The sequence below is a fragment of the Algibacter ulvanivorans genome (assembly GCF_048381495.1).
Taxonomy (GTDB): Bacteria; Bacteroidota; Bacteroidia; order Flavobacteriales; family Flavobacteriaceae; genus Algibacter_B; species Algibacter_B ulvanivorans.
Window position 1 is genome coordinate 115,343 of record NZ_JBLWGD010000001.1, and the last position, 461,373, is coordinate 576,715.

Below are 461,373 nucleotides of genomic sequence, written 5' to 3' on the forward strand. Positions count from 1 at the left end.
AAGATGATTACCTAAACCTAAAGGAAATTTACCATAACGAAACATTTTCCATGAGTTGTTAATGGTTACAGGTACTATTAATGCCGAAGGTACTTTTTTAAATAAAATTTCTAAGCCTTTGGTTTGAAACGATTTTGGTTTGCCGTTTTTACTTCTTGTGCCCTCGGGGAAAATAACAGCGGCATATTTATTTGTTTCAATATACTCGCCAAATTTCATAAGCGCAGGTAAGGATTGTCTTGGGTTTTTTCTGTCTATTAGCACGGCGCCACCATGGCGTAAGTTGTACGAAACACTTGGTATGCCTTTACCTAATTCTATTTTGCTTATAAATTTAGGGTTATGTTTTCGCATATACCAAGTAAGCGGGTATATATCGTGTAAGCTTTGGTGGTTAGCAACAATTATTAAAGGACGATTTGTGTCTATTTTATGGCTTTTAAAGCATGTAAACCGTGTACCTAAAAGGTGGGCACAACGCATTAAGCAAAATTGAAGGGCATTAACACTTTTTTGATGAGTTTGGGAACCAAAAAGATTAAAACAAATCCATTGAATAGGATGAAACACAATAAGTGTTAGCCCAAAAAATAAATAATATATAGCCGATATGGGATAGGATAATAGTTTTATCATGCCCCAAAAATAAATAAACTATAAATTAGTATATAGCAACACAGGCATTATTTTCGCAAATAATACTTGTAGGAGGGTTTACTATACTACAATCTGATGCTATACCCCATTTTGCATTGTAATTTGCATGTTGTTTGTTATAGCTTAAAACTAAATTTTCTAATTTATTAATATCAACAGAAGTCGAATAAATTAAATAACCAGAATAGCCACCACAAGGCTTACTACCAAACCCTATATACTTACATTCAAATGTTTCGTTACATATTGAAGCGCTTGCTATATCTTCAATTTCTAATCTAAAGTTTTCTAATTCTGCTTTCTCATCTTCTTGAGTTATATCATCATCGCATTTAAACGCAATTAGGCTTAAACAAATTAAAAGTAAAAATGTAATAAAAGAGGTGTTTTTCATTTTTAGTAGCTTTTATTTTAAGATGATGTTTAAATAAAAAGGTTGCGTATAGGTATAAAAAAAACCACGAATTAATCGTGGTTTAGTATAATGTTATTACAAAAATTACATTTTAGCAATGGTCGTTGTAAGCATCAACAAGGTTTTCTGCAATTAATTCTGCAGGGCGGCCTTCAATATGGTGGCGCTCTAACATGTGTACCAATTCGCCATCTTTAAATAAAGCCATACTTGGCGAGCTTGGAGGGAACGGAATCATGCGCTCTCTAGCAGCATTAACCGCTTCTTTATCAACACCTGCAAAAACCGTAACAATGTGGTCTGGTTTTTTAGCATTTTGTAAGCTCATTCTAGCTCCAGGGCGTGCATTTGCTGCTGCACAACCGCAAACCGAATTTACTACAACAAGCGTAGTTCCTTCTTTAGCTAAGGCAGCATCAACAGCCTCGGCAGTATGTAATTCTTCAAAACCAACGTTGGTTAAATCCTCACGCATTGGTTTTACTAATTCTGCTGGATACATATTTTAATTTTTTATTTTATAATTAATATTTAGTGCAAAGTTAATCAAAAATCGTGCAATAATTATTTTGGGGTTCCCTTAAAACGCTTATGGCGTTATAAGGTCAGGCTATTCGCTATATCTTTTTTGTAGAAAAAACAAAAAAGGATGCCGCTTCTATCCTTAACCCAGTACAATTGTAACAAAATAGCTAAAAATTATACTAACAAATGTTATATTTATGTCGTATTAAAAACAAAAAAATTACATGAGTTTTTCAAAATGGATAGGCGCCTCAATTGGCTGGTCGTTTGGTGGTCCCGTTGGGGCAATAATTGGTTTAGCTTTAGGAAGTGTTATTGATGCTATGGCCAACGGGAAAGAAAACCCAATTATAGGCGAACGCCAAACAAGAGGTCAAGGCCGAGCTACCTATAGAACACAACCCAGACAACGCCCACAAACACAATCTGGCGATTTTGAGGTTAGTTTACTCATATTAGCATCGGTAATAATAAAAGCAGACGGAAAACAAGATAAAAGCGAATTAGATTTTGTACGCCAGCAGTTTTTAAACATGTACGGTAAAGAACGAGCAAACCATGCTTTTAAGTTATTTAAAAATATAAGCAAACAAAGTATTTCGGTACGCCCAGTATGTTTACAAATTCGCCAAATGATGGACCATCCGTCGCGATTGCAACTTATGCATTTTTTATTTGGCATAGCAAAAGCCGATGGTATAGTAACCGAAAATGAAGTAAAACAAATTTACACCATAGCAGGCTATTTAGGTATAAGTTCTAGAGATTACGAAAGTATTAAAGCCATGTTTTATAACAGTAGTGATAATGCATATAAGGTTTTAGAAATAACAAAAAATGCAACAGTAGATGAGATAAAAAAAGCCTACCGTAAAATGGCAAAAAAATACCATCCAGATAAAGTAATACATCTAGGAAAAGAACACCAAAAAGGTGCCGAAGAAAAGTTTAGACAAGTACAAGCCGCTTACGAGCAAATACAAAAAGAGCGAGGATTTTAAAAAAATAAATATGAGAAATATTTTTGATGCTAAAGAAACCGAAACGGTTATAGATAGAATTAACAAGCTATTACCTACTACACAACCACAATGGGGTAAAATGAGTGTAGACCAAATGTTGGCACATTGTAATGTGATTTACGAAATGACTTTTGATGATAAACACCCAAAACCAAACGGTTTTACAAAATTGCTATTAAAATTATTTGTTAAAAAAGCAGTTGTTGGAGAAAAGCCATATAAAAAAAATAGCCGAACGGCTCCGCAATTTGTAATTACAAATGAGAAAAACTTTGTAGAAGAAAAAGCACGATTAACAGATTATTTAAGAAAAACACAAAGTTTAGGCGAAAATTATTTTGATGGTAAAGCATATCTTTCTTTTGGAGTATTAACTAAACAAGAATGGAATAATATGTTTTATAAACATCTAGATCATCACTTAACCCAATTTGGTGTATAAAAAAATCCAGCTAAATAAAAACTTAGCTGGATTGCTGTATGCTTTTAAGTAAAAATATTATTTACTTAAATACGTTTTGGTGTTGTTACCTTTTTCAAAAATCATAACTAACTTTTCGTCTGCATTGATATAAAGCGCAGCTAGTTTCCAACCTTCTGTTTTAGTAGCTTCAAGTAAACATTTACGAACATCTGGGTTGTTTAAGTTTAAACTTGAGTTAATGGCATCATCAGCTTTAACATCAACAGAAAGTAAAAGCATCATAGCTACAAATAGTAATTGTAATTTTTTCATCATCTTGGGGATTTTATTATTAATATTAGCAAACAAGATTATAGCTTATATTAATAAAACCTAAATATAATAGGCAATACCACTATAATAATCGTTTAATTAACGTGGCAATCTGTAAAGTGCGTATTTGTTCGGTAAAAAAACACTCGATTACCTTGTACGCGTTAGTGTTTTGTTAGTTAAAAACAACTGTAGACTGGTTTTTTTCAACCTTAAGCGTTATTGTTCTTCCTAAAATTAAGGCTCTATTATCTGGCTCGTGTCCGGCAGGCATATTAAAAGCAATAGGGAAACTGTAATCAGACAAAGCATCTAATATAAGTTGTTCAATAGAAGTTCCCCAAAGCGTAGTATTTGTTCTCATTTTGCTCATATCTCCAACAATAACACCTTTGCAATTATTAAAATACCCAGCGCGCTTTAAACTTTGTAGCATACGGTCTATATGGTATTTGTATTCTCCTATTTCTTCAATAAATAATATTTTCCCATCAGTATTAATACTAGTTTTAGAGCCTAACATGGTATGTAACATGGTTAAATTACCACCTACCAATTGTCCCGAAGCACTACCTGTTTTATTATATTTAGAGGGTTTTAAAGTGTAGTTTATAGGAGTTCCAAAAAGCGCATTTTTAAAACTAGAAATGCTAGCCTCTATTTCTGTTTCGTCTTTAGGTAAGCTTACACACATTATGGCATGTAAACTTTCTATACCTTCGTTATGTATTTGGTTATGAAGTGCCGTAATATCAGAATAACCAATTACCCACTTAGGGTTTGTTTTAAACTTTGTAAAATTCAACATATCAAGAATTCTTACTGTTCCGTAACCACCGCGAGCGCACCAAATGGCACTAATTTTAGGGTCGTCTAGGGCAGTTTGTAAATCTTCACAACGTTGGTTATCGGTTCCTGCAAAATGGTTGGCTTTGTTAAATACATGTTTTCCAACTACAACATGTAACCCCCAACTTTTAAGTAAATTTTGGGCTTGAATAACTTCACTATTTCTATTTTTTAAAATTCCTGATGGCGCTACAATGGCAACAGTATCGCCCGTTTTTAAGTATGCTGGTTGTTTCAAAATAGTGTGTGGTTTTTCTGTTGATATGTTTTGCGATATAGTTTTTTCTGTGCTTAAGAAAATAGTAACACAAACAAAGCTTAATATGAGTAGGTTTTTAGACATAATGTAAATGTACATTTTTTTTCTAAATAGGCTTCAAAATGTGTATTTTTACGGCTTCAAAAAAAGACATTATAATGCCGAAAAGATATACGATTACCACAGCACTTCCTTATACCAATGGTCCTATTCATATAGGGCATTTAGCAGGCGTTTACGTACCAGCCGATATTTATGCACGTTATTTGCGTTTAACAGGAAACGATGTAGCATTTATAGGAGGAAGTGATGAGCATGGTGTACCAATTACTATTAAAGCCAAAAACGAAGGCGTTTCTCCTCAAGATATTGTTGATAAATATCATGCCATTATTAAAAAATCGTTTGAAGATTTTGGAATTACTTATGATAATTACTCCAGAACCTCTGCTCCAATTCATCATGAAACAGCATCAGAGTTTTTTAAAATATTAGATGAAAAAGGTGAATTTATTGAAGAAACTTCAGAACAATTGTATGATGCCGAAGCCAATCAGTTTTTAGCAGACCGTTTTGTAATAGGAACTTGCCCTAAATGTGGAAACGAAGAAAGTTATGGCGATCAATGCGAAAACTGCGGTACTAGCCATAACGCAACAGATTTAATAAACCCTAAATCGGCCATAACAGGTAATGTGCCTACCTTAAAAGAAACTAAACATTGGTTTTTACCTTTAGATAAACACGAAGCATTTTTAAAAGAATGGATTTTAGAAGGACATAAAAAAGATTGGAAACCTAATGTTTACGGTCAAGTAAAATCTTGGATTGATGATGGTTTACGCCCAAGAGCAGTTACTAGAGATTTAGATTGGGGAATTCCAGTTCCTGCCAAAGGAGGCGAAGGTAAAGTGCTTTACGTTTGGTTTGATGCTCCAATAGGTTATATATCATCAACCAAAGAATGGGCACAACGCGAAGGTAAAGATTGGGAACCATACTGGAAGGACGAAGAAACTAAGCTTGTTCACTTTATAGGAAAAGATAATATTGTATTTCATTGTATTATTTTTCCAGCCATGTTAAAGGCAGAAGGCAGCTATATATTACCAGATAACGTACCAGCAAACGAGTTTTTAAATTTAGAAGGTAATAAGCTATCAACATCTAAAAATTGGGCGGTTTGGTTACATGAGTATTTAGAAGAGTTTCCTGGGCAACAAGATGTATTGCGTTATGCTTTAAACGCTAATGCGCCAGAAACTAAAGATAACGATTTTACATGGAAAGATTTTCAGGCCAGAAATAATAACGAGTTGGTTGCTATATTTGGTAATTTTATAAACCGAGTGGTTGTTTTAACTAATAAGTATTATGATGGTGTAATTCCAACGCCATCAATGTTTAATGATGTCGATACAGAAACTTTAGCAGCCATTAAAGCTTATCCAGATGTAATTGCAAGTTCTATTGAGCGCTATCGTTTTAGAGAAGCAGGGCAAGAATTAATGAATTTGGCTAGACTTGGTAATAAATATTTAGCCGATGCCGAACCTTGGAAAGTAATAAAAATTGATGAACAACGCACCCAAACTATTATGTATGTAGCGCTTCAAATAGCAAGTGCTTTAGCAACATTAAGCGAACCCTTCCTGCCGTTTACATCAAAAAAACTAAAACACATTTTAAACCTTGAGTCTGGTGCAATTCTGGTGTCGTGGAACGAGGTAAGCAACAAAGACGTTTTACTGCCAGCAGGACACAAAATTGGCCAAGCAGAATTATTGTTTTCTAAAATTGAAGATAAAACAATTCAATTTCAGCTCGATAAATTGGCAGCAAGTAAAAAAGCAAACGAAATAGCAAATGCTAAAGTAGAACCACAAAAAGATACTATAACATTTGAAGATTTTACAAAATTAGATCTTCGAGTAGGCACTATACTTGAAGCCGAGAAAATGCCAAAAACTAAAAAACTTTTAAAATTAAAAGTAGATACAGGCATAGATACAAGAACAATTGTGTCTGGTATTGCCGAAAGTTTTTCTGCTGAAGAAGTTGTTGGTAAACGCGTAACGGTTTTAGTAAACCTAGCCCCAAGAGCATTACGTGGAGTAGAGAGTCAAGGTATGATTTTAATGACAGAAACTCCAGATGGTAAACTCGTATTTGTAAACCCCGACAATGCTAAAATAGGTAATGGCTTGCAAATAAGTTAGTTGTAAAAGCATGTGTTTAAAAGCTCGTTTTTTTAAACGAGCTTTTTGCTTTTTGTAATGATTTTTAAAAGTTACAGACTAATCGAGTATGCAAAAAATATTCACAGAATTTTCAACTAATGCTATTTTAAAAATAGGAGATCAAGCACTTCTAGAACCGTATCACATATCAAAACAATTAGATTTATATACGTTTATTAGAACAAACAATTTTAAAGCCGAAATAGTTGTAGATAGTATACCATATACTATAGAACCAAATAGCGTTTTAGCATTAACTGTAGTACAGTATTTTCAGTTTGTTTCTGGAAATAATTTAGTTGTGTATCAATTCAACAGAGAGTTTTACTGCATAAAAGATCACGACCAAGAAGTGAGTTGTGCAGGTTTGCTGTTTTTTGGCAATGTGCATATTCCAATAATAGAATTAAATACAGACGAAAGTAGAAAATTTAAAACTCTTCATGAGGTATTTTTAGATGAGTTTGAAACTAAAGATACCATACAAGCCGAAATGTTACGTATGCTTATGGCACGTTTTATAATTATAGGAACCCGTTTACTAAAGGCTAAAGAAGGTTATACAGAAACCACTAAAAATACCAAAATAGATTTGTTGCGCGAGTTTAACCTTTTAGTAGAGTCGCATTTTAAAGCACAACATAGTGTTGCATTTTATGCAGATAAGCTTTTTAAATCGCCAAAAACCTTATCAAATACTTTTGCCAAATTAAATACAAGCCCGTTGCAAATTATTCATGAGCGTATTATTCTTGAAACAAAACGTTTACTTATATATACAGATAAAACAGCCAAAGAAATAGCTTACGAAGTAGGTTTTGATGATGCCTCGCATTTAAGCCGATTATTTAAAAAATACACCAGTTTGTCGCCTTCCAATTTTAAGAAACAACTTAAAAAAACATCTTAGGGAAAAATTGACAAATTTATAGGAAATCTTACCATTTTATTGCCTCTCCTTTTCATGCATCTTTGTACCGTAAAATTAAAACAACAAAGTCATGAATGTAAAACATATATCAGTATTCAATTTAATTGAAATATTTAGAGGTAAAAGAAAAGAAGCCTTAAACATTATTTCTCCAAAAACGCATTGCGAGCAAAACCACATTTCAGATTTTTATTGCGATGCCGAAAAACCACACGTTTCAGGACGTAATATGCTTTAAACTAGTTAAGGAAAAATTGACAAGTTAAAAGGAATTAATTACATGGTGTAAACTTAATTACAGTTGCACCTTTGTACCAACAATTACAAATAACAAAATTCAAAATAAAACATTTTAAAATTTAGAAATTATGAGCACATTTAATGTACCAACAAGAGACGAAGTAAGCGAAAATAACCAAGCTATTTTCGATAATTTGCAAAAAGCCTTAGGGTTTGTACCTAACCTATATGCAACTTATGCTAATAGCGATACCGCTTTAGAAAATTATTTAAATTTTTCCAATGCAAAAACATCATTATCTGCTAAAGAAAAAGAAGTAGTTAATTTAGCTGTAAGTCAAGTTAATAACTGTATTTACTGTTTGTCTGCACATACTGCCATTGGTAAAATGAACGGATTTACAGACAGCCAAATATTAGAGCTAAGAGCAGGCGAAGCTTCTTTCGATACAAAATTAGACGCCCTAGCAAAACTAGCAAAAAATGTAACCGAAAACAGAGGTAGAACGAACACGCAGGTTCTAGAAAATTTCTTTAATGCAGGATATACAAAAGGAAATTTAATAGATGCCATTTCTTTAGTTGGCGATAAAACTATTTCTAACTACATACATAGTACAACACAAGTACCTGTAGATTTTCCGGTAGCAGAACCATTAGAAACCGCAACATTATAATTAAACTTTAAACAAATATCAATTTAAAAATAAAAACATATAATCATGAAAAAAATAGTAGCCATTTTAGTATTCGTATTCGCCTTTACAGTAACAACAAAAGCACAAGATAAAGGTGTAAAAACAATAGCTTTAGAACAAACAAAAGGTGAGTTTACCCAAAAAACATTAACACTTAACGAAGGTACTTATATTTTTGAGGTATCAAATAATCATGCTGCCAAAGAGGTTGGTTTGGTTTTGGTGCCAAAAGGGAAAGATGCTAGCAACCCAGAAAACCATATAAAAACAGCCTATGTAACAAAAGTGGTTACTGTTGGTAAAACCGAAAAAACCAAAGCCACAACTTTAACAAAAGGCGAATATGTGTATTTCTGCCCATTAAACCCAACGCCACAATACACACTTACGGTACAATAACATTAAGTAGGGCTAATTAATTTAGTAATTAAGGTTATTCTTTTAAAAGAATAACCTTTTTTTATAATACCATTTCTTGATAGGCACGAAGTAAATCTGTAACTTTACATAAAAACCAAATATTATGTTATCAAAAAATATAGAAGACGCATTAAATAATCAAATTCGAATAGAAGCAGAATCATCTCAAATTTATTTAGCTATGGCATGTTGGGCCGAGGTTAAAGGGCTAGAAGGTGTTGCTAATTTTATGTATGCGCAATCTGATGAAGAGCGCGAGCATATGTTAAAACTAGTAAAGTTTGTTAACGAACGTGGCGGGCATGCAAAAATATCGCAATTAGCTGCACCAAACGTTACTTTTAAGTCTTTTAAAGAAATGTTCGAAAAATTGTTCGAGCACGAAGTTTATGTATCGCAGAGTATTAATGAGTTGGTACATATTTCGCTTCAAGAAAAAGATTATGCTTCGCACAACTTTTTACAATGGTATGTTGCAGAACAAATAGAAGAAGAAGCTGTAGCACGAACCATTTTAGATAAAATAAATATGATTGGCGATGATAAGGGCGGACTATATTTATTTGATCGTGATATAGAAAATTTAACTGTTACAACAGCCGCAACTAACGCACCTGAATAATTTAACATTTAACCTTATTTAGATTTAATAAAAATAACTTATTTTTGCCACAGTTTTATAATTATACTTTTGCTGTGGGTAAAAAGAAAAAAAAGAAAGCAATTAAAAAATTACGAAAGTTAGGAGTAGAACTTCCTGAAAAAGTAAAATCTAGTTGCTGTAAAAAATTTAAAAAAGGAGAAAATAAACGCTGTAAAAAGTGTCCGTGTTTCGATTTAATTAAAAAAGTAGCTTAAAGTAAAATGCGTTAATAAGCATTCTATTTTTTGTAATAAAATAGAAAATTAGACCTATCGAGTTTTTATAACCCGATAGGTCTTTTTGGTTAAATAAACATTCAAATTATTTAACTTTGATTAAAATTAAGAGATGCTTACTAGAATGATAAAATATATAGTTCAAGAAACTCAACTTCCAGAGATTTCAGTAAAAAATACCATAGAGTTATTAAACCAAGACTGTACAATACCTTTTATTTCAAGATATAGAAAAGAGCATACAGGAAATTTAAATGAGGTGCAAATAGGCGAAATAGTAAAGTATAAAGAACAGTTTGAAGCTTTAGAAAAACGTAAAAAAGCCATACTAAAAACCTTAGATGAGCAAGAGGTTTTAACCTTAGAGCTAAAACAAAAAATAGAGACTACACATAATTTAACCACTCTTGAAGATTTGTATTTGCCATACAAAAAAAGCCGAAAAACAAAGGCCGAAAAAGCTAGGCAAAATGGGTTAGAGCCTTTAGCAAAAATTATGATGTCTCAGAATGCTAGAGATATAGAATCGTTAGCATTTAAATATGTAAAAGGCGATCTAGCTTCGGTTGATGAGGCTTTAGAGGGAGCAAGGCATATTATTGCAGAGTGGATTAACGAACGTACCGATATACGGAATAACATTCGCCGTCAGTTAGAGCGTTTTGCTTTAATTTCCACGAAAGTGATAAAAACAAAAGCCGATGATGAAAATGCTCAAAAATTTCGAGATTATTTTGATTGGGAAGAGAATTTAAGTCGCATACCATCACATCGATTATTAGCCATTTTAAGAGCCGAAAAAGAAGGCTTTATACGAGTAAAAATAAATATTGATCATGATAGAGCTTTAAATAATATAGAACGTCGTATTATAAAAAGCAATAACGCATGTGCAGAACAAATAGAAGTGGCTATTAAAGATGCTTACAAGCGTTTATTATTGCCCTCGTTAAGTAACGAAGCTTTACAAATAGCTAAAGATAAAGCAGATAATTCTGCTATAACCGTATTTTCAAAAAACCTAAAACAATTGTTGTTAGGTTCTCCACTTGGTGAAAAACGTGTTTTAGCCATAGATCCGGGGTTTAGAACTGGGTGTAAAGTGGTGTGCTTAGATGCTCAAGGGCAGTTAAAGTACAACGAAACCATATACCCGCACCCTCCAAAAAGCGATAGTGTTGGCGCCATGAAAAAAATAAGTTCGCTTTGCGATGCCTATAAAATTGAAGCCATTGCTATAGGAAACGGAACAGCATCGCGCGAAACCGAAGCTTTAATTAGAAAAGTACATTTTAAAAACCAAGTACAAGTATTTGTGGTTAGCGAGGCAGGAGCAAGTATTTATTCGGCATCAAAAATTGCAAGAGAAGAATTCCCAGATTACGATGTTACGGTTAGAGGTTCGGTATCTATTGGTCGTCGTTTACAAGATCCATTAGCCGAATTAGTAAAAATTGATGCAAAATCTATAGGTGTAGGGCAATATCAGCACGATGTAGATCAAGCTAAACTTCAAAAACAATTAGACATTGTAGTAGAAAACTGTGTAAATGCTGTAGGGGTAAATATAAATACGGCAAGTAAGCCGTTGTTAAGTTCGGTTTCGGGTATTGGGCCAAAACTAGCCGAAAACATTTTTAATTACAGAAAAGAAAACGGGGTATTTACATCTAGAAACGATATTAAAAACGTACCACGATTAGGCGATAAAGCGTTCGAGCAGGGGGCTGCTTTTTTAAGAATTAAAGATGCCAAAAACCCGTTAGACGATTCTGCTGTTCACCCAGAAAGTTATAGTATTGTTACAAAAATGGCTAAAGATTTAGGTAAGTCTGTAAAAGATGTAATAGGCAATAAAAGCTTGCTTCAAAAACTAAACCTAAAACAATATTGTACAGTCTCAGTTGGTATGCTTACGCTAGAAGACATTGTAAAAGAACTAGAAAAACCAGGTTTAGATATTCGTGAGCAAGCCAAAGTATTTACCTTTAATCAAAACATAAAAACCATTAACGATTTAAAAGTAGGGCAATTGCTTCCGGGGATAGTTAATAATATTACCAATTTTGGCTGCTTTGTAGATGTAGGTATAAAAGAAAGTGGCTTAATTCATGTGTCAAACTTATCCGATAGTTTTGTAAAAGATGTGAATGAGCATGTAAGTTTACACCAACAAATTATTGTAAAAGTGTTGGAGGTAGATGTTCCGCGAAAGCGAATACAATTAAAATTGCATAAATAATATGCTAAAAATAGCCAATCACGATATTTACAAACACCCGTTACCAGAAGGTCATCGTTTTCCTATGATTAAATACGAATTGCTGCCTCGGCAATTAATACACGAGGGCACTTGCAGTTCAAACAACTTTTTTAAACCCGAAGTACCCGACGATAAACATATTTTAAGAGTACACACCAAAAGTTATTACGACGCTTTAAAACACCTAACTTTAGATGCTCGAGCAGCCAGAAAAATAGGTTTCCCGTTAAGTGCAGCATTAGTAGAGCGTGAGGTTATCATTGCCGATGGTACGATTACAGCCAGTAAGTTTGCTCTAGAACATGGTGTTGCTATGAATATTGCTGGCGGTACGCACCATGCGTATTCTTCGAGAGGTGAAGCTTTTTGTTTATTGAACGATCAAGCCATTGGCGCACGGTATTTATTGGAAAAGCAGTTAGCTAAAAAAATACTAATTGTTGATTTAGATGTGCATCAAGGCAACGGAACTGCAGAGATTTTTCAGAATGATAACGCGGTATATACATTTTCTATGCATGGTAAAGGAAATTACCCGTTTAAAAAGGAACAAAGCGATTTAGATATTGCTCTAGAAAATAATGCCAACGACACGATATATTTAGGCTTGTTAAAAAAGACCTTGCCAAAATTAATCGAACAAGAAAATCCCGATTTTATTTATTATTTATGTGGTGTCGATGTTCTGGCTTCCGATAAATTAGGAAAGCTAGCCATCACGCCAGCTGGTTGTATAGAACGCGATAGGTTTGTGCTGCAAACCTGTAAAAATTATCAAATTCCAGTTATGTGTTCTATGGGCGGTGGCTATTCTCCAGATATTAAAATTATTGTAGAGGCGCATGCTAACACGTTTCGGATGGCGCAAGATATTTTCTTTTAAAGATTAAGCTACTTAAATTTCTGCGAAGCGTTAACATTCTAAATCCAATAAAAAAGCATTAACCTAATAACTAGATTAATGCTTTAAAAAAAGTTTACGATGCTTTTTTAATCACCAAATTGTGCGATAAATTACTGGTAATTATATCTTGCCAGTTTTTAATGCGACGTAATTCGTAATCTTCCATAAAGGTTTCATCGGTATTAAAAAAGTTTAATAATACGTCTTGTTTCTCAGTATTCTTAAAGCTTAGTTTTAAATCTAATTGTTTTAAGAGGCTTACTTTATTACTGCCTGTTTGGTATTTAGTAAGCACTTCGCAATTTGAAATTTCAGATAAATTTAGGTTTATAAACGTATTGTTTTCACTTTGTACTGTAATGTATGTTAAGGTATTTTTATTTTCTGTAATGCCAATAAATTTGTTGTTCCAAACCTCTTTTAGGTCATATTTATAGCCATTTTGTTGGGCTAATTTTCTAACTTCTTTTTTTGTGCTAGTGTTAAAACCTTTAAATATGAAGATTAAAAAAGGCACGATAATGCTTAATGTTACTAGAATAGCTAGTACTGTAAATGATATTTTCATTCTTGTAAATTTTTTTGATTTAATGTATAATAAATCAACACTAAAACTCTAAAAGTTTAGTGTTGCAATAGTTTTTAAAAAGACCTATTGCTTTTACGTAAATGAATGAAAAGGGAATATTATTGCTTTGGTAGTAAGCCTAATATTAATAAGCTTACAGGTTTTTTGGTACGACAGGTAGTTTTCCTGTTGTTCCTTATAAACCACATTTTTTAAATGTAAATGTTTAAAAAACGGAATGTTATCTTCAAGCGAAGTATTACTTGAAAAATCTAAATTAGAGTTTACAATAATACCTTGATTATTAAAGGCGGTGTTTTTAACAACATGGTGTTGCTGTGCAGGTGTTTTTACAGTATAAGTGTCTAGATTTTCTGTAAAAAAGAAAGTCGATAACCCTATAAAAAACGTTAAAAGCAAATAGCTTAACCTAAGCACGGTAATAATCTTTAAAAGTAAAGCACAAAGGTATGTTATTTATCTGTTAAGGAAATTGTAAAGTTTTAAATATTAACAAATTTCACTCACAAAAAAAGCGCCCAATTTCATGGGCGCTTTTAGAAAATATGGTTGTAATATTTTTACCTATTCATATTCTTTATTTGATCCACAAAATCATCTAAATCTGTACCATTACTTACTAAGGTTAGTGCCTTGTCAATTATGTATTTTACATTAACAGCACGAAAACCAAGCCCTACAGCAATCTTCTTTAAAAGCACATGTTCAGAATCACCTTTAATAGAATCTACATAAACCATACGCACCAAATCATACAAACGTTCTAAACGCAAATCGTAAGAAACAGGTGGGTTTATTGGGTGCGACTCATAATTTTTCAAAATAGCCTTATAATCGCCTTCTCCAATTTCTAAACGCTGTGCTAAACGGTCTAAAAACGCTTGTTCTTCTGGTGTAATAATCCCATCATCCATAGCTACACGAACTATCGATGCAAAATGGCTTTCATTTCGCTTTTTAAAACCACTATCAAATAAATCTGAAAACGACATATATACTTCTTTTTAGTGCTGCAAACCTACATATTTTTTTTAAGATTTTAAACCTAAAAATTAATTATTTGGGCGTTACCACAAGGGTCGGGCTTTCACTACTCGCTTCCTCCTACCGTCGGCGAGCTCAAACAAATCGTTTAATCCCTAACGCGGGTAAATAACAATTATTTAACACGATAAATAATTGCATATTCTAAGCTAAACCATAAAAAAATAATCTTAAACCTTATATTTGCACATCAAAACAAAATTAGGTGAGTAAAACTAGTATCTCTCAAACCTATTTACAGGCTTTGCAAACGCAAAATCTGCAAAATACTATGGCTCAAATTGGAGCAAAAACCCATGTAAAAGGCCTTGTAGGTTCTTCTTTTTCATTTGTAATTTCAAGCTTGTTTAAAACAGCGCAAAAGCCTTTTTTACTTGTTTTTAACGATAAAGAAGAAGCCGCACATTATTTAAACGATTTAGAACAATTACTAAACGATAAGGATGTATTGTTTTATCCAGGTAGTTATCGTAGGCCTTACGAGATAGAAGAAACCGATAATGCCAATGTACTATTGCGTGCCGAGGTTTTAAACCGTATTAACTCGCAAAAAAAGCCAGCTATAATTGTAACCTATCCCGATGCGCTTTTCGAGCAAGTGGTAACACGAAAAGAATTAGAGCGCAATACCTTAAAAGTTGGTGTAAACGACAATTTATCTATAGATTTTGTAAACGAAATGCTGTTTGAGTATAAGTTTAAACGTGTAGATTTTGTAACCGAACCTGGCCAGTTTTCGGTACGAGGTGGTATTGTAGATGTATTTTCTTTTTCTAACGACGAGCCTTACAGAATCGAGTTTTTTGGCGATGAGGTTGATAGTATTAGAACCTTCGATGTAGAAACACAACTATCCATAGAGCAAATAAAAAAAATAAACATTATACCTAACGTAGCCAATAAAATGCTACAAGAAAGTAGGCAAAGTTTTTTAAAGTATATGGCTCAAAAAACAATTGTGTGTTTAAAAAATGCCGATTTACTTTTTTCTAGAATAGACAATTTTTATACAAAAGCTCAAGATGCGTTTAAAGCCTTATCAACAGACATTCAGCATGCCAAACCCGAAGAGCTATTTTGCGATTCAAAAAAACTAAAAAAACAATTACTCGATTTTTCAATTATTGAGTTTGGTAGCGATAACTATTTTAAACATCAGCCAATTGTTGTTTCAAAACCTTCAGAAGAGGCTGTTTTAAAACAAATTCAAAGTGCCGAAATTCAATATAATACGGTTCCGCAGCCAGCATTTAATAAACAATTTAATTTATTAATAGAAAATTTAAACGCCAACCACAATAAAGGCTATACCAATTACATAGCATGTGTAAGCGAGCAACAAGCAAAACGGTTTCATGATATTTTCGACGATTCTAACCTAGAAGTAGCACCGTATAACACCATAATTTTATCGCTTCATCAAGGTTTTGTAGATCATGAAAGTAAGGTGGTTTGTTATACCGATCATCAAATTTTCGAGCGTTACCATAAATTTCAGCTTAAAAATGGCTACGCCAAAAAACAAGCTATAACTTTAAAAGAACTTACAAATTTAGATATTGGCGATTATGTAACCCATATAGACCATGGTATTGGGCGTTTTGGAGGGCTTCAAAAAATAGATGTAGAAGGTAAAAAACAAGAAGCTATTAAATTGGTTTATGGCGAGCGCGATGTGTTATATTTAAGTATCCATTCGCTTCATAAAATAACTAAGTTTAATGGTAAAGATGGTAAACCGCCTAAAGTTTATAAACTTGGCAGCAATGCTTGGAAAACCCTAAAGCAAAAAACCAAAGCACGTGTAAAACATGTTGCTTTTAACTTAATAAAATTATACGCTAAACGTAAAACCGAAAAAGGTTATCAATACAACCCAGATAGTTACTTGCAACACGAGTTAGAAGCTTCTTTTATTTATGAAGATACTCCAGACCAAAGTACAGCAACTGCAGATATTAAGGCCGATATGGAAAGCGATCGCCCTATGGATAGACTTGTTTGTGGCGATGTTGGTTTTGGTAAAACAGAAGTGGCTATTCGTGCAGCTTTTAAAGCGGTTGATAATGGAAAGCAAGTAGCCGTTTTAGTGCCAACCACAATATTGGCATATCAGCACGCTAGAACTTTTGCAAAGCGTCTAGAAGATTTTCCAGTAACTGTCGATTATGTTAACCGTTTTAGAACAGCCAAAGAAAAACGCGAAACTTTAGAGCGTTTAGAACAAGGAAAAGTAGATATTATAATAGGCACACACCAGCTTGTAAACAAAAATGTAAAGTTTAAAGATTTAGGCTTATTAATTGTAGATGAAGAACAAAAATTTGGTGTAGCAGTAAAAGAAAAGCTTAAAACCATTAAAGAAAATGTAGATGTGTTAACCCTTACGGCAACACCAATTCCAAGAACGCTTCAGTTTAGTTTAATGGCAGCAAGAGATATGTCTGTTATTACCACAGCACCACCAAACCGATATCCTATAGAAAGCCATGTTATTCGATTTACCGAAGAAACCATTCGCGATGCTGTGAGCTACGAAATTCAACGAGGCGGTCAAATATATTTCATTCATAACCGTATAGAAAATATTAAAGAAGTAGCAGGCATGATACAACGTTTGGTACCAGATGCCAAAATTGGTGTAGGCCACGGGCAAATGGATGGAAAAAAACTAGAACAATTAATGCTTCAGTTTATGGATGGTGCTTTCGATGTTTTAGTAAGCACCACCATTGTAGAGAGTGGTTTAGATGTGCCAAACGCAAATACCATTTTTATAAATAATGCCAATAATTTTGGGTTAAGCGATTTACACCAAATGCGAGGTCGTGTGGGTCGAAGCAATAAAAAAGCATTTTGTTATTTTATAACCCCAGAATATTCTGCAATGACTGATGATGCCAGAAAACGAATCTCGGCTTTAGAACAATTTACAGATTTAGGAAGCGGTTTTAATATTGCTATGAAAGATCTGGAAATTAGAGGAGCAGGCGATTTATTGGGTGGCGAACAAAGCGGGTTTATTAATGAGATAGGGTTTGATACCTATCAAAAAATTCTAAACGAAGCTATTGAAGAGCTTAAAGAAAACGAGTTTAAAGACTTGTATAACGAAGATGAAGCTAATAAAGTTTATGTAAAAGATGTTACTATCGATACTGATTTTGAGCTTCTATTTCCTGATAGTTACGTAAATAATATTGCAGAACGATTAAGTTTATATACACAACTAAACAACCTTAAAAACGAAGCAGAATTACATACCTTTGAACAGGAATTGATTGATCGATTTGGAGCCTTACCAAAACAAGTGACCGATTTATTAAATAGTGTCCAAATAAAGTGGTTAGCTACTAAAATAGGCTTTGAAAAGGTGGTGATGAAGCAAAGTAAATTAATAGGTTATTTTATTAACGACCAACAAAGTAGTTTTTACCAAAGTGCAAGTTTTACCAAAGTATTACAATTTGTTCAAAAAAACCCGAATATTTGTAAAATGAAGGAAAAGCAAACCCGTAATGGTTTACGATTAATGCTCACTTTTACTAATATAAAAACGGTTAAGCAAGCATTAGAAGCTTTAAAACCAATTGTGGCTTAATTATTGATTTTTTTAAATTAAAAACAATTTTAAACTAATGAAACGTTTACTCTTTATAACATTTTTATTACCAAGTATTCTATTTGCTCAGCATACTATAAAAGGTACCTTTTCTCCAGCAAAAGATTACAATTTTGCATTATTATACAAAGTAACCCCAACGATATCTGATTATGTAACAAATGCCGAAATAGGTGAGGATGGGCGTTTCGAGTTTAAGTTAGATTCAACACACACTAAAGGCACTTACCGGTTGGTTTATGCCGTACCGCAAGAAGATTATAATTTTGATATTATATATAACGGAAAAGAAGATATAGAGCTAAAATTTAACTCTGAAACAGGTGTAGAGTTTACAAAATCTACAGAAAATAAATTATTAGCGTCTTACACCAATAGTATGTCTATGGTAACCCAAAGCATTGGCAATTATTTTAGTAAGCAAAGTAAAGATACCACAGCATTAAAAACCATATTTAAAACCCAGAAAGAAACCCAAGAAAACTTTGAAAAAGCAGCAAAAGGTACAAGGGCACTTACTTTTATTAAAGCAAACAAACCCTATATTCCTAAAAAAATAGAAGATGTTAAAACCTATATAAACAATTTAAAAGTTCATTATTTTGATTATGTAAATTTTAATAATCCTGTGCTACAAAGTTCTAGTTTTTTAGAAGAGCGCATGCTTAACTATGTTTTTGGAATGTCAATAGATTCTAAGAATGAAATAGAAAATTATAAAAGCAATATCGACGTGGTTTTTACTCACATGAAAACAGCACCTAAAGAAGTGCAACGTATATTATTATTCGATTTATGGCAACAAATGGCCGATTTAAAACATGAAGAAGTATCAAATTACATTGCCGATAAATACTTAATGGATATTGCTGTTAACTTAAACGATCAAGAGTTACTGCAAGCTTTAATATTGTATCAAAACCTTTCTACAGGAGCTGTTGCTCCAAATTTTAATGTCGAACTTAAAGAGCAAGGTAAGCTTGTAAAAAAGAAGTTAACCGATTTAAAAGGTGCCGAAAACTACATTATAGTGTTCTGGAGTAGTACATGTTCGCATTGTTTAGATGAGGTGCCTCAATTGCAAAAATTTGTAAATACTTTCGAAAAAAATAAAGTGAAAGTTGTGGCTGTAGGCCTAGAAGACGAGCCTTATGGTTGGAAAAATTTAACTTACGATTACCCAGAATTTATACACGTTTATGGTAAAGGAAAATGGGATAATGTAATAGGGAACGCTTATGGTGTTTCATCTACACCAACATATTTTATTTTAGATAAGGATAAAAAAATACTTGCTAAACCTATAGATTTTGAGGTGTTAAAAGAATATTTTAAAGTAGAAGGCGAATAGTTTTTAAAAATGATAAAAAGCATTTTCTAAATGTTCAATAATATAACCTTTGTCTTTTTTTACAATAGCAACTATATCAAACCTAACTTCTACATCTAGGTTATTTACGGTTACATATTCATTAATAGCTTTAACTAAACGTTGTATTTGTTTTGGTTTTACAAAATCTTGCGGATTTCCAAAATTGGTGGTCGATCGGGTTTTAACTTCAATAATAGCTAGAATATCTTTTTTTTGGGCAATAATGTCAACTTCAGCTTTATTAAAACGATAGTTGCGTTCTACAATTTGGTAGTTGTTTTCAATAAGAAAATCTACTGCAAGTTGTTCGCCTTTTTTACCAAGTTCGTTGTGTTGTGCCATTATTTACCCTCTAAACAAAAAGAAATTATCTTTCATGTGTTCAATCTTACTATCTTGGTTGGTCATAATGTAATCTATAGCTTGCGATGTGAAATCTTCGCCTTTTTCTGTTAATGATACTATGTTTTTATTAAACTTAATCATATTGTTTTTTAAGGCCAAATCTAAAACCGTTTTCGAGCGTACTTTTTGCCAGTTTATATGTTCGTTAAGGTGGTTTACATGGCGTTCGCTTTCTTCGGTATGATTTTTTAAATGCAGAAGAAAAGTTAATAACGATACTTCGGTGCGTTGTTGTTTTTCTCTATACATAACAGCAATAACACCTTTATTAGGCGCAAATAAGTATATAATTAAAAACAATAACCCTAACATAGTGGTTATAGATCCTGCTATTGAAGCATCTAATATATGTGCTAACCAATAACCAGAAATGGCGCTAAACACTCCAAAACTAATGGCGTATATAAGCATACGTTTTAATTCGTTGGTTAGCAAATAAGCTGTGGCGGCTGGCGCAATCATTAATGCTACTACTAGAATAGCTCCAACGGCATCAAAAGCTCCAACGGTGGTTACCGATGAAACAGTCATTAACCCATAATGAATTAGTGCTGGAGAAAACCCTAAAGAAGCGGCTAAGCCAGCATCAAAAGTGCTTACTTTTAATTCTTTAAAAAAGGCAAATAGTAAACCTATAGTAATTACTAATATGCTACCTATAACCCATAAAGGTTTTGGGCCTAAATCTGTATTGCTAACAATTAATCTATCAAAAGGAGCAAAGGCAAGTTCGCCAAGTAAAACAGCATCAACATCTAAATGTACATCGTTAGCGTTTTTGGCTATCATAATTACACCAATACTAAATAAAACAGGAAATACTAACCCAATAGCTGTATCTTCTTTTACTAATCCTGTTTTTTGTATGTATTCAACAAGTAAAACGGTAATTATACCAGTTGCAGCGGCTAATAAAATAAGTAGCGGCGAATTTAAATCTTGAGTTATAAAAAAACCAATAACAATACCGGGTAAAATAGAATGGCTAATAGCATCGCTAATCATAGCCATTTTTCTAAGTACCAAAAATGTACCAGGAATAGCGCAAGCAATGGCAACTAAACTTGCAATAAGTTGTATTTCTATTTGCGCGTTACTCATTATTTTCGGTTTGTTGGTTATATAAATTTGCAGCGGTTTTAAACCCTTGTTCGGTTAAACTCCACATAGAACCATTAAGCTTTACATAGTTTTTTTTAACTAGTTTTTGAAGTGTCCCTTTTGTAAATCCTTGAAAATTGTTTAAAATTTTAATGGTATGAGGGTGCGATATGTTTTCGTGAGTTTCTGCAATATGAAACATAAAAGCTAGTGTTTTTTGCAATTGTAAATCGCGTCGGTTTTTTATAAAACGTATTTGTTTAAATAATAAACCACGGCTAGGCGAAAATATAAAGGAAACCAATACAAATACGCCTGCAACAATAACAATAACAGGACCTGTTGAAAGGTTATTTTGGCTAGCACTTATAGCGGTACCGAAAACTCCTGAAAAGGCACCAAAAATAGCTGCTAAAAACACCATAACAGACAAGCTGTTTGTCCATTGGCGTGCAGCGGCAGCAGGTGCTAATAGCATAGCGCTCATTAAAACGACACCTACGGTTTGTAAGCCAAGCACAATGGCTAATACAATAAATGTTGTAATTAAAATATCGATTAATTGGGTATTAAAGCCAAGGGTTTTTGTGTAATCGGCATCAAAAAGTAAAATTTTAAATTCTTTCCAAAACAGTAACAAAACAAATAGACAAGATCCTGTAACAATGGCCATCATCCACACATCGTTTTCTACTAATGTAGCAGCTTGCCCGAATAAATATTTGTCTAGCCCTGCTTGGTTGGCATTAGGTTGTTTTTGAATAAAAGTGAGAAGCAGCATACCAAAACCAAAAAATAAGGATAGTATTAAGCCTAAAGCAGTATCGGACTTTAAATGGGTTTTGCTAATAATGCCTTTTATCCAGAATGTACCTATTAATCCGCTAACTAATGCGCCTAATAATAAAATATTACTGTCTTTGGCTCCAGTAATTAAAAAGGCAATAGCAATACCTGGTAATGCGGCATGTGAAATAGCATCGCCTAAAAGGCTTTGTTTGCGTAATACAGCAAAGCTACCAAGCATGCCAGTAACTGCGCCTAAAATGGCAGTTCCGAAGGTTATTGTTCTTAGTGTATAGTCGGTAAAGACAAGTTTTATGTATTCTGTTATGTCCATAGTTTTTTGCAAATGCAGAAATTTTATCCTGTTATTTCGCAATGTTTATTTTCTTTTTTATTGATAAAATTTATTATTCTTGTATGCTTACTTTGTAGTTAATACCGTATGTTTTTGTTAGGTTATCGTCATTAAAAATATCTTTTACTGGGCCTGTAGCGATTTTTTTAACATTAAGAAAAGTTACCCAATCAAAATATTCTGGTACGGTTTGTAAATCGTGATGCACTACAATAACTGTTTTTCCTGCTTTACGTAACTCTTTTAAAATATTGATAATGGCTATTTCGGTTGTAGCATCAACACCTTGAAAGGGTTCGTCCATAAAATAAATAGAAGCATTTTGTACTAATGCTCTAGCCAAGAAGATGCGTTGTTGTTGTCCGCCAGAAAGCTGGCTTATTTGTCTAGATTTAAAAGGGAGCATGCCCACTTTTTCAAGGGCTTCTAAAGCGGCTTTTTTTTCTTTTTGTCCCGGACGTTTTATCCAGCCTAAACTTCCGTAAGTTCCCATCATTACAACATCTAGTGCTGTAGTTGGGAAATCCCAATCTACACTTCCTTTTTGTGGTACATAAGCAACTAATTGGCGTTGTTTTTTGTAGCTTTTACCAAAAATTTCTACACTTCCAGCAATAGGTTTTAAAATGCCTAAAATAGATTTTATAAGCGTAGATTTTCCTGCGCCATTGGGGCCAACAATAGCCATAAGTACACCTTCTGGAATTTCTAAATCGATATCCCAAAGTACAGGTTTGTAGTTGTAAGCTACGGTTAAATCGTCTACTTTTACGGCTATTTTATGGCTCATATTATTTTACTTTAACGCATTTACAATAGTATTAACATTATACTCGAACATACCAATATAGGTGCCTTCTTTAGTTCCTGCATTTCCTAGCGCATCAGAATATAGAGAACCACCAATAATAACATGGTGCCCTTTAGAGTTAACGGCAGCTTGCAAAGCCTCTATGGTGCGTTTTGGTACCGAGCTTTCTATAAAAATGGCTTTAACTTTCTTTTTTATAATAAATTCTGATAGTTTTTGAACGTCTTGTACACCAGCTTCTGTGGCAGTAGAGAGCCCTTGTAAACCAACAACTTCAAAATTAAATGTTTTCCCGAAGTAATTAAATGCGTCGTGAGCAGTAACTAAAATACGTTGCTCTTTTGGAAGGGTTTCTATGGTTGAAATTATTTTAGTTTTCAGGTTTTCTAATTGCTTAATGTAATTTGCGCCATTAGCTTGAAAATAGTTTTTTTGTTCTGGAATAGCGTCCGATAGTTTTTGGGATACAAATTGTGTGGCCTGTATCCAATAATTAATATTAAACCAAATGTGCGGATCGTAGTTTGACGCAAAATAATCTGAACCAATAAGTGTGCTCTTGTCTAAAGCCTCTCCTATGGCTATAGTGTTTTTGTTTTTCATTTTTTCGAAAACTTCCACTAGTTTACCCTCTAGGTGTAAGCCATTGTAAAAAATAATATCGGCATTTGCTAATTTATTAACATCGCCTTCGCTAGCTTTATACAAATGTGGGTCTACACCGCTACCCATTAAGCCTTGAAGGTTAATGTGTGTGCCACCAATGTTTTTAACTAAATCGGTAATCATAGAGGTTGTTGTAACAACGTTTATTTTTCCGTTTGTTTGTGTTTTGTCTTTGCAACTAAAAATAGTTAAAACAGAAAGAAGTATTAGTAAATATTTTTTCATTTTATTTATTGAATAACAGGGCTGTTGTTCGTTGTTTTAAGGGTTAAATTTAGTTTAAAGTATATCTTAAACCAAAAAATAATCGTCTGCCTTGGTTTGGAGCATAGACATAAGAGGGATCGAAAGTAAGTGCATACGGATTATCTGAAGTTGGTACAACATTACCATTTGTATCAAACTGTACGTTCTCGTCAAAAGGATCTTCTGGCCTTGCTATTATAAAAGGGTTGCCTTTATTTGGTGTCCAGTTTAAAATGTTTTTCACACCACCATAAAATTCTAAATTCGCTTTTGTAGTATATGTTAATTGAATGTTTTGTATACTCCAAGTTGGCGAGTATTCGTTTCTAGGATCTAGCTCGCCAAGTGTTGGTAGTCGCATGGGGCCATAAATATTTCCTGTATAATCTAATGTTAAATTTGTTGGAAAATTTTTATAGGAAAGCGACCAAACACCTGTGAAGCGTTCTGTTAATATTTGTCTAGTTTTTATACCATTTTCTTTTTTAGAAACATCTTGAAATGTGGCGCCAACAGATGCTTTTAAACCGCTATCAAATCTGGCATCTATGTTTAAACTAATGCCTTTAGTTATAGAGTTTCCATTTAAATTATTGTAAATAATTTGGTTAGGGTTAGTATCGTAATCGGGGATAATGGCATTGGTAAAGTAAGTGTACCAAGCAGAAGCATCAAAGGTAAAAATTTGTCCGCCTTTAGTGTATATTTTTTTTAAGTAATTAAGGTTTATGTTAAAGGATTGTTCTGGGTTTAATTCGTCTTTAATAATCACATCTCTTGATCCAGTAAGTGCAGCATGTTCTTCGGTAAATAAATTAACTACTCTAAACCCTGTGCCAGCATTTAGCCTTATAATATCGTTTTTGGTAGGTTTAAACCTATAGGCTATTCTGGGTGTGAAAATAGAACCATGTCTAGCATCATAATCATATCTTGCTCCTAATAATAGGTGGTTTTTTTCTGATAGTTTTATTTCGTCTTGAATAAAAATAGAAGGAATGGTAATCTCATCGGGTTTTATCGTTGCTGTAGTATTGTCGTTATAAAAATTATATCGCGCAGTTAAACCAAAAAGTAAATCGTGATTTTTTATGGGTTTATCCCAAGTAAGTTGGCTAAAGCCAATGCGTTGTTGTGCTAAATAAGGTGTATTGCCGTAAACAGAATTTTGGTCATGATCTGAATAAGAAAACTGGAAATTAATTTGCTCTGCAATAGGTAATTGGTAGTTTCCTATTATTTCGTAGCGCGATGTATAAATACTTTCACCATAAACCTTGTTGCCACCTCTGTGAGTTTTGTTCCATTGCATTTCTCCGCCCCATCTATCTTCATAAAAATATCTTCCAGCAATAGAGAACTTACGATTTTCTTTTCGCTTAAAATCCCATTTTTGAAATACCGATATGCGATCCTGTAAAGTTACATCGGTAAAATTATCGTTATTATTATCAATGGCATTAGAGTATTTGTAGTAATTGGCACCAACTAAAACATTAGAGTTTTTGCCAATTTTAGATTTGAAACCTAAATCGAAATTGGCCTCGCCCCAACCACTTACAAATTGATCTGCAAAAAATACAGGTGCATTTTCGGGTAGTTTAGTTATAATATTAATAAGCCCTCCAACAGCTTCGCTACCGTAAAGGGATGATGCTGGACCTTTTACAACTTCAATTTGTTCTATTAAGGAGTTAGGAATTCCAGACAATCCATAAATTGTAGATAAACCACTAACAATAGGCATACCATCTATAAGAACTAGAGTGTAAGGCCCTTCAAGACCATTAATATGTATATCTCCTGTATTGCAAACATTACAGTTTAGTTGCGGCCTTACACCATTTACATTTTGTAGGGCTTCAAAAATATTTGGTGTCGGATTTTTTTTAAAGAATACAGGAGAATAAACCTCTACAGGAACAGGACTTTCTAGGCGCGATACCGCCTTTAATGTGCCTGTAATTACGACTTCGTCTAATAATTCAGATTCTTGTAAATTAAAATTTATAATTACATCTTTAGATGATATGGTTATTTCTTTTTTCTGAGTTTGATAACCTGTAAAGGAAGCCATAATAGTATATGTGCCAGGTTTTACGTTTGTTATTTTAAATGCTCCATTTTCGGTCGATACGGCGCCTTTATGTTCTCCTTTTAAATAAATATTAACATAGGGTAGAGCTTCTTTATTAGAAAACGTTTTCCCTATTATATTTTGAGCGTTAATTTGAAGGCTTAGTATGCTTATAAGTAGTAGTGAAAATGGTTTCATTAAAAATTTTTTACAAATATAAATATATTTTTAGATTAATCTAAAAATTATTTCAAAGTTATAATTATCTTATATTTGTGGTATATCTAAATTTTAATAATGATAACACTTACAGAAGAAAATTACATAAAGGCTATTTACCATTTAGGAAAGTATGGTGTAAATAACGTTAGTACAAATGCTATTGCTAAAGAGATGGAAACTAAGGCATCTTCTGTAACAGATATGGTTAAAAAACTTTCTGAAAAAGGGTATGCTAATTATAAAAAATATCAAGGGGTTACCTTAACAGAAACAGGTAAAGATATAGCTGTTAATATTGTTAGGAAACATAGGTTGTGGGAAGTGTTTTTGGTTGAAAAATTAAATTTTTCATGGGACGAGGTTCATGAAGTTGCCGAGCAATTAGAGCATATAAAATCTAAAAAATTAATAAGCCAATTAGATGCTTTTTTAGAGTTTCCAACGCACGATCCGCATGGCGATCCTATTCCTGATAAATCTGGTAAAATAAATAAGATTGATAAAATTTTACTTTCTGAAACTAAAGAAGGAAATCAATGTATTTGTGTTGGAGTTCAAGATTCGTCTTCAGATTTTTTAAAATATTTAGATAAAAATAAAATTGCTTTAGGTACAGAACTAGAAGTTTTTCATCGCGAACCTTTTGATAATTCAATTTCTATAAGAATAGGAAGGCGAGAGCTTATTATATCTAATATAATTGCAAACAATTTATTTGTAAAAGTGGTTTAATGGCAGCCACAGCCATCGGTATTGCTACCGCAAGCTTTTTTAGGCTTAGACTTTTTCCAGAAAAACTTTTTAATTAAAAAAGATAGTGCAAAAGCTATAGAAATACCAACGAGTATGTTTTGAATAATTTCGTTCATAATTAAATAGTCGAATTTAAATTAAAATTATTTCAAAAATTGAAAAGCAATTAAAGCAACAATATAAGCAACTCCACTCATTATAACCAGTTGTAAAAGAGGCCATTTCCAGCTATTGGTTTCTTTTTTTACAATAGCTAAGGTGCTCATACATTGCATAGCAAAGGCGTAAAATAGTAATAGAGAAATACCAGAGGCAAATGTAAATAAGGGGCCACCTAAAACTGGATTAACCTCGCTTGCCATTCTGTTTTTTATGGTTTCTTCTTCATCACTACCAACACTATAAATTGTGGCTAATGTACCAACAAATACTTCTCTAGCAGCAAAAGAGCTTACAATGGCTATTCCAATTTTCCAATCGTAACCTAAAGGTCTTATAGCTGGCTCTATAGCATGACCTGCAATACCAATAAACGAATATTCTAGTTTGTGTGAAGCTATTTTTTGTTGTAAATCTTCAGGTGATATATTTTTAGAGGCAAATTCTGTTTTTATAATATTTTCGGCATTATTAAATTGTTCTCCAGGGCCATATGAGGCTAAAAACCATAAAATTATAGAGATTGCTAAAATTATTTTACCAGCGCCAAAAATAAATGCCTTCGTTTTTTCAATAACCGTTAAGGCTACATTTTTAAATAATGGTAATTTGTAATTTGGCATTTCAATTACAAAAAAGGTTTTGCTTTTTATTTTTAAAATTTTATTTAAAATATAAGCCGATAAAATTGCAGTTCCAAACCCAATTAAATAAAGTAACATTAAGGTTAAAGCTTGATAGCTTAATCCTAAAATTCTGCCTTCAGGAATTACTAAAGCAATAATAATAAGATAAACAGGTAAGCGGGCAGAACAGGTTGTAAAAGGTGTTACTAAAATAGTAATTAGGCGTTCTTTCCAGCTTTCAATATTACGAGTTGCCATTATAGCAGGAATAGCGCAAGCGGTACCAGAAATTAAAGGAACTACGCTTTTGCCACTAAGCCCGAAACGGCGCATAATACGATCCATTAAAAATACAACACGACTCATATAACCACTTTCTTCAAGTATGGCAATAAAAAGAAAAAGAAAAGCAATTTGAGGAATAAAAATAACAATGCCGCCTAAACCAGGAATAATGCCTTCGGCTAATAGGCTGGTAAATGCACCTTGAGGTAATTGGTTTTTTGTCCATTCACTTAACGATGCAAATGCGCTATCTATAAAATCCATAGGTATACCAGACCAATCGTAAATGGCTTGGAATATGGTTAGTAAAATAAATCCAAATATAACATAACCCCATACTTTGTGCGTTAAAACTCTATCAAGCCTTATGCGTAAATCTTTAGCTTGACTTAAATCTATGGTTTGGCCTTTATCTAGTGCGTTATTTATAAATTGGTAGCGTTTTATGGTTTCCTTTTGTTGTAAACGTTTTAAATCGGCTTTGCTTTTGGTTTTAAAATCGGCAACAGCATCCATTTCTTTTCTATGGGTTTTTCCAAAGTTTACATCTTGAGTTATAACAAGCCAAAGCTTATAAAGTAACTGGTTAGGAAATGCTTTTTTTAAGTTGCCAAAATAGTTGGCGTCAATTTGTGTGGTGTCTAAACAAGGAGTTATAGAGAGTTCTTTGTAATTTGAAATAAGAAGTTTTAATTTGTCTATGCCTTCGTTTTTTCGAGTACTTATTAAAGCTATTTTTGTGTTTAGTTTGTCTTCTAGATAATCAATGTCTAATGAAATACCTTTGTAACTCATACGGTCTGCCATATTAATAACTAGCAGGGTAGGTATTTCTAAATCTTTAATTTGAGTAAATAGTAAAAGGTTACGTTTTAGGTTTTCAACATCGGTAACTACAACAGCAATATCGGGGAAATCTTTATCGTTTTTATTAAGCAGAAGTTCAATAACTACATTTTCGTCAAGTGATGATGCATTTAAGCTATACGTACCTGGTAAATCAATAATATGCGCTTTTACACCGCGCTGAAGTTTACAAATACCTTGTTTTTTTTCAACCGTAATACCAGGGTAATTACCAACCTTTTGGTTTAAGCCCGTTAAAGCATTAAAAACAGAGGTTTTACCTGTATTAGGGTTTCCAATTAACGCTACATTTATCTGTTTACTCATGCGTTACTTTTTCAATTAAAATATGAGAAGCTGTTTCTTTTCTAATCGCTAAATGCGAGCCATTTATATTTAAATACATGGGGTCTTGAAATGGTGCTAATTGAACCAGTTCTACAGTATTTCCTGGTAAACAGCCCATTTCTAGTAGTTTTAAAGGAATGTGTATAGACGAAACATCGGTTATAATGCCGCGTTCTCCGTGTTTTAAATGTGCTAAAGTATCTTGCAAGCTTATTTAGATTGATTTTAAAGAAGTAAAAATAGTGTAAAAGTTTAGAAGTAAAAAAGTTTTCAGTCTCAGTTTTTAAATGTAGCTAGAGTACTCGTGTTTAAAATGTAATTTTAAAAAGAATACCGTTTATAAAAAGCAGATTACTTTTCTTCTTTTAAAATTTTAATATCCTCTAATAACCTATCTATATCTTCAAGGTTAGTGCCATCATAAAATCCACGTATTTGGCGTTTTTTATCAATAAGCATAAAATTTTCTGTGTGTATCATATCAAAAGGGCCACCATCTCCAAGATCTTTTACTGCTAAATAACTTTTACGAGCCAGTTTGTATATGTCTTTTTTGCTTCCGGTAACTAAATTCCATTTTTTATCATTTACGCCTTTTTTTATAGCATAGCGTTTTAATTGTGCCACCGAATCAATTTCTGGTGTTACAGAATGAGAAAGTAGCATAACATCTTTATCGTTTAAAGTTTCATTTTGAATTTTAACCATGTTCGTTGTCATAATAGGACAAATGGTTTGGCAGGTAGTAAAAAAGAAATCGGCAACGTAAATTTTATCCTTATAATTATTTTGGGTTATGGTTTTTCCGTTTTGGTTAGTAAGGCTAAAAGGCGCTATTTTATGATATTTTTTTTTGTGCTGGATAGTGCTATCAACAAGCTCTGTACTTACCATTGTTGGTTGGTAAATGGGTAACGGTTGGTAAACATTTAATGTGTTGTAAATAATAGCTATTATAATAATGGAAATTATACCAAAAACAATAGCAAATATTTTATAATCTTTAAAAAACGACAGCATTTTAGAATTTTTACATTAAAACTTCTACAAAAATACAATCATTTTAAGTTTCAAAACATTTTTACTAAACATAAATAAGTGTTAAAACAGGAGCCATTATACAAATGGCTTTTTAAACTTGGTTTAAAAGCTTACTTTTGTGCGGTTAAAAAAAAATGTTAAGCTATATATGGAGTTTGTTATAAAAATATCTCAGTTTTTACTAAGCCTGTCGTTGCTAATAATATTACACGAATTAGGGCATTTTATCCCGGCAAAAGCTTTTAAAACTAGAGTAGAAAAATTTTACTTGTTTTTTGATGTTAAGTTTTCACTATTTAAAAAGAAAATAGGAGAAACGGTTTACGGTATAGGCTGGTTGCCACTTGGTGGCTATGTGAAAATTGCAGGTATGATTGACGAAAGTATGGATACCGAGCAAATGGCACAAGAACCACAACCTTGGGAGTTTCGATCTAAGCCAGCATGGCAACGATTAATTATTATGTTGGGTGGTGTTACTGTTAATTTTTTATTGGCTATCCTTATTTATATTGGGATGAGTTATTTTTATGGCGATACCTTTCTTCCAAACGAGAATATAAAAGATGGTTTACAAATTGAAAGTACTGTAGCTAATAAAGCAGGGCTTTTTACAGGAGATAAAATTTTAGCTGTTGATGGCGATGCTATTAAAACATTCTCTGAAATTTCTGAAAAAGTATTATTTGGAAAAGAAATTCTTATAGAGCGCAACGGAAATGAATCTACGGTAACCATGCCAGAAGATTTTTTAGCACAATTATTAGACTCTAAAGAAAAAGGTTTTATAAGTCTTAGGCAACCTTTTGTTGTTATTCAAGTTCCAGACACATCTTTTAATATATCTAGCGGCTTAAAAAAAGGTGATATTATTTTAGGAGTAAATGATTACCCAACAAAATATGCCGATGAGGTTAAAATGGCATTAGAAAAGTTTAAAGGGCAAAATGTTTCTGCAACCATTAAAAGGGAAGAAAAAGAAATACAAGTACCACTTAAAATTAGTGATGAAGCTAAATTAGGAATTGTAGTAGCAGGAGCATCAACCCCAGAAACTTTAGAGCGTTTAGGGTATTATAATTTTGATGTAAAAGATTATGGCTTTTTTGAAGCCTTTCCGGTAGGTTTAGGCAAAGCAAAGGATAAAATAGTTTCCTACTGGGATCAATTAGGAGCCATATTTACGCCAAGTACTGGAGCGTATAAAGGTGTGGGTGGCTTTAAAGCTATTTACGATATTTTTCCAAGCTTTTGGAGTTGGCAAGTATTTTGGAGTATTACAGCATTTTTATCGATTATGCTGGGAGTATTAAATTTATTACCAATACCGGCTTTAGATGGCGGACATGTTATGTTTTTACTTTATGAAATGGTGTCTGGAAGAAAACCTGGAGATAAATTTATGGAGTATGCACAAATGGTTGGTTTCTTTATTTTAATAGCCTTAGTGCTATTTGCAAACGGTAATGATATATATAAAGCTATATTTGGTTAAAATTTTTTAAAAAAATATTTGCAGAAACTAAAAAACAATATATATTTGCACTCGCTAAGTAAAAAAAGCAAATTCCTTCTTAGCTCAGTTGGTTAGAGCATCTGACTGTTAATCAGAGGGTCCTTGGTTCGAGCCCAAGAGAAGGAGCACTATTAAAACAAGCCGTTCAAGACATTTGAACGGCTTTTTTATTGCTTTAAATTGTTGAAAAAATATAAAAAAGTGGTAAAATTGTGTAAAAAGTGTATCTAAAGTGTATCTCGATTGAAAGCAACTATTAAATTGATCTCTACTAAATCTAAAGAAACTACTAATGGGTTTCCTATTATAGTTGAGTTGTTTGTGTCAAAAAACGACAGGCCAAGAAAAACAATTGGTTATACTCATTTGTCTTTTTGGGACGATGCAAACATTACTATATTAAATACTCACCCACACTTCAAGTTTTTATATCCTAAATTATTAGAATATAAATCCAAGTGCTTTAAAGTGAATTATAACAATTATAATAAGGCTGATGCTATTGATGTTTTGTTTGGTAAAAATATTGAGCAGATAAAAGAAGTTGACTTAATAGAGTTTTTTGATATAAGGATTAGCGAAAAAAAGTCGATTAATCAATCGTATAAAGCGTATGATGATGTAAAGGCATCTATTTTAAAATATATTTATCCAAATGATGATGTGCCTATTAATAGAATTACTTACGAGTGGTTAAACGACTATCTTTATTTTTTATTAAAGACTGGATGTAATACAGGAGGCGCTATGAGTTATTTGCGTTCATTTAGAGCTGTATTTAAAGAAGCACAACGTAGAAAATCTTTAAATGTTAATTCAGGCAATCCATTTTTAGGGATTATGAAGGCTTCAGAATCTAGTAATCATGAAGTTGTTTATTCAAAAAATGATGTTTTGGAGTTGTTTAAATTTATTCCAAAAAAATCTACTACAAAAAAGAATAGAATACTACTTGAACGCAATATCAATGTGCTACTATTTCAATTATACATTGGTGGCCATGATTTAGTTGATATTTCACTTTTGACGTGGTCTAATATAAAAAACAATAGAGTAAGGTTTAAACGTTATAAAAATAGAAATAAACCCCAAGGTGGGCCATTGGTAGACAACAAAATAATTGATGAAGCTATTGAGATTATTAACAAATATGGCACAAAAAAAAATGACCGAGTGTTTTCTTTTATTCCTAGTCCTATAGATATGCCTAAACAATATGAGTATTTTAGACGTAATACGAACAGGAGTTTAAGTAAAATTAGTGGCACGTTAGGTATCCCTAAATTAAGTACGAAATCAACTAGGTACATGTTTAGGAGTTTTTCTTCAGAATTAGAAATATACGACTTAACTGTAATGAAAATACAAGGGCATAAGCCTAAAGGAATTACTTTTAATTATCAAGGAAAAGTTTCAAATAAAATAATTGACGAAGCTTTGTTGAAAGTGATTAAATTTATTAAAACATGAATAATCATAAAGTAATTTTATAATTACGGGTTTACCACATCGATAAAGTATAAAAACACGAAAAAACATAAAAAAACGCCATTTTCAACTTTAATGTATAGGAATAAAAATTTAGATTTAATTCCTGATAATGAAGCTATAACATTTGTGTGTTTTATCGATGATTTTGGTATTTGGTCTAAATTACCTACATTAGCATTGCAATTGCAATTAAGTAGTTGTAATAAAACCCAAATCTATGAAAAAATTACACCTAATGGTACTGTTTTTTGGTGCTGTAATGTCGTTAGCTTTGTTGTCATGTACAGAAACAAGCATAGACGATAAACAAGATGTTCAAATTGAAAAAGACGAAGCTGAAATACCTACTAACGGTTAGGCAAAAATCTGATTTTATTCAAGGAATGGTTATTGTAATTTTTTTTATAACCATTCCTTTTCTTTATTATTTGTACGAGCATTTTCCAGGTAATGGAATAAAAATATTTCAAACTAAGTATTTTAGCTTAACTAGTGGTGGTTTTAGGTCTGTGCAAAGTTTTGTGTACCACTCATGGACTAAAATATTAATTATAATTTCTTTTTCAATTTGGTTTTTTACGTCAAATAATTGGTGGCGCTTTTCACTTCTTGTGCCTATATCGATGTACACTTATCAATTAGCTGGAGTGTTAAATCAAAAAACATCTTATTTTGATGAGTTTAGTGTGTTAGAATCTCTTTTTATTGTGGTGCCAGTCATCATATTACATTTAATAGCAGCTTATAAATTTAATTTTTTACAAAACAAGAAAAACGCCCTCGATCTTCTAGATAAAGAACTTGAAGATTCTATAAACAAAAAGCTAAACTAAATGCTGTTTAATAAAAAAGATGTAAATAAAATTAATGCTTTAATTGCAATAAAGGACACTATGCCTTTAGAGGAGTATATAGAGAAACTTAAAGCATTAAGAGAGGATATAATTAGTGATATAGTGGTTGAAGCCGAAGTTGTAGATGCTGAAAAAAAGATTATACAAACAGTTAATAGAATTATAAAGCCTAGTTTAAATTAGTTCATATATGCGTTGCCAAGTAGTTTTAGCGTATTCCAAAAATAATGTACTGCGTTAATGTTATCTTCATTAGTGTTATTTAATTTTAAAAAATCTTCTTCAGCTAAAAACAAAAGGTCTTTGTCGCTTTTTGGAGAAGGAATACAAATATAGGTGGCTTTTTTAGAGTCTAGCCTTATAAATTTAGCGAGAAGTGCAACAGGTTTTTTTTGTCCCTCTTTTTTAAAAGCAAATAAGTGTACAGCTCTATCTATAGTTTCTTTACCTATTCTTACTCTGCTTGAAGTACCATCAAGACGCTCAATTACATATCCTTTTTTTATATCTCTGCCTGTTTCTAAGTCTAAAGCATATCCTTTTGTTAAATAATTATATTCTGTTAAAGTAGTTTGAGCATTGATTGATATTGATGTAACTAAAGCAATAAGGTAAAAATATTTCATAAGTCTAATTTTTAGTAGTTTCTTTTTCTTTTTGAGCAGCTTTTATTTCGGCTTGTATTTTTATAAGTGTAGAAATTTTATCTAATAAAGGTGTTTCTTTTTCTATGGCGTTTTGGTTAATTATCACTTCTAGCATTACTACTTCGCGTTCTTTGACAGCTATTGTTTGGTCTTTTTCTTTAAGAAGTTCATTTTTTAATACTAATTGTTGTTCATAATTAGCTATTAATTTATTGTAAAGGCTCTCAGTTTTTTTGTCTATGATGTGGAGTGATTCGGTTTTTTTTACAAAACTATCGTTATTGTTTTTTTTAATTTTTGATAAATCTTTGTTTACAAATTCATCTATTGTATATCCAAATTCAGAACATAGTTGTTGTATAGTTTCTATTCCTGGTAAGGCTTTGTTTCTTTCATATGCACTTATTGAATGTGAGGTTGTTCCAATTTTTTCACCCATTTCTGTCTGTGACAAATGGTTAGCTTTTCTAGTATAGATTAAATTTATCGATATAAAATTTATCATAAACAAAAAGAATTATTTGTAAATATTTGAAAACCAATTGATTATAATTATTTTTGAATATTTTACGAGTCTATTGTAAAAAAATTCTAATCTGATTGAAAAACATTACTATCTTTGAATTATCAATCTAATAATTTAAAAGTTAGATTCATAAAATTTGTTAAAAAATCAATAGTCATGCCAAAATAATGATATAGGTTTAAACATAAAAAAAGCCGTAAGAAAACCACTTCTTACGGCATCACTTAAAACCAACACATGATGTGTTGGAATATAATAACCGGTACCACCCAGCTATTAAGCTGTAAAGGTAAAAAAAATAAACGTATGCCAATGTCCTTTACAAAAAAAAACAATACTACCGATGTTAGTAGCTTTGTTAAAAGCAAAAACTATAATAGTTTCCATTCAGACTATGCTTATTTTCATTGCACATTTGCTACCTATAATTTTTTAGATAATGATAATGCCAAAATATGCCGCAAGTCGCAAATATTTTGGAGAAACCCAAAGGCGGCTATGCAAATGGCAAAAAATTTGCTAATTCCTAAAAGATACACTTTAGTAGAGTACGAACCTTTAATATCTAGCAAACATGCCGCTTAATCTAGACCAAAACACTATTGATGTTGTTATGGCCTCGTTTAAAGCCGCAGGAATGGTTTTAGTTCCAGACTATGCTGCTGCTGAAACTTTAGATTGGCAAAAAAAACGCCAAGCTTTAATGCGTAAAAAATGGGTAACACCACAACAAATTGAAAAGTACCGTTTACTTCAGCCTAAAAAAACAGCAGCTACTATAAAAAATTGGTGTTTAAATCCAAACAACACAAGCCTAGTTGAAAGTATAGATTGGTATAGAGATAATGAAGCTAGAAATGGCCAAGGCAAAATACTTATTTTACACGAAAGTATTAAAGCGTTAAATAACAAATAAAAATCACTTAAAACCACAACACATGCAACAATTACAAGAATTAAAAAACATTGAGCGCCTCGCATTAAACACACCAAATTTAAAAGATTATGGCGCAAAAGGATTAGATGTTTTAGGTATGCAACCAAAAAAAGGATTTGCAAGACTAAAAAACAACAAGGTTGTAAAACTATCTGAAATAAAAGGGTATGCCACATTAAAAAAGCAAACCGTTAACCAAAATATTGATGCGGCCGAAATTGAAGCACAAGCCGAAAAATTTCCAGAATTATTTAATTGTAAAACTATTGGCAGAGATAAAAATGGAGATATAAAAAAAGGATTTTACGAACTTAAATCAGGCAAGGTAATATCTTTAAATAAACTTAAAGAAGCTGTAAGTAAATCGGTTAAAAACATTGAAACCACTACTAATAGTTAGTTAATAGCACCCCGACTGCGTAAGCAATCAAAAAAAACTCTAGGTGCAAAATATATGCTTTTTATAGACTGAAAAGCACCTAGAGTTTTACACTTAAAACCAATTACCACATGAAATCTACTAAAACAAGTATTCAAAAATTAGTTAACAACTATATAGATAAGCAAATAGCTTGCTTAAATTATAATACCGTTTGTTACAACATATAATAATCACTTAAAACCAATTACTACATGAGTGCCACAATACAAGTAAAAGAAACTGTAAAGAATAAAGTAACTAGAATAAAGGCTACACTACCCAATAAAACACCAATAGACATTGAAACCTTTTTTATGCCATATTACAACAAAGGCTTGCGCATAAAAAAGTTAATATATGTAATTAACAGCGGTAAGCTTACTGCCGATATGGTGGCTAAATCTTAACGTTATGAAACGGGCACGAACCAGAGCAGGGTTAATAGCTGAATTGAAAACTCAAGATAAGGCTATACAATCATTAAAAACCCAACTTAAAATAGAGCGTTTTAGATCTATGAACCCAGAAATATTAATGCGCTATAAAAGTTCTTGTGATATTACCGATACTCTAACTCTTATTTCTATTGATGTGGTTTTGAAACCTAAAAAATTAAAATTTAAAAAATCAACAAATTTTTTAAATGCCTTAGTATCAGTTTTTTTTCTTGCTTATAAAGAAAAATCGCTTTTACCTGAATTTGAGTTTAGTTGTTTGTGTAATAAAACAAACGAAATGGTAAAATTAAGTTTAGAGGAAATAAAAACACTAGAAAAAGCATGAAACACCTAAAGCCACACACACACACACAATTTAATATTGTATTTAATAGTGGAATTCCAAAAACCATTAGCGACAATGTTTCAATTACTCCAAAAATTGTAAAACACCAAAGCGTACACTTAAATCAACGTAAAGAAATGTTAGAAAAATACAGACACTACGTTCAACAATACACCAACGCTTGTCCTAAATGGAATAAAGATGTTCTAGAATACAATGCTAAAGTGCATGCACATATAGCTCAAACCAAGAATAAAGACTACGCAGCACAAGTTACACAAACGTTTAAAGCATCTATAGGTAAAGTAAGCACAGAAACTTATAACCATCAGGCTCGATTACGTAATTTAGAATTAGCACAACCCCTTATAACACTTAAAAAGTTCACACCTGTGCGCAAATCTTCAGAACATGTATTTAGCATGATAATTTTTAAGTACGCTATGCAAATTGAAGAAAAAAACAATATTTTATTAAGCTGCGGAGCAACTACTACTAGAGCTATACAAAAAGTACAGATAAATCATTATGAGTTAGCAAATACTATAATAGATGAAGTTTTTACATTGCCCTATTGTAAACGCACTATACATAATCATGTTAACCGTTTAGTTGAGTCTGGTATCTTGTTTGATTACCAGTTTAAAGGCCGTGAAAAACCTGTTGAATATCATTTAAACCCTCGAATTTTAACTTTGTTTTGTAAAAAAAACCGAAAATCTTTAAAATCTGAAAATCAATTATTTAACTACGCTTACGAGAAAAGTTTGCATAATAATGAAATAGATACTAGAACATATATAAATAATAAAGAAATAATAGAGCCTGTTAATAAACAGTCTAGAATAAAGGAAACGGAAACCCTATCGGGTGTCCTTTCAAAAATTCAGTTATCCAAAAAGGATAACAACCAGAACAATAACGGGAACACCCCTCAGCGTATGCAAAATATGTATGATGAAAGTAAACCAGGGGCCGTGAATTTTGCATCAAAAACCGCTTTAGATATAGCAAATTACCTAAATAATGCTATTGAAGATAGACAACACATAATACAAAAATTTAGTGAAGGCCATTATAAAAACTGGCGAATTTACCAAAAACCCCCAAAAACACAATTATATCTTATGGTAACTATGGCACATTTAGAGTATGAAGTGGACTACGGAATTATGCTAAAACACGATTTTTTCACAATATTACACCAAATGCTTTTTAAATTATGCGGCACGATTTATAAAAAAAGTAATTCCAATGGCATTTTTAACTACGCAGGGCCATCTTACTACGGCTATAAACACTTAGAAAAACTATTATTAAACAATAATGGAACAGTACCAAGCAAAAAAGTAGCTTTTGAAACTTTTAAGGCTTTAATGTGGCGTATAAAATTTGCAGCAAACTACTTTAAAAGCAAACCTATTAATCCGCTTTTTATAAATGATTATCTAGATCCAACCCGTACCACAAAAAAAGAGTGTGGCTTTGCATATACTTTAGAATTTTACAAAAACCACAAAAATATTCAGCAATGGAAACAAAAAGTTGATAATAGCACACAAAAATCTGAAAAAATAAAATCTAGAAAACATAAAATGAAAGCTATTGAATTAGTTGAAAAACAAATTAATAAGCTTAAAAACGGTAAAATAACTATTCTTCAGTTACACGATTACGTTAGTCATAATGCACATATACCACAAATAGTAAAAAATAAATTACCCGATTACATAAAGCGTGCCTATAGCGCATAAAAACAATAAATCACTTAAAACCAATTACCACATGAAAAAACTTAAAGCCACATTTTTTATATTTTGTGCTGTAATTTGCTGTAAAATAACAGCACAAAACAACAAATTACGTTTTCCAGAAAAAGAAAATTTAATTGTAAAACTTCATACCCATTACCATTTTCAAGAAACCAATGCCAATTACCAAGGTTTAAACTATGTTTTTGAAGCTGGTTATACAGGTAAATTATATACTCTAATAGGTTTTGAACGCTTCAATGCATTAAAAGGAGCCAGCATTAATAATGTGCAATTAAAAGGTTATACTAGCTTTAATGCAGCAATAGGATTAAATCATACACATGGTATTTGGGAGCAATGGCAATATAATGCGGGTGTACGTATAGTACGTGCCTATCGTGGGCCATTAAAAGAAAATAGATATAGACACTTTATAGGTTGGGAAGCTGCCTTAACATATCAATTTAAAAACGGTATGGGTATAGGTATTAGAGGTACTATAGACAATCGAAGAGATCAAGATATTTTTAACTGGCCAGTAACCAATGTTGCCAGTACATTTTTTACAATAACATATAAATTATTAAAACTTAAATAAATCACTTAAAACCACAAAGGCATGAATTTAACTAAAAAAGCAAACGCAAAAAAATATAAAATAATAGCTATTTCAATATGGTTAGTTATAAGTTTATTTGTTTCTATCACATTTAAATTAACCCCTTTTGTTTGTATACTTTTCTTTTTTTCTGGAGGCGGTATATTATTTTTAATAGATCCGTTGTTAAAGCCAATTATTAAAACAAAACAAAAAAAACTTTATAGAAAACAACAAATAATAAATAAGCATAAAAAAATAGTAAAAAAGGCTGGTTATAAGCAATTTGAATATAAAAATAAATATGTAGTCTGGGCAAAAAATAAATATGAAGCCGACAAATTATTCAATCTAAAAATAGCACCATTACTTAATAAACACCCAAATAAAGAGTTTTTCTACATATCAAAAGCGTGTAATAACATAAATCTTAAATAATGGCAAATAAAAGATGTTGTAGCCAATTTAACGAACGTAATGGTGGTTGCGCAATACATAGTAAATATAAACTAGTATTTCAACTTAAACCAGAGTATAAAACAATGGATAGCAGTCCTACATTTTATAGTTGGGTGTACCAAAATAACAAAGATGCAAATGTAATTTTTCAAGGCATGATTAATAGGCTTGAAAAGTATTTTACTGGTAAGTATAATAAAATAGAATTTTATAATCAAACCACAGATGTTTTAATAAAAAGTGCTACGCCATGACAGAGCAAATAAGGTTAACTAAAATACCACATAGCAAACTAAAAGTGTTTGAAAAAGTAATTGCGTTTTATTTAACATCGTTTCATAAACAAGAATTAACAGATCAAGATAAAAGCCATATTAGTATAGCAACATGCTTTTATCATTCTAGAATTAAAAATAAAGTTAATAGCCAGTATCCTAGTAAAAAATCGACTATTAAATTTTTTTATCACGAAGCCTACGTTATGATAAAAGTGTTTTTAAAGTATCAAAATTTTACTTCAATACAAGATTTAGACTACGCAATAGTCGAAAATTTTAAAATTGATTTGTATAAGCAATTAATATAATAAACCTAGAAGTAAACTTTTAAATTATGACTAAAGATTTAGATAAACACAGACCACCAGAAAACTCGAAACCGCCATTATTTACACATAGTGTTAGTAGTCGTTTTTCTTCTGAAGACATGATGGCCTTTAGCGTTAGCAAATTACAATAGTAAAATGAGAGAATTAAAATTTAGAGCTTTTTGTGAAGTTGAAACTAGCAAAGGAACTATTAATGATATGGTTTACTTTGAAAAATTAGAATGCGATAACGGGCTTTGGTTTAATGCTCCAGATAATGCTTGGCATATAAATGAATACTTTGCTATTATGCAATATGTGGGCTTAAAAGACAATTTTGGAAACGAAATTTATGAAGGCGATGTGGTTCGTTGGGATGATGGAAGTGATGGCGAAAAATGGCGTGTTGCAGTAGTAGAAATAAATCCTGACTTACAATTTAGAATTATAAAAATAAATTGTGATTTTAAGCAAAGTGCAAAAGAAGGCTATGTATTTAAGTTTGGAAGATTTATTTATACGGATACTGAAAACCATTTAGAAATAATAGGGAACGTGCATCAAAAAGAGTGGAAAAAATAGATTTATAAATTATTAAAGCACTAAATATTTTAAAAAGTAGATTAACAATGGTTAGGCAAGAAAACTTGTTTTGGGATAAAGTAAACGGACAAGCAGTTAATTTGTATAAAGACTGTTATGGTAAGAAATGGATGGCGCAGTCAAGGTTTGGTATGCGGATTAGAAAAGACTAATTTTTTAAAATAGCCGTGGCTGACGCAGGAAGCCAAACAACATACTAATGATAAATTTTGATTATGGAAACAATTATTGAAAACCCAACGTGCCGATAATATAAAAAGTTGGGGATTAATTCGCTATGCCTTAGCCAACTTAAAAAAAACTAAATTTTAGGCGATAATATAGAAAAGGAAAAACAGCCCCAATTTTTTATATTATGTGTTATGGGCTGGCGATTAAATATAATTTTATGAGTATTAAAACAACTGCAAATAAGAAAGCAAAAGATGCTGTAAAAGAAGCAGAAAAAATTTCAAAATTTATTAGTAAATGGCAAAGTAAAAACCCATATAATAGGGCAAAACTTGCTGAATACAATTTGAAATTCAGAAAAGATTTTACTGCTTTTTGTAAAAAGTCTAAAATTTCTGCAAAAGAAAGAGATTGGTACTTAAAGTAAGTAAAAAGTTGTTGGCAAGTTGGCACTAAGTCAGCTTGCCCACGAAATGTATATGGATAGGCGTTTTTCCGAAGGAAAAATGGCGTACACAGATAAACTAAAAGATTGAATTAATAATAATTAAAAAAAGACCAGAACGCTTATTTATATACTGTGTTGTGGCGGCTAACAAGATGGAACAAACTAAAGAAGCAACTTACAAAATTTTAGCTAAAAGCATTGTAAACAAGATTTACCAACCGTTAGGGCATTTGAGATGCCATGTTTCAAGTGATGAAATGTGGGAGTATGCAAAAGCCAGAGCGATTGAGCAAGTAGACACTATACTTGGAGAGATACCAATGTATACTGGTAATTTAAACCCTAAATGGAAGAAATGGAGCGACATAAAAGCCGAAATAGAGCAAATGCCCTAATGCGCTACAACGTATTTGGGTATGGTTAGTTGCGTATAAATAAAAACAGAATTATGGAATATAAATTAAGTGAGCAAGAATTAAAAGACCTAATGCACCGAAGTTGGTTAAAGGCAAAAAACTTTTATAGTGGTAATACAGATGAATACTTCTATGACTATTTTGAAAGCGAAAAAAAGCAATTAACTATACACGTTGTTAGCCAACAGCGTGAACTGTTAAGGTTTATGGAATATTTAAGCACGTATTGGGGTATTGATGATGTTATTGATTGCACTAACGGAATTGTGTATGATTTCGTTGCGTAAAAACTAGCAGAAACATTGAATAAAAACAGACTTTAATAAATATAAAACAACCTTTGAATATGTTACAAAATAGCAATGAATTATACACGGTGTTACCCAATGTAAAAAAGGGCGTTGCTGACGATAGGAAGCAAAATATTATGATTACCGTTTCTGGTGGTCGTAGTTCTGCTATGATGGCAAGACATATACAAACAAGCGAAAAATATAAAGATTATGAAAAAGCCTATGTTTTTTGTAACACAGGAATGGAAAGACCACAAACTATAAGATTTTTAAAAGATATTGAGAAGTATTGGGGAATTGATTTAATAAAAATTGAAGGTGTTTATTCTTTAGAAATTGGTGTTGGTGTAAAATATAAAGTTGTTGATTGGGATAACTTAAATATGACTGCACAACCGTTTAAAGAAATGATTGCACATAAAAACAAAGGTGTCTTTGATGGATTACCTAATAGAGATGCACCTTATTGTAGTGAAAACTTAAAAACACTACCTGCTAAAAAGTTGTTTGATGATTTGTTTGGCGTTAATAATTATATAAAAGCAATAGGTTACAGAAGTGAAGATATGCCTAAACGAATAACTTTTACAGAAGCAAAGATTGATAAAAAAAGGATTTTTCCTTTGCTTACAGATTATAAAAGTCCAATAACCCAAATGGACTTAAATAGATTTTGGGATAAACAACCTTTTCAATTATCTATACACGGAAAATATGGTAATTGTGAGTTGTGTTGGAAGAAAAGCGATAAAACGTTAGTTGATAATATTCGTTTTGGAACTGATTTTATTGATTGGGTCAAAGAAATGGAAATAAAATATAATTCTGTAATGTTTAGAAATTACAAAAGTATAGATGATTTGGTAAAAATGGCTGAATTACCTTATACGCCTGAATTTTATTTTACAAAAGAGGATGATTCTTGCGTATGTTCTTTTTAGAGTATGAGTAGTCGCCCTTTTTTATTTTGGGTAACGGATAGTGGTATGGTGCGTAGCCTTAAAATGCACGAAGATTGAGTTAAGAAACAAAGTAATAATAACATCTATTTTTTAAAGCGTTGGCAAAATGGCTGACGATAGGAAGACAAATACATACAGTTATGAAGAAAATTTTTAAATACGAAATGAGCATTAAGGAAAAGCAAGAAATTGAATTACCTGTAAATGCTGAAATTATTAGGGTTGACGATGTTGATGGTAAATTCTTTTTATGGGCTATTGTTGAGCCACCAAAAGAAGATGAAGAACCCGAAACAGAAGTAAGATATATAGAATTTTACAAAACAGGACAACCAATTGAAACACCAACTAAAGACTTAAAATACATTGGTTTTTGCAAACTTTTTATTATGCAAGAATTAGGGCTTTATGTTTTTGAAAATATAGCAAAATGAAATACGGAACTCTACCAAAATATTTAGGATTGCACGAGGTGAAGTGTGATGAAATGCTGTTTTACCAATATTTACCTATAAAACTTAAAGACCAAACAAAACCAATAGTTGAAGAAAGGTTAAAATGTTTTGAAGAATTAATTGGTAACATCTGCTGTGATTTTGTAGGGGAATTTGGTTTAGACCGATTTGTAAATAGTTATGTGTATTTGACAGCAAAAAGAATGTATCAAGTAGGTGGATGTTCTTTTAATAGAAAAGGCTATCATTCTGACGGTTTTTTAACTGATGATATAAATTATGTTTGGTGTGATAAAAACCCAACCGTATTTAATTATTCGCCTTTTAATTTGACTTTAGATGATGCAGTTTCTATGAATGAAATGGAAGAACAGGCAAATGAAGAGGCTATTGAGATTTATCCAGAAAACAGCCTTTTAAGATTAGACCAATACAACATACATAAAGTAAGTGAAAACAAAGGATTGGTTTTAAGAACATTTGTAAAAGTCTCTTTTTCTGCTGACAAGTACGACTTAAAAGGTAACTCTAAAAACTACCTTTTAGATTATGATTGGGAAATGAGAGATAGAGATATTGAGCGTAATATTCCGCAAAGATTGGAAGAAAAAAGCGTTGGAAAAAAATAGATGTTATTATGAGCAAATACGCACGAACTTTTGAATTAAGCACGAACCTAAAGCTATGCACTATACCACGTGTTATGTACTGTGGCGCAATAGCACGTGTTGATTGGATAAAGTTTGTGCGCCATTGTACATAACGGATAGTGGTATGGTGCGTAGCCTTAAAATGCACGAAGATTGAGTTAAGAAACAAAGTAATAATAACATCTATTTTTTAAAGCGTTGGCAAAATGGCTGACGATAGGAAGACAAATACATACAGTTATGAAGAAAATTTTTAAATACGAAATGAGCATTAAGGAAAAGCAAGAAATTGAATTACCTGTAAATGCTGAAATTATTAGGGTTGACGATGTTGATGGTAAATTCTTTTTATGGGCTATTGTTGAGCCACCAAAAGAAGATGAAGAACCCGAAACAGAAGTAAGATATATAGAATTTTACAAAACAGGACAACCAATTGAAACACCAACTAAAGACTTAAAATACATTGGTTTTTGCAAACTTTTTATTATGCAAGAATTAGGGCTTTATGTTTTTGAAAATATAGCAAAATGAAATACGGAACTCTACCAAAATATTTAGGATTGCACGAGGTGAAGTGTGATGAAATGCTGTTTTACCAATATTTACCTATAAAACTTAAAGACCAAACAAAACCAATAGTTGAAGAAAGGTTAAAATGTTTTGAAGAATTAATTGGTAACATCTGCTGTGATTTTGTAGGGGAATTTGGTTTAGACCGATTTGTAAATAGTTATGTGTATTTGACAGCAAAAAGAATGTATCAAGTAGGTGGATGTTCTTTTAATAGAAAAGGCTATCATTCTGACGGTTTTTTAACTGATGATATAAATTATGTTTGGTGTGATAAAAACCCAACCGTATTTAATTATTCGCCTTTTAATTTGACTTTAGATGATGCAGTTTCTATGAATGAAATGGAAGAACAGGCAAATGAAGAGGCTATTGAGATTTATCCAGAAAACAGCCTTTTAAGATTAGACCAATACAACATACATAAAGTAAGTGAAAACAAAGGATTGGTTTTAAGAACATTTGTAAAAGTCTCTTTTTCTGCTGACAAGTACGACTTAAAAGGTAACTCTAAAAACTACCTTTTAGATTATGATTGGGAAATGAGAGATAGAGATATTGAGCGTAATATTCCGCAAAGATTGGAAGAAAAAAGCGTTGGAAAAAAATAGATGTTATTATGAGCAAATACGCACGAACTTTTGAATTAAGCACGAACCTAAAGCTATGCACTATACCACGTGTTATGTACTGTGGCGCAATAGCACGTGTTGATTGGATAAAGTTTGTGCGCCATTGTACATAACTAGGTATATGAGAACTTAATAAACTTAACCAATGAAAAACCCAATAAAAGTAAGCGAAAGATACATAAAAGCTTCAGAAACTAAAGGTTTTAGTTATACCGATGAACTTGTAATTTTAGAGTATCTACTTAATAAATTTAACCTAAAATCTAAAACGCAGTATGCTAAACAAGAAGGAATTTCAATTGCTGGAGTTAACGATAGGATTAAAAGAGGTAAAGTAATGTATATTCAAACCATAGGAAAAATATTTATAATACAATAAAATCACTTAAAACCAAACCACATGAAAAATAACACATTATATCAGTTTAAAATTCAAAACTTTATAAATCATGTATTTAATAATTACAACCCTGATAAACCGCTAGTTATTTGGTTAGATTTATTTTGTGGCGCAGGAGGAACATCAACAGGGATTCAGTTTGCAAAAGAAAATACTTTTGTAGCAGCTTGCGTTAATCACGATACTAATGCTATTAAATCTCACGAGAAAAACCACCCAAAAGCAGTACATTTAATAGAAGATATTAAAAATTTTAAGGTGGTTAAAAACCTTGAATACTTAGTAAAAAAAATACGATTAATTTTCCCAAAATGCATTATTAATTTATGGGCTTCTTTAGAGTGCACAAATTTTTCAAAAGCAAAAGGAGGTCAAGCTAAAAATGCAGATAGCCGAACATTAGCAGAACATATGTTTATGTATCTAGAAAAATTAGACGTAAATTATTTTTGGGTAGAAAATGTACGGGAGTTTATGAGTTGGGGGCCACTAAATGAAAACGGAAAACCTATTTCAAGAAAAGAAGGTAAAGACTATATAAAATGGTTGAAAAAAATAAAAAGATACGGGTTTAAATATGATGCTAAAATATTAAATGCTGCTAATTTTGGAGCATATCAAAGTAGAGAGCGTTTATTTATTCAGTTTGCAAAAAAACCTTTTTCAATATCATGGCCAGAGCAAACTCATACGAAAGATAAAGCAGATAATGTGCTATTTCCAATGAAAAAATGGAAATCTGTAAAAGATATTTTAAATTTGGAAGATGAAGGTATGAGTATTTTTCATAGAAAAAAAGAACTATCAAACAACACATTAAAGCGTATATATGCAGGCTTAGAAAAGTTTGTTGCAAATGGAGAATCGGTATTTACAAAACGTTATAATGGAGGTAAAGTAAACCCGCATCAAAAAGTAAACTCTATTGATAAGCCAATAGGAACGATATTATCAAACAACACACATGCTCTTGTTAAATCGGTATTTATTAAAAAATATTATTCAGGCAGACCAAAGGGTAAAGTTATTAGTGTAACTGGCTCCGCAGGTTCAATTACAACTTCAGGAGGGCAGGCTATAGTTACTGCTTCACACCTTTCAACATATAATGGTAATTTCGGTTTACATTCTATAGAGCATCCATCACCAACCATCACTACAAAAGATAGGGTTTGTAAAGTTGATGTAAATTTTATAGACGAACAGTATGGAAATGGAACAGCACGAAGCATCGAAAAGCCAATAGGTGCACTAACCACTATTCCAAAATTTAGTTTAGTGAAAGCAAAACATTATATTTTTAATCCAGGATGGGGTGGTAATCATAGTAGTATAGAAAAACCATGTTGCACCGTAATAGCTAGGCAAGACAAAGCTCCTTTATATTTAGTTTCAACAGAATTGGGATACATAACACTTCCGGTTTATAAAACTGATTCTGAAATTATGATAAAAATTAAAAAATTCATGGTAGCGCATGGTGTTATTGATATTAAAATGCGTATGCTTAATATACAAGAGTTAAAACAAATACAAGGATTTCCAGTAAACTATAAACTTGTAGGTAATAAAACCCAGCAAAAAAAATACATAGGTAATGCTGTAGAAGTAAACCAAGCTAAAGCATTAATTAACGCTAATTATGAGGCTATTGAAAAGAGTTTAAATACAGCTGCTTAAAATCACTTAAAACCACATAAAATGTCAGGAAATATTAATAAAAAAATAGCTTTTAATTATTTTGGAGGTAAATTTACATGGTTGGAAAATTTATATAATTATTTTCCAGAAAAAATAACTCATTTGGCCGATGGATTTGGAGGTAGTTTTGCGGTTACATTAAATTATGAAGGAAAAGTTGTTAAAACAGTTAATGAAATTAATAGCGATATAACTAATTTTTTTGAAGTCTTAAGGGATTATGAAGATCAACTCATTTCAAAATTAAAATTAACACCGTTTAGTAGGCAAGAATATGATAATTGTTGGGAATACCACCCCGATAAAGTAGAACGTGCAAGACGTTTTTATGTAAGAATACGTCAGTCGTTTTTTAGTTTAGGTGCCTCTAGAAAAAATAAAGGCTGGCAGATGGCGCTAACTAAATGTAATTCAAAAGGAGGAGAAACTGTAAGTAAATGGAACAATGCTATCCCTAAATTACACGATGTGGCTTTAGAGTTGCGCAAAAACATTCAAATTACAAATTATAATATTTTTGAGTTCATACAAAAGTTAGATTTTGAGAATATCTTTTTTTATTTTGATCCACCATATCTACCTGAAACTCGTAACTCTAAAAATGATTATGTTTTTGAGTTTACAACCAAACAACATATTCAATTAGCAGAAACAGCTCACAAAATAAAGGGCAAAGCAATGATTAGCGGGTATGAATCAGACATGTATAACGAATTATATCATGATTGGACTAAAATTGTTTTTCCATCAAAAAAAAACAATATAAGATCTGGTTTAGTAACCGAAGTTATTTGGTTTAACTATCCAATTGAGGAAACTAAAATTTATCACATTCAGAAAAACGCCAAAAAATATGGCACACCAATTTTGTTAGATATATAAAATCACTTAAAACCACACAATATGAATTGTTCATTTAGTACCACATATCCTAAATATTTACCAGAAATATTAGCAAACACTCCAACGTTGTTTGTGCCAAAAATTTTAAAAAGTATAGAAACATTACAACCCAATAATGAAAACCTGTTTTTTTATTATCAGGACTATGTTTTTCTTCAAAGAAAATTAAAACAAGATTATAAAACCGATGTTAACCATCCAAAATTACATACCATAAGAGAGGATAAAAATAACCGATGGAAAACAGGAAACTTAATACATTTTTACATTTACACACGTACCAAAAACCAACACTTGTTTGCACCCGTATTAAAGTGCAAAGCAATACAAAATATTGAAATAGTTTGGCACGATCCAGATGGTTTAAAAACACCTATACCAAGAGTCTATATAAATAATCGATGGATAGTAGGTTTGCAGCTAGAAGCATTAGTAAGAAACGATGGTTTTAAAAGTATTGAAGCATTTTTTGCATACTTTAATACCAGTTTTAAAGGTAAAATTATTCATTGGACAGATTTAAGGTATTAAACTATGAAAACTTTAAAAGTAAAAATAGTAAAATCGCAAGCATCTATGTGGTATGTAAATAAAATACATGAAAATTTTAAAGTAACAAACACTTCAAAAAATTACTACAAATATATAGGCAACCAAATTATTTTTAAATGTGATGCTGTTGAAATATAATTAGTAAAATCAAATAAATATTACTCTTCCAACTCGCCAAAAGCATCCATAACAATGGTACACTCTTTTTTGGTGAGTTTTTTAATTCTTTTAGCTTCTTCAATAGCAATATTTCTAGTTTTAGCAATAGTTTTATTAATAATATCGGCAAGGTAAGCATCTCTACTGCCGTTAATTACTTTGTGTAATCTTCCTTTGGTGCAAACGCAAGGTAGTGGTTTCATGTGGTGTGGTTTTAAGTTGTTCAAAATTAATAAATAAAAACTATTATTTAAAACAAACAACATAGTTTTAACTTATTATTAGTGCTAAATGCTAAAAAACCATTAATAACCGTTAAAAATCGTTTAAAATCCTAATTAATTATAAAAACACCATTTAAAAATAATCAAATTTACAGCCTAAAGTAGTCATAATAAAGTATTCATTTTATGAAGTTTAAGGTTATTATTTAGGGAAATTGGTTAAAGAAAGCGCATTATGTTTTAATGCGCTTTACTTGTTCTTTGAAATTAGGTAAAGCATGACAAGAGAAGATATAAATAAATCGTTGCACAGGTCTATTTTAAGTGGTCAAGAGTATAATGGTTTAATTTCTAAAAGCACCGGAAAAGTTGTTAATCTAGCTAAAGGAAATACAGCTGTAGCTATTAAAGAAATGGCTAAATGGGCTAAAAAACATATTCACGAAACTAAAAAATTAGCTTTGGTGTTGGCAGGTAAAACTGTTCAAGAAACAATAAATAATATACAATGGTTTTTGTTTTGGCACATTCAATACACTATTGATGGCGAAGTGCAAAAACTTAAAAGTCCTGCCATTGCATGGGAAACTAGAAAACAAGGTACAGACTGTAAAAGTTATACCATTTTTGCTAGTACTATTTTGTTAAATCTTGGTATTAAACATTATTTAAGACGCATAAAACAAGACGTTCAAAGCGATGCATTTACACATGTTTACGTAGTAATACCTAATAATCAAACAACAGGTAAGTTGCCTAATAATTCTAAATTTTTAAAAGACTATTTAATTATTGATGGTACAATAGAATTAAACAACGAGTTGCCATTTAACGATAAAGACGATATTTATATGGAACCAAAATTAGTAATACAAGGGTTGTCATCTCCATTTTTAGCTTGCGGTTGTAATACAAGCGGTTTGGGTTATGGTAGAGATACACAAATACCAGTTGTAGGTATAACAAAAGGGTACGATTTGCCAGATTTCAAAATCTTAGAACAGGCTTTTAAGAATTTTTATAGTTTTTTAGATGAACTAGAAAGACAAGGATTACCTAGAGAGGCGGTAAATGGTGTGATAAATCATCTAGAATATTATATAGATGCGGGTATAGAGCCTACTGTTGGAGAGTTATTTGGAATAGATTCTAAACCATATGGTTTAGGTTTAGTACCAGCACCAGTACCATTAACTGTTAAATTATTACCAAAAGCATTAAAGTTTGTTAAAAAATTTGGACCAATGCTTACTAAATTAATTCCAAAGGATTTATTTAGTAAAACATTTGGAGCGGTATTCGCTAATGGTTTTAATTTAAGTTGTTGGAATAGCACTTTCACGCCTGCAAAAGTAGCTGACCAAGTTTCTAAAATTCATGTTCCTTTTTTTGAAACTGCGGTAGGTTCTGTAACTAATACAACATCTACAGAGGAATTAGAAAAGCATTTAAATTTTTTATTAAAAGCAGTAGATATTAGTTACGTGATGTACGCAGAGTATCTGCCTAATGGCGCAAATTGGAGATCTTGTAGTAGAGAAGCTATTCAAATTTACACAGATGTAGTGACTGGAGCAAAAACACAAACAGATATGATGTTAAAGCAGATTGAAAATGAATATGATATTGAAATTACTGAACATGTTGCTCCAGCTGAATTTACTTACCCGCAAGCATATACAGGGCAAAAAGATTATCATAAAAGCGAAAAACAACATGGTAACGCAACTTATAGACAAGTAAAGTTTAGAAATGCGCTTGAAAGTTTTTTAGACACCGCAAATGATGTTGTTGATGGTAATAAGCAAAAAGCAGGCGATGGCGCTTTAGGTATCGTGCTAGGTTTGGCCTTGGTAACAGGAATATATTTTGCCACAAAAGATGAAGGCAAAAAAACATCTTCAAAAAAATAAAAGCAAGTGCATTGAAGCACACTTTATATAATTATTAATTAAAATTAAAAACGATGAAATTTAACAAATTAACAGTAAACAAAGCAGGCGATGCTTTGGTTACAGCTGGCGAAGCAGCCGTAGGGTTTGCAGGTTCAAATGTAGGGGTTAAGGCTTTAGATTCACTAGTTAACAATAAATGGGCTTCAAAAGGAATTGTGGCCGCCATTGGAATACTAGGAGTTGTTGCAGTACCTAACAAGCACATTCAAGCGGTAAGCGCAGGAGTAGTTGCTAAACAAGTTTACGATGGTGCTAAAGAATTAGTAGAAGATCATGCAAGCGATGTAGCCGTGCTACAAGATGCATTCGAGCTTTCTCCATCATCATCAGGAACAGGCATACAACCTGAAAAAGCAATGGCGGCATTAAGAGCTTCTATGGCTGGCAGAGCTATGGGTAATCCAGCGGCTTTTCAATTAGGTAATCCTACGGAATCTAATATTTTTCAATTAGGATAAAAACAAATAAATTTTAAAACAACATCATAAAAAAACAAATCATGTTAGACATTCAAAACAAATTAAGAGGTATTCAATGGTTAAGAGATACCATGAAACCAAAACTATTTACAGTACTTGCCTTTTTAGTATTAATGGGGCCAAGCTTGTCGGCAAACACGCAGTTGTTAATTTCACAAGGAAAAATTAATCCTCGTGATAAAACATTAGTTGTTCGTAATGAAGTATCGGCTGGTGGTACAGTAGATTTATTACAAGGTTTTAATTCTGCTATACGTGGTATTAACGATTTTAATGGTAATCAGCTTGCAAATAATTTAAACTTTGTTTTAGAGAATTTACAATTAAATTATGGTACAGGTGCAACAGCTACCGTAGGCACAAAGTATGATTCTGTTAATTATACAGCAGCTTTACCTCCAGCATTAAAATCGGCTAATTTAATAATCGAACAAGACGAAAAAGTAATTAGAAAAATATCTATTGCAGCTATTAATGAAGCCAAAAACACCGACGAAAGATGGTTAGAAATTCAGTTAGCTTTACTTAAAAGTGAAACTATAACAGGTCTTAAAATAGAGTTTGGGCAAAACGCAGCATTTGCTTATACAGGTGGCGATGATGCTTCGTATGTAGAGCTAATTTTAAAAGGTTTTGAAACCGCTACCACATACTAAATAAAACAAAAGTATTTTATAAATAAAAAGCCTTTAGGTATGTAATGTGCTTAAAGGCTTTTTTTAAAACAAAAAACATCATGGTAAAATATATTTATGATAAAGTAGATATTTCTATTGCGGTAGGCTCGCCAAGTTTTAGTAAAGCTACACCATTAAAAAAAGGTAAATGTGTTGGTGTTAAGCTAATACATATTTCTAGTGCTACTCCAGTAAATCAACGTTTAAATTTAAGCGTTACCGATGGGAATAATCCATTAATTAACGCAACCGATTTTAGAGATTTTATTCAACAAGGTGGCGGTTATAAAGATGGTTTTAAGCCATGCGAATTCGATTCAAGTTTGGAAGTGTCTATTGATGCTGTAGCTGAAGGAAACATTGCAACAGCCGATTTTAAAGCGCAATTAATCTTTATGATTGAGGAATCTTGTAATGATTAAATGATTTGTAATGAGCGATAAAAACAATTATTTAAGTATGCCCGAAACAGTTTTAGGTTGCTTGCAACACATTATTTCTTTATTAAGAAAAAAAGTGTATGGTACAGAAACCACAACACGCGTTAAACGTTTTGGTCAAGATCAGGTATTAGATTTAAAAAAAGAAGGTGCAAATTTAGGTGTTCGTGGTTTTACACTACGTAATTTAGGAGCGCACATTATTTTTATAAGTACAAGTGCTGTAGAAGAAAAAGAACCTATTTACCCTGGCGAATCTTTTGGTATAAATAACGAAAGCCGTGTTTGCGACCAGCAAATAAAAATAGAGTTTGACCCTAATGTTTACGCAAACAACACCACTCCATTTACAGGAAAGCAAGCTATTGTTAGGTTTCTTGTAGATAAATGTTAAACAGATTAGTTTATTATGACTCCAGATAAAAATGCACAAATTTTTAATATAATAGAACAGCACCTTAGTAATCGTACAGGTGTTATTTCTATTGTTCAAGGTGCTGCAAAACGCAGAAAAGAAAATGCTTCGCATAATCGATTTTTATGGTCAAAAAAAGATGTTTTAAGCGTAGCACCAAGCATAAAAGCCTTTATTGAAGATTTGCCAAATCACGGATTTACAAATGGAGCTGTATTATATTTAAAACGTATGGAAGGTTCGTCTGCAAAAGTACGTAGCGAAACTACGCTTACTTTTTCAAACCAAACACCAAAAGAAACCCCATCCCCTACACAAACCGATGCAAATATGAATACACAAACACCACAAAACACACAACATCAAGTTGCAGCACCTCAAATGGCTGCACCCGTAAGTGGTATGGGGTATACGCAAGTGCCACAGCACGAGTTAATTTCAATGAAAGTTAAAGAAGAACGTTTTATTGATTTATCAGAAAAGCTAAAAAAAGCAGAAAGCGAATTAGCCGATGTAAAAAGCGAACTTAGGATTGAAAAAGAGAAGTGTCATACTGCCGAAAAGAAACTAGAAACTATAATTGATAGGAAAGATTTTGAAAAACAACAAGCTTTAGCTAATAAAGAAAGTGCGCTTGAAAAATTAATGAATAATGAAGCTATTGCAAATGGTTTAGGCACATTGTTAAGCAAAACTCCAGAACTTTTAGAATCTATAAAAGGAAAACCTACAGCTGTTGGTATGGGTAATCCTATGGCTAATATGTCTAAAACAAAACAACAATTAATGGCACTATTACAAGACTATCCAGATGAAGCGGTGTTATTAATAATTCAAACAGCACAAGGTTTGTTAGCTTCAGATGATTTTCAAACTTATTTAGTAACTGGATTAAACCAATTAGAACAACAAAAACAATCTTAAAAATGGCAACAATAATAAAAATTACAGGCGCAAATGCAGCCGATGAGAACAAACGCCACGAAGCGTTTTCAGAGCTAAACAATTTAGATACGGTAGTTTTAACACGTTTAGCAGAATTAAGTAAAAGTAAAAAAGCTATCGGGTATTTTAAAACCGCATTAATGTTTAATGTAGTTAAAAAATATTTAGGCATTTAAAATACAATATTATGAGCACAGTAGCCGTGGTAAAAGCCGCAAGTAAAGCTGCACCAAAAGTAAAAGAAGGTGCTAACAAAGTAAATAAAGATACCAAAGGTGCATTAAGCTGGGTTGTTGTTGGTGGTGTTGCAGTGCTTACGGTTTTAGTTTTAAAAACAATTTCTAACGCTTCAAAAGTTGGAAATGTAGTTGGGAGTGCTGCCGATGTCGCTTCAACAACTTTAGATCAATTAGTAAAAGAATTAAAAGATCCAAATCTAAACAGTAGTGATAGTCCTATTGGTAATGCAGGAACAATTCCTGTAACAATTACAGATTTAGAAGCGCAAAACCGAGCTAATGTTTTGTTAGAAGCCATGGATGGTTTCGGTACAGATTTCGAGCGAGTTAAAATGGCACTTAGCAATATTACTGTTGCAGATTACGGAATGATAGCTATAAAATTTGGTACACCTCGATACGATGGAGCAGGCGAGGGTATGTGGCCAGCTTCAAAAAGAAATTTAAGTTATTGGATTGCTGCCGAGTTAGATAATAACGAATTACAACAAATAAGAATGGTTTTACCAGGAATATTTTAAAAATTTAAAGTAATGAATTCAAATACTCAATTAGGTTGTGGGTGCGATAAATCACAATTATATAATCCTTTCAAAATTATGGATATAAAATCTCAAATATTAGATTTTAATACAGCTTTACCTATAGAAAACGTAAACGTGTATAAACAAAATAACCCTAATAAGGGCACTATAACAAATGCAAATGGTTTTTTTCAATTAGACGCTATGCCAGATGATGTTATAGTGTTTTCGCATGTTGCATACGGAAATATTACGGTGCCAGCAAAAGATGTGTTGCCTGTTGAATATCTGCAAGAAGAGGCTGGTATTCTAGATGAAGTAGTAGTAATAGCTAAGAAAAAGAAAAATTGGGTGTTTGCAGCTTTAGCAACAATAGGCATTGTTTTATTAGTTTATAGTAGTAGCGATGACGAAAAAAAACCAACACCAAAAAAAGCTGTTAAAGTTAAAGTGTAATGGCGAGTTTTAATTTGTACATACCGTTACTTGTTAATGCTGAAGGAGGTTATCAAAAACTTCAAAACGATTCGGGAAACTATAATTCTCGTGGCGAGTTGGTAGGTACAAATCATGGAGTTAGTGCGCCTGTTTACGAAAATTGGATAGGTCGAGTGCCAACCGAAATAGACATGCGAAATATAACCAAAACCATAGCTTTAGAAATTATGAAAGTATGGTATTGGGATAAAATAGGAGCTACATATATAAACAACCAAAGTGTGGCAAATATTCTTGCAGATCATGCGGTAAATGCTGGCACAGGCGCAGCAGCTAAACTAGTACAGGAAACGTTAAACGATAATTTTGGATTTAACCTTAAAGTAGATGGAGCAATTGGAGATAAAACAAGAAGTGCCATAAATAACACAAATTCAAAACAGTTACACGAAGCATTAAAAAAAGCAAGAGAAAATTTTTATAAAAACATTGGTGGGCCATGGGAAAAAGCATGGCTAAAAAGGCTAAGTACTTTTGTTTTTAAAGAAAAAAAAAAGATTTCAATTTTCTTAGTATTAGCAACATTAACAGGTATTGGATTATATGTAAACAATATTTCAAAAAATAAAAATTAATTAAAAAGGTAAATTATGGTAAGCGTAGGCGGTAGTATAGGAATAGGTGTTTTTGGTAGTGCTAATAGTAATAACAACACTTCCGGCAATGGTTCAGGTGTTCCAGAAGTATTTGTTGCAGCACAAGACCAACAACTTTTCGAGTTGTCTAAACCTGTTAAAGCAGTAATAGTTATACATAATCAAAAAACTCAAATGCCTATTACGGTTCAAAATCCTAATGGAGATTTTACACATCAAGAAGATAGCCAAGAGGTTACATTAAATTTTGCTTCAGATGCGGGCGATATTATTCAAATAATCCCATTTTTTTAACAAAAAAATCACTTAAAACCACACATTTTCACATGAAAAAAATAATTTTATATATAGTTTTAGTTGTTTCTTATTTTAGTTATTCACAAGTAGGTAATCGCCCAGATAGATTTCCTGATGGATATTACATTGTGCCAAAATCAACTTTCCCATCTAATCCGAAAGATGGACAGTTTCATTTTGATAGCGTTTCAAATAAACCATATTATTTTGATGGCACAGGATGGAAACCATTTGGCAACGACCAAATAAGTGTTACCGAAAGCATTGCTTCAACCAGTTTAAGTGGTGTAGGTTCTATAAAAGCACAAGTGGCAGAATATATAAATAATTTAAATTATGAAAAAACCTCCAATACTTCCGATTTATGGTTTAAGCTAGAAAACTCTTTTATTTTAGACAAAGGAACAGAATCTACAGCATCGCCATATCAAGCGGCTGGAATGACAATTTCTAGCGATGGAAATTACTTGTATGGTAGTATGCATAATGCTGGTGCAATTAGGTATAGTTTATCTGAACCTTTTGAAACGGACAATATTACACAAGTTGATACCGAAGCGTTGTTAGGTCAAGGTGGTGCATTTCATATAACATCAAGCGGAACACACTATGCTTATGCTAATGGCGATTTAAACACAGGTAAAGTAGATATTTATAGTACAGATACAGCTTATGGTTTTGATAACGTTACATTAGTGAGTACAGATACTTTTGGTTATAATATAGGCGATTACGACATACACTTAACAAATGATGGTGTAAATTTATATGTGTTGTCTGGTTCAATTAGGCACTATAATTTAAGCACACCTTTTGATGTTACTACTAGAACATTAGTTAATGAAATGCTTTTAGAATCGCCAAATTTCGGTTTTGATTTTTCGCAAGATAAAACAAGATTATTCTTGCTGTCAAGAACAGGATATTTAACACAATATAATTTATCTGTTGCAGGCGATTTAAGTACAGCGGTAAAAGTATATAATGAAGTAGATTTTTCTGCAATTACATCAAATGTAAACTTTGTTAAACTAGCAATTTCATCTGATGGCTCAAAATTAATAGTTAGTAGTTATGGGCAGTATTGGGGATTTAAAACATTGTATTTTACAACGAATAACACAATTGGACAGTTAATTAGCACGCAAAATGATTACGAGCCAGCTCCAACATTTTTTAGGTTAAAAAATAAAGCAGCTGGTATTGTAAGTGGTGTTATAGCTTCGGATTTAGACGAAGTAAGCGGTGTAATGAAATTTTCAGATTTATTAGACGATAGAACTACCGATGCCAAAGCATCAAGAACATCGTTTATACCTTATTTAACATTAGATACTACAAATGTTCAAGATGTTATTAAAGAATTAAAAGATGAATTAGATGCCGTTGTGTTGTCTGCAAGTGGAGAAACTGCAAGCACAATAAAAACAAAATATGAAAGTAACGCCAATACTAATGCTTTTACAGATTCAGAAAAAACAAAATTAGCAAATCAAAGCGGTACTAATACAGGCGATCAAGATATTAGCGGTATAACCAACAATGCTAATAATATTAACGCGCTACAAAGCGAGCAAACCACACAAAACGATGCTATTGCGTTAAACACAGCAAAGAATACTTATCCAAGTGGCGATGCCACAAAGTTAGCAGGTATTGAAAGCAATGCAACTGCCGATTTAACAGCAATTGAAATAGAGAATTTGCTAGATACTTATTTTGGTAATACTAATTGGCGTACAAATACAGTTGCTACTACCGAAGCTTTTTCTTATAATAAAATATTAACCAATGTAACATTAGATACTACATTTATTGATTATGGTTATAGAAACATATACGAAGGAGTTTTAAATGATAGTGTATCGATAACCATTCCAAATGATGCCACGCTAAACATAGCGCCTAATGATAATTATGTTTTTAATTTTGTTAGAACAGGAGGAGGTAAACTAAAGTTAAATTATCCAATAAATAATGGTTCGTCAAGACAGTACATACAAACTATTTCAGACAGCACAAAAACAACTATTAATTTAAACCACGATGGTGCAAACAACTATTTTGTAACGGGAAATGCTTGGGAGTATTACACACCACCGCCGCCTACAGTTGGCAACCTATACCCTTACGCTAATGCTTTAAGTGCTACAAATAACGAGAATGACACAGATGATATAGTAGTAGATTTAGGTATAGTAACTTTAACCTCGCAAGCAAAATCTGGAGGCGGACATAAATTAAGAGGAGATGTTACTAATGGTGACGGTGGTGCTATATGGATATATATTACTTTTCCTGTGGAATTAGGCGAAACATATACCTTACAAATTGCTGGTTTAGCTAATAGGTTTGGTACATCAAATCCAAACACGACTATTAGCGCAACACTAGGAGCTACTAATGCGACTTTAGATAGTAGTATAGAATTTACAGAATCATTTGACACATATACTAGAACGGTTACGCCATCAGCTACAGGCACAGCTCGTTTTAGATTTCAGCAGTATAATCCTCAAGATGGCTCATTCTTTGAGTTACAAGATTTATCAGTTACTCAAAATTAAACTAAATGAAAAAATTATTATACATATTTTTCTTTTTGTCGGCTTTTGGGTTTTCGCAAATAGCAAGTGTAAAAGCGTACAGGAAGTATATAAACAATAATCAAGGAGGAATACTTAGGGTTTATATTAATGAGCCACAAGCTTCTGTTTTAACTGTTAATTATACTGTAAGTGGGGCAGCTGCTTCTAAAACAGATTTAACCAATGGAAGTGTTACATTTCAACCAGGAGAAATTTCTAAGTTAATTGAGTTTTCAAAAACCGGTTCTTCTCCTACTACTAGAGAGCGTTTAGAAGTCGATATTACTCCAAGTGCTAATTACACAATTTCAAGAGGTAAGGCTGTTTTTGTCGTCAAAGACGAGATGATAAAAGCATTTCCTTCAGCTTATGGAGCAGGTGCTTATGCTACAGGTGGTCGTGGTGGTGTAGTATACCATGTTACTACATTAGATGACCCTTTTGTTTTAGATTCAGATGGTGTACATGAACCAGCTCTAGACCCAAATACAGGGGATTACTATGAAGGTACTTTTAGAAGAGCTATATCTTCAGCTCTAGACCCAAATTGGAAAACTACGCCCAGAATTATAGTATTTGACGTTAGCGGTACAATTGTAATGCATAGTAGAGTAAGGAATAGTAATTCTGCAAATCTTACAATTTTAGGGCAAACAGCTCCAGAAGGGGGGATAACTATTGAAGTACCTAGATTTGATTTTAATAGAGGTAAAAATTTAATTTTTAGATACTTTAGAGTGGTTAATACAGGATATTTTCATCCTTTAGTTATTGGAGGTAATTCTGTACCTCAAAATACACAAGGTATAGCTATAGCTGGGGGTAATGAAATTGTATTAGATCATATAGATGTAAGATATGTACATACTACAACAGGTATTTCCACACAAGATGATAATAACACAGGTGCAGAAGAAATAGGGAATACTACTATTCAATGGACGTTGATTGCAGATTGTAACACAGCAGCTTTATTGGGAGGTTCTGGCTCTGATAACAATAGAATAGATTTAGCTGGTAGCCAATCATTTCATCATAATTTAATAGCCCATTCCGACCATAGACCTAATATTAGTGGGAATGGTAATTTTGAATATTACAACAACGTAATGTATAATTATGGTTGGCGTATGAGCACTCATTTTAATAACTCGCTTACTAATAGAATTAATAATACCTATCGAGGCGGTACTAGAAGCGATTTGCTTGATAGCTATGCTTTTAATAAAATTGCGCAGTATCAATCAGGACTTGACTGGAGAACGCCTAGAGTTTTCACTTCGGGGGAGTTCATAGATAGATACGATAGCTCTGACCATCTACCGACAGATACCAGTTGGGATGATTATATGGTAATTTGGAGAACTACGAGTTCAGATGTACAATCTCCTGCCACGCAATCAGACATTGACAGGCATAGAGAATTTATACAATTTCCATATATAGGCACGCCATTAACAAATTTAGAGTCAACGTCAGCATCTTATAATAGTGTTCTAGCTGATGTCGGAGCTAACAAATATTTAAACGCAGACGGGACTTATGGTATATACTATGATGCTTACCAACAAGAAATTTTTGATGATATAGCAAATAAAACAAGACAAGGAACTACTAGCTCATTGTACAGAGATAAGTTTGATGCTAATGCATTGCTTTATCCAGTTTTACCTGAAAATAATAGGCTTGCAAGCTTCTATGTTTCTGATACAGATATTCCAGAAAATTGGTTTCAATCAAATGTACCTAATGGTAGCTCTGGGAGAGATATAAATCCAAATACAGGAAGAATGTATTTAGAAGATTATGCTAATTCTGTAGACATACTGGCAGACCCAGACATTCCCGTAATTACAGTTACAGGCGCACTAACTGTAAGCATAAATGTAGGCGATAGTTATACTGATGCAGGTGCAACGGCAAACGATTTAACTGATGGTGATATTACCGATGATATAGTAACCACAGGTTCAATAGATACAACCACAGCTGGCACTTACTACATTAATTACAACGTGTCAGATTCAGAAAGTAATGTAGCGCAACAAAAAACTAGAACGATAAATGTAAACGAAGTAGGTAGTTACCCAGTAACAAATATAGTATCAAGTAATATTTCTCAAACTGGTTTTACAATTAGTTGGGATGCGGTTAACGAAGCGGTAAGTTATGATGTAGAAATAGATAGTGTATTTGCAAGCAACGTTACAGGTGGTACAACCTACAATGCAACGAACTTAACATCAGGAACTACTTACACGGTTAATATCATTACAAAAGATGCAAGTAATGAAATAGGAAGTGCTAGTATTCAGGTAACTACAAGTTCTTTAGTAATATCAACAGGCAAAGCGAGTAGAAAATCGAAATTAATTTTAATAATGAATTAGGTATGGAAACAACAAGGGGGAAAGTAAGTTATTGGGCTTTAATGGTTATAGGATTAACGGGTATAGGTTATCAGTTGTATAAATACATGACAAACAATTTAGAATTAAGTATTTCTGAGTTTGGATTTACAGTTGTTTGTGCGGTTTTAATATTCGCACCAAAAGCATTAAGCGAGGTTTTCGGTAAAATTATAGATAACAGATTAAAAAATTAAACTAATTGCAAAATTACAATTGAGGGGTTGTAACGAACTTAACCATAAAAAATGAATGAAAAAGTAAAAAAGTCTAAAACCATTACCATTTTAGGCTATGTTATTAAAATTAATAAAGCGTGGTATATAACGCTATGCTTAGGGGTAGTTGTAAATTTATATTTAAACCATAGTAATTATCTAGATAACAAAACGCTTGAAAGTAAGGTAGCGTCTTTAGTTGCCGAAAATAAAGATTTAAAACAAGCTTACAACGCGTTGTTAGATAATATGGTGGCCTACAACCGCACATTTGACGACTTCGATTTAGAAGTTTGGAACAAAGTAAAAAAGAAAGATAGTTTTTATAGCAACTATTATAACCTGGCATACGAGAGTAAGCATTTTAAACCTAAAGGCGAAAACAGGCACCAAAATATGGGTCGTACAGACTTTCAAAATGGTTACGGATGGATAGCCGATTTTTGGTACAAAAACGACCTTGAAGTTGCTATTACAGGTGTAAGTAAAATATACGACGAGCCAGCAATAGATAGTTTAGGAAAAGTATATTGGATTAAAGACTGGAAATGGCGACGAATAAAATTTCTAGACACCCTAGTTTATGGCATGAAGTTGCCAGAATATTAATATAAAATTTTATAAAAATCTTACAATATGAGTTGGAGAAATGTTATTGAAAATAGTATTTATATAGTGCTTATAAGTATAGCTTTAATTGTTAATAATAAAATAATAGTTAGCGAATTTGATGGCACCATACAAGCAGCAATTGAAAAAGAAACCACTAAAATTGAAAATCATTTTTTAACTGAAATAAAAAAGCTTAAAGCTAAAAATGGAGCATCTTCTGTGATTGAAACCTACCCGAAAATTGATAACGAAATTACAAATACTAAAATACATAATAATAAGCCTAAAGATTCGGTTAAGAAGTGGTTTATAAGCAGGTGGTTTTCAAAAAATAAATACAAAAAAACTAATGAGTAAACAATTACAACGTATTGTTATATTGAGTTTAATAAATGGCATAACTATTCATTATTTAAACAAGTGGTTAGATAAAAAAGATGTGTTGCCAAAACCAGAAATAAAAAAATGAAAACGAATAGCGCAAAAAAAATACTGATTGTTTCTGCAATAACATTAGGAAGTTTAATTATTTACGGACAAAAAAAAATAAATACAGCTTCAGAGGTTATGAGTAATATTAAAGTTGGTGTTAAAAAAATATCAAACTTTAAATTTTCATTTAGCAATGTAAGTTTTAATGCGGTTTTAACGCTTCAAAATTTAACCAATATAGATTTTGGAGCAACACTTACAAGCAAAATAGTTATAAAACAAATAAGAGTTTATAATATAGAAGGTGTTTATTTAGGTAAGGCAGATGTTAATATTTATCAATTAAATTTACCATCAAGACAAATTGTAGAATTACCAGAAGCTACTTTTAAACTGTCTTTAGATAAAGCGGCAAATGAGTTTTTAAAACATAGCCAAGATTATTTAGATAAAAATTTTGAACGTCTAAACTATAAGGTAGATGTTGAAGTTTTTGGAAATATTATTACTTTAGAAGCATAATCACTTAAAACCACCACCACATGAAAAATAGCGTTGAAAAATTCAATAGTCTAAACGGGCGCACAGTTTCAAAACAAGAAATAGCAGCTATAAGAACTCAAGCCTTTAATGAGCAACAATTTGACGTTTTTAAACGTCTTGTTTCTGTTGAAGATAAGCACCCGAAGGCAGATGTTTTTGAGTTTGAAATTGAAACTCCAGCAATATTTGACGAAACCGCACACGGTAGTCTAGCAAAGCCTAAAAAACTGATTGAAAAAGTTAAAAAAAGCGTGAAAAAGCAAAAACGTAAAATTGCTAGAAAAATTAATAACGTAGACGTTGAAGAAAAATCCGAACAATATTATGCAAGTCTAGGTATACCTTTTATTGATAACGAAACTTTAAATAATTTTGGTAAAGATGAAGTTTCGGGATTAGCAAAACCTATAAAAACCGATGATGTATATAAAATAGTAACAGATCGTATAATTTCAGCTATTGAATCACAAGGCGATTTAACATGGTATCATGGCAGAAAAGAAAATAAAGGCAAAAATCTATTTATTAAGCTGCCATTACCAATAAATTACAATATAAACAAATACTATCGAGGTATTAATGCGCTTTTATTATCTCATTACCCTGTAAGAATTTTAGATAAAAAAACAAACCTTCCAAAAATAAAATTAATACAAATTACAGACGATAAGTTGTTTTGGATGACATTCTCGCAAATAGAAAAAAACAATGGCAAGCTTAAAAAGGGTTCTGTTGGTCTAGAAGCTGTCTATTATAATTTTATTTTTAAAAACGGAAACGAAGTAATTACTGAAGAAAAGTATAAGGAGCTTACAAAGCTATATAACTGTAAAACTGCTTCAAGGAGTGAAAAATGTGCAACATTAAAAAAGATACCGTTTTTAAGGTATTACAAAGTTTATAATGAAAAAGATATTGAAGGTATAGATTTTGAAGCTAGACGAAAATTGATTAACAAAAAAGCTACTGTACATGAAAGCGATGTTGATAAAATTAATGCAGCAGAAGCAATAATTAAAAGTATGCCTAAAAAGCCTCTAATTATTGAAAAACATATTGGTAAAGGAGAAAGTCCAAATTACCAACCTACAACCGATAGGGTGGTTATGCCATTAAAATCGCAGTACGATAATGTAGCTATTTGGTACGGAACAGCATTCCATGAATTGGTGCATGCTACAGGCCATGAAACACGACTAAAACGAATAGGAGTTGTAAATTTTGATAAATTTGGTTCGCCTCAATATGCCTTTGAAGAGTTAGTTGCCGAGCTAGGATCTGCTTACTTAAATGCAGAAAGTGGTATTTTGTTTCATACACTTAAAAAAAACGCGGCTTACATTAAAGGTTGGAAAAACAAAGTTTTGTCTATTTTAAAAAAGGACAATAAGGCGATTTTTAAAGCTTCTGGGCAAGCACAAAAAGCAGCTGATTATATACTTGATAGAGATTCTAAAGGTGTGCCAAAATTCTTGAAAATTGTAACATCAAAACCTAAAACCCTAACAAAAAAGAGTAAAAGTGTACCAAAAACACAAAAAAGTGGTACACAGATAGCATTATTTGGTATAAAAGGACAAACACAAATAACAACTGATGCTTTTAAAGACATGCGTGTTTCAGAACTTAGAGATTTTTCATTAAAATATTACCTAAACGAGTTGAAGGGTAAAAAAGTAGCTATTAAAAATAGTTTAAAAGAGATAGTTTTTACTACGCAAGCTGGTCGTAAAATTGCAAAAGGGGGTACTATGTATAAAGAAAAAGCTGTGGTTTTGGAGCGTATAGAAACTTTGATTAAAAACTCTACTTACAATAATTTTGGAGAGCCAAAACCTAACGATAAAAAAGACGTTTTAGGGTACTTAAACTTTAAATCTAAACTTGTAATTGATGGTGTAAAAAGGCATGTAAGAATATCAATAACGCTATATAAAAACAGAAAAACAGTATTAAAAAATTACGATTTAGGACAAAAGAAAAACGATTTATCTTCTAAAGGTTCAAAAAGAGAGCCTTCTAACGGAGAAAATAAATCGCTATCTAGTAACAAAAATACAAAAACCAAGCCAAATATCAAAAAATTAGGTACAGTTTTGATTGATGATAGTACATCAATTATCCCATCCGTTTATGCTATTAAAGGAGATCCAACGACTGAAGCGTTGGATAATGAGGTTTTGTACCTAAAAAACAATGCTAATGAACAAAAACAGGGTTTAGAAAAAAAAAATACTACTAGACAAAATGAAACAATTAATAAAGAACCTAAAAATAGATTTGTGCAAGGCATTACTTCTGCAAAAAATGCAGCATCAAATGTTAAGCTCTTCAATTTTGAAGGAGAACTTGCCTATTTTTTAGGAAAGTTAGAAAAAAAGAATATACATTCATTGGTAATTACTTTAGATGCGCCTCCAGGAAGTGGTAAAACTAGAGTTTTGTTTCAAATGATTAACATGGTTGCTAATGCTGGTCTTACAAGTGTGTTTTTTAGTTTAGAAGAACATCCAGAAAGCAAATTGTTTGCCGACAAAGCTTCAATGTATATTGATGCAAAGAATGAATCTCTTATTGATGTTGTTGGTGATTTGCCGCCATCATTTGATGAGTTTATGACAATTATTAAAGATTATGATTTTGTTGGTGTTGATAGTTGGAATAAAGCTTATGAAAAATACAAAGTAGATTTTGATAATGATTTAAGAAAAGGCGTAAATGGAAAACTTATAGCAGCTATATTTCAGCGTACCACAAATGGAACAATGCGAGGTGGTGCAAAAGCAGCATTTGATGGTGATGTTATTTTAGAAGTTGTTAAAGAAGATGATTTTAGAGATAGTTATGTGCAAGCAAGAAAAAATCGCTACCAAGACATACCCTTAAATGAATTAGCTTATAACTTTTATAGTAAAAAAACAATTAATCAAAATATTGAGCTTCCAAGTTCAGTTCAAGTATAATAATAAAAATAAACCTTTTCACGGAGGAAGAAAAGTAAAAAAAGTCCTCCAGTTTTAAATAATTCCTACGTCATTTAAACAGAGAGCCAACGGCTACTGGAGGACAAAAGTCTTCTGGTGCTGTTGGCTTTTTCTGTTTTCTCGACGTAGGAATGACGAAAATACAAATTAATGTTTAACTTTAAAATCTAATTGCAAAATGAGTGTAAGTAAAAAAAAGGCACTATCTACTTGCGGTACTAGACTTAAAAAAGGATATCGTTATGTTAAAGGCGGTAAAATTGTTAAGGCTAAAACTAAAAGAAAGTAGTGTTAAATCGAAAATAGTGTATCTAAAGTGTATCTGATTGATTTTTATTTATTTGTAAGTAATTGATTATCAAATATATTAAATACTTATGTATTATTGACTGTTAATCAGAGGGTCCTTGGTTCGAGCCCAAGAGAAGGAGCAAAAAAAGTCTAACAGAAATGTTAGACTTTTTTGTTTTTCTACCTTTTCTAATTAATAAATGTCTTTACTGCTTCAACCGTTTTTTTAGAGTTGCCAATAAAAATGTTATTATCTATAATAATTACCGGTCTTTTTAAAAAGGTGTAGTGTTCTAAAATGTAATGTTTATAATCGCGTTCGGTTAGGTTTTGGTTTTTTAAATCCATGTCCTTGTAAAGTTTGGCGCGTTTACTAAAAAGAGCTTCATAGCTACCTGCTAAGGCTTCCATGTTTTCAATTTGTTTTACTGTAATAGCTTCGTGTTTAATGTCCTGTAAAATAAAATCTGAAGGTAAATTTAGTGCTTTTAAAATTCTAACACAGGTGTTGCAGGTTTTTAAATAATATACTTTTTTCATGCTGAATGATTCTTTATAAGAACAAATTAAAACTATATTTATCAAAAAATTAAATGATATGGATTTTACATTTCAAGTATTAAAAAATACAAGGCGTATTTTTAATGAAATTATAGAAAATAATACGCTAGACAATTTAAATAAAATACCTAAAGGGTTTAATAACAATATTATTTGGAATATTGGACATGTTGTAGTTTCAGAGCAGTTGTTAGCATATAAGCTAGCTGGTTTAGAGCCTAGTTTAACAGACCAAATGATTTCTAGGTATAGAAAAGATTCTAGACCAGAGGGCGACTTAACACAAGAAGAGGTTAACGAAATAAAAGCACTACTAACTTCAACAATAAAAAAAACCGAATTAGATTATAATAATGGTGTTTTTAAAAATTATAACGCGTATACGGTTTCTACAACAGGTAACACCTTAAATAATATTGATGAAGCTTTGCAATTTATTTCCATTCACGAAGGGTTGCATTACGGATATGTTTTAGCGCTTTTAAAAGCTGTTAAAAACTAGATAAGGGTTTATATCTTTATAAGGTATTACAAATTCTATTATGCCAGTAGTGTAAGGAGCAATTTCATAAGTGTTGTAAAGAAAAACAATGCCATTTTCATTATAACCAATATTTTCAGGAAGCTTAAACTCAGCGTTATCTATAAGTAAGTTTTTATTTTTTGTAGCTTCAACAAAATAAGGTTTAATTATTTTTTTTAAACCTTCAATGTTATTAAAAAGTTGATTGTTTTCAATTTTTTTTCCTGTTTCTGCATTAAAGTTTAAAAAGGTAATGTTTAAGTTTCCGTGGGCTCCTCCAGTATTAATGTAAGAAGTTATTGCTATGCTAATAATGTTGGAGGATTGATGCATTATTTCGCCATCTACTTGTGCTTCCCAAGGTAATACAGCTTCCGGAAAATCATTTTTAAACGCAGTATATTCATTATTAAAGGCATTAATGCTTTCTTCTACAGAAAGCGATGTTATGTTATCTAAATTGCTAATATGTAATGTAGAAATTACGGTGTTATGTATGGTTGTATTTATGGTATTCGAGATGGCATTGCTTCCAGTTGCTTTAGGAATATTTATCTCAACAATAGTATTATTCTGGGAGGTAATATTTACATTGGTAAAAACAGTTGTAGTGTCTTCTTTGCAATTAAAAAAAGCAAAAAAACAAAGTGAAAATAAAAGGTGTTTATAGCGCATACAAAAAAGTTAAATCTACGACTAAAGATAGATATTGCATTTGGATACACCGAATTAAAACTTACATTTGTGTAAAAGATTATTTATTATGAAGTTTAATACTAAAACAATACACGGCAAGCAAGAGCATGATAAAGCTTATGGTGCAGTTATGCCTCCAATATATCAAACATCTACCTATGCGCAATCTACTCCAGGAGGGCATAAAGGGTACGAGTATTCTAGAACACATAACCCAACACGAAATGCTTTAGAGAATGCATTGGCTAGTATAGAAAACGGAACTTATGGTCTTGCATTTGGCTCTGGCCTTGCGGCTATCGATGCTATAATAAAATTACTTAAACCAGGAGATGAAGTTATTTCTACAAACGATTTGTATGGCGGTTCGTTTAGGTTATTTACAAAGATATATCAAGATTTTGGAATTAAATTTCATTTTATTGGAATGCAAAATGCTTTAAATATTGAAGACTACGTAAACCAAAACACAAAACTTATTTGGGTAGAAACGCCAACAAACCCAATGATGAATATTATAGATATAAAAGCGGTTTCTAAAATAGCAAAGCACCATGATATTTTATTGGCTGTAGATAATACATTTGCAACGCCTTATTTACAACAGCCGTTAGATTTAGGAGCAGATATTGTAATGCATTCTGCTACTAAATATTTAGGCGGGCATAGCGATGTTGTTATGGGCGCTTTGGTTGTTAAAGACAAAAACTTGGCAGATAAGTTATATTTTATTCAAAATGCTAGTGGTGCTATTTGTGGGCCTCAAGACAGCTTTTTAGTGTTAAGAGGTATAAAAACATTACATGTTAGAATGCAACGCCATTGCGAAAATGGTAAAGCTGTTGCCCAGTTTTTAGCTCAACATCCCAAAATAGAAAACGTGTACTGGCCAGGATTTACAAGCCATCCAAACCACGAGGTTGCAAAAAATCAAATGAAAGACTTTGGCGGAATGATATCTTTTACAACCAAAGGAAACAATTATGAGGAAGCTATAAACATTGTAGAAAAGTTAAAAATATTTACTTTGGCAGAATCGTTAGGAGGTGTAGAGTCGCTTTCTGGACATCCTGCAAGTATGACGCATGCTAGTATTCCAAAAGAAGAAAGAGAAAAAACAGGAGTTGTAGATTCGCTAATTCGATTAAGTGTAGGTATAGAAGATGTAGACGATTTAATTGCAGATTTACAGCAAGCTATTGGTTCGTAATTTTTAGTCTAAATAATAAATATAACCAACATTTAGCCATACCAACCAATCGTTATGTTTATTGTAGTTTAATTGGTGGTCTAAGCCATCTACGCGGTCGTTAAAATAGTACTGCCATCTTAAATCTAGCATTAAGTCAGATAGTTTATTTAGCTTATATCTAACACCAACACTAGAAACAACAGACCATGTGCTTCCAGGCGAGGCATCAACAGAACCTGCATCCCAATAAGAATAAAAATTACTTGGGTCTGTAACATCGCCAACAGCCGTAGGGTCTGGGTTAGCGTAAGTTGTGCTAACTTCTGGAGTGTACGATGTGTAATGAACACCTAAACTTACAAAAGGCGCAAAACTATAGGCAAAGCCTTGAAAATCACGAATGCTAAATGGAAAAAATTCTAGTTGTGTTCCAATATCAAGGTTTTTTGCTACACCTTTGTGTCCTCTAAGTTGGTTGGCTTCAACCGTATTTTTGTCTGGCGATACCCATTTACCTAAATGTTCAAGGTTTGTTTTATTATAAGATATCTCGTTTCTTAATTTAAAATGGTCGTTAAAAAAAGTATCGGTAGTGTAGCAGTTACAATCTGCTCTGTATGAGAAGTTTATATAGTGAACAAGACCAATGCCATATCCCGAATTACCAAAATTTGTTTTAGAATCTTCTCGAATACCAAAATCAGATCTAAATTGAACAGGACCCGCAATAACACCTACTTCATGAGAAAAGCCTAGTTGAGCATTTGCAGTTTGAACAAAAAGAAATAAGCAAAAAACTGAAGCTAAATGTTTCAAGTTAAGCATATAAGGTTTATTTTTTTGAGGGCATTATCAGAACAAATATATAAAAACTAGTAAAACAAACAAATATTAATAAACGACGTAAAAGCTATTTGAAAATATTTATTGCGAAATTTTAAAAAAAACACATATATTTTTGAAGATAACGTATATTTGTACCAATAAATTACTTATTTAATAAATAACTATGCAATAATTGTATTTATGAAAGAAAATATTGAAGCATTTTTAGACCTTGTAAAAGAAAGAAATGGTCACGAACCAGAGTTTTTACAAGCCGTAGAGGAAGTTGCAGAAACCGTAATTCCTTACATAGTTAAACATGATATCTATTATGGTAAAAACATACTACTTAGAATGGTAGAACCAGAACGATTAATTTCTTTTAGAGTGTCATGGGTAGATGATAAAGGTGAAATACAAGTAAACAGAGGGTATAGAGTACAAATGAACTCGGCAATAGGACCATATAAGGGTGGTTTACGCTTTCATCCAACTGTAAATGCAAGTATTTTAAAGTTTTTAGCTTTCGAGCAAGTGTTTAAAAACTCTTTAACTACTTTACCAATGGGTGGAGGAAAAGGAGGAAGCGATTTCGATCCAAAAGGAAAGTCGGATAACGAAATTATGCGCTTTTGCCATGCTTTTATGAGCGAGTTATTTAGATATATTGGCCCAAATACCGATGTGCCAGCTGGAGATATAGGCGTAGGAACAAGAGAAATAGGTTTCTTATTTGGTATGTATAAAAAATTAAGAAACGAGTTTACTGGAGTGCTAACAGGTAAAGGTATGTCGTGGGGTGGCTCGTTAATTAGGCCAGAAGCTACAGGGTATGGTAATGTATATTTTGCTCAAAAAATGCTAGAAACCAAAGGAGATAGTATTAAAGGTAAAGATGTTGTTATTTCAGGATCTGGAAATGTAGCACAATATGCAGCCGAAAAGGTATTGCAATTAGGAGGTAAGGTTTTAACACTTTCAGATTCATCGGGCTATATTTATGATGCTAATGGTATTGATGAAGAAAAACTGGCTTACGTTATGGAACTTAAAAACGTAAAAAGAGGCAGAATAAGTGAATATTTAGAACAATACCCTAACGCAAAATATGTAAAAGGAAAAACACCTTGGGAAGTTAAATGCGATGTCGCTTTACCATGTGCAACACAAAACGAACTTCATGAAAACGATGCTAATACACTTCTAGAAAATGGTTGTGTTTGTGTTAGTGAAGGTGCAAATATGCCATCAACAAAAGAAGCTATAGCCGCTTTTCATAAAGCAAAAATACTATTTGCTCCAGGAAAAGCATCAAACGCAGGAGGCGTAGCAACTTCTGGCTTAGAAATGACGCAAAACTCATTAAGATTTAAATGGTCTAGAGAAGAAGTTGATAATAAACTTAAAGATATCATGTCCGATATTCATAAATCTTGTTTGGAGTATGGAAAAGATGAAGACGGATATGTAGATTACGTAAGAGGAGCAAACATTGCAGGTTTTGTAAAAGTAGCCGATGCCATGTTAGCCCAAGGGATTGTTTAAATTAATTTTTAATTGTTGTTTTAAAGCTTCCTAAAACTTATTTAGGAAGCTTTTTTGTTTAAAATATATTATTTTAAAGCAAAACTCGTTACTTATAAATATATTTGAACATTCAAAAAGCAACTATGTTAAGAAGCATCATAGCCATTATATTTTTACTATATCCTTTATTTCAATTTGCTCAAGATTTTTCAGCATTATGGAAAGGGCATTTTTCTTATAATGAGATTAAAGATGTAGCGCAAGGCCCTAATATTATTTATGCAGCTGCAGATAATGCTATTTTTAGTTTAAATACTCAAACCAATGAAATAAAACAGATAACAACTGTAAATGGCCTGTCTGGAGAGAGTATTTCTACTATTTTTTACAGCGTTGATTATGAGTTGCTTGTAGTTGGGTACGAAAATGGACTTATAGAAATTGTATTTGATAATGAAACAGATATTTTAACCGTTGTTGATATTATTGATAAACCAACAATATCGCCCTCAAACAAGAAAATAAATCATATTACTGCAAACCTAAATGTAATTTATATATCAACAAATTATGGGATTTCGGTTTTCGATTTAGAGCGGCTTGAGTTTGGAGATACCTATTTTATAGGTAGCGGAGGTAGCCAAGTTCCTGTAACGCAAACTACTATTTTTCAGGATTATATATACGCATCGTGCCTTGGAGGAAACGGTATATTAAAAGCACCAATTTCTAGCCCTAATTTAATTGATTACCAAAACTGGGAAGTAGTTTGGGCAAGCAACTGGTTAGCTATAGAGTCTAACGGTGGTAAAGTTTATGCAATAAATGCTAACAGAAAACTTTATGACGTAGTGGGTAGTACGGTTACAGAAATAGCTGCGTACTCAAATTTACCATTAGACATAAGGTCTGTTAATTCAAATTTAATAGTTACTACCAGTAATGAAGTATTTGTGTACGATTCTAATTTTAATATAGTAGCTCAAATTCCTGTTAGCACAGATTTTAATACGACATATACTGCGTCTACCATAGATTTAGAAAATATTTATATTGGTACTCAAAATTTTGGAATTTTAAAAACAGACTTAAATAACTCAATACCTTTTGAAGAGGTTCATCCAGAAGGCCCATTATATAACACACCTTTTTCAATAGAAGCAGAACCTAATGGGGTGTGGGCAACTTTTGGCGGATATAGTTTGTTTTATGTTCCTTTTTCAAGAACACGTGGTTTTAGTCACCTAAAAGATGAAGGTTGGACTAATGTATCATTTCAAGAAACATTTCAGGCCAGAGATTTAAATGGTATTGCCATAAACCCATTTAATACCAATCAAGTATTTTTAAGTTCGTTTCATAATGGATTGGTAGAGGTTAATGAGAATGTTCCAACCATGCTCTACGATCAAAATAATAGTGGTTTAGAGTCGTTAGTAGTTCCTACAAATCCTAGTATAGTTAGTGTTAGAGTTTTAAACCCTTTGTTTGATAATGATGGTGTATTATGGACACTAAGTACTCTGATAGATAATGCCTTAAAATCATACAGCCCTTCAACAGGACAATGGAAATCTTACGATTTTACTCCAGTTACTGGCGATGGTTTTTCTGGCGGAAATTTAGGTTATGCCGATATTGTTATAGGTAACGACGGTACAAAATGGATAGCATCATACAAGTTTGGACTTATTGGTTTTAATGAAAACGGTAGCAGCCCATTAATAAAAAGTGTTTATAGAGAAGAAGAAAATATGCCAAGCGAGTTGGCAACAGCCGTGGCTATAGATAAAAGAAACCAGTTATGGATTGGTAACTTTCGAGGGTTAAGAGTGCTTTACAATACATCTAATTTTTTTACTGAAGATAATATAACTGTAGACGAAATTATTATTGAAGAAGATGGTATCGCTAAAGAATTATTATTTGAGCAGTATGTTACAGATATTGAGGTAGATGGCTCTAACAATAAATGGATAGGAACTACAGATTCGGGGTTGTTTTATCTATCGCCAGATGGTCAAAATACCATATTTCATTTCACAAAAGATAACTCTCCTTTACCATCAAACAGTATAAGCGATGTGTCTATAGATAATGTAAATGGTGTGGTTTACATTGCAACAAGTAAGGGGTTGTTATCTTTCAACTCTGGCGGGTCTTCTGCTTTCGAAGATTTAGAAAGTGCTTACGCTTACCCAAACCCAGTACGACCAGGGTTTAATATAAACGAAGATAAAATAAAAATTAAAGACATTTCTGAAAACGTAAATATTAAAATTACAGATATTGAAGGGAATTTGGTAGCCGAAGCACAGTCTAGAATAAACCAAAGATACCAAGGTTATAATTTAGAGATAGATGGAGGTACAGCTTACTGGAACGGTAAAAACTTTGCAAATAATACCGTAGCCACAGGTGTTTATTTAGTTATGCTTTCCGATTTAGATACCTTTGAAACTAAAGTTTTAAAATTAATGGTAGTTAGGTAATGCTAGTAACATCAACCGCTATTGTATTATCTAAACTAAAATATAGAGATAACGATTTAATTGTTAAATGTTATACTCAAGAAAAAGGCATAGTAAGTTTTTTATTAAGAGGCGTATTAAAAAGTAAAAAAGGAAACTCTAAAATAGCATACTTTCAATTATTATCTCAAATACAAATTGTATTTACCTATAAAAATGGTAGTGCATTACATAGCATAAAGGAAACAAAATTAGAGCATTTATATTCTAGCTTGCATACCAATGTTTTAAAAAGCTCGATAGTTATGTTTCTTTCAGAAGTGCTATCTAACACATTGCAAGAAGAAGAGCAGAACGAAACCCTTTATAGTTACCTAGAACACACGCTTTTATGGCTAGACTCGCAAGACGATTATGCTAATTTTCATCTGCTATTTTTATTAAAACTTACCAAGTATTTAGGCTTTTATCCAGAGCTTAGTAATATTAATGCAGATTACTTTAATTTAAATGAAGGTAGGTTTGAAAAACATTCAAATAATAAATACTCTATTTCTGGCGAAAATTTAACACTCTTAAAACAGCTTTTAGGCATAACATTTGATGCATTACCAAGTATAAAAATTAATGCAAAACAAAGGCAGTCTTTTTTAAGTATGATTTTGCTTTATTTTGAATTACATTTGGGGCGTTTTAAAACCCCTAAATCTTTACAGGTATTTAATCAAGTTTTTAGCTAAAACATGAAGTTTTTTTATTTAACAATTGTCCTTTTTTTTGTTTCTATATGTTCTCAATCTCAAAACATAAAAGTTTTAAATAACGTTACAAAAGAGCCTATTTTTGGCGTTGCTATTTATAATGTAGATAAGTCTAAAAGTGTAGTTACTAATTTTAGAGGCGAAGCAGATTTAAATGAGTTTTCAAATACAGAAACCATTTATTTTAAGCATTTATCTCATGTTTTAAAAACAATACAGAAAAATCAAATAAATACAACCAATAAAGTTTTTTTGGTTTCTAACACTCAAGGTTTAGAGCAAATAGTTATTTCGGCATCAAAGTTTCAGCAAAATAAAAAAGACATTCCACAAAAAATAGTGAGTGTAGATGCTAAAAACATTCAGTTTGTAAACCCGCAAACAAGTGCCGATTTATTAGAAAATACGGGTAGAGTTTACGTGCAAAAAAGCCAACTAGGAGGCGGAAGCCCCATGATAAGAGGGTTCTCTACAAACCGATTACTTATTACTGTTGATGGTGTAAGAATGAATAATGCCATTTTTAGAGGCGGAAACCTTCAAAATGTAATATCAATCGACCCGTTTTCAGTTCAAAACACAGAAGTTACCTTAGGCTCTGGTTCGGTAATATATGGAAGTGATGCTATTGGTGGTGTTATGAGCTTTTACACACAAAAACCAAAGTTGTCTTATACAGATTCTTTAATGTTTAAAGCTAATGCTGTGGTACGTTATGCCTCGGCAAGTAATGAAAGAACAGGGCATTTAGATTTTAATTTAGGATATAAAAAATGGGGGTTTATAACAAGTGCAAGTTATACAGATTTTGATGATTTGCGTATGGGAAGCCATGGCCCAGAAGCGTATTTAAGACCAGAGTTTGCTATTGCCACTTCTACTGGTGATATGATTGTTGAAAATAACAATCCTTTAATTCAAAAATTTTCAGGATATAACCAATTAAATTTAATGCAAAAAGTGCATTTTGAACCTTATGAAGATTTAAGCTTCGATTTAGGTTTGTTTTACACAACAACATCAAACACGCCACGATACGATAGATTAATTAGATATAGAAATGGTGTATTGCGCTCTACAGAATGGAATTATGGCCCGCAACAATGGTTTATGTCTAACTTACAGGTTACTAAATTAAGTAGCAAATCTAATTTGTACGACAAAATTAAAGCCACTTTAGCATACCAAAATTTTAATGAAAGCAGGTTTGATAGAAGTTTTCAATCTACAAACAGAAGTATTAGAGAAGAGTCTGTAGATGCTTATTCCTTTAATTTAGACTTAGAAAAAAGGTGGTCTCCAAAAACAGAGTTTTTCTATGGCGCCGAGTATGTATACAATAAAGTAAGATCTTTAGGTTTTGATGAAGATATAGTAACCAATACCAAGTCTAAAACGGTTTCCAGATATCCTAATGGTGCAAGTTGGAAATCTGCAGCTGTGTATTCTAGTATTAAGTATAAGCCCAATCCAAAATTTGTTTTTCAGTCTGGTTTGCGTTTTAATTATGTGGTTTCCGAAGCCAATTTTAGCGAAAACAATACTTATTTAAATTTACCTTTTACCGCAGCAAAAAATGAATCTGAGGCGCTTACAGGAACTGCCGGAATAAGTTGGACACCAAACTCGATACTACAATGGAAATTTAATTTATCATCGGCTTTTAGAGCACCAAATATTGATGATGTTGGTAAGGTGTTTGATTCGGAACCAGGCTCTGTAGTGGTGCCAAATAATAATTTAAGGCCAGAATATGCCTATGGCGGAGAATTGGGTTTAAAACTTAATTTTAATGATAAGCTAATTCTTGATACAAGCACATATTACACGTATTTAGATAATGCTTTAGTTAGAAGAGATTATAGTATAAATGGCGAAAACGAAATTATTTATGATGGCGAATTAAGTAATGTACAAGCCATACAAAACGCATCGAAAGCTTGGATTTATGGTTTTGAAGTGGGATTAAAAATGCCTGTTACAAAAAGTTTAAATTTAACATCGCAATACTCTGTTATTGGAGGAACAGAGCAAGAAGATGCTGTTGAGGTTCCTATACGTCATGTGGCTCCAAACTTTGGAAATACGCATTTACTTTGGACATTAAACAACTTGAAATTAGATTTTTTTGCTAATTATAATGGTAATTTATCTTTTTATGAGTTAGCACCATCTGAAATTGAAAAAGATTATTTATATGCCTTAGATGCTAATGGAAATCCTTATAGTCCAGAGTGGTATACACTTAATTTAAGAGCGCAATACCAAATAAACAATACCACCTCTATAACGGCTAGTTTAGAGAATATTACAGACCAGCGATATAAAACATACTCTTCAGGAATTGCTGCACCAGGCAGAAACCTTATTTTATCTTTAAAGTATAGTATATAAAAAAGCATTAGTAAATACTAATGCTTTTAGGTTGTTATTTTGGTTTAATGCCTATTTATTTTTTTACTGCTTTTTTTGTTAAAATTAAGCCGTTTGATAATTCAACTTTAGCAATAAAAACAGAAGCGTTTAATTTTGATAAGTTATAAGTTTCGGTTTTGTTATTACCTTCAAGTTTATATAATTCTCTGCCTAACAAATCGTATATTTTAACCGTTTTTATATGGCTAGAGGCAGTAAATTTAACAGCATTATTTTCAAGTTCAACAATTTTTAAACGGTTAGTGTTGGCTTCAATGGTTTCGGTAAACAATACTTTCGGGCTAAATCTAATTTCAAAACGATTGTTAAATTCACCAACTTCAGATGTAAAGGTATAATCGGCATCAGATAGGTTATGCATTACATTTAATAAGTTGTCTTTTAAATAAATGGTATTGTTAGTTATAAAATCGCCTTTAAATTTAGCTATAGATAATTTGTATGTAGTTACATCGGTAATATGCGTTGCAAACCCAAGGTTTATAACTTCACTTTCTGTTAGGCTGTTAATGGCTTTACCTTGAATAGCAAATTTGTTATTAGAGTTTTCTATTGTAGAGTATAACGTAGCATGAAAATTTGATGCTAAAAACCTTTTGGCATCGTAAGCATCACCATCAAAACCATTTGTAGCACCATTAACATAGGCTATAAGTATTTGGTTAAAAACCCCGTTATTAGAAGTTAAATTTACCCAGAGTTTATTTTCAGGGGTGGTGGTTTTAGTTTTTTTAGAGCCTTTAAAAAACAATGCGTTACTAGTGTTGTCTGCCATTCGCATAGCGTTTGTAAAGGTTGCTGAGTTATTATCTAAACCAGAAATAAAGAAACCTTGCCCAGAAGGAATATATTGGTTAGGAATTTCTCCACTTGCGCCAGCAACACCAGCACCACTTCCTGCGGCATACATGGCATAATCGTTTTGGCTAAAGTTACTTTGCTCATTACCGCCATTAGATTGGGCGTGGTCTGTAGCTTGCGACCAAAAATAAGCGGTGCCGCCAATTACTGCAGAGTTTGCAGTATAAAAAGCATCAAAATCGATAGCAGAAGGGTAAGGGTTTCCTATAAAATTCCAGCTTGTTGTTCCGGCACCTACGTTTGCAGGGTTGTTAGATATGGCAACATTAATATTACCAGTATTAAATTCGCCTTCAAAAGAAGCTGTTCCAGTTGCTGGCAAACCAAAAGCACCAAACAATCTAGATTCTGTAACAGCATAACCAACACCAGGTGTTATGGTATTTCCAGCTAATGCGTATTGCCAAGCGTTAGCATCGTCATCAATATTATCGCCATTGGTATCTATAAAATTACTGGCGTTAAACCAAAAGCGTCTGTCGCCATCAACATCGGTAAATACATTTCCAATAGTTTCGTCTACAACAGGAGAGCTCCAGTATGTATAATAGTACCAAGCCGATTTAGATGCGGTTGTTTTGTTAACTCTCGATGCGCCTCCAGTATTAACAGTAAATGTGCCAGCATCATCACGTTGCACAAAATTACCTTGAGACTCTACAATTAAGGTGCCATTTACAATCACGTCATTTTCAACTTCTATATACCCGCCATTATTAACTCTTACGGTTATAGGGTTGCTTGTACTACTTGAAATCTCATTAATATACAAACTACAAGAAGAAAAACTATTAGCAGTAGTTGCAGTATAGTCTCCATCTATTACAGCAAATGTATTTGTAGTTGGTGGTGCATCCCAAGAAGTTCCGTCCCAGGTTACTACTGTAGCGCAGTCTCCACAAGTGTATGTACAACTTCCTAGAGGTATAATTACATTGGATCTTATCCAATTGCTTGATTCTGAAACTGCTGATAAAATTAAAGAGCTGTTATTTAAAACAGAGCAATTATATCTGGCACCATCAGTTTCATCAATAGCAACAGCATTAACTCCGTTCGTTAAGCCCATAGGTAAGGCAGATGTGTTTGTGCTCGTAGCATCGGTAGACCAACCTGAGGTACCATCAAAATGAACAGCAAATATAAAAGTTGGAGCAGCTTCTGTACCTTGATAGGCTAATATTTGATCTCCTGCAGTAGATAGACCGAAATTTGCATCTGTTTCTGAAACTATACCATGTGATGAAGAATAGTTGTTCGATGAAGTATTAAGAATAATAATTTCTGTTCCGCAAGTTAAATCACTATCAGCAATCCAAGTAATTACACCTTCATTATTACCACCGTTAGCAGGAGTATTAAATACTCCTGTAGATTTCCAACCAGAATCCGTAAAATGAATAATAGTGCCTGTTTGAACATCGGTTAATAAAACAAATTTAACTTGATCTGGATTATCAGAATTAAATCCTGTTATAACAATATCTCCAGCAGAAAGTGTAGTTTGCCCATGCCCCAGGCCAAATGTTAAAACTAGTATTAATAAAAGTGTAATTTTTTTCATAACCGTTAAGTTTTAAAAATCTAAGATTTGGTTTTTATAAATTTTTATTCAAAATGTTTATTTAACATTGTTATTTTTGGTGCTTATGCAAACCAAAAAAACATATACGCTGCAAGAAGCTACTAGAAAACTAGAGCATTATTGCGCGTATCAAGAACGTTGCCATAAAGAAGTAAAGCAAAAGTTAAAAACGATGCACATGATACCCGAAGCTATCGATGTGATAATAGTGCATCTTTTAAAGCATAACTTTCTAAATGAAGAACGTTTTGCCAAAACATTTGTAAGCGGTAAGTTTAGAATTAAGGCTTGGGGCCGACGCCGATTAACTTTAGAATTAAAGCAAAAAGACATAAGCAAAGTTAATATAAATCAGGCACTTGCAGAAATAGAAAACGCGGAGTACATCGAGGTTTTCAATGGTTTAGCCGAAAAAAAAGCCAACGCTTTAACGGGGAGTAATAAGTTTAAAAATAAGAAGAAATTAATCGATTATCTGTTATATAGAGGCTGGGAAACACATTTGGTGTACGAAAAAGCTAATGAGCTTTTCGGGTAAACCCATAAAAAAACGGATTAAGTGAAAAACTTAACCCGTTTTTAGTATGTTTTGTTTGTAAACCTTATAGATTAAAAGTAGCTCCTAAATTTACAGTAAATTGGTTGTGTAATGTTTCGGCAGGTGTTAAGTTTCCTGTTTTGTATTTAGCAAATGGTACATTTAACTCGGTATAAACACCAAAACCATCTGTAAAAAAGTAACGTGCACCTAAATGGCCACCAAAGTTTTTAAGCCCTAAGCTTAGTCCTGGATAAACATCAAAATTTTCGTCAATATTAATAACGTTTCCTAAGTTAGCATTAAAACGCGCTCTAATATCAAAACGATTATCAAAATCGGCATCTAAATCTTCTATTTGGTTATTTTTTAAAGCATCATCAACACCTAAAAGGTAAGTTGTAGATAAACCTATAGATATGTTTTCGCCAATACCATAATCGTAACTTACATTAATACCCGTACCATTGTCTTGAAAATTAGCACCTACTTGAAATTTGTTATCATCCTTGCCTTTAAAAGCTTGAGCATTAACTGCAGAAAAGCTTAGTATGGCTAATAATAAAATTAAATTCTTCATTTTTAAATGTTTTTTTAGTTGTAACATGTTTGTAGCATCATTTAGTTTTAAACGCATTTTTACATGTAAATTTTAAATTTAAGTGGGCAAAGATATTATAAGTTTTTAAATAACAAAGTATTATTTATAGGTGCTTATGTGCTTTGGTAATAGCCTTTTGGTTTTTCCAATCTATCCATTTTTGCCCTTGTATACGGCGCATAATATTATCGAAGTTGCGCATAAAAAATACATTGTATACGGCTTTACTAAAATTTTTAGGATTTCTAGCTATGGCTCTTAAACTCATAGAAAAACCGGGTGTTATATAACGCATGTAGTGCCAATAACCTTCTGGCATGTATAAAACCTCGCCATGATTAAGCTCTGTTTTGTAACCGTTAGCCTTTTTTAGTAAGGGCCATTTTTTAAAATCGGGGTTATTAAAATCAATATCTTCTCTTGTTATTAACGAGTGCGGAATTTTATACAGAAAATTATTTTGTTGCTGATCAAATAAAATAACCTGCTTTTTACCTTCAAAATGAAAATGAAAAATATTAGCCAAATCAATATCATAATGCATAAAGGTGTGCGAATTGCGTCCGCCAAAAAACAGCATAGGTAAGCCTTTCATAAGACGTAAACCAAAATCTGGAAAACTAAAATCTTTTTGTAGGGCAGGAATTTCTTTTAAAGCATTCCATAAAAAAATACGATATTTAGTAGGCTCGCGCTTAAGTAAATCTATATAATCGCTAAGTTTCATTTTAGCATGAGGTTCGTTAAAACCATCTTTATAATCAACAGGGCGATCATCGTACAAGGGCACAGTTAAATGACCGCCAATGGTTTTCATATATTCTAAATTCCATTTGGTGTAAGCAGGCCAATCTTCAATAAAACGTTCAATAACCACAGGTTTTTGTGGTTTAAAATATTGTTTAAAAAAATCCGCTTTAGTAATCGTTTTTACACGCGGAATATCCTGTAAGTTTAACGACAATGTAAAAAAGTTTAAGTTCGTAAAGTTAAGAAAACGTTATTAGAACAAAAATAGTATTTTGGGCGTTACCACAAGGGTCGGGCTTTCACTACTCGCTGCCTCCTACCGTCGGCGAGCTCAAACACACCGTTCAATCCCTAACGCGGGTTAGATCTGGTGTTATTATTGTAAACCTAAAAAATATGTTTATTTAAGTGCTTTAGCTTTTTGTTTAGCCGCTTCGTTACGCTCAATAGTATGTTCAGGTCGTGTCCATTTAGGTTTTTCGCCTAAAGCTTCAAATTTAGAGTCTTTAGCTTCAACCGTTTGCGGCTGTACCTTTTTAGTAAATGGTTTTTGCGGATTTAACCCTAAAAGTTTAAACATTTTCATGTCTTCATTAACATCTGGGTTTGGTGTAGTTAACAATTTATCGCCTGCAAAAATAGAATTGGCACCAGCAAAAAAGCACATAGCTTGCCCCTCTCTACTCATTTGTGTTCGTCCGGCACTAAGTCTTACTTGGGTTTCTGGTAAAACAATACGTGTGGTAGCCACCATACGAATCATATCCCAAATTTCAACAGGTTTTTCATCTTCAAGCGGTGTGCCTTCTACAGCAACTAAGGCATTAATAGGGGTAGATTCTGGCTGCGGATTTAAAGTAGATAATGCCACAAGCATACCTGCTCTATCTTCAGCGCTTTCTCCCATTCCTATAATACCACCAGAACAAACAGTAACATTTGTTTTGCGTACATTATCAATAGTATCTAACCTATCTTGATAGCCACGTGTAGAAATAACTTCTTTATAATATTCTTCAGACGAGTCTAGATTATGATTGTATGCATATAACCCTGCTTCGGCTAAACGTTGTGCTTGGTTTTCTGTAACCATACCAAGGGTGCAGCAAACTTCCATGTCTAGTTTATTTATGCTTCTAACCATTTCTAAAACTTGGTCGAATTCTGGGCCATCTTTTACATTTCGCCAAGCGGCTCCCATACAAACTCGCGAACTGCCACTTTCTTTAGCTCTTAGAGCCTGAGCTTTAACTTGATTTACTGTCATTAAATCATTACCCTCAACACCAGTATGGTATCTTGCTGCTTGCGGGCAATAACCACAATCTTCAGAGCATCCACCAGTTTTTATAGACAGTAATGTTGATACTTGTACCACATTTGGGTCATGACTTTTTCTATGTATAGTAGCAGCTTCGTAAAGCAACTCCATTAATGGTTTGTTGTATATCTCTAAAATTTCTTCTTTAGTCCAGTTGTGTCTAGTCTCGCTCATAAATCTTTCAGATTAGTTTATAAACTAATTTTAAAAAAGGAAAATATTCCAAATTAGCTTGGTTTCAAAAATAGTAATTATAAAGTTATGCTTTTAATTTTTAGACAATAAAATGGAAACAGCATTACCGCCAAAGCCAACAGCATTAACCAATATGTTTTTTATTTTATGTGGTGTTTTTTGGTTTTCTAAATAAGGAATGCCTATAAACTGCTGGTGTTGCAGCATTAAAACAGCCAACTCTATACTTAAAGCGCCCGATGCCCCAAAGGTGTGGCCAATTTTCCATTTATTAGAGGTTAGCGCTGGTGTTTCATTTTTAAACACTTCTTTTATAGCCTTGTATTCCGATTGGTCTCCTTTAATAGTTCCAGGTGCATGCATTACAACCACATCAATATCATTTGGGTTTAGGTTGCCTAGAGCCATTTTTATAGATTTTTGAAAGCATTTGGCATCACTAGAAATAGAAATGTTGTGTTTTAAAATTTCGGTGGCATAGCCAAATCCTTTAATAAGGGCTAAGGCATTTTCTTTTTGGCCAGTCTCTAAACAAGCCATAGAAGCACCTTCGCCTAAAACCATAGTGTTTTTGGTTTTATTAAAATCTAAAGCGCGACAAGGAAATTCTTCTGTTGCTTTAGAGTATATTTTTAAGGCTTGCATTTGTGCAATAGTAAACGGTGTTAAAGGCGCTTCGCTACCTCCAACTAAAAATTTATTACACATGCCAGAGTTTATCCAAGCGATACCATTAAGCATACTATGTAAGGCCGTTGAGCAAGTTATAGAGTGGCTAATTTCTGGGCCTTGTGTTTGTAAGTCGTGTGCCACCCATGAGGATATGTTTCCTAAGGTGGTGGTGGGCGAGCTTAGCGTTGCAGTTTTTTTGTTTTTTAAAAACGATTCGTAATAGTTTTCAAAAAGCTTAGTAGCTCCTCTAGACGAGCCAATATTAATTCCAAAATTATCTTCAGCAATCCAGTTTGCTTGTTTTACAGCTTGCCTTGAAGCGTAAATAGCAAATAAAACGGTATTGTCTAGAGATTTATATTTATTATCAGACTGTTTTAATTTTTCAATATCTTGTTTTGCTTCAGATGTAATTTCTGAAACAAAAACCGAAGTTTCTAAAATTTCTTTTTTTGTTATGCAATGCGCATTATTTTTATAGCTTTTCCAAGCATCTTCAAGAGATTTTCCTAAAGGAGAAACGGACGAAATAGCTGTAATAGATATTGGTTTTTGCATAGTATGCTAGTAGTCAATTTAAATATATTTAAGATTTAAATTGTATGAGTTTCTTAAACGTTATTTAGAAAATATTAAGCCTGCAAATTTAGACTATTTCTAGGGCTTCTTCAATAACTTGATATACTTTTTCTAGTTGTTTTTTATTAATTGTATATGGTGCTTGTATGTAAATAGTGTTTCCTAGTGGGCGCATAAATACACCATTATCCATAAAGAATTTTAATAGTTTATCGCGTAAATTACCATAACGGGCCATTTCTATATTTAAATCTAATGCAAAAATAATACCTGTTTGTCTTATAGATTTTACTTTTAAGTGGTTTTTAATACGGTTTCCAAAAGCTTTATGTGAGGCCGTTATTGTTTTTATTTGGTTTTGTATTTGTTTGGTTTGCAATAATTCTATACTTGCTAAAGCTGCTGTACAGGCTAATGGATTTGCAGAATAAGTGTGCCCATGAAACAGCCCTTTACTAATGTCGTTACTATAAAAGGCATTATATATTTCTTGCGAGCATGAGGTAAGTGCCATGGGTAGTAAACCGCCAGTAAGGGCTTTACTAAGGCAAATAATGTCTGGTTTAGTGGCCATGTGTAACGATGCAAAATGTTTTCCGGTTTTGCCAAAACCTGTCATAACCTCGTCTGCAACGGTTATAATTTGGTGCGTTTTACAGAATTTAAGAATTTCGTTTAATCCCTCGGCATTATGCATACTCATGGCAGCGGCACCTTGTACTAGCGGCTCGTAAATAAAACCAGCAACATTATTATTGGCAACTATGGTTTTTAAACGACTAATAAGATCCTCAAGGTTTTTACCATTAGGAACAGGAATACGTTTAACATTTAAAAAGAAATCTTTAAAAGGGCCATTGTATACCGAAAGTCCAGAAACGCTCATGGCACCAAAAGTATCGCCATGAAAGCCATTTTCAAAAGCTATTAGGGTGTTTCGTTTGTCGCCATTATTAAAATGATATTGTAATGCCATTTTAATACCAATTTCGACCGATGTTGAACCATTATCGCTAAAGAAAATTTTATTTTGGTTATCTGGTAATATTTTAATGAGAGCTTCAGATAGTTTTATGGCAGGTTCATGTGTAAAACCGCTAAAAACGACTTGATCTAGCTTTTGCATTTGGCCTGTAACTTTATTGGTAATATAAGTGTTGCAATGTCCGTACATGCATGTGTACCACGAAGCAATGGCATCGATATATTGGTTGCCGTTTTCGTCGGTTAGTATACAGTTTTTAGCTTTTGTTATAGCTATGGTTTCTGGGTGAATTTTATGTTGTGTTAACGGGTGCCAGAGGTGTTTTTTATCGCGTTCTTGTAAATTCATAATTCGTTTTTAAACAATTCGGCATATTCTTTAACTACATTTTTATCAAAATAGGGCTCTTCTTCAATACGTCCAATAATTGGCACTTGAGTCATTTTTTTTATAATATCTTCGGTTGTTTTGTGTTCATTTCCGCTAAAAAGAATAGATACATTAAAACCTTTTTCTTTCAAGGTATTTACAGTTAAAAGTGTATGGTTTATGCTTCCTAAGTAATGTCTAGAAATTACAATAACCTTATATTCTGGTTTTATTAAATCTAAAATAGTGTTTTTGTCATTTAAAGGTACTAGTAAACCGCCAGCGCCTTCAATAACCAAATGGTTATTTGTTTTTGGAACTTTAATGGTTTTAAGATTTATTTTTACACCATCAATATCGGCGGCGGCATGTGGACTCATTGGAGTTTGTAAGGCATAAGCATTTGCATGAAATTTAGATTTTGTGTTTGAAACCAATTGATTTACTTTTTGGGTATCGCAATAATCTAGTTCTCCTGCTTGTATGGGTTTCCAATAATCGGCGTTTAAAGCTTCGGTTATAATGGCTGAGGCTACTGTTTTTCCAACTTCGGTTGAAATTCCTGTGATGAAATACGTATTCATTTTAAATTGAATTCTGTTTTACAATCTTCGCATCTATACTTGTGTTTTGTATAGCATGGAAGGGCTGAAAATAATACGCCAAAAATAAACGCAAAAAACGACTTAGCATCTTTTATTGTTGAAAATAACACAATATGTTTTCCATTACAATTTGGGCAATTAATGGCATGACCTTCGTCATCAATAGAATATTGGTTTATGGTATTTAAAATATGTTGTGCTTTAAGAACATTGGTAGATAATACTTTTAGTTTTACACCACCAATGGCGTTACTTACTAAGGGGTCTGTATCTATTGTTAAGTTATCTGATAAAAAAACCTGAATGCCTTCGGCTTCTAACCGTCCTTTTATAATTTGGGCTTCGGTAGAATATTGAAATCGGGCTATGGTTTTAAAGGTTTCTCTCATTTAATTACTAGGCTAGATAATAGTTTTACAACATTAGCAATGTCTTTTTTGGAGTTGTAAGCATGTAAACAAAAACGTAGGCGTTCTTCTCCTTTTGGAACTGTTGGAGATAAAATGGGTTTTACATCAAAACCTTCTAATTGAAGTTTTTTAGCAATTTTTTTTACTTTTTTATTACCTGAAATGATACAGCATTGAATGGCAGAATGCGAATTAATAAATATAGTTTCAAGCTTATGTTTTAATACTTCAGCTTTAAAATAATTAATGTTTTGGTGTAGTTTTTCTATGTTTTGTGTTTGGGTTAATTTACTATAAGCTGTGTATATAGTTGCCAAACTATGCGGAGGCAATGCTGTTGTGTAAATAAAACTTCTAGAAAAATTTATTAAATATGCTTTTAAATTAATACTGCCTAAAATAGCAGCACCGTGGCAGCCTAAGGCTTTTCCAAAAGTAATAATACGAGCAAAAATGGCGTTTTCGAGGTTTAATTTTTGAATGTACCCGTTGCCATGTTTTCCAAAAACACCAAGGGCATGAGCTTCATCTATTACTAAAAGCGCATTGTGTTTTTTACTTATTTGAGATAAGGTTTTTAAATCTGGCGAATCGCCATCCATAGAAAATACAGATTCTGTTACAATATAAACGTTGTTATGCTTTATACGTTTAAGTATACTACTTAAATCTTCTAAATTATTATGTTTAAACTTATATGCTTTGGCATTGCTCATTTTAATTCCGTCGCGAATAGAAGCATGTATATATTCGTCATACAAAATAATATCGCCACGTTGCGGTACGCTAGAAAAAAAGCCAATATTAGCATCGTAACCAGAATTATAAATTAAAGCGGTTTCGCTATTATGAAATTTACATAAATACTGCTCTACTTGATTGTATAGCTTGTGGTTTCCAGATAATAATCTAGAGCCCGTTGCACCGTTTTGCGTTATGTTTTGGGTTTTTAAAAATTGCTCGGTAGTTTTAAAAATAGTTTCAGAATTTGAAAATCCTAAATAATCGTTTGATGAAAAATCTATCAAATTACTTGGCACACCAAGTTCTCGTAACGCATTAGTTACTTTACGATCTTCTAATTTTTTATGTAGGTTTTCCGGAAACATTTGGTAAAGATACAAATAGGTAATAGCTTTTTAAAATATCTTTTTTTGATAATAAATTATTGTTTTTCGATAATTTTTATATATTTGTTATCGTTAAACAATAATAAATATGGAAACAAAACAAGTTTTAAGTATAATGAAAATTGTATCATGGGTTATATTCATTGGGTTGTGCATAAAAGCAGGAGCTATAATAATATCTTTTTTTGTAAGTTTTTTTGTTAACCCAGAAGCTTCTAAAAATATTTATTTGGGTCTCGATTTTTCCAGTCTTTGTAAACTTAAAATGCACTATTTAATTTTAATGGCATCGTTATTAATAGTAGTATCTGTATTAAAAGCACATCTTTTTTATTTAGTTATTAAAATATTTTCGAAAATAAATATTGATAATCCTTTTAGCGCGCATGTTACAAATTTAATTACCAAAATAAGTTATATAACTTTAAGTTTAGCTATTATTTCTAAAATAGCAAATAGTTTTAATTTGTGGTTAATAACACACAAAGGGCGCTCTGCTGTTCCGCTAGATTATGGTTATAAAGAATTATTTTTTATGGCAGGTATTTTGTTTATAATAGCATATATATTTAAGCGAGGAGTCGAGCTACAAACAGAAAATGAGCTAACAATATAACTATGGCAATAATTGTAAATTTAGATGTCGTGTTGGCTAAGCGGAAAATGCGAAGTAATGAATTAGCAGAAACTATAGGTATAACACCTGCAAACCTTTCTATTTTAAAGTCTGGTAAAGCAAAAGCTATTCGTTTCTCTACGCTAGAAGCTATTTGCAAAGCTTTAAATTGTCAGCCAGCCGATATATTAGAGTATGTTGAAGATTAATATTGTATTTTTGAATACTGTATAAATACAGAAATAGTTTGTTATGAAAACCTATATTTTTATTTTACTTAGTTTTGTTACATTAACTGTTTTTTCTCAAAATAGTCGTATTGTAAATACAGAAGATGGTAAGCGTGTATTGCTTAAACCAGATTATACTTGGGAGTACATTGATACAGATAGTAGCTCTATAGCACTAGCACCAAAACCTAAAGAAAGTACAACTTGTAATTTAACAGAAAATTTTAATGAGCCTAAGTTAGATAAAAAAATACAAGCACAGTTAAAACGAGGTAGAGCAAGTATAAGTTATGTAAAGAAAAAAGTAGCTAAAGATAATAATTGCAATGTAAAGCAAGTTGTATTGTTGTCTGTTTCAGAACACAAATCGAAAGCAGTATATCACTTTTGTGCTAACGGAAAACGAGTTACTTATAAACGTATAGGCAATACTATTATAAAAAAAGAACAGTTTTTTTAAAGCCTATATAATATATACCATTTTGCCTGTTTTTTTTGTGGCTTCTTTATTAACCCATTTAAAATCTCCAGGTATTGTTGCATCTAATAAATCAATATTTAATAATTCCGATAATTCAAAAGCAATAGTAAATGCATCTTTAATATTGTATTTTTCATATAAATCCCAATGCTTATTTTTGTTATTCCATAAATTAATTTCAAAAGTATTTTCGTTAACAGCAAATAAGGAAACATATGCTAAATTAGGCAAGGATTCCCATTGTCCGTATTTAAAAATCCCAATAGTTTTTTCTCTTTTGAATAATTTTTTTTCAAAATCAAAATAACAGTTTATGGTGTATGAGAAGTAGATTGCAAAAAATAATAGAATAAAAATAATCTGGAAATAATCAAAGTGGGCATAAAAGTGTCGCTCTTCTACCGAAAAATCCATTGTTATTATAAAGTGAACAACTAAAATAATAGCAATAGTAAAAAAAGCAGCTGCAATTACTCTTAACCAAAAAGGCTTTTGTCTTTCTATATAGGTTACTTTTTTGTTCATAAATATGTAAATATAAAATTCCTTTTTTAAAAATTAAAGAGGTAATGAAGTGTTTAAAAAAAATATAAATTTGTAGTTTTATACACATGTATGCCCTTGTAGATTGTAACAATTTTTACGCATCTTGCGAACGCGTATTTAACCCCAACTTACGCCAAAAACCCATTGCTATTTTAAGTAATAACGATGGTTGTATTATTTCGCGAAGTGATGAAGCAAAAGCTTTAAACCTTCCTATGGGAGCACCAATATTTAAATGGGAAGGGTTTTGTAAATCAAACCACATAGAAATTCTTTCATCAAACTACCCATTGTATGGCGATATGAGCCATAGAGTAATGAGCATTTTAGAACAATTTACACCAGACGTTGAGGTGTATAGTATAGACGAAGCCTTTTTAGAGTTTAAAGGTTTTAAAAATCAAGATTTTACAAATTACGGTATACAAATGCGACAACGTATTTTAAAATGGACAGGCATACCTACCTGCGTAGGAGTTGCACCAACAAAAGCCTTAAGCAAAGTAGCCAATAAAATAGCCCGAAAGTTTCCAAACCAAACACAAGGTGTTTATGTTATAGATTCTGAAGAAAAACGAATAAAAGCCCTAAAATGGATACCATTAAAAGATGTTTGGGGCATAGGCAGAGCTTTACAAAAACGTTTAGCAGCCAAAAAATGTAAAACAGCTTACGATTTTACACAACTACCAGACCAATGGGTGCGCAAACACTTTTCGATAACAGAATGGAAACTAAAAAAAGATCTAGAAGGTATCTCTAAAATAAAACTAGACGAAGTAAAAACAAAACGAGCCATAGCCACAACAAGAAGTTTCGAATATACCTATTCAGATATAGAAAGTATAAAAGAACGCATATCTACCTTTGCCACAAGTTGTGCCGAAAAACTACGCAAACAAGGCAGCAGTTGCCATATGATATACGTAACATTAAGTAGCGACAGGCATAAAAAAAATCAAGAACAACACCGTGAAAGCCGCGTAATAAGTTTACCATACCCAACAGACTCAAGCCTAATTATTAGCCAACAAGCCGTTAAAGCCGTAAAACAAATATTTAAAAACGGCATAAAATATAAACGCGCAGGCGTAATTGTTATGGGTTTGGTACCAACCAACAATCAACAACTACAAATATTCGATACCGAAAACCCCAAACATAAACCCTTAATGCAAGCCATAGACGGTTTAAACAACAAGTACGCCAAAAACAAAGTAAAATTAGCCAGTCAAGACTTAAAACGTACCTGGAAAATGCGACAAGAACGCCTATCGCCACGCTACACAACAAATATTAACGACATTATAGTTGTTAAATAAAGTGAAAATTAAAAAAAAATCAACTAAATTTATAATTCAAAAATTATTAGGGCGTTACCACAAGGGTCGGGCTTTCGCTACTCAATCTTTTTGCAAAAAAAGCAAAAAGGATTTCAAACAAGCCGCTCAATCCCTAACGCGTATAACCGCCAACAAAACGTAAAGTACCCATGATATTACACAAATCTAGCAACCTTACCTTTTTTACACCAAAACAAACCAATACATTAGGCGCACAATTTTTCGATACAGGAATATCAGCAGGATTTCCATCGCCAGCCGAAGATTTTAAAGAGCAACGCCTATCTCTAGATAAAGAACTAGTAAAAAATAAAGAAGCCACGTTTTATGCTCGCGTTAGTGGTCAATCCATGATAGGAGCAGGGCTAGACGATAACGATTTATTAGTAATAGATAGAAGTTTAGAACCATCAAATAATAAAATAGCCGTTTGTTTTTTAGATGGCGAATTTACAGTAAAACGCCTAAGAGTCGATAAAGAAGGTATTTGGTTACAACCAGAAAATCCAAATTACCCAATAATAAAGATAACCGACGACAACGATTTTGTAATCTGGGGTATTGTAACCAATGTAATTAAAAAGGTTTAATATAACGTTGTGACAATTGTATACCAAAATGTAGTTTCAGACCAAGATTTAGTCCAAATTCTTGAGCTTCAAAAAAGGAATAGCCCAACTTCAATTTCAGTAACAGAAAAGCAAACAGAAGGTTTTGTAACGGTAAAGCATAATATCGAGTTACTTAAACAAATGAATACTAAATGCCCGCATATTATAGCCAAAAACAATAATAAAGTAATTGGTTATGCCTTATCTATGGTTAAAGCTTTTAAAAACGATATTAGCGTTTTAAAACCCATGTTTACCGAAATAGAAAAAAATATAACCAATACTTTAAAATATATAGTAATGGGGCAAATATGTATAGATAAAGCGTATAGAAAAAAAGGTGTTTTTAGAGGCTTGTATGCATATATGCAACAGCAATTAAATAAGGAGTACGATGCAATTATTACAGAGGTAGACACTAAAAACCTTAGGTCGCTTAATGCACATAAAGCAGTAGGTTTTAAAACATTAACAACCTATATATCCAATAACCAAGAGTGGGCAGTTATTATTTGGAAATGGAAATAAAAAAACCAAACACATTGTGTTTGGTTTTTTTATTTATTTAAAACAGAAAGTTATATTAATCAGCTAGTATAATAACTTTATTATCTTTCATTTCAATAGTTCCAGAATTTATTTTAACCGTTAAAATTTTATCATCGTCATTATGAGGTATAACCTCAGAGTGTAACGTATCAAAAGTCAAATGACTTTGAGTATGGGTATGAATTTTTATAACCCCTTCTTTTAATACAGAAACAATAGCGGTATGATTATTTAACATTTGAAAGTCACCATTTTTACCAGGTACAGTAACAGAATCTACTTCACTACTAAACAAAGTGGCTTCAGGCGATACAATTTCTAAATACATATTCTTAGTTATTTGTTGGTGTTATTAGTTAGTTTTTAATAACTAATAATTATTAACCAATTATTAAGCTTCAGCTAACATTTTATCTCCAGCTTCAATAGCTTCTTCAATAGTTCCTTTAAGGTTAAATGCAGCTTCTGGTAAGTGATCTAGTTCACCATCCATAATCATATTAAAACCTTTAATAGTTTCTTTAATATCAACTAATACACCTGGAATTCCTGTAAACTGCTCTGCCACGTGGAAAGGTTGCGATAAGAAACGTTGTACACGACGTGCACGTCCTACAGCCATTTTATCTTCTTCAGATAATTCTTCCATACCAAGAATAGCAATAATATCTTGTAATTCTTTATAGCGTTGTAATAACTCTTTTACACGTTGTGCACAATTGTAGTGTTCATCACCTAAAATATCGGCAGTTAAAATTCTTGATGTAGAATCTAATGGATCTACCGCAGGATAAATACCTAACTCAGCAATCTTTCTAGAAAGTACTGTAGTAGCATCTAAGTGAGCAAAGGTTGTAGCCGGCGCAGGATCTGTTAAATCATCTGCAGGTACATAAACCGCTTGTACAGATGTAATAGAACCTCTTTTTGTAGAAGTAATACGTTCTTGCATGGCACCCATTTCTGTTGCTAATGTTGGTTGGTAACCTACCGCAGATGGCATACGACCTAATAATGCAGATACCTCAGAACCAGCTTGTGTAAAACGGAAAATATTATCTACGAAGAAAAGAACATCTTTCCCTTGTCCTTCACCAGCACCATCACGGAAGTATTCAGCAATGGTTAAACCAGATAAAGCAACACGAGCACGCGCTCCAGGAGGCTCGTTCATTTGTCCGAATACGAAAGTTGCTTTTGATTCTTTCATTTTAGATTTATCAACTTTAGATAAATCCCATCCACCATCTTCCATAGAATGCATAAAATCATCACCGTAACGGATAATTCCAGACTCTAGCATTTCACGTAATAAATCGTTTCCTTCACGAGTTCTTTCACCTACTCCAGCAAATACAGATAAACCACCATGGCCTTTTGCAATATTGTTAATTAGCTCTTGAATTAATACGGTTTTACCTACTCCGGCACCACCAAATAAACCAATTTTACCACCTTTTGCATAAGGCTCGATAAGGTCAATTACTTTAATACCTGTAAATAAAACTTCTGTAGATGTTGATAAATCTTCAAACTTAGGTGCTTGACGGTGAATTGGCAATCCTGCTTCTCCAGACTTAGGTAAGTCTCCAAGACCATCAATAGCATCTCCAATTACATTAAATAAACGTCCGTAAACATCGTCACCAATTGGCATTTGAATAGGAGCACCAGTAGCAGTAACTTCTGTTCCTCTACTTAAACCATCAGAAGAATCCATGGCAATTGTACGTACTGTATCTTCACCAATGTGAGATTGTACTTCTAGTACTAAAAGCGAACCGTCTGCTTTTTTAATTTCTAATGAATCATAAATTTTTGGAAGTTCTGATCCAGCAGCGAATTCAACATCGATAACTGGTCCTACTATTTGTGCAACTTTACCTGTAACTTTAGACATTACTTATGTATTTAATATTATGCGTTTTAATTCTATGAAAACACTTCAAGTTTTCGCGTGCAAATATAGTTTTTTTAATTTAAATAAGAATATTGTTTTATGGCTTTTTTATATCAAAAAAACACCTTCAAATAGAAGGTGCTTTTTTGATATTAGTTTAAATATGTTTTATTGTAATAATGGCGAATAGTTTGTTGGGTATGTTCCAATATCAACTAAATTGCCTGATGCTTCAAAATTAGTGCCGTAAGTAATATCAATAGCTTTCATAAATTCGTTTGCAGCCATAGCATAACCTCTAGAGGTTAAGTGTACTCCGTCTAATGAAAATGCGCCACCTGTTACTAAGTTAGCTTGTAGAATAAAATTGTTGGATTCTATTCCTGTAGCCGCTAATTTTGTTAGTAAAGCATTAGCATCAACAAATGCTAAACCTGCACTATCTGCTGCAGCTTTAATTGTTGCATTAAATGCATCGGTAGCAGTTTTTATAGCTTCTTGCTCGCTTGGTAATAATACCCACTTGTCTATTAAAGGAAGTGTTAAACCATCTACAGAAAATTGTGCTGCTAAATTAGGAGGTAAGTTATAAGCTAAAAGCCCTTGGTACGAAAAATTATTTACTTCTCCTATAACGGCACTACTTGGTAAAACAAGTAAATCATTTTCATTGGCTTGTCTAGCTTGACCATAAGCATTACCCATAAGTGTTGCAACTAAAGGCACATCAGAAGGCTCGGTTAATCCAAGAGATTGAACAAATAGAGCAAAGCTTGGGTCTGCAGATAAGGCGCCAGTAATTTCTGCAGATAAATCGGTTAGTGTTTCATCATAAATAACTACACCATTTGCTTCTGTTTCAGAAAATGTTATTATACGAGATGGATCTAACACTTGAAAGATTTGATTTAATGCTCCAAATACTGTATTTAATAATGGAATTTGTGCTTTAAGTGTAGGGCCATTTTCTTCGTCATTTGGGTCTAAAGCATTATATGTTACTGTGGTAAAATGAGGTATATCTGTTACATAAGGTATGTTTGCAACAACGCCTTTAGCCCCTCCAGAGGTTAAGGTTGTTACAAGTGTTGAAATAGCAAAATCGAAAGTTGGTTTGTCTGTAATTGGACTGCTACCATCTCCCCCAGATGTAGCATAGCCTAAAACATCATTATTACCAGCCCATAGTGTAAAAAAGGTTGGAGATTGTGCCATTGCTAGTTCTAACATACTTGCATTTGGAGTTGCTCCCGTCATTCTAATAAAATATGGGTTAGCAGCGGCAGGGAAATTGGCAATATTTCCATATCCCGGAGCTATTAAATGAAAACTTCTTGCACCAGGAACTCCCATGTTGTTAAAAGGCCCTGTAGGGTTGTTAAGTAAAAAATCTGTTGTTGGTGTTACAGGACCAACCAGCTCGGATAAATCTTGCGGAGCTCCACCAGTTGTTACTAATCTTGGTGCGAATAATTGTTCGCCTGTTATTGGGTGTAGAATGATGTTTCCGTTTAATATTAACCCTCCAATGTTATCATTCATTAAAGGTTGGGTAAAAGTTCCACCACCTAACATGGCAAATTTTTGCGATAAAATATTAGGAAATGAATTTTCTTGAGAGGCTTTAAATAAAGCGTTATCTGTAAACCCAGCAGTAAGTGAGTTTCCTATTGATACGTAAGTTGAAAAATCTGCAGAACCCGTTGCTAATTCAGGTAAATTTACAACTTCTTTAGGCTCTATATTCGTGTCTTTTAATACGTCTTCTGGTTCGTTACAGCCTATAAAAGCAATAAGACCAAATAATACTGATGCATATTTTATATTTTTCATGTTCTTTTTCTTTTTTATAAGTTATTAATTGTCCAAGAGATGTAATACATTGAACCAATATTTCCTGTACCGAATGCCGTAAAGTATTCGTCTCCTAACAGGTTTGTAGCACCAGCTTTAAAAGTAGATTTAAAACTTGGAACTTTTAAGTTTATTTGAGCATCAACAACATGGTATTCTGGTACTAAACCATTACCAAATGTTGCTTCCCAGAAATAATCATCACTATATCTATAAGCTACATTAAAGCCAAAGTTTTCGAACAGTTCTGTGTTTCCAAAAGAGGCTTTAAATTTATGTTCTGGAGTATTAAAGTTTGTTGTAAAATCTGGATATTTAACTCTATCAAAATCTAGTTTTGCATAGGTGTAACTTCCGCTTAAATCAAAATTTCCAAAAACTTTAGTTGATAGCCCTATAGAAGCTCCGTAAGAGTTTACATCTGCTTTAGAGTTTGTATATGTGCTCCAAGCTTGATAATCATCGTTAGCAATAGCAGCAACTGATAGAGGTGTGCCTACAGTTCCGTAATATGGAGAAACAACAACTTCTTGTGAAATAAAGTCTTTGTACTTGTTGTAGTATGCACTAAAATCGACAATTAAATTTTTAAATTTTCCGCGGTATCCAACTTCAGCTGAAGATACTTGCTCTGGCTTTATAATATCTGGGTTAGAAATTTCAAGTACAGCAGGGTTTCCTGTATCTGCTAATTCTTGTACAGAACTTGCTGTGTATGAGTTTTCGTAAGCCACTCTACCGGTTTGCGTAACTGTATTATCTTGTCCCATTAACCTTCCTTCATCACTTACTTCAAAAGTTCTAACATAACGATCTAAATTATTTGGAGCAGAGCCGACTAAAATAGCTCTACCGGCATCTAACCCGATAAATAAATCTTGAGTTGTTGGGTTTCTAAATCCTGTTTGAACAGATGCTCTAATGTTATGGTCTCTATTTACTGTTAAACCAGCTGATATTCTAGGAGATAGGAATCCATCAAAAAACTCAGATTTGTCATATCGTACAGAACCAGTAAGTTTTAAGTCTAAATTATCATTTAATTCTAAGTTTTTTTGGATTTGAGTGTAAACACCAAATTCAGAATAATCAATAGTTCCGTCTAAATCTGTATAAATAGTTCCAGAAGAATTTAAACTGTATTTTCTGTAAGAACCACCAACTTGTATTTCGGCAAAATCAATTAAATGACTAAAATTGTAGTTAGCATCAGAATGGTAGTATTTCGATGCATCTTGAAATTTAGACCCTGTAGTTAAATCTGGATCGTTAATACTTCTATTAAAAGCCGCTTGAAAATCATCAGAACCAGGTAAAAATCTTCCGTCTTCAGCTGCAGCTCTTGCAGCAGCATGCGATTCTGCTTCTGTAGCGCCACCTAAAGTTGCGCCAGCATAAGTAAGAATGTATTGTTCAAACCAATCGGTATCACTTTTCCAAGCTCTGTTGATGTTGATACCTGTAAATACCATATCGTAAGAGTCTCCAGCTTTATCACTAACGATGTAACCTCTTAAAAAGAAATTATCATTTTTAAATTCTAATTTATGTTGTTGTTGAAAGAAATTAGCAATGTTGTAACGATTAGTCCCTTGATAAATTGTTGAGCCTGTTCCAATTTTTCCAACATATTGAATTTCAAAATCATTTTCCCATGGGCGATAGTATAAACCCCAGTCTGCTTTTACACTTTCTGCATTGTAATTTGTTAAGTCCCTTTCGTTGTAACCAGTTCTACTAACAACAACATCAGGAATAATACCTTTTACACTTGCTGGAGCCTCAGATCTTATATTGGCAGAAACCTCATCTCCATATACATTTATTCCATCATAATCAAGATTGGCTCTAGTTTTAGTAGCATCAAATTTATCTGTTTCGCTTGTAGCTGCCCAGTCTGTTCCTTTAAGGTATCCAAAATTTATTTTGGCAGCTATTTTTTCGCTAAACTTATAACCAGCTCTAAAGCTAACATCGGTATATGTATTATCTCCGGCAGATTCTTGCGATGTAATTCCTCTTTTAATTGAAGTGCTTATACCATGATGATCAAAAGGGTTTTTACTTCTCATAAATAAAATACCATTAAATGCATTTGCTCCATATAAGGCTGAAGATGCACCAGGAAGTAGCTCTACACTTAAAACATCGGTTTCTGTCATACCAACTAAATTTCCTATTGGGAAATTAAGAGCTGGTGTTGAGTTGTCCATGCCATCAACCAATTGCATAAAACGATTGTTGGCAAAAGTTGCAAAACCTCTTGTGTTAACAGATTTGAAAGTTAAACTGTTTGTGTTAACATCTACACCTTTTAAGTTTTCTAAACCATCATAAAAATCAGCCGATGCTGTATTTTTAATTTCTTTAAGCCCAAAACGCTCTACTGTAACAGGAGATTCAAAAATACGTTCTGGTGTTCTTGAGGCTGAAATTACGACTTCATCAAGAGAAGTACCTTCGGTTAGAACAAAATTAACTTTTTGATTGTTTGATGTTATGTTTTCGCTAACAGTTTCAAATCCAACACTACTGGCTTGAAGCTCAAAAGGTGGGTTTAAATTTGTTGTTAATGAAAAATTTCCATCAAAATCTGTTACTGTACCAGTAGATGTGCCAACAATAATAACGTTAGCGCCAGGAATGGGTTGGCTATTATCATCTAAAACTGTACCTGTAATTGTTGTTTGCGAAAAAGAAAATCCGCAAATCAAAAGCATTAAAAAGGAGAGAATTGTCTTCATTTAGTAATAAGAGTTTTTAGTTTAACAACAAGGATATACAAAATAAATATAGTATCCTAGTGAGTAAAAGTAAAAAAAATTATGCATGCATAGTATATTTTAACAAAAAATCTTACGTATTTTTATTAAAAAAGCAAAATTTAGGGGGTAAAAATAAGAATTGCCAAGTTTAGCAAGAAACTTGGCAATTTTATAAAATGTATGTTGTTTTTTTATTCTACAGTAACTGATTTTGCTAGATTTCGAGGCTGATCTACATTTTTATCTAGCATTACTGCAATGTGATATGATAATAATTGCAGGGGAATTGTAGTTAGAAGAGGAGAAAGCGATTCTAAAGTTTCTGGCACTTCAATAACATGATCGGCAAGGTTTTTTACTTGAATATCACCTTCTGTAACTACGCCTATTATTTTGCCTTTTCTAGATTTAATTTCTTGAATGTTGCTTACAACCTTTTCATAATGTCCTTTTTTTGTTGCTATAACAACAATAGGCATGTTCTCATCAATTAAAGCAATTGGTCCATGTTTCATTTCGGCAGCGGGATAGCCTTCGGCGTGTATATAAGAAATTTCTTTTAGTTTTAATGCGCCTTCTAGTGCTACCGGGAAATTGTAACCTCTTCCTAGGTAAAGAATGTTTCTTGCGTTTTTGTAAATATTAGCAATATTTTGAATGTTTTTATCAGATTCTAAAGCTTTTTCTACTTTTTTAGGAATCATTTCTAATTCTAAAAGGTGTTGACGAAAATCTGAACTACTTATAGTGCCTTTAGCTCTGGCAAGCCTTAAAGCAATAAGTGTTAATACCGTAATTTGAGTAGTAAATGCTTTTGTTGATGCGACACCAATTTCGGGACCAGCATGAGTATAAGCTCCTGCATGAGATTCTCTGGCTATTGATGAGCCTACTACATTGCAAACACCAAAAACAAATGCGCCTTTAGATTTTGCTAATTTTATAGCCGCCAAAGTATCTGCTGTTTCGCCAGATTGAGAAATAGCGATAAGGATGTCTTTTTCGGTAATTACTGGGTTTCTATATCTAAATTCTGATGCGTATTCAACCTCAACAGGTATTCTTGCCAAATCTTCAAAAATATATTCTGCCACTAAGCCTGCGTGCCAAGAGGTGCCGCATGCTACAATAATAATACGATTAGCGTTTAAAAACTTTTTCATATTGTCTTCAACACCAGCCATTTTTATAATAGCTTCGTTTCTTAAAAGTCTTCCTCTGTAAGTGTCTGTTATGGCTTTAGGTTGCTCATGAATTTCTTTAAGCATAAAGTGATCGTAACCTCCTTTTTCAATTTGTTCTAAATTCATTTGAAGCTCTTGAACGTAGGTGTCTACTAAAGAATCGTCTTTAATTTTTCTAACTTTTATACCTTTATGAAATCTAACAACAGCCATTTCTTCATCTTCAAGATATACAGCATTTTTGGTATATTCAATAAACGGCGAAGCATCACTTGCAATAAAAAATTCATCTTCATTTTCTCCAATACCAATAGCTAAAGGGCTTCCTAAACGAGCTACAACAACTTCTTCGGGTTTGTTTTTGTCGAATACGGCAATGGCATAAGCTCCTATAACTTGATTTAAAGCAATTTGGACGGCTTTACCTAGTTTTACCTTTTCTTGCTTTTTTACGTCTTCGATTAAATTAATTAAAACCTCTGTATCTGTATCAGATTTGAATGTATAACCTCTAGAGATAAGTTCTTGTTTAAGGGCATCGTAGTTTTCAATTATACCATTATGTATAATAACTAAGTCGCCCGAATTAGATAAATGAGGGTGCGAATTTATATCGTTTGGTACACCATGTGTTGCCCAACGGGTATGGCCAATACCAACATTTCCTGTTGTAGAAATTTCTTTTTCCGATCGTGCTTCTAAATCGGCAACTTTACCTTTAGTTTTTGCTACTTTAAGGTCTGTGCCATCAAATAGCGCTATGCCAGCACTATCATAACCTCTGTACTCTAGTCGTTTAAGGCCTTCAATAATAATTGGGTAAGCTTCTCTAGGTCCTATATATCCAACAATTCCACACATAGTTTTTTAATTTAAGTTTGGGGTTATTTTAATTCAAAGCAAATATGTAAAATAAATATTAACGTTGTATAATTATTATACGAACTAGTGTATTTATACGATAAAGTTCACTAAGATTATGGTTTTCTGTATTAAAAAGACTTAATCTGTTAATTTTCTTTTGGTTTGGTAAAGAATATTTTTAGTTTTAATCTTTTGTCTATGGAAACATTTTCGTTACTTCCATATAAAATTGTACCTCTAGGAGAAAGCATTGAAGCCGACGGAATAGTGGATACGTTATCGCTACTATTTAAAATTTTAGAGTTTATCACGTAGTTAACATTATTAGATAATATTAACCCTATTTGGTAGTTAGTAGAGTCGTTTTGTATAATGTTATTTAAGTGTTCTGTTAAACGTATTTTATATTTTCCAGAATCATCTCTTTGCCCAAGGCTAAAAATTTTAGAGTTAAAGGCTTCATTGTTTTCAAAAGGGTCAATTTGATAGTCTATGGTTGTTGTTCCGTTTTTTATATCATAGGCATAAATACGGTCGTATTTGTGGTAAATATCTCCGTTTTCATCTTCAGTATTTATTACTTTTGTTTGATCTTCAAATATTTCTAAATGGGCTTCATTTATTAGCCTGTTTAAAACATAATTACCAGATTCATCCATTACATAGTTTCCGTCGCTATCGGTTTTTCTGTAGGTTTTTTTAAAGTAATCAATAGCTGGTATTTCAGAAATATTGCCAGCATTGTCCTCATATTCTACCAATCCGTTAAATAGATTAACAACTGTCATTGCACCTTCTAGGCCTTTAATATGCAAAGTTTGGTCGCCGTTTTCAGCGTCACCATCTTCTAAAGAAATTTTATTAAAATCATTAATAAAAGTGTTTAGTTTATTGCCTGTGAAGTTTAATACATATTCATCTTGTATTCTTTCGTCTGTTTCGCCTTTTGTGTAGTATATGGTTATGTTGGCACCTGTAGATTGAAGATTTATTAAAAACATACTACCATCATCTCCAATGGCTTCGGCTTTAAAATATAGTCCTCTAAAGTAGTCTTTAAATTCGTTGTCATTACTTAATTCTGCTGCTCCATCTTTTTCTACAATGGTTTGATGCCAAAAGTTTATTTCGTCTTCGTGGTCTTCGTTATCGCTTTCAAAACTAATTCTTAATGCTGGTGCCGCATAAGTTTTAAGGGTGTCTGTCGAGCTTATTTCCCATAATTCTTTAGCTTTTAAACTAGGTTTAAACGCATTGTTTTGATAAATTATTTGCCCTATATGATTATCGAAATCTATGGTTTGCGAGCCGTTAGAAGCATAATTGTGAGTAGGGTCATCAAGATTTTCTGTTATAGAATAGTGATTTTGAGTGGTGTTAGCATCTCCAGAAGGATCGAAATCTCTTAAAAAATAATTGTTTTGGTATATAGTTAACTTAATGGGGGCGTCTATATTGCCATAAAGAGAATCTAAAGTGTATGTTGCTGCATTGGGGTTGTCGGTTTCGGTGCCAGTTGTAGTACTAAAATAGGGGATGTTTATGACTACAGAATCTATTACTGGATTTACATCAAAATTTTCTGTAAAAGTTGCTGGTGTTAATTGAGTAATAATGCTAGCAGTACTTTTGCCATATTCTGCATCATTAAATACACCTAAAAGGCTAGAGGCTAAATTGTTAATTTGAACAGATTCTAGCTTTTTATTGTATGCAGATATAGAAAGCGTGTCTATACTTGTAAAAAAATTTGCGTTTTGTTCTCCTAATACATCGCTTTCTATAGATGTAAAGTCTTTGTCGCAAGCAACAAAAACAGATAAAAACATAATGAAAACTATAGTAAATTTAAGGGCTTTAAATATCTTTTTCATATTATATTGAGTGAATATAAAAGGTTTAGCTTAAAACAGATTCGTTAAAAAATGTTGTGTAGGCTTCACCAAATTCATCTTTACTTTTATATTCTAGTACGGGTTTTTCGGCAGCTTTTAAATATGAATCTAATTCGTCTGGAATGTTTTCAGATCCTACAATTAAAGCGTCAGAATAATCTATAGCAACTTTCATTAAATTATTATAAGAAGGTTCTTCAAGGCTTTTAATAGCATCTTCTTCAATATTATCAAATTTAATTTTGTTAACCATATCTTTGTTTAACGTTTCATCGAAACTTTGATTGTATATAGAGGTAACTATTTTACTTTCGTTAAACAATGGTTCGTCTTTATAGTATTCTTTTAAGTATAAAGGTAAAAGTGAAGCTAGCCAACCATGAACATGAATAATGTCTGGAGCCCAATTTAATTTTTTAACCGTTTCAATAACACCTTTAGCAAAGAAAATAGCACGTTCGTCATTATCAGAAAACATTTTGCCATCCTCGTCTGTTAATGTAGCTTTTCTTTTAAAATACTCATCGTTGTCAATAAAATAAACTTGAATACGCTCTTTTGGTATTGAAGCTACTTTAATAATAAGAGGCATGTCTAAATCGTTAATAACTAGGTTTATACCAGATAGTCTTATAACTTCGTGTAATTGATGTCTACGCTCATTAATATTTCCGTATCTAGGCATGAAGATTCTTATTTGTCCTCCTTGTTGATTAACCATTCGTGGAGCTTCAAAAGAAGCTGAAGAAATTTCGGTTTCAGGTAAATAAGGTACTACTTCAGATGATACATATAATATCCTCTTATCTTTCATATGTTTGATTTTGTTGACTTAAAATAAAGCTGATTAATAGCAATTATTGATGTTTTTTTGTGAAATGATTTTTTAAATACACGCTTTAAAGCCGTTATACTTTTAAAATTTCAAAATAAAAAACACGCAAAAGTACAAAAATTTATGCTAATTGGTTGTAAAATCTTAAGTTTGCAAGCGTTAATTTTTTATTAAATAGTGGAAATTTACTCAGATAAACAACAAATAGCATCGGCTATTAGTGCTTTAAAAGCTAAAAACTTAACCATTGGTATGGTGCCTACTATGGGGGCTTTACACCAAGGGCATTTGCAATTAGTAAAAAAGGCTTTAGCGGAAAATAAGAAAGTTGTAGTTAGCATTTTTGTTAACCCAACACAGTTTGACAATGCAGATGATTTGCAAAAATACCCTCGAACTTTAGAAGCCGATGTAGCGCTGCTTAAGGCTGTTAGTAAAAGCAATATTATAGTGTATGCACCTACTGTTAATGATATTTATGAAGGAAAAGCAGTTTCTCAAAAATTTGATTTTGATGGCCTAGAGTTTGAAATGGAAGGTAAATTTAGGCAAGGACATTTTGATGGTGTAGGCACTATAGTTAAACGTTTTTTTGAAATTGTAAAACCACACAAAGCTTATTTTGGAGAGAAAGATTTCCAGCAGTTAGCCATTATAAAAAAATTAGTCGAAAAATATAACATTCCTGTAAAAATAGTAGGCTGTAAAATACACCGAGAGGCTAACGGGCTTGCAATGAGTTCTAGAAATACAAGGTTAAAACCAGAGTACAAGTTGGCAGCGCCATTTATATTTAAAACATTAAAAACTGCCAAAGAAAAATTTGGCACAAAAAGTGCAGCTAAAACAATACAATGGGTTGAAAAACAGTTTGCAAAGCACGATATTTTAAAATTAGAATATTTTATTATTTCAGACGAAGAAACCCTAAAACCAGTTAAACGAAAATCTAACAAAAAAACATATAGAGCCTTTATAGCTGTATATGCAGATGATATTAGACTTATTGATAATATCGCATTAAATTAATTATCTTTGCCACATGCAAATTCAAGTAGTAAAATCTAAAATTCATAGAGTTAAATGCACAGGTGCAGAACTCAATTATATAGGAAGTATTACCATTGATGAAGACTTAATGGAAGCAGCCAACATTATTCAAGGAGAGAAAGTTCAAATTGTAAACAATAATAATGGCGAACGTTTAGAAACCTATTGTATTCCTGGGCCACGTAAAAGTGGTGAGATTACTTTAAATGGCGCAGCAGCTAGAAAAGTATCGGTAGGAGATACTTTAATACTTATCACTTATGCCTTTATGGATATTGAAAATGCTAAAGTGTTTAAGCCATCATTGGTTTTTCCCGATGAAGCAACCAACCTATTAAAGTAAACTTTGAATAAAAAAACCAAAAATATATTAAAAATAACACTCCCATTATTATTGGGAGTTTTTTTAGTTTGGTACTCGCTTTCAAAAGTTTCTATAAATGAATTGGTAGATTATGCGAAAAAAGCAGATTATACCTGGATTGTTTTAGGCATGTTTTTAGGCTTTTTAAGTCATTTGTCTCGAGCCTATCGATGGCGATACCAATTAGAGCCAATGGGGTACCAAATTAAGTTTGCCAATAGTGTTATGGCTGTTTTTGCTACATACCTAATAAATTACACTATACCACGAGCAGGAGAGGTGGCTAGAGCTTCTATATTAACTAATTATGAAGGAGTACCTTTTGAGAAAGCCTTTGGAACTATAGTAGCAGAACGTATAGCAGATTTAATAGTTATGTTCGGTATTATTGGCATAACGCTGTTTTTGCAATTCGATTTTATTTACGGGTTTTTAATAGAAAAATTTAATCCTGTAAAAATTATAATAGCTTTTATAGGAGGAATAATTTTAATGTTTTTGTTTTTTAGATTTATAAAAAAAAGTAAATCTGCAATAGCCTTAAAAATAAGGACATTTGTTAATGGATTAATAGAAGGAGCACTTAGTATTTTTAAAATGAAAAAAAAGTGGGCTTATATTTTTCATACACTATTTATCTGGGCAATGTATGTACTAATGTTTTATATAACCTCTTTTTCTATAGCAGAGCTAGAAGGTATTTCTTTTGGAGCTATTTTAATAGGTTTTATATCGGCAAGCTTTAGTATAGCAGCAACAAATGGAGGTATAGGCTCGTACCCTTTAGCCATTTATGCTGCATTTTCAATTTTTGCAATTCCTGAAGATCCAAGTATAGCTTTCGGGTGGATTATGTGGGCCTCGCAAACACTTATGATTATTGTTTTTGGAGGGTTGTCTCTTATTTATTTGCCAATTTTTAATAGAAAAGGAGATTTAACAGACGCTTAAACTTTGCCTTTAATCTCTCTTTATAATTTCTTACCTTGCCCTTAATAAATCTCAAATCATATTTAAAATGAAAAAGACTACGGTTTTCTTTTTATTACTTCTTCTTGTATTTAAAGTTTCTAATGCGCAAGTAAAATACGAAATCATTAAATCATCAAAACTAGGAGAAGAACGCCAAATAAAAATTCAATTGCCAAGAGGATATAGCTCTAATGATAAAACCTATCCCATTTTTATAGTTTTAGATGGCGATTATATGTTTGAAGCTGTAGCAGGTAACGTAGATTATTATTCGTATTGGGAAGATATGCCAGAATCTATTGTAGTAGGGGTAAACCAAATAGATACACGCTATGATGATTGTATGTACTCTGAACAAAACTCATTACCCATTGAAACTGGTGCAGCATTTTTTGAGTTTTTAGGTATGGAATTACTGCCTTATATAGAGAAAACATATAGAGGAGGTAATTTTAGAGTTGCAGTTGGTCATGGAGAAACGGCAAACTTTATTAATTACTATTTATTAAAACCACAGCCTTTGTTTCAAGCTTATATTTCAATTAGCCCTAATTTAGCCCCAAATATGATTAATTATTTGCCAGAAGCTATTTCTAAAACCCAATCTAAAATGTTTTATTATTTAGCAAATACAAATCATGATACAAAATCTATAAAGCAAACAACAGAAGCATTAAACACAGATATTTCGGTTATAGAAAATAAAAATATAGTTTACAATTTTGATACTTTTAATGGACCTTCACATTACTCTGTGCCAGCACATGCTATACCAAAAGCCATTGAAAATATTTTTCAAGTATTTCAACCTATATCAAAAAAAGAATATAAAGACGTTATATTGGAGCTGGAAATATCTCCAGTATTATATCTTCAAGAAAAATACCAAGCTATTTCAGATTTGTTTAATATAGATAAAAAAGTGTTAATTAACGACTTTAAAGCCATATCTGCGGCTATAGAAAAAAATGAATTATACGAGTACTATGAAGAGTTAGGGAAAATGGCTAGAAAAGCCTACCCAGAAACTCTATTAGGAGCTTATTATATAGCGCGCTTTTATGAAGAAACAGGAGAGCCTAAAAAGGCTATGCGCACTTATCAATCTGGATATACTTTAAAAGAAATAGCTGGGCTAACAAAAGATTTAATGTTAGAAAAAGCAGATTTAATAAAAGAAGATTTTGGGTATTAATGGCAAAAGTTAAAACAACCTTTTTTTGTCAAAACTGCGGGGCACAGTATGCTAAATGGCAAGGACAGTGTAATGCTTGTAAGGAGTGGAATACTATTGTTGAAGAACTGGTGCAAAAGCCAGAAAAAAGCGATTGGAAAATTCCTAGCGCATCAATTAAAAAAGCATCTATTCCGTTACGAATTAATGAGATTGATACCTCAAAGGAAGCTCGATTAGATACATTTGATGGTGAGTTAAACCGTGTTTTAGGTGGCGGAATTGTTCCGGGGTCTTTAACATTATTAGGCGGCGAACCCGGAATAGGAAAAAGTACATTGTTGCTTCAGGTTTCATTAAAACTACCTTATAAAACGCTTTATGTATCTGGCGAAGAGAGCCAAAAACAAATAAAAATGCGGGCCGAGCGTATTAACCCCGAAAACAATAATTGCTATATTTTAACCGAAACTAAAACGCAAAATATTTTTAAACAAATTACTTCACTTAACCCAGATGTGGTAATTATAGATTCTATACAAACATTGCATAGCGATTATATTGAGTCGTCGTCTGGAAGTATTTCGCAGATAAAAGAGTGTACCACAGAATTAATAAAATTTGCAAAAGAAACCGCAACCCCTGTACTATTAATTGGCCACATTACTAAAGATGGCAATATAGCAGGACCAAAAATTTTAGAGCATATGGTCGATACTGTATTGCAGTTTGAAGGCGATAGAAATCATGTATTTAGAATATTAAGAGCTCATAAAAACCGTTTCGGATCAACTAACGAGTTGGGTATTTACGAAATGCAAGGTTCTGGTTTGCGAGAGGTTTCAAACCCGTCAGAAATATTAATATCTAAAAAAGACGAAGAGCTCTCAGGTAATGCTATTGCAGCAACCCTAGAAGGTATGCGACCGTTAATGATAGAGGTTCAAGCCTTAGTAAGTACAGCAGTTTATGGTACACCACAACGCAGCGCAACAGGTTTTAACGCTAAACGATTAAATATGTTATTGGCTGTTTTAGAAAAACGCGCAGGTTTTCGTTTAGGAGCAAAAGATGTGTTTTTAAATATTACAGGAGGCATTTCGGTTGATGATCCTGCTATAGATTTAGCTGTTGTTGCTTCCATTTTATCTTCAAATGAAGATGTAGCACTTCAAAAAGATTTTTGCTTTGCAGCCGAGGTTGGCTTATCGGGTGAAATTAGGCCTGTTCAACGCATTGAACAGCGTATATTAGAAGCCGAAAAGTTAGGGTTCTCTACCATATTTGTGTCTAAATACAATAAAATTTCATTAAAAAATACTTCAATTAAAATACAATTAATCTCCAAAATTGAAGATATAGTGGATTTAATAATTTAAATAGCCTTTAGCAATTTTTATATCTTTCACTTATATGTTGGGTGTATTTTTCTGATTTTCAATAAGTTGAGTTGTTTTTAAATGTTTGTTTGTGTTGTAAAATTGCATTTCAACGGATTTATTAGTCGTTTAATCGGAAAAAAATCATGTTTTTTTAGATTATTAGTCGTTTTATTGTTAATATTGTACTAAATATTTTACTAAATGACGATTATTTCATTGAAGTGATTCTCAAACTAGTATTAAAATTTTTGTTTTGCTTACCCAAGGCAGCTAAAATTTAACCACTTAACCTATGAAAGTAAATTATATTAATTTATTTCAAGTACTTGTTGTAATGCTAGTATTTGAATTTTTTACAGCAGAAAATCTTCATGCACAATACTGCACACCTAATAATATAGGTAGCTTTAATACAAATTACATTTCTAAGGTTAGCTTTGGTAGTATTGATAATACTAGCTCTGGCTCTACCGGAGGGTTTAAATATTATTCATCATTACCAGCAGTAAATGTACAGGTTGGCGAAACCCTAGAAGGCGTTGTAAGTGTAACAATTAATGGCTGGAATAAAAGTAAAAATACCGTTGTTGTTTGGGTAGATTTTAATCAAGGAGATAGCGATTTTGAAGATACTGGCGAACGATTTTTATTTACTTTTCAGGATAAAAGTAAAAACAATGGTAATAAAACTATAGATGTACCAATTAGTATACCAGTACCAGCAACAGTAACGTCTGGCTTATCAAGAATTAGGATTGGTTTAAGAACGGGTAAGAAAACAAATTTCACATCATGCGATTATAATTATCAAGCAGGCGAGATTGAAGATTACAAAATTAAATTCGTATCAGACGATGATTCATCAGGCGAAAACGAACCAGAATACTGTGAGCCTTCAAATATTGGTAGTTATAATGTAAACTATATTTCAAATGTAGCCATTGGCGAAATAAATAATAATAGTTCTGGAACAACCGGAGGTTATACATATTACTCTTCAATTTTGGCAACAGATGTTAAAGTAGGAGAAACGCTCAATGGCGTTGTAAGTGTAACTATTAATGGCTGGAATACAAGAAATAATACCGTTATTATTTGGATGAATTTTAATGAAAATGAAGATGATGATTTCGAGGATAACGGCGAACAATTTTTATTCACCTTTCGAGATAGAAATAACACATCGGGTAATAAAACTATAAATGTGCCAATTAGTATCCCTGTTCCTGAAGGCGTTTCTTCAGGGCTTTCTATTATTAGAGTTGGATTAAGAACAGGTAAGAAAACAAATTTCACATCATGCGATTATAATTACGAAGCTGGAGAAATTGAAGATTATAGAATAAACTATAAAACTGACGACGATGACGATGACGATGATTCGGGGGATGGTACTGATGGTTCAACAAGTTTGGTAGATACAGATGCTGATGGTGTTTTAGATTATATAGATTTAGATGATGATAACGACGGTATTTTAGATCAAGATGAATTAAGATGCAACAATACATCTATAGCAAACTCTAATTCAGGTTCTGGAATCTATCAAGACCAGTTTTATATATTTAATTGGACAGACCCTAGTTTTGCAGATGGTTTGCATAACGGAGATTCGCAAACTTTTAATTTATCAAATGGACTTACAATTGTAGCTACAGTATCTGAAATAAACTCATCAGATGCTGTTAACGCTTCAAAATATATTCCTAATGATATTAATACTTGGAGCGGGGCTTATGCACACCAAATGTATAATACTAACGGTAATTCCGAAGCGTTTTACGGAGGCGATGGTATAGATGTGGCATTTACCATGAATTTTGAAGCAACAAAATGCGGTAAAACCCAACGCATAGATATTTTAGCAATTGATGCCGAGGCAACAAACGGAAGTGGCGAGTCTGTAACATTTACAAGTAATGGCGGTAACTGGGTTTCTGTAGATAAGCATGGTAGTGGCGGAATATGGACAGGTGTAGGAACACAAACCATTAAAGCAACAGATACAGAAGGCTCTGGCGGTAACACTATTTTTTACTCTGAAAACTCTAGTAAAATAAAAACTAAGATAAATGCAGGCGGAAGGCAAGGAGTTGCTTTTGGTATTTGGTTAATTTGCGATACCGATAACGATTGCATACCTAATTATCTTGATTTAGATAGCGATGCCGATGGTTGCCCAGATGCTTTTGAAGGAGGAGGCAATTTTACAGCCTCTAACTTAGTTACAGATTTAAGTATGGAAGGCGGAAGTACTTATGTTTATGATAATTTGGGTGTTGGAAATGATACTGATAATGATGGATTATTAGATATAGCAGAACCAAATGGACAACCTTTAGGGAATAGTCAAAATGAAAACCAAAACGATTGCCCAGAGGTTATTGATTTTGATGGTAAAGACGATGTGTTAAAAGCTCCAAACAACTTTAGTTTAAATAATTGGAACGAGTTAACCATACAATTTTGGGTAAAATCCAATGCATTGGCACAAACAAATGCAGGTGTAATTGGCCAAAAAGGAGTTTTAGAAATAGTTCAAAACGGAAGCTTGTCATGTGAGATTTTTGGTCAAGGTTCAGAAGGTATTTTTACAAATGAATCATGGCTTAATAATGATAACGCATGGCAACATGTTACCTTAGTTTATAATCAAGGAGAAATTCAGTTTTATTATAATGGGAAAAAAGTATACGAAGCAAAAAGTTTGGTGTCAAAAACATTAACAACAAGCGAAAACTCTTTTAATATAGGCGGAGCAATTAAATCTGGAGATAATTCTAATTTTTTTAATGGCTGGATAGACGAAGTAAGAGTTTTTAATGTGGCTTTAACCGAAAGTCAAATACAACAAACTGTTTATCAAGAAATTGACAATAATGAAGGATATGTGGCAGGCTCTGTAGTGCAAAAAGATATTAAAGATATAGAAACAAAAAGCAGGTTAAATTGGAAGGATTTACAACTGTATTACAAAATGGGCGATAAGTTTGTAAACAGAAAAACTATAGATTATTCTAATAACAATTTTCATGCTACCTTATGTAATATTTACACTAAGCAAAACGAAACAGCTCCCATGCCTTATGTTACAAAAAAAGATGGCAATATAGACGATGTGAGTATATGGTTGCATAGCGATGTGTGGAATTTAACATCTGATAGTAAACTACCTATTGAGTCTACCATAATTCAAATAAGCCATAATATTACCGTAAATAGAGATATGGAAAATTTAGGTTTAGTTATAGACTCCGGTAAAACATTAACCGTAGGAGCCGATGGGTCTGATTATATGTTGAAAAACGATTGGTATTTAGAGCTTAATGGAACTTTAGATTTAATGGGAGATTCCCAATTAATACAAACCCAGAATAGCGATTTAGTAACCTCTGAAAACGGAAAAGTATTAAGACGCCAAGAAGGAACAACAAACCCGTTTTGGTATAACTATTGGTCATCTCCTGTAGGAGCAACCGGAGCAACAAGTTTAATAGACAATAATGTAGAAACTAACAATCCAAATAATTCACCTTTTAGTTTAAATATGTTAAAAGACGAGTCTGGTTTTAATTGTTTATTTACAACAGGGTATACAGGAAGCGGAAATATAAGCACATATTGGATATATACTTATGCTAACGGTTTAACCTATTGGGATTGGGCACATCTTGCAACATCATCACCATTAACTCCAGGTGTTGGTTACACCCAAAAAGGTATAGGTACTGCTGCACCAGAACAGCAATATATATTTGAAGGCAAACCTAATAATGGTACTATTTTAATTGATGTTAAAGATGTTGGTGGTCCTGGATCTATAGCCAACGCAACAAAAACAAATTATTTATTAGGAAACCCTTATGCATCAGCTATCGATGTTCATAAGTTTATAGATGACAACGAGGGGGTTATTGATGGTTATTTACAGTTGTGGCAACAATGGGGCGGAAACTCTCATAACCTTAACGAATATCATGGAGGTTATGCTCAAGTAAATAAAACAGGATCGATAAGAGCTTCACAATTCATTAGCTTTTATGGAGAAAATACAGGATTAGGTGAAGGCACTTTAGTGCCAACACGTTACCTTCCCGTAGGGCAAGGGTTTATAGCCGAAATAATAGCGAATGGTCAAGTCGAGTTTAATAATAGTCAGCGTGTATTTATAAAAGAAGCCGATGCCGACGGAACTTACGATTCGGGGTCAACATTTTCAAAATCTTCAAAAGGAAAATCATCAAAATCTAATACTTCTAAAAAGAGTGAAAACTCAGCTTTAATGCAAAGAATTCGTTTAGAGTTTAACTCGACATCTGGGCCAAAAACAAGACGTGAGTTGTTATTAGGCTTTAGCGAACAAACAAGCGATGCTTACGATTATGGATACGATGCAAAAAACACAGAAACAAGTAATAACGACTTAAATTTAGATTTAGAAGGGCAGAATATGACTATACAAGCTTATGCATCAATTACTGATGAGAAAGTAGTGCCATTAAATTTTAGTTCATCAGGCAATAATGCATTTGAAATTAGAGTAACTGTAACCGAAAATATTAATGATAGCCAGGCTATTTATTTGCGCGATAATTTAACAGGTGTGTATTTTAATTTAAGAGAAGATTTAGCTTATAGTTTTACATCAGATCAAGGTATATTTAATGAGCGTTTTGCAATAGTATTTCAAAACGAACAAGCAAGTTTAAGTACAGAAACAGCATTGGCAGAATCAAATCATATATATTACCAAAATAGTATAAACACATTATTTGTTAAAAAATTAAATAGTAATGTTACAAAACTATCATTAGTAAATATGCGAGGACAATCGGTATTAGAAATGGTAGATGTAGCCCAATCAAAATTGAATAACGGTATACCATTTAATAATGTTTCAACAGGAATGTATATCGTTTGTATGCGAACAGAAAATAACGAAGTGTTAACCAAAAAGATAATAATAAATTAAAAAAATAACTTTAGAGATAACATAAAAATTTAGCAAACTAACATTTGCATTAATAACTACCCTCATAGTTTTTTAAATCCATTTTACTAAAAATAACGTTAGTGTTAAAAAAAGCTTGAAACCTAGGTGTATATGGTTTTATTGCTGTTTTTGGCTTAGTGCTCTAAAATTAATAATGGCCAACAATGGAAAAAGAATTACACACCTCGATTAAAATATTGTTTTTGCTTGTATTTTTGTTTTTATATGCTAGCAAAAGTTTTTCTCAAGTAGAAATAGCTAGTCAACGATTTCATAACGGTAACCCTAGTTATCAATATGCTGTTGCAGATAAAGATGGTGTAAGTGCGCCTCCAAGCCAAAATATAACAACACATGTTGGTACAGATAATTGGAATTATATAGCAACTACAACTAATGGTATAATTAGGGTTGTAAACTCTAATATTACAACTCCAGCATCAAACTCTTACAGTTTAGAATTAAAAAACTATTGGAATGATGCCCCAGTAATAGAGTTTGCAGAAAAAAACTTAACCAATTACGTTAATGTTACTTTCTCTATAGCCTATCAATCATTAGGAGACCCAGATGATAATGAAAATTTAGTTTTAAATTATTCATATTTTGATGGCGGATCATGGGTTAATAACACGGTAACTTTAATTCAGGGTGCAAATACACAGTATTTATTAGGAATTCCGCTTCCAGAGTCTGATAGAAAGTTATTTTCTAATTCAAACCCAGACCCAAATCCATTTCAAGTTTCTATTCCAGATTCAGCAACTGCATTTAGAGCTTCAATAAACTCTAGTTTTGTTAATGGAGCTAACGGTAATGATAATTACTATATTGATGATGTGATTTTGCGAGGCGATGCAACTACAACAGCACCAACAGCAGCATGTAAAAACGATTTTTCAATCGAGCTAGATGCCTTTGGAAACGCTTCAATAACAGCAGCAGATATTGATAATGGGTCAAGTGTTGCAGTAGGTACAATGTCTCTATCTATAGATAAATCTAGTTTTACGTGTGATGATTTAGGGGAAAACCTAATCACATTAACGGTTCATGATGGTACACAATCCAGCACTTGTACAACAACTGTTACTGTAAATAATTATTCAGGAACTATGATAGCACCAACAGTTCCAGATGTAACAACATATTGTTCTTATACAGCAACACCTCCAACAGATATATCATACAAGTGTAATGTAATTTCACCAACAACAACAGATGCAACAACATATTCAACACCAGGTAACTATACCGTAACATGGACATATTACGATACTAATACAGGAGATTCGGCAACAACAACACAAAATATTACTTTAAATGCAGTAAGCGCACCAACAGGAGTTACGGTTACTAATATTAAGGCCGACTCGGCAACTATAACTTGGGATGAACAAATAGGAATTAATTCTTACGAAATACAGTATAAAAAGAATAACCTTGTTAATTGGGATTCGGTTACATCAACCACAAATACCGTAGATCTTGAATTTTTAGACCAATCTACATTGTATAATGTAAGAGTTGCTGCTGCCTGTAGCTCGTCGGCTGTTTTTTCTGGAGTTAATAATTTTACAACACAAGGTCATGATTATTGCCAGCCAAGCGTTGGTAATAGTAGTAATAGAGTATATGTAAGAGGTGTTAATTTTGGGACAATTAATAATACAGATAATACGCGGGGTTATAATGGCTATGAAGACAATACCTATAACTCAACAATATTATATAAAAACGAATATCACACCCTAACCTTAACGTTAAGAAATAGAGATTATCATGGCATAGGTCATGCTGTTTGGATTGATTTTAATGGCGATGGAGATTTTGAAGACGCCAATGAAATGGTTTGGAATAATAATGGTAATTTAAGTTGGACAGGTAGAAATCAAACACACAGCCCATCTATATTTATTCCATCATATGCGGTAACAGGTATAACAAGAATGCGAGTTGCTGTAAGAAGAAATGGAACACCTACTAACCCTTGTTCTGATGACGATTGGAATAATGAAAGAGGAGAATTTGAAGATTATACACTCGATTTACAAATTAGACCAGATTCGCCTCAAGAAATTGATGTTACAGGTAACGGAAACCTTATTGTTGATGATGCCGGAGTTGGTGATATTTCCGAATCTAATAATACCGATTTTGGTAAATATGATGTATACGATGTTCCATTAAAAAAAACATATAGAATTACAAATAATGGAGCCGATCCACTTACATTAACAGGGTCTCCACTTGTTCAGTTTATAAGTAATACAGGCGATTTTACAATTACTCAACCAGCAATATCTGTTTTAGCAATTGGAGAATCTACCACATTTACAATAACATTTAATCCCGATACCGTTGGAGTTAAAAATGCAACAATTCAAATATTAAATGACGATGTTGATGGTGCTGATACTGAAGACAATTATACATTCTATATTGAAGGAGAAGCTATAAAGGCTTTTGCAGATACCGATGGCGATGGTGTGCCAGATAATATTGATGGCGATGATGATAACGATGGCTTATTAGATGCAACTGAAGATAGTTCGTGTAAAACATACGCTTATGCAAATCAAGTAGAAACGGTGTTTTTAAACGAAACCTTTGGAGCGGGTTATAACCGAGTACCTATTAACGAATATAATGATATCGCTACAACAACGTATTGTTACGAAGATGGTTCTGGTTCGTGCTCTGGAGATGCAAACCTAGGCGATGGGTCTTACACCATTTACTATCGCGCAGGTAATGGCGACGGAACAAACCAAACACCAAACGGCGAAGTGGCTGCTTGGTCAGATCAAGTTTGGTATACTGGTTTCGATCATACACCAGATAGCGTAGATGGAGCAGAACCAGGGCGAATGCTTTTAATTAATGCAAGTTACGATCCAGGAGTGTTTTATAGTGCAAATATTACTGGTGTAGCACCAGGAGTAGAGGTTATCTACGGTTTTTCTATTATAAATTTAGATAGAGCTGATGCCCCTTGTATAGATGGTTGTCCAGGTGGAGCAACTTGGGACGATAATCCTAGAAATAGACCAGAAGTACTTATTGCTGTTTACGACACTAATGGAAATACGTTAATTCCTACAACAACATCGGGATTAATACAACCAACAGACCCATCTAACCCTAATGGCGATTGGATAAATGTAGAAACTACCTTTACTACTAATTCATCTCAATTTACCATTCAATTAATAAACAGTCAGGATGGTGGCCCAGGTAATGACCTTGCTATTGATGATATTTATGTAAAACAAATACTATGCGATCAAGATGGCGATGGTGTTCCAGATTCTATCGATTTAGATAACGATAATGATGGTATACCAAATGTTGTAGAATTAGGACTTGCAGATCCAGATAAAGATGCTACTTTATTTGGTACAGGTTGGATAGATGCAAATAGTAATGGCGTACACGATGCTTATGAAGGTGGAGCACCAATGATAGATACCGATGGCGATGGTATCCCTAATTATATCGATGCCGATTCTGATAATGATGGTATTTTCGATACTGTAGAGTATGACGGAAAAGGAGATATTGATGTTGATGGCGATGGAAAAGGAGATGGCTCGGATATTAATACCTTTGTTTTAGATGATGAAGCCGATGGCGATGGCTTATTGGCCATTATTGATGGTAACGATGCTGATGCTGACGATTCCGACCATGGTAGTGCGGCTTACGAAACTCCATTAGATTCAGATAATGATGGTATTCCAGATTATTTAGAATTAGACTCTAATAATGATGGTGTTTACGATATTAAAGAAACCATTTACGCAGCTTACGATGCAGATAATAATGGTATAATTGATGGCACTATAGATACAGATCAAGATGGCATATTAGATGGTTTCGATACAAGTAATAGTGTATTTGGCTCGCCAAGAAAGTTAGATGCTAGCTATACATTACATTTTGATGGTAGAAACGATTACATTTCAGAAAATATACCTGTAATAGATAGTTGGGCTAGTAGTACTTTAATGGCTTGGATAAAAATTGATGCCGGAGCAACAGGAAAAAGACGTATTGTTGGTCAAGATAATTTTTACCTATCAGTAAATGCAAATGGTACAGCAAGTACAACAGCAGGAGGCTCAACAATAACATCTACAACAGTTTTACCAGAAAACATATGGGTTCATGTAGCCGCTTCGTTTAATAATGCCAATGGAAACTTTGTGCTTTATGTAAACGGAGAACAAGAAGATATATGTACAGCAACAGCAATATCTGCAGCAAGTACAGATTTTACTATTGGTAGAAAACCAGGACTTTTAGGAGAAGAAAATGTTCTAACTAGCGAGTATTTTAAAGGTGAAATAGATGAAATTAGAGTTTTTGATGCTGGATTATCTGAAGATGAAATTCAAAAAATGATATATCAAGAACTAGATGATAGTAATGGTTTTGTAGGAGGTAAAATAGTGCCAATAGACATTTCTAGCCTTGCTGGTTCAAGCTTACAACGTTATTATAAGATGGATAAGTTTGATGCAGACATTACATCAGAGAAAAAAGCAATATCTACAGGCGCAAAACTTTATAATATAAAAGAAGTGCGCTTTCAAACAGCTCCACTGCCATTTGTAACATCGTCTCCAGGTTCTTGGAGTTCTGAAGAAACTTGGCAACATGGCAATGTTTGGGATATTAAAGATGTTGACAAAAATAAAGATTGGTGTATTGTAAAAGTAGCTCACAATATAACAGCTAGTCACGACATAAAAACATCCGGATTAATATTAGATTCAAATAGAACTTTAAATGTACAAGGTGATCATTTAGTTCAAAATAATTGGTATTTAGAGCTTAATGGAACAATAGATTTAGAAAACGATTCTCAATTAATACAAACAATAAATAGCAACTTAGTTACATCTGCTACCGGAAAAATATTAAGACGCCAAGAAGGGTCATCAAATCCATATTGGTATAACTACTGGTCATCGCCAGTAGGAGCAACAGGTGCAACAAGTTTAATTAATAATAATGCAGCAAATAACAACCCTAACAATTCACCTTTTAGTTTAAATATGATAAAGGACGATTCAGGTTTTAATTGCCAATTCACATCTAGTTACACAGGAAACGGTAGTATAAGTACATATTGGTTGTACACATTTAAAAATGGTGTTACCTATTGGAATTGGGAACAGATAAGTACAACTTCAGGACTTCAGCCTGGTATAGGATATACTCAAAAAGGAACAGGTACAGCAGCTCCAGAACAACAATATATATTTGAAGGCAAGCCTAATAACGGTACAATATTGGTAGATGTAAAAGATGTAGGAGGACCAGGTTCTGTAGCCAATGCATCAAAAACTAGTTTTTTATTAGGAAATCCATATGCTTCAGCTATCGATATTCATAAATTTTTAGACGATAACGAGGGTGTAGTAGGAGATGGTTCAAATGGTGGTTATATTCAGTTATGGCAGCAATGGGGTGGTAATTCTCATAATCTTAACGAATACCATGGCGGTTATGCACAGGTAAATAAAACGGGTTCTATTAGAGCGTATCAATTTGTTAGTTTTTATGGAGCGCATAATGGTAGTCAAGATGGTACCATAGTACCAACCCGCTATCTTCCAGTAGGACAAGGGTTTTTAGTAGAAGTTGTAGCCGATGGTCAAGTTGAGTTTAACAACAGCCAACGCGTGTTTATAAAAGAAGCCGATGCCGATGGTAGCGACGATACTGGTTCAGTATTTTCAAGAACATCAAAAAAAGGAAAAAAATCAGCACAAAAGGATGCTAACAAGAGCGCATTAGCAGAAGAGATGCAAAAAATAAGAATAGAATTCAACTCGGTTACAGGGCCAGCAACACGCCATGAGTTATTATTAGGTTTTAGCGATTTTACAACCGATGGATTCGATTATGGTTACGAAGCCAAAAATACCGAGGCAAGTAATAACGATTTAAATTTAGATTTGGATGGGTATAATATGAATATTCAAGCCTATTCAAAAATAACAGATGATAAGGTGGTGCCGCTAAACTTTAGTTCGTCTGGCGATAATTCATTCGAAATAAGAATTTCAGAAACTCAAAATATGCCCGAAGATCAAGCTGTTTATTTACGCGATAGCTTAACCGATACGTATTTTAATTTAAGGGAAGATTTAGCTTATAGTTTTTCATCAAACCAAGGCATATTTAATAAACGATTTAGTATTGTTTTTCAAAATAAAGCCGAAACGTTAAGTGCAGAAGAAGCTAAAACAACAGAAAATTTTATTTACTATGAAAATAGAAGTAATACGTTTTATGTTAAAAAGTTAAACAACGACATTAAAAACTTGGCATTAATAAATATGCGCGGTCAAAGTGTAATGGAGTTACAAAACGTATCAAAATCAAGCTTAGAAAATGGAGTCCGTTTCGATAATATAGCAACTGGAGCTTATATAGTTTGTATGCGAACAATAGATAATAAGGTATTAACCAAAAAAATTGTAGTGAATTAGTATATAAAAAACGATAAACAAAAAGGCTACTTTTTCTAGTAGTCTTTTTGTTGTTTTTAAAATAAAGACATTTAAACATTTGTATTCTAATAAAAAATTTTAAATAACATAAATACATGTTTTAAGGATAATTCATTAAATTCGCGAACTTATAAGAATTAAGAAGAAATGAGCGTGAAATTTCCTGAATATAAAGGACTTGACTTACCAAATGTAACTAGTAATATATTACAATATTGGCAAGAAAATAACATATTTGAAAAAAGTGTATCAACCAGAGAAGGCAAAAAATCATTTGTGTTTTTTGAAGGGCCACCTTCTGCAAACGGATTGCCAGGTGTACACCATGTTTTAGCACGAGCTATTAAAGATATTTTTCCGCGTTATAAAACCATGAAAGGTTTCCAAGTAAAGCGTAAAGCAGGTTGGGATACACATGGGTTGCCAATTGAGTTAGGTGTAGAAAAAGAATTAGGAATTACAAAAGAAGATATAGGTAAAACCATTTCGGTTGAAGATTATAATGCCGCTTGCCGCAAAGCTGTAATGCGTTATACTGATGTTTGGAACGATCTTACTCAAAAAATGGGATATTGGGTAGATATGGACGATCCATATATTACTTACAAACCAAAATATATGGAATCTGTTTGGTGGTTATTAAAACAGATTTATAATAAAAATTTAATTTACAAAGGTTACACTATACAACCTTATTCGCCAAAGGCAGGAACAGGGTTAAGCTCGCATGAATTAAACCAACCAGGAACTTATCAAGATGTTACCGATACAACAGTAGTAGCACAATTTAAAGCTATAGAAAATACCTTACCTGAAGCGCTTAAAAAGTTTGATAATTTGCACTTTTTAGCATGGACAACTACACCATGGACGCTTCCAAGTAATACGGCTTTAACAGTAGGTTCTAAAATCGATTATGTTGTTGTAGCAACTTATAACCAATATACTTTCGAGCCTATACATGTTATACTTGCTAAAAACTTAGTAGGCAAACAATTTACTGGTAAATATCAACAAACCGAAGCGGTTTCAGAATTATCAAGCTACACAAAAGAAAACAAAAAAATACCGTATTTAATAGCAGCCGAAATTAAAGGAGCAGATTTAGTTGGGGTTAAATACGAGCAGTTATTAAAATATGTATTACCAAACGATAACCCGCAAGATGCATTTAGAGTTATTTCTGGAGATTTTGTAACAACCGAAGACGGAACAGGAATTGTACACACCGCACCAACTTTTGGAGCCGATGATGCTTTGGTAGCAAAACAAGCTACACCAGAAATTCCGCCTATGTTGGTTAAAGATGAAAATGGTAACTTGGTGCCACTTGTAGATTTACAAGGAAAGTTTCGTCCAGAATTAGGAGAGTTTGCAGGTAAATATGTTAAAAACGAATATTATAATGATGGCGAAGCACCAGAGAAATCTGTCGATGTTGAATTAGCCATTAAATTAAAAACAGAAAACAAAGCCTTTAAGGTAGAAAAATATAAGCACAGCTATCCAAACTGTTGGCGTACAGATAAACCAATTTTATACTATCCGTTAGATTCTTGGTTTATTAAAGTAACCGATGTTAAGGAGCGTATGTTCGAGCTTAACGAAACCATAAACTGGAAACCAAAATCTACAGGAACAGGACGTTTTGGTAACTGGTTGGCAAATGCAAACGATTGGAATTTATCGCGGTCGCGTTATTGGGGAATACCGTTGCCAATTTGGAGAACCGAAGATGGTAAAGAAGAAATATGTATAGGCTCGGTTGAAGAATTAAAATCTGAAATGCAAAAAGCAGTTTCAGCGGGAGTTTTAGATAAAGATATTTTTGCCGATTTTGAAGTAGGAAACAATTCAGATGAAAACTATGCTAAAATTGATTTACATAAAAATATTGTAGACGAGGTAGTACTAGTATCGCCAACAGGACAAAAAATGTTCCGCGAAAGCGATTTAATTGATGTTTGGTTCGATTCTGGCTCTATGCCTTACGCACAATGGCATTACCCATTTGAAAATAAAGATTTAATTGATAAAGGCACCACTTATCCTGCCGATTTTATAGCAGAAGGCGTAGACCAAACCCGTGGTTGGTTTTACACACTTCACGCTATCGGGACTATGGTTTTCGATTCTGTAGCCTATAAAAACGTCGTATCAAACGGATTGGTGTTAGACAAGAATGGGCAAAAAATGTCTAAACGCCTTGGTAATGCTGTCGATCCTTTTGAAACATTAGGTAATTACGGTGCCGATGCTACACGTTGGTACATGATTAGTAATGCAAACCCTTGGGATAATTTAAAGTTCGATTTAGATGGTATTGAAGAAGTAAAACGTAAATTTTTTGGTACACTTTACAATACCTATTCGTTTTTTCAGTTATATGCTAACCTAGATAATTTTAACTATAGTGAAGCCGATATTCCTTTAAATGAACGCCCAGAAATAGACCGTTGGATTATTTCAGAATTACACACACTAATTCAAAAAGTAGATGGCTTTTATGCCGATTACGAGCCAACAAGAGCAGCAAGAGCAATTTCAGATTTCACACAAGATTATGTAAGTAACTGGTTTGTACGTTTAAGCAGAAGACGTTTCTGGAAAGGCGATTACCAGCAAGATAAAATTTCGGCTTACCAAACACTTTATACCTGTATGGTAACCATTGCTAAATTAAGTGCGCCAATAGCACCATTTTTTATGGATAGATTGTATTTAGATTTAAATACAGCTACCAAAAAAGAAGATTTTGAAAGTGTGCATTTAGCAAATTTCCCAGTTTTTAATCCGGCTTATGTTGATAAGTCTCTAGAAAACAAGATGGAAAGCGCTCAAACCATATCGTCTTTAGTATTATCATTAAGAGCTAAAGAAAAAATAAAAGTAAGACAACCCTTGCAAAAAATAATGATTCCTATTAGTAGCGAATCACAAAAAAAAGAAATTTTAGCGGTGGCAGACCTTATAAAATCTGAGGTTAATGTAAAAGAAATAGAAGTTTTAGAAGATGCTTCAGATATTTTGGTAAAACAAATAAAACCAAACTTTAAAGTACTTGGTCCACGTTTTGGAAAAGACATGAAGGCTGTGGCTCAATTAGTTAATAACTTTACCCCCGAAGATATTAAAAACATCGAGCAAAAAGGTATTTTAGACGTTGAAGTAAACGGAAAAAGTATTACTTTAGAACGTACAGATGTAGAAATTACATCGCAAGATATTGAAGGATGGTTGGTTGCAAATGAAGGTGCTTTAACCGTGGCTCTAGATGTTACCATTACAAACAATTTAAGAAGCGAAGGTATCGCTAGAGAATTGATAAATAGAATACAGAATTTAAGAAAAGATTCTGGATTTGAAGTTACAGATAAAATTGATATTGCGTTTGAAAAAGACGAGCATATTATAAATGCTATTAATACGAATAAAGATTATATAAAATCTGAAACGTTAGCAAATAAGCTTGAAATTATTGATAAATTAGAAGATGGTATAGAAATTGCTTTTGATGAAGTAAATACCAAACTGCACATAAAAAAACATTAATATTATGGAAGAAAATACCGTAAGATACTCAGACCAAGAATTAGCCGAATTTAAAACGCTAATAACCGAAAAAATAGAAAAAGCAAAACACGATTTAGAGTTAATAAAAAGTGCATATATGAACGACCATAATAATGGTACGGAAGATACATCGCCTACTTTTAAAGCTTTTGATGAAGGAAGCGCTGTAATGAGTAAAGAGTCTAATTCTGCACTAGCTATACGTCAAGAAAAGTTTATTCGCGACCTAAAAAATGCTTTAATAAGAATTGAAAATAAAACTTATGGTATTTGCCGTGTAACAGGAAAATTAATTAATAAGAAAAGATTAGAGTTAGTACCACATGCAACATTAAGTATTGAGGCTAAAAATATGCAATCGTAATTCTATTTTAAATTTATATATTTGAAACGTCTCGTTTAAATCGAGACGTTTTTCATTTTAATACCATTGTAGCCTATAAATAAGGCTAAAGGTGTAAGTTAAGCTAATGTCTTTAAAAAAATCTATTTTAATAATTCTTGTTATTTTATTAATCGATCAGGTTAGTAAAATTTACATAAAAACAAACTTTGTACTTCAAGAAAGTATAGATGTTTTTAGTTGGTTCGAAATCATTTTTGTTGAAAACGATGGTATGGCATGGGGAACAAAAATTAGCGATTTTGTGTCCTTTATTTCAGACAGAACAGCAAAAGTAATATTAACCTCTTTTAGAATAGTTGCTATTTTTGGTATTGGTTATTGGTTGTTCGATGCTACAAATAAGCAGCGTTCTAAAATATTAATTATTGCAATAGCTTTAATATTTTCTGGCGCTTTAGGTAATATTATTGATTCTGTATTTTATGGCATTTTGTTTGACGATAGTTATAATCAAGTAGCGCAGTTTTTACCAGAAGCTGGAGGTTACGATAGTTTATTGCATGGTAAAGTTGTAGATATGCTTCATTTTCCGCTATTCGAGGTAGATTTGCCAGAATGGTTTCCGTTTTATGCCGGAAAACGTTTTAGTTTTTTCGATCCTGTTTTTAATATTGCCGATATGGCAATAAGTACAGGTTTTATTATGTTAATTGTGTTTAATAAAAAAGCATTTCCTAAAGAGTAAATTAAAACTTGTAAACGTTATTTGCTGTTACACAATAGTCTAAAGCTATATCGCCATCAAAGGTATCTGTAATTTTATTCTCTGCTTCAAAAAAAGATAAGCCAATTTTAATGGTTTCTGGTTTGCAATTGCTTAAAAATTTATCATAAAATCCTTTGCCATAACCTACACGATTTCCTTTTTTATCAAAAGCCAAAAGTGGAATAAAAACCACTTCAATTTTATCATTACTAATTTCAATACCATTAATGGGTTCAGGAATATTGTATGCGTTTTTTTTAATTACAGTATTATCTGTTAACAAAAAATGTGTCATTCCGCCCGTTTTAAAATTGCTTTTAGATATAAGAATGTTTTTGTCTTTTCCAGACAAAATGTTTAAAATATAATCGGTATTAACTTCTTTGTGCTCTACAATAGAAAGGAATATATGGTAAAAAGAAAAATTCCAAATAGGCAATTTTAAAAGCTGGTTAGAAATGGCTAAACTTAAATCTTCAATTTGGTTTTCAGATAAATCTTTTCGTTTTGCTTTATATGTTTTTCTTAGTTCTGTTTTGGTCATATATATTACCGTTTAAGTTTTGTAGAAATATGGAATAAAGCATCGCCTTGATATACAATAGGCGATTCGTTTACATTAATTATATAACCATTGTTTGATGCTTTTACAAAGTAATTAAATTTACCATAAGGGTCTGTAATGTTACCTAAAATATCGTCTTTTTTAACTAAAGAGCCAATGGGTATAGAGGCTTTAAACATTCCAGAATATTTGGCACGTTGCCATTTACTTTCGTTTATAAAAACGGTTTCTTTTTTAGGTACAGATGCTTTAAAATTAGACCTAAGCATGCCTAAGTGCTTTAGTAAGCGTTTGCAGCCATTAACACCAGAGTTTGTAACAACATCGTCAATATGAAATGATTTTCCACCTTCAAAAAGCAGTAATGGTTTGCCCAGTTTATAGCAAGTAGTTCTAAACGATTTAGATAAGTTGGAAGAGTATAAAACAAATGGTGCGCCAAATACTTTGGCTAAGTCGTTAAGTTCTTTATTTTCTTTAGAGTAGCGTAATTGCGGTGCGTTAAATCTACCCGATCCGCCTGTATGAAAATCGATAATCATATCTACATGCGGAATAATGTCGTGAATAAGTTTATAAGCAACACGACCTGCTAATGAACCCGATTTGCTACCGGGAAACACGCGGTTTAAATCGCGCCCATCAGGAAATTCACGTTTTAAGTTTATAAACCCAAAAATATTAATTACAGGCATACAAATAATAGTGCCACATTTTGGCTTATTTATATTTTTAGCAATAAGTTGCCTAACAATTTCAACACCATTAACCTCGTCGCCGTGTATACCAGCGGTAAATAAAATGGTAGGTCCTGGTTTTTTAGAACGTTCAATAATAACAGGAATATTTACAGGGGTAGAAGTGTGTAAATTAGCTACATCAAAATTTACCTCTTTACTTTCTCCGGGTTTTATGGTTTGCCCTAAAATAGTTAAACCGTTATTATTTACTTGCGTCATTTATCTTTTGTTTTTTTCAATAAAAGTAATAATTGCTTTTGCAATATTTCGTCCTGTAGCGGCTTCAATACCTTCTAATCCAGGTGTAGAATTTACTTCTAATAATAATGGACCTCTGCTAGATTGTAGCATATCTACGCCGCAAACAGGAAGTTTTAAAGCGCGTGATGCATTCATAGCTAATTTTAATTCGTCATGATTTAGTTTAATAATATTGGCCGTACCACCACGGTGTAAGTTCGATCTAAATTCGCCTTCTTTACCTTGGCGTTTCATGGCGCCAACAACTTGCCCATCTACAACAAGCGCACGTAAATCGGCACCGCCAGCTTCTTTAATAAATTCTTGTACAATAACGCGAGCTTCTAAACCATTAAAAGCTTCTAAAACCGATTCGGCAGCATTTTTAGTTTCGGCCAAAACAACACCTAGACCTTGAGTGCCTTCTAGTAATTTTATAATAACAGGTACACCACCAACATGCTCGATAACCTCTTCTACATCGCGAGAATAGTTGGTAAATACCGTTTTTGGCATTCCAATTCCTGCTTTGCTAAGGCGTTGTAAGCTTCGAAGTTTGTCTCTAGAACGTTGTATAGCATCAGAAGTAACAATAGTAAAAACACCCATCATTTCAAATTGACGCACCACAGCACAACCATAAAAAGTTACCGAAGCGCCTATTCTGGGTATAATAGCATCAACATAATCTAGATACCTATCTTTGTAATATATGGTAGGCTTTTCTTTTTCTATAATAATGTCGCATTTTAAGGGGTCAATCACTTCAATTATATGACCTCTTTTTTCACCTTCTTCAATTAAACGCTCTGTAGAATACAAATTTGCGTTTCTAGATAGTATTACAATATTCATTTTACTGCTTGCTTAATATTAAAAGAAACGTTTTCTAAATCTACATCAACCATAAATTTATGACTTAAAAATTGCCTACCAATTAAAACAGGAAACTTCATAGCGTCTCTAGTGCTTAAAGTTAAGTTAATCTTATATGTTTTACCAAAAAATATAACTTCAGATTTTACTTTATATCTATTTTCTTTAAAACCATTACTACTTTTTACATCTGTACGCCAAAAAGCATCAAAAATAATTTCGGTTTTACCAAAGTTTTTATGCACACTACTATTAAAAATGCAAAGTAATGCATTATCAATTTCAATAATTTCAGAGCAATGTATGGTCGATGTATACGCACCAGTATCCATTTTTACATCAATATTAAATAACCCTAGTTTTGGGAAATCAACAACATCAACACGTCCTATAATTTTTTTATTCATTTTATAAATATTTTTTTGTGGCGTTACCACAAGGGTCGGGCTTTTATTCATGTTTTTCTATTTCAAATTAAAGAATTCATGAACATAAATGTTTTGTTACAAGTCCTTGCGTTTCCTTTTTATAATTTTTAATGCTTGATTAATAACCAACAACTTAGGTTAGTCTTTTTTTAAAAGCGGCGCAATGTAGATAAATTATTGATTCGAAAAACAAAAACCATAAAAATTTACGTAACGTTAAATCAATAATAATTTCAATAAAAAAAACATTTAAATAATTACCTTTACACAACATGGATACCCCTAATTTAGAGATACAATTAAAAACTTTGCCTAATGCACCTGGAGTTTATCAATATTACGATAAAGAAGGTGTAATTATATATGTAGGTAAAGCAAAAAACTTAAAAAAAAGGGTAAGTTCTTACTTTACAAAAACCCATGATAGCGGAAAAACAAGAGTACTAGTAAAGAAAATAACCAATATAAAACACATTGTTGTCGATACAGAAACCGATGCACTTTTACTAGAAAACAATCTTATAAAAAAACATAAACCACGTTATAATGTGTTGCTTAAAGACGACAAATCGTACCCGTGGATTTGTATAAAAAACGAACGTTTCCCTAGAGTGTTCTCTACACGGCGCGTATTTAAAGATGGTAGCGACTATTTTGGGCCATACACCAGCGGGAAAACCGTACACACTTTATTAGATTTAATAAAGGGGCTTTACAGTTTGCGTACCTGTAATTATAATTTATCTGAAGAAAAGGTAGATGCAGGTAAATATAAAGTTTGTTTAGAATACCATTTAGGAAACTGTAAAGGTGCTTGTGAAGCGCTTGAAACCGAGGTAGAGTACAATAAAAATATTAAAGCCATAAAAGAAATATTAAAAGGAAACTTTAAAGATTCGTTGTTTCAATTTAAAGCACAAATGAAACAATTAGCTTCAAATTTACAGTTTGAAGAAGCTCAAAAAATAAAAGAAAAAGTAGAGGTTCTAGAAAATTACCAAGCAAAATCTACCATTGTAAATCCTAAAATTAGTAATGTAGATGTGTTTTCAATCATGAGCGACGAAAGTTATGGTTATATTAACTTTTTACAACTTTCTTATGGTTCTATAATTAGGTCGCATACCTTAGAAATAAAAAAGAAACTTGACGAAACCGACCAAGAACTTCTAGAATTAGCCATTACCGAAATACGGCAACGATTTAACTCCAATTCTAAAGAAATTTATGTGCCTTTTAAAGTTAATTTAGGAGAGAATGTAAAAGTAACTGTACCAAAACTAGGCGACAAAAAGCATATACTAGATTTATCACTCCGAAATGCCAAGTATTTTAGAATGGAGCGTTTCAAACAAATGAAAATTGTAGACCCCGATAGGCACGCCAACCGTATTATGGCGCAAATGAAAGTAGATTTACGCTTATCTGAAGAGCCACGACATATCGAATGTTTCGATAACTCCAATATTCAAGGTACAAACCCCGTGGCGGCATGCGTGGTATTTAAAAACGGAAAACCTAGTAAAAAAGATTATCGACATTTTAATATAAAAACCGTAGAAGGACCAGACGATTTTGCATCGATGGAAGAGGTTGTGTATAGACGTTATAAACGTTTACTTGACGAAGGTAAACCCTTGCCACAACTTATTATTATAGATGGCGGAAAAGGACAATTATCATCGGCATTAAAAAGTTTAGAAGCCTTAGGCTTAAGAGGAAAAATAGCCATTATAGGGATTGCAAAACGTTTGGAAGAATTATTTTACCCAGACGATCCAATTCCCTTATATTTAGATAAAAAAAGTGAAACCCTAAAAATAACACAACAATTACGAAACGAAGCACACCGTTTTGGTATCGAGCATCATAGAAATAAACGAAGTAAAACGGCGTTAAACACAGAGTTAGAAACCATTTCTGGAGTTGGCGAAAAAACAGTTGTAGAATTGCTAAGGCATTTTAAATCGGCAAAACGTGTTGCTAATGCAAAGCTAGACGAGTTAGAGGCTGTGGTAGGTGTGTCAAGAGCAGCAAAGGTTTATAATTATTATCATGAAAAAAATAAATAAATTATCAGTTGAAATTTAAAATAACCATAGTAGCATTAATAATATTAATTTCTTTTCCTGCAAAAGCACAAAACAATGCAGAAAAGTCTAAACCAAAAGTAGGTTTAGTGTTAAGTGGTGGCGGTGCTAAGGGTTTGGCACATATTGGTGTTTTAAAGGTTATAGATAGCTTAGGTGTAAAAGTCGATTATGTAGCAGGAACCAGTATGGGTTCTATAATTGGTGCTTTGTATGCAGCAGGGTATTCTGGTAAACAACTCGATTCTATTTTTCAAAATATAGATTTTGATACTATTATAAATGATAACTTGCCAAGATCTTCTACAGCTTTTAGCGAGCGTAATAATATGGAAAAATATGCCCTTAAATTACCCTTTAACGATTTTAAAATAAAATTACCATCGGCACTTTCAAGAGGGCATAATACGTATAGTTTATTATTAAAACTGTTAGTTCATGTTAATCAAGTAAATAATTTTAACGAGTTGCCAATTCCGTTTTTTTGTATAGCAACTAATATTGAAACAGGTAAGCAAGTTGTGTTAGATAAAGGTAATTTAACACAGTCTATAATGGCTAGTGGTGCTTTGCCGTCGTTATTTCAGCCAGTAACTATAAACAACCAAATGTTAATTGATGGTGGCGTTGTAAATAATTATCCAATTAACGAGTTGCGTGCTAAAGGTATGGATGTTATAATTGGAGTTGATGTGCAAGATGGATTAGCAACCCGAGAAGAGTTAACATCTGCTCCAGAGGTTTTACTTCAATTAAATAATTTTAGAACCATTAACGATATGAAGTTAAAGGTTAAAAAAACCGACATTTACATTAAACCTAATATTAAAGATTTTAATGTGGTATCTTTTAATGAAGGGAATGCTATTATAAAAGCAGGCAAACATGGAGCCTTATCAAAACTAAACGCTTTAAAAATACTTTCAAGTAAAACACCAAACATAAACCAAAAAGTAAAGCTAAAACCTATAGATAGCATTACAATAAATAATATAGAAGTAAAAGGGAATATAAATTATACAAGAGCTTATGTTTTAGGAAAGCTTAAATTAAAAAAGGATGAAAAAATAAGCTATCAAGATTTTAATAAAGGTGTAAATAACTTAGTAGCTACAAACAATTTTAAAGCTTTCGAGTACGAGTTAAAAAGCACTCCCAAAAAAGAGGGGTATAATTTATTGGCTAAAGTAAAAGAATCAAGAATTAATACATTTTTAAAATTGGGACTTCATTTTGACGATTTGTATAAAAGTGCAGCCTTAGTAAATTTAACAAAAAAGCAATTATTATTTAAAAACGATGTAGCCTCTCTAGATGTTATATTGGGCGATAATGTGCGTTATAATTTCGAGTATTTAATCGATAAAGGTTTTTATTGGAGTATTGGTATTAAGTCTAGGTACAACCAGTTTCATAAAAATATAAGCGCACAATTGGTTTTAGACGATAATCAACTAGCAAATTCGGGCTTAAATAAGATTGATGTTAAACTACGAGACCAAACCAATCAAATTTATTTACAAACATTATTTAGGCGAGACTTTTCGTTAAGTGTTGGTGGAGAGCATAAACGTTTAGAGATAAATTCTGAAACTATATTTGGAGACAGTTCAGATGAAGATTATCTGTTCGAAAACACCGATTATTTAAGCCTTTTTGGTAATTTAAAACTAGATACTTACGATAATAAATATTTTCCAAGAAAAGGGGTTTATTTTAATGGCGACTTAAATATATATTTATATGCGTCAGATTTTGTAGCAAACTTTAAAGACTTCTCAATAGCAAAAGCAGATATAGGCTATGCTTTTAGTGTTTCAAATACGCTAGCATTAAACTTGCAAACTAGCGGCGGGTTTAAATTGGGAAATAAATCTAATAATACGCTAGATTTTGCATTAGGCGGTTACGGAAACAACTTAATAAATAATTTTGTGCCTTTTTTAGGGTACGATTTTATTTCGCTAACAGGAAACAGTTATGTAAAGGCATCTGTAGTGGCAGATTACCAAGTTTTAAAAAATCATCATCTTACCTTAGAAGGGAATTGGGCTAATATTGACGATAATATTTTTGATACAGGAGAGTGGTTTACACTACCAGATTATAGAGGTTATGCTTTAGGTTATGGCATTGAAACTTTTTTAGGGCCTATTCAGGCCAAATACAGTTATTCGCCAGAACAAAAAGAAAGTGCTTGGTTTTTTAATATTGGCTTTTGGTTTTAACACACTTACTTTTTATTTTGTTGAAGACGAAAATCTAGCATACTTGTCAAATTTTTTTACGATATTTGTGTTGTTATGACAGCATTTTGGAAAGATTTACTATCGCATCTTCACTATCTCATCAAGAGGAATCCTGAATGAACATACTTTTTGTATCTTTATAAATACGAGTTATTTAGTATCTTAAGTATAACTTAAGTGTTCTTTTTTATTCATTTTTAAAATTTAAAGTATGCCTTTTTATCATAAATTAGGAAATATTCCGCATAAACGACACATTCAATTTAGAAAACCAGATGGTAGTTTGTATTACGAGCAACTATTTGGCACTATTGGTTTTGATGGTATGTCAACCAATAGCTACCATGAACAACGCCCAACCCAAGTAAAGGAAATTAAAAAACAATACAGCGTTGCTCCTAAAATAGCATTAGCAAACAATATAAAATCGTATCGTTTAAAAGGATTTCAGGTAAAACCCGAAAACGATTATTTAGATAGCCGTAAAACAGTTTTAATAAATAGCGACTGTGCTATTATTTTAGCTGCACCAAAACAATCAACAAAAAACTATTTTTATAAAAATACTGATGCCGACGAGCTAATTTTTATACATAAAGGCACCGGAAAGTTAAGAACCATGCTTGGTAATCTAGATTTTAAATATGGCGATTATTTATTAGTGCCTAGAGGTATTATATATAAAATTGATTTTGATACTGAAGATAATAGGTTGTTTATTGTCGAGTCTAGAAGACCAATTTACACCCCAAAACGTTACCGAAATTGGTTTGGGCAATTATTAGAACATTCGCCATTTTGTGAACGCGATATTAGAAGACCACAAGAGTTAGAAACTAATAACGAGTCTGGAGAATTTCTTATTAAAGTAAAAAAACAAGACGATATTATTGAAATGGTTTACGCATCGCATCCGTTTGATGTGGTGGGTTACGATGGTTACAATTACCCGTATGCCTTTTCAATTCACGATTTCGAACCTATAACGGGTAGAATCCATCAACCGCCACCAGTACACCAAACTTTTGAGACAGATGCTTTTGTGGTGTGTAGCTTTGTGCCACGATTATACGATTACCATCCGCAATCTATACCAGCGCCTTACAACCATAGTAATATAGATAGCGATGAAGTATTGTATTATGTTGATGGCGATTTTATGAGTAGGAACGATATTGATGCTGGACATATATCATTACACCCAGCAGGTATACCTCATGGCCCGCACCCTGGAGCCACAGAGCGTAGTATAGGTAAAACAAAAACAGACGAACTAGCAGTAATGGTCGATACTTTTAAGCCTTTAATGGTAACAGAAGAAGCTATGAAAATAGCCGATGAAAGTTATCATAAATCATGGTTAGAATAGGTTGTTAAAATAGTTTTTATGTTTTAGCATAAAAGACTAAAACACCAATTAAATAAAACTTAAAAACTAGTTTTTAATACCACTAAATTAAACAATTAACTCATCAAAAGAAATAAACATTAAAATTATGAGTAAAGATATAAAATCAGTAAACTACGGTTTAGAAAAAATATTTGAAGGCGCACAAGACTTTTTACCGCTTTTAGGAACAGATTATGTAGAGTTTTATGTAGGTAACGCAAAGCAGGCGGCTCATTTTTATAAAACAGCTTTTGGGTTTCAGTCGCATGCCTATCGTGGTTTAGAAACAGGCGCAACAGATGCTGTAAGTTATGTGTTAACACAAGATAAAATAAAGTTAATGCTAACAACACCTTTAAATAGTAAATCGCCTATAAACAACCATATTGTAAAACATGGCGATGGAGTAAAAATAGTAGCACTTTGGGTAGAAGATGCCAGAAAAGCTTATCAAGAAACAACCTCTAGGGGCGCAAAATCTTATATGGAACCAACTGTTGAAACAGACGAGCATGGCGAGGTTGTAAGAGCAGGTATTTACACTTATGGAGAAACAGTACACATGTTTGTAGAGCGTAAAAATTATAACGGTGCATTTTTACCAGGTTTTCAAAAATGGGAATCGGATTATAACCCGCCAGCAGCAGGCTTAAAGTATATAGATCATATGGTTGGGAATGTAGGCTGGAACCAAATGGATGTTTGGGTAAAATGGTATGAAGATGTTATGGGTTTTGAAAACTTTTTATCGTTTGATGACAAACAAATACATACCGAATACTCTGCGTTAATGAGTAAAGTAATGTCTAACGGAAACGGAAGAATAAAATTTCCTATAAACGAACCTGCCGAAGGAAAAAAACGCTCGCAAATTGAAGAGTATTTAGATTTTTATGAAGGCGCAGGTGTACAGCATATTGCAGTAGCTACTGATGATATTATTAAAACCGTATCGCAATTACGATCTAATGGTGTAGAATTTTTATCGACACCACCAGAAGAATATTATAAAGCTGTTCCTGGGCGTTTAGAAGAGTTTAGCCACGAGTTAAGAGAAGACATTGAAAAACTTAAAGGTTTAGGTATTATGATTGATGCCGATGAGGAAGGTTATTTACTTCAAATTTTTACAAAACCTGTTGAAGATAGGCCAACCTTATTTTTTGAAATTATTCAGCGTATGGGAGCGCGCGGTTTTGGTGCTGGAAATTTTAAAGCACTTTTTGAGTCGATTGAGCGCGAACAAGCCAAAAGAGGTACGCTTTAAAGTATTGTAAGTTTATAATATAAAAACCTGTTAGTTAATTCTAGCAGGTTTTTTGCGTTAGGGATTGAACGGTGTGTTTAAGCTCGCCGACGGTAGGAGGCAGCGAGTAGTGAAAGCCCGACCCTTGTGGTAACGCCTTAAACACCGATAAATTGACAATTTTTATTAATGTAACAGAAGTATAACTTACTAAAGGATAGGGAATACAATAAAATTTATATTTTTGGAACAGTAATTGTAATTTCTTACTTGAAACAATAATTGTGAAACTATAGAGTTACATATTAATTACCCAAAAACAATGAAAAAAACACTACTTATATGTATTACTATAATGGCTATGCAGCCCCTTTTTGCGCAGCAAGAATCGGCATTTGCAGAAGGCGAATGGTTTAAGTTTAAAATGAGCTATAGTAATTGGCTAAAAGCTGGTAATGCAACACTTACAGTTAAAAATGCAACGCTTAATAATAAAGAGGTGTATCATGTTGTAGGTAAAGGTTGGACTACCGGAATGATTAAATGGTTTTTTAAAGTTAAAGATAGGTACGAAAGCTATTTTGATAAGCAAACCATAAAGCCTTATAAATTTGTTAGAAATATTGATGAAGGTGGCCATACTAAAAATTTAGAAATAGATTTCGACCAAGTAAATAATAAAGCGCATGTAAACAATAAAAAACATAAAACCCAAAAGGTAATAGATACTAAACCTAATATTCAAGATATGGTATCTACATTTTATTATTTACGTAATAATTTAGATACTAGTACCTTGAAAAATGGCGATGAGGTAAAAATAGATATGTTTTTTGATGAGGAAAACTACGGGTTTAAGTTAAAATATTTGGGCGAGGAAATTATAAACACCGATTTTGGAAAGGTTGAATCTTTAAAATTTAGACCTTATGTAATGGCTGGTCGCGTTTTTAAAGAAGAAGAAAGTTTAACGCTTTGGGTGTCAAAAGACAAAAATAAAGTACCTTTACGCATTAAAGCAGATTTGGCTGTAGGCTCGTTAAGAGCAGACCTTGAAGCTTTTAAAGGATTAAAACACCCTTTTAAAATTGTTGTTAATAATTAATACATTTTGAGCGCTAATATAACCAATAAAATAAAAGAAAAATACGAAGCCATAGACCAAGATGCCAATGTGCATTTAGAGGGCTTATTGCATAGTAAACCCATTAACTATTGGGATTATATACAAACCGATGCGTTATTAAATTTGCAAGTACAACGTACTGTTTTTCCAGATGAGAATGTATTTATTATGTATCATCAGGTTAATGAGCTACTATTTAAAATGGTACTTTCTGAAATGGATCAGATAGCAAAGCATGAAAATATTGATACCAAAACGTTTACAACTAAAATAATGCGAATTAGTCGTTATTTCGATGTGTTAACATCGTCTTTTAGTATAATGAAAGATGGTATGGATGTAGACCAATATAATAAATTTAGAACCACATTAACGCCAGCAAGCGGTTTTCAAAGTGCGCAATACAGAAAAATTGAGTTTGCCTCGACAGAGCTTATAAACCTTATTGATAAGCGTTTTAGAGACACTATAGATAGAAATTCTACATACGAACATGCTTTCGAGCATTTGTATTGGCAAGCCGCAGGAAAAGATTATAAAACAGGTAAAAAAACGTACACGTTATCGGCTTTCGAGAAACGTTATAAAGATGAATTTATTAGATTTACTAAATTTTATCAAAACAATAATTTGTGGAGTAAATTTAAAACATTGCCTAAGGAAGATCAAGCTAATAAAGATTTAATAAAAGCCATGCGCCACTACGATTATACGGTTAATATTAAATGGGTTATGGCACATTATAATACGGCAAATCACTATTTAAATATTAATGGAGAAACGGCCGAAGCAACAGGAGGAAGTGAATGGGTAAAATATATGCACCCAAAATACCAAAAAAGAATATTTTTTCCAGATTTATGGACAGAGAAAGAAATAGAAACGTGGGGAACAGATGTTTAATATTAGCCTTATTAGCAATTAGCTTTTTAGGGTGTAAGGACGATGAGAAATCTGAAATTTTAAATGTAGTTGAAGTAGTTGAAGAGCCAGAAGAAGTTTTCGAATTTGGTTTTAAAGTTGACGATTATATAGTTAAAAGAGATACCATAAGACGTGGCGATAGCTTTGGTGAAATTTTAGAACGTAACCATGTTGGGTATCCAAAAATTTTTAACATTGCAGAAAAAGCTAAAGATACGTTTGATATTAGACGCCTACAAGTAGGTAAACCCTATACGCTTTTATGTGCTAAAGATTCTTTAGAAACACCAAAGTGTTTTATTTATCAGCCCAATTTAGAGGAGTACGTAGTTATTAATTTTCAAGACTCAATACATGCGTATACCAACAAAAAACCAATAACGTATATCGAAAAAACAGCAACAGGAGTTATAAACAGTAATATTTCTGAAACCTTAGAAGATCAAGGGCTAAGCCCTAGGTTAGCTTATAAAATGGCTGATGAAATTTATGCATGGACCATAGATTTTAGAAGGCTGCAAAAAGGCGATAGGTTTAAAGTTATTTATACCGATAAGTATATTGATGATACGATTTATACCGGAGTACACAATATAAAAGCAGCTTATTTCGAGCATAATAAAGAACCTTTTTATGCTTTCGAGTTTGTAACCGATTCAACAAAAGGCATTGTAGATTATTTTAACGAAGAAGCAAAAAATTTGCGTAGAGCCTTTTTAAAAGCACCAGTAAAATTTAGCAGAATATCATCCAGATATAATTTAAAACGCCGCATAGCAGTTTATGGATTTAAAGTTCGACCTCACAAAGGAACCGATTTTGCAGCACCCATAGGAACACCCATTATGGCAACAGCCAACGGTACAGTAACCGAGTCTAAACGAAGAGGTGGAAATGGAAATTATGTTAAAATAAGACATAATGCAACTTACGAAACCCAATACTTGCACATGAAAAAACGAAAAGCCAAAGTTGGCGATTTTGTTAAGCAAGGCGATGTAATTGGTTGGGTTGGAATGACAGGCAATACAGGAGGGCCACACGTATGTTATCGTTTCTGGAAAAACGGCAAACAAGTCGATCCTTTTAAGCAAAAACTTCCTGAAGCAAAACCAATTTCAGATTCATTAAAAGTAGAATATTTAAATTTTATAGAGCCAATAAAAACACAATTGGATAATATTCATTTCTTAGAAGATGTTTTTGAAGAACAAAATCAACCAGAACACATATTGAAACAAAACGAAAATCTTGTATCATTTAACAAATAATTCATGGCACTACCAAGCATAAACCCAACAACAACCAATTCGTGGAAAAAATTACAAGAACATTTTAAAACAGTAAAAGATGTTCAAATGAAAGATTTATTTGCAGAAGATAGTGAACGTGCAAATAAATTTACCATTAAATGGGACGATTTTTATGTAGATTTTTCAAAAAATAGAATTACCCAAGAAACCTTTAAATATCTATTAGAATTAGCAGACGATGTAAAATTGAAAGATGCGATTAATAGTCAGTTTTCAGGTGAAAAAATAAACCAAACCGAAGGAAGAGCGGTTTTACATACCGCATTAAGAGCGCCAAAACATGCCCAGTTTAAAGTTGATGGAACAGATGTAATTCCAGAAGTTTACCAAGTAAAAGAAAAAATAGAAAGCTTTACCAACCAGATTGTAAACGCAGAAAGAAAAGGTTATACCGAAAAAGCATTTACCGATGTTGTAAATATTGGTATTGGTGGTTCAGACTTAGGACCAGCTATGGTAGTAGACTCGCTACAGTACTATAAAAACCATTTAACCACGCATTTTGTAAGTAATGTAGATGGCGACCATGTAAACGAAGTCATTAAAAAATTAAACCCAGAAACCACATTATTTGTAGTTGTATCAAAAACCTTTACAACGCAAGAAACACTATCTAACGCCAATACATTAAAAGCATGGTTTTTAAAATCGGCGCCAGAAGAAGCTATAGCTAAACATTTTGTAGCCGTATCAACAAACATAGAAAAAGTAAGAGGTTTTGGTATAGATGAAAATAATATTTTTCCTATGTGGGACTGGGTTGGAGGCCGTTTTTCACTATGGAGTGCTGTTGGTTTAACCATTAGTTTAGCTGTTGGTTATAAAAATTTTAACAGCTTGCTGGCTGGTGCAAATAAAATGGACGAGCATTTTAAAAATGAAGATTTCGATAAAAATATACCAGTAGTTTTAGCGCTTATTAGCATTTGGTACAATAACTTTTTTGGAGCAGAAAGCGAGGCTATTATACCTTATTCTCAATACTTAAATCAGTTTGCAACCTATTTGCAGCAAGGTATAATGGAAAGTAACGGCAAAAGTGTTGATAGAAACGGAAACCCTATAGATTACCAAACCGGAACAATTATTTGGGGAGAGCCTGGAACAAATTCGCAACATGCCTTTTTTCAATTAATACATCAAGGCACAAAATTAATTCCTGCCGATTTTATTGGGTTTGCAAAGTCTCTACATGGCAACCAAGACCATCAAGATAAGTTAACGTCTAATTTTTTGGCACAAACCGAAGCTTTATTAAACGGCAAAACTAAGAACGAAGTTATTGCAGAAGGTACTACGGCGTCTATAACTCCTTTTAAAATATTTCAAGGTAATAAGCCTACAAATACTATTTATATCAATAAGTTATCACCAGAAAGCTTGGGAAAATTAATTGCTATGTACGAGCATAAAATATTTGTACAAGGTATTATCTGGAATATATTTAGTTATGATCAGTTTGGGGTAGAATTAGGCAAGCAATTAGCGTCTAAAATTTTACAAGAATTTAACAATAGCTCTAATAATGAACATGATTCTTCTACTAATAATTTATTGAATTATTATAAGAAAATGCTGTAAAAAAAGTAATTATTATTAGTTAAAACACTAAAAAGATGATAATATTAATTGTATTATCATCTTTTTTATGTTAGTAAATATTCTATTTGTTAATGGTTTGTTAATATTAGAACCTTTATATTACGTATTTTTGCACCGACTAATTTCAAACAATTAATTATGAAAAGAACGACACGTTTTTTAATGTTTACCGTAGCAATGCTGTTTTCAGTAGTTGTTATGGCGCAAAGTACAATTACAGGTACTATTGTTGAAGAAGGAAGTAATATTCCGCTTCCAGGAGCAAATGTAATTGAGAAAGGTACTTCTAATGGAGTAACTACAGATTTTGATGGTAACTTTACTATTAAAACAAAATCTTCTACAACAGAAGTGGTTATATCTTATATAGGGTATAATTCTAAAACTATTGCTGTAAATGGAGATAAAGATCTTGGAACTATATCTTTAGCTTCTAGTCAAGTAGGATTAGAAGAGGTTCAAATTATTGCATCGGTAGCTGTAGATAGAAAAACACCAGTTGCTGTATCTACAGTAAAATCAGCCGATATAGAGCTTAAGTTAGGAACACAAGAGTTTCCTGAAATTTTAAACTCTACACCAGGTGTTTATACAACAAAAACAGGTGGTGGTTATGGTGATGCTAGTGTAAGAATTAGAGGTTTTCAATCTGAAAACGTTGCGGTAATGATTAACGGTATTCCAGTAAATGATATGGAAAATGGGGCTGTTTATTGGTCTAACTGGGCAGGCTTAGCAGATGTTACTTCTTCAATGCAGGTACAAAGAGGTTTAGGTGCGGCAAAAGTAGCTGTGCCTTCTATAGGTGGTACTATTAACGTTATTACAAAAACTACTGATGTTGAAGCTGGAGGAAATGTTTTTACATCAATAGCAAATGATGGTTATAAAAAGTTTGGAGCCACTTATTCTACAGGTTTAAATGATAAAGGTTTTGCAGCAACAATATCTGCAGCTAAAACAGAAGGCGATGGTTATGTAGATGGTACAGAATTTACAGGAGTTTCATACTTCCTTAATCTTTCTAAAGAGATTAATGATTATCATAAATTAGCTTTTACAGTTTTTGGAGCAAAACAACAACATGGTCAAAGACAAAACAGACAATTAATTTCTTCTTACAGAAATTCAGAAAGAGGAAGAAAATTTAATGCAGATTGGGGTTACAAAAATGGACAAGTTACGTACCAAGAAGACAATTTCTATAATAAACCACAAATGTCTTTAAACCACCACTGGGATTTAGATGATGACACAAGTATCACTACTGTAGCATACGCTTCATTTGGTACTGGTGGCGGAGGAGGTACTGCTGGCGATGCTAGTAAGTTTACATTCGATTCTAAAGGTTATAGTGATTACAGAGTTGGTTTATACGGTCCAATTAATTTTGATAAAATAGCAGAAGAAAATATTGCAGCAGGTGATAGTGGTTCAGAAACTATTTTAAGAGCTTCTCGTAATGATCATAACTGGTATGGTATTTTATCTACACTAAAAACTAACTTAAATGATGATTTAGTATTATTAGCAGGTTTAGATTACAGAAATTATAAAGGTATACATTTCCAAGAAGTAACAGATTTATTAGGAGGTCAATACCATTTAGATGATAGTAACGTAAACAACCCTAATGCCATTACAAGAGTAGGTGATAAAAGAAGTTATTATAACGACGGTTTAGTAGGTTGGTTAGGTGCATTTGGCCAATTAGAATATGATGTAAATGAAAAATTAAACACATATTTATCGTTAGCAGTTTCAAACACATCATATAAAAGAGTTGATTACTTTAACTATTTAGATAGCGACCCATTACAAGAAACAGATCGTTATAACTTTATGGGCTTTAGCACAAAAGGTGGTGCTAACTACAGAATAGATAATAACCATAACGTATTTGCAAATATTGGTTATTTTGAAAAAGCAGCAAATTTTGATGCAGTATTCCAAAACTTTGATAATGAGCACATCAACGAAGATGCTGAAAACCAAAAAATTGTTAGTTTGGAGTTAGGTTACGGTTACCGTAGCGAAAAGCTATCAGGAAACGTAAACTTTTATAGAACGACCTGGAAAGATAGAACAGAAACAGTAAGTTTTCAACAACCAGATGGTACAAACGCTTTTGCTAACATTTTAGGTGTAAACGCAATTCACCAAGGTATTGAGTTAGACTTTATATATAAAGCTACCGATAAGTTAAAAATAAACGGTATGTTATCTTTAGGTGATTGGAGATGGGATAGCAACGTTACAGATGTAGATATTCTTAATGAAGATCAAGAAGTAGTTGAAACTGTAAACTTATTTATAGAAGATTTACACGTTGGTGATGCTGCTCAAACTACAATGGCTTTAGGTGCTAACTATAGCATTAACACTAAAACAAAATTAATAGTAGACTATACTTATTTTGGTGATATTTATGCTGAATTTGATCCAAGTGGGAGAAATAACCCAGGACCAGACGCTTACAAATTACCAAATTATGGGTTGTTTGATGCTATTGTAACGCATACATTTGATTTTGGACCATTTGAAACTACTTTAACAGGTAGAATGAATAACGTGCTTGATACAGAGTATTTCACAGATGCTTTTGATGGTACAGACGATACTGTTGTAGGTTACTACGGTTTTGGTAGAACTTTTAGTATTGGAGCGAAATTTAACTTTTAAAAAAACTCAAAATGAAAAAAATAGTATATTGTTTAGCTATCATAGGGGCAATCTTTACAGGTTGTAATCCTATGGATGATATAAATGACAAAATGGACTCTAAACCTATTGTAGGTAAAGATTTTATCCAAGGTGTACAAATGTATACATTCACTTCTGATGATTACGAAGCTTATGAAGGTCAGTTAGATTCGGTTGAATATTTTGCAAATCAAGATTTAGCTGATGTTGTAATTCCTGATTTCTTAGCAGATAAATACCCTGTTTTTGGAGAAGGGTCTTTAGTAAATGTTACCTATAATTTATTTGATGAAACTGCACCAGTAGTTATGACTGCTTCAGAAACTTTATCTTCTTTAAGTAACATAAATGGTTATTTAGATTCTGAATTTGAAACAGCTACAAATGGAACATTTGTAGAACTAACTCACAATGCAGCTTTATTATCATATACACTATCAGATGATGATATAGTAGAAATTGCAAATAGGTTAAGCTCTAAATATCCAGAACCAGCAAGTAGTGCATCAAGATTTGAAAACTTTGAAAGAAGATCATCTAGCAATAGTTATTGGTCAGACGATATGATTGTAGAAGGATTAAACGTACTATTAGCAGAAGATTATAACGCGGGTCAAGTTGTTGCCTTAACATTTGCAATTTATGATGGTGGTACAAATTTTTCTGAAACTTTTGTTGTTCAGCATAATGGCTATGGCTTCTTAAAATTAGATGTTGAAGCAAGTGCGTCTTCAGCTACTGAGTACACTTTAACAAGTGCGGATTATGATGATATTGCAGCAGCATTAGCAGCAGATTACCCTGGTCCAGCTGAAAACGTGGGTAGATTTGGTAGTTTTGATGTAAGATCAAGTAGTGATAATTACTGGAATAACGATATGCTTATTGAAGCATTTAATATTGTTTTACCAGCAGCTACAGAAGGAGATTTATATGCTGTAACGTATGCAATTTATGATGGTTCTACAGGTACGGCTACTCAAACTTTAAAGTATGAGTCTGGCGAATATGTGTCAGGAGAAACAGTTATAGAAATAACATCTACAGTTGCTAAAAATAATGGAGATTGGGAATTTCCTTATACATTCACAAGAGCAGATTATGATTCTTTCGGTTTCAGATTTCCTAACTTCAGTAGCAGTAATATTTACATTTTAGATATCTTTCTAGAAGATTTATTCCCGTTTGCTCAAGCAGGTAATGTTGCAATGGTACAATATAAGTTTTATAACGGAGATGAAACAGTTACAAAATATGGACATAGTAATTTTGATGGAGGTAAATGGAAGTTAACTCCAGACATTATTGAAACATCTTTCCAATACGGTTATGAAGACGGTGTTTGGGTGCCAGATAATACAATAGCTTACATGTTTTTAAGTGCCGATGTAGCTTTAGTAGAATCTTCTTTTATAGATATATATCCAGGACCTGCTGATAACGTTGGTTTCTTTGGAAGTTTCGATAGACGTAGTGATAGTAGTAATTATTGGACTGATGAAATGTTATTAGAGGTATTTAATGTTGTAATAGATAAATTAAACCCTAATGCAGAAGAAGGTCAAAAATATGCTATAACTATTGTAACTTATACAGGGTCTACAGTAAACGAAACACTTTATGTTATTAAAGAAGGTGGTGTTTGGGTATACCAAGAGTAATCAATATTATTAATAGTAATAAAAAAACCTCTCCAAACTGAGAGGTTTTTTTATCTTCAAAATACTTTTTTATGAAATATTTATATATATGCTTAGTTGTAATGCTATTTGCCTGTGGAGGAAGTGATGATGGGACAACCGTACAACCACCAATAGCAGCTAATGATACCGTAAGCACTATAGAAAACACAGCAATAACTATTAGTGTTTTAGATAATGATACACTTAAAAATAATGCCTCTTTAGATAGTTTTGATAACAGGTCTGTAAATAACGGTACTATTGTTGAAGCTTCTAATAAATTAATATACACTCCCGCATCTAATTTTATAGGTACCGATACCTTTACGTATACAATTTGTGATGGCTTAAGTACTCCAAATTGTGCAACAGCCACAGTAACTGTAACAGTAACAGATTTGGGAGATCCTGTTGCTGTAAATGATGCCATACAAGTTACCGAAAACACAACAACAAATATCACAACACTTTTAGATAATGATAACTTGGCAGATGGTGCAACGTTAACATCTGTCGATGATACTTCAACCAACGGAACAGTAGTTTTAAATGCTAACGGAACAGTTACTTATACAGCTACAAATGGTTTTTCGGGTGATGATACTTTTACATATTCAATTTGTGATAGCGATCCAACACCAACATGTTCAACCGCAACGGTAACAATAACTGTAGAAGATGAAGGAGTGCCTGTTGCTGTAAACGATGAAGTTTCAGTATTAAGCAATCAAGAAAGTTCTATCGCAAGTATTTTAAATAATGATGATTTAACTGATGATGCTACTATTTCTTCAATAAATAATGCAACTACTCAGGGTAATGTTGTACTAAATAATGATGGTACAGTAACCTATACGCCACCAACAGATTTTACAGGACAAGATTCGTTCACTTATACCATTTGTGATGACGATATACCAACACCATCTTGCTCTACAGCAACAGTAACCATTAATGTTGTAGTTTCTGTAGCTTTTAATATTCCGTCAAACCTTCAAGATTATTACAAAGATGTTCTTTTTGTTGAAGACACAAATATTATGTTTGATGAGTTAGAAGAAGTAACTCAAATTAAACACACAACCATACTATCTTACGGTCAAAGACATCAATACCTTTACAATGCTGATGCCGATTTAAGTAATTCAGATAATGTTATTTTAATGTATACAGGAGAGAGCCGTTATTGGGAAGAGTATACCTCTGGAACAAATTCTTATTCACCGCAAACTTTTAATACAGAACATATTTATCCGCAATCTAGGCTAGAAGCAGAAGATGCCGTAACAGATTTACATCATTTAAGAACTTGTGATGATGCTATTAATAGTGATAGAAGTAACCACCCTTTTGTTGATGGTAGTGGTACTTATAAGAAAACAGGAGATACATGGTTTCCTGGAGATGAGTGGAAAGGTGATGTAGCGCGTATGGTTTTATATTTAAATATAAGATATGGAGAAACGTTTAATAAAGTGGGTTCTTTAGAGTTATTTTTAAAGTGGAATAGAGAAGATCCAGTTTCTGCTTTCGAAGAGCAAAGAAATAATATAATATATGCCGCTCAAGGTAACAGAAACCCATTTATAGATAATGCTTATTTAGCCACCTTAATTTGGGGAGGCGATGCTGCAGAAAATAAATGGAACTAAACATTTTTTAAAACCGCTTTGTAACAAAGCGGTTTTTTTATGCTTTTAATTATTACATTTGCTTTTAAGAAATAAATAAATATAATCATGTACGACGTTGTAAAAACTCTCCACTCTTATTGGGCATATTTAGTGCTTATAATTTTAATAATTGCTGCTGCAAATGCCATTATTAAAACCATAGGTGATAAAGAATATGAAGCTAATGATTTTAGAAAATCTTTGTTTACACTTATAGTATCGCACATTCAATTATTAATAGGGATAGTGTTATATTTTGTATCGCCAAGATTGCAGCTTTTTAGCGAATCTGGAATGGGAGAGATTATGAAAGATGCCGTAAATAGATTGTATTTAGTAGAGCATCCGTTAGTAAATATTATTGCAGTTGCATTAATTACTATTGGTTACTCAAAACACAAAAAGAAACTAACCTCTAAAGCTAAGTTAAAAACTATAGCTATTTTTTATACTATGGCTTTAGTATTGTTTTTATCTAGAATCCCTTGGAGTGCATGGATTGGATAAAATAAAGTATAGAACATTAAATTTTAAGCCTCGTTAAGTTTTAAAACTTAACGAGGCTTTTATTTAGCCGTTTACTGTGTTGTTATTTTGAAACTTCCTTTATCAAGTACATATAAACAGGAAAATGGTCGCTATAACCATTACTAAATTCTCCATTGGACCAACTTCTAAAGGGATAATCTTTGTAAGCCCCCGTTTTGTTTATTAAAAAACGTTTGTTAAATATACCTGCTTTATAAAACTTAAAGGACGAATAGTCTTTTTCTATAAATGGTTTAGTAACCATTATTTGGTCAAATAAACTCCATGAATCTCTGTAGGCTGTGGTGCCTAATCCATTTTTATAAAGCTTCATAAACGGATTATAAATACCTTTAAAGCCTACTTTTCTTTTTTCCTTTTTAGTATTTAAAACAGTTTTTATACTAGTATTATTAGGGTTGTCATTTAAATCGCCCATAATAATTACCTTGGCATAGGGGTTAATAACCTGTAATGAGTCAACAATACGTTTAGTTAGTTTTGCAGCAGCAATACGTTTTGGTCGACTTCTTTTTTCTCCACCTCGTCTAGAGGGCCAATGGTTAATAATTACATGTATTAAATCATCTTCAAGTTTACCACTAACCAATAATTGATCTCTAGTGTATATTCTTTTTTGGTTTAAATCGTCGTAAAGTTTTAAACTATGTGTACTAGAAGATATGGGTGTAAATAAATTTTTTTGGTAAAGTAAAGCCACATCAATCCCTCTAGCGTCTGGCGAGTTATAATGTACAATACCATAATCTTTTTTAAGTAATAAGGTGTCGTTTACGAGGGTTTCTAAAACGGCTTTATTTTCAACCTCGCAAACTCCTATAAGGGCGGGAGTATTATTTGTAACATCATTACCAATTTTAGAAATTACACGAGCCATATTACTTATTTTCTTATAATAAGATGCTTCACGATTAGTTTTAAGCTCCATTATTGGGCTATACTCATCAAGTTTAGTAGGGTCGTTAATAGTGTCAAATAAATTTTCTAGATTATAGAAGGCAACCGTGTGTATTTTAAATGTTTTGTTTTGAGCACTTAAACTAACACAAATACTAAGAAATAAAATGTAAATACTAAAATTAAAGAGTTTCATTGCGTTATCTATAGAAATTAACTATTACTGTAGTACAAAACCTAAGCCAAAGTTAAGTGTTTATTGTAAATGTTGTAAATTTTAGCGTATAAAACGTTACATTTAGGTATTATTTGTGTTCTAAAGATAATTATGAATAAAGCAACCCTCATTCTTTTATTCGGTTTTTTTTCAATCGTTATTAATGCTCAAAAAACCTTAATAAAAGGAAGTGTTATAGATGCATATGCTTTTAAGCCCATTGAAGGGGTTTTGGTAAGTGTAGAATCTACTAATTTACTTCAGCTTACAAATGGTTTAGGAGTGTTTGTTTTTAATGAGTCTATTCCTTTAGGCGAGCAAATTCTAGTAATTTCTAAAACAGGGTTTATTACCAAGCGATACCCAATAATTGTTAATGAAGGCGAAACGGTTAATATTACAGATATGATTTTAGAGAGAAACACCTCTCAAACAACCGATTTGTTTACTATAACCTTATCTGATGATGAGTTGAATGACGATGTAAGTGGTGCCGATAATATTTCTGGCTTATTAGCATCTTCGTTAGATGTGTTTCAACGTACAGCAGCTTTCGAGTTTAGTTCTTCTTTTTTTAGAGTTCGCGGTTTAGATTCTAAAAATAGTTCTATACTTATTAACGGTATAGAAATGAATAAAACGTATAATGGTAGGCCACAATGGAGCAATTGGGGAGGTATAAACGATGTATTACGTAATCAAGAACTAACTTGGGGCTTAACGCCGTCAAACTATAATTTTGGTGGAGTTTTGGGTACAACAAATATTAATGTGCGTGCATCGAAGGCTAGACCAGGAAGCCGATTAACATATTCTTCATCTAACAGAAGTTATACCAATAGATTAATGGCAACCCATGCTTCTGGTTTATTAAAAAATAACTGGGCATATACCGTTTCTGTAGGCAGGCGTTGGGGAAACGAAGGTTATCAAGACGCAACGAGTTATAGTTCTAATTCTTTTTTTACTTCTGTAGAAAAGAAAATAAATAATAACCATAGCCTTAATTTAACAGCTATATACACTCCAAACCGACGCGGAAAGTCGTCTCCTAACACGCAAGAAGTATACGATTTAAAAGGAATTAAATACAATGAGTACTGGGGTTGGCAAAATGGTAAAAAACGTAATTCTAGAATTAAAGAGGTTAATGAGCCTATAATTATGCTAAATCATTACTGGGATTTAAATAGTAAAACTAAAATTAATACAAATATTGCTTATCAATTTGGTAAAATAGCTAACAGTCGTTTAGATTATAATGGCACCAATTTGGTTAATGGTTTTCCACAGGGTGGTGGTGCAAACCCAAGTCCAACTTATTACCAAAAACTACCTAGTTATGCTGTGCGAAATTTTCCAGACAATTTAGGTGTTGCCTATCAAGCATTACAAAGCTTTAAAAATGATGGACAAATAGATTGGAATGCTATGTATATTGCCAATATTGGAAATGCTCAAGAAGGAAAAAATGCAATTTATGCATTATATGAAGATAGGGTGGACGATACCCAAGTAACAGCAAACTCTATGGTAACTAAAGAGATAAACGATAATATAATAGTTAATGCAGGAATACATTTTAAAACCTTAAAATCTGAAAATTTTGCCCAAGTTTTAGATTTGTTAGGCGCAACTACTTATTTAGATGTTGATGGTTTTGCTACAGAAATAAACGAAGCTCAAAATAATTTATTAAAACCAAACAGACTAGTTACAGAAGGCGATAAATTTAAATATCATTATCATCTTTTTGCTAACCAAATTGGAGCTTACATTCATGGGCAATTTACTTATAACAAAATAGATTTTTTTATATCTGGTAGTGTTAAAAATACAAATTACCAACGAGAAGGTGTTTTTCAAAATGGCGGCTTTCCCGATAACTCTTTAGGAAAAGGAGATCGGTTTAGTTTTACAGGTTTTGGCACAAAAGCAGGCTTTACATATAAGCTAACAGGAAAGCATATTTTTAATTTTAATAGTGGTTATATATCAAGAGCACCCACGATACAAAACACATATTCAAACTCTAGAGAAAACCATAATACGGTACCTAATATTTCGAATGAAAAAGTAGTATCGGTTGATGGAAGTTACATATTTAGATCGCCTATTATAAAAGCAAAACTAACGGGTTATTACACTAAAATTACGAATGCTAGCGAAATATCGTTCTTTTTTGCCGATGGTATTGGTGGCGATAATACAGCCTTTGTACAAGAAATTTTGCAAGGTATAGATAAAAAACATTTAGGTGTCGAATTGGGTGTAGAAGCACAAGTTACACCAAGTATTAAGCTAAAAGGCGCTGCTGCGGTTGGGCAATTTACATACAATAACAACCCTAATTTGTATTTATCGACAGAGCCAGATGCCGAGGCAGAGGAAGCTGGGTTTGTAAATGGTTTTAAAGCCTTTGGGCAATCTAAATTAAAGGGTTATAAACTGGCTTCTGGGCCTCAAAATGCAATTTCGGTTGGGTTTGAGTATCGAGACCCCGATTTTTGGTGGTTTGGTGCTACAGCAAATTTTTTTCAAAATACTTATATAGATGTAAGCCCTTTAACAAGATCGTTAAATTTTAATACCGATTTTGATGGTAATGTATTTAATGATTATGATGAAGATTTGGCTAGAGTTTTGTTAAAACAAGAACGTTTTAATGATTATATGTCGATAAATTTAGTAGGTGGAAAATCGTGGAAAATAGGAAAGTATTACATTGGCCTTTTTGCAAGTATAAACAATCTTTTAGATGAAGTTTATAAAACTGGAGGTTTCGAGCAAGGCAGAAATGCTAATTATAGAGAATTAAGAGACGATAAGGCTTTACAAACACCTGTTTTTGGTGCTAAATATTGGTATGGTAGAGGCGCTACCTATTTTTTAAATTTAAACCTTAGATTTTAATAAAAACAGATATGTTAAAATACGTTAAGAGGTGCGTTAGGGATAGTAGTGGCATCCTTTTTTGCCATTAAAAGCAAAAAAGATATAACGAATAGCCCGACCCTTGTGGTAACGCCAAAAATATATTAAAAATAAGAGTTATGAATAGAGTTTTAATTTTTTTAAATGTGTTGCTTGTTGGAATATGTTTTGTGTCGTGTGTGAAAGACGATGATTATAGTACGCCAGATATTTCGTTTGAAGAACCTAATATTCCGCAAGAGCAAATAACTACTTTTAAAGCTATAAAATCGCTTTACGAACAAGCTGTAAACAACGGAAATACTACAGTTATAATTAATAACGAACCCGATTTGTATATTGAAGGTTATGTGGTATCTACAGACCAATCTGGCAATTTTTTTGAAGAGCTAATTATTCAGAATAAAACAAACGCAAGTGGCACAGATAGCGACCCAAGACTTGGTTTTAAAGTAGATGTTAATGTTAGTAATTTGTCTGATACCTATAGGTTTGGGCAAAAGGTATATGTGAAAATGAATGGTTTAACCGTTGGAGAAACTAGTGGTGTTATTACTATTGGTAAGGGTAATGCAGTACAGGTAGAGCAAATACAACCTTTTGAATATAAGGATATTGTAATAAGAAGTAACGAAGTGGTTGAAATACAACCTAAAATATGTGGTTTGGCAGATTTAACAGCTTTAGATTTGAATACCTTAATTAAATTAGAAAACATGCAGTTAAATAGGTTTGAATTAGGAGCTACTTTTGCAAGCGAATCTTTTGATGAGTTTGATGGCTTACGATTGTTAGAAAGTTGTAACTCTGGTATACAAATGATAATGCAAACTAGTACATTTTCAGATTTTAAAACATTAATTGTTCCGCAAGGTCAAGGTAGTGTTACAGGTGTTTTTAGTCGCGATTTTAGAGACAATTTTAATGTGATGGTTGTTAATAATTCTACAGATGTAAATTTTAATAACGAAACCCGTTGCGACCCTTTAGAGTTAACTTGCGGTATAGCAGCATCGGTTGGTACTGTTAATATGCTATATGAAGATTTTGAGTCTCAAAAAAACAATAAGCCTATTGAAATTGAAGGCTGGACTAATTATATAGAAGCAGGAACAGAGGCTTGGGAAGGGTATTCGTCTACATCATCAAATGCATCATTAGGACGTTCGGCTAGATTTCAGTCGTCTAGTTCTGGCGATGTTAGTAACATTGGTTGGTTAATAACACCAGCCATAAATTTAGATACTCAAAACGGAGAAACCTTACACTTTAAAACATCTAATAGTTTGGCAGATAGTAGTTATATGGAAGTTCTGTACTCGCTAGATTGGGATGGTAATGAAGCTAACATAACAGCTTCTACTTGGGGTGTACTATCGGCAGCTTATGTAGTGAAAGATTCCGATTCGTTTTCAGAATGGTTTAGTTCTGGTAATGTAGATTTATCTTGTATTTCAGGAACCATTTATATTGCGTTTAAATATACTGGAGGTGGTCAAGCTGCTTTTGATGGTATTTACGAATTGGATGAGATTAGTGTAGATTATGCGGAATAGTAAAACAATAGTTTTACCTTTGGTGTTTTAAATAATTACATGACTACATTTAACGCCCTTTTCTTTCACTTTTTTCAGCACTATAAAGCTAAAAAAAGCAAAAATGCCAATAGTATAGCTACATTTTATATTACGTTTTTGCAATGCAGTATTCTTTTACTTTTAGGTGTGTTTTTTGCGGGATTTTTTAGGCAAATGCACGTGTCTACCATGTCGGCACCAAAGGCGTGGACTTTATTTGGCTTAGTTACCGTGTTTCTTTATTTTAAAAACTGGATGCAGTATGGTGGCAGAAAACGAAAAGTATTAAATGCTAAAATGCTTAAAAAGAAAAAACTGGCGTATAGTATTTGGTTGCTTTGGTTAATTCCTTTGGCTATTTTAGGGTTAACTTTTGTTTTGTTTCAGGCCGTATAATTACTTTTTTAAAATCATATAAACCGGAAAGTGGTCGCTGTAGCCACCTTTATATTTTTTACCAACATAGGTTCTAAAAGGGGAGCCTTTAAATGGACCTTTAAAAAGTTTTAAAAAAGCTTCATCAAAAATATTGGCCTTATAGTATTCGTAATTGCTTTTCGAACTTTTAAAATAGTTGGTAGATAGTAATATTTGATCAAACAAAAACCATTGTCTTTTATGTTTTACTGTACCTCGTGTAAAAGAGCGTAGCGTTTCCATAGGGTTAAATAAGCCATAATCATCAACCAAACGTTTTAGGCTAGTATTTTGTGGAGAGTCGTTAAAATCGCCCATAACAATAATTTTAGCATTGTTATCTTGTTGTTTCAAATGCGTAATTATATCGCTAACTTTTTGTGAAGAAGCCAAACGTTTAAACTCGGTTTCTTTTTGTCCTTCACGCCTAGAAGACCAATGGTTTACAATAACATGCACGTTTTCGCCATCTAAAACTCCAGAAACTAATAAAACATCTCGTGTATAATCGGCAGAGCCATCATCGTCAACAAGTGGAATGGCAAATGCTTCAGAATTTAAAACGATAAAGCTTGTAGCATCGTAAATTAAAGCCACATCTATTCCGCGTTCGTCAGGAGAATCAAAATGCACAAAATTATAGTTGCAATGTTCTAAATGTTTTGATGCTATTAAATCTTTAATAACAGTATCGTTTTCAATTTCGGCTAGACCAACAAGAGCAGGGTGTTTGCCAGTTTCACGACGACCAATATTAGAAATGGCATAGCCAATTTTTCTAAGTTTATTTTGGTAACGTTTAGGGGTCCAGTTTTTAACAGATCCTGGTAAAAAATCGTTATCGTTAGTAGCTTTGTTATTATGTAAATCGAATAAATTTTCAACATTATAAAAAGCTATGGTTTGCATGTTGTTGCGAACGGGAATATCTTCAAAAGGTTCTATCATGCACCAAAAATAGGTTTAAAAATATAAAGATAAAAATGCGTACAATTATGTAACTTTGTAGCATGATAGAAAAGAAAGATGTAAGCCTAGAAAGAGCTGTTTTAATAGGCATAGTTACTAAAGACCAAGACGAAGCTAAGCTTAAGGAGTATTTAGATGAGTTAGAGTTTTTAACCTTCACCGCAGGGGGTTACGCCGTAAAACGATTTACGCAAAAAATGGATATGCCTAATCCTAAAACTTTTATTGGTTCTGGTAAAATGGAAGATGTTCGCCAATTTATTGAAGATAATAATATTGGCACGGCTATTTTTGATGATGAGTTGTCTGCAGCGCAAGAGCGTAATATTAGCAAAATACTTAATGTAAAAGTTTTAGATAGAACCAATTTAATTCTTGACATTTTTGCACAACGCGCCCAAACTAGTTATGCAAGAACGCAAGTAGAATTGGCACAATGCGAATATTTATTACCACGATTAAGAGGTATGTGGACACATCTTGAACGCCAAAAAGGAGGAATAGGTATGCGCGGGCCTGGTGAAACCGAAATTGAAACTGATAGACGTATTGTACGCGATAAAATATCGTTATTAAAGCAACGTATAAAAACCATAGATAAACAAATGGCGGTGCAGCGCGGTAACCGTGGTAAAATGGTTCGTGTAGCGCTTGTAGGTTATACTAATGTTGGAAAATCTACGCTTATGAATGTGGTAAGTAAAAGCGAAGTATTTGCCGAAAACAAATTATTTGCAACGCTAGATACTACGGTTAGAAAAGTAGTTATACAAAACCTACCATTTTTATTAAGCGATACTGTTGGGTTTATACGTAAGTTACCAACGCAATTGGTAGATAGTTTTAAAAGTACACTTGATGAGGTTCGCGAAGCCGATTTACTATTGCATGTTGTTGATATTTCGCACCCAAATTTTGAAGAGCATATCGCATCTGTAGAGAAAATTTTAGGTGAAATTGAAAGCGGAGACAAGCCAACTATAATGGTGTTTAATAAAATTGATGCTTATGAAGCCGAACCACTAGATGAAGACGATTTAGAAACCCAACGTACTGCAAAACATTACTCGTTAGACGAATGGAAAAGCACTTGGATGAGTAAAGTTGGTAACAACGCTTTATTTATTTCGGCATTAAACAAAAGTAATTTGGAAGATTTTAAAAAGCGTGTTTACGATGAGGTTCGCGAAATTCATGTAACTCGTTTTCCTTACAACCACTTTTTATATCCAGATTATAATTACGAGGATATGGAATAGTATTATATTTTTAATACTATGGTTTTATTTAGGTTCAATAACACTAAAAGGTTTATAAGGATTTAGGTTAAAGGTAAAGTTTCCATAAGAATTAACGCCATTTATACCCTTAACTGTTGCCCTAACTGTATATTTTGCTGTTGGTTTATAAGAATTAACTTTTAAAGTGTAAAAAAATGTTTTCTTTTTGTGTGTTCCTCTAAAAGTATTGGCTAGACCAATATGCTCATCAATTGAAATTACTTTGGAGTTTTCGAGTAATTCTACTTTTTTAATTTGCATAAAATGATCTCCTTTGGTGTAAAAAAATGCTGTATTTATGCGTCCGTTAGCATATACTTTTTTTGTAACATCCCATTCAAGGTTTTTGTAGGTTGTAGATAATTTATCTGGGCTCCAATGCCCAGTAATGTATCCGCCATCTTTGTAATAATCAATTTTTAATTCGTCTAAGCGTGCATAGTGCGATTTTAGTCTGTTTTTAAAATCATTGTAATCTCTACCTTCTTTTTGTATCCAACCAATTTCGGCTACAGCAAGAAGTCGAGGAAAATTTTGAACATTAATATCTTTAACCTCTTGAGGTATTGCTGGCCACATATTTGCTTGCACCCCTAAAACATAATGTTTGTTAGTTTCGTTTAATCCTTTGGTGGGTTCGTATTGGTATATTTTTTCTAACGAATTAATATGGATGTATGCCAAATCGGACATTGTACCATCGTTTCTATTGGCTTGCGTTATATCTAGGTATAAATAGCCAGCAGGCGAAGCAACGGTATAAAAGCCATTTTCGGCTGCTTCAGTAATAGCATGTTCTCCTAACCAAGACATAATAGTAGCTCCTTTTATTGGTTTGTGGTCGCCTTCTAAAATATCGTTCCAGCCTATTGGTTTTCTACCTTTTGATTTGATAATGTCGCAAACTTTAGCAACAAAATAAGATTGTAAATCTTTACTGGATTTTAAACCTTGTTTTTTAATGAATTGTTGAATATGCGGAGCATTATCCCAGACACTAAATTTTACCTCGTCGCCACCAAAATGAATATATTCTGAAGGAAAAATAGATGTTACTTCTTCAAACACGGTATCTAGAAAATTGTATACTTTTTTGTTTGTTGGGTCGAAAGTATTTGGAGTACGCTGGTTACCCCAATATTCCCATGAAGCTAAAAACGGAAAAACATAATTGGGTTCTGTTTTTTGGTTTACACTTAACTCGGGATAAGCAATTAATGCTGGCCAAGAGTGTCCTGGTAAATCTATTTCGGGTACAATAGTTATGTTTCTTTCTGCAGCATATTTAACTAAATCTTTTAATTGTTCTTGGGTGTAGTATCCGCTTCTTTCTGCGGGTTCGTTATGGCTATCATGAAATATAGTTGTTTGTGGTGTTGTTAATTTCGGGAAGTTTTTAATTTCAATTCGCCATCCTTGATCGTCGGTAAGATGAAAATGAAAAACATTCATTTTATATAACGCCATAACATCTAGATATTTTTTAATAACGTTAACGCTATAAAATGTACGACTTACATCTTTCATGTAACCTCTCCACGAAAAGCGAGGTTTATCTTTAATTGAAACGCACGGTACTATCCATTCTACATTTTTAACAGCCGAGGCACTTTGTATTGCGCTAGGCAACATTTGTAAAATGGTTTGTGTGCCATAAAAAAGCCCAGCAGATTTGTAGGCTTCTATTGTAATTTTATTTTGAGAAACATCAAGTTTATACCCTTCTGGGCCAAGTTCTTTTAGAGTTTCGTTTAAAACAAAGTTAATATTCTCTTTTTTTGGTTTTGCCTTTAAGTTAAAACCGCTAGCTTGGTTAATGCTGGTAATAAAAAGGTTTACAATCGATGCTACTTTAGGGGTATGTGTAGAAATGCTTATTCCAGTATTTTTAGTAATTTTAAAAACACCTTTTTTAGATGTTAACACGTTTGGTTTTGGAATAATATTTACTTTTAAACTACTATTTGCATATTTGTTTTTTGAATTTTTACAAGATGTTAATACAATAGAAAGACATAGTAGAATTCCTAACAGGTAATAACGCTTTATGTTTTTATTCATTTTTAGTAGGTTTGTTTAATGCTTTGGTGTATGATTCTGTTGCGAGGTTTAGTAGGTAATTAAGCTAGGACTAGCAATGGATTATAACGTTGTTGCGCTTTAGCGTTTTTTACATTATCGGATTTCGCATTGTTGTTTTTCCGTTCGATGCTTTTCCTGTTTTATGACAATACTTTTCGGGAAAATCCTCATTTCCATATTCATTCCAAATTTTCCAAGATTCTATATTCATAGGTTGTTTAGGATTGAATTTTATTTTTTTACCAGATCTTATGCAAAATCCGTGTTCTATTTTTTCCTCAATTTCTCGTTCAGGTCTAATGTCAGTTTTTGAGCCTAACTCTAATTCATAAGGAAAATCATCAAGTTTTTTGTTTTCAGATTTTTTGTTTTTCATAAACCCGTAGAATTTATCTGTCGAGTCAAACAAAATATCCGATTTTATATAATTTTTCCCTAAGTTAATAATCATTTTTTTAGTCTCAAAAACTGGTCTTTTGATAAAAACAACTTCTCCGTTATGTGCAATTTCCATACATTCATTCCACGCATCATTATCAGCAGACGATTTAAATCTGTCCAAAATACTCTGTTGAGAGTAAACTCCAAATTCTATATTATTTTTAAATGAATAATCATAAAGATTAATTGAAGTGATAACTCCTTGATGTTCGTTTCCATAATATTTAGCATGTAAGTTCGGAACATAAATTATGCTAACATTTAGAAATTTTTTGAAATAGTCAAAATCGGCTTTACTCATACTTTTTCGGACAGCTTTTTCATTCTTTCCGAATACTAAAACCAAATGTATTTTTGGATTATTTTCGTGCTTGTCAAAAAGTTTTTTGAAATAGTCATCGAGTTTAATAAATGGGGAAACAATGACTAATTGATTTTCTGTCTCCCAAATGATGTTATAAATGGCATCTTCTAATTCTTTTCCAGTAATAAATTTACTCATTTAATTCAAATGTTTGTTTTTTAGGGTATTAAATATAGTGTCTCTAATAAAAAACCGTAGTAATTTTTTATCAAACGTTAAACGAATTTATATTTTTTTTCTCACAAAGGCAAGCCGAAATTATATACTAAACAAAAAACGCTTCCTTATTTAAGGAAGCGTTTTTTTATAATGTTTTTGGTAAATTTTCTAGTTTAAAACTTATAGCTTAAACCAAAGGTGTAATAGGTTTGTAAATCGTTATCCACATCGTTAAAACCAGTTGCTGTTGCTGGATCTTGGCTTAAAGCGTAGTTTAAAGCTTCTTGTTTGTTGCTTCTTAATCCAAAATCGAAACCAACACCAATCATTTTCCATAAGGTGTAACCAAAAGAGTTTGTCCATGTAAAGTTCGATAAATCTCCAGATTTATAACTTTGGAAAGTAGAGAAGTTTGTTTTAAAACTTACAGCTCCTATTTGTCTGGTATAATCGGCAACAATTTTTGCGCCTAAAGACGATTCGAAAACAGCATCGTTATCAGAAAATACAAAGTTATAGTTTAATGGGTGTATTACTACAATTAAATTTTCAATAGGAGTCCACGTAGCACCAATACCTAAATCTAAATATCCTGGGTCGTTAAAGTTGTCTAATAAAGTTGTTCTGTATTCTGCTAAACCAGAAACGGCTAAGTTTTTTGTTAAATTTCTACCGTATAAAGAAGAGATATTAAAAACATCGGTTCCAGTTCTAAAACTATCATCATCAGTATCATCGTCTTTATCATCAAATTTTACCCAATTTAAATTTGTAGTTAAAGAGTTTCTCCAAAAGAATTTTTCCTCAATTAAATTAGCAAAGGCATTTACAGTAAAGCCAATATTACCAGAGGCATTGTTTGGCGAGCCTTGAGCGTACCAGTTATTAAAATTAGATAAGCTACCACCAATAGTACCAAAAGCTCCTTTTCTCCAGCCTGGAAGTGCATCAATTTTTGCTTGTAGTGCATTGGCTTCTGCTTGTGCAGCATCTGCTATGGCTTGTTTTTCTGATTTTTGAGCTTGTAATTCTTCTTTTGTTTGAGCGTTTAATGTTATAACGCTAATACATAATACTAATGTGAAAAATATTTTTTTCATGATTTTAATTTTGTTAAAATTTGTGTAAATATATAGTTTAGACTCCATTGTAGGACAGAGGTCACATAAAAATTTACTTTTTCTTAAAAAGTGGTACTGACGAGCAGGCTTCGCCATACATTATAGATTTTGCATGGGGTTTAAGCTTGTTTGATAGCATAATGTAAGCGTTTTGCGGCACAGGTTTATTAGAGCAACCTTTTATAATTATGGGTTTGTTTTTATAGTTAGAAACATCAAGGTTATTAATAATATCTTGATATATTGAGGTTTCTAGTTGTTCTAAATTACCAATTATAACTTTTTTGGCATAAGGCTCTAAGTAAATACTTAAAAGCATGTATGCCCAGCCAGGAATTATGGCATCTGTGCTACAGGTTAGTGCTATATAGTTGTCTTGGTATTGGCTCCAATTATAAGTAGAGGCTTGGGCTCTAAAATCTTTTTCGCGGAGTACAAAACCTTCAAACAACCAATTTTTTATATCGAAAAGTACTCGATTGCCTTTTGGATAATAATCTTCAAGATCTAGAGTAACTAATTTGCTATTTGCTACGCGATTTATTATTTCGTCTGACATGTTTTTGTAAGCTAAGGGCCGTTTTAAATTAAAGCATGCCTAATTCTAGTTTTGCTTCTTCACTCATTAATTCTTGAGTCCAAGGCGGATCAAAAGTAATTTCTACTTCTGCATCTTTTACCTCGTTTAACGATTTTACTTTTTCTTCAACTTCTAAAGGCAAGGTTTCTGCTACTGGGCAGTTAGGTGTTGTTAAAGTCATTAATATTTTTACATCGTAATCTTCGTTTACAAAAACATCGTAAATTAATCCTAGTTCGTAAATATCAACAGGTATTTCTGGGTCGTAAATGGTTTTTAAAACGTTTACTATTTTTTCGCCTAATTCGTCTGTATTTATTTGTTCGCTCATCTGTGCTTTTGTTTTATTGTTTAATTATTTATACGTTTTGTTGTTTGTAGTAATATACAAATCAACTCATTACTAAATAATTAATTTAACTGTGTTTGGTATGCTATAGCATACATTTTTAATTGTTTTACCATACTTACTAATCCGTTAGCTCGTGTTGGCGATAAATGTTCTTTTAAGCCAATTTTATCTATAAAATCGGTATTAGCATTAATAATATCGTCCGGGTGCTGATTTGAAAAAGCACGAATTAAAATGGCTATAATGCCTTTTGTTATTATGGCATCGCTATCGGCAGTAAATTCAACTTTATTGTCGTTCATTTCTGCATGCACCCATACTTTACTTTGGCAGCCTTTAATAATATTATTTTCGGTTTTATATTGGTTGTTAATTAAGGGTAAGTCTTTCCCTAAATCAATCATATATTGGTAGCGTTCTTCCCAATCTTCAAACATTGAGAATTCGTCTATTATTTCGTTTTGAATGTCTTCAATACTCATAGGTTTAATTTTATATTTTTTATTTCAGTTGAAAGCTTATCTTGATATTTTTAGATGAACTAAAATATGAACTTTAACAAATAAAATATATTTTATATATGTGCAAAAATACGATAAGAATTTAAGAAAGCATCATTTTAGCTTTCTTCACACCTTCAATTAAAGTATCAATTTCTGCTTTAGTGTTATAAAAAGCAAATGAAGCTCTTACGGTTCCTGGAATTTTATAAAAATCCATTATAGGTTGCGCGCAATGGTGCCCGGTTCTTACTGCTATGCCTAATTTATCTAAAATGGTACCAACATCGTATGGGTGAATGCCTTCTAGGTTAAAAGAAATAACAGATGTTTTGTGTTTTGAAGTACCATATATTTTTAGGCCTTCAATTTCTAGGAGTTTTTTGGTTGCGTAGTTTAGGAGTTCGTTTTCGTATGCAGCAATAGTATTATAGCCAATATTATTCATATAGTCTATAGCTGCGCCAAAGGCTATACCGCCGCAAATATTTGGGGTTCCTGCTTCGAATTTATGTGGTAAATCGGCATAGGTTGTTTTTTTAAAAGTTACTTCGGCTATCATTTCTCCACCGCCTTGATATGGCGGTAATTTTTTAAGCCACGCTTCTTTTCCGTATAGCATACCAACACCTGTTGGGCCACAGATTTTATGTGCAGAGGTAACATAGAAATCTACATCTAAGCTTTGTACATCTGGTTTTATATGTGGTGCAGATTGTGCTCCGTCTACTAATACGGCTGCGCCTACTTGGTGCGCTTTTTCAATAATATATTTAATAGGATTAATGGTGCCTAAAGCATTTGAAATATGATTAACAAAAACCAGTTTTGTGTTTTGGGATAGTAGGTTGTCGAATTCTGAGATGACTAGTTCGCCATCTTCATTCATAGGAATAACTTTTAACGTGGCACCTGTACGCTCGCAAAGCATTTGCCAAGGCACAATGTTGCTATGATGCTCTAAGGTGGAAACGATTATTTCGTCGCCTGTTTTTAATATAGACGAAAATCCGTTTGCTACTAAGTTAATACCATGCGTTGTGCCAGAGGTGAAAATAATTTCGTGGGCAAATTTGGCATTAAAATGGGCTTGAATTTTATGTCTGGCTTGTTCGTATAAATCGGTTGCTTCTTGGCTTAATGTATGTACACCACGGTGTATGTTTGCGTTGTAGTTAGTATAATAATTTACAATAACGTCTATTACCTGTTGTGGGGTTTGCGATGTTGCTGCATTATCAAAATACACTAAGGGTTTGCCGTTTACTTTTCTAGAAAGTATTGGAAAGTCTTTTCGTATGTTTTCTACATCTAACATGGCAGGTGGTTTAGCCCCGATTGAGGCATTTGTTGAAGCTCCTCGCAGAGAGCGACTGCCGAAAGCGGGATGAGCTTCAAATAAAAATTTTATAAATTGAAACCAAGATTTACTCCTAATTTATTGGCTATAATTTTGGTAATACGTTGTTTTAATTCTGGAATTTTAACCGAGCTTAATACGTTATTGCTAAAGGCAAACATTAATAAGGCTTTGGCTTCTTTTTCGGGAATACCACGCGAACGCATATAGAACATAGCGCTTTCGTCTAATTGACCAATGGTACAGCCATGCGAGCATTTAACATCGTCTGCAAAAATTTCTAATTGCGGTTTGGTGTTTATAGAGGCTTTGTCGCTTATTAAAATATTGTTGTTTGCTTGAAATGCATTGGTTTTTTGGGCTTCTTTGTTTACTACAACTTTACCGTTAAAAACGCCTGTTGATTTGTCGTTGAATATACCTTTGTAGTCTTGATGGCTTTCGCAATTTGGCTCGATATGATGCACCAACGTATTATGGTCTACATGTTGTTTGTTGCCTATAATTGTTATTCCTTTTAAGGTAGAATCTATACGTTCTCCTTCTTGATAAAAGTTTAGGTTGTTTCGTGTTAATTTGCCTCCAAATGCAAAGGTATGAACGGAAGTAAAGCTTTCGCGTTTTTGTTTTATAAACGTATTGTCTATTAACGATGCATTTTCGTTATCGTTTTGTATTTTATAATAGTCTATTATGGCACGTTTATTTGCAAAAATTTCGGTAACAGAGTTAGTAAGTACAGCGTTGTTGTTTAAGCTTTGGTGACGTTCTATAATTTGTACATGCGAGTTTTCGCCAACAACCACTAGGTTGCGGGGTTGTAACATTGTTGCCGATTCGTTTCCTGTAGAAAAGTGAATGATTTGAATTGGTTTTTCTACAATTTTATTTTTTGGTATGTGTATGTATGCGCCTTCGCAAGAAAATGCTGTGTTTAATGCTGTTAAACTGTCTTTTTCTGCGGCTTTATTAAAATAGTTTTCTATAACCAATTGGTATTTTGGTTTGCTTAATGCGGCAGACATTAGGCATACATCTATACCATCATGCGTGGTTTGCGATAAATGCGAGGAGTATTTACCGTCTATAAAAATAATTTTATAAGTATCTATATCGTGAATAAAGTACTTTTTAATATCGTTATAGTCTAAAGCATTTTCTTGTTTTGGGAATACACTATAGTCTTCTTTTAAAATACTATTTAGTGAGGTGTATTTCCAAGCTTCTTCTTTTTTTGATGGGAAGCCTTTTTCTTCAAATGTTTTAATAGCTTCAGATCTTACATCGTGTACGTAGCTGTCTATGTCTACTCGGTTTTCGAATGCTAAAAATGATGATACTAATTTTTCTTTTAAATCCATTGTTTTCAGTTTTCAGTCTTTGTTCTAGTTTTTGGTTAAAAACAGAAATTTAGACTGTTTACTATGTTTTGAAATTTTTAGTAGTCAGTTTTGAGTAAGCATCTGCAAACTATTACTGAATACTACAATTGTATTAAGCGTCAACTTCTTCTTTAATCCAGTCGTAACCTTTTTCTTCTAACTCGTGTGCTAGTTCTTTTCCGCCAGATTTTACAATACGGCCATTGTATAGTACGTGTACAAAATCGGGTACAATATAGTCTAATAGGCGTTGGTAGTGTGTAATAACTATTACAGCGTTGTCTTTACTTTTTAGTTTGTTTACACCGTTGGCAACAATACGAAGTGCATCAATATCTAGACCAGAGTCGGTTTCGTCTAGAATAGCTAGTTTAGGTTCTAGCATGGCCATTTGGAAAATCTCGTTTCGTTTTTTTTCTCCACCAGAAAACCCTTCGTTTAATGAGCGCGATAAAAATTTTCGATCTATTTCTAAAAGTTCAGATTTTTCGCGAATAAGTTTTAACATGTCTTTTGCAGGCATGTCTTCTAAGCCTTTTGCTTTACGAGATTCGTTTATGGCTGTTTTCATGAAGTTAGTAACAGAAACGCCAGGAATTTCTACTGGGTATTGAAACGATAGAAATACACCTTTGTGTGCGCGTTCTTCTGCTGCTAGCTCTTCAATGTCTTCACCATTAAAAACAATGTTACCATCGGTTACTTCGTACTCTTCTTTACCTGCAACAACAGATGCTAAAGTACTTTTTCCAGAACCGTTTGGCCCCATAATGGCATGAACTTCTCCTGCTTTTACTTCAAGGTTAATACCTTTTAAGATGCTTTTATCTTCAACACTTGCGTGTAAATTGTTAATTTTTAACATACTATTGGTTTCCTAGTTTAATAACTTTATTTTCTTCTTTAGGTGTAGGTTTTACGTTTAGAATTTCAACAATTTCTACTTTGTTTTCCCAAAGAATTTTTTCGTGTTTTTGGTTTGTAATTTTTCCTCGTATTTCAACAAGAACCATATCTGTTGGTTCTGTTTTGTACGGTTGTGCTTGTTTGTTTAATTCTTCTAACTTGTCTGTTATAAGAACGCCGTAAATTTCGGCATGTGTTTGTAAGACTGCTGCACCATCATAATACACAAACTCGCCTTTTAAAAGGGTTAAGCCATCGTTTTGTTTTGCTGTTTTTTCAGATGAATCTGAAATGGCTTCATTGCTTTGTTTTGGCTTATTATCGTTTTTACAGCTTATAAATGCTGTTAGTATTAGTGCGATAAGAATTATTTTTTTCATTTTTTTAATCGCATTTATTTTAACCTACAGATCCTTCTAAACTAATTTCTAATAGTTTTTGGGCTTCTACAGCAAACTCCATTGGTAGCTTATTTAAAACATCTTTACTAAAACCGTTTACAATTAAGGCTATGGCTTTTTCTGTATCGATACCACGTTGGTTACAATAAAAAATTTGGTCTTCTCCAATTTTACTTGTGGTAGCTTCGTGTTCTATTTTTGCAGTTTTATTTTTTGCTTCAATGTATGGGAAAGTGTGCGCGCCACACTCGTTACCCATTAGTAAACTATCGCATTGCGAAAAGTTACGAGCATTTTCGGCTCTTGAATTAACTTGTACTAAACCTCGGTAACTATTTTGCGATTTTCCTGCCGAAATTCCTTTTGAAATAATGGTAGATTTCGTGTTTTTACCTAAGTGAATCATTTTTGTACCTGTATCGGCTTGTTGGTAGTTGTTGGTTACTGCTATTGAGTAAAACTCGCCTACCGAGTTGTCGCCTTTTAGTACACAAGAAGGATATTTCCATGTTACTGCAGATCCCGTTTCTACTTGTGTCCAAGATATTTTGGCATTTTTTTCACACAAACCGCGTTTTGTAACAAAGTTGTAAACACCTCCTTTTCCTTCGGCATTTCCTGGATACCAATTTTGTACGGTAGAGTATTTAATTTCGGCATCATCTAAAGCTATAAGCTCTACAACTGCTGCGTGTAATTGATTTTCGTCACGACTTGGTGCTGTACAACCTTCTAGATAACTTACATAGCTACCTTGATCTGCAATTACAAGCGTTCTTTCAAATTGTCCTGTTCCTGCTTGGTTAATTCTAAAGTATGTCGATAATTCCATTGGGCATTTTACACCTTTAGGAATGTAACAGAAAGACCCATCACTAAATACAGCAGAGTTTAAAGCGGCATAAAAATTGTCTTTTTGTGGAACAACGGTTCCTAAATATTTTTTTACGAGTTCTGGATGCTCTTTTATGGCTTCAGAAATACTCATGAAAATAATACCTTTTTCGCCTAGAGTTTTCTTGAATGTTGTTGCGACTGAAACCGAATCTACTACAACATCCATAGCTACACCAGCTAATTTCTTTTGTTCGTCAAGAGAAATGCCTAGTTTTTCGAAAGTTGCTAGTAGTTCTGGGTCTACCTCGTCTATACTATCGTATTTTGGTTTACTATTAGGCGCAGAGTAATAGGATATGCCTTGAAAATCTGGTTTGGCATAGTTTACATTTGCCCATTCGGGCTCGATCATACTTTCCCAAACACGAAAGGCTTCTAAGCGCCATTCGGTCATCCATTCTGGTTCTTCTTTCTTTTTAGAAATAGCACGAACAATATCTTCATTTAATCCATTTGGAAATGTTTCAGATTCTATATCGGTATAAAATCCATATTCATATTCCTTGGTTTTTAATTCTTCGCGTAAATCATCTTCGGTATATTTCGACATAATGCTTTCTAATTTTTATAATGAAAATGATTCGCCACAACCGCAAGTTCGGTTAGCGTTAGGATTGTTAAATACGAAACCTGTGCCGTTTAGCCCTCCAGAATACTCTAATGTAGTACCTATTAGGTATAAAAAGCTTTTTTTGTCAACTATGATTTTTATATCATTGTCTTCAAAAACCTTATCACCTTCTTGTTGCTCTTTATCAAACTTTAAATCGTAAGATAAGCCAGAACAACCACCGCTTTTTACACCAACACGTACATAGTCTGTGGTGGCATTAAAGCCATCGTCGGCCATAAGTTCAATCACCTTCTTTTTAGCTGTTTCAGAGACTTTTATCATATAATTTTAGTGTTAAATTTAGTTGTGAATTAATGTTTTAATTAAGACAGTTTCTAAATAGAGTGCAAATATACAATATAAGTCCCTGAAAATCGAATAACCTAACATTATATTAGTATATAGTTTAATAGGTATTTTTTATTTGCTTTGAAAGAGCTTAAATAATAGAAGTTATTTGAGAAGTATGATTTAGATTAATTATACTATTGGAGTAATTTAAGCTGTTTTTTTAGGGCTGATAAGTGTTAAGAATTTTTGGTTTTCTATATGAGGAACGGCTGTTATTGATCCGTCATCTTCAAATTTAAAATAGCTTTTGCAGCATTTACACACTAATTCTGGGGTGTTTGAATTTGCTTTGCTTAAACGAAAATAATTATGCCCATAGGCTGCACAGAATATATTTGAAGTTCTATTTTTTGTCATAATTTGAAAACTTAGGGGCTGCAATTTAAGCAAAAGATATAAAAATAATAGATGAAAACGATATATTTTCGATGAAATACAATAAAAAATGTAGTATTATTCTATTTTATTGTTTTTATTTCTTACAAAATTATAATCTGATAGACTTAACAAAAAGGCTTTTAGGTTAGCTTTTTCGTTATTTGTAAGCCCAACTCCACCTATTGAAACTTTTTTCATTAATGGGTCTATGGTTGGCGATTGTTTTAGCCCATTACTATAGTGGTTAATAACCTCGTCTAATGTTAAAAATCGGCCATCATGCATATATGGAGCTGTAAATGTTAAGTTTCTAAGCGATGGTGTTTTAAATTTTCCATGGTCTGCTGGGTCTCCTGTTATGGCGCCTAAACCTAAATCGGTAAAAGTTTCGTCTAATCCATTGTTGTGAAATAGGTTGTCTGTCCAGAGTGGATTTTTATCGCTACCATGGCAATGAAAGCAATCGCCTTTATCTTCATTCATAAATATATTAAATCCATTTTGTTCTTCAGGTGTTAATTCTGCTTCGCCTAAAAGATATTTGTCAAACTTTGAATTTGCCGAAATTAATGTGCGTTCAAATTGAGCTATAGCTTTTGTAATTAAACTAGAGTCAATTTTAGAGTTACCAAAAGCTTGCTTAAATAATAGAGGATATTCTGGGTGTTGTTTAAGTTTTTGTTCTATGATTGTCCATTTGCCATTCATTTCTATAGGGTTAGAAACAGGCACAAAGGCTTGGTGTTCTAGGCTAAAAGTATTGCCGTCCCAGAAAAATTTTTCATCGTAATTCCAAGCTAAATTAAAAAGCGGCATTGAGTTTCTGTTGCCAAATGTACCGTTTACGCCTTCGCTAAACCTATTAGAATCTGTAAAAGCGAGTTCTGGTGCATGACAATCTGCACAGGCTTGGGTGTTATTTGAAGATAAAATAGGATCGAAAAATAATTTTTTACCAAGAGCAACACCTTCTTTAGTTTGTGGATTGTTAATAGGAATTACAGGGGCTAATATGTTATCTTGAAATAGTTTTGGTATTTCTAATGGGCTAGGTGTGGCTGTATATTGCCCAACAGGTTCGTTTTCGCAAGCAAAACAAAATAAAACAATAATTATATATAGTTGCTGTGCTTTCAAAATGTCTATTAATTTATAGATTGTAAGCTAAATACATTTTGCCCATTTTGGTGCATCATAATTTGAGCAGATGGATTTTGCATTAGCATTTGGTTTAGCTCATTTAAATTCCATGAGTTTGGATTTTTAAACCATTCGGCTATATTCATTTTTATATTAAAAGTTGTGTTGTTAGATATTGTTACTTCTCCTAGGCTAACATTAAAAAAAGTGTCTTGAGGGAAGTTTGGTTCTGCTCCAGAAGCATCAACTGCTCTAATTGCATGGTAGTTATACCCTTGTTCTGCGTTGGTTGTGTTTAAAAATTTACCATCTAATTGCATGTAATGATAGCCTCCTCCTAGCATTTCTGGTACAAACCAAGAGGCCGAGTTTAAATCTGTATAATTATTTAAGTTGTCTTCATTGTTAAATCCAAAAGTAAAACTAACATCGCTATAAACTCCAGTTGTTATAAAAGTTGTTGGTGTAAAAGATAGGTTTTCGTTGTTAGTTACATCTATTAGATTGTAGCCATCGAGTACTATTTTACTGCCATTTGGTTTATGAAATGTTATTTTTGATATTAGGTAGCGTAATCCTTCTATGCTTAATTGTTGCCCGTTTTCATTTGTGAATTTTATGGTATTGAAATCTGAATTGGTAACTGGTATTTCATCCCAATAATGACTAAAATTAAATGTTGCGTTTGTTAATAAAACCTTATCGTCATTATCTTCATGGCAAGCTGTTAAAGTAAATAAAAGTGCTAGAAAAATTGGGGCTATACATTTCATTTTAATGTGGTTTTAATTTAAAAATTAATAAATCTGAAAAGCCTTTATTGCTTAAAAGGTCTAAATTAGAGCTGTTAGAGTCTCCAACAACTATAATGCTTTTGTTATTTATTTCGGCGGCGCTGTAGGCAAAGTCTATTTCTGAGCCTCCAATGGTTTTTTGCCATTTTAAATGACCTTGAGTGTCTATTTTTATTACCCAAGCATCATTTTGTCCGTTATTGTTGGTAGTGTCGCCATTTAAGCTTCTGGAGCTTCCAGAAATAATAAAATCGCCATTTTGGGTTTTAAATATTGAACGCGCAGCATCAAAACTGTTTCCTCCAAATGTTTTTTCCCAAATAAGAGTGCCTGTAGGAGATATTTTTATTGCCCATAAATCTGCAGCGCCTTTGTTAATAGAAACGTTTGCATCATTACTTCTAGTATCTCCAACAATAATATAGTTTCCGTCGTCCGATTTTGCTATGGCTCTTGCTTCATCGGTTTGAGAGCCTCCAAAAGATTTTTCCCAAATTAGATTACCAGATTCAGAAATTTTTATCACCCAAAAATCATAAGTACCATTGTTGTTTTTTATATCAACATCTGCACTATCAGACGATCCTACTAATATATAGCCATTATCTTCTGTTTGAATAGCGTCGTAACAAGTATCTGTAAAAGTTCCTCCAAAATATTTGCTCCATTGTAGGTTTCCTAAAGCATTTATTTTTATTGCCCAATAATCGCCTCCTGCATGTTTAATTCTTGCTGATTTTGTAATGCTATTTTTGCTGTTTCCTTCTCCGTTTGATGCTGAAACATCTAATACGCCAGTTAATAGAAAGCCACCATCGTTAGTTTGAATTATGGTATTTCCTGTATCTGCACCAACAAAACCATAGTTTTTTTCCCAAGAGATGTTTCCTGAAGTGTTTAATTTAGTAACCCAAAAATCATGTGCACCGTTGTTTTTTGAAACATGACCGTTGCTGCTTTTGCTAAATCCTATAATAGCATAGCCGCCATCGGTAGTTTGTATAATGTCTTTGCCTCTGTCATCATCGTTACCTCCAAAGGTTTTTTGCCATTCTAGTATATCGTTTTGGTTGTATTTTAACAGCCAATAGTCAAACGATTCGTTTAGTTTGTTAGCAACATCTCCATCCATGCTTTGGGTGTGTCCAAGTATAGCATAGCCACCATCGTTAGTGTTTATAACAGATTGTGCGCTTTCGTTTTTTGTTCCGCCTATAGATTTTACAAATTCTATATGAATAGTTTCTGCTTTTATACTGTTATTATCGTCGTTTTTAGAACAATTAGTTAATGTAAAAACGACTGCAATAAGGCTTAGGGCAAGTATATATGTTTTGGGGTTATTATGCATTTTTAAGTGCCGCTTTTTCTAATGATAAATAAGCCTCTATTAATATCGCTAATTATAATGTTGCCACTAGCGAAGTAAGGATAAATACTCCAGGCGCCATCAAATTCGGTAGCATTATTAGTAGGATAGGTATCAAAAAAGCCAACCTCTGATACAGATCCGCTTTCTATTTGAGTAAGGTCTAGCATGCGTACACCAGCTCTGTAGTTAGCAAAATAATAAGTGTTGTCTTTTACATAGCCATTATGGTCTATAGCTGCGCTGGAGCCAAAATAATCAAAATGGTATGCTGGATTATCCAAATCGGTAAAATCGAAAACAATGGTTCTGGTATTGCTGCCAGTTCTCATTTCATCTAGCTCGTCACCTAAAATAAAATATTTCATGTCTTGTGTAAACCAGCCTTGGTGTGCATACCATACATTGCTATAGCTAATGGTAGAAATAATAGTTGGGTTTGCTTTGTTTGTAACATCGGCAATTACTACTTCGTTTTCATTGCTGCCAATTAAAATTTCTTTACCTGTATAATCTGTATCAGGCCCATTATAGGTAACTACTTGTGCGTCATGAGAATAGCCGCCGTCTAAAAAACCACCTTCAGAAATAGGGTTTTTGGGGTCTTGTATGTTAATAAATATTGGGCCTCCAGCATAAGTTGAGCTTCTGTTTGCGCCAACTATGTAGGCGTAGCCACTATCTTGGTTAATTACAATATTGTGGGCTTTGCCAAATTCTGTAAAATGTGTATCTGCAGTAAATGTTTCAGGAGGGTTAGGTACATTTCTTAATCGCGTTAAATCGAAAACTTGCATCCCATGGTCGTCATTACACGTAGGGTCTCCAAAGCTACAATCTGCTACAATAAAAGCATGGTCTTTGTAGACTTTAACATCGCGCCAAGGGCTACTAGTTGTTGCAGTAGGGAGTTTTCCTAAATAAATAGGTTCTGTTGGGTTTGTAATATCTATAAAAGCGGTGTTGTCTGTTGTTGCCATTAAGGCGTATTCTTTTCCTGTTGTGCTGTCTGTCCAGCCCCAACAATCGTTACCTTCAGAGGCGCCAAATATGTTTAATGGAATGTTAGCCATTAAATCGTAATTGTTACAAGGGTAAATATCGGCAAAACCACTTTCGCAAACGGCTAACGGAGTATTTGGAGCAACAAAATCGGGGTCGCATAAATCACCTATACCGTCATTGTCTTCATCTTCTTGGTTGGGGTTAAAAACGCTTAAACAATTATCTTGGCTATCTGGAATTCCATCATTGTCATTATCATCTTCTCCATTAACATCGCATAAATCACCTATGCCGTCATTATCTTCATCTTCTTGGTTGGGGTTGCTTATATTTGGGCAGTTGTCAATATTATCTTCAATACCATCATTATCGGCATCAGCAATAGGTATTATTTCTACAGGTTCATCATTACAAGATTGAATACTAAAAACAATAAAACTTAACACCAAAACGGCGAAAAAAGGGCGTAAAAAATTCATAAATAGATTTGTTATTAGTTTAAACTAAATTTAGTTTTAGGATAAAGATAGTAAAAACAAATATAGCTTCTTATTTTTGCATTATGATAGAAGATAAAAACCAACAACGAACACAATTAAGTGATTTAGGAGAATTTGGTCTAATAGACCATTTAACCAAGCATTTTAAAATTAAGCAAACCTCTACAGTAACTGGTATTGGTGATGATGCTGCAGTTTTAAATTTTGAAAACAAAAAGGTGGTTGTAACCACAGATTTACTTGTTGAAGGCGTACATTTTGATTTAAGTTACATGCCGTTAAAGCATTTAGGTTATAAATCTATTGTGGTTAATTTATCTGATGTGTTTGCTATGAATGCAAAAGCAACGCAAGTAACAGTTTCTATTGCTGTTTCTAATAGGTTTCCTTTAGAGGCTCTAGAAGATTTATATGCAGGCATTGAAACTGCAGCTCATATTTATAATGTTGATGTTGTTGGCGGAGACACAACATCATCTAAAACCGGTTTGTTAATTTCTGTAACTGCAATTGGTGAAGTTGAAACCAATAATGTGGTTTATAGAAGCGGTGCTAAACCTAATGATTTGTTAGTGGTTTCTGGTGATTTAGGAGGTGCTTATTTAGGGCTTCAGGTTTTAGAAAGAGAAAAAGAAGTGTTTAAAGTAAACCCAAATGCTCAACCAGATTTAGAGGCTTATTCTTATATTGTTGAAAGGCAATTAAAACCTGAGGCAAGACAGGATGTTGTTAAGCTTTTAAAAGATTTGAATGTAAAACCTACAGCAATGATTGATGTGAGTGATGGACTTTCTTCGGAAATTATTCATATTTGTAAGCAGAGTAAAGTTGGGTGCGATTTATATGAAGAAAAATTACCATTAGATCCTCAAGTAATTTCAACTTGCGAAGAGTTTAATATAGACAGTACAACAGTAGCTTTAAATGGAGGAGAGGATTATGAGTTGCTTTTTACTATATCTCAAGAAGACTATCCTAAAATAAAAGCAAACCCTAATCTAACGGTTGTTGGTTTTATAAAAGAAGAAAAAGAAGGGATACATTTAGTAACGCGCGCAGACACAAGAATTCCTGTGCAAGCACAAGGTTGGAAAAATTTTAATGATTAAGCAATAAGAAGTTTTGCTTCTTTTTGCGTTTTAACTTGCTTAATCTTTGCATTTATTCGCAATATTCGTTTGTGGTGTATACGCTCTAAAACGTCATTTATTTCTTTAAACTTAGGAGTGAGCTCAACTAAGCTTCCGTTGCTACTTGTAGTTAATTGTTTTTTGCAATTTTTACAAGTGTATTCTTTTACATGGTAGGTTACATGTCTGGACACAACATAATCATGGCCAAATACTTTGCAATGAATGTTTTTCATTTTTTTGTCATAATTAATTAATTTTAGAGAGACGCTTAAAAGTATTAAAAACCAAATTATTATGTTAGTTAGAGGTTAATAAAATCGACGAAGCGAGTGTTTTTTTCTTTAAACGTTCTGTTCTGGAGGTATGAATACGTTCTAAAATACCATTTATTTCTTTAAACTTGGGTGTAAGCTCTATTAACTTACCATTACTATTGGTAGTTAATTGTTTTTTGCAGTTTTTGCAAGTATATTCTTTAACATGAAGCGTTACACGCTTAGTAACTTGATAATCATGCCCAAAAAAAGTACAATACATTTTAGGAATTAAGGTAGGTTTTTTCATGATTTATTTGTTTGGGTATGATAAAATTAATAATAAAAAACAAATAAATCGTTAAAAAGTTATAAATTTTCGACGAAATGCGTTATATTTTGTAGGAATAAAACTTCGTTTTCGATGTGACTCATGTGTCCATCTGGAAATTCAACCACTTGTATTGTTGTGTTTTTTGTTTGAGATATTAATAGGTTAGCATTTAAAACAGGATCTTTTTTGCTTACCATTAACATGTTTTTGTATGAGGTATTATGGAATATTTCTAGTCTGCTTTTTCTAATTTTCATGCCTTCTAATGCAGCAATAATACCTTGTAAAGGTGTTTGTTGCGCCTCTTTAATTAAGGTTTTAATTTGTTTAGAAAAAAGAATTCTATTTTTGGGGCTAAATAAATTATTTATAGCCAGTCGTATAAATGTATTGTGGTTTTGTTTAACTGCTAAAATGGCTCGATTTCTATTTTCTATTTTTTCGGGAGAATCTGCATTGGCTGTAGAATTCATTAAACATAACCCTAAAATAGCTTTGGGTTGTTTTTCTGCTAAAGCAAGTGCAACATAGCCACCCATAGAGTGTCCAATAATTATATACTTATTAATATTTAAGTGGTTTAAAACGGCGCTTACAGCATTAGCCATAAGTTCCATGCTATGTATATAGCCTAAGCATCCCGTTTTTCCGTGACCTAATAAATCTATAGTAATAACTTTATTTTTTTTAGATAATATAGGTATAAATGGTGTCCACATGTTAGCGTTTTCTAAAAAGCCATGAAGTAAAACAATAGCTTTTCCTAATCCCGTTTCTGTATAATAAATATTTATTCCTTTATGTTCTAAATACATGTTGTGTTTATTTAGATATGAAAATTAAGGTATTAATAAACTAAGATTTTACTCTTTTAATGGCTGTAAAAGCTTTATCAACAAATTCATCTTCTACTAAAATGGTAAATTCGTTTGTAGTAGATAAGACTTCGTATAATACAATGCCTTCCCATGCTAAACGTTTAAAAAAATGATAGTATAAACCAGCAATTTTCGAGTTATCTTGCGGTAAATTTATACTTATTGCAGATAGGTTTTCTTGAACAGCAATAAATGTTTCGTTTGCTAAATGCTGGTTAATAAAGTTGTTTAAACTGCTAGATACCACAATATTGCTTTCGTGAATGCCTCTAGTAAAAGCATAAAACAATTTGTCTTCTTTGTTAATCCGTTCTAATATTTTTGCATGATTATCAATTAAAGTTGTCGAGTTTTTAACCGTAAAATCGGTAAGATTTGACCTAACAGTAATATCTCCAAGATTTTGTATAACACGTTTCATTTTAATCGAGTTCCCTAATGTAGCTGGAGGATTATAGCGCCTTAAAGCCATCATAATAGCACCGGGTTTTACATCTTTTTTAAGCATTTTGCTTATGGGTTCTACAAGTTCTATAGCTAAAGCACTAAAATTTATAATATTTCTAGAGAGTGCTTCTTCTAAATAAGGTTGAGTTATTAAAATGTCTTCAACGCAATTTGATACTGTTTTCATGGTTTTAGAAGCTTTAATGTTAAATATTTAACAATTTGTGTAAAAATAACTTTTTTTTATTAAAAATATAGCTGTTAGGTAAATGAGTTATAGTTTTGTGCTTCAAATAAGTGAAAATGAAAGTATTAAAATTTGGAGGAACTTCTGTAGGCTCGGTTAAAAACATGAGCCATGTTAAAAGTATAATTAACGACGGAAGTAAAAAAATAGTTGTTTTATCGGCAATGTCTGGTACAACAAATAAATTGGTTGCAATAGCGCAAGATATTGCTAAGGGCATATCAAATCATGCTATTGATAAAATTAACGAACTCCATGAAGCTTATTTTAATACAGTTGATGAGTTGTTAATTGATTCGGTATTAAATACTAATGTTAAAAACTATGTTTCTAGCATATTTGAAATATTATTAGGCTGCACTAATCAAACGTTTTCTGAAGCATTAGAAAATAAAATATTAGCGCAAGGGGAGTTGCTTTCAACATACATGTTTAATAGTTATTTAAAACAGGAAGGCGTAAGTTCAGCATTATTACCTGCATTAGATTTTATGAAAATTGATGCTTTTAAAGAGCCAGATTCTAATTATATAGAGCATCATTTTAAAAGTGTTTTAGAAAAAGCTGAAGATTCTGATATTTATATAACCCAAGGCTTTATTTGTCTTGATGATGATAATGAAATATCGAATTTGCAACGTGGCGGAAGTGATTATACAGCAACCATAATTGGAGCAGCAATAAAGGCTGATGAGGTTCAAATATGGACAGATATTGATGGCATGCATAATAACGATCCTAGATATGTTGAAAACACAAAAGCCATTTCAAACTTGTCTTTTGAGGAAGCTGCAGAGCTGGCTTATTTTGGAGCTAAAATTTTACACCCGCAAACAGTAACACCTGTTAGGAAAGATAGTATTCCTGTTAGATTAAAAAACACCATGAAACCCGATGCGCACGGTACATTAATCTCTAACAGTACTTCAGAGAATGGTATTAAAGCAATTGCAGCTAAAGATCATATCACGGCTATTAAAATTAAATCGGCTAGAATGTTGCAGGCTCATGGTTTCTTAAAAAAGGTATTTGAAATTTTTGAAACTTATAAAACCTCTATAGATATGATTACAACATCTGAGGTGGCTGTATCTTTAACCATTGATGATGATACGTATTTAGATAACATATTAATAGAGCTAGAAAAAATAGCATCAATAGAGGTAGATAAAAACCAAAGTATAGTGTGTTTAGTTGGGCAATCTGTAGTAAATCATCAAGACACGTATAAGTTGTTTAAAATTTTACAAGATGTTAAAATTAGAATGATTTCTTATGGCGGAAGTAATAATAATATTTCGCTTTTAATCGATTCTAATGATAAAATTAATACGCTACAAAAGCTAAACAATTATTTATTTGAATTAGTCACTCTATAAATTATAATATTTTAGTGTTTTATAGCAAAAAAAGGGGGTGTTTAAAAAACGCCCCCTTTTGTTTTATGAATTCATAATAGATTCAATTTCATCAACTTCTATAGGAATATTTTTCATTAAATTAATAGGTTCTCCAGTTTTTTGAATAACTACATCGTCTTCAAGTCTTATCCCAAAACCTTCCTTGGGGATGTAAATACCAGGTTCTACAGTAAATACCATATTGGGTTGCATAGGCTCGGTTAAAATGCCGTAATCGTGTGTGTCTAATCCCATGTGGTGGCTGGTGCCATGCATAAAGTATTTTTTGTAGGCAGGCCAATCTGGGTTTTCGTTTTGTACATCGGCTTTATCAAGCAACCCTAAATTTAGTAATTCGTTTGTCATTAGTTTACCAACTTCAACATGGTAGTCTGCCCAATCTGTACCTGGAACAAGCATTTTTGTAGCTTCGTTTTTTACTCTAAGTACAGCATTATAAACATCTTTTTGTCTAGCAGAAAAGCGACCAGAAACAGGTATGCTTCTTGTCATGTCGCTAGAATAATTTGCGTATTCTGCGCCAACATCCATCAAAATTAAATCGCCAGTTTTACATTGTTGGTTGTTTTCAATGTAATGTAATACATTGGCATTGTTTCCAGCGGCAACAATGGGTGTGTAAGCAAAACCTTTAGATCGATTTCGTAAAAATTCGTGCATAAATTCTGCTTCAATTTCAAATTCCCAAACCCCTGGTTTTATAAATTCTAAAACTCTACGAAACCCTTTTTCGGTTATACTACACGCATTTTTTATTAAATCTATTTCTACAGGCTCTTTTACAGAACGTAAGCGTTGCATTATAGGGTTGCTTTTTGCAACCGCATGCGCAGGGTATTTGTTTTTTAACCATTTAGTAAATCGGTCTTCGCGTGTTTCTGTTTCAACATTGGCACGGTAATGCTCGTTGGTATTAATATAAACGGTGTTGCATTGTGTCATTAACTCAAACATAATTTTTTCCATGTCCTGAAGCCAATACACGGTTTTAATGCCACTTGTTTCAAAAGCTTTTTCTTTGGTTAGCTTTTCGCCTTCCCAAACGGCAATATGCTCGTTGGTTTCTTTTAAAAATAGTATTTCACGATGTTTTTCTTTAGGGCAATCTGGGAAAAGCACTAATATGCTTTCTTCTTGATCTACACCACTTAAATAAAAAATATCTCTATGTTGCTCAAAAGGCATAGTGCTATCTGCACTTATTGGATAGATGTCATTAGAGTTAAATACAGCTAAGCTATTAGGTTGCATTTTAGCTTTAAATTTTGCTCTATTTTTCTCAAATAAAGATTTATCAATTGGTAAGTATTTCATATTAAGTAAAGTTTAATTTTTAAACAGATGTAAAAGTATAAATAAAAAGTAGATTTTAATTTGCTATATTTGATAATCCCTCGTTTTAATTTTTATTAAAAAATAATGAATATGACTTTAAAATTACCATTAAAACTCATTTTAACAGCATTAGTTTTTTTTATAGGGCTGTTTCTAGCATCTGCACAAGTTTCGTTAAAGAAAATTTCTCTTAAAGAGCAAATTGATAGTTCCAGTTTGGTTGTTGAAGGAGAGGTAGTTGATAGTAAATCGTTTTGGGATGTAGAGCGCAAACTTATTTATACAGCCAATACTGTTAAGGTTTATAAAGCATTTAAAGGTCATGTTGCAGAAACTATAGATGTAATAACTTTGGGTGGTAGTGTTGGGCTAGATGCCATGATAGCATCTAACACTTTAAAACTAAGAAAAGGCGATGTTGGGGTGTTTACATTGTATGATAGTAAAGTGGTTTCGGGGCAAAAAAGCAAAATAAAACATAAAGCCTATCAAGCGTATAGTAGTTTGCAAGGTTTTTATAAATATAATGTAAAGCATAATGTAGCTTTTAATCCTTTTAATAGAAAAAAAGGAGTGCAATCTTCATTTTATAATGAGATTATGAGTTACACAAACACAAATTACACAAAAGTTTCAGATTTTGATGTTTATACAGAACAACAGCAATTAAATAAAAGTAGCGGTTTGTTGGCTTTAGGAATTACTAACTTTTCTCCAACCACAACAACAGCAGGTACGGGATCTGTAATAACTATTAATGGTACAGACTTTGGAGCAGTTAAAGGAAAAGTAGGATTTGCAAACCCAGATTCGGGTGGTATGTCTGGCGGTAATCCAGATTATGTCGATGCCCTAGATTCTCAGGTATTAACTTGGAGTAATACTCAAATTACTGTAGAAGTTCCTTATTTAGCTGGAACAGGAAAAATTAGAATAACGCACGACAATAATAGTACTGTAGAGTCTGCTACAAGCATAACTATAACTTATGCACAGCAAAATGTAGAGACAGATGTTGGAGCAGGTTTACAGGCATTTCAAACCCAACATTATGGCGATAATACCGATAGCCCGGCATCTGGTTTTGAAGGTGGATATACTTGGGAAATGCAAACAGATTTTCATGCAGATACCGAACATCCAGGAGCCCGAGCTGCCTTTGAAAGAGCTTTTGAAAGCTGGCGATGCGAAACTAAAGTTAATTGGGAAATTAGCACCAATGCTACAACTGTAGATGTTATTGGCTTAGACGAAGCTCCTGCAGATGGAGAGTTGGAAGCCGATGGTGTAAATGTAATAAGATTTGATAATGGAGCCGAGTTGCCCGCAGGTGTTTTGGGTCGTTGTACATCATGGTATTCAGGGCGTTTATGTTCTGGCGAGGTAATTCTTTGGGTTTCAGATATTGATATTGTATTTAATGATGGAACTAACTGGTATTTTGGTACAGGAGGTATTGTTGATGGTCAGTTCGATTTTGAAACCGTAGCATTACATGAATTAGGGCACGGGCACCAATTAGGGCATGTTATTAATACAAATAACGTGATGCATTATGCTGTTTCAGATGAAGAAATTAATACTGTTTTAGACGCTAATAGTATTGCAGGAGCAAACGATGTGCATGCTAGAAGCACAACCAATCAAGTGTGTGGTATGCCAGTTAAACCGCTTATGACTAATTATGATGGAGATTGTAATTTAAATGTAAAAGATGTTAGTTTTGAAAACGGGGTAGTTATATTTCCTAATCCAGCAAAACAAGAATTATTTATTAAAAACAGTTCTTATAACCCAATAGATAGGGTTGTTGTTTTTGATGTAAGCGGACGATTAATCATAGATGTTGATGTGTCTAACACATCAGGTACAAAAACCATTAATTTAAATAAGGCGTCTAAAGGTATGTATTTTGTAAATATTTATTCTGGAAAAGATACTATAACTAAAAAACTTTTAGTAGAATAAAGTAAAATTTAAAGCTACTTATCAAAAAAGGTAGAGATAACATCTCTGCCTTTTTTGTGTTAAAATTACTATCTGTTAAACAGGAGTTTTTAGTTTCTTAAAATCATTCTAAATAATAAAAACATACCAGTTGTTATTTGCCTAAGAATGTACCCATAGTTATCTTTGTTAAAACCAAAAAAACAACTTCTAAATAATGGGCGGATTTTTTAAATCTTCGATTGGAAGAAAAGTAGCCATGGCGCTTTCTGCATTCTTCCTTATGTTTTTCTTACTTCAGCATTTATTCATAAATATGTTATCTGTTTTTAGTCCAGATGCATTTAATGAAGTATCACATTTTATGGGTACAAACCCACTTGTTCAATTTGCTTTACAACCAGTATTAATTTTTGCTGTTGTATTTCATTTTGTTATGGGGTTTATTCTGGAGCTTAAAAACAAAAAAGCTAACGGTGTTTCTTATGCCAAAAATAACGGTGCAGCAAACTCTTCATGGTCTAGTAGAAACATGATTTATAGTGGGCTAGTAATTTTAGCTTTTATTGTGTTACACTTTATCGATTTTTGGATTCCAGAAATAAATACAAAGTATATTTTAGGCGATGTATCTGGACTGCATAATGGCGAGTTTAGGTATTACCATGAGTTGGTAGAAAAATTTCAAAACCCTGTAAGAGTAGTAGCATATGTAATCTCATTTATTCTTTTAGGATTGCATTTAGCACACGGATTTACATCTGCTTTTCAATCTATGGGTTCAACAGCAGGGCGTAAAAAGAATTTACAAACTTTAGGAAAAGCATATTCAGTTATAGTGCCTTTAGGCTTTGTAATAATTGCATTATTTCATCATTTATTAAATAACCATTAATCTTAAATAGTATGGCTTTAGATTCAAAAGTACCAAAAGGTCCAATTCAAGATAAATGGACAGATTATAAAAATAAAATAGACTTAGTAAACCCTGCAAATAAACGACATATAGATGTTATTGTTGTTGGAACTGGTTTAGCCGGTGGATCTGCCGCTGCAACTTTAGCAGAATTAGGTTATAACGTAAAAGCGTTTGCTTATCAAGATTCTCCACGTCGTGCACACTCTATTGCTGCTCAAGGAGGAATTAATGCTGCTAAAAACTATCAAGGCGATGGCGATTCAACTTACAGGTTGTTTTACGATACTGTAAAAGGGGGCGATTACCGTTCGCGCGAAGCTAACGTATATCGTTTAGCCGAAGTATCTGCAAATATAATTGACCAATGTGTGGCTCAAGGAGTTCCTTTTGCTAGAGATTATGGTGGGTTATTAGATAACCGTTCGTTTGGTGGTGTATTAGTGTCAAGAACATTTTACGCTAAAGGGCAAACAGGGCAACAATTATTATTAGGAGCTTATTCTGCTATGAACCGTCAAATTGCCCGCGGTAAAATAGAAATGTTTAACCGTCATGAAATGCTTGATGTTGTAAAGGTTGACGGAAAAGCAAGAGGTATTATAGCTAGAAACTTAATAACAGGCGAAATAGAGCGTCATTCTGCTCATGCCGTAGTTGTGGCTTCTGGAGGATACGGAAATGTATTCTTCTTATCCACAAATGCTATGGGATCTAACGTTTCAGCAAGCTGGAAAATACATAAAAAAGGAGCGTATTTTGCAAACCCATGTTATACACAAATTCATCCAACATGTATACCACGTTCTGGAGATTATCAGTCTAAATTAACGTTAATGTCAGAATCTTTACGTAACGATGGTCGTATTTGGGTGCCAAAAAGTATGGACGATGTTAAAGCCATTCGAGAAGGTCGTAAAAAACCTACCGATTTATCTGAAGACGAACGCGATTATTATTTAGAGCGTCGTTACCCTGCTTTTGGTAACTTAGTACCTCGTGATGTGGCATCTAGAGCAGCAAAAGAACGTTGCGATGCAGGTTACGGAGTAAATGCAACAGGTGAAGCAGTATATTTAGATTTTGCTTCGGCTATAGAGCGTTACGGAAAAGAACAAGCTAAAATTCAAAATATAAATAATCCTTCTGAAGCAAAAATATACGAATTAGGACAAGCTATTGTAGAGGCCAAGTACGGAAACTTATTCCAAATGTATGAGAAAATCGTAGACGAGAATCCATACAAAACACCAATGATGATTTATCCTGCAGTTCACTATACAATGGGAGGTGTTTGGGTTGACTATAACTTAATGACAACCGTTCCTGGTTTATACTGTATTGGTGAAGCTAATTTCTCTGACCATGGTGCGAACAGGCTAGGAGCATCGGCATTAATGCAAGGGTTAGCCGATGGGTATTTTGTGTTGCCATATACAATAGGTGATTACTTGGCAGGCGATATTCGTACTGGAAAAATTCCAACAGATACCAAAGAGTTTGATGAAGCTGAAAATGAAGTTAAAGAACGTTTAAATTTCTTTATAAATAATAAAGGAACAAAATCTGTAGACTACTTCCATAAACGACTAGGAAAAGTTATGTGGGATAAAGTAGGAATGGCGCGTAACGAAAAAGGCTTAAAAGAAGCGATGGTTGAAATTAAAGCCATTCGAGAAGAGTTTTGGAAAGATGTTTCGGTTCCAGGAAACTTAAACGAAATGAATCCAGAATTAGAAAAAGCAGGACGTGTTGCCGATTTCTTAGAACTTGGCGAGCTATTTGCTAAAGATGCTTTAACCAGAGAAGAATCTTGTGGAGGACACTTTAGAGAAGAATCTGCAGAGCTAGACGGCCCTCAAAAAGGCGAAGCTAAACGTAATGATGAAGATTTTGCTTTCGTTTCAGCATGGGAATATAAAGGCGAACCTGCCGATGCCGTTTTACATAAAGAACAACTAGAATTTAAAGATATTGAACTAAAACAACGTTCGTACAAATAAGAAAGACAGACATTATGAATTTAACACTTAAAATTTGGAGACAAAAAGACGCTTCTTCTAAGGGTCAAATGGTCGATTATAAAGTTACTGAAATCTCAGAACACATGTCTTTTCTTGAAATGATGGATGTTTTGAACGAGCAATTAGTAAACTCTGGCGAAGAGCCTGTGGCTTTCGATCATGATTGCCGCGAAGGTATTTGCGGGATGTGTTCTATGTATATTAACGGAGAAGCACATGGTCCTGATAGAGGCGTAACAACCTGCCAATTACACATGCGTATGTTTAAAGATGGCGACACCATAACAATTGAGCCGTTTAGGGCAGCAGCATTTCCTGTAATTAAAGATTTAGTTGTAGACAGAATGGCTTTCGAGCGTATTCAACAAGCGGGTGGTTATATTTCTGTAAACACTTCAGGAAACACTCAAGATGCTAATGCACTTCCTATATCAAAACATGCAGCAGACGAAGCTATGGATGCCGCAACCTGTATTGGCTGTGGGGCTTGTGTAGCAACTTGTAAAAACTCTTCTGCCATGTTATTTGTAGGCGCTAAAGTATCGCAATATGCGTTATTACCACAAGGGCAAGTTGAAGCTGCCGATCGTGTAAAAAACATGGTAGCACAAATGGATTTAGAAGGTTTTGGTAACTGTACCAATACTGGAGCTTGCGAAGTAGAGTGCCCTAAAGGTATTTCTCTAGATAACATTGCAAGAATGAATAGAGAATTAATGAAAGCTACTATTAAGTAATTCTTAATACATAAATACTTAAAAGCCCATATCAATTTTTTGGTATGGGCTTTGTTATTTAGATAAGTGTATTAATTTAATTATATTTAGTCACTAATAAATTTTATGCTTAGAATCCTTTTATTAATAGTTTTCTGTTTTACGTTTCAAGTAACGGAAATTTCAGCCCAATCAGAATCTAATTCTTGTTCTTCACTTTTTGATGAAGATGCTTTGTTAAAACATGTAAAATCGCTGTCGTCTGATGCTTTTCAAGGTAGAAGAACAGGTACATACGGTGCAATTAAAGCCAAAAAATATATTATAAATCAGTTTTATTCTTTAAAAGTTAAGCCCTTAGGGAAATCATTCGAACAACCTTTTTCTTTTACTAAAAAAATGAAAAATTACAAAGGTGTAAATGTTTTAGGTTTAGTAAAAGGATGTACTTTTCCTAATAAGTATATTGTTATAAGTGCACATTACGATCATGAAGGTATTAGAAACGGAAAAATATATAATGGCGCAGATGATAATGCTTCGGGTGTAGCAGCATTGTTTGCCTTTGCCGATTATTTTAAAAAACATCCGCCCAAACACTCGGTTATTTTAGCAGCTTTTGATGGTGAAGAGTTGGGGCTTCAAGGTGCCAAGTTTTATGTTAATCATTCCATCGTTTCATCTATGGATATTGTTTTAAATATAAATATGGATATGATAAGCCGAAGCGATAAAAAAGAATTATACGTTGTAGGAACATCTGTAAATAAAACCTTAAAAAAGTTAGTTTCAAGTAAGAACCACTCTTGCAAAATAAAGCTAACTAAAGGGCATGATGGATATGATGGGTTAGATAATTGGGTGTATGCTTCAGATCATGCACACTTTCATAAAAAAGATATTCCATTTCTGTATTTTGGGGTTGAAGACCATGAGGATTACCATGAACCAACAGATGATTATGAAAATATTCATCCAGAATTTTACACCGAAGCTGTAAAGACAATTATTTCTGTTTTTAAAAGTTTAGATAGTACAAGCAACTTTTAAAAATAAGCTTTTAATTGAATTGAGCCCGAATGAATGGTTTTGCTACGTTCTGTTTTTCTACCTAAATAACTTAAATTTAAATCTAAAAATTTAGTAAGTTTTTTTTGAGCCAACAAACTCCAAGTAAAGTTTTTTCCGGGCTGTAAACCCTCTAGTATTTGGTAGGCTACTGGTGTATTTGCATTTCCATTATAATTATTCGAGAAAAAATTAAATTCGCCATTTATAGCGCTTTGTTGGCTATTAGCTAAAGCAAAGGATACACCATATTTTTGTTGCTTTAAACGCTCCATTTCTCCAATAGTATTGTTTTTATTGGCATATTGGTAAAACACATCAAAGCTAGAATTCTCATTAAATAAATATGATAATTTAGGATTAAGCCTCGTTTCATTAAAATTAAAGTTTTTACTGGCAAAGTTTTCACTTATACTTTCATTGTTATCAAAGGCCGAGAGTATGTTAACTAACCAGTTTCCGGAAATTTTATGATTAAAGTTTAGTTGATTACTCTTTAGTCTGTTTTCTATAAACCCAATGGTAAGTACACTTCTGGTTATATTATTTAAAAATGTGTACGATGTTGTGTAGCGTTGTTTTCCTCTATTAAAAAACAGAACGTTTCTAAAGTTTAGTTGTAAACCTAATTGGTCGTTTTTGTTATTGTTAAAAGGATTTAAGTTAAACGCATTTCCTTCGCGTTTAGTTTTTCTGTCAATTAAATAACTGGTTTGGTTGTAAAATTTAGACCAAAATGTTTTAGATTTACTTTGAGAAACTGACCATTGCGCTGGGTTAATAGTAAGGGTTTGGCTTAATCTATTTTGATGTGTTTTTATAAACACCCTGTTAGGCAAAAGTACTCGAATATAGCGTCCTTGGTCTTGAAATTGAGCAATTTCAAATTCTTCAAGTTCTTGAATGCCGTTTGTATTATAATCATTCCAAGTGTATGTGCCTTGTCCAGCTTCAACCTCGACATACGTAAAATCTTGTTGTGCTAATTGTCCAGAATTGGTTTCAAAAACAGTATTCCATTGTATAATTTGCTTAAATAGTTTTTGGTTAAATTGTAGTCTAGAGTTTATAGAGTTTTCGTTATCTATAGTTTTGTCTGTGTTTTTTAGAGTTCTGTAATTGGCGTATAACGACAAATTAGTATTTGTGTTTTGAATAAGTTTTGAATCTAAATAAAAAGTGTTAGAAGTATTTACTTTTTGTAACTTATTATCTTTAATACTATCGTTTGTTCTATTTTTATACCCTATTTCTGCAAATATTTTTGTGCTGTCTCCAAGCCCTAAAAAAACCTCGTAAGAGTTAAAACGTTGGCTTAAATCTGTAAGCTCTTGGGTTGCTGTAAGGCGTTGCTCATTATTTTCAATGGCTATTTTTGTTCCTAACCAGCTATTTTTCATACTATATGTTACACGGTTGTACGACCTTAAAAAAGTTGAAGTGTTTAAATTAGATTGAGCCTTTAGCAAACTAGAATTTGATGTAATATTAAATCTATTTAATACTAAATTAGTAAATGCTACGTGTCGGTTTCCATGAAAACCATCAGAAAAATTTAGATGTTCAAATTGATAATTTACAAATCCCTTTTTATAATGAAATAATTTAAAACCAGTATTTAAAAGCCATTGGTTTCCTAAATTAAGGCCAATACCGTTTGTGTTGTTAAGGTCTAAATTCCAGTCGCGATTAAATTCTGGATTGTATAAACCTTCAATGTTTCTGTAGTTAGAGCTTATATAATCGGTATTTGCATAAGTATCAAAACTCCAAAGGCTATCTTTTTTTATAAGGGTTTGGTTTATGTTTATCTTGCCAGCAAAACCATTGTTATTAGCATCATCTATATTAGAAAAGGTATTTAAATCATTTTTACTACCCGAGGCTTCAAAATTAATATTGGTTTTTTCTGTAGGTTTATAGCTTCCATTTAATACAGCAATTTGTAATTTTGTTGGGGCAACAAGCTTAACAATAGGTGCATAATTCCCTTGGTTTACACCAACATATTCGTAAATATTATTTATGGCGTTTATGTTGCTTAACGCATAATCTCCTTGATTGTCGCCAACCAACGAGAAGGTTACACGATATAATTCTTCCTCCGGATCGTTAGAAAACTCGAAAGCTTCTACGGTACCAAATAAGGTTTTTTTGTATAAAATTCTATTGTCATTAGGTTCGTCTCTAATCTCAGAAGGCGATACCATAAGCGATGTATCATCACCAGCATTTGCTAAAATTGTAACTTGTTCTTCAGATAGGTTTTGTTGTAAAGGTTGGTTTTTAGCATCATTTTCAGAATATACAGACATACCTATTTTAAGCTTATCGCTTTTGTAGTTTCCTCCTCCGTAAGCAACAAACCGCGAGTAATTTCTATCGCTAAATTGATAGTCGACAGTTATTCGCATTTCAGAAGTTATAGGGTAAGTAGCGTTAAAAATTATTTCTCCAGCATTATAATCAATAATATAATCTTCGTTTTCGCCACGTTTAAGTGGTATTCCATTAACATAAACGGTTTCGCTACCAGAAACAATTAATACAAATAATTCGCCATTATTACCTTGAAGCTTGTATGGACCTTGATTACCTTCTTGAGCTGTAAATTGGCTGGTTGTAAACTGCCCTCTTACAATGGCGCCAGCGGCAAATAAATGGGTGTTATTGTCTGTATTACCCAAATTTAAGTTAATATTTAGCCCTTGTACACGTTTTGAAAAGTTTGCAAAATAAGAGTTGTTGTTTACTAAATCGATATCGCCAGCACGTACATTCCAGCGGTTGCTAAATAGTTCTATAAAAACTTGATCAAATTCATCCAAACGTTGGCTATAGCCACTTTCTTGTAATGGTATATTTGCATCTTGAATAGAGGCTCTAAGCGAAACTTTATCGTTTAATTTTCCTGTAATTTGCAAATCTAATTCGCTATTTAAAACCGAATTTTGATTATTACCAACAGTAACTCCACGCGATATACTTCCAGAGGTGGTTAACCCATCAAAAGGCATAAAATCATTATTTTTGTTAGATTGAGTTAGCTTGTATAGAGTGGTGTTATTAGTAGAGTTATTGGTAATAATATTTTCATCAAGTAATTTGTAGGTTTGGGTTAAAAATTCTGGAAATTTTAAATAGTTAATAATTATAGAATCTGTTTTTATAGGCTTTTTTAAAGTTAAAATAGCTTTAGGAAAATTAACAGTATAATAAGAAGTATCAATAACAGAATTATTATTATTTCTAATAGAAAAAAAGTTAGAATTAATACTAACACTATCAATTTTAATAATGTTACTTACAGCAACCTTTTTTGTTTTATAGTTTGAGTTTAGATTTTGCGAGAATCCACAAAACCCAATAAAACCCAATAAAATGCTTAAACAAAACCTCATTAGACACTTAAACTATAAATGGTTTAAAATATTATAGCGAGTCTATTTATTTTTATAAAGCCATTTATAACAAAATAAAAAATTAGTTAAATCTCACTTAATTTAATAGTGTAAAAGTAACGCATTATTTATTTTAGCTAAAATTAGATTTAAATCTTACAACTAATAAATCTATCCCAAATTATATATTAGGGTTTTTAAAACGTATCTGTAAATTATGAAAATTATATCCTATAACGTAAACGGTATTCGTGCAGCAATTAATAAAGGTTTTATAGATTGGCTAAAAGCAGCCAACCCAGATGTGGTTTGCCTACAAGAAATTAAAGCCATGAAAGAACAATTAGATTTAAGTCTTTTTGAAGAGGCTGGATATAAATACAATTATTGGTTTAGCGCTCAAAAAAAAGGATATAGTGGCGTTGCTATTTTAAGTAAAATAAAACCTAACCATGTCGAGTTTGGCACAGGAATTGATTCTATGGATTTCGAAGGTAGAAATATACGTGCCGATTTTAATAACGTTTCAGTAATGAGTTTGTATTTACCATCTGGAACAAACGATGCAAGACTTAACCATAAATTAGAGTATATGGATCTGTTTCAAGATTACATAAATACACTTAAAAAGGATATTCCCAACCTAATAGTTTGTGGCGATTATAATATTTGCCATGAAGAAATAGATATACACAACCCTAAAATGAAAGGCGTTTCTGGATTTTTACCCATAGAACGCCAATGGATTGGAAATTTTATAAATAGCGGATTTATAGATGCTTTTAGGTTTGTAAATCCAGATTTACAGCAATATAGTTGGTGGAGTTATCGTGCCAATGCGCGCGCCAATAATAAAGGCTGGCGATTAGATTATACAATGGTTTCGCAACCCTTACAAGAAAACATAAAAAGAGCCGTTATACTTACCGAAGCCGTACATAGCGACCATTGTCCTATTTTGGTAGACATAGAAAATAAATAACCATAACCCAAATAACATGATTAAAAAAAGCGTTTTTACAGTTTTAACATTAGTTGTTTTAGCATCATGCGTATCGCCCAAAGTGTATAAAGAGCTAGAAGCAAAGTATGCCGATTTAAAAAAGGAAAACAAAAAACTATCAAGTAATAACGATGCGTTATTAAGCGCTAAAACAGCAGCCGAAAACGAACTAAAACAATTGCAATCTGCTTACAACGAGGCAATTGCTCAGCGCGATAAATTACAAACCGAGTATAATGCCGCTCAATCAAATTTAGAAAACTTAAAAGCATCTTACAATGCTTTAGAAAAAAATAGCTCGGCAGCCATAGCCGCAAATTCTAAAAAAAACAGAGAATTATTAGCGCAGCTTGAAGCTAAAGAACAAGCTTTAGCAGCCGAAAACGCACGTTTAGAAAAACTTAAAAAAGAACTAGAAAATCGCTCTAACCGAGTGGCCGAATTAGAGCAAGTAATAGCCTCTAAAGATGCTGCCATGACAGCGCTAAAAAACGCCATATCAAGAGCCTTAACAGATTTCGAGGGTAAAGGCTTAACCGTAGAGCAACGCGACGGAAAAGTGTACGTATCTATGGAAAATAAATTATTATTTAACTCAGGAAGCTGGGCCGTAGGATCAGAAGGCACAAGAGCAGTTAAGCAATTAGGAACCGTACTTGGCGAAAATCCAGATATAGCCGTTTTAATAGAAGGCCATACCGATAATGTACCCTATAAAGGCAACGGTACTTTAACCAGTAACTGGGACTTATCAACCAAGCGTGCTACAGCTATAGTAAATATTTTACGTCAAAACAGTAGTATAAACCCAGAAAATTTAACAGCTGCGGGTCGTGGTGAGTTTGCACCAGTAGCATTAAACGATACAAAAGAAGGTAAAGCTAAAAACAGACGAATAGAAGTTATTTTAACGCCTAAGTTAGACGAACTTTCTAAGCTATTAAGCGAATAAAATTTGGGCGTTACCACAAGGGTCGCGCTTTACGTTTGTAGTTTTGGCTCGATGCGCGCCTCGCCAAAAGCTATCACTACAATCGCTAACGCAAAAAAAGCCTATAAAAGATACTGTCTTTTATAGGCTTTTTTTAAGTAGGATTAACACATATTTAAGTTTTATAAGTTAAAAAGTACACCTAGGTTTTTTACCTTTACGCTTCGTTTAAAAATAAACACATGAAATATACAACACTACCAAATACCAATATAAAAGTTAGTAAAATATGCTTAGGCTCAATGACCTGGGGAAACCAAAATACCGAAGCCCAAGGCCACGAACAATTAGATTATGCTATAGATAAAGGAGTAAATTTTATAGATACAGCCGAACTTTACCCAGTTCCAGCTACAGCAGAAACCAGCGGCCGAACAAGTGAGATTATTGGAACCTGGCTAAAAAAAAATAATAATAGAGACAAAGTTATTTTAGCATCAAAAGTAGCAGGACCAGGCGATTACACAGCGCATATTCGAAAAACAGGTTTTAAAGGAAATTCTATAAAAGAAGCTATAGATTTAGAACTTAAAAGGCTACAAACCGATTATATTGATTTATACCAATTACATTGGCCAGAACGCGACACTAACCGTTTTGGAGTTAGAGATTATAAATTAGATACTAAATGGGACGATAACTTTAATGAAATATTACATAGTTTAGATTCTGAAATTAAAGCAGGCAGAATTAGACACATAGGTGTATCTAACGAAAATTCATGGGGAACTATGCGCTATCTTGAAGAGTCTAAAAACCATAATTTGCCAAGAATGTCTACCATACAAAATGCATACTCTATGTTAACTCGATCTTTTGAGGGCGACTTAGCCGAGGTTTCCCTACGCGAAAATATTGGGCTTTTAGCCTATTCGCCAATGGCTTTTGGGGTGCTTTCTGGAAAATATATAAAAGGCCTTGCCGAAGATAACTCAAGGCTTAAACTATTTCCTAGGTTTGCAAGATATAGTAGCGATAAAGCTACCCAAGCCACAAAAGAATATTTAAAAATAGCGGAAGATAATAATATGAGCTTGGCTCAAATGAGTTTAGCATTTGTAAACCAACGCCCTTTTGTAACCAGTACCATAGTAGGCGCTACAAAGTTAGAGCAGCTTAAAGAAAATATAGCAAGCATAGATATAACGTTAAATGATGCAGTTTTACAGCAAATTAATAATGTGCATGAGTCTATGCCTAATCCTGCTAGTTAATTAACTAAGTTAAAATTAAACGATTCTACCCACATTAAAGCGGCTTCGTGAGTAGAAAAAACTTTAAACTTATATTTTTTATTATTGGCAATAGCTCCGTATAACGTGCTTAAAGCCGCAGCAGCTGGGCTGTTTATTATAATAGCGCTAATTACAATATTATAGTTTTTTAAAGATTTATTTTTTTCTCTGTTAAAAGTTTTTAAATCTTTAAACGAAAAATTAAATATAGCACCTTTAGTATCTGTGATAATTCTTAGTTTTCTAGGGTAGGCGTTATTATCTTTAAATTCAATTAAATACTCTGTAATATCTGCGGCGGTAATGTTGCCAGAAAACGTGGTTTCTAGTATTTGTAAATCTTCATTAAAATAAGATTGTATCATAATTAGGGAGGCTTATGCTAAGTTTGGGTTTATTATTTAAAATTAATGTTTTTGTGTTGTTTTTTACTACAAAAAATGTTAAAAATGCATAATGAGTAGAGTAAAGTGCATTTTATGGAGTTTTTTAAATAATTTAATGCATTAACTTGAGTGCGTTAGGGATAGTAGAGAAAAGCCCACAGCCCGACAAAGGAGGTGCGAGGACTTGTAACGTATAGCCCGACCCTTGGGTAACGCCCAAATAAATAATAAGCAGACTTTATAAAAATAAAAAACCCGCAAACTATAATAGTAGCGGGTTTTTTTATTATTTAATTTGATTACCATCTTTATCGAAAAAATGATATTCTAGATATGTGTAAGCATCTCTTGGTAAAATTTTAACCCATTTTTTGTGTTCTAATAACCATTTAGAACGTATAGATGGAACACCTTTTGTTAAAAAGGCTGCTATAAAAGGATGTGTGTTTAAGGTCAGCTTTTTATAGTCTTTTTTAATTAGTCTTTCAAGATCGTGATTAATTTTTTGTATTAATCCTATTGGTGCTTCAACCTCTGTACCATTAACTCCGTTAGGGTTTTCCTCTCGGGTTTTAATGTTCATTTCTGGTCTAACACGTTGTCTTGTTATTTGTATCAATCCAAATTTACTTGGAGGCAATATTTTGTGTTTGGCTCTGTCGTCCTTCATTTCATCGCGAAGGTGATTAAAGAGTTTTTGCCTGTTTTCAGAATTAGTCATATCAATAAAATCGACTACTATAATGCCGCCCATATCACGCAAGCGTAGTTGGCGCGCCATTTCGGTAGCTGCAATTAAATTTACTTCTAATGCTGTGTCCTCTTGGTTGTTTGCTTTGTTTGAGCGGTTTCCGCTGTTTACATCTATAACGTGTAGGGCTTCGGTATGTTCTATTACCAAATAGGCGCCTTTTGCCATAGATACGGTTTTTCCAAACGAGGTTTTTATTTGTCTTTCTATTCCAAACTTTTCGAAAATTGGATTTTTAGACTGATACAGTTTAACTATTGATTCTTTTTCTGGTGCAATTTCTTGCACGTAATCTTTAATTTGATAATAAAGCGTTTCATCGTCTACTGTTATTCCTGTAAAGGTGTCGTTAAATATATCTCGTAAAATTGACGAGGCTTTATTCATTTCGCCTAAAACTTTGGTAGGATGATGTGCTTTGTGTAGCTTTTTACACATTGCCGTCCAACGACTAAGCAAATTTTGTAAATCTTTATCTAGCTCTGCTACTTTTTTGCCTTGTGCTACCGTTCGTACAATAACGCCAAAACCTTGAGGAGTAATACTCTTTACAAGGCGTTTTAGGCGGTCTTTTTCTTCGCGATCTTCTATTTTTTGAGAAATAGAAATTCTGCTAGAAAATGGTACTAAAACAATATATCTGCCAGCTATAGAAAGCTCTGAGCTTATTCTAGGGCCTTTGGTTGATATAGGTTCTTTTACAATTTGTACTAATAGCGATTGATTAGATTTTAATGCGTCGGTAATTTTACCGTCTTTATCAATATCTTTTTCAAATGGGAAATTTTTTAAAGTAAAATCTTTTAGTTTACCTGTGCTTACACGTTTTGTGAATTTTAAAAGCGAAGGTAGTTTTGGCCCTAAATCGTGATAATGCAAAAAGGCATCTTTTTCGTATCCTACATTTACAAATGCAGCATTTAGTCCAGGAACGGCTTTTCTTATTTTGGCTATAAACACATCACCAACAGAGAAGTCGTTACTATCTTCATCTTTCTGTAATTCAATAAGTTTTCCATCTTTTAATAAGGCAAAATCAACATCGTTAGAACTAGATCGAATGATCAATTCTTTATCCATTTTGTTAATTTTTGTCCCGATAAAATTCGGGATGGATTAAACATTATTTTTCACAGGATTTTAATCCGTGGAGTTCAAACAACACCCAAAAAAGTGTTAAAAAATTAATGAACTCATTTCAATGAACTTGTTTTTTGTAAAACCAAAAAAAGTAGCTAATCTAACTACTTTTTTGATTTATTTTTTCTTCTTGTGACGGTTAGCGCGTCTACGTTTTTTACGTTTGTGTGTCGCTACCTTATGTCTTTTACGTTTTTTACCACTTGGCATAAATAGTGTCTTTTTTAAATTAATAATTCGATTTAATACTGAAAATTAAAGTTCAGCACTTTGTTTGTTGCTTTTATTTAACGTCTACATTTGTTTTAACGCCTTCTACAAAAACTTTTGCAGGCTTAAATGCAGGGATATTATGAGCAGGTATTTTTATAGTTGTATTTTTAGATATGTTTCTTCCTGTTTTCTCAGCTCTTGTTTTAATTATAAAGCTACCAAAACCTCTTAGGTAAACATTGTCTCCACCTTCTAAAGAAGTTTTTACTTCTTCCATAAAAGTTTCAACAGTTGCTTGAACATCTCCTTTTTCAATTCCTAATTTCTCAGAAATTTTTGCTACTAAATCAGCCTTCGTCATTTTAATATATAATTTTTTGTTACTATTTGTTACTAATAATTCTAAAAGGGATGCAAATATATGCATTTAATATTCAATATTTCAAACCTAATTCACTAAAATTTAATATTATAAACGTTTATTTTTGTTTACTCGATTAAATGAATTTATGATATTTCACAAAACCTTAATGTATTGGTACTCAAATAATAAGCGGGATTTGCCTTGGCGAGAAACCCGAAACCCTTATTATATTTGGCTATCAGAAATTATTTTGCAACAAACACAAGTCAAGCAAGGATTACCTTATTATGAAGCTTTTGTTAGCAAATTTCCTACTGTTTTTGATTTGGCAAATGCCAATGAAAGTGAAGTATTAAAACTTTGGCAAGGCTTGGGTTATTATTCGCGGGCTAGAAATTTGCATACTTCTGCTAAGTATATTGCGAATGATTTGAATGGGTGTTTTCCTAATACATATAAAGATATATTAAAACTTAAAGGTGTTGGCGATTATACAGCTAGTGCCATTGCATCTATTTGTTTTAATAAAGTTACTGCTGTTGTTGATGGGAATGTGTATAGAGTATTGTCTCGTTATTATGGTATTGATACACCTATAAACTCATCTAAAGGTATAAAAGAGTTTAAGGGTTTGGCACAAGAGCTAATTGATAAAAAGCAACCTGCCGAATATAATCAGGCTATAATGGATTTTGGAGCTAGGCAATGCAAGCCTAAAAATCCGCTATGCCTTGTTTGTCCTTTACAAGCTGGTTGTATAGCTTTTAATAGTAATAAAATAGAAGAGTTGCCGGTTAAAATAAAACCTGCTAAAGCCAAAAAAAAGTATTTTAATTTTTTAGTGTTTATATCGCAAGATGGAAAAACGGTTTTAGAGCAAAGACAAGGTAAGGGGATTTGGCAAAACTTATATCAATTCCCTTTAATAGAAACAGATAAAAGTGTTAACGAGAAGCATATTAAAACTTTAATAGAAAAGCACGAGCTTTTAAAAAATAAAGTTTTTGATTTTTCATTATATAATAAGGAATACATAATACATAAGCTATCGCATCAGCACTTATATACTAAATTTTGGATAGTTAATGTTAAAACGCTTCCTGCTAAAGGCATTTTAATTTCTGATATACGCAAATTTGCAGTTCCTATTTTAATAGGAAATTTTATAGAATCGTTTAATTTATAATAGATTAGTGTTTTTAATCATATTTTTTATTAATTTTAAAATATAAAATTTTTTAGATTTAAAAAGAAGGTTTAGTGCTGCATTACGTTTTTAACTATAAAAATAACACTCCATATATATGGAATTTAAAAACAAAGAAATGAATAAATATTTCTTTACTTTTGTTGCTTCTAAAAATTATAAATTATGGCTGGTACATTAAATAAAGTAATGCTTATTGGAAACTTAGGAGATGATGTTAAGATGCATTATTTTGAAGGTGGTGGCTGTGTTGGTAGATTTCCTATTGCAACAAGCGAAACCTATGTAAGCAAACAAACTAACGAACGCATTACAAATACCGAATGGCATAATATAGTTGTTAGAAATAAAGGTGCCGAAATTTGCGAAAAATATTTAAGCAAAGGCGATAAGGTGTATATTGAAGGCCGATTGAAAACAAGAAAATGGACAGACGATAAGGGCAACGATAGGTATTCTACAGAAATTCAATGTAACGATTTTACATTTCTTTCAATCAAAAAAGAGAGCGAAGCTAATGCAAATACAGCAAATACTCCTGCTGCGCAAAAACCAGTAACACCCTCTGAACCACAAAAATTAAGTAACGAACCTGTTGTAGAAGATGATGATGATCTTCCATTTTAAAAATAAACTCGATTCCTTGTCGAGCGCTAAATGTCTAACTAAACCAGTTATAATTGGATCCTGACCCCACGAGTTGTATACTTTTAATTATGGCAATTGATGTTTCGGTTGTTTTTAGTTTTGCATTATTGTTTTTGCTCTTGTTATGCTCTGCACTTATTTCTGGTGCAGAAGTGGCTATGTTTTCTTTAAACAGAAGCGATATTGATGCAGGATTAGAGCAAAAATCAAAGCGTATAGAAATTTTGTCTCAACTACTGGAGCGCCCAAAAAAATTATTAGCAACCATTTTAGTAGCCAATAATTTTATTAATATAGCGATTGTTATTCTTTTTGCTTATTTAGGCGATTTTATGTTTGGTAATATTACAAGTCCGCAAATAAAGTTTGTGCTAGAGGTTGTAGTTGTTACATTTTTAATTTTACTTTTTGGCGAAATTTTACCTAAAATATATGCAAGCAGAAATAATTTAAAATTTGCTGTTTTAATGTCTTATCCGCTAAAGGTTTTAGATGTTATATTATCGCCTATTAGTTTGCCTATGCGAGGTGTAACCCTAGCAATACATAACAAACTAGGTAAGCAAAAATCTAATTTAAGTGTCGATCAATTATCGCAAGCCCTAGAACTTACTAGCGAGGAAGATACCACAAAAGAAGAACAAAAAATTTTACAAGGAATTGTTTCCTTTGGAAATACAGATACCAAACAAGTTATGCGTCCGCGTATAGATATATTTGCCTTAAATATCGAGCAAAAATACCTAGAGATTATGCCCCAAATTATTGAAAATGGCTATTCTAGAATCCCTGTATATAAGGATAATATGGATACCGTTGAAGGGATTTTGTATGTTAAAGATTTATTACCATATATAGACAGAAAACAGTTTGATTGGACCACCTTGCTAAGAGAGCCTTTTTTTGTACCTGAAAACAAAAAGCTTGATGATTTAATGGCAGAGTTTCAAGAAAAGAAAGTGCATTTGGCAGTTGTTGTTGATGAGTATGGCGGAACATCTGGTTTAATTTCTTTAGAAGATATTATTGAAGAAATAGTAGGCGATATAAGTGATGAGTTTGATGATGAAGATTTAACATACTCTAAGCTAGATGATAACAACTATGTTTTTGAAGGTAAAACGGCTTTAAAAGATTTTTATAAAATTATTAAGTTAGAAGACGAAACTACTTTTGAAGAAAACAAAGGTGAAGCCGAAACTATAGCCGGTTTTGTTTTAGAAATATCAGGAAGTTTCCCAAAGTTAAATAGTAAAATAAATTTTGAAAATTACGTTTTTACTATTGAGGCTTTAGATAAAAAACGAATTAAGCTTGTAAAATTTACTATAACATAATGATAAAACATGTGTTTTTTTTGGCTCTAACATTAGCCTGTTTTTCTTGCGGTAAAGATTATGTGCCAAAACCAAAGGCACAATTAAGACTAGAATATCCAAAAGCAAAATATGTAGATGCTAATTTAGATTTGCCTTTTACTTTTAAAAAAAATTTATTGGCAGTAAAAGTAGTGGCAAAAACACTAAAAGCACCAACTACAAGTTATGGTGTTAATCTGGAATATCCTTCGTTAAAAGGCACTATATTTTTAACATACAAGGCTATAGAAAAAGATAAAAAAAACTTAAAAGATTTTTTAAGAGATGCTCAAAAATTTACATTAGAACATACAAAAAAAGCAGACGAAATTCCCGCATATCCTTTCGAAAACAAAAAGAAAAAAGTTTACGGAATGTTATCAGAAGTAATAGGTAATGTGGCATCTCCAGCGCAGTTTTATGTTACAGATAGTGTAAATCATTTTTTAACAGGCTCGTTATATTTTTATGCAAAGCCTAATTACGATTCTATATTACCAGCAGCAAACTATTTGCAAAAAGATATTAAACACATTATGGAAACCGTTACATGGAAATAAAAAAAGCTTCTTTTTTTAGTAAGAAGCCTTTTATATTAATATTTGTTGAAGCTAAAAATTAAGCTTCCTGTTTATCGCAACATGCTTTTTTGCAATCTGTTTTGCAAGCCATTTCTTTCCCTTCTTTGGCATCGTCTTTACAACAATCTTTTTTACAATCGGTAGAACAAGTTTTTTTAGTAGAAAAACTTTCAACAGTTTTCATATCACTTATTTTATAAGTATCAGAAACTTTTGTTACAGTTTCCTCAAGCGCTGTTGGATTTACTTTAGCAGTATTGTATTCAACCATAGCTAGCTTTTTATCGAAATTTACAGTTGCAGATTTTACACCCTCCATTTTAGATATTCTCTTTTGTATGGTAGCAGCGCAGCCTATTTGGCAAGTCATTCCTTCTATAGTGAATTCTGCTTTAGCATAAGTCGCATTTGGGTCTGTTTCTTTAGCTACTTCGGTTACAGTCTCAACCGTTTTTACTTCAGGTTGCTTTTCGTTTTTACAGCTAAAAGTAAAAGTTGTAATTATTATAAGTGTTAAAATAAATTTTATTAATTTCATCTGGGTGTGTTTTTATAGTTATAAATACAAACTTACTAAATATTGACATTTGCTACTTTAAAAAGTTGATTTTTATGATAGTTATAACACTAATTTAAGTCATATAATTGTTAAAAAAAGGGTTAAGAATTATTTTATTCCGAGAATTTTCACGAAATTTAAGAGCATTAACTCCTTTAAAATCATGAAAAATGTATCGCTTCCCATTCGTTTCGGTTTAGTTACAAGTGCTGTATTGATAGCTTATTTTTTAGTTTTAGCATTGGTAGATAAACATACAAATCCAGCTTTTAGTTTTGTAAATGCAATTATTACAAGTTTTGGAATTTATGAGGCTGTTAGGTTAAGTAAATTAGAAAACCCAAGTAAATTTTCTTATGGTGAAGGTTTTAAAACAGGTATTATAACAGGGTTTGTGGCAACAATAATTTTTACTGTTTTTTTTCTGTTTTATGCAACCGAAATAAATGTTATGTTTTTGGCAGAATTACTTCAAAGAATAAAAGGTGGTTTTAATGCCCATATTGGTATGGTAACCTTTGTAGTTGCTATTATGGGGTTGGCTACAACGGTGGTTTCTTCACTTGCAGTAATGCAACTTTTTAAAAAGACAGGAAATATTTCTCAAAATTAATAGTTAACGTTTGTAAATTAATTAATTAGCAGTATATTTGCACCCGCCTTAAGTAAATTAAGGAGTTTAATAAAAATTTAATTAATAAAAACGTTACGCTATGTACGCAATTGTAGAGATAGCAGGGCATCAATTTAAAGTTGAAAAAGACCAAAAAGTTTTTGTTAACCGTTTAGATACAGAAGAAGGTAAGAAAGTTTCTTTCGATAATGTACTTCTTTTAGCAGATGGTAACAATGTAACTGTAGGCGCCCCAGCTATAGATGGAGCACAAGTAAGTGCAAAAGTCTTAAAACACCTTAAAGGTGATAAAGTGATAGTTTTCAAGAAGAAAAGACGTAAAGGTTACCGTGTAAAAAATGGACACAGACAATCTTTAACAGAAATTGTAATTGAAAGTATTGCAGCTTCTGGAGCTAAAAAAGCAGCTCCAAAAAAAGAAACTAAAAAAGCTGAACCAAAAGTAGAAGCTAAAGCTGCTCCTAAAAAGGCTGCCGCTAAAAAAGCTACAGGTAAAGCAGACGATTTAAAGAAAATTGAAGGTATTGGACCAAAAATAGCTTCAACTTTAGCAGAAGCAGGTATTGCAACATTTGCAGAATTAGCTAAAACTGATGCAGCTAAAATATCTGAGATCATTGCCGATGTACGTGGAAATCATGTTACAGATACTTGGCCAAAGCAAGCTCAATTAGCTGCCGATGGTAAGTGGGATGAGCTTAAAAAATGGCAAGACGAATTAGATGGTGGTAAAGCTTAATAGCAACCACTTAAGTATAACAATATAAAAACTTAAGACAATGGCTCACAAAAAAGGAGTAGGTAGTTCTAAGAATGGTAGAGAATCAGAATCGAAACGATTAGGTGTTAAGATTTTTGGTGGTCAAGCTGCTATTGCTGGAAACATTATATTAAGACAACGTGGTAATACGCATCACCCAGGTGAAAATGTATACCAAGGAAAAGATCATACTTTACATGCTAAAGTTGATGGTCTAGTAAAGTTTACAAAGAAAAGAGATAATAGATCTTACGTTTCTATCGAGCCTTTTGAGGCTTAAGAAATAATTTTCTTTTAAAAGTTAAAACCCTTTCTATTTCTAGAAAGGGTTTTTTGTTTTATGTAACATTAAGTTTTTCTTAATGTTAATTTAGTATAAACCAGATGTGTTTTCTTTCACTCTATTAACGCAAATTTAAAAAATACTTAAGGCTTGCATGTTTTGGTTTTTGTTTTTTCGTACGAATAAACAATCAACAAAACAATCATGAAAAAACATTACGTATTTTTATTATTTTCACTATTATTTTCTTTAGCAATTAGCTCTCAAAATGGGAACATACAGGGTGTTGTTATAGATAATGATGGGTTAAAAGTACCTTTTAGTAACATTATTATAGAGTCTTTAAACAAAGGAACTATTTCGGATGTCGATGGAAACTTTTTGTTAGTAAACGTACCCGAAGGTAAACAAACCATAACTGTTAAGTATATTGGGTATGCAGATACTAGTACAGAGGTAACTGTAGTAGAAGGAAAAACCATTAGTATAAACATAACTATTACGCCAAAAGCTGTAGAGTTACAGGACGTTTTAATAACGAGTTATAATAGCGGCCAAGCCAAAGCTTTGAATGCGCAAAAGAATAAGCAAAATATAACCAATGTCGTTTCTACAGATCAAATTGGTAAGTTTCCAGATGCAAATATTGGCGATGCCGTAAAACGTATACCTGGAATCACGATGCAAGTCGATCAAGGTGAAGCTAGAAATATTATTGTTCGTGGTTTAGCACCACAATTAAACTCTGTTACATTAAACGGAAGCAGAATTCCTTCAGCCGAAGGCGATAACAGAAATGTACAAATGGATTTAATTCCAGCAGATATGATTCAGCTTATAGAAGTTAACAAAGCCGTAACCCCAGATATGGATGCCGATGCCTTAGGTGGCTCTGTAAACTTAGTAACAAGAACAGCTCCAGAGCATTTTAGATTATCTTCAACAATTGGTTCGGGTGTAAACTTTATTACAGACAAGCGTGTTTTAAACGGCGCTTTATTATTAGGAGATAGAACAAAAAACGGAAAATTTGGTTGGATGCTTTCAGCTTCCTTAAACGATAACGATTTTGGATCTGATAATATTGAAGCCGAGTGGACAGACGAATTCGAGTTTTTTAATGGCACCGATGAAGAAGAAGTAGATGTTAACCCATATACAAACGTTTTCGAGCAACGTACTTATGTTGTACAACGAATTAGAAGAAGCTTTTCGGCTAATTTCGATTATAAGTTTGATAATAATAACAGTATTTTTTTAAAAACAATTTATAACTGGCGAGACGATCGTGAAAACAGATACAGATTAGAGCATGAAATTTTAGATGCTGAAGATATTGAAGTTGGCGATTTTACCATTACCAACGGGGTACCAACAAGGTTTCCTGTAGAAGTAAAACGACAAACAAAAGGTGGTCGCGATAACGACAGGAATAAAAGCGCACGTCTTGAAGACCAACGTATGCAAAACTACAGCTTAGGCGGTAACCATTTGTTAGGAAAATTAAAGGTAGACTGGATGGCTGCTTTTGCAAAAGCATCAGAAGAACGCTTAAACGAACGTTATGCAGAGTACGAATCTGAATATATAATTAATAATAACGGAAATTCTAAATTCCCTTTATTTACTGCCGAAAATGCTTCAGATGCGAATAACTTAAATGCTTTTGAATTTGGAGAGATTACTGAAGAAAATCAATATACAGAAGAAGAAGATATAAATACTTTTGTAAACTTTGAGTTGCCAGTTAATTTATTTGGTTATAGTGATGGCACAGTAAAATTTGGTTTAAGAGGGCGTTTTAAAAACAAAAACAGAAAAAACAATTTTTTTGAAATATCTAGCTTAGAAAACGATTTTCCAACCTTAGCCGATATTCCAACAAAAGATTATTCAGATCCAGATTATTTAGCTGGTAGCCAATATCAAGCTGGTATTTTTGCCAACGAAAAATGGCTAGGAAGTTTAAATTTAACAGGAGGCGAGGATGTGCCAGACGAATACGTAAGAGCAAATTTTAATGTAGATGAAGATGTTTTTGGAGCTTATGCCATGACCAATCAAAAACTATCAGATAAACTAAGCATATTATTTGGTGTGAGGTTAGAAAGCACTAAAATTACAGCTATAGGAAACCAAATTGAAGACGAAGAAAACGTTGTTGGTCAAATTACAAAAGAGAGTTCTTATACAAATATACTTCCAGGCGTTCATTTTAAGTATAACCTAAATAACAATACAGTTTTTAGATTTGCATGGACAAATACATTGGCAAGACCAAACTATGCAGATTTAGTACCTTATGTTGATGTCGTTTTTGATGATGATGAAATTTTTGTTGGAAACTCAGAGCTAGATCCAACAACATCAATGAATTTTGATGTCATGGCAGAACATTACTTTAAAAATGTAGGTATTATTTCTGGAGGCTTATTTTATAAAGATATTCAAGACTTTATTTATATGTTTCAAAGTGTTACTGATGATGATAGCTTTGGAGCAGGAACAATAGATTTCGATTTATTTCAGCCTTTAAACGGCGATAATGCATCGGTTTTAGGTGTCGAGTTTGCTTTTCAGCGTCAGCTAGATTTTTTACCTAGTTTTGCTAAGAACTTTAGTATTTACTTAAACTATACGCACTTAACATCTAGTGCAGATGGTATTAGAAATGAAGATGGAGAGGAGCGTACAGATCTAGATTTGCCTAATACTGCACCAAACATGTTTAACGGGTCGTTATCTTATAGCGATAAGAAATTTAGCGCCAGACTTTCTGCCAATTTCTCAGATTCTTATATTGATGAAATTGGAGGAAATGATTTTGAAGATAGATATTACGACAAACAGTTTTTTCTAGATTTTAACGCTAGTTATAATGTAAATGATAATTTAAGTATTTATGCCGATTTAAATAATATAACAGACCAACCATTACGCTATTATCAAGGTGTAAAAGATAGAACTATGCAAGCCGAATATTATGGAGCAAAACTTACTTTTGGTATAAAGTACGATGTGTTTAAAAAGAAAAATAAATAAAAATTAAATGAATAAATTATTAATTATAGTTGGATTATTGTTAGTGTCGTGCGGAAAAAAGTTGCCTGTAATAGCGCCCAATGTTATTACAGAAAAGACATTGCACGATACCGATGATCCTGCTATATGGATAAACCCAAAACATGCCGAAAAGAGTATTGTTTTTGGTACAGATAAAGAAACCAATGGAGCAATTTATGCTTTTAATCTAGATGGCAAAATTATAGAAAGCAAAACCATAAAAAATGTAAAACGCCCAAATAATGTTGATGTAGAATATGGTTTTAAACTTAACGATTCTACAATGGTTGATGTTATAGCTTTTACCGAAAGAGAAACAAAAAAAATACGTTTATTTTCGGTGCCAGACATGAAACCATTAGATAATGGTGGTTTTCCAGTCTTTAAAAACGAAACCCAATTGGAATTTGATGCGCCAATGGGAATAGCTTTATATAAATCGCCAAAAACAAACGATATATATGCCATTGTAGGACGTAAAAATGGCCCAGAAAATGGTTATTTACATCAATATTTATTAACTTCTGATAGCTTAGGTGTACAATCTAAACTGGTTAGAACATTTGGAAGTTTTAGCGGTAAAAAAGAAATAGAAGCTATAGCGGTAGATAACGAAAATAGCATTGTTTATTATGCAGATGAAATGCACGGCATTAAAAAATACGATGCCGAACCAACTGCCGGAGATAAGGAGATTTATACATTTGGTGGCGAGTATTTTAAACGCGATATAGAAGGAATAGCTATTGCTAAATATGCCAATAAATCATTTTTAATTGTATCAAATCAGCAAGCGCATACGTTTTGTATTTTCGATTTAAAAACCAATGCGTTTATAAAAGAACTTAATTTAGGAACTCTAGAAACCGATGGTTGCGAGGTTACAACCGTAGCATTAGGAAGTAAGTTTCCAAACGGTCTTTTTGTATCTATGAATGATGAAAAGAATTTCTTTTTTCACGATTTAGCAAAATTAAAGTTGTTGGAATAATATACATTCTATTATAATTGGAAACATAAAACCCCTTTCTAGACAACAGAAAGGGGTTTTGTTTTAAGGCTTTAAAATAGCATTAATTATTTTTAAATGGTGGTTGGTATGCATTTCTAAAAAACGTAGTGTTTGTTTTTTGGGTAGCATGCCAAAAATAAAGTGTTTAAAATATGCTTTTTCAGGAAGTCTTTTTAATTTATCAATATGGTTTTTTGCAATTTGTAATTGGGTTTCTAAATCTTTAGTTGTTATAATTTCTGGCGGAATAACGTGTTTAGGTGCTTTAACCTTGCCTCTAGGAAAATACCCTAAGGGAAATAAAATGCTACGCCAAAAGCTAAATTGGTATTTGTAGTTATTAGGATTCGAGTTTTCGGTCCATTGGCTAACCGCATTAAACACCTTTAAAGTATGGTCTAGTTGCCAGCCTACACTAGCTTTAGAAATGCTAGATTTTTTTAAATCTTTATAGGGTATATTAGCCTCTATTTTGTTTAAAAGTTGGGTTAATGTTACTATCTTATTATTAGCCATAAATTAAATTATTTTTAAAAGGTATTAATAAAATTCTTAAATTTAAATCATTACCTATACAATTTGCGTTTTTTTGTTTAATTAGAAATTATTTAAATATGCTACCATTTAGATCTGAAATTAGAAATTCTCCAACACAACCAACCATTAAAATTTTTTTAAGCGATGAGTCTTTAGATGCTAGAATAAAAAAACATTTAGAGCATTTTAAAGATATTGAAACTATCGAGCTTAGAGAAAGTGTTGGGCAAAACCGTGTAAGCGAAAATATTACTGTGTTTTTAAAAGATGGTGTTGATATAAACAACATGAAAAAATCTATAGAATCTAGTTTATGGTGGTATTTTGAAGAAGACTCGATGGGTAAATAAACACAATTTATTATTTATTTTTATTAAAATTATTTATAATAAGAACACTTAACCTAATAAATGTATTTATAGGATATTGTTATAAAAGTTATTATATAACGAGTTGTGTGCAATTTGCTCACTCAAAACTACCTATTATTAGGTATTTTTATAATTAATATTATTTTTCTTACTTTTAACAAGCTATTAATCAACAAATTATTCCTTAATGAAAAAACTAACCCTTTTATTCTCGCTATTAATCTTCTTTGGATGTTCTAATGATGATTCTAAAGATTCTGAACCTAACCTAGAATTTGGAACTAAAGAAATAACTGTAACTATTCAATTACCAGAAAATACCAGTATTAATCCCAGTGATTTAACCATTTCAACGATCTTTACGGAAAATGAAACTGTTGAGAATGAAACTGGAAGTGTTGAAATTTTTGATAATGATGCATTTGAATTAATTTATGCCACAAACAGTAGCGGAAACATTGTACTAATGAGCTACATTAATCCAATTAATGGCAATGAAATTACGCTAGATTCAAAATCGACCGCAAAGACTTTAGCAATGTTTCATCCTTGGACTATGCATTTATCGGTACAAGCAAAAGAGGAAGCGTTTGCTCAAATTGAACAATTAAGTGAATTTAACGCTTACCATAACGAAGTAATTACAAATATAAATTCAGGTTCGATAGACCCTTTGGCAACCGAACAGATACTTGAATCTTTAGATGATTTTCAAACGTCAATTTTCAGCAGAGTAGAACAAGAAATTTTACCGCTTAAAATGATTGCAGAAAACAATACAATAGACTTAACAAACAGAAAAAGTAGTTTAGATTATGAAATTGAACTCTTTGGGAAAAATGGTCAACAAATTGGAGAATCTGTTGTAATTGGAGGTATTAACAAACGATTATTAAGCTGGTCTAATGTATTGAACGTTATAGATGGTAGTTTTGATTTTTTTCAACCAACAAATTTAAATATTGCTATTCCAAACGAAAACCAAGAATATCTTTTAAAGGCAGATGCTTGGTCTGGTTTTGCAGCAGTAAATAATAGTTTTGAACTTGCTTCAAATTTTATTGGTATTTTTTCTACATCAGTTGCTACAATTTTTGAAAATGCAGCCTGTGCAGTACAAATAGGAAATTTATTTGTATCCAAAGCCACAACTGTTAGCCAATTAATTACTGGTGGAGAAATGAGCAACGGACAGGCGTTAAAAGAATTAATTTTATTTTTAATTTCTGTTAAAGATGAAATATATGGAGTTACAAGTAGTTGTTCTGAATATCTGCTACCCCAATCCGCTTTCGGAAAGTTAATAGAAAAATTATCAATCATTGGTAATCTTGAAAATGGAGCTGTTTTAATATTTAACATCGCTGATATTTCTCTCTATCAAAACCAACTTGAGTTTTGTTTTAAAAGAACTGAAACTGAAATTGTAGAATGTGAAAATGAAATAGTCGGAACTTGGCAGTTTGTTTATGATTGTAGTGGTGGTCAATACCCACCTCTAGGCCCTTATGACGTTACATTTTTTGATGACTTTACAATGAATATTGAAAACGTTGGGTCAATAAACGGTTGTACAGATAATGGAACTTACTCTTTTGATGGTACAAATCTTTCATTTACATATGATACGCAATGCGATGAAACATCACCATCTGGAATGCAAAACGATAGTTGGAATTTTACAGGTTCAATAAATTCTGATAATGATTTTACTGGCGATGTTATAATATCGGTGCAAGTGGGTTCGGAGCCACCAGTCGTAACTAATTGTACAGCAGCAATAAGTAATTAAAAACTGCACACAACACCGTGTATAATTCATTGCTAGTTATAGCTTAGTTACGAAAGTCCTCGCGGACTTTCTATCTGTGATTTATTTGCTAACTTAGTGCTTAAACACGCAACGAAATCATACACAAAACCGTTGTAAACAATTATCGGAAACGTGTTTACTCAACCAAAAGGTTCGTTTACTCATTTATCTTTTTATTACTACCTATTAAGAAATAGATTTGAGTATAAATTAAAACCGTAAACAATATGAAAAGACTTTTGGCCTTATTTCTGATTTTGACCATTTTCTCGTGTGAACGAAAAGAAATCACAAAAGCGGACTTATCATTCAAACTAATAAGTTTTAGTAGTTTTTATGGAGCAGAACCTGAGCAATTAGAGAAATTTGAAAAAATATTTGACGGTATTAGAAAAAATCCTATCGCAAAAAAACAGGACAAAGAATTAGACGATTTTTTTGTTAGACTAAACGATAAAGGATTATTAACATCACCTTACATAAACCTACGAATTGGAAACGATTCGACTTTGGTCGTTTACTTGTCCGAAACTGAATACAAAAAAGTTAAAGATTTTAATCATAACGATTTACAAAAACGGAATAAAAAAGTAGAATTAGAACTTGAAATTGTAAAGAAAGATGTTGACATTTATTATACTGAACGAATTTTAAGCGTGAATGAGGTTGACGGAAAAACATATTGGAAAAAATAACAGTTTACAACAAAGAACTGAGGTAAAAAACAAGTAAAAATTATTGTTTTATAACCAAAGTACTTCTAAACTCAGGGTTATAAGGTAATCCATTTTTCACTATAGCAAAAGCCCGTTTTAATAGTTTATTACAAATAGCTATTAGGACTCAAGTTAAAAAAAACAAAAAGCGCAATTAATCTGTACAATCAAATAAGATTGCATGTATCTTTAGACTATAAAACACCAAATAAGGTATATTTAAAAACAGCCTAGATTCAATTTTTAACCTGTAGCCATATTTCCAAGACAAGACACATTAAGATTCTTAAGAAATCACACACAAAAGCTACACTAGAAAGCCTTCAGAAAATTATTAGTTTTTTAAAAGTGTAACATTTACAGTTAAAAATGGTCTATTATAACAAATAATTAAACCTAAATAAAATGATGACAAATCGAGTATTCTATTTTAATATTATCGTAGGAATCATTAGTTTTTTATTAATTAATTGTAAATCAAAAAACACTAAATTAAAAAATAAAGAAGACATATCATATACAATAACATTTGATGCTAACAATAAAAAACTGGCTAAAGTCCAAGCTGTTTTTACTCCAAAGGATAGTATATTATACATGGGTTGGGGAGCAACTAACCTGCCTAAAAGGTGGGCTACTTTTGTTCATAACATTAAGGTTACCAACGCGCAAAATAAACCTATTAAGATTGAAGCATTAGAAGATGCAAAGTGGCAAATAGAAGCCCCGTTAGATGATGAAGTTACACTTAGTTATGACATTCATTTAGAGCATGAAAATTATGACTGGAGTAGTGGCATTGATGCTGTTGCATACACAACCGACCTAGGAGTATTCTATACTGGTAGAACATTATTTATACTTAACGCAGAACAGCGAGAAAATATCAATATAACTTTTAATATACCGAAGAACTGGAAAATTACAAACCCTTGGACTACTACAAAATATAATCAACATTCTTATCAAGCAAATAATCATACAGATTTGCTTACTGCTCTAATTTTTGCTGGAACACACAAGGAAATTGCTATTAAAAGAGAAGATTTTGAATTGGTTTTTGCGTTAGGTTCTGAGGATATTCGTAATCAGGAAGTAGAATTAAAAAATTTAGCACAAGGTGTTTTAGACTATTATATTGAACTTATGGGAGGCATTCCAAATCCTAGCCCAGAAACCCCTTTAAATAAATCTGTAGTTGTTATCAGTTCGTCAGACAAAACGGATGGAGAAGCCATGGGGAATAACATTAGTGTTTTAATTGAAAAAAATGGAAATGAATTATCAAAAACATTTTCAAGGTTCATCTTTGCGCATGAATTTTTTCATCTTTGGAGTGGTAAATCATTTAGCCCTGCCTCTAATGATACCGAATGGTTTAAAGAAGGGTTTACCAATTACTATACGCTAAAAGCTTTACATCATGTCAATTTTTTAACTGATGAATCGTATTTAGATTTCTTAAGTAGCTTTTTTTACAAACGCTATAACGATGATGAAGGTGTTGGGAAATATGTTATGGCAGACGGTGAAAAAAAACATGACCATTGGGGACTAGTTTATGCTGGTGGTATGCTTGCTGGAATATCTCAAGACATAATTATTCGAGATGCTACCAACAACGAAAACAGTATTGATGATTTAATGAGGTATTTATTTAAAAAATATGGTGGCACTAACAATACTTATAACATAGAAGAACTCCAACATGTAATAACTGAATTAAGTGGTACAGATCAAACCCAATTTTTTAACTCGTATATAACAGGTATAAACAAAATCCCAATTGACAAGTATTTAACTAAAACAGGGCTAAATGCTAAAATTGAAGATGGAAATTTAAAAATCTCTAAAAAGAAAGAGTTAACCCAAAAGCAAATAAATATGTTAAAAGGATTGCTTGGAGACATAAACATTCGAGAGCAACATTATAAAATTAAAAATAATTGATTATACACCTTTAAATTTTAGTAAAGTTTGAACCATCAAAAGTCTATAGCAGTACTACCATTTGTTAACATTAGTAACGATTTAAACAACGAGTATTTTAGCGATGGTATAACTGAAGAGATTATTAATGCTTTATCCAATATTAAAGCACTAAAAGTTATTGCAAGAACATCATCTTTTGCCTTTAAAGGAAAACAAGTTGATGTTAGAAAAGTCGGAAAAGAGTTAAATGTCTCTACCATACTAGAAGGAAGTGTTAGAAAAGCGAATAATCGCGTTCGCATTTCTGCACAATTAATAGACACAACAGACGGTACGCATTATTGGTCTCAAAATTTTGATCGCGAACTTGATGATATTTTCAAACTTCAAGATGAAATTAGCCTTTTAATTGCAGATAAAATACGAGAAAACTTCGGGCATTTTAACGTTGATGATTCTTTAGTTACCCATCATAATATTTCTACAGTAGCTTATCACAACTACTTAAAAGCAAAAAAACTGATTTCTCGTTTTAATAAGAACGATGCTTTAGAAGGTATTTCAATTTTAAAAAACGTCATAGAACAATATCCTGCATTTGCATTGGCTCACGTACATATTCATTATGCCTATAATATACTTGCTGCTGCTGGATTAATGCCAGTAAAAGAGGCTTTTAAAATAGGTGGGAGTTATCTCGAAACGGCACATAACTTAAAAGTAGATTTACCTGAAGTACATCATTCCTTAGGTTGGGATGCACTAAATAAAAAATGGAATTTTAAAGCCGCTGCTAGCCATCTTAAAAAAGCATTACAATTAAAGCCGGGCTATTCAGATGCGCATCAAAAACTGTTCATCACGTTAATCTTAGAAGGTAATCTAGAAGAAGCTAATACACATATCAATATAGCATACACACTAGACCCGCTTAACGATTTAAACAACTATTTTATGGGCTATAATGCCTATATAAATAAAGATGAAAAAGCAGTAAAAAGGCATTTTAAAAGGTGTTTTGAAATAAATAATAAGTTTATTGTTGGTTATGGTATTTATGCATTGGCTTTGGCTTATCAAAAACAACCAGAATATATTATTGAAGTTGCTAGTAATATTCCTGAAATGGAAGGTTCTAAAACAGAACAGCTAATCATGGCTACATTGGCATATGCCGTAATGCAAGACACTACCAAGATTGAAGCGAATTTAAAACGATTACAACCTTTACTTAATACAGATAGTCGTGAGCGTGTGCGTTTTTTCTTGATTTATATTTATACGCTTTTAAAGCAATACGATAAGGCTTTAGATTTAATTGATGAAGGTATCTTGCACAAAGAGCCTTTAATGACTTTACTTAAAGTAGATCCGTTATTAGAACCTTTACATACACTTGAACGTTTTAAAAAACAGCTTCGCATTATTTTCGCGTTATCTAACGAAAATCAAGTACAAACTGAAACCGTTGAAAAACAGTTACTTTCCAAAGTTCAAATAGCACACTATAAAGATGCTGTTTTAACTTTAATGGATAATGAAGAATGTTTCCTTGACATCACATTATCACTACGAGTGTTAGCTGATAAAGTGAATATGCATCCTAATCATTTATCGTGGTTGCTTAATGCAAGCTTCAAAAAAAACTTCAACGATTTTATCAATACATACCGTTTAGAATATTTTAAAACCATTGCTTTAAAACCAGAGTTTAAGCACATTACTATTCTTGGTCTTGCTTACGATAGTGGTTTTAATTCTAAAAGTGTGTTTAATACTTTTTTTAAAAAAATAGAAGGCATTACACCTAGTAAATGGGTGCAGCAACATTCTAAGTAAACGACTTTTTGTTATAAATTCCGAACGTTCTAAATTATAATTTAGCACGACTCATAACTGTTTATGCTTCAATTTTGCAGTATCAAATAATCAATTAAAAACAAACAGTTATGATAAATTTACACAAATTTTTAGTCGCATTAGCAATTAGCATGGTCATGCTCTTTACATCATGCTCAACAGATGATGATAACAACACACCTTCTATTAACTACACTTCTGCTGAAGACTTATTAACCAATATAGACTTTAAAGGTTATGCCATTATCACCAAAAACGGAAACGATTTAGTACGACAAGGTTTTGGTTTAGCTAATGAAGATACAGCGCTTCCTCAAGATTACGAATTGGCTTATCGTATTGGTTCGGTATCTAAAACATTAACAGCAGCTGCAATTATTCAGCTAAAACGCGATGGGTATATTACAAATTACAATCAAACTTTAGATGAATTTGATCCTGAGTTTCCAAACGGAAATCAAATTAGTATTGCACAACTTTTGTCACATCAATCAGGTATTCCAGATTATCAGTTTGTTGTTGAAGACGCTTCAGCACAAGGCCACTTTTTTGATGAAGAGGACATCTATGAAGTAATTATTGAAATGATAACAGAAAACGGACTTAACTTTACACCTGGCTCAGGAAAACAATATAGCAATTCCAATTATCTTATCGCTGCATTATTAGTGGAGGAACTTACTGAAATGTCTTACCACGAGTACATTCAGCAAAATATTTTTAATCCTTTGCAAATAACAAATACTTATAGAGGAGAGGATAATATTAACCCAAACACGCATGCCGAAGGTTATAACAATGGTAGCGCAAATAGTATTTATCCTATGAGTTTAGCTTTTGGAGCTGGTGATTTTAGTAGCACACCAAAAGATATGGAAACTTGGACAAATGCGGTAAAAACAAACTGGTTTACAACTACCGAAAAAGATGCCATATTCGTGCAAGATGTACCAAGCGGTTATGTAGATTTTGGTTTAGGCTGGTTTACCACACAAGAGGGGAACACTACACTTTACTGGCATGGTGGCGATATAGATGGTTATTGGAGCATGATTGGCTTTGTACCCGAATACGACGCTACTATTGTGCTATTAAGTAACCAACAAGACGACTCTGGCGAGCAACGCAATACCATTATTCAACAATTGTTAACTAACGAATTTAATTAAAACTCACTTATAAATAGCACTAAAAATGCGACATACCAATATATTATTAGCAGGTGCTACAGGTTATTTAGGGAGATATTTATTACAGGTTTTAATTGAAAAACAAAACCAAGTCGTTGCAATTGTCCGTAAGCCAAATCAATTAAATAATCCTAATGAAAACTATCTGGAAATTAAGCAAGCCCAAGTCACTAAACCTGAAACTTTAAGAGACATTTGTAAGGGCATAGATACAGTTATTTCAACCGTTGGTATTACGAGACAAAAGGATGGTTTAACCTATATGGATGTCGATTATCAAGCGAATATGAATTTGCTTTCTGAAGCCAAAAAAAGCGGTGTGAATCATTTTGTTTACGTTTCTGCCATTAATGGCGATAAACATCAAAATTTGAAGATTTTTGAAGCCAAGGAAAAATTTGTTGATGCTTTAAAAAAGTCAGGATTAAATTACACCATAGTAAGACCTAACGGATTTTTCTCAGATATGAAAGACTTTTTGCAAATGGCAAAATCGGGTCGTGTGTATGTGTTTGGATCTGGAAATCAAAAATTCAATCCAATTCATGGTGAAGATTTAGCCAATGCGATTGTCGATAATTTGAGCTATTACAACAAAACAATAACCATTGGAGGACCTGATATTTTAAGTCTTAACGAGATTAGTAAACTAGCATTAAAATCATTAAGCAAACCAGTTAAAATTACACATTTACCAGATTGTTTAAGACGATTTGCTATTTGGGCTTTAAGAACTTTTACCAGCGTAAAAACCTATGGTCCAATTGAATTTTTCTTAACGTTAATGGCAGAAGATAATATAGCTCCAACTTACGGAAAACACCATTTAAAAGACTATTTTAGAGAAGAAGTTAAAAAGCTATAAATTATGAATATTCCTGATCCAAATACCGTTTTCCCGTTAGCCAATTACGATAAGCTATGTTTTTTGAAAAACTACATCAAAAATCCGAACATTGAGGTTGGCGATTACACTTATTACGACGATTTTCAAGATGTTTCAAATTTTGAAAAAAATGTGAAGTATCATTTCGATTTTATTGGCGATAAACTCATCATTGGTAAGTTTTGCATGATTGCTTCTGGCGCAACTTTTATTATGAATGGCGGCAACCATTTAACCGAAGCCACATCAGCCTATCCATTTGCCATATTTGGTGGTGCGTGGCAACATGCAATGGATGGTAAAAACTACCCAACTAAAGGCAATACCGTAATTGGTAATGATGTGTGGATTGGTTACGATGCTACCATTATGCCTGGTGTAACCATTGGAAATGGCGCTATTATTGCCACAAAAGCTGTAGTTACAAAAAATGTAGAACCTTACTCTATTGTTGGTGGTAATCCTGCAAAATTGATTAAAAAACGTTTTTCAGATGTAACCATTTCTAAATTATTAGAACTTAAATGGTGGGATTGGCATATTGATAAAATCACTCAAAATGTAGATAAACTCACAACGTATCCCGAAGCGTTGTTTTAAGAATAAAACCCTAAGAACTAATTAAAGGTTTAGCATCAATTGTGTTAAGCCTTTTTTTATTCAAACACTTCAAAATCAACTATAAGTACTGAATTTTAAAAAGGTTTGAAATCATAATTCAGGACGATTGGCTTTCTCTTCTGTCTCATCTTTGTACCATCAAATTATTAATCAAAAAACGAACTATTTAAAATCAATTATAATGAAAAAATTAGTAATTATCTGCGTAACACTTTTTACATTTTATGGTTTTTCACAACAGAAATCAGAATCATCAAAAGACAAGGACATCGATTTAAAATATAGAGTCAGTTTTCCGGCCATTATTTTGGGAAATATTGGGAAAGGCGGCGAAAGAACCAACACACAACACATCGAATTGCATGTTAAACGCGAACTTGACGCTAAAAACATTGTTGGCGTAAAATTAGCCACTTGGCGATTGTTTCAACCTATGGGCATACAATGGTGGGACGGACTTACAGACAAAATAGATTCTGAAACCGAATTTTATCCTGGTTATTTACGCGAAACAGGTATTGGTATCTCGTACCAACGCATGCTTTGGAAAGGACTATTTGCTTCGGTTGAAGTTTTACCGTTGTATAAAACTTATTTAGATCTTGATGCTAAGAAAATAGCAAACGGATTTAAACTCTACAACTCGTATTATGTAGGCTATCATTTTGCATTTGGTAAAAAGAAACAGTTTTTTATAGAACCGCAATTTCATTGTAATGTATGGCATTTCGATACTAATACACCTGAATCATTTAAACAACTCGATAACAAATGGGATTCTTATTTTCTATTTGAACCCAACCTTTATATTGGTATAAAATTTTAACTTATAACACGATCTTAAAACTTTAATGTTATGAAACATATACTTTTAGGTTTAATATACTTTGTTGGCTTGTCGGCTATTGCGCAGCAATCCATAGGAAAAGCCATAGAACAACGCTTTAAAACCGAATTAAAAAAAGAGAACATAAAAAGTGGTTTACTGCATGTGTATTCTGAATTTCGTGGTATCGATATTCAATTAGCTGAAAGTAAAGAAAATTCTATTTCAATAGATAATCCATTTTATACCGCTAGTGTTACAAAAATGTTTACTGCAACAGCAATTGGTATATTAAAGGATCAGAATAAATTAAATTTTGAAGATAAGATTGCTCAATATCTACCAGATTCATTAATTACTAATCTTCATATTTTAGATGGTAAAAACTATTCTAAAAATTTAACCATTGCGCATTTATTGCAACACACCTCTGGTTTACCTGATTATTTTACAGATTCAACCAATGATGGAAGCCCAAATATCATCAATCAACTATTAATGCATCCTAATACATTGTGGTTTGCAGAAGAACTAATTCAGTTTACAAAAGACAAAATGATACCCCATTTTATTCCTGGTGAGGGTTATCATTATACCGATACCGAATATGTGCTATTAGCGTTGATTATTGAAAATGTAAGTGGTTTATCGTTAGACACTTTTTTTAAGCAGAACATATTTCAACCTTTAAAAATGAATAGTTCGTACATTAACTTAAAATCTACAGCAATAGATAACAAACTTCCCGTCGTAAAATTCTACGCAAGCCAATACGAATTATCATCGTATAAAAGTTTAAGTGCCGATTGGGGTGGTGGCGGATTGGTGTCTGCCACACACGATTTAATCATGTTTTTAAAAGCTTTTAATAATGATGAGATTATAAATAAAAACACACGATTAACCATGCAAAACTGGGTAAACGAAACAAAAGGTATGGATTATGGCTATGGAGTAAGACAAGTTTCTTTAGGCGAATTGACCAACACAGAAACCAATCTGCAAATTATGGGACATTCAGGTAGTACAGCATCATTTTTATGGTATTGCCCACAACAAAACACATACATTTCAGGTTCTTTAAATCAATTAGAAGCTTCAAAAAGCGCATTGATTTTAGTTTATGATATACTTAAAATTATTGAAAACGAAAATTAATAAAGAGTAAGTATCATATATTTTATTCAGTCTTTATTTGCTAAATTTAGTGCTTAAATACGTAACAATATCATGCATAAAACTGTTGGCATGAATTTTAAAAAAAAACTTAATTGAAAATTAAAGAAACTCATAGAAATGATTATACCATTTCAACAGACAAGGATAAATTAGATATTTTGAGTATTCATAAATTCCTTGCAAACGAAACCGATTGGGCTAACAAAATTCCAATCAATACTTTGAAAACATCCATTGAAAATTCTTTGAATTTTGGGCTTTATTATAAAAACAAACAAATTGGCTTTGCTAGAATAATTTCAGACTATTCAACTATTGCATATTTAGGAGATGTTTATGTTCTAAAGGAATATAGAGGAAAGGGATTAAGTAAATGGCTAATAAATGAAATAATGGAACACCCAAATCTTCAAGGATTAAGACGCTGGATTTTATTAACAGATACAGCCGAGTGGCTTTATAAAAAGTTTGGGTTTACAGAAATACCTAACCCTAAATTTTATATGGAGAAACATAACCCGAATGTGTACGTAAATGAAGTGAAAACTACCACTAATAATAGCTATAAGTAATAGTTAGTTTTTTACTACTTCTAAAAAAACATTACAAGTTTTTTATTTGGTTTGTATTTATTAAATTAGATACCCCAACGCGCAATTAATTTTATACAATTACATTAGTTATATACTCAAGGTTATTACAAAAACATGGTTGCCAGATGTTTTAACAGTATCTTGATTTAAAATTGCTTATTAGTTGGTTGTATAGAAATTACTATTGTTAAATAAGAACCCTTAAAATTAATAGACATGAGTAGTTTAAAAGATATTAAATTAGAAATTGAAAAATATGTGAGTAATTCGAATTTAACCGAATTTCAAATTATTGAAAAACTAGAAAAGCATTACTTTAATAAAAAAGTAAACGAGAATTTAAAGCTATATAAAAAAGGCACTAAAAAAGTAAGAGAAATAACAAAAGATTTAAAAATTTCGCCACGAAAATTTTATGCAATTCTAGAAAAAAAGAAAATAAGCCATAAAAAATATAAAAAAGCGTGATTTTAAAACCAACCCTTTAAAAGCTAATAAATGAAACCGACCATTTTACTTTTATGTATTTTGTTTTTTGGTTGTAATCCAAAAAATGAATCGTGCCAATTAAAAAAAGAAAGCTTACCAGAAGAAAAAAGTGAAAAAATAAAGGTGCTTAATTTTGGAACATTTCATTTTGGGTATACACCCGATGCTAATAAAACAGAATTCGACGAACATAGCCAACAGGCGCAAAAAGAGGTTAAAAGCATATCTAAAATGTTGGCAAAGTTTAAGCCAACAATAATATGTATTGAAAACTTGCCAAAATATAATAACGAGATTAATAAAGCCTATCAAGAATTTTTAGCCAATCCAATTAAATTAAATACAAATTATGGAGAAAGTAGTATGATTGGTTTTGATGTGGGCCGATTAAGTAATGTAAAAAAAATATACGGAATAGATAACCATATGGGCTATAATTATAGCGTTGGAGACTATATAGAAAGTACACCTGAACTTGAAAATGCTATCGATTCTAAAACATATTTACAACTTACAAACCAACCCTTTAAAGATTACCCAGAAATTGCTAAACGTGAAGCAAACTATGAAAAATTATCATTGCTTGAAAAACTTAAATTATGTAATGAGCCCGTACACTTAGATTATTCAATAAATACAAATGCAGATAAATTACTTTATGTAGGAATTAATGATGGGTTTGAAGGCGCAGATAATGCTGCCATTTTTTACCATAGAAATATGAAAATATATTCAAACCTAAACAGAATACCTATGCCAAAAAACGATAGAGTATTTATAATTATGGGAACAGCACATACCGCTTTTTTAAGAGAGTTTATTAAAAGAAGCCCTAAATTTGAAATGGTAAATACATTTAAATATTTAAAATAAAAAGTAAACTTATTTTTTTCTGTATTAATAATAAGTTTAATGTTTTGGAGACTTTTAAGTAAGCTATGCCACAAGTGTAAGTGCGTTAGGGATTGAACGGTTTGTTTGAAATCCCCGACAAAGGAGGGATTGAGTAGTGAAAGCCCGACCCTTGTGGTAACGCTCTAATAAAAAAAATCCCAAACATTACTGCTTGGGATTTAGTATAGTAAAAACCTAAGAGGTTTAGGTTAATATCTGTAATGTTCTGGTTTGTAAGGTCCGTTTACGGTTACACCAATGTAACTTGCTTGCTCTTCGCGAAGCTCGGTAAGTTCTACCCCAATTTTTTCTAGGTGTAATTTTGCTACTTTCTCATCTAATGCTTTTGGTAGCATGTAAACTTCGTTTTTATAAGCATCGGCATTGTTCCAAAGCTCAATTTGTGCTAAGGTTTGGTTTGTAAACGAGTTACTCATTACAAAACTTGGATGACCAGTTGCACAACCTAAGTTTACTAAACGACCTTCGGCTAGTATAATAATATCTTTTCCGTTAATGGTGTATTTATCTACTTGCGGTTTTATTGTGTTTTTGGTATGCCCGTAGTTTTTGTTTAGCCAAGCCATGTCTATCTCGTTATCAAAATGCCCAATATTACAAACAATAGCTTTGTCTTTTAAGGCTTCAAAATGGCGCCCTTGTACAATATCTTTATTTCCTGTTGTTGTAATTACAATATCTGTATTGCCAATAACGGTTTCTAGTTTTTTAACTTCAAAACCATCCATTGCTGCTTGTAATGCGCAAATAGGATCAATTTCTGTAACAGTTACAATACTTCCTGCGCCTTTAAAAGAGGCAGCTGTACCTTTACCAACATCGCCATAACCACAAACGGTTACGCGTTTTCCGGCAAGCATAACATCGGTAGCACGACGAATGGCATCTACTGCAGATTCTTTACAGCCGTATTTATTATCGAATTTAGATTTTGTTACAGAATCGTTTACGTTAATAGCTGGCATTGGTAATGTGCCATTTTTTACGCGCTCGTAAAGTCTATGAACTCCTGTTGTGGTTTCTTCAGATAAGCCATTAATTCCGGCGGCTAATTCTGGGTATTTATCTAAAACCATGTTGGTTAAATCGCCACCATCATCAAGAATCATGTTTAATGGTTTTCTGTCTTCACCAAAAAATAAAGTTTGCTCGATACACCAATCAAACTCTTCTTCGGTCATGTCTTTCCAAGCATAAACAGCTGTTCCTGCGGCAGCAATGGCAGCAGCAGCTTGGTCTTGCGTAGAAAATATGTTACAAGAACTCCAAGTAACTTCTGCGCCTAAAGCTTGTAAAGTTTCTATTAAAACAGCGGTTTGTATGGTCATGTGTAAACATCCAGCAATACGTGCGCCTTTTAAAGGTTGCTCGTTTTTGTATTCTTCTCGAAGACTCATTAACCCTGGCATTTCTGCTTCGGCTAATTCTATTTCTTTGCGTCCCCAATCGGCAAGCGATATGTCTTTAACTTTGTTTGCAACGTAAGGAATTGTTTTTGTACTCATAGTCATTTTTCTTTTATTTTTAAACTTAAACAAGATTGCGATTAGTACTTAAAATACTTAAATTCGCTTGTAAAAATTGTTTAATTGCCTAAGGCGATGCAAAGATAATCAATAACTTTCAAAATATTTAATGCCACTTTATAAAACCATTACACCAAACTCACAAACTACTGTTAAAATCTGGAAGATTACAGAGTCTTTTAAGAATTTAATGGCTAAAGTTAATTTAAAACCAGAATCTGCAAACCGTGTTTTAGGCATGAAAAGCGAGTTGCACCAACGCGGGTTTTTAAGTGTGCGCCATTTGTTACATGAATTTGGATATACTGATGAAGATTTGTTTTATGACGATAACGGTAAACCGCATTTAAAAGATGGTAAACAAATATCTATTACGCATTCGTTTAACTTTTCGGCCGTTATTGTAAGCGATGTAATTGTTGGAATTGATATTGAGAAACAACGTGATAAAATAGGCATTATAGCGCATAAATTTATTGATTATGAGTTTAATTATTTAAACAAATTGGAAAGCCATTATATTAATAAATTAACAGTAATTTGGTGTGTTAAAGAATCGCTTTATAAGTTGTTTTCTACACCAGGATTAAGTTTTAAGCAGCATTGTTTAGTGATACCTTTTGAAATAAAAGATGAGCATACTGCAGCATGGATTGATTATAATACAAGAAAATATAAATACAACATTTACTTTTTAGAGTTTGAAGGTTTTACTTGTGCCTATGCTATAGCTTAAATGAAATCGATATATAAAAACATACAAGCTTCTATTTTAAAAGAAGAAAAACTATTAGCTGTTTTAATTGATCCAGATAAGTTTTTACTTAAAAATACCAGTAGTTTTATTAAAAAAGTTAACACATCAGTAGCTACACACATTTTTGTAGGCGGAAGTGTAGTTGATGATAATGCAACCGATGCTTTAGTTTTAGAAATTAAAAAGCACACAAGTTTACCTATTATCTTGTTTCCTGGCGATGTTACTCAAATAACAAATAAGGCTAATGCGCTTTTGTTTTTATCTTTAATTTCTGGTAGAAACCCAGATTATTTAATAGGTAAACATATTCAAGCCATTTCAAAATTAAAAAATAGTAATTTAGAGGTTATTCCAACCGGTTATATTTTGGTTGAAAGCGGAAAAATAACAGCGGTACAACAGGTTACAGCAACAAAACCAATGTCTAGAAAAAATATTCAAAATATAATAGACACCGCAAAAGCAGGGCAATTATTAGGTATGAAATTTATTTATTTAGAAGCAGGAAGTGGAGCAAAGCAAGCCGTTTCTACTTCGATAATAAAACAAGTAAAGCAAACCATAAATATTCCGTTAATAGTTGGAGGCGGTATAAGAAGCAAAGCACAATTAGAAAATACCTATAAAGCAGGAGCAGATATGGTTGTTATTGGTACTGCTTTTGAGGATGATGAAAGTTTTTTTAATGCATTAAATAAGTAACATAGTAAGGCGATTATGAATAGTATTGTTAATTTGTTTTTTAGTCAATATTCCGAATATGAAACCGTAGATATTGTTTTAGAAATAATAGCAATAATTTTTGGTTTTTTATCGGTTTGGTTTTCTAAGCAAAATAAAGTTTTAGTGTTTCCAACAGGTATGATAAGTACATTAATTTTTGTGTATTTATTATTAAAATGGGAGCTTTTAGGCGATATGATGATAAATGCATATTATTTTATAATGAGTGTTTACGGCTGGTACGTATGGACAAAAAAAGTTGACCATGCGCAGGTTACTCCAATTTCAAGAATGTCTTTCAACGAAAAAAAAATAAGTACAGCTATATTTTTAGCAACCTTAGTTTTTGTTTATTTAGTTTACCACGCATTTAATAAATGGACCAGTTGGGTGGCTTATATAGACACCATTACCACCGCCATATTTTTTGTAGGTATGTGGTTAATGGCAAAACGAAAGCTAGAAAATTGGATGTTCTGGATTATAGGAGATTTAATTTCAATCCCTTTATATTTTTATAAAGGTTTTACGTTTACAAGTTTACAGTATTTAGGATTTACAGTTATAGCCATTTTTGGATATATTTCATGGAAGAAAAGTATAAACAGCAACCCGCTACCTGCATAAAAGTAGTTTTGTTTGGGCCAGAATCTACAGGGAAAACAACGCTATCTAGACAGTTAGCCCGACATTACAATTCGGTTTGGGTACCAGAATATGCACGCGAGTATCTTCAAAAAAAATGGAATAATGAGCGTAAAACATGCGAAGCACAAGATTTATTACCCATAGCAGAAGGGCAGGTTAAACTTGAAAACGAACTGGCACAAAAAACAAATACGGTGTTAATTTGCGATACCGATTTGTTAGAAACCAAAGTATATTCCGAAGCTTATTACCTAGGAAGTTGTGATCCAGTTCTTGAAAAATATGCGTTACAAAACAAGTATGATTTATATTTTTTAACATATATTGATACACCTTGGGAAGCCGACGATTTAAGAGATAAACCAGCACATAGAGAAAAAATGTTTCAAGCTTTTAAAAATGCATTAATAAAGCATAAAAAACCATTTGTGCTTTTAAAAGGCGATAAAAAAATACGTTTAGAAACCGCAGTAAAACATATTGATAAATTATTAAACCCCAAAGTATAATGTTTTCAGATAAAGATATTCAACAAATAAAAAGTAAAGGCATAACTATAGAGCAAGTAAGCGCGCAAGTATCTCGATTAAAAAACGGGATGACCTTTTCAAATCTGGTTGCTGCTGCAACGATAGGCAAAGGTATAGAAAGCTACGACACAAAAGAAACTCAAGAGTTTTTAAAACTATACGAGGCTAAACAAAGCCAGTTGTCTATTGTTAAGTTTGTTCCAGCTTCTGGAGCAGCAACACGAATGTTTAAGTTTTTATTTCAGTTTTTAAATAATTTTAATCCTTTAAAAGAAAATATAGCAACTTACGCCGAAAGGAAAAATGATGCTTTAATAACGCTTTTTACAGAAAATTTAGAAAAATTTCCTTTTTATAAAGAAGTAAATGCCAGAGTAAAAAAAGAAAACCCAGATTTTGATACCTTACCTGAAGCCGAAAAACATTTACTATTTGTAAAAACAATGCTTGATGCAAAAGGCCTAAACTATAGTTTTTTACCTAAAGGCTTATTGCCATTTCATAAGTACAGAAATGCTGTAAAAACAGCGTTTGAAGAGCATTTATTCGAATCTACACTTTACGCATCGTCCAATGGTAAAGCTAACCTTCATTTTACAGTTTCAAAAAACCATCAGTTATATTTTTCAAACGAATTAAGTCGTATTCGAGAAGCTATAGAAGAAAAAACAAACACCACTTTTAACGTGTCGTTTTCATATCAAAATGAAGCCACAGAAACCGTGGCGCTTAAAGCCGATAACGATGTTTTTAGAAAAGAAGACGGCACCATTTTATTTAGACCAGCAGGGCACGGAGCACTTATAGAAAACTTAAATACATTAAATAACGATATAATTTTTATTAAAAATATAGATAATATCGTGGTTTCTAATTTAAACGAAAACGTATCTAACTATAAAAAACTTTTAGCTGGCGTTTTAATAGAAGCTCAAGAAAAAGTTTTTACTTATTTAAATAAATTAGACACAGGTAATTTAGATGATACCGATTTTAAAGTTATTGCCTTGTTTTTGCGTTATAGGCTAAACGTGCCTATTCATGAAGGTTTTGACGATTATACACCTAAAGAAAAAATAATATATTTAAAAGAAAGACTAAATAGGCCAATTCGTGTTTGCGGTATGGTTAAAAACCAAGGCGAACCTGGTGGCGGGCCATTTTGGGTTAAAGATGATAAAGGAAATGTATCTTTACAAATCGTTGAGTTTGCACAGATTAATTTTAGCAAAAAAAATCAGCAAAGTATAGTTTACAAAGCCACACACTTTAACCCTACAGATTTAGTTTGTGGAGTAAAAAACTATAAGGGAGAAAAGTTCGATTTATCGAAATATATAGATCCAGAAGCGGCTTTTATTACTACAAAAACACAAAATGGAGTAGATATTGACGCCTTAGAACTTCCAGGATTATGGAACGGAAGTATGGCATATTGGAACTCTATTTTTGTAGAAGTACCGCTAGAAACGTTTAACCCTGTAAAAACAGTAAACGATTTATTAAAACCTGTACATCAAGTATCTTAATGTTTGATGAAGACGCCATATTGCACGAATTAACCTTTAAAGCTATTAGAAGCTCTGGTAGCGGCGGGCAACATGTAAATAAAGTGTCTTCAAAAATAGAACTTACTTTTAATTTAAAAGCATCATTGGTGTTTAATGAAACCCAAAAAGAGCGACTTTTAAAACAGCTTAATAATAGGCTAACAAAAGAAGGTGTTTTAATGTTACAATGTAGAGAAAGCAGAAGCCAACATAAAAACAAAGATATTGTAGTAAAACGATTTTTAGAATTAATAAATAAAGCTTTAGTTATTCCTAAAAAGCGAAAACCTACAAAAATCCCTAAATCTGTTATAAAAAAACGGTTAAAAAGTAAGCGTAAGCAATCTGAAAAGAAGGCAAATAGACAAAAACCAAGTATAAATTAAAAAGTACGCATTTAAAATTGTTAATTAAGAATTGGTCACTACATTTGCACCGTTCTCAAAAAAGGGGTGCCCATTTAGGCTGAGATCATACCCATTGAACCTAGAACAGATAATGCTGTTTAGGAAACAAGCGTAAAGAAAATATCCAGTAGATATTTTTAGCAAGTGCGATAAGGTCATCAATGTTGGTTTATATTTTTAAATCTTGATTTGTTTAATATTAAAGATTTAATAAATATTGAACTTAAAAAACATGATTTCGTACAAGTAGGACGCTTAAAGTTTAATTTATTAACAACAAAAAGAATAATTACCTCTTTTTATTCGATTATAAATATAATCGTAATGAAAAATATTTTACTTTTTTTAACATTCGTAGTGTTGTCAACTAACGTAATGGCACAACAAAATCAAGTTGTAACAGATTCTACAAAAACCGAAAAACTAGATGAAGTTTTGGTTAATGCCGTACGTGTAAATGCAGATTCGCCTATTACACATTCTAATATATCTAAAGAAGCTTTAGCTAAACGTAACTTAGGGCAAGATATACCTGTTTTACTTAACTTTTTACCATCGGTAGTTACAACAAGCGATGCCGGAGCAGGCATTGGTTACACAGGAATTAGGGTGCGTGGTACAGATGCAACACGTGTAAATGTAACTATTAACGGAATTCCTTATAACGATCCAGAAAGTCAAGGAACATTTTGGGTAAATTTAGGCGATTTTGCATCTTCAACAGAGAGCTTACAATTGCAACGTGGCGTAGGAACATCAACCAATGGCTCTGGAGCTTTTGGAGCTAGTATAAATGTATTAACCGATGCTTTTTCAAAAGAGGCTTCAGGAGAAATATCAAATAGTTTCGGTAGCTTTGCTACAAGAAAACATACTGTAAAATTAAGCACAGGTTTATTAAATAATCATTTCGAAATATCTGGTCGGTTCTCAAAAATAAATTCAGATGGGTATATTGATCGAGCATTTACCGATTTAAAATCGTATTTCTTACAAGGTGTTTATAAAGACGATAACACCTTAATTAAAGCATTAACTTTTGGTAATGTAGAACGTACTTATCAAGCTTGGGAAGGTTTAACAGCCAATCAATTAAAAGAAAACCGTCGCCAAAACCCATACACTTATGAGAATGAAACCGATAATTATTGGCAAGACCATTACCAATTACATTGGAATGAACGTTTTGATAATAATTGGTCAACAAACTTAGGATTAAACTATACTAAAGGAAAAGGGTATTTTGAACAATTTGAAGATGATACCGATGAAATTGGTCTTTACAATGGTATTGTTTTACCAACAGATAATCGTGTTGATGAAGATGAAAACGGAAACCCTATAGATATACCAATTACCGATGTTATTAGAAGGCGCTGGTTAGATAATAATTTTTATGTGTTAAATGCCAATGTAACCTATAAGAAAAACACACTAGAGCTTATTTCGGGGTTATCATATAGTGTTTATAATGGAGATCATTTTGGAGAAGTTATATGGGCAAAAGCATTTTCTGAAAACGGAAATATAAGAGATCGTTATTACGATGGCGATGCTACAAAAAACGATTTTAGTATATTCTCTAAAGCCACATTTAAGTTAGCAAAAAAAATTACAGGTTTTATTGATTTGCAAGGGCGTTTTGTAAGCTATAAAACAAATGGATTAAATTCTGACAGAGAAGTATTTAAAACCAATGCAAACTTTAGTTTCTTTAATCCAAAGGCTGGTTTAACTTATAAACAAAGTAATTTTAGTAGTTTTTATGCATCGTATGCAAGAGCTAATAGAGAGCCAAATCGCGACGATTTTGAAGCTGGTGTTACAGAAAACGAAACCCTTAACGACATAGAGCTAGGCTGGCGTTATAGCACTAAAAAAGCTAGTATAAATACTAATTTATATTATATGTTTTATCAAAATCAGTTAGTGTTAACTGGCGAGTTAGATGATGTTGGAAGCCCAATTCGAGCTACAAGTGGTAAAAGTTATAGGTTAGGGTTAGAGGTCGATGCCAACATTCAATTTTCTAAAATATTTAGCACATCAACAAACATTGGTTTAAGTAGTAATAAAAATAAAAATTTTCAATCTGAAATTAATGGAGAGCTAGTCGATTTAGGAAACACTAACATTTCATTTTCGCCAGATTTAGTAATAGGAAATGCATTAAATCTCTTTCCGGCAGAAGGTTTGCAACTTACTTTACTTAGTAAATATGTTGGCGAGCAATATATGGGAAATACAGATAACAAAGCATCTGTTTTAGAAAGTTATTTTATAAACGATTTTAATATTAGTTATGAAATTAAGCCTAATAAACTATTTAAATCCATAATATTGTCTGGTTTGATAAATAATATTTTTAATAAAAAATATGTTTCAAACGGTTACTTTGGCTCGTATGATTATAGCGACAATGAAAGTCCAACAGGAACAACAACAGGATATTATGCTGGTTACTACCCGCAAGCAACAACTAACTTTTTGTTAGGAGCTACTTTAAAGTTTTAAAGTAAAAAATAGCAGCATTAATAAGCGTGGTTGGTAATTTTACTAGCGACGCTTTTTTTAATTAAAAATTAAAAGCGAGTTTCCGTTTTTTTGAACCCGATAGTTTTTTAATGGGCATTTTAAACCATTATTGCCGGCTATGGTTCCAGTAACAAAATTATAGGTATTATTATCGCCACAACCACAAGTACCATTTAACCCAGATGGTGAAATAACAGAACAATCGCTTAGCGCATGGTTTGGGTCTCCAGCATCCCAAGCATAAAAATCTACACCAGTACTAGCAACAATAACACCAGCATTACCTTGATTAGCTATATAAACAGAGTTTCCAGCAAAATTTAATTGACTATATTGAGGTAAGCTTAAATCGATAGAAAAATTTACATTAATATCCAGTAAAAAACGACAGTTTCTATCATCAACAGAATTGCCGCTACAAGACACTAAAAAAACAAATAATAAGGCGCTAAAAAATGGTTTCATAAAACGGTAAAATATTGAGGTGCAATTTACAATAAAAAGCAAATGTACTTTATTGTTTAGGTATTTGCTTAACATGTTTTTGCTTTTTTTAGTAAAAATATAAGTAAAAGTATATTAATGTTTTCAATACATATGTAACTAAAATTTTGTATTTTTGTTGTACAATCTCGTGTAAGCGAGATTTTTTTATTTGCTGAACTTGTTCAGCATCTTTTATTAAGTAAAATAATGAAGTTATGAGTAAAGTATCATACTATACACCTGAAGGATTAAAAAAGCTAAGAGATGAGTTACAACAACTTAAAGATGTAGAACGCGTAAAAGCTTCTAAGGCTATAGCTGAAGCAAGAGATAAGGGTGATTTAAGTGAAAATGCAGAATACGATGCCGCTAAAGAAGCGCAAGGTATGTTAGAAATGCGTATTTCTAAATTAGAAGATGCTTTAGCTGGTGCTCGTGTTATTGATGAGTCGCAATTAGATAATTCTAAAATATTGGTGCTATCTAAAGTTAAAATAAAAAACCAAACTAATGGTATGGAAATGAACTATACATTAGTAGCCGATGGTGAAGCCGATTTAGCTTCAGGGAAAATATCGGTAAACTCGCCAATAGGAAAAGGTTTGTTAGGAAAATCGGTTGGCGATGTTGCCGAAATTCAAGTACCAAATGGTGTTATAAAATTCGATATTGTTGAAATATCTAGATAGTTTTTAATTCCGCGAAAGCGAAACCTTTATTATTAATAAAATGGCATCAATTTTTACAAAAATAGTTAACGGAGAGCTTCCTTGTTATAAAATAGCAGAAACCGAAGATTTTTTAGCATTTCTTGATGTAAACCCTAATGCTAAAGGCCATACACTATGTATTCCTAAAAAAGAAGTTGATAAAATTTTCGACTTAAATGAAGATGATTATGGTAATTTAATGCGTTTTTCAAGAATGGTAGCCTTAGCATTAAAACAAGCCATACCATGTAAACGAATTGGAGTAAGTGTTATTGGTTTAGAGGTGCCACATGTGCATGTACACTTAATACCGCTTCAATCTATGGATGATGCCCGTTTTATTAAAAAAACTAAAATGACTCATGAAGAGTTTGAAACGTTGGCAGAAACCATTAAGGCCAAGTTATAAATATAAATAATAAGCCAAAAATACCATTATAGCTATTACTACAACCCCTAAAGCTATAATAACCCACGATATTTTTTTTATATAAGTTGATGTTTTTTTGGGAATAAATGCCTTTTTGTGGTACTCAAAAACACGATCAATATCATCTGTCCATTGTACAGGATAAATTATAGAGTTACACGTTTTGCATGTTATTTCGTAACTAATTTTTGGGGTTATAGATTTGTAAAATTTAGTGTCTTTAATTTTTTGTTTAAATGTTAATCGTAATCCATTGTTACTATAGCACTCTGGACAGTTATTTTTTAAGGCTACATCTTTTACATCAATTAATTTTTCAGACATCATACTTTAAACTACTAATTAATTTGTTTTAAAATTATTTGCAGGGTAGAACCTTTGTTTTTTTCAGATTGTAGTACTTTAATTTTTCCGTTATGAAAATCTTCGATAATACGTTTAGCTAAAGATAGGCCTAAGCCCCAACCTCGTTTTTTAGTTGTATACCCAGGTTCGAAAATGGTATTAAAATTCTTTTTAGGTATGCCTTTTCCGGTGTCTGTTACACTTATCATTATATTGTTTTCAAGTTGCGAAATTTCAACCGTTAGTTTGCCTCGACCTTTCATGGCATCAATAGCATTCTTTATTAGGTTTTCTATAGTCCAACTGTAAAGTTGTCTATTTAGATTTACGAAAATTTTGTCTTTTGGGACTTTAATATCAAAAATTATAAGTTTAGACGATCTTGTTTTTAAATAATCATAAGAGTCTATAGTTTCTTTTACAATATCTGCTTTTTCTAAAATGGGAAGCGAGCCTATTTTACTAAAACGCTCAGTAATCGTTTTTAGTCGGTCTACATCTTTTTCAATTTCTAAAATATAATCTGGGTTTACGTTTTCGGTTTTTAATAGTTCTGTCCAACCAATTAAAGACGATAATGGCGTGCCTATTTGATGCGCAGTTTCTTTAGCCATACCAGACCATAATTTATTTTGAGTAGCGTTTTTATTGCTACTGTAAAAGAAAAAAATAACAGCGCCAAAAAGCACAATTATTAATAGTAAAGCCAGCGGATAATATTTTAATTTATTTAGCAAAGGCGAATTGCCGTAATATATTGTAGAATATATTTTGTCTTGATATTTTACATGAATAGGGCTGTTTTCTGCCTTAAACTTTTTTATGAGTTTGTTTATGTAGTTTTTGTCTTTAATTTTTGTTTCGTCAATATTGTTATAACTGCCCAAGCTACCATCATCATTAATAGTAAGCATGGGTGTTGTTTTATTGCTATTTAAAATTTTAAGTGTTAAATCTAAATTTGTGTTAGATTGTATATCAGAATTAATAAACTCTGTTTGAGCAAAAGACCAATTTTCCATTTTGCTACGTTCTTCATCTTTAAAATGCTGGAAAAACTCGTATGTTTTCCATAAAATAAGAGATACAATAGCAAAAGAAGCTATTACAATAATCCAACGGAATGCATTACTATGTTTGGTAAAAATCATTTAACAAAAAATTATCTGGTAATATAATGCAAATCTGTTAATATTATTGTTCAAGTTGTTAGTAAGTCGGTTTTTAGTTGCGTTATAGTTTCGCTACATTTGTGAAAATTAAACAACAATGCCTTCATTAGATCCAAAAAGCTTGCCAACCAGTAAATTACATGGTTATTTGTTAAGTGCTGTAGCGCCAAGGCCTATTGCTTTTGCTAGCACAGTTAGCCCAGAAGGAAACCCTAATTTGTCGCCATTTAGTTTTTTTAATGTATTTAGTGCCAATCCACCAATTCTTATTTTTTCTCCAGCTAGGCGAGTAAGAGATAATACAGTAAAGCATACCTTAGTAAATGCAGAAGCAACAAAAGAGGTGGTTATAAATGTGGTAAACTACGATATGGTTCATCAAATGTCTTTAAGTAGTACAGAGTACCCAGAAGATGTTAATGAGTTTGAAAAGGCTGGTTTAACCATGTTAGAGTCTGATATTGTTAAGCCTTTTAGAGTAGCTGAAGCCCCTGTACAGTTAGAGTGTAAGATAAATGATATAATTAAGTTAGGAACCGAAGGCGGCGCAGGTAATTTAATTATATGCGAGGTTGTTAAACTTCATATAGATGATGCTATTCTTGATGAAAACGATGTTATAGATCAAAAAAAATTAGATTTAGTAGCTAGAGCAGGAGGTAGCTATTATAGTCGAGCAAAAAAGGGCTTTTTTGAAATACCAAAGCCTTTAACCACGTTAGGTATAGGTGTTGATGCTTTTCCAGATTATGTTAAAAACAGTATGATTTTAACAGGAAACGATTTAGGTATGCTGGGGAATATAGAAAGTCTGCCAAACGAGCAAAGTATTAAAGATTTTATTGAAGAGGTTGGTAAGCGTTACCCAAATATAAAAACAGCAACACATAGAGAGAAGCACAAATTAGCTAGGAATTACCTTAGTTTTGGAGATGTTGAAAGCGCATGGAAAATACTACTATCTTAATCAAGATTAAAAAATAATAGAAAAACAATAGTAAATAAATAATTACGAATACATGGAAGTTCAAGGAAGAATAAAAATGGTTGGAGAAACTCAAACTTTTGGAAGTAATGGGTTTAGAAAAAGAGAAATTGTAGTAACTACAGAAGAGCAATACCCACAGCATATTATGGTGGAGTTTGTGCAAGATAAAACAGACTTGTTAAACAATTACCAAGTAGGGCAACAAGTTAAAATAAACATTAATTTAAGAGGGCGAGAGTGGGTAAACCCTCAAGGAGAAACAAAATATTTTAACTCTATTCAAGGTTGGCGAATTGAAGCATTACAAAGTGAAGCAGCAGGCGGAAATATGCCTCCTGTACCACCAGCAGATGCTTTTGAGCCTGCAGGAGATTTAAAAGAAGAAGATCATGACGATTTACCTTTTTAATAACATAAAATTTTAGTTCTGCCACAGCAGAAACTTTAATTAAATTAACCTCAATATTTTTTTAAATGTTGAGGTTTTTTATATTTATTAATCATGTATTATTTAAACAAAGATATTTGGTTTCCAAACGTTAATACAGCTTCGCCAGAAGGTTTGTTGGCTGTTGGTGGCGATTTGTCTGCCAAAAGATTACTACTTGCGTATAAAACAGGAATTTTTCCTTGGTTTGATGCTAACGAGCCTATTTTGTGGTGGTCTCCAAACCCACGATTTGTATTATACCCCGAAAAGCTAAAAGTTTCTAAAAGTATGAAACAAGTTATGCGAAATAAAGGATATAAAGTAACCGTTAATAAAGATTTTAAAGCCGTAATTACAGCATGTGCTTTAGTAAAGCGAAATGGACAAAAAGGGACTTGGGTTACAGATGCTATGATAGAAGCCTATGTAAAGCTTCATAATTTAGGTTTTGCTAAATCTGTAGAAGTATGGGATAATAATAATCTAGTTGCAGGCCTTTATGGAGTAGATTTAAATAATGGCGTGTTTTGTGGCGAGAGTATGTTTACAAAAGAGAGTAATGCTAGTAAGGTTGGTTTTATTTCGTTTATTAAAAACACAAATTATAAACTTATAGACTGCCAAGTTTATACTAGCCATTTAGAAAGCTTAGGTGCAGAAGAAATTTCAAGAGATTTGTTTTTAAAATATTTGTAAATTAAGCTCATTATTTTTTTAAATTTAACTAGATAAAAGAGTTATGCTTAAATACACAGCATAAGTAAAATAAGAAGTATAATGAAACATTTAACTTATATACTTGTTTTAGTTTTAACATTATTTTCGTGTAATAACGATGATGATACTAATATTGAAAATTTAGAGCCTAAAGCCGCTAGTATTATTGGCAAATGGCAATGGACAATTACCGAAGGTGGTATTAGTGGAGTAGACCAAGTTACCCCAGATCGTTTTGGTAAAAGTGTACAACTAAATTTAAATTCAGATATGTCGTATTCTATTATTGAAAACGGAATTGAAATATATAGTGGCAATTATATTATAACTACAGACACATCTATTTACTCTGCTGAAGATGATTTTATAAATTATTCAGAAAACTTTGATTACAGCTGGCATGTTGTGTTTAAGGGAGTAATTAGAATGCGAGATGCATTACATTTAACAATTGCCAATAACTATTATGATGGTTTTACAACTCATTTTAATAGGTTGCAGTAAACCGCTTTAACGGTTAATATAAAAATTAAACACTAAATTTTTAATACAGCAGAAGATAATATGTATAAGTTGTTTTTAGCTTTTAAGTTAAAAGCTTCTAATCTATGCTCTAAACCTGTTTGAAGTTTTAATTTTTGACTAATTTGCCAGCCTATTTGCGAGGATATTCTAATATCTGTTTCTGGTTTATCCGTTTTACTTAAGCTTAATAACCCTTCGGTAGCACTTACTAAGTAAGCTTCACCTATATCAAGTTTTTCTCCATTTAAAGGGAAATCTACAGCAAATCTATACCGTTGTCTAAAAATAGTTTTGTTATCTATAATGCGTTGTTCGGCTCTAATTCTATGCCCATAACGCACCCCTAACTTTTGTTTTGTAAAGTTAAACTGTTGTGTTAACCGCAATTCGTTAGTCCCAGTTTCAAACCTATCTCTATTTCGGTAATAGATACCAAAACTTAATTTGTGGTTAAAGTTTAATTTTATTGTAGAAAAATGATAAATATCTATCTGCTGTTGTTGGTATTGAAGGTTTTTATTTTTATACAAAAAATATCTACTTCGTAAAGCAAAATTCATGCTATAGGTTTTAGAAACGGTATGGTTTATAGCAAACGCCGATTCGCCAAGGCTAGTAAAATTGTTTTGAGCATAGCTATTAAAGCCTATAATGCAAAACATAAATATTATAAAGGTTTTAATATAAGGCATGCTCGTAAGAAGAAGATGTTACTAGTCTAGATTTTTCAAATTTACCATCTCTATTAAATGTAAACTCTCTTAATTCGTGTTTTTGTTTTGTTTTTATTTCGGCAATAATTTCAAAATGCGTGTGTTTGTTATTAGGGTTTTCTATAATGTATGCAATATAGTATTGGTCGTTTTTGGTTGAATGATTTATGTATTGTTTCTGAATTTTTATTATTCTACATTTTTTAAAATTAGAGCTAAAATAAGCATCAATTTGTTTTAGTGCTTTTTTTGAAATATCTCTTTTTTTAACCAAAACCTCAATATCTTCAAGCTTTCCTAGTGTATCAAACTCAATACTATAATGTAGTTTGTTTATTTTAAATTTAGCTTCAAAGCTTTGCTTTTTGGCATCAGTTTCTTTGTAAAATTTTAAATATTTCGTCTTATCAGCTATAAAATTGAAATAATTTTGGGCAATTTTTGGAAATTCAGATTGATTAATGCGCTTTTCTTGTTCGTTTTTGGTTTGCGAATAAGAAAGTAAACTTAAAAATAGACAAGCAAAAAAACTAAACTTCATCATATCTAAAACAATTTACTTCATGGTCGTTAACCATACCTGTGGCCTGCATATGGGCATAAACAACGGTTGAACCAACAAACTTAAAGCCGCGCTTTTTTAAGTCTTTACTAATGGTATCGCTTAAAATTGTATTTCCAGGAGCTTCTTTGTAGTTTTTTATATTGTTTTTTATGGGTTTGCCATCAACAAAGTTCCATATGTATTTACTAAAACTACCAAATTGTTCTTGAATTTTTATAAACGCTTGTGCATTACTAACAGTAGCATTAACCTTTAATTTGTTTCTAATTATACCAGTATCTTGAAGTAGAGTGTTAATTTTTGCTTCTTGGTAGTTGGCTATTTTTTTGTAATCAAAATTATCAAAAGCTTTTCTAAAATTTTCTCGTTTTCGTAAAACGGTTATCCAACTTAAGCCAGCTTGAAAGGTTTCTAAAATTAAAAATTCAAATAAAGTATCATCATCATAAACAGGAACACCCCATTCTGTATCGTGGTAGGCTTCATATAAATCGTCACCTACGCACCAGCCGCATCTGTGTTTTTTCATTGTGGTAAAGTATTATTGTTTTTTGGGTTGTAAGGTTAAAAGTAAAAGTATGACAAATATCATCTTAATTAAAATCTATAGGTATTAATTTTGCTTCTAGGTTTTTATTTTTAAATTAAAATTATGAATCAAATTATACAAAAAAGTCTTGACAAAAGTATTTCATATCAAGACTATAGATTGTTAGTAAAGCAATTAGCTAATGAAAATTCGAACACCGGAAAAGAAAAAACAGAAGCGCTAGCAAATTATACTAAATTGAACGATAAACGCATGAAGCGTTGGGATAAAACCATAAAAATTTCTGATACTGCTAAAAAAAAGATATTAGACTATAACCAAAAAATAACTTGGTTAATAATTACCGAAAGCTGGTGTGGCGATGCTGCTCATGTAATACCTGCATTGAATAAAATAGCAGAATTAAATACAAATATTGATGTAAAAATTGTATTGCGTGACGAAAATTTAGAGCTTATGGATATGTTTTTAACTAATGGAGGTAGAGCTATTGCAAAAGTTGTTATGATTGATAATAGTACAGGAGAGGTATTAAACACATATGGACCAAGGCCAAGCGAAGCAACAAGTTATGTAAATAGGTTTAAAGCTAAGCATGGTAAATTAACACCAGAATTTAAAGAAGATTTACAACATTGGTATAATAAAGATAAAGGGCAAAATATAATTGAAGATATAACAAAGTTACTTTGCCAATTGCAACCTACTATTTGCCAATAAAATAAAATGTTATAGAGCCTATTTGGGTGTTTTTTGATGCATCTGCGCTAAATCGAGATTGCTTAGCATAATCTATGGCATGTTCTATAAGGCACTCGTTGTTAGAGTTTGACGATGTGTTTACATAAGCATCAATTACATTGCCTTGGGCATTTACTGTAATGTTTACCACTATTTTTCCGTCTATTTCACATAAATAAACAGGAATAGGAATATGAATTTTTTTTCTGTTTTTTAATGAAAACTTTATGGAACTTTTAGAGTTGTTACCATCAGATTGTTGTTCTTTAAGTAAGTCGTTTACTTTACTAAATTTAGCTAACTCTTCGGTGTTTAATTTAGAGTCTTTGGGTATATCATAAGCTTTTCTAGCTATGGTTTGGTGGTTTGAAGTGTTATTAGATTTAGGAATGTAATCTTCTGGTGGAGCTATAGTTTTAAAAGCTTGGGCAAAATGTTTAGGCTTTTCGGTTTCGTTAAAAGCTTTATTGGTTTCAGCTTTAGTATTATTTAATTTATCTAAAGCTTCAAGCACTTTAATTTCCTCTTCAGTAAGTTCTGGTTCTGGTTCTATTTCGTAATAGCTTTCAGATGCAAATTCTTGCTGTTGTTTAAGGCTTAAATTAAAAACAGAAAGTATTACAGTTCCAGTAATTAGAAAAGTAATAAGTAGGGCTTTATGTTGATTACTAAGGTTCAATACGTTTGTGTTTGGGGTAATCGTATTAAAATATACGGCAAAATACGCTAAAAAGTTTAAAAAATCTTAAAGTTTAAAACATTATGAAATAAAACAAGGGTTGTAAGGTGTTGAATTTAAGTGTTTTGTTAGTTGTTTTTGTAGACTTTTTTTTAAGACGGTACGGTATTATTTAGCCTTTAAGTTTTCAATAAATTTTTCAATAGAAGAAGATTTAGTAACATGAAAATTTCCAATTTTTGTACGACGCAAAGCAGATAAATGCGCGCCAGAATTTAAAGCTTTTCCAAAATCGTTAGCTAAAGAACGAATGTAAGTGCCTTTACTACATGCAACTCTAAAATTAACGCAAAGTCCATCAATTTTAGTTATTTCAAATTCCGAGATTTGTATTGTTCTGGCAGGAATATCTACATGCTCGCCAGCTCTTGCAAATTCGTATAAACGTTTACCATCTTTTTTTAAAGCTGAAAATACAGGTGGAAATTGTTGTATTTCGCCAATAAACTGCTTAGTGGTTTTATAAATTAAATCTTCTGTAATATGGTCTGTTGGGAAAGTTTCGTTTATTTCGCTTTCCAAATCATAGGAAGGTGTGGTGCTTCCTAAAATTATAGTGCCTGTGTATTCTTTTTCTTGTCCTTGAAAAGTATCAATTTGTTTGGTCATTTTACCCGTGCAAATTACTAGTAGCCCTGTTGCTAAAGGGTCTAAAGTACCAGCATGCCCAACTTTTATTTTTTTTATTTTAAAGGCTTGGCGAATTTCCCATCGTAGTTTGTTAACCACCTGAAACGATGTCCAGTTAAGAGGTTTGTCTATAAGTAAAACCTGCCCAGAAAGATAATCTTCAACCGTTTTCATATTAATTAAATAACGAAAAAGCTATTGCAATTAAACCAACAATAACACAATATATTGAAAAATAGGTAAGTTTACTTTTTTTAACTAGAGCAATCATCCAAGTGCATGCAAATAATCCAGCAACAAAAGCTGCCACAAAGCCAATAGATAAAGCTGTAAAGTTTCCAGAATTGTAAGTTAAATCGCCACTTAAAACATCTTTTGCTATTTTACCAAAAATTAAAGGTACAACCATTAAAAATGAAAAACGAGCAGCTTTAGTTTTGTCATTTCCTAATAATACCGATGTTGAAATGGTGGCACCACTTCTAGAAATACCTGGTAACATGGCTATGGCTTGAGAAATTCCAATAACAAATGCATTTTGAAAACTTACTTTTTTTTCTGTGTTTTTGGCTTTATCTGCTAAAAATAATAAGATAGCAGTAATAATTAACATACAACCAACTAATAAGATGTTATTGCCAAAAAGGGCTTCAAGCTGTTCTTCAAAAAATAATCCTACAACTACGGCAGGAATCATAGAAAGTGCTATTTTAGAAATAAATTGTAAATCGTCATTCCATTTAAATTTTAAAGCCCCTTTTATAAGCTCTAAAATATCTTTTCTAAATACAACAATAGTGCTTAAAGCTGTTGCAAAGTGAAGCACAACAGTAAATAGTAAACTTTCTTCTGGCACAGAGTTGTCGCCAAGAATGGCTTTTCCTAATTCTAAATGCCCGCTAGATGATACAGGAAGAAATTCTGTAAGTCCTTGTATTATGCCTAAAATAATTGCGTCAATTATATCCATGCGGCAAAAGTATTAAAATTGACGAAGTAAAGTGTTTTAAGTGTAAAAATATTGAACAGTTATTTGCTTTTTTTTTAAACAAAAATAAAAGTAAATGTATTTGTGAGTAAGGTTTTAAAACAATAGTTTTATAGCGAATTTTCTTTACAAAAATTATGAAACTATATCCTTTAAAATTTAATCCAATTTACAGCTACCGTATTTGGGGTGGCGAAAAATTAAAAACAATACTTAATAAACAATATACAGAAGAAAGTATAGGTGAGTCTTGGGAAATTTCAGATGTAGATGATAACGAAACTGTAGTTGGAGAGGGTAATTTAAAAGGAAAAACATTAAAAGATTTAATTAAAGAATATAAAGGAGATTTTGTTGGTAATAGTGTTTATGAAGCTTTTGGTGAAGATTTTCCATTGCTAATTAAGTTTATTGATGCAAAAACACCGTTATCAATTCAAGTGCATCCTAGTAACGAACTGGCTAAAGAGCGACATAATTCGTTTGGAAAAAACGAAATGTGGTATGTAATGCAGGCTGAAAAAGATGCCGAATTAATTGTTGGTTTTAATCAAAATGTAGAAAAAGATAGCTATCAAGAGCATTTAAATAATTCAACATTAAATAAAATTTTGAATATTGAAAAAGTGTCTAATGGCGATACGTTTTATATTCCAACAGGACGTGTTCATGCTATTGGTGCGGGTGTTTTATTAGCCGAAATTCAGCAAACATCAAACATAACCTATCGTATTTATGATTATGATAGAGTTGATGCTAAAACAGGCAAGACAAGAGAACTTCATACCGAAATGGCATTAGATGCTATAGATTACAAGCATTATAACGATTATAAAACTAAATATTCGGTAACAGATAATGTGTCTAACACGTTGGTACATTCGCCATATTTCAAGACCAATATTATTAAGGTTACTAAAAGTATAGAGAAAGATTATTCTAAAACAGATAGTTTTGTAATTTATATGTGTGTAGAAGGTGCATTTAATGTGGAGTGCGATAACAAAACGTATAGCCTAAAAATGGGCGAAACATTGTTGTTACCTGCAATTGTAAACAAATTAAAAATAGTTGGCACAGATGCTAAGCTGTTAGAGGTACACTTGTAATTAATTAGAAGTTACTTTTTGTCTGGATTTAAAAGTATAGCATAAATCTGGATTCCGAAACCTATTAATATTAATGTTGGTGCTAATCGAATACGTCTCCAGCTAAAAATTTCTGGGTTAAAAACATTGGGATCGTCACTACCTCCGCCAGACATTAAAATAAAACCAAGAGCAATACAGGCTAAACCAATAAACATGAATTTGTAATTTTTATTTCCAAATATAAATTCTGGTTTCGAGTTTTCTTTACGTTTTTGTTCTCCCATAATAATGTTTACGCCAAATAATTTACTGCAAAGTAAAAGATTTATTTCATAAAAGCTGTTAAGAGTTTTATAATTTGTTTTACCAAACTAGTAATATAGCTCGTCTGTTTTTAAATTTAAAAAACGTTGTGTTGCAAAGTGTGTGCTTATCCAAGTAATAATAATACCTAAAGCAAAAACAAAAACAAACAATAATGATACTAAAATGGGGTTGCTAAGCAATTCTAATTCTGTAAACGTTTTGTTTAAATAATACAAAACAATGGCCATACCAATTAAGGCTAAAAGTGCACCAATCATACCTAAGCGAACACTTTTCCATACAAAAGGGCGACGAATAAATTGTTTGGTTGCGCCAACCATTTGCATAGTTTTAATAGTAAATCGTTTAGAGTATACAGCCAATCTAATAGAACTGTTAATTAATAAAACAGCAATTAAAGTAAAAATACCACTTATAATAAGCACCCAAAAACTAATTTTTTTAACGTTATCGTTCATTAGGTTTACCAAGTCGTTATCGTAAGTAACTTCATCAACAAAGTTTTTACTAGTGGCTTCGGCAGATATTTTTTCAAGATGTTCAGAAGTCACAAAATCTGCTTTTAAATGAACATCAATAGAGTTTTGAAGCGGATTATAGCCTACAAAGTCCATAAAATCTTCACCATTTTCTGCTTTCATAAATTCGGCAGCTTGTTCTTTTGATACGTATTCGGTAGATTTTACATAATCTGCCATAGCCAAACTTTTTTCAAGTTGTTTGGTTTCAACCTCTTTAGCAGTATCTTTTAAATAAATGGTAATAACCACCTGTTCTTTAAAATGGTCCGATACTTTTTTGGCGTTTAAAATAAGCATACCTAATAAACCCAATAAAAACAATACTAAAGCAATACTTAATACTACAGAAAAGTAGGAAGATATAAGTCTGCGTTTTTGATGTTTTTCAAATGATGAACTCATGTAAGGATAAGATTAAGAAGTAAAAGTAATAAAGAATTTTAATAAAATTTAAAAAGACTAAAACTCTTTTAAGTTTGTTAGCAAATGTATTTTTAAAAAGCAAATACATTGTGGCAATGTATTATATAAACTAAAACACGTTAACTTTGTTGTACTAGGCTAGTTTTTTTGGCGGTTTGCTTATAATATAAACCCCAATAATAACCATTAAACAGCTTAAAATTTTAACTGTGCTAATGTCTTTAGCGTATTCATCTTTCATTAAAATAAAAGCGTAAATACTTACCATAATAAAACTTATAACAGGTTGTAAATAAATATAGCTACTTGTTACAGAAGGTGTAACATAGTTAAGGGCGTATATATTAAATAAGTAAGCAAAAAAGGTGGTAAATAGCACAACATAGCCTATTACCAAATAGGTATTTATAGAAAAGGCTTCGAAATTTGTGTTAGAAATATCATTTAAAGCAAAAGGTATTACTAGTAGTAATCCAAATAAAAACATCCAGCTTATTATAGTAATAGCGTTGTATTTCTTCTTTAAAGTTTTTACAAGAACAAGGTAAAGCCCGTAGCACGAGGCGTTTAAAAAAACAAATAAATTGCCAAGAAAAGAACTTGTACCTGCAGCTTTATTGCCATAAAGTATTAAGAATATGGCACCAATACCAGCTATTGTAATACCAATAAGTTTGTTTTTAGTAATGCGTTCTTTTAAAATTATAAAACTAAAAACAAGTACAATTACAGGAGTAGCAGTCATGATAATAGAAGCATCAACTGGCGATGTTAAATTAATACCATGAAAAAAAAACAGCATATTTGCTGCTGCACCTAGTAAACCACAAATGGCTAATCTTAAAAAGTCTTTTCGTTCAACTTTTTCTTTTATAAAAAGCAATTTAATGCCCCAAAATAGTACAACACAACACGCTAATCTTATAAAAACAAAAGCATTTGGACTAATTTTTTCTGGCATAATGCCTTTAGCAATAATATAGTTTGCACCGTAAATTAAGTTAGCACCAAGAAGCGCAAAATGAGCTTTGTAAATATTAGAAATCAAGATGTTTATTTTTAAGCTGCAAAAATAAATTTATATTATTTAAAACACATTGTTTTCGTGCTTAATAAACTATTAAATAAAAGGTTTTTAAGTTGATTTATAAAACGTAAATTTGCAACTTCTTAAATACGCATGATAATGAAGTACAATTTCAACGAAATTGAAGCCAAATGGCAAAAATACTGGGCAGAAAACCAAACATTTAAAGCAGTAAATAACAGCGAAAAACCAAAATATTATGTTTTGGATATGTTTCCTTATCCTTCTGGAGCTGGGTTACACGTTGGGCATCCGTTAGGTTATATAGCTTCAGATATTTATGCACGCTATAAACGTCACCAAGGGTTTAATGTTTTACACCCTCAAGGCTACGATAGTTTTGGTTTACCTGCAGAGCAATATGCCATTCAAACAGGGCAACATCCGGCTATAACAACCAAAGATAATATTGCAACCTATCGTCGTCAATTAGATCAAATAGGTTTTTCTTTTGATTGGTCTCGAGAGGTACGTACTTCAGACCCAAGTTATTACAAATGGACACAATGGATTTTTATCCAATTGTTTAATTCTTGGTTTAATAATGATAAAAATAAAGCAGAAAACATATCAGATTTAGAAACCATTTTTGCTAACCAAGGTAACGGAAATGTTAATGCAGTTTGTGATGATGATGTAGCGCATTTTTCGGCCGAACAATGGAATGCATACACGTTAAAACAACAACAACAAATATTGTTGCAATACCGTTTAACATATTTGGCCGAAACCGAGGTAAACTGGTGCCCAACATTAGGAACTGTTTTAGCAAACGACGAAATTGTTAATGGTGTTTCAGAACGTGGTGGGCATGCTGTTATTCGTAAAAAAATGACACAATGGAGTATGCGAATTTCTGCCTATGCAGAACGGTTACTTCAAGGTCTAGAAACTATAGATTGGACAGATTCTTTAAAAGAAAGCCAACGTAACTGGATAGGAAAATCGGTGGGAGCTTCTGTTACATTTAAGGTTAAAGAAAACAATGCTACTATTGATGTGTTTACAACACGACCAGATACCATTTTTGGAGTAAGTTTTATGACATTAGCACCAGAGCACGATTTAGTATCTAAAATAACAACGCCAGAACAAAAAGCCGAGGTCGATGCTTATATTTTAGCAACAGCAAAGCGAAGTGAACGCGATAGAATGGCAGATGTAAAAACCATATCTGGCGCATTTACCGGAGCTTATGCCGAACATCCATTTACAAAAAAGCCTATTCCTATCTGGATTGGCGATTATGTTCTTGCTGGCTACGGTACAGGTGCAGTAATGTCTGTACCATGTGGAGATGAGCGCGACTATGCTTTTGCAAAACATTTTAATATACCAATTCCTAATATTTTTGAAGGTGTAGATATTTCTCAAGAAGCCTTTTCAGATAAAGCAAAAACCGTAATAGGAAATAGCGATTTCTTAAACGGGTTAAATTATAAAAAAGCAACCAAGCGCGCCATTTACGAATTAGAACAAATAGGCCAAGGCAAAGGAAAAACAAATTACAGGTTACGCGATGCGGTATTTAGTCGTCAACGTTATTGGGGCGAGCCATTTCCTGTGTATTATGTAAATGGTATGCCACAAATGATAGATGCCAAACATTTGCCAGTTAAGCTTCCAGAGGTAGAAAAATATTTACCCACCGAAACTGGCGAGCCACCATTAGGTAATGCTTCCGTTTGGGCATGGGACATAGTTAAAAACGCAGTCGTTTCAAACAATTTAATTAATGATGAAACTATTTTTCCGTTAGAATTAAATACCATGCCAGGTTGGGCAGGAAGTTCGTTTTATTTTAACAGATATATGGATCCAGAAAATGAAAACGAAATAGCATCTAAAGAAGCTATGGATTACTGGAAAGATGTCGATTTATACATTGGCGGAAGCGAGCACGCTACAGGACATTTATTGTATTCTCGTTTTTGGCAAAAATTCTTGTTCGATAAAGGTATTGTACCTGTTGATGAATACGCAAAAAAACTAATTAACCAAGGTATGATTCTGGGAACTAGTGCTTTTGTGTATAGAGAAGAAGGCACAAATACATACTTTTCTGCTGGTTTAATAGAAAACAAAAAGGTACAAGCACTTCACGTAAAAGTAAAATATGTTAATGCTTCAGACGAATTAGATATAGAAGGACTAAAAAATGATAGTGAATTTGGTGAAGACTATGCTGATGCCAAATTTGTTTTAGAAAACGATGTTTATAAAGTAGGTCGAGATGTAGAAAAAATGTCTAAATCTAAATACAATGTTGTAAATCCAGATGATATCGTAGCAGATTACGGTGCCGATAGTTTGCGCCTATACGAAATGTTTTTAGGCCCATTAGAGCAATACAAACCTTGGAATACAGCTGGTATTACAGGAGTACATGGTTTCTTAAAAAAACTATGGAAATTGTATACGGATGATGGTGGACTAAAAGTTACCAATACAAAACCAACAAAAGATAATTTAAAAACCCTACACAAAACCATTAAAAAGGTTCAGGAAGATATCGAGAATTTTTCGTTTAATACCTCGGTATCTACATTTATGATTGCTGCTAATGAGCTAACACAGCAAAAATGTACAAGTAAAGATATACTAGAACCGTTATTGGTTTTAATTTCGCCTTATGCGCCACATATTGCCGAAGAGTTATGGAACCAGTTAGGGCATAACGAGTCTATTTCTACAGCAGCATTCCCAGAATTTGATGAAAGTCATTTAGTAGAAAGCAGTAAAAACTACCCAATTTCATTTAATGGTAAAATGCGTTTTACTATGGAGTTGTCTTTAGATATGAGTAAGGAAGACATTGAAAAAGCCGTTATGGCACACGAAAAAACACAAGAACAATTAGCAGGTCGTACACCTAAAAAAGTAATTGTTGTGCCAGGTAAAATTGTAAATATAGTTGGGTAAATAAAATGGTATGAGACATTTGGTTATTTTTCTTTTAGCTATTATTATCATTTCTTGTTCAAGTGATGATGGTAGTAAATCTAAACCAAAACCAGACCCCTATATTTTAAATGCAATAATAGGCTCATGGGCTTATAATACGGTAACAATTAATGGCGAGATGTATAACTATCAACATACAGAAGGTTGTACAAAAGATTTGTTTCAGTTTTATAATGAAGAAGGAAAAATATTCGAGTTTGAAGAAGACTATGTTTCCAATTGCGATATTTGTGCCCAATGTGCTATTTCCTCAACAAACCTTCAATGGGAATTATACGATAATATAATACATCTATATTTTGGTGATCAATTTATAGAAGAGTACGAAATACTAGAAGTAAATAGCAATATAATTAGGTATAAACGTATTTTCGATTATGATGAAGATGGTATTGATGATGATATAGAAATATCTGGAGTGCCTTACGACCCATATAACGAGTTTGATAATTAATTATAATGGAAATAATAGGATTTATTGCAGCTATTTTAACAACTGCAGCATTTTTACCACAAGTTTATAAAACTTGGAAAACAAAAGATGTATCTAGTTTATCGTTACCCATGTTGCTTCTTTTTTTTGTTGGTATTATTGCATGGCTAATTTATGGCGTTTTAAAAAATAGCCCATCAATGATTTTTGCTAATAGTATAACCGTAGTTTCTTCATTTTTGTTAATGTATTTTAAAATAAAATACTCAAAAAAGTAAATGCTTTTATAAAAACTTAATCTCTACTAGTTTAATATAAATTATGTAAAAGTCAAATTAATTGATTTTTGTGTGAAAATAATTTATCAAATATGGTGTTTTATCAATAATATTTAAAAATATTGTTTTAATTTTGCCACAGTTTTCACCCATTAAATATCATATTTATGACTATTGGAGTTCCTATTGAAATAAAAAATAATGAGAATAGAGTAGGTATGACACCTTCAGGTGTTTTCGAGCTTACTAAAAGAGATCATACTGTTTATGTACAAAAAAACGCTGGTTTTAATAGTGGTTTTTTAGATGAAAATTATATTGAAGCAGGCGCAACCATTCTAGATACTATAGAAGAAGTTTATGCTGCTGCCGATATGATTGTAAAAGTTAAAGAACCTATAGAGCCAGAATACAAATTAATTAAACCAAACCAAGTTGTATTTACGTATTTTCATTTTGCATCAAGCGAAGTGTTAACAAATGCAATGATTGAAAGTAAATCGGTTTGTATTGCTTATGAAACTGTAGAGGATGAAGATGGTTCATTACCATTATTAATTCCAATGTCAGAAGTAGCAGGTAGAATGTCTATTCAGCAAGGCGCAAAGTATCTTGAAAAACCTATCATGGGTCGCGGTATTTTACTAGGCGGAATTCCTGGTGTGCCTCCAGCAAAAGTATTAATTTTAGGGGCTGGTGTTGTTGGTTTACAAGCAGCGCGTATGGCATCTGGATTAGGTGCTAGTGTACACATTTTAGATATTAACATGAAAGCTTTACGTCATGTAAGCGATGTTATGCCAAATAATGTTGTTAGTGAGTTTTCTAGCGAATACAATATTAGAAAGCATATAAAAGATTCCGATTTAATTATTGGTGGCGTATTATTAAAAGGCGCTAAAGCTCCAAAACTAATAACCAAAGATATGCTTAAAGAAATGCGTCCTGGTACCGTTATGGTTGATGTAGCTGTAGATCAAGGTGGCTGTTTTGAAACCACTAAGCCAACTACACACCAAGACCCAACTTATATAATTGACGAAGTTGTACATTATAGCGTTGCAAACATGCCAGGGGCAGTACCTTACACATCTACAATGGGCTTAACCAATGTAACCTTACCTTATGTTATTAAATTGGCAAACGAAGGATGGGAAAAAGCATGTAACAATAATGCGTCTTTAGCAAAAGGATTAAACATTGTAAAAGGGAAAATAGTTTATAAAGAAATTGCTGAAGCTTTTGATATGGAAGTGGCTTAAATTCAAATAAATTATAATTTTTAAAACGCCTAAAGCTTAATTATTAAGTGTTTAGGCGTTTTTTCTTTTTAAGCCTTTATTTAATTTAACTGACAAATATTCAGAATTAAAAATTGGCTTTATTTTTGCTATATTTAATTAGAATTTTAAAACAGAAAACAATGTTAGGATATTATATATTACTTGGTGCTATAGCTTTAATAAGTTGGTTGGTAAGCAGCACACTTAAAAGCAAGTTTGCTAAATACTCAAAAATACAATTACGTAATGGAATGAGTGGTGCAGAAATTGCCGAAAAAATGTTGGCAGATCATGGTATTACAGATGTTGAGGTTATTTCTACACCAGGCCAATTAACCGATCATTATAACCCAAAAAACAAGACGGTTAATTTAAGCGAGTCGGTTTATAACCAACGCAATGCAGCGGCAGCAGCTGTTGCTGCGCATGAGTGTGGCCACGCAGTACAACATGCTCAAGCCTACGAGTGGTTAACCATGCGATCTAAATTAGTACCAATGGTTAGCGTTACCTCTGGAATGTCGCAATGGGTAGTTATTGGAGGTTTAATGTTGGGGGCAGCTGCCGGATTAGGTTTTGGATATTGGGTCGCTATTGCAGGTTTAGTAATGATGGGGTTTGCTACATTATTTAGTTTTGTAACATTACCTGTCGAGTATGATGCTAGTAATCGTGCTTTAGCTTGGTTAAAAAACAAAAATATGGTTACTCCAGATGAATATAAAGGTTCTGAAGATGCACTAAAATGGGCAGCAAGAACCTATTTGGTTGCAGCTATTGGCGCTTTAGCTAATTTGGTATATTGGGCATTTCAAGTGTTTGGAAGCCGCGATTAATAAGTGAAAATGAAACTACAAATTAAAGCTCTGAATATGTTCAGGGCTTTTTTGTTACTTTAATACCCATTAAAACAAAAAATGAAAAACCCAACTACGTATTATAAAAATCAATTAAAAACGTATCAAGCAGAAGTTAAGCGCTTATATAAAAAAATGACAGCACTAAGTACACTACGCTTAGTCGTGTTTTTGTTAACAGGGTTTGGGGTGTACGTTTTTTTTAATCAATGGCAAATCGCAATATCTATTGGTGTTTTGGGAGTTGTTTTTTTTGTTTATTTACTTTCAAAACATACCGATGTTAAACGACAGCATAATTTTAACAAAGCTTTAGTTGGTGTTAATGAAGACGAAATTAAAATAGCTTCGGGTAATTTTCATGATAGAAATGATGGTTTGGTTTATCAAGATCCAAATCATTTTTATAGTCTAGATATAGATTTATTTGGTCGAGGTTCTTTTTTTCAGTTTGTAAACAGAACAACCATTAACGAAGGTACTTTAAAATTGGCTAATACCTTAAAAGCAAATAATATAGATAATATTGAATTAAGGCAAGAGGCTATTAAAGAGTTGAGTACTAAAATTAAATGGCGACAATATTATACCGCTACTTCTAGCCTGGTTGATGTTGAAACACCAGCCAAACACGTTGTAAATTGGTTGCAAAACCATAAGGTGTTTTTACCTAAAATAATGTCGTGGCTACCTTTGGTTTTTAGTTTGGCTTCTGTTATTTTATTTGTGCTTACTGTTTTAAATATAGTTTCAAATCAAGCTTTAATTGGGTATTGGTTGTTTTTGGGGTTTGCCGTTACCGGAGGCTATTTAAAAAAAATAAATGTACTAGCATCAAATACAGATAAAGTTCGAGATACCTTTCGCCAATATGCTTTGCTATTAGATTTAATTGAAAACGAAACATTTACTTCAGAATTATTACAGCAAAAACAAAAACAAATTAAATTAGGCAAAAAAAAGGCATCTGCAATTTTTAAAGCCTTTTCAAAATCTTTAGATGCCTTAGATAATAGAAATAATATTATAGGAGCCATTTTTGGTAATGGATACTTTTTAACCGATGTAAAAAATAGTTACCGCATAGAGCAATGGATTAAGCAATATGCCAATACGGTATCCAATTGGTTTGAAGTGGTTTCTTTTTTCGATGCTTATAACTCTTTAGGTAACTATGCATACAATCATCCTGAATTTGTGTTTCCAGAGATTAAAAATAGCGAAACCGTTATAAAAGCTAAAGGCTTAGGGCATCCATTATTAAAAAAAGAAAAGCGTGTTGATAGCGATTTAGTTATTAAAAACGAACAGTTTTTTATTGTAACCGGCGCTAATATGGCTGGTAAAAGCACATTTTTACGTACCGTATCTTTACATATTGTTATGGCTAATGTTGGGTTGCCAATTTGTGCACAATCGGCACAATATTCGCCAGTAAAATTAATTACTAGCATGCGAACTACCGATTCTTTAACAGACGATAGTTCGTATTTCTTTTCAGAGTTAACTCGACTAAAGTTTATTGTAAATGCGCTTCAAAAATCATCTTATTTTATTGTTTTAGATGAAATTTTAAAGGGCACTAATAGTACAGATAAAGCAGAAGGATCGCGTAAATTTGTTGAAAAGTTAGTGGCTTTACATGCAACAGGTATTATTGCTACTCACGATTTAAGCCTTTGTGAAATTGAAAAAGAATTAAGCGACGTTAAAAACTATTACTTTGATGCCACAGTTATTAACGACGAGCTTCATTTTGATTATAAATTAAAAACAGGTATTTGCAAAAATATGAATGCTTCTTTTTTATTAAAAAAAATGGAAATTGTTTAAGTTTGATTCTTTTGTTTTTCAGCTTCAAGCTTAATTTTTTTAATTATTTCAATAGCATTTTTATCGTCTGGCTTTAAACTTAAAACTTTGTAGAAGTTTTTTAGAGCTTCATTATAGTTTTTTGTTTCATAATAGGCCTCACCTAAACTATCATACACATTATGCTTGTACGGAAAAATTTTAGTGTTTAAATTAAAAATATACAAGGCCTTTTCTATTTGGTTAGAGCGTAAAAGCGAATACCCGTAAGTATTTAATTCTCTACTGCCTTTTACATACTCGGCTATTTTAGGTAATAAATTTTTTTCGTTTTGTTGTAGGCTATCTATTGTGTTATTGGTAAGTAAATAATCCATATAATTGGCAGCCATGTAATTTGGTGTGTATTTGTTTTTGGTAACAATGTTTAACATATCGCGTTCTAGAGTTTCTTTTGGATGCTCTACAATTCTATTAATTTCTTTACCATTTTTATAAAAAATAAAAGTAGGAACTCGATGAATGTTTAACCCTTTTTCTTCATGGTTAGGGCTTTGTTTATAAGCGTTTTTAGTTCTATTAACCGCAATAACTTCTAATTGGCTTTCTGGAAAATTGGTGGCTTCAATAATTTTGTAAAACCTAGGAACTTCTCTTTTACTATCGCCGCACCAAGTCCCTAAAAACACTTTAATTTCATATTTATTTAAAGCATCTTTTAGTTTTTTAGTAATTGCTTTATTAACTAAATAATCTTTGTAGTTTTTTGTAAACCATGTGTTAAAGGTATTTTGGGTTAAGCCATTTTTATTAATTTTTCCAAGCAAAACCTCATTTCCTTTTTTATCGGTTTCTATATGGTTTAAGGTTTGAGAAAAACCAAAATGTAGGCTAAGTAAAATAATGATTGTTAATACTATTCGTTTCATGATTAAATTAGATTGATTTGCTCAAAAATAATAGTTGCTTTAATTACATTGTAAAAATGAGTACGCATAGCTGTAATAACTTTATAAACGTTTGTTTTAAGCTTATAAACAGTAAAAATGCCGTTGGTAACTACAAAACCTACTTTTGTACATATTGTTTGATGGTTTTAGCTTTTCTAATTACTTTTAAAAAATGACTATAATTAATAAACACACATCTCAGGTTTTAGTGCATATTCTTTTTTGGATGCTATTTGTTTTTGTGTCGTTATTTTTGTTTTCAGATTTTTATTGGAGGGAAAACCCATTTTTACAATACGTATCGCTTTTAGTAGCTATCGTGTATATAAATAATTTTTTTTTACTTCCCTTTTTTGTTAAAAAAAAACTGTACGTTTTGTATGTTTTTGTGTTTGCAGCTATTTCTTTTTTTGCAACACAATTATACTGTTATGCTTTTGCGCAATGTGGTTGTAGTATACCAAAATGTTTAAGCGATTATTTGTGGCAAACACTTGTGCCGTTAATATTTTTTTCTTTTATATGGATTTTGTATCGCTTTATTGATGAGCAAGAAAAGGTAGAAAAAATAAAAAAAGAACATGCCGAAATGGAACTTAAATTTTTAAAATCGCAAATTAATCCGCATGTATTATTTAATAATTTAAATACCATTTATTCTTATTCATTAGAAAAACCTAACGAAACTCCAGAGCTTATTTTAATGCTTTCAGATAATTTAAAACATGTGTTATATGAAAGTAACGAGAAAACCATTTCAATAGAAAAAGAAATTCACTTTATTGATAATTATATAAAATTTCAAACTATAAGAACAGAAGGTGTTAAGTCTATAAATTACAAAAAATCTGTTGATAGTTTTTCTCATAAAATAGCGCCATTACTTTTAATAACCATTATAGAAAACGCTTTTAAACACAGTACTTTAAATAGCGATATTAAAGTAGAAATTTGTATAGAAAACAATGAGTTAAGCTTTGTTTGTGAAAATGATTTTGATAGGCAAAAACTAACGACTACCGATTTAAAAATAGGTTTAATAAATCTTGAAAAAAGATTAGAACTTATATATAAAAACAAGTATCAATTTAATATTATTAAAACAGATACTTTTAAAGTGGTTTTAAAACTTAATTTAAAATGAAGTGTGTTATAATTGAAGATGAAATTCCTGCGCAAAAAATTCTTAAAAATTTTATTGCAAAAATTCCTGGTTTAGAGTTAACGCATACGTTTAAAGCTGCTATCGAGGCCAATTCGTTTTTAAATACAGAGTCTGTAGATGTTCTTTTCTTAGATATTAATTTGCCAGATATGTCGGGGTTAGATTTTATAAAAACCGTTAAAAATCCGCCTGCCATTATCATGACAACCGCCTATGCCGAGTTTGCTGTTAATAGTTTTGAGCTAGATACTATAATTGATTATCTGGTTAAACCATTTTCGTTTAATAGGTTTTTAAAAGCTATTAATAAAGCTAAAACAAGAATAGAAACACCTAATTTACCTCAAGATAGTAGTAATACAGAGGCTATTTTTTTAAACGTTGATAAAACCCTTCATAAAATTATTTTAAATAACATTCTTTATATTGAGTCTGAAAGAAACTATATAACTGTAGTAACAAAAAACCAAAAGCTTTCTTATATCGATTCTTTAAAAAATTGGAATGAAAAGCTCTCAGATAATCATTTTATACAGGTTCATAAATCATATATAATAAACAGTATGTTTGTTAATAAAATATCGGGTAATACCATTTATATAAAAGATAATAAAATACCAATTGGCAGAACTTATAAGCAAGGACTTTTAGCAAAATTGGGTGTTTAGTCATGTTGTTTGTTTTTAAAAAAAAGCAATATTTTTAAGTTACTTTTTAAATAAATTTGAGTCTAAATAAAAGACGTAATATTTAAAAATAAAATGATGAGATATTTAGTAATTATGCTATTTCTAGGATTTGGTTTTCTAGTTAACGCACAAGAGGTTAGTTTTAATGGTGTATCGTACGAGATAAAAAAAGAAAGAATTTTTAAAACTGGTATTGATGTAACCGATACTTTATCTGAAGAAGAAAAAACTGAAATTCGAGCGGCTTTTGATAAAAAAATGATGCAAATAAAAGAAGCAGAAGCCACTAAAGCACGTATAGAAAAAGCAGAGAAGGAGCAACTTAAAGCTGAAAAGGAACAGAAAAAGGCCGAGAAAAAACAAAAAAAAGCCGAAAAAGCTTTAAAGAAAAGACAAAAAGCTAAATCTAACTACGAGAAATCTACCAAAAAGCATAAAGATGCAATAAGCAAATACGAAAAGCTTAAAAAGAAAGGTAAATTATCGCCTCAAGATGAAGAAAAATGGTTAGAGAAAATTGAAAAATACAAAACGGCTATAGCAAAAGCTAAGAAAAAATTATAACTAACTTTTTAATATTAAGCTTTACAAATAACATTTTTTAGCAGGTAAAAAGCTAAAAAGTGTTATTTTTAGTTTAAAATAGTTTTTAAATGCAAAACGAGCTTAAAGTAGCATTAATTCAGGCTAATTTAGTTTGGGAAAACCCAGAAGAAAACCGAATTAATTTTACAAAAAAAATTAACTCTTTACCAACAGAAATTGATGTTGTTGTGCTTCCTGAAATGTTTACTACAGGTTTTACAATGCATGCCTTAGTTGTTGCCGAAACGATGCAAGGAAAAACAGTTACTTGGTTAAAAGATTTAGCAAAAAATAATAACATAGCCATAGTTGGTAGTTTAGTTATTTTAGAGAACAATAATTATTATAATAGATTGTTGTTTGTAGAACCATCGGGCTTTGTATCTATATATAATAAGCGTCATACCTTTACTTTGGTTGGCGAACAAAAAACGTATTCTGCAGGTAAAGAAAAGTTAATTGTTAATTATAAAGGTTGGAAAATATGTCCTTTAATTTGTTACGATTTACGTTTTCCGGTTTGGGCAAGGAATATTGAAGATTATGATGTCTTGTTATATGTTGCCAATTGGCCAAAACCTCGTATTTCTGCCTGGGATGCATTGTTAAAAGCTCGTGCTATAGAGAATATGGCATACTGTATTGGTGTAAATAGAGTTGGGGTTGATGGATTAAATAGTGTGTATTCTGGACATTCGGCAGTTTATAATGTACTTGGAGAACAAATAGCAAATTTAGCACCAAACGAGGATGGTGTTAGTGTTGTTGTATTACAACAAACGCACATTAAAGCTTATAGAAATAAACTTAAGTTTTTAGATGATAGAGATAACTTTAAGTTTATTTAAATGTAAGTGTTTCTTGAATACCCCAATCTGCTCTAATTTCAATATCTTGAAAATGACTCACTTTTTCGGGTTGAATCTTTTTTAAATAGTTACCAGAATCGTATTTTTTATTACCGTTGGCATCATGAATAATTCTAATAGAATATATGCTTGGACTTAGGTTTAAAAAATCTACAGTATTGCCTTGGGTGGCGTGTTTTTCTTCTTTTACTTCCCCATTTTTATCTGTAAGCTGTATAATTAACGGGTATGTTGCATTAACTAAAGTAAACCTAGCATACCCAAAGTCTGATGCTTTTTTTGTTCTTAGGTTATAAGATAAAGTGTCTTTGTTTTTATCTCCAAAAAAGTCTTCAAAAGCTTCAGGTAAAATTTCTATTTTATAATTATTATCTTCTGTTTTATTAAATTTAAGCAGGTATGTGTTTTTTATAGAATCGTAAACCGTAGTAAAGGTAACTGCTGTAGAGTCCTTATCAATCATATTTATTTTAGAGGTGTCGAAATTTAATAGCGGTGTAGTTCCAGAAATTTTAAAATCTTCATCATAACCAATGCCACCTGTTGGCGACGCTCCAATAACTAAGGTGTCTCTTTTTTGTGCACTTATTCTGGCAGTAAATTCTTTTTTAAAATCGTTTTTAGATACTTTAAAATTTAAAGAATCAACATCTAATCTTGGTTTATACCAATAGTTTAAGGTGTCTGTTTTTGGGTCTTTAGTAATACGATATTCAAATTCATCTGGTGTTTCAGATAGTATTTTAATATTCATATTATCATAATCGCCTTCATAACCAAAAGCTATTTTTTCGCCAGAAATTAAACGCGGTCTTGTAGCGTTAAAATCTATTTCTTCTTTAAAAAGTCTTAAAGTGTATAGCGAGTCTGTAGGCACTTCAATATAATTCTTATAATATCCTATTTGATCTGTTTTTTGTTGAAATTTATTATCTCCATTACCATCCTTTAAGGCCATTAATAGATATTTTCCTGGCTTAAGGTTTTCAATAGAAAAAGTGGTTACACTATCTAGAGTATTTGTTATATATTTTGGAGTTTCTTTGTAAATAATAGAGTCAGAAAATGTAGAGTCTATTTCATACAAAGCCACATTTACAAAGGTTTCAGGTTCTTTTTTTAAAGCATCAACTATATTTCCGTTTACCGAAAGCGAATCAATATGATTTCCTGTAGAAAACACATAACGATAGTAAGGGTAGGGGTTGCCTTCATTGTTATCTGTTATACTATTACCAAAGTTAAAAGCATAAGTTGTATTTGCTGGAAGGGTGTCGTATATTTTTATCGATATATATTTACTTGCTCCGCTAGTGGGGGTAACGTCTGGTTGCGTTTTCATTGGCGGAGAAATAATAAGTTGTTTACTTAGGTCTTTAATTTTAATGTATTCATCAAAATAGACTTTAATTTCTTTACCATTAAAATTAGTAGAATAATTTTCTGGCTCAGATTTTATTATACTGGGAGGTGTTTCGTCTTTAGGGCCACCTCCAGGTGTACCGCGGTTTGCACAGTTTATTAATGCTAAACCAATAACAAACACAAAAATTAAATTTAAAAGGGTTTTATTCATCAATTATTTTAATTTTTACAAACCTACATAAATTCGGCTAAAAAATATAACGTAATTAGAGTTATGCTATTGCCATAGTGGCAATACTAACTTTTATATTTTTTGCTTGGTTTAAAATTAAAATACAGGCCTCAAGAGTTGCTCCTGTTGTAATAATATCATCAACAATTAAAATATGTTTGTTTTCAATTTTAATTTTATTTTCAAGAGTAAATAATTCTTCATTATTATTCCAACGTGCTAAACGCTTTTTATTAACCTGAGATTTGGTATTGGTTATTTTTAGAAGCACATCGTTTAAATAAATTGCATCTAGATTTTTAGCTATTTGTTGGCCAAATTTATCAACTTGATTAAAACCTCTTTTTTTAAATTTTTTTTTGTGTAATGGAACAGGAATTACAACATCAATATTTTTGTATTCAGGAAGTGTTTTTAATTCGCCACCAAGCCAATTTCCTAAAGCGGTACCTATGTGTTCTTGTTTTTTGTATTTTAAATTATGAATGAGTTGCTGTATTTTTCCTTTTTTTTCAAATCTAAAAAGCGCTGTAGCATTTTCTATTTTAGCACGCCCATAAAGTACTTTTTTTACATGATCGTTATTATCAAAGTGAAAATTTGTAAGAGGTAAATCGTGCCTGCAATCTAAACAAATTGTTTCTATGTTGTCGCTTAATAGGTTATTACATGCATTACAAACTTTTGGAAAGAATAAATTTACTAATCGTTTAATCATTCGTTTATTTTTACCACTTTAAATACGGCTCCATTTTTAAATTTCAAAAAATAAAGACCTTCAGAATATTTTGAGATATTTAAAGTAGAACTTTCACCTTCTGTAATTAACTTGCCTGAAATATCAATGAGCTTCCAAACTTTTTTAGACGATAATTGAATTTTTCCAGTAGTAGGGTTAGGATGAGCAAATGTTATGTTATTGCTTGGGAATGAAGTGTTCAAATTTTTATCCAATTCACAAAAAGCAGTATTGTTTGCATTAATCATTCCAGCTGTTGAGAAATTTCCTCCAACAAATAATGTGTTAGTTGCATTTGTGTCAGTTGCGAAATGCATAGTATTTATTTTAATATCAACTCCAACGGTTGTGTTTAAACCTAGAGCTTGCCAGCCTTCTGCCAGGCTCCATCGTGCTATATTGTTTACTATGTAACTGTTGCTAGAGTCTATATTAGCAAGATCGAAAGCACCAGCTGCGTAAAGATACGTACCATCATGAACTAGTGCATTTACTATATTGTTAACACCGTTATTTAAAGAAGACCAAGATAAAGTATTTCTATCCCATCTAGCTAATCGATTTACAGTTTGTCCTCCTGCAATGGCAAAGTTTCCCCCAATAAAAATTTCAGAAGGGGTTGTTACAATAGCCTCAACAAACCCACTTGTGCCATCTCCTAAGGAGCTCCAACTTGTGCCATTCCAAGTAGCAATTCTGTTAGCGGTATTACCACCAGCTTCATCAAAATTTCCTCCGGCATATAGCGTGCCTGCTTCATCAATAGCTAAAGAGCGAATTTCATTATTAGTACCAGATGTAGCTGTTGTGGCATCGGTAAGAGCACTCCATGTACTGCCATTCCATTCAGCAATATTTCTTACTGTGCTTCCATTTATAGTTTCAAAAACACCTCCAGCATATAAATTACCATTGGTTTGAAATACAAGTGCAGCAACACTACCATCAATACCAGAGCCTAATGTAGCCCAAGTATTACCATCCCATTTCGCAATATTATTTGCAGTTATACCTCCAATCTCAGTAAAAGAACCTCCTGCATATATATCTCCATTTGGGGCTATGGCTATAGCGTTAATAGTTCCGTTTGAACCACTACCTAAATTATGCCAACCAGTAGTTTCGTTCCAATATGCAATATTATTGGCAGAAATAGTACCAGCATTATTAAAACTACCACCATGATATACATTCCCGTTTGGAGCTGTAACTATGGTATTAATAATTCCATTTGTAACACCTTCGTTTAATGGAGACCATTGTCCAATTCCATTTACTACGGTTCCTGATGGAGGTGTAGTACCGTCAACTAACTTGTAAATTCCTGCATTAGTCCCATAATCAGTAAAGTATAATTCCCCACTTTGATCTATTCCAAATGATGATATAAATTCCCCAGTTGTTTTAAATAAAAAAGTACGACTAGCATTTCCTGTTGAAGAATTATAATTTAAAGCCCATACTCTTCCACTTATATAATCACCATAAATGTATTTAGAGTTTATATCTGGAGATAGACTAGTGATTTCTGATCCTCGATAAACATAGCCTCCTGTTATTGATTGATCGCCTTGACTATGGTTAGCAAAGAAAACTGGAAATTCTGTTGGCCCTGATATTGTAACACCACTATTTGCAATAGAGTTAGCTTCAAAACGACTCCATCCATAATTTTTGCCATTTTCTATAATATTAATCTCTTCATAGGCGTTTTGTCCTACATCGGCACCCCAAAGTCTACCAGTAACTTCATCAAAAGAAAATTTCCATGTATTACGTATTCCGTATGCAAATATTTCATCCAGCCCACTAGTACTTACAAAAGGGTTGTCACTTGGTATTTCATAATTACCATCAGGTAATACAGGGTTTGTTTCTATAGGGTTATTACCATCTAAATCAACATCTATTCTTAAAATGCTTCCAAAAGCTGTATTAGTGTTTTGTCCATTTCCTTGGGGGTCATTACCACCACCACCATCGCCAATAGAAGCATATAAATATCCATCAGGGCCAAAAGCTATTTTCCCACCATTGTGATTACTGTTATTTTGATTTTTATCAATTTGAAAAAGAATTAACTCACTATTTGGGTCAACAAAGTTGGGATTTGCTGAGCTAACAGTAAATTTAGAGAGTACCATTCTTTCAGAAATTCCACTTACAGGACTATCTGTAATATAATAAACATAGAAAAAGCCATTTGTTTCATAATGTGGATGGAACGCCAAACCTAAAAGTCCCATTTCTTGACCATTTATAAATCGTACTCTATCGGTAATGTCGAGAAAAGTGTCTACAGATGCTGGAGTAACATTATTTTCATTTGGAAATACTTTAATACGCCCAGGTTGTTCAACAATAAAAAATCTATTAGAATTATCATTAGCATTTTGAATTTCTACAGCAAACTCAAAACCTAAATTAGGGAAAGCTGCTTCGTAAGTAATTTGAGCATTAGAAAAAATAGATGTAAAAAAAATAATAGAAACGATAAGTGTTATGAGATTTTTCATTTTTAGTGTTTTCATATAGGTTTGAGAGCTATAAAAGTACAAAAAACTTATGTTTTTAAATTTCATCTTGTTTAATAGTAGTGAATTATGCAATTTTTTGGTGTGAGAAATATTAAAATCTTTTTATGTTTAATTTAATGTTATATGCTTTTAAGCCCATAATGCATTTTGTTTGAAGAAGTTTTTATGTCAAAAAAACAACTAAATATGCAGATGTTAAATTTTGGTTATTATTTTTTTGTAAAGAATTGAATTTGTTTTAAGCGGTTTTTTATTTTTGCACCTATGGCAAATCAAGACGATCAATTTAAGAAAGTAATATCGCATGCAAAGGAATACGGATACGTATTTCAAAGTAGTGAGATTTACGACGGTTTAAGTGCAGTATACGATTATGCACAAAACGGCGCAGAATTAAAGAAAAACATACGCGACTACTGGTGGAAAGCCATGGTGCAGATGAATGAAAACATAGTAGGTATTGATGCAGCAATTTTTATGCACCCTACTACTTGGAAAGCTTCAGGGCACGTTGATGCGTTTAACGACCCCTTAATAGACAATAAAGATTCTAAAAAACGCTACAGAGCAGATGTTTTAATTGAAGATTATTGTGCTAAAATAGAAGCAAAGATTGAAAAAGAAGTAAAAAAAGCCGAAAAACGTTTTGGTGATGCTTTTAATAAAGAGGAGTTTGTAACAACTAATGGGAGAGTTCTTGGATATCAAGAAAAAATAGATACTACACTTTCTAGAATGGCAAAATCTTTAGAAAAAGAAGATTTAGCCGATGTTAAAGCGCTTATTGAAGAGTTGGAAATTGCAGATCCACTAACAGGAAGTAAAAACTGGACAGATGTTAAGCAATTTAACTTAATGTTTGGTACTAAACTTGGAGCATCAGCCGATACGGCAATGGATTTATATTTGCGTCCAGAAACAGCGCAAGGTATTTTTGTTAACTTTTTAAATGTACAGAAAACAAGCCGACAAAAAATTCCTTTTGGGATTGCACAAACAGGAAAAGCCTTTAGAAATGAAATTGTTGCAAGGCAATTTATTTTTAGAATGAGAGAATTTGAGCAAATGGAGATGCAGTTTTTTATAAAGCCAGGAACTCAAAAACAATGGTACGACCATTGGAAGAAAACTCGAATGAAATGGCATTTATCTTTAGGAATGGGGGCAGATAATTATCGTTTTCATGACCATGAAAAATTAGCACATTATGCTGATGCTGCAGCCGATATAGAATTTAAATTCCCGTTTGGTTTTAAAGAGCTAGAAGGTATTCACTCAAGAACCGATTTCGATTTAAAAGCGCATGAAGAGTATTCTGGTAAAAAATTGCAATATTTTGACCATGAAGATAATGCTAACTATACGCCTTATGTTTTAGAAACATCTATAGGTTTAGATAGAATGTTCTTAGCTGTTTTCTCTAATTCTTTACAAGAAGAAGCGCTTGAGAATGGAACAACACGAACGGTGTTAAAATTGCCAAGTGTTTTGGCTCCAGTAAAAGCAGCTATTTTACCATTAGTTAAAAAAGATGGTTTGCCAGAAATAGCTAAAGAAATAGTTGAAGAGTTAAAATGGGATTTTAATGTAGTATACGATGAAAAAGATGCTGTAGGCCGTCGTTACAGAAGGCAAGATGCTAACGGAACACCATTTTGTATTACAGTAGATCATGACTCTAAAGAAGATGGCTCGGTTACAATACGCCATCGAGACTCTATGGAGCAAGAACGTGTTAAAATTAAAGATTTAAGACAAATTATTAAGCAAGAGGTAGATGTTCGTACTTGGTTAATGAAAATGAAATAGAATTTAGTAAGTATAGAGTCGCCCTAAAATAGGTTGACAGCTTTTAATAAATTAGATTAAACCGATGAAGATAGCTTTCATCGGTTTTTTTGTTGTTATGTATAAAGTTAGGTGTTTTTCATATTAGGACTCAAATGAGGCCTTTTGTTGTTATATGTGCACTTGTCTATCAATTTGTTGATCTAAAGAAATAAGCGATTCGGTACGTTGTACACCAGTAATTGGTTGAATTTTTTCATGGAGTAGTCGCATTAAATGAGCATTATCTTTACTTAAAAGTTTTATAAATAGACTATAATTACCAGTTGTATAATGGCACTCTAAAACTTCAGGTATGCGTTTTAAGGCTCTAACAACATCATCAGTATTTGCCGCTTTGTCTAAATAAATACCAATAAAAGCTAAAGTTGTATAGCCCAAAACTTCTGGATTAAGTATAAATTTTGAGCCAGTAATAAGTTTAGATTTTTCTAGTTTTCGTAAACGTTGGTGTATAGCTGCACCAGATATACCAACATGTCTGGCAATTTCTAAAATGGGCGTTCTAGCATCAGTAGTTAAGGCACGAAGTATTTTTTTGTCTATACCATCTATAATTATGGATTTTGTTTTTTGTTTCATTTTGTTATGATATGAAACTATAAAAGTACATATTAGATTTTAAATAATACTCTAAGTCTGGATAGCTAGATAGTCTTGTTTATGTTTTTTGTGTTAATAAAATTCTATAAAACATTAACTATTTAATGGGTTGTAGCCCAGATATGGTACTTCTTTTTCTTGAAAAACGATACCATAGTTTTCTAATTCATTTAAAATAGGTTGATACACTTCTTTGGTTATTGGTATTTGTACACCAGGTGTTTTTATTTTTCCGTTTAAAATGGCTAGAGTAGCCATAGCAACAGGTAAACCTACAGTTTTAGCCATGGCAGTAAAAGTTTGGTCTTCGCCTAGAGCAACCATATTAGCATCAATCTGGTATTTTTTTCCGTTGAGTTGGTAACCAAATTTATGATACATAACAATCATGTCTTTGTCGGATTTTGAAAGTGTCCAGCTATCCATTAGTATTTTTTGCAGAATTTCGGCAGGAGTTGCTTTTTTAAGTTCTACAGGTTTGTTAGCATTAAATATATCTAGCTCTATAAGTTTATCCCAAACAACATCATCTTGATCTATTTTTAGTGCGTGCCTTAATTTAAGCTCAACAGAATCTGAAGGGCTATATGGTAAAAATGCGTTCACAAAATCTCTATAGCTCATGTTTTCGCTATCATCAATAGTGTAACTGTCGTCGGTCATGCCAAGCGATACAAAAATATTCCAAGCCCGACTAAAGCCAACGCGCCTCATAGTGCCTCGATATAAGGTTTTTATGTTGTCGAGTTTATAAACACTTTGGTATTTTAATGAGTCTCGGTTTGCGTATGCTTCAAAGCGACCAAAATTTTCAATTTCTAAAAATTCTGTACGCCTAAACAAGCGGTTGTATGGGATATATTTGTAAGCGCCTTCTTGAAGAAATTTTGCAGCTCCACCTTGGCCAGCAATAACTACATTTCTAGGGTTCCAGGTAAATTTATAATTCCAAAGGTTATTGTCGCTTTCTGGAGCAACCAAACCGCCAGTAAACGATTCGAATAGAATCATTTTTCCGCCTTTATTTCTTATGCTATCAATAACTTTCATGGCACTCATGTGGTCTATCCCAGGATCAACTCCAATTTCATTCATTAAAACAAGCCCGTTGGTTTTAGCATCATCATCTAAAGCTTGCATTTCTGGACTTACATAAGAGGCTGTAACCATATGTTTTTTATAGAGTATACAGTCTTTAGCCACTTCAATATGAAAACGAGCAGGAAGCATAGATATAACTATATCTGAGTTTTTTATAGCCGTTTTTCGTAATGTTTCATTAAAAATATCTAAAACAATAGCTTCAGCATTTTTATGTTTATTAATTAAGATTTTGGCTTGTTCTATATTTAAATCGGCAATAGTTATAAATAAATTTTCAGATACAGATTTATCTAAAAGATACTTTAATAAGTATGAGGTTGATTTTCCAGAACCAATGATTAAAATCTTTCGCATATTGAATTTAGTTGAGTATTTTTGTTTTGATTATTGTTTTACTGAAAACGCTTTCAATTTTACGAAATTAATAAATATTAAAAGAGTTTATTGAGAATAATTTATAAAAAAATGAATAAAACGATTTTAATTACAGCATCGCTTTTAGGTGTAATAAGCATAATATTAGGTGCTTTTGGTGCACATGCTTTAAAGGAACTAATACCTTATGAAGCTCAACAAACTTTCGAAACAGGTGTGCGTTACCAAATGTATCATGCACTTTTGTTGTTATTTGTTGGAAGTACAACGTGTATTAATAGTAAAACAAAAAAGATAATGTATTACTTGGTGGTAGTAGGTTTATTGCTTTTTTCAGGTTCTATTTATGGTTTAGCAACAAACACGTTAACCCATTTTAATTTTAAAGCCATAGGATTTGTAACTCCAATAGGTGGTTTGTGTTTAATTTTAGCTTGGTGTTTTATGTTTATCTCTTTTTTGAAGATTTCGTCCAAAAAAGCCAATTAAGTTATGGATTCTTGAAATAATTGTCTTTATTTTGCACTATAAGATAATTTTGAACCAAGTTATGGAAAATTACAATCAAGTTACGAAAACGATTTCGTTAGAAAAGTATGGCATTAAAAATGCAAAAGTAAATTATCAATTACCCCCTGATGAGCTTCATGAAATTTCAATTTCTAAAGGTTTAGGTGTCCAAGCTTCTTCCGGAGCATTGGCAATTAATACAGGGGAGTTTACTGGGCGTTCTCCTCAAGATAGGTTTATTGTAAAAGATGATGTTACTAAAGACCGCATTTGGTGGGGCGATATAAATATTCCGTTCGAGCCAGATAATTTTGATAAATTATATGATAAGGTTGTAAATTATTTATCTGAAAAAGAACTTTTTGTTAGAGATAGTTATGCTTGCGCCGATGAAAACTATAAGCTTAAAATTCGTGTTATAAATGAGTTTCCTTGGAGCAATCAATTTGCTTACAATATGTTTTTGCGTCCAACCGAAGCCGAATTAGAAAATTTTGCGCCAGAGTGGACTATAGTTAATGCGCCAGGCTTTATGGCTGTAGCTAACGAAGATGGAACGCGACAACATAATTTTGCTATTTTAAATTTTACCAAAAAAATAGCACTAATTGGAGGAACGGGTTATACAGGCGAAATTAAAAAAGGTATTTTTTCTGCATTAAACTTTATATTACCAGTATTTAAAAACACCTTACCAATGCATTGTAGTGCTAATATTGGTAAAGATGGAGATACGGCAATATTTTTCGGGTTATCGGGTACAGGAAAAACAACACTCTCTACAGATCCTAATAGGAGTTTAATTGGAGATGATGAGCATGGTTGGACAAACGAAAACACCGTATTTAATTTTGAAGGTGGTTGCTATGCAAAAGTAATTAACCTTTCAAGAGATAATGAGCCAGAAATTTTTGATGCTATTAAAAAAGGGGCTATTCTTGAAAATGTTATTTTAAATGATAAAGGCGAGGTCGATTTTCAAAACACATCGATTACCCAAAACACAAGAGTAAGTTATCCAATTCATCATATTGAAAATATACAAGAGCCATCAATTGGTAAAAACCCAAAAAATATATTCTTTTTAACAGCCGATGCTTTTGGAGTTATACCCCCAATTTCAAAATTAACCCCAAGCCAAGCGGCATACCATTTTATATCTGGTTATACAGCAAAAGTTGCAGGAACCGAAGCAGGTGTTAAAGAGCCTCAACCATCATTTTCGGCATGTTTTGGAGCGCCATTTATGCCTTTACATCCAGCTAAATATGCTGAAATGTTAAGCAAAAAAATGATTGAGGCCAATGTAAATGTGTGGTTAGTAAATACAGGTTGGACAGGTGGTCCTTACGGTGTTGGAACCAGAATGAAATTAAAGTATACACGTGCTATGATAAATGCTGTTTTAAATGGCGATTTAGGACTTTATAATTACGACGATTACCATATACACTCGGTATTTGGAGTGGCACAACCAAGATCGTGCCCAGGTGTACCAACAAGTGTATTAAGCCCAAGAGCTACTTGGAATGATGATGAAGCTTATTATAAAACAGCCTTTAAGCTTAGTAATGCGTTTAGAGAAAACTTTAAAAAGTTTGAAGCACATTGTAGTGAAGAAATTCGTCGTGGTGGCCCACAGCGTTATGCATTTTAATTTTAAGTGTTTTGATTTATTCCCGTGAAAGCGGGAGTTTTTCAAAAAATATTATATAAAACAAGCAAAAAAATAAAAAGGGATGGTTTTTAAAACCATCCCTTTTTTAATTTATTATCATTAAACAAAGTCTTATTTTCCTTTGTTAGCTTTCTCTATATATTTTTGTAAAGCCATAGTCATTGAAGGAGTTTCTGGCGTTGGTGCAGCAATATCTACACGTAATCCTTTTTCTTCAACAGCTTTAATAGTAGTATTTCCAAACACAGCAATTCTAGTTTCGTTTTGTTTAAAATCTGGAAAATTTTGAAATAAAGACTCTATTCCAGAAGGGCTAAAAAACACTAAAACATCGTAAGATACATTGGCTAAATCAGATAAATCGCTAACAACGGTTTTGTAAAACGTTGCTTGTTTCCAATTTACACCTAAAGCATCAAGCGTTTCTGGTACTGCGGGTTTTACTTTATCGGTATTTGGTAGCAAGAATTTTTCATCTTTATACTTTTTAATTAAAGGCGATAATTCTGCAAATGTACGTTTACCAACATAAATTTTACGTTTTCTGTATACTACGTATTTTTGTAAATAGTAAGCTACAGCTTCAGACTGGCAAAAATATTTCATAGAGTCTGGAACTTTAAATCGCATTTCGTCTGCAATTCTAAAAAAATGATCTACAGCATTTCTACTCGTTAAAATAATAGCAGTATAATCACTTAAATCAACCTTTTGATGCCTAATTTCTTTAGCTGACACACCTTCTACATGAATAAACGGTCTGAAGTCTATTTTTACGCGTTGCTTTTCTTGTAAATCGAAGTAAGGCGAGTTTTCTATTTTAGGTTCTGGTTGAGATACTAAAATGGTTTTCACTTTCATATGCGCAATTTATTTAGCTTTTAATTTGCAATAAACACCTTATATAAAATAACATAGGGTGCAATTTCAAGAGCGCAAAGATACAAAATAAAATAAAACAAGTTGTTTTTTATTAAATTTTGATGTGTTTTAAACGAACTAATTAAGCCTATAATATTAACTATTAATAATAACGAAACAATGCCGTAAATTAGTGGTAATGTAGCTTGTAGGCTATAGAGCAGTATGGCATTTATAGGTAGTAATAAAAGCCCTAAATAATTTTTAAAACTTATTTTTTGAAAAATATATTGGTCTATAAGCTTATCAATTTCAAAAAGACTACCAATTAAGCGTTCTATAAGTACTTTAATAAGTATAAAAACACCAATGCTAAAGGTTAGCTTAAACATGGTGTTGCCAGAAATATTTTGGGTTTCTGTAATCTGCTTAAAAGCAATAAAAAAGAAAACCGATACCGCTAAAATTAAATTAGTAAATAGTAAAGCATCAAATTTGTCGAAAAACTTCTGGTCTCTAGAATAAATTTTAAGGTATTTGTCGTTTCCAAGCACTAAAATAAAATCGTCAAACCGTTTAGGTGCAACCAATTTGGCAATAGCTACAATAACTAAACCTATAACTAATAAGATAGTGAGTATTTCGTTTGAAACAATATGACGAAGCATGCCATAAAATTATTATAATTTTTAATATTGGGCTATATTATTAAGAAATATTTAAAATAAATAATGGCTTATTAATGTACATTTGCTAAAAATTAAAAGAGGTTATAAAAATACGTATGCTTAATACTGTTGTAATTATTCCAACATATAACGAGATAGAAAATATAGAGGCTATAATTAGAGCTGTGTTTTCTCAATCTGATGCTATACACGTACTTGTTGTTGATGATAATTCGCCAGATTTAACAGCCTTAAAGGTTAAAGCGCTTCAAAAAGAGTTTTCAGAAAAATTATTTTTAGAAATTAGAAAAGAAAAATCTGGATTGGGCACCGCATACATACATGGGTTTAAATGGTGTTTAAAAAAGGGTTATAACTATATTTTTGAAATGGATGCCGATTTTTCGCACAACCCAAAGGACATTATAAAACTCTATAACGCTTGCCATGTAGAAGGTGCAGATTTGGCTATAGGCTCTAGATACAAAACAGGAGTAAATGTGGTTAATTGGCCCATGAATAGAGTGCTTATGTCGTATTGGGCATCAAAATATGTGCGCTTAATAACAGGTATGAAAATACACGATACTACCGCCGGTTTTGTATGTTATAAAAAACATGTACTAGAGGCCATAAACCTAGATAGGATAAAATTTATAGGTTATGCATTTCAAATTGAAATGAAATTTAAAGCTTATATTAAAAAGTTTAAAATAGTAGAAGTACCAGTAATATTTACCGATAGAACAAAAGGAGAGTCTAAATTAAGTTCAGGAATAATTTCTGAAGCTATTTTTGGAGTTATTTCAATGAAGTTGAAAAGTTTTTTTAAGACATAAAAACATGGAAAAAAAAATTACACTTATTAAAAATGCAAAAATAGTTAATGAAGGAACTATTTTTAATGGCGATGTGTTAATTGAAGGCAATTATATAAAGCAAATAGCAGCTTCTATTAGTCCTAAATCTGCCGATGTATTAGTTTTTGATGCAGAAGGCAAATACCTTTTACCAGGCGCTATAGACGATCAAGTACATTTTAGAGAGCCAGGCCTAACACATAAAGCAAATATAGAAACCGAATCTAAGGCTGCAATAGCAGGAGGCATTACCTCGTTTATAGAAATGCCTAATACAAACCCACAAACAACAACGGTTAAAAAATTAGAAGAAAAGTTTGAAATAGCAGCTAAAACATCATCAGCCAACTATTCTTTTATGTTTGGTGGTACGAATGATAATTTAGACGAAATTCTAAAAGTAGACACAAAAACAGTTGCAGGGTTAAAGTTGTTTTTAGGCTCATCAACAGGAAATATGTTAGTTGATAATCCTGAGGTTTTAGAGAAAATTTTTAAAAGTACAGATATGGTAATTTCTGTACATTGTGAAGACGAAGCTACCATTAAAAAGAATTTTCAAGACCATTATGATAAATATGGCGACGATATTCCTGTAGAGTTTCATCCAGAAATAAGAAGCGAAGAGGCTTGTTACCTATCATCATCAAAAGCCATAGAGTTAGCTAAAAAAACAGGAGCAAGGTTGCATGTTTTTCACCTATCAACAGGTAAAGAAACAAGTTTGTTTACTAATAAAATTCCGCTAGCCGAAAAGAAAATTACTGCCGAGGTTTGTATACATCATTTATGGTTCTCTGATGAAGATTACCATAAAAAAGGAACATTAATAAAATGGAATCCAGCGGTAAAAACGAAAACCGACAGAGACCAACTTTGGGAAGCATTACTAGATGATAGAATAGATGTTATAGCCACAGACCATGCACCGCATACTATAGAAGAAAAAAGTAACGTTTATACAAGTGCACCATCTGGAGGGCCATTAGTACAGCATGCTTTGCCGGCTATTTTAGAAATGCACCACAAAGGAAAAATAACGTTAGAAAAGATAGTAGAAAAAATGTGCCATAACCCAGCTATTTTATTTCAAGTAGAAAAGCGAGGCTATATAAAAGAAGGCTATTTTGCCGATTTGGTATTGGTAGATTTAAATAACCCATGGACAGTTACTAAAGATAATATACTATATAAATGTGGGTGGTCGCCTTTTGAGGGAACAACCTTTAAATCTAGAATAACACACACATTTTTAAATGGTAATTTAGTTTATCAAAACGCTAAATTTGCAAATGTAAAAGCGGCTAAACGATTAACCTTTAATAGATGATTTTAAACAGACTTATACTTTGCGTTGTATTAATTTGCACAACAATAGCTTGTAATAATTTAAAAGGACCAAAAAAACCTAAGAATTTAATCTCTAAGGACAAGATGGTTAATATTTTAATTGATGCCAAGTTTATTACATCTGCAAATTCTAAGAATAAAATTATAATGCGAGATAGTGGTCTTAATTTCAATACATATATATACGAAAAGTATAATATAGATAGCCTTCAATTTGCACTTAGTAATGAGTATTATGCCTTTCATATAGAAGAATATGAAGAAATTTATACGAAATTATCCGATAGTTTAGAGGCGCTTAAAGTAGCACTAAAAGCTATAGAAGCCCAAGAGTGGAAAGAGAAAACAAAAAGAGAAGCAGATTCTTTAGCAAAAATTTTAGAAGAAAAAAGAAAAACTGAAGATTCGTTAAATGTAAATGAAACTATAAAAAACGACTCTTTACAAACGACTAACAATACCCTTTTTGAAGAAAGTATAAAAGAACTTGAAGGATTGGTAGAACCTATTTCAGATAGTGTTTCCCAATAGAAATAATTGTATTATTAACCGCTTCAAACTTGTAGTTTAAAGCGGTTATTATTTTATCACTACTATAATACGTTTTAGTTGTTAAAGATTTTACTAAATGTTTAGTTAATAACCTTCTTTTTCCTGTAATTTTGTGTTTTAACCAATCTAATCGCCAAGCCATACTTAAAAGTTTAGTGCTGGCTTGTTTTTTAGGTTTTTTACCATTAACAGCAGTAGCTAGTAGGTTTAAAAAATCTTTGTAAGTCCAGTTTTCGGCAACTAAAATAAAGCGTTCGTTTTTTATTTCGCTATCCATTAACTTAGTCATAATAGAAACAACATCGATAACAGAAACAATGCCTACAGTCCCAGAAGTGTAATATTTAAAACCTTTACTAGCTTTTTTAAAAAAGTTTCCAGTACCATAGTGCCAAATACCAGCGCCTAAAATTACACCAGGGTTTACAATAACAGCATTAAGGCCTTCTTGTGTACCGCGCCAAACCTCCATTTCGGCACCATATTTGGTAATAGCATACACACTATTATCTTCTTCAGGATTCCAATTTGTATTTTCGGTTATAGGCTTGTTGTTTAGTGTATTACCAATTGTTGCAATAGAGCTTACATAACAAAGTTTTTCAGTTTTATTAGAAAGGCAAAGGTTTACAATATTGGCGGTGCCTATAATATTACTTTGCCGTAAGGCTTGGTATTTGTTGGGCTCGAACGATACAAATGCCGCACAATGATACACTTTATTTATATTAGTAAAAGCTTCGGTAAGCGCAGGAATATCTAAAAGGTCGGCTTCAACCCACTCAATAGTATTAAATAAGGCTTCATAATTTTTGTTGTAGCTAGAAAATACACTTTTGGTATTTTCAATTTTACGTTTGGTTCTGTAAATAGCTCTTACTTTTTTATGCTCAGCGGTAAGTTTGTAAAGTAAGTGAGCACCAACTAAACCCGTTCCTCCTGTTACTAAAATCATGCAACTAAATTAAAGAATTATTCATAATTTATAAGGAATTATACCTGTATTTTTATCTTTGCATAGTTTTGTAAAAATTTAAAAATAATGATAAAGAATTTTGTTGAAGAATTAACTTGGAGAGGCATGGTACATACCGTTATGCCAGGAGCAGAAGAACATTTAATGGAAAGCATGCGAAGTGCTTATGTAGGATTTGACCCTACAGCAGATTCTTTACACATAGGTAACTTAGTGCCTATTATGATTTTAGCACATTATCAAAGATGCGGGCACAAGCCAGTTGCTTTAGTAGGCGGTGCAACAGGAATGATTGGAGATCCGTCTGGAAAATCTAACGAGCGTAATTTGTTAGACGAGAAAACATTAAGGCATAACCAAGAGTCTATAAAAAAGCAATTAGCCCATTTCTTAGATTTTGAAAGTAACGAAGCCAATGCAGCCGTACTTGTAAATAATTACGATTGGATGAAAGATTTTTCTTTTCTTGAATTTATTCGAGATGTTGGTAAGCACATTACTGTAAATTATATGATGGCTAAAGATTCTGTAAAAAATAGAATTTCGTCTGATGCATCAGAAGGAATGAGTTTTACAGAGTTTACATACCAAATGGTTCAAGGTTACGATTTTCTTCATTTATATAAAACAATAAATTGCTCTATCCAGATGGGTGGAAGCGATCAATGGGGAAATATAACAACAGGAACCGAGTTAATTAGGCGAGTTGCTGGCGGTAAGGGTTTTGCTATTACTTGCCCGTTAATTACTAAATCCGACGGTTCTAAATTTGGTAAATCTGAAGGCGGAAACGTTTGGTTAGATGCAAATAGAACATCGCCATACAAATTTTACCAATACTGGTTAAACTCAAGCGATGAAGATGCAGAAAAGTATATCAAGATTTTTACTTTTTTAAACGAAAACGAAATAAATAATTTAATAACCGAACATAAAGAAGCACCACATTTAAGGGTGTTGCAAAAACGTTTAGCTGAAGAAATTACTGTAATGGTACACTCTAAAGCAGATTTAGATAATGCTATAAAAGCAAGTAATATTTTGTTTGGTAAGTCTACAAGCGAAGATTTAAAAGCGTTAAATGAAAAAACATTTTTAGATGTTTTTGATGGTGTGCCACAAACACAGATAGATAAGTCTGAAATTGAAAAAGGTTTAGATATTATTGCTGCACTAGCCGAAAAAGGAGGGTTTTTAAAATCTAATGGCGAAGCTCGAAGAGCATTAAAAGAAAATTCTATTTCAGTTAATAAAGAAAAGGTAAAGGACAATTATAGTATTACATCAACAGACTTAATTAATAATAAGTTTGTGCTCTTGCAACGAGGTAAAAAGAATTACTTTGTTTTACAAATAGTGTAAAAATAATAAAGCCTGAGTTTTTTACTCAGGCTTTATGCTTAACCAACCAACTAAAAACTAATTTTTCTTTTTCTTAGTTGTTGGGTTAGTCGTAGTGGCTTTTTTTAACTTACAGATTTTTTTTATTAAAATACCATGAGGTTGCAGCCACGAATATCAGAATTATCAAAACGCCCAATAACTTCAAAAGAATCATCTGGTAAAACCTTTCCTAAATCTTGTGTAGCTATAAATGCACAGGAATTTATATTGGCTAAATCAATAATATTTAAGCCGCCTGTTTGTTCTGTTTTTTGAATGGTTAAAGCATCTTCGGTATCGCGTGTTAAAACGTTCATCCAAGGCGGGCAGTTAAAAATGCCGTTTCCTTTAGAGTAAGCTTGGCTTAAAAGTTCGGTCATGCCATATTCGCTATGTATGTGGTTTACTCCAAAGCCTTTTTTTAATGCATTATGCAGTTCTGTTCTAATTAATTCTTTTCTTCTGCCTTTCATGCCTCCAGTTTCCATTATAATGGTGTTTTTTAATTGGAATTGGTAGGTTTCAACCAAATCTAATAAAGCAAAAGAAACACCAATTAATAGTACTTTTTTACCTTCAGAATCTAGTTTAATTAAAGTGTCTTTTAATGCCAATAGGTTGTTTAAATAAAAACCACTTTCAGGATGTTTAGAGGTTTTTATCATACTGTCTACCATGTATATTAAAGACGAACCTTTGCGTTCTAAATACGATGGTAATAAGCCTAAAACAACATAATCTTCAATGTTACCATAAAATTGCTCGAAGCCTTTTGTAAAGCTTTCTGTATAGATATTTAAATTGGTAACATGGTGTTTACTGGTTTCTGTACCAGTTGTGCCAGAACTTGTAAAGGTTGTTTCAATAGTGTTGTTTGTGCTTAAAATATCTCGCGTTTTAAAAAACTGAATGGGTAAAAACGGAATATCCTGTATGGTGTTTACATCGCTTGGGTGTTTGTAAAGCAAATCACAGAACGATCTGTAAACGTTATTGTTTTCAAATTGAAACTTAAATACCCGAAGCGCTAAATCTTCAAATTGCCTTTTGTTATTTATTTTAAAAATTTCATGTTCAAAAACCATGTGGCAAAAATATGTAAAATAAAAAAGCGCTACCTCATGATAGCGCTTTTTAATATAATTTGTTTTGTAGTTTATTTTACGACTAGTTTTTTAGTAGAAATAGCATTATTTTGAATAGCTTTAATAATATAAATACCACTTTTTAAGCTAGAAACGTTTAGCTTGTTGTTTGTAACTGTTTGGTTTAAAACTTGTTTTCCAACAACATCAAAAACTTGAATATTTAAACTTGAGTTAGATTTACTAGAAATAGTAACAAACTCTTGCGATACAGGATTTGGGTATATTGCAAAACCAGCTATTTTGTTTTCTTTTAAACTTAAAGTATTAGTGAAAGTAATAACTAAATTATCAATAGCAATAGTTTCGTCTGATGATGAATTAGATTGTCTTAAGTTAAAAGCATCTAATGTTTCGCCAGTACTACCATTAGAGGTAATGGTCTCGCTTCCTACAGTTAGCGAAGATACACCAGTATCTAAATTAAAAGATAAATTTACGGTAACAGTTGCACCAAAACTAAAGTCTGTAGTTAAACTTGCGTCGTTTGTACTTGATGCTGCGCTTAAACCTAAAGTATAATCTCCACCAGCAGTTGGTGCAATAACATCTAAACGCGATCTAAAGTTGGTGTTGGTGTCGTTCGAAAAGTGAGCAAAGTATTCAAAATCAGTTCCAGACATTGCCCCGCTGCTAGTTACTTTAATATCAAAACTTGCAGTAATAATGCCACTTGTAAGATTGTCAGCAAATTTTAATTCAGCATCTTCAGAGCCGCTATCTTGCGATACAATGGCTTCTCCTCCAGAAACTAAAAGTGTTCCTTCTGATCCACTTTCGTTAGCCCAAGAACCATTGTCAACTAAAGCTCCGTCGGTATAATTAAAATCATCAGAAGCTAATACCTGTCCAAAAGAAACCGATGTAATTAAAAAAGTAAGTAATAAAAAGTAATTTTTTTTCATAATTCTAAGAGATTAAATAATTAATACTCGTAAAATTAATGAATGTAAATGCGCTTATTTAGCTGAATAAAGGAATTTGATAATTATTTGATAAAGAATTAATCATTTCTTTACTTTATCATTAATTTTCTGGATTCGCTTGTGTTGTTTTCGGTAATTTTTAAAATATAAACCCCTTTTTTTAAACTAGAAATATTTAATTCTTTCCCAGATAAAACAGTATAAAAAACTTTTTTGCCCAAAACATCAAAAATTTCAATGTGTTTAATTAAACTATGTTTTGAAACAATATTTATTACTGGATTTTCAATACTAATAGGGTTAGGGTAAATAGACAAACCATCAATATTAGTTTTTGTAGAAGTATTGCTTGCGTAGCTTTGAGCAACCAAATTTTGGGTAGAAAAACAGGTTAAAGTAATTAATAAAAATAAGAAGTAAATTTTTTTCATACACTAAAATTTGTGTTTTATAAAGATAATGAATTACAGCAAAATTAATGCCAAAAGAGTGTTAAAGATTAAGGTAATTGGTCGAAACATTAAATTCAGGTAAGGGCTTTGTTATCATAATGTTATTAATTTTACTAAATTAAAAGAATTGTGTTATTAGTTTTATCTTTACTTCGATAAACATATCTATAAATAATGAAAAAAAAGGATATTAAAATATTACTGGTTGACGATGAGCCAGATATCTTAGAAATTGTAGGTTATAACCTATCTAGCGAAGGCTATCAAGTTATTACTGCCGAAAACGGCCAAGAAGGTGTTAAGAAAGCAAAAAAAGAACTTCCGCATTTAATTATTTTAGATGTTATGATGCCCGAGATGGATGGTATTGAAGCTTGCGAAGTCATTAGAAAAAACCCAGATTTAAAAAATACAATTATTACATTTTTAACCGCTAGAGGCGAAGATTATTCTCAAGTAGCTGGTTTTGATGCAGGCGCAGACGATTATATAACTAAACCTATAAAACCAAAAGTTTTAGTAAGTAAAGTAAAAGCTTTGTTAAGACGCTTTAAAGAAGAAGATGTTGTAGATACCGTAAAAGTTGGAAATCTAGTAATAAATAGAGATGAATATAAAATAGTTTCTAAAGGAAAAGAGATTATTTTGCCTAGAAAAGAATTTGAATTATTATCTTTACTAGCTTCCAAACCAGGAAAAGTATTTAAAAGAGACGAAATTCTTGATAATGTTTGGGGTAACGAAGTTGTTGTTGGAGGCAGAACCATCGATGTTCATATTAGAAAACTTCGTGAAAAATTAGGAGATAAAAGCTTTAAAACCATTAAAGGCGTAGGCTATAAGTTTGTAGATTAATGCAGGCAAAATTTAAAAAATCGTATCGATTTGCTGTACGTACAGCAATTTATATCACATTATACACAACACTCTTAATGAGTGTTTTTTTGTATTACTATCATAGTTTTAAGTGGTATTATCCGTTAATATTCTCGGTATGTATATTTGTGTTTTCTTTTGTAATTATACAATATAGTGTAGAGCGCTTTATTTACAAACGAGTAAAGAAAATTTACGACGATTTAACCTTGCTAGAATCTGCTAACTTAGCAAAAGGCGCTATTACTACCGACATGCGAACCCTAACACAAGAAATAGATAGGTTTGCAAAAGACAAAAAAATAGAAATAGAAACCCTTAAAGTTAGAGAAGAATACCGAAAAGAATTTTTAGGCAACGTATCTCATGAGTTAAAAACACCGCTATTTACCGTTCAAGGCTATATTTTAACATTGCTAGACGGTGCCATGGAAGATAAAAATATTAGAGAAAAATACCTAGAAAGAGCAAGCAAAGGCATAGAAAGATTAGGCTATATTATTAAAGATCTAGATATGATTACCAAACTGGAAGTAGGTGATTTAAGTTTAAATCTAGAAGTTTTTAACATTGTAGAGTTGGTAGAAAACGTTTTTGATATGCTAGAAATGAAAGCGCATAAGAAAAAAATAGTACTAATTTTCGACAGAGAATACCCAAACCCAATTATGGTAAAGGCAGACAAAGAACGTATACAACAAGTGCTAGCCAACTTAATAGTAAACTCTATAAAATACGGTAACGAAAAAGGAACTACCGAAATTAGTATAGAAAACCTAATAAAAAACAAAGTAATAGTACGCGTTACAGACAATGGCGAAGGGATATCAAAAGTACACATGCCCAGATTATTCGAGCGTTTTTATCGTGTAGATAAAAGTGGCTCAAGAAAAGAAGGCGGTTCAGGGCTAGGTCTATCAATAGTAAAACATATAATAGAAGCACATCAAGAAAAAATATATGTAGAAAGCGAGTACGACGTAGGAAGCGAGTTCTCCTTTACTCTAGAAAAGGCTAAATAAATCTTTAAAATCAATTTTAAAATTAAAAGCACTTAAGCCTTCATAATATTTAATATCATCTAACTTACTTAAACTAAATGCTTTTTGCGAGCAACTTGGCACCAAACTCATTTCTGTAAGCCGCTTAGCTAAATATTCTTGTTCAAATTGCCCAGGAGTGGGAATAAAAAAAGCCTTTTTACTAAGTTTGGCCAAATCCATAACAGTAGTATAACCCGATCTGCTTAATACCAAAGCACTTTCGTTTATCGTTTTTTCTAACAAGCAAGAAGTCATAAAATTATATATAGTCATGTTGCCTAAAACCTGTATAGTTTGTTCGTTTTCCATAACACCTTTCACAAAAACTACTTTTCCTGTATAGTTTTTTAATTCAAAAAGTAACTTCTTTTCAAGTAAGGTACGCTGAGGTTCAGGCCCCGAAATTAATACCATTAAATCGTTTTTAATTTCAGTTTTCGTCTTTTTAAACCGACTTAAAGGGCCAAGATATTTTATAGGCACATCAAACTCATCAACATGGCCAAGTTTACCACTTAAATTAACAGAACCTTCAGCATCAGGAATCCAACACATGTTAAACTTTTTAATTATTTTTTGATGCATTTTAGTACTCAACCAAGTCGTGTTGCCACTTAAAACATTTAATTGATGCGTAATAAAAACCGACGGTACTTTTTTATGCCTCACTCCCAATCTATTATCAGAAATAATTCCAGCAACCTCATTATGCTCCAAAAAAGAAGCAATAACTTTTTTTTCGGCCTTAATAGCCTTTAAAAGTTTAGGCGAATCCTTTAATAATTTTAATTTAAAAAGCTTACCATTTTTACTATACGTCACATTATAAGAAGGCAACTCGATAGTAGAAAGGTTAGGAAACTCTTTTTTTAATAACGACAAAGCCACCCCATCGCTAGCAATAATAGGCACAAAACCATTAACAATTAAAGCGTTAATTATAGGTATACAACGTGTGGCATGCCCAAGCCCCCAATTTAAAGGTGCAACTAAAATTCTTTTTTTCATCAATCTGTATTAGGGCGTGCCCCAAGGGTCGGGCTTTCGGCAGTCGCTTTTTTGTGTTGCATAGGTGCAACAACACAAAAAGAGCTTCAACAAATGCCTCAATCCCTCACGCACTTTTTTTGCTAAAATCAAAGATAAGATATTAAGGCTGTCTTATATTTCCTTAATTTTACCAAAAATATAGTAATAATTAAGAAATCGTTAATAAACCTTGGGAAGCAAAAATAAACTTAGAAGATTCAAAGAAAACGAAACATTCTCAAATGTCATTCAGCCATCAAGAGAAGCCTTAGTAAACTCAAATTTCAATTTAAAAGGGCAATGGCGTACAGAAGTTTTTAAAAACAATAATCCGCTAGTATTAGAGTTAGGCTGTGGTAAAGGCGAATACTCTGTAGCATTAGCGCAAAAATATCCAAACAAAAATTTTGTTGGAATAGATATAAAAGGCGCACGGTTTTGGAGAGGAGCAAAAACAGCCATAGAAGAAAACATACCAAACGTAGCCTTTCTTAGAACTCAAATAGAATTAATAGATCATGCTTTTGCAGCGCAAGAAGTAGACGAAATCTGGATAACCTTCCCCGATCCTCAAATAAAATACAAGCGTACAAAACACCGTATGACAAATGCTGTGTTTTTAGAACGATACAAACACATACTAAAGCCCGATGGTGTTGTAAACCTAAAAACCGATAGCGAGTTTATGCATGGTTATACACTAGGTTTGTTGCATGGTGCAGGGCACGAGGTACTTTATGCAAACCATAATGTATATAAACAAGAAGGCAGCCCAGAAGAGGTAACAAGCATACAAACCTTTTACGAATCGCAATATTTAGAGCAAAATAAGCCAATTACCTATATTAAATTTAAAATAAAATAAGCGTGAACATTACCTTTATATTCTTTTTAGGGCTATTTTTTGCAATGATTGGGGTTATCCCACCAGGTTTATTAAACATGACAGCAGCTAAAATTAGCTTAAAAGAAGGACACGTTAGAGGTATTGTATTTTCAATAGGGGTTTGTGTTATAGTTTTTGTGCAAACCTATTTGGCAAGTATTTTTGCAAGATATTTAAGCAAACACCATGAAGTAGTAGGGATTTTAAGAAGCGTAGCTTTAGTTATTTTTATTTTAATTACTATTTATTTTCTATTTGTTGCAAAGTCTGAGCCTAAACAACAAAAAGAACCAAAAATAAGAAGCAAGCACAGTCGGTTTTTTCAAGGCATGTTTTTATCGGCAATAAATGTATTTCCTATACCATATCAAGCTTACATGACTATTACTTTAGCTTCTTTTGGCTGGATAACATTCGAAACTACAAGCCTAATGGCTTACGTTGTAGGAGCAGCAACAGGTACCTTTGTAACATTATACATGTATATTTTCTTTTTTGATAAAATAAAAGGAAAAACATTTACATCGCAAAAAAACATGAATAGAATAATAGGCGGCATTACAGGTATTATTTCTGTAGTAACCATAATAAATATGATTAAAGACCTTTAAAATGAAGCCAGAAACGCTTAATTTTTTCGAAAAAGTATATCAAGTCGCTAAACAAATTCCGTATGGCAGAGTAACCAGTTATGGTGCTATAGCAAAATACTTAGGCGCGGCAAGAAGCGCAAGAATGGTGGGGTATGCCATGAATGGTTCTCAAGGGAAAGATGTGCCAGCACACCGTGTTGTAAATCGTAAAGGGTTGTTAACTGGTAAACACCATTTTAATGGCACAAACCTTATGCAGCAATTGTTAGAAAGCGAAGGTGTTAAGGTTGTTGAAAACCAAATACAACATTTAGAAAAATATTATTGGGACCCATCTACAGAATTATAATTATTATCAAATTTTGTAAATAACTCGGAACACCTATTATAAAGAAACACCAACTCCTAAACTCACATTAGAAAATCCAACACTTCCTATTTTTAAATGCTCGAAACCAGCCGAAAATTTATATTGTTTTCTGTGTAAGTTTAAAAGTGCATTAAAGTTGTTTATAGAGTTATTATTAATAAGTGTTTGGTTAAAGTTGGCCTCTATGCTAAATGGTTTTACAAAAAAGTATTCGGCACCTAACCCGTAAGCAAACCCTAGTCTATCCACTTCTCCATCTACATAAGCAGCTCCTAATGCCCAGTAAGCATTAAAACGTTCGGTGCGTACACGATTATATTTTGCTAAAGCAGTATAAATAGCTAAAGCGTTATTGCCAAAATTTAAGTTTTCTTCCCATAATTGAAGATAATCTAGTTCTAAGCCCCAACGTTTTAAAAAGCGCATATCTGCATTTATATGGTTTCCGTACAATCTATTTGTTTCAAAAATAAACTGGTTTGTTAAGGTTGTTGTAAATATCTCGGTGTCTTCATTCCAAGCGTATATGTAGTTTCCTGTATTAGAATTATTATACGGGTGTTTTGTTAAAAAAGCACTACTTGCTTTGTTGTCTGTTTCAAATGGGCTTTCAAAAGCAATACCGTAAGCTGTGTAAGCAAAAATTTTAATAAAAAATTCGGCAAACACATCTTCTAAAAAACTACTTTCAGAATCGTTATAACTATCTGTGTAATTTGTAGATTTATAGCTGCTACTATTATTGCTTTTAGAGTCGTTTAAGCTGTCTTCGGCTTCTTTTATTTTGCCCTGGCTATAGCTAAAGGTGTTAAAAATAACTGTAATTAAAAAAACAAGAGTAATGCGTTTCATAAACAAAAAATAAAAATTTTATAGCACATAAACTATGCCATTATTAAGGTTTTTTCATTTCATAAAAAATTATAGTTAAACCCAATAATAGTATCAATAAATCTTCTTAATTCTGTTTTTAGTCTTCAAGCTTTATTACCTATCTTTGCCTTTAGAATAATTCTTAATTAGTGATATTCATAATGTTGAAAAACAACCGAATAAAACAATAATTGAACATCTTTTAAAAAAAGAATTCAAATTAACTATGAAATTAGATAAAAAAGATATTTTAAAAGCACTCGAAAATATTACAGTTCCTGGAGAGGGGCAAAATATGGTAGAGAGCGGAGCTGTAAAAAATGTAGTAACGTTTGGCGACGAGGTAATTGTAGATATAACTATAAAAAATCCAAGTTTACAAGCAAAAAAGCGTACCGAGGTTGATATACTTAAAATTATACACGAAAAGGTTTACCAAAAAGCAAAAATTACAGTAAATGTAAAAGTAGATGCACCAGCCAAACCTAAAGCCAATGTTATAAAAGGAAAACCTATTGCAGGAATTCAAAATATAGTAGCTGTAGCATCGGGTAAAGGAGGCGTAGGAAAATCTACAGTAACAGCAAATTTAGCTGTAACTTTGGCTAAAATGGGTTTTAAAGTTGGTGTTTTAGATGCCGATATTTATGGGCCATCTATTCCAATAATGTTCGATGTAGCAACCGAAAAACCTTTAGCCGTAAACATAGAAGGTAAGTCTAAAATGAAACCTATCGAGAATTATGGTGTTAAAGTACTATCTATAGGGTTTTTTACGCAACCAAACCAAGCTGTTGTTTGGCGAGGGCCAATGGCAGCCAAGGCTTTAAATCAAATGATTTTTGATGCCCATTGGGGAGAGTTAGATTTTTTACTTTTAGATTTACCACCAGGAACCGGCGATATCCATCTAAGTATCATGCAATCCTTACCAATTACAGGAGCAGTTGTAGTAAGCACACCACAAAATGTAGCATTGGCAGATGCAAAAAAGGGAGTTGCTATGTTTCAGCAAGACAGTATAAATGTACCTGTTTTAGGAATAATAGAAAATATGGCGTATTTTACACCAGCTGAATTACCAGATAATAAATATTTTATTTTCGGAGAAGCAGGTGCTAAAAACTTAGCAGAAGATTTAAATGTGCCATTTTTAGGTGAGTTACCATTAGTGCAAAGCATAAGAGAAGCAGGCGATGTTGGTCGTCCAGCCGCATTACAAACAGCAACAGCTTTAGAGCAGGCTTTCGAGAAGCTAACCCAAAATGTTGTACAAGAAGTAGTAAAGCGAAATGACGATTTACCGCCAACCGAAGCTATAAAAATTACAACCATGGCAGGTTGTTCAGCAGTTAAAAAATAGAATATGACTTCAGAAGAACTTAAAGAAAAAGTAGAAATCGCACTAGAAGAAATCCGACCATTTTTACAAAGCGATGGTGGCGATATTTCATTATTATCCATTGAAGATGATAAACTTGTTAAAGTGCAACTAAAAGGAGCATGTGTAGGCTGTAGTGTTAACCAAATGACACTAAAATCGGGTGTAGAAATGACAATAAAAAAACACGCTCCTCAAATAGAACAAGTTATTAATATAGAAGCGTAGTAAATAACTACTAAACTATTAATTAAAGTATATTTTTAATAAAAAAGGCATCCTTAAAAACATGTAATTTTAAGGATGCTGTATTTTTTTTAAACCTTTATAAATTCTTAAATAAAAAAGGTGAAAATAAAAGCACAAGCCTTAAATTTGTGGCACGATATATGACACACACATTTAGTAGAAATACAAAATAAGAAATGGAAGACGTAAACATAAAAATTACAGACAGAGATGGCGTAACACACGATATAGTTGCTCCAACAGATATGGCCATGAATCTTATGGAAGTTGTAAGGTCTTACGAGTTAGCCCCAGAAGGCACCATAGGTGTTTGCGGCGGTATGGCTATGTGTGCTTCGTGCCAATGCTATGTTATTAGCGATACAGAATTACCAGAAATGAGCGATGATGAAGAAGCTATGCTAGCCGAAGCCTTCGATGTTAAAGACAATAGCCGTTTAGGGTGTCAAATACAAATCACCCCAGAAATGGAAGGCTTAGAAGTCGAGTTGGCTCCAGAAAGCTAAACTTTTTTTAATAAAAGTAAAATTTCTATAAACTATATGGGCGTTACCCAAGGGTCGGGCTTTCACTACTCGCTACCTCCTGCGTCGGCGAGCTCAAACATACCGTTCAATCCCTAACGCGAGCGTGTTTGCTTAGGTTTTGTAATAGCCTGATAAGGTAATTTTACCACCAAACCAAAAACATTTTTTTTAATTCGCCATTATTAAACTTAACCCAGCATAAAGCCGAAAATTTCTGTTCAAAATAATTTTTGGTAACAAGTTTAAAAGCATTAAAATTTAACCAATTGGCATGAGCTTGTGGTAACAATAGCCAGTCTTTTTTACTCGGAATATAAAATTTACAATGCTCCAGTTGGTTAAGTTCATTTTGGTTAATATAAAACCCCACAACACAATTAGTATTTAAAGTTTTTAATGTAATATTTAAGCTATCAAAAGGCACAAACAATTGTGCCTTAAAATACACTTGCTGGTTTAGCGTTTTGGCGTTTAAATTAAGCGCATTTAAATAAGGTTTGCAAACATCATGATGTAATAGTGGTAATTGTTTGCGTTTAAGTTTAGTTAATTTTTCTATTAACGAATCTTTTCTGTTTGGACCAATAAAATGCTCGATTTCAGAGCTTCCAACACTAGAGTCGTAAAGGTAAAACTTGTAAATAACTTCTAAATGAATCGGGTTTTTATCTTTTAAAAGGATGCAATCTAGTTCGCCTATAGTCGTTTTACCATCTTGAATTTGGATGTTCTCGGCTATAACAGTAATATTATTTTGTTGTTTTAATTGAAAAGAAACCAAGCGTTCTACATATTTACCTAAACGCAAGTTGTTATCGATAGCAACATTTATTTTATTAAAATTTGTAGTAATTTCAAATTGCTGAAGATTAAAAATAGTGTTGTTTTTCCATAAACATGGTGTTTTTAAAAAACCTTCATATCTTTTTTGTAGCATCGAAATTATTCAGTTTTATAATCTGTTAATTTCACGGGGCCTTCAAGTAAAACCCTTACAATTTGTAATGTGCCATTATCGGTTGTAGCAATTTGCCATTTAATTAATGAAATTTTACCATTTTCAATTTCAATGCCTGTTATGCTTCGAGGATGTACACAACTACCATCGTTAAAAAAAGCAATATCGCCAGGTTCGGGAAAACGCGGCCTGTGAGTATGCCCAACAATAGTCATTAAATTATTGTTTTGAGTAATCCATTTTTTTGTTCTACGTTCTACCTTTATAAGTTCTTTGTAGTTTTTTGCAGGGCTTGTAGGGTCTGCAATGCCCATTACGTTTAAGGGTTTCCAGAGTACACGAACCATAAATCGGCTCCATTTCCAAAATAAAAAGTTCCACCAATCGGCTTGATGACCATGAGTTAAAAACAACTCTTGCCCAGTCATGCAATGTTTTAAAACAATGCCTTCATGGTATTTAATGTCTTTAAAAAGCTCAACATCTTCACCAATTTTGGGGTCAAAGTAAGTTGATAGGTGTTTTTCAACATATTTTGGATCTCTGTATACCATATCGTGGTTTCCCCAAATCATGTGTAAGCGATTATCCTTATGAAAAAGTTTCATAAGCATATAAACATTTTTATGAGCGTTTAATATAGATTCGAATGATAGATTTTCCCAAAGTTCATCGCCATCTCCAATTTCGCAATACTGAAAACCTTCAGCATAATAATGCTTTAAGGCGTGAAAATAAATGTTTCTATTATTGGCAAAATCATCAGCAAAACTATTATCGCCTCTATGGCAATCGCTAAACAATATAAACTTGCTGTCATCATCAAAATCAATGATTTTAGCATTCTTGTAGGCATTGTCTAGTCTTTTTTTAGATGAAAACATAAAGTAAATGTAAAAAAAGTGTTTTATTTAGAAACTCTTTTTTTAACATTTTGAACTAATTTTTAAGCTTATCAATTGATAAAGGTAATAGTTTATCTACAAAAAGTGAATAAGCTAACTTAGAAGGGTGAAGACCATCGGTAGCAACGAGGTCTGGGTTTGTTAGGCCTTGACGTGTTATATCTGTAATGTAAACGTAACTTATGTTGTTTTGCAAACAATAGTTTTTAGCAAAGTTATTATACTTGTTTATTTCTTCTGAAATATTTGTGTTACCACGACCAAAAGGCGTGTAAGCATAGTCTGGAATAGATATAACAATAACTTTATTTTTGTTAGATTTTGCTTTTTTTATAGCAGTATTAACAAGCTGCGGAAACTCAGATTGAAAAACCGAAAAAGGCAAACCTTGATATTGGTTATTAACACCAATTAAAAGGGTTACTAAATTGTAATTTTCTGGTACATTGTTAGTGTTTATAGCTTTTTTTAGACCAGATGTTGTCCAGCCCGTTTTTGCAATTAGGTCTAGCTGTATAGAGATGTTAGGGTTTAATCTTGATAATAATCTACTTTTTAGCTGTTCTGGAAAACGACACGTTTCGCAAACACTTTGTCCAATAGTGTAACTGTCTCCTAAGGATAATAGTTTTATACTACTGGGGTTTTCAAAATGTTCCTCTTCAGTTATTTCTTCTGGAGAGAATTCTTTAATAATATTTTGCTCTTGAGAGTTTATAGGTTCACTACTACAACTAAAATTTAACCAAGTAATACAGATAAGTAAATAAAAGTGCTTTTTCATTATTAGCTTTTGTTATACTTACGAACTTGTTGCCTTTTAGGTTTTTAAGAATTTTACCTAATTAGCTTAGTATTAAGTTTTTTTCTTCTATAGATTGCTCAATGGCATTCCACAAAGCAATACGTTTTTGTAGTGCTAAAACAGAAACTTCTTCAGCTTCTTGCCACTTTTTTTTGTCGTTGCCACATAGCTCGGTAATCATTTTCATAGCCATTGGTCCATGCTCATCGGCATCTAATTCAATGTGTCTTTCAAAGTAATAAATAAGTTTAGAGAGATCTATAGACTTTAGGTTGTTTTGAAAATTATTAAGAATTTCAGTAAACATATTTGGAATTAAATCTTCTCTTCCAAAAGTAAAAGCAGCAGCAATTTGATGTGGTTGACCAATGTCGATTAATTGAAAAGTGAAATTTAAAAAATCTTTTATTACCTTATTTAGTTCGCTATTTTTAATAGCAATAAAAACGTTTTTTGTTTCAGAAATGCTTTCTAAAAACGAAGTTATTTGATTGGTGTTAGCCTTAGCGTCTTTCATAGCATTAATATAAAGCTCGTAATGGCTTTGCCTGTTGCCATTGCGGTCTATGTCTGTTTCTTCGGCTAGTACAATCTCGTTAATTAAATATCTTGTTTCTGGAGAGCCAATAGGTATCCAAGGTGTTGTGGTACAGGTTAATTTATTTTGTAACGCTTTTAGTAAAGACATAAAATCCCATACGGCAAATACATGGTGTTGTAAAAAAACTTGTAAATCTTCTACCGTTTTAATTTTATTGTATAGCGGGTGATTTAACAACTCTTTTTGGAGAGGAAGAATTGCTTTGTTAATATGTTTTATAGTCATTTTTGCAATTTTTTTATAAAAATAAAAAATGCCTCTTATAAAATAAGAAGCATGTTATAAAATTTGTTTATTGCTTAATTATTTAAATGCATTTAATCCTGTTACATCTAATCCGGTAATAAGCAAATGTATGTCGTGAGTACCTTCGTAGGTAATAACACTTTCTAGATTCATGGAGTGGCGCATAATAGAATACTCGCCCGTAATACCCATACCGCCTAACATTTGTCTAGCTTCTCTAGCAATATTAATAGCCATGTCTACGTTGTTACGTTTAGCCATAGATATTTGGGCCGATGTTGCTGTACCATTTTCTCGCATAACACCCAAACGCCAAGCTAATAGCTGCGCTTTAGTAATTTCTGTAATCATTTCGGCAAGCTTTTTCTGTTGTAATTGAAATTGCCCTATAGGTTTGCCAAATTGCATACGTTCTTTACTATAACGTAAGGCAGTATCGTAACAATCCATGGCAGCTCCAATAGCGCCCCAAGCAATACCAAATCTAGCAGAGTCTAAGCAGCCAAGTGGCGCACCTAAACCAGATTTGTTAGGTAATAAATTTTCTTTAGGCACTTTTACGTTATCAAAAATAAGTTCGCCAGTTGCAGATGCGCGAAGCGACCATTTGTTGTGGGTTTCTGGAGTTGTAAAGCCTTCCATACCACGTTCAACAATTAACCCATGTATTCTTCCTTCTTCATTTTTAGCCCAAACTACAGCAACTTGAGCAAAAGGCGCATTGCTAATCCACATTTTAGCTCCATTAAGCAAATAATGGTCGCCTTTGTCTTTAAAATTTGTAACCATGCCACCAGGGTTACTACCGTGGTCTGGTTCTGTTAAGCCAAAGCATCCCATCCATTCGCCACTCGCTAATTTTGGTAAATATTTTTTACGTTGGGCCTCGTTACCATATTTCCATATGGGATACATAACTAACGAGGATTGTACCGAAGCTGTTGAGCGCACACCCGAATCTCCACGTTCAATTTCTTGCATTATTAAACCATAACTAATTTGATCTAAGCCTGCACCACCATATTCCATAGGTATATAGGGACCAAAGGCACCAATTTCTGCTAAGCCTCCAATTATTTGTTTAGGAAATTCGGCCTTTTGCGCATAATCTTCAATTATTGGAGATACATCGCGTTTTACCCATTCTCGTGCTGCGTTTCTAACTAGTTTGTGCTCTTCGGTAAGTAACTCGTCTAGATTATAATAATCTGGTGCTTCGAATAAATCTGGCTTCATAAAATTTAATTTTATTCAATTGTCTAACAAATTTATTGAAAATATTGTATAAAAAATAGGTTTTATTGAGGATAAATTAAAAATTTAAGCAAGTAATGAAATTACATTTTTAAATAAAAATCTTTAGTTAGATTAATGTAGGCTTCTGTGTATTGATGCCTATCGGTTTCTATAATTAAAGATTCTATTATTGGTTTGCTTTCGCGGAAAGAAAAAGCTATTAAGCTTCGTTTAATTTCAGAATTTGGATTGCCCTTAACATGTAATTTTCTATTGGGGTAAAGGTTGTATTTTGAAGCTAAATTTGTAAAAGTAATTTCTTCTTTATACGGAATAACTACCGAAAACGTACCTTCTGCTGATAGTAATTTGGAAACACTTTCTATTAAATGATTAAAGGGCATAGCGTCTTGAAACCTTGCTAAATCGCGTTGAGAATTATCTGTTTTGTAGTTTTCTGAATAAAACGGCGGGTTGCAAATTATGACATCGTATTTGTCCTCAATTTCATCTGTAAATTGTTTTAATGATGCATGGTAACAAAATAAGCGGTCGCTCCAAGGCGATTGCTCAAAATTATTTACGCATTGTTCGTGGGCATCGTCATCAATTTCAATAGCATCAATAATTTCAGCAAAGCTTCGTTGTGCAAGCATTAACGATAAAATGCCGGTGCCTGCACCAATATCTAAAATTGAAAACGGGTGTTTTTCAATTGAGGTCCAAGCGCCTAATAAAACACCATCTGTACCAATTTTCATGGCGCATTGGTCTTGGCTTACGGTAAATTCTTTAAATTTAAAGGGTTTTGTAGACACAGTTATGCTTCTAAATATAAATCAATTAAACCTTCTGGAGTATCAACTATAATAGTTTTGTTACTTCTGTTAACTTTTACAATAAACGCATCATTCATAGGTATTAATATTTCAATACCATTTCTATCAATTTCAAAAAGCGATTGTGCTGTAGAGTCGTTAATTGCTTTTATGGTTCCTACTTCTCCAAAGTTTTTATCTAGTATGGTAAAACCAATAACTTCGTGAAAGTAAAATTTATTACCTTCTAGTTTTGGTAGTAAGTCTAGAGGAAGGTAAAGACCGCTTTTCATTATGCTATCGGCATCAGCTTCTGTGTCTACATCTTCAAATTTAATACGAAGTAATTCAGATTTGTGTAATTTAGAGTTTTCAATAAAAAAAGGAACAAGATTATTTCTAAGTTCTAAAAAAACAGCATCTAAATTTTCGTAAAGTTCGGGTTGATCTGTATCGAGTTTTACTAAAATTTCTCCTTTAAAACTATATTTTTTTACAATTTTACCTAAGTAAAAACAATCTTCTTTTTTCATTTTAAAAGCTTTTTTATTTCTGCTAAAGCTAGAATATTTAAAATTATGAAATTCCTTTTTTTAAGGGAATACGCAAAAAACATGTTGCATAAAAAACTCCGATATTTCTATCGGAGTTTAAAAGTATAAAAAAAATGTTTTTTATTCTTCTTCGTTTGTAGCTTCAGTTTCAGCAGCTTCTTCAGTTGCTTCTTCTACAACAGGGGCAGCAGCAGCAATTCTTGCTTCGTTAACCGCTTTTTCTGCAGCTAGAGCTTCAGCTTTAGCTTTAGCATCAGCGTCAGATAAACCATCGGCTTTAGCTTGAATTTTAGCTTCTTTTTCTTCTAACCAAGCAGTAAATTTAGCTTCTGCTTGCTCTTCAGTTAAAGCGCCTTTTCTAACACCGCCTGCAAGATGATTTTTTAATAGAGCACCTTTGTAAGACAATAAAGCTTTTGCTGTATCAGTTGGTTGAGCTCCATTTTGTAGCCATTGTACAGCACCATCAACGTTTAGCTCAACAGTTGCTGGATTTGTGTTTGGGTTGTAAGCACCTAATTTTTCTAGGTATTTACCATCTCTTTTTGAACGTGAATCGGCTGCTACGATCCAGTAATAAGGTTTTCCTTTTTTACCGTGTCTTTGTAATCTAATTTTTACTGGCATAATAATTAATTATTTGAGGTTCTCGACCTCTGTTATTAATAATGAGGGCGCAAAGATACTTCATTATTTGTTAATTACCAGTATTTTATTTAAAATTTTAAACAAACTGGTGAAGGGGTTTCAATACGATGTAAAAACTGTAGTTTGCCAGACTTTTTATTAACACTAAAAACAGAAATATTATTGCTTTTTTGGTTGGCTACTAAAAGAAATTCTCCTGAAGGGTCGAGAGTAAAATTTCTGGGCCAATTACCATAAACACTAATAGTTTGTATTTTTTCTATGGTTCCGTTTATTGTATTTCTTTTAAAAACAGCAATGGTGTTTTCGCCTCGATTAGAACCGTATAAAAAACGCTCGTCTTTAGATAAGTGGATGTCTGCGCAATAACTCTCTTGGGTGTTGTTTTTGTTTAAAGTAGAGTCGTAATCAATTTGTGTAAACCCAGAATCTGTTTTTTTTATAGAAGTAATCGAATTACCATATTCGTTAATAACGTATAAGTATTTGTTGTTTTTAGTAACAGAAAAATGTCTTGGGCCTGGGTTGCCTTCTGTTTTTACAATTGAAGAAGATTTTAGGTTGTATAAACTATCGTTTAAAACATATTGGTAAATGGCATTTTTACCTAAATCTGCAACAAATAGGTTATTGTTATGAAATTGTGCAGAATGAGCTCTGGCTGGTTTTTTATCGTCATTATTATTATGATTAAATATTTGACTGGCTTTATTTAAGCTTCCGTTATCATTTACGTTGTAAAGTGAAATGGAGCCACCTGTATAATTAGAAACCACAACTTTATTTCCAGCTTCATTTACATTTACATGACAAGGGCTTTTACCATTACTGCTTTGCGAGTTTATAAACTCTAAGCTACCATTGGTATTTATTTTAAAAGCTGTTATGGCATTTGTTTCTCCTTCGCCAACGGCATATAAGTATTTTTTGTTTGGAGAAAATGCTATATATGAAGGGTTATTGGTAGTAGCAGCTAATTGTTTATTAGAGAGTGCACCAGTTTTTGTGTTAAAATGGAATTTGTAAATCCCTTCGCTTTCGCCATTTGTATAGGTGCCAACATATAAAGTTGTGCTTTTAGGTGCGCAGTTTAATAAAGTAAGAGGAACTATTAATAAAAATAACTGTTTAATGCTCATAAACTAAAAAAATTTAGGTTCTAAATTATAACAATTTTTTAAAAAATTATACATGTATAGATAATGAGTTTTGGTTTTTAAATAAAATAGTGTTTTGGTTTGTGTTTTTTATAGATTATGCAAAAATGAAAATATACCCTGCATTGGGTATTTTTTTAAACTAAAAAGGATTGTAAGTTTGTCATGCTATTAATGATTCTTAGGGAGAATTATATAAAGTGCTTCATTTATAAATTTATAAAGAAGCACTTTTTTTGTTTATAATTGTTTATAACTTCATTTTATAAAAGAGACTTTTTATGCGTACTTTTATAGGCTAGGTTTTCGTTTTTTAAACGACTAAATATCAAACAATTTTCACCAATTATGTACTTAATTTTCGATACAGAAACTACTGGATTACCAAAACGCTGGGATGCACCAATAACAGATACCGATAATTGGCCAAGATGTATTCAAATTGCATGGCAATTGCATGACGGTATGGGAAATTGTATTGAAAGTCAAGATTATTTAGTGCAACCCGAAGGGTTTAATATACCTTATGATGCCGAGAAAATTCATGGTATTTCTACCGAATTGGCACAAGAGCAAGGCGTGCCACTTGCCGAGGTTTTAGAAAAGTTTAATGAAGCTTTAAAAAAAACCAAGTTTGTTGTTGGGCAAAATGTAAAATTCGACCTAAATATTATGGGAGCCGAGTTTGTTCGTGGCAATATTGAAAACTCTTTGCAAGAATTACCTGTTTTAGATACTTGTACAGAACATACAGCAAGTTTATGCCAAATTCCTGGAGGGCGTTATGGCAAATTTAAACTGCCAACATTAACAGAACTACACGAGTTTTTATTTAATGAGCCTTTTGCAGAAGCCCATAATGCAACGGCCGATGTTGAGGCTACAACACGTTGTTTTTTAGAGCTTATTAGGCTGGGCGAATACACTAAAACGCAACTTGAGGTTGAACCAGATTATTTCCAGAATTTTAAACAAGAAAACCCCGAAGCCATTCAGCTTATTGGGTTAAAGCATATTAACTTAAAAAAAGAAAGTGCTAAAATTCGAGCCCGTTTAGAAAAGGCAAAATCTAGTATTTCTTCTGAAGATATTAACCAAAATGTATCCGATTTAGCTGATGTCGATTTTGTGCATTTGCATAACCATTCGCAATTTTCAGTATTGCAATCTACAATGGGGGTTGCCGATATTGTTTCGGCAGCAGCACAATACAATATGCCAGCTGTAGCATTAACAGATCATGCAAACATGATGGGCGCATTCCATTTTGTAAATGCAGTTAATAAGCATAACAAAAGTGCAGAAGCTAAAATAGCCGAAGCAAAAGAAAAAGGTGAAACTACCCAAGTAAAAACAATTAAACCAATAGTTGGTTGCGAGTTTTTTGTTTGCGAAAATCATGCCGACAAAACCAGAAAAGATAATGGCTATCAAATTGTTTTAATTGCTAAAAATAAAAATGGCTATCACAATTTAGCAAAACTATCATCGCATGCTTTTGTTGATGGGTTTTACTATTTACCAAGAATTGATAAAAAATTAATTCAGCAGTATAAAGAAGATATCATTGTATTAACAGGTAATTTATATGGAGAAGTACCAAGTAAAGTATTAAATGTTGGCGAAAATCAAGCCGAAGAAGCTCTGTTATGGTGGAAAGAAGAGTTTGGAGACGACCTGTATGTAGAGCTTATGCGCCATAACCAAGAAGACGAAAACCGTGTAAACCCAACATTAATAAAGCTAGCAAAAAAGCATCATGTTAAACTTGTTGCATCAAATAATACCTATTATCAAAATAAAGAAGATGCTAATGCGCACGATATTTTATTGTGTGTAAAAGATGGAGAAAAGCAAGCTACACCTATAGGGCGCGGCCGTGGTTATCGGTATGGACTGCCAAATCAAGAATATTATTTCAAGTCTACCGAAGACATGAAAAAATTATTCCACGATGTTCCAGAAGCCATTATAAATATACAAGATGTTGTTAATAAAATAGAAGCCTTTCAATTAGCGCGAGATGTTTTATTACCAGCTTTCGATATTCCAGACCAATTTAAACATGAAGAAGATGAAGCCGATGGAGGAAAACGAGGAGAAAATGCATACTTAAAACATTTAGTTTACGAAGGTGCAAAAAAACGCTATGGCGAACCTTTAACCGAAGAGGTAATAGAACGTTTAGACTTTGAGCTAAGTGTAATAGAAAACACAGGATATCCAGGGTATTTTTTAATTGTTGAAGATTTTATTCGAGAAGCTAGAAATATGGATGTGTCTGTTGGGCCTGGTCGAGGTTCGGCAGCAGGTTCTGTAGCAGCGTATTGTTTATGGATTACAAATATAGACCCCTTAAAGTACGATTTGCTTTTTGAGCGTTTCTTAAATCCAGACCGTATTAGTATGCCCGATATTGATATTGATTTTGATGATGAAGGCCGAAGCCGAGTAATGGATTACGTGATTGAAAAATATGGTGCCAACCAAGTAGCTCAGATTATAACTTATGGTACCATGGCCGCAAAATCGTCAATTCGAGATACAGCACGTGTTTTAGATTTGCCTCTATTTGACGCCGATAGAATAGCAAAGCTAATTCCAACCATGTCTAAACTAGGAAAGATTTTTGGTTTAGACGAAAAAGAATTAGGAAAGAAATTTAGAGCCGAAGATCTAGAAAAAGTTAACGAACTTTTAAATATAGCAGATGGTAGCGATTTACAAGCAGAAACAGTAAATCTTGCCAGAACACTAGAAGGATCGGTAAGAAACACAGGAATTCATGCCTGTGGTGTTATAATTACGCCAGATGATATTACCAAATTTGTTCCCGTTTCTGTAGCCAAAGATTCCGATTTATACGTAACCCAGTTCGATAATTCGGTAGTTGAAGATGCAGGGTTATTAAAAATGGATTTTTTAGGTTTAAAAACACTAACCTTAATTAAAGATACTGTTAAAATTGTTAAGGTAAAACACAATATCTTACTCGATCCAGAATCATTTCCGCTTGACGATGAAGAAACATATGCATTGTTCCAGCGTGGAGAAACAGTAGGGGTATTCCAATACGAATCTCCAGGAATGCAAAAACACTTGCGTGATTTAAAGCCTACCGTTTTTGAAGATTTAATAGCCATGAATGCTTTGTATAGGCCAGGTCCAATGGAATACATTCCTAGTTTTGTTCGAAGAAAACATGGTGATGAGGAAATTGAGTACGATTTACCTGCCATGGAAGAATACCTTAAGGAAACTTACGGTATTACAGTATACCAAGAGCAGGTTATGCTGCTCTCGCAAAAATTAGCCGATTTTACCAAAGGCGAAGCCGATATTTTACGTAAAGCCATGGGTAAAAAGCAAATTGCTGTACTTGATAAAATGAAACCTAAGTTTATTGAACAAGCTACAGCTAACGGGCACGATGCCAAAATTCTCGAAAAAGTTTGGAAAGACTGGGAAGCCTTTGCAAGTTACGCATTTAATAAATCGCACTCTACATGTTATGCATGGATAGCCTACCAAACAGCCTATTTAAAAGCTCATTATCCAGCAGAATATATGGCAGCCGTACTTTCAAACAACATGAACGATATAAAACAAGTAACATTTTTTATGGAAGAATGTAAACGTATGAAGTTAGATGTACTTGGCCCAGATATTAACGAGAGTTACTATAAATTTTCTGTAAACCAAGATAATGCCGTACGTTTTGGTATGGGAGCTATAAAAGGCGTTGGGCACGGGGCAGTAATAACTATAGTAGAAAATAGAAAAAAGGACGGGCATTATAAATCTATATTCGATTTTGCAAAACGAATAGATTTGAGAGCGGCCAATAAAAGAGCTTTCGAGAACTTAGCTTTAGCAGGAGGTTTTGATGGTTTGGGAGACACGCATAGAGCTCAATATTTTCATGACGATGGCGATGGGATTACCTTTTTAGAAAAGGCTATAAAGTTTGCCCAAAAATATAAAGAAAACGAAAATTCGGCACAAATAGATATGTTTGGCGAGCAAAGTAGCGTACAATTTTCAGAACCTGAAGTGCCACCATGCGAAGAGTGGGGCACAATGGAAAAATTAAGTAAAGAGCGCGAAGTTGTTGGGGTTTATATTTCTGGACACCCGTTAGATGATTTTAAAACCGAAATGAAAACTTTTTGTAACGCTACTGTTGGTATGTTTAATACGTTAGAGCCTTATGTAAATAGAGAATTAGTATTTGGTGGTGTTGTTACCGATGTGCAGCATCGTGTAAGTAAACAAGGCAAAGGTTGGGCTATGTTTACTATTGAAGATTATACAGATAGCTATGAATTTAGAATTTTTGGAGAAGAATATTTAAAATTTAGGCATTTTTTGCTTAAAAATAGTTTTGTATTTGTTAAAACCTATGTGCGCGAAGGTTGGGTAAATAAAGACACCGGAAAGCGAAGTGATCCTCGTTTGCAATTTAATAGTTTTCAATTACTGCATGATGTTATGGAAAACTACGCCAAAAAACTATCAATACAATTAGATATTAGAGATTTAAGCGAACAAAAAATAACAGCCTTAAAAGAGTTAATACACATGCACCCAGGAAATCAAGCATTAAACTTTTTGGTGTACGATATGAATGAAAAAATTAAATTAAACATGTCTAGCAGAAGGCAAAAAGTAAAAGTTTGTCAAGAACTTATAAGCGAGTTAGAGTCTCAACATGTTAAGTTTAAGCTAAATTAAATTTTGTTTTCAAACTCACTACAATCAACTCTAATTTCAGAGTTTTGTAATGGCTTGTTTAATAAATTACAAAAATGCTTTTGGTTTGTTTTGTTGTAAAACTTGCAGGCATAACAAGTACGTTGTACAGTTAAAATTCCAATTTTATTAAGTTTATAAATAAGTTGGCTAATGGTATTAAAAGTTTGCTCTAAATTAGTGTTGTCTATGTGCTCTAACTGTTTTTTTAAAGGGTGAGCAAAATTTTCGGTTTTTAAAACTGTGTTTTTTCCAGATTCTGATAATGTAATAGAATAACTTCTACTATCTGCGGTTGACGATGTTTTTTCAATCAACCCCTTTTTACTTAAAATACGCACAGCATCGCTAATAGTGGGTTTTGTAACATTAAATTCTTTTGCCAAATGACTCACGTTACAAAACGCTATATTATGGTATTTAATAAAAATAAGTATTTGAATTTGAATTGGGCTTAATCCTAAAAGCTTAGCTTGTTCCCAGAGCAAAACTTTAAAAGCTTCAGAAATACGCTCTAGTCCAGCAATAATTTTACTTGAAATAACACTTTCTTGATGGTTAGGGTTAAATATACTTTCGCTCATAAAAATGCCTGCCAATAGTTTTAACGGCAGGCAAAGTTAGTAATCCTAACTAATAAAAGCAAAAATTATGCTTTAACATCATCCATAGAAGCTCCAAAGTTAATATGTAAAACATTTCCGTTAGGAGTTACTAAAGCTGGAACAGATTTTACACCCGCAGCTTCAGCTTCATTTATCCTCGAAGCATTTTCGCCAACATGTACAATCTCTACATTGTTTTCGCCAATTAATTTAATAATGTCTTGCTCTGCGCTAACACAAACAGGACACCCTGCATGATAAAAAATGGATTTACTCATAATATATATTTTTAAAATTATTATACAACAAATATAGTAAGGATTCCTAACCAAAAAAATAATTTTTTAAAAAATTAAATAAAGCTAACCAATGGCATTATAAGTAAAACAAATTGTTGCTTTGTAAGCAATCGGTTTTTTTTTGACTAAATTTGTGTAATTAAATAGAATTAAACACATTAAATATAAATATTATGGCATTAGAAATAACAGATGCGACTTTTGAAGAAACAGTATTAAAAAGCGATAAACCAGTATTGGTAGATTTTTGGGCAGCTTGGTGTGGGCCTTGTAGAATGGTAGGTCCTATTATTGAGCAAATTAGCGACGAGTACGATGGTAAGGCTATTGTAGGAAAGGTAGATGTTGATGCCAATCAAGAGTTTGCAGCAAAATATGGTGTACGTAATATACCTACAGTTTTAGTTTTTCAAAATGGCGAGGTTGTTGGTCGTCAAGTAGGTGTAGCACCAAAAAATGCATATACAGATGCTATTGATGGGCTTTTATAATTGTTAAACCCAAAAAGAATATTAAAAAGGTTTGCCATTATGGTAAACCTTTTTTTATTTTAGATAAAAATAATAGAAAAAATTATGAGTAAGCCAGTAAAAGTACAAGATGCTATTGATAGTAAATTAATAGAACAACGTAAAGTGTTTTTGTGGGGGCAAGTAGACGATGACTCTGCAAAACATGTTATAGATAGATTAATGTATTTAGATGCTTTACAGACTAGCGATATTACATTATATATTAATAGCCCAGGCGGATACGTAACCTCTGGTTTTGCTATTTACGATTGTATAAAATCATTAAACAGTCAAGTCTCTACAATATGTACTGGTTTTGCTGCTTCAATGGGGTCGTTAATTTTATCAGCAGGAACAAAAGGTAAACGTTTTATTCAAACCCATGCTCGTGTAATGATACATCAGCCAAGTGGAGGCGCGCGTGGTCAAGCAAGTGATATTGAAATTACGGCTAAAGAGATTATATTAACAAAAGAGTTAAGCGCACAAATATTAGCCGATAACTGTGGGCAAACTTTTGATAAAGTAATGAAAGATTTTAACCGCGATCATTGGATGGGAGCTAAAGAGTCTGTAGACTACGGAATTGTAGATGAAATAATATAATGAATTTACAAAGCGAACTTAATAAAGCAGAAGGTTTTAAAAACCTTGAATTACTCGCTAAACAAGTAGTAGAGGGTTTTATATCTGGAATGCATAAAAGTCCATTTCATGGGTTTTCGGCAGAGTTTGCAGAACATAAAATTTATAACCAAGGCGAAAGTACACGACATATAGATTGGAAGTTATTTGCTAAAACCGATAAGCTTTACACTAAGCGTTATGATGATGAAACAAACCTACGTTGTCATTTAATTATAGACAATAGTAGCTCAATGCATTACCCTAAACTAGATAGGTTTTCAATAGATAGTTTAAATAAAATAGGATTTTCTGCATTGGCAGCAGCATCGTTAATGCATATTTTAAAAAAACAACGCGATGCAGTTGGTTTAAGTATTTATAGTGATAATTATGATTATTATGCACCAGAAAAAGGGAGTGAACGGCATCATCAAATGCTATTAAATCATTTAAACGAAGCTGTAATTTCTAAACCTAAAAATAAACAAACCGAAACATATAAATATTTGCATGAAATAGCAGAAAAAATTCATAGGCGTTCTTTAATTTTTTTATTTACAGATATGTTTCAAACTTCAGAAGACGAAACAAAGCTCTTCGAAGCTTTAAGACATTTAAAATATAATAAACATGAAGTTGTGTTGTTTCATGTATTCGATAAAGAAAAAGAACAAAAATTTAATTTTGATAATAAGCCAAAACGCTTTGTAGATGTTGAAACTGGAGCATATGTTAATTTATATGCAGACGCTATAAAAGAAAGCTATACAAAAACAGTTAGTGCATATTTTGAAACATTACGACTAAAATGCGCGCAATACAAAATAAAATACGTTGAAGCCAACATAAATAAAAATTTTAATAATGTGCTTACTACCTATATGTTAGAACGGCAAAAGTTTGCTGGATAAAAAAAAAATGAAAAAAAAATAAAAAAAGGTTTGCGATATAAAAAAAGGCGTGTATATTTGCAACCGCAATAATGCAACGGTCTGGTAGTTCAGTTGGTTAGAATGTCGCCCTGTCACGGCGAAGGTCGCGGGTTCGAGTCCCGTCCAGACCGCGAAAAGCTCTCAAGAAATTGAGAGCTTTTTTTGTTTTGATAGCTTTAGTTTTTTTAATTGCTTACGGGTCAAGACAAATTGAGATCATGCCCAAAAGTTGTGTTTAGTCAAAAAAATGAGTTTATCTAAAGAGGAAGAATTAGGCGTTTTTAACGTTTCTAAACGCTTTAATTTATGTATTAAAGGATTATACTTCTATTGATAAAGTAATTCCAGAAACCGTTAATTACTTTTTCAGGTATCCTCAGTCTTCCTTTTTGATTTTAGACGGTACCACACTATATTTTCTTTAAAGCACTTCTAAAATCAATAATGTATAGCTAAATAAAAAGAAAAAAAAGCTCCGTTTTTACAGAGCTTTTTTATATAATATTTAAAAGCAATAAACTATAATAAATCTAAAGCTTTAAGTCTTTTTTTTGCTAGAGTATATCTTGCTTGAACATCATCAATTTGTTGTTGCGTTAATTTTATACCATAGGTACGAAGCCCTCCATCTATATCATTATGATGAATACCCATAGCAAGTTTAAGGTACTCCATAAGTAGTGGCTGGCCATCCAGATACGATATGGAATTTAAAGCCTGAGAGATTTTGTTTGCCTCAGCCCATTCTCCATTTAAAACATGCTCCTGCATAGTAACGCTTGCTTTTGGGAAAATAACACCTACACCTGTAATACCACCACTAGCTCCAGCAAGTCCGGCGTGTACAGTAACTGTGTCAACCCCTGCCAAAACTTTTAAATCTTTATTCTCTAACATTAAAGTTTCAATAATTGAAACATCTATAGTCGATATTTTAAGAGCAGTTACATTAGGTAGAGCAGAAATTCTTCGAAGAAGATTAGTTGATATGGCATGATATCCAGCAGCATCAGGATTGTTATAAGGCATAATTGTTATGCCTATATTTCTTGCAGTTGCTTCAGCAAGTTCAAAGTAATCATACATTTCATCATCAGATGGAATCGCCTTAGTTTTAGGCGGCATTACCATGACTGTATTCACTCCAACTGTTGCAAGACCTTCAACGATTTTAGCAAGTTCTTCCTTGGTTTCAGCCGCAGCTCCACTAATCAAAGGTACATTGTATTCTTTCGCAACGTCAGCAAGGGCTTTAAGTAAAGAAAGGCGCTGTTCAAAGCTCAGGTAGCTATTCTCACCTAGAGTGCCAGAGCCAACAAGTCCGCCCATCCTACTTCCTCCTTTTCCTTGAACTTTTAAAACATCTGCAGCGTATTTTTTTGTGGCATCTAGGTCAATTTCAAGGGTACCTGATTTTGACTCCTTCAGCCAGGTAAACACGGCTGGCATAACGCTATGCCTCCAATTTGGGTTATTTGTTTCTTTCATATTTCTCATTATCTAAAATTAACCTAAATAAACATTTTTTAATTAATGTCTTAGGCAAAAGTATAATGTAAAACCTAATTTAAAGAAGCATTGTTAACATAAAGCGATACTATATTAACTTATTTTTTAGTGTTTTGTTAAAAAACAAGGTAGTTGTAATTCCTTTAGAGTAGATTATAGATTTTAAACCTAAAGTAAACTAATGGGATGAATTTTATAATTATTTCGTAAAACAAGGTGCTTCAGGGCTAATGCTTTTGGGGTGTAGTGACGCTAAAGAATAATTTAGGTGTCTATTTTATTAAAACTTTTGTAATCTGTAATGAGATGGTGTTATGCCTTTAATTTCTTTAAATTTCCGATTAAAATTAGCAGTGTTGTGAAATCCGCATAATTCAGAAATGGAAGCAATGGATTGGTCTAGATTGTTGTTGAGTAGTTTACACGCATTTTCAATTCGTATTTCTATTAAAAATTGAAAAAACGTTTTATTAGTACGTTTTTTAAAATAGCGACAAAAAGCGTTTCTACTCATATTGGCTATTTCAGATATATCTTTTAAGGTAATAGGCTCCATATAATTTTCCATGGCGTAATTAAATACATCATTCATGCGTTTGCCTTCATCGTCGGTGTATTTCTTTTTGTAGATAAATGATGATAAAGGCGTTTTTTCGGCTTTGGTAATAAGGTCAATAATCCTTAAAAGGCTACTAATACGTTGAACTTTATTCTGATTTTTTAATTTTAAAAAAAGTTTAATAATTTTATTCTTCGGAATTAATATTTTCATCCCGTATTCAGATGCATTAAAAAAATCACTTATAATTTCCATATCAGGCAAATCGAAGAAATGTTTACCAAAAGATTTTTTATTAAAAAACAACGTGTAAACTACAGTTTCATCAGAAAACTTAGTATCTGTTTTAAACACATGAGGTAAATAGCCTCCTAATACAAGAATGTCGTTTGGAGAAAAAGTATTAATTGTATCTCCAACTATAAGCGTTCCAGCACCTTTTTCAACATAGCTAATTTGTATTTCACTATGTTGGTGTAATTTATTGTATAATACTTTTAACCGTTCTTCCTGATATACTAATGCTTCATTATCTGGCTTCGGAATTTTAAATGGAAGGACCTTCATAACCTACTGTTTGTGCAAATATTGTTTAAATTTTTTATAAAAACCATATTTGTATGGTAATATAGTATTATTATGTGCTAATTATAGCGGTGTTAAATTTGTAAATATGGTCTATTTTTGTTCATATCTAGAGTAAATATTACTAGATTGTAAAATAATAAATGTTTACTTAAAATGAAGTATTCATAAAATTAACAAATCATTGTTTTGGTAAGGTGAAGCAATGGTTGGTGGTTTTGAAAAAGATGTAAAACATTGTATTACGATAACAAAAAAAAGGCATAAGTGTTTAGTAAACACTAAATAAAATTAAACTATGATTACAGGAAAAAACCAAATAGGAAATAAATTGTCAGCTAAAGGGAATAAAACGTTTAAAACTTTTAACCCTTTATTAAATATTGAAAATGAATGGGAGTTAACAGAAGCAAGTGCAGATGAAGTTAAGGAAGCTGCACAATTAGCGGCAACAGCATTTACAACCTATTCGAAAATTTCAGGTGAGAAAAAGGCAGTGTTTTTAAGAGCTATTGCAACTGAAATTGAAGCGTTAGGAGATACTTTATTAGAAGTGTATTCAGCCGAAAGTGGTTTGCCAGGAGGAAGAGCAGCAGGCGAAAGAGGCCGAACCTTAGGGCAATTACGTGCCTTTGCTAATCATATTGAAGAAGGCAATTGGGTAGATGCATCAATAGATACAGCACAACCAGATCGCCAACCAATTCCAAAAGTAGATTTAAGAAAAATGAACATTGCCCTTGGTCCAGTTGCTGTTTTTGGAGCATCAAACTTTCCTTTAGCATTTTCAACTGCAGGAGGCGATACAGCAGCAGCATTAGCAGCTGGTTGTCCTGTAATTGTAAAATCGCACCCCATGCATGCAGGAACAGGAGATTTAGTAGCTTCGGCAGTTATAAAAGCAGCAGAAAAAACAGGAATGCCAAATGGTGTTTTTTCAAACTTAAATAGTAGTGGTATTGAGGTAGGTCAATTATTAGTTCAAGATCCAAATGTAAAAGCTGTTGGCTTTACAGGAAGTATAAAAGGTGGTCGAGCTTTGTATGATTTAGCTGCTAAACGAGAAGAACCTATTCCGGTATTTGCAGAAATGGGTAGTATTAATCCGGTTGTTCTTTTGCCAAAAGCACTACAAAACAGAGCTACAGATATAGCTAAAACATATTCAGGTTCTATCACTTTAGGAACAGGGCAATTTTGTACCAATCCAGGTTTAATTTTAGGAATAAAATCGGAAGGGTTAACAACTTTTGTAAATACTTTAGCCAAAGAAATAGTAAAAGTAGAGCCTTCTTCTATGTTACACCCTAACATAGCTGGAGCTTATGAAACAAATAAAAATAAAGCATTGTCGCAAAACGGATTAGAGGTTTTAGCAGATTATACGTCTGAGGTAAAGCCAAATTACGCTAAACAAGTGGTAACAACTGTTAGTGGACATGAGTTTTTAATTAATCCTACGTTGCATCATGAAGTTTTTGGACCGTATTCTATGGTAGTACAATGCGAAAATGAAAATCAGTTGCAAGCCGTTATTTCAAATTTAGAAGGACAACTTACAGGAACAATTATTTCAGACGATAACGAAGTTAAAGCATATGGTTCTATAGTAAACACCTTAGAGAATAGAGTGGGGAGAATTATTTTTAATGGAGTTCCAACCGGTGTAGAAGTTTGTCCTTCAATGCTACATGGTGGACCATACCCAGCATCAACAGATAGTCGTTTTACAGCAGTAGGAGTAGATTCAATTAAACGCTTTGTTAGGCCTTTTAGTTACCAAGATTGGCCAAATGAATTACTTCCAAACGAATTAAAAAATGAAAACCCTCTGGGTATTTCTAGAGTTGTAAATGGAACAATAACTAAAGATAAGATTTAATTCATGGCTAGAAGCACTTTTGTTTGTATTGATGCACATACCTGTGGAAACCCGGTAAGAGTAGTAAAAGCAGGAGGTCCAAATTTAATTGGCGCTAGTATGAGTGAAAAGCGTCAGCATTTTTTAAAAGAATACGATTGGATACGTAAAGGTTTAATGTTTGAGCCCCGAGGGCATGATATGATGAGTGGTTCTATTTTATTTCCGCCACACAATCCTGAAAACGATTTTGCTATTTTATTTATAGAAACTTCGGGTTGTTTACCTATGTGTGGTCATGGCACTATTGGCACCATTACCATAGCTATTGAAGAAGGTTTGGTAATTCCAAAAACTCCTGGAAAAATTAAAATGGAAGCGCCAGCAGGTTTGGTTGATATAGAATATCAGCAAACGGGTAATAAAGTAGATTGGGTAAAATTAACCAATGTAAAAAGTTATTTAGCTGCAGAAAATTTAACCATTGATTGCCCAGAGTTAGGTGAAATTGTCTTCGATGTTTCTTATGGGGGTAATTATTACGCTATTGTAGATCCTCAAAAAAACTTTTCAGGAATTCAAGATTTTTCTGCAAGTAAAATAATTCAATATTCACAGGAAGTAAGGCAGAAAATTAATGAGAAGTATCCAAACATGTTTGTTCATCCAGAAAATGAAACGATTAGAGATGTGTCTCATATGTTGTGGACAGGAACTCCAATAGATCCAACATCGTCTGGGAGGAATGCTGTTTTTTATGGTGATAAAGCTATAGATAGATCACCTTGCGGAACAGGCACTTCTGCAAGATTAGCTCAATTACATGCCAAAGGAAAATTGAAATTAGGCGAACCTTTTATTCACGAAAGTTTTATAGGAAGTAAGTTTATTGGTAAGGTAGAACAGGAAACCATGCTTGCAGGGAAAAAATCTATTATACCAAGTATTCAAGGATGGGCAAGAATTACGGGTTACAACACCATTATTATTGATGATAATGACCCTTATGCACACGGATTTCAAGTAATTTAATTGTTTTTAAGTTAAATGAGTAAAAAAGTAGTTGTTATAGGTGGAGGTATAATAGGCTTGAGTTCTGCTTATTACCTTCAAAAAGAAGGGTGTGAAGTTACCATTATAGACAAATCGAACATGGATGGAGGCGCCTCTCATGTTAATGCTGGTTACATAACCCCAAGCCATTTTATATCTTTGGCAGCCCCAGGCATGATATCCAAAGGTATTAAATGGATGTTCAACCCGTCCAGTCCATTATACGTAAAGCCAAGACTGGATTTAGAATTCATAAAATGGGCTTTGGCCTTTAAAAAATCGGCCACTGTTTCTAAGGTTGAAAAGTCAATTTCAATTATAAAAAATATCAACCTTTACAGTAGAGATTTGTATAAAGATTTAAAACAATCTGACGATTTTAATTTTCATTTAGAGCAGAAAGGTTTGCTAATGTGCTATAAAACAGATAAGGTTGGCGAAGAAGAATGGAAAGTGGGACAACGAGGTATTAAAGAAGGATTGGGAGTAAAACACTTATCACAAAAAGAAGTACATGAATTAGAGCCCAATGCAAACCTAGATGTAAAAGGTGCAGTATATTATGATTGTGATGCCCATATGACGCCCCAAGATTTCATGAAAGACATGGCGGCCTATTTAAAATCAGTTGGTGTTACGTTCTTTAAAAATGAAACGGTAAATGATGTTGTGGTTTCCAATGGCAATATAACGGAAGTAGTTACAGATAACCGAAAATTAAAAGCAGATGAAATGGTGCTGGCAGCAGGAAGCTGGAGCTCACAAATCATAAAAAAGTTAGGGGTAAAAATACCTTTACAAGCAGGAAAAGGCTATAGGATTAATGTAGAGCGCCAAACTAATATAACCATACCGGCAATACTGTGCGAAGCAAAAGTAGCCGTAACACCTATGGACGGTTATACACGTTTTGCAGGTACCATGGAATTAGCGGGCATTAATCACAACATAAATTCCAAACGTGTTGAGGCCATTGCACAGGCTGCAAAACGCTATTACAATGGTTTGGAAATTACAGAAAAGGAAAAAGCTACAGCGAAATGTGGTTTGCGACCATGTTCGCCCGACGGTTTACCTTATATAGGAAAATCATCAAAATGCAAAAATTTAACCATTGCAACAGGCCATGCAATGATGGGTTGGAGCTTGGGTCCAGCAACAGGGAAATTGGTTTCAGAAATAGTTCTGGACAAAAAAACAAGCTTGGATTTAAAGCCTTTTAGTCCAGATAGAACATTTTAAAATTGATATAAAACAATAAGTTGTGAATATATATGGAATTGGAGTGTTAGCCATAAAAAATGAACTAAAAAATAGCAACTAGGGTACAAATGGCTATTTCAATACTAATAGAATTGAATGATAAGTATTTAATTTTTTTTGATATAAAATATATTTAATTGATTCAAATTACTATTTTTGTGCCAGACGAAAATAAAACGGGCTTTTAAATAGCTTACAAATCGTCACATTAAATAAGATATTAGGCAGTTGTACTGCTATGGTTGGGCTTATAGAGTAAGTTTATAGTCCCGTCCAGACCGCAAAAATTGCAAAAAGAAAACCCTGAGAAATTAGAGTTTTTTTTGTAATTATAACAATGTTGTGTTGATCATGCTTTATAGCATGATGTAGTTATACCAAGCTAGTTTTGGTATTCCAATGGAAAGCTTTCCTTTTTTCTGTGAAGAAAATCGGGATGCTTTTTTGTTTAAAAAGGCTTTTACTTCACTTAAGTTTTTAAAATTAAAATAGCAATAGATTTATTTTTATGTAGATGAAATACCTTATATTGTTTTTTGTGTAAGAATATTATATGTAATGTTGTTTTAAATAGTATTAATTTTTTTTTGAATAAATATTGCGATTTAAGTAGGCAATTATAATTTTAGGTATTAATTTTAAGCTTTTTGTAAAAATTTATTCAAAATAATATAATTGTATGAGCTTATTTGGTACTATTCTGCTAGAGTTTTTACTCATTTCTTCAAGTATTATTTTTTTGTTTAAATATAGAAATATGTTGGGGCTAGCACCTTTATACATTTTTTTAGGTTCTATACAATATTTACAGGCAAACTTAGGAAGCTCTTTTAGTTTAAAATTATTTGAGGTGTACCAAATTCATCCGGGTTCTATAATTTTATTTAGCGCGGTGTTATTTGCTATTTTGTTAATATACATTAAAGAAGGGGTAGCTAGTGCAAGAGCATTAATAATTGGAATTATAGTTTCAAATATTATAATGACATTAATGTTCGAAATTGTTTTTTATCAAAACCAAATAGGTAATATTAATTCGCCTTTAGACTACGATGGCTATTTTAACCAAAATTTTAAATACTTTTTATTTGGAACAGTAATATTATTAGTAGACTTTTTATTAATTGTTATTATATACCAATACCTAATACTAAAGTTTAAAAAAACATCGTTTTTAGTTTTATTTACATCACTTTTTACAGTTTTAATTTTTGATGCTTTCGTTTTTAATTTCTTTTTGTTTTACGGGCAAGAAGCGTTTAATACATCGTTAATTAGTCATCTAATAGGTAAATCTATTGCGGCTTTTGTTTATACAATATTGCTTTACTTGTATTTAAAATATATAGATAAAGAAAAATTAAATTCTGCTGTATTTATAGCAAACCAAGACCGAGATATTTTTTCAATAATAAAGTATAGACAGCGATATTTTAATTTAAAAATTGAAAAAGAGCGGGCAGAACATAAAATAATAAATAAGTTTAGAGATAATCTAAATCAAATTACCGATGGTTTTGTTTCTTTAGATGCCAATTGGTGTTACACATATTTAAATAAAAATGCAGCAGACTTTCTAGGTAAAACCCCAGAAAGCTTAATAGGAAAGCATATTTGGACCGAATTTCCAGAAGGTAAAAATCTTCCAGTTTATAAAGAATACCAACGGGCTTTTAAAACTCAAGAAACTGTACATTTTGAAGATTATTATGAGCCTTTAGGAATCTGGTATGAAAACCGTGTTTACCCCTCGCCAGAAGGGCTAACAATATATTTTACAGATATTACAGAAAAGAAAAAGGCAAGTATTAATAACCAAATGTTGCTTTCGTTAATAGAAACTAGCGACGATTTTGTGGGCTTAGCTACATTAGAGGGTAAACCACTTTATTTAAACTTAAATGGTAGACGTTTAGTAGGGCTAGCAGAAAGAGAGCAATTACCAAATACTATCACAGATTTTTTTCCAGAAAAGTATAAAGATAAAATTGTTAACGAAAGAATTCCAAAAATTCATAAAGAAAACAAATGGAAAGGCGAAGTCGAATTTAAGCATTTCTTATCTGGAGATTTAATACCTATAGAAATGTCTGGTTTTATAATTAGAGATACTAACACAAACAAACCAATGGCTTTAGGTATTGTAGCATCTAATATTTCTGAACGTAAAAAAGCCGAGCAAGATTTAATAAAAAGTGAGTCTTTATTTAGAGAGTTAACATCAAACACTCCAGTAGGTATATTTAAAATGAGTTTAGATGGCACCTGCAATTTTGTAAATAAAGAATTAATGAAATACGCCGAGTTTACTTTTGAAGAGGCTATGGGGTTTGGCTGGACATACGCCATACATCCTGAAGATAGAGAGAGACAGCGTTTTAAACGGATGGATGCGTGCTTTAGAAGCAAAACAAGATTACAATGTAGAGTTAAGGTTTTTAAGTAACAACGGAAAAGTTACCTGGGTTTCTGTAAGCGCAGTTAGAACTTATGATGCTAATAATGAGTTAGATGGGTATATAGGTATGTGCTTAGATATATCTCAACAAAAAATGACAGAGCAAAGCCTTATTAAAAGCGAGTCTTTATTTAGACGATTAACATCAGAAGCACCAGTTGCTATTTACCAAGCCGATAAAGATGGTAACTGTAATTATGTAAATAAAGAATGGATTAGGTATACTGGGCAAAATTTTGAAGAAGCACTAGGTGTAGGATGGTTAGATGTAATACATCCAGACGATAAACAAAAAACATTAAAAGAATGGAAAAGTTTAGTGAAATCTGGGCATGATTTTAGTTTCGTATTTAGGCATTTAGGAAGTAATGGAAACGTGTCTTGGATATCAAGTAAGGCCGTTAGAACTTATGATGCTAACAACCTTTTTAATGGTTTTATAGGAATATCGGTTGATATTACAGATAGTAAAAAGGCAGAAGAAATAGAAATTAAAAACAAGCAATACTTAAATAATATAATTAATAATATAGGCGATCCGGTGTTTGTAAAAGACGACCAAAGCCGAATGATTTTAGTAAACAATGCATTATGCGACATTTTTAATTTAACCAGAGAAAACATTCTAGGTAAAACACTTGCCGAGAATGTACCACCTGAAGAAAGAGAACGATTTTTGCAAAATGATAAGCAAGTTATTAAAACAGGTATTGAAAGCATAACCGAAGAAACCGTTAGTTTAAATAAAGCTGAAACCCGAACTATTTCAACAAAAAAAACCCGATTTATAGACAATAACGGTAATAAATTTATAATAGGTGTTATTAGAGATATTACCGAAACTAAAAAAGCTGAAGAGAAAATAAAAGAAAGCGAACAATATCTAGATAATATAATTAATAATATAGGCGATCCAGTATTTGTAAAAGACCACCAAAGCCAAATTATATTAGCAAACGATGCCTTTTGCTCAATTCTGGGTGTAAATAGAAACGAAATTATAGGTAAAACTTTAGCAGAAAATGTACAGCCAGAAGAAAGAGAAAGTTTTTTAAGTATAGACAGAGAAGTTATTTCCTCAGGAAAAGAAAATGTAAATGAAGAAAATTTTACTTTTTCTAAAAATGAAACCCGAATTATATCAACAAAAAAAACAAGATTTGTAGATAATAAAGGTAATAGGTTTCTTATTGGGGTTATAAGAGATATTACAGAACAAAAGAAAGTAAGCGAAGAAATTAGAAAGGCACACCAGCGCATTACAACACACTTAAATAATTCGCCATTAGCTATTATAGAATGGGATAAAAATTTAATAATTCGTAATTGGTCTGCAAAAGCAAAAAGTATATTTGGTTGGGATGAGCATGAAGTTATTGGTAAACATTTTAGCGATATAAATTTGATTTACAAAGAAGATGCCGAATCTACCAAAATTATTTGCGATGAGTTAATGAGTGGTAAAGTTAAAAGCAATAGAAGTGTTAACCGTAACAATACTAAATTAAAAAAAGTAATTTATTGCGATTGGTATAATTCGGTATTATTATCTAAAGATGGAGAAATAGAAACTATTTTTTCGTTAGTTCAAGACATAACTACACGTATAGAAACCGAAAAAATTATAAAAGAAAGTGAAGAAAAGTTTTCTAAAGTATTTCAGTCAAATATTATAGGTTTTTCTATCGTTAATTCGGACCAAATAAGAGTCGATGTAAACGAAACCATGGCAAAAATGCTAGAAACAACCAAAAAGCATTTAATTGGAAAAACATTAGAAGAAGCTCAAATAGAAATTTTAGATGATACATATTATGAGCAAAAGAAAATCTTATCAGAAAAAATAGTAGAAAAAGGTTTTTTATCTAACGAAACAGTAAGTAGAACATTAATAAGCGGAAAAAAAATAGTAACATTGGTTTCTGTAGAACCTCTAGAAGTAAACGGAAGTCTACATTTACTAACAGCAGCTATTGATATTACAGATAAAAAACAAGCCGAATTAGAGCTGGAAAATTACAGGAATAAACTGGAAGAGCTTGTAGAATTAAGAACAGCAGAATTAGAAAAAGAAAAAATAAAAGCACAATCTGCAGATTTAATGAAGTCAGCTTTTTTAGCAACCATGTCGCATGAGTTAAGAACACCAATGAATTCAATAATTGGTTTTACAGGCATACTATTAAAAGAGTTTGCAGGACCATTAAATGAAGAACAAAAAAAACAATTAGGAATGGTTAAAAACAGTAGCCAACACCTATTAGGTTTAATAAACGATGTTTTAGATATCTCTAAAATTGAAGCCGGAAAGCTAAAAATTTCGTTATCACCGTTCAATTATTTAACAACGCTAGAAAAAACAATAGATTTCATATTACCACAGGCCACTAAAAAAGGACTTACAATTAATACAGAAATAGCGGCTGTAAATATAACTTTAAATAGCGACGAACGTAGGGTAGAGCAAGTATTACTTAATTTATTATCAAACGCTATAAAATTTTCAAATAAAGGAAATGTTTTGGTAAAGGTAAACATTGAAAACAATTTTGTTGTTACTCAAGTAATCGATCAAGGTATAGGAATAAGTAAAAAAGATATAGATAAATTATTTATTCCTTTTGTTCAGCTTGATGGTGGTTTAAATAGGGTACACGAAGGTTCTGGGCTAGGCCTATCAATTTGTAAAAATTTACTAGAAAAATTAGGTGGTTCAATTCAAGTAGAAAGTAAAAAAGATAAAGGGAGTAATTTTATGTTTAAAATACCGATTTAGTGTAATGTGTTGTTAACGAGAGGTGTAAAACCTTTAGAGAGTGAATATATTTTAGTATTTTTAAGGTAATTTTTCAAAATTAAAAGTTTATGAAAACTACAATATTAATAATTGAAGATAACGAGCAAAACATGTATATGTTATCTTTTTTGCTTACGCAAAATAATTATAATGTGCTTAAAGCTTTTAATGGTAAAGAAGGGTTACAACTAGCTCATGAAAACAAGCCTGAAGTTATTTTAGTTGATATTCAGTTGCCAGATATGGATGGTTATGAGATATGTAATAAATTAAGACATAATGGGTTGCCAAAAAGCACAACAATAATAGCAGTTACTTCTTATGCAATGGGCGGTGATAAAGAAAAAGCAATTGATGCTGGAGCCGATGGTTATATAGGAAAACCAATTAATCCAGAAACTTTTATTAATCAAATGCAAAGTATTATAAACTCAAAGTAAAGCATGGCAAAAAAAACTATTTTAATAGTAGATGATACTTTTGAAAACCTATACCTACTTAGAGTAATTCTAGAAGAAGCTGGTTACAATGTTATAGAAGCTACAAATGGTAGCGAAGGCTTAGAAATGCTGCATAAAAATAACAATGTTAGCCTTATCGTTTCAGATATTTTAATGCCTGTTATGGATGGTTATTTGTTCTGTCAAGCCTGTAAAAAAGAAGAACAATTGGCAAAAATACCTTTTGTCTTTTATACCTCAACCTATACCGAAAAATTAGATGAAGATTTCGGGTTAAAGTTAGGCGCAGCACACTTTTTAAGAAAACCAATAGAGCACGATCAATTACTTTTTGCAGTAAATAACATTTTAAATAATGTAAAAGCTAATGGAAAAGAATTAGTAAGTGAATCAAGAATTACTGAAGGCGAAGTTTTAAAGTTATATAGCGAACGTTTAATAAATAAACTAGAACAAAAAAGTTTAGACCTTGGTAACGAGGTTGAAGAACGAAAAAAAGCAGAACAATTACTAATACAAAAAAATGAAATATTAGATTTAATTGCAGTAAATACCCCATTAAATAAAATATTCGAAAAATTACTTTTAAACTATCAGGCCATACATCCAAATTATTATGGAGCAATTAGTTTACTAGAAGAAGATGGAGAGCATCTTACACTCCAGTCTGCACCATCAATGCCCAAAACATATAATTCTGCACTTAAAAGAGTAGCAATTGGACCAAAAGTGGGTTCGTGTGGTACGGCAGCATTTATAAAAAAACCAGTAATTGTTTCAAATATAGGCTCAGATAAATTATGGGAAGATTATAAGGATTTAGCATCGCAATACAATTTAAAATCATGTTGGTCTTTACCTATTTTATCAAAACAAAATAAGGTGTTAGGCACTTTTGCTATATATAGTAAATCTATAAATACGCCGTCTTTAGATGAGGTTAGAGAACTTAATTTTGCTGTAAGTTTAGCAAATATAGCAATAGAAAAATTTCGAGCTTCCGAGGAAATTAAAAAGAAAGACGAGTCTTATAAAGCTTTAGTGGACCAAGCAACAGATGCCATTGTAACCTACTCGTTAGACGGTACAATTTATAGTTTTAATAAAGCAACTTATGTCGGTTTAGGTTATACTAAAAAAGAATTTTTAAAATTAAAGCTTCAAGATTTCCTTATAGGAGATATTATTATAAATCAAGACAACCATAAAAAAATTCTTAAAGGAGAAGCAACTACTTTTATCCGGCGGTTAAAGCATAAAAACAAGTCTGTTATTATAGCAGAAATATCGGCAAGACTTCAAAAAGACGGTAAGTTGCTAGCTATTGTTCGCGATATTACAGAATGGCAAAATAATTTAAAAGAATTAAAGTTAACAAAAGAGTTTTCAGAAAACTTAATTAACTCCATGCAAAATGGTCTTTCGGTTATCGATACCAATAAAAAGCATATTCATGTAAACCCAGCGCTATGTAAAATTACTGGGTATTCAGAAAAAGAGTTGTTAGGTAAGTATCCACCTTTTCCTTACTGGCCACCAGAGTACTATGATGAAATAAATAATATTGTTGAAAAAACGCTATTAGGTATCGATGTTAGTGGAGAAACTGTTTTTAAACGAAAAAATGGCGAGCGCTTTCCAGTACAAATAACTATTTCAAGAGTTAAAGACGATCGAGGAATCGAGGTTGCTTTTTTTGCTTCAATTGAAGATATATCTGTAAAAGTTAAAGCTAGAGACGAGCTAAAAGCTGCCAAGGAGTTTACCGATAAGCTTATAATGTCTATGCAAGAAGGGTTGCTTATCGCGGGCTTAGATACTAAAATAATAATGGTTAACGAGTCTTTATGTAAAATAACAGGTTATTCTAATCAAGAGTTAATGGAGCTTCCTCATCCATATCCTTTTTGGAAGCAAGAAGACCATGATAGTGTTTTAAATAGATATAGCGAAGTAGCTCAAGAAAAAGCAAAGGAAGTTTACTACGATGTTGTTAAAAAAAATGGTAAAGTTATTAAGGCTTCATTTTTTACAGGAACTATTAAAGATGATAAGGGAGAAGTTATTGCACTATACGCTACTATTAAAGACATCTCAGAAGAAGAAAAAGCAAAAAAAATATTAGAAGAGAAAGCTAGAGTATCTAATCAAAAAAAGACTGTAATTTTAGAACTAGCAAGCCTAGTAGGTAAAGATTTTGCAAGTTCGCTTAAAAAAATTACCGAGTTGGCAGCCAAAACTTTAAATGTTAAAAGAGTAAGTATTTGGAGTTTTAATCAAGACCAGAAAGAAATAAATTGCGAGAAATTATATGTTATAGGAGAAGGGAATACTAAAACAAACCTTAAAATAAAATATGAAGATAACCCCAATTATTTTAATGCCTTAATTAAAAACCAAACGATACTAATTAACGATGCACAAAATAATACCATAACTAAACTATTTACAAAAAACTATTTAAAACCTAATAACATTACATCGCTTATGGATGTATTTGTAAATAGCACAACGGGTTATTATGGTATCATTTGTTTTGAGCATGTTGGAAATAGTTTAAGAAATTGGACACCAGAAGACCAAGAGTTTGCAACCTCAATAGCAAGTATTGTTTCCTTAATGGTAGAAAGTACCGAACGTAAAGTAGCCGAAGCAGAGTTAAAAACAGAAAAAGAATTTTCAGAAGAGTTAATTACGTCTTTAAACGAAGGCTTATCTGTAGTAGATTTAAATGGTGTACATATAAAAGTAAATGAAGCTTTATGTAAAATGACTGGATTTACAGAAGACGAGTTGGTGGGCATAAAAGCACCGTTTCCATATTGGCCACCAGAACGCTATGATGTGATTTACAAAGCCTTTAACGATCCTTTAAATAATATGGGTATTAATAAGGAAGCTGTTTTAATGCGAAAAAATGGCGAGCGCTTTCCTGTTACTCTATCAGACTCTATTATAAAAAACGAAAAAGGCGAGGTTATGGCATATTTTACCACCATAACAGATATAACTTATAGAGTAAAAGCAGAAAACATTTTAAAAGAAAATGTTATCATATCAAACCAAAGAAAAAATACCATTATAGAATTAGCAAAGCTTATAGGTGAAGATTTTAATGCTTCATTAGAAAAAATTGCAATAATATCAGCTAAAGCACTTAATGTAGATTTGGTAACTATCTGGAAGTATCAAAATAATAAAACTGAGCTATTAAGTAGATTGTTTTATGATGCAAACGAATCTAGATTTGATATTGAAGGCTTGGTAATAAAAAAAGAAAATTTTCCCAATTACTTTAATGCTTTTAACGAAAATAACAGCATAAATATTACAAACGTAAGTGATAACCCTATAACTAAAGCTTTTGCTAAAGAGTATTTTATTGAAAATAAAATTTACTCTCGAATAGATATTTTAATCTACGGAAGAAACGATTATTATGGCATAATAAGTTTTGAAAGTGCCTCACCAGAAAAAGTATTTACAAACGAAGAGGAAAGTTTTGCAACCTCGATAGCAAGTATAGTAACTTTAATGGTAGAAAGTAAACAACGTAGATTAGCAGAAGGCGAAATGGCAAAAACAAACGAGTTATTAGTAAAAGCCAATGCAGAGTTAACCGAGTTGCGAAATCAATTAGAACAAGAAAATGTTTATTTAAGAAATGAGTTAGATTTAGTATTTAACTACGAAGAAATGGTTTATGGAAGTGAAGCATTTAGTAATGTTTTATCAGAAGTAGAAAAGGTGTCTCCTACAAATGCAACAGTATTATTATTAGGCGAATCGGGAACAGGAAAAGAGCTTTTGGCAAGAGCAATTCATAATACAAGTCTTCGTAATAATAAACCATTAATAAAAGTAAATTGCTCGGCTATACCAAGAGAACTTATTGAAAGCGAGTTGTTTGGCCATAAAAAAGGATCTTTTACAGGAGCTTTTAACGATAAAATAGGAAAGTTTGAATTGGCAGACGGAGGTACTCTATTTTTAGATGAAATTGGAGAAATGCCTTTAGATATGCAACCTAAAATATTAAGATTCTTACAAGAGGGAGAAATAGAAGTAATTGGTGGAGGTGCTTTAAAAAAACTAGATGTTAGAGTTATTGCGGCCACAAATAGAAATCTTGTAGAAGAAATTGAAAAAAAACAATTTAGAGAAGATTTATACTTTAGGCTTAATGTGTTTCCTATTAATGTACCGCCATTAAGAAAACGAAAAAACGATATACCTTTACTTGTAGAACATTTTGTAGATAAATTTAATAAGGCATACGATAAGAATATAAAGTTTATATCAGACGATTCTATGAGTCAACTAATATCTTATAGTTGGCCAGGAAATATTAGAGAGTTAGAAAATTTAATAGAAAGAGCATCTATTTTATCTACAAACGACACGCTATTAATACCAGGGTTTGAGTCTGCTACACAAGAAAAAGCTAAACATTATCCTATTAAAAATAAAGACTTATCATTTGAAACTGCACAACGTAATCATATACTCCATGTTATAGAACAATGTAATTGGAAAATTACAGGAGAAAAAGGAGCCTCCACATTACTAGGTTTAAAGCCAAGTACTCTACGGGATAAAATGAAAAAGCTAGGGATAGTTAAACCTAACAAAAAGTAACGGAATACCGTTATTTCAAATATAGAGCAAAAAAAAGCACGGTATTCCGTGCTTTTTTTCGTTGTTTTTTTTATGTTAAATATTGTAATTTTTTGATTATCAACAAATTGCAATCTTATTTTTTGTTTTGGCACGCCAATTGTCATTATATTTTCAAAATGATGTAAAATGATTCCAATTGTACAAATGAAAAATGAAATTATATTTCATAGCGTAAAATTTTGGCTAGATCAAAATATAGTTCATTGTAGTTTTAATGATAAAGTAGATAATCGATTTCTTGATTTTGAGATTGAAAATATTTTTGTTGAAGCTATATCGGCATTTACAATAGGAAATTGCAAACCTATATTAATAGATTTAACAAAAGTAAGCGATCTAAAGGCTTACAATATCTATAAATACATTTCAAATAACACAAAGTTAAAATCATTTGTACTTTCTAAATCATTTTTAGTTAAATCATTTAACATGAAACTGTTGTTTAAGCTTTATAGTTTTATTGATGATGGTGTAATTCCTATTCAAATAAGTACAGATTTACAAACGGCAGTACAATACAGTAACGAAAAATATATAGAATTTAACGCTTATTAATACGCAATAAAATATGAACGAAGGGGTAATAATATACAAAAACGCAATGTTTTGGACAGATAATTCAGGTATACTTTATTGTAAATTTAATAATAAAGATTCTAATACAACTCTAGATTATAAAACAGCTAAACATTATATAAATGCTGTTGTAAAATTATGTAATGGTAAAGCCATGCCATTTTTAATCGATGTTAGAGATGCAAAAGGAACCTTTTCTATAGCTGCTGCAAAATTAATTGCAAAAAATTTAGAATTAGTTAAGCTAAGAATTTCTGAAGCCTTTTTAATTAATAATATAGGTGTATCATTATTAATTACAACCTATAAACGATTATATAATCCAATTACGCCTTTTGGGGTTTTTAGAGAACTTGATATTGCTAAGGCCTATAGTATGGAAACCAAAAATCAGTTTTATGGAAGCGTTGAAGTATAATTTTTTAAGCAACTTAAATAGCGACTTAAAGGAGGTTGTAAGTAACAATTCTATTGTTACTATAACAGACTCTTTAGGTAGAATTGAGTATGCTAATAATGGCTTTTGTGAAATTATGGAATGCGATTCAAATTTGCTTATAGGCGAAACTCATAAATTATTAAAGTCGCATTTACATACCGATAAAATGTATAAAGATTTATGGAAAACCATAAGAATAGGAGAAAAATGGAATGGGGTTTTATGCGATAGGTCTATTACCGGTAAGCAGTTTTGGTTAGATACCACAATTATACCCGTAATTAATAAGGTTGAAAACACAACGTGTTACGTGTCTATATATAAAAATATTACAGAAACGCATTTAAAAAACACTCAATTAATAGAAAGTAACATAGCACATTCTAAATACAGTTCTATATATCAGTCAATAAACTACGGTATTATAGTAGTAACGGATAGTAAAGGTAATATTACCGAGTGGAATAAAGGTGCAGAATTAGCCTTTGGATACACTAAGGTAGAAATTTTAGGCTATCCTCTTTCTGTTTTAATAGCTAACAAATCAAGAAAAGGAAATATAAAAGAGCTTTTTCGAGCTGTAAATAAAATTAAAAAGAATAATAATTCTAACACTATAGAAATGTACTGTGTACGCAAAACCGGAAATGAATTTCCAGTTGAGTTTACCTTAAATACTTTAAATGTAGATAATAAAGTTTTCTATTCTGCCCTTATGCATGATATTACAAAGCAAAAAGAATTGGAAACTAAATTAAATCAGAAAACTAAAGATTTAGAGTTGTTTTTATATCGCACAGCTCATGATCTTAAGGCACCTTTCTCATCGGCAAAAGGATTGCTAGACTTATTAAAAGACGAGCAGCTTGGTAATAAAGCAGAAACACTATTAAAAATGTTAACAACAACCATAAATAGTGGAGCACTTTTGGTAGATAACCTTAGTAAACCTATAACAATATCAAACAAAATAAGTGATTCTGAAGTTATTGATTTTGAAAAAATTATTAACCATACTATAAGTTTACTTTCTGGCTTAAAACATTTTAATGCATTTAAAATTGAGGTTAATGTTGATAGATATTGTAACTATATGGCTAACCCAGAGTGGATAAGTTCAATATTCCAAAATCTAATACAAAATGCAATAAAATATTCTAAAATACCATCAAAAAAATATACGCCAACTATTAGTATAACTGTAAAATCTATAAAAAATAAAATTCATATTACTGTTACAGATAATGGGCAAGGAATTCATGAAAACAGTATTAAAAATATTTTCGATTTATACTACAGATCTAGTAAAGTAGAAACCCCGGGGCATGGATTGGGCTTGTATATTGTTAAAAATATTGTAGACGATTTAGAAGGAGAAATTAATGTTACTAGTAAAGTAAATCAAGAAACTTGTTTTGAAATTAAATTACCTAACCTATAAAAAACCACTTAATTATGAAAGTAAATTTTATGCTAATTGATGATGATATAATCGATTTATTCATCAACCAAAAAAATATTGAAAAGCTAGAAGTAAATTCTAAGATTAAAACGTTTGATAATGCAATTTCTGCTATTAAGTATTTTGAAGAATTTGAGAACCAGAGTAATACTGAAAATATGTTTGTTCCAGATTATATTTTGTTAGATATTAATATGGCAAGAATGAATGGTTTTCAATTTATAAGTGCATTTAAAAAGTTGAATATAGCCAGAAAAAAGCATATTAAAATTTACATGTTATCAGCATCTAATAATATTAAATTTATTGATAATGCTAAAAGTAGAAGGTATTGCAATGGCTATATTAGTAAGCCTTTAAATGTTGATAAGCTAAATAATATGCTTGAAAATTTTCAGCCTTACTTAAATGAATACGATTTTCAAGATACAGATATAAATTTAGATGTTGTTGCCTAAATTATTTCAAGATAGTATTATACTTAAAAAGGATTAATAAATTAAGTTGTTAATAGTAAGAGAGAGGTATTGGTGAGACGTATCTCTTTTTTAAAAAAGCATCCCGTTTTTGGTGTTAAAAACTAGGATGCTTTTTTGCTTTTTAAAATTCGCGTTTACCAAATTCGCTATCAATAAATTTAGATTTGTTTTTAACCGTATTAAAAATGTAAGATAAGTTTAATGAAACCATGTCTACCTCGTAAACATAATTCGTTGTAGTATAAAATTGGTTTGGTCTAGAAGTGGTTATTCTTTGCTCGTTAGTGTTAAGCATTCCCATATCTATATTTTGCCATTGTAAAGTAGCTGTTAAACGGTTATTTAAAAATGCTTTTTTAAACGTTAAGTTAGGCGAATAAAATCGAGAATCTTCACCCATTGCTGTATTTCTATCCGATAAATAATTAAAATTAAATTGTAATGATGCATTTTTCCAAAATGTATAAGTAGAATTTAAATTAAAAGAATAAATGGTAGATTTACTATTAATATCATAAGTTCTTTCAACACCATCTCTATGGTTAAAATTTAAAACACCATTAATATTATAATTAAATATATTGGCTCCAACAATGTTAGTCCAATTTTTTGTTGGCTTTATTGTGGCTCCAACCTCTAAGCCTAGAGCTTTGCTTTTTCCAACATTAGAGTATACTCTATTTATAACACTATCAATAACAGCACCTGAAGTTTCATAGGCTAGAGTATTTACACGGTTTATTACATTATTTACATGCCTATAATAAGCAGTAGCATATACAGAGTTTCCACCTTTTATTCGTTTAGTTATGCCCAATTCGGCTAAATCAATAAATTCTGGTAATAAGGTATTGTCTCCTTGTTCAAACACTTCAGAGTGTTCGCGTTCTGCAAAACTATTCATTTTTAGTGTTGTTGTGCGCTCAATTCTTTTGCTATATGCAACTTTAATATTTGTTTTGTTATTTACTGCATATTGTACAGATGCAGAAGGGAATAGTTTTACAAAATCATATTTATAAATATTGGGTGTTGTTTGGCTTTTTAAAGCTTCGGTATAAGTCCTATCCATTGATTCTAAACGAACCCCAGCATTATAATCCCAGTTATTTTTTTTGCCAGTTAGTTGTACATAACCAGAATGGATTTTTCGTTTTAATTCAATATCACTAGAAAACTCGGCAACTAAATTCCCATCGCGCTCGTAAACAAACTCGCCAGTATGGTCAATATCTCTGTATTGGTAACCAGACTCAATAGTTCCAAATGTAAATGGTTTCCATTTATAGTCTAAATTAAATCGTTTACCGTAAAGCGGGTTGTCGTTGGTGTTGTATTCTTCTTGGTAAATAATGGTCTGGTCTGGATGTCCTAAATTATCATTTTCTGTAGGTCCTCCTAAAAAGGTGTATTCGTATAAAAAAGATGCAGATATTTTAGAATTGTTATTAAATGTATGCGCATAATCAAAGCTTCCTAAGGCAAAATCACCTTTTCGAACCCTTAAATTATGGTTATAATATTCAAAAGTATATAATCTGTTTTCGCTACCTATTGGAGAGGTGGCATGATTGTTATAATATACAATGTCGGCAAGCCTTTCTTTAGTGTGTTTTCCGGCAAAAAAACCTAGAGAAAATACATTGTTTTTGTTAGGTGTAAAGTCTAAATTAAAACGGCCGTTATAGTTAATATCATCAAAACTACGTTCGCCATCAGATGGTAAAAAAGTAGTCTTATTTTCAGGAGTGTTAATAATAAACATATCGCCTTGGCGCCTTCCAGTTTTGTCATTTCGTTGGTAGCTAGCGCCTAAAGATATATTCCATTTGTCTGTGCGTTTGTTTATAGTAGCATCAATACCATATCGTTTTGCTGCTACTTTTGTGTTATAAGGCTCTATAGAAGGAAAACCGCCCCGAACATTTATTTGTGTAAAGGTACCATTTGCGGCTCCTTTTTTTGTTTTAATATTTAATATGCCGCCTTTGCCTTCTGGGTCGTATTTGGCAGATGGCGCTGTAATTAGTTCTACAGTATCTAAAGCATTTGCAGGTAATTGAGCTAATATGGCGTTTGCATCTCCTTGCGTAGGTTTGCCATTAACTAAAACAGTAAAGCCATTACTACCTCTAACACTTATGTCTCCTTGCCCATTAACAGTAACAGATGGTAGGTTTTTAATAACATCGATCGCAGTACCGCCTTCGCTATTTTGATATATTTTGGTGTCAAATACTTGACGATCTATTTTATGTACTATAGCAGAGCGTTCGGCTTTTACAAGAACTTCGTTTAATTGGCTGCCTAAAATTAATTTTAAGGTATCTAATTTTATAGATTGCCCTTTTTTAGTAATTTTTATAAAGTCTGTTTTTAAGGATGTATATCCCATAAAGGAAGCTTCTATATAGTATGTTCCATGTTTTATATCATCTAATAAAAATTCACCTTTTATATTGGTTACAACTCCAGTAACTAAAGTGTTATCTGTTTTGTATAAAGCAGCTGTTGCGTATTCTAGCGGTTCATTAGTATCTGCATCAATAATTTTTCCTGTTATTTGACTGTATGTTACTTGAGAAGTAAGAAATAATAGAAGTGAAAAAGTTAAAAATCTAATAAGCATTTTTAATAATTTAAGTTTGAGAAGGCTTTTTTTAAGCTTCGAAATATTTAAAGCAAAGCTATATTAATTATAAAAACTTAAATGGTTTTATTGAAAAATCTATGGTATAAATGATGTATTGTTTTTAAACTCACTTGGTGTTTTACCTACATGCCTTTTAAAGTACTTAGTAAAATGAGAATTATCTTTAAATGAAAGCGAATAGGCAATTTCTGAAATATTTTTTTGAGTATAAAGTAGCTGTCGTTTAGCTTCGCTTAAAATAAAATCGGACAGAATTTTAGAGGCCGATTTATCGCATTCGTTCCTACAATTGGTATTTAAATTTTGTGGGCTTGTGTTTAATAATTTGGCATAATGTTTTACACTATTTGATAGTTTTTTTTGTGTGCAAAGTAATTCGATAAAGTTTTGGTAAATAGATAGGTTAGCTAAGTTTTTAGTGTTTTTAATTTGAAGTAATTTAATTAAAAGTACTTTAAGTAAACCTTCAACTATAGTTTTATTTTCTTTGTTTTTATTCTCTTTAATTAAAATGTTAAACAACTGGTTTAGAGTACTTGTGTTTTCAGGAATTATATAAGGAAATATACTTATAGAGGTTAACAGTTGCTTAATTTCTATATCTAAACATTGCTCAATAAATTCTTCTTTAATAATAATAACATAGCCTTCTGGTTCTGAGCTTAAGTTCCAGAAGTGTACTTGTTCTTTCCTTACAACAAAAAATGTAGGGCGAGATATTTCTATTTTTAAATCATCAATTACATGGTAGCCTGTAGCTTTAGTAAAAAAAACAAATTCTAAGTATTTATTATGTTTATGAGGTTTAGTTTTTCTAATATTTTTTTTAAAAGTTTCAATTTTAATGGTTTGATTAAGGTTAATTTTATTTTTTATATTTAATTTACTCATGTTTAAATAAATGTTATTTAAAAAAATGCTTTTGTTTTTCAGACTTTATTTGTTTAACAAGGTTTAATCTTTTTTTGCATAATTAAACTGTAAGTATTAAATTAACAATAATTGCTAATAGTAATTTTGTAAATTGCGTAACATAAAAATTTTTTGAATTATTAAAATGGTTACTTTAAAACAACTTGCAAAAGAATTAAACGTCTCGATTTCTACAGTTTCTAAAGCTTTGAATAATAGCGAGGAAATTGGACAGGATACCGTACGCCGTGTTAAAGAACTTGCAGAGTTGTACAATTACAAACCCAATAAAGTAGCGCTAAGTTTAAAAAATAATAAAACAAAAACAATAGGGGTAATTATACCAAATATTTTAAATCGGTTTTTAGCAAAAGTCCTTTTTGGTATTGAGCGAGAAGCTACAAAACATGGTTATAATATTATAACATGTATATCAAACGAATCATTAAATAAAGAAAAAGAAAGTTTACAACTATTGGCCAACGGAAGTGTAGACGGTTTTATACTATCTATAGCAGAAGAATCTCAAATGAATAACGAAGTAGAGCATTTTAGACGAACAATAAAACAAGGTTTACCTATTGTTATGTTTGATAGAGTAGCGCACGATGTTTTGTGTGATAAGGTAATTGTTGATGATTTTGATGCAACATATAACGCAACCAAAAGTTTAATAGCCGAAGGCAGAAAACAAATTGTATTTATTAGTAATATAAATGATATAAGTGTAGGTAAGCTTAGAGAGCGTGGTTATAATAAAGCCATACTAGAAAGTAAAACTCATGAACCTTTAGTTTTAAATGTAAAGAAAAAAGACGATCACCAAAAAAAGATAAAAACATTATTTAAGAAAAATAAAAATATAGACGGTGTATTAGCTGCCGATAGTTCTTCTGGCATTATAGCTTTAAACACAGCAGTTAGTTTTGGTTTAAAAGTTCCAAAAGATATATCTGTAATAGCATTTGCTAGTAAATCAGACTCTAACCATACACTACCTCGATTAACGACAATAAGGCAACATGCTAAAGCTATTGGAGCCAATGCAGCCGAATTACTTATTAATAGAATACAAAATTCGGGTTTAGAAAAAGATGTAAAAACTAAAATTGTAAAAACAAGTTTAGTAAAAAACAAATCTACACTGTAGCTTAATACGTGTTAAATCGGTGTAATATGCATTTCGTCGATAAAAAAACATGCATTTCGTCGAATATTTTGCTTTTTGTCGAAAAAAATATACTTTAAACGGTCTGTTAATATATTTTAGCACACGTTAATTAAGCGACCCTTTTTTCCCTAAGTTTAATTAATAAAAATTAATCCACTTTGGCTTTTTTAAAGTCATTCCCTCGTATATAAATAGAATAAATCGTTCTGCACGTTTGTGTATTCGGTTTTAAGTTAATTATCCATTTTTCCCTTAGCTACGATTTTGTTTTCAAAGTCTTAGTTCAAAACATTCTATTCTGAAAAAAATAAAGAATAGAGAAAAATATTAAGAAACCTTAAAATTTGAATACATATGAAAACCCTAAAAATTACTTTAATTACAGCATTATTTTTTGCATCATTAACATCTTGTACAAAACAAGATTTAAATGAAGACGATATACAAGTTGTACAAGATACAGAACAACCTATTCCTTATACAGGAGGTCAAGGTCAAGACTAAGTTTTTTTAAGATAAATCTTAAAATCCCGTATAATTTTATATGGGATTTTTTTATACAATAAATCTAATTAGTTATAAATTGAAAAATTATAAATACATTTGAGTGGGGTTAATTTATTTTACTTTAATTGAAAAATATAATTTTATATTCGTTTTTATTTTTTTGTTTCCTTGAAATTCAAGCTCAAACAGAAGAAATTTCGAATAAAATAGATTCTATTAGGAAAACTTATAACAATGCAAAGTCCGTAGATTCTATTTTTATAGCTAAGCAACAATATAAAATTGGCGAGTTATATAGAAAATACTTGCTGAGTGATAGTGCTTACTTTTATTTTTATAGGGCTGAAAAAACATTTAGGAAGTACAACTATAAATTTGATATTGCAACTTCTCTTTATGGAATAGCTGTTTGCCAAACTTACGATAAAGATTACACAGGAAGCGAAGTAACTTCTATTGAAGCTATTACTATACTAGAAAGTTTAAACCAAAGTAACGATGTAAGAAAATATATAGCATACATTAATAATAATTTAGGGATTGTTTTTAATGAATTAGGAATGTTTGAGGAGTCAATAAAGTATCATAATAGGGCACTTGAGATAAAAAGAACATTAGACGGAAATTTTGAAAGAAGTATTGGTCTTTCAGAAAACAATATAGCATTTACTTATAAAAGTTCAGGAGAATACGAACTAGCACTAAAAGGATATAGTAAAATTTTAGCCAATAATACATTAATTAAAAATTATCCAGATGTTCATGTTTTGGCTTTAGGTAATTATGCAAACACATTATATTTATCAAAGAAACTAGATAAGTTGCCGGGTTTATATTTAAAAGCACTAAGCGTAAGTGATAGTATTAATGATACATATAACTCTATAATTATACATCAGCACTTAGCAGAATATTATAATGATTTAAATAAAAAGGATTCTGCAAGATATTATGCATATAAAGCCAAAAAAATTTCAGAGAAGTACCATAATGATGATTTATTAAAATCTTTATTTTTAATTTCTAATATAGAAAGCGGTTCATTGTCTAATAAATTCTTAAAAGCCTATATTAAGCTTAGTGATAGTTTAGAGAAAAGTGAAAGATTAAAGCGTGATAAATTTGCAAGAATTAGATATGAAACTAGTAAAATAGAACAAGAAAACATTCAGATAGCTAAAGAACGATTATGGTTACTAGTAATTTCAATAATAGTTATATTAGCTTCATTTCTACTATACCTTGTTATCTCTCAAAGAATTAAGAATAAAGAATTACAATTTATTCAAAAACAACAAGAAACAAACGAAGAGATTTACAACCTCATGCTATCGCAAAACAATAGTATAGAAGAAGCTAGAACCCAAGAAAAGAAAAGAATATCTGAAGAATTGCATGACGGTGTTTTAGGGCGTTTATTTGGTACACGATTAAGTTTAGATAGCTTAAACATGAGTAATAGTATTGAAGCTATTAAAACCAGAGAACAATACATCGAGGAGCTTAAAGCCATTGAAGATGATATTAGAAAAGTATCGCATGAACTTAATACCGATTTTGTTTCTGGCTCTGGATTTATAGATATTATCAAAACACTTGTTGAAACACAAACTTTAGCATATAACTTAAATTATAAATTAAGCCTTAACGACGATATTAATTGGGATTTAGTTACCAATAAAAAGAAAATTCATATTTATAGAATTATACAAGAAACACTACATAACATCTATAAACATGCAGGCGCAACCCAAGTAAATATTAGCTTTAATTTAAAAAATAATGTAATTTGCTTAATTATTGAAGATAATGGAGATGGTTTTGATGTTAATAAAGCAAAGTCTGGGATAGGTTTAAAAAACATGAATTCTAGAATAAATAATATAAACGGATCAGTACAAATAACCTCAGAAAAAAATGTAGGAACAAAAGTAACCATAGAAGTACCAATACCCTAACTCTAAATTATGACAGAAAAGATTAAAATACTTATGATTGATGACCACCCCATGATTATTGAAGGTTATCAAAACACATTGCTATTCTCAAAAAAAGACAATCAAGAAATAAATATAGATATTGCTAATAATTGCGACCAAGCAGTATCGTTTATGAATAAATCGGTACAATTAGAAATACCTTATAATGTATTGTTTGTCGATATTAGTTTACCACCATCATCTGATGGTACTATGAGTTCTGGTGAAGATTTAGCCGAATACGCAAGAAAAGTTTTACCAGATGCTAAAATTATTATATTAACCATGTTTAATGAATCATTTAGAATTCATAATATTATTAAAACAATTGATCCAGAAGGGTTCCTTATTAAAAGCGATTTAACATCTAAAGAATTAGCAAGTGCCTTTCAAGCAGTTCTTAATAACCCACCCTTTTATAGTGGAACAGTAAATAGCCATATTAGAAAAACAATAACAAGCGATATTGTAATAGATGATAAAAATAGAAAAATACTTTATTTGTTATCGCAAGGCGTTAAAACAAAAAATTTAGCAGCGCATCTAGATATATCGTTAAGTGCCATAGAAAAAAGGAAAAAGCAACTAAGAGAAATTTTTGAGGTACAAGATGGACAAGACGAAACATTAATACAAGAAGCCAGAAATAAAGGTTTTGTATAAATATTGCTTAACATATGTTAAAAAAGACGATTTTTTTTAAAAAAGACGTCTTTTTTTTGTTCTCAAAGTTCTTGCTATTACTGGGTTTTCTTAATACCCCGTAATACGATTACGGGTTTCCCGCAGTTTAAATACGTGAGATATAAGTATATTTGTATATCAACACTTCAAAAATTAATTAATCCCTCAATTTTTTGTTGATAATAGCAATTTACAAAACCCTGTGGAGGTGAGAGACCCACAGGGTTTCTTCGTAGCAAATGGTTTATTAAATTTTAATAATTAAATAATTGCATTTCTATAATCCCATAAAATACCTATAAATAACCCTAGGTAAATAATGGCAATAACAAACTTTATAAAAGTAGATGTTAAAAAGCCAATAAAAGAGCCAAAAGCTGCTTTTGTAGCAGTTTTAGTGTCGTTTTTATTAATTAACTCACCAATTAATGCTCCAATAAAAGGGCCAATAATTATCCCACCCGGAATAGGGGCAATTAATCCTATTATTAACCCAATAGTTGTTCCTATCATCCCATATTTACTACCACCAAAACGTTTGGTTCCAATAGCAGGAATAATATAATCTAATAACCAAATAAAAATAGCTATAACTAATGTTATAATTAAAAACGATTTATCTAATGTAATGGCCTCTGTAAAATAAAGAAGTAAAAGACCAACCCAACTTGTAAGAGGGCCAGGTAAAATAGGTAAAAAGCTGCCAATAATACCTAAAAGCATTATAAACGCAGCAATAATAATTAAAATAATGTCCATAAAATGTTTAAGTTATATACTAATTAGACTAATAATTACGATAAATGTTACATTTTAAACTAAAAAATTAGTTTAAACTAATTTTTTAGTTATATTTGTAAAACTAAAAGTTTAGTTGAAAAAACAAAAAGAGATTATTATGAAGGAACTTACTAAAGCAGAGGAAGATATTATGCAAATACTTTGGCAGTTAAAAAAAGCCAATGTTAAGGCTATAATAGAAGAGCTTCCAGAGCCAAAACCTGCATACAATACTGTATCTACAATAGTTAGAATTTTAGAAAATAAAGGCTTTGTAGATTATGAGAAAGAAGGAAAGGGCCATGTTTATTTTCCATTAATGCAAAAACAAGATTATAGTAATCAATCCATTAATAAGTTAGTTGATAATTATTTTCAAGGCTCTTTTAAAAGTATGGTGTCTTTTTTTGTTAAAAAAAATGATATGAATATAAAAGACTTAGAGTCTGTGTTAAACGAAATTAATAAGAAAGAAGCCTAGTTATGTTACAATATTTTATTCAAACCATAGCGTTTCAGTTATTCTTTTTAATCATATACGATGTGTTTTTAAAGAATGAAACTTTTTTTAACTGGAATAGGACTTATTTACTAATAACAGCGGTACTTTCATTAATAATACCGTTTATTAAAATTAATAGTTTTAAGTATATTATTTCGCAAGATTATATAGTAAACTTACCCGAAATTTTTATTGGTAACGCAAAACAGGCTTCCATAACACCTGTAGAATTAAACACCGTTTTAATAGATAAATCTGTATGGGCATGGCATCTCTTTTTTTATGTGGGAATGGGTTTAGCAGCGCTATTGTTTGCTTTTAAGTTAATTAATTTATTAATAATGCTTTATAAAAACCCAAAGCAAAAAAAAGGTAATTTGCTTATTGTTAACTTGCTAAAAAGCAATACAGCGTTTTCGTTTTTTAATTATATTTTTTTAGGAGAGTATCTTAAAAAAGACGAAAGAACATCGGTTTTAAAGCATGAAATGGTACATGCTAAGCAAAAACACACGTTAGATTTGTTGTTTTTTGAAGCATTACGAATTCTATTTTGGTGTAATCCATTAGTGTATATGTACCAAAAAAGAATGATGTCGCTTCACGAATATATAGCAGATTCTTACGCGGTTAAAAATCATAATAAAAAAGCATACTATCAAAACTTATTAGCTCAAGTATTTGAGACCAAAAATATATCATTCATCAATCCATTTTTTAAACAATCATTAATCAAAAAACGAATTATTATGTTACAAAAATCAAAATCAAAACAAGTTAAACTATTTAAGTATGTGTTATTATTTCCAATGGTATTTGGAATGTTGGTTTACACATCGTGTTTACAAGCAGATACTGCTCAAAAAACAAATGCGGTAGTAGAAGAAAAAGCAGGAAGAGAAACCCCTTTGCTAGAACGTATAAAAACGGTTAAAAAACAAATACAAGTACAAGGTAATTTAAGCGATAATGAAGAGAAAGGGCTAAAGTTATTATTTGAAGTTATAAAGGGAGAAGAGTTAAACCCTAATTTAATAGAAGATGTTAGACTATATACTATGCAAGAAACAAACTCTAAGTTGGTAAAGAATATATCAAATGTTTTTAAACAAATTCAAATTCAGGGTAATGTTAGTGATGAAGAGTATAGAGAATTAAAAAAATTACTTGTTTTAACTACAGATGATGGGCTGAATAATCCATTCTTTGCAGATATTATTAAGTATGTTGATATTCCTTTTGGCGTTATAGACCAAGCGCCTATTTTTCCAGGTTGCGAAAATATGCCAGCCAATGAGCAAAAAAAATGTATGGCAGCAAATATTTCTAAACACGTTAACTCTAACTTTAATGTAAAGTTAGCCAATAGCTTAGATTTAACAGGAAAACAGCGTATTAAAGTTGCTTTTAAAATAAATAATGAAGGAGATGTTGTAGATGTACGCTCAAGAGCACCGCATGAAGCATTGGTGGCAGAGGCAAACCGAGTTATAAAAACATTACCAAAATTTAAACCAGGAAAACATAAAGGAAAACTGGTAAATGTGCCTTACGCTTTACCAATTATTTTTGAAATTGAAGAAACAAAAGCAAAAGATTAATATTTAGCACTTTATATTAAGTATGAAAAAACCGAGGCGTTAGCTTCGGTTTTTGTTTTTTTAAGTAAGTAAATTCTAAAAAAATTGTATTTTTCGGTTTCAGTTAAAGTATGTATGAGGTATTGTTTTGTTTTTCTATTCATTTTTACGCTTGCATCTTGTGAGTATTTTAATGTAAAAAAAACATCGTCTGAAGCTATATTAAAAGAAGAGTTAAAAGCTTTTAATTGGAATGATGTTGATGAATACCCTAGTTTTGCAGAATGCGATAGCGTAAAAACAAAACAAAACAGAACCCAATGTTTCCAGCACATAATAACCCAAACGGTTAGAGATTATTTGTTGGACGAGCAAATTGTGGTTACCCAAGATATTAGCGATACTTTAAATTTAAAATTTAGGGTAACTAATAAAGGTGATTTAGTTTTACTCGATGTTAAAATAAACGCATTAACGGTTCAAGAAATTCCAGATATTAAACAGTTTATTGATAGTAGCTTATTGGCTTTACCAAAAATTTATCCTGCTATAAAGCGTGGGCAGCAAGTTACTACAGAGTTTAAATTGCCTATTGTTATTCAAGTAAACTAGTTGTTTTAATTGTTCTTTTATACGCGTTAGGGATTGCAGCGTAAAGCCCACAGCCCGACGTAGGAGGTGCGAGGACTTGTAGTGTAAAGCCCGACCCTTGGGTAACGCCCAAAAAATTAAAATTTTATGGCTAGTTTTCGCATGAGTCTTAATACTTCCATATACAACCAAACTAATGTAACTAAAAGCCCCCATGTGGCAAGCCACTCTTTGTATTTTGGCGATTTGTTTTTGTGTTTTTCAATATAATCGAAGTCGAGTAATAATGATAGTGAAGCAAAAATGGCAGCTATAATATTAAATATAATGGCAGGCCATGAAATGCCCCAAATAAAAACGTGTATACCAAATAAAGTTAATATCCAAGATATAAGGTAAATAACCAGAATACTTGTAACTGCTGTAATAATAACACTTCGAAGCTTTTTTGTAACCACAATAATTCGAGTTTGATAAAGCAATAGCATAACTATAAAAGTAACAACCGTAATACCTATAGCTTGGTAAGGTAAATTAGGAAATTGTGCATGCGCATATACTGTTGTTGCCCCAAGAAAAAAGCCTTTGGCTATGGCGTAAAGAGGTACTAAAAAATGTGCCCAATGTTGTCGTACCGAAATAACAATACTAATTATTATTGCAGCTAGCATACCACCTAATGAGTACCATTTTATAGGCGCTCCGTTTTGGTGTAGTTTCCACATGCCAAAAGAGATTATAACGATAAGCGCTATGGATAACATAGATTTAATGAAAATACCGGTAACAGTCATGGTTTTTGCCGATGTTTTATTATCGCCAAAAAAGTAATTTGTAAAAGCGGGGTTAGATGTTTTGTTAAAAATACTCATGCGGAATAAAAATACAGAATTTATTTTTTAAACTTACGTCCTTTCCATTTATAACCAGAAAACATTGAGATGCTTGCTACAAAAACACTAAAAAATGGATATAATAAAAAACCAAACACATAGCTTTTTAAAATATTTTTTTGATTAAAAAAAGAAGCTGTTTTGTATAACAAATAAAAATCTATATTAAACTTTATAAAGGCTATATAAAATAAGGTTTTAGGGCTAAAAGTGTTAATTACAACTAAGGTTAAACCAATAATTAATAATGCGTTTTTTAGTAATACAATTAGGCCAGTAAGTTTTCCGTAAAAATTATTGTATGCAGTTGTTTTTGCGGCCCACCGTATGCGTTGTGCTATTAAATCTTTTATGGTGTGTTGTGCGTTTGTTTTTATAATGGCTTTGTCGCATTTTAAATAGTGTAGTTGCTTAGGGTACTTTTTTGCTACTTTTTCCAGTAAAAATATATCGTCTCCGCTAGCTATATTGGTGTTTCCACTAAACCCATTTACATCTAAAAATATCGATTTTTTATATGCAAAATTAGCACCATTGCACATAAATGGTTTTTTTAGTCCGAAACCTCCAATGGTTGCGCCTTGTAAACTTAAAATGTCTAGGGTTTGAAAAGGGTTTAAAAACGAGTTGGTATTGCTGTAAGTTACAGGAGCAGCAATACAACTTACTTTGTTTTTTTGGATATACTCATCAAAACTATCTAACCAAAATTTAGGTAATTGGCAATCGGCATCGGTAGTTACTATCCAATGGTTTTTAGCGTTTTGTATAGCTAAAGTTATGGCGTCTTTTTTTGGAGAATTTGTTTTTCTTTCGTTTAAAATTATTTTAAAATTACTAGTGTTTTTTATAAAGCTTTTAATAATGCTAACAGAGTCGTCATTAGAATCATCATCAACAAAAATAACTTCAAAAAGATGCTTAGGATAATTTAGGTTTTTGATTGAATTTAGTAATACAGGTAAATTTTCAGCTTCATTTCTAAAAGGGATAACTATTGTAAATGTTGTATTGGCAGGAATATCTTCTAGACTAAATGCAGAAACTTTATCGAACCCCCAAATAAAACTTCCTATTAAAAGTAAGTAAATTAGAGTTATAAGTATACTAATTAAAAGCATAAATTATTATTGACTTTTTGGAAGGCTGAAACTAAGTACAAAATAGCTACCAAACAAGCTTGGCAATACAAAATTAAGAAGCCACATTATAGTTATAATACATAAAATTATAATATCGTTAACACCAGCTAAAGAAAACAAGTAAACAGCAATGCTACCTTTTACTACCACATCGAAAATAAAAATAGAGGGAATTATAGATGCCAATAAATACATGGTTGTAATAATTATCATGGCGTTAAAATAATTTAAATCGACTTTAAAAATATAGAGTAAGACATAAAACTGAAATGAAAAAAAAACATAGCGAATTACCGAAAAAAATACGCCTATAATTAATTTTTGTTTGGGAAACTCTTTGCTAAATAATTTAAGTTTTTTAATAGAAAAGCCTTTAATTTTAAATTTACTTTTAGTTATACCAAAAGTAAATATTGTAATAAGTATAAAGGTTACCGCTATAAATTTTACGAGTTTAAAATAATTAAATTCTGGGTTGTAAATGGAAATATAAAAGCCAAACCCAATAATACCAAAAAAGCAAGTAACACCCATTTGTAACAGGTTACTTAATAAGTTAACTAACATAACGCGTTTTCTTAAGTTAGAAGTAAAATACATGGCTTTTGCACCATACTCGCCTATTCTATTTGGTGTAAATAAAGAGGCCGTTAAGGCTCCTAAATTTTGTTTGGTAGCAGCATTAAAGCTAATTGGTTTAACATAATAAACTAAATTTTGCCATTTTAAAATTTCGAAAAACCAATTAAAAAAACTTAAAACCAATAGGAAACATATATTTTTAAACGAAAAAGCATTATTGTTTAATGAAAAACTTATAACATTATAAAAGCTTAAACCCTTATTGTTTGTTAGCTTTAAGTATATAAAATAAAAAGCACCAACTACTAGGCTTATTTTAATAAGGACAAAAAAGAATTGTTTAGTTTTGTATGAAAGTGCTTTATGCATTTAAGCTGCAAAGTAATTTAATAATACCACATGACCTTAAATTTTAGATTGAATACGTATTTTTTGTTGGTTTTCGCTATTTTTTTAATTAGCCATTCTAGTTTTGGGCAAGGCGATACCAGTACCTTTAAAGCACAGTTTGCTTTAGGCGTTAATAACCCATCGTCAAGCGGTTTTGTTAATAATTTTGAAGCGAAAACTATAAATTTTCCAACCGTAAATTTGGGTTTACAATATATGTTTAAGCCTAAGTTTGGGGCTAAATTAGATTTTGGTTTTAACCGTTTTACAAATATTGATAAAACTCCAGAGTTTAAAGTAAATTATTCTCGTATTAATGCGCAATTGGTTTATGATGCATCAATAATAACAAGTTTTTCAAATAAAATGGGGGCTTTTGTTCATGCTGGTCCGGGTTATAGTATAATAAAACCTTTAGGCGATTATGGCGCAAATAAAACAACTTATTTAAATGCAGTGGCAGGCATAGAGTTTCATTACGGTATTTCAGATAAATTGTCTGTTTATTTTGATGCTTCATATATAAAAAGTTTTGCTAAAGATTTTAATCCAATAACATCTGGTTTTGGATCGTTTAACGGAGATGTATTAACCCTAACCTTTGGCGCTTCTATATCGCTAAGTGGTTGTTATTATTGTGGAGATTAATGAAGCAAGAAAGAATTATTTTAGGAATCGACCCAGGAACTACTATTATGGGATTCGGACTTATAAAAGTAGTTGGGAAAACCATGCAATTTGTGCAGTTAAATGAGTTAGATTTAAAAAAATATAACGATCATTACCTAAAATTAAAACTTATTTTTGAGCGTACTATAGAACTAATAGATACACATAACCCAGACGAAATAGCTATAGAAGCACCTTTTTTTGGTAAAAATGTACAAAGTATGTTAAAGTTAGGGCGTGCACAAGGCGTTGCTATGGCCGCAGGTTTAAGCAGAGAAATACCAATTACAGAGTATTTGCCCAAAAAGATTAAAATGGCCATTACCGGAAATGGAAATGCTAGTAAAGAGCAAGTTGCAAAAATGCTACAAGGTATGTTAGGGTTAAAAACACTTCCTAAAAACCTAGATGCTACCGATGGGTTGGCGGCAGCAGTTTGTCATTTTTATAATTCAGGTAGAATTGAAGTAGGCAAAAGTTATTCTGGTTGGGCTAGTTTTGTAAAACAAAACGAAGGACGAGTTAAAAAGTAATGGCCGGAATATATATACATATACCATTTTGCAAACAAGCATGTTTTTATTGCGACTTTCATTTTTCTACGTCTTTAAAAAAAAAGAATGAGCTTATTCAAGCTATAGTAAAAGAATTAGAACTTCGTAAAAAGGAGTTTAAAAATAAAACTGTAGAAACTATTTATTTTGGCGGCGGCACACCAAGCCTACTAACTAATGCAGAATTAAAGGTAATTATTAATGCCGTTTACAATAATTTTAAAGTTGTTAGTAATCCCGAAATAACCCTAGAGGCCAATCCAGACGATTTATCGGAAACCGTAATAAATAAGTTGGCTAAAAGCGATATTAATCGACTAAGTATAGGAATTCAATCGTTTTACGAACACGATTTAAAACTCATGAATCGGGCACATAATGCTAACGAAGCAAAAGCTTGTTTAGAAGAAGCTATAAAATATTTCGATAATATTTCAGTCGATTTAATTTACGGAATACCAGGGCTAACCAACCAAGCATGGATTAAAAATATAGATACTGTTTTATCTTTTAATATACCACACATTTCATGTTATGCCCTTACTGTAGAACCTAAAACAGCTTTAGAAACCCTTATTAAAAAAGGGAAAATAGCGAGTATAGATGACGATTTAGCGCAACAACAATTCCATATTTTAGCTCAAAAGTTAGATGCTTCAGGGTTTGTTAATTACGAGCTTTCTAATTTTGGTAAGCCTAATTATTTTAGTAAAAACAATTCGGCATATTGGTTAGGTAAGCCTTATATAGGTATTGGCCCATCTGCACATTCGTTTAATGGTAACCAACGTAGCTGGAATGTGTCTAATAATACAAAGTATATAAAATGTATTGAAAAAAACGAGTTGCCATCAGAAACCGAAACACTATCAATAGTTGATAAGTTTAACGAAAGCATCATGACAGGTTTAAGAACCATCTGGGGAGTTTCATTACATAAAATCGAAAAAGAATTTGGTGAAAACTATAAAATTCATCTTTTAAAACAGTCAGAAATTTATATTAAGGAACAATTATTGTATATTGAGGATGATACATTATTAACCACAAAAAAAGGAAAATTCTTAAGCGATGGTATCGCCTCAAACCTTTTTAAAATTAATTAAATTTGATAGCAACTATACAATACAATTCTAGAAAACTACAAATAGATTTTTCAAAACCATTAGATATATCTATGCCTTTAAAAGCATCAAAAAGTAATGTTAATGCTTGGTATATTGATGAGCCTAAAATAGAACCAGTAAAAGATGGCGAGTGGGTTGCTGCGGTTAGCCAAGGTGCCGATATTAATTTTAATAATATTCAATTTAATCCGCATGCACACGGCACACATACCGAATGTGTTGGGCATATTACAGAAAAAGTACACTCCATAAATAAAAATTTAAAAACCTTCTTTTTTCTTGCTCAAGTTATAACAGTAGCACCAGAAAGTGAAGGAGAAGATAAAATAATATCAAAAAAACAATTACAGTTTGCCTTAGGCAATAAAAAAAGAGATGCTATTATATTAAGAACCATACCTAATACCAGAGATAAACATTCTAGGCAATACTCAAACACCAATTGGCCTTACTTAAAAGCAGATGCTGTTAAGTTTTTAGTAAATAAAGGTGTAAAACATTTATTAATAGATTTACCAAGTATAGATAAAGAACGCGATGGCGGAGAATTAATTGGCCACAACATTTTTTGGAATACTAAAGGAAAATTAAGAATGGATGCTACCATTACAGAATTAATTTATGTGTCAAACAAAATTGAAGATGGCGAGTATTTTTTAAATTTACAAATAGCACCATTCGAGAATGACGCCACACCAAGTAAACCAGTATTATATAAAGTTATTAGTTAAATGGAAATTTTTTTAGCCGTAATTATTAGTGTTTTAATAACCTTAGGCTTAGTAACAGTAATAAAATCTATTAAGAAAAAACAGCTTGTAAACGCACAATCTACTATTCTTTTAGATAAAATAAAAAAGGTATGTAAATTTATAACCGTAGAAGGCGATTTTGCCGAAATTTACCATTACGAAGATGTAAAAGAACGATTTTTAAAACTTATTTCTAGTAAGAAAAAAGCGTTAGTTGTAATAAATGCTAAGGCACATTTAGGTTTCGATTTGTCTAAAATACAATTACAAGCCAATACCAATAAAAAAGTAATAACTTTAAAACATTTTCCGCAACCCGAAATACTATCTATAGAAACCAACTTAAATTATTACGATAAATCTGATGGCTTATTTAATAAATTTGAAGCTAACGATTTAACAGGTTTACATAACCAAGCAAAACTTCATATAAAAGACAAAATTCCTGAAAGTGGACTCATTCAAGTAGCACAAAAAGAAGCCTTAGAAACTATTTTACTTATTGAAACCATAGTAGAAACCATAGGTTGGACGTTAGACTACTCTGCTTTAGAAATAGGCAATATAGAACCCAAAAAACTAGAATAATGAATATCGAACAAATTCGAGAATATTGTTTGGCTAAAAAAGAAACTACCGAAGATTTTCCTTTTGATGAAGATACACTAGTATTTAAAGTGCTAGGAAAAATGTTTGCCTTAGTAGGATTAAAAAAATGGGAAGCAGGACAGGCAGCCATAAACTTAAAAGCCGATCCAGAATATTCGCAAGAATTACGAGCTCAATATAGTAGCATTCGCCCAGGTTATCACATGAGTAAAAAACATTGGAATACACTTTATATTCATGAAGGCGAACTGCACCCACAAATAATTAAAGATTTAATAGATCACTCTTATAACATGGTTGTAAAAGGAATGACAAAAAAAATGAGAGAAACCTTAAAAGAATAAGGGTATTATTAAAATACATTGTTTTAATTTATAACATATAATTCTAAACTTGTACAAGCATCTATTTTGCTGTATCATTGCAAAACTAAAAAATATACCCATGAGCGTTTTACAAACATTACAAGATAGAAGCAATAACACATGCGAACTATGTGGTGCTACAGAAGGTTTAAAACAATATACAATCCCACCATCATTAAACGAAAATGTGGCAAACGATGTTTTGGTTTGTAAAACGTGTCTAGACCAAATTAATGGTGAAGAGGAAATGAATCCAAACCATTGGCGTTGTTTAAATGATAGTATGTGGAGCGAACATGTTGCTGTACAAATTATGGCTTGGAGAATGTTGCAAAGACTACGTAACGAGGGGTGGCCAAAAGATTTGTTAGATATGATGTATTTAAACGACGAAGCTTTGGCATTGGCAAGAGCAACAGGTGAGGATAAAGACGAAAGCGAAAAAATTATTCATAGAGATATTAATGGCGTTGTTCTACAAAACGGCGATAATGTAGTACTTGTAAAAGACCTGAAAGTTAAAGGCTCAAGTATGGTTGCCAAACAAGGCACAGCGGTTCGTAATATTCGTTTAGATAGAGATAATGATAAATATATAGAAGGTAAAGTAGGAGCCACTTTAACAGTTATTGTAACAGATTTTGTAAAGAAACTTTAAACAGATACCTTTTTAAACTCAGAAGGGTTACATTTTTTTAAGGCTTTAAACTGCCTATTAAAATTAGACATATTATTAAAACCAATTTGTTCTGCTATTTCAATAATAGACAAATCGTTATTTAGTTGTAATAATCTACAAGCATGTTCAATTCTTAGTTCGTTTAAAAACTGAATATAAGTTTTATTGGTTCGCTTTTTAAAATATTTGCAAAAAGCATTCTTTGTCATGTTAGCTTCATTAGCTATGGTCTGTAATGTAATATTATTTTGAAAATTATTCATAGTAAACTCAAAAACGTTGCGCATTCTTTGCCCTTCGTTATCGGTATATGTTTTATCATAAATAAATGAGGATAAACTCTTGTAACTTCCTTTAGATGTGTGTTTTACTATTTCTAATAAGATTAAAAAGCGATTTAATTTACCGCTACTTTCAAGTTTAAAAAACAAACGCTTTATTTGTTTTAATCTAGATGTTACTTTAAAACCAAATTTAGCACGTTTAAAAAAAGGCTGTAACTCTTTTAATTCTTCTAAGTTAAAAAAATCTTTCCCAAAAGCCTTCTTTGTAAAAAACAAAGAAACCATATGCGATTTTTTGTAAGTATTAAAATCACTTTTAAAAACATGAGGAATGTTGCTACCAATAATTAATATGTCATTTTTATTATAGTCGTTTACAGAATCTCCTACAACAAGAGTTCCTGTGCCTTCTATAATGAAGCTTATTTGTATTTCTTCATGCTGGTGAAGTTTATCGTAAAAAGCATCAACATAGTCAACCTGATATATTAAAACATCTTGTTCTGGTTTAGGAATTTTAAAGGGTAAAACTTTCATGAGTAATTACGTGTAAGATTTTAAAATACACAAATAATACTCAAAAATACAGTATAAAATCATGAATAGGATAATATTGTATGTGTTAAGATTAAAAAACCATTAATTAAAAACAGAGAGCTTATGTAATTTTACAATATCAAAAAAAAAACGAAAATATAATTTACTATAACAATAACCCAGTAGATTATAAAATTGAAGTAACTCTAAGTATGTTTGAAGGGCTTTTAAACAGCTGTCCAAATATTTTTAGCGGTAAAAGAATTGACAAGCAACATAACTAAAATAATGCGTATTAAAATTGAAAAATAATAACAGATACACTATCGGCAAGACCAACATTACCAGAATATAAAAATCTAAGTATTTTAGCGTAAATAATTTGGGTGTTATCACACTAAAACACGGTTGTACTTTTTTCATATATTTTAAATTGTTTAGAATTAACAAACAGAAAATGTTTTATTGTATCTTTTACAAAATAAGTGAAAGGAAGCCACTTTAACCCGTAAACAGTAAGATGTTAGAAATAAGACCAACATGCGAAAATTGTAATAAAGCATTGCCGTATAATTCAAGAGAAGCTATGATATGTACTTTTGAGTGTACGTTCTGTAAAGATTGTGTACACCATATTTTACAACATGTTTGTCCTAATTGCGGAGGCGGATTTGAAAAACGACCAATTCGCCCAAGTAAATTATTAAAAAAATACCCAGTTTCAACAAAAGTAATCTACAAACCAGTAAATATTGAAGCACATTTAAAAAAGATAAAAAAAGCATGATAACAGGAAAAAATCGCATAGGAAATCAATTATTGGCAACAGAAAATAAAACGTTTGCTTATGTTATGCCAAACCAAAAAATGCTAGAAGAAAAAGCAACTGTAACATGTGGTTTGCGGCGAGTATCGCCAGATGGTTTACCTTATGCAAGTCTAAAAAATACGATAATTTAACCACTACTACAGGGCATGCTATGAGAACTGCCACGGGGAAATTGGTGTCAGAGATTATTTCAAATAAAAAAAACGTCTTTAAAATTGGCTAAATATCATCCAAATAGAACTTTTTAAGTTATGCGATACAATCAAATTTCAAATACCTTATTTGTAAAGAATAGAGCTAATTTCTGTTCTAAATTAAAACAGAATACCATAGCTATTTTAACATCAAACGATGTAAAGCATAATAATGCAGACGATATTATGGGATTTACACAAAATAACGATTTGTTTTATCTTTCTGGAATTAATCAAGAAGAAACCATATTAGTTTTATACCCCGATGCCTATAAAAAAGAAAACCAAGAAATTTTATTTATTAAAGAAACTAGTGCGCATATTAAAATATGGGAAGGCAATAAATTAAGTAAAGAGCAAGCCATTAAGGTGTCTGGAATTAAGCGTGTAGAATGGATTCAAGATTTCGAAATGATTTTGCAATACATGGCTTTTGAAGCCGATGGTTTTTACCTTGGGCATAACGAGCATTTAAAACGTATAACAAAAAACCAAGAAACTCAACAAGATAGAATGATTGCTTGGTGTAAAAAAAAGTACCCTTTACATGAATATTTTCGAGCTTCAAAAATAACTAGAGCATTAAGGCCAATTAAATCTGAAGCCGAAATAGAATTGATAAAAAAGGCCGCTAATATAAGTGTAACATCCTTTAAACGTGTTTTAAAAACATGCAAAGCAAATATAAAAGAGTATGAGCTAGAAGCAGAGCTAGCGTATAACTTAATAAAATCAGGAGCAACAAGACATGCGTTTAAGCCAATTGTGGCTTCAGGTAAAAACGCCTGTGCTTTACATTATACTATGAATAATGGTGTTTGTAATGATGGAGACATGGTGTTGATGGATTTTGGTGTTTGCTATGCAAATTATAATAGCGATACCACACGCTGTTTTCCAGTAAATGGTAAATTTTCAGACAGGCAAAAGGAAGTGTACAGCGCTGTATTACATTGTTTAAAAGAAGGTAGTAAACTTTTAAAACCCGGTGTGCTACCATCTGATTACGAAAAGCAAATGGCAAGCCTAGTTGAAGCAGAATTAATAAAATTAGGATTGCTAAATGCAAACGATGTTTTAAAACAAAATCCAGAAAAACCACTATATAAAAAGTTTTTTATGCATGGTACGGCTCATTATATTGGGTTAGATGTGCATGATGTTGGTTTGTATTCGCGTCCTTTTGAAGCGGGAATGGTTTTAACATGCGAGCCAGGAATTTATATTGCAGAAGAGGGTATAGGCTGCCGTTTAGAAAATAATTATGTAATTACAGAAAACGGAAACATAAATTTAACAGAGACTATGCCTATAGAAATTAAAGATATAGAAGCTTTAATGAATCATTAAATAGAATAAGATTATGAATACAATTGGAATTGGCGGATCTACAATTGAAGCCGAGTTAAATACCATAAAACCTAAAGCACATTTAGTAAAACCTATTCAAGAAGAAGAATTTCAATTACGAATTAATAAAGCTTGTGCGTTAATGCAAGCTCAAAATGTTCAAGCAATATACCTTAATTCCGGAACAAACTTATTTTATTTTACTGGCACACATTGGAATTCTAGCGAGCGTATGGTTGGTGCTTTGTTATTTCCAAATGGCGAGCTTCATTACATAGCACCTCAGTTTGAAAAAGGAACTGTTTTAGATTTTATGATTATTAAAGGAACTGTTCATTGTTGGGAAGAACATGAAAGTCCATATCAACTATTTAATTCCATTTTAAAGCATAATAATGTAGTACATGGTACGATTTTAATTGATGAAACAACGCCGTTTTTTATTACTAATGGTATTCAAAAAATAGCTTCAGAATATATATTAAGTAACGCTAAAGCAATTATATCTGGTTGTAGAATGATTAAGTCTGATGCAGAAATAGCCATCATGCAACACGCTATGGATATTACTTTAGAAGTTCAAAAGGCAGCCGCTAGAATTTTAAGAGTTGGTATTTCTGTAAAGGAGGTTACAGATTTTATTAATGAAGCACATAAACGTTATGGAGTAGCTTCGGGTTCTTATTTTTGTATTGTATTATTTGGTGTAGATTCTTCTTTTCCTCATGGTGTAAAATCTCCAAAAAATCTAGAAAAGAATGATGTTGTGCTTATTGATACAGGTTGCGTGTTACATGATTATGTGTCTGATATTACAAGAACTTATGTTTTTGGTGAAGCTAATGATTTGCAACGACGCATTTGGAACATAGAAAAAGAAACACAACAAGCAGCATTTAATGCAGCTAAAATAGGGAGTACTTGTGCTTCTATTGATTTTGCATGTAGAGAAGTGTTGGAGTTTTACAAACTTGGACCAAATTATAAACTGCCGGGTTTGCCGCACAGAACGGGACATGGTATTGGTTTAGATATTCATGAATACCCATATATTGTTAAGGGCGATGAAACTGTTTTAGAGCCAGGAATGTGTTTTAGTAACGAACCAATGATTTGTGTGCCAAGTAAGTTTGGTATTAGGCACGAGGATCATATTTACATGACTAAAGAAGGTCCTAAGTGGTTTACTAAGCCTATGCATAGCATAGAAAATCCATTTGGTATATTATAATTTGTTATCTTAAAATAAAACCATCTTTCATAGGATCATTTGGGTTAATTACAAAAGTTTGTATTCCTGTAATATAAGCGTTGCCTTCTACTTGCGGTATTACGGCTGTAAAAGGGCCGTAATTTTCTTCAGAAATAATAGATCCTTTAAATACAGAGCCTGTAATACTCTCAATAGTCATGGTTTCTCCATAATCAATCTCTTTTCGTGCTTTATGTATGGCCATTCTTCCAGAAACTCCCGATCCTGTAGGGCAACGATCTACTTCCCCTTCAGCAAAAATGCAAACATTTCTGCTATCTGCTCCAGAAGTTTGTTTGTTGTTGTCTATAAAAATGGTTCCGTAATTAAAACTTAAATCTTCTTCAAAAGGATGTATAATTTCATGATCCGAATTAATTACAGCATTTTTAATTTTCATTCCATTTGTAATTAAAGCTCTGTATGATGCTGCATTTAAATTAAAATTAAAGTTATTTTTAGCCATGTCTACATAAGCATAAAAAGCACCGCCGTAGGCTAAATCGTAGGTTACATTTCCTAGGCCTTCAACCTTTACAGTTCTGTCTAAACCTACTACAAAACTAGGCACACAATGAAAACGAACACCAGTTACTTGCCCGTTTTTTACATTTGTAAAAGATGTAATTCTTCCGCAAGGCGCATCAATTTTAAGAACGTTATCGCCTTCTTTTACATGAATCCAATTCATATTAATTGCTAAGGTAGAAATAGCAATAATAGCATGCCCGCACATTGTTGAATAGCCTTCGTTGTGTAAAAATATAATTCCGAAATCTCCTTCGTCATCATTAGGTGGTAATAGTATACAACCATACATGTCTGCATGGCCTCTAGGCTCGAACATTAATGCGGTTCTTAAATAATCAAAATGTTCTTTACAGTTTCTTCTATATTCTAAAACAGAATTTCCGCTTAATTTAGGAAATCCATCAATAATTACACGTAAGGGTTCGCCTCCCGTATGCATATCTATGGTTTTTATTTGTAACCAATTTTTATCTGGTTTAAATTCGGTATTCGATATTATGTTTTTGTAAGTATTACTCATTTGCGTATTTATTATAAAAATAATTTGCTGCAGCTAAATCTTCTAGAGCATGCCCAACAGATTTAAATACTGTAATTTCGTTTTCGGAACTTCTTCCTGTTTTTTGGTTTGAGCATAATTGAAACAAATCGGCTTTAATACTATCTTCTTTCAAGGTGCCATTTTGCAACGGAATAACAATATCTCCGCTTTCTTTTAAGCCTCCTTGAAATGTATCAATATAAACAGAGGCTTTAGAAATTGTTTCGTTATCTGCTTCTCGCATGTCTTTTTTATAGGCGCCTACCAAATCTATGTGTTGTCCTTTTTTTAAATGTTTTCCTAAAACTAATGGTGTTTTTGATAATGTGGCTGATGATATAATATCTACTTCAGAGATTTTTTCTTTAATGGTTTTTATTGGTGTAATTGTAAAGCTTTCGTTTTTTAAAATGTTGCAAATTGCTATAGCTTTTTCAAAATTTCGCCCCCAAATAAACACTTTTTTTATTGGGCGAACAGCTGCGTGCGCCTTAATTAAATTAATAGATAATGCTCCAGTTCCAATCATTAACAAAGTTGATGCGTTTTTTCTAGATAAATATGAAGAAGCCAATGCAGATGCAGCAGCAGTTCTTTTTACCGTTAAACTTTTGGCTTCTAGAATGGCTTTAACTAATCCTTTTGTGGCATCAAAGTAAATATAGGTTCCTTGAATGGAAGGTAAATCGAATTGGCTATTTTCGGGGCTTACCGTTACTATTTTTACGCCTGCGTTTTTGCTTGGGTTCCATGCGGGCATAAGTAATAATGTAGAATCTTCCTGTACTTTGGGGTTTGGGAAGTCGTGATGATGACGCATTGGAACAATAACCTCATTTGTAGAAAAATATTGTTTTATTTCTGATATTAGCTCGCAGAAATTAGTATTATTCTCAATAAAATTGTCGTTTATAATTTTTATTGTATTCATACATTAAAAGTACAAAAACGGCAAATAAATATGTTATTTTAATCTAATGTAGATAATATAATAAAGGTTTTGGATAAAATAGTATTGATTTGCGCCACTTATAGCTGCTTATTATCAAGGTAGGTTAGAGATGTCTAATCTCATATTTATCATATGTTTTTTAAAGCCTACTTTTTCATATGCTTTAATGGCGGGTATGTTGTCATGATAAACATCTAACCTTATTTCATAAACGTCTTGGTTTTTACACCATGCGAATAAAGTATCAATAATATATTTGTTTAATTGATTGCCTCTAAAATTTTCTAAAACAAACATAAAGCCTAAATAGCCTTGTTTTTTATGTTTTAAATAATGTCTATCTAATTTAATTTTAGCGTAACCAGAAGCTACTATTTTATTATCAACTTCGGCCACATAAACTACAGAATTCGGGCTTGTTATTAGCTCAGAAATATTATAGTAATTTGTTTTTTCGTCTTTTATTGTAATATCGAAAGGACGTTCGGCTTCAATAACGCCTTGCTCAAATTTTAATAGAACAGGTAAGTCTTTTAAAGTGGCTTTTCTAATTATTGGATTCATGATTTATGATGAGGTATCGGCAATAATTTTCCATTCGCCATTAATTTTCTTTAAAATAATCATAAAAATACCATCTGCATTACCAACGTCTCTTTTAAGGTGGTATTCGCCTAAAACATAATAAGCGCCTTCGCTTATTTTTGTAACATCGTTAATTCTAAAGCTTAGTTTTCCGGTGTGTTTTTTTGTAGGGTAAGCTTTTTGGTAACGTTCTAAAGTATTGTCCCAGCCATAAGTTACGCCGTTGCTTCCATAAAATTTTAAGGAGTCGCTTTTCCAGTAACCTTCCATAAACTCCTCTAAGTTGTTATTAGACCAAGCAATTCTTTGTTTTTTTAAAACTTTATTTATTGCTTTTACATCGGCTTCTTCATTTGTTTGCGAATAACTATTAATGAAACTAATTAAACAACATAATACAACTAGCTTTTTCATGTTTTTGGAATGTTTTTTTAAAATATGTTTAACTATAAATACAAAAGGTATACCGTTTTTATTTAAAAAAAATAAAAAATGTAATGGTAAATGTAACAAAATCTTATAACTATAAAAGGTTGGTTGTCGATGAAATTAGCAAAAATTATTTTTTTGTCTAAGGAAAAATGTATTGGTCGATAAAATATTGAGATAACCTTTTAACTTTTTAATTTTAGATATAATTAAAAAAAGATAAAAGCTCCCTCAAGTTTATTTTAACCTTTAAAAATCAATAAATTATGGATTTTAAAATTTCTAACTGTAACAATTTCTTTAAAGTAAAAGGAATTCTAAACAAGCAAAGTGTAAGTGTATTTAATGAAGAGTTTAAAAACATTTTTGAAAAAGTAAGCACACTTACTATTAGTATTCAAGATATTGTAAGTATGGATAAATATGGTGTTGATGCCATCTCGAAACTTCATGAAGAGGCATTAGCCAAAAATAAAAGATTATCTATAGTTGGTTTTGGTTGTAAAGAGTTATACGACCACTTTAAATCTGAGATGGCAGCCTAATTATAAAATATTTTTTTGTTTGTTGTAAAAGGCATTGGCTTGTAATTGCATAAGTTCTCTTGCTTTTTTACGCTTGTAATTATATAATTCTTCCTCGTTTTCTATATCGCTATAAATACGATCGTTAATGGCATAATCTGTTTTTAGCATGGCCTCGCGTTGGTTGTTGTTTTGAAGCACATTTGTTTTTAATGCAGTTTCTTGATCTTCTAACTTTAAATCGTAAGCGCCTTTTGGAGATAGAAGCTTTGCAAAAATAGGCGAGGTTTCAATAGCTAAAAATAGCATAAAAATAAAAAATGAAGGTAGCCAAGGGAGTTTGCCTAAGGCGTTAACACGAGCCATTAGTCCATCAAAATTGTCAATTATTGGTTGTGTGTTTGTTACCTGTGTTTCGTAATCGGTTTTTAGTGTAGCTATTTTGTTTTCAAGAGCAGTAATTTTTGCTTTATTATCTGTTTTTAATTGTTGTAATTCTGCTAATAGAGCATCGTGTTTATCTCGTTTTTCTTTATAAACAGGACCTTTTCCTAAAAGCTTTGTTCCTGCTGTTCCTTCGGCTTCGGCAATATAGGTGTTGTATAAATTATTAACTTCGGCCTCTTTGGTTTCTATTTGGTTTTGTAAGTTTAAAATATTGTTTTCTAAACGTTTTATGTTGGGCGAAAATTGTTCTGCAAGCTGAGTTTTATTGGCTAAAGTCAATTCGTTTTTCTGTTCTAATAAAACTTGATTAATTTCTTTTTCAAAAATTTTAAGTTCAAGGGGTTTAGATATTACTATAGCAATAATTATAGCTAATAATATTCTTGGTGAAGCTTGAATAAGCTCGTCAATAATATGTCCTGTCTTTTTTATGGTAGAAACTATATATCTGTCTAGGTTAAATATGAGCAGGCCCCAGATAAGTCCGAAAAAAATAGCCGAATATAGGTTGTCAAAAACAGTATACAAAGCATAACTAGCTGCAATAAATGCCATAACTGCAGTAAAAAAAACGGTAGCCCCAATACCTGCGTATTTGTTTTGTTCGCCAATAGAACAATTATTTAAAATATCGGTGTCTGCACCAGAGCAGATTATAAAAAAGCGCTTTAACATTATTTGATTGATTTTGATTGATTGACTATTAGAACGTTTTTTATAAAGATTTGTTACATGTTTTAATAAAAAAAAACTGTAAAGTGTTAGTTTACAGGTTTTGAGTTGAAGGTTTAATTTATAGTTTAATAGGCGCTTTTTGAATTTTTATAACTTGCTTTCCGTTAGAGCTTGTAGCATGAATATTTAAATTTTTATTATGCTTTAACAACTCTATAGCCTTGTCTGAAGATATTTTGTTGTTTTCGAAATAGAATATAGCTCCTTTTTTTGCGGCGTGTATAGCAAAATCTAAAGGTGCTTTTGGCGCTGGTGGCGGAGGTGGCGGGATATTTGAAATCTCTCCCTTTTTTACTACTGGAGATGCAGGTGGCGGAGGACAATCTGGAAATGGTTGGTTGTTTGCTTTTTGTTTATCACTCATTAAACTATATAAATACTCTAAACGTTTAATGTCTTTTAATTTTATTATGCGTTTATCTTGTGGTTGTGTATTATACTTTTTCGCAAGTGCATTATACTCTTCAAGCTGTTTTTTTGTGGCTTTTTTTTGAGATGCAACTTCGATTAAGTTGTCGTTAATGTTAACATAGTTTTTGCTGCTAAAACTATAAATTAAAATAGCTAATAATGGTAGAAGAATTAAGCTTCTAAACCAAATAATTGTTTTTGATGTTTTTGTTTTCATAACTGTAAAACGTTTTTTGATTAATGAATAATTTATGGCATTTGCCAAAGGATTATCAACAGCATTTGATGAGAATGCTAATAATAATTGCTGATAATTTTTTGTGTTAAACCCTGAGTTTATAACTTTTGAGTCTGCTAAAAATTCATGATTTAATTTAATGTCTTTTTTTACAAAGTATAATAATGGGTTAAACCAGAATACTATTTGTAGTATTTCTATAAATAATATATCTATAGTGTGTTTTTGGTTGGCATGAGCTTGCTCATGAAGTATAACTTCTGTGGGTATTAAATGATTTTCGAATTTATTTTTGTTTAAAAAAATATAATTAAAAAAGGTGTGCGGAAATACTAAATCTTGTAATAAAACATTAATAAATTTTTGGTTTCTATGTAATGGGTTAGATTTAATTTTTTGAAGCGTTTTGTATAAGTTTTTAATAAATCTAACTAATAATATGGCTACGCCTAATAAGTAAATACACCAGATTACGGTTGGTAAGTAATTTAATAAATAACTAGTTTCGGGGGCTTCGGCAATGATTAGGTTAAGGTTTTTACTAACCATTTTGTTGGTAACCAGATTGTCTGTATAACTTGTTAACGTTATTAAAGGAATACTAATAGATATAAGGATACTGCCAATTAGGTAGAAACGTTTAAATGTATGTGCGCTAGTTTTTTCTAATAAAAGTTTGTAGAAAACCATAAAAATGGCTAAACAAGCACTAGATTTTAATAGGTATAAAAGCATAACTATTTGTTTTTAATTTCTGTATCAATTAAAGTTTTTAAATCTTCTAATTCTTCTTTTGTTAAATTAGTTTCTTTGGTAAAGAACGATGCAAATTGCGAGGCACTATCATTAAAAAAGTTTTTAATAAGTCCATTAACATGCTTAGAAAAATAGTCTTTCTTTTTAACTAGCGGGTAATATTCTCTAGATTTACCATAAAGATTATAGTTTATAAAGCCTTTATCTGTCATGCGTTTTAAAAGCGTTGCTATGGTTGTATTGGCAGGTTTAGGTTCTGGATAGGCCTCTAAGAGATCTTTCATGAAGGCTTTTTCAAGTTTCCAGAGGTAATTCATTAGTTCTTCTTCAGTTTTAGATAACTGCATTGTTCTACATGTTTAGATTATTCTCTACAAATGTAGAATAAATATTTGTATTCTACAAATGTAGAGATAAAAAAATTATTTTTTACTGGAACGAATACTTTCAATAATTACAGTAGTAATTATTAAAGATCCGCCAATAAAAGTGTTTAGTGTTGGAATTTCGTTTAAAAAAAAATAAGCTATAATAATACCAAAAATAGGTTGTGTACTACTTACTATGCTAGCTGTACTTATAGAAAAATATTTAAAACTACTTATTAATAGCGAGTGCCCAATAGCTGTTGTTACTAAGGCTAATAGAATAATGTATGGGTATTGTGTACTTATATTACTAGAGTCTTTTATAATAAGAAAAGGAAGTAAAATGATGCTTAAAAATAGGGTTTGATACATCATTAAAGACATGCCGTTGTATTTTGAGGCTGGTTTTTTTAGCATTAAATTTCGTATGGCATATAGAGCAGCCGATAGTAAACCAAATAGAATGCCTTTTATTTGTGTGCTTTTAAAATTAAAATCTGGTGCTAGTATATAAATGCCAAGTAATACCATGGCTGCTAAAATAATATGAATAGTGTTTAGCTTTGCTTTTGTAAAAAGAGGTTCTATTAATGCTGTTACTACAGGATATGTAAATAACGATAGCATGCCTAGGGCTACGTTTGATAGTTTTAGGGCGTAGAAGTAAGTTATCCAATGTCCGCCTAAAAAAATAGCACTTATAAATAGGGTTGAAAAATCTTTTTTAGATTGAATTTTAAGGTTAAACTTTTTGTGTTTACAAAAAATAAATAAAAAAAATGTACCTAATGCGCTACGCCACCAAATAATTACTTCGGTTGGCATACTAATAAACTTACCTAAAGCCCCAGAGGTGCTAATTAATAATGTGGCTAAGGTAAGTAGTAATAGTTGATTGCTATGTTGGTTTTTCATAGGTGTTGCTAACTTGCGTTAGCGATTGTAATGGTTAGCTTTTGGCGAGGCGCGCATCGAGCCAAAACTAGTAATGTAAAGCGCGACCCTTGTGGTAACGCCATTATTGTTTTGATAATTGAGTGAAATATTTATAAAATAATGGTATGGTTTCTATGCCTTTTAAATAATTCCAAACGCCAAAATGCTCGTTTGGTGAGTGTATAGCATCGCTATCTAAACCAAAGCCCATTAAAATGGTTTTGCTTTTTAATTCTTGTTCGAAAAGCGAAACTATTGGTATGCTACCGCCACTTCGTTGTGGGATTGGAGTTTTGCCAAATGTGTCTTGGTAGGCTTTGCTGGCGGCTTGATAGCCTATGCTGTTTATTGGAGTAACATAGCCTTGGCCGCCATGGTGTGGTGTTACTTTTACGGTTACGCCTTTTGGTGCTATGTTTTCGAAATGTGTTTTAAATAATTGTGTGATGTTTTTCCAATCTTGATTTGGTACCAATCGCATAGAAATTTTAGCATAGGCTTTACTGGCTATTACGGTTTTGGCTCCTTCGCCTGTATAGCCGCCCCATATACCGTTTACATCTAGTGTTGGCCTTATAGAATTTCTTTCGTTAGTGGTATAACCTGCTTCGCCATAAACGGCATTAATGTTTAGTGCTTTTTTATAGTTTTCTAAACTAAAAGGTGCTTTTGCCATTTCTGCACGTTCTTCTTTTGAGAGTTCTTCTACATTATCATAAAACCCAGGAATGGTTATGTGGTTGTTGTTATCGTGTAAAGAGGCTATCATTTTGGTTAGCACATTAATTGGATTTGCAACAGCGCCACCGTATAAACCTGAGTGTAAATCGCGATTTGGTCCTGTAACTTCAACCTCAACATAGCTTAGACCTCGCAAACCTGTTGTGATTGATGGTACATTATTATCTATCATTCCGGTGTCTGAAATTAAAATAACATCGTTTTTTAATTTTTCTTGATTGTTTTTTACAAAGGTTGCTAGGTTTGCGCTTCCAACTTCTTCCTCGCCTTCTATCATAAATTTTACATTGCAAGGTAGTTGGTTTGTAGCTGTCATAAATTCTAAGGCTTTTACATGCATATACATTTGCCCTTTATCATCGCAAGCACCACGTGCAAATATGGCGCCTTCAGGATGCTTTTCTGTGTTTTTAATTACGGGCTCAAAAGGTGGCGAATCCCATAAGTTTATAGGGTCTGGTGGTTGCACATCGTAATGGCCGTAAACTAATACTGTTGGCAAGTTATTGTCTATTATTTTTTCGCCATAAACTATAGGGTAGCCATTGGTTTTACAAACCTCAACAGTATTGCAACCAGCTTTTTCTAAGCTAATTTTAATAGCTTCGGCTGTTTTTAATACATCGCTTTTATAGGCTGAATCTGCGCTAATTGATGGTATTTTAAGAAGTTCTGTAAGTTCGTTTAAAAACCTGTTTTTGTGTTGTTCTATATAAGATTGTATGTTTTGCATAATGAAATTAAGAGTGTTGTTTTTCAAAAGTATTAAAAAAAGTATGTTTTTAGTGATTAAAGGTTTGCAATTTAAAAATCTTGTTTATATTTGCAGTCCTTTTGCGGGCGTGGTGGAATTGGTAGACACGCTAGACTTAGGATTTAACCTAATTATTAGTGTTAAAAAAATAAAATGCAGGCGTGGTGGAATTGGTAGACACGTTAGACTTAGGATCTAATGCCGCGAGGTGTGCGAGTTCGAGTCTCGCCGCCTGTACAAAAGTCGAAGAGAAATCTTCGGCTTTTTTTATTTAAAATAAGCTCGGAAAAATGTTTGGGTACAACATAGGTACAACATTTTGTTTCTTTTTGTCCATTTAATAGTATTTGATATAGTTTGATTTCTTTTGGTAGAATGGAAAAAAACTTTGTTACTCTTTTACAGAACGGTATCAATTCTTTTTTAACTTTAGTCAAAAATTATAACCCTTTTCATTTGCAATTTCTACAAGACTTATTAGACAATAAAGAGCCTTCCAATCGATGGCAAGATTATAGAACCTTTTGTGACAATATTAAAAATGTTGATATAGACCTTTATGTTAAGGCACTACCAGAATTGCTTAAAAACTTAAAAAGTAACTATCCTGTAAGAAATCTTCAAATAGCCATTACTCGCGAAGCAAAAGAGGATGCTTCTTTTGGTAAAGAAATTTATTTAAAAACACTTGAAACGAAAAATCCTGATTCGTATTTTATATTAATGGATATTCTATCCGGATTATATCATTCAGACCAAAAGTTTTCAATAGATGAAATTAAACGCCTAATCGAAGATGATAACATAAGCTTAAATGAAATAGGAATAAAATCTATCGTCAAAATTGATTTGATAGCGAAAACAACACCAAAAACATTTGTGAGCTGGATTGAGAAACAATTCAATAGTATTATTAATAATAAGACTCTTGAGGAGTTATGGCCATCCGTTTTCTTTACCATTAGAAATAAAAGAAATGAATTAAAAAATGCAGATAAAATTATAGATAAGCTATCAAGTATTAAGACTATTGAAATTCAATTAGAGCTCATTTACTTTTTGGATTACAATATAGATTTAGGCAACGAAATACACCTCTTTAAAAAATATCTTCCATTGTTGCTTCACATTGATATAGAACATGCAGGAGCGTATAATCAATTGGCTTATCGATTGGAAAATATGGCTAAAACCAATTTAGATTTGGTAGTTGGTTTTATTACAGATTGGGTAGGGATAAGTCCAAAAAATGCTAGAAAAATAGAATATTTCAGCCATTTGCTGAATACACTTTGCGATGATTTTTATTCAGATTTCCAAAAGCTATATACAAATTGGTTAAATAAAGACAATCCAAATTTTCATATTGCCATTTTTGAAATGAATAGTGCTAGATATATGAGAGATTTATCAGGATTGACGGTTTCAGAAGTTCTAATAAAGGACTTTTCAGATTACGATATTGAATATATCACGTACAAAATACTTGCCTATGTTTATGATAAAGACACCTCTCTGTCTTTGGTATATTCTATACTTGAACAAAAAGTAGATAATAAAGAGGTTGTAGTTTTCTTAGCTGATTTGTTTATTAACCACTTAATTTTTAATTATTATTCAACTATTGAATTTTTAAATTTAAAAAAGAAGACGGCCAATAGGAAATTAAAAAAAATAATAAAAGATATTGTTGAAGAAGGAGAAGATAAATACAAGGCGTATTCAGATTTAGAAAACCTAAAAGAATTTGCGCCTTCAGAGAGAAGAATGATATATTATAATAAAATTCAGAATAGAAAATTTAATAAATCCTATAAAGAGAGTGAGTCAGAAAGTTCATCATTTTTAAGTATGATTACGAATATCAATTACAGAACGGGAAAGTCTACATTTTCAAAATACCAAGGCAAATACACCGAAAAGATGACACCAGCACTTATTTCGCATAGTGGCGAAATGCCAAGAGGCGAATTTATAGATCCCATAGGTCAAGCAACAGAACGGTTACTATGGCAAAATTTTAAAAGAAGGCAATGAGATTTTTACTGAGTGAATATATTAATCTTTTAAAAGAAGATAATGAACTTGATGTGTTGCTGACTGATCTGCTAGTTGGAATGAAATTTACAACTATCTCAAAGCCAATGAAAGGTCGTCAATTTGGTGTAGATATTTCAGCTGTAGGTATTGATCCAGAAGATGGTATTAAGAAGGTGTTTTTGTTCGCTGTAAAACAAGGTAATCTAACAAGAACCACTTGGGATGGAGATGTCAACGCCATACGCTCAACTCTAAACCAAATTAAAGACACGTTTATTCCAACATCACTTACAAATCGTTTAAAAAAACTTCCTAAAAAAATAATAGTTTGTACTAATGGTGTTATAAATCAAAATGTTTTAGTTGATTGGACACAATATATCGACCAGAATACTACAGATGCTGTTGAATATGATTTTTGGGGTACAGGCGAAATAACTGCAATGCTTGACGACTATCTTGTTAGTGAAAAACTATTTCCACAAGAATATCAATCATTATTAAGAAAGTCTTTGGCATTTTTAGATTTACCAGATTATGATTTATCACATTTCTATACGCTGATTCAAAAAATTTTAGACAAGCAACCCAAACAAAAAAGACAAATATTAAAAAAGTTAAGACTGGTACGATTATGCCTTAACATTATATATAAATGGTCTCAAGACAATAATAATTTGAAACCTTCAATTTATGCAAGTGAACGATGTTTGTTACTAAGCTGGCACTTTATGCAAGAAGGTAATCATTTGGAGAAAAATTTTGTAAGACAGGAATTTTACAAAATCCATTCTTTAAAAAGAAATATAGGTGTCTATTATTTTAACAAAGTTGCTAAACATTACAAAACAGAGCACAGTATATATAAATACAGCAGAAATAGTCTAGAGTACAGTCTTAATGTTTGGGAAGAAATAGGAATTATAGCAACAATAGGGTTAACGGAAATACAAGAGTTTAGAATCCATTATAGAGAAGGTAATGAAGAGCATGCTCAAACATATTACCAAAGCGCTCTTTCAATTAGTAACGGATTATGTTTGTTTATAAAAAACAATCCACCTTCAAAATATCCAGAATACGATGTGCATAGTATTGAAATAGCTTTAGCACTTAACTTAATGAATTTTACAAGAAACTTTAACCCAGCCAAAAAATGGATTTCTGAAATGACTTTAGGTCTTAATAACAGATATAAAATAAATAAGTTTTTCCCATTGTTTAGAAAAAGTTATGATAAGCTGGTGGATATTCATAATGGAGATGAAGAATGTGAAATTCAGTCTTCAATGATAGTTCTTATATTGGCAGAATACACTTTAGTTTTAAAGGATGAAGACCTATATCAGTTTGTCCGCAAGATCCCTACTGAACTTTTTCCAGATTTGAACTTGCAAATATGGTTTCCACTTGAAGAAATGGAAAATAAAATATGTGTTCAGGATTATAGTCGTGGCGAAGGAACACTAAAACATTCTGTAACAATATACGAGAATGTAGAAGAGTACAAAAAAGAAATGGTATCAGAAATGGAACTCTTCGGACCAGAAAAGGACTTTAAAATTTTTAAGCATAGTTTCGATATTGTTGCTCACGTTGCAAGTAGGCACTACAAAAGCCAGCCTTTTCCTTTAACGTGGCGAGTTTTAATGAAACAAGAAGTCTCAACAAAAGAATAGAATAATGTCAAATCCAATAAAGCAACATTATATACCACGTTCATATTTAAAGAACTTTGCAGTTGAAGGAAGAAAAAGAAATCATTTTGTCGATGTTTATAAAATGGACAATGATATGCTTTTAGAGCAAATAAGCACAAAAGATATTTGTTTTGAAAAAAACATTTATACAATTCCTGCCGAATCAGATGAAGTAAAATACGCCTTAGAAAAACATTATGCTGAAAATGTTGATAGCGAGTTTCCAAAAATATATAAATTACTTGTTGATGAAAAGGTATTGACAGTTAGTCAAGAGCAAAAAATTCAAATACTATATGTATGTCTATCATTATATTTTCGTACACCAAGAATTTTAAATCTTCAAAAAGGTATGAATAAACAAATCTTTGATAGGGCAGCTCATACAGCAAATGAACATGGTTTGATAAAAATGAATTTATTTGGAGAGAAAATGGAATTTCATATTGATGAAATAGAGGAGGTTAAAAAACAGTACGATGAACGTTCAAGAACTGCCTTCTTAGTTAACCATCTTGAACAATGGGGAAACTTTGTTAAATACAAATACGATTGTACAATAAATGTAATTAAAATAGAAGATTCAAATGCGCCAATAATTACTTGCGATAATCCAGTTTCAATTAGGCATTTTGAAACTAATAAATTTCAAGGTTTATATGATCCCAAAGCAGTTATTACTTTACCCTTGGATCGTTCACATTATTTAGAGATTCATCCTAATAATTACGCAGATGGACAAACGAGAATTAATAGACTTACTCAAGACAGAGACTATGTATTTACAACAAATGGAGTTACACAACAGAATGCTGAAAACTTATTAGTAGCATACAAAGGAGATATTGATAAACATTTTGATATTCAAAACCATTATGAAAACCCAGAAAATGGAGAAGAGTTTTTGAAAAAAGCTAAATATAGGGCAGAGCAAGCCCTCGTTTTATTTGATGTTTTAAAGAAAAAAGGGTTTGTTTCAAAAGAGTTTATAGGTAAACTTAAAGAACTTTTAGAACATCCATATTGTAAAGACGATATCCAAATGTTGAAGTACAAAAAGGTGCTATCAAAAATGGGTAAGTGGTAAATTGATTATTTGTTTTTTGCAGTTTTATATCTAAACTTCTGTTAAACAAAATTTAGGAGTTGTTAAAATTTTATACCTTTGTACTCAATATGAAACAAGTATTCCATAAAGCAATGTCTTTGGCAATGGCTTTTGTAGTGTTACTCTCTACAATGTCATTTACGCTCAGTATGCATTATTGTGGAGATACTTTGGTAGAAACTGCTATGTTCCATAAAGCTGAAGGATGCGGAATGGAAATGGATAATCCTTCAACTGAAGGTTGTTCTATTACAAAAAAGAATTGTTGTAATGATGAACAATTGGTAGTTGATGGTCAAGACGAACTACAATTACAAGTTGACAAAATTTCTTTTGAACAACAAGTATTCATCGCTTCATTTGTTTATACTTATATTAACCTTTTTGAAGGTTTAGATAACAATGTATCTTCTTTTGAAGAATACAAACCGCCACTCGTCATAAGGCAACTCTACAAAATTGACGAGACGTATTTAATTTGATTTTTAAACAATAGACTGATTTATCCTATGACTTTATGTCATAAGGATAATTTGCTGTATTCGGTGTTTTTCTAACGCCAATGTCTAACTGTTTAATAATCAAAGCCAATGCTAAATAAAAGCATCAAATTTTTAATAGAAAATAAACTCGTAGCAGTTCTGTTACTCGTCCTTTTTGTAGGATGGGGAACTGTAAACGCACCTTTTAATTGGGATACAGGATTTTTGCCAAGCAACCCTGTAGCGGTTGACGCCATTCCAGATATTGGAGAAAACCAACAAATTGTATTCACAAAGTGGGATGGTCGTTCGCCACAAGATATAGAAGACCAAATCACTTATCCATTAACGACTTCTTTACTCGGTATTCCAGGAGTAAAAACCATTCGTAGTTCTTCTATGTTTGGGTTTTCAAGTATCTATATCATTTTTGAAGAAGATATAGAATTCTATTGGAGTCGCAGTCGTATTCTAGAAAAACTCAATTCATTACCAAGTGGATTATTACCAGAAGGTGTTAATCCTGCATTGGGACCAGATGCCACAGGTTTGGGACAAATATTTTGGTACACTCTTGAAGGTAGAGATGAAAATGGAAATGTTACTGGTGGTTGGGATTTACACGAACTGCGTAGCATTCAAGATTACTATGTGAAATATGCTTTATCTACTGCAAGCGGTGTTTCTGAAGTCGCTTCCATTGGTGGTTATGTACAGGAGTATCAGGTGGATGTCAATCCAGAGCTGATGCGTCAATATAACATTAGTTTAAACCAGATTGTAAAAGCGGTTAAAAGTAGTAATCAAGATATTGGTGCGCAGACTATAGAAATTAATCAAGCTGAATATTTAGTACGTGGTTTGGGTTATGTGAAATCTGTTGAAGATATTGAAAATGCTGTAGTTACTTCAGAGGATTTTACTTCAATTAAGATTAAAGACATTGGTAAAGTATCATTAGGTCCAGCAACACGAAGAGGTTTATTGGATAAAGAAGGTGCGGAAGTCGTTGGTGGTGTTGTAGTGGCACGATATGGTGCAAATCCAATGGAAGTCATTAATAATGTAAAGGCGCAAATTGAGGAGCTGAAAGGTGGATTACCTTCAAAGGTATTGGCAGATGGACGAACATCTCAATTAACAGTTGTTCCTTTCTATGATCGTACCGAGCTTATTGAAGAAACATTAGACACGCTTAATGAAGCGTTGACACTAGAAATATTAATTACCATTTTGGTTATTATTGTTATGGTTTTCAATTTAAGAGCTTCTATTTTAATTTCTGGATTGTTGCCTGTCGCCGTATTAATGGTATTTGTTACCATGAAACTGTTTAACGTAGATGCCAATATTGTAGCACTTTCTGGTATTGCTATTGCAATTGGAACTATGGTAGATGTAGGCGTCATTCTCGCAGAAAATATGATTCGCCATCTCGATGATGACAAATTACGATTACGAGAAGATGGTACAGAGTTAACTACGAATGAAGTAGTTTATAATGCGACTGCCGAAGTTTCTGGAGCGATTTTAACTGCGGTATTAACTACAATTATCAGCTTTGTTCCTGTATTTACAATGATTGGTGCAGAAGGAAAATTGTTTAGACCATTAGCATTTACCAAAACGATGGCGTTATCAGCATCTTTGGTTATTGCCTTATTTCTAATCCCACCATTAGCAGCTTATTTATTCAGAAAAACATCATTTAAAAAGTCATTTAAATACATCATAAATGGTGCTTTAATAATTGCTGGAATAGCAATTATGGTTACTGGATATTGGTTAGGGATTATTTTAATTGCTTTTGGTATTACTAGTTTACTTGGAGTCTTGGGTAAACTAAATAAGAAAAACAGCAATCTTGTAAATATTATTATTTCGTGTACTGCCATTATTTTTTTACTTGCCGAATATTGGAGACCACTAGGCTTTGACAGAAGTATTTTAGTCAATCTTATTTTTGTAGCTATTATTTGCTTCGGAATTTTAGGAATATTTTCAATTTTTAGAAGTTATTATGGACAGATTTTAAACTGGGCTTTAGCAAACAAACTTTTGTTTTTAATTATTCCAGCAACTGTGCTTGTTTCTGGAGGATGGATTATGAACAATACAGGAAAAGAATTTATGCCATCTTTAAACGAAGGCTCTTTTCTATTAATGCCAACCTCATTACCACACTCAGGTGTTGCCGAAAATAAACGTGTGCTTCAGCAATTAGATATGGCTGTAGCCACCATTCCAGAAATTGAAACCGTAGTAGGAAAGTCTGGTAGAACAGAATCTGCATTAGATCCTGCGCCTTTATCTATGTACGAAAACATGATTCAGTATAAGTCTGAATACATGCGTAACTCAAAAGGAAAAAGACAACGTTACAAAGTAAATGACGATGGTGCTTTTGAGTTGAAAGATGGAACATTTATCGCCAATCCTAATAATTCCGAAAATATTGTTTTTACAAAAGTTAGACATGCTCAACTTATCGAAGATAATGATGGCGAATTCTATCGTAATTGGCGACCAGAAATTAATAGTCCTGATGATATTTGGAATGAAATAGTTAGAGTTACCAAATTACCAGGCGTTACTTCTGCACCTAAATTACAACCGATAGAAACCAGATTGGTCATGCTTCAAACAGGAATGCGTGCACCAATGGGAATAAAAGTAAAAGGACAAGATTTAAAACAAATTGAAGCGTTTGGATTGCAGCTAGAAACCATTCTTAAACAAGCAGAAGGTGTAAAAGAGCAAGCTGTTTTTGCAGATAGAATTGTAGGGAAACCTTATTTACTTATTGATATTGATAGAGAAAAAATAGCACGTTATGGTGTATCTATAGAAGATGTACAAAGTGTGCTGAAAGTAGCCATTGGCGGTATGGCTATTACTCAAACCGTAGAAGGAAGAGAACGCTATGTTGTTAGAGTGCGATACCCTAGAGAGCTACGAGGTAATCCAGAAGATATAAAAGGCATCTATATTCCTGTTGAAAAAGGAAGTCCTATTCCATTAAGTGAATTAGCGACGATTCGGTATGAGCAAGGGCCACAAGTCATAAAAAGTGAAGATACTTTTTTAGTTGGCTATGTGTTGTTTGATAAATTAGATGGGTTTGCAGAAGTTGATGTTGTTGAAAATGCGCAAGCTTTATTTCAACAGAAAATAGATTCAGGAGAATTAACTGTTCCAAAGGGCATCAGCTATAAATTTACAGGTACTTATGAAAATCAGTTACGAGCAGAAAAAACGCTTTCTGTAGTTGTACCATTAGCACTTGCTATTATTTTCTTGATTCTGTATTTCCAGTTTAAATCTGTTACTACGTCACTAATGGTTTTTACAGGAATAACGGTTGCATTTGCAGGTGGTTTTATAATGATATGGTTGTACGGTCAAGATTGGTTTTTCAATTTTAGTTTGTTTGGGGAGAATATGCGAGACCTTTTCAATATGAAAACTATCAATTTAAGTGTAGCGGTTTGGGTAGGTTTTATAGCATTATTTGGTATTGCTACAGATGATGGTGTCGTTATGGCAACATACCTCACGCAAACTTTTGAGCGTGAAAAACCTTCTGATAAAAAGAGCATTAGAGCTTCCGCTTTACAAGCAGCCGAAAAACGTATTCGTCCGTGTTTGATGACTACTGTAACTACCATTTTAGCGCTGTTACCAGTATTGACATCCACAGGAAAAGGAAGTGATATTATGATACCTATGGCAATTCCAATATTTGGCGGAATGGTTATAGATATTACCTCTTATTTTATTGTACCGGTATTATATAGCTGGAGAGAAGAGTTTAAATTGAAAAGAGCAAACAAATGAAAAGAATAATTTATACACTCATAGGTTTATTAGCTTTTAGTGTTTCTAATGCACAAGAATTAGAAACGCTTATTAATGAAGCATTAAATAACAATCCTGAAATTCAAAAGTTTGAATTACAGTATAGTATTGCTTCCGAAAAAGTGAATGAAGTAAATACATTACCTAATACCGAATTTGGTGTGGGTTACTTCGTAAGCGAACCAGAAACCCGAACAGGAGCGCAACGCTTCAAAGTATCAGCAAAACAAATGTTGCCTTGGTTTGGGAACATAACCGCAAGAGAAAACTATGTGAGTGCTTTGGCAGATGCTAAATATGAAGACATTGTTATTGCCAAAAGAAAACTGATGGCTTCGGTATCGCAATCCTATTATAATCTTTACGCTAATAAAGCAAAACAAGAAGTTTTAAGTGAGAATATTAAACTACTTAAAACCTATGAAACATTGGCTTTAACATCGGTTGAAGTTGGCAAAGCTTCAGCTGTAGATGTATTACGATTGCAAATGCGTCAAAATGAAATACAGCAATTGTTAGATGTTTTGGTTCAACAATTTTTAGCAGAACAAACTACTTTTAATAAGCTTTTAAATCGTAATAAGGATGTACAAGTTTCTGTTATTAATGAGTTAATAATTCCTTCAGAAGATTTTGAAATCAATTCTGGGAATTTATCTCTACATCCTGAATTACTAAAATTCGATAAACTCTATCAGTCGGTAGAGCAATCTGAATTATTGAATCAAAAAGAAAGTAGTCCAATGATTGGTTTCGGTTTAGATTATATCAATGTTGATGAACGTCCTAACATGGATTTTAGTGACAATGGAAAAGATATAATTATGCCAATGGTATCAGTATCAATTCCCATATTTAATAATAAGTACAAATCCCAAACCAAACAAAATGAGTTGCAACAGCAAGAGATTTTGGCACAAAAACAAGAGCGCACAAATGCATTAGAAATACTATTGGATAAAGCAGTAAACGATAAGATTTCAGCAAGAATAAGTTATGCAACCCAAACGAAGAACTTAAAGCAAGCTAAAGATGCTGAAGAGATTCTTATTAAAAATTACGAAACAGGAACGATTGATTTTAATGACGTTTTGGACATACAAGAATTGCAATTGAAGTTTCAAATGAATCAAATTGAGTCTGTTAAAACTTACTATGTGCAAACCACAATTATTAATTATTTAACACAGCAATAATGAAACATACATATCACATACACGGAATGACTTGCAACGGTTGTCGCAGTCACGTAGAAGAAAAACTTTCAAAAGTGGAAGGTGTTTCAAAGGCTTCAGTTGATTTAGAAAGAGCAGAAGCAACAATCGAAATGGAATCTCATATTCCCATAGAAAGACTTCAAGAAGCTTTAGAGAAGGATAGCGGAAATTATAGTATTCATAAATTAGGAGAACACCACCATAACAAAGTAGAAAAGGAAAAACAGCCACCAAAAGCAGGAACAGGTACTTTTTATTGTCCTATGCATTGCGAAGGCGATAAAAACTATGATAAACCAGGCGATTGTCCTGTCTGCGGAATGGATTTAGTTGAAGAACAAAATTTGTCCACATCTTCATCAGAACAATGGACGTGTCCCATGCATCCAGAAATAATTAAAGATGAAGCAGGTTCTTGTCCTAAATGCGGTATGGATTTAGTACCAATGGAAGCAGATAGTTCAGCAGAAGAGAAAACCTATAATAAGCTATTAAAAAAGTTTAAGATTGCAATAATATTCACATTGCCAATTTTCTTAATAGCAATGAGTGAAATGGTTTCTAATAATCCATTGTATGACATCATGGAACAAAAATATTGGAATTGGATTCAGTTCGCTCTATCCATTCCAGTTGTGTTTTATGCGACGTGGATGTTTTTTGAGCGTGCCTATAAAAGCATAAAAACATGGAATCTTAATATGTTTACACTTATTGGAATAGGTGCAGGTGTAGCTTGGTTATTTAGTGTTTTTGGTATGTTTTTTCCAGATATTTTTCCAAGTCAGTTTAAAACAGAATCTGGAGCAGTACATGTCTATTTTGAAGCAGCAACCGTCATTCTAACATTGGTGCTTTTAGGTCAACTTTTAGAAGCTCGTGCGCATAGTAAAACCAATTCAGCAGTAAAAGAATTATTAAAGTTAGCACCAAATAAAGCTATAAAAATAGTAGATGGCGAAGATGTTGAAGTAACCATCGATGCTATTGAATTAAATGATATTCTAAAAGTAAAACCAGGCGATAAGATTCCTGTGGATGGCTCGATAACAGAAGGAGATACAACCATTGACGAATCTATGATTACAGGAGAGCCAATTCCTGTTAATAAAACAGTAAATGATAAAGTAAGTAGCGGAACAATAAACGGCAACCAATCTTTTTTAATGCAAGCTGAAAAAGTGGGGAGCGATACACTACTCTCTCAAATCATCCACATGGTTAATAATGCCAGTAGAAGTCGTGCGCCAATTCAAAATTTAGCCGATAAAGTATCAGGTTATTTTGTGCCTGTTGTGGTCATTATCTCATTACTAACTTTTGCGGTTTGGGCAATTTGGGGACCAGAACCAGTTTATGTTTATGCCTTTGTGAATGCTATTGCTGTTTTGATAATAGCTTGTCCTTGTGCATTGGGATTGGCAACACCTATGTCTGTAATGGTTGGTGTTGGTAAAGGTGCTCAAAATGGTGTATTGATTAAAAATGCCGAAGCACTTGAAAAAATGGATAAGGTTACGTCGCTAATTGTAGATAAGACAGGAACAATTACAGAAGGAAAACCAACCGTTGAAACAGTAGGTTCTTTTGATGCTGATTTTAGCGAAAATGACATTCTGAAATATATTGTTTCGTTGAACAATAACAGCGAACATCCATTAGCAGAAGCTACGGTTAAATATGGAAAAGTACAAAATTCTGAAATTTTAAAATCAGATGCATTTAGCGCAGTTACAGGTAAAGGTGTAGAAGCTACTATTGATAATAAAAAAATAGCATTGGGAAATCCTAAGATGATGGATTATGCTAATGCAGAGATAACCTCGCAAATGCAGGAAGAAGCTAAAACTTATCAAAAACAAGGTAAAACGGTTTCATACTTATCCATAGATGAAACGGTTACTGGTTATGTAGTTATAGGAGATAAAATTAAGGGGACTAGCGCCAAAGCCATTAAGGAACTTCAAGACAAAGGTATTGAAGTCATCATGTTAACAGGCGATAATCACGACACAGCGCAAGCAGTAGCGTCAGAATTAAATCTTACAGATTTTAAAGCAAGTATGTTGCCTGAGGATAAACTCAAAGAAGTAGAGAAACTACAAGAAAAAGGAAAAGTTGTTGCTATGGCGGGCGATGGTATTAATGATGCACCAGCACTTGCTAAAAGTGATGTAGGTATCGCAATGGGAACAGGAACAGATGTTGCTATAGAAAGTGCTATGATAACCTTGGTAAAAGGAGATTTACACGGTATTGTCAAAGCAAGGAATTTGAGTGATGCCGTAATGAAGAATATTAAACAAAATCTGTTTTTCGCTCTCATCTATAACACATTAGGAGTGCCTATTGCAGCAGGTGTTTTGTTTCCGTTTTTCGGAATTTTACTCTCGCCTATGATTGCAGCGTTAGCCATGAGTTTTAGCTCTGTTTCGGTTATCGCCAATGCATTAAGATTAAGAACAATTAAAGTTTAAATATAAAATCAAATAATTATGGAAAATTCAAATCAACACTCAAATAAAGGAAACTATAAAACATTTTTTTTAATGTTAGGGTTATCATTTATAGCTATGTATATAACAATGTACTTAAATACCTATGCCATAGACCACATATATTTCAGCTTGACTCGTTTTTATATGGTTTGCTTAGGGATTTCAACAATGGCAGTAATTATGCTATTATTCATGCTGAAAATGTATAAAAACAAAAAGAAAAATATGGCAATACTTATAGGAAGTCTAGTGCTTTTTATTAGTGCGTTAGGATTAGTTAGATCACAAGCACCAATTATAGGAGACGTACTTTGGTTAAAAGGGATGATTCCACACCATTCAATTGCTATACTTACAAGTGAGCGTGCAGATATTCAAGACCCAGAAGTTAGAAAACTGGCAGATGATATTATTGAAGCGCAACGAAAAGAAATAGAAGACATGAAAGCAATGATAAAAAGATTAGAGAATGAAAAATAATAAAATAGTCATTTACATAGGGATATTAGCAGTTGGACTTCTATTAGGATGGTTCCTTTTTGGTGGTTCATCAAATACAGAAACAGAACACAATCATGATGCAGTAACAGAAACCAATCAAATGTGGACGTGTTCTATGCATCCACAGATTATGCAACCAGAAGCTGGCGATTGCCCAATTTGCGGTATGGATTTAATTCCTGCAGCAAGTAGTGCTGACGGCTTATTAGCAGACCAATTTAAGCTAACTGAAAATGCAATGGCTTTGGCAAACATTCAAACGTCTATTGTTGGAAATGGTAAAACAGAGGATAATACTATCAAATTATCTGGAAAGATTGTAGAAAATGAAGAAGCCAATGCAGTTCAAGTCAGTTATTTTTCTGGAAGAATAGAACGTCTAAATGTAAGTTTTACAGGCGAAGAAATAAGAAAAGGACAGTTATTAGCAACTATTTATTCGCCAGAATTATATGCAGCGCAACAAGAACTCATCACAGCAGCTTCATTAAAGGAATCACAACCTGCATTATACAAAGCTGTACGTAACAAATTAAAATTGTGGAAGCTCTCTGAAAATCAAATTAATCAAATTGAAACTTCTGGTAAGGTTAAAGAAAATTTTCCGGTATATGCAACGGTTTCAGGTACGGTTTCTGAGAAATTAGTCGAACAAGGCGATTATATCAAACAAGGTCAACCTTTACTTAAAATAGCTAATCTAAATACGGTTTGGGCAAATTTTGATGTGTATGAAAATCAAATCGATTTATTTAAAAAAGGACAAGAGATTTCAGTCACTACCAATACTTATGCTAATAAAGAATTTAAAGCTAAAGTAGATTTTATTGACCCTGTTTTAGATACCAGAACAAGAACTGTGAAATTAAGAGCGGTACTTAATAATAAACAGAACGTTTTTAAGCCAGGAATGTTTGTTGAAGGGAAAGTTAAAGGAATGACTTCAAGTAAAGAACAAGCATTAACCATTCCATCCACAGCAGTTTTATGGACTGGAGAACGTTCAGTTGTTTATATAAAAACTGACCCTGCTCAACCTGTTTTTGAAATGCGAAAAATTACATTAGGGAATCAAATAGGCGACAATTATGAAGTGTTAGAGGGGTTGAAAATTGACGATGAGATTGTAACAAATGGAACATTTACCGTTGATGCAGCAGCGCAATTACAAGGTAAAAAATCAATGATGAATAAAGAAGGTGGTAAAGTTATGACTGGTCATGAAGGACATCTTGGAATGGAAAAGAATCCTTCAGCAAATAACGAGAATCATTCTAATATGAATGAGAGGATAAAAGTTTCTAAGGATTTTCAGAATCAATTGAAAATAGTCTTTAATGATTATATCAAATTAAAAGACGTTTTGGTTAAAGATGATACTAATAATGTAATAACAGAATCAAAAAGACTATTGGATAATTTATCTAAAGTTGATATGAAGCTATTAAAGGATAAAGAGGCTCACGGTCATTGGATGTCGTTAGAAAAAGAAATAAAAGCATCAGCAACATCAATTTCAAATACATCAAAAATTACATCACAACGAAATCATTTTAAGCACCTCTCATCACATTTAATTAGTACAATTCAGACCTTTGGTATCAATGAAAAAGTCTTTGTTGAGTTTTGTCCGATGGTAGACGAGAACAATGGCGCTTACTGGTTGAGTAGGAAAGAAAAAGTAATCAATCCATATTTTGGAGGTGCAATGCTAACCTGTGGAGAAGTAAAACAAGTCATAGAATAATAAAAATCAAATAATAATAATTAAATTTTAAAACAATGAAAAGAGTAATTTTAAGTCTAGCCGTAGTAATAGCTATAGGTTTAACAAGTTGTAAAAACGAAACCAAGCAAGAGACAACAGAAACAAAAACGGAAGTATCTAAAGACATGGCTATGGCAGATATATCTTTTGGTGTTAGAGGTAATTGTGGAATGTGTAAAAAAACCATCGAAAAAGCTGCAAACAAAGTTGATGGTGTTGCAAGTGCAAATTGGGATGTCGATAAAAAGAAAATAGATGTTTCTTTTGATGATACCAAAACAGATGCAATGGCAATTCATAAAGCAATAGCAGCATCAGGTTATGATACCGAAAAAGTAGCAGGTAGTGAAGAGGCTTACAGTAGTTTGCCAGGATGTTGTAAATATGAACATGATATGGTAATGAATCAATCAGGAGATAAAAAGGAAGAGGATCATTCAGATCATGACCATTAATAATAAATATAGAAGAGTCTTCTTAATTAAAGGCTCTTCTATTATAAAAGTTGCTTACTTTGGTTATTTGCAACACCATTGCATTAATAAATTCTTATCTTTGATTCGATGAAATTTTTAGCCTTCATATTATCAATTTATATTTTCGCGCTTAATTTAGCACCTTGCGAAGATAATGCTACGCTTGATAATGAGGTTCAAACAGAAATTTCACAAGGAATGGACAATGACCATCAACATCAAGATTCAGATTTATGTTCGCCTTTTTGTATTTGTCAATGCTGCCATGTAAGTGCTGTGCATTTTGATATTCCAGATTTAAAATTAAATATATCTTTTATTTCTACAAAAGATGTTTTATACCTAAGCGGTTCAGAAAAAGACTTCACAAATTCCGTTTTACAACCACCACAAGTATAATGAATACCTGCAAACGCAGGTATATTATAAATCTATGCTACCATCGATACCGGTTGGTAATTATTCTTTATTTATAAATTCATTATAACTATAATTCTATGATTAATAAAATCATTGATTTTTCAATCAATAACAAATTCATTATTGGCTTGCTAACGCTTACCATTGTTGGAGCAGGTATTTGGAGTATGACCCAAGTACCAATCGATGCTGTTCCAGATATTACCAACAACCAAGTACAAGTCATTACACAAGCACCAAATTTAGGAACAGAGGATATTGAACAAATCATTACCTATCCAGTAGAAGTAGCTATGAGCAATCTACCTAATGTTCAAGAAATTCGTTCAATTTCTCGTTTTGGCTTATCAGTTGTTACCATTGTTTTTGACGATGATATGGGAACGTATCTGCCACGTCAATTAGTTGCTGAAAAACTCAACGATATAAAAGAACAAATTCCCGAGGGATTCGGAGAACCTTCTATGGGTCCTATTTCATCTGGTCTAGGAGAAATATATCAATACACACTTAAAGTGAAACCAGAATATAAAGACAAATATTCGGTTACTGATTTGCGTACCATGCAAGATTGGATAGTACAACGTCAAATGGCAATGGTAGAAGGTGTTGTTGAAGTTAATGCTATTGGAGGAAAAATTAAGCAATATGAAGTCGCAGTCGACCCAAACGAGTTGAGAGCAATCGGATTAACAATTACCGATGTCTTTGAAGCTCTGGAAAACAACAATCAAAATACAGGTGGAGCATACATCGAAAAAAATCATCAAGCTAATTTTATTCGTGGCGAAGGCTTAGTGCGTAGTTTGGATGATATTAAAAAAATCACAGTAAAAAACACCAATAATATTCCTATAACTATTGGCGACATTGCCAAAGTACAATTTGGGTCTGCTATTCGTTATGGCGCATTAACACAAGATGGAGAAGGAGAAGTTGTAGGTGGTTTGGTAATGATGCTTAAAGGCGCAAACTCAAACGATGTTATCGAGAATGTAAAAGAACGCATGGCTCTAATAGAAAAGTCATTACCAGAAGGTGTGATTATTGAACCTTTATTAGACCGAAGTAAGTTAATAGCAGAAACTACATCAACTGTAGCAACAAACCTTATTGAAGGTGCATTAATAGTAATATTTGTACTCATCTTTTTATTAGGAAATTGGAGAGGTGGTTTAATAGTGGCATCCACTATTCCGTTATCGTTGTTGTTTGCATTTATCCTTATGAATGTGTTTGATGTTTGGGCTAATTTAATGAGCTTAGGAGCAATAGATTTCGGTATTATTGTCGATGGTGCAGTAATTATAGTAGAAAGTACCGTTTTTCTTATTGCATCACAAGTGCTAAAAAAGAAGAAACTTACTGCAAAAGAAAGAGATAAAGTGGCTTCTAATGCTTCAAAAAAAATGATGAATGCAGCCTTTTTTGGTCAGCTAATTATTCTAATTGTCTTTCTGCCTATTTTGGCATTAGAAGGGATTGAAGGAAAAATGTTCAAACCGATGGCATTGACTTTCATTTTTGCAATGATTGGTGCAATGGTACTTTGTTTGACGTATGTGCCAATGATGTCTGCCTTGGTTTTAAGAGCACCAAAGTCAGACAAAAAATCTTATGGCGATAAATTTGTGCATTGGGTAGAAGAAAAATACCAACCTTTATTAGTTAAAGCGATACAAAAAGGAAAATGGATTATAGGCATTGCAGTCGTGCTATTCGGACTAACAGTTTTTATGTTTAGTCGAATGGGAGGCGAATTCATCCCACAACTCGATGAAGGAGATATTGCATTTCACGCCATTTTAAAACCTGGAAGCTCGCTTACAGAAACGATTGAAACGACCACAAAAATTGAACAAATTGTAAAAGCAAAGTTTCCAGAAGTCGAAAAAATTGTAAGTCGAATTGGTGTTGCAGAAATCCCAACAGACCCAATGCCAATGGATTTAGCCGATGTTTTTGTGATTTTAAAACCAAAAAGCGAATGGACAACAGCCACTACAAAAGATGAATTAATAGAGAAGATGAAAGAAGCGGTAGAAATGGTTCCTGGTGTTAACTATGAATTTACACAACCTATCGAAATGCGTTTTAATGAATTGCTGGAAGGTGTTAGAGAAGACATTGCCATAAAACTTTATGGAGAAGATATAAATGTCCTGTCTCAAAAAGCAGAAGAAATATCCAAAATCATTGCAGGAACTGAAGGTATTGGAGATATGAAAGCCGAAGCCACAACAGGGTTGCCACAAATGACTATTACTTACAATAGAAATAAATTAGCCCAATACGGACTGCAAATAAACACCTTAAATCAAATTGTGCAATCGGCTTTTGCAGGTGGTACAGCAGGAATTATTTTTGAAGGCGAAAAACGATTCGATTTAGTAGTAAGATTAAATTCCCAAAATCGAAAGGATATTTCAGATGTTCAAAATTTGTACATCAACTTACCGTCTGGTACTCAAATTCCACTTCGGGAAGTTGCAGATATAAGCTACAAAGCCGGTCCAATGCAAATAAGTAGGGATAATACAAACAGAAGAACCTATGTTGGTATTAATGTAAGGGGACGTGATGTAAAATCATTGGTAACAGAAATAAAATCCAAGTTAGATGCTAAACTAGAGTTGCCATCAGGTTATTTTATTCGTTATGGTGGTGCTTTTGAAAATTTAGAACGTGCTAGTAATAGACTGCAAACAGTTGTACCAATTGCGTTATTGCTCATTTTTGTACTTATTTATTTTGCTTTAAAATCATTGCCACAAACCTTAATGATTTATATCGCAATTCCTATGGCAACCATTGGTGGTGTCGTAGCGTTGTGGTTACGAGATATGCCATTTAGTATTTCGGCAGGAGTCGGTTTTATCGTTTTATTTGGTGTTGCGGTTTTAAATGGATTAGTAATGATTAGTGGTTTGAATGAGTTGAAAGATGAAGGTGTTACCAATCTTAAAGATAGAATTATAGAGGGAACAAAACGAAGAATTAGACCAATTATGCTAACCGCTTTTACAGATGTTTTAGGCTTTTTACCTATGGCAATTTCGGCATCAGCTGGTGCAGAAGTACAACGGCCTTTAGCAACGGTTGTAATTGGTGGTTTATTAACATCTACACTATTAACATTGTTCGTTTTACCTATATTATATCATTGGGTAGAAAACAAATCATTCAAGTTTAGAGCAGACAAAAAAGTGATTACAGTTACTGCTATGGTAGCTTTTATGTTTTTGTTACCAATAACAGGAAACGCCCAAGAAGTTAACGATACGTTGCCAATCATTTCGATGAATGAAGCGGTTAAATTATCAAAAGAAAATTTTCCACTTTTAAAACAAAAGCAATTAGAAATCAGCAAACAAGAGCAGTTAAAAAGTACAGCTTATGATTTTGGAACGACTCAAATTTTTACTGGAGGCGAGGAAATTAATAACGGAAATGGTATTTATACAACTATAGGAATTGGTCAAAGCAACATTGATGTGTTTGGTATTTCTGCAAAAAAACGATTGCAAGAACAACGCATTCAACTAGCTCAAAAAGCGTTTCAACTTTCAGAATTAGATTTAGAATTGGAAGTGAAAAAAGCCTGGGCAAATGCCTTGCAGAGTAAAAGGAATTATAATTTATACAGAGAGTTAGATTCAATTTATACCAATTTTGAAAAAGCAGTAGCATTAAATTATGAAGTAGAAGCGATTTCAAGGTTAGAATATTCAGCAGCTAAAAATCAAGCTTTACAGATTCAAAATAAATTTATGCAATCAAAAAGTGAATATAGTATTGCATTACAACAGTTAAACCTATGGTTGGTTTCTGATACATTCTATACCGTTCCCAATGATTTTGAAATCACTAGTGAAATTGATGTTGATACTTTTAACTTAGAAGAACATCCCTTATATGGTATAGCACAATTACAGGTAACAGAAGCAGAAGCCACATATAAAGCTGCCAAAGCAGATAATTTACCCAAGTTAAATTTTCAAGGTGGTTTACAAAACTTAAATGGTAATTCAGGGTTTTATACCTATCAAGCAGGTGTTTCCATTCCTTTTTTGTCTGGTACAAATAAAGCAAAGGTTAAAACCGCAAAAATCGATAAGGAAATTGCTGATACGAACATTCAGTTCAAAAAACAAGAAGTACAATCCAAGTTTGTACAATCAAAAGAGAATTATCAAAAATGGAAAACGTCTTGGTTTTTCTATAAAAATGAGGTGTTACCACTTGTGAAAGAACAAAAATTGGGGGCTTTATTTGCCTATAAAGAAGGAGAGATAGATTATACAGGGTTTACACAACTCATAAAAGAAGCTATTCAATCTGAATTACAAGCTCAAGAAGCATTAATAAATTATTTAGAAAGCACATTTCAACTACAATATTTTAATAAATAAGAAAATGAAAAACACACGATATATAATCTTAACATTACTAACAGTTTCACTTTTAGTAGTTGCCTGTGGAAATAAAGAAAGCCATAAAGAAGGCGATGGTCATGCACACAATGAAGATGTAAAGCCAGAAGCCGAAGAAGCTCATAGTGATGAAGAAGAAGTGATGCTATCACAACAACAGTTTGATGCCTTAAAAATGAAAACAGACACCCTAGCATTGCGTAATATGAGCGGTTATGTAGAAGCCAATGGCACATTAGAAGTACCACCACAAAACGAAGCAGCAATAACTTCTGTAGTTGGTGCAAATGTGGTATCAATAAAAGTTATTGAAGGCGATAAAGTTAATAAAGGTCAAGTGGTTGCATATTTATCTCATCCTAATATTATAAAAATGCAGACCGATTATTTAAATGCTTTTAGCAACAGTAATTTTTTAAAGAAGAACTATGAACGTCAGCAAAAATTATATGATGCAGGAGTTGGCTCTGGTGCAAGTTTTCAAAAAGCCGAAGCAGAATATGATGCCTCTAAAGCTATGGTAAATGGATTGGAAGCTCAATTGGGACTATTAAACATAAACACGTCATCAGTACGAAATGGAACCATTGCTCAAAGTATATCATTACGTAGTCCAATAGAAGGCTTTGTCCAAAAAGTTGAAGTAAAAACAGGACAATATGTAGAACCGCAAACCGAACTTTTTGAAATCGTAAACACGCATCACGTTCATGCAGATTTAATGGTGTTCGAAAAAGACGTTTATAAAGTAAAGAAAGGTCAAAAAGTGATTTTCAATTTACAATCTAATACAGACGAAGATCTTACAGCAGAAATCTATTCGGTAAGCAAAACTTTTGAAGATAATCCTAAAGCACTACACGTCCATGCTGAAATTGAAAACAAAAAAGGGAATCTAATTCCAGGAATGTATATTAAAGGTAAAATTCAAGTTGAGAACGCAGAAACTCATGCATTGCCAGAAAGCGCAATTATAAAAGAAGGCGATAGATTTTATGTCTTTTCAGTAGAAAAAGAAAATGACGATTGGAGTTTTAAGCCAGTTGAAGTGCTTTTAGGAGAAAAAGATGGTAATTGGATAGCGGTTAAATTTGCTGAAGAACAAGATAAAGCCACAAAATTCGCTTATAATAATGCGTATTATTTAATTGCTGAAATGAAAAAAGGAGAAGCAGAACACGAACATTAATTATGCAAACCATAGAACAATTATTAGAGTCAAAAAATATACGTGTTACGGCAATGCGTTTATTAATTTATAAATTTCTTGCTGAGAAACAAGTAGCAGTAACATTAAGTGATATCGAAAATGCTTTTGATAAAGCAGATAGAACTACATTGTATAGAACAGTAAAAACATTTGAAGAAAGTACGATTGTACATCAAATAGATGATGGCACAGGCATTACTAAATATGCGCTTTGTGAAAAAGGCTGTAACTGTGATATTGAAACCGATTTACACTTACATTTTCATTGTAATAACTGCAACGAAACGGTTTGTCTTACCGAGCATAAAATTCCACAAATAAAAGTGCCAAATGGCTTTATTTCCGAAGACATAAACTTGGTTGTAAAAGGTGTTTGTGATAAATGTAGTGGATTATAAATGCACTTCCGTTGCATTGTATTTTAACTCATCTTTGTTTTAATTAAGTACAATAATGATGAAAAGTAAATTAATAGGGACGAGTTTAATTTCAGCAATCGCAGCTTCATTGTGTTGTATAACACCTTTTTTAGCAATGATTGCAGGTACAAGCGGGATTGCTTCAATGTTTTCTTGGATAGAACCTTTTAGACCTTATCTAATAGGGTTAACAATTTTAATTCTTGGTTTTGCTTGGTATCAAAAACTAAGACCTCAAAAGAAAATTGACTGCGAATGTGATACTGAAGAAAACTCGAAATTTATACAGTCAAAAGCGTTTTTAGGAATAGTAACTGTTTTTGCAATTGTGATGTTGGCTTTTCCATTTTATTCAAAATTTTTTTACTCAAATACAGAGAAGCAAATAGTCGTAGTTGACAAATCGGACATTAAAACAACTAAATTTCAAATTAGCGGAATGACTTGTACGAGTTGTGAAGAGCATGTAAATCACGAAGTAAATAAACTTAATGGAATTCTAAGCTCAAAAGCGTCCTACGAAAATGGAAATGCAGTTGTTGAGTTCGACAGAACTAAAACCAATGAAACTGAAGTTGAAATTGCAATTAACGCAACAGGTTATAAAGTAATTAACAAAAAACAGAATTAATGGAAGTCATATTAAAATCAGAAATTACTTGTCCAAATTGCAAACATAAAAAGGTTGAAGAGATGCCAACAAACGCTTGTCAGTTTTTCTACGAATGCGAGAAATGTAAAACGGTTTTGAAACCGAATGAAGGAGATTGTTGTGTGTATTGTTCTTTTGGAACGGTTCCATGTCCGCCAATTCAAAAAGGAAAAAACTGCTGCTGCTAACAAAATAATTTCAATAAGTAAGGAAACCAAATGAAAAAAAAGAAAGTCAATTTACGAGATATAAAACCAAATTCTGAAATAGATCACAATCAAAACGATGGTCACAATCATAGTAGTTCAGAGAACATAGGGAAGTTTAATATTTATTTGCCGGCAATTTTCAGTTTTGTAATGTTAATGATTGGTATTGCAATCGACTATTTCGATATGTTCCCATATTTTAAAGGATGGATTCGCATACTTTGGTATGTTATGGCATATATTCCCGTAGGTTTTCCTGTTATAAAGGAAGGGTGGAAAAGCATTAAAAAAGGAGATGTTTTTACAGAGTTTTTCTTAATGTCTATAGCAACCATAGGTGCATTCGTGATTGGCGAATACCCTGAAGGAGTAGCAGTAATGTTATTCTATGCGGTTGGAGAATTATTTCAGAGTGCAGCAGTAAATAAAGCAAAGGGTAATATTAAAGCTTTGCTCGATGTTCGTCCTAATGAAGCTTTGGTATATCGCAATAATGATTACATTTCTGTAAGCCCAGAAACGGTTGAAATTGGAGAAAAAGTTCAAGTCCGTGTTGGAGAAAAAATCCCTTTAGATGGTATTCTGCTTTCCGAAAAAGGCTCATTTAATACAGCGGCATTGACAGGCGAAAGCAAACCTGATACGATTGCAAAAGGCGAAAAAGTATTTGCAGGAAGTATTAATATGGATGGAGTTATTGAAATAGAAACCACCAAAGAATTTAAGGATAGTTCCATTGCACGTATCCTCGATATGGTGCAGAATGCAACAGCTCGTAAATCGAAAACAGAATTATTCATTAGACAATTTGCTCGAATTTATACGCCAATAGTTGTGTTTCTAGCTATTGCAGTTACATTTTTACCATACTTTTTTGTAGATGATTATGTGTTTAGAGATTGGTTATACAGAGCCTTAATTTTCTTGGTAATTTCTTGTCCTTGTGCTTTGGTTATATCCATTCCGTTGGGTTATTTCGGGGGATTGGGAGCAGCTTCAAAAAACGGAATTTTGTTTAAAGGCGCTTCATTTTTAGATGCCATGACCAAGATAAATACATTGGTAATGGATAAGACAGGGACGGTTACGAAAGGCGTCTTTAAAATTAAAAAGATTGAAGCTATCAATTGGGATGAGAAAGAGTTTATGAAATACCTGATGGCGATGGAAGAACAATCCACACATCCAATCGCAAAAGCCATTTTAGAATATAAAGATGAAGGTACAGATTATGAAGCTTCAGAAGTATCTGAAATAGCAGGTAAAGGCCTAAAAGGTATCGTAAACGGTAAGACTGTTTTAGTTGGTAACAAAGCCCTAATGACAGCCAATAATATTAATGTTTTAGAAGAAACAGAAACTATTGTAGAATCGATTGTTTTGGTATCTATAGACAATACATTTGCAGGCTATGTGGTTATTGCAGATGAATTAAAAGAGGATGCAAAAGAAACGATTACAGCATTACATAAAGTAGGTGTCAAAAATATAATGATGCTCTCTGGCGATAAGGATTCCATTACTCAAAAAGTAGCTTCCGAGTTAAATATCGAAATCGCTAAAGGCGGTTTGTTACCAGAAGATAAGCTAAATGAAGTTGAAATTTTAAAACAAAACCCTAATAATAAGATTGCTTTTATAGGCGATGGCATTAATGATGCACCAGTTTTAGCAGCAAGTGATGTAGGAATTGCAATGGGTGGATTGGGAAGTGATGTCGCAATAGAAACCGCAGATGTTATTATTCAAACAGACCAACCTTCAAAAGTAGTTAGGGCTATTAAAATTAGTCGTTCCACTCGCAAAATTGTATGGCAAAATATCATATTAGCATTCGGTGTAAAAGTAATTGTTCTAATATTAGGTGCAGGTGGTTTAGCAACTATGTGGGAAGCGGTTTTTGCAGATGTTGGTGTTGCATTGTTAGCAATATTGAATGCTGTTAGATTACAGCGCATGAAATGGGTTGATTAAAGCTTATTGAAGCGTATTTTTGTAAACTAAAAACCCTCACAATTGTGAGGGTTTTTAGTTTTTAAATTATACCTGATTTTTATTTTATTAATCTATATTTAGTAACAAGAGCGTTATTAAAAAAAAGAGTTATTCATACAATATGTGAAGCAAGTTAAACTCGTAAAATACACCCATCAAAAGACTACGGCATAAAGCCATTGCAATATCCAACGCTTATTTATTCCGTTTCCTTTTGAGCTGTGATTTCAGCTTCCGTTTGGTTCTAGCTTAAATATTGTTTAATCTAAAATCAAATATTATGTATTTAAGTAATTTACAACAAGATGAGATTTTTGTTTCTTCAGAAATGAAATCCTTAAAAAGCCTCACGCAGATGGAATCTCGTAGAGGACTTGAAAATGCCATTATCTCAAATGGTAAAATCGTTAATGTGGTATCAAACAGTTATGGCCATATTCCCAATCAATTATTCTTCAAAAAAGCGGAACAGATACTTTTGGATGCTGGACTAAACTATCACAAACGAAGCGTTAATAGAAATGATAGGTCTTTCATAATAGATTTTATCATTGAAGATAGCAATCAGTTTAAATTGAAAAACAAGGAAGATTTAATACTACCCATGCTACGATTTAAAAATTCTTATGATGGTAGTGAGAAGACTTCCGGACATTTTGGTTTTTACAGAAAAGTATGCTCAAATGGACTGCACGTTTCGCAAGCAGAAATTGAGTTTTCCATAAAGCATAGCAAAAATAATACAGAATTGATTATGCCAAGAATGAATGGCTTATTCGATAAGTTCCTGAACAATGAGTTTTATACCATCGTCAAGAAATTTGAAAAGATGAAAGACTTTAAAATCATCGACACAAAAGAATTTGTAAAAGCAATTTTGGATAAAACTAAGCTGTTCAAATATGAATGTAGTGATAAAAACGAAGAGCCTTCAAAGAAATCCCGTGAAGTTCTTGAAACCTTGAACTACGAAGCACTACTGCTAAACGAGGAACCGAATTTATGGTTAGGCTACAATGCCTTCAATTCCATGTTACACAATACATTGAAGAAGACATTTTCACAACAAGAAAAGTGGGATAAAAAACTATTCAATGAAATATATGAAATGGTTTAATATCCAATAATTAAAGGTTGCTCTAGTACCTTAAAACTAGAGCATTTTTTAGATTCATACTTTATTTCTGCTAAAAAAGGGGAGAGATATCTATATCAATATTGGTACAAAGATAAACTCGCAAAATATTATCATCAAAAGACTACGGCATAAAGCCAACGCTTCGCCAACACCTCATTTATTTCGTTTCCTTTTGAGCAGAAATTATTGTCTTCCGTTTAGGTACTGCTCAAATATTGTTTAATCAAAAATTGTAACATCATGAAACAAGAGTCTCAAACATCCAGCATTTCACTTCAAGAAGCAGAAGCACATTATCAATTAAGTAGTGAGTATTACACTATTGAAGGTGGCGAGAGTCATCTGGCTTACTACAGAGAAAAGCATCCGCAGAACTATCAAACACTTCTAAATTATTATTCAAATTAAAAAATCTGATATCATGGAAAATTTAAATGTATTACAACTCGATTTCGGTTTTAAAGTAAAACCAGTATTGACACAAGAAAAAGCAGTCAAGAGAACTAAAAAACATAAGAGCGATTTCGTTTTTGATATGATGGATTGTTTGGCGAGTCCAATTATCGTTTTTAAATCGGCATTGCAAGATAATATACCAAAGGATATTCTTGGAAGAATTAAAATGTCACGATTAATATGTTCGATGACAAAAGAGAAAATGGCATCGCTTACAGAAACTTTGGCATACATCATGCCAAGAACGTATGAAGCACCAATGCATACCTAATGGGTAAACATTTACACATGGTTAGGGCTTCAATATGCAAAACAATCCAAAAATAAAGACCAGTTAGAAGCTATGAAAGATATAGCATTAAAGGAACTTTCCGAATATGAAAAAGGGCTTTTAAATAACCTACGAGTTTGGATTTATGACAAACGAAGAAAAGCACTAAAAGATATTCTGAAAAAGAATAAAGTTTCAGAATCTGATGGAATTTTAGATATTCAAGAGAAGCTATTCTAATAATAGACATTACTCATACAAGGGCATTTTTTTATAATGCCATTCAGCAAATTTCCTTCCATTCCAAAAAAAAAGAGCCTCTTTATCAAAGGTTCTGAACCTAATCCCCACTTTTGACTTTCCATTCCGTTAACCCTTTCCTTTCCGAAACTTCGGGACGTTAGGTACACTTCATTCCAAGTAAAAAGCGTAAATCAATTCCGATTGATTTTAATATCAACGCATTTATATTTTTTATAAAAGTCATTTTATGCTACTTTTTTATTGGGATAATATATATCTATAGTTCATATAGAAAGTTAGCAACCAGCTTAAGTAAAAATTAGCTAAGTATATTTTTCAACTACTAAATTACCCCAATCTGCCAACGACTGGACTAAAGGAATTAAGGTTTTTCCGAAATCTGTTAATGAATACTCTACTTTCAACGGGGGTTTTGAAGTATAGACCTTTCGTTTAATTATCCCGTCTTCTTCTAAAGTTTTTAACTGTAAACTCAATGTTCGTTCGGTTACAGTAGGCATCTCTTTTCTTAACTCATTATAACGTAATGTTCCTTTTGCCAAGTAAAATAAAATTACTGTCTTCCATTTTCCACCTATTATTCCCATTGCCAAACTTGTGCAACAAGGGTATTCTCTTCCTTTAAATTTATACATAATTCAGATAAAAATTAAACTATCCTTTTTGACCGTTATTGCAAAGATAAAATACTATACATAGTTTTGCAACTATAATTTTTATAGTAATTAAAAACAGATAAGTAAAATGAAAGAATTTGAAAAAAAAGTAGCCTTAGTAATTGGCGGAACAAGTGGAATTGGAAATACAACAGCTAATGCATTGTTAGAACAAGGTGCGATTGTTCACATAGTGGGTAGAAATGTTGACAAAGTAAATGACAAGCAAAATTTGATAAAACATAAAGTAAACATTTCTGACACAGAAGAAGTAAAATCGTTAATTACAGAAATTGAATCATTTGATAATTTAGATTATTTAGTAAACGCTTCTGGTATTTTTGGGCCAAAACCATTTTTAGAGCACACAATTGAAGATTATAACTCATATTTAGATTTAAACAGAGGATTCTTTTTTATAACTCAAAGTGCTGCTAACAAAATGAAACATACGAATGGAGGTTCTATCGTAAATGTAGGTTCAATGTGGGCAAAACAAGCCGTAAAAGCAACACCTTCCTCTGCTTATTCAATGCAGAAAGCAGGACTACATTCTTTAACTCAACATTTAGCTATGGAGTTAGCAGAAGATAACATTAGAGTTAATGCAGTATCGCCAGCTGTAGTTAATACACCAGTTTATCATGGAGTTTTTGGCGGAAAAGAAGAGGCTGAAAAAGCTTTAGTAGGATTTAATGGATTTCATCCAATTGGAAGAAATGGAATGCCTTCTGATGTTTCTAATACCATTTTATTTCTACTTTCTGAAAAAGCATCTTGGGTTACTGGAGCAATTTGGGATACTGATGGTGGAGTAATGGCTGGAAGAAATTAAAAAATATAAATTGGTATAAAAGCCAGTTGCCATTACCGTTTAAAAATAATTATGGTTTTGTGCTTAATCAAACGTAGTTGCATGTTTATAAAGTCTGATTTTTCGCAGGAAAATCCTCTTATGTAAGCCTGCAACTATTCTTATACAAAACCAAATCCTTTATCTGGATTAACAGATAGAAATCAGTTTTTATATTCCATTCAGCACATTTCCTTCCATTCCGTAAAAACTACATTCCAGAAAAAGAGCTTCTTTAACAAAGGTCCTGGACCTAATCCAAACTTTTCACTTTCCATTTTCGTTAACCCTTTCTGCTTCGCTGGAAAGGAACACTTCATTTCAAGTAAAAAGCGTGAATCAAGTCCGCCAAATAGGATTAAAAATTTATTTGCGTTTTGTCCCACTTCCTATGATTCTGTATTTCACAAAAGATTTAGAATCACATCCTGAGCCACAACTGTCTTACTTTTTTTGTCAGCAAAACAACAACATTCAGCTTTGAACGACAGCATAATCAGGCTCGTGCCTCGCACTTTTTATATTTCTATATAAACCGAATATTGAACAGCACAACGCAACAAAAAGAAGGTAACAGCGGTGGCTCTATGGGAAGTAAATCTAAAATGAATCTTATGAAATCTTACAAAATCAATAAAAAGGAAGCGGAACAAAAGTTAAAAAAACAAAAAAAGGAAAACGCTCGGGATATAATAAGTAAATCAATAACAAAGCCTTTCTGAATGGTTCAGTTAGGTCAATATTAATCTTTAAATTTTTTAATTATGAGTACTCTAAGAAACAAAGTACAGTTAATTGGCAACGTAGGAAACGAACCAGAAATCACAAACCTTGACAACAACAAGAAAGTTGCAAAATTTTCAATAGCTACAAATGAAAGCTATAAAAATGCACAAGGCGAAAAAGTGACCAACACCCAATGGCACAATATTTTGGCATGGGGTAAGATTGCCGAAATCGTAGAAAAATATGTAGGCAAAGGAAAAGAAGTGGCGTTAGAGGGAAAATTGACCTCACGCTCGTATGAAACTAAAGAGGGAGAAAAAAGATACGTTACCGAAGTGGTCGTAGATGAAATTTTGCTTTTAGGAATTAAAGGCGATAACGCTTCTGAATAACTAAAATTAAAAGAGGGCGTTCCTGTGGAAAGATGCGCCCTCTTTTTCATTATTAATCTTATTAAATAGAATTACAATGAATGATAAAGGTAACAAAATAAAAGCCGAATTACAACATTTTTGCGGTACAGAAATGTTCTTTAAAATCCCATTGATTGGAACTCGGTTTACAGACGGATTGAAATATTTAGCAGACAAAGCGCAATGCTTTTGGCTCATTACAGATGCATCAGTAATTGCAAAAAGTCTATCAAATAGAAGTGAATTTATTACGGTAGATTTTAAGCGACTTTCTGAAAAAGAATAGTTTGAAAAGCAATGCGAAGCTATCATAAATTATAGCGATGGAAACGATAAAATTTTTGAAACGCACAGATATAATGTAACCAATTTTCCATTGGACGAATTGCGTTTATTTTTTGTAAATAATACGCTAATGCTTCCAAGCGAATATTAGTGTTATGGTTTATATAAATTATAATAATCTAGATGACGAAACACAACAACGTTTGGTTTCGGTTTCCAAAAAAGATGTTGAGCAGAAATTTGGAAATGATTTGAAGAGATACGTCGAAGAAAATCATATAGAATATGATACACTTTTGGAAGAAGAAGCAATAAGGAACCTATATTCTTATAACTATGTTTTTAATATTTAATAGACACTTAATAACCTCAAGACCTTTAATTTTTTAGAGGTCTTCTTTTATGCGCTCATTTTATATTTTGCAATAAAAAGAGCCATTCATTAAAGATACTTTTAAACTTCAAGAATAAGACTCTTAAAAAATCGAATTACAATTAATATTGGTAAAAAAGCCATTACATTTTTGGATGTAATGGTATTTTTTTTGTCCAGCGAGCTGGACGAAAAGGAATAGCAAGAGGGTAACACGCTGACGCGATGTTTCAATATTCAGTTTTTTTAAAAACACTAGTAAAATCAATGCTTAACAGTAATTGATTGTTTTGATTTTTAAAATTTTAGCATCGTTTTTTCAAAAAAAAGCCTCTGAGCCCAATAAAAACAACAAATTTTTTCAGAAAAAATGGATAAAGGATTTGAAAAAGAGCGATTTGAGAAGCTAGGAATTAAGGTTTCTGTAGCAGATAGATTTCGAAAATTTTGTAAAAAAATGTCAAAATCACAATCAATGACATTGTTATTAATGCTCGATTTTTTTGAAGAAAATGGCATTTCGCCAAACGAAACTTTAGGTCCAAATATGCAAACTTTAGAGAGCGAAATCAAGAAAAGAATCAATGCAGTAATTGCCATAATAAAGGACATTGAAAAGCATCATAACAAACCTACAACTGCGATGTTGCAATCCTTGTTTATGGAGTTTGAACCCAAAGAAAAGAAGCTCATTTTGGAGAAAGAAATAAAGGAAAAGAAAGTTCAGTTTGTAGAAAAACTAGACTCAAATAATCAATTATAAAATTATGTATATCACAATAACAGCTCAAAAATTAGAAGGGAATTATTCACAAAGTTCTGCCGATTTTGTGGAGTATCTGGAGAAGGAAAATCAAAATTTAGAGCAAGAAAATGTAGAGCATTTTTTTAACCAATATGGAGACGAAATTAGTGCTAAAGAAGTGGTAAAAGAAATCGATGGAAATACCTCAAAACTCAAAAAGAAAGAACCAAAATTTTATTCCATAACCGTAAGTCCAAGTCAATCTGAATTAAGAAAATTACAACACAATTCCGAAGATTTAAAAAAGTACACAAGAACGATAATGAATGATTATGCAAAGTCATTTAATAGAGAAATAAATGGCAAACCGATAACCGTTGATGACATAAAATATTTTGCCAAAATTGAACATCAACGAACCTTTAAAGGCACAGATAAACAAGTGCGAGAGAACCAACCTTTTGCCACAAAAACACTTCAGCTAAAAACCGATATTAGAAAAATTGAGAATGGTCAGTTGGAGGGTAATATTAAAAAAATGAAATCCCAAATAGCAAAGTTAGAATCTGAAGCACCACATCATCAAAACGGAAAACGTATTGTTCAAGGGATGAAAAAAGAGGGGAATCAAAGTCATATTCACATCATTGTAAGTAGAAAAGATATGTCAGATTCTGTAAGCTTATCGCCAGGATCTAAACACAAAGCTTCAGAAGTTGAGATGCACGGAAAACTAGTAAGACGTGGATTTGATAGAGATGCGTTTTTTGAGAAGGCGGAAAAAACGTTCGATAAAACTTTTGGATATAAACGAAACTATGCAGAATCATACAAATCAAAGAAAGATTTCATCAAGAATCCCAAGCTCTACTTTACTACATTATTAGGATTGCCAGCAAGCGAAAAAGCAGTTGCCTTTAAAATGCTTGCAAAATATGGAGTGCCAATTATGAGTGTTCCAACCAATCAAGTTCAAGTTGCCCTAAAAACATTGAGGTATTTAAAACGAGGCATGGAAGTAGCAATTAAATCTGGCTCAATAGGAATATAATATGGAAATGCAAGGTATTACTTTTACAATTGGGTTGCTACTAGGAATGAGCTTAGTCTTTTCTAGTTTGTTCAAACTGACACGCTATGCATTTTCAATAAATCTACTTTTAACTGTAATGTGTTTAGGACTGCTTTTCAGAATGAATTATTTTTTGATGCAATGGTTTATCCAACTGTTATATATAGGTTGTCCATTATTACTTATCAACACGGTTCTATATGTGTTTCTTCATAAGGAAAATGAAAATTTTGATACTCAAGAAAAACACCAGGTCCATTTTAAAGTAGCGTTGTCTTTTAACTTCTTTTCTAATAGTCATAAAGAAATAAATAAGGAATGTTATAGAAAGAAATATTGGAATGATTAAGTATAGGCTTCGTGCAAAATTCAATGATTTGGTATAATAAAAAGGGATTACAAAAAGTAAAATAAAAGTAGTAGATAGTACTAATGTCAAGTTTTTAATTTTAAAAAATTTATTAGGGGTAATAATATTGAATTCTTGGTATAAGTACCATACTAGATAAACACACATAATTATAGATATGCTATAGGTGGCAATATATTGTATGAAAAGAGGTCTAGGTAACGATGTGTTTGGAAGTAGACCATTCAGTAGGTTATACAGAAGAAACAATATGGCTAAAATCAAATAACTATAAGAAGCTTTGTTAGTTTTGCGTTTACTAAAGACTATTTTTAAAAGTTGAAAAATAATAATGATACCAATTACAATGCACATAAAAAGTACTATCCAATGCATTGATGATGAATATTCGTATTGGGGTGTAAAATGATATGTTTGCTCTTGGGGCTGTATATAAGTGGTTGAAATACAAAATCTTATATTTTATTTTTATTACAGTTAAAGATACTATATATTAGTGTTAATTAAAAATTAGCTCAAAATGTTGTTAAATAAATACGACTTAGGTTTTTTTCCGACACCACTTGAACGATTAGAAAATCTATCTAATGAATATCCTTATTATAATTTATTTATTAAACGAGATGACAACACGGGATTAGCTTCAGGTGGAAATAAAACAAGGAAATTACAATACTTTATTTATGATGCATTGGAAAAAGGGTACGATACTATTATTACTGCTGGAGCTCAACAATCCAATCATTGCAGACAAACAGCAGCAGCTTGTGCTAAAGCGGGTTTAGAATGTCATTTGCTTTTAGGGGGAGAAGAACCGGGAAACTATAAAGGTAATTTGTTATTATCACATTTATTGGGTGCTAATATTCATTTTACAGGAGATAATAGAAAAGGCGAGGATATACTAAAATTAAAACAAGACTTAGAAACTCAGAAAAAAAATGTTTATGAGATACCTTATGGTGGTTCAAACCTATTGGGAGCATTCGGTTTTGTTGATGCAATCAAAGAATTAAAACAACAAGTTTTAGAGCTAAATTTAAAAATCGATTATGTTTTTTTCGCATCAAGTTCGGGTGGAACACAAGCTGGACTTAAACTTGGTATTGACTTATATGGATTAGATATTAAACTAAGACCTATTAGTATTGATAAAATAGGAGTGGGAGATAAAACATTAGATGAAGCTGTTCTAGAAATTTTGCATCAAGGTCAAAAAGAATTAAGCATTCAAAAAGAATATTCCATTAAAGATGCAAAACTTATTAGAGGTTATGATAAACCAGGTTATGCTGTAATTACTCAAAATGAAAAGAAAGCAATAAAGCAGTTGGCTCAAAAAGAAGGCATATTATTAGACCCTGTTTATTCTGGTAGAGCTTTTTATGGAATGTTAGATTATCTTGAAAAAAATAAGTTAGAGAAAAACACAAATGTGCTGTTTTGGCATACTGGCGGATTACCTGCAAATTTTTATTATTCCGAAGAACTTAAAAAGTAATTTAAAAGTTAATCACACTTTCTAAAGCATCGTCCGCTTCCTTATGGATAAAGTTGGCTTGGTAGTTAATTGTAGTAGAGAGAGAAGAGTGTCTATAAAGTTTTTGAAGCGCCTTGATTGAAATTTTATCTTCCGAAATATGTCCAAATGTATGTCTAGCGATGTGCATTGTCAACTTCTTTTTAATACCTGCTTTTAAAGCAATAGATTTCATGTTTTTGTTAAACTTTTTATTAGCAGTTTTAATTTTGTTATAAAGGTCTTTGGGATTATCAAGATTAGCCTTTTTTAATTCTGGAAATATAAAATCATTATCATTATTTCTATTGCAGACATATTTTTCTAAAAGTTTATCGATTTTTGAAGGTATTTTAAGAGAAAGTAATTTTGAATTTTTACCCATCCTGTAGTGTAGTCTGCCATCATAAATTTGTGACCATCGCGTTTTTAATACATCAGCCACTCTCATACCAGCAAAATAAAAGCTAAATAGCCACACGTTTAAAGAATGACGCTCAACGTCAGATAAGTTTTCTAAGCCCTCTATGGTTTTTAATTCTTTCTTTGAAAGACCGATTTTGATAGTTTCTGGAAACTTGATTTTAAATTTGCCTGGACCAAAAGAATAAAGCTCTTTACTAACAACCTTATCCTTAATTGCTCTATTAAATAATAGTCTTATCAGTACCATTACATTCATTGCTGTAGTTTCGGTAAGTGAACAAGTGCCTTTTAAATATATCTTGAATTTTTTGAGAAATCGTTCGTCTATTTCTTGAAAAGTTAGGTGTCTTACTTTGCAATACTTTTCTATATAACTTACCCAAGCTGAGTCTGTAGAAAGACGATTCATTTTCCCTTCAACTTCAAGTGCTTCTAAATGCTCATCAACAAAATCAAAAAATGTTAGGTTTGAAGAAGGTTTGTAAATCTCTTTTTTTATTTGATTTGCAGACGCATCTCTATTGTTAGTTTGAAGTTTGATTAATCCTTTCCTAGCTTCTGAAAGTTTAGAAGCTAAAAGATTGTTTAGACTTTCAGCATTAGAATGAGACTTTTTAACTTTAGTGTTTTTTGAATCCCAATATTCTATATCGATGTAATGGCCGATAAGTTTATAAGTAGAACGTCGATTTTTTGTAATGCGAATTGCAAGAGGATATAACCCATTAGCATTGGGTTTCTTTCTTAGAACTATTTTTGCACTTGCTGACATCGTTGACCTGTTTTTGCGAAAGTCAAATCAGGATATCGTTTTTAAAGTACTATTGTAAATATACAAATTATAATCTGCATTTAGGTACAACATAGGTACAACAAATATTGATATCAACTGATATTATGTGACTTCAAAGAAAATCACAAAACCTTTAAATCATTGAAAATGAGTGTATTTGTGTTTCTTTGATGCAATATACGCTAGACTTAGGATCTAGTGCCGCGAGGTGTGAGAGTTCGAGTCTCTCCGCCCGCACAAAAGCCGAAGATTTATCTTCGGCTTTTTTTGTTTTAAGAGCGTTGTTTTCTTCTTGTTTTAAGTACGCATAGTGAACTTTCATTTTTTAACGCATGTGTTTTTTTTAAAATACCATTTTTGTGAATTAAAAAACACAGTTTTTCACTTAGGTTTTAATGATTAACTAAGCTTTTTTATATGCATAGACTTTATGTTTTATACCAATACGTTAATTGTTGTGCCGGGTGTATCTATCTGTTTTTTAGCTCTTTGCGCGTGATGTAAAGGTCGTGTAAAGGTGGTTTTTGCCTTTTTTAGTTTCTTTTTTATCAGATTTGTTTTCGAACTAAAACTTTAAACTAATTTTTTTATGAAACAAAGAAACTTTAAGAACTATTGTTTGTCTTTGGCATTTTTTATTTTATCTGTAGGATGTGTTTTTGCGCAAAAAATAGATGTAAAAGGTGTTGTGAAAGATGCTAATAACAATGAGTTAATGATTGGCGTTAATGTGTTGGAAAAAGGCACATCTAATGGCGCAGTAACAGATTTTGATGGAAACTACACATTGTCGGTAAATAAAGGAGCTACCATTGTATTTAGCTACCTCGGGTATTTAGAAACAGAAATTGTTGTGGGCAACCAAACAACTATAAATGCTTTTTTAGAAGAAAGTATGGAAGGCCTAGATGAGGTTGTAATTGTTGGATATGGTACTCAAAAGAAAAGTGATGTAACAGGAGCTATAAGTTCGGTAAAAAGTGAAGAACTAAACAAGGTTGTTACCACTAACCCTGTAGATGCTTTACAGGGTAGAGTTGCAGGTGTTACAGTAACATCGTCTTCTGGAAGTCCGGGCTCGGCAGCAGATATTACTATTAGAGGTATTGGAAGTTTTGGAAACAACCAACCTCTTTATATTGTAGATGGTGTACAGGCAGATCCGTATTTTATAAATGCTAATGATATTGAATCTGTTGAGGTATTAAAAGATGCAGCATCGGGTGCAATTTATGGTACAAGAGCAGCAAACGGTGTAGTAATTATTACCACAAAAAAAGGTAAGAAAGGTAAAGTTAGAATTGATGTTGAAAGCTCATTAAGTACCAACACCACAAGAAATGATATGGAACTGTTAGATGCCAACGGTTATTTAACAGTACACAGGCAAATGTATGAGAATGCAGGGGCAAGCTTACCTCAATACATTCAAAACCCACCTAATGTAAATACCAATTGGATTGATGAAACCCACAGAAATGGTCAATTAAACATGTTAAATGTTAGAGTTAGTGGAGCGTCTGATAACATAAACTATAGCGTTGCTGGAAGTTTTGCCGATGAAAAAGGAATTTTAATAGGTTCTGGATTCACAAAAAAAGGATTAAATGCAAATGTAGGAATTACAAAAGGTAAGCTAAAAATTACTACAAATTTAAATTATAACGAAACAAAGCGCGAAGATTATAAATTCTCAATTAGAGAAACCTATTTTATATCGCCTTTAATACCTGTGTTTGATAGTTCTAAGCCATCAGGATTTGGTTACAGAGATGGAGATATACCAGACCATAGAAACCCTGTTGGAGAAGATGCTTTAATAGATGGGTATACTAAATCTAAATATTTTTTAGGAAACATTGGTTTTAATTACGAAATTATTGAAGGCTTAAATGTAAATGCCAATTTTTCTTTAGCGAATACGAATAATTATACTTATGCTTTTCATCCGCCTTTTAAAGTAAGAGATATAGACGATAATCCACAAAACGAATATGCTTTTGTATCAGAGTATAATAGTGAGTTTAGACGATTAAATCAAGAGTATACTATTAATTATAAGTTTGATGTTAAAAAGCATGCATTTAATTTATTGGCAGGTTATCAAAGAATTTCAGAACCATTTAGAGAAACATATACTCAAGCCGAAGGGTATAAATTAGATGATGATGGGAATAAAGTACCAGCAGTTATATTAGACCCTAGTTTTAATACTTTAAATGCTTTTAACGACGGAACTTACTTTGGTTCTGGAACTAATGCAGAATATGCTTTAGTATCGCAATTTGGTAGACTTAATTATGCTTTTAATGATAGATATTTATTACAAGCAAGTGTGCGTAGAGATGGTAGTTCTAAATTTGGTAAAAACAATAAATATGGAGTTTTTCCATCGTTTGCATTGGGTTGGAAAATTACCGATGAAAACTTTATGCAAAACCAAGATATCTTTAATTTTTTAAAGTTACGTTATAGTTGGGGGCAAGCAGGTAACGATAGTGCTTTAGGGTACTATGATTATATAGCGTTAATCTCTCAAGGAAAAGATCAAAATTCTGGTGGTTACGTATTTGGAAACCCTCAAAACTCATATTTAGGAAGTATAGCTAGAGATTTACAGAACGACGATTTACAATGGGAAACCAATACCTCGTCAAATTTTGGTGTAGATTTTGCCTCGTTAGGAAATAAACTAAAAGGATCTATTAACTATTACGCTACAACCACAGAAGATTTACTTATAATTAAAGAGGTTTCGCCATCTAGTGGAGTAAACAATCCAACAGTAAATGTTGGCGAATTTAAAAATAATGGTTTAGAGTTTGAATTAGGTTATAATAACCGAAGTGGAGCCCTAAACTATTCGGCACAAGCAACTTTTACAACAGTAAATAGCGAGGTTACTAGCCTGAGTAACGATGCACAAAAAATATATGGTGTTGGTTTATTATTTGGATCAGATCACTTTGTAAATCAAACTCAAGTGGGGTATGAGCCTGGAGCTTATTTTTTACCAGTTGCAGATGGTATTTTTCAAAATCAAGCCGAGATTGATGCTCATGGAGCTCAACCAGATGCTTCACCCGGAGATATAAGATTTGTAGATCAAAATAACGATAATGTTATAGACTCTCAAGACGAAACTTACCAAGGCACAGCAATTCCTAAATATGAGTATAGTTTAAATTTATCTGCCGATTATAAAGGGTTCGATTTTAATATATTTTTCCAAGGTGTTGGAGGTAATAAAATATATAACGGTAATGATTTTAGATTATTAAGTTTAGATACTGGAAGAAATTTTAGAAAAGAAGCTTTAAACGCTTGGACACCTTCAAACACCAATACAAGTGTCCCAAGAGCCGTTTTAGGAGACCCAAATAGAAATAACAGAGCATCTACTAGATTTTTAGAAGATGGAGACTATTTAAGAATTAAAACAATACAGTTAGGGTATTCTCTACCTGCTAATGTTTTAGAAACTTTAGCCGTAGATAAACTAAGAATTTACATGACAGGGCAAAACCTATTTACCTTTACAAACTATAGCGGATTAGATCCAGAAGTAGGTGGTAGCGTATTGTCTAGAGGTATTGATAGAAACTTGTATCCAAAATATAAATCTGTAATTTTTGGTGTACAACTTCAATTTTAACATAACTAAATAAAAGAAAATGAAAAATATATATAAGATAGTAGCGGTAGTTTCTTTTTTATTACCAGCTATAACCTCGTGTAGTGATGACGAGTTTTTAGAGCAAACATCTCCAGACCAATTAACCTCCGAAAGTTTTTGGAGAAATGCAGAAGATGCACAATCTGGTTTAGTGGCAGCTTATTCAGAGTTAGAGTCAAGAAGTAATTTTTGGGACGGGTGGCAAGAAGGAAGATCTGTTGTTGAGTATTTTAGATCTGATTATGCTTTGCCAGGTCCCGATGCATCTAATTACGCGCATTGGATGTCTATCTTTAATTTTAACTATACTAACGGACATACATTTTTAGATGTAATATGGACCACCAATTATAAAGGATTAAACTTTTCTAACCAAGTACTTACAAAAGTTGGTGAAATGACATCGGAACAAATATCCGATGCAGAAAAACAACAAATATTAGGAGAAGCTACCTTTTTAAGAGCCTATTATCATTTTAAATTGTTAACGTTTTACGAACAAATTATTGTTAGAACAGAGCTAATTTCTAATGAAACTTTAGATAAACCATTATCAACTAGACCAGAAGCATGGGAAACTGTTATTAACGATTTTAAACAAGCTGCAAATATGTTACAAACGGTTGATAATACAGAGCCAGGAAGAGCAACAAAAGGTGCTGCTCTAGCATATTTAGGAAAAGCTTATATGTATAAAGCAGGAGACGATACTTCTGCCGAAACTACAGATTTTGAAAACGCAGTAGCAGCTTTTAAACAAATTGTAGACGGAACTGTAGGTACTTATGCCTTAGAACCCGATTTTTTAAGCCTGTTTAATGGTGAAAATGAAAATAACTCAGAGTCTGTTTTCGAATTGCAGTTTAAAAGTGGCGATGCTACTTCCTGGAACGCAACACGATTACATGCCTTTGTAGGAGATTGGTCTATTGGTGGCTGGGGTGGTATAGCAGCTAGCATGAACCTTGTAAACACAATGAAAAGCGAAGGTATGGTGGCAGGAAGTGGTTTGTATGATAATAGATTGTATGGGTCGCTTTATTTTAAAGACCCATTTTATAACGATACTAATACTAACGAAATGCAAGGGGGTACATGGGATATTTTAATGACCGATACTTACGGTAATACAAACGATAATGCAGCTTATTTTAGAAAATGGCTACCTAATTATGTTTGGAATAATGGTTATGTTGGTGTTAATGTTGTATTAATGCGTTATGCCGATGTTCTATTAATGTATGCCGAAGCTTTAAACGAAACTGGCGGAACACCGCAAGCTATAGATATAATAAACGAAGTTAGAGATGTACATGGAGATATGCCTCCAATAACAGTAACTGCTCAAGCCGATGTTAAAACTCAAATTATTCATGAAAGAACTATGGAGTTAACATTAGAATCGGTTAGATTTTTTGATTTAAGAAGATGGGGTATGTTAGATTCAGCTATGCAGGCAGCAGGAAGAAGTAATTTTGATGCTACAACACATGCTTATTTACCAATACCATTGTCTGAAATTCAATCAAATTCAGAAATCAATTAGTATAGAATAGAGTTTGTTTAGTTTAAGCTCGAAGAGTTGTCTTTTTTAATTAAAAGGCAACTCTTTAAAATATACTTATCCGTTTTATAGTGTTTAACAAAAGGCAACGTTCTTTTTGGTAAATAACACGCTTTATGGGGTGTAACCCCTTATATAAATACTTTTAGCTTTAAGTAATATGTTTTTATGTAAAATTCCATTTTTAATAAATACCATGTTAAAGATTAAAAAGTATAATATTTAATAAATTGAGTTAGTTTTGAGTTGTTTGATAAAGAGCTTTAGCATAAGCAATTTATTTATGCTATTGCTCTTTTTTTGCTCGAGTAAAACCTTGTAATTATGCTTAATAAATTATTTTTTTTAAAACGTAAAAAAGCAAATAACCACTTATATTTAGCTGGTGTTTTTAATATAAGCTTATCTTTATTTATGCTGTTTTTTTTTATGGTTGTTACCTCTTGTAGCAACAAAAAGAAATCTGTAAAAACACCTCACAAAAAATTTATTGCTAATGTTTTACATCTTAGTGGAGTGCCTAACACACCTATTGATAGAACTGTTTCAAGTTTTTGCGATTTAGGTTCTTGGCATGCGTTTACATTGCCCAAAAACAATAGTGAGTATTTAGGCGGCTTTATTGGCCCTTTTTCTATGGATAGAGAAAATGGAATTTGGCTCGGTAAAAAGTTTGCTCACTTATCAATTTATAATAAAAACAAGGACATAATAAAATTTACAAATGCCGAATTAAAACAGTATCCTGGGTATTTGCAACAAAACCTAACCACTAGCATTGAAGGTTTACAGGTGCAATTAAAATTATGGTTTCAAGATAATAATGCCATTATTATATCGGCTAATATTATAAATAAATCTAGAAAAAAAATACCAATTTTTGTAGAGTGGACTGGAGAAACTTGGCTTGAAAGTGCCCAGTTTAAACAGGGTAAAAATTTAAAATTAATTTTTTCCGATTCGGAATCAAGACATAACTATGTGTTCGATAGAGGGTTTAAAACAGTAATTGATGCTTCAGCTAAGTCTTACAAAGCTTTAAGTAATGATATCATACAAATAGCATCAAAATCTTCAGTACAAGTTAATTTAAGTTATGCCATACAATCAAAAAGTGATGATGTAAAAACTATTAATGTTACTGAGATTGAAAATTCTTATAACGAAACCATAAAAAGGTGGGCGTCCTATCATGAAGCATTTCCTTATAAACAAAATCATTGGTTAGATTCTTTAAGTTTCGAAATACTAAAAACTAAATCCATTCAAACCTTAATAACTAACTGGAAAAGTGCTTCTGGCGAGTTAAAACATGATGGTTTATTTCCTTCATATTTATACAAGGGATTTCATGGTTTTTGGGCTTGGGACTCATGGAAACATGCTGTAGCCTTGGCAAGGTTTGAGCCAGAGTTGGCAAAAAATCAAATGTTAACCATGTTTGCTTATCAAAACAACGCGGGTATGGTGCCAGATTGCATTTTTCGCGATACTCTTATAGAAAAACATAATTGGCGAGATACTAAACCACCTTTGGCTACTTGGGCAGTAAACGAGATTTTTAAAAAAACTAACGACACCGCTTTTGTGTCGCTCATGTATCCTAAATTACTTAAATACCATAAGTGGTGGTATAAAAATCGAGATCACGATGGCGATAAACTATGCGAATATGGCTCTACCGATGGCACCCGAATTGCTGCTGCTTGGGAAAGTGGTATGGATAATGCCGTACGATTTGATGCTGCCACATTGTTAGAGAATAACCCTAAGGCGTATTCTTTAAATCAAGAATCGGTCGATTTAAATGCCTATCTAGTAGCAGAAAAAAGACAGTTATCGGTTTTAGGGAAAATTATTAATAATACTTCCGAAATAGACAAGCTAGAACATGAAGCTAACGATATTTCAGCATTAATAAACACCAATTTTTATGATGTTAACGAGGGGTATTATTTTGATAGTAACATAGAAAATCGTAATAAAATTAAAGTATTTGGCCCGGAAGGTTGGTTGCCACTTTGGGCAAATATTGCACAGCCAGACATGGCAAAGTCTGTAAAAAATAAAATTTTAAATAAATCCCTTTTTAATAGCAAGGTGCCGTTTCCAACTTTAAATGTATCGCATAACGATTTTGATCCAGAAGATGGGTATTGGCGTGGTCCCGTTTGGTTAGATCAAGCATATTTTGCAATAGTTGGTTTAGAAAATTATGGCTACACCAAAGAGGCAGAAATCTTAAAATTAAAACTGGTAAAAAATGCCGAAGGTTTGTTGGAAAAAGGATTTCCTATCAGAGAAAATTATCATCCCATTTCAGGTAAAGGGCTTAATGCTAATCATTTTAGTTGGTCTGCGGCACATTTATTATTATTAATCGAGTAAATTTAGCAATGATATGAATTATAAAGTTACCTTATTATATATCTTATTTATAGTCACGATTTTTTCATGCAATGAGGGTGAAAATGCTATTCCAGAAGCTATTAGCAATCCAAACATCTTATCAAAAAATACCTTAGAGCCTAGAGCAACTTTGTTTTCTTTTGAAAATGAAGCTTTAGCACTTTTAGACAATAAAGAAAAATCTGAAAGATTCATGTCTTTAAACGGAACATGGAAGTTTCTTTACGCCAAAACACCAAAAGCTATTGTTAAAGGTATAACGAAACCAAATTACCCGACAGATAAGCTTGAAAATATTTTAGTGCCAGGTAACTGGGAAGCTCAAGGTTTTGGTACGCCTTATTATTTAGATGTAGAATATCCTTTTGAAGCCAACCCGCCATATACACCAACAAATAATCCGGTGGGAGTATACAAACGCAAATTCACTTTAAAAGATAATTTCAAGCCCAACAGAAAAACCATTTTGTATTTTGGGTCTGTACGTTCTGCCATGTATTTATGGGTTAATGGTAAAGAAGTAGGTTTTGCAAAAGGCAGTAAAGTACCTGTAGAATTTAATATTACAAACTATTTAAATGATGGAGAAAACGACATTACGGTTATGGTGTACAGATGGAGCGATGGTTCGTATCTAGAAGGTCAAGATTCATGGCGTGTTAGTGGTATTGAGCGTAATGTATATCTATATCAAGTGCCAGATGTTTATATTTCCGATGTTTTTGCAAAAGCCTCTCTAGATAATAATTTTAAAAATGGCATTCTAGATGTTGCAATTAATATAAAAAATAATCAGATTAAAAATACCGATTTAAAATTAGAGGTAAGCCTTTTAAACGCTAACGAGGTTTCTGTTTGGAGTAAAATTATAAACAAACAAGGTATTACAAAAAACGAAATTATTTCATTTAAAGAAAATATTGAAACACCGCTACAATGGTCTGCCGAAAACCCTAACCTTTATAAGTTGCTCATTAAAAGTATTTCAGAAGAAAAAATAAATGAAGCTGTAAAAATAGACGTAGGTTTTAGAACTATAGAAATTAAAGGCCAACAACTATTGATAAATGGGCAACCTATATACATAAAAGGTGTTAATAGATGCGAATGGGATCCAAATTTAGGGCGATACGTTTCCGAGGCATCCATGTTAGAGGATATTACATTAATGAAACAAAACAATATTAATGCCGTGCGTACAAGCCATTATCCAAACGATGAATATTGGTATAAATTATGCGATAAATATGGTTTGTATGTAGTTGATGAAGCTAATATAGAATCGCATGGAATGCAACACCATGAGGAAGGTTTTGAAAAACTTACTAATAATAATGCCTGGACAGAAGCTTTTTTAGATAGAGCAAAGCGAATGGTTGAACGCGATAAAAACCATCCTAGCATTATTGCATGGTCTATGGGTAACGAATCTGGCGATGGTAAAAATTTTGTTTCTGTTTATAATTGGATTAAAAAGAAAGATAACACTAGACCTGTACAATACGACGAAGCCGGATTAAATAAGCATACAGATATGGTTGTGCCTATGTACAAAACTATCGATTTTATTACCGAGTTTGCTAAAAAAAATGATGACAGACCACTTATTTTATGCGAATATGCCCATGCTATGGGAAATAGTGTTGGTAACCTTCAAGATTATTGGGACACTATGGAAAGTTATAAAAACCTACAAGGTGGATTTATTTGGGATTGGGTAGACCAAACTTTCGCTAAAAAAAATAAAGACGGTATTGCTATTTGGGCAGCCGGAGGCGATATGGGCGACCCTATGGCAATGAACGATTCTACCTTTTGTGCTAACGGTTTAGTTTATGCCAACAGAAAACCTTATCCGTATTTAAAAGAGGTAAAACACGTGTACAGAAACATAAAAATTAAAAAAGATAGTTTGTATAGAAACACCTTTGTAATGCATAACAACTTCTTTTTTACAACAACCAAAGGCTTTAATATAGACTATAAGGTGCTAAAAGAAGGTGTTGTGGTTAATAAAGGTGCGCTTGGTAATGTAGTAGTTGCTCCGCAAGATTCTACACGTTTTACTGTGCCAATTTCTAAGTTAAATTTTGATAAAAACTCCAGTTATTATATAAACTTCACCGTTAGCCAGAAGGAAGCATATAACTTAATGCCAGCTAATCATATAATTTCTAGAGATCAAATTTTATTGCAAAAAGGCAATAAGAAAACTAATGAAAAATTATTAGGTACTCTAAATAAAAAAAATATTACAAATAGCGAAGATAAGTTGGTTGTTAAAACCAATGCATGGCAAATAGTATTTAATAAGGGAACAGGGTATTTATCAGGTATTTTAAAAGAAACTAATAACTATTTAGAATCTCCATTAAAACCTAATTTTTGGAGAGCACCTACAGATAACGATTTGGGTAATGGTTTGCAAAAACGTGCAGAAATATGGAAAACCATAACTGCCAATTTAAAATTAAAAAGTATAAGCCATAGTTTAAACAATAATAAGTTAGTGGTTAAAACTCAGCATTTTTATAAAAACGTATTTAATCAAATAACAACTTATACAATAAATGCTAAAGGTGCCATTAGTATAGCGGTGGCAATAAAAAGTGATAAAATGTTGCCCGAAATACCTCGAATAGGAATGACAAGTACGTTTAATGGGCAGTTTGATAAAGTAGAGTGGTATGGTCGTGGTCCTGAAGAAAACTATTGGGATAGAAAAACGGCAGCATTTATTGGAGTTTATGAAAATTTGGTTGAAAACATGAATACCAAATATATTAGACCACAAGAAAATGGAAACCGATCCGATGTGAGTTGGTTTGTTTTAAAAAGTTCTGAAGAGAATAAATTAAAATTTGAAAGCAATTCTGTTTTTAATTTTAGTGTTTTTCCATTTTCTTATGAAGAATTATCGCATTATTCTCAAGACACAAATAAACATGGTTCAGAGATTTTATCGACTGGTATTACAACCTTAAATTTAGATTATTTACAAATGGGTGTTGGTGGCGATAATACTTGGGGTGCTAAAACTCATGAAAAGTATACCATTCGCCCTGGAGAATTTAATTATGCATTTAAAATATTACCTGTTAAATAAGCGAAGTTTTTGTAATTACCATTTAAGGCTCTTTAAGTTAACGTAAGCTTGTAAAAGCATTGCTTTATAAGAAGGTTTAATAAAATGAGGATAAAAAAAACGATATTAGAATAATTAAAAACACGATTTTGTTTAAAATTATTATAATATCGCTTTTTCAATAAAGCCAAAAATGTTAATTACAAATTAATCTTATTCTTCTAATTGCATAAAATCTTCACATAAAATTTTCTTCAAATAGAAAATTAATTCTTCAGCATTTTCTTGTGTAAAAATTATAGGGGGTTTTATTTTTAAAACATTATGGTCTGGGCCATCTGTACTCATTAAAATACCGTGGTCTTTCATTCGGTTTGCAAGATATTCTGTTTGTGTAGCTAACGGGTTTATATTAGCATCAACTAATTCTATGCCTAAAAATAAGCCTTGCCCTCGTACATCACCAATTATAGGGGATTGGTTTGATAATTTGTTTAATTCGGCTTTTAAAAACTCTCCTATTTTTAAAGCGTTGGCTTGTAGTTTTTCTTGTTTTACTGTTTTTAAAACAGCGGTTCCAATAGCGCAAGAAACTGGGTTTCCGCCAAAGGTGTTAAAATACTCCATGCCGTTTGCAAATGCATTAGCTACGGCTTGTGTGCACGCTACGGCAGCCAACGGGTGCCCGTTACCTAAAGGTTTACCAATGGTTACAATGTCGGGAACAACATTATGTAATTGAAAGCCCCAAAATGTTTTGCCCATTCTACCACAACCAACCTGTACTTCGTCAGAAATACATAAGCCGCCAGCATCTCGAACCATTTTGTAAGCTTTAGCTAAAAAACCATCAGGAAGCTCTATTTGTCCGCCGCAACTAATAATAGGTTCAATTATAAAAGCACCAACGCCTCTACCTTTTGCGTGTATTGTGTCTATTTGCTTTTGTACTTCTTGAGCGTATTTTTTGGCCGTATTTTCGCCTCTGTATTTACCGCGAAAAGCATCAGGAAGCGGAAAAATATGTGTGTGTTCTGGTGCACCTTGGCCACCTTTTCCATCAAATTTATACGACGAAATATCAATGCACATGTTGGCATTGCCATGGTAACCAATTTCGCTGGCAATAATATCACGCTCGCCAGTTGTTGCTTTTACCATTCTTATAGCTAACTCGTTGGCTTCGCTACCAGAATTTACAAAATGTAAAACGTTTAATTCTGGCGGTAGGGTTTCAATTAATTCTTTTGCTAAAGCGTTAATGTTGTCGTGTAAATAACGCGAGTTGGTATTAATAAGGGCCATTTGGTCTTGTCCTGCCTTTACTACATTGTAGTTTTCATGGCCAACATGTGCTACATTGTTAACCGTATCTAAATATTTTTTGCCGTATTGGTCTATTAAGTACTGGCCAGCACCGCGTACCATTTTTATAGGTGTTTTGTATTGTAAACTTAGGCTTTTTCCTAAATGTTGTTTGCGGTAGTTTATTAAATCGTTGTTGGTAACAGTATCTTTTTTTTCAAGAGTTTCTAATTTAAACAACGCATTTGGGTTTGGACATAAGCTTTTCCAAATGTTTATTTGATTAAAATAGGTTACTCCAGGAAAATCATTTTTGTAATCTAATAGCGAAAGCATAATTTGAAAATGAAGGTGTGGTACCCAATTTCCATTTTCGGAAGCTGCTCCCAATTCTCCAATGCAATCTCCTTTTTTTATGATATGTCCAACACTATAAGCTGTAGCACTTTTAATACTTAAATGGCCGTATAGCGTATAGAAATTAAAATGATTTGTTTGGTGTTTTAATACTATTAACCCGCCGTACTCTTTATTGCCAGTATTATTGGTAGATATAACAACTTCGCCGTCAAATAACGCATGAATGGGAGTGTTTTTAGGTAGCCAAAAATCGGTGCCTAAGTGAATGGTTCTGCTTTCTCGACCTGAATTTCCAATTTTATCATAAGCTGTAGATGTATATAAAGCACGGGGCTCTAAATAACCTCCAGCAATAATTTTATTTGGGTTTTCTTTTTGAAGTTTTTCAATTTTAAATTGAAATAAATCTAAATCGTTAAAATCATTTTCATGTCCAATCCAAGAACTAGATGCGCTTAAGTCTAAATGAAGTGCTTCTAAATTATGAATTGTAGGGAATAAATCTGAAAGCTTAAAATGTTGTTTTAAGGCCCAGTTTTTAAATTTGGTTTCGTTAGTATGAGGTGTAAAACCGCAAGCTTCACGAAAATTTAATAATGCAAATTCTGGGCTTATTTTATACCATTTTTTTAAAACTTCCCAGGCTGGTTTTTCGCTAATAAGCAAATAGGTATTATCTGGTTCTTTAATTTTGTTAATAGCCGATTTGGTTACCGATATTACCAAGCGCATGGCTATGACATTATATAAGTGTTCTAACTCGTTTTCTTGTAAAGGAAAAGAGTGATGATATCCTTTAATTATTGGTAAAGCAGCTTCTAGAGGGTCGTTATGATGCATAACGCAATAGGCACAACTTATAGCTAAATCGTTTATAATTTGGGTGTGTACAGAGTCGCCGTAATCAATAGCTGCTTTTACTGTTGGATTAAGTAAATCTTTAGAAACAATAACATTATTATCGTTGGCATCATTATGTACAACGGCTTTTCTTAAAACATCATAACTTGGTTTTACGGTTTTAAATGCCTTTTGAAAATATAAAATTATTTCTTTCTCATCAGCTTTAAATAAATCTATATGTGCTTCTGTCCATAAAGATTGGGCAACATCCCAAGCAAATTCACGGTTGGCTTCAGCATGCTTAAAGCCTTGTAAAGCTTTGGTTAATAAACCACATTGTTTACCTAAACTGTAGCGTAAATTATCAAGTTGTGGGTTTACGTTGCTCCATACTCTACCAGAAACCCATGTTAATAGTCGTACATTTCTTGTGTTTCCAAAAGCATCAGTAATAGATGTAATGGCTTGTCCGTTTTTATCTTTTACAACTTTTGGAGCTAAAAGGTTGTTGCCATGGTTTTCTACATGTTGTAATAATTTTTGCTGAAAATCTAGATAGTTTTCATTTTCATTAGGGCGAGATATTTTTAGGATATAGCCTTCTTCATTTTCAACTTTAATTCTAAAATTAAAATCAACTTCTCCTGGGAGTTCGGATGCTTTTCCTTTTAAATTGAACCAGTTGAAGAGTATATTTTCAGCCTGTTGAGTGGTTATTTTTAAATTAGTGTAATTCATAATTTATTAATAAATCAGGTGTTAATAAAAAGCAGTTGATTTAACTTTATTATTGAAATACTAAATGTATAGAATTCATTACTAAAATTTATCTTTTTTAATAATTAAGTTGTTTTAATTTGAGTTAGATGTTAAATACAATACCTTGAGCTAAAGGTGCATTTTTGCCATAATTTACGGTGCAGGTTTGTCGTCTCATATAGGCTTTCCAAGCATCAGATCCACTTTCTCGACCACCGCCGGTTTCTTTTTCGCCGCCAAATGCACCGCCAATTTCGGCTCCTGAAGTACCTATGTTAACGTTAGCAATGCCACAATCTGAGCCAGCATTAGATAAAAAAGTTTCTACCTGTTGCATGTTTAAAGAAAATATTGCAGAGGATAGTCCTTGTGGTACGTTGTTTTGAATTGCAATGGCTTCTTCAAAAGTTTCGTAAGCAAAAATATATAGAATTGGTGCAAACGTTTCGTGTTTAACAATAGACATGTTTGGTGTAGCTTCAATAATAGTAGGAACTACGTAACATTTAGATTTGTAAGTTTCGCCCGTTAAAACTTCATTTCCGTAAACTAATTTTCCGCCTTGCTTTTGGGCTTCGTTTATGGTTTTAAGATAGGCGTTTACAGCATCGGTATCTATTAATGGACCAACATGGTTTTTTTCGTCTAGCGGATTTCCAATTTGTAATTGTTTGTACGCGTGTGTTAATTTATTTAATAAATCTGGGTATTGGCTTTTGTGTACTATTAATCGGCGTGTTGTTGTGCAACGTTGGCCAGCAGTTCCTACAGCTCCAAAAACTATGGCGGGTATGGCAACGCTTAAATCGGCTTCTTCGGTTACAATTATAGCGTTATTGCCGCCTAATTCTAGTATAGACTTACCTAGTCGTTTACCAACGGTTTCGGCTACACTTTTTCCCATTTTGGTCGATCCCGTTGCAGAAACTAATGCAATATTGGGGTCTGCTGTTAGTTGTTTTCCTATTTCGCTATCGCCAATAATAACATTGGATATTCCTTCGGGCAAGTTGTTTTTCTTGAGTATTGTTTTAAAAATTTCTTGACAGGCCAGAGCAGAAAATGGTGTTTTTTCAGAAGGTTTCCATATACAAATATTACCACAAACCCACGATAATGCAGCATTCCATGCCCAAACAGCTACTGGGAAATTAAAGGCAGAAATGATGCCTACAATACCTAAAGGGTGCCATTGTTCGAACATGCGATGGTTAGGTCTTTCAGAATGCATTTGAAGCCCGTAAAGTTGGCGCGATAAACCCACAGCAAAATCGCAAATGTCTATCATTTCTTGAACCTCGCCATAGCCTTCTTGAAGGCTTTTGCCCATTTCGTAGCTTACTAACTTTCCTAGGTTTTCTTTTTCGTTTCTTAGCGCATCACCAAATTGGCGTACTATTTCACCACGCTGAGGAGCTGGAAGTGCTTTCCAAATAGGAAAAGCTTCATTAGCTTTAGTAACAACTGTATCATAACTTTTAGTGTCGGCTAGTTCTATAGTGCCAATAATGTTGTTATCTACAGGCGATTTAATAGTGGCATTTATTCCGCTATTACCAATCCATTCGTTTTGTCCTGTGCTTGTATTGTTATATGGCGTTTTAAGGTTAAACGCTTGTAAAATATCGTTCATTTTTTAATACTATTAATTTTTAGTTTGTTCGGTATAGGTACTTTCAAATATTTTATCGGCATTAGCCGTTTCAAAACCATCGCGTCTAAAATTTCTTTTTACATCTTCTTTTTTGGTGTTGCTATATTCAGGAAGTAGTTTGCGTTCTGCAAATTCAACATAGCTTCCTGCAATTTTTAAATTTTTGCCATCAGAAAATGTAGCGTTAATCATTTTTGCTACCGTACTACTTTGTTTTAATAAGCCATCTGAGCTTATTTTGATTTTTCCGCCAGCTGTATTTAGTTTTATTTTAATACTTTCTAAGAAATTATTAAAGTCTTCAATGGTGTTGTAACCATTAGGGAGATCATGAACACTAATGGTGTAATGGTTTAAGTAGTAGCGGTTATAAATTACCCATGCGGCATATTCGGTTTCGTTTAAAAGCTCGTTGTATTCTTTAGACGATGGTAAGCCCCATAAAGGTTTGTAAAAAAAGTTTGAAACCTCTGTAATGTTGTTTAAATCTATACTTTCAATGGGGTCTTGTTTAATAGGGTTTGTGTATTTGTGTATTATGTCTTGAGATTTTTTTGATAAATCGTTAACCCTTAATTCGCTAATAAAAATTCTAGGAAAATGTTCTGCTGGTGGTGCGTACCAGTAAGCATTTAGTTTTTTTTCTTCAAAATTGTAAAACCCTTTTTTTTCATAGCCAAAGTGTAAAAATATTTTTTCAAAAGAAGCTATACCTAAATTTTTAACACCTAGAGTTCTAAAAGCAATATGATCGTTTGATATGTCTTTTTCATTTTTAATAATACCGGCATCAATCATCGCATTGGTAATTTTTGCAACATCGGTTACGCTTTCTTTGTAAGGAACTAGTAAATAATTCAATACCTTTTCTAAAGAATTTTCTTTTGAATGCTTCATTGCTTGATAGTGTTTAAGCTAAATAATTTTACTTTTTTGTTTTGATAATGCAAATATAAAAGTAAATTTGAGTAGTAATAATTTTTATTAATTATCAAATGATAAGTAAAATTAATCAATTAGAAATTCGACATATTCGTTATTTCTTGGTTTTAGCAGAAACTTTACATTTTAGAAAAGCGGCAACAAAGCTATTTATTTCTCAATCTGCACTTAGCCAACAAATTAATTTGTTAGAAAAGATATTGGGTGTTAAATTGTTTGATAGAACAAATAGAAAGGTGTCTTTAAATACAGCTGGTATTTTATTTTTAGAAGAGGCAAAATATATTTTAAATCAATTAGATAGGTCTATGGAGCGTTGGCAACAAGCTTTAGATGGAACCGATGGGCAGCTTAAAATAGGATTTGTTGGCTCTGCAATGAAGCATTATTTGCCACCTATTATTAAGCAATTTACTAATAGTTTTCCTAAAGTAGTTTTGGCTTTAGAAGAACTTACTAATTCTGAACAGCTAAAAGCCCTAGAGCAAAACCAAATAGATATTGCGTTTATACGTTCTAACCAAGTTACACCAGATATGAATATAAAATCTGTATACTCAGAGAATTTTTCATTGGTATTGCCCGAAAATCACTTTTTAAACGAAAAGAATTTTACTAATATAGGACAATGTGCAAACGAGCCTTTTGTATTGTATCCTAACGAGAGTAGTCCAATGTATTTTCAGCAAATTTTAAACTTATGTTCAGAGCATAACTTTAGCCCAATTATTTCGCACAGAGCTATACACGGAGCAACTATATTTAAGTTAGTAGAAAACGGCATGGGGCTTTCTATTATTCCTAATTCATTACGTGATGAGCAAAATTATAAGATAAAATTTATAGAACTTAAAAATACAATTGCAAAAACAGAATTGTTTGTAGTTTGGAATAAACAATATAGAAATCCTGTTTTAAATACTTTTTTAAAACATATTTAATATGGAAAGAAATAACATAAAAATTGCATTGGTTTTTAGTTTGTTTTTTGTTTGGTTTACTTCTTATTCTCAAACAAATATTTGGGATGAAAACCTAACAGATGCCCAAAACAAATTAGATAGTTTACATACTCTATTGCCAAACCATATAGGAGAAAAACGACTATTAATATTAAATAAAATTGCCGAGTATTATTGGTTTATAAACCCAGATAAAACTATTGAGTATGGAGCAGAAGCTTTACTGTTGTCTCAAAAATTTAAAAATAAAGCGCAAGAGGGTTTAGCTTTAATTAATTTAAGTCAAGGATACTTAATAAACGATTTTTACGATAAAGCTTTACGCTACGGCTTACAGTCTTTAGAAATTAGAAAAAATATAGGGAATCCCTACGACTTGGCATTTACCTTACGCACATTAGGTTGGTTGTATTACGATATTGGTTATAACGAAAAAGCCTTAGAATACCATAAAGAAGTGTTGCGTATACATGAAGAAATGGGCGATAAACAACGTATTGCTTATAGTTATAATAGTATTGGGCTAATTCATGCGCACAACGGAGATTGTAACTTAGCACTAACCTTTTTTAGGAAGTCGTTAGAGTTAAAACGACCTTTTAAAAATAAGGATAGAATTTCTGAAACCATGAAAAACATGGCCATTTGCCATAGGAAAATTAATGAGTTAGAACCAGCTAAGGAGCTTTTGGAAGCTTCGTTAAAAATTTCAAACGAAATAAACGACGACCATAGTAAGGTTGAAGCATTAAACGAATTAGCTATTGTTTATTTGAAATTAAAAAAATTCGATACTTGTTACAAACTTTTAAACGAATCTAGATTGGTTTTAGAGGGGTTAAAGGATAATAAAGAATGGATTGTTGCTAACTATAAAATAAGATCCGATTATTTTTTAGCCTTGGGTAATTTTAAAGAAGCTTATAATAATTATAAAAAATACGACGAGCTTAAAAGTGATATTTTTTCGAATGATAAAAGCCAAAAACTAGCCGAAATGCGTGTGCTTTTTGAGGCAGAACGTCGAGAATCCGAAATTAAATTATTAGAACAGCAACGCAATTTAGAAACCCAAAAAAAGCGCGGCGTTATGTTGGTTTCTGTACTATTGGTGTTAATAGCAATTTTAATTATAGTATCGTTAAGAAATAATATAAAAAAGAAGAAAGCTATTTTTAAGCAAAACCAAAAGCTCTCTGAAGAGAAACTTAAAACCCAAGCATTAGCTAAAGAAAACCTAGAGCATAAACTAGACTTTAGAATGAAAGAATTAACCAATTTAGCGTTGTTTATATCTCAAAGGTCTACATTATACAAAGAGCTTACAAAGTCTTTTAAAAGTATAGAGTTTAAAGATGTTAACGATATAAAAAAACGTATTGCATCACTAATAAAAGAATATAGTTTTAAGCTAGATATAAATGAAGATATTCAAAAATTTCATGCTAATATAGAGCTGTTTCAAAACGATTTTTTATTCAGAATAAAAGAAAAACACCCAAATTTAACAGAAAAAGAAGTGAAATTGGCTGTACAGGTAAAACTAAAATTAAGCTCTAAAGAAATTGCAAATATTAATAACATTTCTGTTAACTCTGTAGAAATAGGCAGACACCGCCTTAGAAAGAAATTGAATTTAGAACATAAAGATAGTTTAACAGAATATTTAGAACGCATATAATACAAGTATTTTTAAACCTTATTTAATTAAACTTATGTCGAAACTTATAACTAATAAAGTGCTTCAAGAACTAGCCAGAAAGTTAAATGGCGAACTCTTTTTTGATAAGTTATACAAAAGCATTTATGCTACTGATGCATCCGTATATCGTATGATGCCGTTGGCGGTTTCATTTCCAAAAAATAAGGATGATATAAAAACACTAATCCATTTTGCAAATAAAGAAAATGTAACGCTTATTCCTAGAGCAGCAGGAACATCTTTAGCAGGGCAATGTGTTGGAGAAGGCATAGTTGTAGATGTATCTAAATATTTTACAAAAATTATAGAGTTTAATAAAGAAGAAAAAACAATTGAGGTTCAACCTGGTATTATTCGAGACGAATTAAATCGGTTTTTAGAGCCACACGGTTTGTTCTTCTCGCCAAATACTTCAACCAGTAATCGCTGTATGATTGGTGGTATGGTAGGAAATAATTCTTCTGGTTCAACATCTATTAAATATGGTGTTACACGCGATAAAGTTTTAGAGCTTCAAACCATTTTATCAGATGGTTCAGAGGTTGTATTTAACACCCTATCTCTAGAAAATTTCAAGAAAAAACAATTAAGCGTTGGGGTAGAGGGTGTTATTTATAAATCGCTTTTTAATGAATTGTCAAACCCAGAAAATCAAAATGAAATATATAATCAATTTCCAAAGGAATCAATTCATAGAAGAAATACAGGTTATGCTATTGATGCTTTTTTAGATAAAAGCTCGCCAGATGGATTGCACGATGAATTAAATGTGGCTAAACTACTTTGTGGTAGCGAAGGTACATTAGCCTTTACTACTGCAATTAAATTACAGCTAGATGTATTACCGCCCAAAAAAGAAGTTATGGTGGTTGCGCATTTTACAAGTGTGCAAAAAAGTTTAGAGGCCACAGTAATAGCAATGAAACACAACCTCTATTCGTGCGAACTGTTGGATAAAACCATTTTAGATTGCACAAAAAATAATAGAGAACAATTAAAAAATAGGTTTTTTATTGAAGGCGACCCAGAAGCGGTTTTAATGTTGGAAGTTAGGGCTGAAACTAAAGTTGAAACAGAGCAACTTGCTAATGCATTAATTAAAGACTTAGAGCATTGTAATTTAGGTTACGCATTTCCAAAACTATATGGCAGCGATATAAAAAAGGCAATGGAATTACGTAAAGCAGGCTTGGGGCTATTAGGAAATATGGTTGGCGATGCAAAAGCCGTAGCCTGTATTGAAGATACGGCAGTAGATTTGGTGGATTTGCCAAATTACATATCCGAATTCACAACAATTATGGATAATTACCAACAAAAGGCTGTTTATTACGCACATGCTGGAGCAGGAGAAATACATTTGCGCCCCATTCTAAACCTAAAAAAACAGGACGATGTTGGTTTGTTTAGAGCAATTACAACCGAAACGGCAAAACTTGTAAAAAAATATAAAGGTTCGTTTAGTGGTGAGCATGGCGACGGTATAGTTCGGGGAGAATTTTTACCACTCATGATTGGCAATAAAAATTATGAGTTGTTAAAACGTATAAAACAAGCTTTCGATCCCAATAATGTATTTAATAAAGGTAAAATTGTTGATGCTTACCCGATGGATAAATCCTTACGTTATAAGACAGATAGAAAAGAGCCAGAAATAAAAACACTAATGGATTTTTCAGATTCTGAAGGTTTGCTACGTGCAACAGAAAAATGTAACGGCTCAGGCGACTGCCGAAAATTACCCAATGCGGGAGGTGCAATGTGCCCCAGTTACCGTGCCACACGTAATGAAAAAGATACTACACGTGCAAGAGCAAATGCTTTAAGAGAATTTTTAACGAACTCTAATCAAGAAAATAAATTTAATAATAAAGCGTTAAAAACCGTTTTCGACCTGTGTTTAAGTTGTAAGGCTTGTGCTAGCGAATGCCCAAGTAATGTTGATGTGGCAAGCTTTAAGGCAGAGTTTTTATATCAGTATCAAAAACAAAATCCACCATCATTAAGAACAAAAATGTTGGCCAATAATGTTAGGTATAATAAAATGGGAAGTATGTTTCCAAATATTACTAATGCGCTTTTAAATTCTAAAATTGTAAAAAATGTTTTGGGAGTAGCAGAACAACGAAGTATTCCTAAGCTTGCCCAAAAAACATTCAGAAAATGGTATAAGCACAACCAAAACACATATAAAAATAAAACCTTTAATAATGGAGAACTCTATTTGTTTATAGACGAGTTTACAAATTATTACGATGTGCAAATAGGAATAGATACTTTCGAATTATTAACAGAATTAGGATACAAAGTTCATATTGTAGAACATGAAGAAAGTGGTAGAAGTTATATTTCTAAAGGCTTTCTAGATGAAGCTAAAATTGTAGCTAATAAAAATGTATCTATATTTAATAATATTGTTACCAAAAACACACCGCTTGTGGGTATAGAGCCATCGGCTATTTTGTCATTTAGAGATGAGTATTTAAGATTAACAGACACTAAAGATAACGCTCAAAAAATAGCCCGATTTACTTTTACTATTGAAGAATTTGTGAAAAATGAAATATTAAAAGGGAATATTCGAGCTAATCATTTTACTAAAGTACCACAAGTGGTTAAAATTCACGCGCATTGTCACCAAAAAGCATTAAGTAGCACCGAGCCTACTTTTTCTATGCTAAATTTACCTGAAAATTACTCGGTAAGCGTTATTAACTCAGGTTGTTGCGGTATGGCAGGTTCATTTGGTTACGAAAAAGAACATTATAACGTAAGCATGCAGGTAGGAGAGGATACCTTATTCCCAAAAATTAGAAAAATGGAAGCATCAGTTATTGTTGCAGCATCAGGAACTAGTTGCCGCCATCAAGTTTTTGATGGTACTAAACGTATAGCCGAGCATCCTGTTAGTATTTTAAGAAAAGCTTTGCTGTAGTTTAAATTTCATTTATGTTACTAGTATGTTTTTGTGTAAAAGGTTGTGCTTCTTAGTATTTACTTGTAAAATTCTTGTTGATTTTAAATAAATAACGAAAAGTGTATACTTTTTTTATTGTATTTTAAAGATATTAACATTTCTAACTTTATTGTGTATATATCGTAAGCTTTAATTAAGAGTTTTAGTGTAAAATGTTTTAGTTTTGCAAAACTCATTTAAAAGATAATTAAATACTAAAAAAATGAACAAAAAAGTAGATCAGCAATCGGCAGATAATATTAGAGCATTGGCTGTTGCTATGGTAGAAAAAGCAAAATCAGGACACCCAGGCGGGCCAATGGGCGGAGCAGATTTCATGCACATCCTATATTCTGAATTTTTTAATTACGATCCATCAGATATGGCATGGCCATTTAGAGATCGTTTTTTTATGGATGCTGGTCACTTATCAACTTTAATGTATGCGCAGTATTATTTGTTAGGAAATTATTCTAAAGATGATGTTGCAAATTTTAGACAATGGGGATCAATAACACCAGGTCATCCAGAGGTTGATGTAGCAAGAGGTATAGAAAACACCTCGGGCCCATTAGGTCAAGGCCACACTATGGGAGTAGGAGCAGCTATTGCAGCTAAGTTTTTACAAGCACGTTTTGGCGATTGGATGAACCATAAAGTTTATGGGTTTATTTCAGATGGTGGTATTCAAGAAGAAATTTCGCAAGGTGCAGGTAGAATTGCAGGGCATTTAGGGTTGAGTAATTTTATAATGTTTTTCGATTCTAATGATATTCAACTATCAACATCTACAGACGAGGTAACTAGTGAAGATACCGCTGCAAAATATGAAGCTTGGGGATGGAAAGTTGTAACTATTGATGCGCATAACCATGACGAAATAAGAAAAGCATTAACCGATGCGAACAACGAAACTGAAAAACCAACGCTTATTATTGGAAAAACCATAATGGGTAAAGGTTGTGTAACAGCCGATGGAAGCATGTTTGAAGGTTACTGTGAATTGCATGGTCAGCCAATTGGCGCAACAGGTGCAGATTACGAAAAAACGCTACTAAACTTAGGTGCAAGCGTAGAAAATCCGTTCGATATTTATAAAGACGTAAGCGAGTTTTATAAAAACATAATTGCAGAAAAAACAGCAAAGGCAACCGAAAAGAAAGCACAAATAAATGCTTGGAAAAAAGATAATGAAGCATTGGCAGCGAAGTTAGATTTCTTTTTATCAGGGAAATTACCAGAATTAGATTTCGAGTCTATAACACATAAAGAAGGGTTAGCAACTCGTGCAGCATCATCAAATGTATTAGGCTATTTAGCAGAAAATGTAGAGAATATGATTGTTTCTTCTGCAGATTTGTCTAATAGTGATAAAACAGATGGGTTCTTAAAAAAATCATCAGCATTACAGAAAGGAGATTTTAGCGGGTCGTTTTTACAAGCCGGAGTTGCCGAGTTAACTATGGCTTGTATTGCAAATGGTATTGCATTACACGGAGGTTGTATTCCAGTTGTAGCAACATTCTTTGTATTTTCAGATTATATGAAACCAGCCATTCGTTTAAGTGGTATACAAGAATTAGGTGTAAAATATGTATGGACCCACGATGCATTTAGAGTAGGAGAAGATGGACCAACACACCAACCCGTAGAGCAAGAAGCTCAAATACGTTTATTAGAAAAACTAAAAAACCACAGCGGTAAAAACAGCTTTTTAGCTATGCGCCCAGCAGATTCTGCCGAAACTAGTGTAGCATGGAAAATGGCTTTAGAAAATACCAATACGCCTTCAGGTCTAATTTTATCTAGGCAAGGCATTAAAGATATTCCAGCGCAAGGCGAATCAAGATATAAAGAAGCTCTTGCTGCTGAAAAAGGTGGTTATTTAGTAAAACAAGTAGAAAACCCAGATGTTGTTTTAGTAGCTAACGGTTCAGAGGTATCAACCTTAATTGATGCGGCTAAAATATTAGAAGATAATGAAGGTTTAAAAGTTAATATTGCTTCAATAATTTCAGAAGGCGTGTTTAGAAACCAAACTAAAGATTATCAAGAAAGTATTATCCCTACAAATAAACCATTATTTGGATTAACAGCAGGGTTGCCAGTAAACTTACAAGGTTTAGTTGGAGCTAACGGAAAAGTGTTCGGGTTAGAGCATTTTGGATATTCGGCACCAGCTAAAGTATTAGACGATAAGTTTGGTTTTACTGGAGAAAAAGTAAGCAAACAAGTATTAGAATATTTACAAACAGTTTAACAAATAATTGATATGAAATTTTTTATTGACACAGCAAACCTTGATGATATTGCAGAAGCTCAAGCATTAGGCGTTCTAGATGGCGTTACAACCAACCCATCATTAATGGCTAAAGAAGGTATTACAGGTGAAGCTAATATTATTGCACATTACAAAAAGATTTGCGATTTAGTTGATGGTGATGTAAGTGCCGAAGTTATTTCAACCGATTTTGAAGGCATGGTAAAAGAAGGTGAAGCATTAGCAGCTTTAAACCCTCAAATTGTTGTTAAATTACCATTAATAGAGTCTGGAATTAAAGCTTGTAAATACTTTTCTGATAAAGGCATAAAAACTAATGTAACATTAGTGTTCTCTGCAGGGCAAGCTTTATTAGCAGCAAAAGCAGGAGCTACTTATGTGTCTCCATTTATTGGCAGATTAGATGATATTTCTACTGATGGTTTAAACCTAATAGCAGAAATTAGACAAATTTATGATAACTATGGGTTTGAAACTCAAATTTTAGCAGCATCAGTTCGTCATACTATGCATGTTATTGATTGCGCAAAATTAGGTAGCGATGTTATGACAGGTGGTTTATCATCAATAAAAGGATTATTAAAACACCCTTTAACAGATATTGGATTAGCTAAGTTTTTAGCAGATTATAAAAAAGGAAATAGCTAAAATTCTATTGCCTTATATAAGTAAAAGCTTCTCATGTTCCATTTTTGGAATTGAGAAGCTTTTTTAATTAAACAAAACAACTAAACTAAATTTTTACAAGCTTTACAGTATTTGTTTCACCTAAATTATTGGTTATTTTAATTAAATAAAGACTTTGTTTTAAGGCCGATATATCAAAATTATAGCCTTTTTTAAAGTTACCTTTATATGTTTTAATTAACTTTCCTGTTATAGAGTAAACACTTAAATCTGTTGCGCTTTTATTTAACGAAAATGTGCTTTTTGTAGGGTTTGGAAACAATTTTAAACTTAATTGTGTTCTAGCTTTATTGGTTGATAATGTTGAAGCTTGATTTCCAAAAACTTTAAACTCTCCAGGAGGAAGATTAATAGATGTTGTTGCTCCATTAATAGTTGTATTTCCTAATTCATCCATTAAATCATACCAATCTCCAGAGTAAGGAAAGTTTGGGTTTACAGTTTGATTTGTAACTGAAAAATTAGCAATAACAATAACATTTTTAAGTTCAGACCCTGGCGTATTTTCATTTCCGGTATAAATACTAATTCTTGGGGTTTGCGTTCCAGATGTAATATTGTAATCGCCTTTAAAAACAGGTTCATTAATTTTTAAAGCATTTAATCTAGACCAATTGTTATAAACCAGACTACGGTTAGTATCACTTAACCAGTTGTTAATCCATTGGGGTTGCGGTTTAGTGTCTAGTTTGCAATCGCCATCTCCATTGCCATCATAATCAGAGTTTACAACGCCATTATTACAGGTCCAAATAGAATTTTCCATACCAAGTTCGGCAAAATGCCAAATCATTTTTGGGCCGGGAATAGTAAGAGAAATGGCACCTAAAGCAGACATTCTAGTTAGCGCTGTATTTAAATTGGTAACATTATGTGAAGCATTGGTTGTAACACCAAACTGTGTCATTTCATACATAATTCGGTCTTTGTCGTGGCTTTCTGGATATCCTAAAGTTCTTTTTTCTGTAAATCCATGAGCCGTATGCCCCATGCCTTCAAAATTAATATTGCTTGAATGTCCTTGAGCTAAATTTTTATAAGGAGTCCACATTTCGCTCCACATCATAACCCCCTTCGGAATAGCATCTCCAATTCTGTAATTTGCCCATTCTTGCTCTTCGTTACTAGAGCCTAAATGTTCGAAAATTACATAATGTGTTTCATCTAAACTCCAAGAATAATCTGCGTAATCTTTTAAAATATCTACACGATCTTGTTGGTAGCTATTTGTACAGCCCTCGTCTCCAGAAGAGCAAGATTGTGTAAAACCTTTAGTTAAATCCCAACGGAATCCATCAATGTTAAACTCTTCAATCCAATGTTTTACAACGCGTTTTGTATAAACTTTTGTAAACGAGTTTGAATGATTGAAATCTGAACCTACGCTATAAGTGTGTTTTGCTGTAGTATTAAAGTATGGGTTTTCAGAGCTAGGTTCGCCCCAGCCATCATTATCGGGGTCGTTCATCCACATACGAACCATTGGGTTTCTACCAAAGGCATGGTTTAAGGCTAGGTCTAAAATAACGGCAATACCGTTTTGGTGACAAACATCTACAAGTTCTTTAAATTTAGCTTCGGTGCCGTAAAACTTATCTAAAGCCATATGGAAAGAGGTGTTGTATCCCCAACTTTCATTGCCTTCAAATTCCATTACTGGCATTAATTCAATGGCATTAATATTTAGGTTTTTAAAGTAGTCTATTTTGTCTATAATGTCTTGAAAGTTTCTATCGGCATCAAAATCGCGAATTAAAACTTCATAAATTACGAGGTCTTCTTTTGCTGGTTTGATAAAGTTTGTTACTTGCCAATTGTAAGGTGTTTTTCCAGTTTGTAGAACAGTAACCTCTCGCTCTTGCCCAGCTGGGTAGGTTGGTAGGCTTGGATAGGTTGATGCTGGAATATATGGGTCGTCAAAAGGCGATAGTACAAGTGTTGAATATGGGTCGGCTGTTTTTACTAAAGCAGGCGAGTTTGCAATAGGTGTTTTGTCTACCACCCAATATTGAAATGTTTCTATTTGTCCTGGTGTTAAACCAGTTAAGGTAATCCAGAATTTATTATTTCTAGAAGGATCTCGTTTCATGGCGTAACTAGCGTCTGGTTGCCAGTTATTAAAGCTACCAGCTACATATACAAAGTCTTTACCTGTTGCATAAAGTACTAAAGTTGCTTTGGTGGGATCGCTATCGTGATAAGTAATACCATCTAAATAGGTTTGTGGCATGATACTAAAATCTGTTCCTGGGTCTACTATAATAGAAAAGGTTTTAGATTTAGTAACGCCTCCAACAGTTGCTTCAAGCGTGTAGTTTTTGTTTGAAGTAATGTTTGTGTCGGTATATGAATAAGAAGTAGTTCCCGATTGCGTATTAATAGTATTACCATTTGCCTTTAAAACATAATTAGCATTTCCGCCTGTGTTTGATGCTTCTATATTAAAGTTGCTTCCAGAGGATAATATGGTTGTTGTATTGGTTGGCGAAGTAAGAGATAATTGAAAAGCGCCTACGTTTTCTAAAATGTCTTGAGATTTTTTATCGCCGCTTCCATCTTTTGCTTTTATTAAAAATCCTATTCTACCAATACCGGTTCTTGAAAAAAATGAGGTTGGTGTAAACGAAATGGTATAAGTGTCTGAGCTACTATTATAGGTGAAACGGTTTGTTTCGCTAGAATTATCCCATGAGCCATTGGTTGGACAATCTTGCTGTCCTGATAAATTAGTGTCGTAAGACCATGCCCACAAGTATAGAGCATTACCAGTAATACCCCAAGTAACTTCGTTAATACTACTACCTTGAATTGTAATGGTAATATTGTCGTTTTCTTCAAAAGGTAAAGGCGAAATTGAGTGTGTTACATTTTGTTGTTGTGCGAAACACCAATTAGCACAGAGAAAAAAAATAAGTACTAGTTTTTTCATGGAATTTGGTTTTTATAAAAAAAGAGGTTACAGTAATAAATATGTAACCTCTTTTAAAATTATTGATTATTTTTTTTGAAGAGTTTACCTTGACCCTAAATAGTAAACAGGTCCAGATGCATCATTAAAATCAATAGATACTACATAATTTCCAGCGGTTATTGCTATGTTGTTATCGGCATCTTGATCTAAAATGTTATCGGCATTAGCATCTCCGTAATCGCCACCCCAATCGTTATTTTTACGAAATTTAATTTCACCATCAACCATAGTTAGGTTTTCTGCATAAAATACACCTGGTTGAATTTCGGTTAAGCTTCCATCTGGTGTTGCTCCCCAATCGTTATATCCAGAACCAACAGCGCCCCAAACAGTAGCTTCTTCAATAGCATAAGAGTTGTCGTTTAAGTTTATGGTAATTAAGTAATGCCCAGCTGTAGAAGCTATGTTGTTGTCGGCATCAGTATCTAAAACGCCATCAAGAGTTGCATCTCCTAAGGCTACATCCCAATTGTTATTCATTCTAAATTTAATTTCACCATCTAATAATTTAACTCCTACTTTAAAAGTATCGGTTGTATAATCATAATAAAACTTGGCATCTGGGCCTGCGTTACCCCAATCATTATAACCAGAACCTACAACACCCCAAGCAAAAGGTTCGATAGTGTAAGAGTTGTCATTTGTGTCGATTGTAATTTTATAGTCTCCAGCTGTTACGGCAATATTGTTATCTGGGTCTGCATCTAAAACACCATCAAGATTGGCATCACCTAAATCGCCACCCCATGTGTTGTTTTCTCTAAATTTAATTTCGCCATCAACTAAGTTTACATAAGATACTATAACGCCTGGCGTTGCAGTTGTGTAAAATTTACCATCGGCAAAAGCCCCCCAGTTGTTATAACCAGAGCCAACAACTCCCCAGCTAGCAATTTCGAAACCGCCGCCACCTTCTACTATTTCGGGTAGTACAACAGTAAGTTCTTGTGTTGCCGAATAGGTTGGTAGGCCTTCGGTGCCAACAACCCCTTTTACTCTAAAGTATAGTGTTCCTGTGTTTGGCAAATCTGTATTTGGATCGTTATCTAAACCAGCTGCTTCAGCATATTCTAGCATTTTGCCTATAGTAATAGCAAGTTCGTTTCCGCTAGTGGTTCCTGCATTTGTAGCATCGGTAAAATCGCCTAAAATAGAGTTTTCTAATTCGTAAGTTACATTAGTTGGTACACCAAAATTAGCATCTTCCCAAGTAAAACGTTCGCCTAGGTTGTTTGATGCGGCTACGGTTAACACATATTCATCTAAAAATGAATTTGAGAAGCTAATACCCTCAGCAGGTTCTTGTGCTGTGAATACTAAATCGTCATCTTGATCACAAGCATTAAAGCCTATGAATGCTAATAATAAGAGTGATAAAAGTTTTATATTTTTCATAATCGTTTAGTTTTAGTTTAAAATCCTGGGTTTTGAGTTAAATTTGGGTTAGCTTGTAAAGCTGACGATGGGATAGGGTATAATTTGTAAGCTTCGGGTATTGAAGTTCCTTCTTTTACACCGCCTTTCCAAGGCCATAAATACGAGTTTCCGGTAAACATTCCGAATCGAATTAAATCGGTACGTCTGTGACCTTCTAGGTTTAACTCTCTTGCGCGTTCGTCAATTATAAATTGCTCTGTTAAGTCTGTTTGAGTTATGGCGCTAGCGTTAGATCTTGTACGAACATTGTTTACATATTGAACAGCTGTTCCCATATCGGCACCGGCAGCACCTCTAACCGCACACTCTGCATACATTAAGTAGGCATCGGCAAGCCTGAATAAAGGAAAATCTGTTGGCGAAAAGCTTGAAGGTAATGAGCTTCCTGTAAAGTTTGTATTTCTAAACTTTATAGAAGGATAGCCGTCTACCCATTTTTTATAGTCTTCCATTTCGTAGTTATGCCCATCGGTCCAGAATAATTTGGCTCTATCATCGGTAGATGTTTCTAAATCGCCAAATAAACCATACCATGCTTTGCTAGATCTGTGTCCTGCCCAGCCTTCGGTTGCGCCAAATTGACTTAAAGGTGTTGTGTCTGCATTTAAGCTGCCATTTACAATATATGTGGTGTTACCAAAACTTTGACTAACCTGTGCATCGGCAATTAATGGAAAAATAATTTCTGTAGACGAATCGTTATCAGCAGAAAAGATACTTACAAAATCGTTAGCCAAATTGTAAGGTCCTTCGGTAATTACTTTATTTGCGTAGGTTGCAGCATCACCGTATCTAGGAGTTCCTGTATAAACCTCTGCATTTAAATATAATTTGGCAAGAAGCATTTGTGCTGCCCCTTTTGTAGCTCTACCATATGTATTTGTAGTAGGTAGGATAGCTTCTATTTCTAATAGTTCTGATTCTACAAAATCAAACAATTCTTGACGAGATGCTTGTGGTAATGGATCTGTTTGTCCTACATTGTCTTCGGTAGATAGAACTCCTTTGCCAAATACATCTATTAAATAAAAGTTAGCTAGAGCTCTAATAAACCTAACTTCAGAGACAATAACATCTTTATTTTCAACATCTACATTAGGTAAAATAGAAAGTAAGTTGTTACATTGTGGAATGGTGAAGAAAATTCTGTTGTATAAATATCTGAAGAATTTATTATCTGGAGTCCAGTCGGACGTTGTTGTTAATTGGTCTAAACCATTATCTCCCCATCTATTTTTCATAGCATCGGCAGCAAAATCTTGAAGATTAATAATACCTCTTAGAAAAGGAGATTCTCCAGCATCGTCACTAATATCCGAGCTTCCAGAGCCATCGGCTCCAGAAAGCGCAAATGAGCCATAAAGTCTGGATAAAATACCTTCAACAGCTTGTGGGTCTTGTGCTAAAACTTCCTCAAGCGATAATTCTGTTATTGGTTTTGTGTTTAAATCATCTGTACAACTTAAGTTAACAGTAAATATTGCTACTAAACCAAATAGTAATTTTAAAATTTTGTTTTTCATAATTTTCATAGTTTAAAAATCAACATTAACACCTAAGTTATATACAGTTGCTCTTGGGTAGAAATTGTTATCTATACCCGTAAAGTTTTCAGGATCTTGACCCGAATAATTTGTAATTAAGAATGGGTTATTAACAGCACCATAAATTTTAACTGTTGCGTTTTTTATAATATTACTTAGTGTATGGCCAAGTACAATATTTTCGCATCTTAAAAAAGAAGCACCTTCTAAGAAATAATCTGAATATTGCACAGGATCTACAATATCAGAAAATACAGGGTTTGCTTCGCCAGAAAAGAAGTTTAAGGCGTTGGTAAACGAATTGCCATCTAAAGATAAAGCATTTTCTATAGCGCCTTGCGTTAATCGTCTTGAGTTATAGATTTCGCCGTCTAATTGGCCTCTAAAGCTTGCGCTAAAATCCCAGTTTTTGTAATTCATATTAAATCCAAAACCAAAAGTCCAGTTAGGTTGTATGGCTCTGTAATATCTGTCGGCTTCAGTAATTCTACCATCATCATTCAGGTCTACAAACGAACCTAGAATAGGGTCGCCATTTGTATCGTAAACTTGTTTTAGTACCCATGCAGAACCTGCTTGTTCTCCTAAAGCATGTCTTAGTAAAATATTACCTGTGCCAATATCTAGGCCTCCATTAGGAGCGTTAATTTGTTGTGCCCCTTTTAAATCGGTTACCTCTGTGATGTTGTAAGATAAGTTTCCGTTAAACGATAGGTTGAACACTTCGTTTTGTACAGGGTTTAAATTTAAGTTTAATTCGAAACCTTTACTTTCTGTTGATCCTACGTTTTGAATAACTTGATCGCTTAATGCTTGCCCTGGTGGTACATTAGTAAGTACTAATAAATCTGTTGTTTCTCTTTTAAATATGTCGAAAGAACCAGATAGGATACTTTTTCTAAAGAAATCGAAATCTACACCTGCATTATAGGTGGTTGTTTTTTCCCAAGTTAAATCGGGGTTAAACTCTTTGGCATTGTATAGGTTTACGCCAGTAATGTATTGGCTTTCAGGAGATCCTATTTCAAATAAAGGAATTGAAGGATAGAAGCCAACTTGCCCTGAAATATCTTGTTGTCCGGTTTCACCCCAACCAAATCTTAATTTAAAGTCGTTAATAAAGTTTACATTTTTTAAGAAGTTTTCTTCTTTAACTTTCCAAGCAACTGCAGCCGAAGGGAAATAACCCCAACGGTTTTCTTCTGTGAAAAATGAAGAACCATCAGCTCTGTATGAAGCTGTTAGTAAGTACTTGTTTCCTAAATTTATATTAGCTCTACCAAAGTATGATTGTAAATTTAATTCGTTAAAATACCTGTTGTTAGGATTTAAAGGGTCTATATTAGGTATTCTTTGTCCGCTTACAGGATCGTTTTCAAATTCATCCTTATTACCATCGTTTTTAAAATTTTGGTAAGAGTAACCAGCTTGAACATCGAAATTATTAATAAAAAAATTATTAAACTCTTTGCGGTAAGATAGATAAGATTCCATGGTTACATTGGTAATATGTTGTCTTTCTCCAAAGCTTTTTCCAGAATTGAAAATATATGTTCCAGCAGGAACATTAGTATCTGGAACTAAGGTGTATGCATTAATAGCATTTTCTGAAAATTTCTCGGTAATCTCTGCTCTAGATGCTTCTAAACCTAAATTTACTACAGCTCGTAATTCTGGTAAAAAGTGCATTTTATAATCTAACTCAATGTTACCAAGAAGTCTGTTTACTTTTTCAGGACGAGATCTTTGTAATAAAACGCCTAAAGGATTTCCTGCTCCAATTTTTGCGTTAGGATCGTTAGGATTGTCTGATGCTTGCAATTGCTGATAGAAACCACCAAATATAGAGTTGCTATCGTAAATTGGTTTTGTAGGATCCATAGAAATAGCACCACCTAACGCTGCACCATCATCAATAGAGTTTTTATCTACAACAGTTCCTTTAGCATTAATGTCTATTTTTAAATGATTGTCAAAAAACTTTGGTGTTAACCTTAACGATGCTGTAATTCTTTCGTAATCATTAGTTTTTACTACACCTTCGGTTTCGTTATAACCAATAGAAGCTCTAAACGGAATTTTCTCAAATAAATTAGCTCTTACACCAAAGTTGTAATCTTTAGTAATAGCTGTTCTGTAAATGACGTCTTGCCAGTCTGTATTATAAATTTCGCGCTGAATAGGATTACCATCGGCATCGGTTAAATTTACAATTCTGCTTGGTTGATTTGTGTTTACACTACCAACAGGAACGCCTAAAGCATCTAAGTTATCTGGAAAGTAAGTTTGAGCAAATTGAACGAACTCATCGCCATTCATAACTTGAATTTGATCGTTAGAACTTACATTACTTAAAGATGTTCTAGCAGAAAAGTTAAATTTAGCTTCGCCAGAAGTTCCTTTTTTAGTTGTTATAATAAGTACACCGTTAGATGCACGAGAACCATAAATAGCAGTAGCAGATGCGTCTTTTAGTACACTAAAACTCTCAATATCGTTAGGGTTAATAAGGCTTAACGGGTTTCCTACGCCGGCAACACCGCCATTATCTAATGGCACGCCATCAATAACAATTAAAGGAGCATTGTTACCAGAAAGGGATGAGCCTCCTCTAATTCTAATATTTGGTGCAGCATCTGGTTGTCCGCCAGCACTTGTAATTCTAACACCAGCAGCTTTACCTTGTAGTAATTGATCTGGAGATACAACGGCACCTTGGTTAAAATCTTTTGCAGAAATAACATCTACAGCACCTGTTAAATCTTCTTTTTTAACGCTGCCATAACCAATAATTACAATCTCGTCTAATTGAGAAGTGTCTTCGATTAATTGAACGTTTAAATTAGATTGTCCTGCATAGATAATTTCTTGCGATTGGTATCCAATATAAGAGAATACAATAACGTCTCCGTTATTAGCTTCAATTTGGTAGTTTCCATCAAAATCTGTTGCTGTGCCATTAAGGGTGCCTTTAACAACAACATTAACTCCTGGAAGCGGAATTGAAGTGGATTGTTCTGTTACTGTTCCTGTAACTGGTGTTTGTGCAAATATGTAAGCGGGCACAAAAAACAGAGCTAACAGTAAACTATTAATAATTGTCTTCATACAAGTTAGTTTAATTTAAATAAGTCATTTAGTTCAGTTATATTTTCACTTCTCATATCAAAGCTATGTAAAGAAATTGTAAACAAACAATTAAGAATTACGAAATATTCTACGAAAACGTTTTCGTGTTGACAACTTTTTAAAAATTAAATGTTTAAATGAGAAAATGATAATAAAACCTGTGTTTTTAAATAATCTTATATCTTTACATAACGACGCGAATTATTACTACTTTAGAGTGAATTTTAGATTATGAAAAGAAAGATAACATTAAAGCAAATAGCTAAAGAGCTAGACGTTTCAGTATCAACGGTTTCTAAGGCTTTAAGTAATAGCAAAGAAATTAGTGAAGATACTACACAAAAAATTCAAGCCTTTGCTAAGCTTTATAACTATAAACCAAATAACATTGCTCTTAGTTTAAAAAATAGAAAGACTAAAACTATAGGGATTTTAATACCAGAAATTGTACATCATTTTTTTTCGACCGTAATTCGTGGTATTGAGCGTGTAGCCAATCGGCGCGGATATAACGTTATTGTTGGGCTATCTAACGAGTCTTTCACTAAAGAAATTATAAATATGGAAATGTTAGCCAACGGCAGTATTGATGGATTTGTGCTTTCGATTTCTAAAGAAACTTTGTTAAAGCAAGATTATCATCATTTTAATGCTACAATAAATCAAGGTATACCTATTGTAATGTTTGATAGGGTAGTAAATGAAGTAGATTGCGATAAAGTTATTGTTGATGATTTTAATGGCGCAGTAAAAGCTGTAAAAAAGCTTATAGAAAATAAATGTGAAAACATTGCATTAATTACAACCATGGACTACGTAAGCGTAGGCAGGCTAAGGACACAAGGCTATTTAGAAGCTATACAAAATAATGGTATTGAAGCAGATTCTAATTTAATATTAAAGATTGATGATAGCTTAGATGTTGAAAATAATTTAGATGTTTTAGAAGCCGAAATAGCGCAATTTTTTAATTCTAACCCCGATATTGATGGCGTATTTGCAGTAAACGAACTTTATGCTGTATCTGCAATGAAAGTAGCTAGAAAATTAGGCTTAAAAATACCCGACGATATTCAGGTTATAGGGTTTACAGATGGTGTACTTTCTAAACATGCTACACCTAGTTTAACAACAGTAAGCCAGCATGGGCAAAAAATAGGTGAACAATCGGCAAATTTATTGATAGATAGGTTAGAAGCCGAAGATGCACAAACCGAGCAATACTTTACTAATAACGAGAGAAAACGTGATTTTATAAAGATGGTTATCGAAACAGAAATTATCGAAAGAGAATCTACTAAATAGTTTCGTAGGCAAAATTGCAAATTAGGAAAATTAAAATTCTTTTATATCTTTGACTCGAAATCAAAACTTATATTTTCACTTCTCACGTAAGTTTTGGTAAGTAATATCGCTTATCAAATAGTATTCATTTAAACATACTATTTAATGAAAAAGCGCAAATTAAGTTTCTGGCAAATTTGGAACATGAGTTTCGGATTTCTAGGAATACAATTCGGATTCGCATTACAAGGAGGCTTTATGTCTCGAATTTTTCAAACCCTAGGAGCAGGATATGATGATATTCCGTTGTTATGGATAGCAGCACCTTTAACTGGGTTGCTTGTACAGCCTGTTGTTGGTTATTTAAGTGATAGAACTTGGCACCCAAAATTAGGGCGTCGCCGCCCATATTTTTTAATAGGTGCGATATTAAGTTCGGTTGCTTTATTTTTTGTGCCTCATTCTTCAGCCCTTTGGATGGCTGCTGGGTTTTTATGGATTTTAGATGCATCCATTAACATTTCAATGGAACCTTTTAGAGCCTTGGTAGCCGATAAGTTGCCAGAATCTCAGCGTTCGTACGGTTTTGTGGTGCAAACCTTAATTATAGGAATTGGTACATGGATAGCAAGTAATTTGCCATGGCTTATTTCTCAATTAGGAGTTAGCGATTCTGCACCTCAAGGTGTTGTGCCTATGTCTGTTCAAGTGGCTTTTGCAATAGGGGCATTTGTTTTTTTAATAAGTGTGTTATACACCATTTTTACAACAACAGAATATCCTCCTGACGATATGGAGGAATTTGAAAAAGAAAGACAAAAGAAAAATCAATTTATTCCAGACATTGTAAATAATATTGGTAATATGCCAGCAACAATGAAAAAGCTTGGGGTTATTCAGTTTTTTTCATGGTTTGCTTTTTTTACCATGTGGAGTTTGGCAAATCCAGCTTTAACAGAGCATGTGTTTAATGCACCTGCACCAATTGAAGCTAACTATAATATGGAAATACCTTTGCAAAAAGAAGCCTTTAATGTAGCTAATACGGCTTTTCAAAAGGCATCAAACTTAGTAGGTTCTGCAATGGGAGTTTACGGTTTGTCTTCTATGGCATTTGCATTATTACTAACCTTTTACACCTCAAAACGATATATTAATAGAAAGTATGTGCACATGGGCTCTTTAATCTTAGGTGGTTTAGGGTTTATTAGCATGTATATAATTGAAACCCCAGAGCATTTAAAATACTGCTTTATGTTAGTAGGTATAGCATGGGGAAGTATCTTGTCTATGCCCTATGCCATGCTATCTAGTTCGGTTAATCCAAAAAAAATGGGTGTATTTATGGGCATTTTTAACATGTTTATAGTAATACCGCAAATTATAGCCGCTTTAGGAGGCATAAACTATGTTTCTGGGTTGCTAGGAGAAAAAGCAATTAATGCTATGCTGGTAGCAGGTATAAGTTTAATAATAGCAGGCCTTTGCAATTTCTTAATTACAAACAAATCTGCAATTTCATATCAATCACAATACATAGATGAATAAAATAGGAGTTATATTCGATTTAGACGGGGTTATAGTCGATACCGCAAAATATCATTTTTTAGCATGGAAAGCCCTTGCCAATCATTTAGGCTTTGAGTTTACAGAAACACATAACGAGCTTTTAAAAGGCGTAAGCCGTGTTAAATCGTTAGAAATTCTTTTAGAAATAGGAAAAAAACAGCTTACAGAAGAAAAAAAGCAAGAATTTCTAATAAGTAAAAACGAACATTACTTGCAGTATATCAACAAAATGGGGCCAGAGGAAATTTTACCAGGAGCAGAAACACTTTTAGATGTCTTAGACGAATTAAATATTCCGTATGTGCTAGGATCTGCTAGTAAAAATGCACCATTAATATTAAAGCAAGTTAATTTATACGAACGATTTGTTGGTATTGTAGATGGGAATAGCGTTAGCAAAGCTAAACCAGACCCAGAAGTATTTTTAATAGGCGCTAAAAAAATGAATTTACAACCCGAACAATGTGTTGTTTTTGAAGATGCTATTGCAGGCATAGAAGCCGCAAATACAGCAAATATGATATCAATTGGTATAGGTGACGCAAAAACACTTCATGAAGCCAATTTTAATTTTAACAATTTAACCGAAATATCTAAACACTTTTTTACCTCGGTTATTTCAGAAAAAATATTATAAGAAATATGAACCAAGATTATATAAAACCAGATAATTGGTCCATCATAGAAGAAGGTTTTGATGCCAACCGCATAAAATCTTCAGAAAGTTTATTTAGTATTGGTAATGGAGCTATGGGGCAACGTGCCAATTTTGAAGAGCAATATACAGGTAAAACCTTTCAAGGTAGTTATATTGCTGGTGTATATTACCCAGATAAAACACGTGTTGGTTGGTGGAAAAATGGTTATCCAGAATATTTTGCAAAGGTATTAAATGCACCAAACTGGATAGGAATTAATGTAATTGTTAATGGAGAACAATTAGATTTAAACACCTGTAAATCTATTAAAAGTTTTAAACGCGAACTTAATATGAAAGAAGGTTGGTTGTCTAGATTTTTTGTGGTAACTCTACCAAATGATGTTCAAGTACAAGTATCTGTAAAACGTTTTTTAAGTTTAGAATTAGACGAGGTTGGAGCCATTAAATACGAAATAACGCCACTAAACGCAGATGCAGAAATTATTTTTCAGCCTTATTTAGATTCGGGTATTACGAATGAAGATACCAATTGGGACGATAAATTCTGGGATACTACACATATTAGCCATGTTAACAATCAGGCTTTTATAGAGGCTAAAACTATGAAAACCGATTTCCATACCTGTACCTTTATGGAATCTAAAGTTTATATATCTGGCAAGCCTATTATAGTCGAGCATAATGTAAACGCAGATGCTAATTTAGTATCCTTTAGTTATGCATATTCTGTAAAACAAGGCGAAACGTATAGTATTGAAAAATTTGGTGGCTATACGGTCGATAGAAATCATGATAAATCTAAACTAGTTTCAGTTGCAAAACAAGTTTTAAAAACAGTCGCAAAAACAGGGTTTAATCAATTGCTTGAAAATCAAAAGCAAGCTTGGTTAACAATTTGGGATATGGCAGATATTACTATAGAAGGCGATGTAAAAGCGCAACAAGGTATACGCTTTAATATTTTTCAGTTAAATCAAACCTATTTAGGAAAAGACTCTAAATTAAATATAGGACCAAAAGGATTTACAGGCGAAAAATATGGAGGCAGTACCTATTGGGATACCGAAGCTTATTGTATCCCTTTTTATATGGCCACTAAAGATCAAAAAGTAGCTAGAACTTTATTGGAATACCGTTATAATCATTTAGAAAAAGCCATTGAAAATGCCGAAAAATTAGGTTTTAAAAACGGCGCTGCTTTATACCCAATGGTAACCATGAATGGAGAAGAATGCCATAACGAATGGGAAATTACCTTTGAAGAAATACACAGAAACGGTGCCATAGCATTTGCAATTTATAATTACCATCGTTATACAGGCGATTACAGTTACATACCAGAAAAAGGACTGGAGGTATTAATAGGTATTGCTCGTTTTTGGCAACAACGCGCTACATTTTCGGCACATAAAAACCAATATGTAATTCTTGGTGTTACGGGGCCAAACGAATATGAAAACAATGTAAATAACAATTGGTATACAAATTATTTGGCTAAATGGTGTATAGATTACACGCTTAAACAAATTGAAAAAATAGAAGAAGAATACGCTTCAGATTTTTTAAGAATTAGCAAAAAGGTAAAGCTAACTAAAAAGGAACTAGCGCTTTGGAAAACAGTTGCAGATAATATGTATTTTCCTTATTCAGAAAAGCATAAAGTGTATTTACAACAAGATGGCTTTTTAGATAAGGAGTTGGTATCTGTAGAAAGTTTATCAAAATCAGAAAGACCTATAAATCAAAAATGGAGCTGGGACCGAATTTTACGTTCGCCATATATTAAACAAGCCGATGTATTACAAGGGTTTTACTTTTTTGAAGACCAATTCACAAATACAGAGTTAGAAAATCATTTCGATTTTTACGAGCCATTTACAGTACACGAAAGCTCGTTATCTCCATGTGTACACAGTATTCAGGCAGCAAAGCTTGATAGGATGGAGCAAGCGTACACCTTTTATTTACGTACTTCTAGGTTAGACCTAGACGATTACAATCGCGAGGTACACGAAGGCTTACACATTACTTCTATGGCAGGAACCTGGATGAGTATTGTTGAAGGGTTTGGCGGTATGAGAGTTGTAGATAACACCCTTTCATTTACACCAAAAATACCTAAACAATGGAAAGGGTATTCGTTTAAAATAAATTTTAGAAATCAAATAATAAAAGTAAATACAACTCAAAATAAAACAAATTTCGAATTACTTAATGGTAAGCATCTCGAAATTATTGTTAACGGTAAACCAGTATTGTTAAAAAACAAAGCGCTAAGCGCAGTTAGTTAAAATTAAAACTCAAAAAAAAATGAAATTTCTAAATGCATTAATTATAGGCTTGTTTTTATTGGCTTTTAGCCCTGTAAGTTCTCAAGAGCTAAAATCGCCAAATGGCAAATTAACGATGTTATTTTCGTTAAATAATAATGGAGCACCAACATATCAATTAACCTATAAAACACAAGGCGTAATAAAGCCTAGTAAATTAGGTTTAGAGTTAAAAGGTGATGAGAAATCTTTATTAAATGATTTTGAAATTATTAACACTAAAAACGAAACTTTTAATGCCACTTGGAAACCTGTTTGGGGCGAAGAAGATGTAATTAAAAACCATTATAACGAGTTAGCAGTAAGTTTAAAGCAAAAGCAAACCCATAGAGTTATGTTAATTCGTTTTAGGTTGTTTAATGAAGGTTTAGGGTTTAGGTATGAGTTCCCTGAGCAACAAAACCTAGTATACTTTACAATACAAGAAGAACGCTCTCAATTTGCAATGACAGGCAACCATACTGCTTTCTGGATTCCAGGAGATTACGATACTCAAGAGTATGATTATACAGAGTCTAAACTATCTGAAATAAGAACACTTTTTGATAATGCTGTAACAGGAAATGCATCACAAGAACAGTTTTCTAAAACGGGTGTGCAAACTGCGTTAATGATGAAAACCGATACGGATTTATACATTAATTTACACGAAGCAGCATTAATTAATTATTCGTGTATGAGCCTTAATTTAGATGATGAAAATATGATTTTCGAATCACATTTAACCCCCGATGTTAATGGCGATAAAGGGTATATGCAAGCACCGTGTAATTCGCCTTGGAGAACCATTATGGTTAGCGACGATGCTCGCGATATTCTAAGTTCAAGAATGACTTTAAACTTAAATGAGCCATGCGCTATAGAAGATACTTCTTGGATTAAACCTGTAAAATACATTGGTGTTTGGTGGGAAATGATTACAGGTAAAAGTTCATGGGCTTATACAGACCATTTACCTGCCATTCAATTAGGCATTACAGATTATTCAAAAGTAAAACCCAATACAACACATGCGGCTAATAATACTAAGGTAAAACGCTATATCGATTTTGCATCAAAACATGGTTTCGATGGTGTTTTAGTTGAAGGTTGGAATGAAGGTTGGGAAGATTGGTTTGGAAAATCTAAAGATTATGTGTTCGATTTTGTAACCCCTTATCCAGATTTTAATGTCGAAGAGATTCATAATTATGCAAAATCTAAAGGTGTTAAAATGATTATGCATCATGAAACCTCTGGCTCTACGAGAAATTACGAAAGGCACATGGATAAAGCTTATCAATTCATGAAAAATAATGGATATGATGCTGTAAAAAGTGGCTATGTAGGTAATGTTTTACCTCGTGGCGAACATCATTACAGCCAATGGATTGTAAACCATTATCAATACGCTATCGAAAAAGCTGCAGATTATCAAGTTATGGTTAATGCTCACGAAGCAGTTCGCCCTACAGGAATTTGCAGAACTTATCCTAATTTAATAGGAAACGAATCGGCAAGAGGAACAGAATTTCAAGCCTTTGGAGGTTCTAAACCCAACCATGTTACTATATTGCCTTTTACACGTTTAATAGGCGGACCAATGGATTATACTCCTGGAATTTTCGAAATGGATATAAGTAAACTTAATCCTAACAACAATTCGCATGTAAACAGCACTATAGCAAATCAATTAGCGCTATATGTAACCATGTATAGCCCTTTGCAAATGGCTGCAGATTTACCAGAGCATTACGAGCAGTTTATGGATGCTTTTCAATTTATAAAAGATGTCGCTATAGATTGGGATAAAAGCGAGTATCTAGAAGCAGAACCAGGGCATTACATAACCATAGCTAGAAAAGAAAAAGGAACAAATAATTGGTTTGTTGGTAATGTAAATGGTAAGCAAGCCAGAATTTCTAATATAAAGCTAGATTTTCTTGAAAAAAGAAAAAAATATAAAGCCACAATTTATGCAGATGCTACAGATGCAGATTATAAAACCAACCCGCAAGCCTACACAATAACAACAAAAACAGTAACTTATAAAACTAAATTATCATTAAGGTCTGTTACTGCTGGTGGTTATGCAATAAGCCTACACGAAATTAAATAATGCTATAATTATGAATATTAAATATTCAATAAATCAAAAAAAAATAAAACAATCGATTTTGGTGGGATTGGTATTTGTTTTTACTTTAAATTTATCTTGTAAAAAGCAAAGTAATATGGCAATTAATAAGGTTAATGAAAAAGTTTTACTAACCGAAAGTCATGATATCTCAAAAATAGAACCGCTTAATTGGTGGGTGGGTTTTAAAAATAAATCGTTACAGCTTTTAGTGCACCATGCCAATATTTCAGAGTATACACCAAAAATTTCATATTCTGGGGTTTTTATAGAAAAAGTACATCAAGCAGATAGTCCTAATTATCTTTTTATAGATGTAATAATTTCTGAAGATACAAAAGCAGGCAAATTCAATATAGTTTTTAAACACGAAAATAAAGCAAGTTTAATTCAAACTTACGAGTTAAAATCTAGAAAAAAGCCATCAACAGATTATGTTGGGTTTAATAGTAGTGATGCTATTTATTTAATAACACCAGACAGGTTTGCAAATGGTAATATAGATAATGATGTTGTAGAATCGCTTAACGAAAAAGGAATAAATAGAACCGATGATTATGCACGGCATGGAGGCGATATAAAAGGCATTACAGACCATTTAGATTATATAGAAAATTTAGGTTTTACAGCCATTTGGCCATGTCCATTATTAAGCAATAACATGCCTCAAGGTTCGTATCATGGCTATGCTATTACAGATTATTATCAAGTAGATTCCAGATTTGGAACTTTAGAGGAATATAAAAACATGTCGGCAAAACTAGCCGATAGAGGCATGAAGTTAATAATGGATCAAGTAGCAAATCATTGTGGGATAGAGCATTGGTGGATGAAAGACTTACCGTTTAAAAATTGGATTAACCACCAAGCCTATTATGAAAAAAATAAAAATAATTGGAATGATGCAGGAAGTATAACAACAAATCATAGACGCACAACAAATCAAGATATATACGCTTCAAAAATCGATAAAGAAAATATGAGCGTTGGCTGGTTTGTTTCTGCAATGCCAGATTTAAACCAACGCAACCCGTTTATGGCAACCTATACCATACAAAACAGTATTTGGTGGATAGAAACTCTAAGTTTAGGAGGTATTCGTCAAGATACATATCCATATCCAGATAAAGATTTTATGAGCAAATGGGCAGGCGAAATCATGAACGAATATCCAAATTTTAGTATCGTAGGCGAAGAGTGGAGCTACAACCCACTTTTAGTAGGGTATTGGCAAGATGGTGCAAATAATAAAGATGGATATAAATCTAATTTAAAATCGCCAATGGATTTTCCTATGCAGCGAGCCATAGTTGAAGCTTTAAATGAAACCGAAGCATGGGATAAAGGATTAATAAAAATATACCAAGGTTTAGCCAACGATTTTCATTATACAACACCTAAAGATATTATGATTTTTACAGACAATCATGATATGAGTCGCATTTTTACTCAACTAAACGGCGATATAGCCAATACCAAAATGGCATTAAGTTATATAAGTATATTGCCGCGTATCCCTCAAATGTATTATGGTACAGAAATTTTAATGAATGATTTTGATAAACCTGGCGACCATGGTTTAATTCGTTCAGATTTTCCTGGCGGTTGGCTTAACGATACAGTTAATGCTTTTACAGGAAAAGGTTTAAACGAAAATCAAAAAAACATGCAAAGGTATGTTGCAAAGCTATTAAATTACAGAAAAAATAGTAAAGCAATACACGAAGGCAAAACCATCCATTTTGTTCCAGAAAATGGAATATATGTGCTGTTTAGAATTTTAGAGAATGAAACCGTAATTCATATAATGAATAAGAATGAAAAGCCAGTTGAACTAGATTTAACAAAGTTTAGTGAAATGGGTTTAAAAGGTAAAGCGGTAAAAAATATTATTACAGATTATGAGTTTTTCTGGGGAGATAATATTACTTTAAATGAAAAAGGTAGCCTTGTTTTATCAACTAAGCTTAATTAATTTGGGTTTTTGGTTAATATATAAAATGAAGCTTACAGAAATAAAAAGCAAGTGTTTTTTTACCTTACTAATACTTGTTAGTGTATGGTCTTGTGAGAAAAAAAACAAAAATGATGAAACTCAAGTTGTAGGTAGTCAGGCTGTTACATTAATAATAAAACATTTGCCAAAAACTCACAATTTTAATGAAGATGTATACCTTTCTGGTGATTTTGAAGGCTGGTCTGGAGGAAGTAAACGCTTTAAATTAAAAAAAGAAAATAGACATTATAGCATTACAATACCAAAGTATAAAGAAACAATTAGTTTTAAGTTTACAAAAGGTAATTGGGATAAGGTAGAGTGTAAAGCAAACGGAAACTCTATAGAAAACAGAACCTATACGTTTACTAAATTAAAAGATACAGTATATGTAAGTGTAGCAAGTTGGAGTCGTGTAGGTAAGCAAAATACACCTTCAACAGCAACTAAAAATGTTCATGTATTTGCAGATAGTTTTAATATACCACAACTAAATCGTAAACGAAAAATTACAATATATCTGCCGCCAAATTATAATGCTACAAATAAAAAATACCCAGTTCTTTATATACAAGATGGGCAAAACGTATTTGATGCATCTACATCGTATAGTGGCGAGTGGGAAGTCGATGAAACCTTAAATAATTTATATAATAAAACAGCCATAGGGTTTATTGCGGTAGCTATAAACCATGGTCAAGAAAAGCGCTTAAACGAGTATTCGGCATGGGATAATAAAAAGTATGGTAAAGGAGAAGGGGCATTGTATTTAGATTTTTTGGTAAACACCCTAAAACCAGAAATCGATAAAAATTATAGAACCAAACCAGAAAACCAAAACACAGCTATTGTTGGAGCTTCATTAGGAGGTTTGTTTGCACATTATGCAGCCGTTAATCGTCCAGATGTATTTGCAAAAGCAGCAATTTTTTCGCCCTCATTTTGGTATGCTAAGCAAAGTTTTCAGTTTACTAAAAATACATCAATTTTAAGTACTAGTAAGTTATATTATTTGGTTGGCCAAAAAGAAGACGATGTAATGATAACACCATTAAAAGAAATGGTAACCCTTTTAAAGTATAAAGGTGTTACACAAGATAAGCTTTTTCAAAGAATAGCAGAAAACGGAACGCATAGCGAAACATTTTGGAAAACAGAGTTTGAAATGGCAATACAATGGCTGTTTAATATAGAGAAACAATAAAAATGAGGTTAATAAAGTGTACAATTGTTCTTTTAATGGTGTTAAGTATAGGCTGTAAACAAGCTAGAAAAGAGACCGAAAAAACAAACGATAAAAATAAGATTACAAGAAAAAAACAAGTCGTTTATCAAGTTTTTACAAGGTTGTTTGGTAACACAAATACAACCAATAAACCATGGGGAACTATAGAAGAAAACGGTGTTGGTAAATTTAACGATTTTACACCTAAGGCCTTAAGTGAAATAAAAAAATTAGGCGTAACACACATTTGGTATACAGGTGTGCCGCATCATGGTGTTATTAGAGATTATACAGCGTATGGTATTTCAAACGACGATCCAGACGTGGTAAAAGGACGTGCAGGATCGCCATACGCAGTAAAAGATTATTATAATGTAAACCCAGATTTGGCAGTAAATGTAGAGCACAGGCTAGAAGAGTTTAAAGCACTTGTAAAACGAAGCCATGATGCAGGTTTAAAGGTAATTATTGATATTGTACCAAACCATGTAGCTAGAAATTATAAAAGTATATCTAAGCCAGAAGACATAAAAGACTTTGGTGAAAATGATGATGTTTCTGTAGCTTACAATAAAAACAACAACTTTTACTACAACCCTAACGAAGCTTTTAAAGTACCTTTATGGGAAAACAATTATTCGCCATTAGGGAAAGATAAAACACCACTAGAAGATGGTAAGTTTATAGAAAAACCTGCTAAATGGACAGGTAACGGCTCAAGGTTGTCTCAGCCAAAAATGAACGATTGGTATGAAACCGTAAAAGTAAATTATGGAATTACGCCTGAAGGAATTAAAGATTTTAACAAGCTACCCAACGATTTTGAAAGTAAAGACTATAAAAAGCATTACGATTTTTGGAAAGGTAAAACGGTTCCAGATTCTTGGATAAAGTTTAGAAATATAGCCTTGTATTGGTTAGATTTAGGTGTTGATGGCTTTCGTTATGATATGGCCGAAATGGTACCTGTCGAGTTTTGGAGTTACATGAACTCGTCTGTTAAAATGAAAAACCCAAGCGCATTTTTATTGGCCGAAGTTTATAATCCGTCACTATATAGAGATTATATCAAGAAAGGTAAAATGGATTATTTGTATGATAAAGTTCAGTTATACGATACCATAAAAAGTATCGTGCAAGGAAAAGGCAAAACCGATTACATCCCGCCAATTTTAGAAAACTTAAAAGATATTGAACACCACATGTTACATTTTCTTGAAAATCATGACGAGCAACGTTTGTCTAGTGTAGGTTTTGCTGGAAATGCAGAAAAAGGCAAGCCTGCCATGGTGGTTTTGGCAACGTTAACAACAGCGCCAACCATGATTTACTTTGGTCAAGAAGTGGGAGAAGATGGTTCTGAAAATGCAGGATTTGGCTCGCCTACTAGAACTTCAATTTTCGATTATGTTGGTGTGCCAGCACACCAGCGTTGGGTTAATAATAAACAGTTTGATGGCGGCCAATTAACAAATAAGGAAAAAAAACTGAGAGATTTTTATAAACGCCTATTAAACTTTACAACAAATAGTACGGCATTAACTGGAAACTATCAAGATATTCATTTGTATAATCGAAATAAAACAGATAATTATAATGATAAACTTTTATCATTTGTTCGATGGTCTACAGACCAGAAATTAATAATTATTTCAAATTTTGATGCAGAAAACAATTATCAATTCAGTTTAAAAATTCCAGAAACTCTGGTTTTAAATTGGCAGTTAGACGAAGGTAAAAATTACAAGGTTATAGATCAATTATACAAGCAGTATAATACCGTTTTAAAAATTAAAAATGGTATTGGAAATCTAGAGGTAAAGCTAAAACCATTAGAATCTTTCATCTTAAAAATTCAATAAACTTATGAAGCATGTTTTAATCCTATTTTCGGCTTTATTTCTATTTAATTGTGAAAACAAAAATGCAATTTCTAAAAAGCAACCAGAAATACCATTTGTATGGGAAGCAGCTAATATTTATTTTTTGCTAACCGATAGGTTTAATAATGCAGACACCTCTAACGATGTAAATTTTAATAGAAATTTAAAAACAGGAAAACTTCGTGGCTTTAAAGGAGGCGATATAAAAGGTGTTACCCAAAAAATTAAAGAAGGCTACTTTACTAATTTAGGTGTAAATGCCATTTGGTTAACGCCGGTAGTCGAGCAAATTCATGGTGGCACAGACGAAGGTACAGGGTTGAGCTATGGGTTTCATGGTTATTGGGCAAGCGATTGGACGGCTTTAGACCCTAACTTTGGTACAAAAACCGATTTACACGAGCTTGTTAATACGGCTCATAAACACGGTATTCGTATACTATTAGATGCTGTAATAAATCATACAGGGCCAGTAACAGATACAGATACTGTATGGCCAGAAAATTGGGTAAGAACAGAGCCTCAATGCAACTATAAGTCGTACAGTAATACCATAACATGTACATTGGTTAAAAATCTTCCAGACATAAAAACCGAAAACGATAATGCTGTAGAATTGCCACCACAATTGGTTAATAAATGGAAAGCTGAGGGCAGATATGAAGAAGAAATAACCGAATTAAATGCTTTTTTTAAACGAACAAATTATCCGCGTGCACCTCGATTTTATATCATGAAATGGTTAACCGATTATATAACAGAGTTTGGAATAGACGGTTATCGTGTAGATACTGTAAAGCATGTAGAGGCGTATGTGTGGCAAGAATTTAAAAAAGAATGCGATTATGCATTTTCAGTATATAAAAAGCAAAATCCAGAAAAAGTATTAGATAATAATAGCTTTTATTTAGTAGGCGAGGTATACAACTATGGCATATCGGCAGTAAAATCATTTAATTTTGGAGATAAAAAAGTTAATTATTTTGATGATGCTTTTAATGGACTTATAAATTTCGAAATGAAATGGCATGCAGCACAACAATCAACAGAAGCACTTTTTAAAAGCTATTCTAATATTTTAAATTCAGAACTAAAAGGCTATCATGTTTTAAATTATTTAAGCAGCCATGATGATGGGCAACCGTTTGATGCTAAACGAGAAAAACCTTATGAAACTGCAACTAAATTACTACTGTGCCCAGGTGCATCTCAAATATATTATGGAGATGAGTCTGCCCGTACACTAGTTGTTAGCAATGCCAAAGGCGATGCGACTTTACGCTCGTTTATGAATTGGGAAGCTATTAAAAGCAATGCCAAAACTCAATCTATTTTAAAGCATTGGCAAAAACTAGGGCAGTTTAGAGCCAAACATCCTGCAATTGGAGCCGGAATTCATCAAATGATAACAGAAACTCCATATCTGTTCTATAGGAGTTATTCAAAAAATAATTTTAAAGATTTAGTTGTTGTTGGTCTAGATTTACCCTTTGGAAAAAAAACATTAGATGTATCAAAGGTGTTTAAAAATGGAGATACGCTTTATGATGCCTACTCAGGTATATCAAGTAAAGTAAATCAAGGAAAAATAGAAATAAACTCTCAGTATACTACAGTACTTTTAGAGAAATTATAAAGCTAATTTTTGTAACAAAATTATAGTTAGGAAGTCTAGTTAATAACGACTAAACTTAATATTTGTAACTTTGTATACTAAGCTTAATAATATCATGGACATTAACGACAATATCGAGTCGCCCTTTTACTTAAATGTTAGCTTTAATAAACTCTTAGAGCAATATGAAGTTTTGGCAAATAGTGATGATGAGTTTATTGTTACAAAAGCTAAAAGTATTCTTGAAATAGCCAATGCATACCCAGAACTTCGAAAAGGGTTTAGCGATATTTCTATTTTAAAAACAAGAGAAAAGGAAATAAGTACCATTCTTAAAGATAGTTTTAGTCCGTTATTAACTAAAAATGAAATTAAAACAGCTTCTGTACCATTACACAATTTAATTTTTAACTCGTCCGAGCGTTTTAAAAACATTATAAATACTGCAGGGAAAAATTTCGAGCTTCAAATAAAAAACATGCCAGAAGACGATACGTATATAATGGCATGTACAATAATATTAAACTTTTGTTACGGTTATAATTTAAACTTTAAAAGACCATTTTATTACGAAATACCAGACGAAAACGGAATACTCCATTATTACAAAATACTATATAATGCAGATTTTTGCGAAATAATACCAAAAGAAAAAACAAAACGAATTACTCAAGCAGATTATAATGAGTTAATAGACAACTTTGAAAACGTTGCGTTATGGAAAGAAAAATTTCCACCAAACAGTTATATCTTTAAAGGCTTTGTAATATCAAATATTTTTGACGTAACAGATGATCAATCCATATCCAATATAAAATCATCACTTATAGGTGAAGATAAGCGCAAAAATGAAAATTTTATGGATGGGTTTCATGAAATTTTCAGATCATTATTAATGTTAAAAGACATAAAAGTTGGGTTTTCAATTTATAATAAAGAAGATGCAACTTTCGAGCGTGTATACGGTATAGGCATGAGTAGTTATCTTCTTGGAGATAAGGAAAATGAAAAATGTACAGAAGCCTTATGTGGTTGGTCTTACCAAAGGTTGTTACATGAAAACAAGTTTTTTTCTGTTTCAAATGTCGATGATGCTTATAGAAAAGCAAAAGACTGTGCCCCGCATATTAAAAGCTTGCATGATCAAGGTATTAAAAGTGCCATTTTTGCACCCATAGCAAACGACGAGGGCTTAATGGGAGTTATAGAAATAGTATCTAAAAAGCCCCAAGTGCTAAATAGCATAAATGCAAATAAGTTAGTTGATGTTATGCCGTTTATTGTATCGGCTGTCGAACGCTCTAAAAACGAAGAAGAAAACTTAATAGAAGCTATTATTCAGCAAGAATGTACATCTGTACATTCAAGTGTTAAATGGAGGTTTGTAAAAGAAGCAAGAGCCTTTATTAAAGATGAAATGAATGGTTTAGAGCCTAGATTTAAAAAAATTGCTTTCGATAATATTTATCCGCTATATGGGCAAATAGATATTAAAGGATCGTCAGAGGCTAGAAATAAAGCAACTCAACAAGATTTAGTGTTACAGCTTAAAGCTGTAAAAGAAATTTTTAAAACCATAGGGGAATCTGAAGATTTACCAATATACGAACAATACATTTATCAAATTAATGAGTATTTAAAAGGGTTAAAGAATAATTTTCAGGTCGATAGTGAACAACAAATATCATCTTTCTTAAAAGAAGATATAGAGCCAGTTTTTAAGCATTTAGCAACTGTTGAAATTGTTAAAGATAAAATAGAAGCCTACTATTTAAGTATTAACGACGAGCTTAATGTGCTCTACAAGCACAGAAAAGCTTATGATGATACCATAGCTAAAATTAATTACGAAATGGCTTTTTTGTTAGATAAAAAGCAAGACGAAGCTCAAGCTATGTATCCGCATTATTTCGAGCGCTTTAAAACAGATGGCGTAGAACATAACATGTACATAGGCGAGTCTATTACTAAAGAAGATAGTTTTAATCCTATTTACTTATATAATTTACGCTTGTGGCAATTGCAAGTTATGTGCGAAATGGAGAATAGTTATTACCAAATGAAATCTGGTTTTCCTGTATCGCTCGATGTTGCTTCAATGATTTTAGTTTTTAACCAGCCCTTGTCTATAAGTTTTAGAATGGACGAAAAACAGTTTGATGTAGACGGAACTTATAACGCACGCTACGAAATAGTTAAAAAACGTGTTGATAAAGCTTATATTAAAAACTCCAAAGAGCGTATTACCCAAAAAGGAAAAATTAGCATTGTATATTCTCAAAAACAAGACGAGATAGAGTACTTGCGATATATTAAATTTTTACAATCTAAACGTTATTTAGATACCGATGTAGAAATTGTAGAGCTAGAAGATTTGCAGGCCGTAACAGGGTTAAAAGCTATACGTGTTAGTGTACTTTATCATAAAGATAAAGACGATAAAGAGTTTTACACTTATAACGACTTAATGAAAGAAATTAAGGCTTAATTATGTGCTTTTATCACATGCGAAATTGGCGGCTCGTCTGGTAAAACATCTTCTAATTCGGCACCATTTTGTTTTAATGCAATACCAAATGATAGTACAGATACTATCATACCAATCATAAAAATAGTATAAGTAACCCTAAGAATTCTATATTTTCGTTCTAGTACTTTACCTAAAAAATATAAATCTTTAGTTAAAGAGCTGTATACATAGTCTTTATCTTTTAAAAGTTCTTTAACAGCCCAATCGTATTCCTCTAAACTCATTTTATGAAAATTACCAAAAAAAGTAAGATTAACATTTTTATTGGCAACATCTTCTTTAGTAAACTCGCCACTAGTAATATTAGGTCTAGTAGCAATAATAGATAAAACCATAGATATTACACAAGATAAAGTAAATATAGCAGTAGGGTAAATTAAGTAAGCGTTGTTGTCTAACTTTGAAATTAAATTAGCTAAAACTAACGAAATGATAATGGCATTTACAGATAAAAGTATATTAGCCTTTGTATCTGCAATATCACTTAATTTAATATGGTTTCTTAGAGCAACTCTGTAAAATGTTTGAATACCTCGTTCTGGACTCTCATTTTTATATTGGGCTTTGTATTTAGCTTTTAGCTCTTCGGTTTTAAGTTTGCTTTTTCTTTTCTTTTTGGTTTTCATTAATTTCGAAAGATTTTTTTCCTTTCTTGGTTGCCAATTTTTTAAAGCATAATCTGTATAAAACTCATGTTTTTTAGTAAGTACTTTTATGTTTTCGTTAAGCCATTCGGTTGGCGAATAACTAGCAATACCTTGCATTTCTAATTCTTTTCTAAGAAACTCGCTTGCTTCATCAAAATATTTTTTTCCAAAGTGAGATGCATCGGCATCTCTAATTATTTTGCCAAGTTCTGTTTTAGGATTGTCTTTAAATTTTGTAGCCATAATGCATTCGTTTACAGCTTTTATGGTTTCTGTACTTGCTTTATTCTCCTTTAAAAAAGTGGTGGCAATTTTTACACTTTCTTCTTCGTGCCCCGCTTTGGTTTTAATATAACCTGTATCATGTAATAACGCAGCCAACTCTAAAATTTCTGCGTTTTCTTTACTAATTTCTGTATGTTCTATAATTTCTCGTACACTTCTTAATACGCGCTCGGTGTGTGTGTAGTTGTGGTATATAAAGGTTGGATCTAATTCGTTTTTAAACAATTCAAAAACAAATTTTTCTGTACTTTCAATTAATTCCGACATAAAACAAGTAAATTTAATATCACAAATTACTAAAATTAAAATATATTTTGTGTGCTTTATCTATAAAGATTTAGATTGTAAGAAAGTCTGCTTATTTTCGACTTAATTTATTTTGAAACATATTATATTTATTAAGAAAAAAAAGGAATTAAATATTATGTTAACGTGGAAAGATGTTATTAATTTTTCTGTAAAAGGAAACCCTATACCAGATAAGCGTGTAGAGAAAACCGAAGCAGAATGGAAGGCACAATTAACTCCAGAGCAGTTTAGAATTACTAGGCTTAAAGGAACAGAGCGTCCGCATACTGGAGATTTGTGCGCCATGCACGAAGCTGGTAAATACAATTGTGTATGTTGTAATACGCCTTTGTTCGATTCTACAATTAAATTTGAATCTGGCACAGGATGGCCTAGTTTTACACAACCAATAAAAGAAAACGCTATAAAATACGAGCGTGATACAACGTATGGTATGGTGCGTGTTGAGGTTATGTGTAATACCTGCAATGCACATTTAGGTCATGTGTTTCCAGATGGGCCAGAACCAAGTGGTTTAAGGTACTGTATTAATTCAGAATCCATGCAATTGGAAAAAGAATATTAATTGATGAATTTAAATATAAAAGATAAGTTTAGTAAAAAACTTCCTGCAGATACTGCTCTAGATAATACGAGAAGGCAAGTTTTAAATGCTTGTTTTTCTTATGTAACCCCAAAGCAAACAGCAAAACCAGAGTTGTTACATGTGTCTGCAGAAATGCTAGATAGTTTAGGTATATCTAGTACAGAAGCAAAAACAAGTAATTTTTTGGGTGTTTTTACAGGAAATAAAGTTTTAGAAAACTCTAAACCTTACGCCATGTGTTATGGTGGCCATCAATTTGGTAATTGGGCAGGGCAATTAGGAGATGGACGAGCAATTAATTTGTTTGAAATTGAACACAAAAACACAAATTGGCAAGTACAACTTAAAGGCGCAGGAGAAACGCCATATTCTAGAACGGCCGATGGTTTGGCTGTATTACGATCTTCTGTAAGAGAATATTTGTGTAGCGAAGCTATGTTTCATTTAGGTGTGCCAACTACTAGAGCTTTATCATTAGCACTAACTGGCGATTCTGTATTACGAGACATTATGTATAACGGAAATCAAGCTTACGAAAAAGGCGCAATTGTATGCAGAGCAGCAGAAACCTTTTTGCGTTTTGGAAGCTTTCAAATTTTTGCTTCAAGGCAAGATAATGTTACCCTTAAAACTTTGCTAGATTATACAATAAAACATCATTTTCCTCAGTTAGGAGCTCCTTCAAAGAAAACATACCTTGCTTTTTTTAAAGAAGTAACAAACCGTACCTTAGATATGGTAATCCATTGGCAACGTGTAGGCTTTGTACACGGTGTTATGAATACCGATAATATGTCTATTTTAGGATTAACTATAGATTATGGTCCCTATGGCTGGCTAGAAGGTTATGATTACGGATGGACACCCAATACTACAGATAGACAACATAAACGATATCGCTTCGGAAATCAAGCCAACGTAGGCCTGTGGAATTTAATACAATTAGCAAATGCTATATATCCTTTAATTGATGAAGCAGAGCCTTTAGAAACCATTTTAAACGAATACAAAACCAATTTTGAAATTAAATTGCTGCGAATGATGCGATCTAAATTAGGTTTGTTTAAAGAAGAAGAACATGACCAAAAATTCATATTAGAATTAGAAGATATATTACATCTTACAGAAACCGATATGACTATCTTTTTTAGAAATTTAGCTTCTTTCGATAGCCAAAACCCCTTAAAAGGACTTCAAGTTATTACCGATGCATTTTACAAACCAGAAGAGGTTGTAGGCAATATTGAAAAACGTTGGAATAATTGGTTCGAAAAATATGCTAAAAGATTAGGTAAAGAATCTTTATCTATTAACGATAGAAAGCAAAAAATGAATACAATAAACCCTAAATTTGTATTGCGTAATTACATGGCACAATTAGCCATTGATGATGCCAATAAAGGGAATTATAAATTAATAAACGAGTTGTTTAATATGCTTAAAAAACCCTATGCCGAACAGCCAGAAAATAAAAAATGGTTTGCAAAACGCCCAGAATGGGCAAGGCATAAAGTGGGGTGCTCTATGCTATCGTGCAGTTCGTAACAAGTAATAAACAAAAATTAAAGATGAGTAATTATAAAAAAGCATATATAGCAGGAGGTTGTTTTTGGGGTATGGAAGAATTGTTTAGAACACAACCAGGAATTAAAGATACCGAAGTCGGGTATATTGGTGGCGAAAACGAAAACCCTACCTACAAATATCACCCAGGACATGCCGAAGGTGTTGAGCTAACGTATGATGCAAACGAAACATCGTTTAGAGAAATTCTAGATTATTTTTTCAGAATTCATAATCCAACAACTATTGATAGGCAAGGAAACGATTTGGGGTCAAGTTATAGATCGGTTATATTTTTTCAAAATGAAGAAGAAAAAGAAGAAGCCGAAAACATGATTAAACTTGTTAATAAATCTGGCAAATGGGAAAGCCACGTAGTAACCACTTTAGAGCCTTATTCAACATTTTGGAATGCAGAGCCAGAACACCAAGATTATTTGGTAAAAAATCCAAATGGCTATACCTGCCATTTCGAAAGATTTAAAGAAAGCTTTATTTAAAAAATATTTAAGCAAAAAGGCTAAAGATTTAGAAAGAATAAAAAATGAATTTAAAAACGAAAATAGGCTTAGGTTTAGCAGCATTAGGAAGACCAGAGTATATAAATATTAGAGCAGAGAAACTGAATGATAAATCTGAAGGTGCTTTTAAACTTAATACGTTTTCAGTTTTAGATGAAGCTTATAAGTTAGGAGTTCGATATTTTGATACGGCACCATCTTACGGAAAAGGCGAAGCGTTTTTAAATGAATGGAACTTAAAAAACAATGATGAAAATATTGTTTTAGGTACAAAATGGGGGTATACTTATGTTGCTAATTGGGAACTTGGTTTTAAAGGAAAACATGAAATAAAAGAGCATTCGCTAGAAAAATTAAAAGCGCAGTGGGAAATTTCAAAACAGTTGTTACCAAACTTAAAATATTATCAAGTACATTCTGCTACTCTTGAAAGTGGTATTTTAGATAATAAAGTTGTTTTAAATCAATTATACCAAATTAAAAAAGAAATAGGACTTCAAATAGGTATTTCAACAAGCGGAACTAATCAAAGCGAGGTTATTAATTTAGCTTCAAAAATAACCGTTAATAACGAATATTTGTTTGATAGTTTTCAAGTTACATATAATGTTTTGGAACAATCTACTTTTAAAATTTTAAAACATATTCTTAGTCAAGGTAAAAAAGTAATTATTAAAGAAGCATTAGCAAACGGACGTATTTTTAGCAATAAAAAATTTCATCAATACCAACAGCTTTATTTAATTTTAAAGGAACTTGCAAAAAAGTACGAAGTAGGAATTGATGCTATAGCTTTGCGTTTTGTTATAGATAGTTTAGAGCCAACTTATGTGTTAAGCGGAGCTTCTAATATAAGCCAGTTGCAAGAAAATTTAAAAGCCTTACATTTTAACCTGTCAATAAAAGAAATAAACAGGTTAAAATCGTTGCATAATTTAAGTTCTGGTTACTGGCAAGAGCGTAGTAATTTATTGTGGAATTAACTAGAAGTTTAAATAACTAAATGCTATTTGAGGCATTATTTAATTTTTTACAATAGTTTTAAAAACTCTAAAGTCTTATTTTTACAAGAACAGATAACGTTAATATGAAGTTTATAAAGTTTACGCTAGTTTTTACAATAATTTTAGGGTTCACGGCTTGTGCAACATATACACCACAATATGCAAATAAAAAACACAATCAAGTTGTTTTTCCTAGCAAACCTATAGATAAAACATTTTATTTAGTTGGCGATGCAGGTATATCTCCTATTGGAGGTATGTCTAAAGCTTTAACAGCATTTAATAAGCACTTAGAGGGAAAGAAAACAAAAAACGATTTCACTATTTTTTTAGGAGATAATATTTACCCGTCTGGATTGCCAAAAAAGAACGAAAAAGGGCGCCAAAATGCCGAAAATGCCTTAAAAGCACAAAGTAAAGCAATTGCAGGTTTTAAAGGAGAAACTGTTTTTATTCCAGGTAATCACGATTGGTATGCAGGTGGTTTAAAAGGCTTAAAACGCGAAGAAAAGTATGTTGAAGATTTAATAGGTAAAAATACCTTTCAGCCAGAAAATGGTTGCCCTTTAGAAAGTATAGATGTTAGCGAAACCATCCAGCTTATAATAATTGATACGCAATGGTATTTAGAAAACTGGAATAATCATCCAACAATAAACGATGAATGCGAGATAAAAACCAGAGAGCGTTTCTTTTTAGAAATAGAAGGCGAACTTAAAAAAGCACAAAATAAAACGACAGTTTTTGCGATGCATCATCCCATGTATACAAATGGATCGCACGGAGGTAAATATGCGTTACAAAAACACTTGTATCCATTTCAACAAAAAATACCACTTCCTGGGATAGCTTCTTTTATTACTCAAATGCGAACACAAGGCGGTGTCTCTATTCAAGATCGATATAACGAGCGTTACCATGAGTTAATGAGTCGTTTGGAAACCATGACATTAGATGCCGATAATGTTGTTTTTGTTTCTGGTCACGAACACACATTACAGTATATAGAGCAAGATGGTATTAAGCAAATAGTGTCTGGTTCTGGTGCAAAAGAATCTTATGCCGAGTTAAGTGATAATGGTTTATTCTCGACAGGAAGGCAAGGGTTTGCCGAGTTAACTATTTTTAAAGACGGTAGCAGTTGGGTTAGGTTTTATGGAGAAGCATATGGAGCGCCAAAATTATTATTTACAAAAGAGATATTTGCGCCTAAACAAAAGTACGATACCTCGAAACTTCCAGAGCATTTCCCTAACGAAGTAGAGGTGTCCATATATTCAAAAGAAGAAACCAATGTTAGTGGCTTCTTTAAATCGGTTTGGGGTGAGCACTATCGCAATATATATAGTACAAAAATAAAAGCCAAGGTAGCTACGCTAGACACCCTGTATGGAGGGTTAGAAGTGGTAAGAAAAGGTGGCGGGCATCAAACAAGATCTTTGCGTTTAAAAACAAAAGACGGGCGCGAACTTAATATGAGAGCTCTTCGCAAAAGTGCCACGCAATATTTGCAAACCGTTTTATTTAAAGATACTTATATTCAAGACGAATTTGAAAAAACAGCTGTTGAAGGTTTAATTTTAGACTTTTATACAGCGGCCCATCCATATGCTTTTACAGTAGTTCCAGACTTGTCTGATGCTGCAAAAATATACCATACAAACCCTAGGCTTTACTTTATTCCAAAACACAAGCATCTTGGCGAATTTAATAAGGAATATGGTGGCGAACTTTATATGATAGAAGAACGCCCAGAAGAAAACTATGCCGACGATAAAAACTTTGGATTTGCCAACGATATAGAGAGTACTCACGATATTATTGAAAAAATAAGAGAAGATGAAAAATATAAAATTGATGAAAATGCTTTTGTAAGAGCAAGACTTTTCGATATGTTAATAGGAGATTGGGATAGACACCAAGACCAATGGCGTTGGGCACAATTCGATATGGAAAATGGCGATAAATATTTTAGACCAATACCTAGAGATAGAGATCAGGTGTTTTCAAACTTTGATGGTGCTTTGTTAGATGTCATGAAAGTTATTTCTGGATCAACAAAACAGCTTCAGGTGTACGACGAAGATTTAAAAAATATAGCATGGATGAATGCTGCAGGTATTAAACTAGATCGAGTTATGCTACAGCAAGCCAATAAAGAAACTTGGCTAAAACATGCTAAATTTCTTCAAGAAAATATTACCGACGAAATTATTGATAAAGCATTTTTAAAAGTGCCAAAAGAAGTACAAGATAAAACACTAGAAGAAATAAAAACTAAGCTAAAAGGTAGGCGAGCCAATATGCAAGATATTGCAACACGCTATTACAATTATTTAAATAAACTAGTTATTCTAACAGGTACAGATAAAGATGATTATATAGAGGTAACAAGAACAGGAGATAAGGAAACCCATGTTAAAATATCTAGAATAAAAGATGGCGAAAAAGGCGAAGTTATAGTCAACAAAACATTTAATAGAGATATTACAAAAGAAATATGGATATATGGCTTAGACGATAAAGATGTTTTTAATGTAAAAGGTAAAGCTAATAACCCTATTTTTATAAGATTAATTGGCGGGCAAGAAAACGATACCTTTATTATTAAAAATGGTAGAAAAATAAAGGTTTACGATCACAAAAGTAAACCCAATACCATTAAAGAAAATAACGGCGCTCAAGTAAGACTAACCGATGTTTATAAATTAAATCTATTCGATTTTAATAAAAATATTACTAAATCTAGTGTAATAACACCAGCAATAGGTTTTAACCCAGACGATGGATTTTTACTTGGAGTATCCTACTCGAAAACTATTAAAGGGTTTCAAAGAAACCCATTTTCGCAGCAGCATAGGTTTAAAGGAGGATATTATTTCGCAACCAAAGGTTTTTCTTTAAATTATAATGGCGAGTTTGCTAATATTATAAACGATTGGAATTTGCATATTGGCGGGCAGTTTACTACCGAAAATTTTACAAATAACTTTTTTGGTTATGGAAATGAAACAGAAAATAACGATGATGATTTAGAGTTAGATTATAATCGAGTTAAAACAAGTATTTATGCTGTAAAAGCAGGGATTATTAAGAAAGGTAATTTTGGTAGCGATTACGGGTTTAGAACCATTTTTGAAGGTATAGAGATTGATAATACCGAAAACAGGTTTATTACAAACCAGCATGTTGATGCAGATAATAAAGAGTTTTATAAACGTCGGTTTTTTGGAGGCCTAGAAACACAATTTAACTACAAGAGTTTCGACAATAAAATTAACCCCAAAAAAGGAATGACCTTTATGCTGCAACTAGGTGGAAAAACCGAGTTTGAAGACACCAAAAACACCTATGCATATTTAAACTCAAACCTTGGGTTTTATAATTCGCTTACAAAAAATAAAAATTTAGTTTTAAAAACAGATGTACAAACTCAAATAAGAATAGGCGACGATTTACTGTTTTATCAAGCAGCAAATATAGGAGGTAAAAATGGATTAAGAGGATTTAGAACCGAACGTTTTACAGGTGAAAGTTCGTTAGTAGGTAGTGCAGATTTACGCTACAGTTTTCTCTCTTTTAAAACCAATACTTTACCATTGCAAATTGGTGTTTTTGCAGGAGGCGATGTAGGTAGAGTTTGGTTGAAAAACGATTTTTCTAATAAATGGCATAACGATTATGGAGGTGGTTTTTGGGTAACTGCAGCCGAAAGCTTATCGGGAACATTTAACTTTTTTAATAGTGTAGAAGGCTTAAGGTTTTCATTTGGGTTTGGGTTAAACTTTTAATTTATAAACACATTGTAATTTGTAGGTTGATTTTTCGTCTATACTATTAAAAATAATAATAATGAAAAGTAGTTTTAAAAGCATAGTAACATCTGAAGATGTTGTTTTAGTAGATTTTTTTGGCACTTGGTGTGGCCCATGCCAAGCCCTTATGCCTATATTAAAAGAGGTTAAAGATGAGTTGGGAAATGCTGTAAGAATTGTAAAGATCGATATTGATAAAAACCAAGAATTAGCAACAAAATATCAAGTTAGAAGCGTTCCTACCATGATTTTGTTTAAAAATGGAAAACCAAAATGGAGACAATCTGGAGTGCTTCAAAAAAAAGATATTGTAAACGTTATTAAAACCCATAGTTAAATATGGGGTTTAGTTTATTTTAAACTCGTAAATATTACCACCCTTGTTTTTGTTTCTTTCATCGGTAATGTATACCGTTGTGTCGTTTTTAAAACAAATGCCTTCTTTTTGCGAGTTGTGTTCAAATTTTATAGTTTTTATATCGCCCTTAAAAAAGTTATCGTTTTTAAAATTGGTAATTCTTATTAGCCTGTCATGGTTTAAAAGTACTATAGTATTTTTACTTTTATTAATGGCTGCCGATGTAATTTTAGCATCTTTGCCTTTTAATTTAAAATGAGTAACAACTTCTGCAACATGTTTTCCTATGGTATTAGGAACTTTAATAAGCATGCAAGATTTGTTTTCTTTACTAAAAATATAGAAGTGGTTATTTAATAGAAAAAAAGCTTCAAAATCTTCAGAATTCACTTTTTTGGGTAATGTAAAAGTTATACGCTTAGCATGAGCTTTATTTGATGCTAAATGAGATACTTTGTAAATAGTAAAATCATCTCGGTTTTTGCTGTTATTTCCAAAATCACCAATGTAAATATTGCCTTCCTCATCAGAGGTTAAATCCTCCCAATCAATATTACTCGAGTTATTAATATCAATATCTTTAACAATTTGTCCTTTTATATCTAAACCATAAAGATTGTTTTTGTTGCCAGAATCTTCAATAGTCCATAGTAAATTAGAGTGGTTAACTACTTCTATAGCAGAAGCTTCTTTTAAACCATTAGGTAAATCGGCAATAGGTTTTAGCTTACCTGTGTTGCAGGATAAAAATAGAAATGTTAAAAGTAATATAGGTTTTAAAGCAATAGTCATAAATTGTATTTTTATCTTTGTTGAAATGTAATATAAGAATGTTCCTTTAAAAACATAAGCGGGAAATCTTAAAGAATATGTAAAATTTTAAAAATGCTATAAAATATAGCTTATTAATGTATTAATTATTTTATGACAACAGTTAACGATTTATTAAACCTTTTAGTATTAAAGAAGATAAACGATAACGAATTTAATGGCGAAAGTAAAGCTATTGGAAGCCCTATAGTTTTTGGTGGTCAAGTTTTGGCACAAGCCTTAAATGCAGCTAGTAGAACCATTACAAATAAAAGAATTTTACATTCCATGCACGCTTATTTTTTAGAAGCAGGAAATTTAGATTTACCAATAACATACCATGTAAGTGTGGTTAGAGATGGGGGGAGTTTTTCGGTAAGACGAGTAACAGCCCAACAAAAAGATGTAACAATATTTATTTTATCGGCTTCTTTTCATAAAAAAGAAGAAGGGTATAACCACCAAATAGAGATGAAATTAAATGTTAAACAACCAGAAGAGTTGTTAAGTTGGACAGATATGTATAATGAGTATGGTAATTTTTTACCTAAAGGCCTAAAGTCTTTTTTGGCTATTGAAAGACCTATAGAGTTTAAGCCTACGGCTTTTGCAAACCCTTTAGAACCTAAAAATTTACCTCCTACTTACGATGTTTGGTTTAAAGTTAAAGGCCATGTTGAAGAACTAGATTTAGCAGTAAAGCAACAAATTTTAACTTATATTTCAGATTACAACATATTAACAGCAACATTAAACCCACATGCAAGCAAAGCACATTGGGGTAATACATTAACAGCAAGTTTAGACCACTCGATGTGGTTTTTTAGAGATTTCGATTTTTCCGATTGGATGCTTTATAGCATGGAATCTCCTAGTACATCTGGAGCTAGAGGTTTTGCAAGAGGAAATATATTTACCAGAGACGGAAAATTAATAGCCACCGTGGCTCAAGAAGGATTAATAAGACCTATTAAAAATGACAAGTAGTATTTTAAAAATTGGACATAGAGGAGCCAAAGGACATGTAACTGAAAACACTTTAGAATCTATAAAAAAAGCTTTCGCTTTAGGTGTAGATGGTATAGAAATAGATGTGCACAGATGCGCATCTGGAGAGTTGGTTGTTTTTCACGATTTTACTGTAGATAGAATAACAGACGGTACAGGCGAAGTTGCAAAACAACCACTTAGAGCCTTAAAAAATTTAAAAACAAAAGGAACATATAAAATACCAACCTTAGCAGAAGCTTTGCTTTTGGTAGATAATAAGTGTCTGCTAAATATAGAATTAAAGGGCCAAAATACGGCAAAAGAAGCAGCTAGAATTATTACTTTTTATGTCGATAAAAAAGGTTGGGACTATAGTAATATTTTAGTGTCTAGTTTTCAAGAAGAATTGCTTGAAACTGTATACCAAATAAATAATAAAATTCCATTAGGTGTTTTAACAGATAATAATTTAGAAAAAGCTGTGGCATTAGCCAAAAGAATTAAAGCCAATACACTACTTGTAAACTACACAATGTTAACAGAAGATATTGTAACAGAACTTAAAGAAAATTTTAAAGTAATAGCTTTTACGGTTAATAATTTAAAACCCTTAGAACGTATAAATTCTTATGGTGTAGATGGGATAATTTCTGATTATCCAGATAGAATATAAATATGACACAAGAAAACGTCATCGTTATTGGTGGTGGAGCAGCAGGTTTTTTTGCTGCTATTAACATAGCTGAGCAAAACCCAAGTTTAAAAGTCACTATTTTAGAACGCGGAAAAGAAGGCTTAGGTAAAGTTAAGGTTTCTGGTGGTGGGCGATGTAATGTAACACATGCCGAGTTTATTCCTAAAGAATTAACACAAAATTATCCAAGAGGTGAAAAAGAATTATTAGGGCCTTTTCATCAATTCATGACAGGCGATACCATAGAGTGGTTTGAAAAACGAGGTGTCGCATTAAAAATTGAAGAAGATGGCAGAATGTTTCCAGTTTCAAACTCATCGCAAACCATAATAGATTGTTTTTTAAACCAAGCTAGAAAGCTTAATGTAGAGGTTTTATATAACCATTCGGTAAAAACCATAACCGTAGCTAACAATTTGTTTAGTATTGCAACATCAAAAAAAAATTTTTTAGCAAATAAAGTTTTAGTTGCAACCGGAAGTAACCCAAAAATATGGAATCTTTTAGAAACATTAGGGCACACCATTTCGCAGCCCGTACCTTCATTATTTACTTTTAATATAGATGATGAGCGTATTAAAGACATTCCTGGTGTAGTAGCCCCACATGTTGAAGTTAAAGTGTTAAAAACTAATTTGTTTAGCGATGGCCCTTTGTTAATTACACATTGGGGCATGAGTGCTCCGGCAATTTTAAAACTCTCTGCTTTTGGTGCTATAGAGTTAGCAAAACAAGATTATAAATTTAAAATAGAAGTTAATTTTATACGGCAACATGTAAACGATTGTTTAGAAACCTTAAAAGTTTTAAAACACGAATTAGCTAAAAAAACAGTATTTAAAACAACACAGTTTAATTTACCAAAACGACTTTGGCATAAATTAGTTTTAGCAACAGGTTTAAATGAAGAAACAAGATGGGCTAATTTAAATAAAAACCAATTAGAAACATTAGCCAAACAACTTACTCAAGCCGTTTTTAAGGTTCATGGCAAAAGTACTTTTAAAGAAGAATTTGTTACAGCAGGCGGTGTTAACCTTAAAGAAATTAACTTTAAAACCTTTGAGAGTAAGCAGGTTAAAAATCTGTATTTTGCAGGCGAAGTTATTAATGTAGATGCGGTTACAGGTGGCTTTAACTTTCAAAATGCTTGGACAGGCGCATACATAGCAGCTCAAAATATTTCTAAATAAAATGAATACTTACATTGCGCTATTAAGAGGAATAAATGTTGGCGGACATAAAAAAGTACCCATGGCAATGCTACGGGAGGCACTTGTAAAGGTAGACTTAATAAATGTAAAAACTTATATACAAAGTGGCAATGTTATTTTTCAATCTTCAGAAAAAAACACCAAAGCCTTAGAAATAAAAATACAAGAAGCAATTACAACTAATTTTGGGTTTGAAGTACCTGTTTTGGTATTAACTTTAAACGCATTAAAACAAATTTTTAATACCTGCCCGTTTCCAGAGCCAGTAAAAACAAATAGTTATTTTATGTTTTTGTATAGTGCTCCAAATCAAGATTTAGTAAAACAAGTAGAGCAGTTATCATTTCCACATGAAAGGTTTGTAATTACAAATTCAGCCATTTATTTTCATTGTTCTGTAGGTTACGGAAAAGCAAAATGCAGTAATAATTTTTTCGAAAAAAAATTAAAAATAACTGCAACGGCAAGAAACTATAAAACAATGGTAAAGTTATTATCTTTGTCCGCTTAAACATAACAAATGGCAGAACAAGACTTTATTCCAAAACCCTATTCAAAAAATATAGAAAGCGGTAGTTTTACTTGGTCATCGCCAAGTAATATTGCTTTAGTTAAGTATTGGGGAAAAAAAGCCAACCAAATTCCAGAAAACCCATCAATAAGTTTTACACTAAATAATTGTAAAACCACAACAAAATTAAGCTTTACAAAAAAAGAAAATAGCAATAATTTTTCATTTGATGTTTATCTAGACGATAGTAAGAAAGACGATTTTAAACCAAAAATTGAAACTTTTTTTAAGCGAGTAGAGGTGTATTTACCCTTTTTAAAAAATTATTATTTTAAAATAGAAACCACAAATACATTTCCGCACAGTTCTGGTATAGCCTCTTCGGCATCAGGAATGAGTGCTTTGGCATTATGTTTAATGAGTATAGAAAAGGAGCTAAACGGTAATAATATTACAGAGCATTATTTTACACAAAAAGCATCATTTTTAGCACGTTTGGGTTCTGGTAGCGCATGCAGAAGCTTAGAAGGCGATTTAGTAGTTTGGGGAAAACACAACCAAATTGAAGGAAGCTCAGATGTCTTTGGGGTAAAATATCCATACAACGTACATAAAAACTTTAAAAATTACCAAGACACCATTTTATTAGTCGATAAAGGCGAAAAGCAAGTAAGTAGTACTGTTGGGCACAATTTAATGCATGGACACCCTTTTGCGCAAGAACGCTTTAAACAAGCCAATAAAAATTTATCAGATATAATTTCCATATTAAAAACAGGCCATTTAGATAAGTTTATCGCATTGGTAGAAAGCGAAGCACTAACACTTCATGCTATGATGATGACAAGCATGCCGTATTTTATTTTAATGAAACCCAATACCTTGCAAATTATTAATAAAATATGGGAGTATAGAACATTAACAGGCTCAAAAGTATGTTTTACATTAGATGCAGGAGCAAATGTGCATGTGCTTTATCCAGAAAATGAAGCAACCCAAGTGCTAGAATTCATTAAAAATGAATTAGTTGCATTTTGTCAAAATGGTCAGTATATTAACGATAAAATTGGATTTGGAGCAAAACAGTTGTAAATTTGTATAACCCAATCCATAGTAACTTATGAAAGGACCTCTATTTTACTCGAAAATATTACTCTTTGGTGAGTACGGAATTATTAAAGATTCTAAAGGATTATCTATTCCTTACAGTTTTTATAATGGCGCTTTAAAGAAAGATAAAAACCCATCGGAAATCGCCATAAAATCTAACGTAAATTTAAAGCAATTTGCTACATATCTTCAAAATATAGACCGTGCAATTGTACGTTTTGATAATGAGCGTTTGCAAGACGATGTAAATTCAGGAATGTATTTCGATTCTTCAATACCACAAGGCTACGGCGTTGGTAGTAGTGGTGCATTAGTAGCAGCACTTTATGATAAATATGCGTTCGATAAAATAACGGTTCTAGAAAATTTAACAAGAGAAAAACTTTTAAAACTAAAGGCTATTTTTGCAGAAATGGAATCTTTTTTTCATGGTAAATCCTCTGGTTTAGATCCTTTAAATAGTTATTTAAGCATACCAATACTAATAAATTCTAAAGATAATATAGAAGCCACAGGAATACCCGCACAGCAAAGCAAAGGTAAAGGCGCTGTATTTTTGTTAGATAGCGGAATAATTGGCGAAACCGCACCTATGGTAAGCTTGTTTATGGATAACATGAAACAAGAAGGTTTTCGTAGTATGCTTAAAAACCAATTTATAAAACATACCGATGCTTGTGTAGACGATTTTTTAAAAGGCGATATAAAATCGTTGTTTAGAAATACCAAACAACTTTCTAAAATAGTATTGAATAATTTTAAACCCATGATTCCAAACCAATTTCATGAACTTTGGAAAAAAGGTTTAGAAACCAACGATTATTATTTAAAACTCTGCGGTTCTGGCGGTGGTGGTTATATTCTTGGTTTTACCGAAGATATTAAAAAAGCTAAACAAGTATTATCCGATTATAAATTAGAAGTCGTTTACAACTTTTAAGCAAACAAAACTCTTGCCCCGATTTTTTTTAGTTTTTTCAGGAGCTTAACCATATCGTATTAAAATGCTATCCAGAAAACAGAAACATATTCTACTCAAGTTTTTTAGTATGTTCTCTGTAGTAAGAGGCTATAATATTTTAGTTATAGTAATAGCCCAATACCTAACAGCCATATACATTTTAGCACACGACAAACCAGTAAAGCAAGTTGTATTCGATTTAAATTTGCTTATGCTTGTATTAGCATCGGCGGCAGCAATAGCAGGAGGTTACATTATAAATAGCTTTTACGACTCAGAAAAAGATTTAATAAACCGTCCCATAAAATCAAGGCTAGATAGATTAGTAAGTCAAAACACCAAACTATCATTCTATTTTGTATTAAATTTTATAGCAGTAATTCTGGCAAGCTATGTATCGTTTAAAGCAGTTGTATTCTTTTCCATTTATATTTTTGGTATTTGGTTATATTCGCATAAACTAAAAAAGTTGCCATTTATAGGTAATTTAACCTCTGCAATACTAACAATAACACCATTTTTTGCCATATTTATGTATTACAAAAATTTCGAAACCGTAATTTTTGTACACGCTATATTTTTGTTTTTAATGATTTCTATGCGCGAACTCACAAAAGACTTAGAAAACATAAAAGGCGATATAGCCCAAAACTATGTAACCATTCCTGTAGCTTACGGCGAAAAAACATCAAAAATTATGCTTACCATTTTAGCAATACTAACCTTAGCGCCAACCTATTTATTGCTGTACCGTTTCGAAGTAGGTTACATGTATATATTCTTTTATTTAAGTTTAATTTTATTAGTCGTTTTTTTACTGCTATTATGGTTATCAAAAACCAAAATACAATACTTAATATTACACAATATATTAAAATGTATTATTCTAGCCGGCGTATTTAGTATATTACTAATCGATGTTAATGTTATATTAAACAGAATATAAGTATTTGGGCGTTACCACAAGGGTCGGGCTTTCACTACTCAATCTTTTTGCAAAAAGGCAAAAAGGATTTCAAACAAGCCGTTCAATCCCTAACGCACAGGAAATCAAAATCATTAATTAAAATTTGTTAATCGTAAATTATTAGATATATCTTTGCATCAAATAAAAAGTTATGAATAAAAATCAAGGTAGTAAAGGAAAAGGAAAACCATCTGGGCGTGGTAGAGGAAACACACGTTCTACAAGTTATGCAAGAGGAAATGCACCTATAAAAAAAAATAACCCAACACCTAAAAAAGCAGGAAACCCAAACGAAATAAGGTTAAATAAATATATAGCAAACTCTGGTATTTGTTCGCGCCGTGAGGCCGACGAGCATATAGCCATTGGTTTAGTAACTGTAAACGGTAAAGTAATTACCGAAATGGGATATAAAGTAAAATTAACCGACGAGGTAAAATACGACGGTTCGCGTATAAGCCCAGAGAAAAAGGCCTACGTTTTACTTAATAAACCAAAAGGATTTGCTACCACAACAAGCGAAGGAAAAGGTAGAACAGTAATGGATTTAGTAGCCAACGCTACAGACTCTAGAATAAAACCAATAGGGCGTTTAGGACGAAACTCTAAAGGGCTTTTATTGTTTACAAACGACGATGCTGTAGTAAAGAAATTTACCAACTCTAAAAATGGAGTAGCACGTTTATTTCATATCGAATTAGATAAAAACTTAAAGTTAGAAGATTTAAAAAAAATTAAAACCGGCTTTAAGGTAGAGGGCAAACTTATAGAGGTAGAAGAAATTAGTTATATAGAAGGCGCATCGAAAAAAGAAATAGGTTTAAAAATTAAAAATACAGGAAACACAATTATCCGTACTATTTTCGAACATTTTAAATACGATATTTTAAGTTTAGACTGTGTTGCTATAGGACATTTAACTAAAAAAGATATTCCGCGTGGGCATTGGAAACATTTAACAGAGCAAGAGTTAAATACGTTAAAAATGCTATAATATTTGCATAGTATAAATTAAAAAAAACCTGTTAAGCCCATTGGATTAACAGGTTTTTTTATTTTTAAATAATAAGATGTATGTTGGTGCTTAATTGCAATAATTGCTTGAAAACGTACTGCCTGCGTTAGGGATAGTAACGGATAGCCCACAGCCCGACGTAGGAGGTGCGAGGACTTGTAGTGTATAGCCCGACCCTTGTGGTAACGCCCTAAAAATTAGAGGCTAAGAGGCATGAGAAAAATATGAAAAAAAATATAAAAAATGTTTGGTGTATCGAAAAATAAATTACATTTGCGCACTTTTTTAAGCGAAATAACTTAAAAATTAGCTGAACATTTTGAAATCTGTTTCTATGTTCGGGCTTTTGAAAATTAGGAAGTCATATTCAAAAGCAGCTTACAGATTAAGCAACCGAATTTTAAAGCTAACTTCCGTTTCTCCAATACATGCTATACAGCATGAATATGCTTTTGTGCCAACCACAGAAAAGGAATTTCGTATTTGATAGTGTTAATTTTTTATTGGCTTAACGTGTAGTTAATACACCAATTACATCTTTAACTTTTATTAAATTTTACATTTACATTGAATACAAAATATATTGATTTAATTAATCAAACTTACGAGTTCCCTCAAGAGGAATTTAAAGTTAACAAAGGGCAATTGCATTTTCATGATATCGATTTAATGCAATTAACAAAACAATACGGAGCACCGCTTAAATTTACGTATTTGCCTCAAATATCAAACAATATTAATAAGGCAAAAACATGGTTTGCAAATGCTATAGAGAAACATAACTATAAGGGTAATTATAACTATTGCTATTGTACTAAAAGTAGCCACTTTAAACATGTTTTAAATGAAGCTTTAAAGAACGATATTCATATAGAAACATCGTCTGCTTTTGATATTGATATTGTTGAAAGTTTAAAGGCAGAAGGCAAAATTACAGACAATACATTTGTTATTAGTAACGGGTTTAAACGTGCGCAATATGTTACCAACATTGCAAGGTTAATAAATAATGGCCATAAAAATGCCATTCCTATTATTGATAATTACGAAGAAATAGAATTGCTATCAAACGAGATAAACGGTAAATTTAATGTAGGTATTAGAATAGCATCTGAAGAAGAACCTAAGTTTGAGTTTTACACCTCGCGTTTAGGTATTGGCTACAAAAACATAGTACCGTTTTATAAAAACCAAATAGCTAATAATAAAAAAGTAGAACTTAAAATGTTACACTTTTTTATTAATACAGGTATTAGAGATAATGCTTATTATTGGAACGAACTATTAAAATGCTTAAAGGTTTATACCAGTTTAAAAAAGATTTGCCCAACTTTAAATAGTTTAAATATAGGAGGAGGTTTTCCTATTAAAAACTCATTGGCTTTCGAGTTTGATTATGAGTATATGATAGACGAAATTATAAACCAAATACAGTTAACGTGCAAAGAAGAAGGTGTAGACGTACCAAATATTTTTACAGAATTTGGTAGCTTTACTGTAGGCGAAAGCGGCGGAGCTATTTACGAGGTATTGTACCAAAAGCAACAAAACGATCGAGAAAAATGGAACATGATAAACTCGTCGTTCATTACCACGTTACCAGACACATGGGCTATTAACAAACGTTTTATTATGTTAGCAGTTAACCGTTGGCAAGATAGTTACGAGCGCGTATTGTTAGGAGGTTTAACCTGCGATAGCGACGATTATTATAATAGCGAACAACATATGAATGCTATTTATTTACCAAAGTATAATAAAGAAAAGCCTTTGTATATCGGTTTTTTTAATACTGGTGCTTACCAAGAAACTATTGGTGGTTTTGGCGGTTTACAACACTGTTTAATTCCGTCTCCAAAGCATATTTTAATTAATAAAGATGCCGAGGGGAATATAACCACAGCATTATTTAGCGAACAACAAAAAAGTGAAGATTTACTTAAAATATTAGGTTATAATAAACCTCAAGATTGCAAAGTAAATACCGATACTTTACCGTTAACCCAATCTCTTTCGTAATAAAAATGAAAAATACATACGCTGGAATTCCAGAAGAATTAGCAAAATTAGAACAAGCAAAAATAGTTTTAATACCTGTGCCTTATGATGGTACGAGTACGTGGCAAAAAGGAGCAGATAAAGGACCAAAAGCTTTTTTAGAAGCCTCAGAAAATATGGAGCTTTACGATATTGAAACCGATACAGAAGTATACAAACAAGGTGTGTTTTTGGCCGATGCCGTTACAGAAAACGAGTCGCCAGAAATTATGGTCGATGCCGTTCATAGAACAACAAAAAAATATATAAAGAAAAATAAATTTGTAACCATTTTTGGTGGTGAGCACTCGGTGTCTATAGGAACTATTCGTGCCTTTAACGATATGTATCCAAATTTAACGGTATTACATATAGATGCACATGCAGATTTAAGACAATCATACGAAGGCTCTACATGCAACCATGCTTGTGCAGTTTATGAGGCAAGCCAAAATACAAACTTAATTCAGGTAGGTATTCGTTCTATGGATATTATTGAAAAAACGGTAATGGATAAGGAGAAAACATACTTTGCACACGATATGGCGGTTGATGATGCTTGGATGGATTCGGCCATAGATCAAATGACAGACCATGTTTTTATAACATTCGATTTGGATGCCTTCGACCCTTCCATTATGCCAAGCACAGGCACACCAGAACCAGGCGGTTTATTATGGTACGAAACCCTAGAGTTTTTAAAACAGGTTTTTCAAGAAAAAAATGTAGTAGGTTTTGATATTGTTGAGCTTTGCCCAAATAAAAAAGAAAAATCGTCAGATTTTTTAGCAGCAAAACTATACTATAAAATGCTAAGCTATAAGTTTGTTAACGATAATGCAGAAGATGTTTATGATAACAAATACGAAAACAACACAAAACAAAAAACAAATACCTTAAAATTTACAGAAGATGACAACTACTAAAGGGCCTATATCTCAATTTATAGAAACGCATTATTTGCATTTCAACGCAGCAGCATTGGTTGATGCAGCAAAAGGTTATGAAGCACAGTTGCAATCTGGAGCTAAAATGTTAGTATCGCTTGCAGGTGCTATGAGTACTGCAGAATTAGGAAAAAGTTTTGCCGAAATGATTCGTCAAGACAAGGTGCATATTATTTCTTGTACAGGCGCTAATTTAGAAGAAGATATCATGAATTTAGTAGCACATTCGCATTACAAACGCGTACCTAACTATCGCGATTTAACACCACAAGAAGAATGGGATTTGTTAGAAAAAGGATTAAATCGTGTAACCGATACATGTATTCCAGAGCATGAGGCCTTCCGTCGTTTACAAGAGCATATTTACAAAATTTGGAAAGATGCCGAAGCAAAAGGCGAACGTTACTTACCACACGAATATATGTATAAAATGTTGCTGTCTGGTGTTTTAGAGCAATATTACGAAATCGATTTAAAAGACTCTTGGATGTATGCAGCCGCAGAAAAAAACTTGCCAATTGTATGCCCAGGTTGGGAAGATAGTACCATGGGAAATATTTTTGCAAGCTATGTTTTAAAAGGCGAATTAAAAGCAAACACCATGAAATCAGGTATTGAATACATGACCTTTCTAGCAGATTGGTATACCAATAACTCATCAAAAGGTATTGGCTTTTTTCAAATTGGAGGAGGTATTGCAGGCGATTTTCCAATATGTGTTGTGCCTATGCTATACCAAGATATGGAACGTACAGACACACCATTTTGGAGCTATTTTTGTCAAATTAGCGACTCTACAACAAGTTATGGTTCGTATTCTGGTGCTGTACCAAACGAGAAAATAACTTGGGGGAAATTAGATATTAATACTCCAAAGTTTATTGTAGAAAGTGATGCAACTATTGTTGCGCCTTTAATTTTTGCTTATCTTTTAGGTCAATAAAAACAGCCAATCTATCTAATTTTAACAAGTATGAAAAAAAGAAATGATAACTTAAAACGGGTTATAGTCGATTTTAAAAAACTAACCCCCGAGATTTTAGCATTATTAGTAGAACGTTATCCTGATGGATACGATGATGATGATATTGTGGTATTTAAAAACCAACATAACGAAATTATTGAAGCTGTAGAAGTGGTTACACAAGACACTAAATATTTAGTGAAAGTGAGTACTAAATTATCATTAACAATGGAAAATTATGATGAAGATGATTATGAAGATTTTGCTAACGACGATCCAGAAGCTGTACAAGATCCAAGTATAGCTGATGAAGATACAGAAGACAACGATTAAAAAAATAGTATTATGAGAACAGCCGCTTTTAAATCTTACAAAAACGGTTATTACAATTTTTGGTTTGAAAATGGTGAAGAACTTGCCTTTGAAGAAGTTCATCCACGCGTTTTAAAACAATACGATTTAAAAAACGACAAAAGCTTAATTGATAAGGATTTCAAAATTACCTTCATAGAAGATGGCGATGATGATAACCCTATTTATAGAGTAGAAAGTTTAAAACCACTTTAAAGCAAGATTTTTATAACATAACATGTACACCGTAGTTGCTTACCAAGTAGCTAGTGCTATCAATATAAAAACTAGTAAACAACAATTGCCGTGGCAGTTGTTGTTTCAAGATAGCGACGAACTTTATTATAAAAGTTCAGATCAAAAATTCATCTATATATTTCAATACGGAATGGTGAGTTTTTTTAACATGGCAGATGCTGAGATTAAAACTGTATTAGATAAAATAAAACCATTTTGTTCTAATTATTTTTCAGAAAAACTCTCAGAATCTGTCGAGGTTATTATTAAACCAAATACTTTAAAAGTACAGTTTGATAGTGTTGTATTACCAACTGTAGACCAAGAAATGGTTCGTCTTGTAATGCTTAACACATCGCAATCTGTAGCATTAAATAGGTATTCTGAAATTACAGAAGAACTGTTAATAGAAACCAATAAACACACTTTGTTTCTTGAAGAAAAAGGTAAATTAGATATTTCTGGCAATAAGTTAAAGCGTTTTATAGGAAAGGTTTTAAACATTAAAAACAAAATTTCTGAGAATTTATACATTTTTGATTCGCCCGAAATTACTTGGGAAAAAGAACAGCTTAATAAGTTAAATCAAGATTTAAAGCGCTCGTTCGATTTGAAAGACCGCTACAGAATAATTCATGATAGAGTAGAAATTATTAAAGAAAATTTAGAACTCTTTAAAGACATCATGGATCATAAGGAAAGTAGCCGATTAGAATGGATAATTATTATTTTAATTGTAATAGAAGTTATCGATTTATTTATTGCAAAAATGACTAACTTAATCTAAATAATATAAAAATACGTATATTAATATATTGAATACCAGTAGTTTCTAGGCGATGCTGCTTAAAGTGATTCGGGCTTTTGGTAAAATGGATTTCCGAAAAAAATAAATTAGTTTAAACTTAAAATTTTTAAAAAAATGAACACAAAAAAAATTATAGTGCTAAGTGGCCTAATGTTGGTTTTTTTATCACTTTCTAGCTTTAAATCTCTGTCAGGTTTTAATGCAAATTTAATTACAAAAAACGCTCAAGAAGGCTTAATTGTTTATGGTGTTTACGATGGTAAGGAGGATTATGGTTATAATTTTATAACTAAAGATAGAGATGGCGAAGAGCAAACATTAACTTTTCAGGTTGTTAAGGATGATGTGTTAGTAACATTTAATTTAAATGAAGATACTTTAATTGGTACTAAATTTAAAATTACATTTAATCGCGATTTAAAATTATCGAAAGATGAAGATGGAATGGATGATGAAGATGAAATAAACACCATTATAAAATTAGAAAAAGTATAAGCGTAATCGTGTAAATTTAAAATTAGGCTTCCAAGTATTTGGGAGCCTTTTTTATAAAAACTTCCCAAATAAACACCCCATACACAACCGTATACTCTAAGGCAATTATTAGTAGGTTTTCAGACTTATCGGCTTTGTTTAAGTTAATGTAAGCCAAATAGCTTAATATTATCATGAAGCTCCATACTAACGGAAATTTATATTTAGTAAACACAGATAGTATTAAAAGCGTTGCAACATACCAAGGGTGTACCGTAGTTGCTGTAAAATAATAAAATGATAAAACAAGTAACATGGCAGTAAAAAGCTGTATAATGTCTTTGTTTTTTCTAAAAAAGGTAATGCCTAAAACAAAACTAATAACAAGAATAGGAATTGCTTTTCCTATAATGGCAATTTCGTTGTAACCTCTAAATAAATAACCAATTTCTCTAGCTAAATAGTACAAACTGCCATTAAACTCGAAATTTTGAAACCATAATGCCACGGTTTTTGAATAGTTAGTTATAAATTCTGAAGTGTAAAACGGAGCGAAAAGTAAAAGTGTGGTTAAAATAACTATTGAATAAAAGGTTAGCAACCGTATTAGCTTTTGCACAGTTGAAATTTTGTTATTTGTATTGTTGTTAGGTTTTATAAACCATTGAAAAAATAACGGTAAAAAAATTAAAGGTATTAGCTTAACAGATATAGATAAAGCTAATGCTATAGCAGCAAGAAGCCATTTACCATTATAGAGTAAATATAAGCTCCATATTAAAAAGAAAATAAGAACCCCTTCAAAATGTAAATTGCCCGTTAATTCTATAATAATAAACGGATTTAAAATATACCAGAATATGTTATAGGTTGGAAGTTTTAGTTGTTTTAAAAGTTTTTTTCCAAAATATAGTGTTCCAAAATCGGCTAAAATAATTAACAGTCGCATGACTATTACAGAACCTAATATGCTTTTGCTAGCAAATACTGCTGCCATAGTAAAACAAAGTTGGTTTAGTGGCGGGTAATTGGTAAAGTGGCTGGCGTTTAAATGACCCATACCTGCACGAAGTTTTAAGGCTTGATTTACAGGATAAATATCTTGGCTAATAAAAGATTCTACGGTGTGTAAGTACGGATTTATACCTTCTAGAATTAGGCGGCCATCCCAAATAAAACGGTAAAAGTCTTGCGACAAGTTTGGTATGGCTAAAATAAATATAGCCCTAAATACAAAGGCTAAATAGGTTAAGGCTTTGGTGTTATGTTTTAAGTGTTTAATAATGTTATAAAACAAAACAAACAACCCCACATATAGCGTAATTAGTTTAATGTAATCTGTACGTACTAAGTTATAGGCAAAAACCCAATAAAAAAGCATACTAGATATTGCTATTAGCAATGGTAGTTTGTTTAGTTTTAAAAACGTTGGGTTTAAAAGCATGTGTAAATATAACTTTAATGTTGTAAATTATGCTTAGTACTTTGCGTTAGGGATTGCAATGAAAAGCCCACAGCCCGACAAAGGAGGTGCGAGGACTTGTAGTGTAAAGCCCGACCCTTGTGGTAACGCCCAAAAAACATTTTATACTTTTGAAGCTATCGATTTAAAAAATACATAGCCAAAACCAATAAAAAGCATAAGGTGAAATGGGAATAAACCAAAATCGCCCCCTTGATTACCAACAATAAAAGCGCTATACATACCAAAACCGAAATAGAGCATAAGAAGCCCTTCGAAAACGACATTTATTGAAATGTTGCGCTTTATGTATTTGTTATTTTTCCAGTTGTCTTTATATTTACTAATGTTAAATTTTGGTGTTCTTACAAATTCTGATTTTTTACCTAAATGCCCCTCTAGAACGGCTATAGAATTATGTAATGAAAACCCCATGGCTATTGAGAAAAACACAAAAAACATGCCTATATAGCGTATAAAGTTTTTAAAGCCACCGCCGTACACATTTTTATACATAAACCAATAGCATATAAAAAATATAATGGTGC

General features: G+C 32.3%; 417 protein-coding genes, 3 tRNA genes and 2 pseudogenes (2 of these 422 only partly in view). 278 read left to right on the forward strand and 144 right to left on the reverse strand.

All coding sequences use genetic code 11. The features are described from left to right. The 3 genes from ACNG5D_RS00560 to ACNG5D_RS00570 form a co-directional block, all read right to left on the reverse strand. Nucleotides 1-636, reverse strand: partial view of a lysophospholipid acyltransferase family protein gene (locus ACNG5D_RS00560; protein ID WP_418181545.1) — the 5' portion only. Its footprint begins 102 nt before the window's first position; only the first 636 of its 738 coding nucleotides appear in the window; it begins with the start codon at nucleotides 634-636; its stop codon lies off the left edge, out of view. A 25-nt stretch (nucleotides 637-661) separates the two neighbouring features. Beyond that, on the reverse strand, nucleotides 662-1,051 hold the full coding sequence (locus ACNG5D_RS00565; protein WP_418181546.1) for a hypothetical protein: 390 nt from the start codon (nucleotides 1,049-1,051) through the stop codon (nucleotides 662-664). Between the two features lie 112 nt (nucleotides 1,052-1,163). After that, on the reverse strand, nucleotides 1,164-1,574 hold the full coding sequence (locus tag ACNG5D_RS00570; RefSeq protein WP_418181547.1) for a BrxA/BrxB family bacilliredoxin: 411 nt from the start codon (nucleotides 1,572-1,574) through the stop codon (nucleotides 1,164-1,166). A gap of 247 nt (nucleotides 1,575-1,821) precedes the next feature. Here ACNG5D_RS00570 and ACNG5D_RS00575 point away from each other — a divergent pair, with 247 nt between their 5' ends. Continuing rightward, entirely contained in the window at nucleotides 1,822-2,598 is a 777-nt protein-coding gene (locus ACNG5D_RS00575) for a TerB family tellurite resistance protein (protein ID WP_418181548.1), read from the forward strand. A 10-nt stretch (nucleotides 2,599-2,608) separates the two neighbouring features. Beyond that, nucleotides 2,609-3,061 carry a DUF1569 domain-containing protein gene (locus ACNG5D_RS00580; RefSeq protein ID WP_418181549.1) on the forward strand — a complete coding sequence of 151 codons (453 nt, stop codon included), beginning with the start codon at nucleotides 2,609-2,611 and terminating at the stop codon, nucleotides 3,059-3,061. A gap of 57 nt (nucleotides 3,062-3,118) precedes the next feature. Here the strand turns inward: ACNG5D_RS00580 and ACNG5D_RS00585 are convergent, their stop codons facing one another. Together ACNG5D_RS00585 and ACNG5D_RS00590 are read right to left on the reverse strand one after the other, a co-directional pair. Beyond that, a complete protein-coding gene (locus ACNG5D_RS00585) occupies nucleotides 3,119-3,358 on the reverse strand; it encodes a hypothetical protein (RefSeq protein ID WP_418181550.1) in 240 nt (79 codons plus the stop codon). Nucleotides 3,359-3,530: 172 nt separating this feature from the next. Next, nucleotides 3,531-4,562, reverse strand: a complete 1,032-nt coding sequence (locus tag ACNG5D_RS00590; protein ID WP_418181551.1) for a S66 peptidase family protein — start codon at nucleotides 4,560-4,562, stop codon at nucleotides 3,531-3,533. A 59-nt stretch (nucleotides 4,563-4,621) separates the two neighbouring features. Here ACNG5D_RS00590 and metG point away from each other — a divergent pair, with 59 nt between their 5' ends. From metG to ACNG5D_RS00630, 8 genes are all read left to right on the forward strand, one after another. After that, entirely contained in the window at nucleotides 4,622-6,682 is a 2,061-nt protein-coding gene (gene metG / locus ACNG5D_RS00595; RefSeq protein ID WP_418181552.1) for a methionine--tRNA ligase, read from the forward strand. 88 nt (nucleotides 6,683-6,770) lie between these two features. Further along, nucleotides 6,771-7,613 (forward strand): AraC family transcriptional regulator, encoded by an 843-nt coding sequence (locus ACNG5D_RS00600; protein WP_418181553.1) that lies wholly within the window; start codon nucleotides 6,771-6,773, stop codon nucleotides 7,611-7,613. A gap of 91 nt (nucleotides 7,614-7,704) precedes the next feature. Further along, nucleotides 7,705-7,872 carry a hypothetical protein gene (locus tag ACNG5D_RS00605; protein WP_418181554.1) on the forward strand — a complete coding sequence of 56 codons (168 nt, stop codon included), beginning with the start codon at nucleotides 7,705-7,707 and terminating at the stop codon, nucleotides 7,870-7,872. A gap of 130 nt (nucleotides 7,873-8,002) precedes the next feature. Then, entirely contained in the window at nucleotides 8,003-8,551 is a 549-nt protein-coding gene (locus tag ACNG5D_RS00610) for a carboxymuconolactone decarboxylase family protein (RefSeq protein ID WP_418181555.1), read from the forward strand. A gap of 45 nt (nucleotides 8,552-8,596) precedes the next feature. Further along, complete coding sequence (locus ACNG5D_RS00615) at nucleotides 8,597-8,971, forward strand: cupredoxin domain-containing protein (RefSeq protein WP_418181556.1); 375 nt, start codon at nucleotides 8,597-8,599, stop codon at nucleotides 8,969-8,971. A gap of 124 nt (nucleotides 8,972-9,095) precedes the next feature. After that, nucleotides 9,096-9,614 (forward strand): ferritin, encoded by a 519-nt coding sequence (locus ACNG5D_RS00620; protein ID WP_418181557.1) that lies wholly within the window; start codon nucleotides 9,096-9,098, stop codon nucleotides 9,612-9,614. A gap of 381 nt (nucleotides 9,615-9,995) precedes the next feature. Continuing rightward, on the forward strand, nucleotides 9,996-12,113 hold the full coding sequence (locus ACNG5D_RS00625; RefSeq protein ID WP_418181558.1) for a Tex family protein: 2,118 nt from the start codon (nucleotides 9,996-9,998) through the stop codon (nucleotides 12,111-12,113). Nucleotide 12,114: 1 nt separating this feature from the next. Then, nucleotides 12,115-13,017 (forward strand): histone deacetylase family protein, encoded by a 903-nt coding sequence (locus ACNG5D_RS00630; RefSeq protein WP_418181559.1) that lies wholly within the window; start codon nucleotides 12,115-12,117, stop codon nucleotides 13,015-13,017. A gap of 94 nt (nucleotides 13,018-13,111) precedes the next feature. On the opposite strand, the gene ACNG5D_RS00635 is transcribed toward ACNG5D_RS00630, so the two are convergent. The 3 genes from ACNG5D_RS00635 to ACNG5D_RS00645 form a co-directional block, all read right to left on the reverse strand. Continuing rightward, entirely contained in the window at nucleotides 13,112-13,606 is a 495-nt protein-coding gene (locus tag ACNG5D_RS00635) for a hypothetical protein (protein ID WP_418181560.1), read from the reverse strand. A gap of 93 nt (nucleotides 13,607-13,699) precedes the next feature. Continuing rightward, nucleotides 13,700-14,044, reverse strand: coding sequence for a hypothetical protein (locus tag ACNG5D_RS00640; RefSeq protein ID WP_418181561.1), 345 nt, complete (start codon nucleotides 14,042-14,044; stop codon nucleotides 13,700-13,702). 143 nt (nucleotides 14,045-14,187) lie between these two features. Further along, nucleotides 14,188-14,619: a tellurite resistance TerB family protein gene (locus ACNG5D_RS00645; RefSeq protein ID WP_418181562.1), complete on the reverse strand. Its 432-nt coding sequence runs from the start codon at nucleotides 14,617-14,619 to the stop codon at nucleotides 14,188-14,190. 257 nt (nucleotides 14,620-14,876) lie between these two features. On the opposite strand from ACNG5D_RS00645, the gene mfd reads away from it, so the two are divergent. Beyond that, on the forward strand, nucleotides 14,877-18,272 hold the full coding sequence (mfd, locus tag ACNG5D_RS00650; RefSeq protein WP_418181563.1) for a transcription-repair coupling factor: 3,396 nt from the start codon (nucleotides 14,877-14,879) through the stop codon (nucleotides 18,270-18,272). Between the two features lie 37 nt (nucleotides 18,273-18,309). Beyond that, nucleotides 18,310-19,644, forward strand: coding sequence for a TlpA family protein disulfide reductase (locus tag ACNG5D_RS00655; protein WP_418181564.1), 1,335 nt, complete (start codon nucleotides 18,310-18,312; stop codon nucleotides 19,642-19,644). A 3-nt stretch (nucleotides 19,645-19,647) separates the two neighbouring features. Here ACNG5D_RS00655 and ACNG5D_RS00660 read toward each other — a convergent pair whose 3' ends face one another. The 6 genes from ACNG5D_RS00660 to ACNG5D_RS00685 all read right to left on the reverse strand — a co-directional run bounded on the left by ACNG5D_RS00660 (nucleotide 19,648) and on the right by ACNG5D_RS00685 (nucleotide 26,310). Then, nucleotides 19,648-20,007 (reverse strand): YraN family protein, encoded by a 360-nt coding sequence (locus ACNG5D_RS00660; protein WP_418181565.1) that lies wholly within the window; start codon nucleotides 20,005-20,007, stop codon nucleotides 19,648-19,650. Between the two features lie 3 nt (nucleotides 20,008-20,010). Next, nucleotides 20,011-21,171, reverse strand: a complete 1,161-nt coding sequence (locus tag ACNG5D_RS00665) for a metal ABC transporter permease (RefSeq protein ID WP_418181566.1) — start codon at nucleotides 21,169-21,171, stop codon at nucleotides 20,011-20,013. Then, a complete protein-coding gene (locus tag ACNG5D_RS00670; protein ID WP_418181567.1) occupies nucleotides 21,164-22,291 on the reverse strand; it encodes a metal ABC transporter permease in 1,128 nt (375 codons plus the stop codon). Before ACNG5D_RS00670 ends, ACNG5D_RS00665 begins: the two co-directional genes overlap by 8 nt. A 73-nt stretch (nucleotides 22,292-22,364) precedes the next feature. Further along, nucleotides 22,365-23,102 (reverse strand): metal ABC transporter ATP-binding protein, encoded by a 738-nt coding sequence (locus ACNG5D_RS00675; protein ID WP_418181568.1) that lies wholly within the window; start codon nucleotides 23,100-23,102, stop codon nucleotides 22,365-22,367. A gap of 6 nt (nucleotides 23,103-23,108) precedes the next feature. Further along, the gene (locus ACNG5D_RS00680) at nucleotides 23,109-24,014 is read right to left on the reverse strand and encodes a metal ABC transporter solute-binding protein, Zn/Mn family (protein ID WP_418181569.1); all 906 of its coding nucleotides are present in this window, start codon (nucleotides 24,012-24,014) and stop codon (nucleotides 23,109-23,111) included. A gap of 49 nt (nucleotides 24,015-24,063) precedes the next feature. Further along, nucleotides 24,064-26,310, reverse strand: coding sequence for a TonB-dependent receptor (locus ACNG5D_RS00685; protein WP_418181570.1), 2,247 nt, complete (start codon nucleotides 26,308-26,310; stop codon nucleotides 24,064-24,066). A gap of 99 nt (nucleotides 26,311-26,409) precedes the next feature. Here ACNG5D_RS00685 and ACNG5D_RS00690 point away from each other — a divergent pair, with 99 nt between their 5' ends. Continuing rightward, the gene (locus tag ACNG5D_RS00690; protein ID WP_418181571.1) at nucleotides 26,410-27,066 is read left to right on the forward strand and encodes a metal-dependent transcriptional regulator; all 657 of its coding nucleotides are present in this window, start codon (nucleotides 26,410-26,412) and stop codon (nucleotides 27,064-27,066) included. Here the strand turns inward: ACNG5D_RS00690 and ACNG5D_RS00695 are convergent. The 4 genes from ACNG5D_RS00695 to ACNG5D_RS00710 form a co-directional block, all read right to left on the reverse strand. Then, on the reverse strand, nucleotides 27,063-27,203 hold the full coding sequence (locus tag ACNG5D_RS00695; RefSeq protein WP_418181572.1) for a FeoB-associated Cys-rich membrane protein: 141 nt from the start codon (nucleotides 27,201-27,203) through the stop codon (nucleotides 27,063-27,065). The two genes, ACNG5D_RS00690 and ACNG5D_RS00695, sit on opposite strands and share 4 nt — an antisense overlap. A gap of 27 nt (nucleotides 27,204-27,230) precedes the next feature. Next, a complete protein-coding gene (gene feoB / locus ACNG5D_RS00700) occupies nucleotides 27,231-29,330 on the reverse strand; it encodes a ferrous iron transport protein B (protein WP_418181573.1) in 2,100 nt (699 codons plus the stop codon). Then, on the reverse strand, nucleotides 29,323-29,559 hold the full coding sequence (locus ACNG5D_RS00705) for a FeoA family protein (RefSeq protein ID WP_418181574.1): 237 nt from the start codon (nucleotides 29,557-29,559) through the stop codon (nucleotides 29,323-29,325). Before ACNG5D_RS00705 ends, feoB begins: the two co-directional genes overlap by 8 nt. A 143-nt stretch (nucleotides 29,560-29,702) precedes the next feature. Beyond that, nucleotides 29,703-30,371 (reverse strand): SCO family protein, encoded by a 669-nt coding sequence (locus ACNG5D_RS00710; RefSeq protein ID WP_418181575.1) that lies wholly within the window; start codon nucleotides 30,369-30,371, stop codon nucleotides 29,703-29,705. Between the two features lie 169 nt (nucleotides 30,372-30,540). On the opposite strand from ACNG5D_RS00710, the gene rseP reads away from it, so the two are divergent. From rseP to ACNG5D_RS00740, 6 genes are all read left to right on the forward strand, one after another. Continuing rightward, nucleotides 30,541-31,887 (forward strand): RIP metalloprotease RseP, encoded by a 1,347-nt coding sequence (gene rseP / locus ACNG5D_RS00715; protein ID WP_418182485.1) that lies wholly within the window; start codon nucleotides 30,541-30,543, stop codon nucleotides 31,885-31,887. Nucleotides 31,888-31,960: 73 nt separating this feature from the next. Next, nucleotides 31,961-32,034 (forward strand) — tRNA-Asn (locus ACNG5D_RS00720). A gap of 117 nt (nucleotides 32,035-32,151) precedes the next feature. Then, entirely contained in the window at nucleotides 32,152-33,378 is a 1,227-nt protein-coding gene (locus tag ACNG5D_RS00725; RefSeq protein ID WP_418181576.1) for a phage integrase SAM-like domain-containing protein, read from the forward strand. A gap of 238 nt (nucleotides 33,379-33,616) precedes the next feature. Next, entirely contained in the window at nucleotides 33,617-33,757 is a 141-nt protein-coding gene (locus ACNG5D_RS00730) for a hypothetical protein (protein ID WP_418181577.1), read from the forward strand. Next, nucleotides 33,720-34,232, forward strand: coding sequence for a hypothetical protein (locus tag ACNG5D_RS00735; protein WP_418181578.1), 513 nt, complete (start codon nucleotides 33,720-33,722; stop codon nucleotides 34,230-34,232). The genes ACNG5D_RS00730 and ACNG5D_RS00735 overlap by 38 nt, the downstream gene beginning before the upstream one ends. Continuing rightward, nucleotides 34,233-34,436, forward strand: coding sequence for a hypothetical protein (locus ACNG5D_RS00740; RefSeq protein ID WP_418181579.1), 204 nt, complete (start codon nucleotides 34,233-34,235; stop codon nucleotides 34,434-34,436). Here the strand turns inward: ACNG5D_RS00740 and ACNG5D_RS00745 are convergent. Then, on the reverse strand, nucleotides 34,433-34,879 hold the full coding sequence (locus ACNG5D_RS00745) for a hypothetical protein (RefSeq protein ID WP_418181580.1): 447 nt from the start codon (nucleotides 34,877-34,879) through the stop codon (nucleotides 34,433-34,435). The genes ACNG5D_RS00740 and ACNG5D_RS00745 overlap by 4 nt on opposite strands. Nucleotides 34,880-34,883: 4 nt before the next feature. Then, nucleotides 34,884-35,405: a helix-turn-helix transcriptional regulator gene (locus tag ACNG5D_RS00750; protein WP_418181581.1), complete on the reverse strand. Its 522-nt coding sequence runs from the start codon at nucleotides 35,403-35,405 to the stop codon at nucleotides 34,884-34,886. Nucleotides 35,406-35,738: 333 nt separating this feature from the next. On the opposite strand from ACNG5D_RS00750, the gene ACNG5D_RS00755 reads away from it, so the two are divergent. The 26 genes from ACNG5D_RS00755 (at nucleotide 35,739) to ACNG5D_RS00880 (ending at nucleotide 49,861) form a co-directional block, all read left to right on the forward strand. Next, nucleotides 35,739-36,011: a hypothetical protein gene (locus tag ACNG5D_RS00755; protein WP_418181582.1), complete on the forward strand. Its 273-nt coding sequence runs from the start codon at nucleotides 35,739-35,741 to the stop codon at nucleotides 36,009-36,011. After that, entirely contained in the window at nucleotides 36,001-36,342 is a 342-nt protein-coding gene (locus ACNG5D_RS00760; RefSeq protein ID WP_418181583.1) for a hypothetical protein, read from the forward strand. Before ACNG5D_RS00755 ends, ACNG5D_RS00760 begins: the two co-directional genes overlap by 11 nt. A gap of 22 nt (nucleotides 36,343-36,364) precedes the next feature. Continuing rightward, entirely contained in the window at nucleotides 36,365-36,763 is a 399-nt protein-coding gene (locus tag ACNG5D_RS00765) for a hypothetical protein (RefSeq protein WP_418181584.1), read from the forward strand. 233 nt (nucleotides 36,764-36,996) lie between these two features. Further along, entirely contained in the window at nucleotides 36,997-37,191 is a 195-nt protein-coding gene (locus ACNG5D_RS00770) for a hypothetical protein (RefSeq protein WP_418181585.1), read from the forward strand. 4 nt (nucleotides 37,192-37,195) lie between these two features. Beyond that, a complete protein-coding gene (locus ACNG5D_RS00775) occupies nucleotides 37,196-37,567 on the forward strand; it encodes a hypothetical protein (protein ID WP_418181586.1) in 372 nt (123 codons plus the stop codon). Further along, on the forward strand, nucleotides 37,564-39,321 hold the full coding sequence (locus ACNG5D_RS00780; RefSeq protein WP_418181587.1) for a hypothetical protein: 1,758 nt from the start codon (nucleotides 37,564-37,566) through the stop codon (nucleotides 39,319-39,321). Before ACNG5D_RS00775 ends, ACNG5D_RS00780 begins: the two co-directional genes overlap by 4 nt. Before the next feature lie 31 nt (nucleotides 39,322-39,352). Beyond that, nucleotides 39,353-39,919, forward strand: a complete 567-nt coding sequence (locus ACNG5D_RS00785) for a hypothetical protein (RefSeq protein ID WP_418181588.1) — start codon at nucleotides 39,353-39,355, stop codon at nucleotides 39,917-39,919. 21 nt (nucleotides 39,920-39,940) lie between these two features. Continuing rightward, nucleotides 39,941-40,357 (forward strand): hypothetical protein, encoded by a 417-nt coding sequence (locus ACNG5D_RS00790; RefSeq protein WP_418181589.1) that lies wholly within the window; start codon nucleotides 39,941-39,943, stop codon nucleotides 40,355-40,357. Further along, a complete protein-coding gene (locus tag ACNG5D_RS00795) occupies nucleotides 40,357-40,632 on the forward strand; it encodes a hypothetical protein (protein WP_418181590.1) in 276 nt (91 codons plus the stop codon). The genes ACNG5D_RS00790 and ACNG5D_RS00795 overlap by 1 nt, the downstream gene beginning before the upstream one ends. Further along, nucleotides 40,629-40,964, forward strand: coding sequence for a hypothetical protein (locus ACNG5D_RS00800; RefSeq protein WP_418181591.1), 336 nt, complete (start codon nucleotides 40,629-40,631; stop codon nucleotides 40,962-40,964). The genes ACNG5D_RS00795 and ACNG5D_RS00800 overlap by 4 nt, the downstream gene beginning before the upstream one ends. 26 nt (nucleotides 40,965-40,990) lie before the next feature. Next, a complete protein-coding gene (locus ACNG5D_RS00805) occupies nucleotides 40,991-41,116 on the forward strand; it encodes a hypothetical protein (protein ID WP_418181592.1) in 126 nt (41 codons plus the stop codon). A gap of 4 nt (nucleotides 41,117-41,120) precedes the next feature. Next, a complete protein-coding gene (locus tag ACNG5D_RS00810; protein WP_418181593.1) occupies nucleotides 41,121-41,546 on the forward strand; it encodes a YopX family protein in 426 nt (141 codons plus the stop codon). 47 nt (nucleotides 41,547-41,593) lie between these two features. Continuing rightward, nucleotides 41,594-41,719: a hypothetical protein gene (locus tag ACNG5D_RS00815; RefSeq protein WP_418181594.1), complete on the forward strand. Its 126-nt coding sequence runs from the start codon at nucleotides 41,594-41,596 to the stop codon at nucleotides 41,717-41,719. A gap of 236 nt (nucleotides 41,720-41,955) precedes the next feature. Continuing rightward, entirely contained in the window at nucleotides 41,956-42,165 is a 210-nt protein-coding gene (locus tag ACNG5D_RS00820) for a hypothetical protein (protein WP_418181595.1), read from the forward strand. A gap of 173 nt (nucleotides 42,166-42,338) precedes the next feature. Beyond that, nucleotides 42,339-42,581, forward strand: coding sequence for a hypothetical protein (locus ACNG5D_RS00825; protein WP_418181596.1), 243 nt, complete (start codon nucleotides 42,339-42,341; stop codon nucleotides 42,579-42,581). Between the two features lie 53 nt (nucleotides 42,582-42,634). Beyond that, complete coding sequence (locus ACNG5D_RS00830; protein WP_418181597.1) at nucleotides 42,635-42,889, forward strand: hypothetical protein; 255 nt, start codon at nucleotides 42,635-42,637, stop codon at nucleotides 42,887-42,889. Nucleotides 42,890-42,948: 59 nt separating this feature from the next. Further along, nucleotides 42,949-43,836 carry a phosphoadenosine phosphosulfate reductase gene (locus ACNG5D_RS00835; RefSeq protein ID WP_418181598.1) on the forward strand — a complete coding sequence of 296 codons (888 nt, stop codon included), beginning with the start codon at nucleotides 42,949-42,951 and terminating at the stop codon, nucleotides 43,834-43,836. Nucleotides 43,837-43,997: 161 nt separating this feature from the next. Continuing rightward, entirely contained in the window at nucleotides 43,998-44,291 is a 294-nt protein-coding gene (locus ACNG5D_RS00840; protein ID WP_418181599.1) for a DUF7352 domain-containing protein, read from the forward strand. Then, nucleotides 44,288-44,941, forward strand: coding sequence for a hypothetical protein (locus tag ACNG5D_RS00845; protein WP_418181600.1), 654 nt, complete (start codon nucleotides 44,288-44,290; stop codon nucleotides 44,939-44,941). The genes ACNG5D_RS00840 and ACNG5D_RS00845 overlap by 4 nt, the downstream gene beginning before the upstream one ends. Nucleotides 44,942-45,202: 261 nt before the next feature. After that, on the forward strand, nucleotides 45,203-45,496 hold the full coding sequence (locus ACNG5D_RS00850; protein ID WP_418181599.1) for a DUF7352 domain-containing protein: 294 nt from the start codon (nucleotides 45,203-45,205) through the stop codon (nucleotides 45,494-45,496). Beyond that, entirely contained in the window at nucleotides 45,493-46,146 is a 654-nt protein-coding gene (locus ACNG5D_RS00855; RefSeq protein ID WP_418181600.1) for a hypothetical protein, read from the forward strand. Before ACNG5D_RS00850 ends, ACNG5D_RS00855 begins: the two co-directional genes overlap by 4 nt. 166 nt (nucleotides 46,147-46,312) lie before the next feature. After that, complete coding sequence (locus ACNG5D_RS00860; protein WP_418181601.1) at nucleotides 46,313-46,546, forward strand: hypothetical protein; 234 nt, start codon at nucleotides 46,313-46,315, stop codon at nucleotides 46,544-46,546. Between the two features lie 21 nt (nucleotides 46,547-46,567). After that, the gene (locus ACNG5D_RS00865) at nucleotides 46,568-48,247 is read left to right on the forward strand and encodes a DNA cytosine methyltransferase (RefSeq protein ID WP_418181602.1); all 1,680 of its coding nucleotides are present in this window, start codon (nucleotides 46,568-46,570) and stop codon (nucleotides 48,245-48,247) included. Between the two features lie 21 nt (nucleotides 48,248-48,268). Then, a complete protein-coding gene (locus ACNG5D_RS00870; RefSeq protein ID WP_418181603.1) occupies nucleotides 48,269-49,150 on the forward strand; it encodes a DNA adenine methylase in 882 nt (293 codons plus the stop codon). 21 nt (nucleotides 49,151-49,171) lie between these two features. Beyond that, complete coding sequence (locus tag ACNG5D_RS00875) at nucleotides 49,172-49,702, forward strand: hypothetical protein (RefSeq protein ID WP_418181604.1); 531 nt, start codon at nucleotides 49,172-49,174, stop codon at nucleotides 49,700-49,702. 3 nt (nucleotides 49,703-49,705) lie between these two features. Beyond that, on the forward strand, nucleotides 49,706-49,861 hold the full coding sequence (locus ACNG5D_RS00880) for a hypothetical protein (protein ID WP_418181605.1): 156 nt from the start codon (nucleotides 49,706-49,708) through the stop codon (nucleotides 49,859-49,861). A 20-nt stretch (nucleotides 49,862-49,881) separates the two neighbouring features. On the opposite strand, the gene ACNG5D_RS00885 is transcribed toward ACNG5D_RS00880, so the two are convergent. Then, complete coding sequence (locus tag ACNG5D_RS00885; RefSeq protein ID WP_418181606.1) at nucleotides 49,882-50,085, reverse strand: hypothetical protein; 204 nt, start codon at nucleotides 50,083-50,085, stop codon at nucleotides 49,882-49,884. A 299-nt stretch (nucleotides 50,086-50,384) separates the two neighbouring features. On the opposite strand from ACNG5D_RS00885, the gene ACNG5D_RS00890 reads away from it, so the two are divergent. The 18 genes from ACNG5D_RS00890 to ACNG5D_RS00975 all read left to right on the forward strand — a co-directional run bounded on the left by ACNG5D_RS00890 (nucleotide 50,385) and on the right by ACNG5D_RS00975 (nucleotide 66,935). After that, nucleotides 50,385-52,019 (forward strand): transglutaminase-like domain-containing protein, encoded by a 1,635-nt coding sequence (locus ACNG5D_RS00890; RefSeq protein ID WP_418181607.1) that lies wholly within the window; start codon nucleotides 50,385-50,387, stop codon nucleotides 52,017-52,019. Between the two features lie 53 nt (nucleotides 52,020-52,072). Then, nucleotides 52,073-52,519 carry a hypothetical protein gene (locus ACNG5D_RS00895; protein ID WP_418181608.1) on the forward strand — a complete coding sequence of 149 codons (447 nt, stop codon included), beginning with the start codon at nucleotides 52,073-52,075 and terminating at the stop codon, nucleotides 52,517-52,519. 41 nt (nucleotides 52,520-52,560) lie between these two features. Continuing rightward, nucleotides 52,561-53,196: a hypothetical protein gene (locus ACNG5D_RS00900; RefSeq protein WP_418181609.1), complete on the forward strand. Its 636-nt coding sequence runs from the start codon at nucleotides 52,561-52,563 to the stop codon at nucleotides 53,194-53,196. Nucleotides 53,197-53,276: 80 nt separating this feature from the next. Beyond that, nucleotides 53,277-53,639 carry a hypothetical protein gene (locus tag ACNG5D_RS00905; protein WP_418181610.1) on the forward strand — a complete coding sequence of 121 codons (363 nt, stop codon included), beginning with the start codon at nucleotides 53,277-53,279 and terminating at the stop codon, nucleotides 53,637-53,639. A gap of 10 nt (nucleotides 53,640-53,649) precedes the next feature. Beyond that, entirely contained in the window at nucleotides 53,650-54,051 is a 402-nt protein-coding gene (locus ACNG5D_RS00910; protein ID WP_418181611.1) for a hypothetical protein, read from the forward strand. Nucleotides 54,052-54,066: 15 nt separating this feature from the next. Beyond that, complete coding sequence (locus ACNG5D_RS00915) at nucleotides 54,067-54,996, forward strand: hypothetical protein (RefSeq protein ID WP_418181612.1); 930 nt, start codon at nucleotides 54,067-54,069, stop codon at nucleotides 54,994-54,996. 2 nt (nucleotides 54,997-54,998) lie between these two features. After that, nucleotides 54,999-55,193, forward strand: a complete 195-nt coding sequence (locus ACNG5D_RS00920; RefSeq protein ID WP_418181613.1) for a hypothetical protein — start codon at nucleotides 54,999-55,001, stop codon at nucleotides 55,191-55,193. A gap of 11 nt (nucleotides 55,194-55,204) precedes the next feature. Then, nucleotides 55,205-55,777, forward strand: coding sequence for a hypothetical protein (locus ACNG5D_RS00925; RefSeq protein ID WP_418181614.1), 573 nt, complete (start codon nucleotides 55,205-55,207; stop codon nucleotides 55,775-55,777). A gap of 12 nt (nucleotides 55,778-55,789) precedes the next feature. Then, nucleotides 55,790-56,236: a carboxypeptidase-like regulatory domain-containing protein gene (locus ACNG5D_RS00930; RefSeq protein WP_418181615.1), complete on the forward strand. Its 447-nt coding sequence runs from the start codon at nucleotides 55,790-55,792 to the stop codon at nucleotides 56,234-56,236. Further along, a complete protein-coding gene (locus ACNG5D_RS00935; RefSeq protein ID WP_418181616.1) occupies nucleotides 56,236-56,853 on the forward strand; it encodes a glycoside hydrolase family 108 protein in 618 nt (205 codons plus the stop codon). The genes ACNG5D_RS00930 and ACNG5D_RS00935 overlap by 1 nt, the downstream gene beginning before the upstream one ends. Before the next feature lie 15 nt (nucleotides 56,854-56,868). After that, entirely contained in the window at nucleotides 56,869-57,168 is a 300-nt protein-coding gene (locus ACNG5D_RS00940; protein ID WP_418181617.1) for a hypothetical protein, read from the forward strand. A 32-nt stretch (nucleotides 57,169-57,200) separates the two neighbouring features. Continuing rightward, a complete protein-coding gene (locus ACNG5D_RS00945; protein WP_418181618.1) occupies nucleotides 57,201-59,738 on the forward strand; it encodes a hypothetical protein in 2,538 nt (845 codons plus the stop codon). A gap of 5 nt (nucleotides 59,739-59,743) precedes the next feature. Then, nucleotides 59,744-62,149 carry an immunoglobulin-like domain-containing protein gene (locus ACNG5D_RS00950; protein WP_418181619.1) on the forward strand — a complete coding sequence of 802 codons (2,406 nt, stop codon included), beginning with the start codon at nucleotides 59,744-59,746 and terminating at the stop codon, nucleotides 62,147-62,149. 2 nt (nucleotides 62,150-62,151) lie between these two features. Next, nucleotides 62,152-62,364, forward strand: coding sequence for a hypothetical protein (locus tag ACNG5D_RS00955; RefSeq protein WP_418181620.1), 213 nt, complete (start codon nucleotides 62,152-62,154; stop codon nucleotides 62,362-62,364). Nucleotides 62,365-62,415: 51 nt separating this feature from the next. Beyond that, nucleotides 62,416-62,994 carry a hypothetical protein gene (locus tag ACNG5D_RS00960; RefSeq protein ID WP_418181621.1) on the forward strand — a complete coding sequence of 193 codons (579 nt, stop codon included), beginning with the start codon at nucleotides 62,416-62,418 and terminating at the stop codon, nucleotides 62,992-62,994. Between the two features lie 27 nt (nucleotides 62,995-63,021). Then, nucleotides 63,022-63,354, forward strand: a complete 333-nt coding sequence (locus tag ACNG5D_RS00965) for a hypothetical protein (protein WP_418181622.1) — start codon at nucleotides 63,022-63,024, stop codon at nucleotides 63,352-63,354. Between the two features lie 108 nt (nucleotides 63,355-63,462). Beyond that, nucleotides 63,463-63,951 (forward strand): hypothetical protein, encoded by a 489-nt coding sequence (locus ACNG5D_RS00970; protein WP_418181623.1) that lies wholly within the window; start codon nucleotides 63,463-63,465, stop codon nucleotides 63,949-63,951. Between the two features lie 20 nt (nucleotides 63,952-63,971). Further along, nucleotides 63,972-66,935, forward strand: coding sequence for a zincin-like metallopeptidase domain-containing protein (locus ACNG5D_RS00975; RefSeq protein WP_418181624.1), 2,964 nt, complete (start codon nucleotides 63,972-63,974; stop codon nucleotides 66,933-66,935). Between the two features lie 501 nt (nucleotides 66,936-67,436). Here the strand turns inward: ACNG5D_RS00975 and ACNG5D_RS00980 are convergent. Then, the gene (locus tag ACNG5D_RS00980; protein ID WP_418181625.1) at nucleotides 67,437-67,787 is read right to left on the reverse strand and encodes an arsenate reductase family protein; all 351 of its coding nucleotides are present in this window, start codon (nucleotides 67,785-67,787) and stop codon (nucleotides 67,437-67,439) included. Between the two features lie 58 nt (nucleotides 67,788-67,845). Between ACNG5D_RS00980 and ACNG5D_RS00985 the strand changes: the two genes are divergently transcribed. After that, a complete protein-coding gene (locus tag ACNG5D_RS00985) occupies nucleotides 67,846-68,310 on the forward strand; it encodes a DinB family protein (RefSeq protein WP_418181626.1) in 465 nt (154 codons plus the stop codon). On the opposite strand, the gene ACNG5D_RS00990 is transcribed toward ACNG5D_RS00985, so the two are convergent. Continuing rightward, complete coding sequence (locus tag ACNG5D_RS00990; RefSeq protein ID WP_418181627.1) at nucleotides 68,290-69,006, reverse strand: DUF3298 and DUF4163 domain-containing protein; 717 nt, start codon at nucleotides 69,004-69,006, stop codon at nucleotides 68,290-68,292. The genes ACNG5D_RS00985 and ACNG5D_RS00990 overlap by 21 nt on opposite strands. An 88-nt stretch (nucleotides 69,007-69,094) precedes the next feature. On the opposite strand from ACNG5D_RS00990, the gene ACNG5D_RS00995 reads away from it, so the two are divergent. Beyond that, nucleotides 69,095-70,237, forward strand: a complete 1,143-nt coding sequence (locus ACNG5D_RS00995; protein WP_418181628.1) for a cystathionine gamma-synthase — start codon at nucleotides 69,095-69,097, stop codon at nucleotides 70,235-70,237. 3 nt (nucleotides 70,238-70,240) lie between these two features. On the opposite strand, the gene ACNG5D_RS01000 is transcribed toward ACNG5D_RS00995, so the two are convergent. After that, complete coding sequence (locus ACNG5D_RS01000; RefSeq protein WP_418181629.1) at nucleotides 70,241-71,044, reverse strand: THC0290_0291 family protein; 804 nt, start codon at nucleotides 71,042-71,044, stop codon at nucleotides 70,241-70,243. Between the two features lie 201 nt (nucleotides 71,045-71,245). Here ACNG5D_RS01000 and gdhA point away from each other — a divergent pair, with 201 nt between their 5' ends. The 4 genes from gdhA (at nucleotide 71,246) to ACNG5D_RS01020 (ending at nucleotide 78,197) form a co-directional block, all read left to right on the forward strand. Next, nucleotides 71,246-72,589, forward strand: a complete 1,344-nt coding sequence (gene gdhA / locus ACNG5D_RS01005; RefSeq protein ID WP_418181630.1) for an NADP-specific glutamate dehydrogenase — start codon at nucleotides 71,246-71,248, stop codon at nucleotides 72,587-72,589. Between the two features lie 125 nt (nucleotides 72,590-72,714). Then, the gene (porZ, locus tag ACNG5D_RS01010; RefSeq protein WP_418181631.1) at nucleotides 72,715-75,063 is read left to right on the forward strand and encodes a type IX secretion system anionic LPS delivery protein PorZ; all 2,349 of its coding nucleotides are present in this window, start codon (nucleotides 72,715-72,717) and stop codon (nucleotides 75,061-75,063) included. Further along, complete coding sequence (gene recO / locus ACNG5D_RS01015; protein WP_418181632.1) at nucleotides 75,063-75,782, forward strand: DNA repair protein RecO; 720 nt, start codon at nucleotides 75,063-75,065, stop codon at nucleotides 75,780-75,782. The genes porZ and recO overlap by 1 nt, the downstream gene beginning before the upstream one ends. 3 nt (nucleotides 75,783-75,785) lie before the next feature. Continuing rightward, nucleotides 75,786-78,197 (forward strand): TonB-dependent receptor, encoded by a 2,412-nt coding sequence (locus tag ACNG5D_RS01020; RefSeq protein ID WP_418181633.1) that lies wholly within the window; start codon nucleotides 75,786-75,788, stop codon nucleotides 78,195-78,197. A gap of 55 nt (nucleotides 78,198-78,252) precedes the next feature. On the opposite strand, the gene ACNG5D_RS01025 is transcribed toward ACNG5D_RS01020, so the two are convergent. Next, nucleotides 78,253-80,664 carry a hypothetical protein gene (locus ACNG5D_RS01025; protein ID WP_418181634.1) on the reverse strand — a complete coding sequence of 804 codons (2,412 nt, stop codon included), beginning with the start codon at nucleotides 80,662-80,664 and terminating at the stop codon, nucleotides 78,253-78,255. 85 nt (nucleotides 80,665-80,749) lie between these two features. Here ACNG5D_RS01025 and ACNG5D_RS01030 point away from each other — a divergent pair, with 85 nt between their 5' ends. Beyond that, nucleotides 80,750-81,223, forward strand: a complete 474-nt coding sequence (locus ACNG5D_RS01030; protein ID WP_418181635.1) for a regulatory protein RecX — start codon at nucleotides 80,750-80,752, stop codon at nucleotides 81,221-81,223. A 64-nt stretch (nucleotides 81,224-81,287) separates the two neighbouring features. Here the strand turns inward: ACNG5D_RS01030 and ACNG5D_RS01035 are convergent, their stop codons facing one another. The 8 genes from ACNG5D_RS01035 to ACNG5D_RS01070 form a co-directional block, all read right to left on the reverse strand. After that, the gene (locus ACNG5D_RS01035; RefSeq protein WP_418181636.1) at nucleotides 81,288-81,803 is read right to left on the reverse strand and encodes a DUF6646 family protein; all 516 of its coding nucleotides are present in this window, start codon (nucleotides 81,801-81,803) and stop codon (nucleotides 81,288-81,290) included. Nucleotides 81,804-81,927: 124 nt separating this feature from the next. Beyond that, a complete protein-coding gene (locus ACNG5D_RS01040; protein WP_418181637.1) occupies nucleotides 81,928-82,788 on the reverse strand; it encodes a cupin-like domain-containing protein in 861 nt (286 codons plus the stop codon). A 186-nt stretch (nucleotides 82,789-82,974) separates the two neighbouring features. Further along, nucleotides 82,975-84,069, reverse strand: coding sequence for a biotin synthase BioB (gene bioB / locus ACNG5D_RS01045; RefSeq protein WP_418181638.1), 1,095 nt, complete (start codon nucleotides 84,067-84,069; stop codon nucleotides 82,975-82,977). Nucleotides 84,070-84,162: 93 nt separating this feature from the next. After that, nucleotides 84,163-85,320, reverse strand: a complete 1,158-nt coding sequence (locus ACNG5D_RS01050; protein WP_418181639.1) for a beta-ketoacyl synthase N-terminal-like domain-containing protein — start codon at nucleotides 85,318-85,320, stop codon at nucleotides 84,163-84,165. Between the two features lie 88 nt (nucleotides 85,321-85,408). Then, nucleotides 85,409-86,674 (reverse strand): adenosylmethionine--8-amino-7-oxononanoate transaminase, encoded by a 1,266-nt coding sequence (gene bioA / locus ACNG5D_RS01055; RefSeq protein ID WP_418181640.1) that lies wholly within the window; start codon nucleotides 86,672-86,674, stop codon nucleotides 85,409-85,411. After that, the gene (bioD, locus tag ACNG5D_RS01060; RefSeq protein ID WP_418181641.1) at nucleotides 86,671-87,279 is read right to left on the reverse strand and encodes a dethiobiotin synthase; all 609 of its coding nucleotides are present in this window, start codon (nucleotides 87,277-87,279) and stop codon (nucleotides 86,671-86,673) included. The genes bioA and bioD overlap by 4 nt, the downstream gene beginning before the upstream one ends. Then, nucleotides 87,276-87,689 carry a putative signal transducing protein gene (locus ACNG5D_RS01065; protein ID WP_418181642.1) on the reverse strand — a complete coding sequence of 138 codons (414 nt, stop codon included), beginning with the start codon at nucleotides 87,687-87,689 and terminating at the stop codon, nucleotides 87,276-87,278. The genes bioD and ACNG5D_RS01065 overlap by 4 nt, the downstream gene beginning before the upstream one ends. Then, complete coding sequence (locus ACNG5D_RS01070) at nucleotides 87,686-88,819, reverse strand: aminotransferase class I/II-fold pyridoxal phosphate-dependent enzyme (protein WP_418181643.1); 1,134 nt, start codon at nucleotides 88,817-88,819, stop codon at nucleotides 87,686-87,688. The genes ACNG5D_RS01065 and ACNG5D_RS01070 overlap by 4 nt, the downstream gene beginning before the upstream one ends. A gap of 109 nt (nucleotides 88,820-88,928) precedes the next feature. Here ACNG5D_RS01070 and ACNG5D_RS01075 point away from each other — a divergent pair, with 109 nt between their 5' ends. From ACNG5D_RS01075 to ACNG5D_RS01085, 3 genes are read left to right on the forward strand one after another with little or no spacing between them, the layout of a single operon-like run. After that, a complete protein-coding gene (locus tag ACNG5D_RS01075; protein WP_418181644.1) occupies nucleotides 88,929-89,456 on the forward strand; it encodes a DUF2975 domain-containing protein in 528 nt (175 codons plus the stop codon). A 2-nt stretch (nucleotides 89,457-89,458) separates the two neighbouring features. Beyond that, nucleotides 89,459-89,665 carry a helix-turn-helix domain-containing protein gene (locus ACNG5D_RS01080; protein ID WP_418181645.1) on the forward strand — a complete coding sequence of 69 codons (207 nt, stop codon included), beginning with the start codon at nucleotides 89,459-89,461 and terminating at the stop codon, nucleotides 89,663-89,665. A gap of 43 nt (nucleotides 89,666-89,708) precedes the next feature. Continuing rightward, complete coding sequence (locus tag ACNG5D_RS01085) at nucleotides 89,709-90,146, forward strand: DUF3157 family protein (RefSeq protein WP_418181646.1); 438 nt, start codon at nucleotides 89,709-89,711, stop codon at nucleotides 90,144-90,146. 3 nt (nucleotides 90,147-90,149) lie between these two features. Here the strand turns inward: ACNG5D_RS01085 and ACNG5D_RS01090 are convergent, their stop codons facing one another. Continuing rightward, on the reverse strand, nucleotides 90,150-90,692 hold the full coding sequence (locus ACNG5D_RS01090) for a hypothetical protein (RefSeq protein WP_418181647.1): 543 nt from the start codon (nucleotides 90,690-90,692) through the stop codon (nucleotides 90,150-90,152). An 86-nt stretch (nucleotides 90,693-90,778) separates the two neighbouring features. Here ACNG5D_RS01090 and ACNG5D_RS01095 point away from each other — a divergent pair, with 86 nt between their 5' ends. The 3 genes from ACNG5D_RS01095 (at nucleotide 90,779) to ACNG5D_RS01105 (ending at nucleotide 93,195) form a co-directional block, all read left to right on the forward strand. After that, a complete protein-coding gene (locus ACNG5D_RS01095; RefSeq protein ID WP_418181648.1) occupies nucleotides 90,779-92,035 on the forward strand; it encodes a Y-family DNA polymerase in 1,257 nt (418 codons plus the stop codon). A 170-nt stretch (nucleotides 92,036-92,205) separates the two neighbouring features. Then, the gene (locus tag ACNG5D_RS01100; RefSeq protein WP_418181649.1) at nucleotides 92,206-92,646 is read left to right on the forward strand and encodes a LexA family protein; all 441 of its coding nucleotides are present in this window, start codon (nucleotides 92,206-92,208) and stop codon (nucleotides 92,644-92,646) included. Between the two features lie 9 nt (nucleotides 92,647-92,655). Further along, entirely contained in the window at nucleotides 92,656-93,195 is a 540-nt protein-coding gene (locus tag ACNG5D_RS01105) for a GNAT family N-acetyltransferase (RefSeq protein ID WP_418181650.1), read from the forward strand. Nucleotides 93,196-93,250: 55 nt separating this feature from the next. Here ACNG5D_RS01105 and ACNG5D_RS01110 read toward each other — a convergent pair whose 3' ends face one another. The 7 genes from ACNG5D_RS01110 to ACNG5D_RS01140 all read right to left on the reverse strand — a co-directional run bounded on the left by ACNG5D_RS01110 (nucleotide 93,251) and on the right by ACNG5D_RS01140 (nucleotide 104,492). Continuing rightward, nucleotides 93,251-93,544, reverse strand: coding sequence for a FoF1 ATP synthase subunit delta/epsilon (locus ACNG5D_RS01110; RefSeq protein WP_418181651.1), 294 nt, complete (start codon nucleotides 93,542-93,544; stop codon nucleotides 93,251-93,253). 63 nt (nucleotides 93,545-93,607) lie between these two features. Then, nucleotides 93,608-95,116, reverse strand: coding sequence for a F0F1 ATP synthase subunit beta (gene atpD, locus ACNG5D_RS01115; RefSeq protein WP_418181652.1), 1,509 nt, complete (start codon nucleotides 95,114-95,116; stop codon nucleotides 93,608-93,610). Between the two features lie 168 nt (nucleotides 95,117-95,284). After that, nucleotides 95,285-96,949 carry a G-D-S-L family lipolytic protein gene (locus tag ACNG5D_RS01120; protein ID WP_418181653.1) on the reverse strand — a complete coding sequence of 555 codons (1,665 nt, stop codon included), beginning with the start codon at nucleotides 96,947-96,949 and terminating at the stop codon, nucleotides 95,285-95,287. Nucleotides 96,950-96,963: 14 nt separating this feature from the next. Then, nucleotides 96,964-99,714, reverse strand: a complete 2,751-nt coding sequence (locus ACNG5D_RS01125; protein ID WP_418181654.1) for a TonB-dependent receptor — start codon at nucleotides 99,712-99,714, stop codon at nucleotides 96,964-96,966. Between the two features lie 212 nt (nucleotides 99,715-99,926). Beyond that, nucleotides 99,927-101,780 carry a glutamine--fructose-6-phosphate transaminase (isomerizing) gene (glmS, locus tag ACNG5D_RS01130; protein ID WP_418181655.1) on the reverse strand — a complete coding sequence of 618 codons (1,854 nt, stop codon included), beginning with the start codon at nucleotides 101,778-101,780 and terminating at the stop codon, nucleotides 99,927-99,929. Nucleotides 101,781-101,929: 149 nt separating this feature from the next. After that, nucleotides 101,930-103,657, reverse strand: coding sequence for a DUF4270 domain-containing protein (locus ACNG5D_RS01135; protein ID WP_418181656.1), 1,728 nt, complete (start codon nucleotides 103,655-103,657; stop codon nucleotides 101,930-101,932). A gap of 25 nt (nucleotides 103,658-103,682) precedes the next feature. Then, a complete protein-coding gene (locus tag ACNG5D_RS01140; RefSeq protein ID WP_418181657.1) occupies nucleotides 103,683-104,492 on the reverse strand; it encodes a glycogen/starch synthase in 810 nt (269 codons plus the stop codon). 198 nt (nucleotides 104,493-104,690) lie between these two features. Between ACNG5D_RS01140 and panC the strand changes: the two genes are divergently transcribed. The 10 genes from panC (at nucleotide 104,691) to ACNG5D_RS01190 (ending at nucleotide 125,639) form a co-directional block, all read left to right on the forward strand. Beyond that, complete coding sequence (panC, locus tag ACNG5D_RS01145) at nucleotides 104,691-105,542, forward strand: pantoate--beta-alanine ligase (RefSeq protein ID WP_418181658.1); 852 nt, start codon at nucleotides 104,691-104,693, stop codon at nucleotides 105,540-105,542. Between the two features lie 13 nt (nucleotides 105,543-105,555). Then, nucleotides 105,556-105,906 (forward strand): aspartate 1-decarboxylase, encoded by a 351-nt coding sequence (gene panD, locus ACNG5D_RS01150; protein ID WP_418181659.1) that lies wholly within the window; start codon nucleotides 105,556-105,558, stop codon nucleotides 105,904-105,906. A gap of 3 nt (nucleotides 105,907-105,909) precedes the next feature. Beyond that, nucleotides 105,910-106,878 carry a lysylphosphatidylglycerol synthase transmembrane domain-containing protein gene (locus tag ACNG5D_RS01155; protein ID WP_418181660.1) on the forward strand — a complete coding sequence of 323 codons (969 nt, stop codon included), beginning with the start codon at nucleotides 105,910-105,912 and terminating at the stop codon, nucleotides 106,876-106,878. A gap of 67 nt (nucleotides 106,879-106,945) precedes the next feature. Beyond that, nucleotides 106,946-108,094: an alpha/beta hydrolase gene (locus tag ACNG5D_RS01160; RefSeq protein WP_418181661.1), complete on the forward strand. Its 1,149-nt coding sequence runs from the start codon at nucleotides 106,946-106,948 to the stop codon at nucleotides 108,092-108,094. Beyond that, nucleotides 108,094-109,452: a DNA repair protein RadA gene (gene radA, locus ACNG5D_RS01165; RefSeq protein ID WP_418181662.1), complete on the forward strand. Its 1,359-nt coding sequence runs from the start codon at nucleotides 108,094-108,096 to the stop codon at nucleotides 109,450-109,452. The genes ACNG5D_RS01160 and radA overlap by 1 nt, the downstream gene beginning before the upstream one ends. Nucleotides 109,453-109,747: 295 nt before the next feature. Next, nucleotides 109,748-114,427, forward strand: coding sequence for a CshA/CshB family fibrillar adhesin-related protein (locus tag ACNG5D_RS01170; RefSeq protein ID WP_418181663.1), 4,680 nt, complete (start codon nucleotides 109,748-109,750; stop codon nucleotides 114,425-114,427). A 185-nt stretch (nucleotides 114,428-114,612) separates the two neighbouring features. Next, complete coding sequence (locus ACNG5D_RS01175) at nucleotides 114,613-120,954, forward strand: LamG-like jellyroll fold domain-containing protein (protein ID WP_418181664.1); 6,342 nt, start codon at nucleotides 114,613-114,615, stop codon at nucleotides 120,952-120,954. 168 nt (nucleotides 120,955-121,122) lie between these two features. Continuing rightward, nucleotides 121,123-124,527 carry an isoleucine--tRNA ligase gene (gene ileS / locus ACNG5D_RS01180; RefSeq protein ID WP_418181665.1) on the forward strand — a complete coding sequence of 1,135 codons (3,405 nt, stop codon included), beginning with the start codon at nucleotides 121,123-121,125 and terminating at the stop codon, nucleotides 124,525-124,527. A gap of 4 nt (nucleotides 124,528-124,531) precedes the next feature. Next, a complete protein-coding gene (locus tag ACNG5D_RS01185) occupies nucleotides 124,532-124,912 on the forward strand; it encodes a TraR/DksA family transcriptional regulator (protein WP_418181666.1) in 381 nt (126 codons plus the stop codon). 106 nt (nucleotides 124,913-125,018) lie between these two features. Further along, complete coding sequence (locus ACNG5D_RS01190) at nucleotides 125,019-125,639, forward strand: lipoprotein signal peptidase (RefSeq protein ID WP_418181667.1); 621 nt, start codon at nucleotides 125,019-125,021, stop codon at nucleotides 125,637-125,639. A gap of 1 nt (nucleotide 125,640) precedes the next feature. Here ACNG5D_RS01190 and ACNG5D_RS01195 read toward each other — a convergent pair whose 3' ends face one another. The 4 genes from ACNG5D_RS01195 to ACNG5D_RS01210 are packed head-to-tail and all read right to left on the reverse strand — an operon-like array spanning nucleotide 125,641 to nucleotide 128,488. After that, on the reverse strand, nucleotides 125,641-126,204 hold the full coding sequence (locus ACNG5D_RS01195) for a 5-formyltetrahydrofolate cyclo-ligase (RefSeq protein ID WP_418181668.1): 564 nt from the start codon (nucleotides 126,202-126,204) through the stop codon (nucleotides 125,641-125,643). A gap of 5 nt (nucleotides 126,205-126,209) precedes the next feature. Further along, entirely contained in the window at nucleotides 126,210-127,184 is a 975-nt protein-coding gene (locus ACNG5D_RS01200) for a succinylglutamate desuccinylase/aspartoacylase family protein (RefSeq protein ID WP_418181669.1), read from the reverse strand. Beyond that, nucleotides 127,185-128,060: a 30S ribosomal protein S6--L-glutamate ligase gene (rimK, locus tag ACNG5D_RS01205; protein ID WP_418181670.1), complete on the reverse strand. Its 876-nt coding sequence runs from the start codon at nucleotides 128,058-128,060 to the stop codon at nucleotides 127,185-127,187. Further along, the gene (locus ACNG5D_RS01210) at nucleotides 128,057-128,488 is read right to left on the reverse strand and encodes an ATP-dependent zinc protease family protein (protein WP_418181671.1); all 432 of its coding nucleotides are present in this window, start codon (nucleotides 128,486-128,488) and stop codon (nucleotides 128,057-128,059) included. Before ACNG5D_RS01210 ends, rimK begins: the two co-directional genes overlap by 4 nt. 293 nt (nucleotides 128,489-128,781) lie before the next feature. On the opposite strand from ACNG5D_RS01210, the gene uvrC reads away from it, so the two are divergent. The 12 genes from uvrC (at nucleotide 128,782) to ACNG5D_RS01270 (ending at nucleotide 147,014) form a co-directional block, all read left to right on the forward strand. Continuing rightward, entirely contained in the window at nucleotides 128,782-130,581 is a 1,800-nt protein-coding gene (gene uvrC, locus ACNG5D_RS01215; protein ID WP_418181672.1) for an excinuclease ABC subunit UvrC, read from the forward strand. 8 nt (nucleotides 130,582-130,589) lie between these two features. Further along, a complete protein-coding gene (locus ACNG5D_RS01220) occupies nucleotides 130,590-132,827 on the forward strand; it encodes a patatin-like phospholipase family protein (RefSeq protein WP_418181673.1) in 2,238 nt (745 codons plus the stop codon). Nucleotides 132,828-133,059: 232 nt separating this feature from the next. Beyond that, nucleotides 133,060-134,217: a homogentisate 1,2-dioxygenase gene (locus tag ACNG5D_RS01225; protein ID WP_418181674.1), complete on the forward strand. Its 1,158-nt coding sequence runs from the start codon at nucleotides 133,060-133,062 to the stop codon at nucleotides 134,215-134,217. Between the two features lie 127 nt (nucleotides 134,218-134,344). After that, a complete protein-coding gene (gene hppD, locus ACNG5D_RS01230) occupies nucleotides 134,345-135,505 on the forward strand; it encodes a 4-hydroxyphenylpyruvate dioxygenase (RefSeq protein ID WP_418181675.1) in 1,161 nt (386 codons plus the stop codon). 301 nt (nucleotides 135,506-135,806) lie between these two features. Further along, nucleotides 135,807-136,589 carry a DUF3108 domain-containing protein gene (locus tag ACNG5D_RS01235; RefSeq protein ID WP_418181676.1) on the forward strand — a complete coding sequence of 261 codons (783 nt, stop codon included), beginning with the start codon at nucleotides 135,807-135,809 and terminating at the stop codon, nucleotides 136,587-136,589. A gap of 6 nt (nucleotides 136,590-136,595) precedes the next feature. Next, nucleotides 136,596-137,513 (forward strand): tryptophan 2,3-dioxygenase family protein, encoded by a 918-nt coding sequence (locus ACNG5D_RS01240; RefSeq protein ID WP_418181677.1) that lies wholly within the window; start codon nucleotides 136,596-136,598, stop codon nucleotides 137,511-137,513. Further along, nucleotides 137,471-138,805: a M23 family metallopeptidase gene (locus ACNG5D_RS01245; RefSeq protein ID WP_418181678.1), complete on the forward strand. Its 1,335-nt coding sequence runs from the start codon at nucleotides 137,471-137,473 to the stop codon at nucleotides 138,803-138,805. Before ACNG5D_RS01240 ends, ACNG5D_RS01245 begins: the two co-directional genes overlap by 43 nt. A 3-nt stretch (nucleotides 138,806-138,808) precedes the next feature. Then, nucleotides 138,809-140,428: a glucose-6-phosphate isomerase gene (pgi, locus tag ACNG5D_RS01250; RefSeq protein WP_418181679.1), complete on the forward strand. Its 1,620-nt coding sequence runs from the start codon at nucleotides 138,809-138,811 to the stop codon at nucleotides 140,426-140,428. 159 nt (nucleotides 140,429-140,587) lie between these two features. Then, on the forward strand, nucleotides 140,588-143,131 hold the full coding sequence (locus ACNG5D_RS01255) for a TonB-dependent receptor (protein WP_418181680.1): 2,544 nt from the start codon (nucleotides 140,588-140,590) through the stop codon (nucleotides 143,129-143,131). 11 nt (nucleotides 143,132-143,142) lie between these two features. After that, nucleotides 143,143-144,813 carry a hypothetical protein gene (locus tag ACNG5D_RS01260; RefSeq protein WP_418181681.1) on the forward strand — a complete coding sequence of 557 codons (1,671 nt, stop codon included), beginning with the start codon at nucleotides 143,143-143,145 and terminating at the stop codon, nucleotides 144,811-144,813. A 71-nt stretch (nucleotides 144,814-144,884) separates the two neighbouring features. Then, the gene (locus ACNG5D_RS01265) at nucleotides 144,885-146,486 is read left to right on the forward strand and encodes an Ig-like domain-containing protein (RefSeq protein ID WP_418181682.1); all 1,602 of its coding nucleotides are present in this window, start codon (nucleotides 144,885-144,887) and stop codon (nucleotides 146,484-146,486) included. Between the two features lie 87 nt (nucleotides 146,487-146,573). Continuing rightward, nucleotides 146,574-147,014 (forward strand): hypothetical protein, encoded by a 441-nt coding sequence (locus ACNG5D_RS01270; protein WP_418181683.1) that lies wholly within the window; start codon nucleotides 146,574-146,576, stop codon nucleotides 147,012-147,014. Between the two features lie 82 nt (nucleotides 147,015-147,096). On the opposite strand, the gene ACNG5D_RS01275 is transcribed toward ACNG5D_RS01270, so the two are convergent. Next, nucleotides 147,097-148,149, reverse strand: a complete 1,053-nt coding sequence (locus tag ACNG5D_RS01275) for an endonuclease/exonuclease/phosphatase family protein (protein ID WP_418181684.1) — start codon at nucleotides 148,147-148,149, stop codon at nucleotides 147,097-147,099. A gap of 132 nt (nucleotides 148,150-148,281) precedes the next feature. Between ACNG5D_RS01275 and ACNG5D_RS01280 the strand changes: the two genes are divergently transcribed. From ACNG5D_RS01280 to ACNG5D_RS01290, 3 genes are all read left to right on the forward strand, one after another. Continuing rightward, on the forward strand, nucleotides 148,282-151,083 hold the full coding sequence (locus ACNG5D_RS01280) for a TonB-dependent receptor (RefSeq protein WP_418181685.1): 2,802 nt from the start codon (nucleotides 148,282-148,284) through the stop codon (nucleotides 151,081-151,083). Nucleotides 151,084-151,223: 140 nt separating this feature from the next. Then, nucleotides 151,224-152,660 carry a DUF5689 domain-containing protein gene (locus ACNG5D_RS01285; protein ID WP_418181686.1) on the forward strand — a complete coding sequence of 479 codons (1,437 nt, stop codon included), beginning with the start codon at nucleotides 151,224-151,226 and terminating at the stop codon, nucleotides 152,658-152,660. Nucleotides 152,661-152,699: 39 nt separating this feature from the next. Continuing rightward, nucleotides 152,700-153,077: a hypothetical protein gene (locus tag ACNG5D_RS01290; protein ID WP_418181687.1), complete on the forward strand. Its 378-nt coding sequence runs from the start codon at nucleotides 152,700-152,702 to the stop codon at nucleotides 153,075-153,077. Here the strand turns inward: ACNG5D_RS01290 and ACNG5D_RS01295 are convergent, their stop codons facing one another. Next, nucleotides 153,078-154,046, reverse strand: a complete 969-nt coding sequence (locus ACNG5D_RS01295) for an endonuclease/exonuclease/phosphatase family protein (protein WP_418181688.1) — start codon at nucleotides 154,044-154,046, stop codon at nucleotides 153,078-153,080. Nucleotides 154,047-154,108: 62 nt separating this feature from the next. On the opposite strand from ACNG5D_RS01295, the gene hflX reads away from it, so the two are divergent. Beyond that, nucleotides 154,109-155,326 (forward strand): GTPase HflX, encoded by a 1,218-nt coding sequence (gene hflX / locus ACNG5D_RS01300; RefSeq protein ID WP_418181689.1) that lies wholly within the window; start codon nucleotides 154,109-154,111, stop codon nucleotides 155,324-155,326. A gap of 24 nt (nucleotides 155,327-155,350) precedes the next feature. Here the strand turns inward: hflX and ACNG5D_RS01305 are convergent, their stop codons facing one another. The 17 genes from ACNG5D_RS01305 to ACNG5D_RS01385 all read right to left on the reverse strand — a co-directional run bounded on the left by ACNG5D_RS01305 (nucleotide 155,351) and on the right by ACNG5D_RS01385 (nucleotide 172,021). Then, nucleotides 155,351-157,408, reverse strand: coding sequence for a beta-N-acetylhexosaminidase (locus ACNG5D_RS01305; protein WP_418181690.1), 2,058 nt, complete (start codon nucleotides 157,406-157,408; stop codon nucleotides 155,351-155,353). A 109-nt stretch (nucleotides 157,409-157,517) separates the two neighbouring features. Further along, nucleotides 157,518-158,372, reverse strand: coding sequence for a phospholipase D family protein (locus tag ACNG5D_RS01310; RefSeq protein WP_418181691.1), 855 nt, complete (start codon nucleotides 158,370-158,372; stop codon nucleotides 157,518-157,520). Nucleotides 158,373-158,566: 194 nt separating this feature from the next. Then, a complete protein-coding gene (locus ACNG5D_RS01315) occupies nucleotides 158,567-159,493 on the reverse strand; it encodes a DUF3078 domain-containing protein (RefSeq protein WP_418181692.1) in 927 nt (308 codons plus the stop codon). Between the two features lie 73 nt (nucleotides 159,494-159,566). Beyond that, nucleotides 159,567-160,073 (reverse strand): DUF2480 family protein, encoded by a 507-nt coding sequence (locus tag ACNG5D_RS01320; RefSeq protein ID WP_418181693.1) that lies wholly within the window; start codon nucleotides 160,071-160,073, stop codon nucleotides 159,567-159,569. 28 nt (nucleotides 160,074-160,101) lie between these two features. Further along, nucleotides 160,102-160,425: an SUF system Fe-S cluster assembly protein gene (locus tag ACNG5D_RS01325; RefSeq protein ID WP_418181694.1), complete on the reverse strand. Its 324-nt coding sequence runs from the start codon at nucleotides 160,423-160,425 to the stop codon at nucleotides 160,102-160,104. Nucleotides 160,426-160,505: 80 nt separating this feature from the next. After that, on the reverse strand, nucleotides 160,506-160,928 hold the full coding sequence (locus tag ACNG5D_RS01330) for a SufE family protein (RefSeq protein WP_418181695.1): 423 nt from the start codon (nucleotides 160,926-160,928) through the stop codon (nucleotides 160,506-160,508). 121 nt (nucleotides 160,929-161,049) lie between these two features. Then, nucleotides 161,050-162,264: an aminotransferase class V-fold PLP-dependent enzyme gene (locus tag ACNG5D_RS01335; protein WP_418181696.1), complete on the reverse strand. Its 1,215-nt coding sequence runs from the start codon at nucleotides 162,262-162,264 to the stop codon at nucleotides 161,050-161,052. Nucleotides 162,265-162,353: 89 nt separating this feature from the next. Continuing rightward, complete coding sequence (sufD, locus tag ACNG5D_RS01340) at nucleotides 162,354-163,667, reverse strand: Fe-S cluster assembly protein SufD (protein WP_418181697.1); 1,314 nt, start codon at nucleotides 163,665-163,667, stop codon at nucleotides 162,354-162,356. A 133-nt stretch (nucleotides 163,668-163,800) separates the two neighbouring features. Continuing rightward, complete coding sequence (sufC, locus tag ACNG5D_RS01345; protein ID WP_418181698.1) at nucleotides 163,801-164,553, reverse strand: Fe-S cluster assembly ATPase SufC; 753 nt, start codon at nucleotides 164,551-164,553, stop codon at nucleotides 163,801-163,803. Nucleotide 164,554: 1 nt separating this feature from the next. After that, nucleotides 164,555-164,974 (reverse strand): hypothetical protein, encoded by a 420-nt coding sequence (locus ACNG5D_RS01350; RefSeq protein ID WP_418181699.1) that lies wholly within the window; start codon nucleotides 164,972-164,974, stop codon nucleotides 164,555-164,557. 19 nt (nucleotides 164,975-164,993) lie between these two features. Next, nucleotides 164,994-166,442 carry a Fe-S cluster assembly protein SufB gene (sufB, locus tag ACNG5D_RS01355; protein WP_418181700.1) on the reverse strand — a complete coding sequence of 483 codons (1,449 nt, stop codon included), beginning with the start codon at nucleotides 166,440-166,442 and terminating at the stop codon, nucleotides 164,994-164,996. A 15-nt stretch (nucleotides 166,443-166,457) separates the two neighbouring features. Next, a complete protein-coding gene (locus tag ACNG5D_RS01360) occupies nucleotides 166,458-166,787 on the reverse strand; it encodes a HesB/IscA family protein (protein WP_418181701.1) in 330 nt (109 codons plus the stop codon). Between the two features lie 216 nt (nucleotides 166,788-167,003). After that, entirely contained in the window at nucleotides 167,004-167,213 is a 210-nt protein-coding gene (locus tag ACNG5D_RS01365) for a hypothetical protein (RefSeq protein WP_418181702.1), read from the reverse strand. 96 nt (nucleotides 167,214-167,309) lie between these two features. Continuing rightward, nucleotides 167,310-168,371 (reverse strand): cytochrome-c peroxidase, encoded by a 1,062-nt coding sequence (locus ACNG5D_RS01370; protein WP_418181703.1) that lies wholly within the window; start codon nucleotides 168,369-168,371, stop codon nucleotides 167,310-167,312. Nucleotides 168,372-168,379: 8 nt separating this feature from the next. Next, complete coding sequence (locus ACNG5D_RS01375; RefSeq protein ID WP_418181704.1) at nucleotides 168,380-169,147, reverse strand: MbnP family protein; 768 nt, start codon at nucleotides 169,145-169,147, stop codon at nucleotides 168,380-168,382. Between the two features lies 1 nt (nucleotide 169,148). Next, the gene (locus tag ACNG5D_RS01380) at nucleotides 169,149-170,519 is read right to left on the reverse strand and encodes a hypothetical protein (RefSeq protein WP_418181705.1); all 1,371 of its coding nucleotides are present in this window, start codon (nucleotides 170,517-170,519) and stop codon (nucleotides 169,149-169,151) included. Nucleotides 170,520-170,521: 2 nt separating this feature from the next. Beyond that, a complete protein-coding gene (locus tag ACNG5D_RS01385; RefSeq protein WP_418181706.1) occupies nucleotides 170,522-172,021 on the reverse strand; it encodes a choice-of-anchor B family protein in 1,500 nt (499 codons plus the stop codon). Nucleotides 172,022-172,104: 83 nt separating this feature from the next. Here ACNG5D_RS01385 and thiL point away from each other — a divergent pair, with 83 nt between their 5' ends. Then, a complete protein-coding gene (gene thiL, locus ACNG5D_RS01390) occupies nucleotides 172,105-173,151 on the forward strand; it encodes a thiamine-phosphate kinase (protein WP_418181707.1) in 1,047 nt (348 codons plus the stop codon). Here thiL and ACNG5D_RS01395 read toward each other — a convergent pair. The 4 genes from ACNG5D_RS01395 to ACNG5D_RS01410 form a co-directional block, all read right to left on the reverse strand. Continuing rightward, nucleotides 173,148-173,408 (reverse strand): hypothetical protein, encoded by a 261-nt coding sequence (locus ACNG5D_RS01395; RefSeq protein WP_418181708.1) that lies wholly within the window; start codon nucleotides 173,406-173,408, stop codon nucleotides 173,148-173,150. The two genes, thiL and ACNG5D_RS01395, sit on opposite strands and share 4 nt — an antisense overlap. A 64-nt stretch (nucleotides 173,409-173,472) precedes the next feature. Next, nucleotides 173,473-173,739, reverse strand: coding sequence for a hypothetical protein (locus ACNG5D_RS01400; protein WP_418181709.1), 267 nt, complete (start codon nucleotides 173,737-173,739; stop codon nucleotides 173,473-173,475). A 59-nt stretch (nucleotides 173,740-173,798) separates the two neighbouring features. Further along, nucleotides 173,799-174,578 carry an alpha/beta hydrolase gene (locus ACNG5D_RS01405; protein WP_418181710.1) on the reverse strand — a complete coding sequence of 260 codons (780 nt, stop codon included), beginning with the start codon at nucleotides 174,576-174,578 and terminating at the stop codon, nucleotides 173,799-173,801. A 40-nt stretch (nucleotides 174,579-174,618) separates the two neighbouring features. Then, nucleotides 174,619-175,275 carry a hypothetical protein gene (locus tag ACNG5D_RS01410; protein WP_418181711.1) on the reverse strand — a complete coding sequence of 219 codons (657 nt, stop codon included), beginning with the start codon at nucleotides 175,273-175,275 and terminating at the stop codon, nucleotides 174,619-174,621. Between the two features lie 116 nt (nucleotides 175,276-175,391). Between ACNG5D_RS01410 and ACNG5D_RS01415 the strand changes: the two genes are divergently transcribed. Next, on the forward strand, nucleotides 175,392-176,714 hold the full coding sequence (locus ACNG5D_RS01415; RefSeq protein WP_418181712.1) for an aspartate kinase: 1,323 nt from the start codon (nucleotides 175,392-175,394) through the stop codon (nucleotides 176,712-176,714). Between the two features lie 63 nt (nucleotides 176,715-176,777). Here the strand turns inward: ACNG5D_RS01415 and ACNG5D_RS01420 are convergent, their stop codons facing one another. Continuing rightward, nucleotides 176,778-178,070 (reverse strand): aminopeptidase P family protein, encoded by a 1,293-nt coding sequence (locus ACNG5D_RS01420; RefSeq protein ID WP_418181713.1) that lies wholly within the window; start codon nucleotides 178,068-178,070, stop codon nucleotides 176,778-176,780. 111 nt (nucleotides 178,071-178,181) lie between these two features. On the opposite strand from ACNG5D_RS01420, the gene ACNG5D_RS01425 reads away from it, so the two are divergent. The 5 genes from ACNG5D_RS01425 to ACNG5D_RS01445 all read left to right on the forward strand — a co-directional run bounded on the left by ACNG5D_RS01425 (nucleotide 178,182) and on the right by ACNG5D_RS01445 (nucleotide 184,744). Continuing rightward, entirely contained in the window at nucleotides 178,182-180,059 is a 1,878-nt protein-coding gene (locus tag ACNG5D_RS01425; RefSeq protein WP_418181714.1) for a T9SS type A sorting domain-containing protein, read from the forward strand. Between the two features lie 196 nt (nucleotides 180,060-180,255). Then, complete coding sequence (locus ACNG5D_RS01430; protein ID WP_418181715.1) at nucleotides 180,256-180,933, forward strand: succinate dehydrogenase cytochrome b subunit; 678 nt, start codon at nucleotides 180,256-180,258, stop codon at nucleotides 180,931-180,933. Between the two features lie 11 nt (nucleotides 180,934-180,944). Then, entirely contained in the window at nucleotides 180,945-182,957 is a 2,013-nt protein-coding gene (locus ACNG5D_RS01435) for a fumarate reductase/succinate dehydrogenase flavoprotein subunit (protein ID WP_418181716.1), read from the forward strand. A gap of 14 nt (nucleotides 182,958-182,971) precedes the next feature. Beyond that, complete coding sequence (locus ACNG5D_RS01440) at nucleotides 182,972-183,715, forward strand: succinate dehydrogenase/fumarate reductase iron-sulfur subunit (protein ID WP_418181717.1); 744 nt, start codon at nucleotides 182,972-182,974, stop codon at nucleotides 183,713-183,715. Between the two features lie 105 nt (nucleotides 183,716-183,820). Next, a complete protein-coding gene (locus tag ACNG5D_RS01445) occupies nucleotides 183,821-184,744 on the forward strand; it encodes a M28 family peptidase (RefSeq protein WP_418181718.1) in 924 nt (307 codons plus the stop codon). Here the strand turns inward: ACNG5D_RS01445 and ACNG5D_RS01450 are convergent. Next, nucleotides 184,741-188,163, reverse strand: coding sequence for a hypothetical protein (locus ACNG5D_RS01450; protein WP_418181719.1), 3,423 nt, complete (start codon nucleotides 188,161-188,163; stop codon nucleotides 184,741-184,743). The genes ACNG5D_RS01445 and ACNG5D_RS01450 overlap by 4 nt on opposite strands. A gap of 217 nt (nucleotides 188,164-188,380) precedes the next feature. Between ACNG5D_RS01450 and ACNG5D_RS01455 the strand changes: the two genes are divergently transcribed. The 3 genes from ACNG5D_RS01455 to ACNG5D_RS01465 all read left to right on the forward strand — a co-directional run bounded on the left by ACNG5D_RS01455 (nucleotide 188,381) and on the right by ACNG5D_RS01465 (nucleotide 191,371). Next, nucleotides 188,381-189,145: an exodeoxyribonuclease III gene (locus ACNG5D_RS01455; protein WP_418181720.1), complete on the forward strand. Its 765-nt coding sequence runs from the start codon at nucleotides 188,381-188,383 to the stop codon at nucleotides 189,143-189,145. Nucleotides 189,146-189,161: 16 nt separating this feature from the next. Next, the gene (locus ACNG5D_RS01460) at nucleotides 189,162-190,118 is read left to right on the forward strand and encodes an OmpA family protein (RefSeq protein WP_418181721.1); all 957 of its coding nucleotides are present in this window, start codon (nucleotides 189,162-189,164) and stop codon (nucleotides 190,116-190,118) included. A 221-nt stretch (nucleotides 190,119-190,339) separates the two neighbouring features. Beyond that, nucleotides 190,340-191,371, forward strand: coding sequence for an aldo/keto reductase (locus tag ACNG5D_RS01465; protein WP_418181722.1), 1,032 nt, complete (start codon nucleotides 190,340-190,342; stop codon nucleotides 191,369-191,371). Here ACNG5D_RS01465 and ACNG5D_RS01470 read toward each other — a convergent pair. From ACNG5D_RS01470 to ACNG5D_RS01480, 3 genes are all read right to left on the reverse strand, one after another. Next, on the reverse strand, nucleotides 191,368-191,757 hold the full coding sequence (locus ACNG5D_RS01470; protein WP_418181723.1) for a hypothetical protein: 390 nt from the start codon (nucleotides 191,755-191,757) through the stop codon (nucleotides 191,368-191,370). The two genes, ACNG5D_RS01465 and ACNG5D_RS01470, sit on opposite strands and share 4 nt — an antisense overlap. A 307-nt stretch (nucleotides 191,758-192,064) precedes the next feature. Then, nucleotides 192,065-193,609, reverse strand: a complete 1,545-nt coding sequence (locus ACNG5D_RS01475) for an Rne/Rng family ribonuclease (protein ID WP_418181724.1) — start codon at nucleotides 193,607-193,609, stop codon at nucleotides 192,065-192,067. A gap of 343 nt (nucleotides 193,610-193,952) precedes the next feature. Beyond that, the gene (locus ACNG5D_RS01480) at nucleotides 193,953-194,243 is read right to left on the reverse strand and encodes an HU family DNA-binding protein (RefSeq protein ID WP_055442767.1); all 291 of its coding nucleotides are present in this window, start codon (nucleotides 194,241-194,243) and stop codon (nucleotides 193,953-193,955) included. A 148-nt stretch (nucleotides 194,244-194,391) separates the two neighbouring features. Between ACNG5D_RS01480 and mutY the strand changes: the two genes are divergently transcribed. From mutY to gldD, 4 genes are all read left to right on the forward strand, one after another. Continuing rightward, nucleotides 194,392-195,432 carry an A/G-specific adenine glycosylase gene (gene mutY / locus ACNG5D_RS01485; protein ID WP_418181725.1) on the forward strand — a complete coding sequence of 347 codons (1,041 nt, stop codon included), beginning with the start codon at nucleotides 194,392-194,394 and terminating at the stop codon, nucleotides 195,430-195,432. A 186-nt stretch (nucleotides 195,433-195,618) separates the two neighbouring features. After that, entirely contained in the window at nucleotides 195,619-196,080 is a 462-nt protein-coding gene (locus ACNG5D_RS01490) for a single-stranded DNA-binding protein (RefSeq protein WP_418181726.1), read from the forward strand. 53 nt (nucleotides 196,081-196,133) lie between these two features. Further along, a complete protein-coding gene (locus tag ACNG5D_RS01495) occupies nucleotides 196,134-197,438 on the forward strand; it encodes a gliding motility-associated protein GldE (protein WP_418181727.1) in 1,305 nt (434 codons plus the stop codon). Further along, entirely contained in the window at nucleotides 197,438-198,019 is a 582-nt protein-coding gene (gldD, locus tag ACNG5D_RS01500) for a gliding motility lipoprotein GldD (RefSeq protein ID WP_418181728.1), read from the forward strand. Before ACNG5D_RS01495 ends, gldD begins: the two co-directional genes overlap by 1 nt. A 58-nt stretch (nucleotides 198,020-198,077) precedes the next feature. Here the strand turns inward: gldD and ACNG5D_RS01505 are convergent, their stop codons facing one another. Continuing rightward, nucleotides 198,078-198,578: a heavy-metal-associated domain-containing protein gene (locus ACNG5D_RS01505; protein WP_418181729.1), complete on the reverse strand. Its 501-nt coding sequence runs from the start codon at nucleotides 198,576-198,578 to the stop codon at nucleotides 198,078-198,080. Between the two features lie 184 nt (nucleotides 198,579-198,762). Between ACNG5D_RS01505 and ACNG5D_RS01510 the strand changes: the two genes are divergently transcribed. From ACNG5D_RS01510 to ACNG5D_RS01530, 5 genes are all read left to right on the forward strand, one after another. Continuing rightward, a complete protein-coding gene (locus tag ACNG5D_RS01510; RefSeq protein WP_418181730.1) occupies nucleotides 198,763-199,212 on the forward strand; it encodes a DUF4199 domain-containing protein in 450 nt (149 codons plus the stop codon). 100 nt (nucleotides 199,213-199,312) lie between these two features. Then, on the forward strand, nucleotides 199,313-199,972 hold the full coding sequence (gene rplU / locus ACNG5D_RS01515; RefSeq protein ID WP_418181731.1) for a 50S ribosomal protein L21: 660 nt from the start codon (nucleotides 199,313-199,315) through the stop codon (nucleotides 199,970-199,972). A gap of 40 nt (nucleotides 199,973-200,012) precedes the next feature. After that, the gene (gene rpmA / locus ACNG5D_RS01520; protein ID WP_418181732.1) at nucleotides 200,013-200,273 is read left to right on the forward strand and encodes a 50S ribosomal protein L27; all 261 of its coding nucleotides are present in this window, start codon (nucleotides 200,013-200,015) and stop codon (nucleotides 200,271-200,273) included. Between the two features lie 207 nt (nucleotides 200,274-200,480). Further along, nucleotides 200,481-203,318 carry a TonB-dependent receptor gene (locus ACNG5D_RS01525; RefSeq protein ID WP_418181733.1) on the forward strand — a complete coding sequence of 946 codons (2,838 nt, stop codon included), beginning with the start codon at nucleotides 200,481-200,483 and terminating at the stop codon, nucleotides 203,316-203,318. 7 nt (nucleotides 203,319-203,325) lie between these two features. Then, nucleotides 203,326-204,330, forward strand: a complete 1,005-nt coding sequence (locus ACNG5D_RS01530) for a phytase (protein ID WP_418181734.1) — start codon at nucleotides 203,326-203,328, stop codon at nucleotides 204,328-204,330. Nucleotides 204,331-204,393: 63 nt separating this feature from the next. On the opposite strand, the gene ACNG5D_RS01535 is transcribed toward ACNG5D_RS01530, so the two are convergent. After that, nucleotides 204,394-204,867 carry a DUF1569 domain-containing protein gene (locus ACNG5D_RS01535; protein ID WP_418181735.1) on the reverse strand — a complete coding sequence of 158 codons (474 nt, stop codon included), beginning with the start codon at nucleotides 204,865-204,867 and terminating at the stop codon, nucleotides 204,394-204,396. Nucleotides 204,868-204,965: 98 nt separating this feature from the next. On the opposite strand from ACNG5D_RS01535, the gene ACNG5D_RS01540 reads away from it, so the two are divergent. The 13 genes from ACNG5D_RS01540 to ACNG5D_RS01600 all read left to right on the forward strand — a co-directional run bounded on the left by ACNG5D_RS01540 (nucleotide 204,966) and on the right by ACNG5D_RS01600 (nucleotide 218,237). Then, complete coding sequence (locus ACNG5D_RS01540; RefSeq protein ID WP_418181736.1) at nucleotides 204,966-205,238, forward strand: hypothetical protein; 273 nt, start codon at nucleotides 204,966-204,968, stop codon at nucleotides 205,236-205,238. Between the two features lie 208 nt (nucleotides 205,239-205,446). Further along, nucleotides 205,447-207,051, forward strand: coding sequence for a hypothetical protein (locus tag ACNG5D_RS01545; RefSeq protein ID WP_418181737.1), 1,605 nt, complete (start codon nucleotides 205,447-205,449; stop codon nucleotides 207,049-207,051). A 248-nt stretch (nucleotides 207,052-207,299) separates the two neighbouring features. Then, complete coding sequence (locus ACNG5D_RS01550; protein ID WP_418181738.1) at nucleotides 207,300-207,767, forward strand: hypothetical protein; 468 nt, start codon at nucleotides 207,300-207,302, stop codon at nucleotides 207,765-207,767. 426 nt (nucleotides 207,768-208,193) lie between these two features. After that, the gene (locus ACNG5D_RS01555) at nucleotides 208,194-209,738 is read left to right on the forward strand and encodes a M61 family metallopeptidase (RefSeq protein WP_418181739.1); all 1,545 of its coding nucleotides are present in this window, start codon (nucleotides 208,194-208,196) and stop codon (nucleotides 209,736-209,738) included. 27 nt (nucleotides 209,739-209,765) lie between these two features. Next, nucleotides 209,766-211,559: a helix-turn-helix domain-containing protein gene (locus tag ACNG5D_RS01560; protein ID WP_418181740.1), complete on the forward strand. Its 1,794-nt coding sequence runs from the start codon at nucleotides 209,766-209,768 to the stop codon at nucleotides 211,557-211,559. Nucleotides 211,560-211,669: 110 nt separating this feature from the next. Beyond that, complete coding sequence (locus tag ACNG5D_RS01565; RefSeq protein ID WP_418181741.1) at nucleotides 211,670-212,749, forward strand: serine hydrolase domain-containing protein; 1,080 nt, start codon at nucleotides 211,670-211,672, stop codon at nucleotides 212,747-212,749. Between the two features lie 25 nt (nucleotides 212,750-212,774). Further along, a complete protein-coding gene (locus tag ACNG5D_RS01570) occupies nucleotides 212,775-213,635 on the forward strand; it encodes an SDR family oxidoreductase (protein WP_418181742.1) in 861 nt (286 codons plus the stop codon). A 3-nt stretch (nucleotides 213,636-213,638) separates the two neighbouring features. Next, nucleotides 213,639-214,256: a CatB-related O-acetyltransferase gene (locus ACNG5D_RS01575; RefSeq protein WP_418181743.1), complete on the forward strand. Its 618-nt coding sequence runs from the start codon at nucleotides 213,639-213,641 to the stop codon at nucleotides 214,254-214,256. Between the two features lie 202 nt (nucleotides 214,257-214,458). After that, nucleotides 214,459-215,103, forward strand: a complete 645-nt coding sequence (locus ACNG5D_RS01580; RefSeq protein ID WP_418181744.1) for a hypothetical protein — start codon at nucleotides 214,459-214,461, stop codon at nucleotides 215,101-215,103. Between the two features lie 30 nt (nucleotides 215,104-215,133). After that, nucleotides 215,134-216,261, forward strand: a complete 1,128-nt coding sequence (locus ACNG5D_RS01585) for a serine hydrolase domain-containing protein (RefSeq protein ID WP_418181745.1) — start codon at nucleotides 215,134-215,136, stop codon at nucleotides 216,259-216,261. A gap of 113 nt (nucleotides 216,262-216,374) precedes the next feature. Next, complete coding sequence (locus ACNG5D_RS01590) at nucleotides 216,375-216,854, forward strand: GNAT family N-acetyltransferase (RefSeq protein ID WP_418181746.1); 480 nt, start codon at nucleotides 216,375-216,377, stop codon at nucleotides 216,852-216,854. Between the two features lie 237 nt (nucleotides 216,855-217,091). Continuing rightward, complete coding sequence (locus tag ACNG5D_RS01595; RefSeq protein ID WP_418181747.1) at nucleotides 217,092-217,343, forward strand: hypothetical protein; 252 nt, start codon at nucleotides 217,092-217,094, stop codon at nucleotides 217,341-217,343. A 30-nt stretch (nucleotides 217,344-217,373) separates the two neighbouring features. After that, entirely contained in the window at nucleotides 217,374-218,237 is an 864-nt protein-coding gene (locus ACNG5D_RS01600) for a DUF5694 domain-containing protein (protein ID WP_418181748.1), read from the forward strand. 230 nt (nucleotides 218,238-218,467) lie between these two features. Here ACNG5D_RS01600 and ahcY read toward each other — a convergent pair whose 3' ends face one another. Further along, nucleotides 218,468-219,784 carry an adenosylhomocysteinase gene (gene ahcY, locus ACNG5D_RS01605; RefSeq protein ID WP_418181749.1) on the reverse strand — a complete coding sequence of 439 codons (1,317 nt, stop codon included), beginning with the start codon at nucleotides 219,782-219,784 and terminating at the stop codon, nucleotides 218,468-218,470. A gap of 130 nt (nucleotides 219,785-219,914) precedes the next feature. Here ahcY and ACNG5D_RS01610 point away from each other — a divergent pair, with 130 nt between their 5' ends. The 7 genes from ACNG5D_RS01610 (at nucleotide 219,915) to ACNG5D_RS01640 (ending at nucleotide 226,937) form a co-directional block, all read left to right on the forward strand. Then, entirely contained in the window at nucleotides 219,915-220,541 is a 627-nt protein-coding gene (locus tag ACNG5D_RS01610; protein WP_418181750.1) for a 4'-phosphopantetheinyl transferase family protein, read from the forward strand. Then, complete coding sequence (locus ACNG5D_RS01615) at nucleotides 220,542-221,267, forward strand: phosphoglycerol geranylgeranyltransferase (RefSeq protein WP_418181751.1); 726 nt, start codon at nucleotides 220,542-220,544, stop codon at nucleotides 221,265-221,267. It begins immediately after the preceding gene. Between the two features lie 15 nt (nucleotides 221,268-221,282). After that, the gene (gene pnuC / locus ACNG5D_RS01620) at nucleotides 221,283-221,915 is read left to right on the forward strand and encodes a nicotinamide riboside transporter PnuC (protein ID WP_418181752.1); all 633 of its coding nucleotides are present in this window, start codon (nucleotides 221,283-221,285) and stop codon (nucleotides 221,913-221,915) included. Then, on the forward strand, nucleotides 221,876-222,445 hold the full coding sequence (locus ACNG5D_RS01625) for an AAA family ATPase (protein WP_418181753.1): 570 nt from the start codon (nucleotides 221,876-221,878) through the stop codon (nucleotides 222,443-222,445). Before pnuC ends, ACNG5D_RS01625 begins: the two co-directional genes overlap by 40 nt. Continuing rightward, complete coding sequence (locus ACNG5D_RS01630) at nucleotides 222,445-223,995, forward strand: DUF4301 family protein (protein WP_418181754.1); 1,551 nt, start codon at nucleotides 222,445-222,447, stop codon at nucleotides 223,993-223,995. Before ACNG5D_RS01625 ends, ACNG5D_RS01630 begins: the two co-directional genes overlap by 1 nt. Continuing rightward, the gene (arfB, locus tag ACNG5D_RS01635) at nucleotides 223,995-224,402 is read left to right on the forward strand and encodes an alternative ribosome rescue aminoacyl-tRNA hydrolase ArfB (RefSeq protein WP_418181755.1); all 408 of its coding nucleotides are present in this window, start codon (nucleotides 223,995-223,997) and stop codon (nucleotides 224,400-224,402) included. Before ACNG5D_RS01630 ends, arfB begins: the two co-directional genes overlap by 1 nt. Nucleotides 224,403-224,747: 345 nt before the next feature. Further along, nucleotides 224,748-226,937 carry a TonB-dependent receptor gene (locus ACNG5D_RS01640; protein WP_418181756.1) on the forward strand — a complete coding sequence of 730 codons (2,190 nt, stop codon included), beginning with the start codon at nucleotides 224,748-224,750 and terminating at the stop codon, nucleotides 226,935-226,937. Nucleotides 226,938-226,994: 57 nt separating this feature from the next. Here ACNG5D_RS01640 and ACNG5D_RS01645 read toward each other — a convergent pair whose 3' ends face one another. Then, nucleotides 226,995-227,423 (reverse strand): hypothetical protein, encoded by a 429-nt coding sequence (locus ACNG5D_RS01645; RefSeq protein WP_418181757.1) that lies wholly within the window; start codon nucleotides 227,421-227,423, stop codon nucleotides 226,995-226,997. Between the two features lie 236 nt (nucleotides 227,424-227,659). On the opposite strand from ACNG5D_RS01645, the gene greA reads away from it, so the two are divergent. Beyond that, complete coding sequence (greA, locus tag ACNG5D_RS01650; RefSeq protein WP_418181758.1) at nucleotides 227,660-228,133, forward strand: transcription elongation factor GreA; 474 nt, start codon at nucleotides 227,660-227,662, stop codon at nucleotides 228,131-228,133. A gap of 40 nt (nucleotides 228,134-228,173) precedes the next feature. Next, nucleotides 228,174-228,563 carry an HIT family protein gene (locus tag ACNG5D_RS01655; RefSeq protein ID WP_418181759.1) on the forward strand — a complete coding sequence of 130 codons (390 nt, stop codon included), beginning with the start codon at nucleotides 228,174-228,176 and terminating at the stop codon, nucleotides 228,561-228,563. Here the strand turns inward: ACNG5D_RS01655 and ACNG5D_RS01660 are convergent. Beyond that, nucleotides 228,558-228,911, reverse strand: a complete 354-nt coding sequence (locus ACNG5D_RS01660) for a hypothetical protein (protein WP_418181760.1) — start codon at nucleotides 228,909-228,911, stop codon at nucleotides 228,558-228,560. The genes ACNG5D_RS01655 and ACNG5D_RS01660 overlap by 6 nt on opposite strands. Nucleotides 228,912-228,922: 11 nt before the next feature. Beyond that, nucleotides 228,923-230,080 (reverse strand): sensor histidine kinase, encoded by a 1,158-nt coding sequence (locus ACNG5D_RS01665; protein WP_418181761.1) that lies wholly within the window; start codon nucleotides 230,078-230,080, stop codon nucleotides 228,923-228,925. A 118-nt stretch (nucleotides 230,081-230,198) separates the two neighbouring features. Here ACNG5D_RS01665 and ACNG5D_RS01670 point away from each other — a divergent pair, with 118 nt between their 5' ends. The 4 genes from ACNG5D_RS01670 (at nucleotide 230,199) to ACNG5D_RS01685 (ending at nucleotide 232,740) form a co-directional block, all read left to right on the forward strand. After that, nucleotides 230,199-231,068 (forward strand): flavin reductase family protein, encoded by an 870-nt coding sequence (locus tag ACNG5D_RS01670; RefSeq protein WP_418181762.1) that lies wholly within the window; start codon nucleotides 230,199-230,201, stop codon nucleotides 231,066-231,068. A 52-nt stretch (nucleotides 231,069-231,120) separates the two neighbouring features. After that, a complete protein-coding gene (locus tag ACNG5D_RS01675) occupies nucleotides 231,121-231,498 on the forward strand; it encodes a DUF3127 domain-containing protein (RefSeq protein ID WP_418181763.1) in 378 nt (125 codons plus the stop codon). Nucleotides 231,499-231,591: 93 nt separating this feature from the next. Further along, a complete protein-coding gene (gene aat / locus ACNG5D_RS01680; protein WP_418181764.1) occupies nucleotides 231,592-232,215 on the forward strand; it encodes a leucyl/phenylalanyl-tRNA--protein transferase in 624 nt (207 codons plus the stop codon). A gap of 81 nt (nucleotides 232,216-232,296) precedes the next feature. Further along, nucleotides 232,297-232,740: a hypothetical protein gene (locus ACNG5D_RS01685; RefSeq protein ID WP_418181765.1), complete on the forward strand. Its 444-nt coding sequence runs from the start codon at nucleotides 232,297-232,299 to the stop codon at nucleotides 232,738-232,740. 32 nt (nucleotides 232,741-232,772) lie between these two features. Here the strand turns inward: ACNG5D_RS01685 and ACNG5D_RS01690 are convergent, their stop codons facing one another. Genes ACNG5D_RS01690 through ACNG5D_RS01700 form a run of 3 tightly spaced genes read right to left on the reverse strand, consistent with a single transcriptional unit; the run spans nucleotide 232,773 to nucleotide 234,568 of the window. After that, nucleotides 232,773-233,423 carry a DUF2490 domain-containing protein gene (locus tag ACNG5D_RS01690; protein WP_418181766.1) on the reverse strand — a complete coding sequence of 217 codons (651 nt, stop codon included), beginning with the start codon at nucleotides 233,421-233,423 and terminating at the stop codon, nucleotides 232,773-232,775. A gap of 16 nt (nucleotides 233,424-233,439) precedes the next feature. Further along, nucleotides 233,440-234,018, reverse strand: coding sequence for a hypothetical protein (locus tag ACNG5D_RS01695; RefSeq protein WP_418181767.1), 579 nt, complete (start codon nucleotides 234,016-234,018; stop codon nucleotides 233,440-233,442). After that, the gene (locus ACNG5D_RS01700; RefSeq protein WP_418181768.1) at nucleotides 234,005-234,568 is read right to left on the reverse strand and encodes a DNA-3-methyladenine glycosylase I; all 564 of its coding nucleotides are present in this window, start codon (nucleotides 234,566-234,568) and stop codon (nucleotides 234,005-234,007) included. Before ACNG5D_RS01700 ends, ACNG5D_RS01695 begins: the two co-directional genes overlap by 14 nt. A gap of 123 nt (nucleotides 234,569-234,691) precedes the next feature. On the opposite strand from ACNG5D_RS01700, the gene ACNG5D_RS01705 reads away from it, so the two are divergent. Then, nucleotides 234,692-235,309, forward strand: coding sequence for a thioredoxin family protein (locus ACNG5D_RS01705; RefSeq protein WP_418181769.1), 618 nt, complete (start codon nucleotides 234,692-234,694; stop codon nucleotides 235,307-235,309). Here the strand turns inward: ACNG5D_RS01705 and ACNG5D_RS01710 are convergent. The 3 genes from ACNG5D_RS01710 to uppP form a co-directional block, all read right to left on the reverse strand. Continuing rightward, complete coding sequence (locus ACNG5D_RS01710) at nucleotides 235,296-236,009, reverse strand: energy transducer TonB (protein ID WP_418181770.1); 714 nt, start codon at nucleotides 236,007-236,009, stop codon at nucleotides 235,296-235,298. The genes ACNG5D_RS01705 and ACNG5D_RS01710 overlap by 14 nt on opposite strands. Before the next feature lie 168 nt (nucleotides 236,010-236,177). Next, nucleotides 236,178-236,873 (reverse strand): tRNA pseudouridine(55) synthase TruB, encoded by a 696-nt coding sequence (gene truB / locus ACNG5D_RS01715; protein ID WP_418181771.1) that lies wholly within the window; start codon nucleotides 236,871-236,873, stop codon nucleotides 236,178-236,180. Between the two features lies 1 nt (nucleotide 236,874). Continuing rightward, nucleotides 236,875-237,669 (reverse strand): undecaprenyl-diphosphatase UppP, encoded by a 795-nt coding sequence (gene uppP / locus ACNG5D_RS01720; RefSeq protein ID WP_418181772.1) that lies wholly within the window; start codon nucleotides 237,667-237,669, stop codon nucleotides 236,875-236,877. A gap of 155 nt (nucleotides 237,670-237,824) precedes the next feature. On the opposite strand from uppP, the gene ACNG5D_RS01725 reads away from it, so the two are divergent. Next, the gene (locus ACNG5D_RS01725) at nucleotides 237,825-238,796 is read left to right on the forward strand and encodes a type I phosphomannose isomerase catalytic subunit (RefSeq protein ID WP_418181773.1); all 972 of its coding nucleotides are present in this window, start codon (nucleotides 237,825-237,827) and stop codon (nucleotides 238,794-238,796) included. 11 nt (nucleotides 238,797-238,807) lie between these two features. Here the strand turns inward: ACNG5D_RS01725 and ACNG5D_RS01730 are convergent, their stop codons facing one another. From ACNG5D_RS01730 to ACNG5D_RS01740, 3 genes are all read right to left on the reverse strand, one after another. Then, nucleotides 238,808-239,062, reverse strand: coding sequence for a DUF3098 domain-containing protein (locus ACNG5D_RS01730; protein WP_418181774.1), 255 nt, complete (start codon nucleotides 239,060-239,062; stop codon nucleotides 238,808-238,810). Nucleotides 239,063-239,149: 87 nt separating this feature from the next. After that, on the reverse strand, nucleotides 239,150-240,028 hold the full coding sequence (locus tag ACNG5D_RS01735) for a cell division protein FtsX (protein ID WP_418181775.1): 879 nt from the start codon (nucleotides 240,026-240,028) through the stop codon (nucleotides 239,150-239,152). Between the two features lie 154 nt (nucleotides 240,029-240,182). Further along, entirely contained in the window at nucleotides 240,183-241,097 is a 915-nt protein-coding gene (locus ACNG5D_RS01740; protein WP_418181776.1) for a DMT family transporter, read from the reverse strand. 138 nt (nucleotides 241,098-241,235) lie between these two features. Here ACNG5D_RS01740 and leuS point away from each other — a divergent pair, with 138 nt between their 5' ends. The 6 genes from leuS to ACNG5D_RS01770 all read left to right on the forward strand — a co-directional run bounded on the left by leuS (nucleotide 241,236) and on the right by ACNG5D_RS01770 (nucleotide 248,784). Continuing rightward, on the forward strand, nucleotides 241,236-244,058 hold the full coding sequence (gene leuS / locus ACNG5D_RS01745; protein ID WP_418181777.1) for a leucine--tRNA ligase: 2,823 nt from the start codon (nucleotides 241,236-241,238) through the stop codon (nucleotides 244,056-244,058). 10 nt (nucleotides 244,059-244,068) lie between these two features. After that, nucleotides 244,069-244,554 carry a hypothetical protein gene (locus tag ACNG5D_RS01750; protein ID WP_418181778.1) on the forward strand — a complete coding sequence of 162 codons (486 nt, stop codon included), beginning with the start codon at nucleotides 244,069-244,071 and terminating at the stop codon, nucleotides 244,552-244,554. A gap of 5 nt (nucleotides 244,555-244,559) precedes the next feature. After that, on the forward strand, nucleotides 244,560-244,811 hold the full coding sequence (locus tag ACNG5D_RS01755; protein ID WP_418181779.1) for a SemiSWEET family sugar transporter: 252 nt from the start codon (nucleotides 244,560-244,562) through the stop codon (nucleotides 244,809-244,811). Between the two features lie 167 nt (nucleotides 244,812-244,978). After that, nucleotides 244,979-246,073 carry an alanine dehydrogenase gene (gene ald, locus ACNG5D_RS01760; protein WP_418181780.1) on the forward strand — a complete coding sequence of 365 codons (1,095 nt, stop codon included), beginning with the start codon at nucleotides 244,979-244,981 and terminating at the stop codon, nucleotides 246,071-246,073. A 161-nt stretch (nucleotides 246,074-246,234) separates the two neighbouring features. Continuing rightward, complete coding sequence (locus ACNG5D_RS01765) at nucleotides 246,235-246,930, forward strand: zinc metallopeptidase (protein WP_418181781.1); 696 nt, start codon at nucleotides 246,235-246,237, stop codon at nucleotides 246,928-246,930. 81 nt (nucleotides 246,931-247,011) lie between these two features. After that, nucleotides 247,012-248,784 carry a MutS-related protein gene (locus ACNG5D_RS01770; protein WP_418181782.1) on the forward strand — a complete coding sequence of 591 codons (1,773 nt, stop codon included), beginning with the start codon at nucleotides 247,012-247,014 and terminating at the stop codon, nucleotides 248,782-248,784. On the opposite strand, the gene ACNG5D_RS01775 is transcribed toward ACNG5D_RS01770, so the two are convergent. Further along, nucleotides 248,781-249,692, reverse strand: coding sequence for a thioredoxin family protein (locus ACNG5D_RS01775; protein WP_418181783.1), 912 nt, complete (start codon nucleotides 249,690-249,692; stop codon nucleotides 248,781-248,783). The two genes, ACNG5D_RS01770 and ACNG5D_RS01775, sit on opposite strands and share 4 nt — an antisense overlap. Before the next feature lie 193 nt (nucleotides 249,693-249,885). Here ACNG5D_RS01775 and ACNG5D_RS01780 point away from each other — a divergent pair, with 193 nt between their 5' ends. The 4 genes from ACNG5D_RS01780 (at nucleotide 249,886) to ACNG5D_RS01795 (ending at nucleotide 253,000) form a co-directional block, all read left to right on the forward strand. Further along, nucleotides 249,886-250,857 carry a sensor histidine kinase gene (locus ACNG5D_RS01780; RefSeq protein ID WP_418181784.1) on the forward strand — a complete coding sequence of 324 codons (972 nt, stop codon included), beginning with the start codon at nucleotides 249,886-249,888 and terminating at the stop codon, nucleotides 250,855-250,857. Next, nucleotides 250,854-251,546: a LytR/AlgR family response regulator transcription factor gene (locus tag ACNG5D_RS01785; RefSeq protein WP_418181785.1), complete on the forward strand. Its 693-nt coding sequence runs from the start codon at nucleotides 250,854-250,856 to the stop codon at nucleotides 251,544-251,546. The genes ACNG5D_RS01780 and ACNG5D_RS01785 overlap by 4 nt, the downstream gene beginning before the upstream one ends. A gap of 96 nt (nucleotides 251,547-251,642) precedes the next feature. After that, entirely contained in the window at nucleotides 251,643-252,131 is a 489-nt protein-coding gene (locus ACNG5D_RS01790; RefSeq protein WP_418181786.1) for a hypothetical protein, read from the forward strand. Nucleotides 252,132-252,220: 89 nt separating this feature from the next. After that, complete coding sequence (locus tag ACNG5D_RS01795; RefSeq protein WP_418181787.1) at nucleotides 252,221-253,000, forward strand: amidohydrolase; 780 nt, start codon at nucleotides 252,221-252,223, stop codon at nucleotides 252,998-253,000. On the opposite strand, the gene ACNG5D_RS01800 is transcribed toward ACNG5D_RS01795, so the two are convergent. The 3 genes from ACNG5D_RS01800 to ACNG5D_RS01810 all read right to left on the reverse strand — a co-directional run bounded on the left by ACNG5D_RS01800 (nucleotide 252,993) and on the right by ACNG5D_RS01810 (nucleotide 257,873). Then, on the reverse strand, nucleotides 252,993-254,597 hold the full coding sequence (locus tag ACNG5D_RS01800; RefSeq protein ID WP_418181788.1) for an Ig-like domain-containing protein: 1,605 nt from the start codon (nucleotides 254,595-254,597) through the stop codon (nucleotides 252,993-252,995). The genes ACNG5D_RS01795 and ACNG5D_RS01800 overlap by 8 nt on opposite strands. Nucleotides 254,598-254,658: 61 nt before the next feature. Beyond that, the gene (locus ACNG5D_RS01805) at nucleotides 254,659-255,336 is read right to left on the reverse strand and encodes a ComF family protein (RefSeq protein WP_418181789.1); all 678 of its coding nucleotides are present in this window, start codon (nucleotides 255,334-255,336) and stop codon (nucleotides 254,659-254,661) included. Then, entirely contained in the window at nucleotides 255,333-257,873 is a 2,541-nt protein-coding gene (locus tag ACNG5D_RS01810; RefSeq protein ID WP_418181790.1) for a PQQ-dependent sugar dehydrogenase, read from the reverse strand. Before ACNG5D_RS01810 ends, ACNG5D_RS01805 begins: the two co-directional genes overlap by 4 nt. A gap of 285 nt (nucleotides 257,874-258,158) precedes the next feature. Here ACNG5D_RS01810 and ACNG5D_RS01815 point away from each other — a divergent pair, with 285 nt between their 5' ends. After that, nucleotides 258,159-259,703 carry a glycine--tRNA ligase gene (locus ACNG5D_RS01815; protein ID WP_418181791.1) on the forward strand — a complete coding sequence of 515 codons (1,545 nt, stop codon included), beginning with the start codon at nucleotides 258,159-258,161 and terminating at the stop codon, nucleotides 259,701-259,703. 150 nt (nucleotides 259,704-259,853) lie between these two features. On the opposite strand, the gene ACNG5D_RS01820 is transcribed toward ACNG5D_RS01815, so the two are convergent. Then, on the reverse strand, nucleotides 259,854-260,324 hold the full coding sequence (locus ACNG5D_RS01820) for an Lrp/AsnC family transcriptional regulator (protein ID WP_418181792.1): 471 nt from the start codon (nucleotides 260,322-260,324) through the stop codon (nucleotides 259,854-259,856). Between the two features lie 114 nt (nucleotides 260,325-260,438). Beyond that, nucleotides 260,439-261,806 (reverse strand): annotated as a pseudogene (locus ACNG5D_RS01825) (saccharopine dehydrogenase family protein); the annotation flags it as partial. A gap of 108 nt (nucleotides 261,807-261,914) precedes the next feature. On the opposite strand from ACNG5D_RS01825, the gene ACNG5D_RS01830 reads away from it, so the two are divergent. Both ACNG5D_RS01830 and pckA read left to right on the forward strand, forming a co-directional pair. Next, nucleotides 261,915-262,313: a DUF423 domain-containing protein gene (locus ACNG5D_RS01830; protein WP_418181793.1), complete on the forward strand. Its 399-nt coding sequence runs from the start codon at nucleotides 261,915-261,917 to the stop codon at nucleotides 262,311-262,313. Between the two features lie 61 nt (nucleotides 262,314-262,374). Beyond that, nucleotides 262,375-263,991: a phosphoenolpyruvate carboxykinase (ATP) gene (gene pckA, locus ACNG5D_RS01835; protein WP_418181794.1), complete on the forward strand. Its 1,617-nt coding sequence runs from the start codon at nucleotides 262,375-262,377 to the stop codon at nucleotides 263,989-263,991. A gap of 132 nt (nucleotides 263,992-264,123) precedes the next feature. On the opposite strand, the gene ACNG5D_RS01840 is transcribed toward pckA, so the two are convergent. Then, nucleotides 264,124-264,873, reverse strand: coding sequence for a uroporphyrinogen-III synthase (locus ACNG5D_RS01840; protein ID WP_418181795.1), 750 nt, complete (start codon nucleotides 264,871-264,873; stop codon nucleotides 264,124-264,126). A gap of 20 nt (nucleotides 264,874-264,893) precedes the next feature. Continuing rightward, complete coding sequence (locus ACNG5D_RS01845) at nucleotides 264,894-265,541, reverse strand: DUF4271 domain-containing protein (RefSeq protein ID WP_418181796.1); 648 nt, start codon at nucleotides 265,539-265,541, stop codon at nucleotides 264,894-264,896. Between the two features lie 116 nt (nucleotides 265,542-265,657). Between ACNG5D_RS01845 and ACNG5D_RS01850 the strand changes: the two genes are divergently transcribed. Genes ACNG5D_RS01850 through ACNG5D_RS01860 form a run of 3 tightly spaced genes read left to right on the forward strand, consistent with a single transcriptional unit; the run spans nucleotide 265,658 to nucleotide 268,282 of the window. After that, on the forward strand, nucleotides 265,658-266,380 hold the full coding sequence (locus ACNG5D_RS01850; protein ID WP_418181797.1) for a polyprenol monophosphomannose synthase: 723 nt from the start codon (nucleotides 265,658-265,660) through the stop codon (nucleotides 266,378-266,380). Between the two features lie 4 nt (nucleotides 266,381-266,384). Further along, nucleotides 266,385-267,731, forward strand: coding sequence for a dihydroorotase (locus ACNG5D_RS01855; RefSeq protein ID WP_418181798.1), 1,347 nt, complete (start codon nucleotides 266,385-266,387; stop codon nucleotides 267,729-267,731). Further along, nucleotides 267,728-268,282, forward strand: a complete 555-nt coding sequence (locus tag ACNG5D_RS01860; protein WP_418181799.1) for a DUF4296 domain-containing protein — start codon at nucleotides 267,728-267,730, stop codon at nucleotides 268,280-268,282. The genes ACNG5D_RS01855 and ACNG5D_RS01860 overlap by 4 nt, the downstream gene beginning before the upstream one ends. On the opposite strand, the gene ACNG5D_RS01865 is transcribed toward ACNG5D_RS01860, so the two are convergent. Next, nucleotides 268,257-269,258, reverse strand: a complete 1,002-nt coding sequence (locus ACNG5D_RS01865) for an NAD-dependent epimerase/dehydratase family protein (RefSeq protein WP_418181800.1) — start codon at nucleotides 269,256-269,258, stop codon at nucleotides 268,257-268,259. The two genes, ACNG5D_RS01860 and ACNG5D_RS01865, sit on opposite strands and share 26 nt — an antisense overlap. An 87-nt stretch (nucleotides 269,259-269,345) precedes the next feature. Between ACNG5D_RS01865 and tyrS the strand changes: the two genes are divergently transcribed. Next, entirely contained in the window at nucleotides 269,346-270,641 is a 1,296-nt protein-coding gene (gene tyrS, locus ACNG5D_RS01870; RefSeq protein ID WP_418181801.1) for a tyrosine--tRNA ligase, read from the forward strand. 125 nt (nucleotides 270,642-270,766) lie between these two features. Here tyrS and ACNG5D_RS01875 read toward each other — a convergent pair whose 3' ends face one another. The 3 genes from ACNG5D_RS01875 to ACNG5D_RS01885 form a co-directional block, all read right to left on the reverse strand. After that, a complete protein-coding gene (locus tag ACNG5D_RS01875) occupies nucleotides 270,767-271,747 on the reverse strand; it encodes a LuxE/PaaK family acyltransferase (protein WP_418181802.1) in 981 nt (326 codons plus the stop codon). Nucleotides 271,748-271,818: 71 nt separating this feature from the next. Next, nucleotides 271,819-272,712, reverse strand: a complete 894-nt coding sequence (locus ACNG5D_RS01880; RefSeq protein ID WP_418181803.1) for a T9SS type A sorting domain-containing protein — start codon at nucleotides 272,710-272,712, stop codon at nucleotides 271,819-271,821. A gap of 110 nt (nucleotides 272,713-272,822) precedes the next feature. After that, nucleotides 272,823-273,164 carry a T9SS type A sorting domain-containing protein gene (locus ACNG5D_RS01885; RefSeq protein WP_418181804.1) on the reverse strand — a complete coding sequence of 114 codons (342 nt, stop codon included), beginning with the start codon at nucleotides 273,162-273,164 and terminating at the stop codon, nucleotides 272,823-272,825. Between the two features lie 195 nt (nucleotides 273,165-273,359). Between ACNG5D_RS01885 and ACNG5D_RS01890 the strand changes: the two genes are divergently transcribed. Beyond that, nucleotides 273,360-274,040, forward strand: a complete 681-nt coding sequence (locus ACNG5D_RS01890) for a response regulator transcription factor (RefSeq protein ID WP_418181805.1) — start codon at nucleotides 273,360-273,362, stop codon at nucleotides 274,038-274,040. Next, nucleotides 274,040-275,083 carry a sensor histidine kinase gene (locus tag ACNG5D_RS01895; RefSeq protein ID WP_418181806.1) on the forward strand — a complete coding sequence of 348 codons (1,044 nt, stop codon included), beginning with the start codon at nucleotides 274,040-274,042 and terminating at the stop codon, nucleotides 275,081-275,083. Before ACNG5D_RS01890 ends, ACNG5D_RS01895 begins: the two co-directional genes overlap by 1 nt. Here the strand turns inward: ACNG5D_RS01895 and ACNG5D_RS01900 are convergent. Beyond that, the gene (locus ACNG5D_RS01900; RefSeq protein ID WP_418181807.1) at nucleotides 275,066-276,112 is read right to left on the reverse strand and encodes a glycosyltransferase; all 1,047 of its coding nucleotides are present in this window, start codon (nucleotides 276,110-276,112) and stop codon (nucleotides 275,066-275,068) included. The genes ACNG5D_RS01895 and ACNG5D_RS01900 overlap by 18 nt on opposite strands. A gap of 211 nt (nucleotides 276,113-276,323) precedes the next feature. On the opposite strand from ACNG5D_RS01900, the gene trmB reads away from it, so the two are divergent. The 3 genes from trmB to ACNG5D_RS01915 are packed head-to-tail and all read left to right on the forward strand — an operon-like array spanning nucleotide 276,324 to nucleotide 277,961. Continuing rightward, on the forward strand, nucleotides 276,324-276,998 hold the full coding sequence (trmB, locus tag ACNG5D_RS01905; protein WP_418181808.1) for a tRNA (guanosine(46)-N7)-methyltransferase TrmB: 675 nt from the start codon (nucleotides 276,324-276,326) through the stop codon (nucleotides 276,996-276,998). 2 nt (nucleotides 276,999-277,000) lie between these two features. Continuing rightward, nucleotides 277,001-277,630 carry a LysE family transporter gene (locus ACNG5D_RS01910; RefSeq protein ID WP_418181809.1) on the forward strand — a complete coding sequence of 210 codons (630 nt, stop codon included), beginning with the start codon at nucleotides 277,001-277,003 and terminating at the stop codon, nucleotides 277,628-277,630. A gap of 1 nt (nucleotide 277,631) precedes the next feature. Then, nucleotides 277,632-277,961 carry an MGMT family protein gene (locus ACNG5D_RS01915; protein ID WP_418181810.1) on the forward strand — a complete coding sequence of 110 codons (330 nt, stop codon included), beginning with the start codon at nucleotides 277,632-277,634 and terminating at the stop codon, nucleotides 277,959-277,961. Nucleotides 277,962-277,997: 36 nt separating this feature from the next. Here the strand turns inward: ACNG5D_RS01915 and ACNG5D_RS01920 are convergent, their stop codons facing one another. Continuing rightward, nucleotides 277,998-278,834, reverse strand: a complete 837-nt coding sequence (locus ACNG5D_RS01920) for a hypothetical protein (protein ID WP_418181811.1) — start codon at nucleotides 278,832-278,834, stop codon at nucleotides 277,998-278,000. 247 nt (nucleotides 278,835-279,081) lie between these two features. Between ACNG5D_RS01920 and ACNG5D_RS01925 the strand changes: the two genes are divergently transcribed. The 3 genes from ACNG5D_RS01925 (at nucleotide 279,082) to ACNG5D_RS01935 (ending at nucleotide 280,991) form a co-directional block, all read left to right on the forward strand. Further along, nucleotides 279,082-280,218, forward strand: a complete 1,137-nt coding sequence (locus tag ACNG5D_RS01925; RefSeq protein ID WP_418181812.1) for an Mrp/NBP35 family ATP-binding protein — start codon at nucleotides 279,082-279,084, stop codon at nucleotides 280,216-280,218. A 3-nt stretch (nucleotides 280,219-280,221) separates the two neighbouring features. Beyond that, nucleotides 280,222-280,464, forward strand: a complete 243-nt coding sequence (locus ACNG5D_RS01930; protein ID WP_418181813.1) for a NifU family protein — start codon at nucleotides 280,222-280,224, stop codon at nucleotides 280,462-280,464. A gap of 197 nt (nucleotides 280,465-280,661) precedes the next feature. After that, nucleotides 280,662-280,991, forward strand: coding sequence for a 2Fe-2S iron-sulfur cluster-binding family protein (locus ACNG5D_RS01935; protein WP_418181814.1), 330 nt, complete (start codon nucleotides 280,662-280,664; stop codon nucleotides 280,989-280,991). Nucleotides 280,992-281,154: 163 nt separating this feature from the next. Here ACNG5D_RS01935 and ACNG5D_RS01940 read toward each other — a convergent pair whose 3' ends face one another. The 9 genes from ACNG5D_RS01940 to ACNG5D_RS01980 form a co-directional block, all read right to left on the reverse strand. Beyond that, nucleotides 281,155-281,949, reverse strand: a complete 795-nt coding sequence (locus ACNG5D_RS01940) for a DUF1853 family protein (protein WP_418181815.1) — start codon at nucleotides 281,947-281,949, stop codon at nucleotides 281,155-281,157. 5 nt (nucleotides 281,950-281,954) lie between these two features. Further along, nucleotides 281,955-282,854, reverse strand: a complete 900-nt coding sequence (locus ACNG5D_RS01945; RefSeq protein WP_418181816.1) for a metallophosphoesterase family protein — start codon at nucleotides 282,852-282,854, stop codon at nucleotides 281,955-281,957. 55 nt (nucleotides 282,855-282,909) lie between these two features. Next, nucleotides 282,910-283,659, reverse strand: coding sequence for an SGNH/GDSL hydrolase family protein (locus tag ACNG5D_RS01950; protein WP_418181817.1), 750 nt, complete (start codon nucleotides 283,657-283,659; stop codon nucleotides 282,910-282,912). A 61-nt stretch (nucleotides 283,660-283,720) separates the two neighbouring features. Further along, nucleotides 283,721-284,506, reverse strand: a complete 786-nt coding sequence (locus tag ACNG5D_RS01955) for a DUF3050 domain-containing protein (RefSeq protein WP_418181818.1) — start codon at nucleotides 284,504-284,506, stop codon at nucleotides 283,721-283,723. 78 nt (nucleotides 284,507-284,584) lie between these two features. Then, a complete protein-coding gene (locus ACNG5D_RS01960; RefSeq protein WP_418181819.1) occupies nucleotides 284,585-285,763 on the reverse strand; it encodes an acyl-CoA dehydrogenase family protein in 1,179 nt (392 codons plus the stop codon). A gap of 101 nt (nucleotides 285,764-285,864) precedes the next feature. Then, nucleotides 285,865-286,524: a tRNA1(Val) (adenine(37)-N6)-methyltransferase gene (locus ACNG5D_RS01965; RefSeq protein WP_418182486.1), complete on the reverse strand. Its 660-nt coding sequence runs from the start codon at nucleotides 286,522-286,524 to the stop codon at nucleotides 285,865-285,867. 59 nt (nucleotides 286,525-286,583) lie between these two features. Then, nucleotides 286,584-287,114, reverse strand: a complete 531-nt coding sequence (gene rimM / locus ACNG5D_RS01970; protein WP_418181820.1) for a ribosome maturation factor RimM — start codon at nucleotides 287,112-287,114, stop codon at nucleotides 286,584-286,586. Nucleotides 287,115-287,255: 141 nt separating this feature from the next. Then, nucleotides 287,256-287,762, reverse strand: coding sequence for a 30S ribosomal protein S16 (locus tag ACNG5D_RS01975; protein WP_418181821.1), 507 nt, complete (start codon nucleotides 287,760-287,762; stop codon nucleotides 287,256-287,258). A gap of 89 nt (nucleotides 287,763-287,851) precedes the next feature. Beyond that, complete coding sequence (locus tag ACNG5D_RS01980; protein WP_418181822.1) at nucleotides 287,852-288,922, reverse strand: lactonase family protein; 1,071 nt, start codon at nucleotides 288,920-288,922, stop codon at nucleotides 287,852-287,854. Between the two features lie 366 nt (nucleotides 288,923-289,288). Here ACNG5D_RS01980 and dnaE point away from each other — a divergent pair, with 366 nt between their 5' ends. Beyond that, a complete protein-coding gene (dnaE, locus tag ACNG5D_RS01985; protein WP_418181823.1) occupies nucleotides 289,289-293,674 on the forward strand; it encodes a DNA polymerase III subunit alpha in 4,386 nt (1,461 codons plus the stop codon). Here dnaE and ACNG5D_RS01990 read toward each other — a convergent pair. Next, nucleotides 293,671-294,276 (reverse strand): MarR family winged helix-turn-helix transcriptional regulator, encoded by a 606-nt coding sequence (locus tag ACNG5D_RS01990; protein WP_418181824.1) that lies wholly within the window; start codon nucleotides 294,274-294,276, stop codon nucleotides 293,671-293,673. The two genes, dnaE and ACNG5D_RS01990, sit on opposite strands and share 4 nt — an antisense overlap. A 65-nt stretch (nucleotides 294,277-294,341) precedes the next feature. Then, complete coding sequence (locus ACNG5D_RS01995; RefSeq protein ID WP_418181825.1) at nucleotides 294,342-294,575, reverse strand: thioredoxin domain-containing protein; 234 nt, start codon at nucleotides 294,573-294,575, stop codon at nucleotides 294,342-294,344. Nucleotides 294,576-294,769: 194 nt separating this feature from the next. On the opposite strand from ACNG5D_RS01995, the gene trxA (ACNG5D_RS02000) reads away from it, so the two are divergent. From trxA (ACNG5D_RS02000) to ACNG5D_RS02015, 4 genes are all read left to right on the forward strand, one after another. Beyond that, nucleotides 294,770-295,087: a thioredoxin gene (gene trxA / locus ACNG5D_RS02000; protein WP_418181826.1), complete on the forward strand. Its 318-nt coding sequence runs from the start codon at nucleotides 294,770-294,772 to the stop codon at nucleotides 295,085-295,087. A gap of 84 nt (nucleotides 295,088-295,171) precedes the next feature. Continuing rightward, the gene (locus tag ACNG5D_RS02005; protein WP_418181827.1) at nucleotides 295,172-295,714 is read left to right on the forward strand and encodes a ClpP family protease; all 543 of its coding nucleotides are present in this window, start codon (nucleotides 295,172-295,174) and stop codon (nucleotides 295,712-295,714) included. Beyond that, on the forward strand, nucleotides 295,714-296,646 hold the full coding sequence (locus tag ACNG5D_RS02010; RefSeq protein ID WP_418181828.1) for a DUF58 domain-containing protein: 933 nt from the start codon (nucleotides 295,714-295,716) through the stop codon (nucleotides 296,644-296,646). The genes ACNG5D_RS02005 and ACNG5D_RS02010 overlap by 1 nt, the downstream gene beginning before the upstream one ends. 78 nt (nucleotides 296,647-296,724) lie before the next feature. Beyond that, nucleotides 296,725-296,798: transfer RNA gene (locus tag ACNG5D_RS02015), tRNA-Asp, on the forward strand. A 388-nt stretch (nucleotides 296,799-297,186) separates the two neighbouring features. Here ACNG5D_RS02015 and ACNG5D_RS02020 read toward each other — a convergent pair. Together ACNG5D_RS02020 and ACNG5D_RS02025 are read right to left on the reverse strand one after the other, a co-directional pair. After that, nucleotides 297,187-298,155 carry a dihydrodipicolinate synthase family protein gene (locus ACNG5D_RS02020; protein ID WP_418181829.1) on the reverse strand — a complete coding sequence of 323 codons (969 nt, stop codon included), beginning with the start codon at nucleotides 298,153-298,155 and terminating at the stop codon, nucleotides 297,187-297,189. 301 nt (nucleotides 298,156-298,456) lie between these two features. After that, nucleotides 298,457-299,302: an AraC family transcriptional regulator gene (locus tag ACNG5D_RS02025; RefSeq protein WP_418181830.1), complete on the reverse strand. Its 846-nt coding sequence runs from the start codon at nucleotides 299,300-299,302 to the stop codon at nucleotides 298,457-298,459. Nucleotides 299,303-299,618: 316 nt separating this feature from the next. Here ACNG5D_RS02025 and ACNG5D_RS02030 point away from each other — a divergent pair, with 316 nt between their 5' ends. From ACNG5D_RS02030 to ACNG5D_RS02080, 11 genes are all read left to right on the forward strand, one after another. Beyond that, nucleotides 299,619-301,202, forward strand: a complete 1,584-nt coding sequence (locus tag ACNG5D_RS02030; protein WP_418181831.1) for an aldehyde dehydrogenase (NADP(+)) — start codon at nucleotides 299,619-299,621, stop codon at nucleotides 301,200-301,202. A gap of 3 nt (nucleotides 301,203-301,205) precedes the next feature. After that, nucleotides 301,206-302,213, forward strand: coding sequence for a 4-hydroxyproline epimerase (locus ACNG5D_RS02035; protein ID WP_418181832.1), 1,008 nt, complete (start codon nucleotides 301,206-301,208; stop codon nucleotides 302,211-302,213). Between the two features lie 15 nt (nucleotides 302,214-302,228). Continuing rightward, a complete protein-coding gene (locus ACNG5D_RS02040; RefSeq protein WP_418181833.1) occupies nucleotides 302,229-303,476 on the forward strand; it encodes an NAD(P)/FAD-dependent oxidoreductase in 1,248 nt (415 codons plus the stop codon). Nucleotides 303,477-304,176: 700 nt separating this feature from the next. Further along, nucleotides 304,177-305,943: a PAS domain S-box protein gene (locus ACNG5D_RS02045; protein WP_418181834.1), complete on the forward strand. Its 1,767-nt coding sequence runs from the start codon at nucleotides 304,177-304,179 to the stop codon at nucleotides 305,941-305,943. Next, nucleotides 305,888-308,731: a PAS domain S-box protein gene (locus ACNG5D_RS02050; RefSeq protein ID WP_418182487.1), complete on the forward strand. Its 2,844-nt coding sequence runs from the start codon at nucleotides 305,888-305,890 to the stop codon at nucleotides 308,729-308,731. The genes ACNG5D_RS02045 and ACNG5D_RS02050 overlap by 56 nt, the downstream gene beginning before the upstream one ends. An 89-nt stretch (nucleotides 308,732-308,820) precedes the next feature. Beyond that, nucleotides 308,821-309,192: a response regulator gene (locus tag ACNG5D_RS02055; RefSeq protein ID WP_418181835.1), complete on the forward strand. Its 372-nt coding sequence runs from the start codon at nucleotides 308,821-308,823 to the stop codon at nucleotides 309,190-309,192. Nucleotides 309,193-309,195: 3 nt separating this feature from the next. After that, a complete protein-coding gene (locus tag ACNG5D_RS02060) occupies nucleotides 309,196-313,851 on the forward strand; it encodes a PAS domain S-box protein (protein ID WP_418181836.1) in 4,656 nt (1,551 codons plus the stop codon). Between the two features lie 168 nt (nucleotides 313,852-314,019). Beyond that, nucleotides 314,020-314,448: a DUF7793 family protein gene (locus tag ACNG5D_RS02065; protein ID WP_418181837.1), complete on the forward strand. Its 429-nt coding sequence runs from the start codon at nucleotides 314,020-314,022 to the stop codon at nucleotides 314,446-314,448. Nucleotides 314,449-314,461: 13 nt separating this feature from the next. After that, entirely contained in the window at nucleotides 314,462-314,887 is a 426-nt protein-coding gene (locus ACNG5D_RS02070; RefSeq protein ID WP_418181838.1) for a DUF7793 family protein, read from the forward strand. Then, nucleotides 314,868-316,349 carry an ATP-binding protein gene (locus ACNG5D_RS02075; protein WP_418181839.1) on the forward strand — a complete coding sequence of 494 codons (1,482 nt, stop codon included), beginning with the start codon at nucleotides 314,868-314,870 and terminating at the stop codon, nucleotides 316,347-316,349. The genes ACNG5D_RS02070 and ACNG5D_RS02075 overlap by 20 nt, the downstream gene beginning before the upstream one ends. Before the next feature lie 14 nt (nucleotides 316,350-316,363). Beyond that, nucleotides 316,364-316,828: a response regulator gene (locus ACNG5D_RS02080; RefSeq protein WP_418181840.1), complete on the forward strand. Its 465-nt coding sequence runs from the start codon at nucleotides 316,364-316,366 to the stop codon at nucleotides 316,826-316,828. 142 nt (nucleotides 316,829-316,970) lie between these two features. On the opposite strand, the gene ACNG5D_RS02085 is transcribed toward ACNG5D_RS02080, so the two are convergent. After that, nucleotides 316,971-319,478: a TonB-dependent receptor gene (locus ACNG5D_RS02085; protein WP_418181841.1), complete on the reverse strand. Its 2,508-nt coding sequence runs from the start codon at nucleotides 319,476-319,478 to the stop codon at nucleotides 316,971-316,973. Nucleotides 319,479-319,577: 99 nt separating this feature from the next. Beyond that, the gene (locus ACNG5D_RS02090) at nucleotides 319,578-320,393 is read right to left on the reverse strand and encodes a helix-turn-helix domain-containing protein (protein ID WP_418181842.1); all 816 of its coding nucleotides are present in this window, start codon (nucleotides 320,391-320,393) and stop codon (nucleotides 319,578-319,580) included. A gap of 166 nt (nucleotides 320,394-320,559) precedes the next feature. Between ACNG5D_RS02090 and ACNG5D_RS02095 the strand changes: the two genes are divergently transcribed. From ACNG5D_RS02095 to ACNG5D_RS02110, 4 genes are all read left to right on the forward strand, one after another. After that, entirely contained in the window at nucleotides 320,560-321,564 is a 1,005-nt protein-coding gene (locus ACNG5D_RS02095) for a LacI family DNA-binding transcriptional regulator (protein ID WP_418181843.1), read from the forward strand. Nucleotides 321,565-321,939: 375 nt separating this feature from the next. Further along, nucleotides 321,940-322,089: a hypothetical protein gene (locus ACNG5D_RS02100; RefSeq protein ID WP_418181844.1), complete on the forward strand. Its 150-nt coding sequence runs from the start codon at nucleotides 321,940-321,942 to the stop codon at nucleotides 322,087-322,089. A gap of 128 nt (nucleotides 322,090-322,217) precedes the next feature. Next, nucleotides 322,218-324,050, forward strand: a complete 1,833-nt coding sequence (locus ACNG5D_RS02105) for a tetratricopeptide repeat-containing sensor histidine kinase (RefSeq protein ID WP_418181845.1) — start codon at nucleotides 322,218-322,220, stop codon at nucleotides 324,048-324,050. Between the two features lie 9 nt (nucleotides 324,051-324,059). Further along, nucleotides 324,060-324,734, forward strand: a complete 675-nt coding sequence (locus ACNG5D_RS02110; protein ID WP_418181846.1) for a response regulator — start codon at nucleotides 324,060-324,062, stop codon at nucleotides 324,732-324,734. A 282-nt stretch (nucleotides 324,735-325,016) separates the two neighbouring features. Here ACNG5D_RS02110 and ACNG5D_RS02115 read toward each other — a convergent pair whose 3' ends face one another. Continuing rightward, the gene (locus ACNG5D_RS02115) at nucleotides 325,017-325,514 is read right to left on the reverse strand and encodes a DUF456 domain-containing protein (RefSeq protein ID WP_418181847.1); all 498 of its coding nucleotides are present in this window, start codon (nucleotides 325,512-325,514) and stop codon (nucleotides 325,017-325,019) included. A 139-nt stretch (nucleotides 325,515-325,653) separates the two neighbouring features. On the opposite strand from ACNG5D_RS02115, the gene ACNG5D_RS02120 reads away from it, so the two are divergent. From ACNG5D_RS02120 to ACNG5D_RS02130, 3 genes are all read left to right on the forward strand, one after another. Further along, nucleotides 325,654-326,016: a BlaI/MecI/CopY family transcriptional regulator gene (locus tag ACNG5D_RS02120; protein WP_418181848.1), complete on the forward strand. Its 363-nt coding sequence runs from the start codon at nucleotides 325,654-325,656 to the stop codon at nucleotides 326,014-326,016. A gap of 2 nt (nucleotides 326,017-326,018) precedes the next feature. Then, nucleotides 326,019-327,638 carry a M56 family metallopeptidase gene (locus tag ACNG5D_RS02125; RefSeq protein ID WP_418181849.1) on the forward strand — a complete coding sequence of 540 codons (1,620 nt, stop codon included), beginning with the start codon at nucleotides 326,019-326,021 and terminating at the stop codon, nucleotides 327,636-327,638. A gap of 114 nt (nucleotides 327,639-327,752) precedes the next feature. After that, nucleotides 327,753-328,229, forward strand: a complete 477-nt coding sequence (locus ACNG5D_RS02130) for a hypothetical protein (protein WP_418181850.1) — start codon at nucleotides 327,753-327,755, stop codon at nucleotides 328,227-328,229. A 116-nt stretch (nucleotides 328,230-328,345) separates the two neighbouring features. Here ACNG5D_RS02130 and ACNG5D_RS02135 read toward each other — a convergent pair whose 3' ends face one another. From ACNG5D_RS02135 to ACNG5D_RS02145, 3 genes are read right to left on the reverse strand one after another with little or no spacing between them, the layout of a single operon-like run. Beyond that, nucleotides 328,346-329,080: a Bax inhibitor-1/YccA family protein gene (locus ACNG5D_RS02135; RefSeq protein ID WP_418181851.1), complete on the reverse strand. Its 735-nt coding sequence runs from the start codon at nucleotides 329,078-329,080 to the stop codon at nucleotides 328,346-328,348. A 20-nt stretch (nucleotides 329,081-329,100) separates the two neighbouring features. Beyond that, nucleotides 329,101-330,222 (reverse strand): glycosyltransferase, encoded by a 1,122-nt coding sequence (locus ACNG5D_RS02140; RefSeq protein WP_418181852.1) that lies wholly within the window; start codon nucleotides 330,220-330,222, stop codon nucleotides 329,101-329,103. 6 nt (nucleotides 330,223-330,228) lie between these two features. Further along, a complete protein-coding gene (locus ACNG5D_RS02145; protein ID WP_418181853.1) occupies nucleotides 330,229-331,194 on the reverse strand; it encodes a lysylphosphatidylglycerol synthase domain-containing protein in 966 nt (321 codons plus the stop codon). Between the two features lie 30 nt (nucleotides 331,195-331,224). On the opposite strand from ACNG5D_RS02145, the gene ACNG5D_RS02150 reads away from it, so the two are divergent. The 7 genes from ACNG5D_RS02150 (at nucleotide 331,225) to ACNG5D_RS02180 (ending at nucleotide 335,949) form a co-directional block, all read left to right on the forward strand. Next, on the forward strand, nucleotides 331,225-331,863 hold the full coding sequence (locus ACNG5D_RS02150) for an outer membrane beta-barrel protein (protein ID WP_418181854.1): 639 nt from the start codon (nucleotides 331,225-331,227) through the stop codon (nucleotides 331,861-331,863). Then, nucleotides 331,863-332,417 carry a crossover junction endodeoxyribonuclease RuvC gene (gene ruvC / locus ACNG5D_RS02155; RefSeq protein WP_418181855.1) on the forward strand — a complete coding sequence of 185 codons (555 nt, stop codon included), beginning with the start codon at nucleotides 331,863-331,865 and terminating at the stop codon, nucleotides 332,415-332,417. Before ACNG5D_RS02150 ends, ruvC begins: the two co-directional genes overlap by 1 nt. Beyond that, nucleotides 332,417-333,544 carry a radical SAM family heme chaperone HemW gene (gene hemW, locus ACNG5D_RS02160; protein WP_418181856.1) on the forward strand — a complete coding sequence of 376 codons (1,128 nt, stop codon included), beginning with the start codon at nucleotides 332,417-332,419 and terminating at the stop codon, nucleotides 333,542-333,544. The genes ruvC and hemW overlap by 1 nt, the downstream gene beginning before the upstream one ends. Before the next feature lie 2 nt (nucleotides 333,545-333,546). Continuing rightward, nucleotides 333,547-334,296, forward strand: coding sequence for a cyclase family protein (locus tag ACNG5D_RS02165; protein ID WP_418181857.1), 750 nt, complete (start codon nucleotides 333,547-333,549; stop codon nucleotides 334,294-334,296). Beyond that, nucleotides 334,297-334,905: a DUF4230 domain-containing protein gene (locus ACNG5D_RS02170; RefSeq protein WP_418181858.1), complete on the forward strand. Its 609-nt coding sequence runs from the start codon at nucleotides 334,297-334,299 to the stop codon at nucleotides 334,903-334,905. After that, entirely contained in the window at nucleotides 334,905-335,270 is a 366-nt protein-coding gene (locus ACNG5D_RS02175) for an MmcQ/YjbR family DNA-binding protein (protein ID WP_418181859.1), read from the forward strand. Before ACNG5D_RS02170 ends, ACNG5D_RS02175 begins: the two co-directional genes overlap by 1 nt. 100 nt (nucleotides 335,271-335,370) lie before the next feature. Further along, complete coding sequence (locus ACNG5D_RS02180) at nucleotides 335,371-335,949, forward strand: PhnA domain-containing protein (protein ID WP_418181860.1); 579 nt, start codon at nucleotides 335,371-335,373, stop codon at nucleotides 335,947-335,949. Here the strand turns inward: ACNG5D_RS02180 and ACNG5D_RS02185 are convergent. Then, the gene (locus ACNG5D_RS02185) at nucleotides 335,946-336,791 is read right to left on the reverse strand and encodes an AraC family transcriptional regulator (RefSeq protein WP_418181861.1); all 846 of its coding nucleotides are present in this window, start codon (nucleotides 336,789-336,791) and stop codon (nucleotides 335,946-335,948) included. The two genes, ACNG5D_RS02180 and ACNG5D_RS02185, sit on opposite strands and share 4 nt — an antisense overlap. A gap of 520 nt (nucleotides 336,792-337,311) precedes the next feature. Here ACNG5D_RS02185 and ACNG5D_RS02190 point away from each other — a divergent pair. From ACNG5D_RS02190 to ACNG5D_RS02205, 4 genes are all read left to right on the forward strand, one after another. Next, nucleotides 337,312-337,578 (forward strand): DUF1272 domain-containing protein, encoded by a 267-nt coding sequence (locus ACNG5D_RS02190; RefSeq protein WP_418181862.1) that lies wholly within the window; start codon nucleotides 337,312-337,314, stop codon nucleotides 337,576-337,578. After that, complete coding sequence (locus tag ACNG5D_RS02195; protein WP_418181863.1) at nucleotides 337,575-337,751, forward strand: hypothetical protein; 177 nt, start codon at nucleotides 337,575-337,577, stop codon at nucleotides 337,749-337,751. Before ACNG5D_RS02190 ends, ACNG5D_RS02195 begins: the two co-directional genes overlap by 4 nt. A 120-nt stretch (nucleotides 337,752-337,871) precedes the next feature. Further along, nucleotides 337,872-339,164 carry an aminopeptidase P family protein gene (locus ACNG5D_RS02200; RefSeq protein ID WP_418181864.1) on the forward strand — a complete coding sequence of 431 codons (1,293 nt, stop codon included), beginning with the start codon at nucleotides 337,872-337,874 and terminating at the stop codon, nucleotides 339,162-339,164. Between the two features lie 13 nt (nucleotides 339,165-339,177). Then, nucleotides 339,178-340,395 carry a M24 family metallopeptidase gene (locus ACNG5D_RS02205; RefSeq protein WP_418181865.1) on the forward strand — a complete coding sequence of 406 codons (1,218 nt, stop codon included), beginning with the start codon at nucleotides 339,178-339,180 and terminating at the stop codon, nucleotides 340,393-340,395. A gap of 4 nt (nucleotides 340,396-340,399) precedes the next feature. On the opposite strand, the gene ACNG5D_RS02210 is transcribed toward ACNG5D_RS02205, so the two are convergent. From ACNG5D_RS02210 to ACNG5D_RS02225, 4 genes are all read right to left on the reverse strand, one after another. Continuing rightward, a complete protein-coding gene (locus ACNG5D_RS02210) occupies nucleotides 340,400-341,467 on the reverse strand; it encodes a proline racemase family protein (RefSeq protein ID WP_418181866.1) in 1,068 nt (355 codons plus the stop codon). Then, entirely contained in the window at nucleotides 341,460-342,419 is a 960-nt protein-coding gene (lhpI, locus tag ACNG5D_RS02215) for a bifunctional Delta(1)-pyrroline-2-carboxylate/Delta(1)-piperideine-2-carboxylate reductase (protein WP_418181867.1), read from the reverse strand. The genes ACNG5D_RS02210 and lhpI overlap by 8 nt, the downstream gene beginning before the upstream one ends. Before the next feature lie 114 nt (nucleotides 342,420-342,533). Beyond that, complete coding sequence (locus ACNG5D_RS02220) at nucleotides 342,534-343,004, reverse strand: GNAT family N-acetyltransferase (RefSeq protein ID WP_418181868.1); 471 nt, start codon at nucleotides 343,002-343,004, stop codon at nucleotides 342,534-342,536. A 3-nt stretch (nucleotides 343,005-343,007) separates the two neighbouring features. Then, a complete protein-coding gene (locus ACNG5D_RS02225) occupies nucleotides 343,008-343,439 on the reverse strand; it encodes a YybH family protein (protein ID WP_418181869.1) in 432 nt (143 codons plus the stop codon). A 281-nt stretch (nucleotides 343,440-343,720) separates the two neighbouring features. Here ACNG5D_RS02225 and ACNG5D_RS02230 point away from each other — a divergent pair, with 281 nt between their 5' ends. Then, the gene (locus ACNG5D_RS02230) at nucleotides 343,721-343,999 is read left to right on the forward strand and encodes a hypothetical protein (RefSeq protein WP_418181870.1); all 279 of its coding nucleotides are present in this window, start codon (nucleotides 343,721-343,723) and stop codon (nucleotides 343,997-343,999) included. Here ACNG5D_RS02230 and ACNG5D_RS02235 read toward each other — a convergent pair whose 3' ends face one another. The 5 genes from ACNG5D_RS02235 to ACNG5D_RS02255 all read right to left on the reverse strand — a co-directional run bounded on the left by ACNG5D_RS02235 (nucleotide 344,000) and on the right by ACNG5D_RS02255 (nucleotide 349,343). After that, nucleotides 344,000-345,100 carry a DUF4407 domain-containing protein gene (locus ACNG5D_RS02235; RefSeq protein WP_418181871.1) on the reverse strand — a complete coding sequence of 367 codons (1,101 nt, stop codon included), beginning with the start codon at nucleotides 345,098-345,100 and terminating at the stop codon, nucleotides 344,000-344,002. A gap of 118 nt (nucleotides 345,101-345,218) precedes the next feature. Next, nucleotides 345,219-346,544, reverse strand: a complete 1,326-nt coding sequence (locus tag ACNG5D_RS02240) for a M56 family metallopeptidase (protein WP_418181872.1) — start codon at nucleotides 346,542-346,544, stop codon at nucleotides 345,219-345,221. Between the two features lie 2 nt (nucleotides 346,545-346,546). Continuing rightward, nucleotides 346,547-346,912, reverse strand: a complete 366-nt coding sequence (locus ACNG5D_RS02245; RefSeq protein WP_418181873.1) for a BlaI/MecI/CopY family transcriptional regulator — start codon at nucleotides 346,910-346,912, stop codon at nucleotides 346,547-346,549. A gap of 75 nt (nucleotides 346,913-346,987) precedes the next feature. Continuing rightward, nucleotides 346,988-347,848 carry a DMT family transporter gene (locus ACNG5D_RS02250; protein WP_418181874.1) on the reverse strand — a complete coding sequence of 287 codons (861 nt, stop codon included), beginning with the start codon at nucleotides 347,846-347,848 and terminating at the stop codon, nucleotides 346,988-346,990. Nucleotides 347,849-347,951: 103 nt separating this feature from the next. Continuing rightward, the gene (locus tag ACNG5D_RS02255; protein WP_418181875.1) at nucleotides 347,952-349,343 is read right to left on the reverse strand and encodes a dipeptidase; all 1,392 of its coding nucleotides are present in this window, start codon (nucleotides 349,341-349,343) and stop codon (nucleotides 347,952-347,954) included. 176 nt (nucleotides 349,344-349,519) lie between these two features. Here ACNG5D_RS02255 and ACNG5D_RS02260 point away from each other — a divergent pair. From ACNG5D_RS02260 to ACNG5D_RS02365, 22 genes are all read left to right on the forward strand, one after another. After that, a tRNA-Leu gene (locus ACNG5D_RS02260) sits at nucleotides 349,520-349,601 on the forward strand. Between the two features lie 138 nt (nucleotides 349,602-349,739). Continuing rightward, nucleotides 349,740-351,401, forward strand: a complete 1,662-nt coding sequence (locus ACNG5D_RS02265) for a hypothetical protein (RefSeq protein WP_418181876.1) — start codon at nucleotides 349,740-349,742, stop codon at nucleotides 351,399-351,401. An 80-nt stretch (nucleotides 351,402-351,481) separates the two neighbouring features. After that, on the forward strand, nucleotides 351,482-353,083 hold the full coding sequence (locus ACNG5D_RS02270; protein WP_418181877.1) for a hypothetical protein: 1,602 nt from the start codon (nucleotides 351,482-351,484) through the stop codon (nucleotides 353,081-353,083). Nucleotides 353,084-353,087: 4 nt separating this feature from the next. Further along, nucleotides 353,088-354,191 carry a DUF4238 domain-containing protein gene (locus ACNG5D_RS02275; RefSeq protein WP_418181878.1) on the forward strand — a complete coding sequence of 368 codons (1,104 nt, stop codon included), beginning with the start codon at nucleotides 353,088-353,090 and terminating at the stop codon, nucleotides 354,189-354,191. 89 nt (nucleotides 354,192-354,280) lie between these two features. Then, nucleotides 354,281-354,694 carry an HYC_CC_PP family protein gene (locus ACNG5D_RS02280; protein WP_203255973.1) on the forward strand — a complete coding sequence of 138 codons (414 nt, stop codon included), beginning with the start codon at nucleotides 354,281-354,283 and terminating at the stop codon, nucleotides 354,692-354,694. Between the two features lie 108 nt (nucleotides 354,695-354,802). Beyond that, the gene (locus ACNG5D_RS02285; protein WP_418181879.1) at nucleotides 354,803-358,531 is read left to right on the forward strand and encodes an efflux RND transporter permease subunit; all 3,729 of its coding nucleotides are present in this window, start codon (nucleotides 354,803-354,805) and stop codon (nucleotides 358,529-358,531) included. Further along, nucleotides 358,528-359,748, forward strand: coding sequence for a TolC family protein (locus ACNG5D_RS02290; RefSeq protein ID WP_418181880.1), 1,221 nt, complete (start codon nucleotides 358,528-358,530; stop codon nucleotides 359,746-359,748). The genes ACNG5D_RS02285 and ACNG5D_RS02290 overlap by 4 nt, the downstream gene beginning before the upstream one ends. Beyond that, nucleotides 359,748-362,246, forward strand: coding sequence for a heavy metal translocating P-type ATPase (locus ACNG5D_RS02295; RefSeq protein ID WP_418181881.1), 2,499 nt, complete (start codon nucleotides 359,748-359,750; stop codon nucleotides 362,244-362,246). Before ACNG5D_RS02290 ends, ACNG5D_RS02295 begins: the two co-directional genes overlap by 1 nt. 18 nt (nucleotides 362,247-362,264) lie before the next feature. After that, nucleotides 362,265-362,747 carry a DUF305 domain-containing protein gene (locus ACNG5D_RS02300; protein ID WP_418181882.1) on the forward strand — a complete coding sequence of 161 codons (483 nt, stop codon included), beginning with the start codon at nucleotides 362,265-362,267 and terminating at the stop codon, nucleotides 362,745-362,747. Continuing rightward, nucleotides 362,737-364,515: an efflux RND transporter periplasmic adaptor subunit gene (locus tag ACNG5D_RS02305; protein ID WP_418181883.1), complete on the forward strand. Its 1,779-nt coding sequence runs from the start codon at nucleotides 362,737-362,739 to the stop codon at nucleotides 364,513-364,515. Before ACNG5D_RS02300 ends, ACNG5D_RS02305 begins: the two co-directional genes overlap by 11 nt. 35 nt (nucleotides 364,516-364,550) lie before the next feature. Next, nucleotides 364,551-364,991 carry a heavy-metal-associated domain-containing protein gene (locus ACNG5D_RS02310; RefSeq protein WP_418181884.1) on the forward strand — a complete coding sequence of 147 codons (441 nt, stop codon included), beginning with the start codon at nucleotides 364,551-364,553 and terminating at the stop codon, nucleotides 364,989-364,991. A 108-nt stretch (nucleotides 364,992-365,099) separates the two neighbouring features. Continuing rightward, entirely contained in the window at nucleotides 365,100-365,411 is a 312-nt protein-coding gene (locus ACNG5D_RS02315) for a DUF6660 family protein (RefSeq protein WP_418181885.1), read from the forward strand. Between the two features lie 98 nt (nucleotides 365,412-365,509). Next, nucleotides 365,510-369,844 carry a CusA/CzcA family heavy metal efflux RND transporter gene (locus ACNG5D_RS02320; RefSeq protein ID WP_418181886.1) on the forward strand — a complete coding sequence of 1,445 codons (4,335 nt, stop codon included), beginning with the start codon at nucleotides 365,510-365,512 and terminating at the stop codon, nucleotides 369,842-369,844. A 4-nt stretch (nucleotides 369,845-369,848) separates the two neighbouring features. Beyond that, the gene (locus ACNG5D_RS02325) at nucleotides 369,849-371,054 is read left to right on the forward strand and encodes an efflux RND transporter periplasmic adaptor subunit (protein WP_418181887.1); all 1,206 of its coding nucleotides are present in this window, start codon (nucleotides 369,849-369,851) and stop codon (nucleotides 371,052-371,054) included. Nucleotides 371,055-371,056: 2 nt separating this feature from the next. After that, nucleotides 371,057-371,473 carry a Fur family transcriptional regulator gene (locus ACNG5D_RS02330; protein WP_069831878.1) on the forward strand — a complete coding sequence of 139 codons (417 nt, stop codon included), beginning with the start codon at nucleotides 371,057-371,059 and terminating at the stop codon, nucleotides 371,471-371,473. A gap of 58 nt (nucleotides 371,474-371,531) precedes the next feature. Continuing rightward, nucleotides 371,532-372,125 (forward strand): mercuric transport protein MerTP, encoded by a 594-nt coding sequence (gene merTP / locus ACNG5D_RS02335; RefSeq protein ID WP_069832103.1) that lies wholly within the window; start codon nucleotides 371,532-371,534, stop codon nucleotides 372,123-372,125. Further along, nucleotides 372,125-372,334 (forward strand): GDCCVxC domain-containing (seleno)protein, encoded by a 210-nt coding sequence (locus ACNG5D_RS02340; RefSeq protein WP_083253427.1) that lies wholly within the window; start codon nucleotides 372,125-372,127, stop codon nucleotides 372,332-372,334. The genes merTP and ACNG5D_RS02340 overlap by 1 nt, the downstream gene beginning before the upstream one ends. Nucleotides 372,335-372,364: 30 nt before the next feature. Further along, nucleotides 372,365-374,329 carry a heavy metal translocating P-type ATPase gene (locus ACNG5D_RS02345; protein ID WP_069831877.1) on the forward strand — a complete coding sequence of 655 codons (1,965 nt, stop codon included), beginning with the start codon at nucleotides 372,365-372,367 and terminating at the stop codon, nucleotides 374,327-374,329. 301 nt (nucleotides 374,330-374,630) lie between these two features. Next, nucleotides 374,631-375,467, forward strand: a complete 837-nt coding sequence (locus ACNG5D_RS02350; protein ID WP_418181888.1) for a DUF932 domain-containing protein — start codon at nucleotides 374,631-374,633, stop codon at nucleotides 375,465-375,467. A 261-nt stretch (nucleotides 375,468-375,728) separates the two neighbouring features. Beyond that, a complete protein-coding gene (locus tag ACNG5D_RS02355; protein WP_418181889.1) occupies nucleotides 375,729-375,896 on the forward strand; it encodes a hypothetical protein in 168 nt (55 codons plus the stop codon). Between the two features lie 13 nt (nucleotides 375,897-375,909). Then, nucleotides 375,910-376,215, forward strand: coding sequence for a hypothetical protein (locus ACNG5D_RS02360; RefSeq protein ID WP_418181890.1), 306 nt, complete (start codon nucleotides 375,910-375,912; stop codon nucleotides 376,213-376,215). A 72-nt stretch (nucleotides 376,216-376,287) separates the two neighbouring features. Next, nucleotides 376,288-376,455 (forward strand): hypothetical protein, encoded by a 168-nt coding sequence (locus ACNG5D_RS02365; RefSeq protein ID WP_418181891.1) that lies wholly within the window; start codon nucleotides 376,288-376,290, stop codon nucleotides 376,453-376,455. A gap of 326 nt (nucleotides 376,456-376,781) precedes the next feature. On the opposite strand, the gene ACNG5D_RS02370 is transcribed toward ACNG5D_RS02365, so the two are convergent. Further along, a complete protein-coding gene (locus ACNG5D_RS02370; protein ID WP_418181892.1) occupies nucleotides 376,782-377,114 on the reverse strand; it encodes a winged helix-turn-helix transcriptional regulator in 333 nt (110 codons plus the stop codon). A 109-nt stretch (nucleotides 377,115-377,223) separates the two neighbouring features. Between ACNG5D_RS02370 and ACNG5D_RS02375 the strand changes: the two genes are divergently transcribed. The 7 genes and pseudogenes from ACNG5D_RS02375 (at nucleotide 377,224) to ACNG5D_RS02405 (ending at nucleotide 383,473) form a co-directional block, all read left to right on the forward strand. Next, the gene (locus tag ACNG5D_RS02375; protein ID WP_418181893.1) at nucleotides 377,224-377,970 is read left to right on the forward strand and encodes an SDR family NAD(P)-dependent oxidoreductase; all 747 of its coding nucleotides are present in this window, start codon (nucleotides 377,224-377,226) and stop codon (nucleotides 377,968-377,970) included. A 782-nt stretch (nucleotides 377,971-378,752) separates the two neighbouring features. Continuing rightward, nucleotides 378,753-379,106 carry a single-stranded DNA-binding protein gene (locus tag ACNG5D_RS02380; RefSeq protein ID WP_418181894.1) on the forward strand — a complete coding sequence of 118 codons (354 nt, stop codon included), beginning with the start codon at nucleotides 378,753-378,755 and terminating at the stop codon, nucleotides 379,104-379,106. A gap of 76 nt (nucleotides 379,107-379,182) precedes the next feature. Then, nucleotides 379,183-379,563: pseudogene (locus ACNG5D_RS02385) on the forward strand (DUF6876 family protein). A 4-nt stretch (nucleotides 379,564-379,567) separates the two neighbouring features. Beyond that, nucleotides 379,568-379,765: a hypothetical protein gene (locus ACNG5D_RS02390; protein ID WP_418181895.1), complete on the forward strand. Its 198-nt coding sequence runs from the start codon at nucleotides 379,568-379,570 to the stop codon at nucleotides 379,763-379,765. A gap of 390 nt (nucleotides 379,766-380,155) precedes the next feature. Further along, entirely contained in the window at nucleotides 380,156-380,548 is a 393-nt protein-coding gene (locus tag ACNG5D_RS02395; RefSeq protein WP_418181896.1) for a BfmA/BtgA family mobilization protein, read from the forward strand. Between the two features lie 4 nt (nucleotides 380,549-380,552). Then, the gene (mobB, locus tag ACNG5D_RS02400; RefSeq protein WP_418181897.1) at nucleotides 380,553-381,581 is read left to right on the forward strand and encodes a MobB family relaxase; all 1,029 of its coding nucleotides are present in this window, start codon (nucleotides 380,553-380,555) and stop codon (nucleotides 381,579-381,581) included. A gap of 911 nt (nucleotides 381,582-382,492) precedes the next feature. Continuing rightward, nucleotides 382,493-383,473, forward strand: coding sequence for a 1-aminocyclopropane-1-carboxylate deaminase/D-cysteine desulfhydrase (locus ACNG5D_RS02405; RefSeq protein ID WP_418181898.1), 981 nt, complete (start codon nucleotides 382,493-382,495; stop codon nucleotides 383,471-383,473). Between the two features lies 1 nt (nucleotide 383,474). Here ACNG5D_RS02405 and ACNG5D_RS02410 read toward each other — a convergent pair whose 3' ends face one another. Continuing rightward, entirely contained in the window at nucleotides 383,475-384,689 is a 1,215-nt protein-coding gene (locus ACNG5D_RS02410; RefSeq protein WP_418181899.1) for a phage integrase SAM-like domain-containing protein, read from the reverse strand. 610 nt (nucleotides 384,690-385,299) lie between these two features. On the opposite strand from ACNG5D_RS02410, the gene ACNG5D_RS02415 reads away from it, so the two are divergent. From ACNG5D_RS02415 to lacZ, 4 genes are all read left to right on the forward strand, one after another. Beyond that, nucleotides 385,300-388,365, forward strand: a complete 3,066-nt coding sequence (locus ACNG5D_RS02415) for a SusC/RagA family TonB-linked outer membrane protein (protein ID WP_418181900.1) — start codon at nucleotides 385,300-385,302, stop codon at nucleotides 388,363-388,365. Nucleotides 388,366-388,384: 19 nt separating this feature from the next. Next, a complete protein-coding gene (locus ACNG5D_RS02420) occupies nucleotides 388,385-389,932 on the forward strand; it encodes a RagB/SusD family nutrient uptake outer membrane protein (RefSeq protein WP_418181901.1) in 1,548 nt (515 codons plus the stop codon). A 342-nt stretch (nucleotides 389,933-390,274) separates the two neighbouring features. Next, nucleotides 390,275-392,338: an MGH1-like glycoside hydrolase domain-containing protein gene (locus ACNG5D_RS02425; protein ID WP_418181902.1), complete on the forward strand. Its 2,064-nt coding sequence runs from the start codon at nucleotides 390,275-390,277 to the stop codon at nucleotides 392,336-392,338. Between the two features lie 13 nt (nucleotides 392,339-392,351). After that, on the forward strand, nucleotides 392,352-395,465 hold the full coding sequence (lacZ, locus tag ACNG5D_RS02430) for a beta-galactosidase, LacZ type (protein WP_418181903.1): 3,114 nt from the start codon (nucleotides 392,352-392,354) through the stop codon (nucleotides 395,463-395,465). A gap of 192 nt (nucleotides 395,466-395,657) precedes the next feature. On the opposite strand, the gene ACNG5D_RS02435 is transcribed toward lacZ, so the two are convergent. The 3 genes from ACNG5D_RS02435 to ACNG5D_RS02445 form a co-directional block, all read right to left on the reverse strand. Beyond that, a complete protein-coding gene (locus ACNG5D_RS02435) occupies nucleotides 395,658-398,690 on the reverse strand; it encodes an aminotransferase class III-fold pyridoxal phosphate-dependent enzyme (protein WP_418181904.1) in 3,033 nt (1,010 codons plus the stop codon). A gap of 124 nt (nucleotides 398,691-398,814) precedes the next feature. Further along, on the reverse strand, nucleotides 398,815-400,344 hold the full coding sequence (gene amaB, locus ACNG5D_RS02440) for an L-piperidine-6-carboxylate dehydrogenase (RefSeq protein WP_418181905.1): 1,530 nt from the start codon (nucleotides 400,342-400,344) through the stop codon (nucleotides 398,815-398,817). Between the two features lie 12 nt (nucleotides 400,345-400,356). After that, entirely contained in the window at nucleotides 400,357-401,262 is a 906-nt protein-coding gene (locus ACNG5D_RS02445; protein ID WP_418181906.1) for a DUF1338 domain-containing protein, read from the reverse strand. A 98-nt stretch (nucleotides 401,263-401,360) separates the two neighbouring features. Here ACNG5D_RS02445 and ACNG5D_RS02450 point away from each other — a divergent pair, with 98 nt between their 5' ends. The 5 genes from ACNG5D_RS02450 (at nucleotide 401,361) to fsa (ending at nucleotide 409,856) form a co-directional block, all read left to right on the forward strand. After that, nucleotides 401,361-402,248: a LysR substrate-binding domain-containing protein gene (locus ACNG5D_RS02450; protein WP_418181907.1), complete on the forward strand. Its 888-nt coding sequence runs from the start codon at nucleotides 401,361-401,363 to the stop codon at nucleotides 402,246-402,248. A gap of 1 nt (nucleotide 402,249) precedes the next feature. Further along, a complete protein-coding gene (locus ACNG5D_RS02455) occupies nucleotides 402,250-403,950 on the forward strand; it encodes a tetratricopeptide repeat protein (protein WP_418181908.1) in 1,701 nt (566 codons plus the stop codon). A 34-nt stretch (nucleotides 403,951-403,984) separates the two neighbouring features. After that, nucleotides 403,985-406,906 (forward strand): FAD-binding and (Fe-S)-binding domain-containing protein, encoded by a 2,922-nt coding sequence (locus tag ACNG5D_RS02460; protein WP_418181909.1) that lies wholly within the window; start codon nucleotides 403,985-403,987, stop codon nucleotides 406,904-406,906. Nucleotides 406,907-407,150: 244 nt separating this feature from the next. Next, complete coding sequence (locus tag ACNG5D_RS02465) at nucleotides 407,151-409,187, forward strand: transketolase family protein (protein ID WP_418181910.1); 2,037 nt, start codon at nucleotides 407,151-407,153, stop codon at nucleotides 409,185-409,187. Between the two features lie 12 nt (nucleotides 409,188-409,199). Continuing rightward, complete coding sequence (gene fsa, locus ACNG5D_RS02470) at nucleotides 409,200-409,856, forward strand: fructose-6-phosphate aldolase (protein WP_418181911.1); 657 nt, start codon at nucleotides 409,200-409,202, stop codon at nucleotides 409,854-409,856. Between the two features lie 85 nt (nucleotides 409,857-409,941). Here fsa and ACNG5D_RS02475 read toward each other — a convergent pair whose 3' ends face one another. From ACNG5D_RS02475 to ACNG5D_RS02490, 4 genes are all read right to left on the reverse strand, one after another. Then, nucleotides 409,942-412,824, reverse strand: a complete 2,883-nt coding sequence (locus ACNG5D_RS02475) for an alpha-amylase family glycosyl hydrolase (protein ID WP_418181912.1) — start codon at nucleotides 412,822-412,824, stop codon at nucleotides 409,942-409,944. A gap of 84 nt (nucleotides 412,825-412,908) precedes the next feature. Beyond that, nucleotides 412,909-414,261: a SusF/SusE family carbohydrate-binding protein gene (locus ACNG5D_RS02480; protein ID WP_418181913.1), complete on the reverse strand. Its 1,353-nt coding sequence runs from the start codon at nucleotides 414,259-414,261 to the stop codon at nucleotides 412,909-412,911. 17 nt (nucleotides 414,262-414,278) lie between these two features. Next, nucleotides 414,279-415,826 carry a RagB/SusD family nutrient uptake outer membrane protein gene (locus ACNG5D_RS02485; protein ID WP_418181914.1) on the reverse strand — a complete coding sequence of 516 codons (1,548 nt, stop codon included), beginning with the start codon at nucleotides 415,824-415,826 and terminating at the stop codon, nucleotides 414,279-414,281. 12 nt (nucleotides 415,827-415,838) lie between these two features. Next, nucleotides 415,839-418,955 carry a SusC/RagA family TonB-linked outer membrane protein gene (locus ACNG5D_RS02490; RefSeq protein WP_418181915.1) on the reverse strand — a complete coding sequence of 1,039 codons (3,117 nt, stop codon included), beginning with the start codon at nucleotides 418,953-418,955 and terminating at the stop codon, nucleotides 415,839-415,841. A 252-nt stretch (nucleotides 418,956-419,207) separates the two neighbouring features. On the opposite strand from ACNG5D_RS02490, the gene ACNG5D_RS02495 reads away from it, so the two are divergent. The 10 genes from ACNG5D_RS02495 (at nucleotide 419,208) to ACNG5D_RS02540 (ending at nucleotide 436,143) form a co-directional block, all read left to right on the forward strand. Further along, nucleotides 419,208-420,281, forward strand: coding sequence for a LacI family DNA-binding transcriptional regulator (locus tag ACNG5D_RS02495; protein ID WP_418181916.1), 1,074 nt, complete (start codon nucleotides 419,208-419,210; stop codon nucleotides 420,279-420,281). Nucleotides 420,282-420,425: 144 nt separating this feature from the next. Further along, a complete protein-coding gene (locus tag ACNG5D_RS02500; RefSeq protein WP_418181917.1) occupies nucleotides 420,426-421,808 on the forward strand; it encodes an MFS transporter in 1,383 nt (460 codons plus the stop codon). After that, nucleotides 421,801-422,466 carry a beta-phosphoglucomutase gene (gene pgmB / locus ACNG5D_RS02505; protein ID WP_418181918.1) on the forward strand — a complete coding sequence of 222 codons (666 nt, stop codon included), beginning with the start codon at nucleotides 421,801-421,803 and terminating at the stop codon, nucleotides 422,464-422,466. Before ACNG5D_RS02500 ends, pgmB begins: the two co-directional genes overlap by 8 nt. Nucleotides 422,467-422,471: 5 nt before the next feature. Continuing rightward, a complete protein-coding gene (locus ACNG5D_RS02510; RefSeq protein WP_418181919.1) occupies nucleotides 422,472-424,781 on the forward strand; it encodes a glycoside hydrolase family 65 protein in 2,310 nt (769 codons plus the stop codon). A gap of 19 nt (nucleotides 424,782-424,800) precedes the next feature. Further along, nucleotides 424,801-426,918, forward strand: a complete 2,118-nt coding sequence (locus ACNG5D_RS02515; RefSeq protein ID WP_418181920.1) for a glycoside hydrolase family 97 protein — start codon at nucleotides 424,801-424,803, stop codon at nucleotides 426,916-426,918. A gap of 115 nt (nucleotides 426,919-427,033) precedes the next feature. Next, complete coding sequence (locus ACNG5D_RS02520) at nucleotides 427,034-428,911, forward strand: glycoside hydrolase family 13 protein (protein ID WP_418181921.1); 1,878 nt, start codon at nucleotides 427,034-427,036, stop codon at nucleotides 428,909-428,911. Next, complete coding sequence (locus ACNG5D_RS02525; protein ID WP_418181922.1) at nucleotides 428,871-430,136, forward strand: alpha/beta hydrolase-fold protein; 1,266 nt, start codon at nucleotides 428,871-428,873, stop codon at nucleotides 430,134-430,136. The genes ACNG5D_RS02520 and ACNG5D_RS02525 overlap by 41 nt, the downstream gene beginning before the upstream one ends. A gap of 2 nt (nucleotides 430,137-430,138) precedes the next feature. Beyond that, nucleotides 430,139-432,019 carry an alpha-amylase family glycosyl hydrolase gene (locus tag ACNG5D_RS02530; protein WP_418181923.1) on the forward strand — a complete coding sequence of 627 codons (1,881 nt, stop codon included), beginning with the start codon at nucleotides 430,139-430,141 and terminating at the stop codon, nucleotides 432,017-432,019. 4 nt (nucleotides 432,020-432,023) lie between these two features. After that, nucleotides 432,024-433,676 (forward strand): alpha-amylase family glycosyl hydrolase, encoded by a 1,653-nt coding sequence (locus ACNG5D_RS02535; RefSeq protein ID WP_418181924.1) that lies wholly within the window; start codon nucleotides 432,024-432,026, stop codon nucleotides 433,674-433,676. A gap of 94 nt (nucleotides 433,677-433,770) precedes the next feature. Then, nucleotides 433,771-436,143, forward strand: a complete 2,373-nt coding sequence (locus tag ACNG5D_RS02540; protein ID WP_418181925.1) for a GAF domain-containing protein — start codon at nucleotides 433,771-433,773, stop codon at nucleotides 436,141-436,143. Here the strand turns inward: ACNG5D_RS02540 and ACNG5D_RS02545 are convergent. Then, nucleotides 436,140-437,384 carry a Pycsar system effector family protein gene (locus ACNG5D_RS02545; RefSeq protein WP_418181926.1) on the reverse strand — a complete coding sequence of 415 codons (1,245 nt, stop codon included), beginning with the start codon at nucleotides 437,382-437,384 and terminating at the stop codon, nucleotides 436,140-436,142. The genes ACNG5D_RS02540 and ACNG5D_RS02545 overlap by 4 nt on opposite strands. Nucleotides 437,385-437,541: 157 nt before the next feature. On the opposite strand from ACNG5D_RS02545, the gene msrB reads away from it, so the two are divergent. From msrB to trxA (ACNG5D_RS02575), 6 genes are all read left to right on the forward strand, one after another. Further along, nucleotides 437,542-437,991, forward strand: coding sequence for a peptide-methionine (R)-S-oxide reductase MsrB (msrB, locus tag ACNG5D_RS02550; RefSeq protein ID WP_418181927.1), 450 nt, complete (start codon nucleotides 437,542-437,544; stop codon nucleotides 437,989-437,991). A gap of 3 nt (nucleotides 437,992-437,994) precedes the next feature. Next, entirely contained in the window at nucleotides 437,995-439,557 is a 1,563-nt protein-coding gene (locus tag ACNG5D_RS02555) for a protein adenylyltransferase SelO (protein WP_418181928.1), read from the forward strand. Nucleotides 439,558-439,580: 23 nt separating this feature from the next. After that, nucleotides 439,581-440,075, forward strand: coding sequence for a peptide-methionine (S)-S-oxide reductase MsrA (gene msrA, locus ACNG5D_RS02560; RefSeq protein ID WP_418181929.1), 495 nt, complete (start codon nucleotides 439,581-439,583; stop codon nucleotides 440,073-440,075). 44 nt (nucleotides 440,076-440,119) lie between these two features. Next, a complete protein-coding gene (locus ACNG5D_RS02565; protein WP_418181930.1) occupies nucleotides 440,120-441,079 on the forward strand; it encodes an aldo/keto reductase in 960 nt (319 codons plus the stop codon). Nucleotides 441,080-441,183: 104 nt separating this feature from the next. Beyond that, nucleotides 441,184-444,891, forward strand: coding sequence for a metallophosphoesterase (locus ACNG5D_RS02570; RefSeq protein WP_418181931.1), 3,708 nt, complete (start codon nucleotides 441,184-441,186; stop codon nucleotides 444,889-444,891). Nucleotides 444,892-444,952: 61 nt separating this feature from the next. Continuing rightward, nucleotides 444,953-445,252 (forward strand): thioredoxin, encoded by a 300-nt coding sequence (gene trxA, locus ACNG5D_RS02575; RefSeq protein WP_418181932.1) that lies wholly within the window; start codon nucleotides 444,953-444,955, stop codon nucleotides 445,250-445,252. A 9-nt stretch (nucleotides 445,253-445,261) separates the two neighbouring features. On the opposite strand, the gene ACNG5D_RS02580 is transcribed toward trxA (ACNG5D_RS02575), so the two are convergent. Beyond that, entirely contained in the window at nucleotides 445,262-446,065 is an 804-nt protein-coding gene (locus tag ACNG5D_RS02580) for an SdiA-regulated domain-containing protein (RefSeq protein WP_418181933.1), read from the reverse strand. 132 nt (nucleotides 446,066-446,197) lie between these two features. On the opposite strand from ACNG5D_RS02580, the gene ACNG5D_RS02585 reads away from it, so the two are divergent. The 15 genes from ACNG5D_RS02585 (at nucleotide 446,198) to ACNG5D_RS02655 (ending at nucleotide 459,384) form a co-directional block, all read left to right on the forward strand. Continuing rightward, complete coding sequence (locus ACNG5D_RS02585) at nucleotides 446,198-447,070, forward strand: acyl-CoA thioesterase (RefSeq protein ID WP_418181934.1); 873 nt, start codon at nucleotides 446,198-446,200, stop codon at nucleotides 447,068-447,070. Next, nucleotides 447,060-447,746 carry a glycerophosphodiester phosphodiesterase gene (locus ACNG5D_RS02590; protein WP_418181935.1) on the forward strand — a complete coding sequence of 229 codons (687 nt, stop codon included), beginning with the start codon at nucleotides 447,060-447,062 and terminating at the stop codon, nucleotides 447,744-447,746. Before ACNG5D_RS02585 ends, ACNG5D_RS02590 begins: the two co-directional genes overlap by 11 nt. A gap of 2 nt (nucleotides 447,747-447,748) precedes the next feature. Continuing rightward, the gene (locus ACNG5D_RS02595) at nucleotides 447,749-448,960 is read left to right on the forward strand and encodes a BaiN/RdsA family NAD(P)/FAD-dependent oxidoreductase (RefSeq protein ID WP_418181936.1); all 1,212 of its coding nucleotides are present in this window, start codon (nucleotides 447,749-447,751) and stop codon (nucleotides 448,958-448,960) included. A 1-nt stretch (nucleotide 448,961) separates the two neighbouring features. Beyond that, nucleotides 448,962-449,492 (forward strand): DUF1697 domain-containing protein, encoded by a 531-nt coding sequence (locus tag ACNG5D_RS02600; protein ID WP_418181937.1) that lies wholly within the window; start codon nucleotides 448,962-448,964, stop codon nucleotides 449,490-449,492. A 9-nt stretch (nucleotides 449,493-449,501) separates the two neighbouring features. Further along, nucleotides 449,502-450,584, forward strand: coding sequence for a diphosphomevalonate decarboxylase (locus tag ACNG5D_RS02605; protein ID WP_418181938.1), 1,083 nt, complete (start codon nucleotides 449,502-449,504; stop codon nucleotides 450,582-450,584). Nucleotides 450,585-450,612: 28 nt separating this feature from the next. Beyond that, a complete protein-coding gene (locus ACNG5D_RS02610) occupies nucleotides 450,613-451,542 on the forward strand; it encodes a mevalonate kinase family protein (RefSeq protein ID WP_418181939.1) in 930 nt (309 codons plus the stop codon). A gap of 64 nt (nucleotides 451,543-451,606) precedes the next feature. Beyond that, nucleotides 451,607-452,509, forward strand: coding sequence for a geranylgeranylglycerol-phosphate geranylgeranyltransferase (locus tag ACNG5D_RS02615; RefSeq protein WP_418181940.1), 903 nt, complete (start codon nucleotides 451,607-451,609; stop codon nucleotides 452,507-452,509). Nucleotides 452,510-452,681: 172 nt separating this feature from the next. Continuing rightward, complete coding sequence (locus ACNG5D_RS02620; protein ID WP_418181941.1) at nucleotides 452,682-453,524, forward strand: pseudouridine synthase; 843 nt, start codon at nucleotides 452,682-452,684, stop codon at nucleotides 453,522-453,524. A 588-nt stretch (nucleotides 453,525-454,112) separates the two neighbouring features. Continuing rightward, on the forward strand, nucleotides 454,113-455,564 hold the full coding sequence (locus ACNG5D_RS02625) for a type III PLP-dependent enzyme domain-containing protein (protein ID WP_418181942.1): 1,452 nt from the start codon (nucleotides 454,113-454,115) through the stop codon (nucleotides 455,562-455,564). A gap of 5 nt (nucleotides 455,565-455,569) precedes the next feature. Further along, nucleotides 455,570-456,508 (forward strand): agmatinase, encoded by a 939-nt coding sequence (gene speB / locus ACNG5D_RS02630; RefSeq protein WP_418181943.1) that lies wholly within the window; start codon nucleotides 455,570-455,572, stop codon nucleotides 456,506-456,508. Continuing rightward, a complete protein-coding gene (locus ACNG5D_RS02635; protein WP_418181944.1) occupies nucleotides 456,495-457,472 on the forward strand; it encodes a deoxyhypusine synthase family protein in 978 nt (325 codons plus the stop codon). Before speB ends, ACNG5D_RS02635 begins: the two co-directional genes overlap by 14 nt. 30 nt (nucleotides 457,473-457,502) lie before the next feature. Further along, nucleotides 457,503-457,826: a hypothetical protein gene (locus tag ACNG5D_RS02640; protein ID WP_418181945.1), complete on the forward strand. Its 324-nt coding sequence runs from the start codon at nucleotides 457,503-457,505 to the stop codon at nucleotides 457,824-457,826. 12 nt (nucleotides 457,827-457,838) lie between these two features. Continuing rightward, nucleotides 457,839-458,060: a hypothetical protein gene (locus ACNG5D_RS02645; RefSeq protein WP_418181946.1), complete on the forward strand. Its 222-nt coding sequence runs from the start codon at nucleotides 457,839-457,841 to the stop codon at nucleotides 458,058-458,060. Between the two features lie 22 nt (nucleotides 458,061-458,082). Continuing rightward, entirely contained in the window at nucleotides 458,083-458,868 is a 786-nt protein-coding gene (locus tag ACNG5D_RS02650; protein ID WP_418181947.1) for an RMD1 family protein, read from the forward strand. A 135-nt stretch (nucleotides 458,869-459,003) separates the two neighbouring features. Continuing rightward, nucleotides 459,004-459,384 (forward strand): hypothetical protein, encoded by a 381-nt coding sequence (locus tag ACNG5D_RS02655; RefSeq protein WP_418181948.1) that lies wholly within the window; start codon nucleotides 459,004-459,006, stop codon nucleotides 459,382-459,384. Between the two features lie 22 nt (nucleotides 459,385-459,406). On the opposite strand, the gene ACNG5D_RS02660 is transcribed toward ACNG5D_RS02655, so the two are convergent. Next, nucleotides 459,407-460,807 (reverse strand): MptA/MptB family glycosyltransferase, encoded by a 1,401-nt coding sequence (locus tag ACNG5D_RS02660; RefSeq protein ID WP_418181949.1) that lies wholly within the window; start codon nucleotides 460,805-460,807, stop codon nucleotides 459,407-459,409. Nucleotides 460,808-460,948: 141 nt separating this feature from the next. After that, nucleotides 460,949-461,373, reverse strand: the final stretch of a protein-coding gene (locus tag ACNG5D_RS02665) for a cellulose synthase family protein (protein WP_418181950.1). 1,066 nt of this gene lie beyond the right edge of the window; 425 of the gene's 1,491 nt are visible here — the last part of the coding sequence; its start codon lies beyond the right edge, outside the window; its stop codon occupies nucleotides 460,949-460,951.

Bases quoted from the DNA above. Each gene is read 5' to 3' on its own strand.
- ACNG5D_RS02100 (WP_418181844.1), top strand. From the start codon at position 321,940: ATGAAAACCCTAAAAATTACTTTAATTACAGCATTATTTTTTGCATCA.
- ACNG5D_RS01255 (WP_418181680.1), top strand. From the start codon at position 140,588: ATGAAAAGAACGACACGTTTTTTAATGTTTACCGTAGCAATGCTGTTT.
- ACNG5D_RS01085 (WP_418181646.1), top strand. From the start codon at position 89,709: ATGAAAACCTATATTTTTATTTTACTTAGTTTTGTTACATTAACTGTT.
- ACNG5D_RS00685 (WP_418181570.1), bottom strand. From the start codon at position 26,310: ATGAAACCATTTTCACTACTACTTATAAGCATACTAAGCCTTCAAATT.
- ACNG5D_RS00925 (WP_418181614.1), top strand. From the start codon at position 55,205: ATGAGCACAGTAGCCGTGGTAAAAGCCGCAAGTAAAGCTGCACCAAAA.
- ACNG5D_RS01750 (WP_418181778.1), top strand. From the start codon at position 244,069: ATGAGACATTTGGTTATTTTTCTTTTAGCTATTATTATCATTTCTTGT.
- ACNG5D_RS02050 (WP_418182487.1), top strand. From the start codon at position 305,888: ATGCGTGCTTTAGAAGCAAAACAAGATTACAATGTAGAGTTAAGGTTT.
- ACNG5D_RS02290 (WP_418181880.1), top strand. From the start codon at position 358,528: ATGAAAAGAATAATTTATACACTCATAGGTTTATTAGCTTTTAGTGTT.
- ACNG5D_RS02645 (WP_418181946.1), top strand. From the start codon at position 457,839: ATGAGAACAGCCGCTTTTAAATCTTACAAAAACGGTTATTACAATTTT.
- feoB (WP_418181573.1), bottom strand. From the start codon at position 29,330: ATGAGTAAACAGATAAATGTAGCGTTAATTGGAAACCCTAATACAGGT.
- ACNG5D_RS02220 (WP_418181868.1), bottom strand. From the start codon at position 343,004: ATGAATCCAATAATTAGAAAAGCCACTTTAAAAGACTTACCTGTTCTA.
- ACNG5D_RS02230 (WP_418181870.1), top strand. From the start codon at position 343,721: ATGGATTTTAAAATTTCTAACTGTAACAATTTCTTTAAAGTAAAAGGA.
- ACNG5D_RS01395 (WP_418181708.1), bottom strand. From the start codon at position 173,408: ATGAAAAACATTCATTGCAAAGTATTTGGCCATGATTATGTTGTGTCC.
- ACNG5D_RS01260 (WP_418181681.1), top strand. From the start codon at position 143,143: ATGAAAAAAATAGTATATTGTTTAGCTATCATAGGGGCAATCTTTACA.
- rimK (WP_418181670.1), bottom strand. From the start codon at position 128,060: ATGAATATTGTAATACTATCTAGAAACGCAAATTTGTATTCTACAGAG.
- ACNG5D_RS01895 (WP_418181806.1), top strand. From the start codon at position 274,040: ATGCAGGCAAAATTTAAAAAATCGTATCGATTTGCTGTACGTACAGCA.
- ACNG5D_RS01110 (WP_418181651.1), bottom strand. From the start codon at position 93,544: ATGTATTTAGAAATTGTATCGCCTGAAGCCACTTTGTTTAGTAGTGAA.
- ACNG5D_RS02395 (WP_418181896.1), top strand. From the start codon at position 380,156: ATGGATAAAGGATTTGAAAAAGAGCGATTTGAGAAGCTAGGAATTAAG.
- ACNG5D_RS00790 (WP_418181589.1), top strand. From the start codon at position 39,941: ATGAATTTAACTAAAAAAGCAAACGCAAAAAAATATAAAATAATAGCT.
- ald (WP_418181780.1), top strand. From the start codon at position 244,979: ATGACTATTGGAGTTCCTATTGAAATAAAAAATAATGAGAATAGAGTA.
- ACNG5D_RS00855 (WP_418181600.1), top strand. From the start codon at position 45,493: ATGAAATACGGAACTCTACCAAAATATTTAGGATTGCACGAGGTGAAG.
- panD (WP_418181659.1), top strand. From the start codon at position 105,556: ATGCAAATTCAAGTAGTAAAATCTAAAATTCATAGAGTTAAATGCACA.
- ACNG5D_RS02020 (WP_418181829.1), bottom strand. From the start codon at position 298,155: ATGAAAGAAACAAATAACCCAAATTGGAGGCATAGCGTTATGCCAGCC.
- ACNG5D_RS00795 (WP_418181590.1), top strand. From the start codon at position 40,357: ATGGCAAATAAAAGATGTTGTAGCCAATTTAACGAACGTAATGGTGGT.
- ACNG5D_RS00585 (WP_418181550.1), bottom strand. From the start codon at position 3,358: ATGATGAAAAAATTACAATTACTATTTGTAGCTATGATGCTTTTACTT.
- ACNG5D_RS01280 (WP_418181685.1), top strand. From the start codon at position 148,282: ATGAATAAAGCAACCCTCATTCTTTTATTCGGTTTTTTTTCAATCGTT.
- ACNG5D_RS01020 (WP_418181633.1), top strand. From the start codon at position 75,786: ATGAAGTTTTTTTATTTAACAATTGTCCTTTTTTTTGTTTCTATATGT.
- ACNG5D_RS00570 (WP_418181547.1), bottom strand. From the start codon at position 1,574: ATGTATCCAGCAGAATTAGTAAAACCAATGCGTGAGGATTTAACCAAC.
- ACNG5D_RS01195 (WP_418181668.1), bottom strand. From the start codon at position 126,204: ATGACCAAAACAGAACTAAGAAAAACATATAAAGCAAAACGAAAAGAT.
- ACNG5D_RS02085 (WP_418181841.1), bottom strand. From the start codon at position 319,478: ATGCTTATTAGATTTTTAACTTTTTCACTTCTATTATTTCTTACTTCT.
- ACNG5D_RS01235 (WP_418181676.1), top strand. From the start codon at position 135,807: ATGAAAAAAACACTACTTATATGTATTACTATAATGGCTATGCAGCCC.
- ACNG5D_RS00940 (WP_418181617.1), top strand. From the start codon at position 56,869: ATGGTAAGCGTAGGCGGTAGTATAGGAATAGGTGTTTTTGGTAGTGCT.
- uppP (WP_418181772.1), bottom strand. From the start codon at position 237,669: ATGGATATAATTGACGCAATTATTTTAGGCATAATACAAGGACTTACA.
- ACNG5D_RS00935 (WP_418181616.1), top strand. From the start codon at position 56,236: ATGGCGAGTTTTAATTTGTACATACCGTTACTTGTTAATGCTGAAGGA.
- ACNG5D_RS01765 (WP_418181781.1), top strand. From the start codon at position 246,235: ATGTTAGGATATTATATATTACTTGGTGCTATAGCTTTAATAAGTTGG.
- ACNG5D_RS00850 (WP_418181599.1), top strand. From the start codon at position 45,203: ATGAAGAAAATTTTTAAATACGAAATGAGCATTAAGGAAAAGCAAGAA.
- ACNG5D_RS02280 (WP_203255973.1), top strand. From the start codon at position 354,281: ATGAAACAAGTATTCCATAAAGCAATGTCTTTGGCAATGGCTTTTGTA.
- ACNG5D_RS02570 (WP_418181931.1), top strand. From the start codon at position 441,184: ATGAAGTTTATAAAGTTTACGCTAGTTTTTACAATAATTTTAGGGTTC.
- porZ (WP_418181631.1), top strand. From the start codon at position 72,715: ATGTTAAGAAGCATCATAGCCATTATATTTTTACTATATCCTTTATTT.
- ACNG5D_RS00860 (WP_418181601.1), top strand. From the start codon at position 46,313: ATGAAAAACCCAATAAAAGTAAGCGAAAGATACATAAAAGCTTCAGAA.
- ACNG5D_RS01070 (WP_418181643.1), bottom strand. From the start codon at position 88,819: ATGTTTCCGGAAAACCTACATAAAAAATTAGAAGATCGTAAAGTAACT.
- ACNG5D_RS01820 (WP_418181792.1), bottom strand. From the start codon at position 260,324: ATGAAACAAAAAACAAAATCCATAATTATAGATGGTATAGACAAAAAA.
- ACNG5D_RS01175 (WP_418181664.1), top strand. From the start codon at position 114,613: ATGGAAAAAGAATTACACACCTCGATTAAAATATTGTTTTTGCTTGTA.
- lacZ (WP_418181903.1), top strand. From the start codon at position 392,352: ATGAATTATAAAGTTACCTTATTATATATCTTATTTATAGTCACGATT.
- ACNG5D_RS01990 (WP_418181824.1), bottom strand. From the start codon at position 294,276: ATGAGCGAAAGTATATTTAACCCTAACCATCAAGAAAGTGTTATTTCA.
- ACNG5D_RS01705 (WP_418181769.1), top strand. From the start codon at position 234,692: ATGAATCAAATTATACAAAAAAGTCTTGACAAAAGTATTTCATATCAA.
- ACNG5D_RS00635 (WP_418181560.1), bottom strand. From the start codon at position 13,606: ATGAAAATATCATTTACAGTACTAGCTATTCTAGTAACATTAAGCATT.
- sufB (WP_418181700.1), bottom strand. From the start codon at position 166,442: ATGTCGAAATATACCGAAGATGATTTACGCGAAGAATTAAAAACCAAG.
- ACNG5D_RS02325 (WP_418181887.1), top strand. From the start codon at position 369,849: ATGAAAAACACACGATATATAATCTTAACATTACTAACAGTTTCACTT.
- ACNG5D_RS01410 (WP_418181711.1), bottom strand. From the start codon at position 175,275: ATGAAAACAGTATCAAATTGCGTTGAAGACATTTTAATAACTCAACCT.
- recO (WP_418181632.1), top strand. From the start codon at position 75,063: ATGCTAGTAACATCAACCGCTATTGTATTATCTAAACTAAAATATAGA.
- ACNG5D_RS01430 (WP_418181715.1), top strand. From the start codon at position 180,256: ATGGGCGGATTTTTTAAATCTTCGATTGGAAGAAAAGTAGCCATGGCG.
- ACNG5D_RS00900 (WP_418181609.1), top strand. From the start codon at position 52,561: ATGTTAGACATTCAAAACAAATTAAGAGGTATTCAATGGTTAAGAGAT.
- ACNG5D_RS02620 (WP_418181941.1), top strand. From the start codon at position 452,682: ATGAATAAAAATCAAGGTAGTAAAGGAAAAGGAAAACCATCTGGGCGT.
- hemW (WP_418181856.1), top strand. From the start codon at position 332,417: ATGGCCGGAATATATATACATATACCATTTTGCAAACAAGCATGTTTT.
- ACNG5D_RS00970 (WP_418181623.1), top strand. From the start codon at position 63,463: ATGAAAACGAATAGCGCAAAAAAAATACTGATTGTTTCTGCAATAACA.
- ACNG5D_RS01375 (WP_418181704.1), bottom strand. From the start codon at position 169,147: ATGAAATGTATAGCCCCAATTTTTCTAGCACTTTTATTTACTTTAACA.
- ACNG5D_RS00930 (WP_418181615.1), top strand. From the start codon at position 55,790: ATGAATTCAAATACTCAATTAGGTTGTGGGTGCGATAAATCACAATTA.
- ACNG5D_RS01850 (WP_418181797.1), top strand. From the start codon at position 265,658: ATGCTTAATACTGTTGTAATTATTCCAACATATAACGAGATAGAAAAT.
- ACNG5D_RS01320 (WP_418181693.1), bottom strand. From the start codon at position 160,073: ATGTCAGACGAAATAATAAATCGCGTAGCAAATAGCAAATTAGTTACT.
- ACNG5D_RS01135 (WP_418181656.1), bottom strand. From the start codon at position 103,657: ATGAAAAAGATATTTAAAGCCCTTAAATTTACTATAGTTTTCATTATG.
- ACNG5D_RS00755 (WP_418181582.1), top strand. From the start codon at position 35,739: ATGTCCTTTACAAAAAAAAACAATACTACCGATGTTAGTAGCTTTGTT.
- speB (WP_418181943.1), top strand. From the start codon at position 455,570: ATGAAAAATACATACGCTGGAATTCCAGAAGAATTAGCAAAATTAGAA.
- ACNG5D_RS02660 (WP_418181949.1), bottom strand. From the start codon at position 460,807: ATGCTTTTAAACCCAACGTTTTTAAAACTAAACAAACTACCATTGCTA.
- ACNG5D_RS01960 (WP_418181819.1), bottom strand. From the start codon at position 285,763: ATGAAGCCAGATTTATTCGAAGCACCAGATTATTATAATCTAGACGAG.
- ACNG5D_RS01505 (WP_418181729.1), bottom strand. From the start codon at position 198,578: ATGAAATTAATAAAATTTATTTTAACACTTATAATAATTACAACTTTT.
- ACNG5D_RS00825 (WP_418181596.1), top strand. From the start codon at position 42,339: ATGGAACAAACTAAAGAAGCAACTTACAAAATTTTAGCTAAAAGCATT.
- ACNG5D_RS01915 (WP_418181810.1), top strand. From the start codon at position 277,632: ATGAAGCCAGAAACGCTTAATTTTTTCGAAAAAGTATATCAAGTCGCT.
- ACNG5D_RS01595 (WP_418181747.1), top strand. From the start codon at position 217,092: ATGAGTAGTTTAAAAGATATTAAATTAGAAATTGAAAAATATGTGAGT.
- ACNG5D_RS02420 (WP_418181901.1), top strand. From the start codon at position 388,385: ATGAAAAATATATATAAGATAGTAGCGGTAGTTTCTTTTTTATTACCA.
- ACNG5D_RS01525 (WP_418181733.1), top strand. From the start codon at position 200,481: ATGAAAAAACATTACGTATTTTTATTATTTTCACTATTATTTTCTTTA.
- ACNG5D_RS02515 (WP_418181920.1), top strand. From the start codon at position 424,801: ATGAAATTTCTAAATGCATTAATTATAGGCTTGTTTTTATTGGCTTTT.
- hppD (WP_418181675.1), top strand. From the start codon at position 134,345: ATGAGTAAAGATATAAAATCAGTAAACTACGGTTTAGAAAAAATATTT.
- ACNG5D_RS00885 (WP_418181606.1), bottom strand. From the start codon at position 50,085: ATGAAACCACTACCTTGCGTTTGCACCAAAGGAAGATTACACAAAGTA.
- ACNG5D_RS02365 (WP_418181891.1), top strand. From the start codon at position 376,288: ATGAAAGATATAGCATTAAAGGAACTTTCCGAATATGAAAAAGGGCTT.
- ACNG5D_RS02095 (WP_418181843.1), top strand. From the start codon at position 320,560: ATGGTTACTTTAAAACAACTTGCAAAAGAATTAAACGTCTCGATTTCT.
- ACNG5D_RS02425 (WP_418181902.1), top strand. From the start codon at position 390,275: ATGCTTAATAAATTATTTTTTTTAAAACGTAAAAAAGCAAATAACCAC.
- ACNG5D_RS01845 (WP_418181796.1), bottom strand. From the start codon at position 265,541: ATGCTTCGTCATATTGTTTCAAACGAAATACTCACTATCTTATTAGTT.
- bioA (WP_418181640.1), bottom strand. From the start codon at position 86,674: ATGAATTTACAAGAACGCGATAAAAAACACCTCTGGCACCCGTTAACA.
- ACNG5D_RS02535 (WP_418181924.1), top strand. From the start codon at position 432,024: ATGAAGCATGTTTTAATCCTATTTTCGGCTTTATTTCTATTTAATTGT.
- ACNG5D_RS01095 (WP_418181648.1), top strand. From the start codon at position 90,779: ATGTATGCCCTTGTAGATTGTAACAATTTTTACGCATCTTGCGAACGC.
- ACNG5D_RS00660 (WP_418181565.1), bottom strand. From the start codon at position 20,007: ATGGCACAACACAACGAACTTGGTAAAAAAGGCGAACAACTTGCAGTA.
- ACNG5D_RS01200 (WP_418181669.1), bottom strand. From the start codon at position 127,184: ATGACGCAAGTAAATAATAACGGTTTAACTATTTTAGGGCAAACCATA.
- ACNG5D_RS01810 (WP_418181790.1), bottom strand. From the start codon at position 257,873: ATGAAAAATCTCATAACACTTATCGTTTCTATTATTTTTTTTACATCT.
- ACNG5D_RS02480 (WP_418181913.1), bottom strand. From the start codon at position 414,261: ATGAAAAATATAAAACTTTTATCACTCTTATTATTAGCATTCATAGGC.
- ACNG5D_RS02115 (WP_418181847.1), bottom strand. From the start codon at position 325,514: ATGGACATTATTTTAATTATTATTGCTGCGTTTATAATGCTTTTAGGT.
- ACNG5D_RS01865 (WP_418181800.1), bottom strand. From the start codon at position 269,258: ATGATTTTAGTAACAGGAGGAACGGGTTTAGTTGGTGCTCACTTACTT.
- ACNG5D_RS01440 (WP_418181717.1), top strand. From the start codon at position 182,972: ATGAATTTAACACTTAAAATTTGGAGACAAAAAGACGCTTCTTCTAAG.
- bioB (WP_418181638.1), bottom strand. From the start codon at position 84,069: ATGAGCGAGACTAGACACAACTGGACTAAAGAAGAAATTTTAGAGATA.
- ACNG5D_RS01570 (WP_418181742.1), top strand. From the start codon at position 212,775: ATGCGACATACCAATATATTATTAGCAGGTGCTACAGGTTATTTAGGG.
- ACNG5D_RS02170 (WP_418181858.1), top strand. From the start codon at position 334,297: ATGGAAATTTTTTTAGCCGTAATTATTAGTGTTTTAATAACCTTAGGC.
- ACNG5D_RS00805 (WP_418181592.1), top strand. From the start codon at position 40,991: ATGACTAAAGATTTAGATAAACACAGACCACCAGAAAACTCGAAACCG.
- rseP (WP_418182485.1), top strand. From the start codon at position 30,541: ATGGAGTTTGTTATAAAAATATCTCAGTTTTTACTAAGCCTGTCGTTG.
- ACNG5D_RS01385 (WP_418181706.1), bottom strand. From the start codon at position 172,021: ATGAATTTTTTACGCCCTTTTTTCGCCGTTTTGGTGTTAAGTTTTATT.
- ACNG5D_RS02040 (WP_418181833.1), top strand. From the start codon at position 302,229: ATGAGTAAAAAAGTAGTTGTTATAGGTGGAGGTATAATAGGCTTGAGT.
- ACNG5D_RS02090 (WP_418181842.1), bottom strand. From the start codon at position 320,393: ATGAGTAAATTAAATATAAAAAATAAAATTAACCTTAATCAAACCATT.
- trxA (WP_418181932.1), top strand. From the start codon at position 444,953: ATGAAAAGTAGTTTTAAAAGCATAGTAACATCTGAAGATGTTGTTTTA.
- ACNG5D_RS01305 (WP_418181690.1), bottom strand. From the start codon at position 157,408: ATGAATAAAAACATAAAGCGTTATTACCTGTTAGGAATTCTACTATGT.
- ACNG5D_RS02650 (WP_418181947.1), top strand. From the start codon at position 458,083: ATGTACACCGTAGTTGCTTACCAAGTAGCTAGTGCTATCAATATAAAA.
- ACNG5D_RS02565 (WP_418181930.1), top strand. From the start codon at position 440,120: ATGAATTTAAAAACGAAAATAGGCTTAGGTTTAGCAGCATTAGGAAGA.
- ACNG5D_RS00615 (WP_418181556.1), top strand. From the start codon at position 8,597: ATGAAAAAAATAGTAGCCATTTTAGTATTCGTATTCGCCTTTACAGTA.
- ACNG5D_RS00780 (WP_418181587.1), top strand. From the start codon at position 37,564: ATGAAACACCTAAAGCCACACACACACACACAATTTAATATTGTATTT.
- trxA (WP_418181826.1), top strand. From the start codon at position 294,770: ATGGCATTAGAAATAACAGATGCGACTTTTGAAGAAACAGTATTAAAA.
- ACNG5D_RS02255 (WP_418181875.1), bottom strand. From the start codon at position 349,343: ATGCAAAACATACAATCTTATATAGAACAACACAAAAACAGGTTTTTA.
- lhpI (WP_418181867.1), bottom strand. From the start codon at position 342,419: ATGAATACAATAAAAATTATAAACGACAATTTTATTGAGAATAATACT.
- ACNG5D_RS01425 (WP_418181714.1), top strand. From the start codon at position 178,182: ATGACTTTAAAATTACCATTAAAACTCATTTTAACAGCATTAGTTTTT.
- ACNG5D_RS00565 (WP_418181546.1), bottom strand. From the start codon at position 1,051: ATGAAAAACACCTCTTTTATTACATTTTTACTTTTAATTTGTTTAAGC.
- ACNG5D_RS01140 (WP_418181657.1), bottom strand. From the start codon at position 104,492: ATGAAAGATAAGAGGATATTATATGTATCATCTGAAGTAGTACCTTAT.
- ACNG5D_RS02070 (WP_418181838.1), top strand. From the start codon at position 314,462: ATGAACGAAGGGGTAATAATATACAAAAACGCAATGTTTTGGACAGAT.
- ACNG5D_RS00955 (WP_418181620.1), top strand. From the start codon at position 62,152: ATGGAAACAACAAGGGGGAAAGTAAGTTATTGGGCTTTAATGGTTATA.
- ACNG5D_RS02130 (WP_418181850.1), top strand. From the start codon at position 327,753: ATGAGGTATTGTTTTGTTTTTCTATTCATTTTTACGCTTGCATCTTGT.
- ACNG5D_RS01585 (WP_418181745.1), top strand. From the start codon at position 215,134: ATGAAACATATACTTTTAGGTTTAATATACTTTGTTGGCTTGTCGGCT.
- ACNG5D_RS01335 (WP_418181696.1), bottom strand. From the start codon at position 162,264: ATGTTAGATGTAGAAAACATACGAAAAGACTTTCCAATACTTTCTAGA.
- ACNG5D_RS02605 (WP_418181938.1), top strand. From the start codon at position 449,502: ATGGCAGAACAAGACTTTATTCCAAAACCCTATTCAAAAAATATAGAA.
- msrB (WP_418181927.1), top strand. From the start codon at position 437,542: ATGTTAACGTGGAAAGATGTTATTAATTTTTCTGTAAAAGGAAACCCT.
- ACNG5D_RS02245 (WP_418181873.1), bottom strand. From the start codon at position 346,912: ATGCAGTTATCTAAAACTGAAGAAGAACTAATGAATTACCTCTGGAAA.
- ACNG5D_RS00835 (WP_418181598.1), top strand. From the start codon at position 42,949: ATGTTACAAAATAGCAATGAATTATACACGGTGTTACCCAATGTAAAA.
- ACNG5D_RS01460 (WP_418181721.1), top strand. From the start codon at position 189,162: ATGATTAAAAAAAGCGTTTTTACAGTTTTAACATTAGTTGTTTTAGCA.
- ACNG5D_RS00905 (WP_418181610.1), top strand. From the start codon at position 53,277: ATGGTAAAATATATTTATGATAAAGTAGATATTTCTATTGCGGTAGGC.
- ACNG5D_RS02125 (WP_418181849.1), top strand. From the start codon at position 326,019: ATGTTACAATATTTTATTCAAACCATAGCGTTTCAGTTATTCTTTTTA.
- ACNG5D_RS01730 (WP_418181774.1), bottom strand. From the start codon at position 239,062: ATGGGAGAACAAAAACGTAAAGAAAACTCGAAACCAGAATTTATATTT.
- thiL (WP_418181707.1), top strand. From the start codon at position 172,105: ATGATAGAAGATAAAAACCAACAACGAACACAATTAAGTGATTTAGGA.
- ACNG5D_RS01290 (WP_418181687.1), top strand. From the start codon at position 152,700: ATGACTACATTTAACGCCCTTTTCTTTCACTTTTTTCAGCACTATAAA.
- ACNG5D_RS00990 (WP_418181627.1), bottom strand. From the start codon at position 69,006: ATGCGCTATAAACACCTTTTATTTTCACTTTGTTTTTTTGCTTTTTTT.
- ACNG5D_RS01995 (WP_418181825.1), bottom strand. From the start codon at position 294,575: ATGAGTAAATCCATTTTTTATCATGCAGGGTGTCCTGTTTGTGTTAGC.
- ACNG5D_RS00945 (WP_418181618.1), top strand. From the start codon at position 57,201: ATGAAAAAAATAATTTTATATATAGTTTTAGTTGTTTCTTATTTTAGT.
- ACNG5D_RS00765 (WP_418181584.1), top strand. From the start codon at position 36,365: ATGCAACAATTACAAGAATTAAAAAACATTGAGCGCCTCGCATTAAAC.
- ACNG5D_RS00995 (WP_418181628.1), top strand. From the start codon at position 69,095: ATGAAGTTTAATACTAAAACAATACACGGCAAGCAAGAGCATGATAAA.
- ACNG5D_RS00810 (WP_418181593.1), top strand. From the start codon at position 41,121: ATGAGAGAATTAAAATTTAGAGCTTTTTGTGAAGTTGAAACTAGCAAA.
- ACNG5D_RS02355 (WP_418181889.1), top strand. From the start codon at position 375,729: ATGAAACAAGAGTCTCAAACATCCAGCATTTCACTTCAAGAAGCAGAA.
- ACNG5D_RS00830 (WP_418181597.1), top strand. From the start codon at position 42,635: ATGGAATATAAATTAAGTGAGCAAGAATTAAAAGACCTAATGCACCGA.
- ACNG5D_RS01295 (WP_418181688.1), bottom strand. From the start codon at position 154,046: ATGATAGAACCTTTTGAAGATATTCCCGTTCGCAACAACATGCAAACC.
- ACNG5D_RS01245 (WP_418181678.1), top strand. From the start codon at position 137,471: ATGGACAGAGAAAGAAATAGAAACGTGGGGAACAGATGTTTAATATTA.
- gldD (WP_418181728.1), top strand. From the start codon at position 197,438: ATGATAAAACATGTGTTTTTTTTGGCTCTAACATTAGCCTGTTTTTCT.
- ACNG5D_RS02340 (WP_083253427.1), top strand. From the start codon at position 372,125: ATGGAAGTCATATTAAAATCAGAAATTACTTGTCCAAATTGCAAACAT.
- ahcY (WP_418181749.1), bottom strand. From the start codon at position 219,784: ATGAGTACAAAAACAATTCCTTACGTTGCAAACAAAGTTAAAGACATA.
- ACNG5D_RS02500 (WP_418181917.1), top strand. From the start codon at position 420,426: ATGAAAAAGCGCAAATTAAGTTTCTGGCAAATTTGGAACATGAGTTTC.
- ACNG5D_RS00890 (WP_418181607.1), top strand. From the start codon at position 50,385: ATGACAAGAGAAGATATAAATAAATCGTTGCACAGGTCTATTTTAAGT.
- ileS (WP_418181665.1), top strand. From the start codon at position 121,123: ATGAGCGTGAAATTTCCTGAATATAAAGGACTTGACTTACCAAATGTA.
- ACNG5D_RS02490 (WP_418181915.1), bottom strand. From the start codon at position 418,955: ATGAAGACAATTATTAATAGTTTACTGTTAGCTCTGTTTTTTGTGCCC.
- ACNG5D_RS01265 (WP_418181682.1), top strand. From the start codon at position 144,885: ATGAAATATTTATATATATGCTTAGTTGTAATGCTATTTGCCTGTGGA.
- ACNG5D_RS02415 (WP_418181900.1), top strand. From the start codon at position 385,300: ATGAAACAAAGAAACTTTAAGAACTATTGTTTGTCTTTGGCATTTTTT.
- ACNG5D_RS01860 (WP_418181799.1), top strand. From the start codon at position 267,728: ATGATTTTAAACAGACTTATACTTTGCGTTGTATTAATTTGCACAACA.
- ACNG5D_RS01125 (WP_418181654.1), bottom strand. From the start codon at position 99,714: ATGAAGACAATTCTCTCCTTTTTAATGCTTTTGATTTGCGGATTTTCT.
- ACNG5D_RS02200 (WP_418181864.1), top strand. From the start codon at position 337,872: ATGCGATACAATCAAATTTCAAATACCTTATTTGTAAAGAATAGAGCT.
- ACNG5D_RS02080 (WP_418181840.1), top strand. From the start codon at position 316,364: ATGAAAGTAAATTTTATGCTAATTGATGATGATATAATCGATTTATTC.
- ACNG5D_RS01795 (WP_418181787.1), top strand. From the start codon at position 252,221: ATGCAAAACGAGCTTAAAGTAGCATTAATTCAGGCTAATTTAGTTTGG.
- ACNG5D_RS00920 (WP_418181613.1), top strand. From the start codon at position 54,999: ATGGCAACAATAATAAAAATTACAGGCGCAAATGCAGCCGATGAGAAC.
- ACNG5D_RS02300 (WP_418181882.1), top strand. From the start codon at position 362,265: ATGGAAAATTCAAATCAACACTCAAATAAAGGAAACTATAAAACATTT.
- ACNG5D_RS02595 (WP_418181936.1), top strand. From the start codon at position 447,749: ATGACACAAGAAAACGTCATCGTTATTGGTGGTGGAGCAGCAGGTTTT.
- ACNG5D_RS00800 (WP_418181591.1), top strand. From the start codon at position 40,629: ATGACAGAGCAAATAAGGTTAACTAAAATACCACATAGCAAACTAAAA.
- ACNG5D_RS00675 (WP_418181568.1), bottom strand. From the start codon at position 23,102: ATGAGCCATAAAATAGCCGTAAAAGTAGACGATTTAACCGTAGCTTAC.
- ACNG5D_RS01035 (WP_418181636.1), bottom strand. From the start codon at position 81,803: ATGAAGAATTTAATTTTATTATTAGCCATACTAAGCTTTTCTGCAGTT.
- ACNG5D_RS01050 (WP_418181639.1), bottom strand. From the start codon at position 85,320: ATGCAAAAACCAATATCTATTACAGCTATTTCGTCCGTTTCTCCTTTA.
- ACNG5D_RS02410 (WP_418181899.1), bottom strand. From the start codon at position 384,689: ATGTCAGCAAGTGCAAAAATAGTTCTAAGAAAGAAACCCAATGCTAAT.
- ACNG5D_RS00590 (WP_418181551.1), bottom strand. From the start codon at position 4,562: ATGTACATTTACATTATGTCTAAAAACCTACTCATATTAAGCTTTGTT.
- ACNG5D_RS01285 (WP_418181686.1), top strand. From the start codon at position 151,224: ATGAATAGAGTTTTAATTTTTTTAAATGTGTTGCTTGTTGGAATATGT.
- ACNG5D_RS01360 (WP_418181701.1), bottom strand. From the start codon at position 166,787: ATGATAAAAGTCTCTGAAACAGCTAAAAAGAAGGTGATTGAACTTATG.
- glmS (WP_418181655.1), bottom strand. From the start codon at position 101,780: ATGTGTGGAATTGTTGGATATATAGGACCTAGAGAAGCTTACCCAATT.
- ACNG5D_RS01325 (WP_418181694.1), bottom strand. From the start codon at position 160,425: ATGAGCGAACAAATAAATACAGACGAATTAGGCGAAAAAATAGTAAAC.
- ACNG5D_RS02375 (WP_418181893.1), top strand. From the start codon at position 377,224: ATGAAAGAATTTGAAAAAAAAGTAGCCTTAGTAATTGGCGGAACAAGT.
- ACNG5D_RS01945 (WP_418181816.1), bottom strand. From the start codon at position 282,854: ATGTTTTCATCTAAAAAAAGACTAGACAATGCCTACAAGAATGCTAAA.
- ACNG5D_RS01900 (WP_418181807.1), bottom strand. From the start codon at position 276,112: ATGAAAAAAAGAATTTTAGTTGCACCTTTAAATTGGGGGCTTGGGCAT.
- ACNG5D_RS02465 (WP_418181910.1), top strand. From the start codon at position 407,151: ATGAACAAAAAAGTAGATCAGCAATCGGCAGATAATATTAGAGCATTG.
- ACNG5D_RS00740 (WP_418181579.1), top strand. From the start codon at position 34,233: ATGCTGTTTAATAAAAAAGATGTAAATAAAATTAATGCTTTAATTGCA.
- ACNG5D_RS02265 (WP_418181876.1), top strand. From the start codon at position 349,740: ATGGAAAAAAACTTTGTTACTCTTTTACAGAACGGTATCAATTCTTTT.
- ACNG5D_RS01075 (WP_418181644.1), top strand. From the start codon at position 88,929: ATGGAAACAAAACAAGTTTTAAGTATAATGAAAATTGTATCATGGGTT.
- ACNG5D_RS00645 (WP_418181562.1), bottom strand. From the start codon at position 14,619: ATGTCGTTTTCAGATTTATTTGATAGTGGTTTTAAAAAGCGAAATGAA.
- ACNG5D_RS02380 (WP_418181894.1), top strand. From the start codon at position 378,753: ATGAGTACTCTAAGAAACAAAGTACAGTTAATTGGCAACGTAGGAAAC.
- ACNG5D_RS01545 (WP_418181737.1), top strand. From the start codon at position 205,447: ATGAAAAAACTAACCCTTTTATTCTCGCTATTAATCTTCTTTGGATGT.
- ACNG5D_RS01275 (WP_418181684.1), bottom strand. From the start codon at position 148,149: ATGAAACTCTTTAATTTTAGTATTTACATTTTATTTCTTAGTATTTGT.
- ACNG5D_RS01000 (WP_418181629.1), bottom strand. From the start codon at position 71,044: ATGCTTAACTTGAAACATTTAGCTTCAGTTTTTTGCTTATTTCTTTTT.
- ACNG5D_RS01380 (WP_418181705.1), bottom strand. From the start codon at position 170,519: ATGCATAATAACCCCAAAACATATATACTTGCCCTAAGCCTTATTGCA.
- ACNG5D_RS02210 (WP_418181866.1), bottom strand. From the start codon at position 341,467: ATGAGTAATACTTACAAAAACATAATATCGAATACCGAATTTAAACCA.
- ACNG5D_RS00605 (WP_418181554.1), top strand. From the start codon at position 7,705: ATGAATGTAAAACATATATCAGTATTCAATTTAATTGAAATATTTAGA.
- metG (WP_418181552.1), top strand. From the start codon at position 4,622: ATGCCGAAAAGATATACGATTACCACAGCACTTCCTTATACCAATGGT.
- ruvC (WP_418181855.1), top strand. From the start codon at position 331,863: ATGAAGCAAGAAAGAATTATTTTAGGAATCGACCCAGGAACTACTATT.
- ACNG5D_RS01470 (WP_418181723.1), bottom strand. From the start codon at position 191,757: ATGATACAATCTTATTTTAATGAAGATTTACAAATACTAGAAACCACG.
- ACNG5D_RS01785 (WP_418181785.1), top strand. From the start codon at position 250,854: ATGAAGTGTGTTATAATTGAAGATGAAATTCCTGCGCAAAAAATTCTT.
- ACNG5D_RS02190 (WP_418181862.1), top strand. From the start codon at position 337,312: ATGTTAGAAATAAGACCAACATGCGAAAATTGTAATAAAGCATTGCCG.
- ACNG5D_RS02110 (WP_418181846.1), top strand. From the start codon at position 324,060: ATGACAGAAAAGATTAAAATACTTATGATTGATGACCACCCCATGATT.
- ACNG5D_RS01880 (WP_418181803.1), bottom strand. From the start codon at position 272,712: ATGAAAAAAAATTACTTTTTATTACTTACTTTTTTAATTACATCGGTT.
- ACNG5D_RS02455 (WP_418181908.1), top strand. From the start codon at position 402,250: ATGGAAAGAAATAACATAAAAATTGCATTGGTTTTTAGTTTGTTTTTT.
- sufD (WP_418181697.1), bottom strand. From the start codon at position 163,667: ATGGATTTAAAAGAAAAATTAGTATCATCATTTTTAGCATTCGAAAAC.
- ACNG5D_RS01855 (WP_418181798.1), top strand. From the start codon at position 266,385: ATGGAAAAAAAAATTACACTTATTAAAAATGCAAAAATAGTTAATGAA.
- truB (WP_418181771.1), bottom strand. From the start codon at position 236,873: ATGAAAACGGTTGAAGATTATCTTTCTGGGCAGGTTTTACTTATAGAC.
- ACNG5D_RS00975 (WP_418181624.1), top strand. From the start codon at position 63,972: ATGAAAAATAGCGTTGAAAAATTCAATAGTCTAAACGGGCGCACAGTT.
- ACNG5D_RS01330 (WP_418181695.1), bottom strand. From the start codon at position 160,928: ATGAGTATTGAAGACATTCAAAACGAAATAATAGACGAATTCTCAATG.
- ACNG5D_RS02145 (WP_418181853.1), bottom strand. From the start codon at position 331,194: ATGCATAAAGCACTTTCATACAAAACTAAACAATTCTTTTTTGTCCTT.
- ACNG5D_RS02120 (WP_418181848.1), top strand. From the start codon at position 325,654: ATGAAGGAACTTACTAAAGCAGAGGAAGATATTATGCAAATACTTTGG.
- ACNG5D_RS01065 (WP_418181642.1), bottom strand. From the start codon at position 87,689: ATGAGAGAAACCTTTAAAACCATAGCCCGATTTCAATATTCTACCGAA.
- ACNG5D_RS01690 (WP_418181766.1), bottom strand. From the start codon at position 233,423: ATGTTTTGCATTATAGGCTTTAATAGCTATGCTCAAAACAATTTTACT.
- ACNG5D_RS01830 (WP_418181793.1), top strand. From the start codon at position 261,915: ATGAATAAAACGATTTTAATTACAGCATCGCTTTTAGGTGTAATAAGC.
- ACNG5D_RS00770 (WP_418181585.1), top strand. From the start codon at position 36,997: ATGAGTGCCACAATACAAGTAAAAGAAACTGTAAAGAATAAAGTAACT.
- ACNG5D_RS01660 (WP_418181760.1), bottom strand. From the start codon at position 228,911: ATGATGTCTGAAAAATTAATTGATGTAAAAGATGTAGCCTTAAAAAAT.
- ACNG5D_RS01400 (WP_418181709.1), bottom strand. From the start codon at position 173,739: ATGAAAAAACCTACCTTAATTCCTAAAATGTATTGTACTTTTTTTGGG.
- ACNG5D_RS01025 (WP_418181634.1), bottom strand. From the start codon at position 80,664: ATGAAAAAAATTACACTTTTATTAATACTAGTTTTAACATTTGGCCTG.
- ACNG5D_RS01695 (WP_418181767.1), bottom strand. From the start codon at position 234,018: ATGATGAAGTTTAGTTTTTTTGCTTGTCTATTTTTAAGTTTACTTTCT.
- ACNG5D_RS02360 (WP_418181890.1), top strand. From the start codon at position 375,910: ATGGAAAATTTAAATGTATTACAACTCGATTTCGGTTTTAAAGTAAAA.
- ACNG5D_RS02075 (WP_418181839.1), top strand. From the start codon at position 314,868: ATGGAAGCGTTGAAGTATAATTTTTTAAGCAACTTAAATAGCGACTTA.
- ACNG5D_RS00630 (WP_418181559.1), top strand. From the start codon at position 12,115: ATGCTAAAAATAGCCAATCACGATATTTACAAACACCCGTTACCAGAA.
- ACNG5D_RS00910 (WP_418181611.1), top strand. From the start codon at position 53,650: ATGAGCGATAAAAACAATTATTTAAGTATGCCCGAAACAGTTTTAGGT.
- ACNG5D_RS02510 (WP_418181919.1), top strand. From the start codon at position 422,472: ATGAACCAAGATTATATAAAACCAGATAATTGGTCCATCATAGAAGAA.
- ACNG5D_RS00880 (WP_418181605.1), top strand. From the start codon at position 49,706: ATGAAAACTTTAAAAGTAAAAATAGTAAAATCGCAAGCATCTATGTGG.
- ACNG5D_RS01100 (WP_418181649.1), top strand. From the start codon at position 92,206: ATGATATTACACAAATCTAGCAACCTTACCTTTTTTACACCAAAACAA.
- ACNG5D_RS00965 (WP_418181622.1), top strand. From the start codon at position 63,022: ATGAGTTGGAGAAATGTTATTGAAAATAGTATTTATATAGTGCTTATA.
- amaB (WP_418181905.1), bottom strand. From the start codon at position 400,344: ATGAACGATATTTTACAAGCGTTTAACCTTAAAACGCCATATAACAAT.
- ACNG5D_RS01630 (WP_418181754.1), top strand. From the start codon at position 222,445: ATGTTTTCAGATAAAGATATTCAACAAATAAAAAGTAAAGGCATAACT.
- ACNG5D_RS02225 (WP_418181869.1), bottom strand. From the start codon at position 343,439: ATGAAAAAGCTAGTTGTATTATGTTGTTTAATTAGTTTCATTAATAGT.
- ACNG5D_RS02495 (WP_418181916.1), top strand. From the start codon at position 419,208: ATGAAAAGAAAGATAACATTAAAGCAAATAGCTAAAGAGCTAGACGTT.
- ACNG5D_RS01615 (WP_418181751.1), top strand. From the start codon at position 220,542: ATGAAATCGATATATAAAAACATACAAGCTTCTATTTTAAAAGAAGAA.
- ACNG5D_RS01185 (WP_418181666.1), top strand. From the start codon at position 124,532: ATGGAAGAAAATACCGTAAGATACTCAGACCAAGAATTAGCCGAATTT.
- ACNG5D_RS00680 (WP_418181569.1), bottom strand. From the start codon at position 24,014: ATGAAAAAATATTTACTAATACTTCTTTCTGTTTTAACTATTTTTAGT.
- ACNG5D_RS01655 (WP_418181759.1), top strand. From the start codon at position 228,174: ATGGCATCAATTTTTACAAAAATAGTTAACGGAGAGCTTCCTTGTTAT.
- ACNG5D_RS02520 (WP_418181921.1), top strand. From the start codon at position 427,034: ATGGCAATTAATAAGGTTAATGAAAAAGTTTTACTAACCGAAAGTCAT.
- ACNG5D_RS01160 (WP_418181661.1), top strand. From the start codon at position 106,946: ATGAAAAAGACTACGGTTTTCTTTTTATTACTTCTTCTTGTATTTAAA.
- ACNG5D_RS00875 (WP_418181604.1), top strand. From the start codon at position 49,172: ATGAATTGTTCATTTAGTACCACATATCCTAAATATTTACCAGAAATA.
- ACNG5D_RS00745 (WP_418181580.1), bottom strand. From the start codon at position 34,879: ATGAAATATTTTTACCTTATTGCTTTAGTTACATCAATATCAATCAAT.
- ACNG5D_RS00610 (WP_418181555.1), top strand. From the start codon at position 8,003: ATGAGCACATTTAATGTACCAACAAGAGACGAAGTAAGCGAAAATAAC.
- ACNG5D_RS01580 (WP_418181744.1), top strand. From the start codon at position 214,459: ATGAAAAAATTAGTAATTATCTGCGTAACACTTTTTACATTTTATGGT.
- fsa (WP_418181911.1), top strand. From the start codon at position 409,200: ATGAAATTTTTTATTGACACAGCAAACCTTGATGATATTGCAGAAGCT.
- ACNG5D_RS01780 (WP_418181784.1), top strand. From the start codon at position 249,886: ATGACTATAATTAATAAACACACATCTCAGGTTTTAGTGCATATTCTT.
- ACNG5D_RS02045 (WP_418181834.1), top strand. From the start codon at position 304,177: ATGAGCTTATTTGGTACTATTCTGCTAGAGTTTTTACTCATTTCTTCA.
- ACNG5D_RS00775 (WP_418181586.1), top strand. From the start codon at position 37,196: ATGAAACGGGCACGAACCAGAGCAGGGTTAATAGCTGAATTGAAAACT.
- ACNG5D_RS01645 (WP_418181757.1), bottom strand. From the start codon at position 227,423: ATGAAACCATTTTTTAGCGCCTTATTATTTGTTTTTTTAGTGTCTTGT.
- arfB (WP_418181755.1), top strand. From the start codon at position 223,995: ATGTTTGATGAAGACGCCATATTGCACGAATTAACCTTTAAAGCTATT.
- ACNG5D_RS01535 (WP_418181735.1), bottom strand. From the start codon at position 204,867: ATGGCTAATAATAAGATAGTAACATTAACCCAACTTTTAAACAAAATA.
- rplU (WP_418181731.1), top strand. From the start codon at position 199,313: ATGTACGCAATTGTAGAGATAGCAGGGCATCAATTTAAAGTTGAAAAA.
- ACNG5D_RS01640 (WP_418181756.1), top strand. From the start codon at position 224,748: ATGAAAAATATTTTACTTTTTTTAACATTCGTAGTGTTGTCAACTAAC.
- ACNG5D_RS01925 (WP_418181812.1), top strand. From the start codon at position 279,082: ATGAAATTAGATAAAAAAGATATTTTAAAAGCACTCGAAAATATTACA.
- ACNG5D_RS01790 (WP_418181786.1), top strand. From the start codon at position 251,643: ATGAGATATTTAGTAATTATGCTATTTCTAGGATTTGGTTTTCTAGTT.
- ACNG5D_RS02640 (WP_418181945.1), top strand. From the start codon at position 457,503: ATGAAAAAAAGAAATGATAACTTAAAACGGGTTATAGTCGATTTTAAA.
- uvrC (WP_418181672.1), top strand. From the start codon at position 128,782: ATGGATACCCCTAATTTAGAGATACAATTAAAAACTTTGCCTAATGCA.
- ACNG5D_RS02240 (WP_418181872.1), bottom strand. From the start codon at position 346,544: ATGCTTTTATACCTATTAAAATCTAGTGCTTGTTTAGCCATTTTTATG.
- ACNG5D_RS00870 (WP_418181603.1), top strand. From the start codon at position 48,269: ATGTCAGGAAATATTAATAAAAAAATAGCTTTTAATTATTTTGGAGGT.
- ACNG5D_RS02320 (WP_418181886.1), top strand. From the start codon at position 365,510: ATGATTAATAAAATCATTGATTTTTCAATCAATAACAAATTCATTATT.
- ACNG5D_RS00985 (WP_418181626.1), top strand. From the start codon at position 67,846: ATGGATTTTACATTTCAAGTATTAAAAAATACAAGGCGTATTTTTAAT.
- ACNG5D_RS01420 (WP_418181713.1), bottom strand. From the start codon at position 178,070: ATGAAATACTTACCAATTGATAAATCTTTATTTGAGAAAAATAGAGCA.
- ACNG5D_RS02545 (WP_418181926.1), bottom strand. From the start codon at position 437,384: ATGTCGGAATTAATTGAAAGTACAGAAAAATTTGTTTTTGAATTGTTT.
- ACNG5D_RS01815 (WP_418181791.1), top strand. From the start codon at position 258,159: ATGGCAAATCAAGACGATCAATTTAAGAAAGTAATATCGCATGCAAAG.
- ACNG5D_RS00815 (WP_418181594.1), top strand. From the start codon at position 41,594: ATGGTTAGGCAAGAAAACTTGTTTTGGGATAAAGTAAACGGACAAGCA.
- ACNG5D_RS00710 (WP_418181575.1), bottom strand. From the start codon at position 30,371: ATGCTGTCGTTTTTTAAAGATTATAAAATATTTGCTATTGTTTTTGGT.
- ACNG5D_RS01770 (WP_418181782.1), top strand. From the start codon at position 247,012: ATGAAAAACCCAACTACGTATTATAAAAATCAATTAAAAACGTATCAA.
- pgmB (WP_418181918.1), top strand. From the start codon at position 421,801: ATGAATAAAATAGGAGTTATATTCGATTTAGACGGGGTTATAGTCGAT.
- ACNG5D_RS02615 (WP_418181940.1), top strand. From the start codon at position 451,607: ATGCTATCCAGAAAACAGAAACATATTCTACTCAAGTTTTTTAGTATG.
- ACNG5D_RS01465 (WP_418181722.1), top strand. From the start codon at position 190,340: ATGAAATATACAACACTACCAAATACCAATATAAAAGTTAGTAAAATA.
- ACNG5D_RS02315 (WP_418181885.1), top strand. From the start codon at position 365,100: ATGAAATTTTTAGCCTTCATATTATCAATTTATATTTTCGCGCTTAAT.
- tyrS (WP_418181801.1), top strand. From the start codon at position 269,346: ATGATAAAGAATTTTGTTGAAGAATTAACTTGGAGAGGCATGGTACAT.
- ACNG5D_RS02305 (WP_418181883.1), top strand. From the start codon at position 362,737: ATGAAAAATAATAAAATAGTCATTTACATAGGGATATTAGCAGTTGGA.
- ACNG5D_RS02150 (WP_418181854.1), top strand. From the start codon at position 331,225: ATGACCTTAAATTTTAGATTGAATACGTATTTTTTGTTGGTTTTCGCT.
- ACNG5D_RS02270 (WP_418181877.1), top strand. From the start codon at position 351,482: ATGAAATTTACAACTATCTCAAAGCCAATGAAAGGTCGTCAATTTGGT.
- ACNG5D_RS02035 (WP_418181832.1), top strand. From the start codon at position 301,206: ATGGCTAGAAGCACTTTTGTTTGTATTGATGCACATACCTGTGGAAAC.
- ACNG5D_RS02655 (WP_418181948.1), top strand. From the start codon at position 459,004: ATGAACACAAAAAAAATTATAGTGCTAAGTGGCCTAATGTTGGTTTTT.
- ACNG5D_RS02585 (WP_418181934.1), top strand. From the start codon at position 446,198: ATGACAACAGTTAACGATTTATTAAACCTTTTAGTATTAAAGAAGATA.
- ACNG5D_RS01940 (WP_418181815.1), bottom strand. From the start codon at position 281,949: ATGCTACAAAAAAGATATGAAGGTTTTTTAAAAACACCATGTTTATGG.
- ACNG5D_RS01080 (WP_418181645.1), top strand. From the start codon at position 89,459: ATGGCAATAATTGTAAATTTAGATGTCGTGTTGGCTAAGCGGAAAATG.
- ACNG5D_RS00670 (WP_418181567.1), bottom strand. From the start codon at position 22,291: ATGGACATAACAGAATACATAAAACTTGTCTTTACCGACTATACACTA.
- ACNG5D_RS00655 (WP_418181564.1), top strand. From the start codon at position 18,310: ATGAAACGTTTACTCTTTATAACATTTTTATTACCAAGTATTCTATTT.
- ACNG5D_RS02205 (WP_418181865.1), top strand. From the start codon at position 339,178: ATGAATACAATTGGAATTGGCGGATCTACAATTGAAGCCGAGTTAAAT.
- ACNG5D_RS01575 (WP_418181743.1), top strand. From the start codon at position 213,639: ATGAATATTCCTGATCCAAATACCGTTTTCCCGTTAGCCAATTACGAT.
- ACNG5D_RS00580 (WP_418181549.1), top strand. From the start codon at position 2,609: ATGAGAAATATTTTTGATGCTAAAGAAACCGAAACGGTTATAGATAGA.
- ACNG5D_RS02405 (WP_418181898.1), top strand. From the start codon at position 382,493: ATGTTGTTAAATAAATACGACTTAGGTTTTTTTCCGACACCACTTGAA.
- ACNG5D_RS02065 (WP_418181837.1), top strand. From the start codon at position 314,020: ATGATTCCAATTGTACAAATGAAAAATGAAATTATATTTCATAGCGTA.
- ACNG5D_RS02600 (WP_418181937.1), top strand. From the start codon at position 448,962: ATGAATACTTACATTGCGCTATTAAGAGGAATAAATGTTGGCGGACAT.
- ACNG5D_RS00600 (WP_418181553.1), top strand. From the start codon at position 6,771: ATGCAAAAAATATTCACAGAATTTTCAACTAATGCTATTTTAAAAATA.
- ACNG5D_RS00625 (WP_418181558.1), top strand. From the start codon at position 9,996: ATGATAAAATATATAGTTCAAGAAACTCAACTTCCAGAGATTTCAGTA.
- ACNG5D_RS02235 (WP_418181871.1), bottom strand. From the start codon at position 345,100: ATGTTAAAGCGCTTTTTTATAATCTGCTCTGGTGCAGACACCGATATT.
- ACNG5D_RS01435 (WP_418181716.1), top strand. From the start codon at position 180,945: ATGGCTTTAGATTCAAAAGTACCAAAAGGTCCAATTCAAGATAAATGG.
- ACNG5D_RS02030 (WP_418181831.1), top strand. From the start codon at position 299,619: ATGATTACAGGAAAAAACCAAATAGGAAATAAATTGTCAGCTAAAGGG.
- ACNG5D_RS01930 (WP_418181813.1), top strand. From the start codon at position 280,222: ATGACTTCAGAAGAACTTAAAGAAAAAGTAGAAATCGCACTAGAAGAA.
- ACNG5D_RS01210 (WP_418181671.1), bottom strand. From the start codon at position 128,488: ATGAATAAAAAAATTATAGGACGTGTTGATGTTGTTGATTTCCCAAAA.
- greA (WP_418181758.1), top strand. From the start codon at position 227,660: ATGAGTAAAGTATCATACTATACACCTGAAGGATTAAAAAAGCTAAGA.
- ACNG5D_RS00840 (WP_418181599.1), top strand. From the start codon at position 43,998: ATGAAGAAAATTTTTAAATACGAAATGAGCATTAAGGAAAAGCAAGAA.
- ACNG5D_RS01030 (WP_418181635.1), top strand. From the start codon at position 80,750: ATGCAAACCAAAAAAACATATACGCTGCAAGAAGCTACTAGAAAACTA.
- ACNG5D_RS01625 (WP_418181753.1), top strand. From the start codon at position 221,876: ATGGAAGAAAAGTATAAACAGCAACCCGCTACCTGCATAAAAGTAGTT.
- ACNG5D_RS00915 (WP_418181612.1), top strand. From the start codon at position 54,067: ATGACTCCAGATAAAAATGCACAAATTTTTAATATAATAGAACAGCAC.
- ACNG5D_RS00620 (WP_418181557.1), top strand. From the start codon at position 9,096: ATGTTATCAAAAAATATAGAAGACGCATTAAATAATCAAATTCGAATA.
- ACNG5D_RS02475 (WP_418181912.1), bottom strand. From the start codon at position 412,824: ATGAAAAAACTAGTACTTATTTTTTTTCTCTGTGCTAATTGGTGTTTC.
- ACNG5D_RS02055 (WP_418181835.1), top strand. From the start codon at position 308,821: ATGAAAACTACAATATTAATAATTGAAGATAACGAGCAAAACATGTAT.
- ACNG5D_RS01225 (WP_418181674.1), top strand. From the start codon at position 133,060: ATGCCTTTTTATCATAAATTAGGAAATATTCCGCATAAACGACACATT.
- ACNG5D_RS01405 (WP_418181710.1), bottom strand. From the start codon at position 174,578: ATGTATTTAGAACATAAAGGAATAAATATTTATTATACAGAAACGGGA.
- atpD (WP_418181652.1), bottom strand. From the start codon at position 95,116: ATGTCTAAAGTTACAGGTAAAGTTGCACAAATAGTAGGACCAGTTATC.
- ACNG5D_RS00750 (WP_418181581.1), bottom strand. From the start codon at position 35,405: ATGATAAATTTTATATCGATAAATTTAATCTATACTAGAAAAGCTAAC.
- ACNG5D_RS01450 (WP_418181719.1), bottom strand. From the start codon at position 188,163: ATGAGGTTTTGTTTAAGCATTTTATTGGGTTTTATTGGGTTTTGTGGA.
- ACNG5D_RS02345 (WP_069831877.1), top strand. From the start codon at position 372,365: ATGAAAAAAAAGAAAGTCAATTTACGAGATATAAAACCAAATTCTGAA.
- ACNG5D_RS01935 (WP_418181814.1), top strand. From the start codon at position 280,662: ATGGAAGACGTAAACATAAAAATTACAGACAGAGATGGCGTAACACAC.
- ACNG5D_RS02135 (WP_418181851.1), bottom strand. From the start codon at position 329,080: ATGAGTATTTTTAACAAAACATCTAACCCCGCTTTTACAAATTACTTT.
- ACNG5D_RS02580 (WP_418181933.1), bottom strand. From the start codon at position 446,065: ATGACTATTGCTTTAAAACCTATATTACTTTTAACATTTCTATTTTTA.
- ACNG5D_RS01365 (WP_418181702.1), bottom strand. From the start codon at position 167,213: ATGACAAAAAATAGAACTTCAAATATATTCTGTGCAGCCTATGGGCAT.
- ACNG5D_RS01965 (WP_418182486.1), bottom strand. From the start codon at position 286,524: ATGAAAATTGGTACAGATGGTGTTTTATTAGGCGCTTGGACCTCAATT.
- ACNG5D_RS02275 (WP_418181878.1), top strand. From the start codon at position 353,088: ATGTCAAATCCAATAAAGCAACATTATATACCACGTTCATATTTAAAG.
- rpmA (WP_418181732.1), top strand. From the start codon at position 200,013: ATGGCTCACAAAAAAGGAGTAGGTAGTTCTAAGAATGGTAGAGAATCA.
- ACNG5D_RS02540 (WP_418181925.1), top strand. From the start codon at position 433,771: ATGGACATTAACGACAATATCGAGTCGCCCTTTTACTTAAATGTTAGC.
- ACNG5D_RS02460 (WP_418181909.1), top strand. From the start codon at position 403,985: ATGTCGAAACTTATAACTAATAAAGTGCTTCAAGAACTAGCCAGAAAG.
- ACNG5D_RS01530 (WP_418181734.1), top strand. From the start codon at position 203,326: ATGAATAAATTATTAATTATAGTTGGATTATTGTTAGTGTCGTGCGGA.
- ACNG5D_RS01190 (WP_418181667.1), top strand. From the start codon at position 125,019: ATGTCTTTAAAAAAATCTATTTTAATAATTCTTGTTATTTTATTAATC.
- ACNG5D_RS02485 (WP_418181914.1), bottom strand. From the start codon at position 415,826: ATGAAAAACAAAATTTTAAAATTACTATTTGGTTTAGTAGCAATATTT.
- ACNG5D_RS02555 (WP_418181928.1), top strand. From the start codon at position 437,995: ATGAATTTAAATATAAAAGATAAGTTTAGTAAAAAACTTCCTGCAGAT.
- ACNG5D_RS01875 (WP_418181802.1), bottom strand. From the start codon at position 271,747: ATGGTTTTTGAACATGAAATTTTTAAAATAAATAACAAAAGGCAATTT.
- ACNG5D_RS02530 (WP_418181923.1), top strand. From the start codon at position 430,139: ATGAGGTTAATAAAGTGTACAATTGTTCTTTTAATGGTGTTAAGTATA.
- ACNG5D_RS02635 (WP_418181944.1), top strand. From the start codon at position 456,495: ATGACAACTACTAAAGGGCCTATATCTCAATTTATAGAAACGCATTAT.
- ACNG5D_RS02005 (WP_418181827.1), top strand. From the start codon at position 295,172: ATGAGTAAGCCAGTAAAAGTACAAGATGCTATTGATAGTAAATTAATA.
- ACNG5D_RS02525 (WP_418181922.1), top strand. From the start codon at position 428,871: ATGAAAAAGGTAGCCTTGTTTTATCAACTAAGCTTAATTAATTTGGGT.
- ACNG5D_RS01445 (WP_418181718.1), top strand. From the start codon at position 183,821: ATGCTTAGAATCCTTTTATTAATAGTTTTCTGTTTTACGTTTCAAGTA.
- ACNG5D_RS01675 (WP_418181763.1), top strand. From the start codon at position 231,121: ATGGAAGTTCAAGGAAGAATAAAAATGGTTGGAGAAACTCAAACTTTT.
- pnuC (WP_418181752.1), top strand. From the start codon at position 221,283: ATGAATAGTATTGTTAATTTGTTTTTTAGTCAATATTCCGAATATGAA.
- ACNG5D_RS01755 (WP_418181779.1), top strand. From the start codon at position 244,560: ATGGAAATAATAGGATTTATTGCAGCTATTTTAACAACTGCAGCATTT.
- ACNG5D_RS01310 (WP_418181691.1), bottom strand. From the start codon at position 158,372: ATGAGTAAATTTATTACTGGAAAAGAATTAGAAGATGCCATTTATAAC.
- ACNG5D_RS02610 (WP_418181939.1), top strand. From the start codon at position 450,613: ATGAAAGGACCTCTATTTTACTCGAAAATATTACTCTTTGGTGAGTAC.
- gdhA (WP_418181630.1), top strand. From the start codon at position 71,246: ATGAAAGAAAATATTGAAGCATTTTTAGACCTTGTAAAAGAAAGAAAT.
- ACNG5D_RS01555 (WP_418181739.1), top strand. From the start codon at position 208,194: ATGATGACAAATCGAGTATTCTATTTTAATATTATCGTAGGAATCATT.
- ACNG5D_RS01700 (WP_418181768.1), bottom strand. From the start codon at position 234,568: ATGAAAAAACACAGATGCGGCTGGTGCGTAGGTGACGATTTATATGAA.
- ACNG5D_RS02370 (WP_418181892.1), bottom strand. From the start codon at position 377,114: ATGTATAAATTTAAAGGAAGAGAATACCCTTGTTGCACAAGTTTGGCA.
- ACNG5D_RS01885 (WP_418181804.1), bottom strand. From the start codon at position 273,164: ATGAAAAAAATTTACTTCTTATTTTTATTAATTACTTTAACCTGTTTT.
- ACNG5D_RS01475 (WP_418181724.1), bottom strand. From the start codon at position 193,609: ATGGATAAAGAATTGATCATTCGATCTAGTTCTAACGATGTTGATTTT.
- ACNG5D_RS01735 (WP_418181775.1), bottom strand. From the start codon at position 240,028: ATGAGTTCATCATTTGAAAAACATCAAAAACGCAGACTTATATCTTCC.
- ACNG5D_RS01980 (WP_418181822.1), bottom strand. From the start codon at position 288,922: ATGAGCATTAAACAGTTATTTTTATTAATAGTTCCTCTTACTTTATTA.
- ACNG5D_RS01455 (WP_418181720.1), top strand. From the start codon at position 188,381: ATGAAAATTATATCCTATAACGTAAACGGTATTCGTGCAGCAATTAAT.
- ACNG5D_RS00980 (WP_418181625.1), bottom strand. From the start codon at position 67,787: ATGAAAAAAGTATATTATTTAAAAACCTGCAACACCTGTGTTAGAATT.
- ACNG5D_RS02450 (WP_418181907.1), top strand. From the start codon at position 401,361: ATGATAAGTAAAATTAATCAATTAGAAATTCGACATATTCGTTATTTC.
- ACNG5D_RS02445 (WP_418181906.1), bottom strand. From the start codon at position 401,262: ATGAAGCATTCAAAAGAAAATTCTTTAGAAAAGGTATTGAATTATTTA.
- ACNG5D_RS00865 (WP_418181602.1), top strand. From the start codon at position 46,568: ATGAAAAATAACACATTATATCAGTTTAAAATTCAAAACTTTATAAAT.
- ACNG5D_RS00845 (WP_418181600.1), top strand. From the start codon at position 44,288: ATGAAATACGGAACTCTACCAAAATATTTAGGATTGCACGAGGTGAAG.
- bioD (WP_418181641.1), bottom strand. From the start codon at position 87,279: ATGAATACGTATTTCATCACAGGAATTTCAACCGAAGTTGGAAAAACA.
- ACNG5D_RS01270 (WP_418181683.1), top strand. From the start codon at position 146,574: ATGTACGACGTTGTAAAAACTCTCCACTCTTATTGGGCATATTTAGTG.
- aat (WP_418181764.1), top strand. From the start codon at position 231,592: ATGTATTATTTAAACAAAGATATTTGGTTTCCAAACGTTAATACAGCT.
- ACNG5D_RS01665 (WP_418181761.1), bottom strand. From the start codon at position 230,080: ATGATTTTTACCAAACATAGTAATGCATTCCGTTGGATTATTGTAATA.
- ACNG5D_RS01670 (WP_418181762.1), top strand. From the start codon at position 230,199: ATGCCTTCATTAGATCCAAAAAGCTTGCCAACCAGTAAATTACATGGT.
- ACNG5D_RS00760 (WP_418181583.1), top strand. From the start codon at position 36,001: ATGCCGCTTAATCTAGACCAAAACACTATTGATGTTGTTATGGCCTCG.
- mobB (WP_418181897.1), top strand. From the start codon at position 380,553: ATGTATATCACAATAACAGCTCAAAAATTAGAAGGGAATTATTCACAA.
- ACNG5D_RS01725 (WP_418181773.1), top strand. From the start codon at position 237,825: ATGAAACTATATCCTTTAAAATTTAATCCAATTTACAGCTACCGTATT.
- dnaE (WP_418181823.1), top strand. From the start codon at position 289,289: ATGTACTTAATTTTCGATACAGAAACTACTGGATTACCAAAACGCTGG.
- ACNG5D_RS01840 (WP_418181795.1), bottom strand. From the start codon at position 264,873: ATGAAAGTGAAAACCATTTTAGTATCTCAACCAGAACCTAAAATAGAA.
- ACNG5D_RS01600 (WP_418181748.1), top strand. From the start codon at position 217,374: ATGAAACCGACCATTTTACTTTTATGTATTTTGTTTTTTGGTTGTAAT.
- ACNG5D_RS02195 (WP_418181863.1), top strand. From the start codon at position 337,575: ATGATAACAGGAAAAAATCGCATAGGAAATCAATTATTGGCAACAGAA.
- ACNG5D_RS00690 (WP_418181571.1), top strand. From the start codon at position 26,410: ATGATAACACTTACAGAAGAAAATTACATAAAGGCTATTTACCATTTA.
- ACNG5D_RS02435 (WP_418181904.1), bottom strand. From the start codon at position 398,690: ATGAATTACACTAATTTAAAAATAACCACTCAACAGGCTGAAAATATA.
- ACNG5D_RS01540 (WP_418181736.1), top strand. From the start codon at position 204,966: ATGCTACCATTTAGATCTGAAATTAGAAATTCTCCAACACAACCAACC.
- ACNG5D_RS02350 (WP_418181888.1), top strand. From the start codon at position 374,631: ATGTATTTAAGTAATTTACAACAAGATGAGATTTTTGTTTCTTCAGAA.
- pgi (WP_418181679.1), top strand. From the start codon at position 138,809: ATGGCACTACCAAGCATAAACCCAACAACAACCAATTCGTGGAAAAAA.
- ACNG5D_RS01805 (WP_418181789.1), bottom strand. From the start codon at position 255,336: ATGATTAAACGATTAGTAAATTTATTCTTTCCAAAAGTTTGTAATGCA.
- ACNG5D_RS01610 (WP_418181750.1), top strand. From the start codon at position 219,915: ATGCCACTTTATAAAACCATTACACCAAACTCACAAACTACTGTTAAA.
- ACNG5D_RS00730 (WP_418181577.1), top strand. From the start codon at position 33,617: ATGAAAAAATTACACCTAATGGTACTGTTTTTTGGTGCTGTAATGTCG.
- ACNG5D_RS00950 (WP_418181619.1), top strand. From the start codon at position 59,744: ATGAAAAAATTATTATACATATTTTTCTTTTTGTCGGCTTTTGGGTTT.
- mutY (WP_418181725.1), top strand. From the start codon at position 194,392: ATGATATTTCACAAAACCTTAATGTATTGGTACTCAAATAATAAGCGG.
- ACNG5D_RS02310 (WP_418181884.1), top strand. From the start codon at position 364,551: ATGAAAAGAGTAATTTTAAGTCTAGCCGTAGTAATAGCTATAGGTTTA.
- ACNG5D_RS01170 (WP_418181663.1), top strand. From the start codon at position 109,748: ATGAAAGTAAATTATATTAATTTATTTCAAGTACTTGTTGTAATGCTA.
- pckA (WP_418181794.1), top strand. From the start codon at position 262,375: ATGGAAAATTACAATCAAGTTACGAAAACGATTTCGTTAGAAAAGTAT.
- ACNG5D_RS02590 (WP_418181935.1), top strand. From the start codon at position 447,060: ATGACAAGTAGTATTTTAAAAATTGGACATAGAGGAGCCAAAGGACAT.
- ACNG5D_RS01685 (WP_418181765.1), top strand. From the start codon at position 232,297: ATGAAACATTTAACTTATATACTTGTTTTAGTTTTAACATTATTTTCG.
- ACNG5D_RS02390 (WP_418181895.1), top strand. From the start codon at position 379,568: ATGGTTTATATAAATTATAATAATCTAGATGACGAAACACAACAACGT.
- ACNG5D_RS00695 (WP_418181572.1), bottom strand. From the start codon at position 27,203: ATGAACGAAATTATTCAAAACATACTCGTTGGTATTTCTATAGCTTTT.
- ACNG5D_RS01920 (WP_418181811.1), bottom strand. From the start codon at position 278,834: ATGAAACGCATTACTCTTGTTTTTTTAATTACAGTTATTTTTAACACC.
- ACNG5D_RS00665 (WP_418181566.1), bottom strand. From the start codon at position 21,171: ATGAGTAACGCGCAAATAGAAATACAACTTATTGCAAGTTTAGTTGCC.
- ACNG5D_RS01490 (WP_418181726.1), top strand. From the start codon at position 195,619: ATGGCTGGTACATTAAATAAAGTAATGCTTATTGGAAACTTAGGAGAT.
- ACNG5D_RS02250 (WP_418181874.1), bottom strand. From the start codon at position 347,848: ATGAAAAACCAACATAGCAATCAACTATTACTACTTACCTTAGCCACA.
- ACNG5D_RS01415 (WP_418181712.1), top strand. From the start codon at position 175,392: ATGAAAGTATTAAAATTTGGAGGAACTTCTGTAGGCTCGGTTAAAAAC.
- radA (WP_418181662.1), top strand. From the start codon at position 108,094: ATGGCAAAAGTTAAAACAACCTTTTTTTGTCAAAACTGCGGGGCACAG.
- ACNG5D_RS02060 (WP_418181836.1), top strand. From the start codon at position 309,196: ATGGCAAAAAAAACTATTTTAATAGTAGATGATACTTTTGAAAACCTA.
- ACNG5D_RS02025 (WP_418181830.1), bottom strand. From the start codon at position 299,302: ATGAAGGTCCTTCCATTTAAAATTCCGAAGCCAGATAATGAAGCATTA.
- ACNG5D_RS00820 (WP_418181595.1), top strand. From the start codon at position 41,956: ATGAGTATTAAAACAACTGCAAATAAGAAAGCAAAAGATGCTGTAAAA.
- ACNG5D_RS01975 (WP_418181821.1), bottom strand. From the start codon at position 287,762: ATGCCAGTAAAAATTAGATTACAAAGACACGGTAAAAAAGGAAAACCT.
- ACNG5D_RS00895 (WP_418181608.1), top strand. From the start codon at position 52,073: ATGAAATTTAACAAATTAACAGTAAACAAAGCAGGCGATGCTTTGGTT.
- ACNG5D_RS02185 (WP_418181861.1), bottom strand. From the start codon at position 336,791: ATGAAAGTTTTACCCTTTAAAATTCCTAAACCAGAACAAGATGTTTTA.
- leuS (WP_418181777.1), top strand. From the start codon at position 241,236: ATGAAGTACAATTTCAACGAAATTGAAGCCAAATGGCAAAAATACTGG.
- ACNG5D_RS00785 (WP_418181588.1), top strand. From the start codon at position 39,353: ATGAAAAAACTTAAAGCCACATTTTTTATATTTTGTGCTGTAATTTGC.
- ACNG5D_RS02330 (WP_069831878.1), top strand. From the start codon at position 371,057: ATGCAAACCATAGAACAATTATTAGAGTCAAAAAATATACGTGTTACG.
- ACNG5D_RS02140 (WP_418181852.1), bottom strand. From the start codon at position 330,222: ATGCTTTTAATTAGTATACTTATAACTCTAATTTACTTACTTTTAATA.
- ACNG5D_RS02010 (WP_418181828.1), top strand. From the start codon at position 295,714: ATGAATTTACAAAGCGAACTTAATAAAGCAGAAGGTTTTAAAAACCTT.
- ACNG5D_RS01890 (WP_418181805.1), top strand. From the start codon at position 273,360: ATGAAAAAAAAGGATATTAAAATATTACTGGTTGACGATGAGCCAGAT.
- ACNG5D_RS01350 (WP_418181699.1), bottom strand. From the start codon at position 164,974: ATGAAAAAAATAATTCTTATCGCACTAATACTAACAGCATTTATAAGC.
- ACNG5D_RS02180 (WP_418181860.1), top strand. From the start codon at position 335,371: ATGAGCGTTTTACAAACATTACAAGATAGAAGCAATAACACATGCGAA.
- sufC (WP_418181698.1), bottom strand. From the start codon at position 164,553: ATGTTAAAAATTAACAATTTACACGCAAGTGTTGAAGATAAAAGCATC.
- ACNG5D_RS01950 (WP_418181817.1), bottom strand. From the start codon at position 283,659: ATGAAAAAGCACTTTTATTTACTTATCTGTATTACTTGGTTAAATTTT.
- rimM (WP_418181820.1), bottom strand. From the start codon at position 287,114: ATGAAAAAAGAAGATTGTTTTTACTTAGGTAAAATTGTAAAAAAATAT.
- ACNG5D_RS01565 (WP_418181741.1), top strand. From the start codon at position 211,670: ATGATAAATTTACACAAATTTTTAGTCGCATTAGCAATTAGCATGGTC.
- ACNG5D_RS01315 (WP_418181692.1), bottom strand. From the start codon at position 159,493: ATGAAAAAAATATTTTTCACATTAGTATTATGTATTAGCGTTATAACA.
- ACNG5D_RS00575 (WP_418181548.1), top strand. From the start codon at position 1,822: ATGAGTTTTTCAAAATGGATAGGCGCCTCAATTGGCTGGTCGTTTGGT.
- ACNG5D_RS01510 (WP_418181730.1), top strand. From the start codon at position 198,763: ATGAAAAATGTATCGCTTCCCATTCGTTTCGGTTTAGTTACAAGTGCT.
- ACNG5D_RS02175 (WP_418181859.1), top strand. From the start codon at position 334,905: ATGAATATCGAACAAATTCGAGAATATTGTTTGGCTAAAAAAGAAACT.
- ACNG5D_RS01800 (WP_418181788.1), bottom strand. From the start codon at position 254,597: ATGAATAAAACCCTTTTAAATTTAATTTTTGTGTTTGTTATTGGTTTA.
- hflX (WP_418181689.1), top strand. From the start codon at position 154,109: ATGATAGAAAAGAAAGATGTAAGCCTAGAAAGAGCTGTTTTAATAGGC.
- ACNG5D_RS00960 (WP_418181621.1), top strand. From the start codon at position 62,416: ATGAATGAAAAAGTAAAAAAGTCTAAAACCATTACCATTTTAGGCTAT.
- ACNG5D_RS01090 (WP_418181647.1), bottom strand. From the start codon at position 90,692: ATGAACAAAAAAGTAACCTATATAGAAAGACAAAAGCCTTTTTGGTTA.
- ACNG5D_RS01120 (WP_418181653.1), bottom strand. From the start codon at position 96,949: ATGAAAAATATAAAATATGCATCAGTATTATTTGGTCTTATTGCTTTT.
- ACNG5D_RS02285 (WP_418181879.1), top strand. From the start codon at position 354,803: ATGCTAAATAAAAGCATCAAATTTTTAATAGAAAATAAACTCGTAGCA.
- msrA (WP_418181929.1), top strand. From the start codon at position 439,581: ATGAGTAATTATAAAAAAGCATATATAGCAGGAGGTTGTTTTTGGGGT.
- ACNG5D_RS01955 (WP_418181818.1), bottom strand. From the start codon at position 284,506: ATGACTATAAAACATATTAACAAAGCAATTCTTCCTCTCCAAAAAGAG.
- ACNG5D_RS01775 (WP_418181783.1), bottom strand. From the start codon at position 249,692: ATGAAACGAATAGTATTAACAATCATTATTTTACTTAGCCTACATTTT.
- merTP (WP_069832103.1), top strand. From the start codon at position 371,532: ATGAAAAGTAAATTAATAGGGACGAGTTTAATTTCAGCAATCGCAGCT.
- ACNG5D_RS01480 (WP_055442767.1), bottom strand. From the start codon at position 194,243: ATGACGAAGGCTGATTTAGTAGCAAAAATTTCTGAGAAATTAGGAATT.
- ACNG5D_RS01550 (WP_418181738.1), top strand. From the start codon at position 207,300: ATGAAAAGACTTTTGGCCTTATTTCTGATTTTGACCATTTTCTCGTGT.
- ACNG5D_RS02295 (WP_418181881.1), top strand. From the start codon at position 359,748: ATGAAACATACATATCACATACACGGAATGACTTGCAACGGTTGTCGC.